This is a genomic window from Streptomyces auratus (assembly GCF_050433025.1).
Lineage (GTDB): Bacteria > Actinomycetota > Actinomycetes > Streptomycetales > Streptomycetaceae > Streptomyces > Streptomyces sioyaensis.
In genome coordinates this window covers 3508717-3966069 of record NZ_JBNGCB010000001.1, presented here as the reverse complement: position 1 = coordinate 3966069, position 457353 = coordinate 3508717, and the positions used below count along the sequence as shown (strand labels likewise).

At 70.6% G+C, this 457353-nt stretch carries 418 protein-coding genes, 12 tRNA genes, 3 rRNA genes, 3 pseudogenes and 1 riboswitch (1 of these 437 only partly in view); of the genes and pseudogenes, 276 read left to right on the top strand and 160 right to left on the bottom strand.

Annotated elements, in window-relative coordinates:
• Positions 1-1269: 1269 nt before the first annotated feature.
• The 3 genes from BKA18_RS17210 to BKA18_RS17200 form a co-directional block, all read right to left on the bottom strand.
• Positions 1270-1342: transfer RNA gene (locus BKA18_RS17210), tRNA-Gly, on the bottom strand.
• A gap of 74 nt (positions 1343-1416) precedes the next feature.
• Positions 1417-1488 (bottom strand) — tRNA-Gly (locus BKA18_RS17205).
• A gap of 119 nt (positions 1489-1607) precedes the next feature.
• On the bottom strand, positions 1608-1928 hold the full coding sequence (locus tag BKA18_RS17200; RefSeq protein ID WP_026170169.1) for a histone-like nucleoid-structuring protein Lsr2: 321 nt from the start codon (positions 1926-1928) through the stop codon (positions 1608-1610).
• Positions 1929-2228: 300 nt separating this feature from the next.
• Here BKA18_RS17200 and purS point away from each other — a divergent pair, with 300 nt between their 5' ends.
• From purS to purM, 6 genes are all read left to right on the top strand, one after another.
• Positions 2229-2474 (top strand): phosphoribosylformylglycinamidine synthase subunit PurS, encoded by a 246-nt coding sequence (purS, locus tag BKA18_RS17195; RefSeq protein WP_366047019.1) that lies wholly within the window; start codon positions 2229-2231, stop codon positions 2472-2474.
• Positions 2471-3151 carry a phosphoribosylformylglycinamidine synthase subunit PurQ gene (gene purQ / locus BKA18_RS17190; RefSeq protein WP_366047020.1) on the top strand — a complete coding sequence of 227 codons (681 nt, stop codon included), beginning with the start codon at positions 2471-2473 and terminating at the stop codon, positions 3149-3151. The genes purS and purQ overlap by 4 nt, the downstream gene beginning before the upstream one ends.
• Positions 3151-5430, top strand: a complete 2280-nt coding sequence (gene purL / locus BKA18_RS17185; RefSeq protein WP_366047070.1) for a phosphoribosylformylglycinamidine synthase subunit PurL — start codon at positions 3151-3153, stop codon at positions 5428-5430. Before purQ ends, purL begins: the two co-directional genes overlap by 1 nt.
• 103 nt (positions 5431-5533) lie before the next feature.
• Positions 5534-6331 carry a maleylpyruvate isomerase family mycothiol-dependent enzyme gene (locus BKA18_RS17180; RefSeq protein WP_366047021.1) on the top strand — a complete coding sequence of 266 codons (798 nt, stop codon included), beginning with the start codon at positions 5534-5536 and terminating at the stop codon, positions 6329-6331.
• A gap of 299 nt (positions 6332-6630) precedes the next feature.
• Entirely contained in the window at positions 6631-8190 is a 1560-nt protein-coding gene (purF, locus tag BKA18_RS17175) for an amidophosphoribosyltransferase (protein WP_006604677.1), read from the top strand.
• Positions 8191-8224: 34 nt separating this feature from the next.
• On the top strand, positions 8225-9295 hold the full coding sequence (purM, locus tag BKA18_RS17170; protein WP_366047022.1) for a phosphoribosylformylglycinamidine cyclo-ligase: 1071 nt from the start codon (positions 8225-8227) through the stop codon (positions 9293-9295).
• A 177-nt stretch (positions 9296-9472) separates the two neighbouring features.
• Here the strand turns inward: purM and BKA18_RS17165 are convergent, their stop codons facing one another.
• Both BKA18_RS17165 and BKA18_RS17160 read right to left on the bottom strand, forming a co-directional pair.
• The gene (locus BKA18_RS17165; protein ID WP_006604679.1) at positions 9473-9718 is read right to left on the bottom strand and encodes a DUF3073 domain-containing protein; all 246 of its coding nucleotides are present in this window, start codon (positions 9716-9718) and stop codon (positions 9473-9475) included.
• 337 nt (positions 9719-10055) lie between these two features.
• Positions 10056-11177, bottom strand: a complete 1122-nt coding sequence (locus tag BKA18_RS17160; RefSeq protein WP_366047023.1) for a Leu/Phe/Val dehydrogenase — start codon at positions 11175-11177, stop codon at positions 10056-10058.
• Positions 11178-11374: 197 nt separating this feature from the next.
• On the opposite strand from BKA18_RS17160, the gene BKA18_RS17155 reads away from it, so the two are divergent.
• Together BKA18_RS17155 and bldC are read left to right on the top strand one after the other, a co-directional pair.
• The gene (locus tag BKA18_RS17155; protein ID WP_366047024.1) at positions 11375-12211 is read left to right on the top strand and encodes a DUF8083 family protein; all 837 of its coding nucleotides are present in this window, start codon (positions 11375-11377) and stop codon (positions 12209-12211) included.
• Positions 12212-12725: 514 nt separating this feature from the next.
• Positions 12726-12932 carry a developmental transcriptional regulator BldC gene (bldC, locus tag BKA18_RS17150; protein ID WP_003949541.1) on the top strand — a complete coding sequence of 69 codons (207 nt, stop codon included), beginning with the start codon at positions 12726-12728 and terminating at the stop codon, positions 12930-12932.
• A 511-nt stretch (positions 12933-13443) separates the two neighbouring features.
• Here bldC and BKA18_RS17145 read toward each other — a convergent pair.
• From BKA18_RS17145 to hrpA, 3 genes are all read right to left on the bottom strand, one after another.
• A complete protein-coding gene (locus BKA18_RS17145; RefSeq protein ID WP_366047025.1) occupies positions 13444-13677 on the bottom strand; it encodes a DUF6274 family protein in 234 nt (77 codons plus the stop codon).
• A gap of 341 nt (positions 13678-14018) precedes the next feature.
• Positions 14019-14093 (bottom strand) — tRNA-Asp (locus BKA18_RS17140).
• A 93-nt stretch (positions 14094-14186) separates the two neighbouring features.
• Entirely contained in the window at positions 14187-18245 is a 4059-nt protein-coding gene (hrpA, locus tag BKA18_RS17135) for an ATP-dependent RNA helicase HrpA (protein WP_366047026.1), read from the bottom strand.
• A gap of 140 nt (positions 18246-18385) precedes the next feature.
• Between hrpA and BKA18_RS17130 the strand changes: the two genes are divergently transcribed.
• Complete coding sequence (locus BKA18_RS17130) at positions 18386-18604, top strand: hypothetical protein (RefSeq protein WP_366047027.1); 219 nt, start codon at positions 18386-18388, stop codon at positions 18602-18604.
• Between the two features lie 44 nt (positions 18605-18648).
• Here the strand turns inward: BKA18_RS17130 and BKA18_RS17125 are convergent.
• The 4 genes from BKA18_RS17125 to BKA18_RS17110 all read right to left on the bottom strand — a co-directional run bounded on the left by BKA18_RS17125 (position 18649) and on the right by BKA18_RS17110 (position 20687).
• Positions 18649-18722: transfer RNA gene (locus BKA18_RS17125), tRNA-Phe, on the bottom strand.
• 4 nt (positions 18723-18726) lie between these two features.
• Positions 18727-18801, bottom strand: a tRNA-Asp gene (locus BKA18_RS17120).
• A 48-nt stretch (positions 18802-18849) separates the two neighbouring features.
• Positions 18850-18922 (bottom strand) — tRNA-Glu (locus BKA18_RS17115).
• Positions 18923-19004: 82 nt separating this feature from the next.
• Positions 19005-20687, bottom strand: coding sequence for a metallophosphoesterase family protein (locus BKA18_RS17110; RefSeq protein WP_366047028.1), 1683 nt, complete (start codon positions 20685-20687; stop codon positions 19005-19007).
• A 119-nt stretch (positions 20688-20806) separates the two neighbouring features.
• On the opposite strand from BKA18_RS17110, the gene BKA18_RS17105 reads away from it, so the two are divergent.
• From BKA18_RS17105 to BKA18_RS17090, 4 genes are all read left to right on the top strand, one after another.
• The gene (locus BKA18_RS17105; protein ID WP_006604686.1) at positions 20807-21157 is read left to right on the top strand and encodes a metallopeptidase family protein; all 351 of its coding nucleotides are present in this window, start codon (positions 20807-20809) and stop codon (positions 21155-21157) included.
• A gap of 327 nt (positions 21158-21484) precedes the next feature.
• Complete coding sequence (locus BKA18_RS17100; protein ID WP_366047029.1) at positions 21485-22015, top strand: hypothetical protein; 531 nt, start codon at positions 21485-21487, stop codon at positions 22013-22015.
• Positions 22016-22321: 306 nt separating this feature from the next.
• Positions 22322-24466, top strand: coding sequence for a DEAD/DEAH box helicase (locus tag BKA18_RS17095; protein ID WP_366047030.1), 2145 nt, complete (start codon positions 22322-22324; stop codon positions 24464-24466).
• A gap of 177 nt (positions 24467-24643) precedes the next feature.
• Positions 24644-24716 (top strand) — tRNA-Lys (locus BKA18_RS17090).
• Between the two features lie 143 nt (positions 24717-24859).
• On the opposite strand, the pseudogene BKA18_RS17085 reads toward BKA18_RS17090, so the two are convergent.
• Positions 24860-26362, bottom strand: a pseudogene (locus BKA18_RS17085) (site-specific integrase); the annotation flags it as partial.
• Positions 26359-26937 carry a transcriptional regulator gene (locus BKA18_RS17080; RefSeq protein WP_366047031.1) on the bottom strand — a complete coding sequence of 193 codons (579 nt, stop codon included), beginning with the start codon at positions 26935-26937 and terminating at the stop codon, positions 26359-26361. The gene BKA18_RS17080 and the pseudogene BKA18_RS17085, both read right to left, overlap by 4 nt.
• A 196-nt stretch (positions 26938-27133) precedes the next feature.
• Here BKA18_RS17080 and BKA18_RS17075 point away from each other — a divergent pair, with 196 nt between their 5' ends.
• The 6 genes from BKA18_RS17075 to BKA18_RS17050 all read left to right on the top strand — a co-directional run bounded on the left by BKA18_RS17075 (position 27134) and on the right by BKA18_RS17050 (position 32882).
• Positions 27134-27364: a hypothetical protein gene (locus BKA18_RS17075; RefSeq protein WP_129280715.1), complete on the top strand. Its 231-nt coding sequence runs from the start codon at positions 27134-27136 to the stop codon at positions 27362-27364.
• 233 nt (positions 27365-27597) lie between these two features.
• Positions 27598-28839 carry a DUF3631 domain-containing protein gene (locus BKA18_RS17070; RefSeq protein WP_388966353.1) on the top strand — a complete coding sequence of 414 codons (1242 nt, stop codon included), beginning with the start codon at positions 27598-27600 and terminating at the stop codon, positions 28837-28839.
• Between the two features lie 185 nt (positions 28840-29024).
• On the top strand, positions 29025-29840 hold the full coding sequence (locus tag BKA18_RS17065) for a DUF2637 domain-containing protein (RefSeq protein WP_366047032.1): 816 nt from the start codon (positions 29025-29027) through the stop codon (positions 29838-29840).
• Between the two features lie 293 nt (positions 29841-30133).
• Positions 30134-30535, top strand: a complete 402-nt coding sequence (locus BKA18_RS17060; protein WP_366047033.1) for a plasmid mobilization protein — start codon at positions 30134-30136, stop codon at positions 30533-30535.
• A 4-nt stretch (positions 30536-30539) separates the two neighbouring features.
• Positions 30540-32255: a relaxase/mobilization nuclease domain-containing protein gene (locus BKA18_RS17055; protein WP_366047034.1), complete on the top strand. Its 1716-nt coding sequence runs from the start codon at positions 30540-30542 to the stop codon at positions 32253-32255.
• A 174-nt stretch (positions 32256-32429) separates the two neighbouring features.
• Complete coding sequence (locus tag BKA18_RS17050) at positions 32430-32882, top strand: DUF6221 family protein (RefSeq protein ID WP_366047035.1); 453 nt, start codon at positions 32430-32432, stop codon at positions 32880-32882.
• A gap of 224 nt (positions 32883-33106) precedes the next feature.
• Here the strand turns inward: BKA18_RS17050 and BKA18_RS17045 are convergent, their stop codons facing one another.
• Positions 33107-33520 carry an NUDIX hydrolase gene (locus BKA18_RS17045; protein ID WP_366047036.1) on the bottom strand — a complete coding sequence of 138 codons (414 nt, stop codon included), beginning with the start codon at positions 33518-33520 and terminating at the stop codon, positions 33107-33109.
• Positions 33517-34176, bottom strand: a complete 660-nt coding sequence (locus BKA18_RS17040) for an NUDIX hydrolase (RefSeq protein ID WP_366047037.1) — start codon at positions 34174-34176, stop codon at positions 33517-33519. Before BKA18_RS17040 ends, BKA18_RS17045 begins: the two co-directional genes overlap by 4 nt.
• A gap of 402 nt (positions 34177-34578) precedes the next feature.
• Between BKA18_RS17040 and BKA18_RS17035 the strand changes: the two genes are divergently transcribed.
• The 8 genes from BKA18_RS17035 (at position 34579) to BKA18_RS17000 (ending at position 41057) form a co-directional block, all read left to right on the top strand.
• A complete protein-coding gene (locus BKA18_RS17035; protein ID WP_018088333.1) occupies positions 34579-35088 on the top strand; it encodes a nucleoside-diphosphate kinase in 510 nt (169 codons plus the stop codon).
• 79 nt (positions 35089-35167) lie between these two features.
• Complete coding sequence (locus BKA18_RS17030) at positions 35168-35467, top strand: hypothetical protein (RefSeq protein ID WP_366047038.1); 300 nt, start codon at positions 35168-35170, stop codon at positions 35465-35467.
• 163 nt (positions 35468-35630) lie between these two features.
• Complete coding sequence (locus tag BKA18_RS17025; RefSeq protein WP_366047039.1) at positions 35631-36215, top strand: CYTH domain-containing protein; 585 nt, start codon at positions 35631-35633, stop codon at positions 36213-36215.
• Positions 36216-36255: 40 nt separating this feature from the next.
• Complete coding sequence (locus BKA18_RS17020; protein ID WP_366047040.1) at positions 36256-37020, top strand: hypothetical protein; 765 nt, start codon at positions 36256-36258, stop codon at positions 37018-37020.
• A 2-nt stretch (positions 37021-37022) separates the two neighbouring features.
• Positions 37023-38414 carry a hypothetical protein gene (locus BKA18_RS17015; protein WP_366047072.1) on the top strand — a complete coding sequence of 464 codons (1392 nt, stop codon included), beginning with the start codon at positions 37023-37025 and terminating at the stop codon, positions 38412-38414.
• A 57-nt stretch (positions 38415-38471) separates the two neighbouring features.
• Positions 38472-39209, top strand: a complete 738-nt coding sequence (locus BKA18_RS17010; protein WP_366047041.1) for a class I SAM-dependent methyltransferase — start codon at positions 38472-38474, stop codon at positions 39207-39209.
• Positions 39210-39419: 210 nt separating this feature from the next.
• Positions 39420-40037 (top strand): ATP-binding protein, encoded by a 618-nt coding sequence (locus tag BKA18_RS17005; RefSeq protein ID WP_366047042.1) that lies wholly within the window; start codon positions 39420-39422, stop codon positions 40035-40037.
• Between the two features lie 201 nt (positions 40038-40238).
• Positions 40239-41057, top strand: a complete 819-nt coding sequence (locus tag BKA18_RS17000; protein WP_366047043.1) for a hypothetical protein — start codon at positions 40239-40241, stop codon at positions 41055-41057.
• Between the two features lie 164 nt (positions 41058-41221).
• Here the strand turns inward: BKA18_RS17000 and BKA18_RS16995 are convergent, their stop codons facing one another.
• Positions 41222-41746 carry a DUF5994 family protein gene (locus BKA18_RS16995; RefSeq protein WP_366047044.1) on the bottom strand — a complete coding sequence of 175 codons (525 nt, stop codon included), beginning with the start codon at positions 41744-41746 and terminating at the stop codon, positions 41222-41224.
• 280 nt (positions 41747-42026) lie between these two features.
• On the opposite strand from BKA18_RS16995, the gene BKA18_RS16990 reads away from it, so the two are divergent.
• From BKA18_RS16990 to BKA18_RS16960, 7 genes are all read left to right on the top strand, one after another.
• The gene (locus BKA18_RS16990) at positions 42027-42587 is read left to right on the top strand and encodes a DUF5994 family protein (RefSeq protein ID WP_366047045.1); all 561 of its coding nucleotides are present in this window, start codon (positions 42027-42029) and stop codon (positions 42585-42587) included.
• A gap of 28 nt (positions 42588-42615) precedes the next feature.
• On the top strand, positions 42616-42816 hold the full coding sequence (locus tag BKA18_RS16985) for a hypothetical protein (protein ID WP_366047046.1): 201 nt from the start codon (positions 42616-42618) through the stop codon (positions 42814-42816).
• 96 nt (positions 42817-42912) lie between these two features.
• On the top strand, positions 42913-43173 hold the full coding sequence (locus BKA18_RS16980) for a hypothetical protein (RefSeq protein ID WP_366047047.1): 261 nt from the start codon (positions 42913-42915) through the stop codon (positions 43171-43173).
• A gap of 98 nt (positions 43174-43271) precedes the next feature.
• Positions 43272-43544, top strand: a complete 273-nt coding sequence (locus BKA18_RS16975; protein ID WP_366047048.1) for a hypothetical protein — start codon at positions 43272-43274, stop codon at positions 43542-43544.
• A 68-nt stretch (positions 43545-43612) separates the two neighbouring features.
• Entirely contained in the window at positions 43613-44035 is a 423-nt protein-coding gene (locus BKA18_RS16970; protein ID WP_366047049.1) for a YjbQ family protein, read from the top strand.
• A gap of 155 nt (positions 44036-44190) precedes the next feature.
• Positions 44191-45432, top strand: a complete 1242-nt coding sequence (locus BKA18_RS16965; RefSeq protein WP_366047050.1) for a PP2C family protein-serine/threonine phosphatase — start codon at positions 44191-44193, stop codon at positions 45430-45432.
• Between the two features lie 1569 nt (positions 45433-47001).
• Positions 47002-48141, top strand: coding sequence for a PP2C family protein-serine/threonine phosphatase (locus BKA18_RS16960; protein ID WP_366047051.1), 1140 nt, complete (start codon positions 47002-47004; stop codon positions 48139-48141).
• 33 nt (positions 48142-48174) lie between these two features.
• Here BKA18_RS16960 and BKA18_RS16955 read toward each other — a convergent pair whose 3' ends face one another.
• Positions 48175-49335: a DUF2332 family protein gene (locus tag BKA18_RS16955; RefSeq protein ID WP_366047052.1), complete on the bottom strand. Its 1161-nt coding sequence runs from the start codon at positions 49333-49335 to the stop codon at positions 48175-48177.
• Between the two features lie 291 nt (positions 49336-49626).
• Positions 49627-49773, top strand: a riboswitch (cyclic di-AMP (ydaO/yuaA leader).
• 11 nt (positions 49774-49784) lie between these two features.
• On the opposite strand from BKA18_RS16955, the gene BKA18_RS16950 reads away from it, so the two are divergent.
• Both BKA18_RS16950 and BKA18_RS16945 read left to right on the top strand, forming a co-directional pair.
• Positions 49785-50903 carry a M23 family metallopeptidase gene (locus BKA18_RS16950; RefSeq protein ID WP_366047053.1) on the top strand — a complete coding sequence of 373 codons (1119 nt, stop codon included), beginning with the start codon at positions 49785-49787 and terminating at the stop codon, positions 50901-50903.
• Positions 50904-51002: 99 nt separating this feature from the next.
• Entirely contained in the window at positions 51003-51959 is a 957-nt protein-coding gene (locus BKA18_RS16945) for an aldo/keto reductase (protein ID WP_366047054.1), read from the top strand.
• A gap of 87 nt (positions 51960-52046) precedes the next feature.
• Here BKA18_RS16945 and BKA18_RS16940 read toward each other — a convergent pair whose 3' ends face one another.
• From BKA18_RS16940 to BKA18_RS16920, 5 genes are all read right to left on the bottom strand, one after another.
• Complete coding sequence (locus BKA18_RS16940; RefSeq protein WP_366047055.1) at positions 52047-52352, bottom strand: hypothetical protein; 306 nt, start codon at positions 52350-52352, stop codon at positions 52047-52049.
• A gap of 192 nt (positions 52353-52544) precedes the next feature.
• Positions 52545-53855 (bottom strand): PrsW family intramembrane metalloprotease, encoded by a 1311-nt coding sequence (locus BKA18_RS16935; protein ID WP_366047056.1) that lies wholly within the window; start codon positions 53853-53855, stop codon positions 52545-52547.
• A gap of 28 nt (positions 53856-53883) precedes the next feature.
• Positions 53884-54747: a tRNA (guanosine(46)-N7)-methyltransferase TrmB gene (gene trmB / locus BKA18_RS16930; protein ID WP_366047057.1), complete on the bottom strand. Its 864-nt coding sequence runs from the start codon at positions 54745-54747 to the stop codon at positions 53884-53886.
• A 218-nt stretch (positions 54748-54965) separates the two neighbouring features.
• Positions 54966-56177 (bottom strand): L-2-hydroxyglutarate oxidase, encoded by a 1212-nt coding sequence (gene lhgO, locus BKA18_RS16925; protein WP_366047058.1) that lies wholly within the window; start codon positions 56175-56177, stop codon positions 54966-54968.
• A gap of 210 nt (positions 56178-56387) precedes the next feature.
• The gene (locus tag BKA18_RS16920) at positions 56388-57836 is read right to left on the bottom strand and encodes an NsdA family TPR-like regulatory protein (RefSeq protein WP_006604728.1); all 1449 of its coding nucleotides are present in this window, start codon (positions 57834-57836) and stop codon (positions 56388-56390) included.
• A gap of 803 nt (positions 57837-58639) precedes the next feature.
• Between BKA18_RS16920 and BKA18_RS16915 the strand changes: the two genes are divergently transcribed.
• The gene (locus tag BKA18_RS16915) at positions 58640-60724 is read left to right on the top strand and encodes an asparagine synthase-related protein (protein WP_366047059.1); all 2085 of its coding nucleotides are present in this window, start codon (positions 58640-58642) and stop codon (positions 60722-60724) included.
• Positions 60725-60862: 138 nt separating this feature from the next.
• On the opposite strand, the gene BKA18_RS16910 is transcribed toward BKA18_RS16915, so the two are convergent.
• Together BKA18_RS16910 and BKA18_RS16905 are read right to left on the bottom strand one after the other, a co-directional pair.
• Positions 60863-62842 (bottom strand): sigma-70 family RNA polymerase sigma factor, encoded by a 1980-nt coding sequence (locus BKA18_RS16910; RefSeq protein WP_366047060.1) that lies wholly within the window; start codon positions 62840-62842, stop codon positions 60863-60865.
• A 333-nt stretch (positions 62843-63175) separates the two neighbouring features.
• Complete coding sequence (locus BKA18_RS16905; protein WP_366047061.1) at positions 63176-64018, bottom strand: TetR family transcriptional regulator; 843 nt, start codon at positions 64016-64018, stop codon at positions 63176-63178.
• Between the two features lie 475 nt (positions 64019-64493).
• Between BKA18_RS16905 and BKA18_RS16900 the strand changes: the two genes are divergently transcribed.
• The gene (locus tag BKA18_RS16900) at positions 64494-65882 is read left to right on the top strand and encodes an NAD(P)/FAD-dependent oxidoreductase (protein ID WP_366047062.1); all 1389 of its coding nucleotides are present in this window, start codon (positions 64494-64496) and stop codon (positions 65880-65882) included.
• 311 nt (positions 65883-66193) lie between these two features.
• Entirely contained in the window at positions 66194-68029 is a 1836-nt protein-coding gene (locus tag BKA18_RS16895) for an ATP-binding SpoIIE family protein phosphatase (RefSeq protein ID WP_366047063.1), read from the top strand.
• 105 nt (positions 68030-68134) lie between these two features.
• Here BKA18_RS16895 and BKA18_RS16890 read toward each other — a convergent pair whose 3' ends face one another.
• Positions 68135-69466, bottom strand: coding sequence for an MFS transporter (locus BKA18_RS16890; protein ID WP_366047073.1), 1332 nt, complete (start codon positions 69464-69466; stop codon positions 68135-68137).
• 178 nt (positions 69467-69644) lie between these two features.
• Here BKA18_RS16890 and BKA18_RS16885 point away from each other — a divergent pair, with 178 nt between their 5' ends.
• The 12 genes from BKA18_RS16885 to BKA18_RS16830 all read left to right on the top strand — a co-directional run bounded on the left by BKA18_RS16885 (position 69645) and on the right by BKA18_RS16830 (position 83123).
• Complete coding sequence (locus BKA18_RS16885) at positions 69645-70205, top strand: MarR family winged helix-turn-helix transcriptional regulator (RefSeq protein ID WP_006604735.1); 561 nt, start codon at positions 69645-69647, stop codon at positions 70203-70205.
• 730 nt (positions 70206-70935) lie between these two features.
• Positions 70936-72462 (top strand): 16S ribosomal RNA (locus BKA18_RS16880).
• Between the two features lie 301 nt (positions 72463-72763).
• A 23S ribosomal RNA gene (locus BKA18_RS16875) occupies positions 72764-75885 on the top strand.
• 73 nt (positions 75886-75958) lie between these two features.
• A 5S ribosomal RNA gene (gene rrf / locus BKA18_RS16870) occupies positions 75959-76075 on the top strand.
• Together the 16S, 23S and 5S rRNA genes form the textbook arrangement of a ribosomal RNA operon.
• A gap of 133 nt (positions 76076-76208) precedes the next feature.
• Positions 76209-76859 (top strand): HAD family hydrolase, encoded by a 651-nt coding sequence (locus BKA18_RS16865; protein ID WP_366048210.1) that lies wholly within the window; start codon positions 76209-76211, stop codon positions 76857-76859.
• A gap of 84 nt (positions 76860-76943) precedes the next feature.
• A complete protein-coding gene (locus BKA18_RS16860) occupies positions 76944-78173 on the top strand; it encodes an MFS transporter (protein WP_366048211.1) in 1230 nt (409 codons plus the stop codon).
• On the top strand, positions 78142-79317 hold the full coding sequence (locus BKA18_RS16855) for an acetoin utilization protein AcuC (protein ID WP_366048213.1): 1176 nt from the start codon (positions 78142-78144) through the stop codon (positions 79315-79317). Before BKA18_RS16860 ends, BKA18_RS16855 begins: the two co-directional genes overlap by 32 nt.
• Positions 79318-79496: 179 nt before the next feature.
• A complete protein-coding gene (locus tag BKA18_RS16850) occupies positions 79497-80312 on the top strand; it encodes a phosphatase (protein WP_366048214.1) in 816 nt (271 codons plus the stop codon).
• A gap of 128 nt (positions 80313-80440) precedes the next feature.
• Positions 80441-80650 (top strand): helix-turn-helix domain-containing protein, encoded by a 210-nt coding sequence (locus BKA18_RS16845; protein ID WP_006604741.1) that lies wholly within the window; start codon positions 80441-80443, stop codon positions 80648-80650.
• 119 nt (positions 80651-80769) lie between these two features.
• Positions 80770-80868 (top strand): 30S ribosomal protein bS22, encoded by a 99-nt coding sequence (locus BKA18_RS16840; protein WP_003948845.1) that lies wholly within the window; start codon positions 80770-80772, stop codon positions 80866-80868.
• A 201-nt stretch (positions 80869-81069) separates the two neighbouring features.
• On the top strand, positions 81070-82119 hold the full coding sequence (locus BKA18_RS16835) for an NAD-dependent epimerase/dehydratase family protein (protein ID WP_366048215.1): 1050 nt from the start codon (positions 81070-81072) through the stop codon (positions 82117-82119).
• 14 nt (positions 82120-82133) lie between these two features.
• Positions 82134-83123: a lysophospholipid acyltransferase family protein gene (locus BKA18_RS16830; protein ID WP_366048216.1), complete on the top strand. Its 990-nt coding sequence runs from the start codon at positions 82134-82136 to the stop codon at positions 83121-83123.
• A 42-nt stretch (positions 83124-83165) separates the two neighbouring features.
• On the opposite strand, the gene BKA18_RS16825 is transcribed toward BKA18_RS16830, so the two are convergent.
• From BKA18_RS16825 to BKA18_RS16810, 4 genes are all read right to left on the bottom strand, one after another.
• Complete coding sequence (locus BKA18_RS16825; RefSeq protein WP_366048217.1) at positions 83166-84368, bottom strand: DUF5667 domain-containing protein; 1203 nt, start codon at positions 84366-84368, stop codon at positions 83166-83168.
• 275 nt (positions 84369-84643) lie between these two features.
• On the bottom strand, positions 84644-85429 hold the full coding sequence (locus BKA18_RS16820) for an ECF subfamily RNA polymerase sigma factor, BldN family (RefSeq protein ID WP_006604745.1): 786 nt from the start codon (positions 85427-85429) through the stop codon (positions 84644-84646).
• A 330-nt stretch (positions 85430-85759) separates the two neighbouring features.
• The gene (locus tag BKA18_RS16815; protein ID WP_006604746.1) at positions 85760-86701 is read right to left on the bottom strand and encodes an HAD family hydrolase; all 942 of its coding nucleotides are present in this window, start codon (positions 86699-86701) and stop codon (positions 85760-85762) included.
• Between the two features lie 271 nt (positions 86702-86972).
• A complete protein-coding gene (locus BKA18_RS16810) occupies positions 86973-87257 on the bottom strand; it encodes a glutaredoxin family protein (RefSeq protein WP_006604747.1) in 285 nt (94 codons plus the stop codon).
• Between the two features lie 388 nt (positions 87258-87645).
• On the opposite strand from BKA18_RS16810, the gene BKA18_RS16805 reads away from it, so the two are divergent.
• From BKA18_RS16805 to BKA18_RS16790, 4 genes are all read left to right on the top strand, one after another.
• The gene (locus tag BKA18_RS16805; protein WP_006604748.1) at positions 87646-88416 is read left to right on the top strand and encodes a redox-sensing transcriptional repressor Rex; all 771 of its coding nucleotides are present in this window, start codon (positions 87646-87648) and stop codon (positions 88414-88416) included.
• A gap of 73 nt (positions 88417-88489) precedes the next feature.
• Entirely contained in the window at positions 88490-89845 is a 1356-nt protein-coding gene (locus BKA18_RS16800) for a glutamyl-tRNA reductase (RefSeq protein WP_366048218.1), read from the top strand.
• Positions 89842-90858: a hydroxymethylbilane synthase gene (gene hemC / locus BKA18_RS16795; protein WP_366048219.1), complete on the top strand. Its 1017-nt coding sequence runs from the start codon at positions 89842-89844 to the stop codon at positions 90856-90858. Before BKA18_RS16800 ends, hemC begins: the two co-directional genes overlap by 4 nt.
• A complete protein-coding gene (locus tag BKA18_RS16790) occupies positions 90855-92504 on the top strand; it encodes a bifunctional uroporphyrinogen-III C-methyltransferase/uroporphyrinogen-III synthase (RefSeq protein ID WP_211823454.1) in 1650 nt (549 codons plus the stop codon). Before hemC ends, BKA18_RS16790 begins: the two co-directional genes overlap by 4 nt.
• A 69-nt stretch (positions 92505-92573) precedes the next feature.
• Here the strand turns inward: BKA18_RS16790 and BKA18_RS16785 are convergent, their stop codons facing one another.
• Both BKA18_RS16785 and BKA18_RS16780 read right to left on the bottom strand, forming a co-directional pair.
• Positions 92574-92780 (bottom strand): DUF397 domain-containing protein, encoded by a 207-nt coding sequence (locus BKA18_RS16785; RefSeq protein ID WP_366048220.1) that lies wholly within the window; start codon positions 92778-92780, stop codon positions 92574-92576.
• On the bottom strand, positions 92777-93610 hold the full coding sequence (locus BKA18_RS16780; protein ID WP_006604752.1) for a helix-turn-helix domain-containing protein: 834 nt from the start codon (positions 93608-93610) through the stop codon (positions 92777-92779). Before BKA18_RS16780 ends, BKA18_RS16785 begins: the two co-directional genes overlap by 4 nt.
• 158 nt (positions 93611-93768) lie before the next feature.
• On the opposite strand from BKA18_RS16780, the gene BKA18_RS16775 reads away from it, so the two are divergent.
• The 3 genes from BKA18_RS16775 (at position 93769) to BKA18_RS16765 (ending at position 95617) form a co-directional block, all read left to right on the top strand.
• Positions 93769-94233 carry an ATP-binding protein gene (locus BKA18_RS16775; RefSeq protein ID WP_429638339.1) on the top strand — a complete coding sequence of 155 codons (465 nt, stop codon included), beginning with the start codon at positions 93769-93771 and terminating at the stop codon, positions 94231-94233.
• A gap of 59 nt (positions 94234-94292) precedes the next feature.
• A complete protein-coding gene (gene hemB / locus BKA18_RS16770) occupies positions 94293-95282 on the top strand; it encodes a porphobilinogen synthase (RefSeq protein WP_366048221.1) in 990 nt (329 codons plus the stop codon).
• A gap of 146 nt (positions 95283-95428) precedes the next feature.
• Positions 95429-95617 carry a CsbD family protein gene (locus tag BKA18_RS16765; protein WP_366048222.1) on the top strand — a complete coding sequence of 63 codons (189 nt, stop codon included), beginning with the start codon at positions 95429-95431 and terminating at the stop codon, positions 95615-95617.
• Between the two features lie 65 nt (positions 95618-95682).
• Here the strand turns inward: BKA18_RS16765 and bla are convergent, their stop codons facing one another.
• Positions 95683-96600, bottom strand: coding sequence for a class A beta-lactamase (gene bla, locus BKA18_RS16760; RefSeq protein WP_366048223.1), 918 nt, complete (start codon positions 96598-96600; stop codon positions 95683-95685).
• A 99-nt stretch (positions 96601-96699) separates the two neighbouring features.
• On the bottom strand, positions 96700-98463 hold the full coding sequence (gene argS, locus BKA18_RS16755; RefSeq protein ID WP_366048224.1) for an arginine--tRNA ligase: 1764 nt from the start codon (positions 98461-98463) through the stop codon (positions 96700-96702).
• Between the two features lie 175 nt (positions 98464-98638).
• Here argS and lysS point away from each other — a divergent pair, with 175 nt between their 5' ends.
• Positions 98639-100363, top strand: coding sequence for a lysine--tRNA ligase (lysS, locus tag BKA18_RS16750; RefSeq protein ID WP_366048225.1), 1725 nt, complete (start codon positions 98639-98641; stop codon positions 100361-100363).
• A 99-nt stretch (positions 100364-100462) separates the two neighbouring features.
• On the opposite strand, the gene BKA18_RS16745 is transcribed toward lysS, so the two are convergent.
• The 3 genes from BKA18_RS16745 to BKA18_RS16735 all read right to left on the bottom strand — a co-directional run bounded on the left by BKA18_RS16745 (position 100463) and on the right by BKA18_RS16735 (position 103798).
• Positions 100463-101917, bottom strand: a complete 1455-nt coding sequence (locus BKA18_RS16745) for a DUF2637 domain-containing protein (protein ID WP_366048226.1) — start codon at positions 101915-101917, stop codon at positions 100463-100465.
• A gap of 93 nt (positions 101918-102010) precedes the next feature.
• The gene (locus tag BKA18_RS16740) at positions 102011-102724 is read right to left on the bottom strand and encodes a DUF3558 domain-containing protein (protein ID WP_366048227.1); all 714 of its coding nucleotides are present in this window, start codon (positions 102722-102724) and stop codon (positions 102011-102013) included.
• 213 nt (positions 102725-102937) lie between these two features.
• On the bottom strand, positions 102938-103798 hold the full coding sequence (locus tag BKA18_RS16735) for a hypothetical protein (protein WP_366048228.1): 861 nt from the start codon (positions 103796-103798) through the stop codon (positions 102938-102940).
• A gap of 162 nt (positions 103799-103960) precedes the next feature.
• Between BKA18_RS16735 and BKA18_RS16730 the strand changes: the two genes are divergently transcribed.
• On the top strand, positions 103961-105154 hold the full coding sequence (locus BKA18_RS16730; RefSeq protein ID WP_366048229.1) for an RtcB family protein: 1194 nt from the start codon (positions 103961-103963) through the stop codon (positions 105152-105154).
• A gap of 217 nt (positions 105155-105371) precedes the next feature.
• Here the strand turns inward: BKA18_RS16730 and BKA18_RS16725 are convergent, their stop codons facing one another.
• Together BKA18_RS16725 and BKA18_RS16720 are read right to left on the bottom strand one after the other, a co-directional pair.
• A complete protein-coding gene (locus tag BKA18_RS16725; RefSeq protein ID WP_093483897.1) occupies positions 105372-106130 on the bottom strand; it encodes an SDR family NAD(P)-dependent oxidoreductase in 759 nt (252 codons plus the stop codon).
• Between the two features lie 76 nt (positions 106131-106206).
• Complete coding sequence (locus BKA18_RS16720) at positions 106207-106542, bottom strand: YnfA family protein (RefSeq protein ID WP_235450324.1); 336 nt, start codon at positions 106540-106542, stop codon at positions 106207-106209.
• Positions 106543-106721: 179 nt separating this feature from the next.
• Between BKA18_RS16720 and BKA18_RS16715 the strand changes: the two genes are divergently transcribed.
• Positions 106722-107462, top strand: coding sequence for an AAA family ATPase (locus BKA18_RS16715; RefSeq protein WP_366048230.1), 741 nt, complete (start codon positions 106722-106724; stop codon positions 107460-107462).
• On the opposite strand, the gene BKA18_RS16710 is transcribed toward BKA18_RS16715, so the two are convergent.
• Entirely contained in the window at positions 107419-109032 is a 1614-nt protein-coding gene (locus tag BKA18_RS16710; RefSeq protein ID WP_366048231.1) for an FAD-dependent monooxygenase, read from the bottom strand. The genes BKA18_RS16715 and BKA18_RS16710 overlap by 44 nt on opposite strands.
• Before the next feature lie 154 nt (positions 109033-109186).
• Between BKA18_RS16710 and BKA18_RS16705 the strand changes: the two genes are divergently transcribed.
• Complete coding sequence (locus BKA18_RS16705; protein ID WP_366048232.1) at positions 109187-109861, top strand: TetR/AcrR family transcriptional regulator; 675 nt, start codon at positions 109187-109189, stop codon at positions 109859-109861.
• A gap of 15 nt (positions 109862-109876) precedes the next feature.
• Here the strand turns inward: BKA18_RS16705 and BKA18_RS16700 are convergent, their stop codons facing one another.
• Complete coding sequence (locus BKA18_RS16700) at positions 109877-110692, bottom strand: DUF6597 domain-containing transcriptional factor (RefSeq protein WP_366048233.1); 816 nt, start codon at positions 110690-110692, stop codon at positions 109877-109879.
• Positions 110693-110778: 86 nt separating this feature from the next.
• Here BKA18_RS16700 and BKA18_RS16695 point away from each other — a divergent pair, with 86 nt between their 5' ends.
• Positions 110779-111462, top strand: coding sequence for a TIGR03086 family metal-binding protein (locus BKA18_RS16695; protein ID WP_366048234.1), 684 nt, complete (start codon positions 110779-110781; stop codon positions 111460-111462).
• Between the two features lie 6 nt (positions 111463-111468).
• Here BKA18_RS16695 and BKA18_RS16690 read toward each other — a convergent pair whose 3' ends face one another.
• Positions 111469-111897 (bottom strand): MazG-like family protein, encoded by a 429-nt coding sequence (locus BKA18_RS16690; protein ID WP_366048235.1) that lies wholly within the window; start codon positions 111895-111897, stop codon positions 111469-111471.
• 86 nt (positions 111898-111983) lie between these two features.
• On the opposite strand from BKA18_RS16690, the gene BKA18_RS16685 reads away from it, so the two are divergent.
• Together BKA18_RS16685 and BKA18_RS16680 are read left to right on the top strand one after the other, a co-directional pair.
• Complete coding sequence (locus tag BKA18_RS16685; RefSeq protein WP_366048236.1) at positions 111984-112490, top strand: cupin domain-containing protein; 507 nt, start codon at positions 111984-111986, stop codon at positions 112488-112490.
• A complete protein-coding gene (locus BKA18_RS16680; RefSeq protein ID WP_366048237.1) occupies positions 112487-113311 on the top strand; it encodes an SDR family NAD(P)-dependent oxidoreductase in 825 nt (274 codons plus the stop codon). Before BKA18_RS16685 ends, BKA18_RS16680 begins: the two co-directional genes overlap by 4 nt.
• 103 nt (positions 113312-113414) lie before the next feature.
• On the opposite strand, the gene BKA18_RS16675 is transcribed toward BKA18_RS16680, so the two are convergent.
• On the bottom strand, positions 113415-113966 hold the full coding sequence (locus tag BKA18_RS16675) for a hypothetical protein (protein WP_078568699.1): 552 nt from the start codon (positions 113964-113966) through the stop codon (positions 113415-113417).
• Between the two features lie 304 nt (positions 113967-114270).
• Between BKA18_RS16675 and hemL the strand changes: the two genes are divergently transcribed.
• From hemL to ccsB, 7 genes are all read left to right on the top strand, one after another.
• The gene (gene hemL, locus BKA18_RS16670; protein ID WP_366048238.1) at positions 114271-115596 is read left to right on the top strand and encodes a glutamate-1-semialdehyde 2,1-aminomutase; all 1326 of its coding nucleotides are present in this window, start codon (positions 114271-114273) and stop codon (positions 115594-115596) included.
• A 56-nt stretch (positions 115597-115652) separates the two neighbouring features.
• The gene (locus BKA18_RS16665) at positions 115653-116333 is read left to right on the top strand and encodes a histidine phosphatase family protein (protein WP_093483889.1); all 681 of its coding nucleotides are present in this window, start codon (positions 115653-115655) and stop codon (positions 116331-116333) included.
• 144 nt (positions 116334-116477) lie between these two features.
• Positions 116478-117707, top strand: a complete 1230-nt coding sequence (locus BKA18_RS16660; protein WP_366048240.1) for a polysaccharide deacetylase family protein — start codon at positions 116478-116480, stop codon at positions 117705-117707.
• A gap of 77 nt (positions 117708-117784) precedes the next feature.
• Positions 117785-118399: a TlpA family protein disulfide reductase gene (locus tag BKA18_RS16655; protein WP_006604777.1), complete on the top strand. Its 615-nt coding sequence runs from the start codon at positions 117785-117787 to the stop codon at positions 118397-118399.
• Between the two features lie 4 nt (positions 118400-118403).
• Complete coding sequence (locus tag BKA18_RS16650) at positions 118404-119165, top strand: cytochrome c biogenesis CcdA family protein (RefSeq protein WP_006604778.1); 762 nt, start codon at positions 118404-118406, stop codon at positions 119163-119165.
• 3 nt (positions 119166-119168) lie between these two features.
• Entirely contained in the window at positions 119169-120956 is a 1788-nt protein-coding gene (gene resB, locus BKA18_RS16645) for a cytochrome c biogenesis protein ResB (RefSeq protein ID WP_366048242.1), read from the top strand.
• On the top strand, positions 120953-122041 hold the full coding sequence (ccsB, locus tag BKA18_RS16640) for a c-type cytochrome biogenesis protein CcsB (RefSeq protein WP_366048243.1): 1089 nt from the start codon (positions 120953-120955) through the stop codon (positions 122039-122041). Before resB ends, ccsB begins: the two co-directional genes overlap by 4 nt.
• Before the next feature lie 212 nt (positions 122042-122253).
• Here the strand turns inward: ccsB and BKA18_RS16635 are convergent, their stop codons facing one another.
• From BKA18_RS16635 to BKA18_RS16620, 4 genes are all read right to left on the bottom strand, one after another.
• On the bottom strand, positions 122254-123681 hold the full coding sequence (locus BKA18_RS16635) for an alkaline phosphatase family protein (protein ID WP_366048245.1): 1428 nt from the start codon (positions 123679-123681) through the stop codon (positions 122254-122256).
• A 213-nt stretch (positions 123682-123894) separates the two neighbouring features.
• Positions 123895-124542, bottom strand: a complete 648-nt coding sequence (locus BKA18_RS16630; protein ID WP_366048246.1) for a DUF4291 domain-containing protein — start codon at positions 124540-124542, stop codon at positions 123895-123897.
• 58 nt (positions 124543-124600) lie between these two features.
• Positions 124601-125137, bottom strand: a complete 537-nt coding sequence (locus BKA18_RS16625) for a nucleoside deaminase (protein ID WP_366048247.1) — start codon at positions 125135-125137, stop codon at positions 124601-124603.
• A 27-nt stretch (positions 125138-125164) separates the two neighbouring features.
• Positions 125165-125566, bottom strand: a complete 402-nt coding sequence (locus tag BKA18_RS16620) for a PLD nuclease N-terminal domain-containing protein (RefSeq protein WP_366048248.1) — start codon at positions 125564-125566, stop codon at positions 125165-125167.
• Positions 125567-125654: 88 nt separating this feature from the next.
• Between BKA18_RS16620 and BKA18_RS16615 the strand changes: the two genes are divergently transcribed.
• The gene (locus tag BKA18_RS16615) at positions 125655-127109 is read left to right on the top strand and encodes a menaquinone biosynthesis decarboxylase (protein WP_366048249.1); all 1455 of its coding nucleotides are present in this window, start codon (positions 125655-125657) and stop codon (positions 127107-127109) included.
• A complete protein-coding gene (mqnP, locus tag BKA18_RS16610) occupies positions 127106-128008 on the top strand; it encodes a menaquinone biosynthesis prenyltransferase MqnP (RefSeq protein WP_366048250.1) in 903 nt (300 codons plus the stop codon). Before BKA18_RS16615 ends, mqnP begins: the two co-directional genes overlap by 4 nt.
• Before the next feature lie 98 nt (positions 128009-128106).
• On the opposite strand, the gene BKA18_RS16605 is transcribed toward mqnP, so the two are convergent.
• A complete protein-coding gene (locus BKA18_RS16605; RefSeq protein ID WP_366048251.1) occupies positions 128107-128697 on the bottom strand; it encodes a magnetosome magnetite crystal formation protein family in 591 nt (196 codons plus the stop codon).
• Between the two features lie 93 nt (positions 128698-128790).
• Positions 128791-129384, bottom strand: a complete 594-nt coding sequence (locus BKA18_RS16600) for a rhomboid family intramembrane serine protease (protein WP_366048252.1) — start codon at positions 129382-129384, stop codon at positions 128791-128793.
• Positions 129385-129500: 116 nt separating this feature from the next.
• Here BKA18_RS16600 and BKA18_RS16595 point away from each other — a divergent pair, with 116 nt between their 5' ends.
• Positions 129501-130223 (top strand): UbiX family flavin prenyltransferase, encoded by a 723-nt coding sequence (locus tag BKA18_RS16595; RefSeq protein ID WP_093483870.1) that lies wholly within the window; start codon positions 129501-129503, stop codon positions 130221-130223.
• Here the strand turns inward: BKA18_RS16595 and BKA18_RS16590 are convergent.
• Positions 130220-130354: a hypothetical protein gene (locus tag BKA18_RS16590; RefSeq protein WP_366048254.1), complete on the bottom strand. Its 135-nt coding sequence runs from the start codon at positions 130352-130354 to the stop codon at positions 130220-130222. The genes BKA18_RS16595 and BKA18_RS16590 overlap by 4 nt on opposite strands.
• Before the next feature lie 119 nt (positions 130355-130473).
• On the opposite strand from BKA18_RS16590, the gene BKA18_RS16585 reads away from it, so the two are divergent.
• From BKA18_RS16585 to BKA18_RS16565, 5 genes are all read left to right on the top strand, one after another.
• The gene (locus BKA18_RS16585; RefSeq protein ID WP_006604791.1) at positions 130474-130932 is read left to right on the top strand and encodes an Lrp/AsnC family transcriptional regulator; all 459 of its coding nucleotides are present in this window, start codon (positions 130474-130476) and stop codon (positions 130930-130932) included.
• A 155-nt stretch (positions 130933-131087) separates the two neighbouring features.
• Entirely contained in the window at positions 131088-132251 is a 1164-nt protein-coding gene (gene mqnE, locus BKA18_RS16580; protein ID WP_429638418.1) for an aminofutalosine synthase MqnE, read from the top strand.
• Positions 132252-132295: 44 nt separating this feature from the next.
• Complete coding sequence (locus BKA18_RS16575) at positions 132296-132820, top strand: GNAT family N-acetyltransferase (RefSeq protein WP_235448770.1); 525 nt, start codon at positions 132296-132298, stop codon at positions 132818-132820.
• A 142-nt stretch (positions 132821-132962) separates the two neighbouring features.
• Positions 132963-133253 carry a DUF4229 domain-containing protein gene (locus BKA18_RS16570; protein WP_093483867.1) on the top strand — a complete coding sequence of 97 codons (291 nt, stop codon included), beginning with the start codon at positions 132963-132965 and terminating at the stop codon, positions 133251-133253.
• A 463-nt stretch (positions 133254-133716) separates the two neighbouring features.
• Positions 133717-135072, top strand: coding sequence for a dicarboxylate/amino acid:cation symporter (locus BKA18_RS16565; protein ID WP_366047665.1), 1356 nt, complete (start codon positions 133717-133719; stop codon positions 135070-135072).
• Positions 135073-135509: 437 nt separating this feature from the next.
• Here BKA18_RS16565 and BKA18_RS16560 read toward each other — a convergent pair whose 3' ends face one another.
• A complete protein-coding gene (locus tag BKA18_RS16560; protein WP_366047666.1) occupies positions 135510-135875 on the bottom strand; it encodes a DUF4190 domain-containing protein in 366 nt (121 codons plus the stop codon).
• A 581-nt stretch (positions 135876-136456) separates the two neighbouring features.
• Positions 136457-137335: an alpha/beta fold hydrolase gene (locus BKA18_RS16555; RefSeq protein ID WP_366047667.1), complete on the bottom strand. Its 879-nt coding sequence runs from the start codon at positions 137333-137335 to the stop codon at positions 136457-136459.
• A gap of 147 nt (positions 137336-137482) precedes the next feature.
• Between BKA18_RS16555 and BKA18_RS16550 the strand changes: the two genes are divergently transcribed.
• Together BKA18_RS16550 and BKA18_RS16545 are read left to right on the top strand one after the other, a co-directional pair.
• Entirely contained in the window at positions 137483-138187 is a 705-nt protein-coding gene (locus tag BKA18_RS16550) for a TetR/AcrR family transcriptional regulator (RefSeq protein WP_366047668.1), read from the top strand.
• Positions 138188-138956: 769 nt separating this feature from the next.
• Positions 138957-140906, top strand: a complete 1950-nt coding sequence (locus BKA18_RS16545; protein WP_429638338.1) for an AMP-dependent synthetase/ligase — start codon at positions 138957-138959, stop codon at positions 140904-140906.
• 128 nt (positions 140907-141034) lie between these two features.
• On the opposite strand, the gene BKA18_RS16540 is transcribed toward BKA18_RS16545, so the two are convergent.
• The 3 genes from BKA18_RS16540 to BKA18_RS16530 form a co-directional block, all read right to left on the bottom strand.
• Positions 141035-141346 carry a hypothetical protein gene (locus BKA18_RS16540; protein ID WP_006604800.1) on the bottom strand — a complete coding sequence of 104 codons (312 nt, stop codon included), beginning with the start codon at positions 141344-141346 and terminating at the stop codon, positions 141035-141037.
• A gap of 16 nt (positions 141347-141362) precedes the next feature.
• Positions 141363-141500, bottom strand: a complete 138-nt coding sequence (locus tag BKA18_RS16535; protein WP_154073971.1) for a hypothetical protein — start codon at positions 141498-141500, stop codon at positions 141363-141365.
• A gap of 708 nt (positions 141501-142208) precedes the next feature.
• A complete protein-coding gene (locus tag BKA18_RS16530) occupies positions 142209-142412 on the bottom strand; it encodes a cold-shock protein (protein ID WP_003984261.1) in 204 nt (67 codons plus the stop codon).
• 249 nt (positions 142413-142661) lie between these two features.
• Here BKA18_RS16530 and BKA18_RS16525 point away from each other — a divergent pair, with 249 nt between their 5' ends.
• The 7 genes from BKA18_RS16525 to BKA18_RS16495 all read left to right on the top strand — a co-directional run bounded on the left by BKA18_RS16525 (position 142662) and on the right by BKA18_RS16495 (position 150434).
• On the top strand, positions 142662-143561 hold the full coding sequence (locus tag BKA18_RS16525) for a menaquinone biosynthetic enzyme MqnA/MqnD family protein (protein ID WP_078568701.1): 900 nt from the start codon (positions 142662-142664) through the stop codon (positions 143559-143561).
• Between the two features lie 178 nt (positions 143562-143739).
• Positions 143740-145599, top strand: a complete 1860-nt coding sequence (locus BKA18_RS16520; RefSeq protein WP_366047669.1) for a serine/threonine-protein kinase — start codon at positions 143740-143742, stop codon at positions 145597-145599.
• Between the two features lie 148 nt (positions 145600-145747).
• Positions 145748-146947, top strand: a complete 1200-nt coding sequence (gene mqnC, locus BKA18_RS16515; RefSeq protein WP_006604804.1) for a cyclic dehypoxanthinyl futalosine synthase — start codon at positions 145748-145750, stop codon at positions 146945-146947.
• A gap of 7 nt (positions 146948-146954) precedes the next feature.
• Positions 146955-147545 (top strand): imidazolonepropionase-like domain-containing protein, encoded by a 591-nt coding sequence (locus BKA18_RS16510; protein ID WP_366047671.1) that lies wholly within the window; start codon positions 146955-146957, stop codon positions 147543-147545.
• Positions 147546-147638: 93 nt separating this feature from the next.
• Positions 147639-148340 carry a demethylmenaquinone methyltransferase gene (locus BKA18_RS16505; RefSeq protein WP_366047672.1) on the top strand — a complete coding sequence of 234 codons (702 nt, stop codon included), beginning with the start codon at positions 147639-147641 and terminating at the stop codon, positions 148338-148340.
• A gap of 124 nt (positions 148341-148464) precedes the next feature.
• Positions 148465-149829, top strand: a complete 1365-nt coding sequence (locus BKA18_RS16500) for a geranylgeranyl reductase family protein (RefSeq protein WP_144044215.1) — start codon at positions 148465-148467, stop codon at positions 149827-149829.
• A 149-nt stretch (positions 149830-149978) separates the two neighbouring features.
• Entirely contained in the window at positions 149979-150434 is a 456-nt protein-coding gene (locus tag BKA18_RS16495) for a carboxymuconolactone decarboxylase family protein (RefSeq protein ID WP_366047673.1), read from the top strand.
• Positions 150435-150582: 148 nt separating this feature from the next.
• On the opposite strand, the gene BKA18_RS16490 is transcribed toward BKA18_RS16495, so the two are convergent.
• Together BKA18_RS16490 and BKA18_RS16485 are read right to left on the bottom strand one after the other, a co-directional pair.
• Positions 150583-151440, bottom strand: coding sequence for an ATP nucleotide 3'-pyrophosphokinase (locus tag BKA18_RS16490; protein ID WP_366047674.1), 858 nt, complete (start codon positions 151438-151440; stop codon positions 150583-150585).
• 334 nt (positions 151441-151774) lie between these two features.
• Positions 151775-152569: a C40 family peptidase gene (locus tag BKA18_RS16485; protein WP_366047675.1), complete on the bottom strand. Its 795-nt coding sequence runs from the start codon at positions 152567-152569 to the stop codon at positions 151775-151777.
• A 725-nt stretch (positions 152570-153294) separates the two neighbouring features.
• Between BKA18_RS16485 and BKA18_RS16480 the strand changes: the two genes are divergently transcribed.
• From BKA18_RS16480 to nuoN, 14 genes are read left to right on the top strand one after another with little or no spacing between them, the layout of a single operon-like run.
• Positions 153295-153654: an NADH-quinone oxidoreductase subunit A gene (locus BKA18_RS16480; protein ID WP_006604811.1), complete on the top strand. Its 360-nt coding sequence runs from the start codon at positions 153295-153297 to the stop codon at positions 153652-153654.
• A gap of 9 nt (positions 153655-153663) precedes the next feature.
• Entirely contained in the window at positions 153664-154218 is a 555-nt protein-coding gene (locus BKA18_RS16475) for a NuoB/complex I 20 kDa subunit family protein (protein WP_366047676.1), read from the top strand.
• A complete protein-coding gene (locus tag BKA18_RS16470; RefSeq protein ID WP_366047677.1) occupies positions 154215-154979 on the top strand; it encodes an NADH-quinone oxidoreductase subunit C in 765 nt (254 codons plus the stop codon). Before BKA18_RS16475 ends, BKA18_RS16470 begins: the two co-directional genes overlap by 4 nt.
• On the top strand, positions 154979-156355 hold the full coding sequence (locus BKA18_RS16465; protein WP_093483853.1) for an NADH-quinone oxidoreductase subunit D: 1377 nt from the start codon (positions 154979-154981) through the stop codon (positions 156353-156355). Before BKA18_RS16470 ends, BKA18_RS16465 begins: the two co-directional genes overlap by 1 nt.
• A gap of 35 nt (positions 156356-156390) precedes the next feature.
• Positions 156391-157236: an NADH-quinone oxidoreductase subunit NuoE gene (gene nuoE, locus BKA18_RS16460; RefSeq protein ID WP_366047736.1), complete on the top strand. Its 846-nt coding sequence runs from the start codon at positions 156391-156393 to the stop codon at positions 157234-157236.
• Complete coding sequence (gene nuoF, locus BKA18_RS16455) at positions 157236-158618, top strand: NADH-quinone oxidoreductase subunit NuoF (protein WP_006604816.1); 1383 nt, start codon at positions 157236-157238, stop codon at positions 158616-158618. Before nuoE ends, nuoF begins: the two co-directional genes overlap by 1 nt.
• On the top strand, positions 158615-161146 hold the full coding sequence (locus BKA18_RS16450) for an NADH-quinone oxidoreductase subunit G (RefSeq protein ID WP_366047678.1): 2532 nt from the start codon (positions 158615-158617) through the stop codon (positions 161144-161146). The genes nuoF and BKA18_RS16450 overlap by 4 nt, the downstream gene beginning before the upstream one ends.
• On the top strand, positions 161143-162534 hold the full coding sequence (gene nuoH / locus BKA18_RS16445; RefSeq protein WP_366047679.1) for an NADH-quinone oxidoreductase subunit NuoH: 1392 nt from the start codon (positions 161143-161145) through the stop codon (positions 162532-162534). The genes BKA18_RS16450 and nuoH overlap by 4 nt, the downstream gene beginning before the upstream one ends.
• Positions 162500-163111, top strand: a complete 612-nt coding sequence (gene nuoI, locus BKA18_RS16440; RefSeq protein WP_429638337.1) for an NADH-quinone oxidoreductase subunit NuoI — start codon at positions 162500-162502, stop codon at positions 163109-163111. The genes nuoH and nuoI overlap by 35 nt, the downstream gene beginning before the upstream one ends.
• Positions 163108-163980 carry an NADH-quinone oxidoreductase subunit J gene (locus BKA18_RS16435; RefSeq protein ID WP_366047680.1) on the top strand — a complete coding sequence of 291 codons (873 nt, stop codon included), beginning with the start codon at positions 163108-163110 and terminating at the stop codon, positions 163978-163980. The genes nuoI and BKA18_RS16435 overlap by 4 nt, the downstream gene beginning before the upstream one ends.
• Complete coding sequence (nuoK, locus tag BKA18_RS16430) at positions 163977-164276, top strand: NADH-quinone oxidoreductase subunit NuoK (protein ID WP_006604821.1); 300 nt, start codon at positions 163977-163979, stop codon at positions 164274-164276. Before BKA18_RS16435 ends, nuoK (BKA18_RS16430) begins: the two co-directional genes overlap by 4 nt.
• Positions 164277-164289: 13 nt before the next feature.
• Complete coding sequence (gene nuoL / locus BKA18_RS16425; protein ID WP_006604822.1) at positions 164290-166173, top strand: NADH-quinone oxidoreductase subunit L; 1884 nt, start codon at positions 164290-164292, stop codon at positions 166171-166173.
• Positions 166174-166176: 3 nt separating this feature from the next.
• Positions 166177-167835, top strand: coding sequence for an NADH-quinone oxidoreductase subunit M (locus tag BKA18_RS16420; RefSeq protein WP_366047681.1), 1659 nt, complete (start codon positions 166177-166179; stop codon positions 167833-167835).
• Positions 167832-169523: an NADH-quinone oxidoreductase subunit NuoN gene (gene nuoN, locus BKA18_RS16415; RefSeq protein ID WP_366047682.1), complete on the top strand. Its 1692-nt coding sequence runs from the start codon at positions 167832-167834 to the stop codon at positions 169521-169523. Before BKA18_RS16420 ends, nuoN begins: the two co-directional genes overlap by 4 nt.
• A gap of 84 nt (positions 169524-169607) precedes the next feature.
• On the opposite strand, the gene BKA18_RS16410 is transcribed toward nuoN, so the two are convergent.
• The 3 genes from BKA18_RS16410 to fahA all read right to left on the bottom strand — a co-directional run bounded on the left by BKA18_RS16410 (position 169608) and on the right by fahA (position 172125).
• Complete coding sequence (locus BKA18_RS16410; protein WP_429638336.1) at positions 169608-170099, bottom strand: hypothetical protein; 492 nt, start codon at positions 170097-170099, stop codon at positions 169608-169610.
• Between the two features lie 185 nt (positions 170100-170284).
• Positions 170285-170926: a GOLPH3/VPS74 family protein gene (locus tag BKA18_RS16405; protein ID WP_366047684.1), complete on the bottom strand. Its 642-nt coding sequence runs from the start codon at positions 170924-170926 to the stop codon at positions 170285-170287.
• Entirely contained in the window at positions 170923-172125 is a 1203-nt protein-coding gene (fahA, locus tag BKA18_RS16400) for a fumarylacetoacetase (RefSeq protein WP_006604827.1), read from the bottom strand. The genes BKA18_RS16405 and fahA overlap by 4 nt, the downstream gene beginning before the upstream one ends.
• 276 nt (positions 172126-172401) lie before the next feature.
• Between fahA and BKA18_RS16395 the strand changes: the two genes are divergently transcribed.
• From BKA18_RS16395 to BKA18_RS16375, 5 genes are all read left to right on the top strand, one after another.
• Entirely contained in the window at positions 172402-172614 is a 213-nt protein-coding gene (locus tag BKA18_RS16395; RefSeq protein WP_366047685.1) for a hypothetical protein, read from the top strand.
• On the top strand, positions 172611-173813 hold the full coding sequence (locus BKA18_RS16390; RefSeq protein ID WP_366047686.1) for an FAD-dependent oxidoreductase: 1203 nt from the start codon (positions 172611-172613) through the stop codon (positions 173811-173813). Before BKA18_RS16395 ends, BKA18_RS16390 begins: the two co-directional genes overlap by 4 nt.
• Positions 173814-174147: 334 nt before the next feature.
• The gene (locus BKA18_RS16385; RefSeq protein ID WP_006604829.1) at positions 174148-175161 is read left to right on the top strand and encodes a polyprenyl synthetase family protein; all 1014 of its coding nucleotides are present in this window, start codon (positions 174148-174150) and stop codon (positions 175159-175161) included.
• A gap of 261 nt (positions 175162-175422) precedes the next feature.
• Positions 175423-176685: a LolA family protein gene (locus tag BKA18_RS16380; protein WP_366047687.1), complete on the top strand. Its 1263-nt coding sequence runs from the start codon at positions 175423-175425 to the stop codon at positions 176683-176685.
• 96 nt (positions 176686-176781) lie between these two features.
• Positions 176782-176994: a hypothetical protein gene (locus BKA18_RS16375; RefSeq protein ID WP_366047740.1), complete on the top strand. Its 213-nt coding sequence runs from the start codon at positions 176782-176784 to the stop codon at positions 176992-176994.
• Here BKA18_RS16375 and rarD read toward each other — a convergent pair.
• From rarD to BKA18_RS16345, 6 genes are all read right to left on the bottom strand, one after another.
• Entirely contained in the window at positions 176984-178039 is a 1056-nt protein-coding gene (rarD, locus tag BKA18_RS16370; protein WP_366047688.1) for an EamA family transporter RarD, read from the bottom strand. The genes BKA18_RS16375 and rarD overlap by 11 nt on opposite strands.
• Positions 178040-178340: 301 nt before the next feature.
• Positions 178341-179435, bottom strand: coding sequence for a 2-oxoacid:ferredoxin oxidoreductase subunit beta (locus tag BKA18_RS16365; RefSeq protein ID WP_366047689.1), 1095 nt, complete (start codon positions 179433-179435; stop codon positions 178341-178343).
• Positions 179428-181380, bottom strand: a complete 1953-nt coding sequence (locus BKA18_RS16360) for a 2-oxoacid:acceptor oxidoreductase subunit alpha (RefSeq protein WP_366047690.1) — start codon at positions 181378-181380, stop codon at positions 179428-179430. Before BKA18_RS16360 ends, BKA18_RS16365 begins: the two co-directional genes overlap by 8 nt.
• 295 nt (positions 181381-181675) lie before the next feature.
• Positions 181676-182335, bottom strand: a complete 660-nt coding sequence (locus BKA18_RS16355) for a response regulator transcription factor (protein ID WP_366047737.1) — start codon at positions 182333-182335, stop codon at positions 181676-181678.
• A 154-nt stretch (positions 182336-182489) separates the two neighbouring features.
• Positions 182490-183803, bottom strand: a complete 1314-nt coding sequence (locus tag BKA18_RS16350; protein ID WP_366047691.1) for a sensor histidine kinase — start codon at positions 183801-183803, stop codon at positions 182490-182492.
• Positions 183804-184041: 238 nt separating this feature from the next.
• On the bottom strand, positions 184042-185304 hold the full coding sequence (locus BKA18_RS16345; protein ID WP_366047692.1) for a sensor histidine kinase: 1263 nt from the start codon (positions 185302-185304) through the stop codon (positions 184042-184044).
• A 355-nt stretch (positions 185305-185659) separates the two neighbouring features.
• Here BKA18_RS16345 and BKA18_RS16340 point away from each other — a divergent pair, with 355 nt between their 5' ends.
• The 14 genes from BKA18_RS16340 to BKA18_RS16275 all read left to right on the top strand — a co-directional run bounded on the left by BKA18_RS16340 (position 185660) and on the right by BKA18_RS16275 (position 200625).
• Positions 185660-186730: a secretion protein snm4 gene (locus tag BKA18_RS16340; RefSeq protein ID WP_366047693.1), complete on the top strand. Its 1071-nt coding sequence runs from the start codon at positions 185660-185662 to the stop codon at positions 186728-186730.
• Between the two features lie 15 nt (positions 186731-186745).
• Positions 186746-188629 carry a MinD/ParA family ATP-binding protein gene (locus BKA18_RS16335; RefSeq protein ID WP_429638335.1) on the top strand — a complete coding sequence of 628 codons (1884 nt, stop codon included), beginning with the start codon at positions 186746-186748 and terminating at the stop codon, positions 188627-188629.
• Between the two features lie 241 nt (positions 188630-188870).
• Positions 188871-189272, top strand: a complete 402-nt coding sequence (locus BKA18_RS16330; RefSeq protein WP_006604840.1) for an NADH-quinone oxidoreductase subunit A — start codon at positions 188871-188873, stop codon at positions 189270-189272.
• Positions 189263-189907 carry an NADH-quinone oxidoreductase subunit B gene (locus BKA18_RS16325; RefSeq protein WP_093483831.1) on the top strand — a complete coding sequence of 215 codons (645 nt, stop codon included), beginning with the start codon at positions 189263-189265 and terminating at the stop codon, positions 189905-189907. The genes BKA18_RS16330 and BKA18_RS16325 overlap by 10 nt, the downstream gene beginning before the upstream one ends.
• Positions 189904-191103, top strand: coding sequence for an NADH-quinone oxidoreductase subunit C (locus tag BKA18_RS16320; protein WP_366047695.1), 1200 nt, complete (start codon positions 189904-189906; stop codon positions 191101-191103). Before BKA18_RS16325 ends, BKA18_RS16320 begins: the two co-directional genes overlap by 4 nt.
• On the top strand, positions 191100-192068 hold the full coding sequence (locus BKA18_RS16315; RefSeq protein WP_366047696.1) for a complex I subunit 1/NuoH family protein: 969 nt from the start codon (positions 191100-191102) through the stop codon (positions 192066-192068). The genes BKA18_RS16320 and BKA18_RS16315 overlap by 4 nt, the downstream gene beginning before the upstream one ends.
• On the top strand, positions 192065-192655 hold the full coding sequence (locus BKA18_RS16310; protein WP_366047697.1) for a NuoI/complex I 23 kDa subunit family protein: 591 nt from the start codon (positions 192065-192067) through the stop codon (positions 192653-192655). The genes BKA18_RS16315 and BKA18_RS16310 overlap by 4 nt, the downstream gene beginning before the upstream one ends.
• Entirely contained in the window at positions 192652-193266 is a 615-nt protein-coding gene (locus BKA18_RS16305) for an NADH-quinone oxidoreductase subunit J family protein (RefSeq protein WP_366047698.1), read from the top strand. The genes BKA18_RS16310 and BKA18_RS16305 overlap by 4 nt, the downstream gene beginning before the upstream one ends.
• Positions 193266-193628: an NADH-quinone oxidoreductase subunit NuoK gene (gene nuoK / locus BKA18_RS16300; RefSeq protein WP_093483826.1), complete on the top strand. Its 363-nt coding sequence runs from the start codon at positions 193266-193268 to the stop codon at positions 193626-193628. The genes BKA18_RS16305 and nuoK (BKA18_RS16300) overlap by 1 nt, the downstream gene beginning before the upstream one ends.
• The gene (locus tag BKA18_RS16295) at positions 193625-195622 is read left to right on the top strand and encodes an NADH-quinone oxidoreductase subunit 5 family protein (protein ID WP_366047699.1); all 1998 of its coding nucleotides are present in this window, start codon (positions 193625-193627) and stop codon (positions 195620-195622) included. The genes nuoK (BKA18_RS16300) and BKA18_RS16295 overlap by 4 nt, the downstream gene beginning before the upstream one ends.
• A gap of 97 nt (positions 195623-195719) precedes the next feature.
• Positions 195720-197417, top strand: a complete 1698-nt coding sequence (locus BKA18_RS16290) for a complex I subunit 4 family protein (protein WP_366047700.1) — start codon at positions 195720-195722, stop codon at positions 197415-197417.
• A complete protein-coding gene (locus BKA18_RS16285; protein WP_366047701.1) occupies positions 197417-198961 on the top strand; it encodes an NADH-quinone oxidoreductase subunit N in 1545 nt (514 codons plus the stop codon). The genes BKA18_RS16290 and BKA18_RS16285 overlap by 1 nt, the downstream gene beginning before the upstream one ends.
• Positions 198962-199200: 239 nt before the next feature.
• The gene (htpX, locus tag BKA18_RS16280; protein ID WP_093483822.1) at positions 199201-200064 is read left to right on the top strand and encodes a zinc metalloprotease HtpX; all 864 of its coding nucleotides are present in this window, start codon (positions 199201-199203) and stop codon (positions 200062-200064) included.
• A 168-nt stretch (positions 200065-200232) separates the two neighbouring features.
• Positions 200233-200625: a YccF domain-containing protein gene (locus tag BKA18_RS16275; RefSeq protein WP_366047702.1), complete on the top strand. Its 393-nt coding sequence runs from the start codon at positions 200233-200235 to the stop codon at positions 200623-200625.
• A gap of 151 nt (positions 200626-200776) precedes the next feature.
• On the opposite strand, the gene BKA18_RS16270 is transcribed toward BKA18_RS16275, so the two are convergent.
• The gene (locus BKA18_RS16270; RefSeq protein ID WP_006604852.1) at positions 200777-201265 is read right to left on the bottom strand and encodes a YajQ family cyclic di-GMP-binding protein; all 489 of its coding nucleotides are present in this window, start codon (positions 201263-201265) and stop codon (positions 200777-200779) included.
• Between the two features lie 188 nt (positions 201266-201453).
• On the opposite strand from BKA18_RS16270, the gene BKA18_RS16265 reads away from it, so the two are divergent.
• Positions 201454-201535 (top strand) — tRNA-Tyr (locus BKA18_RS16265).
• 199 nt (positions 201536-201734) lie between these two features.
• On the opposite strand, the gene BKA18_RS16260 is transcribed toward BKA18_RS16265, so the two are convergent.
• Together BKA18_RS16260 and BKA18_RS16255 are read right to left on the bottom strand one after the other, a co-directional pair.
• On the bottom strand, positions 201735-202397 hold the full coding sequence (locus tag BKA18_RS16260; protein ID WP_366047703.1) for an NAD(P)H-binding protein: 663 nt from the start codon (positions 202395-202397) through the stop codon (positions 201735-201737).
• Between the two features lie 76 nt (positions 202398-202473).
• A complete protein-coding gene (locus tag BKA18_RS16255; RefSeq protein WP_006604854.1) occupies positions 202474-203736 on the bottom strand; it encodes an amidohydrolase family protein in 1263 nt (420 codons plus the stop codon).
• 181 nt (positions 203737-203917) lie between these two features.
• Here BKA18_RS16255 and BKA18_RS16250 point away from each other — a divergent pair.
• The 6 genes from BKA18_RS16250 (at position 203918) to BKA18_RS16225 (ending at position 206450) form a co-directional block, all read left to right on the top strand.
• Positions 203918-203990, top strand: a tRNA-Thr gene (locus BKA18_RS16250).
• Positions 203991-204036: 46 nt separating this feature from the next.
• Positions 204037-204109: transfer RNA gene (locus BKA18_RS16245), tRNA-Met, on the top strand.
• Between the two features lie 88 nt (positions 204110-204197).
• Positions 204198-204362, top strand: coding sequence for a 50S ribosomal protein L33 (rpmG, locus tag BKA18_RS16240; RefSeq protein WP_006604855.1), 165 nt, complete (start codon positions 204198-204200; stop codon positions 204360-204362).
• A gap of 84 nt (positions 204363-204446) precedes the next feature.
• Positions 204447-204899 carry a MaoC family dehydratase N-terminal domain-containing protein gene (locus tag BKA18_RS16235; protein WP_006604856.1) on the top strand — a complete coding sequence of 151 codons (453 nt, stop codon included), beginning with the start codon at positions 204447-204449 and terminating at the stop codon, positions 204897-204899.
• Between the two features lies 1 nt (position 204900).
• Positions 204901-205335 carry a MaoC family dehydratase gene (locus tag BKA18_RS16230; RefSeq protein ID WP_006604857.1) on the top strand — a complete coding sequence of 145 codons (435 nt, stop codon included), beginning with the start codon at positions 204901-204903 and terminating at the stop codon, positions 205333-205335.
• Positions 205336-205394: 59 nt separating this feature from the next.
• Positions 205395-206450, top strand: coding sequence for a UDP-N-acetylmuramate dehydrogenase (locus BKA18_RS16225; protein WP_366047704.1), 1056 nt, complete (start codon positions 205395-205397; stop codon positions 206448-206450).
• On the opposite strand, the gene BKA18_RS16220 is transcribed toward BKA18_RS16225, so the two are convergent.
• Both BKA18_RS16220 and BKA18_RS16215 read right to left on the bottom strand, forming a co-directional pair.
• Entirely contained in the window at positions 206447-207508 is a 1062-nt protein-coding gene (locus tag BKA18_RS16220; protein WP_366047705.1) for an adenosine deaminase, read from the bottom strand. The two genes, BKA18_RS16225 and BKA18_RS16220, sit on opposite strands and share 4 nt — an antisense overlap.
• A gap of 148 nt (positions 207509-207656) precedes the next feature.
• On the bottom strand, positions 207657-208892 hold the full coding sequence (locus BKA18_RS16215) for a pyridoxal phosphate-dependent aminotransferase (RefSeq protein WP_006604860.1): 1236 nt from the start codon (positions 208890-208892) through the stop codon (positions 207657-207659).
• Positions 208893-209075: 183 nt separating this feature from the next.
• Here BKA18_RS16215 and BKA18_RS16210 point away from each other — a divergent pair.
• The 15 genes from BKA18_RS16210 (at position 209076) to tuf (ending at position 227814) form a co-directional block, all read left to right on the top strand.
• Positions 209076-209148 (top strand) — tRNA-Trp (locus BKA18_RS16210).
• 108 nt (positions 209149-209256) lie between these two features.
• Complete coding sequence (gene secE / locus BKA18_RS16205; RefSeq protein ID WP_006604861.1) at positions 209257-209553, top strand: preprotein translocase subunit SecE; 297 nt, start codon at positions 209257-209259, stop codon at positions 209551-209553.
• A gap of 73 nt (positions 209554-209626) precedes the next feature.
• Entirely contained in the window at positions 209627-210490 is an 864-nt protein-coding gene (gene nusG / locus BKA18_RS16200) for a transcription termination/antitermination protein NusG (protein ID WP_366047706.1), read from the top strand.
• A gap of 168 nt (positions 210491-210658) precedes the next feature.
• Positions 210659-211093 carry a 50S ribosomal protein L11 gene (gene rplK / locus BKA18_RS16195; protein WP_006604863.1) on the top strand — a complete coding sequence of 145 codons (435 nt, stop codon included), beginning with the start codon at positions 210659-210661 and terminating at the stop codon, positions 211091-211093.
• 82 nt (positions 211094-211175) lie between these two features.
• Positions 211176-211892 carry a 50S ribosomal protein L1 gene (rplA, locus tag BKA18_RS16190; RefSeq protein ID WP_006604864.1) on the top strand — a complete coding sequence of 239 codons (717 nt, stop codon included), beginning with the start codon at positions 211176-211178 and terminating at the stop codon, positions 211890-211892.
• 148 nt (positions 211893-212040) lie between these two features.
• The gene (locus BKA18_RS16185; protein WP_366047707.1) at positions 212041-212901 is read left to right on the top strand and encodes an SCO4651 family lipoprotein; all 861 of its coding nucleotides are present in this window, start codon (positions 212041-212043) and stop codon (positions 212899-212901) included.
• 317 nt (positions 212902-213218) lie between these two features.
• Positions 213219-213770 carry a 50S ribosomal protein L10 gene (rplJ, locus tag BKA18_RS16180; protein WP_006604866.1) on the top strand — a complete coding sequence of 184 codons (552 nt, stop codon included), beginning with the start codon at positions 213219-213221 and terminating at the stop codon, positions 213768-213770.
• An 84-nt stretch (positions 213771-213854) separates the two neighbouring features.
• Positions 213855-214241, top strand: a complete 387-nt coding sequence (rplL, locus tag BKA18_RS16175; RefSeq protein WP_006604867.1) for a 50S ribosomal protein L7/L12 — start codon at positions 213855-213857, stop codon at positions 214239-214241.
• A gap of 620 nt (positions 214242-214861) precedes the next feature.
• Positions 214862-218347 carry a DNA-directed RNA polymerase subunit beta gene (rpoB, locus tag BKA18_RS16170; protein WP_006604868.1) on the top strand — a complete coding sequence of 1162 codons (3486 nt, stop codon included), beginning with the start codon at positions 214862-214864 and terminating at the stop codon, positions 218345-218347.
• A gap of 100 nt (positions 218348-218447) precedes the next feature.
• The gene (locus BKA18_RS16165) at positions 218448-222347 is read left to right on the top strand and encodes a DNA-directed RNA polymerase subunit beta' (RefSeq protein WP_006604869.1); all 3900 of its coding nucleotides are present in this window, start codon (positions 218448-218450) and stop codon (positions 222345-222347) included.
• A gap of 240 nt (positions 222348-222587) precedes the next feature.
• Positions 222588-223067, top strand: coding sequence for a DUF1707 and DUF4190 domain-containing protein (locus tag BKA18_RS16160; RefSeq protein WP_006604870.1), 480 nt, complete (start codon positions 222588-222590; stop codon positions 223065-223067).
• 390 nt (positions 223068-223457) lie between these two features.
• Entirely contained in the window at positions 223458-223829 is a 372-nt protein-coding gene (gene rpsL / locus BKA18_RS16155; protein WP_003948652.1) for a 30S ribosomal protein S12, read from the top strand.
• A 2-nt stretch (positions 223830-223831) separates the two neighbouring features.
• Entirely contained in the window at positions 223832-224302 is a 471-nt protein-coding gene (gene rpsG, locus BKA18_RS16150; RefSeq protein ID WP_004571813.1) for a 30S ribosomal protein S7, read from the top strand.
• 39 nt (positions 224303-224341) lie between these two features.
• On the top strand, positions 224342-226462 hold the full coding sequence (gene fusA, locus BKA18_RS16145; protein ID WP_093483806.1) for an elongation factor G: 2121 nt from the start codon (positions 224342-224344) through the stop codon (positions 226460-226462).
• Between the two features lie 158 nt (positions 226463-226620).
• Entirely contained in the window at positions 226621-227814 is a 1194-nt protein-coding gene (tuf, locus tag BKA18_RS16140) for an elongation factor Tu (protein ID WP_006604872.1), read from the top strand.
• Between the two features lie 337 nt (positions 227815-228151).
• On the opposite strand, the gene BKA18_RS16135 is transcribed toward tuf, so the two are convergent.
• The 5 genes from BKA18_RS16135 to BKA18_RS16115 form a co-directional block, all read right to left on the bottom strand.
• Positions 228152-228748, bottom strand: coding sequence for an SUKH-3 domain-containing protein (locus BKA18_RS16135; RefSeq protein ID WP_366047708.1), 597 nt, complete (start codon positions 228746-228748; stop codon positions 228152-228154).
• A gap of 7 nt (positions 228749-228755) precedes the next feature.
• Complete coding sequence (locus BKA18_RS16130) at positions 228756-229145, bottom strand: YwqJ-related putative deaminase (RefSeq protein ID WP_366047709.1); 390 nt, start codon at positions 229143-229145, stop codon at positions 228756-228758.
• Entirely contained in the window at positions 229138-229614 is a 477-nt protein-coding gene (locus tag BKA18_RS16125; protein ID WP_366047710.1) for an SUKH-3 domain-containing protein, read from the bottom strand. Before BKA18_RS16125 ends, BKA18_RS16130 begins: the two co-directional genes overlap by 8 nt.
• A 31-nt stretch (positions 229615-229645) precedes the next feature.
• Entirely contained in the window at positions 229646-231448 is a 1803-nt protein-coding gene (locus tag BKA18_RS16120) for a YwqJ-related putative deaminase (RefSeq protein WP_366047711.1), read from the bottom strand.
• 74 nt (positions 231449-231522) lie between these two features.
• Positions 231523-231972 (bottom strand): hypothetical protein, encoded by a 450-nt coding sequence (locus BKA18_RS16115; RefSeq protein ID WP_366047712.1) that lies wholly within the window; start codon positions 231970-231972, stop codon positions 231523-231525.
• A gap of 552 nt (positions 231973-232524) precedes the next feature.
• Here BKA18_RS16115 and rpsJ point away from each other — a divergent pair.
• The 32 genes from rpsJ to truA all read left to right on the top strand — a co-directional run bounded on the left by rpsJ (position 232525) and on the right by truA (position 250483).
• Positions 232525-232833, top strand: coding sequence for a 30S ribosomal protein S10 (rpsJ, locus tag BKA18_RS16110; protein WP_003948644.1), 309 nt, complete (start codon positions 232525-232527; stop codon positions 232831-232833).
• Between the two features lie 14 nt (positions 232834-232847).
• Entirely contained in the window at positions 232848-233492 is a 645-nt protein-coding gene (gene rplC, locus BKA18_RS16105; RefSeq protein ID WP_006604873.1) for a 50S ribosomal protein L3, read from the top strand.
• Between the two features lie 8 nt (positions 233493-233500).
• Positions 233501-234151, top strand: a complete 651-nt coding sequence (gene rplD / locus BKA18_RS16100; RefSeq protein ID WP_006604874.1) for a 50S ribosomal protein L4 — start codon at positions 233501-233503, stop codon at positions 234149-234151.
• Positions 234151-234474 (top strand): 50S ribosomal protein L23, encoded by a 324-nt coding sequence (rplW, locus tag BKA18_RS16095; protein ID WP_006604875.1) that lies wholly within the window; start codon positions 234151-234153, stop codon positions 234472-234474. Before rplD ends, rplW begins: the two co-directional genes overlap by 1 nt.
• Positions 234475-234513: 39 nt before the next feature.
• Positions 234514-235350: a 50S ribosomal protein L2 gene (gene rplB / locus BKA18_RS16090; protein WP_006604876.1), complete on the top strand. Its 837-nt coding sequence runs from the start codon at positions 234514-234516 to the stop codon at positions 235348-235350.
• Positions 235351-235362: 12 nt separating this feature from the next.
• A complete protein-coding gene (gene rpsS, locus BKA18_RS16085) occupies positions 235363-235644 on the top strand; it encodes a 30S ribosomal protein S19 (RefSeq protein WP_006604877.1) in 282 nt (93 codons plus the stop codon).
• A 44-nt stretch (positions 235645-235688) separates the two neighbouring features.
• The gene (gene rplV, locus BKA18_RS16080) at positions 235689-236036 is read left to right on the top strand and encodes a 50S ribosomal protein L22 (protein ID WP_006604878.1); all 348 of its coding nucleotides are present in this window, start codon (positions 235689-235691) and stop codon (positions 236034-236036) included.
• The gene (rpsC, locus tag BKA18_RS16075; protein WP_006604879.1) at positions 236036-236866 is read left to right on the top strand and encodes a 30S ribosomal protein S3; all 831 of its coding nucleotides are present in this window, start codon (positions 236036-236038) and stop codon (positions 236864-236866) included. Before rplV ends, rpsC begins: the two co-directional genes overlap by 1 nt.
• Before the next feature lie 5 nt (positions 236867-236871).
• Positions 236872-237291, top strand: a complete 420-nt coding sequence (gene rplP, locus BKA18_RS16070; protein WP_006604880.1) for a 50S ribosomal protein L16 — start codon at positions 236872-236874, stop codon at positions 237289-237291.
• Positions 237291-237515: a 50S ribosomal protein L29 gene (rpmC, locus tag BKA18_RS16065; RefSeq protein WP_006604881.1), complete on the top strand. Its 225-nt coding sequence runs from the start codon at positions 237291-237293 to the stop codon at positions 237513-237515. Before rplP ends, rpmC begins: the two co-directional genes overlap by 1 nt.
• Positions 237515-237796, top strand: coding sequence for a 30S ribosomal protein S17 (gene rpsQ, locus BKA18_RS16060; protein WP_006604882.1), 282 nt, complete (start codon positions 237515-237517; stop codon positions 237794-237796). The genes rpmC and rpsQ overlap by 1 nt, the downstream gene beginning before the upstream one ends.
• Positions 237797-237900: 104 nt before the next feature.
• Positions 237901-238269 carry a 50S ribosomal protein L14 gene (gene rplN / locus BKA18_RS16055; protein WP_003998823.1) on the top strand — a complete coding sequence of 123 codons (369 nt, stop codon included), beginning with the start codon at positions 237901-237903 and terminating at the stop codon, positions 238267-238269.
• 3 nt (positions 238270-238272) lie between these two features.
• Entirely contained in the window at positions 238273-238596 is a 324-nt protein-coding gene (rplX, locus tag BKA18_RS16050) for a 50S ribosomal protein L24 (RefSeq protein ID WP_006604883.1), read from the top strand.
• Positions 238596-239156 carry a 50S ribosomal protein L5 gene (gene rplE, locus BKA18_RS16045; RefSeq protein WP_006604884.1) on the top strand — a complete coding sequence of 187 codons (561 nt, stop codon included), beginning with the start codon at positions 238596-238598 and terminating at the stop codon, positions 239154-239156. The genes rplX and rplE overlap by 1 nt, the downstream gene beginning before the upstream one ends.
• Positions 239157-239161: 5 nt before the next feature.
• Positions 239162-239347 (top strand): type Z 30S ribosomal protein S14, encoded by a 186-nt coding sequence (locus BKA18_RS16040; RefSeq protein ID WP_003956452.1) that lies wholly within the window; start codon positions 239162-239164, stop codon positions 239345-239347.
• A 240-nt stretch (positions 239348-239587) separates the two neighbouring features.
• Positions 239588-239986, top strand: a complete 399-nt coding sequence (rpsH, locus tag BKA18_RS16035; RefSeq protein WP_006604885.1) for a 30S ribosomal protein S8 — start codon at positions 239588-239590, stop codon at positions 239984-239986.
• 22 nt (positions 239987-240008) lie between these two features.
• The gene (rplF, locus tag BKA18_RS16030; RefSeq protein WP_006604886.1) at positions 240009-240548 is read left to right on the top strand and encodes a 50S ribosomal protein L6; all 540 of its coding nucleotides are present in this window, start codon (positions 240009-240011) and stop codon (positions 240546-240548) included.
• Between the two features lie 3 nt (positions 240549-240551).
• Positions 240552-240935 (top strand): 50S ribosomal protein L18, encoded by a 384-nt coding sequence (gene rplR, locus BKA18_RS16025; protein ID WP_006604887.1) that lies wholly within the window; start codon positions 240552-240554, stop codon positions 240933-240935.
• Between the two features lie 46 nt (positions 240936-240981).
• Positions 240982-241584 (top strand): 30S ribosomal protein S5, encoded by a 603-nt coding sequence (gene rpsE, locus BKA18_RS16020; protein WP_006604888.1) that lies wholly within the window; start codon positions 240982-240984, stop codon positions 241582-241584.
• A complete protein-coding gene (rpmD, locus tag BKA18_RS16015; RefSeq protein WP_006604889.1) occupies positions 241584-241766 on the top strand; it encodes a 50S ribosomal protein L30 in 183 nt (60 codons plus the stop codon). The genes rpsE and rpmD overlap by 1 nt, the downstream gene beginning before the upstream one ends.
• Position 241767: 1 nt before the next feature.
• Entirely contained in the window at positions 241768-242223 is a 456-nt protein-coding gene (gene rplO, locus BKA18_RS16010) for a 50S ribosomal protein L15 (RefSeq protein WP_366047713.1), read from the top strand.
• A 225-nt stretch (positions 242224-242448) separates the two neighbouring features.
• Positions 242449-243762, top strand: coding sequence for a preprotein translocase subunit SecY (gene secY / locus BKA18_RS16005; protein WP_006604891.1), 1314 nt, complete (start codon positions 242449-242451; stop codon positions 243760-243762).
• A complete protein-coding gene (locus BKA18_RS16000) occupies positions 243762-244415 on the top strand; it encodes an adenylate kinase (protein WP_006604892.1) in 654 nt (217 codons plus the stop codon). Before secY ends, BKA18_RS16000 begins: the two co-directional genes overlap by 1 nt.
• Positions 244416-244590: 175 nt before the next feature.
• Entirely contained in the window at positions 244591-245427 is an 837-nt protein-coding gene (map, locus tag BKA18_RS15995) for a type I methionyl aminopeptidase (protein WP_366047714.1), read from the top strand.
• A gap of 188 nt (positions 245428-245615) precedes the next feature.
• Positions 245616-245837, top strand: a complete 222-nt coding sequence (gene infA / locus BKA18_RS15990; RefSeq protein WP_003956442.1) for a translation initiation factor IF-1 — start codon at positions 245616-245618, stop codon at positions 245835-245837.
• Between the two features lie 60 nt (positions 245838-245897).
• A complete protein-coding gene (gene rpmJ, locus BKA18_RS15985) occupies positions 245898-246011 on the top strand; it encodes a 50S ribosomal protein L36 (RefSeq protein WP_003956441.1) in 114 nt (37 codons plus the stop codon).
• A gap of 195 nt (positions 246012-246206) precedes the next feature.
• A complete protein-coding gene (rpsM, locus tag BKA18_RS15980) occupies positions 246207-246587 on the top strand; it encodes a 30S ribosomal protein S13 (RefSeq protein WP_006604894.1) in 381 nt (126 codons plus the stop codon).
• A 64-nt stretch (positions 246588-246651) separates the two neighbouring features.
• Positions 246652-247056: a 30S ribosomal protein S11 gene (rpsK, locus tag BKA18_RS15975; RefSeq protein WP_004571845.1), complete on the top strand. Its 405-nt coding sequence runs from the start codon at positions 246652-246654 to the stop codon at positions 247054-247056.
• Positions 247057-247083: 27 nt separating this feature from the next.
• Positions 247084-247710 carry a 30S ribosomal protein S4 gene (rpsD, locus tag BKA18_RS15970; protein ID WP_006604895.1) on the top strand — a complete coding sequence of 209 codons (627 nt, stop codon included), beginning with the start codon at positions 247084-247086 and terminating at the stop codon, positions 247708-247710.
• Positions 247711-247819: 109 nt separating this feature from the next.
• The gene (locus BKA18_RS15965; protein ID WP_003956430.1) at positions 247820-248842 is read left to right on the top strand and encodes a DNA-directed RNA polymerase subunit alpha; all 1023 of its coding nucleotides are present in this window, start codon (positions 247820-247822) and stop codon (positions 248840-248842) included.
• A gap of 163 nt (positions 248843-249005) precedes the next feature.
• Positions 249006-249479, top strand: coding sequence for a 50S ribosomal protein L17 (gene rplQ / locus BKA18_RS15960; protein WP_006604896.1), 474 nt, complete (start codon positions 249006-249008; stop codon positions 249477-249479).
• A gap of 149 nt (positions 249480-249628) precedes the next feature.
• On the top strand, positions 249629-250483 hold the full coding sequence (gene truA / locus BKA18_RS15955) for a tRNA pseudouridine(38-40) synthase TruA (protein WP_006604897.1): 855 nt from the start codon (positions 249629-249631) through the stop codon (positions 250481-250483).
• A gap of 52 nt (positions 250484-250535) precedes the next feature.
• On the opposite strand, the gene BKA18_RS15950 is transcribed toward truA, so the two are convergent.
• On the bottom strand, positions 250536-251411 hold the full coding sequence (locus tag BKA18_RS15950) for a hypothetical protein (protein ID WP_366047715.1): 876 nt from the start codon (positions 251409-251411) through the stop codon (positions 250536-250538).
• A gap of 56 nt (positions 251412-251467) precedes the next feature.
• Between BKA18_RS15950 and BKA18_RS15945 the strand changes: the two genes are divergently transcribed.
• From BKA18_RS15945 to glmM, 4 genes are all read left to right on the top strand, one after another.
• Positions 251468-253102, top strand: coding sequence for an ABC-F family ATP-binding cassette domain-containing protein (locus tag BKA18_RS15945; protein WP_366047716.1), 1635 nt, complete (start codon positions 251468-251470; stop codon positions 253100-253102).
• A 341-nt stretch (positions 253103-253443) separates the two neighbouring features.
• Positions 253444-253887, top strand: coding sequence for a 50S ribosomal protein L13 (gene rplM, locus BKA18_RS15940; protein ID WP_006604900.1), 444 nt, complete (start codon positions 253444-253446; stop codon positions 253885-253887).
• 44 nt (positions 253888-253931) lie between these two features.
• Complete coding sequence (gene rpsI / locus BKA18_RS15935) at positions 253932-254435, top strand: 30S ribosomal protein S9 (RefSeq protein ID WP_093483799.1); 504 nt, start codon at positions 253932-253934, stop codon at positions 254433-254435.
• Positions 254436-254574: 139 nt separating this feature from the next.
• Positions 254575-255933, top strand: coding sequence for a phosphoglucosamine mutase (gene glmM, locus BKA18_RS15930; protein ID WP_366047717.1), 1359 nt, complete (start codon positions 254575-254577; stop codon positions 255931-255933).
• Between the two features lie 99 nt (positions 255934-256032).
• Here glmM and coaA read toward each other — a convergent pair whose 3' ends face one another.
• Positions 256033-257016: a type I pantothenate kinase gene (gene coaA / locus BKA18_RS15925; protein ID WP_006604903.1), complete on the bottom strand. Its 984-nt coding sequence runs from the start codon at positions 257014-257016 to the stop codon at positions 256033-256035.
• Positions 257017-257211: 195 nt separating this feature from the next.
• Here coaA and BKA18_RS15920 point away from each other — a divergent pair, with 195 nt between their 5' ends.
• The 9 genes from BKA18_RS15920 (at position 257212) to BKA18_RS15880 (ending at position 266115) form a co-directional block, all read left to right on the top strand.
• Positions 257212-257490, top strand: coding sequence for a hypothetical protein (locus tag BKA18_RS15920; RefSeq protein WP_040898995.1), 279 nt, complete (start codon positions 257212-257214; stop codon positions 257488-257490).
• An 81-nt stretch (positions 257491-257571) separates the two neighbouring features.
• The gene (gene glmS / locus BKA18_RS15915; protein ID WP_366047718.1) at positions 257572-259419 is read left to right on the top strand and encodes a glutamine--fructose-6-phosphate transaminase (isomerizing); all 1848 of its coding nucleotides are present in this window, start codon (positions 257572-257574) and stop codon (positions 259417-259419) included.
• Complete coding sequence (locus tag BKA18_RS15910; protein WP_366047719.1) at positions 259416-259784, top strand: holo-ACP synthase; 369 nt, start codon at positions 259416-259418, stop codon at positions 259782-259784. The genes glmS and BKA18_RS15910 overlap by 4 nt, the downstream gene beginning before the upstream one ends.
• Before the next feature lie 116 nt (positions 259785-259900).
• Positions 259901-261325, top strand: coding sequence for an NAD(P)H-hydrate dehydratase (locus tag BKA18_RS15905; RefSeq protein WP_366047720.1), 1425 nt, complete (start codon positions 259901-259903; stop codon positions 261323-261325).
• Positions 261326-261432: 107 nt separating this feature from the next.
• Complete coding sequence (locus BKA18_RS15900; RefSeq protein WP_366047721.1) at positions 261433-262242, top strand: L,D-transpeptidase family protein; 810 nt, start codon at positions 261433-261435, stop codon at positions 262240-262242.
• A 59-nt stretch (positions 262243-262301) separates the two neighbouring features.
• A complete protein-coding gene (gene alr, locus BKA18_RS15895) occupies positions 262302-263489 on the top strand; it encodes an alanine racemase (protein WP_366047722.1) in 1188 nt (395 codons plus the stop codon).
• Positions 263486-264823 (top strand): alpha/beta fold hydrolase, encoded by a 1338-nt coding sequence (locus BKA18_RS15890; protein ID WP_366047723.1) that lies wholly within the window; start codon positions 263486-263488, stop codon positions 264821-264823. The genes alr and BKA18_RS15890 overlap by 4 nt, the downstream gene beginning before the upstream one ends.
• 269 nt (positions 264824-265092) lie before the next feature.
• The gene (gene tsaE / locus BKA18_RS15885; RefSeq protein ID WP_366047724.1) at positions 265093-265629 is read left to right on the top strand and encodes a tRNA (adenosine(37)-N6)-threonylcarbamoyltransferase complex ATPase subunit type 1 TsaE; all 537 of its coding nucleotides are present in this window, start codon (positions 265093-265095) and stop codon (positions 265627-265629) included.
• A 204-nt stretch (positions 265630-265833) separates the two neighbouring features.
• The gene (locus BKA18_RS15880) at positions 265834-266115 is read left to right on the top strand and encodes a hypothetical protein (RefSeq protein WP_366047725.1); all 282 of its coding nucleotides are present in this window, start codon (positions 265834-265836) and stop codon (positions 266113-266115) included.
• A 60-nt stretch (positions 266116-266175) separates the two neighbouring features.
• Here BKA18_RS15880 and BKA18_RS15875 read toward each other — a convergent pair whose 3' ends face one another.
• On the bottom strand, positions 266176-266742 hold the full coding sequence (locus BKA18_RS15875; RefSeq protein ID WP_366047726.1) for a hypothetical protein: 567 nt from the start codon (positions 266740-266742) through the stop codon (positions 266176-266178).
• Between the two features lie 136 nt (positions 266743-266878).
• Here BKA18_RS15875 and tsaB point away from each other — a divergent pair, with 136 nt between their 5' ends.
• The 4 genes from tsaB to BKA18_RS15855 all read left to right on the top strand — a co-directional run bounded on the left by tsaB (position 266879) and on the right by BKA18_RS15855 (position 269821).
• The gene (tsaB, locus tag BKA18_RS15870; protein ID WP_366047727.1) at positions 266879-267574 is read left to right on the top strand and encodes a tRNA (adenosine(37)-N6)-threonylcarbamoyltransferase complex dimerization subunit type 1 TsaB; all 696 of its coding nucleotides are present in this window, start codon (positions 266879-266881) and stop codon (positions 267572-267574) included.
• A complete protein-coding gene (locus BKA18_RS15865; RefSeq protein ID WP_429638334.1) occupies positions 267571-268188 on the top strand; it encodes a GNAT family N-acetyltransferase in 618 nt (205 codons plus the stop codon). The genes tsaB and BKA18_RS15865 overlap by 4 nt, the downstream gene beginning before the upstream one ends.
• A gap of 5 nt (positions 268189-268193) precedes the next feature.
• Entirely contained in the window at positions 268194-269330 is a 1137-nt protein-coding gene (gene tsaD / locus BKA18_RS15860) for a tRNA (adenosine(37)-N6)-threonylcarbamoyltransferase complex transferase subunit TsaD (RefSeq protein WP_366047728.1), read from the top strand.
• A 125-nt stretch (positions 269331-269455) separates the two neighbouring features.
• Entirely contained in the window at positions 269456-269821 is a 366-nt protein-coding gene (locus tag BKA18_RS15855; RefSeq protein ID WP_366047729.1) for a hypothetical protein, read from the top strand.
• Here BKA18_RS15855 and BKA18_RS15850 read toward each other — a convergent pair.
• Together BKA18_RS15850 and BKA18_RS15845 are read right to left on the bottom strand one after the other, a co-directional pair.
• Positions 269805-271064: a class I SAM-dependent methyltransferase gene (locus BKA18_RS15850; RefSeq protein ID WP_366047730.1), complete on the bottom strand. Its 1260-nt coding sequence runs from the start codon at positions 271062-271064 to the stop codon at positions 269805-269807. The two genes, BKA18_RS15855 and BKA18_RS15850, sit on opposite strands and share 17 nt — an antisense overlap.
• A 502-nt stretch (positions 271065-271566) precedes the next feature.
• Positions 271567-272925, bottom strand: a complete 1359-nt coding sequence (locus BKA18_RS15845; RefSeq protein WP_366047739.1) for an FtsW/RodA/SpoVE family cell cycle protein — start codon at positions 272923-272925, stop codon at positions 271567-271569.
• A 524-nt stretch (positions 272926-273449) separates the two neighbouring features.
• On the opposite strand from BKA18_RS15845, the gene groES reads away from it, so the two are divergent.
• Both groES and groL read left to right on the top strand, forming a co-directional pair.
• Positions 273450-273758, top strand: coding sequence for a co-chaperone GroES (gene groES, locus BKA18_RS15840; protein ID WP_093483780.1), 309 nt, complete (start codon positions 273450-273452; stop codon positions 273756-273758).
• A gap of 134 nt (positions 273759-273892) precedes the next feature.
• Positions 273893-275518 carry a chaperonin GroEL gene (groL, locus tag BKA18_RS15835; RefSeq protein WP_006604923.1) on the top strand — a complete coding sequence of 542 codons (1626 nt, stop codon included), beginning with the start codon at positions 273893-273895 and terminating at the stop codon, positions 275516-275518.
• Between the two features lie 645 nt (positions 275519-276163).
• On the opposite strand, the gene BKA18_RS15830 is transcribed toward groL, so the two are convergent.
• Positions 276164-277222: a hydroxyacid dehydrogenase gene (locus tag BKA18_RS15830; protein ID WP_366047731.1), complete on the bottom strand. Its 1059-nt coding sequence runs from the start codon at positions 277220-277222 to the stop codon at positions 276164-276166.
• A gap of 279 nt (positions 277223-277501) precedes the next feature.
• On the opposite strand from BKA18_RS15830, the gene BKA18_RS15825 reads away from it, so the two are divergent.
• Positions 277502-279454 carry a DUF2264 domain-containing protein gene (locus tag BKA18_RS15825; protein WP_366047732.1) on the top strand — a complete coding sequence of 651 codons (1953 nt, stop codon included), beginning with the start codon at positions 277502-277504 and terminating at the stop codon, positions 279452-279454.
• Positions 279455-279633: 179 nt separating this feature from the next.
• Here the strand turns inward: BKA18_RS15825 and BKA18_RS15820 are convergent, their stop codons facing one another.
• Together BKA18_RS15820 and BKA18_RS15815 are read right to left on the bottom strand one after the other, a co-directional pair.
• On the bottom strand, positions 279634-280407 hold the full coding sequence (locus BKA18_RS15820; RefSeq protein ID WP_006604926.1) for an SDR family NAD(P)-dependent oxidoreductase: 774 nt from the start codon (positions 280405-280407) through the stop codon (positions 279634-279636).
• Positions 280408-280604: 197 nt separating this feature from the next.
• Positions 280605-281273, bottom strand: a complete 669-nt coding sequence (locus tag BKA18_RS15815; protein WP_366047733.1) for an MOSC domain-containing protein — start codon at positions 281271-281273, stop codon at positions 280605-280607.
• Between the two features lie 172 nt (positions 281274-281445).
• Here BKA18_RS15815 and BKA18_RS15810 point away from each other — a divergent pair, with 172 nt between their 5' ends.
• Positions 281446-282357, top strand: coding sequence for a LysR family transcriptional regulator (locus BKA18_RS15810; RefSeq protein WP_366047734.1), 912 nt, complete (start codon positions 281446-281448; stop codon positions 282355-282357).
• A 235-nt stretch (positions 282358-282592) separates the two neighbouring features.
• Here the strand turns inward: BKA18_RS15810 and BKA18_RS15805 are convergent, their stop codons facing one another.
• On the bottom strand, positions 282593-282925 hold the full coding sequence (locus BKA18_RS15805) for a WhiB family transcriptional regulator (protein WP_006604929.1): 333 nt from the start codon (positions 282923-282925) through the stop codon (positions 282593-282595).
• A 380-nt stretch (positions 282926-283305) separates the two neighbouring features.
• Between BKA18_RS15805 and BKA18_RS15800 the strand changes: the two genes are divergently transcribed.
• From BKA18_RS15800 to BKA18_RS15785, 4 genes are all read left to right on the top strand, one after another.
• Positions 283306-283917: a response regulator transcription factor gene (locus BKA18_RS15800; RefSeq protein WP_003948568.1), complete on the top strand. Its 612-nt coding sequence runs from the start codon at positions 283306-283308 to the stop codon at positions 283915-283917.
• Between the two features lie 276 nt (positions 283918-284193).
• Positions 284194-284769, top strand: a complete 576-nt coding sequence (locus tag BKA18_RS15795; protein ID WP_040899000.1) for a sigma-70 family RNA polymerase sigma factor — start codon at positions 284194-284196, stop codon at positions 284767-284769.
• A 139-nt stretch (positions 284770-284908) separates the two neighbouring features.
• Positions 284909-286411, top strand: coding sequence for an IMP dehydrogenase (guaB, locus tag BKA18_RS15790; protein ID WP_006604931.1), 1503 nt, complete (start codon positions 284909-284911; stop codon positions 286409-286411).
• A gap of 115 nt (positions 286412-286526) precedes the next feature.
• Positions 286527-287642, top strand: a complete 1116-nt coding sequence (locus tag BKA18_RS15785; RefSeq protein WP_006604932.1) for a GuaB3 family IMP dehydrogenase-related protein — start codon at positions 286527-286529, stop codon at positions 287640-287642.
• Between the two features lie 559 nt (positions 287643-288201).
• Here BKA18_RS15785 and BKA18_RS15780 read toward each other — a convergent pair.
• Positions 288202-289449: a nucleotide sugar dehydrogenase gene (locus tag BKA18_RS15780; protein ID WP_366046645.1), complete on the bottom strand. Its 1248-nt coding sequence runs from the start codon at positions 289447-289449 to the stop codon at positions 288202-288204.
• 217 nt (positions 289450-289666) lie between these two features.
• Here BKA18_RS15780 and BKA18_RS15775 point away from each other — a divergent pair, with 217 nt between their 5' ends.
• On the top strand, positions 289667-291373 hold the full coding sequence (locus BKA18_RS15775; RefSeq protein ID WP_366046646.1) for a glycerol-3-phosphate dehydrogenase/oxidase: 1707 nt from the start codon (positions 289667-289669) through the stop codon (positions 291371-291373).
• A gap of 21 nt (positions 291374-291394) precedes the next feature.
• Here BKA18_RS15775 and BKA18_RS15770 read toward each other — a convergent pair whose 3' ends face one another.
• A complete protein-coding gene (locus tag BKA18_RS15770) occupies positions 291395-292720 on the bottom strand; it encodes a serine hydrolase domain-containing protein (protein ID WP_366046647.1) in 1326 nt (441 codons plus the stop codon).
• Between the two features lie 189 nt (positions 292721-292909).
• On the opposite strand from BKA18_RS15770, the gene BKA18_RS15765 reads away from it, so the two are divergent.
• Positions 292910-295042 carry a serine/threonine-protein kinase gene (locus BKA18_RS15765; protein WP_366046648.1) on the top strand — a complete coding sequence of 711 codons (2133 nt, stop codon included), beginning with the start codon at positions 292910-292912 and terminating at the stop codon, positions 295040-295042.
• 206 nt (positions 295043-295248) lie between these two features.
• On the top strand, positions 295249-297594 hold the full coding sequence (locus BKA18_RS15760; protein WP_366046649.1) for a protein kinase: 2346 nt from the start codon (positions 295249-295251) through the stop codon (positions 297592-297594).
• Positions 297595-297661: 67 nt separating this feature from the next.
• Here BKA18_RS15760 and BKA18_RS15755 read toward each other — a convergent pair whose 3' ends face one another.
• Positions 297662-299191 carry a class I adenylate-forming enzyme family protein gene (locus BKA18_RS15755; protein ID WP_366046650.1) on the bottom strand — a complete coding sequence of 510 codons (1530 nt, stop codon included), beginning with the start codon at positions 299189-299191 and terminating at the stop codon, positions 297662-297664.
• 157 nt (positions 299192-299348) lie between these two features.
• Here BKA18_RS15755 and BKA18_RS15750 point away from each other — a divergent pair, with 157 nt between their 5' ends.
• The 4 genes from BKA18_RS15750 (at position 299349) to BKA18_RS15735 (ending at position 302647) form a co-directional block, all read left to right on the top strand.
• Positions 299349-299507, top strand: coding sequence for a hypothetical protein (locus BKA18_RS15750; protein WP_366046651.1), 159 nt, complete (start codon positions 299349-299351; stop codon positions 299505-299507).
• Between the two features lie 7 nt (positions 299508-299514).
• A complete protein-coding gene (locus BKA18_RS15745; RefSeq protein ID WP_366046652.1) occupies positions 299515-300696 on the top strand; it encodes an acyl-CoA dehydrogenase family protein in 1182 nt (393 codons plus the stop codon).
• Between the two features lie 8 nt (positions 300697-300704).
• Positions 300705-301691 (top strand): acyl-CoA dehydrogenase family protein, encoded by a 987-nt coding sequence (locus tag BKA18_RS15740; protein WP_366046789.1) that lies wholly within the window; start codon positions 300705-300707, stop codon positions 301689-301691.
• 470 nt (positions 301692-302161) lie between these two features.
• Positions 302162-302647, top strand: coding sequence for an ATP-binding protein (locus tag BKA18_RS15735; RefSeq protein WP_093483766.1), 486 nt, complete (start codon positions 302162-302164; stop codon positions 302645-302647).
• 190 nt (positions 302648-302837) lie between these two features.
• On the opposite strand, the gene BKA18_RS15730 is transcribed toward BKA18_RS15735, so the two are convergent.
• Positions 302838-303764, bottom strand: a complete 927-nt coding sequence (locus BKA18_RS15730) for a cyclase family protein (protein ID WP_006604944.1) — start codon at positions 303762-303764, stop codon at positions 302838-302840.
• A 107-nt stretch (positions 303765-303871) separates the two neighbouring features.
• On the opposite strand from BKA18_RS15730, the gene BKA18_RS15725 reads away from it, so the two are divergent.
• The 3 genes from BKA18_RS15725 to BKA18_RS15715 all read left to right on the top strand — a co-directional run bounded on the left by BKA18_RS15725 (position 303872) and on the right by BKA18_RS15715 (position 307159).
• Complete coding sequence (locus tag BKA18_RS15725) at positions 303872-304783, top strand: SDR family oxidoreductase (protein ID WP_366046653.1); 912 nt, start codon at positions 303872-303874, stop codon at positions 304781-304783.
• A 94-nt stretch (positions 304784-304877) separates the two neighbouring features.
• Complete coding sequence (locus BKA18_RS15720; RefSeq protein WP_366046654.1) at positions 304878-306068, top strand: acyl-CoA dehydrogenase family protein; 1191 nt, start codon at positions 304878-304880, stop codon at positions 306066-306068.
• A 20-nt stretch (positions 306069-306088) separates the two neighbouring features.
• Complete coding sequence (locus tag BKA18_RS15715) at positions 306089-307159, top strand: Zn-dependent alcohol dehydrogenase (protein WP_366046655.1); 1071 nt, start codon at positions 306089-306091, stop codon at positions 307157-307159.
• Positions 307160-307243: 84 nt separating this feature from the next.
• On the opposite strand, the gene BKA18_RS15710 is transcribed toward BKA18_RS15715, so the two are convergent.
• Positions 307244-307858 (bottom strand): flavin reductase family protein, encoded by a 615-nt coding sequence (locus BKA18_RS15710; RefSeq protein ID WP_366046656.1) that lies wholly within the window; start codon positions 307856-307858, stop codon positions 307244-307246.
• A gap of 248 nt (positions 307859-308106) precedes the next feature.
• Here BKA18_RS15710 and BKA18_RS15705 point away from each other — a divergent pair, with 248 nt between their 5' ends.
• Entirely contained in the window at positions 308107-308685 is a 579-nt protein-coding gene (locus BKA18_RS15705; protein ID WP_078568708.1) for an RNA polymerase sigma factor, read from the top strand.
• Positions 308686-308693: 8 nt separating this feature from the next.
• Positions 308694-309338 (top strand): hypothetical protein, encoded by a 645-nt coding sequence (locus BKA18_RS15700; RefSeq protein WP_366046657.1) that lies wholly within the window; start codon positions 308694-308696, stop codon positions 309336-309338.
• Between the two features lie 47 nt (positions 309339-309385).
• Here BKA18_RS15700 and BKA18_RS15695 read toward each other — a convergent pair whose 3' ends face one another.
• Together BKA18_RS15695 and BKA18_RS15690 are read right to left on the bottom strand one after the other, a co-directional pair.
• Complete coding sequence (locus BKA18_RS15695; protein WP_429638333.1) at positions 309386-310255, bottom strand: enoyl-CoA hydratase/isomerase family protein; 870 nt, start codon at positions 310253-310255, stop codon at positions 309386-309388.
• A 217-nt stretch (positions 310256-310472) separates the two neighbouring features.
• A complete protein-coding gene (locus tag BKA18_RS15690) occupies positions 310473-312728 on the bottom strand; it encodes an acetate--CoA ligase family protein (protein ID WP_366046659.1) in 2256 nt (751 codons plus the stop codon).
• A 322-nt stretch (positions 312729-313050) separates the two neighbouring features.
• On the opposite strand from BKA18_RS15690, the gene BKA18_RS15685 reads away from it, so the two are divergent.
• The 3 genes from BKA18_RS15685 to BKA18_RS15675 all read left to right on the top strand — a co-directional run bounded on the left by BKA18_RS15685 (position 313051) and on the right by BKA18_RS15675 (position 314455).
• Positions 313051-313257, top strand: coding sequence for a hypothetical protein (locus tag BKA18_RS15685; protein WP_366046660.1), 207 nt, complete (start codon positions 313051-313053; stop codon positions 313255-313257).
• A gap of 194 nt (positions 313258-313451) precedes the next feature.
• On the top strand, positions 313452-313904 hold the full coding sequence (locus BKA18_RS15680; protein ID WP_366046790.1) for a Zn-ribbon domain-containing OB-fold protein: 453 nt from the start codon (positions 313452-313454) through the stop codon (positions 313902-313904).
• Positions 313905-313966: 62 nt separating this feature from the next.
• Positions 313967-314455, top strand: a complete 489-nt coding sequence (locus BKA18_RS15675) for a GNAT family N-acetyltransferase (protein WP_366046661.1) — start codon at positions 313967-313969, stop codon at positions 314453-314455.
• Positions 314456-314608: 153 nt separating this feature from the next.
• On the opposite strand, the gene BKA18_RS15670 is transcribed toward BKA18_RS15675, so the two are convergent.
• Positions 314609-315346, bottom strand: a complete 738-nt coding sequence (locus BKA18_RS15670; RefSeq protein WP_366046662.1) for a pyridoxine/pyridoxamine 5'-phosphate oxidase — start codon at positions 315344-315346, stop codon at positions 314609-314611.
• A 213-nt stretch (positions 315347-315559) separates the two neighbouring features.
• On the opposite strand from BKA18_RS15670, the gene BKA18_RS15665 reads away from it, so the two are divergent.
• On the top strand, positions 315560-316360 hold the full coding sequence (locus BKA18_RS15665) for a VOC family protein (protein WP_366046663.1): 801 nt from the start codon (positions 315560-315562) through the stop codon (positions 316358-316360).
• A 48-nt stretch (positions 316361-316408) separates the two neighbouring features.
• Here the strand turns inward: BKA18_RS15665 and BKA18_RS15660 are convergent, their stop codons facing one another.
• Entirely contained in the window at positions 316409-317593 is a 1185-nt protein-coding gene (locus tag BKA18_RS15660; protein WP_366046664.1) for a thiolase C-terminal domain-containing protein, read from the bottom strand.
• Between the two features lie 379 nt (positions 317594-317972).
• Between BKA18_RS15660 and BKA18_RS15655 the strand changes: the two genes are divergently transcribed.
• From BKA18_RS15655 to BKA18_RS15640, 4 genes are all read left to right on the top strand, one after another.
• Entirely contained in the window at positions 317973-319562 is a 1590-nt protein-coding gene (locus BKA18_RS15655; RefSeq protein ID WP_366046665.1) for an IPT/TIG domain-containing protein, read from the top strand.
• 87 nt (positions 319563-319649) lie between these two features.
• A complete protein-coding gene (locus BKA18_RS15650) occupies positions 319650-320156 on the top strand; it encodes an allene oxide cyclase barrel-like domain-containing protein (RefSeq protein WP_366046666.1) in 507 nt (168 codons plus the stop codon).
• Between the two features lie 341 nt (positions 320157-320497).
• Entirely contained in the window at positions 320498-321832 is a 1335-nt protein-coding gene (locus BKA18_RS15645; RefSeq protein WP_366046667.1) for an acyl-CoA dehydrogenase family protein, read from the top strand.
• Complete coding sequence (locus tag BKA18_RS15640) at positions 321832-322302, top strand: nitroreductase family deazaflavin-dependent oxidoreductase (RefSeq protein ID WP_366046668.1); 471 nt, start codon at positions 321832-321834, stop codon at positions 322300-322302. The genes BKA18_RS15645 and BKA18_RS15640 overlap by 1 nt, the downstream gene beginning before the upstream one ends.
• A 300-nt stretch (positions 322303-322602) precedes the next feature.
• Here the strand turns inward: BKA18_RS15640 and BKA18_RS15635 are convergent, their stop codons facing one another.
• On the bottom strand, positions 322603-323250 hold the full coding sequence (locus BKA18_RS15635) for a TetR family transcriptional regulator (RefSeq protein ID WP_006604963.1): 648 nt from the start codon (positions 323248-323250) through the stop codon (positions 322603-322605).
• 939 nt (positions 323251-324189) lie between these two features.
• On the opposite strand from BKA18_RS15635, the gene afsK reads away from it, so the two are divergent.
• Entirely contained in the window at positions 324190-326808 is a 2619-nt protein-coding gene (gene afsK, locus BKA18_RS15630) for a protein serine/threonine kinase AfsK (RefSeq protein ID WP_366046669.1), read from the top strand.
• A 60-nt stretch (positions 326809-326868) separates the two neighbouring features.
• Here afsK and BKA18_RS15625 read toward each other — a convergent pair whose 3' ends face one another.
• Entirely contained in the window at positions 326869-327852 is a 984-nt protein-coding gene (locus BKA18_RS15625) for a hypothetical protein (protein WP_366046670.1), read from the bottom strand.
• Positions 327853-328056: 204 nt separating this feature from the next.
• Between BKA18_RS15625 and BKA18_RS15620 the strand changes: the two genes are divergently transcribed.
• Positions 328057-328608 carry a hypothetical protein gene (locus BKA18_RS15620; protein ID WP_366046671.1) on the top strand — a complete coding sequence of 184 codons (552 nt, stop codon included), beginning with the start codon at positions 328057-328059 and terminating at the stop codon, positions 328606-328608.
• Between the two features lie 35 nt (positions 328609-328643).
• Here BKA18_RS15620 and BKA18_RS15615 read toward each other — a convergent pair whose 3' ends face one another.
• From BKA18_RS15615 to BKA18_RS15605, 3 genes are read right to left on the bottom strand one after another with little or no spacing between them, the layout of a single operon-like run.
• The gene (locus BKA18_RS15615) at positions 328644-329438 is read right to left on the bottom strand and encodes an enoyl-CoA hydratase/isomerase family protein (RefSeq protein ID WP_366046672.1); all 795 of its coding nucleotides are present in this window, start codon (positions 329436-329438) and stop codon (positions 328644-328646) included.
• Entirely contained in the window at positions 329435-329917 is a 483-nt protein-coding gene (locus BKA18_RS15610) for a Zn-ribbon domain-containing OB-fold protein (RefSeq protein ID WP_366046791.1), read from the bottom strand. The genes BKA18_RS15615 and BKA18_RS15610 overlap by 4 nt, the downstream gene beginning before the upstream one ends.
• Positions 329918-329977: 60 nt before the next feature.
• Positions 329978-331126: a lipid-transfer protein gene (locus BKA18_RS15605; protein WP_366046673.1), complete on the bottom strand. Its 1149-nt coding sequence runs from the start codon at positions 331124-331126 to the stop codon at positions 329978-329980.
• Between the two features lie 107 nt (positions 331127-331233).
• Between BKA18_RS15605 and BKA18_RS15600 the strand changes: the two genes are divergently transcribed.
• Positions 331234-332871 (top strand): FadD3 family acyl-CoA ligase, encoded by a 1638-nt coding sequence (locus BKA18_RS15600; RefSeq protein ID WP_366046674.1) that lies wholly within the window; start codon positions 331234-331236, stop codon positions 332869-332871.
• Positions 332872-333079: 208 nt separating this feature from the next.
• Here the strand turns inward: BKA18_RS15600 and BKA18_RS15595 are convergent, their stop codons facing one another.
• From BKA18_RS15595 to afsR, 4 genes are all read right to left on the bottom strand, one after another.
• The gene (locus BKA18_RS15595; RefSeq protein WP_366046675.1) at positions 333080-334630 is read right to left on the bottom strand and encodes a class I adenylate-forming enzyme family protein; all 1551 of its coding nucleotides are present in this window, start codon (positions 334628-334630) and stop codon (positions 333080-333082) included.
• Between the two features lie 93 nt (positions 334631-334723).
• On the bottom strand, positions 334724-335026 hold the full coding sequence (locus tag BKA18_RS15590) for a hypothetical protein (protein WP_366046676.1): 303 nt from the start codon (positions 335024-335026) through the stop codon (positions 334724-334726).
• A gap of 294 nt (positions 335027-335320) precedes the next feature.
• Complete coding sequence (locus BKA18_RS15585) at positions 335321-335647, bottom strand: hypothetical protein (RefSeq protein WP_051006899.1); 327 nt, start codon at positions 335645-335647, stop codon at positions 335321-335323.
• Between the two features lie 211 nt (positions 335648-335858).
• A complete protein-coding gene (afsR, locus tag BKA18_RS15580; protein WP_366046677.1) occupies positions 335859-338795 on the bottom strand; it encodes an SARP-family global regulator AfsR in 2937 nt (978 codons plus the stop codon).
• A gap of 256 nt (positions 338796-339051) precedes the next feature.
• On the opposite strand from afsR, the gene BKA18_RS15575 reads away from it, so the two are divergent.
• The 8 genes from BKA18_RS15575 to BKA18_RS15540 all read left to right on the top strand — a co-directional run bounded on the left by BKA18_RS15575 (position 339052) and on the right by BKA18_RS15540 (position 348716).
• The gene (locus BKA18_RS15575; protein WP_366046678.1) at positions 339052-340278 is read left to right on the top strand and encodes an amidohydrolase family protein; all 1227 of its coding nucleotides are present in this window, start codon (positions 339052-339054) and stop codon (positions 340276-340278) included.
• A gap of 286 nt (positions 340279-340564) precedes the next feature.
• Positions 340565-341236, top strand: a complete 672-nt coding sequence (cutA, locus tag BKA18_RS15570; protein WP_366046679.1) for a divalent-cation tolerance protein CutA — start codon at positions 340565-340567, stop codon at positions 341234-341236.
• Positions 341237-341664: 428 nt separating this feature from the next.
• Complete coding sequence (locus BKA18_RS15565; RefSeq protein WP_366046680.1) at positions 341665-342030, top strand: MerR family transcriptional regulator; 366 nt, start codon at positions 341665-341667, stop codon at positions 342028-342030.
• A gap of 158 nt (positions 342031-342188) precedes the next feature.
• A complete protein-coding gene (locus BKA18_RS15560; RefSeq protein WP_366046681.1) occupies positions 342189-343187 on the top strand; it encodes a TIGR03619 family F420-dependent LLM class oxidoreductase in 999 nt (332 codons plus the stop codon).
• A 79-nt stretch (positions 343188-343266) separates the two neighbouring features.
• A complete protein-coding gene (locus BKA18_RS15555) occupies positions 343267-344052 on the top strand; it encodes an SDR family NAD(P)-dependent oxidoreductase (RefSeq protein ID WP_366046682.1) in 786 nt (261 codons plus the stop codon).
• Positions 344053-344163: 111 nt separating this feature from the next.
• Positions 344164-345288, top strand: coding sequence for an LLM class flavin-dependent oxidoreductase (locus tag BKA18_RS15550; RefSeq protein ID WP_366046683.1), 1125 nt, complete (start codon positions 344164-344166; stop codon positions 345286-345288).
• Positions 345289-345459: 171 nt separating this feature from the next.
• Positions 345460-347199: an N-acyl-D-amino-acid deacylase family protein gene (locus tag BKA18_RS15545; protein ID WP_366046792.1), complete on the top strand. Its 1740-nt coding sequence runs from the start codon at positions 345460-345462 to the stop codon at positions 347197-347199.
• Between the two features lie 56 nt (positions 347200-347255).
• Positions 347256-348716: an aldehyde dehydrogenase family protein gene (locus tag BKA18_RS15540; protein ID WP_366046793.1), complete on the top strand. Its 1461-nt coding sequence runs from the start codon at positions 347256-347258 to the stop codon at positions 348714-348716.
• Between the two features lie 121 nt (positions 348717-348837).
• On the opposite strand, the gene BKA18_RS15535 is transcribed toward BKA18_RS15540, so the two are convergent.
• Complete coding sequence (locus BKA18_RS15535) at positions 348838-350358, bottom strand: CehA/McbA family metallohydrolase (RefSeq protein WP_366046684.1); 1521 nt, start codon at positions 350356-350358, stop codon at positions 348838-348840.
• A 174-nt stretch (positions 350359-350532) separates the two neighbouring features.
• Here BKA18_RS15535 and BKA18_RS15530 point away from each other — a divergent pair, with 174 nt between their 5' ends.
• The 3 genes from BKA18_RS15530 to BKA18_RS15520 all read left to right on the top strand — a co-directional run bounded on the left by BKA18_RS15530 (position 350533) and on the right by BKA18_RS15520 (position 354959).
• Positions 350533-351357: a TIGR03619 family F420-dependent LLM class oxidoreductase gene (locus BKA18_RS15530; RefSeq protein ID WP_366046685.1), complete on the top strand. Its 825-nt coding sequence runs from the start codon at positions 350533-350535 to the stop codon at positions 351355-351357.
• Between the two features lie 418 nt (positions 351358-351775).
• Positions 351776-352177: a VOC family protein gene (locus BKA18_RS15525; RefSeq protein ID WP_366046686.1), complete on the top strand. Its 402-nt coding sequence runs from the start codon at positions 351776-351778 to the stop codon at positions 352175-352177.
• Between the two features lie 133 nt (positions 352178-352310).
• Complete coding sequence (locus BKA18_RS15520; RefSeq protein ID WP_366046687.1) at positions 352311-354959, top strand: bifunctional FO biosynthesis protein CofGH; 2649 nt, start codon at positions 352311-352313, stop codon at positions 354957-354959.
• Positions 354960-355064: 105 nt separating this feature from the next.
• Here BKA18_RS15520 and BKA18_RS15515 read toward each other — a convergent pair whose 3' ends face one another.
• Together BKA18_RS15515 and BKA18_RS15510 are read right to left on the bottom strand one after the other, a co-directional pair.
• Positions 355065-355322 (bottom strand): hypothetical protein, encoded by a 258-nt coding sequence (locus BKA18_RS15515; RefSeq protein ID WP_040900550.1) that lies wholly within the window; start codon positions 355320-355322, stop codon positions 355065-355067.
• Positions 355323-355529: 207 nt separating this feature from the next.
• The gene (locus BKA18_RS15510; protein ID WP_366046688.1) at positions 355530-356489 is read right to left on the bottom strand and encodes a D-2-hydroxyacid dehydrogenase family protein; all 960 of its coding nucleotides are present in this window, start codon (positions 356487-356489) and stop codon (positions 355530-355532) included.
• Positions 356490-356689: 200 nt separating this feature from the next.
• Between BKA18_RS15510 and BKA18_RS15505 the strand changes: the two genes are divergently transcribed.
• Positions 356690-357808: an ADP-ribosylglycohydrolase family protein gene (locus BKA18_RS15505; protein WP_235448118.1), complete on the top strand. Its 1119-nt coding sequence runs from the start codon at positions 356690-356692 to the stop codon at positions 357806-357808.
• Positions 357809-357969: 161 nt separating this feature from the next.
• Here the strand turns inward: BKA18_RS15505 and BKA18_RS15500 are convergent, their stop codons facing one another.
• Together BKA18_RS15500 and BKA18_RS15495 are read right to left on the bottom strand one after the other, a co-directional pair.
• The gene (locus tag BKA18_RS15500) at positions 357970-358755 is read right to left on the bottom strand and encodes an SDR family oxidoreductase (RefSeq protein ID WP_366046689.1); all 786 of its coding nucleotides are present in this window, start codon (positions 358753-358755) and stop codon (positions 357970-357972) included.
• Positions 358756-358874: 119 nt separating this feature from the next.
• The gene (locus tag BKA18_RS15495; RefSeq protein WP_366046690.1) at positions 358875-360098 is read right to left on the bottom strand and encodes an aminotransferase-like domain-containing protein; all 1224 of its coding nucleotides are present in this window, start codon (positions 360096-360098) and stop codon (positions 358875-358877) included.
• 191 nt (positions 360099-360289) lie between these two features.
• Here BKA18_RS15495 and BKA18_RS15490 point away from each other — a divergent pair, with 191 nt between their 5' ends.
• On the top strand, positions 360290-361129 hold the full coding sequence (locus tag BKA18_RS15490) for a hypothetical protein (RefSeq protein ID WP_366046691.1): 840 nt from the start codon (positions 360290-360292) through the stop codon (positions 361127-361129).
• A 123-nt stretch (positions 361130-361252) separates the two neighbouring features.
• Here the strand turns inward: BKA18_RS15490 and BKA18_RS15485 are convergent, their stop codons facing one another.
• The 3 genes from BKA18_RS15485 to BKA18_RS15475 form a co-directional block, all read right to left on the bottom strand.
• Entirely contained in the window at positions 361253-361435 is a 183-nt protein-coding gene (locus BKA18_RS15485; protein WP_308404722.1) for a DUF397 domain-containing protein, read from the bottom strand.
• A 195-nt stretch (positions 361436-361630) separates the two neighbouring features.
• A complete protein-coding gene (locus BKA18_RS15480) occupies positions 361631-362494 on the bottom strand; it encodes a helix-turn-helix domain-containing protein (RefSeq protein WP_366046692.1) in 864 nt (287 codons plus the stop codon).
• 312 nt (positions 362495-362806) lie between these two features.
• Positions 362807-363568, bottom strand: a complete 762-nt coding sequence (locus BKA18_RS15475) for a GOLPH3/VPS74 family protein (protein ID WP_006604995.1) — start codon at positions 363566-363568, stop codon at positions 362807-362809.
• A 240-nt stretch (positions 363569-363808) separates the two neighbouring features.
• On the opposite strand from BKA18_RS15475, the gene BKA18_RS15470 reads away from it, so the two are divergent.
• Both BKA18_RS15470 and BKA18_RS15465 read left to right on the top strand, forming a co-directional pair.
• Complete coding sequence (locus tag BKA18_RS15470; protein ID WP_429638332.1) at positions 363809-366835, top strand: serine hydrolase; 3027 nt, start codon at positions 363809-363811, stop codon at positions 366833-366835.
• 204 nt (positions 366836-367039) lie between these two features.
• Complete coding sequence (locus BKA18_RS15465) at positions 367040-368497, top strand: glycosyltransferase family 39 protein (protein WP_366046694.1); 1458 nt, start codon at positions 367040-367042, stop codon at positions 368495-368497.
• Positions 368498-368600: 103 nt separating this feature from the next.
• Here BKA18_RS15465 and BKA18_RS15460 read toward each other — a convergent pair whose 3' ends face one another.
• Complete coding sequence (locus tag BKA18_RS15460; protein WP_366046695.1) at positions 368601-368990, bottom strand: ADP-ribosylation/crystallin J1; 390 nt, start codon at positions 368988-368990, stop codon at positions 368601-368603.
• A gap of 276 nt (positions 368991-369266) precedes the next feature.
• Here BKA18_RS15460 and BKA18_RS15455 point away from each other — a divergent pair, with 276 nt between their 5' ends.
• Positions 369267-370097, top strand: a complete 831-nt coding sequence (locus BKA18_RS15455) for an isocitrate lyase/PEP mutase family protein (RefSeq protein ID WP_366046696.1) — start codon at positions 369267-369269, stop codon at positions 370095-370097.
• A gap of 126 nt (positions 370098-370223) precedes the next feature.
• Here BKA18_RS15455 and BKA18_RS15450 read toward each other — a convergent pair whose 3' ends face one another.
• Positions 370224-370505 carry a hypothetical protein gene (locus BKA18_RS15450; RefSeq protein WP_366046697.1) on the bottom strand — a complete coding sequence of 94 codons (282 nt, stop codon included), beginning with the start codon at positions 370503-370505 and terminating at the stop codon, positions 370224-370226.
• Positions 370506-370861: 356 nt separating this feature from the next.
• Between BKA18_RS15450 and BKA18_RS15445 the strand changes: the two genes are divergently transcribed.
• Complete coding sequence (locus BKA18_RS15445; RefSeq protein WP_366046698.1) at positions 370862-371560, top strand: hypothetical protein; 699 nt, start codon at positions 370862-370864, stop codon at positions 371558-371560.
• Positions 371557-372822, top strand: a complete 1266-nt coding sequence (locus BKA18_RS15440) for a sensor histidine kinase (protein ID WP_366046700.1) — start codon at positions 371557-371559, stop codon at positions 372820-372822. Before BKA18_RS15445 ends, BKA18_RS15440 begins: the two co-directional genes overlap by 4 nt.
• 196 nt (positions 372823-373018) lie before the next feature.
• Here BKA18_RS15440 and recQ read toward each other — a convergent pair whose 3' ends face one another.
• Positions 373019-375061, bottom strand: coding sequence for a DNA helicase RecQ (gene recQ / locus BKA18_RS15435; protein ID WP_366046702.1), 2043 nt, complete (start codon positions 375059-375061; stop codon positions 373019-373021).
• Between the two features lie 321 nt (positions 375062-375382).
• Here recQ and BKA18_RS15430 point away from each other — a divergent pair, with 321 nt between their 5' ends.
• Positions 375383-376411 (top strand): LysR family transcriptional regulator, encoded by a 1029-nt coding sequence (locus BKA18_RS15430; protein WP_429638331.1) that lies wholly within the window; start codon positions 375383-375385, stop codon positions 376409-376411.
• 73 nt (positions 376412-376484) lie between these two features.
• Here the strand turns inward: BKA18_RS15430 and BKA18_RS15425 are convergent, their stop codons facing one another.
• From BKA18_RS15425 to BKA18_RS15410, 4 genes are read right to left on the bottom strand one after another with little or no spacing between them, the layout of a single operon-like run.
• The gene (locus BKA18_RS15425) at positions 376485-377723 is read right to left on the bottom strand and encodes an FAD-dependent monooxygenase (RefSeq protein ID WP_366046703.1); all 1239 of its coding nucleotides are present in this window, start codon (positions 377721-377723) and stop codon (positions 376485-376487) included.
• Positions 377720-377974, bottom strand: coding sequence for a hypothetical protein (locus BKA18_RS15420; RefSeq protein ID WP_006605008.1), 255 nt, complete (start codon positions 377972-377974; stop codon positions 377720-377722). The genes BKA18_RS15425 and BKA18_RS15420 overlap by 4 nt, the downstream gene beginning before the upstream one ends.
• On the bottom strand, positions 377971-378615 hold the full coding sequence (locus tag BKA18_RS15415) for a VOC family protein (RefSeq protein WP_366046705.1): 645 nt from the start codon (positions 378613-378615) through the stop codon (positions 377971-377973). Before BKA18_RS15415 ends, BKA18_RS15420 begins: the two co-directional genes overlap by 4 nt.
• 48 nt (positions 378616-378663) lie before the next feature.
• Positions 378664-380085 carry a DHA2 family efflux MFS transporter permease subunit gene (locus BKA18_RS15410; protein WP_366046706.1) on the bottom strand — a complete coding sequence of 474 codons (1422 nt, stop codon included), beginning with the start codon at positions 380083-380085 and terminating at the stop codon, positions 378664-378666.
• A 168-nt stretch (positions 380086-380253) separates the two neighbouring features.
• Here BKA18_RS15410 and BKA18_RS15405 point away from each other — a divergent pair, with 168 nt between their 5' ends.
• Entirely contained in the window at positions 380254-381129 is an 876-nt protein-coding gene (locus BKA18_RS15405) for a LysR family transcriptional regulator (RefSeq protein ID WP_006605011.1), read from the top strand.
• 17 nt (positions 381130-381146) lie between these two features.
• Here BKA18_RS15405 and BKA18_RS15400 read toward each other — a convergent pair whose 3' ends face one another.
• Positions 381147-382865, bottom strand: coding sequence for a class I adenylate-forming enzyme family protein (locus BKA18_RS15400; RefSeq protein ID WP_366046707.1), 1719 nt, complete (start codon positions 382863-382865; stop codon positions 381147-381149).
• Positions 382866-383588: 723 nt separating this feature from the next.
• Between BKA18_RS15400 and BKA18_RS15395 the strand changes: the two genes are divergently transcribed.
• The 4 genes from BKA18_RS15395 (at position 383589) to BKA18_RS15380 (ending at position 386920) form a co-directional block, all read left to right on the top strand.
• Positions 383589-384353, top strand: coding sequence for a hypothetical protein (locus BKA18_RS15395; RefSeq protein ID WP_366046708.1), 765 nt, complete (start codon positions 383589-383591; stop codon positions 384351-384353).
• 57 nt (positions 384354-384410) lie between these two features.
• On the top strand, positions 384411-385112 hold the full coding sequence (locus BKA18_RS15390) for an O-methyltransferase (protein WP_366046709.1): 702 nt from the start codon (positions 384411-384413) through the stop codon (positions 385110-385112).
• Positions 385113-385179: 67 nt separating this feature from the next.
• Positions 385180-386493 (top strand): 3-deoxy-7-phosphoheptulonate synthase, encoded by a 1314-nt coding sequence (locus BKA18_RS15385; protein WP_366046710.1) that lies wholly within the window; start codon positions 385180-385182, stop codon positions 386491-386493.
• Between the two features lie 94 nt (positions 386494-386587).
• Positions 386588-386920: an antibiotic biosynthesis monooxygenase family protein gene (locus tag BKA18_RS15380; RefSeq protein ID WP_129248651.1), complete on the top strand. Its 333-nt coding sequence runs from the start codon at positions 386588-386590 to the stop codon at positions 386918-386920.
• An 88-nt stretch (positions 386921-387008) separates the two neighbouring features.
• Here BKA18_RS15380 and BKA18_RS15375 read toward each other — a convergent pair whose 3' ends face one another.
• The 13 genes from BKA18_RS15375 to BKA18_RS15315 all read right to left on the bottom strand — a co-directional run bounded on the left by BKA18_RS15375 (position 387009) and on the right by BKA18_RS15315 (position 403204).
• Positions 387009-387374 (bottom strand): hypothetical protein, encoded by a 366-nt coding sequence (locus BKA18_RS15375; protein WP_366046712.1) that lies wholly within the window; start codon positions 387372-387374, stop codon positions 387009-387011.
• A gap of 2 nt (positions 387375-387376) precedes the next feature.
• Positions 387377-388045, bottom strand: coding sequence for a DUF5825 family protein (locus BKA18_RS15370; protein WP_366046794.1), 669 nt, complete (start codon positions 388043-388045; stop codon positions 387377-387379).
• A gap of 23 nt (positions 388046-388068) precedes the next feature.
• On the bottom strand, positions 388069-390012 hold the full coding sequence (locus BKA18_RS15365) for a RiPP maturation radical SAM C-methyltransferase (protein WP_366046714.1): 1944 nt from the start codon (positions 390010-390012) through the stop codon (positions 388069-388071).
• 11 nt (positions 390013-390023) lie between these two features.
• The gene (locus tag BKA18_RS15360) at positions 390024-391151 is read right to left on the bottom strand and encodes a hypothetical protein (RefSeq protein WP_429638330.1); all 1128 of its coding nucleotides are present in this window, start codon (positions 391149-391151) and stop codon (positions 390024-390026) included.
• Between the two features lie 134 nt (positions 391152-391285).
• Positions 391286-391441: a thiocillin/thiostrepton family thiazolyl peptide gene (locus BKA18_RS15355; protein ID WP_006605021.1), complete on the bottom strand. Its 156-nt coding sequence runs from the start codon at positions 391439-391441 to the stop codon at positions 391286-391288.
• Positions 391442-391544: 103 nt separating this feature from the next.
• Entirely contained in the window at positions 391545-392501 is a 957-nt protein-coding gene (locus BKA18_RS15350; protein WP_366046716.1) for a thiopeptide-type bacteriocin biosynthesis protein, read from the bottom strand.
• The gene (locus BKA18_RS15345) at positions 392482-395157 is read right to left on the bottom strand and encodes a lantibiotic dehydratase (RefSeq protein ID WP_366046717.1); all 2676 of its coding nucleotides are present in this window, start codon (positions 395155-395157) and stop codon (positions 392482-392484) included. The genes BKA18_RS15350 and BKA18_RS15345 overlap by 20 nt, the downstream gene beginning before the upstream one ends.
• A gap of 32 nt (positions 395158-395189) precedes the next feature.
• Entirely contained in the window at positions 395190-397073 is a 1884-nt protein-coding gene (locus tag BKA18_RS15340) for a YcaO-like family protein (RefSeq protein ID WP_366046718.1), read from the bottom strand.
• A gap of 11 nt (positions 397074-397084) precedes the next feature.
• Positions 397085-398833, bottom strand: a complete 1749-nt coding sequence (locus tag BKA18_RS15335; protein WP_366046719.1) for a hypothetical protein — start codon at positions 398831-398833, stop codon at positions 397085-397087.
• A gap of 20 nt (positions 398834-398853) precedes the next feature.
• On the bottom strand, positions 398854-399552 hold the full coding sequence (locus BKA18_RS15330) for a tpaF (RefSeq protein WP_366046720.1): 699 nt from the start codon (positions 399550-399552) through the stop codon (positions 398854-398856).
• Between the two features lie 3 nt (positions 399553-399555).
• On the bottom strand, positions 399556-401184 hold the full coding sequence (locus BKA18_RS15325) for a tpaE (protein ID WP_366046721.1): 1629 nt from the start codon (positions 401182-401184) through the stop codon (positions 399556-399558).
• A gap of 30 nt (positions 401185-401214) precedes the next feature.
• The gene (locus tag BKA18_RS15320) at positions 401215-401826 is read right to left on the bottom strand and encodes a cyclodehydratase (RefSeq protein ID WP_366046722.1); all 612 of its coding nucleotides are present in this window, start codon (positions 401824-401826) and stop codon (positions 401215-401217) included.
• A gap of 40 nt (positions 401827-401866) precedes the next feature.
• Complete coding sequence (locus tag BKA18_RS15315) at positions 401867-403204, bottom strand: YcaO-like family protein (protein ID WP_366046723.1); 1338 nt, start codon at positions 403202-403204, stop codon at positions 401867-401869.
• Positions 403205-403905: 701 nt separating this feature from the next.
• Between BKA18_RS15315 and BKA18_RS15310 the strand changes: the two genes are divergently transcribed.
• Positions 403906-404538 (top strand): class I SAM-dependent methyltransferase, encoded by a 633-nt coding sequence (locus BKA18_RS15310; protein ID WP_366046724.1) that lies wholly within the window; start codon positions 403906-403908, stop codon positions 404536-404538.
• Positions 404539-404551: 13 nt separating this feature from the next.
• Here the strand turns inward: BKA18_RS15310 and BKA18_RS15305 are convergent, their stop codons facing one another.
• Positions 404552-404731: a hypothetical protein gene (locus BKA18_RS15305; RefSeq protein ID WP_366046725.1), complete on the bottom strand. Its 180-nt coding sequence runs from the start codon at positions 404729-404731 to the stop codon at positions 404552-404554.
• A gap of 199 nt (positions 404732-404930) precedes the next feature.
• Between BKA18_RS15305 and BKA18_RS15300 the strand changes: the two genes are divergently transcribed.
• From BKA18_RS15300 to BKA18_RS15265, 10 genes and pseudogenes are all read left to right on the top strand, one after another.
• On the top strand, positions 404931-406130 hold the full coding sequence (locus BKA18_RS15300; RefSeq protein WP_366046726.1) for a cytochrome P450: 1200 nt from the start codon (positions 404931-404933) through the stop codon (positions 406128-406130).
• Positions 406131-406545: 415 nt separating this feature from the next.
• Positions 406546-407142: pseudogene (locus tag BKA18_RS36595) on the top strand (ScoMcrA-related endonuclease); the annotation flags it as partial.
• Positions 407108-407542 (top strand): transcriptional regulator, encoded by a 435-nt coding sequence (locus BKA18_RS15295; protein WP_366046727.1) that lies wholly within the window; start codon positions 407108-407110, stop codon positions 407540-407542. The pseudogene BKA18_RS36595 and the gene BKA18_RS15295, both read left to right, overlap by 35 nt.
• An 83-nt stretch (positions 407543-407625) precedes the next feature.
• Entirely contained in the window at positions 407626-407883 is a 258-nt protein-coding gene (locus BKA18_RS15290) for a DUF6284 family protein (protein ID WP_366046728.1), read from the top strand.
• A complete protein-coding gene (locus BKA18_RS15285; protein ID WP_366046729.1) occupies positions 407880-408692 on the top strand; it encodes a protein spdB in 813 nt (270 codons plus the stop codon). The genes BKA18_RS15290 and BKA18_RS15285 overlap by 4 nt, the downstream gene beginning before the upstream one ends.
• A 22-nt stretch (positions 408693-408714) precedes the next feature.
• A pseudogene (locus tag BKA18_RS36590) lies at positions 408715-409047 on the top strand (bifunctional DNA primase/polymerase); the annotation flags it as partial.
• Positions 409048-409158: 111 nt separating this feature from the next.
• Positions 409159-410637 carry an ATP-binding protein gene (locus tag BKA18_RS15280; protein WP_366046795.1) on the top strand — a complete coding sequence of 493 codons (1479 nt, stop codon included), beginning with the start codon at positions 409159-409161 and terminating at the stop codon, positions 410635-410637.
• A 477-nt stretch (positions 410638-411114) separates the two neighbouring features.
• Entirely contained in the window at positions 411115-411312 is a 198-nt protein-coding gene (locus BKA18_RS15275) for a helix-turn-helix domain-containing protein (protein ID WP_366046730.1), read from the top strand.
• The gene (locus BKA18_RS15270) at positions 411312-412472 is read left to right on the top strand and encodes a tyrosine-type recombinase/integrase (RefSeq protein WP_366046731.1); all 1161 of its coding nucleotides are present in this window, start codon (positions 411312-411314) and stop codon (positions 412470-412472) included. The genes BKA18_RS15275 and BKA18_RS15270 overlap by 1 nt, the downstream gene beginning before the upstream one ends.
• A gap of 106 nt (positions 412473-412578) precedes the next feature.
• Positions 412579-412893, top strand: a complete 315-nt coding sequence (locus tag BKA18_RS15265; protein ID WP_366046732.1) for a helix-turn-helix transcriptional regulator — start codon at positions 412579-412581, stop codon at positions 412891-412893.
• Between the two features lie 960 nt (positions 412894-413853).
• Here the strand turns inward: BKA18_RS15265 and BKA18_RS15260 are convergent.
• From BKA18_RS15260 to BKA18_RS15240, 5 genes are all read right to left on the bottom strand, one after another.
• Positions 413854-413929, bottom strand: a tRNA-Arg gene (locus tag BKA18_RS15260).
• Positions 413930-414234: 305 nt separating this feature from the next.
• Positions 414235-414423, bottom strand: a complete 189-nt coding sequence (locus BKA18_RS15255) for an amidase family protein (protein WP_366046796.1) — start codon at positions 414421-414423, stop codon at positions 414235-414237.
• A 20-nt stretch (positions 414424-414443) separates the two neighbouring features.
• Positions 414444-414629, bottom strand: a complete 186-nt coding sequence (locus tag BKA18_RS15250; RefSeq protein ID WP_366046733.1) for a hypothetical protein — start codon at positions 414627-414629, stop codon at positions 414444-414446.
• A 423-nt stretch (positions 414630-415052) separates the two neighbouring features.
• Entirely contained in the window at positions 415053-415376 is a 324-nt protein-coding gene (locus tag BKA18_RS15245) for a hypothetical protein (protein WP_366046734.1), read from the bottom strand.
• The gene (locus BKA18_RS15240; RefSeq protein ID WP_006605034.1) at positions 415373-415573 is read right to left on the bottom strand and encodes a hypothetical protein; all 201 of its coding nucleotides are present in this window, start codon (positions 415571-415573) and stop codon (positions 415373-415375) included. Before BKA18_RS15240 ends, BKA18_RS15245 begins: the two co-directional genes overlap by 4 nt.
• 67 nt (positions 415574-415640) lie before the next feature.
• Here BKA18_RS15240 and BKA18_RS15235 point away from each other — a divergent pair, with 67 nt between their 5' ends.
• Positions 415641-416276, top strand: a complete 636-nt coding sequence (locus BKA18_RS15235) for a TetR family transcriptional regulator (protein WP_366046735.1) — start codon at positions 415641-415643, stop codon at positions 416274-416276.
• 116 nt (positions 416277-416392) lie between these two features.
• Here the strand turns inward: BKA18_RS15235 and BKA18_RS15230 are convergent, their stop codons facing one another.
• Positions 416393-417640 (bottom strand): M6 family metalloprotease domain-containing protein, encoded by a 1248-nt coding sequence (locus BKA18_RS15230; RefSeq protein ID WP_366046736.1) that lies wholly within the window; start codon positions 417638-417640, stop codon positions 416393-416395.
• 318 nt (positions 417641-417958) lie between these two features.
• Here BKA18_RS15230 and BKA18_RS15225 point away from each other — a divergent pair, with 318 nt between their 5' ends.
• Both BKA18_RS15225 and BKA18_RS15220 read left to right on the top strand, forming a co-directional pair.
• The gene (locus tag BKA18_RS15225; RefSeq protein ID WP_366046737.1) at positions 417959-418621 is read left to right on the top strand and encodes a TetR/AcrR family transcriptional regulator; all 663 of its coding nucleotides are present in this window, start codon (positions 417959-417961) and stop codon (positions 418619-418621) included.
• Positions 418622-418816: 195 nt separating this feature from the next.
• The gene (locus BKA18_RS15220) at positions 418817-420343 is read left to right on the top strand and encodes an MFS transporter (protein WP_366046738.1); all 1527 of its coding nucleotides are present in this window, start codon (positions 418817-418819) and stop codon (positions 420341-420343) included.
• A 195-nt stretch (positions 420344-420538) separates the two neighbouring features.
• Here BKA18_RS15220 and BKA18_RS15215 read toward each other — a convergent pair whose 3' ends face one another.
• Positions 420539-421036, bottom strand: coding sequence for a MarR family winged helix-turn-helix transcriptional regulator (locus BKA18_RS15215; protein ID WP_006605039.1), 498 nt, complete (start codon positions 421034-421036; stop codon positions 420539-420541).
• A gap of 448 nt (positions 421037-421484) precedes the next feature.
• On the opposite strand from BKA18_RS15215, the gene BKA18_RS15210 reads away from it, so the two are divergent.
• Positions 421485-422048 carry a pyridoxamine 5'-phosphate oxidase family protein gene (locus tag BKA18_RS15210; RefSeq protein ID WP_366046739.1) on the top strand — a complete coding sequence of 188 codons (564 nt, stop codon included), beginning with the start codon at positions 421485-421487 and terminating at the stop codon, positions 422046-422048.
• Between the two features lie 66 nt (positions 422049-422114).
• Here the strand turns inward: BKA18_RS15210 and BKA18_RS15205 are convergent, their stop codons facing one another.
• The 3 genes from BKA18_RS15205 to BKA18_RS15195 form a co-directional block, all read right to left on the bottom strand.
• Positions 422115-422630 carry a PPOX class F420-dependent oxidoreductase gene (locus BKA18_RS15205; protein ID WP_366046740.1) on the bottom strand — a complete coding sequence of 172 codons (516 nt, stop codon included), beginning with the start codon at positions 422628-422630 and terminating at the stop codon, positions 422115-422117.
• 55 nt (positions 422631-422685) lie between these two features.
• On the bottom strand, positions 422686-423231 hold the full coding sequence (locus BKA18_RS15200) for a hypothetical protein (protein ID WP_366046741.1): 546 nt from the start codon (positions 423229-423231) through the stop codon (positions 422686-422688).
• Positions 423232-423323: 92 nt separating this feature from the next.
• Positions 423324-423911, bottom strand: coding sequence for a GNAT family N-acetyltransferase (locus BKA18_RS15195; protein ID WP_366046742.1), 588 nt, complete (start codon positions 423909-423911; stop codon positions 423324-423326).
• 226 nt (positions 423912-424137) lie between these two features.
• Here BKA18_RS15195 and BKA18_RS15190 point away from each other — a divergent pair, with 226 nt between their 5' ends.
• The 4 genes from BKA18_RS15190 (at position 424138) to BKA18_RS15175 (ending at position 429432) form a co-directional block, all read left to right on the top strand.
• Positions 424138-425139 carry a sigma-70 family RNA polymerase sigma factor gene (locus BKA18_RS15190; RefSeq protein WP_366046743.1) on the top strand — a complete coding sequence of 334 codons (1002 nt, stop codon included), beginning with the start codon at positions 424138-424140 and terminating at the stop codon, positions 425137-425139.
• Between the two features lie 364 nt (positions 425140-425503).
• Positions 425504-426286 (top strand): DeoR/GlpR family DNA-binding transcription regulator, encoded by a 783-nt coding sequence (locus BKA18_RS15185; protein ID WP_129248654.1) that lies wholly within the window; start codon positions 425504-425506, stop codon positions 426284-426286.
• The gene (gene pfkB / locus BKA18_RS15180; protein ID WP_366046744.1) at positions 426283-427230 is read left to right on the top strand and encodes a 1-phosphofructokinase; all 948 of its coding nucleotides are present in this window, start codon (positions 426283-426285) and stop codon (positions 427228-427230) included. The genes BKA18_RS15185 and pfkB overlap by 4 nt, the downstream gene beginning before the upstream one ends.
• 132 nt (positions 427231-427362) lie before the next feature.
• The gene (locus tag BKA18_RS15175; RefSeq protein WP_366046745.1) at positions 427363-429432 is read left to right on the top strand and encodes a PTS fructose transporter subunit IIABC; all 2070 of its coding nucleotides are present in this window, start codon (positions 427363-427365) and stop codon (positions 429430-429432) included.
• A gap of 131 nt (positions 429433-429563) precedes the next feature.
• Here the strand turns inward: BKA18_RS15175 and BKA18_RS15170 are convergent, their stop codons facing one another.
• Together BKA18_RS15170 and BKA18_RS15165 are read right to left on the bottom strand one after the other, a co-directional pair.
• A complete protein-coding gene (locus BKA18_RS15170) occupies positions 429564-430907 on the bottom strand; it encodes a L,D-transpeptidase (RefSeq protein ID WP_366046746.1) in 1344 nt (447 codons plus the stop codon).
• A gap of 81 nt (positions 430908-430988) precedes the next feature.
• Positions 430989-432260, bottom strand: a complete 1272-nt coding sequence (locus BKA18_RS15165; protein WP_366046747.1) for a CaiB/BaiF CoA transferase family protein — start codon at positions 432258-432260, stop codon at positions 430989-430991.
• A gap of 273 nt (positions 432261-432533) precedes the next feature.
• On the opposite strand from BKA18_RS15165, the gene BKA18_RS15160 reads away from it, so the two are divergent.
• Complete coding sequence (locus tag BKA18_RS15160) at positions 432534-432863, top strand: hypothetical protein (RefSeq protein WP_366046748.1); 330 nt, start codon at positions 432534-432536, stop codon at positions 432861-432863.
• A gap of 280 nt (positions 432864-433143) precedes the next feature.
• Here BKA18_RS15160 and BKA18_RS15155 read toward each other — a convergent pair whose 3' ends face one another.
• On the bottom strand, positions 433144-433767 hold the full coding sequence (locus BKA18_RS15155) for a hypothetical protein (protein WP_366046749.1): 624 nt from the start codon (positions 433765-433767) through the stop codon (positions 433144-433146).
• Positions 433768-433852: 85 nt separating this feature from the next.
• On the opposite strand from BKA18_RS15155, the gene BKA18_RS15150 reads away from it, so the two are divergent.
• On the top strand, positions 433853-434569 hold the full coding sequence (locus BKA18_RS15150; RefSeq protein ID WP_006605052.1) for a VIT1/CCC1 transporter family protein: 717 nt from the start codon (positions 433853-433855) through the stop codon (positions 434567-434569).
• An 83-nt stretch (positions 434570-434652) separates the two neighbouring features.
• Here the strand turns inward: BKA18_RS15150 and BKA18_RS15145 are convergent, their stop codons facing one another.
• The 4 genes from BKA18_RS15145 to BKA18_RS15130 form a co-directional block, all read right to left on the bottom strand.
• Positions 434653-435774 (bottom strand): P1 family peptidase, encoded by a 1122-nt coding sequence (locus BKA18_RS15145; protein WP_366046797.1) that lies wholly within the window; start codon positions 435772-435774, stop codon positions 434653-434655.
• Complete coding sequence (locus BKA18_RS15140; RefSeq protein WP_366046750.1) at positions 435767-436600, bottom strand: L,D-transpeptidase family protein; 834 nt, start codon at positions 436598-436600, stop codon at positions 435767-435769. Before BKA18_RS15140 ends, BKA18_RS15145 begins: the two co-directional genes overlap by 8 nt.
• A 457-nt stretch (positions 436601-437057) precedes the next feature.
• Positions 437058-438212 (bottom strand): low temperature requirement protein A, encoded by a 1155-nt coding sequence (locus tag BKA18_RS15135; RefSeq protein ID WP_366046751.1) that lies wholly within the window; start codon positions 438210-438212, stop codon positions 437058-437060.
• A gap of 98 nt (positions 438213-438310) precedes the next feature.
• Positions 438311-439345: a methyltransferase gene (locus tag BKA18_RS15130; protein ID WP_366046752.1), complete on the bottom strand. Its 1035-nt coding sequence runs from the start codon at positions 439343-439345 to the stop codon at positions 438311-438313.
• A 258-nt stretch (positions 439346-439603) separates the two neighbouring features.
• Here BKA18_RS15130 and BKA18_RS15125 point away from each other — a divergent pair, with 258 nt between their 5' ends.
• Together BKA18_RS15125 and BKA18_RS15120 are read left to right on the top strand one after the other, a co-directional pair.
• Positions 439604-440932: an amidohydrolase gene (locus BKA18_RS15125; protein ID WP_366046753.1), complete on the top strand. Its 1329-nt coding sequence runs from the start codon at positions 439604-439606 to the stop codon at positions 440930-440932.
• A 234-nt stretch (positions 440933-441166) separates the two neighbouring features.
• Positions 441167-442240, top strand: coding sequence for a MerR family transcriptional regulator (locus BKA18_RS15120; protein WP_366046798.1), 1074 nt, complete (start codon positions 441167-441169; stop codon positions 442238-442240).
• Positions 442241-442414: 174 nt separating this feature from the next.
• Here the strand turns inward: BKA18_RS15120 and BKA18_RS15115 are convergent, their stop codons facing one another.
• Genes BKA18_RS15115 through BKA18_RS15105 form a run of 3 tightly spaced genes read right to left on the bottom strand, consistent with a single transcriptional unit; the run spans position 442415 to position 445481 of the window.
• Positions 442415-443629 (bottom strand): NAD(P)/FAD-dependent oxidoreductase, encoded by a 1215-nt coding sequence (locus tag BKA18_RS15115; protein ID WP_366046754.1) that lies wholly within the window; start codon positions 443627-443629, stop codon positions 442415-442417.
• Positions 443630-443685: 56 nt separating this feature from the next.
• Positions 443686-444696 carry a sulfite exporter TauE/SafE family protein gene (locus tag BKA18_RS15110; RefSeq protein WP_366046755.1) on the bottom strand — a complete coding sequence of 337 codons (1011 nt, stop codon included), beginning with the start codon at positions 444694-444696 and terminating at the stop codon, positions 443686-443688.
• Positions 444681-445481 carry a GntR family transcriptional regulator gene (locus BKA18_RS15105; protein ID WP_366046756.1) on the bottom strand — a complete coding sequence of 267 codons (801 nt, stop codon included), beginning with the start codon at positions 445479-445481 and terminating at the stop codon, positions 444681-444683. Before BKA18_RS15105 ends, BKA18_RS15110 begins: the two co-directional genes overlap by 16 nt.
• Positions 445482-445723: 242 nt before the next feature.
• Between BKA18_RS15105 and BKA18_RS15100 the strand changes: the two genes are divergently transcribed.
• Positions 445724-447442, top strand: coding sequence for an MBL fold metallo-hydrolase (locus BKA18_RS15100; protein WP_366046757.1), 1719 nt, complete (start codon positions 445724-445726; stop codon positions 447440-447442).
• 142 nt (positions 447443-447584) lie between these two features.
• On the opposite strand, the gene BKA18_RS15095 is transcribed toward BKA18_RS15100, so the two are convergent.
• On the bottom strand, positions 447585-449006 hold the full coding sequence (locus BKA18_RS15095; RefSeq protein ID WP_366046758.1) for an MFS transporter: 1422 nt from the start codon (positions 449004-449006) through the stop codon (positions 447585-447587).
• Positions 449007-449340: 334 nt separating this feature from the next.
• On the opposite strand from BKA18_RS15095, the gene BKA18_RS15090 reads away from it, so the two are divergent.
• From BKA18_RS15090 to BKA18_RS15075, 4 genes are all read left to right on the top strand, one after another.
• Complete coding sequence (locus BKA18_RS15090) at positions 449341-449874, top strand: AMP-binding protein (protein ID WP_231976897.1); 534 nt, start codon at positions 449341-449343, stop codon at positions 449872-449874.
• 583 nt (positions 449875-450457) lie between these two features.
• The gene (locus tag BKA18_RS15085; protein ID WP_429638414.1) at positions 450458-451543 is read left to right on the top strand and encodes a hypothetical protein; all 1086 of its coding nucleotides are present in this window, start codon (positions 450458-450460) and stop codon (positions 451541-451543) included.
• Between the two features lie 552 nt (positions 451544-452095).
• On the top strand, positions 452096-452560 hold the full coding sequence (locus BKA18_RS15080) for a MepB family protein (protein ID WP_366046799.1): 465 nt from the start codon (positions 452096-452098) through the stop codon (positions 452558-452560).
• A gap of 192 nt (positions 452561-452752) precedes the next feature.
• A complete protein-coding gene (locus tag BKA18_RS15075) occupies positions 452753-453016 on the top strand; it encodes a hypothetical protein (protein ID WP_366046760.1) in 264 nt (87 codons plus the stop codon).
• Between the two features lie 41 nt (positions 453017-453057).
• Here BKA18_RS15075 and mscL read toward each other — a convergent pair whose 3' ends face one another.
• From mscL to BKA18_RS15045, 6 genes are all read right to left on the bottom strand, one after another.
• Positions 453058-453555, bottom strand: coding sequence for a large conductance mechanosensitive channel protein MscL (mscL, locus tag BKA18_RS15070; protein ID WP_366046761.1), 498 nt, complete (start codon positions 453553-453555; stop codon positions 453058-453060).
• 282 nt (positions 453556-453837) lie between these two features.
• The gene (locus BKA18_RS15065) at positions 453838-454116 is read right to left on the bottom strand and encodes a hypothetical protein (RefSeq protein WP_366046762.1); all 279 of its coding nucleotides are present in this window, start codon (positions 454114-454116) and stop codon (positions 453838-453840) included.
• A gap of 139 nt (positions 454117-454255) precedes the next feature.
• Positions 454256-455089 carry an S-methyl-5'-thioadenosine phosphorylase gene (locus BKA18_RS15060; RefSeq protein ID WP_040900602.1) on the bottom strand — a complete coding sequence of 278 codons (834 nt, stop codon included), beginning with the start codon at positions 455087-455089 and terminating at the stop codon, positions 454256-454258.
• Positions 455090-455204: 115 nt separating this feature from the next.
• Positions 455205-455540, bottom strand: coding sequence for an FmdB family zinc ribbon protein (locus BKA18_RS15055; protein WP_366046763.1), 336 nt, complete (start codon positions 455538-455540; stop codon positions 455205-455207).
• A 113-nt stretch (positions 455541-455653) separates the two neighbouring features.
• The gene (locus BKA18_RS15050) at positions 455654-456955 is read right to left on the bottom strand and encodes an MFS transporter (protein WP_366046764.1); all 1302 of its coding nucleotides are present in this window, start codon (positions 456953-456955) and stop codon (positions 455654-455656) included.
• A gap of 307 nt (positions 456956-457262) precedes the next feature.
• A protein-coding gene (locus BKA18_RS15045; protein WP_366046765.1) for a potassium/proton antiporter crosses the window boundary here: on the bottom strand, positions 457263-457353 show its final stretch. The gene runs 1445 nt beyond the window's last position; only the last 91 of its 1536 coding nucleotides appear in the window; the start codon falls outside the window, past its right edge; it ends in the stop codon at positions 457263-457265.

The window sequence follows — 457353 nt, the reverse complement described above, 5'->3', positions numbered from 1 at the left end:
CCAACCTCGCCGGCGGGCGAGCCGCGCCGCCGCCCGGCAGTTCTCCGCGCCCGGCTTCGCGCTCGCCGCCGCGCGGTGCTCCCGGACCGTCCCCGGCGACGACGACGCCCGCCGGCCGATCTCCGTGACCGCCGCCCCGGCCACCGCGCATTCCCCCAGTCCGGCCTCCCGAACGGCTGGCGGCGAGCCCCCGGCACCGATCGCCTCCGCCGCCAACTCCGGGCCCGCACCACGTCTTCCGGCGCACACCGTGCGGACGATCCCGGCCGGCCACTACGTCGACACCGTCGTCGGCACGAAGCCCCGCACCGCCGCCTCCAGCGCCCGCCTCCGATGCCCCGCCCGCCCGTGGCCCTCACGATCACCGCCCAGCAGCCCGGCACCTCACCCCGCGACGATGTGGCCACCGCCACACCGCCACACTGCCCGCCCCCGCCTCCGCAGATCCAGCCGAGGAACGAGGAACTCGGACAGGAACGCGGCGCCGGCCAGGATTTCCGCATCCGTCACTTCACCGGTGCACAGCCGCGGGAGCGCCTTTTCTTCACGCCGTGCGGCATAGGCGCCACGAGGGGGAGTGGACAGCAAAGATCAAGACGCCGTGCCGCATCGTTTCGGCCGACAGTCCGGTGCGACCGGGCCCATTCCGCCGACCGCCCCTTTCCCCGCGAGCGCCCTGGCGACCGCGATGTCCGACGAAGTGGTGGATGTGGACTTGTTGCAGCCCGGAAGCACCAACTCGGCCTGCGCCAGGGGCAGCAGACGGGCCACACTCCCGGTTTGCGCCGAGTTTTTCGCCGCGGCATTGCCCAGGCGGTGTCCCCTACTTCCCCTCACGCCTTCCCCCGCCCCTTTGCCATCCGGAGAAAATCCCCTTCCGGGGATGCGGATCTGACGTCCGGTCCGCGCGGCGTTATCCCCACGTTCCGCGCCCGGAGCGGCACTCCGGTCGCGGCCCGCCGCACAGCCGCGCGATCCGGAGTGCCGGCCGTTCGAACGGCGGCGACATTGCGTCTGCGAAGCCCGGTGACGTCGATCACACTGCCCCCGCAAGGGGCGCTTCCGCCCCCGCTCGCGAGGATTTTCTCCCCCGATGTTCATGAGCCCAGCGTTTCGCCGGATCACGGTTCCGGTCAGTGCGGCCCGTCATCAGCCGAGGACAAATGTCGGTTGCCGGTGCCGGGAGTGCGGGAAGTGACCGGAGTGTGTGAAGGGAGGCAGAGAAATGAAGAAGGCCCCGGTCGTGATGACCGGGGCCTTCTTATTCTGAGCGGACGACGAGGCTCGAACTCGCGACCTCAACCTTGGCAAGGTTGCGCTCTACCAACTGAGCTACGTCCGCAGGCATCCACTCGGCTTTCACCGAGCGGCGCGACAGCTACTCTACCTGATCCATTGGACTGGTCGAGCAGTCAGAGCGGGTGACAGGGATTGCACACTGCGCCTCCCCCTTGGAAAGGGGGCGCTCTACTACTGAGCTACACCCGCGTGACTCCGTGAGGTCCGGCCTGTCGGCCTCGCCCCTCGGCGTGCTCCAGACTCTAGCTGATCAGTAGGGGTGCTGTGCAAGTCGGCTGCGCCCGGGCCGGGGGACGCCGGCAAGTCGGTTAGTGATTGGCGGCGTTGAAGGCCTCGTACACCTTCTTCGGGATCCGGCCGCGCGGCGGGACGTCCATCTGGTTCGAGCGGGCCCAGGCACGGACGGCCGCGGGATCGGGGGTCACCGCGGTGCGGTGGTAGGCCTTGCCGGACTTGGCCCGCTTGCGGCCGGCCTCGACGAACGGAGCGAGGGCACCGCGCAGTTTCTTCGCATTGGCGGGATTGAGGTCGATCTCGTACGACTTCCCGTCCAATCCGAAGGCGACCGTCTCTGCGGCTTCTCCTCCGTCGATGTCATCGGAGAGCGTTACTACTACGCGCTGCGCCACGGATATCGGTCCTTTCGTGGAGCGACCCCTTGTTGACATGGGGTGATGCTCCGGATCCGGCTGATTGGGATCAATGCTTTTTCATTTGTACAGCGATGGGCATTGCATTGTGAAGCCCAGTTAATTTTGTCAGCGTGTCTTCCCGCAATCCGGACCCCGGATCTTTTCGAGAATTTTTCCTGAGCTGCACTCCTGTCGATACCGGACCGTGATCGGGCGTCCCGCATATCTATGCGCGTAGATTTTCGAACACGGTACTGTGAGGACACCGCCTTACGCACCACACCACCGGGAGTGCCAGTGGCACGCGTCGTAGTCGACGTCATGCTCAAGCCGGAGATCCTCGACCCGCAGGGGCAGGCGGTGCAGCGCGCACTGCCACGCCTGGGCTTCGAGGGGATCGCCGACGTCCGTCAGGGCAAGCGTTTCGAACTTGAGGTGGAGGGTCCGGTCGACGACGCCGCCCTCACTCGCATCCATGAGATGGCCGAGACCTTCCTCGCCAACACCGTCATCGAAGACTTCACCGTGCGGGTCGACTCATGACCTCGCGGATCGGAGTCATCACCTTCCCCGGCACGCTCGACGACCGCGACACCCAGCGCGCGGTCCGGGTCGCCGGAGCCGAACCGGTGCCGCTGTGGCACCGCGACAAGGACCTCAAGCAGGTCGACGCCGTGGTGCTGCCCGGTGGTTTCTCCTACGGGGACTATCTGCGGGCCGGGGCCATCTCCCGTTTCTCGCCGGTGATGGAGACCGTGATCGCGCAGGCGAAGGCCGGTATGCCGGTCCTCGGTATCTGCAACGGCTTCCAGGTGCTCACCGAGACCCATCTGCTGCCCGGCGCCATGCTGCGCAACAACCATCTGCACTTCATCTGCCGTGATCAGAAGCTGCGGGTGGAGAACGCGGAGACCTCCTGGACCGCGGACTACACGTCCGGGCAGGAGATCAGCATTCCGCTGAAGAACATCGACGGCCGGTACGTCGCCGACGAGCGGACGCTCGACATGCTGGAGGCCGAGGGCCGGGTCGCCTTCCGCTACCTGGACGGCAACCCGAACGGTTCGCTCCGTGACATCGCCGGCATCACGAACGAGGCGGGCAATGTCGTCGGCCTCATGCCGCACCCCGAGCACGCCGTGGAGTCGCTGATCGGTACGGGCCGTACCGACGGCCTCGGATTCTTCACCTCGATCCTGAAGAAGCTGGTCAACGCATGATGGCCGAGCGAAGCGAGGGCACCATTAAGCACAGCCTCGACACCGTCAAGCACGCAGCCGAGACGCCGGACACCGACCAGCCGTGGGCCGAGCTCGGCCTGAAGCAGGACGAGTACCAGCGCATCCGGGAGATCCTCGGCCGCCGTCCCACCGGCGCCGAACTCGCCATGTACTCGGTCATGTGGTCCGAGCACTGCTCCTACAAGAGCAGCAAGGTCCATCTGAAGCAGTTCGGCGAGAAGGCCCCCGAGAATGACGCGCTGCTCGTCGGCATCGGCGAGAACGCCGGTGTCGTCGACGTCGGCCAGGGCTACGCCGTCACGTTCAAGGTGGAGTCCCACAACCACCCCTCGTACATCGAGCCCTACCAGGGCGCGGCCACCGGCGTCGGCGGCATCGTCCGCGACATCCTCGCCATGGGCGCCCGCCCGGTCGCCGTCGTCGACCCGCTGCGGTTCGGCGCCGCCGACCACCCCGACACCAAGCGCGTCCTGCCGGGCGTGGTCGCGGGCATCGGCGGCTACGGCAACTGCCTGGGCCTGCCCAACATCGGCGGCGAGGTCGTCTTCGACCCCTGCTACCAGGGCAACCCGCTGGTCAACGCCGGCTGCATCGGCGTGATGAAGCACGAGGACATCCACCTCGCCAAGGCCTCCGGCGCCGGCAACAAGGTCATCCTCTACGGCGCCCGCACCGGCGGCGACGGCATCGGCGGCGTCTCGGTCCTGGCGTCCGAGACCTTCGACGACACCAAGCCCGCCAAGCGCCCCGCCGTCCAGGTCGGTGACCCCTTCCAGGAGAAGCTGCTCATCGAGTGCACCCTGGAGATCTTCAAGGCGGACCTGGTCGCCGGTATCCAGGACCTCGGCGGCGCCGGGCTGTCCTGCGCCACCAGCGAGCTGGCCTCGGCCGGTTCCGGCGGTATGCGCGTCGAGCTGGACACCGTCCCGCTGCGTGACTCCTCCCTCTCGCCCGAGGAAATCCTCATGAGCGAGTCGCAGGAGCGGATGTGCGCGATCGTCGAGCCCGGCAAGGTCGACCGCTTCCTGGAGATCTGCGAGAAGTGGGACGTCATCGCCACCGTCATCGGTGAGGTGACGGACGGCTCGCAGCTGGAGATCTTCTGGCACGGCGAGCAGATCGTGGACGTGCCGCCGCGCACCGTCGCGCACGAGGGCCCGGTCTACCAGCGCCCCTACGCGCGCCCCGACTGGCAGGACGCCCTCCAGGCCGACGACGCCGCCAAGCTGGCCCGCCCGGCCGACGCCGAGGAGCTGCGCGCGCAGGTCCTGCAGCTGGTGGCCTCGCCCAACCAGGCCTCCAAGGCGTGGATCACCGACCAGTACGACCGGTTCGTGCAGGGCAACACCGTCCTGGCGCAGCCGGAGGACTCCGGCATGGTCCGGATCGACGAGGACACCAACCTCGGTGTCGCGCTCGCCACGGACGGCAACGGCCGCTACACCAAGCTCGACCCGTACGCGGGAGCCCAGCTGGCGCTGGCCGAGTCGTACCGCAACGTCGCCGCGTCCGGGGCGAAGCCGCTGGCGGTCTCCGACTGCCTGAACTTCGGCTCGCCCGAGGACCCGGCGGTGATGTGGCAGTTCGCCGAGGCCACCCGCGGTCTCGCGGACGCCTGCCAGACCCTTGGCACGCCGGTCACCGGCGGCAACGTCTCGCTCTACAACCAGACCGGCGAGGTGGCGATCCACCCGACCCCGGTCGTCGCGGTGCTGGGCGTGATCGACGATGTGAACCGCCGTACGCCGATCGGCTTCGCGGAGGAGGGACAGCTGCTCTACCTCCTCGGTGACACCCGCGAGGAGCTGGGCGGTTCGGCCTGGTCGCAGGTCGTGCACGAGCACCTCGGTGGTCTGCCGCCGAAGGTGGACCTGGAGCGCGAGCGGCTGCTGGCCGAGGTGCTGATCTCCGCCTCCCGCGACGGCATGATCGACGCCGCGCACGACCTCTCCGACGGCGGTCTGATCCAGGCCCTGGTGGAGTCGTGCCTGCGCGGCGGCAAGGGCGCCCGTGTGGTGGTTCCGGACGGGCTGGACCCCTTCGTCCTGCTGTTCTCCGAGTCGGCGGGCCGTGCGGTCGTCGCCGTCCCGCGCAGCGAGGAGCTCCGCTTCACCGACATGTGCGGTGCGCGGGGGCTGCCGGCCACCCGGATCGGTGTGGTCGACGGCGACGAGATCGACATCCAGGGCCAGTTCAGCATCCCGCTGAGCGAGCTGAAGGCGGCCCACGAGGCGACGATCCCGGGCCTCATCGCCTGATCATCGTCCGGAAGGAGCCGCGGCCCGCACGCATGGTGCGGACCGCGGCTCCTGCCATGAATTCGACGGCGCGCGGGCCCGCGGCCCCAGTAGCCTCGGCACCATGTCTCCCGCCCGCGGTACGTCCCGCGCCCGCAGCTACGACCCCGCCAGGACCCGTGCCGCCGTCGCCGTCCAGCTCGCCCATGTGCGCACGGCCGTAGGGGAGTTGGCCGCCGAGCAGTACGCGCTGCCGACCCGGCTGGGGGACTGGACGGTGCGGGAGCTGGTGGCGCACATGGCCATGTTCCTGGGCAGCGTGGCGCGCAGCCTGGAGCTGCCGACGCCGTCGCGAGCGGAGGCCACCTTGCAGGAGTATCCGTTCGCGTCCGCGCCGTTCGCCGCCGCGATCGACGAACGCACCCGCGAGCTGGCCGCCGGCGACGATCCGGCGGAGCTGCTGACCCGCACCGCCGACGAGTTCGAGCGGATCCTGTCCGAGCTGCCCGACGACCGTCTGCTGGCCGTACGGCCCGGTGCGATGCGACTCGGTGACTATCTGGTCACCCGCTGCCTCGAACTCGTCGTGCACGGTGACGACCTGGCGGCGGCGACCGGCGCGAAGATCCCGTACGACCGCCAGGCCTTGGCCGCCACCACCCGGCTGCTGGCCGACGCGCTGGCGGCCAAGGCGCCCGGCGGGTCGGTCGAGGTCCGGATTCCGCCGTTCGCCGTGGTGCAGTGCGTGGCGGGCCCCAAGCACACCCGCGGCACCCCGCCCAATGTCGTCGAGACCGACCCGCTGACCTGGATCCGGCTCGCCACCGGCCGTACGTCCTGGGCCGAGGCGCTGGACGCGGCGACCGTCAGCGCCAGCGGCGAGCGGTCCGACATCAGCGGATATCTGCCCCTGCTGAGCTGACGGGGGCGGGTCCGGCACCGGACGCGGCGACGGTCCGGCGCCCGCAGCGACGGCGGCCGCGGGGCGTCGCGCATCTCACACGGAGCGGGACGCACTCCCGTGGCCGCAAGATCCACCCGGCCGTCGCTCCGCGCCCCGCGCCCGGCCGCGCACCAGGTGAGTCAAGGGATCCGGGGGGCGGGCCGCCCCCTGCGGGGCGTGGGCACGTCAAGGCGAGCGGCCCCTCGTTCATGCACTCGTCCAGATCCAAAGTCATCCCCGGTTCGGATGAATCCGCGACCTGCCCTAGACTCGGTGCCGTGCCACGTGGTGACGGACGACTCAGCCACGACCTGCTCCCCGGTGAGAAGGGCCCCCAGGACGCTTGCGGCGTCTTCGGTGTCTGGGCTCCGGGTGAAGAGGTCGCCAAACTCACCTATTTCGGGCTGTATGCGCTGCAGCACCGTGGACAGGAGTCCGCGGGCATCGCGGTGAGCAACGGCTCCCAGATCCTCGTTTTCAAGGACATGGGCCTGGTTTCCCAGGTCTTCGACGAGACTTCCCTCGGCTCCCTCCAGGGCCACATCGCCGTGGGCCATGCCCGCTACTCCACCACCGGTGCCTCGGTGTGGGAGAACGCCCAGCCGACGTTCCGTGCCACCGCGCACGGCTCCATCGCGCTCGGCCACAACGGCAACCTGGTGAACACCGCCGAGCTCGCGGACCTCGTCGCCGCGCTGCCCCGTGAGGGCGGCCGGGCGACCCAGGTCGCGGCCACCAACGACACCGACCTGGTCACGGCCCTGCTGGCCGGTCAGGTCGACGAGGAGGGCAAGCCGCTGACCGTCGAGGAGGCCGCCCCGCGCGTCCTGCCGAAGGTCATGGGCGCCTTCTCGCTCTGCTTCATGGACGAGCACACGCTCTACGCCGCCCGCGACCCGCAGGGCATCCGCCCGCTGGTCCTGGGCCGCCTGGAGCGCGGCTGGGTGGTGGCCTCCGAGACCGCCGCCCTGGACATCTGCGGCGCCAGCTTCATCCGCGAGATCGAGCCCGGCGAGATGGTCGCCATCGACGAGAACGGCCTGCGCAGCAGCCGCTTCGCCGAGGCCCGTCCCAAGGGCTGTGTCTTCGAGTACGTCTACCTCGCCCGCCCGGACACCGACATCGCCGGCCGCAACGTGTACCTCTCCCGGGTGGAGATGGGGCGCAAGCTCGCCGCCGAGGCACCCGCCGACGCCGACCTGGTGATAGCGACTCCGGAGTCCGGCACCCCGGCCGCCGTCGGGTACGCCGAGGCCAGCGGCATCCCGTACGGCTCGGGCCTGGTCAAGAACTCCTACGTCGGCCGGACCTTCATCCAGCCCTCGCAGACCATCCGCCAGCTCGGCATCCGCCTCAAGCTCAACCCCCTCAAGGAAGTCATCCGCGGCAAGCGCCTGGTGGTCGTCGACGACTCGATCGTCCGCGGCAACACCCAGCGCGCGCTCGTACGGATGCTCCGCGAGGCCGGCGCGGCCGAGGTCCACATCCGGATCTCCTCCCCGCCGATCAAGTGGCCGTGCTTCTTCGGCATCGACTTCGCCACCCGCGCCGAGCTGATCGCCAACGGGCTGTCGGTCGAGGAGATCGGCAAGTCCCTGGGCGCCGACTCCCTCGCGTACATCTCCATCGACGGCATGATCGAGGCGACCACGATCGCCAAGCCGAATCTGTGCCGCGCCTGCTTCGACGGCGAGTACCCGATGGAGCTGCCCGACCCGGATCTGCTGGGCAAGCACCTCCTGGAGTCGGAGACCGCGAGCCGGACGAAGTCCGATGTGGACGGCGTCCAGACGCTCACCGCCGGGGTCGGCGGCGCCGACGCGCTGCGTCGCCCGTAGAGCTCGTCCACACACGACAGGAAAGTTCTCAGCCATGTCCGCTGAATCCTCCGGTGCCAGCTACGCAGCCGCGGGCGTCGACATCGAAGCCGGCGACCGCGCCGTGGACCTCATGAAGGAGTGGGTGAAGAAGGCCACCCGCCCCGAGGTCGTCGGCGGCCTGGGCGGTTTCGCCGGCCTCTTCGACGCCTCCGTCCTCAAGCGGTACGAGCGCCCGCTGCTCGCCTCGGCGACCGACGGCGTCGGCACCAAGGTCGACATCGCCCGCAAGATGGGCGTCTACGACAGCATCGGCCACGACCTCGTCGGCATGGTCGTCGACGACCTGGTCGTCTGCGGCGCCGAGCCGCTGTTCATGACCGACTACATCTGCGTCGGCAAGGTCTACCCCGAGCGGGTCGCCGCGATCGTCAAGGGCATCGCCGAGGGCTGTGTGCTCGCCGGCTGCGCGCTGGTCGGCGGCGAGACCGCGGAGCACCCGGGGCTGCTGGGCGCGGACGAGTTCGATGTGGCCGGCGCCGGCACGGGCGTCGTCGAGGCCGACCAGGTCCTGGGCGCGGATCGCATCCGTACGGGCGACGCGGTGATCGCCATGGCGTCCTCCGGGCTTCACTCGAACGGGTACTCGCTGGTCCGCCACGTCCTGTTCGACCGCGCGGGAATGGCCCTGGACCGGGAGATCCCGGAGTTCGGCCGCACGCTCGGCGAGGAGCTCCTGGAGCCCACCAAGATCTACTCGCTGGACTGTCTGGCACTGACCCGCACGACCGAGGTGCACGCCTTCTCGCACATCACCGGCGGCGGCCTCGCCAACAACCTCGCGCGGGTGATCCCGGACGGTCTGCACGCCACGGTCGACCGCGGCACCTGGACGCCGGGGCCGGTCTTCGACCTGGTCGGCTCGGCCGGAGCGGTCGAGCGCCTGGAGCTGGAGAAGACCCTGAACATGGGCGTCGGCATGATCGCCGTCGTCCCGCAGGAGTCGGTGCAGGCCGCCCTGACCACGCTCGCCGACCGCGGAGTGGACGCCTGGGTCAGCGGTGAGATCGTCGACCGCGGTGACCACGCAGAGGCTGTGACCCTGACCGGTGACTACGCGAGCTGAGCAGCCCGACCGGGCAGGCGCCCGCACCGGCAACCACCGGTGCGGCGCCCGCACCCGTCGTCATGCGGTGCGCAGCCAACGCCCCACCCGCCGTCATCCGGGCAGCACAGAACCCGGTCCGGGCAATGCCCAGGACCGGGTCCGCGATGCTGTTGCGGGTGCCGCGAGCGCAGAACGTCAAGCGCGACGACGCTGCTGGGACGAGTCGCCCTCGTCCTCATCGTCGTCGTTGTACAGCTCTGCGTACCGTGCGTACGGGTCGTCGTCCTCGTCATCCTCGAACGGCTCTGCGTTCGGAGGCTGCTGGTTCGACGGTGATGCACCCAGCTCGTCGGCCAGTCGTGAGAGATCCGTCCCACCGCTGCTGTACTTCAGCTGGCGGGCGACCTTTGTCTGCTTGGCCTTGGCCCGGCCGCGCCCCATGGGTCGACCCCCTCAATGACGGGGCTCGATGGCCCCAGAGTCTTGACACGCGTTCATGGATCAGAGCGGGCTCTCGACAGAGAGACCGGCCCGTAGGGCTTTAACGGTACCTGCTTCCGCGGCCATACGGTACGTCGCCCGCATCACCCGCCGCTCGGCACGACCTGCAAGGTGCCCCGTCCCCGCTGGTCAACTGCGATTTTAACCTGTCCTGTACGGCGACCCGCCGACGGGTGGTGAGGGATGTCTCCCCCGACCGCCCGCGGCGGGCCGCGCAAGGCTGTCTTTCCGGCCGTCCCGGCCCTCCCGGCTGTTTCGCCCGGACGTTCCCGCTCGGTCAGGCGCGCCGCCGCGCCTCCGCCATCCGCTGCTCGGCCAGACGGTCCGCGGCCGCGGCGGGCGGAATGCCGTCGGCCTTCGCACGCGCGAATATCGCGAGCGTGGTGTCGAAAATCTTCGCCGCCTTGGTCTTGCAGCGGTCGAAGTCGAAGCCGTGCAGCTCGTCGGCCACCTGGATGACGCCGCCGGCGTTCACGACGTAATCGGGCGCGTAGAGGATGCCGCGGTCGGACAGGTCCTTCTCGACACCGGGGTGCGCGAGCTGGTTGTTGGCGGCGCCGCACACCACCGTCGCGGTCAGCACCGGCACCGACTCATCGCTCAGCGCACCGCCCAGCGCGCACGGCGCATAGACGTCCAGCCCCTCGGTGCGGATCAGTTCCTCGGTGTCGGCGACGGCGGTGACCTGCGGATGCGCGGTGCGCACCCGGTCGACACAGTCGCTGCGCACGTCCGTGATCACGACCTCGGCGCCGTCCTGGAGGAGGTGTTCCACAAGGAGGTGGCCGACCTTGCCGACGCCCGCGATGCCTACCTTGCGGCCGCGCAGCGTCGGATCGCCCCAGGCGTGCTGGGCCGAGGCGCGCATGCCCTGGAAGACGCCGTAGGCGGTCAGGACGGAGGAGTCGCCGGCGCCGCCGTTGGCGGGGGAGCGGCCGGTGGTCCACTTGTTCGTCCGGGCCACGACGTCCATGTCGGCGACGTAGGTGCCGACGTCGCAGGCCGTGACGTAGCGGCCCCCGAGGGAGGCCACGAACCGGCCGTAGGCGAGCAGGAGTTCCTCGGTCTTGACCAGATCGGGGTCACCGATGATCACGGCCTTGCCGCCGCCGTGGTCCAGTCCGGCGAGGGCGTTCTTGTAGGACATGCCGCGCGACAGGTTGAGGGCGTCCAGCACGGCCTCCTCCTCGGAGGCGTAGGCATGGAAGCGGGTACCGCCGAGGGCGGGGCCCAGAGCGGTGCTGTGGATGGCGATCACGGCCTTGAGGCCGCTGGCACGGTCCTGGCAGAGAACGACCTGCTCATGGCCCCCCTGCTCCGATCGGAACAGGGTGTGCAGAACGCCGCCGTCGGTGCCGGCGGGGGCCGGACGTACGTCAGTCACTGTGGTGACTCCCATAGGTCGCGAGGGATGCCCTCCAGCGGGTGGGGAGGGCCGGTTGACAAGAGCGTAAGACCTGCCGGGCCGGTTGATCCGTCGGGTGCCGAGGATCACCCTCTCCCGGGGGACGGGCATGGGACGATCTGGTCGTATCGCAGGCCGGCGGGGGCCTTCGGGAGCCCCCGGCGGCGGATTCCCCCTTTGAAGGAGCGGGCGTGGCCCTGGCGTCGTCGGTGAAGGTCCCGTACATGGCATATCTACGGGTCTATGAGCCGCTGGCTGCATTCCCCGAGCCGGAGCGCTCTTACTGGGCGCGCTATGCCAAGCGGGAGGACACCCCGACCGCCCAGGACGAGCAGCGCCGGGCGCTGGCCGATCTGCTGGCGACACCGCCGGTGCCGGTGCCGGTCCATGAGAGCGCGGACGCCTTCGTCGCCGTCGTGGACGAGGTGACGTGCGTGTGCCCGTGGCGCACCCGGCTGCGCGGCTGGCAGGCCCTGGAGGAGCTGACCGAGCTGTTGCCGGCGTCGGTGCTGGATGCGGCGCTGCCCCCGGTGGTCCGGCTCCAGGCGGCCACCGACTACGAGCGCTGGCGCGAGCGCAACCCGGACGCCCGGCCCTGGATCCGCGGCGCGACCTGGCACGTCCCGGTCCGCTGGTTCGTGCTCTTCGACGACGACGAGCGGGAGTACGCGAAGAGTGACCAGGCGCCTGTGATGCGTTACCGGACGCCGATGGTCCAGGCCAGACGCCGGGTCGCGCGGGCGCTGCGTACGCTGCGGGACGCGCTGGAAGAGGGGCCGCTGATCGAGGGCCTGGTAGATGTGGGGCGCTGGCTCGAGGAATTCCACCCGCGTTCGCTCGTGGAGCTGGACTACGGAGGGCTGGTGCACGCGGTGCCCGAGGGGCAGCTCGCCGAGGACCGTTCCGCCGCGGAGGTGGCGGAGGGCCTGGCGGCGCTGCGCGACGGGGACGGCGAGCGGGCCGGTGTCGCGTACGAGAAGCTTTCCCAGCGGTGGCGGGCGGTGCGCGAGCGCCAGTTCTCCAGCTGAGGGCCGGCGGACGTCCAGGGGTTCACGGCGCGGAAGCGCTGCGTACGCTTTCCGGTGGTGGGGCGGTAAAGGACGTAGGTCCTGATCCGGGCGATTGCCTCAAGCGTGACCTAAAGCACTGACTTCGGGTCTTGCTCCCAAGCCATACCCTCGTGCCAAAATAGGACAAGGAGCCCGACCTGGGCTCCTTCCGTCCAACTAAGGGCGGATAGATCGGTATTGCGTTCCTTGAGGGGTCTCGTGGCGGCTGAGCACGTTGTGACTGATCGTCACGGCCGTGTGACTGTCCGCTATGGCACGGTCCATCGGCATCCGCCGAGGTTGAACACCTGAGAGGGCAATTCCATCGGTTTGGCCGACGTGGCTGGACAGATGGTGTAGTTGTAGTGCCGAGGACAAGCCGTTCGTCCTATAACCGACTCGGCCCGCGTCCGCCATTTCGGGCAACGTGGGTCAAGGTGCAGAATTTAGAGGAAAGAACCGTGATGGTTCGGTTCTCCCGAGGAGGCCGCTCATGACCGCTCGCACCCCTGACGCCGAGCCGCTGCTTACCCCCGCCGAGGTTGCCACGATGTTCCGCGTGGACCCGAAGACGGTGACCCGCTGGGCCAAGGCAGGCAAGCTCACGTCCATCCGTACGCTCGGTGGACACCGGCGTTACCGCGAGGCTGAGGTCCGCGCACTGCTCGCGGGCATTCCGCAGCAGCGCAGCGAGGCCTGAATAACCGCATAACCAGGCTGTTTTCGGGGCCCCCAACCCGAAAATGCCTGCTTTGCACCACCACGCTTCACATAGCTCCATATGACGCGGCGCCTGCCCCAACGGGCCCCACACCCGCTCCACCTGGGTACGTCATCGATCGCGCTGGACTCCGCCGGGTCCAGCGCGATTTTTTTGCGTGCGCCCGCTCCAGGGCCCCTCGGGGCGCTCGGGTCGGCCTGGCGCCGGCGCCCTCTCGGATGCCGGTCAGGGTGCCTTCACGGGGCCTGTGGGGGTCTTTCCGTGCGGACTTGGCGCCTCCGTTTCGGACCCGTTCATGGGTGGTGCAATTGCATATATTAAATTGACTGGTTGTAGGGCGGTGGTAAGTTCCGCATCTCGCCAAACTTGTTCGGTGACACCCGTCACACTACGCGGCGCTTGAAGGCGATACGTCCGCTGCGATAGAGAGCGGCACCCGCCACACTTCACAGGCTGTCAGAGCGCAGCCGCCGGGACACGCGGCAATTGGTCACCGGGCCGCGGGACTTTCGTCCTCGGCCGCCGGCGGCTCGCAGCGGGCCGGGGACGGTTCGGGAGCGGACCCGGGCGCCGGAGGCCCGGAGGGGGCCGTGTGCGGCTCCATGGCGAGCCGTAGCAGCTGGTGGCAGATGGGGCAGTGCCGCGTCAGATGGCGGTAGCCCGTGGCGGCTGCCAGGTGGGCCCGCAGCAGCGCCCTGGTCTCGTGCCGTACCGCTGAGCTCATCACGCACCCCTCCCTGCCCCGCACCCTTCCTCCGTGGGTACCGGCGGTACGTGCCGGCGTCAATACAGCGGGCCGCAAACCGGCTACGGAGCGCATGCGGCGAGGAGGGGGGAGAGCAGGCAGCGCTACGGCTCGTGTCCCGGGAGACGTGGACGGAGGTACGGCCCGCGGTCCGAAGGGTGTGGGGGCCGGACGGCGACGCGGCCGGTACCGGAGGGAGGCGCGGGCCGCGGGAGGGGGCTCCTGACGGAATGTGCTCTGGCTGAAGGCGGCCGGCGCGACGCGGCCGGGGCCGGACAGCAGAACGGCCCGCACCGGAGAGGTGCGGGCCGTAAAAAATGCGGTCCTGACGGGATTTGAACCCGCGGCCTCCACCTTGACAGGGTGGCGAGCACTCCAAACTGCTCCACAGGACCTTGCGTGTGCTTTCCGCTTGCGGCGGGCTGCGAAGCAAGACTGTACAGCAGGTCAGGGGGTGCGGTCGAACTCGATACCGGTGGCCCTGGTTCCTACGGCGCGGCGGCGTCCACGGCCTTCACGATGCGCTTGTCGGAGACCGGATACGCGGTCCCCAGGGCGTGGGCGAAGTAGCTCACCCGGAGCTCCTCGATCATCCAGCGGATCTCCCGGGCCGCCGCCGGCACCGGGCGGCCCTGCGGGAACTGCTCCAGCAGCCAGGCGTATTCGTCCTGCATCTCCTTCACCTTCGCCATGCGGGTGCGGTCCCGCTCGGCGTTGGTGGGCAGCTGCTGCAGACGGCGATCGGCGGCCACCAGATAGCGCATCAGGTCCGGGAGCCGCTTGGCGCCGTGCGCCGTCACGAAGCCCGGCCGGATCAGCGCCGCCAGCTGCTCCTTGACGTCCGTGAGCGACGGCAGCAGGGAGGGGAACGTCGTCTCCTTCAGCCGGCGCTCGCAGGCCTGCCAGGCGGCCAGCACCTCCTGCACCTGCTGGATGGTCTTCAGGGTGACGTCCACCAGGTCGGCGCGGACCGCGTCGAAGAGCTTCCGGAAGGACTCCTCGTCCCACGCCGGCCCGCCCCGGGCCGCGATCAGGCGGTCGGCGGCGGCCGTCACACAGTCCTCGAAGAGCGCCGCGATGGAGCCGTGCGGATTACGGGACAGCGCCAGCTTCTGCTGATTGCTCAGCTTGTCCTGGGCGAACTTGGCCGGGTTGGTGGGGATGTTGAGCAGGATGAGCCGGCGGGTGCCCGCCCACATCGCGGTGAGCTGCTCGGCCTCGGTGTCGAAGAGGCGTACGGCGACGCTGCTGCCCTCGTCCACCAGCGCCGGGTACGCCTTGAGCGGCTGGCCCGCGCGGCGGGTCTCGAAGGTGCGCGGCAGGGTGCCGATCGTCCAGGACGTCAGGCCGGTGCGCTGCTCGGGGCCGGCCGTCCGGCCCTCGCCCGCGCTGCCCCCGGCGGGCCGCTCGGCGGCCTGCTCGAAGGCCTTGGAGATGGCCGCCCTGGTCTTCGGCTTGAGCTGCAGCCGCAGCGCCTCCAGGTCCTTGGCCTCGGCGAGCTTGCGGCGCCGCTCGTCGACCACCCGGAAGGTGATCTTGAGGTGGTCGGGAACCTTGCCGGTGTCGAAGTCCGCGGCCTCGACCGGTACGCCCACCATCCGCTGCAGGCCGGCCGCCAGAGAGGTCGTCAGGGCGCCCTGCAAGGGGACGGTGGAGTCCAGGAAGCGGGCGGCGAAGTTCGGCGCGGGGACGTAGTTGCGCCGGATCGGCTTGGGCAGCGACCGGATCAGCTCCGTCACCAACTGCTCGCGCAGGCCCGGGATCTGCCAGTCGAAGCCCTCGGCGGTGACCTGGTTGAGGACCTGGAGGGGGATGTGGACGGTCACGCCGTCCGCGTCCGCGCCCGGCTCGAACTGGTAGGTGACCTTGAACTTCAGCTTTCCCTGCCGCCAGGAATCCGGATAGTCGTCCTTCGTGACGGCTTCGGCGGATTCGTTGATGAGCATCGAGTGCTCGAAGTTCAGCAGCTCCGGTTCTTCCCGGTGCTTCTTCTTCCACCAGGCGTCGAAGTGCGCCCCGGAGACCACATCGGCCGGGAGGCGCTGGTCGTAGAAGTCGAAGAGCGTCTCGTCGTCCACGAGGATGTCGCGGCGCCGGGCGCGGTGCTCCAACTCCTCTACCTCGCCGAGGAGTTTGCGGTTGTCATGGAAGAACTGGTGGTGGGTGCGCCAGTCGCCCTCGACCAGGGCGTTGCGGATGAACAGGTCGCGCGAGGTCTCCGGATCGATCCGGCCGTAGGAGATCTTGCGCTGGGCGACGATCGGGACGCCGTAGAGCGTCACCCGCTCGTAGGCCATCACCGCGGCCATCTTCTGTTCCCAGTGCGGCTCGCTGTAGCTGCGTTTCACCAGATGCTGGGCGAGCGGTTCGATCCATTCCGGCTCGATCTTCGCGTTCACCCGCGCCCACAGGCGGGACGTCTCGACCAGCTCCGCCGACATCACCCAGCGCGGCGCCTTCTTGAAGAGCGCGGAGCCGGGGAACACCGCGAACTTGGCGCTGCGGGCGCCCAGATACTCGTTCTTGGCGTCGGTGTCCTTGAGGCCGATATGCGAAAGCAAACCGGAAAGCAGGGAGGTGTGGATATGGTCCGGCGCCGCGTCCTCCTCGCTGAGGTGGATGCCCATGGTCTTGGCGACCGACCGCAGCTGGGAGTAGATGTCCTGCCACTCGCGTATCCGCAGATAGTTCAGGAACTCGCTGCGGCACATCCGGCGGAAGGCGGAGGAGGACAGCTCCCGCTGCTGCTCGCGGACATAGCGCCAGAGGTTGAGGAACGCGAGGAAGTCGGAGCTCTCGTCCTTGAAGCGGGCGTGCTGCTGATCGGCCTGCTGCTGCTTGTCGGCGGGCCGTTCGCGCGGGTCCTGGATGGACAGCGCCGCCGCGATGACCATGACTTCCCGGACGCAGCCGTTGCGGTCCGCCTCCAGCACCATCCGCGCCAGCCGCGGGTCGACCGGCAGCTGGGCCAGCTTGCGGCCCATCGGCGTCAGCCGCTTCTTGGGGTCCTTCTGCTGGGTGTCCAGCGCGCCGAGCTCGCTGAGCAGATCGACGCCGTCCTTGATGTTGCGGCGGTCCGGCGGGTCGATGAAGGGGAACTTCTCGATGTCACCGAGGCCGGCCGCGGTCATCTGCAGGATGACGGAGGCGAGATTGGTACGGAGGATCTCCGCGTCCGTGAACTCGGGGCGGGAGAGGAAGTCGTCCTCGGAGTAGAGGCGGATACAGATGCCGTCGCTGGTACGGCCGCAGCGGCCCTTGCGCTGATTGGCGCTGGCCTGCGAGATCGGCTCGATGGGCAGCCGCTGGACCTTGGTGCGGTAGCTGTAGCGGGAGATCCGGGCCATACCCGGGTCGATGACGTACCGGATGCCGGGGACGGTCAGCGAGGTCTCGGCGACGTTCGTGGCCAGCACGATGCGTCTGCCCGTGTGCCGCTGGAAGACGCGGTGCTGCTCGGCGTGCGACAGCCGCGCGTACAGCGGGAGGACCTCGGTGAACGGGAGGGCCTTCTTGTTGAGTGCGTCCGCGGTGTCGCGGATCTCCCGCTCGCCGGAGAGGAAGACCAGGATGTCGCCGGGCCCGGCGGACTGGAGCTCGTCCACGGCGTCGCAGATCGCGGTGATCTGATCGCGGTCCGCGTCCTGGCCGCCCTCCTCCAGCAGCGGGCGGTAGCGCACCTCCACCGGATACGTACGGCCGGAGACCTCGACGACCGGTGCGCTCGACTTCGTCTCCTCGTCGCTCCCGGCCGCGGAGCCGGTGCGGTCCGGCGCCGCCCCTACGGATGCGAAGCTGCCGAAATGCCGCGCGAACCGCTCCGGGTCGATGGTCGCGGAGGTGATCACGACCTTGAGGTCCGGGCGCCGGGGCAGCAGCTGGGCCAGATAGCCGAGGATGAAGTCGATGTTGAGGCTGCGCTCGTGTGCCTCGTCGATGATGATCGTGTCGTACTGGCGCAGCTCCCGGTCCGTCTGGATCTCGGCGAGCAGAATGCCGTCCGTCATCAGCTTGACCAGGGTGTCGCCGCCGACCTGGTCGGTGAAGCGGACCTTCCAGCCGACCGCCTCACCCAGCGGGGTCTTCAGCTCCTCGGCCACCCGCTCGGCGACCGTACGGGCCGCGATCCGGCGCGGCTGGGTGTGCCCGATCAGGCCCCGGACGCCCCGGCCGAGCTCCAGGCAGATCTTGGGGATCTGCGTCGTCTTGCCGGAGCCGGTCTCACCGGCGACGATCACGACCTGGTGGTCGCGGATCGCGGCGAGGATCTCGTCCTTCTTCTGGCTGACCGGCAGCTCTTCGGGGTACGTGATCCCGGGCACCGCGGCGCGGCGCTGGGCCACCCGCAGCTCCGCCTCGTCGATGCCGCCGGCGATCTCGGCGAGCACGGCAGCCCGGGCATCGGGCTTACGGATCCGGCGCGCGCCGTCGAGCCGGCGCCCCAGCCGCTGCTGGTCGCGCAGCATCAGCTCGGGCAGACGCTGCAGCAGATCGGGCAGGGTGGGAGCGGTGCCGTCGGGCAGGGCGGAGGCAGGCTGACTGGACATACGTCCCCCAGGATCTCACCTCGCGTAAACGACTGGCGAACCATTTGCCCGCGCAGGGCGGCTCACGGGCCCCGGGCCGGCGCGGGGGCCACCGCAAAAACCGGTTTCCGGCGCCTTCGCGGGTGCATGAGGATGACCGCATGGACAACGGAATACGACGAGTGGCCGGCGCGGCCCTGATGGCCGCCGGTATCGCCTTCGCCGCCTGGCTCGTCTTCGGCGCGCCGCACGACTGGGACGGAAATGTCCGGCTGCTGCGGATGGCGCTGGGCCTGGGGGCGACGGCGGTGATCAGCGGTGGTGCCCGGCTGATCTTCTGGCATCCGCAGAGCGAGCGCGACGGGGCCGGACAGAAATGAAGAAGGCCCCGATTCGATGAATCGGGGCCTTCTTCCAAAAGGTGTGGCTGGGGCCGGGGTCGAACCGGCGACCTATCGCTTTTCAGGCGATCGCTCGTACCAACTGAGCTACCCAGCCGCAGCGGTCCTGACGGGATTTGAACCCGCGGCCTCCACCTTGACAGGGTGGCGAGCACTCCAAACTGCTCCACAGGACCTTGCATTGTGCGAAACCGGCGTGAACCAGTCTCCCACACGGTAATGCGTGCCCCCAACGGGATTCGAACCCGTGCTACCGCCTTGAAAGGGCGGCGTCCTGGGCCACTAGACGATGAGGGCTGGTGGCCACCTTGGCGTCGTTACCGGCGCCGTCGGGGACGTGAGAAGCATATGGGATGGGAGGACCGTTCGCCAAAACGGTTTACCCGGTGCCGTCGGAAGAGTTCCTGGCTGGGCGGGAAAGGTGGCCTGCCGAGGGGCCGGACGGCGGGCCGGTGGAGTGAAGCGGAGGGGAGGGGGACGGCGTGGCGCCGGGCCGGTTCTCACGGGGGAGATGGCGACTGACCTCGGCCCGGGACAGGCCCAGGCCGCCCAGGGTGATCTCGTCCCAGGCCTGCAGCCGTTTGGTCTTCCGGTCCAGATAGAGCACCGACGCCTGGACCGGCGCGGGCTTTTTGTTCTGCACCGCGCGCAGGCCGCCGCCGCCCGTGGAGCCCTCGACCATCAGCCGGGTGCCCTGGGGGAGTGTGGTGTTCTCCCGGTGGTGGAGGTGGCCGGCGAGGGCGAGCGGCGTCAAGCCGTCCGCCTCGGTCGCGGCGGCGGGGTTGTGGGCCAGTGCGATGTCGACGGGGGTGCCGGCCAGCCGCTGGGTGCGCAGAGCGTCGGCGAGGCGGCCGCCGGCGGTGCGCTCGGCGGGGTCACCGGCCGCCACCACGGAGCGGTCCGGGGTGAACTGCGGGTCGCCGACGCCCGCGATCCGTACGCCGGCGATCCGGGTGACGTCTCCGTTGTCGAGGACCGTGACGTGTTTGCGGTGGGTCAGATACCGCTGGGTGGTGCGCGAGTCGTGGTTGCCGCGCACCCAGACGTACGGGGCGCCGAGGGAAGAGGCCGGGTCCAGGAAGTGGTTCTCGGCGGCCGAGCCGTGGTCCATGGTGTCGCCGGTGTCGACGATCACGTTGATCCGGTACTGCTTCACCAGGGAGGCGATGATCCCCCAGCTGCCGGGGTTGAGGTGGATGTCCGAGACGTGCAGGACGCGGAGGGTGGTGGGGTCCGGCTGGTACGCGGGCAGCGTCGAGGTGGCGTCGTAGAGCTTGGTGACGTTGGTCACCAGGCGCGCCAACTCCTTCTGGTAGACGTGGAATTCGCTGACGATGCTGCGGGCGTTGCCGACCACGGACGGGGCTGAGGAGAGCAGTCCGGAGAACTTCGGCTCCAGTACGGAGCGGGGGTTCCAGGTGGCGTACGCGGTGCCCGCACAGGCGGCGAGCAGGGTGAGCGCCAGCCCGCCGGCGGCCAGTGCGCGGCGCGGGCGCCGGTGCACGGCCAGGCTCAGCGCGGTGGCGCCGGACGCCACGGCGACGCAGGAGTGCAGCGCGAGCCGCAGGGCGCCGTGGATGACGTCGCGGGTGACCTCGTCCTGCAGGCCGGCGAACCGCTCGGGGTGGTCGACCAGCGCCTGGGAACGGACCGGGTCCAGCCGGTCGACGTCCACATCGAGCCGGACGGGTGCGTAGTGGCTGCTCAGTTCCAGGTCGCCGAGCGGCGCGACGGTGATCCTGGTGCCGCCGGTCAGTGAGGGGCGCAGCGCCATGCTGGTGTCCATCGGGCCGACCGGGACGCGGAGGCTGCCGATCAGCAGCAGCCCCAGCCAGGCACCGAGGACGGTGACGGCCATCAGGCCGAGGGCGGAGCGTACGGGGCGGCGCGGAGCACCGTCGGGCAGGGTGGCGGTGGGGGCGGCCGTACGGCGGGAGCGGTAGGCACGGCGGACGGCTGCGGGCAGTGCTCGTACGCCGTCGGATACGGCGGGCAGCAGCCGGTGCGGGGGGCGTTGCGAGCGGTCGGGGTGCGGTGTCCGGGAGCGCGCGGCGCGGGCCATTGGTCCCGTATGCCCCACCGCGACGCCGTTAAGCGGGGAGCGGCGGCTTCCGGTTGGGCTGCGGTGCGGCGGGCGCTCCGTGACGATCGGTGGGGGGCCGGGTGGCGGAGAATGGTGGTGTGCTGGAAATGACGCGCGAGGAGTTCGAGGAACTGGTCGCCGAGGCCCTGGACCGGATCCCGCCGGAGCTGACCCGGCTGATGGACAACGTGGCGGTCTTCGTCGAGGACGAACCCCCGGCCGACGACCCCGGGCTGCTCGGGCTGTACGAGGGGACGCCGCTGACCGACCGCGGGGAGTGGTACGCCGGTGTGCTGCCGGACCGGATCACCGTCTACCGGGGGCCGACCCTGCGGATGTGCGACACCCGCGAGGACGTGGTCGCGGAGACCGAGGTGACGGTCGTTCATGAGATCGCGCACCACTTCGGGATCGACGACGAGCGGCTGCATGCGCTCGGGTACGGCTAGGGGCCGGACGTACGGGAGGGCGGCGCCGGACGTGCCGGCCCGCCGCGGCGGTCCCTTCCGGTGGGCCCGCGGGCCTGCCGGGGCGTCCCCGGAGGCGCACCCGGCGCGATCCGCCGGGTGTCGCGCGTGTCCTCGGGCGGGCGGCGGGAGTTGGGCAGGGCGTCCGTGCCGCTGTCCCTGCGCTCCGGATCCGGAGGTCCCGCCGTGCGCCCGAGCCCTTACCGCCACTCGTCCCCGATGCCGACACCGTCCCCGTCGTCGTCCCCTGCCCCTGTCCCCTCCACCCGACCCCCGACGGGCCGGATGCGCTCCCGTGCCGCCGCGGCCGTGACCGTTTCCGCCTTGGCCTTCTCGCTGGCCGGCTGCATGAGCGTGAGCGATCCGGAACAGCCGAAGCCGTCCGGCAGTACGGCGCGGCACGGCGCGAAGGACGGGGTGCACGGTCCCGGCGGGGTGTCCGTCGACGGCCGCGGCGACGGTCCGCGGCGGATGGGGCGCGGCGGCGCGGCGCACCCGGCGGGCGGCGACGACAAGGAAGCCGAGGAGTCACAGAGCGCGGAACCGACACCGTCCGAGCCCGGCGCTCCGTCCCGTCCGGTGCAGCCGTCGGGCCCCGAGCCCGGCGCGGGAGCGGGCCACGGCGGTGGGCACGGCGGCCGTCCCGGGCACGCCCAGCCCTCGCCCTCCCACCCCGACCGCCCGGCCACTCCGCCGGCCCAGACCACCCCCGCCACGCCTCCCGCACAGCCGTCCTCGCCGCCGACCACCCCCGCGACGCCGCCGAGCACCCAGGCGTCCGGGCCGTCGCCCGTCTCGCCGGTGGCGTCGCAGTCGGACGTGTACGGGGACGAGGCGTAGGACGGCGTAGGTCCGGGAGGGCCCCTCGGTAGGAACCGGCGGAGGGCCGGGCATGAGGGGTTCACGGCGGGGCGGTTGAGCGTGCCGGGCGCGGGGCGGAAAGGCGTGGTCAGAAGGCCATTTGCCATTCGGGGGGCGGAGTGCGTATGGTGGTAGATCGTTTGATCCCATTTGCCCGGCGCCAGAACAGAAGCGCGCCGCGTGGCGCGTTCTCTCCCTTGCCGTGGCTGACCGCATAGAGGCGGTCGTTGTGAAACACACGGAGTTTGGGCGCGTGCCGAGACTCCGGAAGGTTTCGCATTTCGCATGTCCATTTCCACTGAGCAGTCCGTCATGCCCGCAGACGATGAGCAGACGGTTCCCGAGGTGACGGCAGCCGACGAGGCGCCCGAGACCGACACCGACACCGTCACCTTCGCCGACCTCGGACTGCCCGAGGGCGTCGTCCGCAAGCTCGCGCAGAACGGCGTCACCACCCCCTTCCCGATCCAGGCCGCGACCATCCCGGACGCGCTGGCCGGCAAGGACATCCTCGGCCGCGGCCGCACCGGCTCCGGCAAGACGCTCTCCTTCGGTCTGCCGACCCTGGCGCAGCTCGCCGGCGGCCACACCGAGAAGAAGAAGCCGCGCGCGGTCATCCTCACCCCGACCCGTGAGCTCGCGATGCAGGTCGCGGACGCCCTCCAGCCCTACGGCGACGTCCTGGGCCTGAAGATGAAGGTCGTCTGCGGCGGTACGTCCATGGGCAACCAGATCTACGCCCTGGAGCGCGGCGTCGACGTCCTCGTCGCCACCCCGGGCCGGCTGCGCGACATCATCAACCGCGGCGCCTGCTCCCTGGAGAACGTCCAGGTCGCGGTCCTCGACGAGGCCGACCAGATGTCCGACCTGGGCTTCCTGCCCGAGGTCACCGAGCTGCTGGACCACGTGCCCCAGGGCGGCCAGCGGATGCTGTTCTCCGCCACGATGGAGAACGAGATCGGCACCCTGGTCAAGCGTTACCTGACCAACCCGGTCAGCCACGAGGTCGACAGCGCCCAGGGCAACGTCACCACCATGACCCACCACGTCCTGGTCGTGAAGCCGAAGGACAAGGCGCCGGTCACCGCCGCCATCGCCGCCCGCAAGGGCCGCACCATCATCTTCGTCCGCACCCAGCTGGGCGCCGACCGCATCGCCGAGCAGCTCGTCGAGTCCGGTGTGAAGGCGGACGCGCTGCACGGCGGTATGACGCAGGGCGCGCGGACCCGGGTGCTCGCGGACTTCAAGGACGGTTACGTCAACGCGCTGGTCGCCACCGACGTCGCCGCCCGCGGTATCCACGTCGACGGCATCGACCTGGTCCTGAACGTCGACCCGGCCGGTGACCACAAGGACTACCTGCACCGCTCGGGCCGTACCGCCCGCGCCGGCCAGTCCGGCACGGTCGTCTCGCTGTCGCTGCCGCACCAGCGCCGGCAGATCTTCCGTCTGATGGAGGACGCGGGCGTGGACGCCTCGCGCCACATCGTCGGCGGCTCCGGCGCCTTCGACGAGGACGTCGCCCGGATCACCGGCGCGCGTTCGCTCACCGAGGTCCAGGCCGAGTCGGCCAACAACTCCGCCAAGCAGGCCGAGCGTGAGGTGAGCGAGCTCACCCGCGAGCTGGAGCGCCTGCAGCGCCGCGCCACCGAGCTGCGCGAGGAGGCCGACCGGCTGACCGCCCGCGCCGCCCGCGAGCGTGGCGAGGACCCGGCGGAGGCGCTGGCCGCCGCCGCGGAGACCGCCGAGGCCGAGGCCGCTGCCGAGGTTGCCGTACCGGCCCAGAGCACCGGGTCGGACGAGCGCCGCGACGAGCGGGGCAACTTCGACCGCCGCGACCGCCGTGACGACCGCTCCGGTGGCCGTTCCTTCGACCGTGGTGACCGCCGCGACGACCGCGGTGGCTTCAACCGTGACCGTGGTGGCGACCGCGGCGGGTTCAACCGTGACCGTCGTGACGACCGCTCGGGCGGCCGTTCCTTCGACCGCCGTGACGACCGTGGTGGCGAGCGTGGCGGGTTCAACCGTGACCGTCGTGACGACCGCTCCGGTGGGCGTTCCTTCGACCGCCGCGATGACCGTGGTGGCGAGCGTGGCGGGTTCAACCGTGACCGTCGTGACGACCGCTCCGGTGGGCGTTCCTTCGACCGCCGTGACGACCGCGGCGGCTTCAACCGCGACCGCGGCGACCGTCCCAGCCGCCCGTTCAACCGTGACGACCGCCCCGCCGGCCGTACCTCCGGCGGCTACCGCTCCGGCGGCGGCGACCGTCCCTTCAACCGTGACGACCGCTCCGGTGGCCGTCCCGCCGCCGGGGGCCACCGCGCCGGCGGCGACCGCCCCTACGGCCGTCGTGACGACCACCGTGGCGCCACGACCGGCTCCTTCGGCCGCCGCGAGGACAAGCCGCGCTGGAAGCGCAACGGCTGATCGCCGACGCTGAGCGACAGCGATGACGCAGGGCCCGTACGCACGCAAGTGCCGTACGGGCCCTGCGTGTTGGGGGAGGCGGACGCCCCGGCGAGCGGCCCCGCGCCACCCCGCAGGACGGCCGCACGGCTAATGCCTTCGGGCTGTGGCACCTCCTCGGGCTATGCTGCTCGGTGCGGGCCATTAGCTCAATTGGCAGAGCAGTGGACTTTTAATCCATTGGTTCAGGGTTCGAGCCCCTGATGGCCCACCGTCATCGGTCGAGGAGACCTCCTCTGACCTGCGAGGCAGCGCCCCCATCGGCTCAGGCCGCTCGGGGCGTTCCTTCGTTTTCGGCTTGTGCGTGAGCGATGCGTGAGCGGGAGCGCCGGAGCCCTCGCCAATAGGCGTTATCCGGCGGGCCCTCGGAACGAGCTGCGCCGCCTTCTCGGCTATCTCACGATCGAGCTCGGGCAGCAGGCTCGTGTACGTGTCCGACGTCAGGGCGATGGTCGAGTGGCGCAGGACCTCCTTCACCGTGTGGATGTCCCCGCCGCCTCCATGGGTCAGGGTGGCCGCGACGTGCCGCAGATCGCGGAGCGTGATCGGCGGAAGATCCGTGGACGCCAGAATGCGGCGGAAGGTCTCGGAAACAGTTTCCGGGTGCAGGGGCGAACCGTCCTCCTGTGTGAAGACCTTGCCCGTGTCCTGCCACGCGGAGCCCCATGCCAGGCGCTCCGCATCCTGCCGGGCCTTGTGGGCCCGCAGGACGGCCAGATTCAGGCTGTCGAGCGCGATCGTGCCCGCGCTGCCGTCGGTCTTGGGCTCGGACTCGTACGGGGCCCAGCCGTCCACCACGATCTCCTTGGCGGGAGTGATCAGCCCCGCCTCCAGGTCGATGTCCGTCCATTCCTGGCCGACGCCCTCACCGCGCCGCAGGCCGCGGGTTCCGACGAGGTGGAAGAACGGGTAGAGGCGGTCGCCCTCGGCGGCGTCGAGGAAGACACCGAACTGCGCCGGCGTCCACACCATGACGGAACTCGGCAGGTTGCCCGTCTCGCGCCAGCGGCGAACGCGCTCCTCCGTCCAGAGCAAGGGCTTCGGCCGCTTGCCGGATTCGAGTTCGACGTGGGCCGCCGGGTTGAACGTGATGAGTTGTTGGGCGATGGCGGCGTTCAGCGCGGCGCGTAGGGTCCGGCGGATGGCCTGCCGGGTGGCCGGGCCGTTCAGCTTCCGGAACGGCTTCATCTCGGCCAGTTTTTGCTGCTCCTCGGCCAACCGTGCTCGCTCGGCGGCGGTGGGTCGCCCCGGCTTGCTCGGTTTGCAGCGCGCGATCTGCTCACTGCGGGCTTGGTTCTCGGCCTCGATCACCTCGTTCTGGAGCGCGATGGCATCGAACATCTCCACCAAGTGGCCGACGTGGAGGCGGTCGAGACGGATGTGCCCGATGCGCGGCTTGAGGTGGACGCGGATGTGCGACGCGTAGCCGTTGAGCGTCGTCTTGCGCCGCTTCTTGGAGGCGAACCACGAGTCGAGCCACTCCCCGACGGTGATGGTGCCGCGCAGGGCCAGCCCCGCCCTCAGCCGCCGGTGGGTCTCCTCCGGCTCGGGCAGGGGCGCCCTCTCGTCGGCGATCTCCTCCAGCATGGTGGTCAGCCGCTCAGTGCTGTCCGGGTCGTCCTGGTCGACGAGAGCGAGGAGCGCGCGTAGGCGGTCCAGGTCGCCCTGTGCGGCTTTGAGGGACTCGTAGCCGGCGCGGCTGAAAGAGCGGCGGGTGCCGTCCTCGCGGGGCGGGAGTTCCTGGCGTATGGAGTACGAGCCGTGCTTGCGGCTGGTGAGCTTGGGGCAGTTCTTGCCGAGCGGTTTGCCGGTCTTGGGATCGCGGCAGTAGCAACGGCGGTGCGTGGAGCCCTTCAATGGCGTTCCTCCAATGAGGTGTGGGTGTCGCCCTCGGGCGGGTCGACGTCGGCCAGTGCGGGTGGCAGGTCAGGTGGGGTGGCTCCGTCGTCGCGGAGGTCCCGGCGGAGATACCGGAGGTGGTACTTGGCGGAGAGGGCCTGGTCGGCGAACTTGGCCCGTCTGCGTTCGGCTTCTTCCTGCTGCGCGTGGCTGGTTGCCGCTTCGGCTGTGAACCTCGCCCGTTCTTCCTCTTCGAGTGCGGTCAGTGCGGTGCTGACGAGGTTGGCGTGAGCTTCGAAGTCAGGCACCAGGCCCGCGTCGTGCCCGGGCACGTCCTGCTCGCCGGTGAAGCGCCGCAGGGCGTCCCAAGTGGGTACGAGGTCCTGGAACGGGAGTTCCTGGGTCCGGTCGACGTATCCGACCGGAAAGATCAGGCAGCCCGGGTAGGTCTCCAGGGCGGCGGCCAGGACCATGACGTCCACCAGCGGGAGGCTGGCCCGGCGTCCGGATTCCATGTTGGCGATCACGTTGCGCGGGATGGGATGCCCGAGCCTCTCGCACCGGTCGGCCAGATCCTGAGCGCTCCATCCCATCTCCTTCCTTCTCCGCCGGACTTCGCCGGCCACGTTGGCCTTGATCCGGTCCTCCCACTCAGGGAAGCCGTCCTCATCATCATCGCTACCGTGTTGTGTCACACAGACACATTAGCTTGAGGATCCTGGTTGGTGGACGCCTGGAGACGGACGTGATGACCGCGTTCGCCGACGGCTGTACCGAAAGGGATGCCGCATGCGCGAAAACGCCGCTGCCGGACGAATGAATGGGATGAGCCGGGAGGATCTGCTTGCGCTTCCAGTAGCCGTTGACCTGGAGACCAGCAATCGCGCCTTGGGGCTCGGCCGGAGTAAGGGCTATGAGCTGGCGAAGCGGGGTGCGTACCCGTGCAAGGTCCTGCGACTCGGCAACGCCTACCGGGTCGTCACCGCAGATCTGCTGGATCTGCTCGGGTTGGCGGCGTGAAGGGGCGGCAGCGTAGCAGGCGATTCTGCGTTGAGCTGACACAGAATCGCTGGACTGTGGGCAGGGGTGGACGTACGGTCCGTGTTCCCTCGCGATGGCCTGGTGTCCGCGAGACGGGGAGGGGCCCCCGGCGGTGCAACGCCGGAGGCCCCAGCAACCCCGAACGGCCCGTCAAGAACCAACCCGGCGGCAAGGGCGTGCAAGCCCGCAACCGCCAGACGAGGAGCTGCCCTGTGGAACATGCGGGAGCCGAGCCCTATTCCGACTCCGACAAGCCCGTATGGCCGCCTGTTGCCGTCCCCGGCCAGCCGAGTGATGCCCCCTCTCTGCCGTCACCGGAAGAGCCGCCCACCGTCATACCCGACCCCGCCCCGGTATCCGAGGGAGAGCAGGTGCTGACAGAACTGCGGGAGCAGATCCGTCGGTACGTCGTGCTGCCGAGCGAGGAAGCCTTCACGGCGGTAACCCTGTGGGTTGCGGCGACCCATCTGCAGACCGCATGGCAGCACGCTCCGAGGCTGGCCGTCGTGGGACCGGCCAAGCGGTGCGGCAAGTCGCGGCTCTTGGACGTGATCACCGAGAGCGTCCACGACCCGCTGATCACGGTCAACGCCTCGGCTGCCGCGGTCTTCCGGTCGATCACCGACACCCCGCCGACCCTGTTGGTCGACGAGGCCGACACGCTCTTCGGCTCCGTGAAGGTCGCGGAGAAGAACGAAGAGATGCGCGGCCTGCTCAACGCGGGACACCAGCGCAACCGCCCTACCCTCCGGGTCTCCGGCCCCAACCACGAGGTCGCGAAGTTCCCCACCTTCGCGATGGCAGCCCTCGCTGGCATCGGCGACCTGCCTGACACGATCATGGACCGGTCGATCGTCATCCGGATGCGGCGCCGCAGGCCGGGTGAGAAGGTTGCGGAGTTTCGCACCTTCCGTGACACCCCGGCCCTCCACGCGCTGCGCGACAGGTTCGTCGCATGGCTGGCACCGCTCCACGCCGACGCGATGGAGCTGACGCCGACCATGCCGGTCGAAGACCGCGCGGCTGATACCTGGCAGCCTCTGGTGTCCGTCGCCGACCTCGCGGGCGGCCAGTGGCCTGACCTCGCCCGCACCGCCTGCCGGGTCATGGCCAAGCACGAGGCCGAGCAGGACCAGGACAGCAGCAGCCTTGGCATCCGCCTCCTAGCCGACATCCGCCGCGCCTTCGCCACCGAGGGCAATCCACCGGCGCTCCGCACCGGTCGTCTCCTCGACATCCTCAACCAGGACGACGAGACGCCCTGGCCGGAGCACACCGCCAACGGCCTCACTCCCCGCGGCCTGCAGATCCTGCTCAAGGAGTACGGCATCAGCTCGGCCACACGTCGCTTCCACGGAGGTGTCCAGGCCAAGGGCTTCACCCGCCTGCAGTTCGCCGACTCCTGGGCGCGCTACTGCCCCGAGCCCACGCCGGAATCCACGACCGGCGCCTGACCCGGCACGACTCGTCGCGACTCGTCTCCACGCAGGTCAGCGCAGGGACGAGTCGGAGACCGGCAACGAGTCGACTCGACATCACCGATGCACTCGTACCTGCTCTGACCAGGCGTGCAACGAGTCGCGACGAGTCCGGCCAGACCACGGCCCCACCAGCACCCTGCATTCCTGGAGCCCCATCCTTGCCTTCACCGCACACCACCCCCTCTGCGTCCCCAGTGCCGCTGGCCGCCGCTATCCGCGCAGGTGTGGCGCTGCTGGCCGTGGCGGCCTTCGCGCTCTCCTATGACGCCCTGCGTCAAATGGCCGCGGCCAGCCACATCCATCCGGCGCTCACCTACGCCTTCCCGCTCGTCATCGACGGCTTCATCGCCATCGGGATCGGCGCTCTGCTCACCCTGCGGCAAGCGCCTCTATCCGCTCGCCTCTACGTTTCGGCTCTGGTCGGCATTGCGACCGCCACAAGCATCTGGGCCAACGTCCTGCACGCCATCCGCCTCAACCAGCAAGCCCGCCACGCAGGACTTGCCCTCGACGACATCACCGTCGGTGTCATCTCCGCCATCGCCCCACTCGCCCTGGCCGGAGCCGTTCACCTCTACCTCCTCGTCGCCCGGCGCCCAGCCACCCCCGACAGCCACAACAGCGAGGGCCACAGCAGCACCAACGGCCACACACATGCCGTGGAAACCAAGGTCAGCGCCACAGCACCGCCCCCCGCCACGAGCGCCAACGCCGCGGATGAACCGGCCACCAAGAAAGTGGCGGTAGCCGCACACCAGCACGGCAGGCCCGCAGGCAACCAGCCAAGCCTCCCCCTGGAACAGGCCATCGACATCGGCCGCACAGCCCCCCTCGGCCGAGCCGGGCGCGTCTCTCGCCGCCACATCGAAAAGGCAATCCGGGACAAGGGGTTCGGCATCTCCCGCAGCCGCCTGGATGAAGTCAAGAGCCTGCTGCAGGCCGAATTCGACAAGGCCACCGCAGGCACCGGCTGAACCCCGCAGCCCCCGTCATCCCGCCCGCCCCTCCCGCGCATCGGCACGAGAGGGGCGGGCCCTCACTCCCACCACCACTTGCAGGAGGCCACATGTGCGACCCCCATGACGAAGCCGAAATCCCCCAGCAGACGACCACCACCCCAGCTTCAGACGCAGCAAGTTGTCGGGTAAGGAGTCCTTACCCGGCCTCCGCCCCAGGGGTGGCGAAGGCGTCCGGCGCCGAGGGGGCACCGGAGTCGGCCGGCCCAGGGGAGCCGACCGAAGGTGGGACCGTCGAGCAGTCGTCGAACGTGCCGCAGAAATCCGCGCCGCGTCGCCGTCTGCGTGACAAGCAGCTGCGCGAGCACCGCATCTCTCCCCGCTACAACGACACCGAGCTTGCCCTTGTGAAGAACGCCGCCGCCCTCAGCCGCATGAACCCCGGCGGCTACGTCGCCGAGTGCTCGCTCGCCGCCGCCCGCGCCGACGACCCCACCGCAGCCGTCGCCGACTACCGCGCCATGGTGAAAACGCTGATGGCAGCCAACGGACAGCTCGGCAAGATCGGCAGCAATCTCAACCAGCTCACCCGCCATCTCAACCAGGACGGCGCCTGGCCCCACCACGACACCGTCCAACGGCTCCTGGACCGCGTCGAGGTGTCCATCGCCGAGCTGGACACCGCCGTCGCCCAGGTCACAGAGACGCGGTGAATCAGTGATACCGAAGATCATCCTCGGTACGGGTGCACACGCCACGCGCCGAACGATCGGCTACCTCTTCGGCAAGGGCCGGGCCAACGAGCACACCGATCCACACCTGGTGGCCTCCTGGAACGACTTCGCCCCTGACCCCGGCCGCAGCCCCCATCGCAACCGAAAGGACGTGGAGGACCAGCTCGCCGCACAACTCAATCAGCCCATGCAGATGCTGGGCGACAAGGCACCCAAGTACACCGTGTGGCACTGCCCCGTCCGTGCCGCACCCGAAGACCCGATCCTCACCGACGCCCAGTGGGCCGACATCGCTCGCCGGATCGTGGCCGCCGCCGGCATCGCCCCCGACGGGGACGCGGAAGCCTGCCGCTGGGTGGCCGTTCGCCACGCCGACGACCACATCCACATCGCCGCAACCCTCGTCCGCCAGGACGGCAAACGTCCCAAACGCGACCACGACCAGCGCGCTGTTCAGCGCGAGGCCCGCACGATCGAGGTCGACTACGAGCTCAGGCGGCTCAAGCCCGGCGACGGCACCGCCGCCAAGCGCCCCACCAGCAAGGAGCACTTCAAGGCCAAGCGCCTGGGCCAGGGCGCCGCCGCTCGCGATGTCCTGCGCCTGCGGGTGCGCCGCGCGGTGGCCGTGGCGACCGACGAGGACGAGTTCTTCGCCTTGCTGGAGGCGACCGACGTGACCGTACGTCTCAAGCTCGGGCCTTCCGGCGACGCGCTCGGCTGCAACTTCGCCCTGCCCGGCGACACCAACGACAAGGGCGAGCCAGTGTTCTACGCGGGCTCCACCCTCGCCCCTGACCTGTCCCTGCCCCAGATCCGCAAACGCCTCGGCACAACCGGCCCCGAACCGGTCACCGTCCGCCCGGGTAATCCGTGGCACCAGGCAACCGCCGCCACCGAACGCATCCCCAGCCACCTGACCGGCAGCGACCACTCAGTGGCCCAAGGGCAGCTGGAAGCGCTCGGTGGAGCACTGGATGTACTGTCGGTCACCGCACCGGCCGCGGTGAAGGCCGACCTCGAACGGGCCGCCGCTGCCTTCGAGCGCGCCACCCGCTCCCGCATCACCGCCGACCGCGACAGCGCCCGCGTCCTGCGCCGCAGCATCCAGACGATCTGGCGCGACGGGCCCCAGGACAGGGACGGCGCCGGGTTCGCCATGCTCCTGGACACCATGCTCACCACGGTGGCCTACGCGATGCACTGGCACCGCACCCGCCAACACGCCCAGCAGGAAGCCGCAGCCCAGCAAGCCCTCCTCCACCTGCACACCGCGTACGCACAGACCGCAGAACCGGTCCTGGCCGGCCTCGCGCACCGCGCCCCCAGGCTCCAAATGAAGCGCCGCTATGCCCACCACCTCCAAGAGGCGGTACCCGAGCACGCCGAGCGCATCCTCAACGACTCCGCTTGGGACGCACTCGCCACCGTCCTCGCCGAGGCAGAAGCCGCCGGGCACAACGCAGCCACCGTCCTCGACCAAGCACTGGGCCAACGCACACTCGACGACGCCCACAGCCCGGCCCGCGCACTGACCTGGCGCATCCGCCGCCTCGGCGAACGCCACGCCCCCAGCCCCCTGGCTCAGGCAGCCAGAGCCCGCAGCAGCCGTGCGACGCAGCCGCGTCCCACTCCGGCTCCCACTCCGCCTCAGCCTCGCGCTGTGGCCAACGAGGCCACGCGTCGTCCACCACGTCGCTGAGCTCACGACCGTTGCAACCGGAGGTCATCAGCCCTGCCCGGTGGTGCTTCCGCCGCCGCAGCTGAGTCATGCATTGTCAGTGCCCATCCGTACGGTGAGGGCACCACATCCGCGTTGTTGTTGGCTGCGGCAGCGCAACTCAGGAACCGCTCCGCCCGGAACAGCGTCCGGAGCGTGGCGAACCGTCTGGAGGAGATAGTGAGCGACGAACTGGTGGCGTTCCTACGATCACGCCTCGACGAGGACGAGGCAGTGGCGCGGGCAGCGTTTCCGGGGCCCTGGGTCCGGCGTGACCAGGTAGCTGGCGTACATGCCGCCGACGCGACACCGGAAAGACCCTTCGGGTCAGCCGTGGCCGACTGCCGCAGAGTTCCTGGAGGGTTTGGTTACGGAACCGCCAACGCCGATCACATCGCCCTCCACGACCCGGTCCGTGTACTCGCCGAGGTCGAGGCCAAGCGCGAGCTTCTGACTCGGTACGACGAGCCGGAGACATCGGGAGCTCTGCCCGAGTCATTTAACCGCCTAACGAGGCAGGTTCAGCGAAGCGTGCTCAGCGAGGCATTCCGGTGCCTCGCCTTGCCCTACGCCGGCCATCCCGACTATCGCAAGGAATGGCGGCCCTGATCACGCCCAGTGGACCCGCTCTGGGTGAGGGCGAGAGGTCCAGCGCCGTTCTTCAAGGGATGGGGAAATCCGGGCGTGGGTGACGGGAGGAATCCCAACTGTCGCCAGAAGTAACGCGGTTCAGGCACGGCACGGTCAGCGTCCTCCCCCGCTCGTAACGAAGGACAACAGGCGTTCCCGTGCCGTCTTTCAAGCCGCAATCAGGAGGCAGTGGGGCGGACCGACTAGCTGGCGAGTGTGGCGTCCAGGTACTCCTGCACCGGCCCGAACAAGCCGTACGGGACGTACTCGGGGATCTGGTCGTGAGCCACCCAGGCAAGCTCGGCCAGTTCCTCGGTGTCCGCGACATACGCGGTTCCGCTGCGCACTTCGCAGGCGGTATAGGACATCAGCCTGCCCGTTGCCGGGTGGACTCGCTCGCCCAGCAGCTCGACGGAGGAGACGTTCAGCCCGGTCTCCTCCTTGGTCTCCCGCACGGCGGCGTCCTCGCGGGTTTCACCGGGCTCGACTTCGCCGGCTGGGAACTGCCAGGAGAGCTTCCCCTCACTGACCCGGCGCCGGACCATCAGAACGCGTCCCTCGTGAACGATGATGGCCGCTGCAATGCCGGGTCGCTCATCGGCTGTCTGCTGCGTCATGTCTGCTCCTCCAGGGCGGCAAGCACGGGTGGAAAGATCGTATCGACGGGGATGAAACGGGTCACCGCGTTTCTGGGAACCCACATCACGTCGATGTTCTCGACGGCATCGGAGTTGGTGGCCTGGCCCGCGAGGTACTCGCACAGGAAGTATTCGCACTGAACGCCGGTCACCGGGTGAAGCCGGTTTCCGAGATGCTGCCGGATCGCGCAGTGCACACCGGTCTCGTCCAGCGTTTCTCGCACGGTCGCTGTCTCGGCCCTGGCGCCTGGTTTGATCACGCCAGCCGGGAACTGCCAGCTGAGGCCCGTTGCGTCATCGTCTCGCCGGCAGACGAGCAGCACCTCGCTGTCACGTATGACGACGGCGATCGCGACGCGCAGGGCCTGCGCACCTGCTGGGCCCGGTGCGGACGCGCCGCGTTCAGCGGAGACCAGAAGCGCGAACCGCTGCCGTGCCGTTGGCGGGGCCTTCTCGTGAACAGTGTCGAGGAGCTGTTGCATCTCCTTGCGCGGCACTACGGCCGGGTCGGCGTGCCAGGCTGCCACGGTCCGTACCGCGATGCCGAGCCGGCCCGCGAATTGTTCATTGGTGAGGCGCAGGGCGGACTGCAGCAGGCAGGCGTGGCGGCCATTCCAGAGTTCGATCACGTCCACGTCTACCCCCTCCTTCGCCACCGTCCTCAGTGCAGGAATCTGCGCACTGAAGGTGCACTCCGGCTGCACTGGCGGTTCATGGCCGTCCCGTAGGTGACTCGGAAGAATGATGGTTGCCAGGGCGGAGTGAACCGCAGGAATCGCCCTGAGCGGCCAATCCCACCGCGCCCGACAGCGCCGGTCGACCAAGGGGAGAGTCTAGGTGAGCGAGCCCAACGAGTAGTCAGACCAACGCACTTGGCTGAAACGAATCCCTGTTTTCAGCCCTATCGTGCCGCCTTCCGGTGTCCGCCATCTGAGGGAAGGCCCGAGAGTCCGGTCGAGCAAATGGGCGCCGGTAACCTCAGCTACCTGGCGGCTGATCCGCCGTCAATCTCTGTGCATACAAGCGAAAGGGATCCCATGACTGAGGATCAGGCACACCCCGTTGAGCGCACCCTCGTCCTGCTCAAGCCCGATGCGCTCGTGCGTGGCCTGGCGGGAAGGATCATCACCCGTTTCGAGGAAGCCGCACTGAAGATCGTCGGCACCAAGATGAAGTCGATGGACGAGGAGTTCACCCGGCGCCACTACTTCGATCTGGAGGAGCGGCTGGGGTCGGAGGTCTACCGCGTCACGTCGACGTTCATGCAGCAGGGGCCGGTCATCGCGCTGGTGCTGGAAGGGTTCGACGCCATCGCCACGGTGCGGAAGATCGTCGGCAGCACGTACCCGAACCAGGCGCCGGCGGGGACAGTGCGAGGCGACTTCTCGCACTACAGCGCCGCGGGCAGCATCGCCTCGGGCAAGGCTGTGGCCAACCTCGTGCACGCCTCAGGCAACAAGGAGGAAGCGCAGCAGGAGCTTGAGCTGTGGTTCGACAAGGACGAGCTGCACGACTACAAGACCCTCGCGGAGATCTACACGTACTAGCGGCGGGTTACAGCGTCACCGCGGGGACGCCGATGCGTTGAGCACCACCAGTGCACGACCCAACTTCAGAGGGGAAACCATGACCATCCAGACCCGCCTGGCCTCCGCCGAGGAGCTGGAGTCCACCTTCCAGCGCGAACTGACCACAGACCGGTGGACCGCTGCTGAGACCGCCTACGCCCTGGCGGTACGACACCGCGACCTGGGGGACAGGCCCAAGTCCCGTGAGTGGGTGCAGCAGTGCCTGCGACTCCTGGAGGGCTTCCCCAGCGACACCGAAGAGCAGGTGGCTACCAGCCGCACCTCGGTGGGCGGTGTCCAGCTCCCCACCTACCTGCACGAAGGCGTAGTCCGGGAACGCTTCGGCGACCTGGCCTGACCAGTGATCCATCCGGCGGGGTGGTGAGCCGGGCCGAGTGACGGCCGCCCCGCCCCGCCCCTGACCCACAACCGAAGAAGCAGTAGCCGTCCGAACCGGCACCCACCCCCTTGGCGCCGGTCCGGCTGGCTCCGTCATGCCTGATTCAGGAGGCGATACGCCCATGCCCATCGAGATCGAGATGCGTTCCCGCTTCGGCAAGGAGACCCGTGACCAGCTCGTCGGCCGTCTGAAAAGGGACGGCGAGGATCTGGGCCCCGACGACAAGCACATCTACTTCTACGTACTGCCGAACCAGTTGCTGAAGGTCACCGACAACACGGCTGCCGGCACCGCCAAGATCACCCTCAAGGGAAGCAAGATCGGCCAGGGCGCCGCATTCGCGGAGACCGAGTTCGCCATCGCCCCGACCGACGTGGGCGCCGCGGTGAAGCTATTCAACGCTCTCGGGTTCGAGGGAGCGATGCACGAGGCGTCCAACCTTCGGCACGACTACCGCTTCGACGGTGTCGAGATCGCGGTCAAGTGGAGCGAGGCATGGGGATACCACGCCGAATTCGAGGTCCTGCTGGACGACGACGCCCCCGACGCCGCTCGTGCCGAGGCAGCCGCCAAGATCACGGATGTCGCCGATGCGCTGGGCGTCACCCTGATGACCGAGCAGGAGCTGGCCGAGTTCACCGCCGCCTTCGAAGCCGCTGAGAAGGCACGCAAGGAGCGCGAGCGGCAAGCCGCGCCCATCCGGTAGGAGCACGTCATCGCGGAGACCACCGAGGGGGTGGGCACTGATGAGCACGACCCCAACGACCGCAAGCCTGATCGACCTGGCTGCCCGAGGGCAGCTACCACTCCACCAGTACATGGACCGGGCCACCATCGGCTGGATCACCACCAATCGGCCTGACCTCCAGCCCTCGCCACAACCGGCCCTTCGGCCGGTCGCGCAGTACCTCCTGCGGCGGACCGGGCTACCGCGCGACTGGATGGCCGAGCCCCGGCTGTACGACTCGATCCACGGCGTTCGGCACGCCATGCGCACCGCGGCATTGGCCGCCATCCTCGCCGAGGCGAACGGCTTGGACGATGCCGACACCACCACCGCCATCGTTGCCGCCGCCGTCCACGACTGCCAGCGCCATCACGACAAGGACGACCGTGGCCACGGGGAACGTGCGGCGATATGGCTTGCCGCCAATGCGGACACCGTCTGGGGCCGCTTCGACCTCACAGCCACACCGCGCCGCGTCACAAGGGCCGCTACCGCCATCCGACTGCACGACGTGCCCTACGGCGCATTCAGCCCTGACGACCAGGCCGACTATCTGCGGAGCCAGATCATCTGCGACGTGGTGAAGGCCGCCGATGCTCTGGACCGGTACCGCCTGCCGAAGACCAGGTGGTGGCCGAACGCCCAGCACGTCAAAGAGCCCTACTTTGACGCGTTCCGCAGCCTTGCTTTCGACCTCGTGAGCATCTCCGAGAAGGCCCACCTTGCCGGTGCCCACAGCCCTGCGGCCGTCTTGTACGCGCTTGCGGAGAAGGAGCTGGCGTGACCATGGACTTCCTCGACGCCTACCACCTCTGGGCCGACGCCCACGCCTTCTACGACACCACCCTCATCCCCAGCCCTGCCGACACAAACGACCCGCTGGCCCGGCAGTCGGCCACCTGGGACGAGCGGCTCGCCGCCACACCGAACGGGCGCCTGCTGCGCCAGAACTCCCTCTTCGACGCCCTCAACGGCAAGAGCAGACTGCACCTCCTCCACGTCACCCACGCCCTTGAACAGATCAACGAGCAAGGCGTCCTCTACCCGTCCGGCGGCTGCCTCGTCGGGAGCATCTACTGCGCCCCGCTCACGGCTACGGACCGGGGCCTGCGGATGCACAACCTGGCCGCGTACGTCCTGACCAAGGAGGCGCCGGCCTTCCTGGCCAAGCTCGGCGTCACCGACCGCGTACCCACCCCGCTGATCTTCGAGATCAACACCCCACCGCAGGCGTACCAGGGCCTGGCGGGAGTGGACTATCTCCGGCTGGGCCTCATCCACTTACGGATCTACTGCCACCTCGAATACCTGCTGAGCAAGAGCGAGCGCCACCGCTTACGCGAGACCGTCGTGGCCAGGGTGAAGAACTCTGGCGCCTTCCTCGCCACCGCGGCGGCCGTGGCCTACCGAGGCACGCACATCGCCGCCAGGCCCTTCCTCGGGCTGCTCGACGAGACCATCCCCCGCTTACCGATCCTCGGCTACCTGTACTTCGAGGCGCTGGCGGAGTACCTGATGCTCCACTCGACCTCGCAGCACACGCGACACCTGGCCGACATCGGAGAGCTGAACAACTGGCTGTACAAGGAGATGCTCTTCGCCTCCTACCCGAACATGGCCGGCAAGTTCGACCTCGCGAAGTTCCGCCCCAGGCCCGGCCAGCTGGCCGACCTCATCCACCAGGTCGACCCGACCATCGAGATCAACCACGCGGCCGACTACCTGGTCGAACGAATCAGCCACCTCATCGCAGCCCGGCTCTTCGCCCCTGGGGAGCCCCCGGAAGCCTGGCATCACAAGCGCTGGGAATTCGACGCCCTCTCCACCCAGCTCGGCCCCCTGCTGGGCCACCTCATCCACCGGGAACTGCGCACCTTCGGCCGCTACCCCGACTTCTACTTCTACTTCGACCAGTACAAGGCCCTGCAAGCCTGGAACTACTGGAACCACATGGACATCGTCGCGCCGTTCAACGGCACGATGCCCAAGGGCGAGATCGGCATCAACCCCGCCTACCCCAACCTCGACTACCGCGTCTGGCGCGCCGAACAGGACGACGCCGGCCACCTCCACCCGGCCGAGCAGCTCTCCTTGACCATTGCCCCGCGGCTGGTGGACATCAAGTACACCCTCATGCGCAACAACCAGTGGACCGCCCCGGCGCCCAGCGCGGCGTAACCACTGCAGCCTTCACCAACAGCTGCCCTGCTGCCTCTTCTTCCCAGGAGCCCCGCCATGAGCTACTTCGGCATGCCCTCCGTCGACCTCCTCGGCGAGCAGATCGACGCCGTACTGAGCGCGCCCTCCACCACCCACGGCCTGGCCCGATCACTCCGCACAGCGGCCTGGGAGATCGAACTCCACCGCTATCACCACGCCAGCCAGCGGGCCTGGCCGGACGGCCGCATCGACCAAAAGCCCACCAAGGTCCAGATCGGCGGCGGAACCCACCGCATCGAGGACTTCTTCAACATCGACGCCGTTCCGCCGGCCGACCTGCTCTGGGATGTCCGCGAAGGCATCCCCCTGCACGACGACACCGTCGAGCTGATCTTCTCCGAGCACTTCCTGGAGCACATCGACTACCCCCGCTCCGCCAAGAACTACGTCCGCGAGGCTCACCGCGCACTCACACCGGGCGGCAAGATCATCACCGGCGTCCCCGACGCCGCCTTCGCTCTCAGCCAGTACCCCGGACCGCTCAACCCCGCCGACGAGATGGTCGAGCGCTGGTATGCCAGGCGCGACTGCCGCAACGACATCAACACCCGGCTCGACCTCGTCAACCTCGTCTTCCGCGACCAGGACGACGACCCCAAGTACACCCCGCACCTCTGGGCCTACGACTACGAGAAGCTCGTCCAGCTCTTCACCGAAGCGGGCTTCGCCACCGTAGAGCCGTGGACCTTCGACCCCACGATCGCCAATCCGAAGCGCCGCTGGGGAAGCGTCTACGTCGTCGCCACGAAGTAGCCGACGACCTAGACCTCCGACCACCCGGATAGCGCCCCGCCGCACCCGCCTTGAGGGCTGTGATACCGACAGCGGTCGGCATGCGGCACCCCACCCACGCACAGCCGTCCCCGCCGAGGGAGGCATCCTCCGTGTCTCACGTCGGCCTGCCGCTCAGGGGTCTCCCCTCGCCTCAAGCCCCGGTCTGAAGTCCGTCGAAGGGTCTCCGTCATGCGCCGCCACAGCCAAAGCTTTCTTCTGGTCCGCGATCCGACCTCGGTGCCGATCAGCCGTCACCGTCTCCAGGATCTGGTGAAAAAGTGGGGGCTCCGCCTCGACGAGTCCTCCGATACCGCACTGACCGTCATTACCTCGGAACTGGTCACCAACGCGGTACGGCACGGCACCGGCACGGTGCTCACCATCACGGTGTCCGCCAACCTCAGCCGACGGCGAATCCTCGTCGAGGTCTACGACGGTTCGCTCGTCCTCCCTGTTCCGCACTGGGCGGATTCGGAGGACGAGTCCGGGCGCGGTATGGCACTCATCGACCGCCTGTCCCTCTGCCACGGGGCCGAGCACACTACCTGCGGCAAATGCGTCTGGGCAGAGATCGCCCTGCCCCCACAGCGAGTCACCCGTCAACGGATCATTCTCCGCCCCCGACGGGCCGCCCGAGCTATCGCCCGCCGTTTGGGCGCAGCCCGCCAGCCCCTGACGACCGGACGCGCAGGAAGCCGTGCCGGTCATGGGCGCCATGCGCAGGCCGTTCCGCGCAGACTCTCAGCCCCGCGGCCTGGTCACGAGCAGCGGCCGCGGGTCCGTGATCAGGAGGAAGCGGATCGGTGAGCCCGCGGAACAAGCCCAGCGCGGCCACAAGGGGTCAACCCTTCAGGCAAGTAGTGGCTGCGGGTGCTGCGAGGGGGCCCCGACCTTCACCCTGCATTCGCGATCCGACCGCGAGGCCCTCGGTCTCTCTACAGGACCACGGGAGTCCTCTGCGCAGAGAATGAAGCCGACAATCCACACCTCAACTGCAACCATGACGCGATGCAGGCAGAAAGAGCGGAACAGTACGGCAGGTGCGCAGCCATCCTGGAACAGGACTTCCAGGTGCCCGGCGCTGGCGGCGTCTTCGACCAGGCTCTAACAAACGGACTGGCCGCCATCGTTGCGCATGAATGGCCAGGTGAGGAGTCGGCTGTGCAGAAGAACGGCGACAGACGGATGAAAGCTGCTAGTGGGCTACTGGCAGTCATAAGGACTCACCTCGACGAGAGCACGCCGGGAGTTCGCACGATCTCGGACAAGGAAGTTAGGTCAGGCACCCCCTTCTGGGGGGAGGACGAAGATCCGCCAACGTTCGACGTGACGATCGAAGTCGACGTCCTCTTGGATGCGCTTGACCAGACGCAACCGGTGCGCCATGCACGCGGCATCGGAGCCCTTACTGAAGCCCACGTTGACGCCTTGATAAAGCTCGATGACCACATCAGCCTGCGCCGGCTACCCGAAGCCCGCCAGGACTCCGAATGGGTCAAGGACCAGATCCGGGATCGCTACGAACAGCAACGGGCCGCAGACTACTTGCACCTTATCGGGGAGGCCGAAGCTGAACGGCGGGCAAGCGGCGCCATCGAGTACCTGCCGGCGGACCCGAAGGAGCGTCTCCTCGACTTCGGACTAGTCGAATGCCCCGTCTGCTCGTACGAGGCCCTTCGTGTCACAGGCATGGATGACGCCGTCATCCTGCCATCGCGCCCGTGCTCACTGCTTCGGCCCCTCATGCCACCATCCGCGCAACTGCCACCCGCACCGAGGTCCATCCTCCCGACAGAACCGAAGGCTGTTCGGCGCGGCCCACGATGACCGGCTCATCGGACAGGTCCTGGATTGCCGACTCACACCCAGCCGGCCGTGGCGCAGGTTCGGTTCCTGCGCTCCAGTCGCAGGCTGACCAGCGGAAGACGCTCGCACCGCCACCCCCCTGTATCCCTTGTCGTCGAAGGAGCGTCGAAGCCTCGACGGCTTCCTCACCGCTTGCCGCGTTCGCGGCCCGTCCGGGTCTCTTCCGCCAGAACCGGGTGGGCGCGACGGGTGCCGGTGTCGATGAGGATCTGCTCGGCCTGGGTGACGTTGCCGGCCTCGACGGCCCTGGCCATCGCGGCGCGGGCTGCTTCAGGTGTCGCGTGCGGCGGAACCACCAGCAGGGAGAAGTGGTCCTGGTCGCCTCGGGTGATGAGGACGGTGTCGTCACCGATCGGGAAGGATTCGATGTGCACGACCCGGTCGTCGATGACCAGACGCGTCGGCAGTTCTTCCCAGGCACTGGCGTCCAGGCCGACGCGCAGGACGGGGCCAAGGTGCTCCGTCAGCGCCGTGATCAGACCGGGGAGCTCGGCGCCGATGTCGCGTGAACGCGGCCACCACGCGCCGTCGAGAACTTGCTCGCGGGTGTGCGTGGTCACCAGCCTCAAGAGAGCCGTCCCGGGCCTGACCGCCTGGTGGACCGCGTCCGGCAGAAGCTGCGGGACGCGGGGAGTGTCGGAGTCGGCCATGTGTGTTCACCCGTCTTCCGGGGCGGTGCGTCCGCCCGGCGAGGTGACCTCGTCACTTCACCGTACTCCGCGTGCCGGGGCGCGGGCGCGCCGCCCGGCGGCGGAGCCGGACCCGCGTTCGCCAGGAAAGTTCCTGGTCACGGGCGCCTTTACGGACTGCCGGCCGGAGTAGAGTGAAGAGACCGGGAGTACTTCGCACACCGGCTGCCACGCCGGTGTCGTTCTCGGCGAGCAACAACACCGGGACGTCGACGACGAGCCCCGGGGACAGGTCCGCGCCATGACCGCGACCACCGACCGTACGATCACCGGCGAGCGCGTACCTTCTTCACCGGCCCGCCTCTCCTTCACTCCGGCAGGATCGCCTCCGGGTCTCCTGGATGGCGCTTGGTGGCCCCGCTCTCGCGATCTCTCCCGCGAAATTCCCGCTCTGACCGACGTGCTGGATGCGCTCTGGGGCCGGATCACCCGTGCCACGGTGAACCCGACCCACTGGCCCGTGGTGCCGCGAAAGGTGCCGGTGAAGGGGCACACGGTGCACGTGGGCTGGTTCGCCGAAGAGCAGGACCCGAACAAGCTGATCCTCCTCTCCTACGCCGCGGGCCGCTGGGACCTGCTGGTGATCCCGCCGGAGACCGGCGCTGCCGCCGCCGCCCGGCTGATGTCCGCCGCGGCCACCCCCGGCGGCCTCCACACCGCCAGCGCGCTGATGACGCGCGAGGACACCACCCGTCACGCGCAGGAGGAGCTGCAGGAGGAAGAAGAGTGGGAGACCGACGGCGGAGCCGCCTCGGCGGCAGAGAAACCGGCCGAGCTCCTGACCTCCGCCCGAGGGATGTGAGGACACGGAGACGATCATCCCCGTAGCCGTGATCATCCTCATGATCGTCGCGGGCGTGATCCTGATCCATCTGCTCAACGCGCGGCGCGACGAGCGGATCGCGGCCTTCCCCTGTAGCGCCGCCCTGCGAGCATCCGGACGGCGGAGCTGCCCGAACCGACAGCCGACCGAGCCCACTGAACCGCCCGTAACCACCGACCACGAGCACCACACCGGGGGCCGCAGATGACACCGACCTTTTCCTGACCGGGGGCGGTGGGTGTGACGCGACGGCATCACACCCATTGACACGTCATCCTGCCGTCCCCAAAGGAACGAGGCCACCATGAAGCCACCAGAACTCCCCTCGGCCGGACGCGCCGACGTGCGCATCGTCGCCGCCTCCCCCGAAGCCGCCCGTCAGGTCGCAGACGTTCTCCGTCGTCACTTCGCCGCCACCGAACAGCGCAGCTACCCCGTCGACGACTCAGGCGGAACCCGCCTCCACCTCACCGTCGACACCACCCACGCACCAGAGCCGGCGCAGCCCTGGCTGGTGACGAGTCGATCCTCCGGGGACGCCCGCACACAGACGGACGAAATCTGAAGCCAGAGCCGGCAACGGGCGGCGGGGCGGGGCGGGGTGTACTGCGTCGCCTGTCCCCACAGGCTCCGAGTCGGCGCCGACACGAGTGGACAGCGATCATGGCAACACTGCAAGAGCGGAAGCACTACCGCGATGCGATCATGAAAGCCCTGTACGAGACCACGGAAGGCAATCGCTTCCTCGGTGTCACCGGGGAAAAGCTGCGCGACGACCTTCAGATCCCCGAGCAGGATCTGGCCGCCGCCTGCGCATATCTGGTGGGCGAAGGGCTCGTCACCGTCGACTGGGCACAAGGGAACACACCCGTGATGGTCACGCTGACGCACCAGGGAATCCGGCTCATGGAAGCCGAAGAGGAGAAGCGGGGCTGACGCGAAGCGAATGCTGTTCACCCATCCGGCCGTTAGCGCTCGGGCTCCGCGACGGGTACCGGTGAACCATGGCTGGCACCTTCACCACCCGCACGATCAACATCACCACCGGCTCCACGGAGACCCTGCACGACCTCACGAACGCATGCTCCGCGTTCCTCCGGGAGGCCGCTCACGGGCGAAACGGTCTGCTGAACATCTTCACCCCCCACGCGACGTCCGGCCTGGCCATCATCGAGACCGGCGCGGGCAGCGACGACGACCTGTTGGCGGCCCTCCGCGACATCCTTCCGGCGGACGACCGCTGGCAAGACCGCCACGGCAGTCCAGGCCACGGCAGCACCCACATGCTCCCGGCTCTGGTCCCACCGCACGCCACATTGCCCGTAGTCGACGGTGAGCTGGAGCTGGGGGCGTCACAGTCCGTCGTACTGGTGAACACCGACCGGGACAACCCGGAACGCCAAGTCCGGCTGTCTTTCCTCAGCTGACCACACGACCCTGCACCTGGTCTCCCCGAAGACCGAGCCAGCCGTCCTCTGCCAGGACCGCACTCAGATCAGGCTGCCCTGTGCCCCACTCATTGGAGACCGCCGGCTCGGCAGATGAAGGCGAAAGCAGGCTGGTGAGGCGAAAGGGCAAGGCTATGGCGGAGGGTGATCGGCAGCCGGGCAAGGACACGGTGGACCGGTCGGAGGGGTTCGGCGAGCGACTGCTGGGGGTGCTGCTGGACCGGGCGCACGAGATGCCGCCGCAGTTGATCGCCCCGCTGATCGCGGAAGAGGTGGCGAAGGTCGGCGGCCGTCACGTCTCGATCCTCCTTCAGGACTATGCGCAGCTGCTGCTGGTGCCGCTGCCAGGTAGGGGGCTGACCGTCGGCAGGCCCGAGCTGATCGGTGACTCGCACGCGGGCGCGGCCTTCCTGTACGGGGCCTCTGTCGAGGTACCGCAGGACGACGGCGTTCGGATGTATCTGCCGTTGCTGGACGGCAGCGACCAGGTGGGCGTGCTGGCCCTCACCCTGGACACCGTCGATGACGATGACCGGCGCTTGTTGCGCAGACTCGCCGGCCTCGTCGCCGACATGCTGGTCACCAAGCACAGCTACACCGACCAGTTCTTCCTCGCCCGGCGCCGCGAACCGATGAGCTTGGCCGCGGAGATTCAGTGGTCTTTGCTACCGCCGCTGGCGATGTCCGTCCCCCAGGTCGCGGTGGCGGGAATCCTGGAGCCGGCCTACAGCGTTGCCGGCGACAGCTTCGACTACGCCCTCAATGAGGACATCCTGCACGTGGCCATGGTCGATGCGATGGGCCACGGCCTGGATGCCGCCACCATGGCGACCGTCGCCGTCGGCGCCTACCGGCACGCCAGGCGCGCCGAAATCGGCCTGTCCGAGATCTACGCGTTCATGGACCGGGCCATCGCCGAGCAATTCGGGCCCGACCACTTCGTCACCGCGCAGATGATGCGCCTCAACATCACAACGGGCCACCTGCAGTGGGTCAACGCGGGCCACCCCTCACCGCTGCTGATCCGCAACCGCCAGGTCGTCCGGCAACTGGAGGGCCCGACCACCTTGCCGGTCGGCTTCGGTGGTGAACAGCCCCAGATCAGCGAGCAGATGCTTCAACGCGGCGACCGGGTGCTGTGCTTCACCGACGGCCTGATCGAGGAGCACGAAGCCGGCGAGGAGCAGTTCGGTGAGGAACAACTCATCCACTGGGTCAACCGCATCGAGCACACGGAGAAGGGAGTGCGGGCGGTGGTGCGCTCGCTCTCCCACACCCTGAAACAGGAGCGGGGCGGGAGCACCAGTGACGACGCAACCCTCTTCCTGATCGAGTGGCGCGGGGGCGCCGCCGACCACCTCGCCGTCCTGGAGTGAGCCGACAGCCGCACCACCATGCGGTGTGCAGCGACGATCCGTCCGCAGGAACCAGCAGTGACGGCTGCTGCGCGAGCGAGACGGTCGATGCGATCCGGCCCCGGGCTGCGTCTGCGGAAGCTGATGCCCTCGCTCCACACTGCTCAGCAGCAATTGCGACCAGGTGGCCCCGGACTGGAAGGACCTGGCGGGACGATGCAGAAGCCCCTGGCTCCTCACCCAGCGTTGCATGCGCAGTCCAGCAGTACGGCGGACCTCTGGAAGCCACGTTCCATCACGGATCGGCGGCCGAAAGCACTGCTCCACGAGCGTCGCGAACGACCGTGCCCCATCCGTGCCCTTCAGCCCGGTCAACACCGGTCACGAAGGGCACGACGGGACGCCACCGGACGACGGCCGAAAGCAACGTTTCCCCAGGTCAGCGGCGAATGATCGTCCCAGGCGCCGTTGATCCCCAAGCTCAGGGCACAGGACAGGTCCGCGTCGCGTGGCCAAAGCTGCTTGGCAATCAGTCATTACGGGGGCAGCGGAGGGTTCCGGAGGCACCCGAAGCAATCGCCGGACTGGGGCTGAGGAAGGTGGGATGGTGATCCGACTTCACCAGCTCTCGTCTCACGGGACCTGGGTGAGGAGCCGGGCATCCGACAGGAGAGGACGACAGGCCGTGACGGAACAGCGCTGCGATCGCTGTGACCTCATCATCGGGGCGGGGTGCGCCTGCCCGTCCGAGGGTGTGGCTCCTCGCACTGTTGGCGGCCAAGCACCGAAACAGGCCAGCCGCCACGGGCAGCCGCCCCACGCCATCATCGTGTCGCCCGCGGGGAACGCTCACCTGCCTGGCTGCAACCACCTCTCCGACAGCGAAATCGCTGGGCCGAAGTTCGGCTGGGTGGCCAGCCCCGATCCAGATGCCTGGTCCCGCATATCGGAGTCGCAGCCGCTGCGAGCCACCGAGGGCAACACCGGGCGAGTGGCGACCCGTCGCTGTCTGACTTGCGACACCTACGCGTAAGGCGCTGCGCCGAATGCCTGGTCAGCCGTCCGCGATGCGTGAGCGATGCGTGAGCGGACGGCGTGACACAGGCCGGTCCGGCGCTGGACCTGGCGTCAGCCGTAGGTGCTGTGACCAGGGAGAACTGGACTCCGGTGGACTACCTGGGACCGTCGGTCCCCGGTTCGTCGGGTCTTTTAATCCATTGGTTCAGGGTTCGAGCCCCTGATGGCCCACCAGAAGCGGACGGGAGAGCCGTCCGGAGTGCCGAGCGGCGCCCCGAGGGCCCGGGCCGGAGACGGTCCGGGCCCTCGTCGTTCGCCGGTGTCCGGGGCGGTGCCAAGTGCCCCTGACGCGAGTGACCCTGGGTGGTGCCGGACCTCGTGCGAGGCGGCCGGGGCCCCGCGGCTCCGCGCCCCGCCCGGCCTCCCCGTATGACCCGTCCGGCCCCCGGTGATTCGCCGCCCGGTCCCGTACCGGCAACCCTGAGGGCGGCGAGACGGCCACTTAGGGCCCGGCCATGACCCATCGGACAGGCCCTAGGTGCCCGTGTGGACGGGTGGCAGGGGAAGAGGCCGGTGCGGAGACGCGAAGGTGCGGTGACCCCGGAGGGCGGTGGGGAGCGGCGGGCCCCGGTGGCCCGGTCCGTCCGCCTCCTGGTGCGCCGGCTTCCGGTCCTGCTGATCGTCGGTGGGCTCGCCTTCGGCATGGCGGCGCCGGCCGGCTACACCGCCGCCCCGTTTTTCTCCGCCGCCCCGCCGGCCGCCGCGCCGCTGTCCTCGCTGCGTACCACCGCCCTGACGGCCCTGGCCGCCACGCTCGGCGAGATCTGGACCGTCCTCTACCGGGGCGCCGCACCGGACCGCCGGGCCTCGGTGACGGAGATCGTCCTGGTCTTCGCGGTCTCCCTGCTCGCGCTGGGCATCAACCGGGTGGTGCGGCACAGCGGCGGGCACCCGGAAGCCGTACGGGAGGCCGCGGAGGCCGCCCAGCGCGCCGTACTGCCCACGCCGCCCGCACGGCTCGCCGGGTTCGCCGTCGCCGCCCGCTATCTGGGCGGGCGGACGGCCGCGGGGGCCGGCGGCGACCTCTACGCGGTGCAGGAGACCCGGCACGGCGTACGGCTGATCGTCGGCGACGTGCGCGGGAAGGGCCTGCCGGCGGTGGTGTCCGCGATGACCGTCCTCGGCGCGTTCCGCGAGGCGGCGGATCACGAGGCCACGCTGGAGGCGGTGGCGAGCCGGCTGGAGCGGGCGCTGGAACGGGAGCGTGAGCGGTGCGACGGGCCCGAACGGTCCGAGCACTTCGCCACCGCCCTCCTTGCCGAGATCCCCGCCGACGAGCCGTCGGTGTTGCGTGTGCTCCACCGGGGCCATCCGTTCCCCCTGCTGCTCACCCCGGACGGCGGGCTGCGCGAACTGTTTCCCCGGGAGCCCGGACTCCCCCTGGGGACGGGCGTGATGGGCAGCCCTCCTGGCAGGCCGGCCGAGACGTTCTTCCCGGCCGGTGCCCTGCTGCTCTGCTTCACCGACGGGGTGACGGCGGCCCGTGATCTGTTCGGCCGCTGCTACCACCCGCCGGGCAGACTGCGCGGCGGCCGCTTCCCGGACCCGGACGTCCTCCTGGACACCCTCGTCGAGGACATCACCCGGCACACGGGCGGTGAACCGGCCGACGATGTGGCCCTGCTGGCGGTGCAGCGGCCGATGGGGGAGTAGGGGAGGGCAGGCGGTACGGGACGCGTCCGGGGCTCAGCTCCCCGGTGCGGGCGCCGTGCCCGGCAGCCGGTGCAGGCTCTGCCCGTAGGGACCGGTGAGGGCGACCGGGCGTCCGTCCAGGGCGAGGGTGAGGCGGGTGTCCCGCGGGTCCGGGTGGGGCGAGCGGTGCGCGGGCGGGGTGAGCCACGGCAGGACGGAGTGCGGCTCGTGGGAGATCCAGTGCCCGCCGCCGGGCCGTGCGTCCAGCAGCGACCGTACGAGACGCGCGAACTCCTCGCGGCGGGCGGGTGGCAGGCCGCCCAGCGCGGCGCTGTGGAAGATGACCAGGGTGGCCTCGGGCGGTGCCTCGGCGGCGAGCGCGGGCAGGTCGCCGAGCGGATCGCCGCGCACGATCCGCGGCCGCGGCGCCGCCCGCACCGCCTCGACGGCCGCCGACAGCCGCGCCGCCCGCTCGCCGTCGCCCGGCCAGACGCACGCCTGCAGCCAGCGCAGATCGTCCGGCTCGGCCACCGGGTCGAGCGGATCGGGAGCGATACCCGCCCGCCAGACGATCCTTGGCAGCGGGCCGGCCAGCTCATGGGCTGCCCAGTCCGTACGGCATCCGAAGACCGCCGGGCTCCCCGGCGCCCCTGCCTCGATCTCGGCACGAGAGTCCGCACCGTCGGCCCGTCCCGGCCCCTCTTCCGCCTCCTCCGCTTCGTCCGCATACGGGGTGTGCGCGTAGCAGTATCGATAGCGGTCGGGATGCAGGCCCAGCCCCGCGGACGACCCGGCCTCCAGTAGTGCCAGCGGCTGCGGCAGCCCGGCGAGCAGCGGCAGCAGGGCGGCGCAGCGGGCCGGTTCGTCGGCCTGGGGAGTGCGCCGCATCACGACCTCGCGTACCTCGTCCCAGTGCCGGACCGTCCACTCGCGCCAGCGTGTGTACGCGGCCGCACCGCGCGGGCCCAGATCGGCGTGCGGGCCGTCGAGATGGCGGACGGCGGCGAGCAGCAGGGCCGGCTGCCGCTTCTCGCCGGCGGGCAGCGACCCCGACAGCAGCTCGCAGAACTCCTGGTCCTGGCCGATCCGCGCGCTCAACTCCTCATGTGCCTCGGACCGCCCCCGCGCCTCGCGCCAGGAGAACTCCCGGTACCGCTCGGCCACTGCCCATGCGCCACCGGCGGCGCCCTCGACGTTCCCGGTGTTGACGACCATGATCCGACGTTACTGCTCTCACGTTCCGTCACTGAGGGGCACCCCTCCGCATAACAACTGACGCACAATCAGCGCGAGATCGTTTAGGGCCGGGCGGGCAACTCGTCCGATTGCGACCTCGATGGGCCGAGAAGTCCATGCCAGAACTCGGGTACCGGCTGTACGGATTCGCGGGAAGGCTTGGAATTCGGATGCGATCTCTATTACTGTCCGATAACGGAGCGCGGTCGTCCCAGTCGCCGCAAGAGGCGGCACCGTGCGCCGACGCCGAATCCCGCACGCGCTTTTCACGCACCCCCAGCACCTCGAACTGCACCAAGGGAACCGGGGAACCACTTCCTTGGGGTGAATCGGACGCCCTCCGCCAGGGGGCGCCCGTAGGAGACCTTCCTGCTCCGAACCCGTCAGCTAACCCGGTAGGCGAGAAGGAAGGAAAGGAGTGCGCCTCCGTGGCGTCCAACAGGCCTGCCCCCGAGGGTCCGTCCGCCTACGAATTCGATGACCGAGGTGTCTTCCCGGGCCCCGATGATCCGGACGGGAACGGCGACGGTCCGTGGGAGGAATGGAATCCCACCGAAGAATCCGTCCGATCCGTCCGCGGTAAGCACCGGGTGGCCAAGCAGCGCTCGGGCGGCCTCGCCCGCGGCGGAACGGTCCTGGGCGTCGGCGTGATCGCCGCGGTCGGCGCGAGCGGAATGGCCTCGGCCGAGGACCGCCCGCCGGTTCCGATCTCGATGCCCGACGTCGGCGGGATGGCCGACGACCTCTCCGACGCGCTCCCGGATGCCGCGTCCCTCCCCGTCGTCGGGGGCCTCATATCGGACGCGGACCCCTCCGCGGCGCCGGCTTCCGGCTCCACGGTTGCCGCCGCCTCCGGCCCCCTCACCCAGGCCACCCGCTCGGGCGCGGAGGACGGGTCCGCCGGCCCCGGCGAGGCGCTGCGCAGCCGGATCCTCCAGCAGGCCGACGCGCAGCAGGGCGCCGCCGAGGAGGAGGCCCGCGACACCGCCGAACACAGCGCTGTCCAGCAGGCCGCGAAGGAAGCCACCGCCCACCAGGCGTCGGCCGAGAAGGCCGCAGCCGCCAAGAAGGCAGCCGAGATGGAGGCCAAGCGCCAGGCCGAAGAAGCGGCCCGTCGGAAGGCGGAGGCCGAGCGCCTCGCCAAACTGGCACAGAGCTATACCGCCCCGGTCGCCTCCTTCACCCTGACCGCCGGCTTCGGCGAGTCGGGCGACCGCTGGGCCGCGGACCACACCGGACAGGACTTCGCCGCACCGACCGGCACACCCGTCAAGGCCATCCACTCCGGCACCATCACCCAGGCCGGCTGGGCCGGGTCGTACGGCTACCGCATCGTCCTCACCCTCGACGACGGCACCGAACTCTGGTTCTGCCATCTGTCCTCGATGGTGAAGACCTCCGGCAAGGTCAGCACCGGCGACGTCATCGCCCGCGTCGGCGCCACCGGCAACGTCACCGGCCCCCATCTCCACCTGGAGGTGCGCCCCGGCGCCGGCGACCCGATCGACCCGATGCCGTGGCTGCGGGACCACGGGATCAAGGTGTAACGCCTCTGACGGCAGGCGCCGTTGGGCGCGGCCACCCGAGGTGCGGCGTGGGCGGGAGGAGGCAGGAATAACTGCCGTCCCGCCGACGCTGCACCCTGCATGACCGCGACTCCAGCCCCCCGCGCCCGCACGTCCCTCGGTTCGCTCTCCGTCTCCCGGCTCTCCCTCGGCGGCAACGTCTTCGGCTGGACGGCCGACGAGGCCGAGTCCTTCGCCGTGCTCGATGCGTACGTCGCGGGCGGCGGCAACTTCATCGACACCGCCGACGTCTACTCGGCGTGGGTCCCGGGCAACAAGGGCGGCGAGTCCGAGACCGTCCTCGGCAACTGGCTGTCCTCGCGCGGCAATCGCTCCGACGTCGTCATCGCCACCAAGGTCGGCGCGCACCCGGCCTACAAGGGACTGTCCGCCGCGACGATCAAGGCCGCGGTCGACGAATCCCTGACCCGTCTGCGCACCGACTACCTCGACCTCTACTACACCCACTACGACGACGAATCGGTCGAGGTCTCGGAGTTCCTCACCGCCCTCGACGACCTCGTCCGGGCCGGCAAGGTCCGCGAGATCGCCGCCTCCAACATCTCGGCGCAGCGCCTGGAGGAGTCCCTGGCCTTCTCCGACCGCGAGGGCCTGGCCCGCTATGTCGCCCTCCAGCCGCACTACAACCTGGTCTCCCGCGACACCTACGAGGGCGAACTCGCCGACGTGGCCGCCCGCAACGGCGTGGCCGCGGTGCCGTATTACGCCCTCGCCTCCGGCTTCCTGACCGGCAAGTACCGCCCTGGCACCAGCACCGACAGCGCCCGCTCCGGCGCCGCCGCCAAGCATCTGGCCACCGACCGCGGCCTCCGCGTCCTGACGGCCCTCGACTCCGTCGCCGCCGCCCACCAGGCCGAGATCGCCACCGTCGCCCTGGCCTGGCTCGCCGCCCAGCCCACCGTCGTGGCCCCCCTAGCCAGCGCCCGCACGGTGAGCCAGCTGCCTGCGTTGCTGGGGGTGGCGGAGCTGACCCTGACCGAGGCCGAACTCAAGCTGCTGGACGAGGCTTCGGCGTAACCAGCGCCCAACAGGGCTGTGGGGTACGGCGGCTACTGTCCCGCCGCACCCCACAGCTCCTGCCGCGCCGGGCGAGCGGCGCGGCCGTCACACCTTCCGGCGGTCCACCACGAACCACGACGCCGCGGCCACCCCGCCCGCCACCGCACACACCGAAGGCCACGCCCCGATCTTCTTCGCGAGCGGATGCGACCCGGCAAACGCCGCCACGTACGCCCCGCTCAACGCCGCCGCCGTCGCATTCCCGGCCTTCCGCTGCCACCCCCTGGCCGCCACTGCCCCGGCCGCCGCAAGCGCCACCCCACCCAGGGGCCGCTTCTTGGTCCAGCGGGCTACGGAGTAGCCGCCTACTAGGCCGGTTGCGGCAATCACGCTTGTCGGTACGCCGGTCATCACAGAAACCTCCGCATCAGGGAAACCTCCAACGACCATACGCGCGGCCTCCGTGGATCCCGCAGTGAGCCACAAACCAGGAGTAGTTGCCCAGTAAAGGTGGCCCGTACCCGATGGTCGAGAGGGAGCGGGGGCCGCTGGTGACGAGCGGTGGGGAGAGCCGCCGCTGTTCGTACTGGCTTCGGGCAGGCGTCAGCCGCGGTGACTACGCGAGCCGCCGGAACTGCACGGCTGCTCTCTGGCCACCCACGCATCCGTCAATGCCGCCCGCCCCCACCCCTGGTAGTACCGCAAGTGCTGGAGCAGATGCTGCTCTCGGAGGGTGAAGTCCGGGTCGGGGCCCAGGAGATGGGCCCGGCGGCGGTGGAAGGAGAGGGTGGTGGCCACGGCCGTGTATTCGGTGACGGCGCGGGCGGCGGCGGGGCCGTGGGTGCGGCGGGCCATGTCGCGGGCCAGGGCGCGGGTCCGGGGGGAGGAGAGGGCGGTGGGTTCGGTGGGGGCGAGCCAGCCGGCGGTGATGTACGGGGCGAGGTAGCCGCGCAGGGAGAGCAGCTCCTGGTTGCGGGCCCAGACGGCCAGCCAGGTCAGAGCGATGAGAACCGGGACCATGAAGAGGCCGTAGACGGTGAGGAAGCCGGGCTCGCCGAGGGCGGAGGCGCCGTTCCAGATGGCGTGCAGCAGGACGGCGGTGAGCAGGCCGAGGACGGCGAGCGCGATGCGGGCGGCGCGGCGGCGGGGGTAGCGGGTGGCGGCGATGCCGAACGCGAGGCCGGTGAGGATGGTGAAGAGGGGGTGGGCGAAGGGGGAGACGATGATGCGGAGGAAGAAGGTGCCGGCGGTGAGGGAGTCCAGGCCTGAGTGGCCCATGGACTGGTCCTCGCCGAACGCGTTGCCCAGGTAGAGGATGTTCTCGGTGAAGGCGAAGCCGGTGGCGGTGATGCCGGCGATGACGATGCCGTCCGTGATCCTGTCGAATTCGTGTCGCCGGAAGCGGTAGAGGAGGACCACGGCGGCGGCCTTGGCCAGCTCCTCGACGATGGGGGCGATGATCGTGGCGCCCCAGGCCTCGGCCTCGGAGGGTGAGGCCGAGGCGATGTTGGCGGCCAGCCAGTCGGTCGCGAAGCCGTTGGCGAGGAGCGCGACCAGGGCGGCGGCGCAGGCGCCCCAGGCGAAGGCGAACGCGAGGTTGCGCCAGGGCTCGGGCTCGATGCGGTCGAGCCAGCAGAACGCCGCGATCAGGAGCGGTACGGGGAACACGGCCAGACCGAGGCCGACCAGGAGGCCCTCGGTGCCGGTCTCCTGGCGGACCATGCCGATGCTGATCACGCCGGAGAGCGCGAACATCGACACCAGGGCGACCGCGCGGAGGGTCTTGCTGCGCCAGGGGGCGATCCGGCGCCGGGCGTGCGCGGCGGAGTGCGCGTGCGGGTGCGGTGTGGCCGGGTGGGGTGTGTACGGGGGAGGGGCGGGCGCGTGGCGCGGGGGCGGCTCGGACGGGTACACCCATCGACCCTAACGAGCGGCCTCCGCGTTACGCGCCACGGCGGCGGAACAGGAGGTCATGCACGATATGCCCCTTGTCCAGGCCCTGGCCCTCGAACTTGGTGAGCGGGCGGAAGTCCGGACGCGGCGCATAGCCGGGGTAGAGGTTCTCCAGCGTCGGCTCGGCCGAGAGCACCTCCAGCATCTGCTCGGCGTACGGCTCCCAGTCGGTCGCGCAGTGGACGAGGGCGCCGGGCGCGAGCCGGGTGGTCGCCAGCGCGAGGAACTCCGGCTGGATGAGGCGTCGCTTGTGGTGGCGCTTCTTCGGCCAGGGGTCGGGGAAGTAGACGCGCAGGCCGGCGAGGGAGCCGGGGGCCAGCATCTCGCGCAGCAGGATGATCGCGTCGCCGTTGGCCACCCGGATGTTGGACAGGCCGTTCCGCTCCGCGAGACCGAGCAGATTGCCCTGGCCGGGTGTGTGCACGTCGCAGGCGAGGATGCCGGTGCCCGGGTCGGCGGCGGCCATCTGAGCCGTGGCCTCGCCCATGCCGAAGCCGATCTCCAGGACGACCGGCAGCCCGTCGAAGAACGCGTCGAGGTCGATCCGGGAGAGCCCGTCGATGTCCAGTCCCCAGGTGGGCCACAGCCGGCGCAGCGCATCGGCCTGGGTGGGCGAGACACGGCTGCGGCGCGGCTGGAAGGAACGGATCCGCCGCTCGTGGTGCGAGCCCGCGGGGTCGGCCGCGGGGCCGGTCCCGTCGGGGAACATGGGCGCACCGCGGCGGGGGGTGGCCGCAGAGACGGCGGTGGAGCCGAGGCTGCGGGCCTGCTCGGCGGCGGCTTCCGGAGCGTTCGCTTCCGGGGCGTGCGCGTCGGGGGCGGCGGATTCGGGGGTGGCGGAGTTCTCGGACACAGTGAGTTGATTCTACGGATGGTGGGGGAGGGGAGCGGACGGCTGTGGACAAGGGGAGCGGACGGTTGTGGGGAGGGCGAGCGGACGTCTGTGGGGAGGCGGAGCGGACGAGGACGGAGCCGGGTGGGCGCGAGCCACGGCGAGGACGGGCGCGGAGGACCGTGGAGAGGGCAGCGGGCGGGCGCGGGGACGGTGGCCCGAGTCCCTCCGTGCTCCCGTCAGCCCGCCAGCACCCCCAGGACCCGTCGTGCCACCTCCCGGCCGATGGGGAGGGAGGCCGTGGCGGCGGGGGATGGGGCGTTGAGGACATGGATCATGCCGGGCGACTCGGCGAAGAGGAAGTCGTCGACGAGGGTGCCGTCGGGGAGGACGGCCTGGGCGCGGACGCCGGCCGGGGCCGGGCGCAGATCCTCCTCGCGGGCGGCCGGGAGCAGACGGCGGACCGCGTCGGCGAAGGCGCGCCGGGACAGCGAGCGGTGCAGCTCGCCGGCGCCGTAGCGCCAGTGGCGGCGGGCTATCCGCCAGGAGCCGGGATAGGCGAGGGTGCCGGCCAGCTCGGCGGGGCGGACCGTGTGCCAGTCGTAGCCTTCGCGGGCCAGGGCGGGGACGGCGTTCGGGCCGATGTGGACGGCGCCGTCGGTGCCGCGGGTCAGATGGACGCCGAGGAAGGGGAAGGCCGGATCGGGGACCGGATAGACCAGGCCCTTCACGAGAGAGGCGCGCTCCGGGGCGAGGGTGAAGTACTCACCGCGGAACGGGACGATCCGCATGCCCGGGGCGTCGCCGGCCAGCCGGGCGATCCGGTCGCAGTGCAGACCGGCGCAGTTGACCAGGGCGCGGGCGCGGTGGACCGTGCCGTCGGCCGTACGGACCGCCACCCGGCCGGGGCGGCGGCCGATGGTCGTCACCTCGGTGCCGTAGACGATCCGGGCGCCGGCGTCCTCGGCGAGCCGGCCGAACCGGCGGGCGACCGCGGCGAAATCGCAGATGCCGGTCGTCCCGACATGGATGGCGGCCAGGCCGCGGACCTCGGGCTCGAACTCGGCTATCTGGGCGGGGCCCAGCTCACGCACCGGCAGGCCGTGCTCGCGGCCGCGCTGGATCAGGCTGTGCAGCCGCGGCAGCTCGCTGCGGTCGGTGGCGACGATCAGCTTGCCGGTGACCTCGTGCGGAATGTCGTGCTCGGTGCAGAACTTCACCATTTCCGCCGAGCCCTGGAGGGCGTAGCGGGCCTTGAGCGAGCCGGGCGGATAGTAGATGCCGCTGTGGATGACGCCGCTGTTGCGCCCGGTCTGATGGCGGGCCGGACCGGACTCCTTCTCCAGGACCACGACGCGTATGCCGGGGGCGGCACGCGTGAGCGCATAGGCCGTAGAGAGTCCGACGATGCCGGCACCGATCACCAGTACATCGCAGTCGTACGCCGCCACTGCACCTCCCCAACCGCATGACCGCAGGCCCGACCGTCGCCGCGGACCCGCGCATCGTCACCGACGACGTATCCCATCATGACGGTCGGCACTGACAATGCCGATCGGGCGGTCCCGGCCGGGACGGCTTCACCGGACCCCTGCGGCCCGGACAGCCTGCGGCCCGGGCAACCTCCGACCCGGAACCTCCGGCCCGGTCCCCTACGCCCCCTAAGCCGGCGCCGCCAGCAGCGGTCTCGCCCGCTCGCGCAGCTCCACCACGCGGGGCTCGTCGCCGTACGGCTCCAGGCGGTGCAGCAGATCGCGGACGTACTCGGTGGTGCGGGCGGAGGAGATCCGGCCCGCCACTTCGACCGCGCGGGTGCCCGCCGCGCAGGCCGCGTCCAGATTGCCGGACTCCAGTTCGGCGACCGCGGACACCACCAGGCGCAGCCCGTGGGAGCGGACGAATTCCTCGGTGGGGCGGGACAGCGCCTGCTCCGTGAAGCGGCGCACCTGGCGGGGCAGCCGCAGATCGCGGTAGCACTCGGCGGCATCGGCCGCGAAGCGTTCGTACGAGTAGAAGTCCAGCCACGACGGGTCGGGGTCGCCGCTGCGGGAGCGCTCCAGCCAGCCCTCGGACGCCTTCAGCGCCACCTCACAGGCGCGCGCCTCGCCGGCCTTGGCCTGCGCCCGCGCTTCCACCAGGCGGAAGAAGCTCATGGTGCGGGCCGTGGCCAGGCCGCGGTTGCGTTCCAGGGCGGCCTGGGCGAGATCGACGCCCTCGTCGGCGAAGCCGCGGTAGGTCGCCTGGAGGGACATCGAGGCGAGGACGTAGCCGCCCAGGGGGACGTCGGCGGCCGCCCGGGCGAGCCGCAGCGCCTGGATGTAGTAGCGCTGTGCGGCCTCCTGCTGGCCGGTGTCGAAGGCCATCCACCCCGCTAGCCGGGTGAGTTCGGAGGTGGCCCCGAAGAGCGCCCGGCCCACCTCGTCGCTGTACGAGGCGAGGAGGAGCGGTGCCGCGTCCACCCGCAGGCACTCCGGCACCATGGAGGAACGCCAGTCCCCGCCGCCGTATTTGGAGTCCCAGCGGCGCGCGTCCTCGGCCGCCTCGCGCAGCTTGCTGACGTCGCTGTGGCCGACGTGCTGCGGGATGCCGGCGTCGCCGGCCGCCGCGGCGTCCTTGTCGCGCGCCTCGGCCGCCTCCCGCGCGACCGAGCTGTCGGCCGGGGATATCAGCCAGCGCGAGGCGGGGGTGGCGTACGCGCTGACGGCGAAGGATCCGGCCAGGCTCTGCCAGATGCCGCCCCCGCCGGCCCGCCGTCCGGCCAGATCGAGACGGTACAACTCGGTCGCGGAGCGCACCGCGGCGCCCACGTCACGGGGAAATGCCAGGCCCACCTCGGGCGCCGGGTCCGCGTCGGCCAGCCCGATCTCGTGCAGCGGGACGGGCCGCCCGAGCTTGCTGCCGATCGCGGACGCGATCAGATGGGGCGCGGCACCCTGCGGCACCATGCCCTTGGAGACCCACCGCGCCACCGACGTCTTGTCATAGCGAAGCGTCAGTCCGCGCTGCGCACCGAGGTCGTTGACCCGGCGGGCGAGTCCGGCATTGCTGATACCCGCGAGGGCGAGAACAGTGCCGAGCTTTTCGTTCGGCCCGCGTATATCCCTGGACATGCGCACCCCTCGACACAGCGACGGCCGCCCCGGTACCCCGGGGCATGCGTCCACCCAGAGTAGTTCGCCGGATCCTGACCGTTAAGAGCCGGTGTCCCGGATGGCGAGATTCATGTTCAAACAGGGGTGCGGGAATTGGCATGTGCTCCGGGTACGTGTGCCCGTGCGCCCGTCCGTGCGCGCTGGCCGGGCGTCGCGGGGAGCGCTTCCATGTCTTCTGCGTGGGTCGGCCCGCTGCACTGGATCCAGTGGGCTGGGGGATACCGTCACCTCATTCCCCGCGGGTGACGGTCCGGTCCGGGGGGCGCAGCCCGCCTCCCGGACCGTCGCACAGGCCGGCCGCCCGGCCGGCCGGGGTACCGGTTGACAGCACGCCCGAATGTGTCAACTGGGCTGTACGGAGCGGACTTTGGCCGAAAGTCCACGGGTGGTGATTTCGCGCCGCCGCACATTCGGGGGTTGCCCCGGGGGCCACACGGGGGGCCTCCCGGGGCCGGGGCGGCGCCGCGCACCCGAGGGTGGGTGCGGACCGGCCCGGGTGGCCGTTCCGCCGCCGCCTTCCGCCTCGTCCGCTCCCGCCGTTCGCGGCGCGCCCGCGGTGGGCCGGTGCCGCCCCCGTGGGCCCGCCGGCGGTCCTCCGGGGGCAGCGCGCCGCGAACCGCCCGTATACAGGCCGCCTCAACACCTCCCCGGCGCCGCTGTCATGGCAGCATGGTCGCCACAACAGCCCGGCGGTGGCCGGGCCATCCGCTGTATGGGGCGGCCGTTGGCCCCGGCGGACGGGGAATCGGGTGGAGGCGGCAATGCGCTGGTTGGTGGGGTGGAGCAGTGCCGCCACGGGGCCGGTGCCGGGTGCGGAGAGCCGCACGGTCCTTCCCGTGGGCGCCCAGCTGCTGTGGGGCGACCCCGATCCCCTCTGGGCGGTCGGCGACTGGCGGGCGGACGAGGTCCGGGTCGTCCAGGCCGATCCCGAGACCCGGCTCGCGGTCTTCGGTGCCTGCGGAGCCACCGACGACCAGTTGCGGGTGGGTCTGTTCGCGGCGCGCGGGGGCGCGCTGCGCCACCTCACCGCCTGGCCCGGCAGCTACACCGCCGTCGTCCAGATAGGGCGGCGGATCACCGTCACCGGAGACCTGGCGGGGGCCCGCCCCGTCTTTCACACCCGTTGGGCCGGTGGCACCGCTTACGCCACCGCCGCCCTGCCCCTCGCCGACCTCGTCGAGGCCACTCTCGACATCGGCCATCTGGCGGCGCTGCTGGCCTGCCCGGACGTCCCGGAGGCGCTCGGCGACGGCACGCCGTACGAAGGGGTCCGCCGGATCCCGCCCGGCCACGCCCTGGTGCTGCGCGGCGGCGCCAGCGACATCACCTCCTTCGAGCCGACCGTCTCGCTCGCGGTCGCGGCGCCCCCGCTCGCCCCGGAACAGGCCGTGGACGGCGTCCGCGACGCCCTGGTCGAAGCCGTCCGCGCGCGGCTGGCCGGGCCCCGTCACGTCCCCGACCCGGACGGTCCCGACGGCCTCGACCCCGGTCCGGTGCCGGGCATGGGGCCCGCGGAGCGGCGCGCGGCACGCGGCGCACCGGCCCCCGGCATCGGCGCCGACCTCTCCGGAGGCAGCGCCTCCGGAACCCTCGCCTTGCTGGCCGCCGGGCTCCCCGGCCGGCCCGGACGGCTGGGCGGCCACGGCGAACGCCTCCTGGCGGTCACCTTCAACGACCGTGCCACCAACGGCGGGGCGGACTCCCGCGAAGCGGAGTTGGAGCGCGCCCGGACCCTTGCCGACAATCCGCGGCTGCACCATGTCGTCGTCGCGGCCGGCGAAGAGGCCCTCCCGTATGCGGACCTCGAAAGCGGCCCGCTCACGGACGAGCCGGGTCCCTCCCTCATCACCGCGAGCCGCCACCGCCGACGGCTGCTGGCCGGCAGCGCGGACCACTTCGTCGGGCACGGCGCCCGCCAGGTCCTCGACGCCCACCCGGCCCGGCTCGCCGACCTCCTCCTGGACCGCCGCCGGCGCCATCTGCTGCGCCCGGTCACCGCGCTGGCCAAGGCCGACGGCTCCACCGCGCAGTCCGTCCTCGTCCCGTTCACCGTCTACCGCGCCGCCCGGAGGCTCGCCCGTACCCCGTACGCCACCGGTATCGCCGACACGGCACGCCGCCTCCTGGAGCGGCAGTTCGCCGACGAGCCCGTGGGCGGCGGTGCCGTGGACGCCTCGCTGGCGGCGCTCGCCTGGTGCCGCCCGGGGCCCGCGGCGCGCTGGCTCACGGGCGAGGCGCTGGCAGAAGTATCGGTTCGGCTCAGCGAGGCGGCGCACCGCGCGCCCGGCGTGAGCCGCCCGGGGGAGCGCCGCGCCCGTGCCGCGCTGGCCCGTCAGGCGGCGGACCACCGCGTCTTCGAGCAGGCCGCCGAGGTCCGCAGCCAGCGCCTGCACGCCCCCTTCCTCGACAACCAGGTGGTGCTCGCCTGCCGCGCCCTGCCGGACACCCTGCGGGTGCAGCCGGAGGCGCGGGCCACCGTGCTGCGCTCCGTACTGGCCGGGGCCGGCGTACGGGATCTGCCGTCCGGCTGGGGCGCCGCCTCGCACCTCACCCATGCGGCAGAGGTACGCGCCGGGCTGCGCGGCGCCATAGGGGAGTTGGTGCGGCTCTTCGACGCGCCGCTGCTGGCCGACGCGGGGCTGGTGGAGGCGCGGGTGGTCCGCAAGGCGCTGCGGGACGCGGCGGAGGGAGCGGCCCTGCCCATGGACGGGCTGGCCGAGCTGGTCTCCACGGAGCTGTGGTTGCGGCGGCTGGTGACCCGGCGGGGGACGTGCTGGACGGGAGCGGGGGCGCCGCGCCAGAAGGCGGTCGCGGGCGGAGTGGTTCCCCGGGCGCGGCTGGCCTGAGCCGGCGCGCCCGTTGCCGGGTGACCCTGGCTCAGCAGGCGTTGCCGGTACCGGATCCCGGCGGCCAGGGGTCGCGGCGCCGGTCGGCCCCACCAACCCCTGGCGGCAGGCCCGCCCGGAGCGGGCCGCGGCGCCCGCTCAACGACAGCTGATCGTCGACTGCGCCCAGTCCCCGAGCGCCACCGCACCGCGCCCCGCCGGCTCGGTCACCAGCTGCAACGTGCGGTGGCCCGCCAGCGGGAGATGCACCGGAACCCCGGCCTCCGTGCCGCGCACCGTCGGCGAACGCCACAGCCGCACCCCGTCCGCGTAGACCGAGAAGCGCAGCGCCCCCGGCCCCACGCTCAGATCGTCGACGCCCACGACGGCGTCGTACGCGGTGCACGGGCGGTTGAGGTCGATGGTCACCGAGGACAGCGCGGGCACGCTCACCCCGTGCGCATACGTCGTGCCGCCGATCGCCGGCGCCCGCCGCGGCCACATCCAGCCGCTCCCGGTGCGCACCTCCGGCTTGCTGCCGTCCCCCATGAAGTCGTGGTCCAGCTCATTGAGCTGATACGTCGTCAGCGCGGGGAGCGGCGGTTTCGGGGACGGCTTCGGCGGGGTGGTGCCGGGGGCCGGCCGCGGGGGAGCGGGGTCCGCCGGGGGCGAGGGCCGGGCCGGGGTGGGCGGCGGCTTCTGCGGGGCCGCCGGGGTCGAGGAGGACGGCGCCGGCTGCTTCTTGTGCGCCGGCTTCTGCCGCTGCCGCCCCGGAGCCGGCTTCGCGGGCGGCTCCGGGGCGGCAGCGGCCCCGGTCGGCCGCCCCGGGTGTGACGGCGCGGGCGCCGGCTTCTGCGGCGCGGACGGGGCGGGCCGGGCGGAGCGGGCCTGCCCTTCCGCCGCCCGGTGCGGCAAACCGGTCAGCGACAGCGCAAGCACCGTGCCCGCCACCGCCGCCGCCCCGACCCCGAGACCGACCGCCAGGGAGGCACTCAGCCCGTTGCCCGCGGCAGCACCACCGGCAGCGCCGGAACCTCCTGATGCGCCCGATCCGCCCCCGGCGAGCCCGGCCGCGGTCGCCGCTCCCGCCCCCGCGGCTCCTGCCACCGCCGCCTTGACGGCGTACCCGGCGGCCAGCCAGCCGATGACCGCGACCGGCAGCAGCGCGCCGATCCGCTGATTGACGTCCTCGACCTCCAGCGCGGCCAGCCGGCACCGGGCGCAGTCCGCCAGATGTCTGCGCAGCCCCCGCTCGGCCCGCATCCGCAGCCCGCCGCGGGCGTACGCACCGAGCCGGTCGGCGTACCGGGCGCAGTCGCCGCCGGCGGTCAGCGCCTGGCTGACGTGCGCCTGCAGATAGGCCTGCTTGAGGCCCTCCCGGGCGCGGTGCGCCAATACGGCGGTGGCGTTCGCGGTCAGCCCGAGCAGCGGGGCGACCTCGCTCGGCGACTCGTCCTCGACCGCGGTGTGCCACAGCACCGTCTGATAGCGCTCCGGGAGGCTGCGGAAGGCCTGGACGGCCATCGACCGCTCGGCCTCCTGCATGGCGCGCACCTCCGCGCCCGGGTCCAGGGTCTTCTCCTCCCCCGGCGAGCCGGCCGCGGACACCGCGAACACCGCGAAGTCCTCGACCAGTTGCTCCCTGCGGGCGGTCTTCGCCCAGGATGCGGCGACCCGGCGCAGGGTCGTCAGCAGATAGGCCCGCACCGCCGTATCCGGGCCCGCACCGCCACGCACCGCCTGCAGGGTGCGGGCGAAGACCTCGCCGGTCAGATCCTCCGCGGTGTCCGCGTCCCGGCAGCAGCCGCGGGCATAGCCCCGGACCGCGGGGGCGTGCCTGCGGTACATCTCCTCGTACGCACTGTCGTCACCGGCCCGCAGATCGGCGAGCAACTGGGCGTCGGAGGGCGGCAGTTCACCGTCCTCGCGGCCGGTTTCCGGTCCCTTGCGGCGGTCGCGGCGCCATTGCCGCGGTACGACGTGCGCCGCGCTCCCGGAGCCGTCGGCGCCAGGGGTCCGCCTCTCCCCGGCAGGGCCCCACGGCTCGCTCGGGCCGGGGACCTGCCCGGACGGCGCCTCCTCGTGCGCGCCCACTCCGGATCCGCCCTCGCGTCGTTCGTCCCGCCCGTCCACGCCCATTGCCGAGGCTCCCGAAGCCGCTGTCCCACCCGTATCCCGCTATACCGCGCAAGCGTGCCACATAGAGCCCCTGTCGTTGAGGGCTGCGACCGCTTGTATTCCTCCGGGGCGCCAGGGCGGACGACCGCACGGGCGTTCACTCGTACGGGCGATCGTGCGCAGACGGACCACACTGCGCGCGGATCCCGTACGGACCATCTCTCCCGCGCACCCCGCAGGCGCCCCGAAGGGCGCGGACACGGGCCGTCGCGGCCTCTGCACCGTTCCGCAGGCCGGGCGCCGCCCGGCGGACCCGGCGATCGGGCCCCACCGGATGGCGCCGGCCGGCGGAACTCACCGCTCCTGGCGCGAGCGCAGCCCCTCCAGCAGGATTTCCAGCAGCCGCGCGGAGGCGGCCTGCTGGTGGCTGGGGTCGGGCAGCGCCGGCGCACCCGTGGCGATCACTAAGAGGACATCGGCGACCGTCACATCGGCGCGCAGCTCCCCGGCTGCCTTGGCGCGCTCCACCAGCCGCCCGACGACCTCCAGCAGCGCATCGGCGCCCGTCGTCTCCGCCACCGCGGCCGCTTCGTCCTCCGCGGCCTCGCGCGCGCCGGCCACCCGGTGATCGACGGGCACCCCGTCACTCCCCGGAGCCACCCGCTGCAGCGGCACCCGCGCGTCGCTCAGGCCGTCCGGCAGCCGCGGCTCGTCCGCGCCGTGCACCGCCGGCTGTGCGGGCCGGCCGGTGTCCGCGTCCACCCGCAGGATGCCCGGGGGCAGCAGCCGTCCGGCTCCCGAGGCGACCGAGGTCCGCAGGAAGCGCGAGAGCGCCGACCACGGATCGTCCTCCTGGCCCAGCGCCGTACGCGCCTGGTCCGTCAGCCGTGCGGTCTCCTCTTCCGCTATCCGGCGGACGAGTACGTCCTTGCTGGGGAACCGGCGGTAGACCGTGCCGACTCCCACGCGGGCCCGCCGGGCCACATCCTCCATGGGCGCGCCGTACCCCAGCTCGCCGAATACTTCGCGCGCGGCCCGCAGTACGTGTTCCAGATTGCGCTGTGCGTCCACCCGAAGCGGCGTGCTCCGGGCTCCTGTCCCCGCAGCGGCCCGGTGGGTCACGCCGGTGCCGTTGCCGTTCTCATTGGTTCTGCTGTGTGCGCCACTGCTCCCGGCGCCGTCCGTGGCATGGGCCATCGCGACGGTGGTCGGCCATTGCGAGCCATGAGTGTGCATAGTGATCCCCCGGTAATGACGTCTCCCCCCGGAGACTCCCCGCCCTGACAAGTCAGGGCGTACCGATGACAGGGTGCACCCCAACGAGATACGAACATAGTTGAGCTGGGGTCAAGAATGAAGGGGGAGTTCCGCACAATGCACCCCCGATCGGCCCAAGGGGCCTGATCCGCCCGGATTTCGCCCCTGCTTTTCCTCCGTTACGCACCCCCTGACCAGCGCACCTCGCCGCACGCGCGCGGAATGAGCCGTTCCGTCCTCCGGGTCGCGCCCGGTCACGCATTTCGCCGGGCCTGTGGACAAAGGCGCTCCGGCGATGCGTCATGGAACAGTGCTGTGCCTTTCCGGGGGTGCAGCTCCCGATGGTGGAGCGCCGCCGGCCGGCCTCCGCAATCGGTGCCGCCCCGGGCCTGGTCGACACCGCGAGGAGAACCCTGTGAAGGCTGTGTCTTCGAACAACGTGACGCGCATTCTCGTTGTCGGCGGTGGCTATGTGGGGATGTACACCGCCCTGCGGCTGCAGCGGAAGCTGAAGCAGGAGCTGCAACAGGGCACCGTCGAGGTGATCGTGATCGACCCGGATCCCTACATGACTTATCAGCCATTCCTGCCCGAGGCCGCAGCCGGTTCGATCTCCCCGCGCCATGTCGTCGTACCCCTGCGCCGGGTGCTGTCGCAGTGCAAGGTCGTCATCGGCGAGGTCACCGCCATCGACCACAGCGACCGCCGGGCCACCATCACCACCCTGGCCGCGGAGGAGACCGGCAACGGCGCCATCGAGGTGGTCTACGACGAACTCGTCCTCGCGCCCGGTTCGGTCTCGCGCACCCTGCCCGTACCGGGCCTGGCCGAGGTCGGCATCGGATTCAAGACGGTCGAAGAGGCCATCGGCCTGCGCAACCACGTCCTCGGACAGCTCGACATCGCCTCCTCCACCCGCGACCCCGCGGTCCGCGACGCCGCGCTGACCTTCGTCTTCGTCGGCGGCGGCTACGCGGGCGTGGAGGCGCTGGCCGAATTGGAGGACATGGCCCGCTACGCCGTCCGCTACTACCACAACATCAAGCCCGAGGACATGAAATGGATCCTGGTCGAAGCCACCGGCCGCATCCTGCCCGAAGTGGGCCCGGAAATGGGCCGTTACGCCGTACGTGAGCTGCGCGCCCGCAACATCGACGTCCGGCTGGAGACCCGGCTGGAGTCCTGCGAGAAGCGGGTCGCCGTCCTCAGCGACGGCTCCCGCTTCCCGACCAGGACCCTGGTGTGGACCGCGGGCGTCAAACCGCACCCCATCCTGGCCGCGACCAAACTGCCGCTGGCCGCCCACGGCCGGCTCCAGTGCACCCCCGCGCTCCAGGTGGACGGCGTCGAACATGCCTGGTCCGCCGGGGACGCGGCCGCGGTCCCGGATCTGACGGCCGAGCCGCCCGCCGATTCCGACGCGCCCCGCCCGATGTGCGCGCCCAACGCTCAGCACGCCCTCCGCCAGGCCAAGGTGCTCGCCGAGAACATCGCCTCGGCGGTGCGCGGCGGCCCGATCGTGGACTACCGGCACAAATACGTCGGGTCGGTGGCCTCACTGGGCTTGCACAAGGGCGTCGCGCACATCTACGGGCGCAAGCTGAAGGGCTACCCGGCGTGGTTCATGCACCGCGCCTACCACCTCAGCCGGGTGCCGACCTTCAACCGCAAGGCCCGGGTGCTCGCCGAATGGACCCTCGCGGGCCTGTTCAAGCGCGAGATCGTCTCGCTCGGCTCGCTGGAGAACCCGCGCGCCGAATTCGAACTCGCCGCCGGCACGGGACGGCACAACGAGGCCAGTTGACGCGCCGTACGCCCACACGAGTTGATCTGCCGTCATCCCTGCGACGACCGGATGCCGTGGAGTACGGAACTCCACAGGGGCACCCGGGAGCCTGACGGATGTCCGTCCGGTCGGCCACACTGGACGTGTGACCATGGGTGGGCTCGTATCTGCAAAGAGTGACAATCACGAGGATTCTGGACGTTTGCTGCATTCCGCAAAAGGGCGCCGAGAGTGCCCCCAGCCGACCCTCCCCCGGCCCCCGGCCGGGAGGCTCCACCCTGCCGACGGCCCGATCCCGCGCGACAACGCGAAGTAAGAGGTACCCCTCCGTGATCTTCACGCGCTGGAGCGCCAAACTCCCCGGCACACAGCGGCGCGCCGCCGCACGCTCCGACCGCGCCGCCCCGCACCCCGCATCCGGTCCGCCGGCCGCCCCGTCCGCCGCGGCGCCGTCCGCCGGACCCGCGGCGCCGGACGACACACCGGCCGCGCCCACGGGCGCCACCACCGGCTCGGTCCCCGCCGCCCGCGCCGAGCGCGCCGATCCGGCGCCCTCCCGGGACCTCGGCCCGGAGGCCCTGCCGCCCACCGTCGACGCCCTGTCCGTCCACGGCATCCTCGGCTCCATCCCCGCCCTCGTCGCCGTCGTCTACGGTCCCGAGCACCGCCTCGCCTACGTCAACGGCGCCTACGCCCACGTCTTCGGCCCCCGGCCGGCCGGCCACACCGCCCGCGAAGCCCTCCCCGAGCTCGACGAACTGGGCCTGCTGCCCCTGATGGACCAGGTCCTGCGCAGCGGCAGACCGCGCACGGTCAAGTCCCGCAAGGTCCCTGCCGGCCCGGGTGGCGACCGCTCCCGCGACGCCTACTACACCTTCACCTGCACCCCGATCGAGGTCGCGGCGAGCGGCCCGGCGCCCGATCCCGAGATCGCCTGCATCGCCCCGCACAAGGGCGTCCTGGTCTTCGGCGCCGAGGTCACCGACCAGATCGAGTCCGCCGAGCGGCTGCGCGCCAGCGAGGCCCGCCAGCGCGAGGCCGCGGTCACCCTCCAGCGCTCCCTGCTGCCCCAGGAACTGGAGCAGCCCGACGACCTGAGGGTGGCCGCCACTTACCAGCCCGGCGGCACGGACGCCGCGGTCGGCGGCGACTGGTACGACGTCATCACCCTCGGCGCCGGCCGTACGGCCCTGGTCATCGGCGATGTCATGGGCCGCGGGGTGCGCGCCGCCGCCGTCATGGGCCAGCTGCGCACCGCCGTCCGCGCCTACGCCCGCCTCGACCTCCCGCCCCACGAGGTCATCCAGCTCCTGGACGGCCTGGCCGCCGAGATCGACGCCAGCCAGATCGCCACCTGCGTCTACGCCGTCCACGACCCCAACGAGGGCCGGCTGGTCTACTCCTCGGCCGGCCATCTGCCCATCCTCGTCCGCGACCCGGACGGCACGGTCCGCCGGGCCGCCGAGCCCACCGGACCGCCGCTGGGCACCGGCGGCTGGCTGCACACCTCGGGCTCCGTCCCGCTCGGCCCCGGAAGCAGCGCCGTCCTCTACACCGACGGCCTGGTGGAGCGCCGTGACAAGGACATCGACGACGGCGTCGAGGCCCTGGAGCGCGCCTTCGCCGGTGCCGCCGGCGCCCCCGACATCGTCTGCGACCGCCTGCTGCGCTCCCTGGGCATCACTGCCGCGCACGACGACGACGTCGCCATCCTCGTCCTCCAGCACCCGGCCCGGACGGGCCACGACGCCGAGCTGTTCCACAACGCCGCCCTCGAACTCCACGGCGGCACCGAAGCGGCCCCGCGCGCCCGCGCCTTCGCCTCCGGCGTCCTCGCCTCCTGGCGCTTCTCACCCGAGCTGCACGACCTCGGCGTGCTGGCCGCCAGCGAACTGGTCGCCAACTCCCTCCAGCACGGCACCCCGCCCATGCGGCTCCGCCTGCGGCGCACGGACCGCCGTCTGATCGTCGAGGTCACCGACGGCGACGACCATCTGCCGCGCCGCCGCCGCGCCGAACCTGCCGACGAGGCCGGTCGGGGCATCTCCATCGTCGCCACCATCGCCTCGTCCTGGGGCTCCCGCCGCACCCCGGGCGGCGGCAAGGCCGTCTGGTGCGAATTCGCCCTGCCGCACGGCCAGGCGCACGGTCCGGCAGCCGGCTGATCAGGGCGGATCGCCGCTACGGATACGCGCAAGGCGGGCCAGCCACTACGGGTACGCGAAAGGCGGGGCGGGGCACCTCAGCGCCCCGCCCCGCCTCGCCCGGCCTCATACGGCCGCGGCCACCGATCCGGTCGTCTCCACCGATCCGGCCGTTTCCACCGACTCGGTCACCTCCGCACGAGGCGCGGGCACCGCGGCCACCGCCCGGTGCGGATTGTCCTGCCCCGGCCGCAGCATCCGCCCCAGCCACAACGACAGCGCGGTGATCCCCAGCGCACACACCACCAGCATCGCGATGTACGCGCCGTACATCCCGTGGCCCACCATCAAGGCCCCCACTGCCGGCCCAACTGCCAGCGCCAGCTGCTTGACCAGGGCAAACGCCGAGTTGTACTGGCCTATCAGGGAAGCCGGCGCCAGATCGGCCACCAGCGGGGCCACCGTCGGCGACAGCATCGACTCACCTATACCGAACAGCGCATACGTCGAGATCAGCAGCGTTGTCGCCACGACCTGCGCGCCGTGCACCAGCCCGGACAGACCGGCCGCCAGCCACGCCACCGTCCAGACCATCCCGACCAGCGCCATCACCCGGCTGCGCCGCCGCCGCTCGACCAGCTTGAGCACCACGAACTGCGCCGCGACGATCGCTGCTGTATTGGCCGCCAGCGCAATTCCCAGGCTCGACGGCGGAATCCGGGTGACCTCGGTCGCATACGCGGCCAGCCCCGACTCGAACTGTCCGTAGCAGGCGAAGAACAGCACGAACCCCAGCACGCACAGCCACACCATCCGCCGGTCGGCGAACATCGCCCGCCAGGCACCCTTGGCCCGCTCCTCGGTGGGGACGGCGTCCTCCACCTTCGGCGTCCGCGGCAGCCGTACGCTCGCCACCGCCGCACCGAGCACCAGGAACATCACGGCCTCTATCGCGAACAGCCGCACGAAGCTGGCGGGATGCGACTCGTCGACCAGCAGCCCGCCGACCAGCCCACCGACGCCCAGTCCCAGGTTGTTCAGGAAGAACTGGGTGGCGAACGCCCGCGACCGGGTCACCGTCGTGGAGCACCACACGATCATCGTCGCGAGCGCCGGCTGAATGACCGCGATGCCGGCGCCGAGCGCAATGGCCGACGCCACGACCAGCGGTTCAGTGGCGGAGAGCCCCAGCCCCAGGGCACCGATGGCGGCCGAGACCGTCCCGATGACGGCCACCGGCAGCGGCCCGCGCCGGTCGATGGCACGGCCGGTCAGCGGCAGAACGACGAGTGCGGCCACCGCCAGCATCGCCAGCACCACCCCGGCCGTATTCGCACCAAGATCCCGCACCTTCGCCACATAGACGTACAGATACGGAACGGTGAAGCCGTTGCCGAACGCGCTCAGCGCGTTCCCGAGCTGGATCCGGCGCAACGCGGCGCCCATCGCGGTGGTCACACTCACCTACCTAGGTCAGGTCATCAGACGGATAAGGGGTACGAACCGGCGAGCTGCGACAGGCGACAGGGCGAGACCGGACAGTCTCACCCTGAAGACTTCAACTCTAAAGTTCGAAGCTAAAGAGTACACGCCGAAGAACTTCAACGCCAATGACTTCCATGTCATACTGCGCCGCATGTCTGAGCCCTCCGATGCGGCCGCCGACGCAGCCGAGCCGAGCCTCAAGGAACAGATCGCTGCCTACCAGCGCGAATTCCAGGACCTCGACCCCCAGGTGGAGCAGGTCGTCTCCGCACTTCAGCGCCTCAACCGCCGGATGAACGTCGCCTATGGACGGCAGACCGCCACCCTCGGCCTGAGCAACGCCGAGTGGGAGGTCCTCAAGGCCCTCGTCGTCTCCGGAGCCCCCTACCAACTGGGCCCCGGCGAGCTCGCCAAACGCCTCGGCCTCACGCCGGCCGCCATGACCCACCGCATCGACCGCATGGCGAGCGAGGGTCTGGTCACCCGGGAGCGCGACGAGGCCAACCGCGTCCGCGTCATCGTCGAGCTGACCGACGAGGGCCGCGAGAAGTGGCTCGAGGCGATGCGCCTGGCATCGGTCTTCGAGGAGGACCTCCTCCAGGACCTCAGCAGCGAGGAGCGTCAACTCCTCGGCCAGGTGCTGACCCGTCTGCTGCGGCGTGTCGAGGACGCTCAGCCGGACGCCGACGGGCGTCTGAGTGACCTTGACTGACGCGAGTTGACACGGTCCTGCCCCATCCGTAGTGTTCTCCGAGTTGCCACAGAGCCGGAACGGTTCTGCGGTGGCCATCCCGCCGCTTCGCGGCACACCACTACTGCACGGCCCCTCAACGGGACCTATTTCGGCATGCCGAAATTCGGACCGTGACGTGATTATGCGTCAGCGAGGAATTCCGCTAAAGTAGTGATCACGCCGAAAGGCGCGGCAGCCAAATAGCCGCACCACGGCGGGACCCCCCTCCGACGGGGAATCGGAAACAAATTCGGACCGGCAACGGAACGAAACGGATCTGATAGAGTCGGAAAGGCCGAAAAGCGAAAGCCAAACGGCCTAGCCCGCTCCAACAGGGCGCCGGACACGGAAACGGATCTGGTAAGGTTGGAAACGCGAAGAAGCCGAAAGGCGGAAATGCACCGGCGAAAATCGGGCCCGCAAGGATCTGATAGAGTCGAAAACGCAAGACCGAAGGGAAGCGCCCGGAGAGCCTGGTGAAACAGGCACAAAGGAAGCGTCCGTTCCTTGAGAACTCAACAGCGTGCCAAAAGTCAACGCCAGATATGTTGATACCCCGTCCACCTCGGTGGATGAGGTTCCTTTGAAAGTCCATCCCGCCCATGCGGTGCGGATGGCACACACAGCGAGGACGCTGTGAACGACCGGACCTATTCCGTCTGGTCGTTCCACTCTTCTCGTGTGTGTTTCACCCGATTACGGGTAAACATTCACGGAGAGTTTGATCCTGGCTCAGGACGAACGCTGGCGGCGTGCTTAACACATGCAAGTCGAACGATGAAGCCCTTCGGGGTGGATTAGTGGCGAACGGGTGAGTAACACGTGGGCAATCTGCCCTTCACTCTGGGACAAGCCCTGGAAACGGGGTCTAATACCGGATATGACACACGACCGCATGGTCTGTGTGTGGAAAGCTCCGGCGGTGAAGGATGAGCCCGCGGCCTATCAGCTTGTTGGTGGGGTGATGGCCTACCAAGGCGACGACGGGTAGCCGGCCTGAGAGGGCGACCGGCCACACTGGGACTGAGACACGGCCCAGACTCCTACGGGAGGCAGCAGTGGGGAATATTGCACAATGGGCGAAAGCCTGATGCAGCGACGCCGCGTGAGGGATGACGGCCTTCGGGTTGTAAACCTCTTTCAGCAGGGAAGAAGCGAAAGTGACGGTACCTGCAGAAGAAGCGCCGGCTAACTACGTGCCAGCAGCCGCGGTAATACGTAGGGCGCAAGCGTTGTCCGGAATTATTGGGCGTAAAGAGCTCGTAGGCGGCTTGTCACGTCGGATGTGAAAGCCCGGGGCTTAACCCCGGGTCTGCATTCGATACGGGCAGGCTAGAGTTCGGTAGGGGAGATCGGAATTCCTGGTGTAGCGGTGAAATGCGCAGATATCAGGAGGAACACCGGTGGCGAAGGCGGATCTCTGGGCCGATACTGACGCTGAGGAGCGAAAGCGTGGGGAGCGAACAGGATTAGATACCCTGGTAGTCCACGCCGTAAACGTTGGGAACTAGGTGTGGGCGACATTCCACGTCGTCCGTGCCGCAGCTAACGCATTAAGTTCCCCGCCTGGGGAGTACGGCCGCAAGGCTAAAACTCAAAGGAATTGACGGGGGCCCGCACAAGCAGCGGAGCATGTGGCTTAATTCGACGCAACGCGAAGAACCTTACCAAGGCTTGACATACACCGGAAAACCCTGGAGACAGGGTCCCCCTTGTGGTCGGTGTACAGGTGGTGCATGGCTGTCGTCAGCTCGTGTCGTGAGATGTTGGGTTAAGTCCCGCAACGAGCGCAACCCTTGTTCTGTGTTGCCAGCATGCCCTTCGGGGTGATGGGGACTCACAGGAGACTGCCGGGGTCAACTCGGAGGAAGGTGGGGACGACGTCAAGTCATCATGCCCCTTATGTCTTGGGCTGCACACGTGCTACAATGGCCGGTACAATGAGCTGCGATACCGCGAGGTGGAGCGAATCTCAAAAAGCCGGTCTCAGTTCGGATTGGGGTCTGCAACTCGACCCCATGAAGTCGGAGTTGCTAGTAATCGCAGATCAGCATTGCTGCGGTGAATACGTTCCCGGGCCTTGTACACACCGCCCGTCACGTCACGAAAGTCGGTAACACCCGAAGCCGGTGGCCCAACCCCTTGTGGGAGGGAATCGTCGAAGGTGGGACTGGCGATTGGGACGAAGTCGTAACAAGGTAGCCGTACCGGAAGGTGCGGCTGGATCACCTCCTTTCTAAGGAGCACTTCTTACTCGGACTTGTCCGGGTCAGAGGCCAGTACATCAGCGAATGTCTGATGCTGGTTGCTCATGGGTGGAACGTTGACTATTCGGCACGGTCGGTTGGAATCATCAGTACTGCTTCGGCGTGGAACGTGAGTCTTCAACTGGTCGGGTCGGGCACGCTGTTGGGTATCTGAGGGTGCGAGCGTTGCTCGCCCTTCGCGATGCCGGCCCCGGTGAAGATCTGCGTGAGCGGGTTGTGACGGGTGGCTGGTCGTTGCTTGAGAACTGCACAGTGGACGCGAGCATCTGTGGCCAAGTTTTTAAGGGCGCACGGTGGATGCCTTGGCACCAGGAACCGATGAAGGACGTGGGAGGCCACGATAGGCCCCGGGGAGCTGTCAACCAAGCTTTGATCCGGGGGTGTCCGAATGGGGAAACCCGGCAGTCGTCATGGGCTGTCACCCGCTGCTGAACACATAGGCAGTGTGGAGGGAACGCGGGGAAGTGAAACATCTCAGTACCCGCAGGAAGAGAAAACAACCGTGATTCCGGGAGTAGTGGCGAGCGAAACCGGATGAGGCCAAACCAGTCACGTGTGATACCCGGCAGGGGTTGCGTGGTTGGGGTTGTGGGATCTCTCTTCTGTTGTCTGCCGGCAACAGGACGAGTCAGAAACCGTTGATGTAGGCGAAGGACATGCGAAAGGTCCGGCGTAGAGGGTAAGACCCCCGTAGCTGAAACATTAGCGGCTCGTTTGAGAGACACCCAAGTAGCACGGGGCCCGAGAAATCCCGTGTGAATCTGGCGGGACCACCCGTTAAGCCTAAATATTCCCTGGTGACCGATAGCGGATAGTACCGTGAGGGAATGGTGAAAAGTACCGCGGGAGCGGAGTGAAATAGTACCTGAAACCGTGTGCCTACAAGCCGTGGGAGCGTCGCTGTGTGTGCTTGCACATGCAGTCGTGACTGCGTGCCTTTTGAAGAATGAGCCTGCGAGTTTGCGGTATGTTGCGAGGTTAACCCGTGTGGGGAAGCCGTAGCGAAAGCGAGTCCGAATAGGGCGTTGAGTAGCGTGCCCAAGACCCGAAGCGGAGTGATCTAGCCATGGGCAGGTTGAAGCGGAGGTAAGACTTCGTGGAGGACCGAACCCACCAGGGTTGAAAACCTGGGGGATGACCTGTGGTTAGGGGTGAAAGGCCAATCAAACTCCGTGATAGCTGGTTCTCCCCGAAATGCATTTAGGTGCAGCGTCGTGTGTTTCTTGCCGGAGGTAGAGCACTGGATAGGCGATGGGCCCTACCGGGTTACTGACCTTAGCCAAACTCCGAATGCCGGTAAGTGAGAGCGCGGCAGTGAGACTGTGGGGGATAAGCTCCATGGTCGAGAGGGAAACAGCCCAGAGCATCGACTAAGGCCCCTAAGCGTGTGCTAAGTGGGAAAGGATGTGGAGTCGCAGAGACAACCAGGAGGTTGGCTTAGAAGCAGCCACCCTTGAAAGAGTGCGTAATAGCTCACTGGTCAAGTGATTCCGCGCCGACAATGTAGCGGGGCTCAAGCACACCGCCGAAGTCGTGTCATTGCGATATTACCCCCAACGGGGATCGTGATGGGTAGGGGAGCGTCGTGTGCCGGGTGAAGCAGCCGCGGAAGCGAGTTGTGGACGGTTCACGAGTGAGAATGCAGGCATGAGTAGCGATACACACGTGGGAAACGTGTGCGCCGATTGACTAAGGGTTCCTGGGTCAAGCTGATCTGCCCAGGGTAAGTCGGGACCTAAGGCGAGGCCGACAGGCGTAGTCGATGGACAACCGGTTGATATTCCGGTACCCGCTTTGAAACGCCCAGTATCGAATCCATTAATGCTAAGGCCGTGAAGCCGGCCTGGAGTCTTCGGACAAAGGGACGTGGTGGAGCCGCCGATCCAAGGTGGTAGTAGGTAAGCGATGGGGTGACGCAGGAAGGTAGTCCAGCCCGGGCGGTGGTTGTCCCGGGGTAAGGGTGTAGGCCGTGTGGTAGGTAAATCCGTCACACGTTAAGGCTGAGACCTGATGCCGAGCCGATTGTGGTGAAGTGGATGATCCTATGCTGTCGAGAAAAGCCTCTAGCGAGTTTCATGGCGGCCCGTACCCTAAACCGACTCAGGTGGTCAGGTAGAGAATACCGAGGCGTTCGGGTGAACTATGGTTAAGGAACTCGGCAAAATGCCCCCGTAACTTCGGGAGAAGGGGGGCCATTTCCGGTGATGAGACTTGCTCTCTGAGCTGGGGGTGGCCGCAGAGACCAGCGAGAAGCGACTGTTTACTAAAAACACAGGTCCGTGCGAAGCCGTAAGGCGATGTATACGGACTGACGCCTGCCCGGTGCTGGAACGTTAAGGGGACCGGTTAGTCATGATTCGTCATGGCGAAGCTGAGAACTTAAGCGCCAGTAAACGGCGGTGGTAACTATAACCATCCTAAGGTAGCGAAATTCCTTGTCGGGTAAGTTCCGACCTGCACGAATGGCGTAACGACTTCTCGACTGTCTCAACCATAGGCCCGGTGAAATTGCATTACGAGTAAAGATGCTCGTTTCGCGCAGCAGGACGGAAAGACCCCGGGACCTTTACTATAGCTTGATATTGGTGTTCGGTTCGGCTTGTGTAGGATAGGTGGGAGACTTTGAAGCGGCCACGCCAGTGGTTGTGGAGTCATTGTTGAAATACCACTCTGGTCGTGCTGGATGTCTAACCTGGGTCCGTGATCCGGATCAGGGACAGTGTCTGGTGGGTAGTTTAACTGGGGCGGTTGCCTCCTAAAGAGTAACGGAGGCGCCCAAAGGTTCCCTCAGCCTGGTTGGCAATCAGGTGTTGAGTGTAAGTGCACAAGGGAGCTTGACTGTGAGACTGACGGGTCGAGCAGGTACGAAAGTAGGGACTAGTGATCCGGCGGTGGCTTGTGGAAGCGCCGTCGCTCAACGGATAAAAGGTACCCCGGGGATAACAGGCTGATCTTCCCCAAGAGTCCATATCGACGGGATGGTTTGGCACCTCGATGTCGGCTCGTCGCATCCTGGGGCTGGAGTCGGTCCCAAGGGTTGGGCTGTTCGCCCATTAAAGCGGTACGCGAGCTGGGTTTAGAACGTCGTGAGACAGTTCGGTCCCTATCCGCTGTGCGCGTAGGAGTCTTGAGAAGGGCTGTCCCTAGTACGAGAGGACCGGGACGGACGAACCTCTGGTGTGCCAGTTGTCCTGCCAAGGGCATGGCTGGTTGGCTACGTTCGGAAAGGATAACCGCTGAAAGCATCTAAGCGGGAAGCCTGCTTCGAGATGAGGACTCCCTCCCCCTTGAGGGGTTAAGGCTCCCAGTAGACGACTGGGTTGATAGGCCAGATATGGAAGCGCCGTAAGGTGTGGAGTTGACTGGTACTAATAGGCCGAGGGCTTGTCCTCAGTTGCTCGCGTCCACTGTGTAGGTTCTGAAGTAACGACCTGTGTCATTGCCGGGTTGTCATCTTCATAGTGTTTCGGTGGTCATAGCGTTAGGGAAACGCCCGGTTACATTCCGAACCCGGAAGCTAAGCCTTTCCGCGCCGATGGTACTGCAGGGGGGACCCTGTGGGAGAGTAGGACGCCGCCGAACAATCATTGTGGGAAAGCCCCGCACCGTAATGGTGCGGGGCTTTTCTGCGTTCCAGGACAGAATCCGGGACAGAATTTGTGCCATGCGCCTGCGATCTGCCTGCGGGTCCGGGGAATGTGCTTAAGGTCGGGGCATGCGATACGACCTGATCATTTTCGACAACGATGGTGTGCTCGTCGACAGTGAATCCCTCTCCAACACCATCCTGGCCGGCTATCTGACCGAGCTCGGGCATCCCACGTCGTACGAGGAATCGATACGCGACTACATGGGGTCGGCGATGCACCGTATTCACGAGCTCGTCCTGGAGCGTACGGGCCGGCGGCTGCCCGAGGACTTCGACGACGTTTTCCACGGCCGGGTCTTCGAGGCGTTCGAACGGGAGCTGCGGCCGGTGCCCGGGGTGACCGAGGTGCTGGAGAAGCTGGACGCGGACGGCGTTCCGTACTGTGTCGGTTCCTCCGGCAGCCATGAGCGGATCAGCGTGGGGCACCGGAAGACGGGCCTGGACCGGTGGTTCCCGGCGGGGCGTGTCTTCAGTGCGCAGGACGTGGGGCGGGGGAAGCCGGCGCCGGATCTTTTTCTGCATGCGGCCCGGGAGATGGGCGTGGCGCCAGAGCGGTGTGCGGTGGTCGAGGACAGCCCGTTGGGGGTGCGGGCCGCGGTCGCCGCGGGGATGGACGTCTACGGGTTCACCGCGATGACCTCGCCGGAGAAGCTGACGGAGGCCGGAGGCACCGTGCTGTTCGGCCGGATGGCGGAGCTGCCGGAGCTGTTGCGATAGGCGTGCCGGCCGGCAGCCACCCCGCCGAATTGGTGCGGTGATCCATCTACCCAGTGGTAGGGGCGAGTTCTAGGCTGAGCGGCCATGACGGCCCCTCGGGTACCAGAAGCGCAACTGCGGCACGGCCGGATCTCGCTCGCCCTCAGCTTCTTCGTCCAGGGCGCGGTCTTCGCCCTCCTTGTGACCCGCATACCCGCGATCCAGGACCGGTACGGGATATCGGATGCGCTGCTGCCGGCGTTCCTGGCGGCGGTGCCCGTCCTGGCGGGCGTCGGCAGCGTCGTCACGGAGCAGCTGGTGAAGCGGGTGCCGGCCGGCCGGGTGCTGCGGTGTGTGCAGCCCGTGGTGTGCCTGGCGCTGCTGGGTGTCGGGTCGGTCGGCACGACGGCTCAGGTGGCGGTGGCGCTGGCGGTGTTCGGGCTGTCGGTGGGTGCCCTGGACGCCTCGATGAACATGCTCGGGGTGAGCCTGCAGCGGGCGTACGGGCGCAGCATCATGCTCGGGTTCCATGCCGCGTACAGCCTGGGTGGCATCGTGGGGGCTTCGCTGGCCTGGGCGGGGGCGCACTGGCAGCTCTCGTTGACGTTGTTGTACGGGCCGGTGGTGGCGGTGCTGCTGCCGCTGGCACTGCTCGTGGGCCGGTGGTTCGTGGACCGGGAGCAGCCGCAAGCGGGGGAGGGAGCCGGAGCGGCCGCCGTCCCGCTGGCGATGCGGCTGATGTTGCCGCTGTGCCTGGTGATGGCGTTTGCGTATATCGGGGACTCGACCGTCTCCAACTGGAGCGCCAAGTATCTGCAGGACGTCCTGGGGAGCTCGGAGCAGCTCTCCACCGTCCCGTACAACGTCTATATGGTCACCACGCTGCTCGGGCGGGTGGTGGGGGACCTGGGGGTGCGCCGGTTCGGGGCGGTGGCGGTGGTGCGGTGCGGGACGGTGGTCGCGGCGGGCGGTTTCGCGGTGGTGGCCGCGGCGCCCGGGCCGTGGGCCGGGATGGCGGGCTTCACCCTGTTGGGGCTGGGGCTGTGTGTGATCGTGCCGCAGACGTTCGCCGCGGCGGGGCGGTGCGCGTTCGAGAAGCACGGTCCGGGGGCCTCGGACACGGCCGTCGCGCGGCTGAATATTTTCAACTATGTGGGCTTTTTGATCGGCTCTCCGTTGGTGGGCGCCCTCGGTGATGCCTGGAGCTATCGGGGGGCGATGCTCGTACCGATGGCCCTGGTGCTGGTGACGTTGGTGTATGCCCGTTCGTTCGGGGCGCCGAAGGCCCTATACGGTGACGGACATGAGCGGCCGCGCACAGCTGATGTGGGATGAGGCAGTAACGGGCTACGACTTCGGGTCCGGGCATCCGATGGACCCGGTCCGGCTTGCGCTGACCATGCGTCTGGTGGAGGCGTTCGAGCTCGACCGGGGGCCGTTGGAGGTGGTCGCGGCCAAGCCGGCCGGGGACTCCACCCTGCGGCTGGTGCACCGTGAGGACTACATCGCGGCGGTCCGCCGGGCCTCGGCGGACCCCACTGCCGCAGACCTCTCGTACGGGCTGGGCACGGCCGACGATCCGGCGTTCGCAGGGATGCACGAGGCGTCCGCGCTGATCGCCGGGCAGTCGGTCGGCGCGGCGGAGGCAGTCTGGCGCGGGGATGCGGCGCATGCGGTGAACTTCGCCGGCGGGCTGCACCATGGGATGCCGGGCGGCGCGTCCGGATTCTGCATCTACAACGATGCCTCGCTGGCGATCGCCCGACTGCTGGAGCTGGGCGCCGAGCGGGTCGCGTACGTGGATGTCGACGTCCACCACGGCGACGGGGTGCAGGCGACGTTCTGGGAGGACCCGCGGGTCCTGACGATCTCGCTGCACGAGCATCCGCGGACGCTCTTCCCGCAGACCGGCTGGCCGGAGGAGACCGGCGGCGAGGGCGCGGAGGGCACCGCGGCGAATGTGGCGCTGCCGGCCGGGACCGGCGACGAGGGCTGGCTGCGGGCCTTCCATGCCGTGGTGCCGGAGCTGCTGGCGGCATTCCGGCCGCAGGTGATCGTGACGCAGCACGGCGCGGACACCCACTTCGAGGATCCGCTGGCGCATCTGGCGGTGAGTCTGGACGCCCAGCGTGCGGTGGCCGAGGCCTGCCACGACCTGGCGCACCAGTATGCGGACGGCCGGTGGGTCGCGCTCGGTGGCGGCGGCTATGCGGTGGTGGACGTGGTGCCGCGCAGCTGGACGCATCTGGCGGCGATCGCGGCGGGCCGGCCGATCGACCCGGCCTCGATGGTGCCGGAGCACTGGCGGCACGAAGTTTTCCGCAGGACCCGGCAGTTGGCCCCGCACCGGATGACGGACGGGCGTACGCCGCAGTGGCGGGACTTCGTCGACGACGGCTACGACCCGGCCGACCGGCTGGACCAGGCGGTGCTGGCCACCCGCCGCGCGGTGTTCCCGTCGCACGGGCTGCTGCCGTAGCGCGGGGCTGCCAGCATGCCCCTGGCGCCCCGTCATGCCGGGCTGGGGTGCGCGGGCTCCCGCCTTCTGGGGCCGGCGTCCGCGCCCGTACGGCGGCAGCCGGCGCCGGGACCCCCGGATGTGTGGCTACCCGTCAGTCGGGGCACCCGTAGGCCGACCAACCGGACAGTATGGGTCGCGTGTTGGCTACCGGTGCGCTGCGGGCGCATCTGATCGAGGCGCGGCTCGCGGGGACGATCGCGACCCTGCGGGAGAAGAGTCTGGCGCGCTACCGGCTCTTCGCGGCACGTGACCCGCGGGTGCTGCTGGGGCTGGATCCCGAACGGGACTGGCCGCTGGGTGAAGTACTGCGACTGATGGGGCAGAAGTGCGGGGTTTCGGTCGATCCCGCGCACACTTCCGGCCCGGATGTGGTCGATCCCGACCGCACGATCGCGGCGCTGGACCGGTTCGCCGACCGGCTGGCCGAGGCGGCGCGCCGGCGGGTCCCGGTGCTGCTCGGCACCGGCCATCCGCACCGGCTGCTGGGGTTCTACGCCGCCCTCGCAGACGCTCTCTCGTCGGCGGGCTGCCCCGTTCTCACCTCGGCGTATGGCGTCCGTGTCGACATAGCGACCCGGTTCGGCGTACGTACCTGCACACTCGACTACGTACGAGGAGTCGCGCTGATGCGAGAAGCGGGCGTGCGGGGCGCGCCCGCGGTGGGGGGCGTGCACACCCACTCGCCGCTCCCCGTGCGGACCGTACTTGCGGCCGCGGCGGACGCTTCGGGGCCGCTGCCGGGGCTGGTGATCGGGGACCACGGCTGGGTCTGCGGGGCAGGTCAGCTGGGTATCGAGGCGATCGGGCTGGCGGATACGGACGACCCGGCGCTGTTCGTCGGCCAGGCCGAGGGACGGGTCTGCGAAGTGGTGCCGCTCGACGACGCCGCGCGGCCGGCGTCCTATCGGCCGCTGGCGCGGTATGTACTCAATCGGGCGAGTCTGTCCCGATAGGCGGCTGTTCGCTGCTCCTCTTCCCCACTCGCATCACCCGCCCCTAATCTGGGGAGTGAGCGCATGGCGACGAAGAGTCACCGGAGGGGAAGCCGGTGTCCGTCTTATGCGGAAGGTGCAGGTGTGGCATGGCTGCAGACCAGAGGCCTCTGAACGAGGTTGTGTTCCTGACCGTGGCGGAAGTCGCCACGGTGATGCGGGTGTCCAAGATGACCGTGTACCGGCTGGTGCACAGCGGTCATCTGCCCGCGATTCGCGTGGGGAGGTCTTTCCGGGTTCCGGAGCAGGCGGTTCACGACTATCTCCGGGAGTCCTTTGTGGGGGTGGAATCGGCCTGACGGGACCTTTGCCGACCCTCGGATTACGCCGTTCGCCCGGCGCCGGGTAGGCTGGCCCGATGTAGGTAGTGTGGGCTCGGACGCCCCGCACCGAGTATTCGAAGTGAGCGAGGGTAGTCGTGGGCTCTGTTATCAAGAAGCGGCGCAAGCGGATGGCGAAGAAGAAGCACCGCAAGCTGCTCAAGCGCACCCGTGTTCAGCGTCGTAACAAGAAGTAAGCGACGCTGATCGCGAATTCGCAGCCCCCCATCGCCTTGGTGCGATCGGGGGCTGCGGTGCGTTGTGGGCCGTATGGACGGTGGTCGGACGGAAATGTCGCCGCGGGCATCCTGTGGTCATCACCGCGCAACACCGACCCGATAGCGTGGTCCGCACAGCTCGGCTAGGGCGGAAGTCGCGGCGGGAAGGAAGGCCTGATCTTGGGCAAGGTCGTGCTCGTCACCGGAGTCGCACGGCAGCTGGGCGGGCGGTTCGTACGCCGCATCCAGCGTGATCCCGACGTCGACCGGGTGATCGGGGTCGACGCCGTGCCACCGGAACACCATCTGGGCGGCGCGGAATTCCTCAAGGCCGATATCCGGCATCCGACCATTGCCAGGGTCCTGGCCGAGACGGGCGTCGACACCGTCATCCATATGGACATCAACGGCACGCCGTTGGGCAAGCGCGGTGGCCGCGCCTCGGTGAAGGAAACCAATGTCATCGGGACGATGCAGCTCCTCGGCGCCTGCCAGAAGGCCCCGAATGTGCAGCGGCTGGTCATCAAGTCCAGCACCAGCGTCTATGGCTCCGCGCCCCGGGACCCGGCCGTCTTCACCGAGACCACCACGCCGAAGTCGCTGCCCAGTGGTGGCTTCGCCAAGGACGTCGTCGAGGTCGAGGGATATGTCCGCGGCTTCGCGCGGCGCCGTCCCGACGTGGCGGTGTGTGTCCTGCGCTTCGCCAATATTCTCGGGCCGTGCGCGGATTCCCCGCTCGCCGAGTACTTCTCGCTGCCGGTGTGGCCCACCGTCCTGGGCTACGACCCGCGGCTCCAGTTCGTCCATGAGGACGACGCCATCGAGGTGCTGCGGATCGCCGCTGCCGCGCCGCGCCGCGGCACGCTCAACAGCGGCACGTTCAACATCGCCGGGGACGGCGTGCTGCTGCTCTCGCAGACCTCCCGGCGGCTGGGGCGGCCCACCGTCCCGCTGCTCCTGCCGACGGTGACGTGGGCCGGTACGGCGCTGCGGTCCATCGGCATCACGGACTTCTCGCCGGAGCAGATCCGGCTGCTCACGCACGGCAGGGTCGTCGAGACGACGCAGATGCGCGAGACACTGGGGTTCCGTCCGAAGTACACGACGGCGGAGACCTTCGCGGAATTCGCCCGCAGTCGCGGACCCGGGCTGCTGCCGCCCGAGTCCCTCGCCCGCACCGTCGACCGGCTCGCCGGCGTGCTCCCCGCACGCGGCGGCCTGAGCCAGTGAGGAGTTCACCCACCATGGCGGACGCCAAGGTCATTCCCTTCGGCGAGGAGCCCCGGGCGCGCAGGAAGGCCAGGCGGGCCCGCACGGGACGCGGTACGGCGCTGGCGCCCGTACCGGAGGCGCGCACCGAGCACCCGCCGGCGGCACCCCCGCCCTCGCGCCCGCGGTCCCTGGACGAGCGGATCGCGGGCGGGCTGGCCTTCCTGCGCCGGCGGATCACCGGCGAGTACGAGGTCGATGACTTCGGGTACGACGAGGAGCTGACCGACCAGGTCCTGATGTCGCTGCTGCGGCCCTTCTACGAGAAGTACTTCCGGGTCGAGGTGAAGGGCGTGGAGAACATCCCGTCCGAAGGCGGTGCGCTGATCGTCGCCAACCACTCCGGGACGCTGCCGCTCGACGGCCTGATGCTCCAGGTCGGGGTGCACGACAATCACCCGGCGCAGCGTCATCTGCGGCTGCTGGCGGCCGATTTGGTGTTCGTCCTGCCGGTGATAAACGAGCTGGCGCGCAAGGCCGGGCACACCCTCGCCTGTGCGGAGGACGCCCAGCGGCTGCTGGAGCGTGGCGAGATCGTGGGGGTGATGCCGGAGGGCTTCAAGGGCATCGGCAAGCCGTTCTCGGACCGCTACAAGCTGCAGCGCTTCGGGCGGGGCGGGTTCGTCTCGACGGCGCTGAAGGCCGGGGTGCCGATCGTGCCGTGCTCGATCGTGGGCGCGGAGGAGATCTACCCGATGCTCGGGAACGCCAAGACGCTGGCGCGGGTGCTCGGGCTGCCGTATTTCCCGCTCACGCCGACGTTCCCCTGGCTGGGGCCGCTGGGAGCGGTGCCGCTGCCGACGAAATGGACGATCCAGTTCGGTGAGCCGATTCCGACGGTCGGCTATCCGCCGGAGGCGGCGGACGATCCGATGCTGATGTTCAATCTGACCGATCAGGTGCGCGAAACGATTCAGCACACCCTCTACAAGCTGCTGGTGCAGCGACGCTCGGTGTTCTTCTGAGGGAATCGGAAGAACACCGAGCGCGGGGCACGGAGCGTTTCGCTACTTCGGGAGATCCTCGCCGTCGATGCCCAGTCCGGGAAGCAGCCCCGGGATCAGCGGCGGGAGGGTGACGTCGGGCTGGCCACCGCTGTCCTTGCCGTGGTGGCCGCGGTGCGGGGACGGGCTGCCGCTCTTGGACGGCGGGTCGAGCAGGCCGCCCGTACTGCCGCCGAGCAGACCGTCGTCCTGGGACGGTGAGGCCGACGGGCGGGGGGCGTGCGCGCCACCGGAGTGCCTGCCGGAGGAGGTCTTGCTGCCGGAGGGTGCCGGGTGGCCGGCGGAGCTGGAGCCCCCGCCCGCGGAGCCGGGCGTGTTGCGGTGGTGATGCTTGCCGGCCTGGGTGGGCGGCAGCAGCGAGCGGAGCGGACCGACCTCTTGGTCTATGGCGTCGAAGACCGAGCTGACCTTGTCGCGGACGTCCATCAGCTGCACCGGGAGCTTGTCGCGCAGCTGTGACCAGGTGCCGCGGTGCGACTTGGTGAAGGAGTTCAGCGCCTGGATGGGGTCGAGCGAGCCATCGCGCTCATAGGCCTGGTGCAGCAGGCGGTGGCCCTCGCCCGCGTCATGGGTGACACCCGCGAGCGCCTTGCGGATCTCGCCGAGCGATTCGTGGTCGAGGTCGGCGAGCCGGGCGCGCTCCATCAGACGGCGGACCTCCATCATGCGGGTGGAGGCCTGGTCGAGATAGAGCCGGCCGCGGGCGGAGTCGTCGTCGGCCATGCCGAGCTTGAGGTCCTCCATGCCGCGCTTGAGGCCGTAGAGGGAGTCGCCGGGGAGGGCGTCGGAGCTGGCCGCGGCGACGCCGGTGAACGCCCCGGCGGCGACGCCGACCGTCAGCCCGCCCGCTGCCAGCCCCTTGGAGAGGCGGGAGCGCGGGCGCAGCCGGCCCATCGATTTGGTGGCGCGGTGCGCGCCCTTGTGTTCGCGCTGCTCGGGCACCCTGGCACCGTCGGACGGGGCGCCTTCGGCGAAGGCGGCCTCCATCGCGGCGATGAGCTGGGCGCGCTGGACAGTCTTGACCTCGGCGGCCATCTCCGGCCTCGGGAGTCTCCCGAGGCCGTCGGCGACCGCCAACAGCCGTGCTTCGCCCGGCGCTTGCGCCGGTTCGACCTGGTCCTCGGCCGCCGTGCCCTCGAGGACCTGCTCCTCCAGGGTCTGGGCGAAGGCGTTGGCCCGCCGGTGCACCGAGACATTCGCGATCACGGGCGGCACCTCCTCTCGTCATCCCGCTCGACTCCCCGGACTGGCTTTGACTGTCCAGACGGACCGGACGGTTGCACGCAGCTGTCCGCAGCCACTCGATCGAGTGAGAGGCAGCGGGCATGGCGTGACCGCATGGAGCCTGCATTCCGCACAACGAGCGGCGCGGCACTCGGGTTACGCACTCACGATGATCTGACCGACCGGTTATGGAAGATCACCAAGCGTAGGCGGAAGAGGGCGTGGGGCGGGGCGTCGATTTTGCGGATAGGGGTCGGTCAGCGGGCGTCTTCGGGGAGCAGCCGCGCCAGGGTGCGGACGGCGCGGTACTGGAGGGTCTTGATCGCGCCCTCGTTCTTGCCCATGACACGGGCGGTCTCGGCGACCGAGAGGCCCTGCAGAAAGCGCAGCGTGACGCACTCCTGCTGCTGGGGGTTGAGCTTGCGTACCGCCTCCAACAGGGCGGCGTTGGAGAGGGATTCGAGGACGGAGTCCTCGGGGCTGCGCTCGACCTCGTTGGCGTCGAGCATCTCTCCGGTGGTGACTTCCAGGCGGAAGCGGGAGGACTTGAAGTGGTCGGCGACCAGATTGCGGGCGATGGTCACCAGCCAGGCGCCGAAATCGCGGCCCTGCCAGGTGAACGTGCCGATGCGGCGCAGGGCGCGCAGAAAGGTCTCGCTCGTGAGGTCCTCGGCCGTGGCACGGCCTCCCACGCGGTAATAGATGTAGCGGTAGACCGTGTCGGCGTACTGGTCGTAGAGGCGGCCGAAGGCTTCGGCCTCGCCGGCCTGGGCCCGTTCGACGAGGTCCATCATGCGACGGCTGTCGCTGTCGGCGGGGCGACGGGCGGTGGTCGTGCCGGTGCCTGAGCGGCGGGTTCTGCCGGCGGCCTTGCCGACCGCAGCACTCCCGTCGGCCAGGGCGTAGCAGGGTCCGGCGGCGGGGACGGCTGAGGCGAATGCGGGGACGGCGTACGCGGTGGGGACGAAACTGCGCAGGTGGTCGACGAGTGTCGTGCGCAGCGTAGCCAGGCCCGAGGCGTCAACCCCGACGTGTGGGTACACGGGACTCCCAGAGGCAGAGCTTCCATCACGTGCAGTGCGGGACCGTTCACTCGTCGTAGGGACGTGTGGGTTCCGGATTGCGTCTGAGGAGAATAACGCTTCGTACAGGCAGCGCTACACCCAGTTGCTCAAATCATCGATTACTTACGGTCCGTGCCGGGTTGGTTGCAGATCAAGTATCGATTACTGAGCAACTATTGATCGGAAGGGAACGCAATCTGCCTGGTTGGAGGGCGTGTTGTGGCTAACCGGCAGCAATGTGACTGAGCGGGCGGCGGAGGGGGTAGAGACAGGGGATGGCTCGCCGTGCCGCTCGGTGATCAGGCCTGGTCAGCGGCGTCGGCGCTGGAGCGCGACGGCGGCCGCGGCGCCGCCCGCGAGGGCGCCCACGCCGGCCGCGGCGGGGATGCCGATCTTGGCCGCTTTCCGGCCGGTCCGGTAGTCGCGCAGCCGCCAGCCCTGCTCCCGGGCGTGCTTGCGCAGGCGGCTGTCCGGGTTGATCGCGTAGGGGTGGCCCACGAGCGACAGCATCGGGATGTCGTTGGCGGAGTCGCTGTAGGCGGCGCAGTGCGAGAGGTCCAGGCCCTCGGCGGCCGCCAGCGCGCGGACCGCCTCGGCCTTGGCCGGGCCGTGCAGCGGCTCGCCGACCAGCTTGCCCGTGTAGACGCCCCCGACGGACTCGGCGACGGTGCCCAGCGCGCCGGTCAGGCCGAGGCGGCGGGCGATGATCGTCGCGGTCTCCACGGGGGCGGCGGTCACCAGCCAGACCTTCTGGCCCGCGTCGAGGTGGGCCTGGGCCAGGGCGCGGGTGCCCGGCCAGACCCGCTCGGCCATGTACTCGTCGTAGATCTCCTCGCCGATCGACATCAATTCGGCGACGCGATGGCCCTGGACGATGGAGAGCGCGCTGTTGCGGACGTCCGCCATGTGCTCGGGGTTCTCCGAGCCGGCCAGCCGGAAGTAGATCTGCTGCCAGGCGAAGCGGGCCAGATCGCGCTTGTGGAAGAAGTGCCGCTTGTACAGGCCGCGGCCGAAGTGGAAGAGCGCGGCGCCCTGCATGACGGTGTTGTCGAGGTCGAAGAAGGCGGCGGCGGCCGTGTCCCCGACGACCGGGAACTCGGGCTCGGCCGGGGCCTCCTCGACGGGCGGCGCGTCCTGGGTGGACTTGCGGGCGGCCTCGGCCGCGGCCTCGCCGGCCAGCACGCTGCGGGCCGTGGCGGGGCGTCGGCGGCGGGGGACCCAGCCCAGGTCGAAGAGCGCCCCGGAGGGCATCCAGACGGATCGGCGAGCGGGCGACATGCCGACAGCGTAGCCAGTTTGTTCGGTGCAGCCGGTTACGGGCGCGTGTCAGGAGGGCCTGGAGAGGGGGAAGGCTCCATTACGGCCACCTCTGTGGGGCCGTAGGGGGCGGGCGAACACTTCCCGTAGGGGGAAGAAGGGCCCCCTGTGGGCCTAAACCGTGGCGGGGGGAGGGGGTATTCCGCGGGTGGGCTGCGATGTGGCGGGGAGGGGGTGTTCCCGGGTGGTGGGGCGTGGGCCGGGCTCAGGCGCCCAGGGCCGTACGCAGGCGTTTCGGGTCGACGCGCCAGAAGTCGTGCTGGGCGCCGTCGACGAGGATGACCGGAATCTGCTCCCAGTACTTGCGGTGCAGCTCGGGGTCCTCGGTGATGTCTTTCTTTTCCCAGGACGCGCCGGTCTCGGCGCAGACCTTCTCGATCACGGCCTGGGCGTCGTCGCAGAGGTGGCAGCCCGGCTTGCCGACGAGGGTGACCATCCGGTCGGCGGGGCTCTTACGGGGGCTGCGGCTGAACGGGCTGAACGGGGCCATGGAGTCATTGTGCCGGGTCGCGGCGGGGCTCGGGTACGGCCTGTGGGCAGCGGTGGGCCCGTCGGGCCCGATTTCGCGGCGTGCCTCCGGCGGGTCCGGGTCGCTTACCATCGATGGGCGATTTGTAGATTTCCGGGGGTATGGCCGTGAGGAGTGAGGGCGCGTGCTCCCGTCAGTGCTACCTGGTGAGACGGGTGGCGCGAGCGAACGGCAGGACGCGGGAGTTGGTTCCGCGAAGGCCTGTAAAAGCCGCGTGACACCCATCACTTTGGCCGGGCAAAACGGACACCATCTTTGTGCACGCGTTCACAAAGACATAGCCTGCAGAGGACAGGGCGGTCGGGTTCCATACGGTCGCCCGCAGCCCCGCTCTACCCGCAGGAGCACCGTGGCAACTGGCCGAACTCACCGACCGGCGACCCGAAGCCGAGGCATTCCCGAGGCCACCGTCGCCCGTCTCCCGCTGTATCTGCGTGCCCTGACCGCGCTCTCCGAGCGTTCGGTACCCACGGTCTCCTCCGAGGAACTCGCGGCCGCGGCGGGGGTCAATTCCGCCAAGCTGCGCAAGGACTTCTCCTACCTCGGCTCGTACGGGACCCGCGGCGTCGGCTACGACGTCGAGTACCTCGTCTACCAGATCTCGCGCGAGCTGGGGCTGACCCAGGACTGGCCGGTTGTGATCGTCGGTATCGGTAACCTCGGCGCCGCGCTCGCCAACTACGGCGGCTTCGCCTCCCGTGGCTTCCGCGTCGCCGCGCTGATCGACGCCGACCCGGCCATGGCCGGCAAGCCCGTCGCGGGCATCGGGGTCCAGCACACGGACGAGCTGGAGCACATCATCGAGAGCAACGGCGTCTCGATCGGTGTCATCGCCACGCCGGCCGGTGCCGCCCAGCAGGTCTGTGACCGCCTGGTCGCCGCCGGTGTCACCTCGATCCTGAACTTTGCGCCGACCGTGCTGACCGTCCCCGACGGGGTGGACGTCCGCAAGGTCGACCTGTCGATAGAACTGCAGATCCTCGCCTTCCACGAGCAGCGCAAGGCGGGTGAGGAGGCCGGGCCCGACGGTGGTGCCCCGGTTGCCACCCGTGCCGCCGCTGCCGTCGCAGGCGACCGCAAGGGACCGGACGGGGACGTACCCGCCGTGATGCCGGCATGAGCGAGCGCAGCGAGCACACCGTGGAAAGGTGTGTCACAGGCGAAGGCTGTGCCTCGCGAAGCGAGGTGCACGCATGAGTCTGCTGGTCGTCGGGCTGAGCCATCGCAGCGCGCCGGTGAGCGTGCTGGAGCGGGCCGCCCTCGTTCCGGAGGCGCGCGGCAAGCTGCTGCAGGACGCGGTGTCGGCCGAGCCGGTCACCGAGGCCTCGGTGCTCTCCACCTGCAACCGCATCGAGCTGTACGCCGACGTGGACAAGTTCCACGCCGGTGTCGCCGAGCTGTCCAACCTCCTGGCCCGGCACAGCGGCGCCGGTCTGGAGGAGCTCACCCCTTATCTCTACGTCCACTACGAGGACCGTGCCGTCCACCACCTCTTCTCGGTGGCCTGCGGCCTGGACTCGATGGTCGTCGGCGAGGGCCAGATCCTCGGGCAGATCAAGGACGCGCTGGCCGTCGCCCAGGAGCTGCACACCGCGGGCCGGCTGCTGAACGACCTGTTCCAGCAGGCCCTGCGGGTCGGCAAGCGCGCCCACAGCGAGACCGGTATCGACAAGGCCGGCCAGTCGCTGGTCACCTTCGGGCTGGAGCAGCTCGCGGCCGGCCGGGACGTCGAGAGCTGGGCCCACGGCAAGCGGGCGCTGGTCATCGGCGCCGGCTCGATGTCGTCGCTGGCCGCCACCACCCTGGTCCGGGCCGGTGTCGGTGAGCTGGCCATCGCCAACCGCACCGTCGAGCGGGCCGAGCGGCTCGTCCAGCTCCTCACCGAGCCGGGCGGACCCGGCGCGGCCACCGGCCTCGGCGCCCGCGCGGTGGCGATGACCTCGGTCCCGCAGGAGCTGGCACTCGCCGACATCGTGGTGTCCTGCACCGGCGCGACCGGCCTGGTCCTCGCCGGTGAGATGGTCGCGGCCGCGCGCGAGGGGAACACGGCGCCGCTGGCGCTGCTCGACCTCGCGATGCCGCGGGACATAGATGCCGCGGCGCACCGGATCGAGGGCGTGCACCTCGTCGACATCGAATCGCTGGCCGACGCGTCCGCGGACGCGCCGATGGCGGCCGACGTGGACAAGGTGCGCGGCATCGTCTCCGACGAGGTCGCCGCGTTCGGCGCGGCCCAGCGGGCCGCGCACATCACCCCCACCGTGGTCGCCCTGCGCACCATGGCCGCAGACGTCGTCAGCAGCGAGATCGCCCGGCTCGACGGCCGCCTTCCCGACCTGGACGACAAGCAGCGCGCCGAGATCACCCAGACCGTGCGCCGGGTCGTCGACAAGCTGCTGCACGCGCCCACCGTGCGGGTCAAGCAGCTCGCCAGCGAGCCCGGCGGCGCCGGGTACGCGGACGCACTGCGGGAACTTTTCGACCTCGACCCGGAGACGGTCGCCGCCGTCAGCCGGGCCGACACGCGTGATGCACGGGAGCGGGCATGAACGACAGCACCACAAGAGCGCTGCGGCTGGGCACCCGGCGCAGCAAGCTCGCCATGGCCCAGTCCGGGCAGGTCGCCGAGGCGGTGCGCGCACTGACCGGCCGCCCCGTCGAGCTGGTGGAGATCACCACCTACGGCGACACCTCCCGGGAGCACCTCGCGCAGATCGGCGGCACCGGCGTGTTCGTCTCCGCGCTGCGCGACGCGCTGCTCAGCGGTGAGATCGACTTCGCCGTCCACTCGCTCAAGGACCTGCCCACCGCCCAGCCCGACGACCTGACCCTTGCGGCCATACCCGTACGGGAAGACCCTCGCGACGCGCTGATCGCCAGGGACGGGCTCACCTTCGAGGAGCTCCCCGACGGTGCCCGGGTGGGGACCGGTTCCCCCCGGCGGATGGCGCAGCTCAACGCCTGGGCCAGGTCGCTGGGCCGGAGCGTGGAGGCCGTGCCGATACGCGGGAACATCGACACCCGCATCGGCTTCGTCGAAAAGGGCGAGCTGGACGCGGTCGTGCTGGCCGCCGCCGGACTCACCCGTATCGGCCGCATCGACGTGGCGACGCAGCTGCTGTCGCCCGACGTGGTTTTGCCCGCCCCCGGCCAGGGGGCACTGGCGATCGAGTGCGCTGCGGTCAACGCAGACCTCGCCGCACAGCTCGCCGAGCTCGACGACCCGGACACCCGGGCCGCCGTGACCGCCGAGCGCTCCCTGCTCGCCGCCCTGGAGGCCGGCTGCTCCGCACCCGTCGGGGCACTGGCCGACTTTTCCCCAAGCTCTCGACTTCGTTCGAGCAGGGGAGGCCCCAAGGCTGACGAACAGGCTGTCACCGAACTGCATCTGCGCGGTGTCGTCGGCACGACCGACGGCAGCACGCTGGTGCACTTGTCCACCACCGGGCACGCACCCGCCACTCCCGACGACGCGTCGGTCCCGCTGAAGCTGGGCCGTGAACTCGCCGCCGAGATGCTCGCAAAGGGTGCGGCCGGTCTTATGGGGGAGCGAGCACTTTGAACCCCACCGCCCCAAACCACTTCGCCTCCGGTCAGGTCACCTTCCTGGGTGCCGGGCCGGGAGACCCGGGCTTGCTGACGCTGCGTGCCGTCGAGGCGCTGGCCTCCGCGGACGTCTTGATCGCCGACCCGCAGGTGCTGGACGTCGTGCGCGTGCATGCCCGCGCACAGGTCGACACACCGCTGCAGGCATCAGCTGACGAGGCGTCAATCCCTGCGGACGTACCGGCGCTTCGCGACACCGCCAATCTTGTCATGGCGGCGGCCCGTGCGGGCAAGCGGGTCGTACGTGCCGTCACCGGGGACCCCGGCCTGGACGGTTACGTCGCCGAGGAGATGCTGGCCTGCGCCGCGGAGGGCATCGCCTTCGAGGTGGTACCCGGCATCGCCGCGGCCGTCGGCGTGCCCGCGTACGCCGGGGTGCCGCTGCGGGACGCCCACGGCACCGATGTGCGGTTCATCGACGCCCGGACGGCCGATGAGCGCTGCTGGACCGAGGTCGGTGCCAGCGATGCCACCGCCGTGGTCTCCACCAGCCTCGACTCGGTGGCCGCGGCCGCCGGTGAGCTGGTGTCCGCCGGCCGCAAGCCGGACACCCCGCTGACCGTCACGGTCGCCGGCACCACCACCCGCCAGCGCACCTGGACCGCCACCCTCGGGTCGGTCGCCCAGGTGCTGAAGGCCGCGAAGGTGCTGCCGTCGGCGGACGGCGGCCAGCCGGTCATAGCCGTGGTCGGTGAGCGCAGTGCCGCGGCCCAGCGCGAGCGCCTGTCATGGTTCGAGTCCAAGCCGCTGTTCGGCTGGCGGGTGCTCGTACCGCGGACCAAGGAGCAGGCCGCTTCGCTCTCCGACCAGCTTGTTTCGTACGGCGCGGTGTCGCACGAGGTCCCCACGATCGCCGTCGAGCCGCCGCGCACCCCGCAGCAGATGGAACGTGCGGTCAAGGGCCTGGTCACCGGCCGCTACGAGTGGATCGCCTTCACCTCGGTCAACGCCGTCAAGGCGGTCCGGGAGAAGTTCGAGGAGTACGGCCTGGACGCCCGGGCCTTCGCCGGGATCAAGGTCGCCGCGGTCGGCGAGCAGACCGCCAAGGCGCTGGTCGCCTTCGGTGTGAAGCCCGACCTGGTGCCGAGCGGCGAGCAGTCCGCCGCCGGGCTGCTGGAGGACTGGCCGCCCTACGACCCGGTCTTCGACCCGATCGACCGCGTCTTCCTGCCGCGTGCCGACATCGCCACGGAGACTCTCGTCGCCGGGCTGATCGAGCTGGGCTGGGAGGTCGACGACGTCACGGCCTACCGGACCGTGCGCGCCTCGCCGCCGCCGGCCGAGACGCGGGAGGCCATCAAGGGCGGTGGTTTCGATGCCGTCCTCTTCACCTCGTCGTCGACGGTCCGGAACCTGGTCGGGATCGCGGGCAAGCCGCACAACGTGACGGTGATCGCCTGTATTGGCCCGGCCACCGCCAAGACCGCCGAGGAGCACGGCCTGCGGGTGGACGTCATGTCGCCCGAGCCGTCGGTGCACAAGCTGGCCGAGGCGCTCGCGGACTTCGGTGCGGCGCGGCGCGATGCCGCGATCGAGGCCGGGGACCCGGTTACTCGGCCGAGCGAGCGGCGGCCGGGGTCGCGGCGGCGGGCTCGGAGCTGAGCGGCAGTAGGCAGTAGTTGGAACGGCTGAAGGGCGCCTCTTTCGGGGCGCCCTTCAGCATGTCTGCCGTCAGTGCCGGGAGGCGTACGGGAGGAAGTCGGCCCAGGTGGTGGGGGTGAAGGTGAGGCGGGGGCCGTCGGGGTTCTTGGAGTCGCGGATGAGGATGGTGTCGGAAGCGGTCGCGACCTCGACGCACTCGCCCCCCTCGTCGCTGCTGTAGCTGCTCTTCGCCCAGTTCGGTTCGCGCTCGGTCCCGGAGCAAGGCTTGAGGGTCATGTCTCTTCCCGCACTTTCTCGATAAAGGCCAGTGACTCACGTGGTGTGAGAGCTTCCGCTCGGATGCTGCCATAACGCATGTCGAGCATCTGTACCTGTGGTGGTTCGGAGATCACTCGGCTGAGATGCTGGACCTCGGCGTGTGCGACCGTATCGCCCCCCTTCAGCCGACGCAGGCTGAACGAACCGCTGAGACCTGGGTTCACTTCCCGTCCCAGTGGGAGTACCTGGAGGTCCACGTTCCGGAACTGACCTACCTCCAGCAACCGTTCGAGCTGCCTGCGCATCACCGGTTTGCCCCCGATGGGGCGGCGCAGCGTCGACTCGCACTGAACAAAGCTGAAGATGGGCGGAGTCTCTGAACTGTTCAGGATCTCCTGACGGGCCATGCGGCCCGCCACCCGTTCCTCGATTTCGCGTGGTGTGAAGAACGGGCGGCGGCTCCCGATGAGTGCTCGTGCGTACGCCTCGGTCTGCAGCAGGCCGTTGAAGACGGAGCTCTCGTAGCAGCACAGCTCAACCGACGCTGCTTCCAGTTTCCTCAGGTCCCGGACCTTCTTCGGGTAGCGGACGAGTGCCACGTCCTCCTTCAGTGCGGCGAGTCGGCCACCGGCTCCCAGTACCTCGTCGGCCAGGTGCAGGTACTCCGGCTGGGGAACCCGGCGTCCGCGCTCCACCGCGGACACCGACTCCTCGCTGTACCCGATCGCTTTCCCGAATTCGGCCTGGGTGAGCCCGGCCGCCTCGCGCCACAGCTTGAGCTGCCGCCCGACGATTTTCATCACGGCCCCGGCTTCCTCGTCCTCCGGACCCGTATCCCATTCGCTCATGCCTGACGTCCCTCCGCCTTGCTGACCATGTTCAACGTCCGTCGTCCGTGACCGCTACGCCGCAGGGCCCGGACAAGAGCCGTACCGCCCCGGACAGTTGCCGCCTGTCCGGCTCCCGGTCCTTCTCAGGCCAGATACGCGCGACCACGCTGTGTGACGTGAATCAGCGAATCGCAACCAGCAATTCCGTCACCGCGCTCGCCGCGGGCCGCGCCCCGGCGCTCCGGTTCTCTGTACCGCTCTCCGCCACCCGGCGCGGAGCACGGCTGGCCCGGCTCCTGGCCACCGAGCAACTGCGCTCATGGGGGCTGCCGTTCGACCCTTCTCTGTTGCTCGTCGCCGAGCTGGCGGCGAATGCGGTGCTGCACGGCCGGGTCGCCGGGCGGTGCTTTCGTCTCGGTCTCGTCGTCACCTCGCCCGCCACGCTCCGTATCGAAGTGACGGACACCCGCGGTGACCGGTTGCCCGTCCGCACTCCGAACGTCGGCGGTCTGCTGGCCGAGTCCGGGCGCGGGCTGTTGCTCGTCGCGGAGTTGGCGGATCGGTGGGGCGTCGAGGAGGGGCCGGTGCCCTGCAAGACCGTATGGGCGGAGCTCGACCTCGGACCGGCCGCTGAGGGCTGAGGTCCGCTCCGACGACACGTCGGCAAAGGCAGGGGCAAAGCGGGCGTAGCGTGGGCGGTATGACGAAGTACGGAAGCTTCCCCGGCGCGCGGCCCCGGCGGCTGCGTACCACCCCTGCGATGCGGCGGATGGTGGCCGAACACCGGCTGCACCCCGCCGACCTGATCCTGCCCGCGTTCGTGCGGGAGGGGATCAGCGAGCCGGTGCCGATCTCCGCCATGCCGGGCGTCGTCCAGCACACCCGCGACACGCTGCGCAAGGCCGCCGTGGAGGCGGTCGAGGCCGGAGTTGCCGGGATCATGCTGTTCGGGGTGCCCGAGGACGCCAAGAAGGACGCCGTCGGCACTGCGGGCACCGATCCGGACGGCATCCTTCAGGTCGCCATCCGGGACGTGCGGGCCGAGGTCGGCGACGACCTCGTGATCATGTCGGATCTGTGCCTGGACGAGTACACCGATCATGGCCACTGCGGCGTGCTGGACGCGGACGGGCGGGTCGACAACGACGCGACGCTGGAGCGCTACGCCGAGATGGCGCAGGTGCAGGCCGACGCGGGCGTCCACGCCGTGGGCCCCAGCGGGATGATGGACGGCCAGGTCGGTGTGATCAGGGACGCCCTGGACCAGACCGGGCACGAGGACGTGTCGATCCTCGCCTACACCGCCAAATACTCCTCCGCCTTTTACGGGCCCTTCCGGGAGGCCGTCGGCTCCTCGCTCAAGGGCGACCGGAAGACCTACCAGCAGGACCCGGCCAACCTCCGCGAGTCGCTGCGCGAGCTGGCGCTCGACCTCGACGAGGGCGCCGACATGGTGATGGTCAAGCCGGCGCTGCCGTACCTGGACGTGCTCGCGAAGATCGCGGACTCGGTGGACGTGCCCGTCGCCGCGTACCAGATCTCCGGTGAGTACGCGATGATCGAGGCGGCCGCCGAGAAGGGCTGGATCGACCGCGACAAGGCGATCCTGGAGGCGCTGACCGGCATCAAGCGGGCCGGGGCGAACATGATCCTGACGTATTGGGCGACGGAGGTCGCGCGGGGTCTGTGAGGCGCCCGGCGCACCGTACGTCTTTAAAGCCCCGCTCCCGGCCCCCGGGGGCGGGGCTTTGTCCTAGCTGTCACGTTTTGCCCGCTGCCTGCCGGGCACGGACCGGTTGTCAAGGAAGATCCCGACCGACCGAGGAGCGGGTAACCATGACCGCCAAGCGCAAGATGCAGGCCAAGGGCGCGCAGGTCATCGGCGCCATGAAGGAAGTCGTCGGCCGGGCCACGCACAACCGCAAGCTCCAGGCCGAGGGGAAGGCCGAGAAGTCCGCCGGGCACGGGCTGGACGCGAGCGAGAAGACCAAGGACGCGATGCGTAAGCACGGGCAGCAGGACTGACGCCACTGACCGCTGCTGACCGCTCGCCGGGTGGCCCCGGCCCGGCTCCGGCGGACCCCCGTGGCTCAGCTCGTCACGGTCTTCGCGAGCACCCTCGTCACGCCCGCGACCAGCGGATCGTCGGCGGGCGCGGCCTGCTCGGCGCTGCCCGTCAGCACGGCCAGCACGATCGGGGTGCCGTCCGGGGTCCAGGCCACGCCCACGTCGTTGCCGGTGCCGTACGAGCCGGTGCCCGTCTTGTCGGCGAGGGCCCAGTCCCGGGGCAGTACGGCGCGGAAGCGGTCCGTATTGGTTTCGTTGGCCTTCATCCATGCCGTCAGCCGGTTCCGGTCGGGCGGCGTGAGGGCGTCGCCCAGGAGCAGGCGGGCGTAGGTGTGGCCGATAGCGGCGGGGGTGGTGGTGTCCGTCGTGCGCCAGGGCTCGGCCGAGTTCAGGTCCGGCTCCCAGCGGTCGAGGCGGGTGGTGCGGTCGCCTAGGGAGCGGGCGAAGACGGTGACGGCGGTGGGGCCGCCGAGGGCGCGCAGCAGGAGGTTGGCGGCGGTGTTGTCGCTGCGCTGGAGGGCGGCGGCGCACAGCTCGGCGATCGTCATGCCGGTGGCGATGTGCTTGCCGGTGACGGGGGAGTTGGCCACGAGGTCGGCGGCGGTGTAGTGGACGCGGCGGGCCAGTGTCTCCCCGTTGTGGTCGAGATCGCGCAACACCGCCCCTACGGCGAGGGTCTTGAAGACCGAGCAGAGGGGGACGCGGGTGTCGGCGCGGTAGGCGACCGTGGCGCCGGTGGCAGTGTTGAGGGCGAAGGCGCCGACCCGCGCCCGGTGCGCCCGCTCCAGACGGCGCAGGGCCGCGTGGGCGCCACCGGTTCGTTCCTTCGCGGCGGCCGGCGCGGTGGAACCCGCCAGCAGACCGGCCGTCAACAGGCCGGCGCCCGCGCCGAGTAGGGCCCGCCGGGTCGGTACGGCGGTCGTCGCGCTGCTCTGGTACATCGCTGGTCCTTGCCCCTCCATGGAGATGAAACGGAGCGGCCCCGTACAACAGCTGTGCTGTACGGGGCCGTTCCGGTCGGAGCCTAGGGGACTACGGGCTCAGAGGCGCTCGGGAGTACGGATTCCGAGCAGGGCCATGCCCTGGTGGAGGGTGCGGGCGGTCAGGTCGCAGAGGAACAGCCGGTTCGCGAGCTGGTCCGGGCCGCCCTCGGCCTTCAGGACCGGGCACTGGTCGTAGAAGGTCGTGAACAGCGAGGCGAGGCCGTAGAGGTACGCGGCGAGCTTGTGCGGCTCGTACGACGCGGCGGCCTCGGCGACGGTCTCGCCGAACTGGTCGAGGTGCAGGCCCAGCGCCCGCTCGGCCGGGGCGAGCGGCAGCTCGGGGTGCGCCGCGGGGGCCGCGTCACCGGCCTTGCGGAAGATCGACCGGATCCGGGCGTAGGCGTACTGGAGGTACACCGAGGTATCGCCGTTGAGCGAGACCATCTGGTCCAGGTCGAACTTGTAGTCCCGGCTCGGCGACGTCGACAGGTCCGCGTACTTCACCGCGCCGATGCCGACCTGCGCGCCGTTCTCGGTGATCTCCTGCTCGGTCAGACCGACCGCCGCGCCCTTCTCGCGCACCACCGTCGTCGCCCGCTCGGCCGCCTCGTCGAGCAGGTCCTCCAGGCGCACGGTCTCGCCCGCACGGGTCTTGAACGGCTTGCCGTCCGCACCGAGGACCGTGCCGTAGCCCATGTTGTGCGCGGTGGTCTCGTCGGTCAGCCAGCCCGCCCGGCGGGCGGTCTCGAAGACCATCCGGAAGTGCAGCGACTGACGGACGTCGACGACGTACAGCAGCGTCGTCGCCTTCAGGTCGAAGACGCGGTTGCGGATCGCGGAGAGGTCGGAGGCCGCGTAGCCGAAGCCGCCGTCCGCCTTCTGCACGATCAGCGGCACCGGCTGGTCGTCCTTGCCGCGGATCTCGTCGAAGAAGACCACCAGCGCGCCCTCGGAGCGGACGGCGACGCCCGACTCCTCCAGCAGCCGCGCCGTCTCGGCCATCATGTCGTTGTACGCGGACTCGCCGACGATCTCGTCGTCCCGGATCTCCATGTCCAGCTTCTCGAAGACCGAGTAGAAGTAGACCTTCGACTCGTCCACGAACCGCTGCCACAGGTCAAGGGTCTCCGCGTCGCCGGACTGGAGCGCCACGACCCGCTTCCGGGCCCGCTCCTTGAACTGCTCGTCGGAGTCGAAGACGGCGCGCGAGGCCTTGTAGACGCGGTTGAGGTTGCTCATCGCCTGCTGGCCGTCGACGTCGGCCGCCGGGGCCAGCTCGCCGGGGTTCTCGATCAGGTACTGGATGAGCATGCCGAACTGGGTGCCCCAGTCGCCGATGTGGTGCCGGCCGATCGTCCGCTCACCGGTGAAGTCCAGCATGTGGCGCAGGGCGTCGCCGATCACCGCGGAGCGCAGGTGCCCGACGTGCATCTCCTTGGCGACGTTCGGCTGGGCGTAGTCGATGACCGTGACGCCGGGCTGCTCCTTCAACGGGACGCCGAGCCGGTCGTCGGTGGCGCGCGCGGCCAGTGTCTGGATGATCGCCCGGTCGGTGATCGTGATGTTGAGGAAGCCGGGGCCGGAGACCTCGACCTCCTTGAAGAGGGGGTTCTCGCCGATCTCCGCGAGGACCTTGGTCGCCAGCTCCCGGGGATTGCCCTTGAGCTTCTTCGCCAGCGCCAGCATGCCGTTGGCCTGGAAGTCCGCCCGGTCGCTTCGTCGCAGCAGCGGGTCGGCGGCGCCGGCCTCCGGCAGGGCTGCCGAGAGGGCGTCCGCGACGCGCTGATGGACCGAAGCTGCGAGGGAAGTGACCGAGGCCATGGAGAGGTGCTCTCTTCCAGAAGGGAGGTGTCGTTGGAGCGGAAAGGGTTTGCCCATGAGTATCCCACGGCACTACCACTGATTTTCCGTCTGGGACAATGGGCACCGTCAGGCTTTTGCGCGTCTGCGCGCAGGACGGCGCAACGAGGATCATCCGGAAGAGGAAGGGCCGATCGTGGCTCAGCAGAGCACCGAGACCGACTGGGTCTCCAGGTTCGCGGACGAGGTCATTGCCGAGGCGGAGCGCCGCGCCCCCGGCAAACCAGTCGTCTGCGCCTCGGGCCTGAGTCCGTCCGGCCCGATCCACCTCGGCAACCTCCGTGAGGTCATGACCCCGCATCTCGTCGCCGACGAGATCCGCCGCCGCGGGTACGAGGTCCGTCACCTCATCTCCTGGGACGACTACGACCGCTACCGCAAGGTTCCGGCCGGCGTCCCCGGTGTCGACGAGTCCTGGGCCCAGCACATCGGCAAGCCGCTGACCTCGGTGCCGGCCCCGGCCGGCTCGGCGTACCCGAACTGGGCGGAGCACTTCAAGGCCGCCATGAGCGAGGCCCTCGCCGAGCTGGGCGTCGAGTACGACGGCATCAGCCAGACCGCGCAGTACACCTCCGGCGTCTACCGCGAGCAGATCCTGCACGCGATGAAGCACCGCACGGACATCGACGCGATCCTGGGCCAGTACCGCACGAAGAAGGCGCCGGCCAAGAAGTCGCAGAAGCCCGTGGACGAGGCCGAGCTGGAGGCCGCCGAGGGTTCGGGCGCGGCCAGCGAGGACGACGGCAGCGGCGGCTCGGCCGGCTACTTCCCGTACAAGCCCTACTGCGGTCAGTGCGAGAAGGACCTCACGACGGTCACCTCGTACGACGACGAGACCACCGAGCTGGCCTACACCTGCACGGAGTGCGGCTTCGGCGAGACGGTCCGGCTGAGCGAGTTCAACCGCGGCAAGCTGGTCTGGAAGGTCGACTGGCCGATGCGGTGGGCGTACGAGGGCGTGATCTTCGAGCCGTCCGGCGTCGACCACTCCTCGCCCGGCTCGTCGTTCGTCGTCGGCGGCCAGATCGTCCGCGAGATCTTCGACGGCGCCCAGCCGATCGGTCCCATGTACGCCTTCGTCGGCATCAGCGGCATGGCCAAGATGTCCTCGTCGCGCGGCGGGGTGCCGACGCCGGGCGATGCGCTGAAGATCATGGAGGCGCCGCTGCTGCGCTGGCTGTATGCGCGCCGCCGGCCCAACCAGTCCTTCAAGATCGCCTTCGACCAGGAGATCCAGCGGCTCTACGACGAGTGGGACAAGCTGGAGTCCAAGGTCGCGGAGGGCACCGCGCTGCCGGCCGACGCCGCCGCGTACTCCCGCGCGGCCCGTACCGCCGCCGGTGAGCTGCCGCGCACCCCGCGCCCGCTGCCGTACCGCACGCTCGCCTCGGTCGCGGACATCACCGCCGGCCATGACGAGCAGACGCTGCGGATCCTCGGCGAGCTGGACCCGGCCAACCCCGTCACGTCCCTGGACGAGACCCGCCCGCGGCTCGACAAGGCCGAGCACTGGATCAACACCCAGGTCCCGGCCGAGCAGCGCACCATCGTCCGCGACGAGCCGGACGAGGAGCGGCTCGCCACCCTCGACGAGCAGGCCCGCGGCTCGCTGCGGCTGCTGCTCGACGGTCTCGACACGCACTGGTCGCTGGACGGCCTGACCACGCTGGTCTACGGCGTGCCGAAGGTCCAGGCGGGCCTGGAGCCGGACGCCAAGCCGACGCCGGAGCTGAAGGTCGCCCAGCGCGCCTTCTTCGCCCTGCTCTACCACCTCCTCGTCGGCCGGGACACCGGGCCGCGGCTGCCCACCCTGCTGCTGGCCGTGGGCGCCGAGCGGGTGCGCAAGCTGCTCGGGGGATGACGTCTGCGGGTGGGCTGTTGCCGGTGTGCCGTCGCGGGTGAGTCGTAGGTCCGCGGGCGGCGGGACGGCGCATCGGTAGGGCCTGTCGGGGGGCAGGCCCTACGGGATGTGTTCGGTCTCCATCTCCGTGCGGAGCCGCAGCTGGAAGTCGCGGATGAACCCGCGCAGGTAGCTCTCGCTCAGCGGCCCGCCGTCCCGGCCGGTGGCTCCGTAGGAGTTCAGCAGGAAGCGGCCGAACTGCCGGGTGTCGGGGAAGGCGTTCTTCTCCGCCACGTACGTCCGGTAGGCGGAGTAGTACGCCTCCTCGCGGGGGACGTCGTCGGGGAGTGCCGAGAGGACGGGCAACTCGTCGGGTTCTGGGGGGAGTTGGGGTTCGGGGACCGGTTCCGGGGTCGGTTCGGGGGCGTGGCCGCGCTGCTCGGGGAACGGCGGGGGGCCGCCTGCGCTGCCCAGGGGGCGGCTTCGGCCGGGGCCTACCGGGACGGTCAACTGGGGGGTGGTCGGGGGGTGTTCGAGCGTGGGCGCGGTGTCGTAGGCGGGTGCGGCTCGGGTCGCCGGGAGCGGTTCGGGGGCCGCCGCCGTGTGTATGGGCTCGTGCTCCGGGGTCCGGGGCGGGAGGCCGTCCGTGGTTCCGGCGGGGGCGTCACCTACGGGGTAGGGGGAGCCCTCCTGTCCGGGGGCCGTGTCCCGTAGGGGTGCCGTGTCCCGTACGGGTGCCGTGTCCCGTACGGGTGCTGCGTCCCCTACGTGTGCCGAGGTGCCCGCCGGCATCGTGGCCGTCCGCTGGTCGAGGGCGGGTTGCGGGGCGCCGGTCGCGTACGGCGCGGTGGACGGCAGCGCTGACGCGGCGGCCGGCAGCTCGATGCCCGCCGCGGCGAGCCCGGCCGGTGCGGTCTTCGCCAGGGGTACGCCGTACCGGGCCAGCCGCAGCGGCATCAGCGCATCGACGGGGGCGCGGCGGCGCCAGGCGCGTCCGTAGCGGGCGCGCAGCCGGGCCTGGTAGACGAGGCGGTCCTGTTCCAGCTGGATGACCTCGTCGTAGGAGCGCAGTTCCCACAGCTTCATCCGGCGCCACAGCCGGAAGGTGGAGGGGAAGGCGAGCAGCCAGCGGGTGAGCCGGACGCCCTCCATGTGCTTGTCGGCCGTGATGTCGGCGATCCGGCCGATCGCATGCCGGGCGGCCTCGACGGCCACCACGAACAGCAGCGGGATGACCGCGTGCATCCCGACGCCCAGCGCGTCCGGCCAGGCCGCCGCCCCGTTGAAGGCGATGGTGGCCGCGGTCAGCAGCCAGGCCGTCTGGCGCAGCAGCGGGAACGGGATCCGGATCCAGGTGAGCAGCAGGTCCAGGGCCAGCAGCACCACGATCCCGGCGTCGATACCGATCGGGAAGACGACCGAGAAGCCGCCGAAGCCCTTCTTCTCGGCCAGTGCGCGCACCGCCGCGTACGAGCCGGTGAACCCGATGGCCGCGATCAGGGCAGCCCCGGCGATGACCACACCGATCAGGATGCGGTGGGTACGAGTCAACTGCGCCGTCTGCGTCGCGGACACCCGCGGTCCCTCCCCGGCTCGGCGAAATGGCGCGCCTAGCGTGGCACACCCTCGATTCCGGGCCGGTAGAGGGTTCGGGTGGCCTCGCTGCGGTCAGCCCTTGGGCTTGGTGGCGGAGGCGACGGCTTCCTTGGCGGCGGCCTGGACCTGCTTGAGCAGATCGGCGCCCTTTGGGGCGTCCGCGCCGGCCAGACCGGCACCGTTGTAGTTGATCGTGACGACGATGTTGGAGTCGCGGGCGACGACCGTGGTGTTCTTGAAGTCGTTGCCCTCCTTCTTCACGTCGTAGGTGATCGCGGTCGCCTCGTCGCCGGTGCCGGAGGTCTTGACGGCCGACAGCTTCTTGGCGCCCTTGGTGTCCTTCGCCTCGCTGACCTGCTTGGTGTAGAAGTCCGTGGCGCGCTGCTCGCCGGAGCCGACGCCGGGGTCGGAGTCGTAGCGCTGGTAGCCGATGTCCAGCCAGCGGAACTGGGTGCCGTCGACACCGTTCTCGTCGGAGCTGGTCCACGAGCAGGTGCCGTGGGCGGCGTTGTCCGAGGAGGCGCCCCGGTCCCCGGACGCGTCCTTCACCTTGGGCAGCATCTTCTCGATGGTGCCCTTGGAGAACGCCTGGCACGGGTTCGGCAGGCTCTTGTACTTCGCGGGCGCGACGGACGGCGCGGAGGACTTGCCGGAGCTGCTGGAGGGGGCGGAGGCGGAGGCGTCACCGGAGCCGGCGCTGTCCGAGCCGGAGCAGCCGGCGACGAGCAGCACCGGAACTGCTGCGCAGGTGAGAAGGCTGGCGAGTCGCTTGGCTGAACGGTGCATGGTTCCTTCGCTGTTCGTCGTCGGGTCGGCCGCTGGTCGTCCTCGGGTCGGCGTGGCCGGCCGTGGAGCCGCCCGTCCCGTCTGTGGGCAGGGCTAGACGGCACGGTACGCGGCGCGACGGGGTGGGTGACCGATTCCTGTCGATGAGAGCGCAGCTCAAAACGGGCGCTTCTTCGCCTTGCGTGGCGAGTCGGTCAAGGTGTGCGATCCGGACTATTCGCTGAGGTTGTCGGCGAGGTCGCCGGCCAGCGAACGGGCCTTGTCCTGCAGTTCCTGGCTGTCGGGCAACATCGTCTTGTCCGTGGACCACTGGTCGTACGTGAGCGTCACGATGACATTCGACGTGCGAAAGACCACAGTGACGTCCCGGTGTACTCCGGAGTCCGCTGTGACCAATTTGTCATTGAGGAAGGCCGCGTCCGCGAGGCCGTCCAGGACGCGGGGGGCGGTCGAGCCGCTCGGCTCCGCGCTCGGGTCGGAGCTCGGCGAGGGGCTGCCGGACGGCGCCTTCCCCTGCGGGCTCGAGGCGCCGTTCGGCACGGCTCCGGTGCCCTTGTCCTTGTCTTTCGAGGTGGACGGGGACGACGCGGCGGGCGACGGGGAGCCGGTGCCGGACGGTATCTGGGCGGCCAGCTCCTTCTTGTCGTAGATCCCCTGCGCCTTGTCGTCATCGCTGACGGCGCCGTCGTACGACACCACGCGCTGGATGTCGAGGCCGATGTGGCGGGTGCCGGCGGTGGTCTCGCGGGTCCAGCGGCAGCCGACGCGGCGGTCGGTGTCATAGGTGATGTCGGCCGTGCCGCCGTAGACCTTGTCGGCCTCGGTGCTCGACAGCGGCTGGCCGTCGCCGGGCAGCATGCTGCGGATGGCGCTGCGCGAGGGCAGGCCGCAGGCCTCGGGGAGGGTCTGGTAGCGGCCCGGTTCGGCGGCGGGGTTCGAGCTGGCGGCGCCCCCGCCCTTGGCGTCGGCGTCGCTGCCGTCCGGGCCGGAGCCGCCGGTGCAGCCGGTGAGGCCGACGGCCAGCGCCGCGGCCGCGACCAGCGCGGCACCGGGTACGAACGATTTGCGTGGCATCGCTCGCGGCTCCTTCCCCTGGGAAATCTGGTTGCCGCCGGTCGGCGGCCGATGGACACAATGTCTATCGCACGTCTTGCCGCCCACGCCGGTTCGGCGTCCAAGATCGGATAACTTGTCCGGCTTTTGCGTTTTTCATAAATTCGGGGGAATGAGGAAGTTATGTCCTACGTCGAGGTGCCTGGTGCCCAGGTTCCGATCCGGATGTGGACGGACCCGGCCGGGGTCGAGGACGTAGCCATGCAGCAGCTGCGCAATGTGGCCACCCTGCCGTGGATCAAGGGCCTGGCCGTGATGCCGGATGTGCACTACGGCAAGGGCGCCACGGTCGGTTCGGTGATCGCCATGCGCGGCGCGGTCTGCCCGGCGGCGGTCGGTGTCGACATCGGCTGCGGCATGAGCGCGGTGAAGACCTCGCTCACCGCCAATGACCTGCCCGGCGATCTGTCCCGGTTCCGCTCGAAGATCGAGCAGGCCATTCCGGTGGGCCGGGGGATGCATGACGACCCGGTCGACCTCGGACGGCTGCACGGCTTCCCGACGTCGGGGTGGGAGGACTTCTGGGCGCGGTTCGGGGGCGTCGCCGAGGCGGTCAGGTTCCGGCAGGAGCGGGCGACCAAGCAGATGGGGTCGCTCGGGAGCGGCAACCACTTCATCGAGTTCTGCCTCGATGACGACGGTGCGGTGTGGCTGATGCTGCACTCCGGCTCCCGGAACATCGGCAAGGAGCTCGCCGAGTTCCACATGGGGCAGGCGCAGAAGCTGCCGCACAACCAGGGCCTGATCGACCGCGATCTCGCCGTCTTCATCGCGGACACCCCGCAGATGGCGGCGTACCGCAACGACCTGTTCTGGGCGCAGGAGTACGCCAAGTACAACCGGTCCGTGATGATGGCGCTGTTCCAGGACGTGGTCCGCAAGGAGTTCAAGAAGGCCCGGCCGGTGTTCGAGCCGGTGATCTCCTGCCACCACAACTATGTGGCGGAGGAGCGCTACGACGGCATGGACCTGCTGGTGACCCGTAAGGGCGCGATCCGGGCGGGCAGCGGCGAGTTCGGCATCATCCCGGGCTCGATGGGCACCGGCTCGTACATCGTCAGGGGCCTGGGGAACGCCGCGAGCTTCCAGTCCGCCTCCCACGGCGCCGGCCGCAAGATGAGCCGGAACGCCGCGAAGAAGCGGTTCTCCACGCGGGACCTGATGGAGCAGACGCGGGGTGTGGAGTGCCGTAAGGACTCCGGGGTGATCGATGAGATCCCCGGCGCCTACAAGCCGATCGAGAAGGTCATGGAGCAGCAGCGGGACCTGGTCGAGGTGGTTGCTCATCTCAAGCAGGTGGTTTGTGTGAAGGGGTGAGGTCGGCCCTCTTGAGCAGGTGGTCTGCGGGAAGGGCTGAGTGCGGCCGTCTCAAGCAGGTGGTCTGCGGGAAGGGTTGAGTGCGGGAGGGACGGACGGTGCGGCGCGGCGCATGGGTGCGCCGCGCCGTTGTTCGTGGGCCGCTGGGCCGCTGGGCCGCTGGGCCGTCCGACCGTCGGGTGGCTGGGGCGCCGGTCCGTCGCGTCGCCGCCCGGGCTCAGCTCGTGCGGTGGACCTTGGAGTTGGAGGCCTGGGCGCGGGGGCGGACCACCAGGAGGTCGATGTTGACGTGGGCGGGGCGGGTGATGGCCCAGGCGACGGTGTCGGCGACGTCCTCCGCGGTGAGGGGCTGGTCGACGCCCTCGTAGACCTTGGCGGCCTTGGCGGTGTCGCCGCGGAAGCGGGTGGTGGCGAACTCGTCGGTCCTGACCATGCCCGGGGCGACCTCGATGACGCGCACCGGCTCGCCGCACAGCTCCAGTCGGAGGGTCTCGGCGATGACGTGCGCGCCGTGCTTGGCCGCGACATAGCCGCCGCCGCCCTCGTAGGTGCCATGGCCCGCGGTGGAGGACAGCACGACGACGGTGCCGTCGCCGGAGGCGGTGAGCGAGGGCAGCAGCGCCTGGGTCATATGGAGCACGCCCAGCACATTGACCTCGTACATGGCGCGCCAGTCGGCGGGGTCACCGGTGGCGACCGGCTCCGCGCCCAGCGCTCCGCCGGCGTTGTTGACCAGGACGTCGATGGAGGGGTAGCGGTCGAGCGCGGCCGCGAAGGCGTCGACGGCGGCGCGGTCGGTGACGTCGAGCGCGTAGGCCTCCGCGTGCGGCAGCTCGGCGGCGAGCGCCTCGATGCGGTCCTTGCGGCGGGCGGTGAGCACCACGTGATAGCCGGCCGCGGCCAGCGCTCGCGCGGTGGCCGCGCCGATGCCGCTGCTCGCTCCGGTGACGACGGCGGTACGGGCCTCGGCGGTCATGGCACTCTCCTCGGGGCGGTGGGTCCCCTGCTCCTCATGAGCTCGGGGGTGCCCGGCCAGAATATGCGGGGGGTGGTCAGCGGCCCCTGGGGGCGTACATGAGCACGGCCATTCCGGCCAGACAGATCAGCGCGCCCAGGATGTCCCAGCGGTCGGGGCGGTAGCCGTCGGCGACCATGCCCCACGCCAGCGAGCCCGCGACGAAGATCCCGCCGTACGCGGCGAGGATGCGCCCGAAGTCGGCGTCCGTCTGGAGGGTGGCGACGAAGCCGTAGAGCCCCAGCGCGATCACGCCGGCGCCGATCCAGACCCAGCCCTTGTGTTCGCGGACTCCTTGCCAGACCAGCCAGGCGCCGCCGATCTCGAAGAAGGCGGCGACGACGAAGAGGATGGCGGAACGTGCGATCACCATGGCTGAAAGCGTACGGAAAAAAGCAGGTGCTCAGCCGCGGATCGTACGTGCTCAGCTGCCGGTCGGATGTGTTCGGACGCGGGGCGCAGGTGCTCGGCAGCGGGTCGCCAGTGCTCTGCCGCGGATCGCATGGGCTCGGCCGCGGAGCGGTGTCAGTGGGGTGTGAGAGCTTCGAGGGCATGTTGATCGAACGGGCTTATGTGAACCTTCCGGAGGGCGAGGGGACGGCCGAGGACGGATGGCCCTGGACGGTGCCGTGTGTGCGCCAGCTGGCCGAGGAGGGGCTGAGTTTCCGGGCTCCGGTCACCTTTCTGGTCGGGGAGAACGGTTCGGGGAAGTCGACGCTGGCCGAGGCGCTGGCGGAGGGGTTCGGGCTGGATTCCTACGGCGGCTCGGCCGGCTACAAATACGCCAGCTCGCGGGAGGCGTCGCGGCTCGGCGGGCTGATGCGGTTCGACCCGACCCGGGAGGGGCGCGGGATGATCCGCGGGCCGCGGACCCGCCGCCGGGGGTTCTTTCTGCGGGCCGAGACGGCGCTGGAAGCGCTGAACGGCGAGCGGAGGGCGCAGCGGCTGTCACGGTCGCCCGAGGAGATGAGCCATGGGGAGGGCTTTCTGCTGGCCTTCCGCGAGCGGTTTGCGCAGCGCGGCCTGTATGTGATGGACGAGCCGGAGGCGGCACTGTCCTTCTCCTCCTGTCTGGAACTGATAGGACTGATGGGCGAGTTGGGGAGCGGCGGCGCGCAGATCATCTGTGCCACGCACTCCCCGCTGCTGACCGCGCTGCCCGGTGCCGAGATCGTGGAGGTCGGCGGGCACGGGATGCGGCGCGTGCGGTGGGCGGAGCTGGGGCTGGTCGACCACTGGCGGCGCTATCTCAGCGACCCGCGGGCCTATCTGCGGCATGTCCTTGCGGGGTGAGGGCGGCGGCTATGGGGCCGCCGGCCCCGGGCTCGGCACCGGTCCAGTGCACCAGGGCGGTGCGTAGCGCGCGGGCGCGCTCGGCGGGGGCGGTGGCGTCGGTGGCCCAGGCGACATAGCCGTCGGGGCGCACCAGGACGGCCGTGCGGCGGGCGCTGTGCCAGTGGACGGTCACGGTGCGGTCGTCGGCGGGGCGGACGCCGCCGGGCTCGTCGGCGGGGTGGAGGGCGCCGGGCTCGTCGGCGGGGGTGATCAGGACGAACCTGCCCTGGCGGAGCACCTCGTAGAGGCGGCTGCCGTCGGCCAGCCGGACATCGGGGGCACGGTGGCCGGCGAGCCGGTGGGCGCCGGGCCCGGCGGGGTAGGCGATGCCGATGCCGGAGACGGTGCGGATGGCGCGGCCGGACACCGGGCGCAGACGTGCGAGGAGCCGGGCGGCGAGGGTGCGGGCGAGGCGTCCGGGAGCGGAGTGCAGCAGGGCGATCCGGACCAGGGCGCCACTGCTGCGCAGCACTGCCCTGCCCACCGGATGGCGCTCGGTCTGATAGCTGTCGAGCAGGCTGTCGGGGGCGTGGCCCCGGAGCACCGCGGCCAGCTTCCAGCTGAGGTTGGCGGCGTCCTGGAGGCCGGTGTTCATGCCCTGGCCGCCGGCGGGGGAGTGCACATGGGCGGCGTCGCCGGCGAGGAAGACCCGGCCGACGCGGTACTCGGGGACCTGGCGTTCGTCGCTGTGGAAGCGGGAGATCCAGCGGGCGTCGTGCATGCCGTAGTCGCTGCCGAGGGCGAGCCGGGCGATCTCGCGGACCTCGTCGAGGTCGACGGGCGCGTCGTCGCCGGCCTGATGGCGGCGGTTCCAGCCGATGACGCGATACCAGCCGTCGCCGAACGAGCCGATCAGCGCGAATGCCTCCCCGGTGGCATTGACGGTGAAGGGGGAGTCGGGCTCCTGGGCCAGCCGGACATCGGCGAGCACCAGGGAGCGGATCACGGACTTGCCGGGGAAGGGCAGACCGATGGCCTCGCGGACGGCGCTGCGGACGCCGTCGGTGCCGACGGCATAGGCGGCGCGGAGGCTGCCGAGGCCCTCGGGGGTGCGGAAGCGGACCGTCACGCCCTCGGCGTCCTGGTCGAGGCCGAGCACCTCGGATTCGTAGCGGAAGGTCACGCCGGCCCGGCGGGCCCGCCGCTCCAGCAGCCGCTCGACCTCGAACTGCGGGGTGATCAGCACGAAGGGGAAGCGGGAGCGGAGCCGGCTCGCGTCCAGATATGCGTTACCGAAGAGGCGGAGGGAGCCGAGCGGATGGCCGCCGGCGACCAGCTCATCGGCGAGGCCGCGGGCGTCCAGCTGCTCCAGGGTGCGGGCGTGGACCGCCAGGGCGCGGGTGAGGTTGCTGATCTTGCTGGGCCGGCGCTCCAGCAGGGTGACTCCCAGCCCCGCCTCGGCGAGGTCTCCGGCGAGCAGCAGGCCGGTCGGGCCGGCGCCCACCACGAGGACGTCCGTGTCGCGGGCCGCCCCCGCCGGGTCGTTCCGGGCGCCGTTGTCCCTGGTCTTGGGGTTCCTGGCATCCATGGCTTCCGCCTCCTGTGCCCTGTGGCGACTGTGGCCAACTGTGCAGCCGCGCAACTGTGATCAGCTGTGCCAACGCATGTTGGTCAACGCTTGTTGGCAAGCGTAGGTCGGTCCGGCCTGGCATGTCAACAGCCGTTGGCCTACAGTTGTGGGCATGCCCGATCACGCTCCCTCCGAGGCCGGCACCGCGACCGAAGACGCGCTGGCAGCCGCACTGTCCGGCGACCCCGGCGACCCCGCCGACCCGGCGCCCGGCGACGCGGCGGCGGCCGCCCGCCCCCGCCGCTCCGCCGCCACCCGGGCCGCGATCCTGACCGCCGCCCGGGACCGCTTCGCCGCGGACGGATACGAGCGCGCCACCATCCGCGCCATCGCCAGGGACGCGGGCATCGACCCGTCGATGGTGATGCGCTACTACGGCAACAAGGCGGGCCTCTTCGCGGCCGCCTCCGAGATCGAGGTGCACGCACCGGACCTCACCCACGTCCCGCGCGACCAGGCCGCCGCCCGGCTCGTACGCCACTTCCTGGAGCGCTGGGAGTGCGACGAGACGCTGACGGCGATGATGCGCGTCGGCGTCACCAACGAGGCGGGCGCGCAGCGGATGCGCGGCGTGTTCGCCGAGCAGATCGAGCCGGTCCTCGCCGCGGTCTGCCCGGTCCCCGAGGAGGCGCCGACCCGTGCCGCGCTGGTCGCCTCACAGATCCTCGGCATGGCGCTGTGCCGCTATGTCCTGCACGTCCCGCCGGCCGTCGGCCTCAGCCACGACGAGGTCGTCGCCTGGCTGGCGCCCACCATCCAGCGCTATCTGACGGCCGAACGCCCCTGAGGGCGGCCGGCGGGCTCAGCGCGCGTAAGCCGTCGGCGGGACCCCGACGGTGGCGGTGACATCGCGGATCAGATGCGCCTGATCGCTGTAGCCCAGTTCGGCGGCGAGCGCGGCCCAGTCGACCTCCGCGTCGGACGCGGCGCGCTCCAGTGCCTCGTGCACCCGGTAGCGCAGCACCACCCACTTGGGGCTGACCCCGACGTATCCGGCGAACAGCCGCTGCAGGGCCCGCAGGGACAGGCCCTCGGACCGTGCGAAGTCCGCGACCCGGCGGATCGTCCGGTCGGTACGGATCCGGTCGGCCAGCCGCATGGCGAGCCGGGCCTGGTCGAGGATCCGCGGCTCGGCCCGCAGGAGCGGGGTCAGTACGGCGTCGAGCGCGGCGACCCGGGCGTCCTCGTGGTCCGGCTCCAGTACGGCGACCGCGGTGGCGCCGGCGTCGACGTGCCCGAAGGCCGTCGCCAGCGGCAGCCGGCGGTCCGTCCAGTCGGTGGCCGGCCGCTCCGGGGTGAACGGGCGGAACCCGCCGGGCCGGAACTGCACCCCGCACACCCGCCCGCGGCCCGCCAGCTGCTGGGCGAACACCTCCCGTCCGGCGCCCGCGACCTCCCCGAATCCGGGGCGGTCGGCGTACCGCTGGAAGACGATGTTCACGCACGGATGCGGGACGACATGGGTGGCGTACGGCTCGGACAGGTCCCAGTCGATCAGCCAGTAGTGCTCGACGTATGGGCGCAGCGGGGCGGCCGGGGTGCGGCGGCGGAACTGCACCCGCGTGAAGAGCCCGGGGGCGTCGACGATGCCCCGGGTGTCGCGCCGTGGAGCGGCCATGTCCTGGATCCTAGGGCCGTGGCTCCGCCAAGGAGCTGTCGCGTTTTTTCAAGCCACCGCCGGCAGCCGCACGTAGCGTCCTCGGCATGAACGGCATGCAGGACATCCCGGACGACACCTACGGCGGCGAATCCGCCCACCCGGCCCCGCGGGTCGGCGCCGAACCGCCCCGCACGACCCCCTCCGCCCAGCCGTCCCCGCCGATCAGCGCGCTGCTCGCCGCGTCGGCCGAGGCGGCGCTCCCCGTCCTGCGCGCGGTGCGCGAGGACCAGCTGGCGCGGCCGACGCCCTGCGCCGAGTACGACGTACGGGCCCTGCTCAACCATCTCTTCCATGTGGTGGTCGCCTTCCAGACGCTGGCCGCCAAGAAGGACGCGGACTTCAGCCGTACCCCCGACCGGCTCGGGGAGTACGGGACGCAGTGGCCCGACCGGTTCGCGGCCGAAACGGCGCGGCTGGTCGAGGCGTGGGCGGCGCCGGGCGCGGAGGACGGGCTGACCGGCGGGATGAATCTGCCGGCGCGGACCGTCGGCGCGATGGTGCTGCTGGATCTGACGGTGCACGGCTGGGACGTGGCGCGGGCGACCGGGCAGCCGTATGTGCCGGCCGATGACTGTGTGGCCGAGCTGCGGGCGCTGGTCGCACAGATGGGCCCGACGGCCCGGAAGATGAACGTCTTCGCCGAGCCGCTCCCCGTCCCGCCCGGCGCCGGTGACCTTGACGTACTGCTGGCCGAGACGGGCCGCGACCCGCAGTGGACGGCCGGCTGACGGGCCTCAGGAGGCCGGCGCGCCGGGACCGCCCCGTCCCCCGGCAGGCGGCGCCGGCAGCCGTGCTGCCACCCGCCGCAGACGCTCGTCGAACACCCCGCGGGCCTCGGGCGTCAGGGTCCGCAGGGCCACCATCGCCGTGAGGATCACATCGCACAGCTCGCCGTGCACCTCGTCCCAGGTGTGGCTGTGTCCCTTGCGCGGGTTCTGGCCGGTGGCCCCGATGACGGCCTGCGCGACCTCGCCGGCCTCCTCCGAGAGCTTCAGCAGCCGCAGCAGCCGCTCCTGTTCGGGCGGCAGGGTGCTCTCCCGGTCCAGCCAGTGCACGATCCCGTCGACCGCCTCCCAGACGGCGGACAGGTCCAGGGGCGCGGCACCGCCGGACGGAGTGGCGGGGACGGCTGCTGACGGGGCGTCGGACGCGGTATCGGACATGGCCCGATTGTGCCCGCGCCGCGCCGACTTCGTGCCTAGGGTGGAACATCACCCGCAGTCGGCGACGAGTGGGAGGCAGCCCGCAGATGGACGACCGGCACACGTCCCACGACCGGCTCCCTGAGGCGCTGATCGATTTCTACGGGCTGGCGCCGTTGCCCCGCGAGGGCGGGCGCTACCGGCGCACCTGGGCGGGTCCCGAGCGCCCCGACGGGCGGCCCGAGGGCTCGGCGATCGTGATGCTGCTGACCGCCGAGCCGGGCGACTTCTCCGCCCTGCACCGACTCCCCACCGACGAGATCTGGCACTTCTACCGGGGCGATCCGCTCACCCTGTTCCTCCTTGCGGAAGGCAGTGCCGCCCGTACGGTCGTGCTCGGGCCGGACGTCCTGGGCGGACAGCACGTCCAGTTCACGGTGCCGGCCGGTACGTGGATGGCCGCCGAGGTCGCCGACGGCGGTGCCTGGACGCTCTTCGGCTGCACGATGGCGCCCGGATTCACCTTCGAGGACTACGAGCACGGGGACGCCGCCGAATTGGCCGCGCGCTTTCCCCGGGAGGCGGCGCGGATCACGGCGCTGAGCCGGCCATGACCGAGACCCCCTCCGACGCCGCCCCCGGCCCGCGCGACCCCGGGCTGCCCGATCTGCGCGGTCAGGTCGCTCTTGTCACCGGCGCCTCCGGGGGCCTCGGCGGCGGGATCGCGCTGCGCTTCGCCGCCGCGGGCGCCGCCGTCGTGGTGCATTACCGCACGGGCGCCCGGGCGGCGCGGGCGCTGGTCGAGCGGATCGAGGCGGACGGCGGGAGCGCGCTGGCGCTGCGCGCCGATCTGGCCGTCGAGGAGGAGTGCCACCGCCTGGTGACCGAGGCGGCCGGCTGGCGCGGGCGGCTCACCGCGCTGGTGAACAACGCGGGGGTGCAGCCGACGCAGGAGCTGGCGGCGATGTCGCTCGCCGACTGGCGGGCGGTGGCGGATCCCACGGTGCACAGCGTCTTCGCCTGTACCCAGGCCGCGGTGGCCGTGATGCGGGCGGACCGGGGGACCTCCGGGCCGACGGGGGGCTCGGTCACCCACATCGCCTCGATCGAGGCGGCCCGTCCGGCGCCGCGACACGCCCACTACTGCGCGTCCAAGGCGGCGGTGGTGATGCACGCGCGGTCGGCGGCGCTGGAGTACGGGCCCTACGGGATCCGCGTCAACAGCGTCTCGCCCGGTCTGATCGCCCGTCCCGGCCTGGCGGAGGACTGGCCGGAGGGGGTGCGCCGCTGGCAAGAGGCGGCGCCCGCCGGGCGGTTGGGGCGGCCGCAGGACGTGGGCGACGCCTGTGTCTTCCTGGCCTCGCCGATGGCGTCCTGGATCACCGGACACGATCTGGTCGTCGACGGCGGTGTCTCGGCCCGCCCCACATGGTGACCCGGCGGCCCGGGACTCACCGGATGACCGGCGAGCCCCGCCCCGCCCGGTGGACCGGCCCGGCACCTCGCGCGCCGAGGGCCGCCGCGTCCGCGCTGAACCGTTACGGCCAGACCAGGCAGTACGCCTGGTGCCCCGCCTCGTGCAGCCGGTGGCTGAAGTCCTGCCACTCGTGCAGGAGCTGGTAGACGGAGAACGCGTCGCGCGGGCCGCCGCGGTCGGGGACCGTGGACCAGATGAAGGCGGCCGCGCCGACCGACTCCTCGCCGACCCCGCGCAGCGGGTCGACCACGGTCATGGGGAGCTTGACGACGGCGTAGTCGGGGTGGAGGACGACAAGCTCCAGCGGCGGAACCTTATGGAGCGGTATGCCCTCTATACCTGTGAGGACCATGGCGGCCATCGTCTCCGGCTTGATCTTGGAGAACATGCCGCCCATGCCGAGTTCGTCACCGCCGAGCTCTTCGGGGCGCATGGAGATCGGGACGCGGGCCGCGGTCGCGCCGTTGGGCGCGCCGAAGTACTTGTACGTCACCCCCATGCGGCCGCCCCTGATGTCCCCGCCCGTGGTTTCCTCGCGCCGGTGACGGCCGCGCTGGGCGCGCTCGGGACCCCGGTCATTGGTTCCCTCGCCCAGTTCGCCACCGCGATGCATATCTCCACCCGACCACTCGCAGCCCCAGCCGCGCAACCCGATCATCGTCTCAGAGACCTCCCCCGTCACCGGCGCGCGAAACGCCCGGCCGCACGCCGCCGTGCGCCTCTGAGACCATTGCTTGCGTGACTTACTCGTACGTCGGCCCCAGTTTCGCAGACGAGTGGGGGCTGACGCCCGGTCGAAAGCGAGAGGAATCAAAAAAGGATCGAGACTGAACCGAGCGGCCCGTCCACACGTACCGCGAGGGATTCTCGTACCGATGCCATCCGGGCCGCGTCCGCGCGCCGCCCTACCGCCGTTTATGCAGGTCAGGATCACCGTGTCTTTTCCGTATGAAGCCCCAGTTTCGCAGTCGCTGTTCGACCGGGCGTCCGCCGTGACGCCGGGCGGCGTCAATTCTCCGGTCCGCGCGTTCCGCGCTGTGGGGGGTACGCCCCGGTTCATGGTGTCCGGCGCCGGTCCGTACCTCACCGACGCCGATGGCCGTGAATATGTGGACCTCGTGTGCTCGTGGGGGCCGATGATCCTCGGCCACTCGCACCCCGAGGTGATCGCCGCGGTCCAGGATGCGGTCGCCCGCGGGACGTCCTTCGGTACGCCCGGTGCCGGCGAGGTCGAGCTGGCCGAGGAGATCGTGGCCCGGATCGAGCCGGTCGAGCAGGTGCGGCTGGTCTCCAGCGGGACCGAGGCGACGATGTCGGCGATCCGGCTGGCGCGCGGCTTCACCGGCCGGCCGAAGGTGATCAAGTTCGCCGGCTGCTACCACGGGCACGTGGACGCGCTGCTGGCCGCCGCGGGTTCGGGCGTGGCGACCTTCGGTCTGCCCGACACGCCGGGCGTGACGGGTGCCCAGGCCGGCGACACGATCGTGCTGCCGTACAACGACCTGGAGTCGGTGCGGGCCGCGTTCGCCGCGCACCCGGGCGAGGTCGCCTGTGTGATCACGGAGGCGGCGCCGGGCAACATGGGTGTCGTGCCGCCGCTGCCCGGCTTCAACCAGGGCCTGAAGGACCTCTGCGCCGGCAACGGCGCGCTCTACATCTCCGACGAGGTGATGACGGGCTTCCGCGTCAGCAAGGCCGGTTGGTACGGAATTGACGGGGTACGTCCGGATCTCATGACGTTCGGCAAGGTCATGGGCGGTGGCTTCCCGGCCGCGGCCTTCGGCGGCCGGGCCGACGTCATGGCGCATCTCGCCCCGGCCGGCCCCGTCTACCAGGCGGGCACCCTGTCCGGGAACCCGATCGCCACCGCCGCGGGTGTCGCCCAGCTGCGGCTGTTGGACGACGCCGCGTACGAGAAGGTCGACGCGGTCTCGGCGGAGGTGCGGGGCCTGGTCACCGCCGCGCTGGCGAAGGAGGGCGTGGCGCACCGGATCCAGGCCGCGGGGAACATGTTCACGGTCTTCTTCACGGATGCCGAGGTGACCGATTACGACGCCGCCAAGGCGCAGGACTCGTTCCGCTTCACCGCCTTCTTCCACTCGATGCTGTCGCAGGGCGTCTACCTCCCGCCGTCCGCCTTCGAGTCGTGGTTCGTCTCGACCGCGCACGACACGGCGGCCGTCGAGCGGATCGCCGCCGCACTCCCGGCCGCCGCGCGGGCCGCGGCCGAAGCGACCGCCTGAGGCAAGGGTCCGGCGCCGCCGGCGCCCGCCGGCCGACGACTGAATGAATGGGTGACATGAGCAGCGAAGACATCACCGTCGTGCATCTGATGCGGCACGGCGAGGTGCACAACCCCGACGGCGTCCTCTACGGGCGCCGGCCCGGCTACCACCTCTCCGACCTGGGGCGGAAGATGGCCGACCGGGTGGCGGAGCACCTCGCGGGGCGCGACATCACGCATGTCGTCGCCTCGCCGCTGGAGCGCGCGCAGGAGACCGCGGAGCCGATCGCCGGTGCGCACGGCCTGGAGCTGGCCACCGATGAGCGGCTGATCGAGGCCGGCAACGTCTTCGAGGGGAAGACCTTCGGGGTCGGTGACGGCGCGCTGAAGAAGCCGGGGAACTGGAAGTACCTGACGAATCCGTTTCGCCCGTCGTGGGGCGAGCCGTACATCGAGCAGGTCGTACGGATGATGGCGGCGCTGGGGGCGGCGCGCGACGCGGCGCGCGGGCACGAGGCGGTGGCGGTCAGCCATCAGCTGCCGATCTGGATCGTGCGCAGCTTCGCCGAGCGGCGCCGGCTGTGGCACGACCCGCGGAAGCGGCAGTGCACGCTGGCCTCGCTGACGTCGTTCACCTTCCACGGCGACAAGATCATTTCGGTGGGGTACAGCGAGCCGGCGCGCGACCTGGTTCCCTCCCATCTTCTGGCGGGCGCCAAACCCGTCAAGGGAAAGGCCAAGGCTTTCGGGGCCTGACGCTGCATCATCTGGCGGAGTGTCAAAGCCAGGAAAAATGAAAATCTGAGCGATTAGCCGGAACCCCAACGCTCGACATGCCCTCTTCTCGGTTGTCCGTTTATATGGATATCGAGTTCGGCGAGCACGGATGGGGTCGAGGGTATGCGCGCGATGAGTCGGCGACACCTGTTGGGGATGGGAGTGGGAGCAGCCGCGGCGCTGGGCGTCGCCGGCTGCTCGTCGTCGGACTCTGATAACGCGGGGGCGGACAAGCAGCGGGTCAAGAACTCGGTCCAGGCCCGGTCGAAGCCCATCGGTGACGGTTCGACCGCGAATTCCGGCGCGCAGCCCCATCAGCCCAAGGCCCCCGAACGGCTGGCGCCCGGTCAGACCCCTCCGCAGTTCGTGGTCTTTTCCTGGGACGGGGCCGGAGAGGTCGGCAACGGCCTCTTCCCCCGTTTCCTCAAGCTCGCCAAGGACCACGGCGCGGCGATGACCTTCTTCCTCTCCGGGCTCTATCTCCTGCCGGAATCCAAGAAGCACCTCTACAACCCGCCGAACAACCAGCGGGGCGCCTCCGCCATCGGCTACCTCAGCGACGACCACATCAAGGAGACCCTGAAGTACGTGCGGGAGGCCTGGCTGGACGGCCACGAGATCGGTACCCACTTCAACGGGCACTTCTGCGGCGACGCCCCGACCTCGGTCAAGCACTGGACGCCCCGGCAGTGGCAGTCCGAGATCGACCAGGCGATGGACTTCGTCACGAAGTGGCGCACGAACACCGGGTTCACCGATGTCGAAGCGTTGCCGTTCGACTACCGCAAGGAATTGGTCGGCAGCCGCACCCCCTGCCTGCTCGGCCAGGACAACCTGCTGCCCACCGCCAAGGAACTCGGCTGGCGTTATGACGCCAGTTCGAGCGGCGGTCTCCAGATGTGGCCGAAGAAGAAGATGGGCATCTGGGACTTCCCGCTCCAGCTGATTCCGTTCCCGGGGCACCGTTTCCAGGTGCTCTCGATGGACTACAACATCATGTTCAATCAGTCGAAGAACTCCACGAAGGGCCCGCCGGCCAACTACCCGGGCTGGCGGCAGCAGGCCACCGACGCATACATTTCCGGATTCCGCCGGGCCTACGAGACCAATCGCGCGCCGTTCTTCATCGGCAACCACTTCGAGCAGTGGAATGGCGGCATCTACATGGACGCCGTCGAGGAAGCGCTCAAGCACATTGCCAACGAGCAAAACAAAGATGTCCGCCTGGTGTCGTTCCGGCAGTTCACCGATTGGCTCGACGCACAGGACCCGCAGGTGCTGAGCAAGCTCCAGCAGCTTCCCGTCGGTCAGCGTCCGAACGGCGGCTGGAAGTCGTTTTTGTCAGCTGCTTGACATGCACAGCCGGGCTGCGACGGGCCGTCGGAGGGGGGCGCGGAAGATCCGTAAATGGCCCATGCGAAACTTTTCACATGAGTGCCTGCCGCGTCCCACGCCGCCTCACGAGCCGACGCCGTCTCGCCCTGCTCGCCGCAGGGGCCGCGGCCGCATCGCTGACGCTGAGCGCCTGCGGCGACGGCGCCTCCGGCGGCTCGGCGCAGACCCGCTTCGTCCAGGGCAAGAACGGCATCGACACCGTCAAGAAGGACGAGCGGCAGCCCGCGCCCGACCTCTCCGGTGAGACCACCACCGGCAAGAAGCTGGACGTCGCCGCCTACAAGGGCAAGGTCGTCGTCCTCAATGTCTGGGGATCATGGTGCGGCCCCTGTATCGCCGAGGCGCCGAACTTCGCCAAGGTCGCGAACGAGACCAAGAGCAAGGGCGTCCAGTTCATCGGGATCAACACCCGCGACTCCCAGAAGTCGCAGGCCACCAGCTTCGAGGAAGAGCACAAGGTGCCCTACCCGAGCCTGTTCGACCCCACCGGCCGGCTGATGCTGCGCTTCCCCAAGGGCAGCCTCAACCCGCAGTCGATCCCCTCCACGATCGCCATCGACCGGCACGGCAACATCGCCGCCCGGTCGATCGGCCCGCTCGCCGAGAACGAGCTGCGCAAGATGATCGCCCCGCTGCTCGCCGAGAAGTGATCACGTGACGCTGCTCGCCGCCGCCGCGGAAAACCAGACCGTCCTCAACGGCACGCTCCTCGCCGCCGTCCCCATCGCGCTCCTCGCCGGGCTCGTCTCGTTCTTCTCGCCCTGCGTCCTGCCGCTGGTACCGGGCTACATGTCGTATGTGACCGGCGTCACCGGCACCGACCTCGGTGAGGCCCGGCGCGGGCGGATGCTGGCCGGTGCCGCGCTCTTCGTGCTCGGCTTCACCGCCGTCTTCGTCTCCGGCGGCGCGCTCTTCGGCTTCGCCGGCCGGAGCCTGCTGGAGTACCGGGACGTCATCTCGCGCGTCCTCGGCGTGCTGATGATCCTGCTCGGGCTGGCGTTCGCCGGCGTGCTGCAGCGCTTCGGACAGCGCGAGCTGCGCTTCCACATGAAGCCCGCCATGGGGCTGGCCGGCGCGCCGGTGCTCGGGGTGCTCTTCGGCGTCGGCTGGACGCCTTGCCTGGGTCCGACCTTCGCCGCCGTCAGCACCCTGACGTTCTACGATGCCAGCGCCGCGCGCGGGGCCCTGCTCACCGTGGCGTACTGCCTGGGCCTGGGCCTGCCGTTCATCGCCGTCGCGCTGGCCTTCCGCCGGGTGCTCGGGGCCTTCGGCTGGGTCAAGCGGCACTATCAGTGGGTGATGCGGCTCGGCGGCGGCATGATGGTCGCGCTCGGCATCCTCCTCGTCACCGGCATCTGGGACAGCCTGATGTCCGACCTGCAGAGCTGGGCACAAAGCTCCACCGTTGGGATCTGATTGATGTCCACCAAGACCGACACCCCCCACGAGCCGGGCTCCGCGGCCGATCCGGGCAGCGATCTCGGCGCCGCCGGGTCCCAGCTCTCGACCGCGCCGCAGGAGGAGGCCACCTTCCCCTCGCTCGGCCCGATCGGCTGGGCGCGCTGGTTCTGGCGGCAGCTGACCTCGATGCGGGTGGCGCTGCTGCTGCTCTTCCTGCTGTCGATCGGTGCGATCCCCGGCTCGCTGATCCCACAGACCAGCATCGACCCGGTCAAGGTCGACCAGTTCAAGGCCGACCACGCCACCCTCGGCGACATCTACGACAAGCTCGGGATGTTCCACGTCTACAGCTCGGTGTGGTTCTCGGCGATCTATCTGCTGCTGTTCATCTCGCTGATCGGCTGCATCGTGCCGCGCAGCTGGCAGTTCGTCGGACAGCTCCGCGGCCGCCCGCCGGGCGCCCCGCGCCGGCTGACCCGGCTGCCCGCGTACACCACCTGGCGCACCGACGCGGCGCCCGAGGAGGTCCTCGGCGCGGCCCAGCGGCTGTTGAAGAAGCGGCGGTTCCGCGCCCACCGGGCCGGCACCGCCGTCGCCGCCGAGAAGGGCTATCTGCGCGAGGCCGGCAACCTCGTCTTCCATGTCGCGCTGATCGTGATGCTGGTGGCGTTCGCCGTCGGCAGCCTGTGGAAGTCCGAGGGCGGCAAGCTGGTCACCGAGGGCGACGGCTTCGCCAACAGCCTCACCCAGTTCGACGATTTCAAGTCCGGTGCCTTCTTCGACACCGACACGATGGAGCCCTTCGGCTTCACGCTGAACAAGTTCGAGGCGACCTACGAGCGCAGCGGCCCCCAGAAGGGCACCCCGCGGACCTTCCGCGCCCATCTGACGTACTACACCGGCGCGGACGGCAAGGAGCACCGGCGGGCGGTCGAGGTGAACACCCCGCTGGACATCGCGGGTTCGAAGGTCTTCCTGCTCTCGCACGGCTATGCGCCGGAGGTGACCGTCAAGGACGGCCGCGGCAAGGTCGTCTACAAGGGCGCGGTCCCCTTCCTCCCGCAGGATCCCAAGAACCTCACCTCGACCGGTGTGGTGAAGGTGCCGGGCGCGCAGACCAAGGACGGCAAGCGCAATCAGCTGGGCTTCCAGGGCTTCTTCGTGCCGACGTTCGGCGGCAAGGGATCCGGGTCGATGTTCTCCCAGTTCCCCGCGCTGGACTACCCGGTGCTGACGTTGACCGCCTACCACGGTGATCTGGGCGTCGACTCGGGGCTGCCGCAGAACGTCTACCAGCTGCAGAAGAAGTATCTGAAGCAGTACAAGGTCAAGGGCGCCCCGCTCGCCAAGATGATGCTGCCCGGCGAGACGATGAAGCTGCCGAACGGCGACGGCAGCATCCAGTTCACCGGCATCAAGAACTGGGCTAGCTTCAAGATCACCCACCAGCCCGGCAACGGCCTCGCGCTGACCGGCGCGGTCGCCGCGCTGCTGGGCCTGGCCGGCTCGCTGTTCATCCAGCGGCGCCGGGTGTGGGTCCGGGCCGAACAGGGGGCGGACGGGGTGACCGTCGTCGAGATGGCCGGCCTCGGCCGCAGCGAGTCGCCGCGGTTGCCGGAGGAACTCGGCGATCTCGCGGTGGCGCTGGAGCCCGACGCCCCGCTCGTCCCGGACGCCGCGACCGGCCCGGAATCCGATCCGCAGCCCGATCCGGCGGCCCCCGCTGCCGACTCCGGCTCCGAAGACCCCGCGGAGCCCACTGACTCTGACGGTCCTGCTGAACCCTCCGAAGGAGCGCGCGCGTGAACATCGCTGCCGCCGCCAACGAGACGCTGGCGCACAACAGCAATCTGCTGGTCTATTCGGCAATGGCGGTCTATACGCTCGCCTTCGTCGCCCACATGAGCGAGTGGGTGTTCGGCAGCCGCAGCAAGGTCGCCCGCACCGCCGCCGCGCTGACCTCCCAGGCCAAGGCGCCCGCGACGGTCTCCGTCAAGGTGGCACAGCAGGGCGGCGGGACCGCCGTACTGGAGCGCCCCAAGGTCATCACCAAGTCCGCCGCCGGCAGCCGCGACGTCCCCGACGGCCCGGGCGCCGCGGGCGGCACGGAGAAGGGCGACCTCTACGGGCGGATCGCCGTCTCGCTGACCGTCCTGGCCTGGGGCCTGCACGTGGGCGGCGTCATCACCCGCGCCCTGTCCGTACAGCGTGCCCCCTGGGGCAACATGTACGAGTTCTCCACCACCTTCGCCGCGGTCGCGGTGGGCATCTACCTGCTGTTGCTCACCCTCCGGAAGAACGTCCGCTGGATCGGGCTGCCGCTGGTCACCACCGTCCTGCTCGACCTCGGGCTGGCCGTCTCGGTGCTCTACACCGCCAGCGACCAGCTGGTGCCCGCGCTGCACTCGTACTGGCTGTGGATCCACGTCAGCTGCGCGATCCTCTCGGGCGCGGTGCTCTACCTCGGCGCCGTCGCCACGCTGCTGTTCCTCTTCCGCGACCGTTACGAGGCCAAGCTCGCCGACCCGGCGGGCAAGCAGCCCGGCGCCTTCGCCACCTCGGTGCTGGAGCGGCTGCCCTCGGCCGCCTCGCTCGACAAGTTCGCCTACCGCGTCAACGCCACCGTTTTCCCGCTGTGGACGTTCACCATCATCGCGGGCGCCATCTGGGCCGAGGCCGCCTGGGGCCGCTACTGGGGCTGGGACCCCAAGGAGGTCTGGGCCTTCATCACCTGGGTCGGCTACGCCTGCTATCTGCACGCCCGCTCCACGGCCGGCTGGAAGGGCCGCAAGGCCGCCTGGCTGGGCCTGATCGCGTTCGCCTGCTACCTGTTCAACTACTACGGCGTGAACATCTTCGTGACGGGGCTGCACTCTTACGCCGGGGTCTGATCTGCCGGAGGCCGCTCGCGGCCGACTCCGGGCCGCGGGATTCCGGGCCGCCGGACTCCGGGCCCGCCCGATTCCGGGCCCGCCGATTCCGGCTCACCCGCACCTGTGCCGTACGGGGACCCGGGGCTCATGACGAGCCCCGGCTCCGTACGGCACGGTCGTTTTACGGGGAGCGGCGCACGGCTTACGGGGAGGGACGCACGGCCCGCCTCCTAGCGGCGCCTGCGCCGGCCCCGTTCCTGGCGCGGCGGGTGCTGGTCGGCTCCCGGCAGCGTCGGCTTCGGCAGATGCGCCACGTCCCACTGCGCCTCGGCCAGCTGCTCGGCGGTGTCGTCCGGCAGCCGCGGCGGTCGCCGGGCCGCATGGCGGAAGCCGAACGCCGAGGTCAGATCGCCGAATGCGGACCGGCGCCAGTCGCTGATGTTGGGCTCGGCCACCCCCGTCCAGCGCTCCAGGAACTGCAGCACCGAGGTGTGGTCGAAGGCCTCGCCGGCCGCCCAGCCGCCCACCGTCCACGGCGAGATGATCAGACACGGCACCCGGAAGCCACCGCCGATCGGCAGGCCCTTGACGAACTCGTCCTTCGTCCCCGGGGGCGGCACCGGCGGCGGCACATGATCGAAGAGCCCGTCGTTCTCGTCGTAGTTGAGGATGAAGACGGTCTTGGCCCACACCTTCGGGTTGGATGCGATCGCCTCGATCTTCTGGGCGACGTAGTCGGCGCCGGCGGCCGGCAGATAGTCCGGGTGCTCGGACTGGTGGCTGGTGGGGATCAGCCAGGAGACGGCCGGGAGCCGGTCGGCCCGGGCGTCGTCCTCGAAGGTGCCGGCCGGCTGCGGCCGCATCCCGCGCTCGTAGAGCGGCTGGCCGGGCTGGGAGTCCCGGAAGGTCTGGAACTGCTCCAGGAGGTTGCAGCCGTAGTCGTCCTCCTCCTGGTAGACCTTCCAGCTGATGCCGGCCGCCTCCAGCCGCTCGGCGTAGGTCGTCCAGCGGTACGCCTTGGGCGCGGTGTTGTTGAGCACCGGGCCGCCTCGGGTGCCGCCCGGGTCGAGGGTGCCGGTCATCCAGTACAGCCGGTTGGGCCAGGTGGGGCCGAAGACCGAGCAGAAGTAGTTGTCGCAGAGGGTGAACGATTCGGCGAGGGCGAACTGGAAGGGAATGTCCTCGCGGGTGTGATAGCCCATCACATACGGACCGTTGACCCCGTCGGCCTTGCGGTGCGCGGGCAGCCAGCGGTCCATCTTTCCGCCGTTCCACGCCTCGTGCTGCACGGACCAGGCGTGGCTGGTGGAGGGGATGGCCTGCGCGCTGGACGTGTGCGTGTTGAGGCGGAACGGCAGCAGGTAGCCGTCCGGGTTCTGCGCGTCCGGCTGGTGGAAGACGGACCGGCCGTCCGGCAGCGTCAGGGCCTTCGGGTCGGCGAAGCCGCGCACCCCGCGCAGGGTGCCGAAGTAGTGGTCGAAGGAGCGGTTCTCCTGCATGAGCATGACGACGTGCTCGACGTCGTGCAGTGAGCCGTGACGCGCGGGTCCGGCGGCGACGGCCTTCTGGACACTGGGCGGAAGCAGCGACAGCGCGGCGGCGCCGCCGACCGCGCCAGCCGCGGAGCCGAGGAGTCTGCGTCGGGTCATGTCGGGCATATGTGCCACTCTCCCTGAGTCGCGTGAGCCCTCAGTGGGCCGACTTGACTGTGGCGGTGGCTGAGTTTCCCGGGCAGGGGGAGGTTGCTTAACGACGCCGCAATTGGCCGTGAACGGCTGTGAGTTGGCCGGACGCCGCTACGTCCCGTACGTCACACGAAGCAGCGCACAACGGACCTTCCATGCCCCGCTCTACGTGTTTGAAAAGCCGCGTCAGGACACGCGGCCAAGGCCCGGAGTTCCCTCGGGTGCCGGGTAGGGGCGCTCCTCGGGCAGCAGCGCGGCGGCCGCCGCGGTCTCCCCGGACCGCACCCGCGCCCGGATCTCCTGGGCCAGGGGTGTGACGTCCCTGATCGCCACCGTCCACTCGTCCGCGTACCGCCGCGACGCCTCCCCCGACAGCCCCAGTTGCAGCGAACGGTAAGACAGCGGCCGAAGCCGAAGATCCCGCTCCGGATCCCACTGCACCCGCGCGGGCGACCCCTTCAACTCCCGCTGCCAGGCGCCGCGGTCGGGATGCTCGGCCGGGTCGTAATGCGACAGACAGGCCTGCCGCAACGCCCAGTCGAACCCGTCCCGGTCGATCTCCACGGCGAGCACAGTCTCCTGATCGACCTTCTCGCCCCACCCGCAGCGGTACATCATCCACAGGAACGACGGCTTGATCCATGTCATCCGCTCCCGCTTCCACGCAGCCGGAAACCGCCCGTCCCGCGCGGCCGGCAGTCCCAGCGCGGGCGCGTATGCCTGATACACCGTCACTGTTTGTGCGGTGTACCGGGCGCGGATCCGGCGGAGCGGCTCGGAAGCCGGGGGCGCGGGGGCGTCGAGTGCGTCGAGGGCGTCGGGGGTGGTGCTCATGGGGGCATCCTGGCGGAGGGCGGGGGAGGGGGGCCACCGAAATTGCGCCGGGGAGGCTTCACTCGCCCCCGATATCCTCCCGCCACAACTCCGGCCGTTCCGCGATGAAGTCGCGCATCATCTCCGTGCAAGCGGGGTCGTCCAGGAGGACGATGCGGACGCCGTGCCGGGCCAGCCAGTCGTGGCCGCCGTGGAAGGTGTGGGTCTCGCCGATGAGGACGCGGGAGATGCCGAACTGGCGGATCAGGCCGCTGCAGTACCAGCAGGGGGAGAGGGTGGTGACCATCGTCGTGCCGCGGTAGCTGCGGCGGCGGCCGGCGGCGCGGAAGGCGGCGGTTTCGGCGTGCAGGGTCGGGTCGTCGTCCTGGACGCGGCGGTTGTGGCCGCGGCCGAGGAGGGTGCCGTCCGGGCCGTAGAGCGCCGCGCCGATCGGGATGCCGCCCTCGGCGAGTCCGGCGCGGGCCTCGGCGAGCGCCGTGGCCAGCATGGCGCGGGCCTGTTCCGGGGGAGGGTCGAGGGGGCCGTCGGTGCGGGCGTGCGAGCGGAGTTCGTCGTGGCCGTGATCCCGGTCCTGCGTACGGTCCCTGCGGTCCATGCCGTCACCGTACGCCGGGCGGCAGGGTCAGGGAGTGTCCTCGGGGCCGTCCGCCGCCTCGCGGTTCTTGCGGCGGAGTTCCTCCTCGCGGCGGCGCAGGTCGGCCTCCCAGTCCTTGAGGCGGGACTCGTCCTGCTTGTTCTCGTCCTTGAGGGAGCGGAGGAATTCGGGGTTGTCGTCCGGGGCCACCCAGCGGTGGTTGCGGTGCCATTCCGAGGGCGTGGAGCCGTTGCCCGTGACCGGTCGCCGGGTCTTGCCGGCCACCAGCCAGGCGACCGGGCCGACCAGCACCTCGCCGAAGAGCAGGATGATGAGCACCCAGATGACCTTGGGCAGGCCGCGCACCTGGGATTCGGGGGTGTTCAGGCAGTCGATGAATGCGTAGATCCACAGTGCCAGCACCAGGAGGAACGGCAGATACCTGAGCATTGCGGACGGATCCCCCTGCGTGCGACGGCGGGCCCGCGGCGGGGCCCGGTGACCCGTCCAGGGTAGTGCGTACCCGATACTGGACGGCATGGCTTACGACGATCTTCGCTCGTTCCTGCGCGCACTGGAGCGGGATGGCGACCTCAAGCGCATCAAGGCCGAGGTCGATCCGTATCTGGAAATCGGCGAGATCGTGGACCGGGTGCAGAAGTCCGGTGGCCCGGCGCTGCTCTTCGAGAACGTCAAGGGCTCGGCGATGCCGCTCGCCATGAATGTCTACGGCACCGACCGCCGGCTGCTCAAGGCGCTGGGTCTCACGTCGTACGAGGAGATCAGCGGCAAGATCGGCGGGCTGTTGAAGCCGGAGCTGCCGCACGGGTTCGTCGGTGTGCGCGAGGCGTTCGGGAAGCTCGCCGGGATGACGCACGTCCCGCCCAGGAAGGTCAAGGACGCGCCCGTCCAGGAGGTCGTGTTCCAAGGCGACGAGGTCGATCTGGACCGGCTCCCGGCGCTGTTCACCTGGCCGGAGGACGGCGGCTCCTTCTTCAACCTGGGGCTGACGCACACCAAGCACCCGGAGACCGGGGTGCGCAACCTCGGTCTGTACCGCCTCCAGCGCCATGACAAGCGCACCATCGGGATGCACTGGCAGATCCACAAGGACAGCCGCAACCACTACCAGGTCGCCGCCAAGCGCGGGGAGAAGCTGCCGGTCGCGATCGCCTTCGGCTGCCCGCCGGCGGTGACGTACGCCTCGACCGCACCGCTGCCCGGGGACATCGACGAGTACCTCTTCGCGGGCTTCCTCCAGGGCAAGCGGATCGAGATGGTCGACTGCAAGACCGTGCCGCTGCAGGTCCCGGCGAATGCCGAGGTCGTCATCGAGGGCTGGCTGGAGCCCGGCGAGATGCTGCCCGAGGGCCCGTTCGGCGACCACACCGGCTTCTACACCCCGCAGGAGCCGTTCCCGGCGCTGACCATCGACTGTGTGACGATGCGTAAGCGGCCGCTGCTCCAGTCGATCGTGGTGGGCCGGCCGCCGACGGAGGACGGGCCGCTGGGGCGGGCGACGGAGCGGTTCTTCCTGCCGCTGCTCAAGATCATCGTCCCGGACATCGTGGACTACCACCTGCCGGAGTCCGGCGGCTTCCACAACTGCGCGATCGTCTCGATCGACAAGAAGTACCCCAAACACGCCCAGAAGGTGATGCATGCCATCTGGGGCGCGCACATGATGTCGCTGACCAAGCTGATCGTGGTCGTGGACGCGGACTGCGATGTCCACAACCTCCACGAGGTGTCCTGGCGGGCGCTCGGCAACACCGACTACGCCCGGGACCTGACCGTCGTCGAAGGCCCCGTCGACCATCTCGACCACGCCTCCTACCAGCAGTTCTGGGGCGGCAAGGCAGGTATCGACGCGACGAAGAAGTGGCCCGAGGAGGGCTATACGCGCGACGGGGGCTGGCCGGCGATGGTCGAGTCCGACCCGCCGACGGCGGCGCTGGTCGACCGCCGCTGGAAGGAGTACGGACTCTCGTGAGCAGCGCATCCGCGGCGGTCCCGCAGCCGGGCCGCACCAAGGCGTTTCTGCGCCTGGTGATGATCGAGCACTCGGTCTTCGCGCTGCCCTTCGCCTATATCGCCGCACTGACCGCGATGTACGAGGCGGACCGGCAGATCCACTGGGGGCGGCTGCTGCTCGTCACCGTCGCCATGGTCGGCCTGCGGACGTTCGCGATGGCCGCGAACCGGATCATCGACCGCGAGATCGATGCCCGCAATCCGCGCACCGCGCACCGGGAACTGGTCACCGGCGCGGTGTCGGTGACGTCGGCATGGACGGGCGCGGTGATCGCGCTCGTCGTCTTCCTGGGCGCGGCGGCACTGCTCAACCCCCTGTGCCTGGCGCTCGCGCCCGTCGCGGTGGTGCCGATGGTGGTGTATCCGTACGGCAAGCGGTTCACGAACTTCCCGCAGGCCATCCTCGGCCTCGCCCAGGCGATGGGGCCGATCGGCGCCTGGATCGCGATCACCGGGACCTGGTCCTGGGAGGCGGTGATCCTCGGCATCGCGGTCGGTATCTGGATCGGTGGCTTCGACCTGATCTACGCCTGCCAGGACGTCGAGACGGACCGTGCGGTCGGGGTGCGGTCGGTCCCGGCCCGCTTCGGCATCCCGGCGGCGATCTGGGGGGCCCGCGGCTGTCACCTCGTCACGACGGGGCTCTTCGTCTGGTACGCGCTGGCGACCGGCGCCGGCGTGTTCTTCTGGCTGGGGCTGGTGATCGTGGCGGCGGCCTTCCTCTACGAGCACACGATCGTGAAGCCGCACGACCTCACCCGGTTGAACCGGGCGTTCTTCCAGGTCAACGGGTTCATCGGGATTGCGCTGTTCGTCTGTGCGCTGCTGGATCTGCTGGTGCGCGGGCTGACGGTCTGAGCGCGGCACACGGCGGTTGGGAGCCGAGCCCCGCCCGGTCGGCGCTTCGCCCGGCCGATACGGCGCCGCGCGTCCTCCGGCCGGCCCGCCCCTGCCCCTCAGCCCTTGCTGAGCGGCCAGGCGATCAGCCGCGGGTAGCTCCACAGTTCGCCGCGGGTCGCCTTCACCGTGGCCATGATCGCGCAGACCAGGCCGGCTATGGCGTACGCGCCCATGATCGCGGCGACGGTCAGCAGCGGGACGGCCAGACCGGAGCTCTGGCGCTGGGATTCCGTGGCGACCGCGGCGAAGATGAAGGCGCTGCCGAAGTACAGCACCGCGCCGATGGCCGCCATGATGGCCTGGGTGATGCCGAAGTTCAGCGCCTGGGTGGCGTGGTGGCGGACGTACGGATCGTGCTTGTGGCGTTCGTTGTTGCGGACGGACAACGGGAAGATCCACCCCAGGAGCGCGCCCAGACCGCAGCACATCACCGAGCCGGCGGTGACGATCAGCAGGGTGCCGAGATGGGCCCACATCGCGGGGCTCGTCGAGGCCGACGGCGGCTGGGTGCCGTAGCCGGGCTGCTGGGGGCCGGGGTAGCCGTAGCCGCCGGGAGCGCCGCCGGGCCAGCCCTGTTGCGGGGCTCCGTACGGCTGCTGCGGTCCGCCGCCGTACGGTCCGTACCCGGGCTGGTGGTAGTCGGACATGGTCTGCTCACCCCGTATGCAGTACTGCTGTGTATGGAGGCCGCGTGGTGCGGGGCGTCGTGCCCGCCCCGCGGCTCCCGTTCGATTCCGAGGCTACGTGACGGGTCCGACAGTGGCCCCGGCCGTACCCTCCCGGGCGCGCTCGCGGAAGACGAAGGCCGCCAGCACTCCGCCGATCAGCCCGAACAGGTGCCCCTGCCAGCTGATCTGGCTGTCCGTCGGCAGCGCGCCCCACAGGATCGAGCCGTACAGCGCGCCGATGACCAGGCCGATGCCGATGTCCAGGAGGGAGCGCTCGATGAAGCCGCGCACCAGGAGATAGCCGAAGAGGCCGAAGATGACGCCGGAGGCGCCCGCGGTGTTGCTGTCCGGCGCGGCCGTGAACCAGACGCCCAGCCCGCTGGTGAGGATGATCAGCAGGACGACGGCGAGAAAGCGCCGCACCCCGCTGCGCAGCGCGGCGACGAAGCCGAGCAGCAGCAACGGCAGGGTGTTCGCCATGAGATGGGCGAAGCCGAAGTGCAGAAAGGCGGCGGGCACCACATCGGCCAGCTCGGCGGGCTCGCGCGGCTGGATCCCGAAGGAGTCCAGGGCACCCCCGCTGGCGGTGTCGACGCCCTCCAGTACCCACAGCAGGGCGACCCAGCCCAGCATCAGGCAGATCGCGGACTTCGCGCGTGCTCTCATCTCCGGCCGTCCCTTCTCGCCCCCGGTGGGGCGGCCCTCGGCGGGGCTCCGCGAGGGGCGCACAGGTAAGAACGGCCGTGAGGGGGTCCACGGTTCCGCCGGATAGGCTCGATGCCGTGGAGTCGCCGCACAACAACACCAGCAAGGACCCCGGCCGACGCCGTCCGTGGGTCGTGGGGATCTCCGGTGCGTCCGGGACACCGTATGCCGCGTCCGTCTTGCGCGGGCTGCTCGCCGCCGGGGAGGCGGTGGACCTGATCGTCAGCCGGGCGTCGCGGCTGACCCTGCTGGACGAGACCGGCATCGCCTTCCGGGATGCCCACTGGCGCGCCGACCTGCGGGAATGGCTGGCGCGAGGGGCGGACGGCAAGCCGTCGGCGTTCCCGGTGACGGAGGCGGACCTGGCGGATGTGCGGTACTGGCCGGCCGGGGATCTGGCCGCCGGGCCCTCGTCGGGCTCGTATCCGGTGAAGGGGATGCTGATCGTCCCGGCGAGCACCGCATGCGTGGCCGGGGTGGCGCTCGGGCTGTCGAAGGACCTGCTGCAGCGGGTGGCGAGCGTGACGCTCAAGGAGCGGCGACGGCTGGTGGTCACGGTGCGCGAGACCCCGCTGAACGGTCCGACGCTGAAGCATCTGGTGACGCTGGACGAGGCGGGCGCCGTGGTGCTGCCCGCCTCACCGGCGTTCTATGCGGGAGCGACGCACATCCAGGATCTGGTGGACTTCGTCGCGGGCCGGGTGCTCGATGCGGCCGAGGTGCCGCACGGGCTGTACCGGCGATGGGAGGGGGAGCTGCGGGGTGGCTCCAAGGAAGAGGAGGCCCCGGACGCTCCCTAGCGCTGCTCGGCTGCGGCGGCGCGCCCGAAGCGGCGCCGGGTCCGCGGTGCCGCGGCGCGGTGGGCACGTGAACGATTGGCCTGGTCCTGCAGCTCGCGCATGCGGGCGTAGGCCATCTCGATCGAGTACACGGTGACAACTCCTGAGATCGTCTTTGATCGTCTGAAAGATTCGCAGGGTCTAGACCCTGTATGCCTTAGATTCTACATGCAGAACACGAAAATGCGTAAAGATTGGAAGGCTTGAGGGCATGGACGCGGTGGATAGGCAGCTCATCCAGGCACTTCGTGAGAACGGCCGGGCCTCGTACGCGGAGCTCGGCCGGCTCGTCGGCCTCTCCGGGCCCAGCGTCACGGACCGGATCAACCGGCTCGAAGCGGCCGGAGTGATCACCGGCTACCGCGCGACGGTCGATGCCGCCTCGCTCGGCCTCGGCGTCACCGCGCTGGTGGGCATCTCGCTCTCGGACGCGGCCGATCACGAGGACGTCGCACGCCGGCTGCGCGACCTCGCCGAGATCGAGGACTGCTGGTTCATCGCCGGCGACGACTCGTACATGCTCAAGGTGCGGGTGGGCGATGTGGACGGTCTGGAGCGCACCATCCGGCGGCTGTCCGGCACCAAGGGCGTCTCCCGTACGCGCACCACGATCGTGCTCTCCACCAAGTGGGAGAACCGCGTCGGCGAACTGCCCGAAGAGGCCGAGTAGGCCCCGGTCGCCGGGCGGCACACCGGGAGCGGACGGGCGCGTCAAGGGGGCCCCGTCCGCCTCCATTACGGGGGAGTACGCTCGTCGAAGCCCGTTTCCGGCTCCGAAACGGCACCGATACGGCAGAGACTGGAGGCGACCGGATGGCTGCGTCGATGGATGTGGGCCTCAAGCGTGAGCTGGAGGCGAAGGTCCACGCCGGGGAGCGGCTGACCCGCGAGGACGGTATCGCCCTCTACGAGTGTGACGACCTGGCGTGGCTGGGCGGGCTGGCTCATGAGGTGCGGACGCGCAAGAACGGCGACGTCGTCCACTTCAACGTCAACCGTCACCTCAACATGACGAACGTGTGCACCGCGTCGTGCGCCTACTGCTCCTTCCAGCGCAAGCCGGGCGAGAAGGACGCGTACACGATGCGGATCGAGGAGGCCGTCCGCCTCGCCAAGGCGATGGAGAACGACAACCTCACCGAGCTGCACATCGTCAACGGTCTGCACCCGACGCTGCCGTGGCGCTACTACCCGCGGTCGCTGCGCGAGCTGAAGAAGGCGCTGCCGGACGTCTCCCTGAAGGCCTTCACCGCCACCGAGATCCACCACTTCGAGACCATCTCCGGGCTGAGTGCCTCCGAGATCCTCGACGAGCTGATCGACGCCGGTCTGGAGTCACTGACCGGCGGCGGCGCCGAGATCTTCGACTGGGAGGTGCGCCAGCACATCGTCGACCACCGCACCCACTGGGAGGACTGGTCGCGCATCCACCGCCTCGCCCACGAGAAGGGCCTGAAGACCCCCTCGACGATGCTGTACGGGCACATCGAGGAGCCCCGCCACCGCGTCGACCACGTGCTGCGGCTGCGTGAGCTCCAGGACGAGACCGGTGGCTTCCAGGTCTTCATCCCGCTGCGCTACCAGCACGACTTCGTCGACATGCAGGACGGCAAGGTCCGCAACAAGCTCCAGGCCCGCACGACGATGGCGACCGGCGCGGAGGCCCTGAAGGCCTTCGCGGTCTCCCGCCTCCTCTTCGACAACGTCCCGCACATCAAGTGCTTCTGGGTCATGCACGGCCTGCAGACCACCCAGCTCGCCCTCCAGCACGGCGCCGACGACATGGACGGTTCGGTCGTCGAATACAAGATCACGCACGACGCGGACAACTACGGCACGCCCAACAAGCTGACCCGCGAGGACCTGCTGGAGCTGATCCGGGACGCCGGCTTCCGCCCCGTCGAGCGCAACACCCGCTACGAGGCCATCCGCGAGTACCCGGGCCCGGACCCCGAGCGCCGTGAGTCGCCCCAGCCGATGCGCGTCTGAGCAGGCCGGGGCCGCTGTCAGTGGCGGGAGTTAGGGTCCGGGTCATGAACGTGCGTTTCGACCTGGACCCTTCCGTCACCCCCGCTCTCCGCGACGGGATATGCACGTTGTGGAGCGACGTCTCCAACGCCGACGGCGCCGTCGGCTTCGTCCCGCCGGTGACCCAGGACGACATACGCCCCGAGCTGCTGAGGCATCTGACCTCGATGGCCGAGGGCCGCACGCGTCTGCTGGTGGGCCGCGATCCGGACGGCCGGGTCCTGGCCGCCGCCTTCCTCACCCTCAACGGCCACCGTCTGATGCGCCACTGGCTGTGGGTCTACACCGTCATGGTCCACCCGTCCGTCCAGGGCCAGGGGGTCGGCCGGGAGCTGATGGCCGCGGTCGCCGACGCCGCCCGCTCGCTCGACGGCATCTCCGGCATCCGGCTCACCTGCCGCGGCGGCACCGGCCTCAGCCGCTTCTACGCGTCCTGCGGGTACAAGGAGGTCGGCCGGGTGCCCGGCGCGATCAAGGTCGCCGACGGTGACTTCCGGGATGACGTCACCATGTGGCGGGAGGTGGCCTGAGGTACGGGGCGGGGTGCGGGCCGGTGCGGGGGCGGAGGCTACGGCGAGGGGTGCTGCGGCGGGGGCCGCGAAGATCGCCCGAAGCGCTGTGCTTGACTGGATGCAGACCCTTTAGGTTGCCGTTGAGGAGAAGGTCCCATCCGTGAGTAGCCACAACTTCGCCACGCTCCGCTACACCGCCCTTCGCATCGGCCTCTTCGTCGCCTCGTTCGCCGTGGTCTGGGTGCTGGCCTACCTCCACATCATTCCGCTCGCCGTCGGCGCCTCCAACACCGTCTGGATGCTGCTGCTCGCCATCGTGATCTCCGCGCCGCTCAGCTTTGTGCTGCTGCGCAAGCAGCGGGATGCGATGTCCGAGCAGATCGTCGCCAAGGTCGACCGCCAGCGCGAGCGGCTCGCGGCCCACGCCGGCCAGGAGGACGGGCTGGGGTAACGGCCTGCGTAGCGGCCTGGACCTTTACGTAGGACGCCGCTGTGTAAGGCGCCTCACAGCCGCCCGTCCGCGACCGGCGCCCGCCGTCATGGCTTGTGTTCCATGACCGGGCGCCGGTCGCTTTTTTGACGGGTCGTCCGGGTCGGCGGCCTCTAGGGAAGTCAAAGATTTTCTTTGGGTTCCTCAAAGTTCAAGTGTTAATGTACGTGCCATGAAGATGGCAGCCGCGCCCCCGTTCCCCATGAGCACTCCGCTCGTGGCGCGCCTGCATGTCGATCTCTGCCGCTGTCTGTCCGCGGCCTGTTGCCGCCGCTGACTCTTCATTCAGCCGCCGGAGATCCCCCTCGCCCTCCGGGCGGGAGGCCCCCCTGCTTCGAGCTCCCTCGAACCGCTCCGCGGCCGCTCGACCTCCTGGCGCCCCGCGCCGCCTTCCGATGCCCGACCTGTCCCCGGAGTGTGTCCGTTGTCCACGTCTGCCAAGGCCGCCGAGTCCTCACCGGCGCCCCAGACCCCCAAGTCCTCCCGCATACCCAAGGTCCCGTTCTGGGCCCAGATCCTGGCCGGTCTCGCCCTGGGCGTGCTGCTCGGCGCGATCGCCAAGAACGGTGACATCGGCTGGCTCACCGCCACGCTCCAGCACATCGGCGACCTCTTCGTCCAGCTGCTGAAGCTGGCCGTGGCCCCGCTGGTCTTCTTCGCGATCCTGGTGTCGATCACCAATCTGCGGCAGGTCAACAACGCCGCCCGGCTCGCCACCCGCACCCTGCTGTGGTTCATGGTCACCTCGCTGATCGCGGTCGCGATCGGCCTGGCGATCGGCCTGCTCACCCACCCCGGCGCGGGCACCGGCCTGAGCCCCAAGGACGGCAAGCTCCCCGACCACGCGGGCTCCTGGATCGACTTCCTGACCGGCATCGTCCCCACCGACATCATCACGCCGTTCACCGAGCTCAACGTCCTGCAGATCGTCTTCATGGCGGCCGTCGCCGGCATCGCGGCGCTGCAGCTCGGCGAGAAGGCCGAGCCGGTCCTCACGATCAGCCGCTCCGTCCTGGAACTGCTGCAGAAGGCCCTGTGGTGGGTCATCCGCCTCGCCCCGCTCGGCACCGTCGGCCTCATCGGCAACGCCATCGCGACCTACGGCTGGAACCTGATCGGCAAGTACGCGACCTTCACCGTCGACATCTACCTCGGCTGCGCCCTGGTGCTGTTCGGCGTCTACCCGCTGCTGCTGTCGACCGTCGCCAAGGTCAACCCGCTGCAGTTCTTCCGCGGCGCCTGGCCGGCCATCCAGCTGGCCTTCGTCTCCCGCTCGTCGGTCGGCACCATGCCGGTCACCCAGCAGGTCACCGAGCGCCTCGGTGTGCCGCGCGAGTACGCCTCCTTCGCGGTGCCGTTCGGCTCGACGACCAAGATGGACGGCTGCGCCTCGATCTACCCGGCGATCGCCGCGATCTTCATCGCCCAGATCTTCGACGTCCACCTGGGCATCGGCGACTACCTCCTGATCGTCTTCGTCTCCGTCATCGGCTCCGCCGCCACCGCCGGCCTGACCGGCGCGACGGTCATGCTGACGCTGACCCTCTCCACACTGGGCCTCCCCCTGGAGGGCGTCGGCCTGCTGATGGCCATCGACCCGATCCTGGACATGATGCGTACGGCTACCAACGTGGCCGGCCAGTCGGTCATTCCGATCCTGGTCTCCGCCAGGGAGAAGATCCTGGACCGCGATGCGTACAGCGGCGCGAAGAGCATCAGCCTGGACACGACCAGCGCTGATGGCGCGGAGGAGAAGGTCTCCGTGCCGGCTGCTGCCTAACTTTCAGCTCGCCTCACAGGTGTGCCCCGGTCTCTTTACGGAGAACGGGGCACAGTGCGTGCACCCTCATCAGAAAGCCGTAGGCTGCGTTGCGCCACATTGCGGCACAACGTGCCCTCCCTGGGCGCATTGCTCTCTGAGCCCGCTGCGCTCGTTATCGGTCAGGCCATTCGCTCTCAGCACGCCTTCCTTCACGCCAACCGACCCGCCGACTTGTCATTGATCCCGGCATACCTGTGATCCGGTCGTGGCGTGGCCCTGTGGGCGCGTCCCGCCTAACTCTGTGCAGATAAGGCGTGTTACTCCGCCGACCACCTGAGATGGCTGCGCGAACGCGGCATCATCCCGCGCATCGCATGGCCCGGAATCGAGGCCGGCGGTGTTGGCGCACCGATTCATCGCGTACGTGATGTGTGAGATGTCTCTGTGTCTTGTCGCTACGCCCCAGTTGCTGCGCCGATGATGAGGAGCACCAAGAAGATTACGTAGCCGATGCAGCCGATGATGCCGGTCACCAGCCCAGCTACGGCCATACCGTCGCCCTTTTGCCTGGTGCGCTCTATCTCGCGGCGCGCTCTGGTGGCCAAGACGATTGCCAGGGGTCCCGTGACGATTCCTATGAAAGGTATGACCAGAGACGCGATTCCGATAACCATGGAAGCCACGGCCTTACCGCTCGTGTCTGGCTGTGGCTGGTATTGCGGATATGGAGCGAACTGCCCCTGTGGGTACTGCTGCTGGGGAGGTGGGTACTGCTGCTGGGGGGGTCGGTTCCGAGGATCCTGGGGCTGCTCAGTGCTCATGGCGCTTCCCTATTCCGTGATGCCTGGTCCCCCCTCCCCCTGCCGCAAACGGACAGATATGCGCTCTTACGACCGTCCCTCGGATACACCGGGCGTGCAACTTGATCTCGTGAGCAGTTTGGTTTCCGCCGGTTCGAGTTGCCTCTTGTTGGTGGGTACGGTCGAGGTCGCGTCCGGTGTGCGTCGGGGTGGTCACCTGTGGACGTGCGCCGGTTGATCGCGCGCGACCAGGGGAGCTGGTTCGGGCATGGCGGTTGATGCTGCGCAGGGTTCGGAAGAGGGGTTCACGTCGGCGGGGGCGGACCGGCTGAATGGCGCACGGCGGACCTGGATTCGTCGACTGCCTCCTGGCTGTTGGTCTGTGCTGCTTTAGGCGGCCGGTTGCTTCCACAAGCGTTGTGCTTGCTGCCGGTGTACCACTCGATTCCGCCCCAGCGGACGTGGCTGCTTGGCCGTCAGCTGAGTGGTCGTGGGCTCCTCGGCTGTCCGCCGCCGGAGCCGAGCAGCACGTCCGCGTCCGCGCCGCGCAGGAACTCCGCGGCGCGGACCTCGACCAGCCGCGCTCTCCGCGGGCCCCGCCCTCAGCCCGTCACCGCGCCCGTATGGGCCAGGATCGCGGTGGCCAGCGGTCCTTGGACGGCGGGCGGTAGCGCATGGCCCATCCCCGGGATCTCGACGAGCCGCGCGCCCCGCACGCACTGGGCGAGGTGGTGGGGGTGTGGCGGTGGGAAGACCGGTTCGGCGGGTGCGCAGATCACCAGCGCCGGCACCTCGTTCGTGGCGAGCTGCTCGGTGCGGAGCATGCCGTCGTGCTCCGCACGGCCGTGTGCGGTGCTCGTGCGGTGGTGCCCCGTGTGCGCGATGACGCGGTGCTCCAGGGCGCGGAAGTACTTGGCGTCGAAGGGGAGTTGGTCACCGGCGAGTACCCGCCAGTGTTCGATCCGGCGCTCCATTTCGGCCGCCGGCCCGTGATCCTCGACGGGCCGGGACCACAGCTCCAGGACCTCGGGCGCGATGCCCGGGAGTTCCCCGGCCGGCACCGTCCGACCGTCCGGGCGGGTGTAGGGGGTGGTGCTGAGGGCGCTGGTGCCGATGAGAGTGGCGCTGAGGCATCGGTCGGGGTGGTCCGCCAGCACCATTTGGGCCAGCATGCCGCCCAATGACATGCCGACGAGATGTGCCCGGCCGATGCCCAGCCCGTCCAGGACCGCGATCACGTCCGTGGCCAGATCGGCGATCCGGTAGGGCTGTTCCTCGAAGGACCACGTGGAGCGGCCGGTGTCACGGTGGTCGTAACGGATGACCCGGTGGTGCGCGGCCAGCGCGTCGACCAGTGGCTCCGGCCAGCCGACGCCGGTCGCCTGGGCGCCCATGACCAGCAACAGCGGGGGCGCATCGACGGGACCGCGCTGCTCGGTCCACAAGCGGATACCGGGCGCGGCATCGATGAACTGCTGCATGGGGCTGTCCTCCGGATAGGCGGCTCGGGCAACGTAACGATACGTATCGTCTCGCTAAGAGCGGGAACACGTCAAGCCGGCGGAGGCGGGAAGCGAAGATCGTAAACTTACTTTGCAGTAAAGGGGCGGGATGGAGGGACATTCAGGGTGGGAGCTGTGAAGAGCAAGAGGGTGCCGCGCGCCGTCCGGGAGCAGCAGATGCTGGACGCCGCGGTGCTGACGTTCGCACGGCGTGGATATCGGGCGGCCTCGATGGACGAGATCGCCGAACTGGCCGGGGTGTCCAAGCCGCTGGTCTATCTGTACCTGAATTCGAAGGAAGACCTGTTCAGCGCGGTGATCCGGCGGGAGTCGGAGGCGCTGATGGCGGCGGTTTCGGCAGCCGTCGAGCCGGGGGAGAGCGCCGACCGGCAACTGTGGGGCGGCCTGCGGGGGTTCTTTGCGTACACCGCCGAGCATCCGGGGGGCTGGGCCGTACTCCACCAGCAGGCCAGGACGCATGGTGAGCCGTTCGCCCACGAAGTCGCCGCGGTACGAGGGGAGATCGTCGAGTTCGTCACGGAATTGCTGGGTGCAGCCGCAAAGGAAGCGGGCTGCGTCGGCGAGCTGGCCGAACGGGAGGTGGCCGGGCTCGCGCACGCGCTGGTCGGCGCCGCCGAGTCGCTCGCCGAGTGGGCCAATTGCCGTACGGACGAGGGCGTTTCGGGGGAGTGGGCGCGTCCGTCGGCGAAGGATGCCGCGGCCACGATGATGAACGTCGTGTGGGCGGGCCTCGGCCGGATGATGGGCGGGGAGCGCTGGGTGCCGGGCGAACTCGTCGGCCATGAGGGCCGGTCCGGCGCCAGGGGGTGACGCGGTCCGGCGTCAGGGGGGCGTGGCCCAGCGTCAGGGGGGCGTGGCCCGGCGTGCGGCGGCCGATGGTACGCCGCGCGCCGGGCCGCCGACTGTTTGCGGGCCGCCCGGCGGGTGACGGTCCTCGGTGTGGACGGCGGCCGGGCACGCGGCAGGCGCAGGGCAGGCCGTTCGTGACCTGGAACCGTGGTCCGTGGGGTGAATTCGTGAAGGTGTCGCGCGCCCATTGGCCGGCTCCTGCTCCTCACATAAATTGACCTCGAAGTAAGGTTACCGTCGGGTCGGGAGCTGGGTCGCAGATGAGTGCCACGGTTCCCCCGGCAGGAGCGAGGCGTTCGCCGAGGGTCGCCGGCGCCGTCGCCGAGCCGTCGCAACCCGCCCGATTTCGTGCGGTGTTGGGGCCGATCGAGGCCGACGCCGCGATGGTGCCCGGTAGTTCGACGCCCCTGGGAGCGGAGCCCGGGCGTCGTCAGAAAACGGCCGCCCCAGACCAGTTACCTGCCGTGACCCGGCCGCGTCCGTGCCCGCGTCCGCGCCCGTAACGGTGACCGCTGCGGCGCGCAGGCGCACCGGCCCCACCGGCCCCGCCGCCCACAGCGCGTAGCCCCTACCACCCTGGCCACCACAAGGGCACCAGCCACGGCACCAGCCACGGCACCAGCCCCAACCCCCACGGCCACCCACCGCCCACGCGGCACCGCGCGCCCCTCCCGCACCCCCAGGCGCCCCACCCCCCTCCGCACTCCACAGGCGAAACGAGGAGCCGCTCGTGTTCCACCAGGACAGTGCAGCCACCGGATCACCCGTCGACGTACCAGCCGCCGACCCCGCCGACGCCCCTGCCCGCACCTTGCGGGAGCCCCAGAAAACCCTGGTCAACGGCGCAGTTCGGGAGGTCTACGTCCCCCCGCTGGTCCCGCCCGTCCGCAGTGGCTCACTCGGCGACCTTCCCTTCACCAACGCCGCCGAGGCGCCCGCCGACGTCGTGCTCGCCCGCAAACAACCCAGCGGTACCTGGCGGGACATCACCGCCGCGGAGTTCGCCGTCGAGGTCCGCGCTGTCGCCAAGGGCCTGATCGCGCACGGCCTCCGCCCCGGCGACCGGCTCGCGATCATGGCCCGTACGACCTATGAGTGGACCCTCGTCGACTTCGCCGCCTGGGCGGCCGGCCTGGTCACCGTCCCTCTCTACCCCACGTCCTCCGCCCACCAGGCGCAGTGGATCCTGCACGACTCCAGTGCCCGCGCCTGCGTCGTGGAGAACGTCGAGGAGGCCCGGCTGATCAGCGGCCTGCGCGGCGAACTCCCCGTGCTGGACCACCTCTGGCAGTTCAACACCGGGGCCGTCGCCCAGCTCATCGCCGCGGGCCGGGACCTCCCGGACGAGGCGGTCGACCAATGCCGCGCCGCCACCGGCCCGTACGCCCTCGCCACCCTCATCTACACCTCCGGCACCACCGGTCGCCCCAAGGGCTGCGCCCTCACCCACGCCAACTTCTTCGCCGAGGTCGACAACGCCGTCGAACTGCTGCACCCGATCTTCAGGTCGGTCAGCGAGGAGCCCGCCGCCACCCTGCTCTTCCTCCCGCTCTCCCACGTCTTCGGCCGTATGGTCGCCGTCGGCTGCCTGCGCGCCCGCGTCCGCCTCGGCCACGCCCCCAGCATTCAGACCGACGACCTGCTCGCCGACCTGGCCGGCTTCCGTCCGACGTTCCTGCTGGCCATCCCGTACGTCCTGGAGAAGGTCTTCAACACCGGCCGGGCCACTGCGGAGAAGATGGGCAAGGGCTCCTCCTTCGACCGCGCGGCCCGCGTCGCGCGCTCCTACGGCGAGGCGGTCGAGGCCAGGGAACACGGGACGGGCCCCGGCCCCGGCGTCGCCCTCAAGGCCGCCCGCAAGCTCTACGATCCGCTCGTCTACCGCCGCATCCGGGCCGCGCTCGGCGGCAGGGTCCGCCACATCCTCTGCGGCGGCTCCCCCCTCGGCCACCGCCTCGCCGCCTTCTACACCGGCGCCGGCATCGAGATCTTCGAGGGCTACGGCCTGACGGAGACCACGGCCGCCACCACGGTCACGCCACCGCTGCGCCCCCGCATCGGCACGGTCGGCTGGCCGCTCCCCGGCAGCGCGGTGCGGATCGCCGACGACGGCGAGATCCTGATCCACGGCGGACACGTCTTCTCCGGCTACTGGGACGCCACCCTCGGCGCGGCCCGCCCCGTCACCGATCACGGCTGGTTCGCCACCGGCGACCTCGGATCGCTCGACCCGGACGGCTACCTCACCATCACCGGCCGCAAGAAGGAGATCCTCGTGACCACGGGCGGCAAGAACGTCGCCCCCGCGCCCCTGGAGGACCGCCTCCGCTCGCACCCCCTCGTCGGCCAGTGCATGGTCGTCGGCGACAACCGCCCCTACATCACCGCCCTGCTCACCCTGGATCCGGACGGCCTCGCCCACTGGTGCCAGATGCACAAGAAGCAGGACGTGCCGTCCGGGCAACTGCTCCGCGACAAGGGCCTGCTCGCCGATCTCCAGCGTGCGGTGGACGACGCCAACGCACTGGTCTCCCGTGCCGAATCCATTCGCCGCTTCGCCGTTCTCCCGGTGGATTTCACCCCGGAATCCGGGCATCTGACCCCGTCCCTGAAACTTCGCCGGGCCGCCGTCTCGCGTGATTTCGCCAAAGACATAGCCAGCCTTTACGAAAGCAGGTGACCCCGCTCTGGAGCCCTCGCCCCCGGCGCGTCAGACTGGAACCCCGTGTCACCTCTGTGGGGGAGGTGGCACGGGGTCTGACGTGCGGAGTCTCTGAGGCCCGCCGAGCGGCCCCGTCGCTGGACCGCTCACTGCGGCGGCAGCGCGACCGCCGTCTGCATATCGCAGGAGTTGCACCAGAACGCCCAGCCGTTGGCGTCGACGGACCGTGAGCCACAGGCCAGGCACGGGTCGCCGACGAAGCTCGCCGTCACCCAGGAACCGGCCGTCGCCGCACGGCGTCCCTCGGCCGCGCACTCCTCGGCGTAGCACGGAATGCACAGCCCGCCCTGCTGGCCCGGCAGCTTCATCGAACGTATCCCGCAGGTCGAGCACGGCAGCCGGCCGACGTACTGCGCGTCCAGGCCGACCGGCTTACCGTTCCTTCCCAAGGGCGCCATGTCGCCTTCGCCTCCCCTAAGCCAGGACGGTGCCGGTGCCGCCGCAACCGGAGCACTGCGTCGTGACCTTGTCGCCGGCCGGCGTCTCCCAGTCCACGGTGCCTCTGCCACCACAGTCGGGACAGGTCTTCTGCGGGGGCAAGTGCTCGCTCATTCTGCCCACGGTATGCCGCGCCATGTTCCGATGTGACCACTTTCGGTGATCACTTCGTCATCTGCCGCAACTTCTTTGTACCGGTGGGCACTTACGCCAAAATGTGCCGCCGGGTCCGCCCGCTCGCCGGGCGGGCAGGCCGGGTGCGCCGACCGCTGCCATGGACGCGGCTCCGCGCGTATTTCCGGCCCTCGCGCGGGGTGAGTAGGTGGCGCGTATGCGACTGAGTACGGTGGCCGATGGCGCCCCGTGTCCGGAAGCATTGACTTCCCCTGTGACCCCCATGACCCCCATGACCCCCATGACCCCCATGGCGCCCATGACGCCGACGACCGGTCGGCCACCGCCGTCCGTCGCCGCCTCGGCGCTTCCCTTGCTGCTCACGGTTTTCTGCTGAGCGATTGCTGTACTTGCCACGCCCGGACGCGTCGAGATCCTGTTTCTTTGCGACCAAACGAGGGAGATGACTGCTGCCGGGGGGTAGCGAGCGGTGCGCGCATTGCCGGAGAATTTTCCGCATTGCTGCGCCCGATGGGTGTGTCATGCGCCGGACGAGAAAAATTCATGCGGTGGCCATTCAGGCCGGTCGTCGGCAGGAAACCAGTCGTCGGCAGGAAAAGGCAGGAGCCCCGCTCGCCACCGAAATGGCGGAGCAGGGCTCCTTGGGTACTGCTGGAAACGACCTGGAAAGATTCCGGGCCAGGCAACTTAGACCGGCGTGACGTTCTCCGCCTGCGGACCCTTCGGGCCCTGCGTGACGTCGAAGTTCACCTGCTGGTTCTCCTCCAGGGAGCGGAAACCAGAGGCGTTGATCGCCGAGTAGTGGACGAAGACATCCGGGCCGCCGCCGTCCTGGGCGATGAAGCCGAAGCCCTTTTCAGCGTTGAACCACTTGACGGTTCCGGTAGCCATAAGCCCTCCTTGGGCCAAAGGGTTGCCCTGCTCCAGAACCTGCAAAGAAGTCTGAAACTACAAGAGCCTGCGGGGTCACATGCTCCGCAGGCTCTGTACTGCAAGGGAAACCAAACTGCAACTTGCGCTGAGCTTAGCATGGTGCGCTCGCAAGGCGGAAGAGCCAAAGATCACGTTTAACCGACCGCACTAACGTCCATACGCCGACCCGCCGCGCTGCCCCTAGCGGGACAGGTCTAGCCTCCGCATGTGGACAATTCAACCTTCGGAGACGCACCCGCGGGAGCCGACGCCGGCCGCCGTCGCAGCCGGCCGCGAGTGGGCCACATCCAGTTCCTGAACTGCATGCCCCTTTACTGGGGCCTCGCCCGTACGGGCACCCTGCTCGATCTGGACCTCACCAAGGACACGCCGGAGAAGCTCAGCGAGCAGCTGGTCCGCGGGGAGCTCGACATCGCGCCGATCACCCTCGTGGAATTCCTGCGGGCCGCCGACGACCTCGTCGCCTTTCCCGACCTCGCCGTCGGCTGCGACGGCCCGGTGATGTCCTGTGTGATCGTTTCGCAGAAGCCGCTGGAGCAGCTGGACGGTGCCCGGGTCGCCCTCGGCTCGACCTCCAGGACGTCCGTACGGCTGGCCCAGCTGCTGCTGGCCGAGAAGATCGGGGTACGGCCCGACTACTACACCTGCCCGCCGGACCTCGGCGTGATGATGCAGGAGGCGGACGCGGCGGTGCTGATCGGTGACGCCGCGCTGCGCGCCAATCTGCACGACGGGCCCCGGCTGGGCCTGGAGGTGCACGACCTGGGCCAGATGTGGAAGGAGTGGACGGGCCTGCCGTTCGTCTTCGCCGTCTGGGCGGCCCGGCGCGAGTACCTGGAGCGCGAGCCGGTCGTGGTGCAGAAGGTGCACGAGGCGTTTCTGGCCTCGCGTGATCTGTCGCTGGAGGAGGTCGGCAAGGTCGCCGAGCAGGCGGCCCGCTGGGAGACCTTCGACGAGCCGGTCCTGGAGCGCTACTTCACCACGCTCGACTTCCGTTTCGGGCCCGCACAGCTGGCGGGGGTCACGGAATTCGCCCGGCGGGTCGGGCCGACGACCGGGTTCCCGGCCGATGTGCAGGTGGACCTGCTGGGGTCGGCGGCCGGGTAGTCGGCCGGCGGAGGGGCGGGTCGCGGCCCGGAGGCGGGCGGGCCAAGTGGACGGGCGGTGCGGCGGTGCCGGGCCGGTGCACGGGCGCGAGCCGCCGGGGCGCCCGCCGGGTACGGGAGGCAGGGGCCCTGCTTCCTGCGGGCCATAATCTGGGTGCGCGTATCAAGGGGGAGGCGCCATGGAGCCGCTGTCACCGGACGATCCACGGGCCCTGGGCGGATACCGGCTGCTGGGCAGGCTCGGCGCGGGCGGGATGGGGCGGGTCTATCTCGGGCGCAGCGCCGGCGGCCGTACTGTCGCCGTGAAGGCCGTCCATGCGCACTTCGCCGCGGACGACCAGTTCCGGGCGCGTTTCCGGCGCGAGATCGAATCGGCGCGGCGGGTGGGCGGCGACTGGACGGCGCCGGTGCTGGACGCCGACCCGGATGCGTCCGTCCCGTGGATCGCCACGGGCTATGCGGCCGGTCCCTCGCTCGCCCAGGCCGTCGCCGAGGCCGGGGCGCTGCCCGGGCACACCGTACGGGCGCTGGGTGCCGGGCTGGCCGAGGCGCTGGCCGCGGTGCATGCGCTCGGGCTGGTGCACCGGGACGTCAAGCCGTCGAACGTGCTGCTGACGCTCGACGGGCCGCTGCTGATCGACTTCGGGATCGCGCGGGCCACGGAGGGGACTGCCTCGCTGACCTCCACGGGGGTCTCGGTGGGGTCGCCCGGCTATATGGCGCCCGAACAGATCCTGGGCAATGAGGCTGCGGGCGCCGCCGACGTCTTCTCGCTGGGCGCGGTGCTGGCCTTCGCGGCGACCGGCAGCAGCCCGTTCCCGGGGGACTCGTCCGCGGCGCTGCTCTACAAGGTCGTGCACGAGGAACCCGTACTGGGGCCGCAACTCAGTGGTGAGCTGCGGGAGTCGGTGGTCGCCTGTCTGGCCAAGAACCCCGCGGACCGGCCCGCCCCCACGGCGCTCGCGGCCCGGCTCGCGGGGGAGGGGAGCGGCGGCGCGGCGGGCCTGGTGCGCGCGGGGTGGCTGCCCGGTCCGCTGGTCGAGCGGGTCAGCCGGCAGGCGGTGGAGCTGTTGAACCTCGACGCGGGGGAGGAGCCGGCGGCCGGCGGCCCGGCGCGGGCGGGGCAGGGCACGGCGGGTGCGGTGCCCGGCGGCGCGTTCGGGCCCCCGGATCCCTCGTACGGGGCGGTGTCCGGGCTGGTGCCGTTCGACAGTGCGGTCCAGACGGGGGCGCCGGCGACGGAGACCTCCGGGGTTCCCGCTCGGCCGGCCGGCCCTCCCGTACAGGCGGCGCCGTGGCCGGCGGCCGGCGGTGCGCCGTCCCCGGCGGCAGCGGGGGCCGGCCGCCCGGCGACGGCCGGGCAGCACGCGGCGGCCACCGGCCCGGACCGGCCGCAGGCAGCGGCCCAACTCGCCGACCTGCCGACCGGGGCGCCGCCGGCCGCCCCCAAGGAGCGGCGGATCGCGCTGTCCGGCGCGCTCGGCGGTGGAGGCAAGGACCGGCCGCGCCGGATGAGCTGCACGCTGGTGTTGTCGGTGGCCGGTGCGTTCGCCGCCGCGACGACGGCGGGGTTCGTCTTCCATCTGCTGCCCGGGGTGGGCGGCGAGGCCGACGGCGGAGCGCAGACGGGCGCCAGGCCGCCGGCCGACGCCACACCGGCGCCCCGGCCCGGCGACCAGGGGGACGGCGCGGCCACCGTGGCCAAGGCGTTCCTGGGCACCTGGACGGGCAGCGTCACGACCTCGCACGGCATCCCGAACGGCACGCTCACCAGCGTCATCAAAAACGGTGGCAAGGGTGAGTACGTCATCCACACCACCTATGACGCGGTGCTGGTGAAGTGCCGGGCCAAGGCGCGGCTGGAGTCGGCCACCGGGAAGCGGCTGGTCCTCATGGAGCGTCCGGACGGACAGCAGGGTGCCGGCTGTACGGGGAACCAGTCCCGGGTGACGTACACGCTGGGCCCGGGCGGCACGCTCGCCTTCGCCTCGGACGACGCCGCGGGCGGCACGCCGCGGGCGACACTGACGAAGCGATGACGAGGCGCTGAGAGCGGCGGCGCGCACGGGCGTATGAGGCGTGGACCAGGCGCTGCTGCCGGGCGCCGGCTGACCGGCGGCGAGGCTGTCGGACCCCTGACGTACGCTGGTTCAGTTCGTGATGCCCGCCTGTGAAAGGGACGCCCCGGTGACCGAGAACGCCGACCTCCAGTCCGTGCTCGACCGCGCCGCGCAGGGCGGCCGGATCACGCCGCAGGAAGCGCTCGACCTGTACCGCTCCGCCCCGTTGCACGCGCTGGGCCAGGCCGCCGACGCCGTGCGCCGCCGCCGCTACGCGGGCACCGAGCACATCGCGACGTACATCATCGAGCGCAACATCAACTACACCAATGTGTGTGTGACGGCGTGCAAGTTCTGCGCCTTCTACGCCGCGCCCAAGGACACCGCCAAGGGCTGGACCCGCGATCTGGACGACATCCTGCGCCGCTGCGCGGAGACCGTCGAACTGGGCGGCACCCAGATCATGTTCCAGGGCGGGCACCACCCGGACTACGGCGTCGAGTACTACGAGGAACACTTCTCGGCGATCAAGAAGGCCTTTCCGCAGCTGGTCATCCACTCCCTCGGTGCCTCCGAGGTCGAGCACATGGCCCGGATCTCCAAGGTGTCGGTCGAGGAGGCGATCCAGCGCATCCACGCCGCCGGGCTCGACTCCTTCGCGGGCGCCGGCGCCGAGCTGCTGCCGGCCCGTCCCCGCAAGGCCATCGCCCCGCTGAAGGAGTCCGGCGAGCGCTGGCTTGAGATCATGGAGGCGGCCCACAACCTGGGTGTCGAATCCACCTCCACCATGCTCATGGGCACCGGCGAGACCAACGCCGAGCGGATCGAGCACCTGCGGATGATCCGCGACGTCCAGGACCGTACGGGCGGCTTCCGTGCCTTCATCCCGTACACCTACCAGCCGGAGAACAACCACCTGAAGGGCCAGACGCAGGCCACCCTCTTCGAGTACCTGCGCATGATCGCCCTCGCCCGGCTCTTCTTCGACAACGTCGCGCACATCCAGGGCTCGTGGCTGACCACCGGCAAGGAGATCGGCCAGCTGTCGCTGCATTACGGCGCGGACGACCTCGGCTCGATCATGCTGGAGGAGAACGTGGTCTCCTCGGCCGGTGCCAAGCACCGCTCCAACCGCATGGAGATCATCGACCTGATCCGCAAGGCGGGCCGGGTCCCGGCCCAGCGCGCCACGACCTACGAGCACCTCCTCGTGCACGACGACCCGGCCAACGACCCGGTCGACGACAAGGTCGTCTCGCATCTGTCCTCGACGGCGATCGAGGGCGGCACGGCTCATCCCGAGCTGAAGCTCGTCGAGGCCAACTGACCCCGCGATGCTGACACTTCACCGCGTGCGCGGTGTCCGGCTCGTCCCCGACGGGGCGCCGGCCGCCGGCCATGCGGTCCTCGTCGACGGCGGCCGGATCGCCGCCATCGGCCCGTACGAGGAGCTGCTGGCGGCTTACGGCACGGAGGTCTCCCCTGGTCGAGCGCAGTCGAGAGCTCGGGGGAGGGTGCGGGTCCGGGAGTGGGACGGCGTGCTGACCCCCGGCCGTGCCGAACCGGACGGTGCCGTGCTGCTGGAGGACGTCTACCACCCCGACCCGCGCGAGGCCGGGGAGCTCGGCAGCGAGCCGATCGGGGGTGCGGCGCTCGCCGCGCTCGACATGACCGAGGCGCGCTGGGGCGCCAGCGCCCGCCGGGGCCTGCAGCGTCTGCTGGCCCTCGGCACGACGGCGCTGACCGGGCCGTTCACCCGGCCCGCGGTCCGTACGGCCGTCCAGCGGTCCGGGCTCGCGGAGGTGCCCGGCGGCCGCCCGCGTGCGCTGACCGTCGGCGGCGCGGCCGATTTCGCCGTCTTCGCCGAGGACGGCAGCGCTCTGGTCACGGTGTTGGCCGGCCGGCTCGTCCATCGCCGCCGCTGAAACGGAACGCCCCGTGCCGCTCGCCGGCACCGGTTCCGGCGCCCGGCCGTGCCCGGTGCGGGCCCGGGACCGGGCACGGTGGACAATGGCCGGGTGACCCGAGCATCCCTGGACAAGCAGCCGCACGAAGTCGCCGCGATGTTCGACGACGTGGCGGCACGGTACGACCTCACCAACGATGTCCTCTCCCTGGGGCAGGCGCGGCTGTGGCGCAAGGAGGTGGAGCGGGCGGTGGCCGCCCGCCCCGCCGAGCGGGTGCTCGACCTCGCGGCCGGTACGGGCACCTCCTCGCTGCCGTTCGCCGGGGCCGGTGCGTACGTCGTGCCCTGCGACTTCTCCGTCGGCATGCTGGGCGAGGGCAAGAAGCGCCGCCCGTGGCTGCCGTTCACGGCCGGTGACGGCACCCGGCTGCCGTTCGCGGACGGGGTGTTCGACGCCGTCACCATCTCCTTCGGGCTGCGCAACATCCAGGACACCGATGCCGCGCTGGCGGAGCTCTACCGGGTCACCAAGCCCGGCGGACGCCTGGTGATCTGCGAGTTCAGCGAGCCGACCTGGGCGCCGTTCAGGACCGTCTACACCGAGTACCTGATGCGTGCGCTGCCGCCGGTCGCCCGTGCGGTCAGCAGCAACCCGGACGCCTACGTCTATCTCGCCGAGTCCATCCGCACCTGGCCGAACCAGCCCGAACTCGCCGCCCGGCTCCAGGGCGTGGGCTGGACCGGGGTGGCCTGGCGCAATCTGACCGGCGGCGTCGTGGCACTGCACCGGGGGCGCAAGCCGGCCGGGAGCTGACGGCAGCAAGCAGCGGGCAGCGGGCGGTTCGCGGGCGGTGCGGGCCCGGCCCGCCGCACACGGAGGTCACGGCACAACCCTTCAGGTTCCGCTCACCACGGCCCCCATAGACTGCCCGTGCCCGGTGCCGGTCGGCACCCAGAAATCCAGATATCGACTTCCGGGAGACAGCACCGTGACCGAGTCCGCGTCCGTGACCGATTCCGTGACCACAGCCCGCTCGGAGCACAGCGCGGACGTGATCGTCGTCGGTGCCGGGCCCGCCGGCTCGGCGACCGCCTATCACCTCGCCAAGTCCGGTCTGGACGTGCTCCTGCTGGAGAAGACCGCCTTCCCGCGCGAGAAGGTCTGCGGCGACGGGCTCACCCCGCGCGCCACCAAGCAGCTGGTCGCGATGGGCATCGACATCTCCGAGGAAGCGGGCTGGCTGCGCAACAAGGGCCTGCGGATCATCGGCGGCGGCTCCCGGCTCCAGCTCGACTGGCCGGAGCTGGCCTCGTACCCGGACTACGGACTGGTCCGCAAGCGCGACGACTTCGACGAGCAGCTGGCCCGGCAGGCGCAGAAGGCCGGCGCGCGGCTGTACGAGCGCTGCAACGTCGGCGCGCCGATCGTCCACGAGCTGACCGGCCACATCACCGGCGTCCACGCCAAGCTGGGCGACGAGAAGACCCCGGTCACCTTCCACGCCCCGCTCGTCGTCGCCGCCGACGGCAACTCCACCCGGCTCTCGCTGGCCATGGGGCTGCACCGGCGCGAGGACCGCCCCATGGGCGTGGCCGTGCGGACGTACTTCACCTCGCCCCGGCACGACGACGACTACCTGGAGTCCTGGCTGGAGCTGTGGGACCGCCGCGGCGCCCAGGACCGGCTGCTGCCCGGCTACGGCTGGATCTTCGGCATGGGCGACGGGACGAGCAACGTCGGCCTCGGCATCCTCAACTCCAGCTCCGCCTTCCGGGAGCTGGACTGGCGCGAGATCCTCAAGGCCTGGTGCGCGTCGATGCCCGAGGACTGGGGGTACACGCCGGAGAACATGACCGGCCCGATCCGCGGCGCCGCGCTCCCCATGGCCTTCAACCGGCAGCCGCACTACACCAAGGGCCTGCTGCTGGTCGGTGACGCGGGTGGGCTGGTCAACCCGTTCAACGGCGAGGGCATCGCCTACGCCATGGAGTCCGGCGCGATCGCGGCCGAGGTCATCGTGCAGGCGCACGCCCGTGCCACGTACGCACAGCGCGAGCTGGCCCTGCAGCGCTACCCGAAGATCCTCAAGGACACCTACGGCGGCTACTACTCCCTCGGCCGCGCCTTTGTGAAGCTCATCGGCAACCCCAAGGTCATGAAGGTCGCCACCCAGCGCGGGCTGACCCACCCGCTGCTGATGCGCTTCACCCTCAAGATGCTCGCCAACCTCACCGACCCCACGGGCGGTGACGCGATGGACCGCATCATCAACGGTCTGAGCAAGGTCGCACCGAAGGCGTGACCTACGGGCCGGCACCGGGCGGAGGCCCGGTGCCGGCCCGCTGAGCGTCGTCGGCGGCGGTCCGGGAAATTTTCCGGGCCGCCGCCGTCACATTCTCCGGCCGGGATCCGTCAGTGCGACAACGACGGAATCTCCGGAGGAGAGCAGTGATGAACGCACGGATGAAGAACCCCGCAGTGGTCCTCCCCGAGGCCATGCAGCCCCTGCTCGACGTGTTCAAGGCGACGCGTCAGGGCGGGGTGCCGGAGGCGACCCTGGAGCTGGTGCATCTGCGCGCCAGCCAGATCAACGGCTGCAGCTTCTGCGTCGACGGGGGCGTCAAGAGCGCCCGGAAGAACGGGGTGAGCGACGAGTGGCTGTTCGCGGTGGCGGCCTGGCGGGAGGCGCCGTACTTCTCGGACGCCGAGCGCGCGGCCCTGGCGCTCACCGAGGCGGCCACCCGGCTCGCCGACAGCGCCGACCCGGTGCCGGACGCCGTCTGGGACGAGGCCGCCGACCACTTCGACGAGCGGCAGCTGGCGGCGATCATCCTGACGATCGGGGTCACCAACCTCTTCAACCGGCTCAACGCGACCACCAAGCAGCCGGCGGGCGCGGGCTGGTGATCCGCCGGCCGGCCGCGGCCCGTACGTGCCCCGGTCGGCCACGGCCGGATGTGCCGCGGCCGGCCACGGCGCCACCTGCGGGTGAGTGCCGGTGGCGCCGTGCCGGACCGGTCCGGTCAGCCGACGGGACGTGGGCCGGGCCGGTCGGTCAGCCGACGGGGACGTGGGCCGGAGCCGGCAGGTGGCGTGCCGGGTCAGGGGCCGGCCGGTGGCGGGACGGGTCGGCCACCCGGTGGGCCGGGGCGGTCAGCCGCTCGGCGCCCGCCGGGACCGGCACCGCCGCGAAGATCGCGTTCTGCTGCTCCTGGAGCTCGCGCACCCGCGCGGGCGGGGTGCCCGGCAGCCGCTGCTCCTCGTACAGCTTGTGCGTCTGCAGCTGGGCCGCCTTGCTCTGGGGCGTGTGGAACTGCACCTCGAAGAGCTGGCCGGAGCGGGGCGCGCGCCAGGCGGAGTTGATCCCTTTGTAGCCGTTGGTCCGGTTCCAGGTGTTGGACCAGCGGGTGGAGTCGTTTCCCCAGGCGGACAGCAGGCCGGCCGCGGTGTGCACGCCCTGGCTGTATTTGCCGGCCGGCCACTGGAGCGTGTAGCGGACCGCGTCATTGATCATGGCGAGCGAGCTGTCGACGGACTGCCCCGGCGACTCGTGCATCCGGGTGGCGACCTTGCGCTTGAGCGAGTCCGGCGACTTCAGCCGCTGGTCGAAGCCGACCAGCTCGGCATGGCTGATCCGGGCGATCGCGCGGACCTGGGGGCTGATGGAGCGCTCGGCCCGCCGGGCGCGGGCCACGAAGGCGTCCACCTTCCGGTTGTCGGCGGCCTTCAGCCGCAGTCCGTCCTGGTGCCAGCCGCCGTGCGGGTCGGTGCCCGGGGTCCGTACGGCGTGCGGGGCGGCGGCCGGGGCGGTCGCGGTCGCGGTGGGGACGGCGCCCAGGCCGAGGGCGGTGGCCAGTGCGGCAGCCGTAGCGGCCCGGGTGACGGTCCGGCGGGCGGTGCGGGGGATGTTCATCGGAGCGCGTGTCCTCTCTCTACGGATGCCGCACGGCGCCCTTGGGGGGGACATGTGCGGCATATGGCGAGAGGTGCAACGTTCCGCACCGTTCATCGGTCGCTCCTACGGGCGGACTTCGACCCGTACGTGGCGCGATCGTGGCGCTGCGCGGCGCGAATGGCCCGCAGGACGGCATGGCCGACCCGTCGGGCGCCGGGCACGCGCAGGCCGCCGACGAGCCCGCCGAGCCGGTGCAAGCCGCCGACGAGCCCGGTGGACGGCATGCCGAAGGACCGTCCCTCCCGAGCGGCGAGAGAAACGGCCCTTGTGCGGCACCGGGTGCGCGGCGGTCCTAGAGGACGCGCACCGCGCCGGTCGGCATGTCGTAGCTGAGCGGGCGCTCGACGATGCCGGTGCTGGGGTTCTGGGCACCGATGAACTTGCCGTCACCGATGTAGACACCGACGTGGTAGGCGCTGCCCGCGCTGCCCCAGTACAGGATGTCGCCGACCTGGAGGTTGTCCAGGCCGACCTGGGTGCCGGCGGTGGACTGGTCCTGCGAGACCCGCGGCAGGTCGATACCGACCTGCTTGAACGCGGCCTGGGTCAGGCCGGAGCAGTCGTACGCCGAGGAGCCGGTGGCGCCGAGCACGTACGCCTTGCCGAGCTGCGCCTTCAGGAAGGAGACGAGGGTGGCGGAGGTGCCGGTGGCGGAGGACGGTGCGGACAGGGTCGTCCGCTCGGAGGAGCGCGACGCACGGGCCTGCGCGGCCTCCTTGGCCTTGCGGGCTTCCTCGGCCTTCTTCTTGGCCTCGGCCTTGGCCTTCTTCACGGCCTCGGCCTTGTGCTTCTCCGCGGACTTGGCGGCCTTGGAGAAGGCGCTGTCCTGGAGTGCCTGACGCTCGTAGTTGAACGCGACCTGCTCAGCGGTGTCGGCGCTCTTCGCGGCGCTGGTGGCCAGCGCCGTCGTGATCGTCGGCATCTCCTGGGTTTCGGAGACGGGCTTTTCCGCGGCGTTGGCCGGCACGGTGGCGCCGGTCACCGCGAGGGTGAGGAAGCCACCGGTCACTCCTGCACGCAGCGCCCGCGAGGACGCGGAAGGACGGCGGGGCTTCCGGTGGCTGGGTATGAGTGCGTTCGGGGACATGGCAACTACGGCTATCAGGAGCCGCAGGTTGCTGCCAACAAAGGTGCAGTGCGCCACACCTGGCATGTACGCGACGAGCAAAGGGGACTTTTTGCCCGCCCGTCGAGCGCGCGACGGGATGTCCGGATTCGGCGATCATGCTCCTACGCATGGCATTTGCTGCTCGATGCGGGTCCGGCGGGCGCCTACCACTTCCCACTCCGCCACGCCAAGGCTTCCCGGCCGTCAAGGACTTAGCCCGTGAAATAGCGTGGGATAGGTCACTCTTGAGTGTCCGTTATGTTCCCGTGATCTGACATCGGCCGCCGCTCGTGAACCGAAGCACGTACCGGTGATCACGGTCGGGTCACGAGCGGATCACTTCTACGGCCCGACCTCCACTAGCAGTTGACCGCGTCCAGCGCCAATTTGCCCGTAGCGCCCCTCACTTGATATGGGCAACCCCACCCTGACCAGCGGTAACCCAGGCGAATGTCACCTCTCGTGATCACTCGCGCGCTTCGCGTATGAAGATCACCGCTCATCCGACTTCATGATCCTTCGCTGGGTGGTGGAGATCACAAAGGCGTGGGTCATCCCCGTGTCGCAGATCACAGACCGACGGGCATAAGATGCAGGCGGCTCGGGCTTGTGAACTGCCTCACATGTGCACGATCTCCACGGGGCGATCAGAGGGCCCGAGCGGACCGCCATCCAGTCATCGTCGACTGAAGGGAGCGAGGACGGTGAACGCTTACGCGCCCATCCTCGTACTGGGAGCCCTCGGGGCAGGCTTTGCGATCTTCTCCGTCGTGATGGCCACCCTCGTCGGGCCCAGGCGTTACAACCGGGCCAAGCTCGAGGCGTACGAGTGCGGGATCGAGCCGACGCCACATCCGTCCGGTGGTGGCCGCTTCCCGATCAAGTACTACCTGACGGCGATGCTCTTCATCGTCTTCGACATCGAGATCGTCTTCCTCTATCCCTGGGCCGTCACCTTCGACGCCCTGGGACTTTTCGGGCTCGTCGAGATGCTCCTCTTCGCGCTCACCGTCTTCGTCGCCTACGCCTACGTCTGGCGTCGTGGCGGCCTGGAATGGGACTAGGGGGCACACATGGGACTGGAAGAGAAGCTGCCCAGCGGCTTTTTGCTGACCACTGTCGAGCAGGCCGCGGGCTGGGTGCGCAAATCCTCGGTCTTCCCCGCGACCTTCGGGCTGGCCTGCTGCGCCATCGAGATGATGACGACCGGCGCCGGGCGCTATGACCTGGCCCGCTTCGGCATGGAGGTCTTCCGCGGCTCACCGCGGCAGGCGGACCTGATGATCGTGGCCGGCCGGGTGAGCCAGAAGATGGCGCCCGTGCTGCGGCAGGTCTACGACCAGATGCCGGACCCGAAGTGGGTGATCTCCATGGGGGTTTGCGCCTCATCGGGCGGCATGTTCAACAACTACGCGATCGTGCAGGGCGTCGACCACATCGTGCCCGTCGACATCTATCTCCCGGGCTGCCCGCCGCGTCCCGAGATGCTGATGGACGCCATTCTCAAGCTGCACCAGAAGATCCAGCACACGAAGCTCGGGGTCAATCGGGAGCAGGCCGCCCGTGAGGCGGAGGAAGCGGCGCTCAAGGCGCTCCCGCTGATCGAGATGAAGGGGCTGCTGCAGTGAGTGAGCAGAAGAACCCCGAGGGTTCCGGCGAGCCGGCCGGCCAGGAAGAGGCCGTGCCCGCGCAGCGCGAGGACACCGGCGAGGTGATCGGCACCCGCCGCGGGATGTTCGGCGCCAACAACGGCGGCGACACCACCGGCTACGGCGGCCTCGTCCGGACCGTCCGGCTGCCCGGCGCGAGCAGCCGGCCGTACGGCGGACCGGCCGGGTCGGACGGCTACGGGGAATTCGACGAGATCGCCGACGAGCTGGAGGGCGCCCTCGACGAAGCGGGCCTGGTCCCCGAGAACGTCATCGAGAAGACCGTCGTCGACCGCGCGGAGCTGACCTTCCACATCGAGCGCGGCGCGCTGCCGGCGGTCGCCAGGATCCTGCGCGACGACCCGGCGCTCCGCTTCGAGCTGTGTACGGGCGTGAGCGGAGTCCACTTCCCGGGCGACCCGGGCCGCGAGCTGCACGCGGTCTACCACCTGCGCTCGATCACCCACAACCGGCTGCTCCGGCTGGAGGTCTCGGCCCCGGACGCGGACCCGCACCTGCCCTCGCTGGTGGAGGTCTATCCGACCAACGACTGGCACGAGCGCGAGACCTACGACTTCTTCGGGATCGTCTTCGACGGCCACCCGGCGCTGACCCGGATCATGATGCCGGACGACTGGCAGGGCTTCCCGCAGCGCAAGGACTACCCGCTCGGAGGGATTCCCGTCGAGTACAAGGGCGCCCAGATTCCGGCTCCCGACCAGCGGAGGTCGTACAGCTGATGACTACTGCACCGCACTCGCACTCCTCGAACGGCCACCGCACGGCGAGCGACTTCGACACCCAGCAGTCCCTCGCCCGGGAGACCACCGAGGGGACCGTCTACAACGTCTCCGGTGGGGACTGGGACGAGATCGCGGCCGCCGCCGTGAAGTCCGACGACGAGCGGATCATCGTCAACATGGGGCCACAGCACCCCTCCACCCACGGCGTGCTCCGGCTGATCCTGGAGATCGACGGCGAGACCGTCACCGAGGCCCGCTGCGGCATCGGCTATCTGCACACCGGCATCGAGAAGAACCTCGAATTCCGGACCTGGACGCAGGGCACCACCTTCGTCACGAGGATGGATTACCTCACCCCCTTCTTCAACGAGACGGCCTACTGCCTGGCCGTGGAGAAGCTGCTCGGCATCACCGGCGACATCCCCGACCGCGCCACGGTGATCCGGGTGCTGCTGATGGAGCTCAACCGGCTCTCCTCCCACCTGGTGTGCATCGCCACCGGCGGTATGGAGCTGGGCGCCACCACGATCATGATCTACGGCTTCCGCGACCGCGAGCTCATCCTCGACATCTACGAGCTGATCACCGGCCTGCGGATGAACCACGCCTACATCCGCCCCGGCGGCCTCGCCCAGGACCTGCCCCCCGGGGCGGTCGACCAGGTGCGGGAGTTCGTCAAGAAGATGCGGAAGAACCTCGGCGAGTACGACAAGCTCGCCACCGGCAACCCCGTCTTCAAGGGCCGGATGGAAGGCATCGGCTATCTCGATCTGGCCGGCTGCATGGCCACCGGCGCCACCGGTCCGATCGTCCGCGCCGCCGGACTCCCGCACGATCTGCGCAAGTCGCAGCCGTACTGCGGCTACGAGGACTACGACTTCGAGGTGCCGACCGCCGACACCTGCGACGCCTACGGCCGGTTCCTGATCCGGCTGGAGGAGATGCGCCAGTCGCTGCGGATCGTCGAGCAGTGCCTGGACCGGCTGGCACCCGGCCCGGTGATGGTCGCGGACAAGAAGATCGCCTGGCCCGCCCAGCTGGCCCTCGGCCCGGACGGCCTCGGCAACTCCCTCGACCACATCAAGAAGATCATGGGCACCTCGATGGAGGCCCTGATCCACCACTTCAAGCTGGTCACCGAGGGCTTCCGGGTCCCGCCGGGACAGGCCTACGCGGCCGTCGAGTCCCCCAAGGGCGAGCTGGGCGTGCATGCGGTCAGCGACGGCGGCACCCGCCCCTACCGGGTGCACTTCCGCGACCCGTCCTTCACCAATCTCCAGGCCATGGCGGCGATGTGCGAGGGCGGCCAGGTCGCCGACGTCATCGTCGCCGTCGCGTCCATCGACCCCGTGATGGGAGGCGTCGACCGGTGAACGCCACCGAGGCAAACCACGACGTGCAGCTGGGAATGCCCGCGCTCCCCGCCCCCGACTACCCGGCGGACGTCCGGGCCCGGCTCGAAGCGGACGCCAAGGAGGTGATCGCCCGCTACCCCGGCGCGCGTTCGGCGCTGCTGCCGCTGCTGCACCTCGTCCAGGCCGAGGAAGGGCACGTCACCCGGACCGGCATCCGCTTCTGCGCCGAGCTGCTCGACCTGACCACCGCCGAGGTCACCGCGGTCTCGACCTTCTACTCCATGTACCGCCGCAAGGCGAGCGGTGACTACCAGGTCGGCGTCTGCACCAACACCCTGTGCGCGGTGATGGGCGGCGACGCCATCTTCGAGGACCTCAAGGAGTACCTCGGCGTCGGCAACGGCGAGACCACCGAGGACGGCGCGGTCACCCTCGAACACATCGAGTGCAACGCGGCCTGCGACTTCGCCCCGGTCGTGATGGTCAACTGGGAGTTCTTCGACAACCAGACCCCGCAGTCCGCCCGTGAGCTGGTCGACGACCTGCGGGCCGGCCGGACCGTCGAGCCCACCCGCGGCGCACCGCTGTGCACCTTCCGGCAGACGGCCCGGATGCTCGCGGGATTCCCCGACGAGCGCCCCGGGGCCGTCCAGGCCACCGGCGGCGCGGGGCCCGCCTCCCTGATCGGCCTGCGGCTGGCCAAGGGGGAGGTCGCCCCCGGACGCGTCGACCACGTCGTCGCGCCCCGTACGGCGCACGCCCCCGCCGAGGAACCGCCCTCCGGCCAGGCCGACGCCCAGGCGCCCCCGGGCCACCCCAGTTCGCACGACGCACCGCACGAGACCTCGGCCTCCGACGACGACCACCCGGCCGGGCCCGCAGCAGAGGAGGGGGAGTGATGACAGTGGCAGCCGAGCACGGGGGCGCCTCCCGGCCCGAGGCCGGCGGCGAGGCCAGCCCCGAGAAGCTCCTCGCACCGGTCCTGTCCGCCTTCTGGGACCAGCCCGAATCCTGGACGCTGGAGACCTACCGCCGGCACGAGGGCTACGAGGGCCTGCGCAAGGCGCTCGCGATGCCCCCGGACGACGTCATCGCCTACGTCAAGGACTCCGGGCTGCGCGGCCGCGGCGGCGCCGGCTTCCCCACCGGGATGAAGTGGCAGTTCATCCCGCAGGGCGACGGCAAACCGCACTATCTCGTGGTCAACGCCGATGAGTCGGAGCCCGGGACCTGCAAGGACATCCCGCTCCTCTTCGCCAACCCGCACTCCCTCATCGAGGGCATCGTGATCGCCTGCCATGCGATCCGGTCGCACCACGCCTTCATCTATCTGCGCGGGGAGGTCGTCCCCGTCCTGCGCCGGCTGCACGAAGCCGTGCGCGAGGCCTACGCGGCGGGCTTCCTCGGGAAGAACATCCTCGGCTCGGGACTCGACCTGGATGTGATCGTGCACGCGGGCGCCGGCGCGTACATCTGCGGTGAGGAGACCGCGCTGCTGGACTCCCTGGAGGGCCTTCGCGGACAGCCCCGGCTGCGTCCCCCCTTCCCGGCGGTGGCGGGCCTGTACGCCTGCCCCACTGTGGTGAACAACGTCGAGTCCATCGCGTCGGTTCCCGCGATCATGAACCGGGGCAAGGACTGGTTCCGGTCGATGGGCAGTGAGAAGTCCCCGGGCTTCACGCTCTACTCGCTCAGCGGCCATGTCGCCCGCCCCGGCCAGTACGAGGCCCCGCTGGGCATCACGCTGCGCCAGCTGCTGGACATGAGCGGCGGGATGCGCCGCGGCCACCGCCTGAAGTTCTGGACCCCGGGCGGCTCCTCGACACCGATGTTCACCGACGAGCACCTCGATGTCCCCCTCGACTACGAGGGCGTCGGCGCGGCCGGCTCGATGCTCGGCACCAAGGCGCTCCAGTGCTTCGACGAGACCACCTGCGTCGTACGGGCGGTCACCCGCTGGACCGAGTTCTATGCGCACGAGTCCTGCGGCAAGTGCACGCCCTGCCGTGAAGGCACGTACTGGCTGGTGCAGTTGCTGCGCGACATCGAGGCCGGCAAGGGGGAACTGGGCGACCTCGACAAGATCGACGACATCGCCGACAACATCAACGGCAAGTCCTTCTGCGCGCTCGGCGACGGCGCGGCCTCGCCGATCTTCTCCTCGCTGAAGTACTTCCGCGAGGAGTACGAGCAGCACATCACCGGCAAGGGCTGCCCGTTCGACCCCGCCAAGTCGACCCTCTGGGGCGACAACGACGCTCACCTGGGGGTGAATGCATGACCGTCACGACCACGGGGTCGAACAGCGGCTCCGCCACGGGCCCCACCGGGGGCGGCGAGGCGGCGATCCCGCCGGAGGACCTCGTCACCCTGACGATCGACGGCATCGAGATCTCCGTCCCCAAGGGGACGCTGGTCATCCGCGCCGCCGAACTCCTCGGCATCGAGATCCCGCGCTTCTGCGACCACCCGCTGCTGGACCCGGCGGGCGCCTGCCGGCAGTGCATCGTCGAGGTCGAGGGCCAGCGCAAGCCGATGGCCTCGTGCACCATCACCTGCACCGACGGCATGGTCGTCAAGTCGCAGCTGACCTCCCCGGTGGCCGAGAAGGCCCAGCGCGGCGTGATGGAGCTGCTGCTGATCAACCACCCGCTGGACTGCCCGGTCTGCGACAAGGGCGGCGAGTGCCCGCTGCAGAACCAGGCGATGCAGGTCGGCGACCCGGAGTCGCGCTTCGAGGGCAAGAAGCGCACCTTCGAGAAGCCGGTGCCGATCTCGACGCAGGTGCTGCTGGACCGCGAGCGGTGCGTGCTGTGCGCGCGCTGCACCCGTTTCAGCAACCAGATCGCCGGCGACCCGATGATCGAGCTGCTCGAACGCGGCGCCCTCCAGCAGGTCGGCACGGGGGAGGGCGACCCCTTCGAGTCGTACTTCTCCGGCAACACCATCCAGATCTGCCCGGTCGGCGCGCTCACCTCCGCCGCGTACCGCTTCCGCTCCCGCCCCTTCGACCTGGTCTCCTCGCCGTCGGTGTGCGAGCACTGCGCGGGCGGCTGTGCGACGCGTACGGACCACCGGCGCGGCAAGGTCCTGCGACGGCTGGCGGCCAACGACCCCGAGGTCAACGAGGAGTGGATCTGCGACAAGGGGCGGTTCGCGTTCCGGTACGCCCAGCAGCGCGACCGGCTGGAGCACCCCCTGGTGCGCAACCAGGAGACCGGTGAACTGGAGCCGGCGAGCTGGCCGGCGGCACTTCAGGCGGCGGCCCGCGGGCTGGCCGCGGCCAAGGGGCGGGCCGGCGTGCTGACCGGCGGCCGGCTGACCGTCGAGGACGCCTACGCCTACGCCAAGTTCGCCCGGATCGCGCTGGACACCCACGACATCGACTTCCGGGCCCGGGTGCACAGCGCCGAGGAGGCGGACTTCCTGGCGGCCCGGGTCGCCGGCCGGGGCCGGGACCTGGACGGCCGTGGCGTCACGTACACCGCGCTGGAGAAGGCACCGGCCGTCCTGCTGGCCGGTATCGAGGCCGAGGAGGAGGCCCCCGGCGTCTTCCTGCGGCTGCGCAAGGCGCACCGCAAGAGCGGACAGCGCACGTTCGGGCTGGCAAGTTACGCCTCGCGCGGCCTGATCAAGGCCGGCGGCACGCTGCTGCCGGCCGCGCCCGGCACCGAGACCGAATGGCTGGACGCGCTTGCGGGCGGGGTCGGCCTGGACGGCGAGGGGCAGGCCGCGGCCGAGGCGCTGCGTGCGGACGGCTCGGTGATCGTCGTCGGTGAGCGGCTGGCGTCGGCGCCCGGCGCACTGACCGCCGCGGTCCGCGCCGCCACCGCCACCGGCGCCCACCTGGTGTGGATCCCGCGCCGGGCCGGGGAACGCGGCGCCGTCGAGGCCGGTGCGCTGCCCGGTCTGCTGCCCGGCGGCCGGCCGGCCACCGACCCGCGGGCCCGCGACGAGGTCGCCGCCGCCTGGGGCGTGGCCGCGCTGCCGCACCGGCACGGCCGGGACACCGGCCAGATCATCGAGGCCGCGGCTACCGGGGAGCTCGGTGCGCTGCTGGTCGGGGGCGTCGAGGTCGCGGACCTGCCGGACCCGGCCCGGGCGCTGACCGCTTTGGACGCGGTCGGCTTCCTGGTCAGCCTGGAGCTGCGGCCCTCGCAGGTCACCGAGCGGGCGGATGTGGTCCTTCCGGTGGCGGCCGTCGTGGAGAAGTCCGGCACGTTCCTCAACTGGGAGGGCCGGGCGCGGCTGTTCGAGGCGGCGCTCAAGCCGGACCAGATGACCCGCCGGCATCTGCAGCCCGACTCCCGGGTGCTGCACATGCTCGCCGATGCCCTCGACGTCCATCTGGGCCTGCCGGACGTCCGCGCCGTACGGCGCGAACTGGACCGGCTCGGCGGCTGGGACGGTCCGTACGCCGAGGAGCCCAGGGAGGCGGGGCGGGCGCTGCCCCGGCCCGACAGCGGCGAGGCCGTCCTCGCCGGCCACCGGCTCCTGCTGGACCAGGGGCTGCTCCAGGAAGGCGACGAGGCGCTGGCCGGTACCCGGCATGCCGCGCTCGCCCGGCTGTCGCAGACCACCGCGCAGGAGACCGGGGTCAAGGACGGCGACCTGCTCGCGGTGACCGGACCGGCCGGCTCGGTGCACCTGCCGCTCAAGGTCACGCCGATGCCCGACCGGGTGGTGTGGCTGCCGCTGAACTCCATGGGCGGTGGCGTCGCCGCCGACACCGGGGCGCACCCCGGTGACCTGGTGAAGATCTCCGCCGCCCCGGGCCTGCCGGAGTCGGCCGAGGAGGTGGACGCATGAGGCTGCAGCTCGATCAACTCGCCGCCGGCGGCGCGCTGGCCCGGGAAGACCTGTCGCTGTTCGGCCACGACCCGTGGTGGCTCGTGGTCATCAAGGCGGTCTTCTGCTTCGCGTTCCTGATGCTGACGGTGCTGTTCTCGATCGTCTGGGAACGCAAGGTCGTCGCCTGGATGCAGCTGCGCATCGGCCCCAACCGGCACGGGCCCTGGGGCATGCTCCAGTCCCTCGCCGACGGCATCAAGCTGATGCTGAAGGAGGACCTCGTCGTCAAGCGGGCCGACAAGGTGGTCTATCTCCTCGCGCCCGTGGTGGCGGCCATCCCGGCCTTCATGGCGATCGCGGTGATCCCCTTCGGCCCCGCGGGCAACGAGGTCTCGATCCTCGGGGTCCGCACCCCGATGCAGCTGACCGACCTGCCGATCGGCATCCTCTACATCCTGGCCACGGCCTCGATCGGCATCTACGGCATCGTGCTGGCCGGCTGGTCGTCCGGTTCGACCTATCCGCTGCTGGGCGGGCTGCGCTCCTGTGCGCAGATGATCTCGTACGAGATCGCGATGGGGATGTCGTTCGCGGCGGTGTTCCTCTACTCCGGGTCGATGTCGACGTCGACCATCGTGGAGTCGCAGCAGAACCGGTGGTTCGTTTTGCTGCTGCCGGTGTCCTTCATCATCTACATCGTCGCGATGGTGGGCGAGACCAACCGCGCGCCGTTCGACATGCCGGAGTCCGAGGGCGACCTCGTCGGCGGCTTCAACACCGAGTACTCGTCGATCAAGTTCGCGATGTTCATGCTCGCCGAGTACGTCAACATGGTCACCGTCTCGGCGGTCGCGATCACCCTCTTCCTGGGCGGCTGGCGGGCACCCTGGCCCATCTCCACGTTCTGGGAAGGCGCCAACCACGGCTGGTGGCCGCTGCTCTGGTTCACCCTCAAGGTGCAGCTGCTGCTGTTCTTCTTCATCTGGCTGCGCGGCACCCTTCCCCGCGTGCGCTACGACCAGTTCATGAAGCTGGGCTGGAAGGTCCTCATCCCGGTCTCGCTGGTCTGGCTGATGCTGGTCGCCACCGTCCGGGCGCTGAAGAACGAGGGCTACAACTTCTCCCAGATCGTGCTGTACGTCGCCGGCGGCGCCATCCTGCTGTTGCTGATCTCGCTGCTCGTGGACTTCTTCCGGCGTGGTGAGGCGGCGGAGGAGACCGACGGCGACGGGGCCTTCGACCCGATGGCCGGCGGGTTCCCGGTGCCGCCGCTGCCCGGACAGAGCCTGCCGCCGGTGCCCCGCCGACGACCGCGCGGCGGCGACCGAGAGTTGATTGTCAGTGGTCGGGTGGACACTGTCAGTGACGAAAATGCCCACGAGGGAAAGGGGGGCGACGGTGCCTGAGTTCCAGAACCCCGTGGCCGGCTTCGGCGTGACCTTCAAGGCCATGTTCAAGAAGCGGCTGACCGAGCAGTATCCGGAGGAGAAGAAGCCGACGGCGCCGCGCTTCCACGGTCGCCACCAGCTCAACCGCCATCCGGACGGCCTGGAGAAGTGCATCGGCTGCGAGCTGTGCGCCTGGGCCTGCCCGGCGGACGCGATCTATGTCGAGGGCGCGGACAACACCGACGAGGAGCGCTACTCCCCGGGCGAGCGCTACGGCCGCGTCTACCAGATCAACTATCTGCGCTGCATCCTGTGCGGCCTGTGCGTGGAGGCCTGTCCGACCCGCGCACTGACCATGACCAATGAGTACGAACTCGCCGACCGGTCCCGCGAATCGCTCATCTACACCAAGGAGGAGCTGCTCGCGGGCCTGGAGGACAGGATGGTCGACACCCCGCATGCGATCTACCCCGGCATGACGGAGAAGGACTACTACCAGGGCCTGGTGAGCGAGGCCGCACCGGGGACCGTCCGTCAGGTCGCGGTCTCCAAGGGCGAGAAGCCGGAGTCCGAGGGCAAGGGGGCGACGGCATGACCTCTCTGGCCGCCGCGGCCTCCCTGACCTCCACCGGCGAGGCCGTGCAGTTCTGGATCCTGGGCATCGTCGCCGTCGGCGGCGCGCTGGGCACGATCCTGATGAAGCGGGCCGTGCACAGCGCTCTTTCGCTCGCCGGGACCATGATCGTCCTGGCGGTCTTCTATCTCGCCAACGGCGCGTACTTCCTCGGTGTCGTCCAGATCGTCGTCTACACGGGCGCGATCATGATGCTGTTCCTCTTCGTCGTCATGCTCGTCGGCGTCACGGCCGCGGACTCCCTCAAGGAGACGCTCAAGGGTCAGCGGTGGCTCGCCGCCGCGGCGGGCATCGGCTTCGGCATCCTCTTGATCGCCGGTATCGGCAACGCCTCGCTGCGGGAGTTCAACGGCCTGGGCGAGGCCAACGCCGGCGGCAATGTGCAGGGCCTGGCCGCGCTCATCTTCACCAAGTACGTCTTCGCCTTCGAAATCACCGGCGCCCTGCTGATCACGGCGGCCGTCGGCGCGATGGTGCTCACCCACCGGGAGCGTACGGAGCGCGCCCGGACCCAGCGTGAGCAGTCCGAGGCGCGGGTCCGCGAGGGCAAGCAGGTGCCGCCGCTGCCCGCTCCGGGTGTCTACGCCCGGCACAACGCCGTCGACATCCCGGGCCTGCTGCCGGACGGCACCACGTCCGAGCTGAGCGTCAGCCCGACGCTGCGCGAGCGGGGCCAGGTCCGCGATGTCTCCGGTGAGTCGCTCGCCGAACTCAAGGCGCTGGAGCAGCGCTCCGAGGACTGGTTGGGCCGGAGCGCCGAGGACGAGTCCGGGCCCCCGCCGTCCGGTGGCCCGGGATCGAAGGAGCACAAGGAGGGGGCCAAGAAATGAACCCGGTCAACTACCTCTATCTCGCCGCCCTGTTGTTCACCATCGGCGCGGCCGGGGTGCTGATCAGGCGGAACGCCATCGTGGTGTTCATGTGCATCGAGCTGATGCTCAACGCCTGCAATCTCGCCTTCGTCACCTTCTCGCGGATGCACGGGAATCTGGACGGCCAGATCATCGCCTTCTTCACCATGGTCGTCGCGGCGGCCGAGGTCGTGGTCGGCCTGGCCATCATCGTGTCGATCTTCCGCACCCGTCATACGGCCTCGGTCGACGACGCCAGCCTGATGAAGCTGTAAGGGGTCGCACAAAGTGGAGAACTTGATCGCGCTGCTTGTCGCGGCACCGCTGGTCGGTGCGGCCCTGCTGTTGTGCGGCGGTAAACGACTCGACCGCACCGGCCCCCTCATCGGCACGCTGTTCGCGGTGGCGTCGTTCGCCCTCGGGGCGGTGCTCTTCGCCGACATGCTCGGCAAGGGCGCCGGGGACCGTGCCCTGCATCAGCAGCTGTTCACCTGGATCCCGGTCGGCGGCTTCCGTGCCGACGTCGCCTTCCAGCTCGACCAGTTGTCGATGACCTTCGTCCTGCTGATCACCGGTGTCGGATCACTGATCCACCTCTACTCGATCGGCTATATGGCGCACGACGAGCGGCGCCGCCGCTTCTTCGGCTATCTCAATCTCTTCCTCGCGGCGATGCTGCTGCTCGTCCTCGCCGACAACTACCTCCTGCTGTACGCCGGCTGGGAGGGCGTCGGCCTCGCCTCGTACCTCCTCATCGGCTTCTGGCAGCACAAGCCGAGCGCGGCCACCGCCGCCAAGAAGGCGTTCCTGGTCAACCGGGTCGGCGACATGGGCCTGTCCATCGCGATCATGCTGATGTTCACGACGTTCGGGACCTTCGCCTTCGCCCCGGTGTTCGCGGCCACCGACCGCACCGGCCAGGGCACGCTGACCGCCCTCGGGCTGTTGCTGCTGCTGGCCGCCTGCGGCAAGTCGGCCCAGGTGCCGCTGCAGTCCTGGCTCGGTGACGCGATGGAGGGCCCGACCCCGGTCTCGGCTCTGATCCACGCGGCCACGATGGTCACCGCCGGCGTGTATCTGATCACCCGCTCCGGGGTGATCTTCAATGCCGCGCCGACCGCCCAGCTGGCGGTCGTCGTGGTGGGCGCGGTCACCCTGCTCTTCGGTGCGATCGTCGGTTGCGCCAAGGACGACATCAAGAAGGCGCTGGCCGGCTCGACGATGTCGCAGATCGGATACATGATCCTGGCCGCCGGGCTCGGCCCGATCGGCTACGCGTTCGCGATCATGCACCTGGTCACCCACGGCTTCTTCAAGGCGGGCCTCTTCCTCGGCGCCGGCTCCGTGATGCACGGCATGAACGACGAGGTGGACATGCGCCGTTACGGCGGCCTGCGCACGTACATGCCGGTCACCTTCATCACCTTCGGCCTCGGCTATCTGGCGATCATCGGCTTCCCCGGGCTGTCCGGCTTCTTCTCCAAGGACAAGATCATCGAGGCGGCGTTCGCCCGGGGCGGCACCGAGGGCTGGATCCTCGGCGGCGCGGCCCTCCTCGGCGCCGCGATCACCGCCTTCTACATGACGCGGGTGATGCTGATGACGTTCTTCGGCGAGAAGCGCTGGGACCCCACCGAGGTGCATCCGCACGAGTCGCCCAAGGTCATGACGATCCCGATGATCGTGCTCGCCATCGGCTCGGTCTTCGCCGGCGGGCTGTTCAGCATCAACGAGATCTTTGTGAAGTGGCTGGAGCCGGTCACCTCGTTCGCGCACGGTCATTCCCCGGTCAGCGCCACCACCGTCACCGCCGCCACGATGGTGGTGCTGGTCATCGGGGTCGGCATCGCCTGGGGGATGTACGGCCGCAGGCCCGTCCCGGCGCTCGCCCCGCGCGGCTCGCTGCTGACCCGGGCGGCCCGCCGCGATCTGCTCCAGGACGACTTCAACCACGTCGTCTTCGTCCGCGGGGGTGAGCAGGTCACCGGCACCCTCGTCCAGCTCGACCGCTCCCTGGTGGACGGTGCGGTCAACGGCACGGCGGCCTCGATGGGCGGACTCTCCGGCCTGCTGCGCCAGTTGCAGACCGGCTTCGTCCGTTCCTACGCGGTCCAGATGCTGGGCGGCGCCGCCGTTCTCGTCGCCGCGACCCTGCTGATGAGGGGTGTCTGAGCCATGTCGTTTCCCCTGCTGACGGTGGTGGCCGTGGTGCCGGCGGCCGGTGCGATCGCCACCGCCGCGCTGCCCGCCGCCAAGCGCACCGCGGCCAAGTGGCTCGCGCTGCTGGTCTCCCTGGCCACCTTCGCGCTGGCGCTGGTGGTCGCGTTCCGCTTCGACCCCGGTTCGAAGAGCCCCTACCAGTTCACCGAATCGCACGCCTGGATCAGCGACTTCGGTGTCCGTTACGAACTCGGCGTGGACGGCATCGCGGTCGCCCTGATCGCCCTGACCACCCTGCTGATCCCCTTCATCATCCTGGCCGGCTGGCATGACGCCGACCCCCTGGAAGAGGCCACGCCCAACCGGCGCTGGCGGCCCACCCAGGGCTTCTTCGCGCTGATCCTGGCCGTCGAGGCGATGGTGGTCATCTCCTTCGAGGCCACCGACGTCTTCGTCTTCTACATCTTCTTCGAAGCCATGCTGATCCCGATGTACTTCCTCATCGGCGGCTTCGGGGACCGGGCCGGCGGCGACGGCGAGGACGAGGCCGCGAGCCGGCGGTCGTACGCCGCGGTGAAGTTCCTGCTCTACAACCTCGCCGGCGGACTGATCATGCTGGCCGCGGTGATCGGGCTCTACGCCGTCACCGCCGACCAGCTCGGCAGTGGCACCTTCTCGCTCCAGCAGATCGTCGAGGCGCGGGCGGCCGGCAGGCTGCATATCGGCACCGGCACCGAGCGGCTGCTCTTCCTCGGCTTCTTCTTCGCCTTCGCGGTGAAGGCGCCGCTGTGGCCGCTGCACACCTGGCTGCCGGGCGCCATGGGCGAGTCCACCGCGCCGGTCGCGGTGCTGATCACGGCGGTGGTCGACAAGGTCGGCACCTTCGCGATGCTCCGCTACTGCCTCCAGCTCTTCCCGCAGGCCAGCAGCTGGGCGACGCCCGCCATCCTGGTGCTCGCGCTCATCGGCGTGCTCTACGGCGCGCTGCTGGCGGTCGCCCAGCGGGACATCAAGCGTCTGATCGCCTACGCCTCGATCTCCCACTTCGGCTTCATCATCCTGGGCATCTTCGCGATGACCTCCCAGGGCCAGGGCGGCGCGACGCTCTACATGGTCAACCACGGCATTTCGACCGCCGCGCTGATGCTGGTGGCCGGCTTCCTGATCAGCCGCCGCGGCTCCCGGCTGATCGCGGACTACGGCGGCGTCCAGAAGGTCGCCCCGATCCTCGCCGGTACGTTCCTCGTCGGCGGTCTGGCCACCCTCTCACTGCCCGGTCTGGCCCCGTTCATCAGCGAATTCCTGGTCCTGGTCGGCACGTTCAGCCGCTATCCGGTGATCGGCATCATCGCCACCCTCGGCATCGTGCTCGCCGCGTTGTACGTCCTCGTGCTCTACCAGCGGACGATGACCGGGCCGGTGAAGTCCGAGGTGACCGGCATGCCCGACCTCCGGGTGCGGGAGCTGGTCGTGGTGGCGCCGCTGATCGCGCTGCTGCTCTTCCTCGGGGTGTACCCCAAGCCGCTCACCGACCTGGTCAATCCGGCGGTCGACCACACCCTGTCCGTCGTGGACAAGAAGGATCCCAAGCCCACTGTGCAGGTGGACGCCGTGCCCGGCGGAGGCCGGCACGGCCACGCCGTGCGTGATCAAGACGTGGAGGCCGCGAAGTGAGTTCCGTGGCAAGTGTCCACAGCCTGTGGACAGTGGCGGCCGGCGCACCGGGCAAGATCCCGGCGCCGCACATCGAGTACACCGAGCTGTCGCCGACGCTGATCGTCCTCGGTGCGGCGGTGATCGGCATCCTGATCGAGGCGCTGGTCCCGCGCCGCAACCGCTACTACTCCCAGCTGTTGCTGTCGCTGGTGGCGCTGGCCGCCGCGTTCGCCGCGGTGATCGGCCTGGCTGCGGGCGGCTTCGGCTCGTCCAAGGCGCATATCGCCGCGATGGGCGCCATCGCCGTCGACGGACCCGCGCTGTTCCTCCAGGGCACGATCCTGCTGGTGTCCCTGATCGCCGTCTTCACCTTCGCCGAGCGCCGGCTCGAACCCGCGGCGCACGGCGGTGGGGCATCCCCTGCTCGAACGAAGTTGAGAGCTTGGGGACGGGTGGACTCCTTCGCCGCACAGCCCGCGGCCGTCCCCGGTGGCCCGGCCGAACAAGCCGCGGTCAAGGCCGGGTTCACCACCACCGAGGTCTTCCCGATCATGCTCTTCGCGGTCGGCGGCATGCTGATCTTCCCGGCGGCCAACGACCTGCTGACGCTCTTCATCGCGCTGGAGGTCTTCTCCCTCCCGCTGTACATCCTGTGTGCGCTGGCCCGCCGCCAGCGGCTGCTGTCGCAGGAGGCCGCGGTGAAGTACTTCCTCCTCGGCGCCTTCTCCTCGGCCTTCCTGCTGTTCGGCGTGGCCCTGCTCTACGGCTACGCGGGCACGGTCGGCTACGCCGGGATCGCCGAGGTGGTCTCGGACGGCGCCAAGCAGATCGATCCGGCGCTGGCCGGCACGATGGGCAATGACGCACTGCTGCTGATCGGCGCGGCGTTGGTGCTGATGGGGCTGCTGTTCAAGGTCGGCGCGGTCCCGTTCCACATGTGGACCCCGGACGTCTACCAGGGCGCCCCGACCCCGGTCACCGGCTTCATGGCGGCCGCCACCAAGGTCGCGGCCTTCGGTGCGCTGCTGCGCCTGTTGTATGTCGTACTGCCGGGGATGCGCTGGGACTGGCGGCCGGTGATGTGGGGCGTCGCGATCATCACGATGCTGGGCGGCGCGATCGTCGCCATCACCCAGACCGACATCAAGCGGCTGCTGGCCTACTCCTCCATCGCGCACGCCGGGTTCATCCTCGCCGGTGTCGTCGCCACCAGCGAGGACGGCGTCTCCTCGGTGCTCTTCTACCTCGCCGCCTACTCCTTCGTGACGCTCGGCGCCTTCGCCGTGGTCACCCTGGTGCGGGATGCGGGCGGCGAGGCCACCGCGCTGTCCAAGTGGGCCGGGCTCGGGCGGCGTTCGCCGCTGGTGGCCGCGGTCTTCGCGGTCTTCCTGCTGGCCTTCGCGGGCATCCCGCTGACCTCCGGTTTCGCCGGGAAGTTCGCGGTCTTCAAGGCGGCGGCCCAGAGCGGTGCGGGCTGGCTGGTGGTGGTCGGTGTGCTCTCCTCCGCCATCGCCGCGTTCTTCTACATCCGCGTCATCGTGCTGATGTTCTTCAACGAGCCCAAGGCGGACGGCCCGACCGTCGCGGTGCCCAGCCCGCTGACGACCACCGCCATCGCCATCGGCGTCACCGCCACCCTGGTGCTCGGCCTGGCGCCGCAGTACTTCCTCGATCTGGCCGGCCATGCCGGGGTCTTCGTGCGCTGAGCGCGGCTCGGCGGCACGGCAACGGCCGTCGTCCGGAACCCTCGGGGGGCTCCGGGCGACGGCCGTTGCCGTAGGGCGCAGAGGTCAGCTCTTGGGCATCCCGCTCGGCAGCTGCGGCATGTCGGGGATCTTCACGCTGCCGTCGCTGGACTTGGTGAACTTCTCGGTGGGGCCGTTCTTCCAGTCGACGGTCAGGGTCTTGCCGTCCGCGCCGGGCTTGAGGGTGCCCATGGTGCGGGTGGTGTCCCCGTCGGTGCACTTGAGGGCGGCCATGGTCACCCCGCCCATCTCCTGGACCTTGCCCAGGCAGGCGGCCTTGTGCCCGTTGCTGAAGGCGACGGTGCCCTTGCTGACCACGAGGATCAGCGGCTTGCTGCCCGAGCCGGCCTTCCAGGCACCCTCGACCGCGCCGGCGCCCGCGGGCTTGTCGGCGCCTCCCGGAGTCGACGGCGCATCCTGCGGCGCCTTGCTCGGCTTGCTGTCGCTGCCGGTGTCGCCGCTGCTTCCGCAGCCGCTGAGCAGCATCGCGGCGATGGCTGCCGCCCCGGCGATCTGCGCTGCCTTGCGCACGTACATCTCCTAGGTCGTGGGTCAGAGTGACGCGAGGCTAACAGCGGCACCGGTCCTCGTTCGAGCCGTCCTCGTGATTGCGGCAGCGCCGGTACGGAGTTGGTGTGGGGCTGTGACGTAGGCGCGGACGCCCGGGTAGGGAGAGACGGACGCAAGGGGATGGAGAGGGGGATAAGGGGCACCGGGTCGGTTCAGTCCCCTCCCGACGACTTGTCCGCCCGTACCGCGCGCTCGACCGCATGCGCCGTCGCCATCTCCTGCGCGAGCCGCTTCATCGTGCGGCGGGCGGCGCGGTGCTCGCGGCCCGCCAGGATCTTGCGGTCCAGGTCGGTCGCCGAGACCAGTGCGGCGAGCACCCGGCTGCGGCGGTCCGGGAACCCCGCGGCCGATGCCGCCGCGAAGCGCTCCCGGACCGGGCCCGCAAGATCCACCGCCCCGGCCGGGAAACGCTCGTACGGGAAGAGGCCAAGCGCGCGCCGGGACTCCCTGCGCAGTGCCCCGCGCGCCACCAGCCGCCGCAGGCACAGCTCCTGGACCGGCCGGCCGGCGCGCTGCACCCAGCGCCGGGCGGGGACGCCCCGGCGCTGCTTGGCCGGCGCCGGCAGTGCCGCCAGCGCGCCGTCCAGCACCGGATCGCCCGGCGGCAGCGGATTGACCACCGTGATCCGGCCGCCGCGCTCCACGGTGAGCCGCCCCGCCTCCTCCAGCTCGGCCAGCGCCGCGCCGGCCAGCCCCCACTGCAGATGCCGGGAGTTGTTCCGGGGCCGGCCGCGGACCGGTTCGAGGGCGAGCAGCAGCAGCTCCTCCGGGAGGGTGAGCGGCGCGAGGGTCATACCGCGGGCAGGACGCGGCCGCTGACCTCGCCCAGCCCGATCCGGGCTCCGTCCGGGCCGGGTGCCCAGGCGGCGAGGGTGACCTCGTCGCCGTCCTGGAGGTAGGGGCCCTTGCCGTGGGTGAGTTCGAGCAGGCAGCCGAGCTGATCGGGGTCGGGCCCGGAGACCGTGCCGGAGGCGAACAGATCGCCGGTGCGCAGCGAGGCGCCGTTGACGGTCATATGGGCGAGCTGCTGGGCCGCGGTCCAGTACATGGCCGAGAACGGCGGCCGGGAGACGGTCTCGCCGTTGATCCGCACCTCGATCCGGAGGTCGATGCCGCCCGGCTCCGCCGCCGAGTCGTCGAGGTAGGGCAGCAGCGGGAAGTCCCGGGCGGGCGGCGGCGTACGGGCCTCGTCGAGGGCGTCCAGCGGGGTGATCCAGGCGGAGACGGAGGTGGCGAAGGACTTGCCGAGGAACGGGCCGAGCGGCACGTACTCCCAGGCCTGGATGTCGCGTGCGGACCAGTCGTTCACCAGGCAGACGCCGAAGACGTGGTCGCGGAAGGAGCCGAGGCCGACCGGCTCGTGGAGCGTGGAGGGGGTGCCGACGACGAAGCCGACCTCGGCCTCGATGTCGAGGCGGAGGGACGGACCGAAGGACGGCAGCTCCTCGTCGGGAGCCTTGCGCTGGCCCTGGGGCCGTACGACCGGGGTGCCGGTGGGGACGACGGTGCCCGCCCGGCCGTGGTAGCCGATCGGCAGATGCTTCCAGTTGGGGGGCAGCGCCGCGTCGTTGGGGCGGAAGATCCGGCCGACGTTGGTGGCGTGGTGCTCGCTGGAGTAGAAGTCGACGTAATCGGCGACCTCGAAGGGGAGGTGCAGGGTGACCTCGTCCAACGGGTGGAACAGCGGTGCCACTTCGTCGCGGTGCGCGGGGTCGCTCACGGCGCTGCGGACGGCCGCGCGGATCTGCTGCCAGACGGGCCGGCCGGCCGCCAGCAGCGGGTTGAGGGTCGGTGCCGCGAGCAGTTCGGCGTGCGGATGGATGGCGGCGGGCAGGGCGCTCGGCAGGGCACTCAGATCGAGGACCCGGTCGCCGTAGCGGACGCCGATGCGGTGCCGGCCGGGTGCGTCGGCCGTGCTGAAGACGCCGTAGGGGAGGTTGTGCGGGCCGAAGGGATCGCCTTCCGCCAGGTCGAACGGGCTCTGCTCGGGCATGGACAGCTCCTCGCGTTCGTCGTCGCCGGTGGGCGGCCGGGCCCGGTGGCCCGCAGGCCGTGCGGCCCGTTGATCAGAGTACGGCCGGGCGCCGGCCGCCGGGGCGGTTGGGGCGTGACGGCGCGGATGCGTAGGAAGACAGGGCTTCATCGCGCCGTGCGCTGCGCCCCGGCGCCCCGGCAATGTCCGGAAAAGCCTTGCTGCACTACGCAATTCGGGCCTAGCTTCCTTTCCTGGCGCGGGCCGGGGAGGGGCCGTGCCGTTGGGGGGGGACGCGTGGCTCGCAGTGGCGCACGGCTCGCGGTCGACCGGAGCGTTCCCGGGGTGCCCTCGCCGGCCGTCGTCTTTCCCCGCTCGTACGCGGAGATCGAGGCGTACTCCTGGCGGGCGCGCCGCCCGGTGGTGGCCACGAACCGCGAGGCGTCCGTCCGTCGCAGGCGGCCCGCCGTCGGCGCGCAGTTCCGGCGAGCAAGGGAGGGACCGAAGTGAACACTCCGGTAGCGGTGGTCGGGGCCGGGCCGTACGGCCTGTCGGCGGCCGCGCACCTACGGGCGCGCGGCCTGCCGGTGCGGGTCTTCGGGCAGCCCATGGTGAGCTGGCGCGCGCAGATGCCCGCGGGGATGCTGCTCACGTCGACGCCGGCGGCCTCCAGCATCGACGTCCCGCAGCCCGGGCACGGCCTCGGTGACTTCTGCGCGGCGACGGGGGAGGGGCCGTACGAGTCGGACTGGGACCTCGTCCCCGTCGAGTCCTTCGTCCGGTACGGACAGTGGGTGCAGCAGCGGCTGGTCCCCGATCTTGAGCAGGTCCGGGTGGTCTCGGTCGACCGGCGGGCCGACGGCTTCGAGCTGAAGCTGGACAGCGGGGAGCAGGTCGGCGCGCGGGCGGTGGTCGTCGCCACGGGGCTGAGCGGGCTGGCGCAGCTGCCGCCGGAGCTGGCCGCGGCGATCCCGGACGGCCCGTCCGCCACCGGGCCGGTCTCGCACAGTTCGCAGCACCACGACCTGGCCGCGCTGGCCGGCCGGTCGGTGGTCGTGATCGGCGCCGGGCAGTCGGCGCTGGAGAGCGCGGTGCTGCTGGCCGAGGCGGGCGCGGAGTCCGTACGGGTGGTGGCGCGCGGCCCCGGCGCGGTGGGCTTCGGCGCGCCGCCGGACCGGCAGCCCCGCCTGCGCCCGTCGTCGCCGTTCGGCAACGCCTGGTCGCTGTATGCGCTGTCGCACCACGCCGGCGCCTTCCGCCGGCTGCCGGTGCCCGCCCGGCGGTATCTGGTGCGCCGGGTGCTCGGCCCGCGGGGGGCGTGGTGGCTGCGGGACCGGTTCACCGGCCGGGTGCAGGTGACGCAGGGGCGGCGGATCGTGCGGGCCACGGTCCGCGACGGCCGCCCCGTCCTGGCGCTGCGCGGCGCCGACGGGCAGGGCGGGGAGCTCGTCGCCGATCATGTGCTGGCCGCGACCGGCTACCGGATGGATCTGGCGGCGCTGGACTTCCTGGGCCAGGGGCTGCGCACCGGGATCGTGACGCGGGCCGGCGGACCGCTGCTGACCGCCGGCTTCCGCTCGTCCGTACCGGGGCTGTACTTCACGGGGTTGCCGGCGGCGGCCTCGTTCGGGCCGGTGCTGCGCTTCGTGTGCGGCACGGGGTTCGCCTCACCGCGGCTGGCACGGGCGGTGGCGCGGGCGTACGGGTGAGCGCGGGGCGGCGGCGGGGCGGGATCTGGGCCGGGGGCGCTCCCATCCTGGCTGAAAACGGCGGGTTTCTCGCCGGTATTCGGCTCTCCCGCTCCCTCCTGTGACGGCTGCGACGCAGGGGGACCGTACGGCCCCGGCCCGCCCCGCGCTCCCGCGCCGGACGCACGTCAACCGGCGTTCCGGAACGCACCTGCCAGGGGGGCACGGTGCTTCCGGGGCGGTTCGGGGGGCGGGCGCTCACGGTGATCGAACTGCGACCGGATACGCTGGCCAATGGTGGAGACAGCGACAGATCGACGTGCAGTTTGATCGTCAGCAGACAGGAGTACCCCTCGTGACCGTCGTCGGGCCCTTCGGGCTGAGCGTGCGGGACCAGGCTCTTGAGGCCGATGTCCAGGCCGGGTTGGCGGCTGTCGAGGAGGGCCTGCTGGAGGCCACCAAGAGCGACGTGCCGTTCATCACCGAATCCGCGCAGCATCTGGTGCGCGCGGGCGGCAAGCGGTTCCGGCCGCTGCTGGTGATGCTGGCCGCGCAATTCGGTGACCCCTACAGCCCCGGCGTGGTGCCCTCCGCGGTCGTGGTGGAGCTGACACATCTGGCGACGCTCTACCACGACGACGTGATGGACGAGGCGGATGTGCGCCGCGGCGTGGCCAGCGCCAACGCCCGCTGGGGCAACTCCGTCGCGGTGCTGACCGGCGACTTCCTGTTCGCCCGCGCCTCGCACATCCTCGCCGACCTCGGACCGGACGCGGTCCGGATCCAGGCCGAGGCGTTCGAGCGCCTGGTGACCGGCCAGATCCTGGAGACCGCCGGACCGCGCGACGGCCGCGACCCCATCGACCACTACCTGGACGTCCTCGCGGGCAAGACCGGCTCGCTGGTCGCCGTCGCGGGGCGCTTCGGCGCGATGATGTCGGGCGCCGACGAGTCGACGGTCAACATCCTCACCCAGTACGGCGAGCGGCTGGGCACCGCCTTCCAGTTGGCCGACGACGTCCTGGACATCGCCAGCGACTCCCATGAATCGGGCAAGACCCCCGGCACGGACCTGCGCGAGGGCATCCCGACGCTGCCCGTACTGCGCCTGCGGGCGCGGGCCGAGAGCAGCTCCGGCACGCCCGAGGACCGCGCGCTGTGCGAGCTGCTGGCCGGCGACCTCACCGACGACGCACGGCACGCTGAGGCGCTGGCCGGGCTGCGCGCCCACCCGGCGCTCGAAGAGGCCCGGCGGGACACCGTCCGCTACGCCGAGGAGGCGCGCGCCTCGCTGGCGCCGCTGCCGTCGTGCATGGCCAAGGCGGCCCTCGAAGGCCTCTGCGACGCGGTGGTGCACCGGGCGGGCTGAGCCTTCCCCGAGGGCCCGCCCCTGAGGGCCGGTCCGTCATCCCCTAGGGAGTGATCAGACTCCCGGCGTACGGGGTTCCGCCGTGAGGTGACCGGGCGTCATACCTCAGCAGTACGACAAGTTGCTCCCGCGGGCTGACGCGTTGAGCCGGGCGATTTGGTGAGATGGAAACCACCAGAGCGCGGCGGACGGGCCACAAGGAACCCAGGGGTGGACTGGTGGACAGTGCAACAACCGCCGCATACGACGGAGGTAGGGCACATGCCACGCAACGAACCGACAGAGGGCACCGACGGGTGGGACGGGGAGGGTTCCCCGAGGCGCCGTAAGGCGGTGCGGTACGCCGTACCGGTCGCGGTGGCGGGGTTGGCGGCGGCCACGATCGGGCTGGTCCCGGCGTTCGCCGGTTCGGGTTCTCCGGATCTGCCGAAGATTTCGGCGCAGGACCTGATAGCCAAGATGGCCAAGTCGGACGTCCAGCAGCTCTCCGGCACGGTCCGGGCCAGCGCGGACCTCGGCCTGCCGTCCCTGCCGGGCGGCGCCGGCGGCGCGGGCGCCCTCGGCGGCGGGAAGGGCGGGGACGGCGGATCCGCCGACCCGCAGAGCAAGCTGATGGAGCTGGCGTCCGGTGCGCACACGCTCCGCGTCGCCGCCGACGGCCCCGACAAGCAGCGGGTGTCGATCGTCGACAAGGCCGCCGAGTACAGCCTCGTCCACAACGGCAACGAGGTGTGGGGCTACGACAGCGGCAGCAACACCGCCTTCCACCACACCGCGCCCGAGGCCGGCAGGCACGGCAAGCAGCAGGCCCCGAAGGACCTTCCGCAGGGCCTGCAGAACGCCACTCCGCAGGACCTCGCGAAGCAGGCCCTCCAGGCGGCCGGCGACACGACCTCGGTCACCGTCGACGGCACCGCCAAGGTCGCCGGGCGGGACGCCTACCAGCTGCTCATCAAGCCCAAGCAGACCGCCTCGACGGTCGGCTCGATCCGGATCGCGGTCGACGCCGCCAACGGTGTGCCGCTGAAGTTCACCCTGACCCCCAAGAGCGGTGGCGCGGCCGCCATCGACGTCGGCTTCACCAGCGTCGACTTCGCCAAGCCCGCCGCGAGCACCTTCGCCTTCACCCCGCCCAAGGGCGCCAAGGTCGTCAAGGGCGACGAGGCGGGCGCGACGGCGCAGCGCGAGCACGGCATGCACGGCACGCACGGCAAGGACAGGAAGGCCGTCACCGAGGACATGGGCGGGCTGAACGTCCTCGGCAAGGGCTGGACGTCCATCGCCACCATCAAGGGTGACGGCTCCGGCCTGCCCTCCGGCAAGGGCGAGGGCAAGGGCAAGGGGAGCGGCGGCGACGCCGCCGCGTTCCTGGACAGCATCGGCGACAAGGTGCACGGCTCCTTCGGCTCCGGCCGGGTCTTCAGCACCCGCCTGGTCAACGCCCTGGTGACGGACAACGGCACGCTCTACGTCGGCGCCGTCGACAAGCAGGCCCTGATCGACGCGGCCAACGCCGCCAAGTAACGGGCCCCGCAGCCCCCGCGGGACCGCCGCGCCGCCCCTCCCCGGGCGGCGCGGCGTGGCCCGCAGCCCCACCCGTACGACCTGCGGAGCCCGCCGATGCCGCCGCCGCCCGCACCGCGGCCGAACGGCCCGCGGACCGAAGGGCCCGGCCCGGGGCACGCGCCGGCCGGGGACCCGGCGATCGAGACACGGGGGCTGAGCAAGGCCTACCGTGGCCGGCTCGCCGTCGACGGTCTGCAGGCGCTGTACGCCCTGGTGTTCCGCTCGGCGGCCTGGGCGCGCTTCACCAGCCGGGACATCACTGCTTGAGGCCGCCGGGGGGCTGTGGTGCCGACGTCGGTGCCGCGGCGGTCCGCGCCGCCGCCGCTTCCCGGGCCGCGTCCGCCGCCTGGGCCGCGTCCGCCGCCCGGACCGCCTCGGCCGCGGCCACCTCGCCCGAGCGGGCCGCTGCGTCGGCGAGTGCCGCCCGCCCCCGCCGGGCGGTCCGCAGCGCATCCCAGGTCAGCATCGTCAGGGCCGCCCACACGAGCGCGAAGCCGGCCCAGCGCTCCGCCGGCATCTCCTCGTGGAAGACGGTGAGCCCCAGCAGGAACTGGAAGGTCGGCGCCAGATACTGCAACATCCCGATCATGGTCAGCGGCAGCCGCATGGCCGAGGCGCCGAAGCAGATCAGCGGCACGGCGGTGGCGATGCCGCAGCCCGCGAGCAGCAGCGCCTGGCCCACCCCGCCGGTGGTGAAGCTGGCGTCGCCGTGCAGGGCGAGGAAGATCAGGAAGCCCAGTGCGGGGAGCATCTGCATCGCCGTCTCGGCGCTGAAGCCCTCGATGCCGTCGAGCTTGACGCCCTTTTTGATCAGCCCGTACGTCGCGAAGGAGAAGGCCAGCCCGAGCGCGATCCAGGGCACCTTGCCGTAGGCGACGGTCATCACGACGACGGCCACGGCGCCGACCCCCACCGCCGTCCACTGCAGCGGCCGCAGTCGCTCGCGCAGAAACAGCACGCCGAAGGCGATGCTGACCAGCGGGTTGATGAAGTAGCCGAGCGAGGCCTCCAGGACGTGACCGGCGTTGACCGCCCAGATGTAGAGGAACCAGTTCGTCGAGATGACCACCGCGCAGAGCAGGATCAGCGCGAGCCTCCGGGGCTGCCGCAGCAGCGGGCCTATCCAGGACCAGCGGCGGAGCACGGCCAGGATGACGAGCGCGACGGGCAGCGACCACACCATGCGATGGGCCAGGATCTCGGACGGCGCGGCGGCGTCCAGCAGATGCCAGTAGAGGGGCAGCAGGCCCCACATGGTGTAGGCGGCGACGCCGTAGGCGAGTCCGGCACGCTGATCGCTTCGAGTCTGCAAGGGACCCTCCTGGTGGCGCATCGTCGACTCTGCGAAAGGTAGCGCCACGCGGCCGGTCTGTCATGTGTGTTTTGCCATACGGTCATGACGAGGCGACCAGGGCGGGAGATCCCCCGTGCGGGCAGGCGCCAGGAGGGGCGCGGCTCCCATGACGTGAGCGGGCGCGGCTCCGGAAACGGCGAGCGGGGTGCCCGTACGGGACGCCGTATGACGTCCCGTACGGACACCCCGCAGGTGCCCTTGAGGGTCTTCCCGTGGACGGTCCCGCCCGGGGAACGTCCGTGGACCGGCGGACCGGTCGTCAGCCGACGACGGTCCAGGTGTCGTTGCCGGCCAGCAGGGCGGCCAGATCGCCCTTGCCCTTCTGCTCGATGGCGGCGTCCAGTTGGTCGGACATCAGGGTGTCGTAGACCGGCCGGTCGACGCTGCGCAGCACACCGATGGGGGTGTGGTGGAGGGTGTCGGGGTCGGCGAGCCGGGAGAGGGCGAAAGCCGTGGTGGGCGAGGGGTTGTGCGCGTCGTGGACCAGCACACCGCCGGTGCCCTCCTCCCGGACGTCGATGATCTTGAGGTCGCCGGTGGCCGGGTCGCGGACCACGCCCTTGGAGCCGAGGCCGTCGGGGGCCAGGGCACCGAAGCGGATCGGCTGCCCGTGTTCGAGCCGGATCACGGCCTCCTGGGCCTGCTCCTTGTCCTTGAGGACCTCGAAGGCGCCGTCGTTGAAGATGTTGCAGTTCTGGTAGATCTCCACCAGCGCCGTGCCGGGGTGGGCGGCGGCCTCGCGCAGCACCGAGGTGAGGTGCTTGCGGTCGGAGTCGATGGTGCGGGCCACGAAGGACGCCTCGGCGCCCAGCGCCAGCGAGACCGGGTTGAACGGCGCATCCAGCGAGCCCATCGGCGTCGACTTGGTGATCTTGCCGACCTCGGAGGTGGGGCTGTACTGGCCCTTGGTCAGCCCGTAGATCCGGTTGTTGAACAGCAGGATCTTGAGGTTGACGTTGCGCCGCAGGGCGTGGATGAGGTGGTTGCCGCCGATGGACAGCGCATCGCCGTCGCCCGTGACGACCCACACGGACAGATCGCGCCGCGAGGAGGCCAGGCCGGTGGCGATGGCCGGGGCGCGGCCGTGGATGGAGTGCATCCCGTAGGTGTTCATGTAGTACGGGAAGCGGGAGGAGCAGCCGATGCCGGAGACGAAGACGATGTTCTCCTTCGCCAGGCCGAGCTCGGGCATGAAGCCCTGCACGGCGGCGAGGACGGCGTAGTCACCGCAGCCGGGGCACCAGCGCACTTCCTGATCGGACTTGAAGTCCTTCATGGACTGCTTGGCCTCGGCCTTGGGCACCAGGGACAGCGCCTCGATCTGCGAGGGCCGCTCCGAGATCGCCTCAGTCATTGATGGCCTCCTTAAAGACCTCCGCAAGCTGCTCGGCCTTGAACGGCATTCCGCTGACCTGGGTGTGCGAGCGCGCGTCCACGAGGTACCTGGCGCGCAGCAGGGTGGCGAGCTGTCCGAGGTTCATCTCCGGCACGATCACCTTGTCGTAACGCGCCAGGACCTCGCCGAGATTCCGCGGGAAGGGGTTGAGATGGCGCAGATGGGCCTGCGCGATGCGCTCCCCGGACCGCCGTACGCGCCGGACCGCCGCGGTGATCGGGCCGTACGTCGAACCCCAGCCGAGGACCAGGGTGTCGGCACCCTGGCCGCTGTCGTCGGCGGGGTCGTCGACCTCGATGTCCGGGACCTCGACGCCGTCGATCTTCGCCTGGCGGGTGCGCACCATGAAGTCGTGGTTGGCGGGGTCGTAGGAGATGTTGCCGGTGCCGTCCTGCTTCTCGATGCCGCCGATGCGGTGCTCCAGGCCCGGCGTGCCCGGCACCGCCCAGGGGCGGGCCAGCGTCTGCCCGTCGCGCTTGTACGGCCAGAAGACCTCGGTGCCGTCCGCCAGCTGGTGGTTGGGGCCGGACGCGAACTGCACGCGCAGATCGGGGAGTTCGTCGACGTCCGGGATCCGCCACGGTTCGGAGCCGTTGGCCAGATAGCCGTCGGAGAGCAGGAAGACGGGGGTGCGGTAGGTGAGCGCGATCCGGGCCGCGTCCAGCGCCGCGTCGAAGCAGTCGGCGGGAGTCCGGGGCGCCACGATCGGCACCGGCGCCTCGCCGTTGCGGCCGTACATCGCCTGGAGCAGATCGGCCTGCTCGGTCTTCGTGGGCAGACCCGTCGAGGGCCCGCCGCGCTGGATGTCCACGACCAGCAGCGGCAGTTCAAGACTGACCGCCAGACCGATGGTCTCCGACTTCAGTGCCACACCGGGGCCGGAGGTGGTCGTCACCGCCAGCGCACCGCCGAACGCCGCGCCCAGCGCCGCGCCGATACCGGCGATCTCGTCCTCCGCCTGGAACGTCCGCACACCGAAGTTCTTGTGCTTGGACAGCTCGTGCAGGATGTCGGAGGCCGGGGTGATGGGGTACGAGCCCAGATACAGCGGCAGATCCGCCTGCCGGCCCGCCGCGATCAGCCCGTAGGACAGCGCGAGATTCCCGGAGATGTTGCGGTAGGTGCCGGTCGGGAAGGCCTTCGTCGCCGGTGCGACCTCGTAGGAGACGGCGAAGTCCTCCGTCGTCTCACCGAAGTTCCAGCCCGCCCGGAAGGCGGTGACGTTCGCCTCCGCGATGTCCGGCTTCTTGGCGAACTTCGCCCGCAGGAACGCCTCGGTGCCCTCGGTCGGCCGGTGGTACATCCACGACAGCAGCCCCAGCGCGAACATGTTCTTGCTGCGCTCGGCCTCCTTGCGGGAGAGCCCGAAATCCTTGAGCGCCTCGATCGTCAGCGTGGTCAGCGGCACCGGGTGGACGTGGTAGGCCTCCAGCGAGCCGTCCTCCAGCGGACTCGTCGCATAGCCGACCTTCGCCATCGGGCGCTTGGTGAACTCATCGGTGTTGACGATGATGTCCGCGCCCCGGGGCACGTCCCCGATGTTCGCCTTCAGCGCCGCCGGGTTCATCGCGACCAGGACGTTCGGTGCGTCGCCGGGCGTGAGGATGTCGTGGTCGGCGAAGTGCAGCTGGAAGCTGGAGACGCCCGGCAGGGTCCCGGCAGGGGCCCGGATCTCGGCGGGGAAGTTGGGCAGCGTCGACAGGTCGTTTCCGAACGACGCCGTTTCGGAGGTGAACCGGTCACCGGTGAGCTGCATACCGTCACCGGAGTCACCGGCGAACCGGATGATCACCCGGTCCAGGCGCCGGACTTCCTTGCCTTCCGCGCCGTTACCGGATGCGCGCTGTTCCCCGACAAGCGCTGCGTCGGTCTGCTCGGCTGGGCTACTGACCTGGCTGGTCACTGCTTCGGACCTCCCTCGAGGGGTGCGGCGTCCCCGCCGGAGGCAGGGCTCGGGACGTGTCGTACCGACCGGTTGTCCCATAACCATCGTACGTGGGTAAGGGTGGCCTTCCTTAGGGCGATCGCATGCTGGACGTCAACATGAGACACCGATCTGGTGTGTTTTGTCATGAAATCACCGCCCCCGCGACCCCCTCATTCATGACGCTCCGGACTCCGCCATTGGTTCTACGCCGAAAGTCCTGAGTCCCGGTGGAAAACGCCTCGGGCCACCTACCTGACAGAGTGTCAGAGGATCAGGAGTCGAGGTAGGTGAGTACCGCGAGCACCCGGCGGTGATCCCCGTCACTCTGCGCCAGGCCCAGCTTCAGGAAGATGTTGCTGACGTGCTTCTCGACTGCACCCGCGCTGACCACCAGCTGCCGGGCGACCGCGGAGTTCGTCCGCCCCTCGGCCATCAGCCCCAGGACTTCCCGCTCCCGGGGCGTCAGATGCGCCAGCACGTCCTGCCGGCGGCTGCGGCCCAGCAGCTGCGCCACCACCTCCGGGTCCAGCGCGGTCCCGCCCCCGGCGACCCGGACCACCGCGTCGACGAACTCCCGCACCTCGGCCACCCGGTCCTTGAGCAGATAGCCGATGCCCCGGGTGGAGCCGGCCAGCAGCTCCGTGGCGTACTGCTCCTCGACGTACTGCGAGAGCACCAGCACTCCCAGGCCGGGGTGGTCCCGGCGGAGCCGGATGGCGGCCCGTACGCCTTCGTCGGTGTGCGTCGGCGGCATCCGTACGTCCGCGACCACCACGTCCGGCAGCGCGCCCTCGTCCGCCAGCCCCCCGATCACCTCGATCAGCGCCTCGGCGTCCGCCACGCCCGCCACGACCTCGTGCCCCCGGTCGGTGAGCAGCCGGGTCAGGCCCTCCCGCAGCAGCACCGAATCCTCGGCGATGACCACCCGCACCTTGTCCTCCACGGCTCAGATTCCCCCATGCCCCGTCGCGTCCCGCTCTGCTGCCCCCAGCTTCCCAGCATCCGGACGGGGGCGAGGCGGGGAAGGGGGGATCAGCAGCGGGCCGGGGGCGCCGGGCCGGGAGCCGGCGCCGCCGGCCCGGGAGTCAGCCGCGCCACGGCAGCTCGGCGGTGATGCGGGTCGGGCCGCCGGCCGGGGAGTGAACGACCAGCAGGCCGTCGACGGATTCCAGGCGCTCGGCCAGGCCCGCCAGACCGGTGCCGGCACCGGTGTGCGCGCCTCCCTGGCCGTCGTCCGCGACGAGCACCATCAGCCGGTCCTCGGTGCGCCAGACGTCCAGCGTCGCGCTGCCGGCCATGGCGTGCTTGGAGACGTTCTGCAGCAGCTCGGAGGCGGTGAAGTAGGCGATGCCCTCGATCGCCGCGGCCGGGCGGGGCATGGGCTCGACGCTCACCGAGACCGGCACCGTGCACCGCGCGGCCAGCGCCGACAGCGCCGGGCCGAGCCCGCGGTCGGTCAGGATCGCCGGGTGGATGCCGCGGGCCAGGTCCCGCAGCTCCTGGAGCGCGATCTTCACCTCGCCGTGCGCCTCATCCACCATCTTCGCGGCGGCCTGCGGGTCCTCGGCCAGCTTCTCCCTGGCCAGGCCCAGGTCCATGGCGAGCGAGACCAGCCGGGCCTGGGCGCCGTCGTGCAGATCGCGCTCGATGCGGCGCAGGTCGGCCGCCGCGGTGTCCACCACCACCCCGCGGTCCGACTCCAGCTCCACGACCCGGGTGGCGAGCGAGGAGGGCCCCAGCAGGCCCTGGACCATGATCCGGTCCACCTGGGTCAGCCCGCGGATCACCCACGGCCCGGCCAGCACCATCAGCAGCCCGATCCCGCCGGTGAACCCGATCTCCGCCGGGGTGTCGAGGAAGGAGCTGTGACCGCTGCCGTCGTCCCACATCAGGATGCCCGGCCGGTCGAGGTACTCGGGGAAGGTCCACCTCCACAGGGGGTAGGCCAGCAGCACCCACCCGACGGACCAGAACGCCACCGAGAAGACGAAGGTGAAGAGCGCCCACGGGAAGTGCACCAGGGAGTAGACGACGTGCCGCCAGGACTCCCCGCTCTTCAGCACGGCCCCGACCCACCCCATCGGCCCCGGCTTGGCGGGCCGGACCGGCCCCGGATCGGCGACGTCCAGTCCCAGCAGGGCGCGGGCCCGCGCGCGCTCCAGGCTGCCGAGGCCGCGGGCGCCGGCGAGACCGGCGGCCAGCACCGGGATGCCCAGGAACGTCACCAGCAGCCCGGCGCCCAGGGACACCACCACCATCGTGTAGGTGAACATCACCAGGGACATCGGGAGGTTGAGCAAGAGGTACAGGGTCTCCCGCCAGGTGCGCCCGGAGAACGGGGCGCGCAGCCCCACGGGCACACGGGAGCCGGGGTGCTGCGGTGCGTATGCGGAATCCATCGTCTCGTCGTCCGTTCTGCCGGTTGTGGCGCTGCCCCTGGGGTGCGCCGCCGCCCTGTCGGCGCCGTGCCCGCTCCCCGGGCCGGGCGCTCTCGTCCGTCCTCACCAGAGTCCGCGCCCGGTGCCCGGCGCACCATGAGGGCCTTCGCAGTCTTCGACGGGGGTTTTCCCCACCCCCTCCGGACGCGCGGCCGGGCGCCACGGCGGCCGGACCGGTGGGCGCCGCGGACACCGCCCCTCAGCGGCCCCTCGACGCCGCTGCCGGCTCCGTCCGCGCCCGCCACGGCAGTTCCGCCGTCACCCGGGTGGGCCCGCCCACCGGCGAATCCAGTACGAACAGCCCGTCCACCGACCCCAGCCGCCCGGCGAGCCCGGCCATCCCGCTGCCGCCGTCCAGCCGCGCCCCGCCCCGCCCGTCGTCCGACACCAGGATCAGCAGCCGGTCGCCCGCCCGTCGCCCGCCACCGCCCCGGTCCGAGGGCCCTGCGGGCCCGCCCCCCTCGACTCGCCACACCTCGACCGACGCCTGCCGCGCCGCACTGTGCTTGGAGACGTTCTGCAGCAGCTCCGAGACGGTGAAGTAGGCGATGCCCTCGATGGCGGGCGCGGGCCGCTCGTCCAGGTCCACCGAGGTGGTCACCGGCACGGTGCAGCGCCCGGCCAGCGAGGACAGGGCGGGCCCCAGCCCGCGGTCGGTGAGGATCGCCGGGTGGATGCCGCGGGCCAGGTCCCGCAGCTCCTGGAGCGCGAGCTTCACCTCGCCGTGCGCCTCGTCCACCATCGCCGCCGCCGCTTCCGGGTCCTCCAGCAGCTTCTCCTTGGCCAGCCCGAGCCCCATCGCGAGCGCCACGAGCCGGGCCTGCGCGCCGTCGTGCAGATCCCGTTCGATGCGCCGCAGGTCGGCGGCCGCGGTGTCGGTGACCGTCACCCGGTCCGACTCCAGCTCGGCGATCCGCCGCTCCAGCTCGTCGGAGGGGGAGAGCAGAGCGCGCACCATCGCCCGGTCCACGTTGGACAGCCAGCGCGCCACCCACGGCAGCACCGGCCACCCCACGACCAGCAGGACGAGGACGACCGTGAAGGTGAGGAGCACCCACGGCAGCCGGACGAAGGCGAACAGCGCATGCCGCCAGGCGACCGGATCCTTCAGACACGTCCACAACCACGGGAAGAACCCCCGCTCCCGCGGCCGCAGCCGGCTCGGCTCCGCGACCCGTACGCCGAGCAGCGCCGCCGCCCGGGCGCGCTCCAGCCTCCCGTACTGCCGGCACGCCAGCAGCCCCGTCGCCAGCAGCGGCAGTCCCACCACGGTGATGGACAGCCCGATGCCCAGCGTGAGCCACACCAGCACGAGCACGAACGCCGCGACGCCCAGCGGGAAGTTGGCCAGCAGATACGCGATCTCCCGCCACATCGGGCCGCTGAGCAGCGCTCGGGGCGGCGGTGGCGGGGCGTCGCCAAGGGCGTCATCAGCAGCACTGGACCGGGATCTCTCCGTCATACGCCCAGCCTGCCCGGCGGCTCCCCTTGGTGCCATGGGGTTGAGGGGGTGGCGGACGGTGGGGTTTTCCTCACCCCGCGCAGCCTCGTCGCCCCCGCGCACGGCAACGGCCCGGCCGGCCGCGGCCCGTGGGCGAATTGCTCCGGCCGTGCTGGACAGGTTGTCGCAGGGGCGCCGTATCGTGTCGCGGTACGGAACGGGAGGGGGCGACGATGGCGCGGAACTGCGACGGCCAGTTGCGGGAGCCGGTTTCCGCGGCGGACGGTTCGCGTGCGCCCGGAGTGAGCTCCACACACAGCAACACAGGGACCGCGGCGGCATGGTGAGTGTAAGTACGGAGCGGGATCCCGGGGCCGTGTCGGCCACCTCCCTCGGCCGGGTCGTCCCTGACGCGACGGGCGGGGCCGCCGACGATCCGGCGGTGCACGGCTGGCACTGGGGCGAGCGGAGCCGGACGTGGACGGCCGGTGCGGCGAGTGTGCTGCCGGCCCTCATCGCCGGGACGGCGGCGGCGAGTTGGTACGGGCCCGGTGCTGCCGCACTCGGGCTCGGGATCGCCGGGGCTCTTGCCGCGGCGGCCGGAGCCCTCTGCGGGTGGCTCGGCCGGCGTCCGCTGGGCACCGCGCTGGTGGTGCTGGGCGGTGCGCTCGGCGTGCTCGCCTCGTGGCAGGCCTCCTCGGCCGGCACGGTGCGGCTGGCGGCAGTCGGACTGACCGTCGCGGCCGTGCTCGCGCTGCTCGGGGCCGGTACGGAGCTGGGGCGCGGCGGACTCGTCGGCGCGGCGACGATCGCGTGCGCGGTGGGCGTCTGGGAGGCCGGGCTGGCGCTGACCGGTGTGGCCCGTACGGGAGTTGCGCTCGGTGTGGTCTCGGTACTGGTGCTGGGGTATCTGCCCCGGCTGGCGCTGCGGGCGGCCGGGCTGACCCGGCTCGACGACCGGCACTCCGGCGATGCGCCGGTGAGCCGCCACCAGGTGGCGACCGCGCGGGGCGCGACCCATCGCCATCTCGCGCCGGCCACCGTCGCCGTGGCGGCCTCCGCGGGCGCGGCGGGAGCGCTGGCCGCGGGGCAGGGGGACGGCTGGTCGGTCGCCGCCGCGGCCCTGTTGTGCGTGGTGACGCTGTCGCGGGCGCGGGCCTACCCCCTGGCCGTCGAGGTCATCGCCCTGCTGGCGGCCGGTGCGGCGGTCGGGGTGTGTCTGCTGCTGCGGTGGGCGGCCGGTTCGGGCGATCCGTCGGGTGCGCTGGCCGTGTGGGGTGTGCTGACGGTGCTGCCGCTCGGCGTGCTCGCGCTGCGGGTGCCGGAGCGGGTGCGGGTCCGGCTGCGCCGGCTGCTGAATCTCGTCGAGTCGGTCAGTGTGGTGGCGCTGATCCCGGTGGCCCTCGGGGCGCTCGGGGTCTACGGCCGGCTGCTGCATACGTTCTGAGCCGGGGAGACGGGGATGGACATGGCAGCGGACGGGCCGGCGGCGGCGACGGACGGACCGGCAGGAGTGGAGGGATCGGCGGCGCCGGATGGGTCGGCAGCAGCGGGTGGACCGGTGGCCTCGGGTGGACCGGCGCAGAACAACTGGCAGCACGATCTGCTGCGTGATCTTGGTGGGGGAGCGATGACGCCGGGTACGGGCGGGGGGCCGGATACGGACACAGGGCCGGCGACGGCCGGCGGCTCGCCCCTGTCCGGCCCGGGGCACGCGGCCGACGCGATATCCGCCTCCGCCCCGGTCGACGCGAGTGTGTGGGACACGCCCACGACCGCGAAGGCGGCGCCGGCCGGGCCCGAGCAGACGGGTGCGCCGTCCGCCGGGCCGATGCCGACGGCTGCCCATGCCGCCCCGCCCGGCGCCGGCGGCGCGCCCGGCCCCATGCCGACGCCCGTGCCGTCGGCCCCCGCGCCCCCGGCCCCTCCCACACCGGCACCCCACCCCGGCCCGGGGCACGCGGCCCCCGCCCCCACTCCGTCCGTGGGGGCTCCCCAGCCGGGACCGCCCCCGCAGGCCGCCGCGCCCGCTCCCGCCCCCGTGCACACGCCCATGCCCCTGCACTCGCCCGCTCCCGTCCGCGGGTCCGCCCCGGCCCGCAGGTCCGGGCCCACCCCCGTCTCCGTACCGCTGATGCCGCCCGAACTGGACGCGCTGCGGAGCAAGCCGCGGCACGGGGAGTCCGTCGCCCAGCGCGCGGGGCGGGCCGTACGGCGGGCCATCGCGTCGGCCCCCGCGGCCGAGACCACCGCCGTCACGCAGACCGCGTACGCCATCCAGCAGCCGGTCACCACCGGCCGGCAGATCTCGGTGACCAGCATCCGGGGCGGTGCCGGCAAGTCCACGGTCTCCGCGCTGCTGGCCCTCACCTATGCGCACTACCGCGCCGATCCGGTGCTGGCGGTCGAGGCCGATCCGGCGCTCGGCACGCTCCCGCACCGGCTGGGTGCGACGGAGGTGCGCTGGTCCGGTACCGACCTGGCGCAGATCGTCGATCCGTCGATGCTGATCACGGATCTGACGGGGTATCTGATTCCGTTTCCGGGCGGCGGCTGGCTGCTGCCCGGCAGCCAGGGCGCCATTGGCACCCGCCTGGACATCGATACGTACCGGGTCGTGATGACCTCGCTGCGCCGGTACTTCGCGACCACGGTCGTCGACTGCGAGACGCTGCCCGCGGAGGTGGCGCGCACCGCGCTGGTGACGACGCAGGCTCGGATCCTGGTCTGCCCGGCGACCCCGGAAGGCGTGGCCGCCACCCGCTCCGTCCTGGACTGGGTCGGCGGCGTCCACCCCCGGATGCTGCCGACGACGGTCGTGGTGCTCAGCCACGTCGCCCCGGACACCGGACTCGACGTCCGCAAGGCCGCCGAGCATCTCGGCGTCGGCGGCGCGGTGGTGCTTCCGCTTCCGTACGACCGCCATCTCGCGGCGGGCGGCGCGATCCGTACGGAGCTGCTCGGCGAGCGGACGCTGCAGGCGGCGGGGCGGATCGCGGCCGAGGCGATGGACCGGGCGGTCTCGCGGGCGGACAGCGGCAGCCGGCAGCGGACGGACCAGGACGCCCCGCCGGCCCCCGGCCGCGCCGGCCACCCCACGCCGTACGCGGGCGCCACGGGCCCTGGAGGGCCGGCTCCCCACGCCGCTCCGGGCGGCCCCGGCCCCTACGGCGCCCCCTCCGCCGCGGCCGGTCCCGCGCCCTACCCCTCTGCCGCGGGCGGTCCGGCGCCTTACCCCCACCCGTCAGCCCACCCCTCAGCCCACCAGTCCGCCCACCCGGGAAACCCCACCCCCTACGGCGCCCCGTCCGCCCCTCTCCACCCCCCAGGCGGCCCGCCCCGGTGAGCGCCCCAGGGGGAACATCCGGCCACCGCAGCACCTCCCGCGCGTCCGCTCTGTGAGACACCTGCTGAGACAACCGGACGCCCGGTCTACGCTCCCTGCCGCCCAGGTAGGGCGAAGTAGGGACAAGCTCACCGTCGGCGACGATGCGGCTTCTCGGTGCGGCCCGGCCAGGGCCTAGACTCCCGTCCGTACAGATCGTCGAAGTCGTTGAACAAGCGCAGTCAGGGAGCGAGGGGCGGACGTGGTGGACGCGACCGGACGCACCACCGTCGCCGCGGACTATTTCCAGGGCTACTCGGTCGTCGGGATCATCGCCGTGATCGGGGTGCTCTTCGTCGCCGTGGCCTTCGGGGCCGGGCGGCTGCTGCGGCCGGTGGTGCCGACGCCCGAGAAGCTGCTGACGTATGAATGCGGCGTGGACCCGGTCGGCGAGGGCTGGGCACACACCCAGGTCCGCTATTACGTCTACGCCTTCCTCTACGTCATCTTCGCCGTCGACTCGATCTTCCTGTTCCCCTGGGCGACGATCTTCGCCGCCCCCGGCTTCGGTGGTGTGACGCTGGTGGAGATGTTCATCTTCCTCGGCTTCCTCGCCGTCGGCCTGCTCTACGCATGGAAGAAGGGCGTCCTGGAATGGACGTGAACCCCGCACCCCACGGATCCGCAGCCGCGTCCGAGGGCGCCAGGGCCGAGTTCCTGCCGGAGCCACGGCGCCTGGGCACCCTCGCCCGACTCGCGCCCGAACCGATGAAGGTGGTCCTCAACTGGGGCCGCCGCTACAGCCTGTGGGTCTTCAACTTCGGCCTGGCCTGCTGTGCCATCGAGTTCATCGCCGCGTCCATGGCGCGGCACGACTTCATTCGGCTCGGCGTGATCCCGTTCGCGCCCGGCCCGCGCCAGGCCGACCTGATGGTCGTCTCCGGCACGGTCACCGACAAGATGGCGCCGGCGGTCAAGCGGCTCTACGAGCAGATGCCCGAGCCGAAGTACGTCATCTCCTTCGGGGCATGCTCCAACTGCGGCGGCCCCTACTGGGACTCGTACTCGGTCACCAAGGGCGTCGATCAGATCATCCCGGTCGATGTGTACGTCCCGGGCTGCCCGCCGCGTCCGGAGGCGCTGCTGCAGGGCATCCTCAAGCTCCAGGAGAAGATCGCCCGCGAGTCGCTGGGGGAGCGGTACGCGCAGGGCGGCGCGGCCCGGCCCTCGGCGGCCGCGCTGCGCAGCGGACTCGTCACGCCGCCCGCGCCGACGACGGCGGGGGAGGAGCCCCGATGAGCGAGCAGCCCGAGACCCCTGAGCAGGAGCCGGCGAGCGCCGAGCAGGCAGCGGCGGCGGAGCAGCCGGAGGCGCCCGCGGCCGAGCCCGTCGTCGGCTGGCTGCCGCGGCCCGCGAGCGAGATCTTCGGCACCGGGGCCACGGCGGAGCTGGCGTACGACCTGCTGACCGTCGACGTCCCGGCGGACGGCTGGCTCACCGCGCTGACGGCCGCCCGCGACGACCTGGGCTGCAGCTATTTCGACTGGCTGAGCGCCGTCGACGAGCCCGGCACCGGCTTCCGGATCTGCGCCCATCTCGCGGATGTGGCGCGTCCCGGCACCGTCCGCCGGCTGATCGTCCGGACGACCGTGCCGCATGAGGCGGCCGCGCTGCCCACCGCCGTCGAGGTGTACGCGGGCGCCGGCTGGCACGAGCGCGAGACCCACGAGATGTTCGGGGTCGACTTCACCGGCCATCCGCACCTCGTACCGCTGCTGCTCCCGGACAGCTTCGAAGGGCACCCGCTGCGCAAGGACTTCGTGCTGGCGGCGCGGGTGGCGAAGGCATGGCCGGGCGCCAAGGAGCCGGGGGAGCCCGAGCACGGCGGGCCCAAGCGCCGCCAGATGCTGCCCCCGGGCGTCCCGGACCCGAACGAATGGGGCCCGCTCAAGGGCCAGCTGCCGCCGGCACCCGCGCGGCCGGCGCGGGGTGCGCGGGCCGCGGGCGGTGCCCGTGCGGCTGGTGCCGCCGCGGGCGAGCGCCCGGCCCGGCGGACCCGGACCGCCGGCGCGGGCTCGGCCGGTCAGCAGGCGGCCGGGGAGACGGCCGGCACGCCGGAGGCTCCGGCGGCCCCGTCGGGTACCGAACGGCCGGAGCGCCCGGCCCGTCGCACGCGGTCGGCGAGCGCGGGCTCGGCCAGTCAGCAGCAGGCGGCGCAGGCGGCCCCGGCAGAGGAGACGCCGGCGGCGGCCCCGGATGCGGCGGCCCCCAAGGCCGCGCCCCCGCGCTCCTCCGACGCCCCGTGGCACCACGCACGCCCGGCCTTCGACGAGGCGGGGGAGGCCGACGAAGCCGGGAAGGCCGAGGAGGCCGGAGAGGCCGACGCGGAGCAGTCCGAGCAGAAGAAGACGCCCGGACCAGAGCCCGAGCCCGAGGAACGCCCCCGTCCCGCAACCGACGAGCCCCAGGCCCCGGAAGGAGGCGACACCCCATGAGCGACGCGTTCGACATCGCGCTGCGCCTCGCCGCCGTCTTCGTCGTCTTCCTGGTGTTCCCCCTGGTCATCGGGCAGACCGAGCACAAGGTCATGGCCCATATGCAGGGCCGGCTCGGTCCCATGTACGCGGGTGGGTTTCACGGCTGGGCGCAACTGGTCGCCGACGGCGTGAAGTTCGCGCAGAAGGAAGACATCGTTCCGGCCGGCGCCGACCGGCGGATCTTCCAGCTCGCGCCCGCCGTCGCCCTGCTGCCGTACCTCCTGGTCCTGGTCGCCATCCCGATAGGCCCGCACAACGCCGTGGGACAGGCCCTGGACGCGGGGATCTTCTTCGTCCTCGCCGTCATGGGCGTCGGGGTGCTCGGCTCGCTGATGGCGGGCTGGGCCTCGGCGAACAAGTTCTCGCTGCTCGGCGGTCTGCGGACGGCCGCACAGCTGCTCGCGTACGAGCTGCCGATGCTGCTCGCCGCGGCGTCGGTCGCGATGGCGGCCGGCACGCTCTCGCTGCCCGGCATCATCGAGGCCTTCCACTGGTGGTGGGTGCCCTGGCAGATCGTCGGCGGCGTCGTCTTCTTCACCGCGGGGCTCGCCGAACTGCAGCGACCGCCGTTCGACATGCCGGTCGCCGACTCGGAGATCATCTTCGGTGCGTACACCGAGTACACCGGACTGCGCTTCGCGCTCTTCCTCCTCGCCGAGTACGCGGGCATCGTCGTTCTCTGCGCCCTGACCTCCGTCCTCTTCCTCGGCGGCTGGCACGGCCCGTTCGGCGCCGACGGCCTGGGCTGGCTGTGGACGCTGCTGAAGACCGTGGTCCTCGCCTTCGGCGTCATCTGGCTGCGGGTGACCTACCCGCGGCTGCGCGAGGACCAGCTGCAAAAGCTCGCCTGGACGGTCCTCATTCCGCTCGCGCTCGCCCAGATCGCCCTCACCGGCGTCATCAAGGTGGTGATCTCGTCATGAGCTTCCCCGGTTCCGGCCTCGCCAAGGGGCTGGCCGTCACCCTGCGGACGATGACGAAACGATCGGTCACCGCGCAGTACCCGGACGTCCAGCCCGACCTCCCGCCCCGTACCCGCGGCGTCATCGGGCTGTTCGAGGAGAACTGCACGGTCTGCATGCTCTGCGCCCGCGAGTGCCCGGACTGGTGCATCTACATCGACTCCCACAAGGAGACGGTGCCGCCGGCCGCCCCCGGAGGCCGCGAGCGCAGCCGCAATGTGCTGGACCGCTTCGCGATCGACTTCGCGCTGTGCATGTACTGCGGGATCTGCATCGAGGTCTGCCCCTTCGACGCGCTCTTCTGGTCACCGGAGTTCGAGTACGCCGAGACGGACATCCGCGAGCTGACCCATGAGCGCGACAAGCTCCGTGAGTGGATGTGGACGGTGCCCGAGCCGCCGGCGCTCGACCCGGCCGCCGAGGATCCCAAGGAGCTCACCGCCGCCCGCAAGGCAGCGGACAAGCTCGCCGCCCAGCAGGCGGCGGAGGCCGAGGCCGGGGAAGAAACGCCGCAGGACCGACCGGACACCCCAGGGGAGGGCACGTGACGCTCGCCGCCACCGCAGCCGGCCACGGCTTCCTTTCGCCCAGCGGCGTCGAGATCGCCTTCGTCCTCGTCGGGATCGGCACCCTCGGCGCGGCCGCCCTGACCGTCACCACCCGGCAGCTGGTGCACGCGGCCCTCTGGCTGGTCGTCGCGCTCGGCGGGGTCGCCGTGGAATATCTGCTCCTGACGGCCGAGTTCATCGCCTGGGTGCAGGTACTGATCTACGTCGGTTCGGTCGTCGTCCTCCTGCTCTTCGGGCTGATGCTCACCAAGGCGCCCATCGGCCGTTCCCCGGACGCCGATTCGGGCAATCGCTGGGCCGCGCTCGTCGTGGCCCTCGCCTCGGCGGCCGCGCTGGTCTGGGTCGTCGTGGACGCCTTCCGTGCCACCTGGATCGACCTCGACGGCGCCGCCCAGGGTTCCACCGAGGTCTCCGGGCGCAGCCTCTTCCAGTACTGGGTGCTGCCCTTCGAGGCGCTGTCCGTGCTGCTGCTGGCCGCGCTCGTCGGGGCGATCGTGCTGTCCCGCAAGTCGGGTGAGGGCAAGGCCGCGGCGGCGGCCCTCGACAACGGTGCCGCCCGCGCGCCCGCCGCCCGAGAGGAGCAGCGCTGATGCATCTCGCCTACCCGGCCGTCCTCGCTGTCCTCCTCTTCTGCACCGGGCTGTACGGCGTGCTGGCCCGCCGTAACGCGATCCTGGTGCTGATGTCCGTCGAGCTGATGCTCAACGCCGTCAACCTCAACCTCGTCGCCTTCGACGTCTGGCTGCGCGACACCCTGCACGCCGGCCAGGCGCTCACCCTCTTCACCATCGCCATCGCCGCCGCCGAGATCGGCATCGGCCTGGCGATCGTGCTGCTCGTCTACCGCAACCGCGGCAGCTCCGACATCGACCGGCTCCGTGACCTCGCCGAGAAGCCGGGGGCCGCGGACGGGGAACCGCAGCCGGACACCACGGCGGAGGCCGCCGCGTGACGCTTACGACCACTGCCGTTCTCGTACCTCTCCTGCCCTTCCTCGGGGCCGTCGCCGGCCTTCTCCTGGGCCGCCGGGCGCCCGGTTTCGTGCGGCCGCTGGCGGTGCTGCCGACCCTGGCCGCCGCCGTGCTCGCGGTGGACGTCGCCGTCGGGCAGGGCACCGGCCCGGCCACCGACGTCGCCACCGAACTCACCCCGACCGGCTCGATCCCCATCGATCTGGCCCTGCACCTCGACGGCTTCGCCGTGCTGATCGCCGTCCTGGTCGGTGTGGTGGCGACCTGTGTGCAGCTCTACTCCACCGGCTATCTGCGCAACGACCCGCGCTACGCCTCCTATGCCGCGCTGGTCTCCCTCTTCACCTCCGCGATGCTGCTGGTCGTCTACACCGGCGACCTGATGCTGCTGCTGGTCGGCTGGGAAGTCATGGGCATCTGCTCCTACTTCCTCGTCGGCCACTACTGGGAGACCGAGGCCGCCCGGGCCGCCTCCCTCAAGGCCTTCCTCGTCACCAAGCTCGGCGATGTCCCCTTCCTCTTCGGCATCTTCGCGCTGGCCGCCGACGCCGGAACCTTCCGCATCACCGGCATCCTCGGCTCCGTCGCGAGCGGCGGGCTGGACCACCCGACGCTGATCGCACTGCTGCTGCTGGCCGGTGTCGCGGGCAAGTCGGCGCAGTTCCCGCTGCACACCTGGCTCCCGGACGCGATGGCCGGCCCGACACCGGTCTCGGCGCTGATCCACGCCGCGACGATGGTGGCGGCCGGTATCTATGTCGTGGCCCGTCTCCTCCCCGTCTTCGCGGCCTCCGCGGCCGCGCTGGTGGTGATGGCCGTCATGGCCGCGCTCACCATGGTCGGCTCCGGTCTGGCCGCGCTGGCGCAGGACGACATCAAGCGCGTCCTGGCCTATTCGACGGTCGGCCAACTCGGCTACATGCTCGGCGCGCTGGCCGTCGGCGACCGCGGCGCAGCCGTCTTCCACCTCATCTCGCACGGTGCTTTCAAGGCCCTCCTCTTCCTCGGCGCGGGCGTGATCATCCACGCCGCGGGCACCAACTCGCTGGCCGCCATGTCCCGGATGAGCGGCCTGGCCCGGCGCATCCCGGACGCCTACTGGACGATGACCGTCGCGCTGCTCGCGCTCGCCGCGATCCCGCCGTTCGCCGGCTTCTTCTCCAAGGAAGCCGTCCTGGGCGCCGCCGAGCACGCCGCCACCGGCGCCGCGCACGGCATCCCCGGCGCGGCCGGCTGGACCGTCCTGGTCTCCGGACTGCTCACCGCCCTCCTCACCGCGGCCTACGCCACCCGCCTGTGGCTGCGGGCCTTCCGGGGCAAGGGCGTCGAAGCCCCCGACCACGGCCGGCAGCCCGTCGTGATGAACGCCGTCCTGTGGGCGCTCTTCGTCCCGACCGTCGCGCTGGGCCTGGCCGCCCCGCTCCTGCCCGCGTGGTTCGACGGACGCTCGCTCGCGCCGACCCTGACCACCTCCGTCCTGGGTACCGGCACCGCCCTCGTCGGCGGCCTGGTCACCTACGCCGCCTGGCGCCACACCACGGCCCTGGCCGCCCGCACCCCCATCGGTGCGGTCGTGGCCGCCCCGGACGCCGGACCCGAGGCCGCCGAGGAGACAGCCATCGCCACCCACGCCGCGGTCTACGGCGACAACGCCGGCGCCGCGGACCCGGCCGACCCCGGCCGCCTCCTCCTCGGCCCGCTCCAGCCGCATGCGGCCGTCGGCTTCCATCTCGACGCCGTCTACTCCGTGCTCTTCGTGCGGCCCGTACGCGCCGCCGCCACGCTCGTCCGCTTCCTGGACCGTGCGGTCGTCGACACCTACGTCAGCGGTGCGGGCGCCGCTCCGCGCTGGCTGGGCGCCGCCGTCCGCCGGGCCCAGACCGGGAACGTGCAGACCTACCTCGGCGCGCTGCTCGCGGGCTCGCTCGTCCTGGCCATCGCCGCCGTCCTCGTCGCCACGGGCACGGGAGCCTGACGTGCTGCCATCCCCCGGGGGCCGACCCCCGTACGCCCAGCCGACAGCCCTCGTGGCCTGCCTCGCCGGAGCCGAAACCCTGAGGAGGGCCTGACCCGTGAATCACACCGCTCTGCAGTTTCTCCTCGCGGGCCTCGTCGTCCTGCCCCTCGTCGGCGCGCTCGCCGCACTGCTCCCGGCGCCGCCCGGCCTGAGGGGCAAGAACCCCGACCAGGCCGTACTGCGCCACGGCGTGACCGTCACCGGCGTCGTGCTCGCCGCCGCCATCGCGCTGGCCGCCGGCTTCGACCACGGCCACCCGGCCCGTATGCAGGCCACCACCGACATCAGCTGGATCCCGGCCCTCGGCATCCGTATCCACCTCGGCGTCGACGGCATCTCGCTCCCCCTCCTCGTCCTGACCGCGCTGCTGACCTTCCTCTGCGCGCTCTACAGCTACTTCAAAATGCCAACGGGCCCGTCACCCAAGGCATTTGTGGCCCTGCTGCTCACGCTTGAGGCCGGCACCCTCGCCACCTTCGCCGTCCTCGACCTGATGCTCTTCTTCCTCGCCTTCGAGATGGTCCTCATCCCGATGTACTTCCTCATCGCTCGCTGGGGCGGTGCGCAAAAGCAGGCGGCGGCCTGGAAGTTCATCCTCTACACGCTGCTCGGCTCCGTCGTGATGCTGCTCGGCCTCCTTCTCATCGGCGTGAAAACCGGCACGTTCGACATGGTGGCACTGGCCACTGACAACGGCCCGAAAGCCCAGCTCAGCCACACGGTTCAGCTTCTCGCGGTGCTCGCGATCGGCATCGGCCTGGCGGTCAAGTCCCCGATGTGGCCGCTGCACAGCTGGCTGCCCGACGCGCACACCGCCGCCCCCACCGTCGGATCGGTGCTGCTGGCCGGCGTGCTGCTGAAGATGGGCACCTACGGCTTCGTACGGATCGCGCTGCCCATCACGCCCGAGGGCATGCACACCTTCGCGCCGTACCTCGCCGCGCTGGCCGCCGTCGGCATCATCTACGGCTCGCTCGCCTGCCTGGCCCTCGTACGCAAGGGAGCGGGCGGCGACCTCAAGCGCCTGATCGCCTACAGCTCCGTCGGCCACATGGGCTTCGTCCTGCTCGGCATCGCCAGCATGACCCCCACCGGCGTGAACGGGGCGCTGTTCGCCAACATCGCACACGGCCTGATCACCGGCCTGCTCTTCTTCATGGTCGGCGCGCTCAAGGACCGCACCGGCAGCACCGACCTCGACACCCTCGCCCGCTCCGCGCCCGGCCCCCGGGCCGCAGGGTCCGGCGCCGCCGCGCTGCTTCCCGCACCGTCCGGCGCCGCCCTCTACGCCCGGGCACCCCGCTTCGGCGGCCTGCTCGCCTTCGGGGCCGTCGCCTCCCTGGGCCTCCCCGGACTGGCCGGATTCTGGGGCGAGATGCTGGCGATGTTCGGCGCCTTCCGCCCGGCCGCCGGCCTCAGCCGCCCCGCCTTCCTGACGTTCATGGTCCTGGCCGGTCTCGGCACCCTGCTGACCGCCGCCTATCTGCTGCTCGTCGTCCGCCGCGTCTGCATGGGCGGCTCGGTGGACCTGGCCGGGGCCGCCGTGCTCGGCGCCGCGGACCCGGACGGCGAGACCGGCGCGGACCCGGACGGCACGCCCGCACCGGCCCCCGCCGTCCCCGACCTCGCGCGCTACGAATACGCGGCCTGGTCCCCCCTGGCCGCCCTCACCGTCCTCGCCGGACTGTGGCCCGCGGCCCTCCTCGGCCTCACCGACCCGGCCGTCCAGCAGCTCCTCGGAGGCGGTAAGTGATGAGCTCGGTCCCCTCGCTGGTCCAGTCCGTCGACTGGCTCGCCCTGGCGCCGCCCACCCTCACCGCGGCCGTCGCCCTGGTGGTGCTCGTCGCCGACCTCTTCCTGCCCGCGGCCCGCAAGCCGCTGCTAGGCCTGCTCGCGACGGCGGGCCTCGTGCTCGCCGCGCTCTCGCTGCTGCCGCTCCTGGGCGGCGACCGCCGCACCTTCTGCCTGTCCGGCCACCCCGACGTCTGCAGCTATGTGGCCGACCCGTTCGCCCTGGTCATCCAGTTCCTGGTGCTCGCCGGGGCGCTGCTGACCGCGCTGCTGTCCCTCGACACCATCAAGGACTGGGACCTGCCCGCCGGCGAATACTGGTTCCTGCTGCTGTCGTCGGCGGCCGGCGCCGCCCTGCTGCCCGCCTCCCGGGACCTGGCCACCCTCGTCATCGCGCTCGAAGTCGCCTCGCTGCCCGCCTTCGCCCTCGTAGGACTGCGGCGCGGTGACCGGCTCTCCTCCGAGGCGGCGCTGAAATTCTTCCTGTCCTCGGTGGCCGCCACCGCCGTGATGCTGCTCGGCGTGAGCTTCCTGTACGCGGCCACCGGCAGCCTGCACCTCTCCCGGGTGGCACACGCCCTCACCGTCCTCCCCGACCCGCGGCTGGCCACTCTGGCGAGCGCCGGCGTCGCCCTCACCCTGGTCGGCTTCGCCTTCAAGACCGCGGCCGCGCCGTTCCACTTCTGGGTGCCGGACACCTACGTCGGCGCACCGCTGCCGATCGCCGGCTACCTCTCCGTGGTCGGCAAGGCCGTCGGCTTCTCCGGCCTGATCCTCGTCACGGTCCAGGGCTTCCCCTCGTACGCCGGTGTCTGGGGGCCGGCGCTGGCCGTCCTGGCCGCGCTGACCATGACCGTCGGCAATGTCGGGGCGCTGCGCCAGGACCCCCGGCGCGCCCACAGCGCCGTCCGCCTGCTCGCCTGGTCCTCCGTCGGCCAGGCCGGCTACCTCCTGGTCCCGATCGCGGCGGCCGGCTACCTGCACGACCCGGGGCGCGCCATCGGCTCCACCGTCGCCTACGCCCTGATGTACGCGGCCGTGAACCTCGGCGCCTTCGCCGTCGCCGCCGTGGTGGCCCGCAGCCGCCCCGCCAACCGGATCACCGACTACCGGGGGCTGTACCACCGGCGGCCCCTGGTAGCGCTCGCCCTCGGCTTCTTCCTGCTCTGCCTCGCCGGCCTGCCGCCGGGCATCATCGGCCTGTTCGCCAAGGTCACGGTCTTCTCCGCGGCCGTCGACGCGGGCCTGGCCTGGCTCGCCGTGGTCATGGCGGTCAATGTCGTGATCGCGCTCTACTACTACCTGCAGTGGACCACGGTCCTCTTCCGGGGAGCAGAGGAGCCCGCGGCGGCACAGGCTCCCGAGGCCGCTTCCGGGCAAGCGCCGCACCGCACCGACCTCCCGGCCCCGCTCGCCACCGCCATCGCGCTCGCCGCCGTCCTCGGCATCGCCCTCTCCGGCGCCCCGCAGCTCGTGCTGCGCTTCGCCTCCGCGGCGCTGCTCTGAGCCACCGGCCGGCCCGCCGCACACGGAACACCCGGCGCCCCTGACGGCCCGCACGGCCGCCTGCCCACCCGTACGGAGGCACGGCCCCACGGGGCGCCTGGGTACGCCCTGCCCGGCCGCCGCCCGCACACCGGGGAACCAGGCCCGTTCATCCCGCGTTGACCAGTGAGTAAGGATCCACTGGAGAGTGGAGAAACGCAGCCCAGGGTTCCCCTGCCGCACCTCTTGGAGGGCCTACCGTGCACCGCCGGCACAACGGGCTCAGGACCGCCGTACTCCTCGGGGGCCTGTCCGCCCTCATCATCGTCATCGGCGGCCTCTTCGGCCGTACGGGCCTGATCGTCGCCGTTCTCGTCGCCCTGGGCACCAACGCGTACGCGTACTGGAACAGCGACAAACTGGCGCTGCGGGCCATGCGCGCCCGCCCCGTCAGCGAGTTCGAGGCCCCACAGCTGTACCGCATGGTCCGCGAGCTCTCCACCACTGCCCGCCAGCCGATGCCGCGCCTCTACCTCTCCCCGACCCAGGCGCCCAACGCCTTCGCCACCGGCCGCAACCCCCGCAATGCCGCGGTCTGCTGCACCGACGGCATCCTTCAGCTCCTCGACGAACGCGAACTGCGCGGCGTCATCGGCCACGAACTCAGCCACGTCTACAACCGCGACATCCTCATCTCCTCCGTCGCGGGCGCGCTGGCCTCCGTCGTGATGTTCCTCGTCAACTTCGCCTGGCTGATCCCCCTCGGCCGTTCCGACGACGACGAGGGCCCCGGCCTCCTCGGCATGCTGCTGATCATGATCCTCGGCCCGGTCGCGGCCTCCCTCATCCAGCTCGCCGTCAGCCGCTCCCGCGAGTACGCGGCCGATGCCTCGGGCGCCCAGCTCACCGGCGACCCGCTGGCCCTGGCCTCCGCCCTGCGCAAGCTGGAGGCCGGCACCCAGCAGCTGCCGCTCCCGCCCGAACCGCGCCTGGAGACCGCCGGCCACATGATGATCGCCAACCCGTTCCGGGCGGGCGAGGGCATGACCCGCCTGTTCTCCACCCACCCTCCGATGCGCGAGCGCATCGCCCGCCTCGAACAGCTGGCGGGCCGCCGCCCCTGACGCCCGTCCGGCGCCGGGAGCGGAGAGTGGCCGTCACCGCGGACTCATCGCATGATGAAGGCAAGGCTGTGACGGGACGGCACCGATACGAACGCAACGATTCACCGGACTCAGCGCGTCTAGCTCGGCAGACACACTCTCCGCCGTGCCCTGGGAAGGCTGCTGATCATGAAGCTCATCCTCAACGTCCTCTGGCTGGTCCTCAGCGGCTTCTGGCTGGCGATCGGCTACGTCGTCGCAGGAATCATCTGCTGCATCCTGATCATCACGATCCCGTTCGGCATCGCGTCCTTCCGGATCGCCGGCTATGCCCTGTGGCCCTTCGGCCGGACGACCGTCCAGCGCCATGACGCCGGTGTCGGCTCGGCGATCGGCAACGTCATCTGGATCATCTTCGCGGGCTGGTGGCTGGCGCTCGGGCACATCGTCACCGGCCTCGCCCTGTGCGTGACGATCATCGGCATCCCGTTCGGCATCGCCAACTTCAAGATGATCCCGATCTCCCTCGTGCCCCTCGGCCGCGACATCGTCCCGACGGACGAGCCCTTCGCGGTGCGCTGACCCGCGCCCCAGCGGCCCCCCAGCCCGGCCCCTCGCCACCCAGACGCGTACGAGCCTCTGAGGCGCCCATACAGCCAAGGGGTCCATACACAGGTGGGGCGGCCCGCCGCAGCGCGCCGCCCCATCCTTGTGGCACCCGAAAACCCGGCTCCTACCGGTAGTTCACGAACTGCAGGGCGAAGTCCAGGTCCTTGCCCTTCAGCAGCTGCTGCACCGCCTGGAGGTCGTCCCGGCTCTTCGAGCTGACCCGCAGCTCGTCGCCCTGCACCTGCGCCTTGACGCCCTTCGGGCCCTCATCGCGGATGATCTTGGCGACCTTCTTCGCGTTGTCCTGCGAGATCCCCTCCTCCATCGAGGCGAAGATCTTGTACTCCTTGCCCGAGGCCTGCGGCTCGCCGGCGTCCAGCGCCTTCAGCGAGATCCCGCGCTTGACCAGCTTGGACTGGAAGATGTCGAGTACGGCCTTCACCCGCTCCTCGGCGTTGGCCCGCATCTCGATCTTCTCGCCCGACCACTCGATCGACGCGCCCACGCCCTTGAAGTCGTAGCGCTGCGAGATCTCCTTGGCGGCCTGGTTGAGGGCGTTGTCGACCTCCTGCCGCTCTACCTTCGAGACGATGTCGAAACTGGAGTCGGCCATGTTGAGTTGGCTCCTCGTACGTAGATCCGTCAGGGGTACGGCCCGTCCCGGACCGCCTGCCAAGCCTAGCCACCCGACCAAGATCCAGCGCTTCCGAATCGAGTGGCAGACCACCCCCGGTCATCGGGTATGGTTTACGTCGTTGCCACGGAGCACCGCCCACAGCGGGTCTCCCGGCAGCAAACCCAGGCGGTGTGCCCGAGCGGCCAAAGGGAGCAGACTGTAAATCTGCCGGCTCAGCCTTCCCAGGTTCGAATCCTGGCGCCGCCACAGTAAATGCAAAGGGCCCTTGGCTTGCGAACTCGCAAGCCAGGGGCCCTTTGTGATGCGTTGCGTCGACCTGATCAACAGGTAACGCCCCGCCTCCGCACGGCTCTCCGCACAGCGGAAGCGGGGAGCCGTAGCGGTCCGTCAGATCCCCACACGCCGTGCCGGCCCGGCCCCCGCTGCACCCGGCGGACGCCGCTCCTCAGCGCCCTGCCACCGCCCGCACCGCGTCCGCCACCGGCGTCTCCCCGCCGATCAGCTCCAGCGTCCGGCCGATGGTGCCCGGCTCGTCGAGCAGCGCCGCCAGGACGGCTGCCACGTCGTCCCGGGGCACCTCGTCGCGGCCGGTCGACTCGGCCAGCGTCACCAGGCCCGTTCCGGGGTCGTTCGTCAGCCGGCCGGGCCGCAGGATCGTCCAGTCCAGCCCGGCGCGGGCCCGTACGTCCGCGTCCGCGGCACCCTTCGCCCGCAGATACGCCGCGAAGACCGGATCGGTGCCCTCCGGTGGCTCACGGTCCGCGCCCATGGAGGAGACGACGAGGAAGCGCCGGACGCCCGCGGCCTCGGCCGCGTCCGCGAAGAGCGCCGCCGCGCCCCGGTCCACCGTGTCCTTGCGTCCGACGTCGCTGCCCGGGCCCGCGCCCGCCGCGAAGACGGCCGCGTCCGCCCCCTCCATGTGCCGGGCGACATCCTCCACCGACGCCGACTCCAGGTCGCAGACCACCGGCTCGGCACCCGCGGCCAGCACGTCGCCGGCCTGTTCCGGCCGGCGGAGGATGCCCGCGACCTCGTCCCCGCGCTTGGCGAGCAGCCGCTCCAGCCGCAGCGCGATCTGACCATGTCCACCTGCGATGACAATGCGCATGATCCCGACCGTACGCCGATGGGCCGCCGCGCGGTGCGGGACCGGCCGGGTGCCGCCGCCTTCTCGCCGCCGCGGCTCAGCGCTGCGACTGCCGCGGCAGCTCCAGCGCCACCTCCGCCGCCGAGTCGCAGTACTCCCGCACCGCACTGGTCCGGGCGACCACCCGCCCCCGGTGGATCACGATCCGGCTGTACGCGAGCGAGAGCACCCCGGCGATCCGCTCCCCGCGCACCGCCAGCAGCTCCGCGGGGAAGCCCGCCTCGACGCGCACCTCCGGCAGGCTCAACGTGGCCCGCGCCGCCGAACTCACCGTCTCGTACGCCGCCTCCGGCGTGGCCTCGCCCAGGGACGCCAGGAGGTACGCGGCCTCCAACGGGTCGCCGCGCCCCACCGGGTTCGCCACATCCCGCAGCGCCCCGCTGCCCGCCGCCACCCGCACCCCGGCCGCCCGCAGCAGCCGTACCGGCGCCGGCCGCGACACCCGCGAGCCGTAGCGCTCCAGGCCCGTGCAGTCGCCCTGCGGCAGACAGACCACGGCGACACCGGCGGCGGCCAACTGCTCGGCGACCCGCGCGGCCACGCTCCGAGGCATCCGCGCCATCCCCGCACACGGCCCGAGCGCGACCCCCGGCCGCAGCCCGCCCGACATCGCCGCGAACCGCGCCAGCCGCGCCGGATCGTCACCGTCGGTGTGCAGATCCACCGGGCAGCCGTGCTCGCCGGCCAGCTCCAGCACCGTCTCGACGTACCCGGCGGGGTCGGGGTCGAGATCCGGGCAGCCGCCGATGACCGAGGCGCCCATCTTCACCGCGTCCCGCAGCATCGCCAGCCCGTCCGCACCGGCCACCCCGGTCAGCACCCGCGGCACCGCCACCGCGGCCAGGTCGGCCAGCCCGCGCAGCGACCTGCGGGCCTGCAACACCGCCTCCAGCGAGCGCAGGCCCTGTACGTCGCCGATCCTGACGTGGCTGCGCGAGGCGGTGGCCCCGTGCCCCAACTGGAGCAACGCGGCCTCGGTCGTCCGCCGCTGGACGTCCTCGGGGGAGCCGGAAGCGGGGCCGTCGGAGTCCGCCGTCAGCGCGGTGTCGCAGTGTGCGTGCGGCTCCGCGGGCGCGGGGAGCAGGAGGTAGCCGGCGAGGTCGACGCGGGCACCCTGCGGGGCGAGGCTGCCCGCCGTCCCGACGGCCTCGATGCGCCCGCCGCCGAGCCGTACGTCCACCGTCCGGCCGTCGGCCAGCCGGGCCCCGCACAGCACCAGCGCACCGCTTTCCGGCCTGGCGTATTGGCCGGCGCCGCCGGGCTTTCCGGGCTGGGGCTGCGGCGAACTGCTGTCGGACATCGCGCTCCTCGAAAGCACCGGCGTGCAAGATCACGCAGCGTTCTTCCGAGCCTAGGACGCTGCCCGGAGAGCGTTGCGCAGGCGCGAAATAGTCGTACCGGTGTGGTGCCCGGGGCCGTTGGGGCACGGCCCGATACGGATTTCACGTTTGGCGGCGGGCCGTGTAATGTCTTCATCGCTCGCCCCAATAGCTCAGTCGGCAGAGCGTCTCCATGGTAAGGAGAAGGTCTACGGTTCGATTCCGTATTGGGGCTCTGATGTGTGAGGTTCCCGCCCTCGGGCGGGGTCCCCTCGCATCACAGCGGTGTAGCTCAGTCGGTAGAGCAAGCGGCTCATAATCGCTGTGTCACCGGTTCAAGTCCGGTCACCGCTACTGACAGTAGCCGATTGTGGGGTCGGTCCTCCGATCGGCTACTCTTCTATGCGTTAACCCGACCATCCGTCCGTCAAGGAGCACTCACGTGGCTGCCACCGACGTCCGCCCGAAGATCACGCTGGCCTGCGTGGAGTGCAAGGAGCGGAACTACATCACCAAGAAGAACCGGCGCAACGACCCGGACCGTCTTGAGATGAAGAAGCACTGCCCCCGTTGCAACTCGCACACTGCGCACCGCGAGACGCGATAACACAGGCTCGTCCGTGAGGCCGTCCCCATTCGTGGGGGCGGCCTCACGGCGTTATCACCATCAGTACAGGGAGGTTGCGAGCCCATGGCGCTCGACCAGTCATTCGTGGGGCGCACGTACCCGCCCACCGACCCCTACGAGGTCGGCCGGGAAAAGATCCGGGAATTCGCCGAGGCCATCGGTGACACCAACCCCGCCTACACCGACGCCGAAGCAGCCAAGGCGCTCGGGTACTCCGATGTGATCGCGCCGCCGACGTTCGTCTTTGCGATCACGTTCAAGGCCGCGGGACAGGTCATCGAGGACCCGCAACTGGGCCTGGACTACAGCCGGGTGGTGCACGGCGACCAGAAGTTCGCCTACACCCGGCCGGTGCGCAGCGGGGACCGGCTGAGCGTCACCTCCACCATCGAGGCCATCAAGTCCATGGCGGGCAACGACATCATCGACATCCGCGGTGAGGTGCACGACGAGGCCGGCGAACACGTCGTCACCGCGTTCACCAAGCTGGTGGCCCGCGCCGACCGGGAGGCCTGAGATGACCGCCAAGATTTCTTACGACGAGGTCGAGGTCGGCACCGAACTCCCGGCGCAGACCTTCCCGGTGAGCCGCGCCACGCTCGTCCGGTACGCGGGTGCCTCCGGCGACTTCAACCCGATCCACTGGAACGAGAAGTTCGCCAAGGAGGTCGGACTGCCGGACGTCATCGCCCATGGCATGTTCACCATGGCCGAGGCGATCCGCGTGGTCACCGACTGGGCCGGCGACCCGGGCGCGGTCGCCGAGTACGGCGTGCGCTTCACCAAGCCCGTCGTCGTCCCCAACGACGAGACCGGTGCGCTGATCGAGGTCAGCGCCAAGGTCGCGGCCAAGCTGGACGACGACGACCGTACGGTCCGGGTCGATCTCACCGCGATGAGCGCGGGCCAGAAGGTGCTGGGCATGTCCCGCGCCGTGGTCCGCCTCGCCTGACTGCGGCCGCCGGGGGCGGCCGGCCGAGGATGTCGGACCGCCCCCGTACCCTTGGGCGCGTGCAGGAACTCCATGACGCGCCCCTCGCCCCGCTGACCACCTTCCGCCTCGGTGGCCCGGCCACCCGCCTCGTCACGGCCACCACCGACGACGAGGTGATCGCGGCCGTCCGCGCGGCCGACGACGCCGGGGACCCGCTGCTGATCATCGGTGGCGGCAGCAACCTCGTCATCGGTGACAAGGGCTTCGACGGCACGGCCCTGCGCATCGCCACCCGTGGCTTCGAGCTCGACGGCACGGCCCTCACGCTCGCCGCCGGTGAGAACTGGTCCGACGCGGTCGCCCGTACGGTCGAGGCCGGACTGGCCGGGGTGGAGTGCCTGGCCGGCATCCCCGGCTCGGCGGGCGCCACCCCGATCCAGAACGTGGGCGCGTACGGCCAGGAGGTCTCCACCACGATCACCGAGGTCGTCGCCTACGACCGCCGGGCCGGGGAGACCGTCACGATCCCCGGTGCGCGGTGCGGCTTCTCCTACCGCCACAGCCGCTTCAAGGAGCACCCCGAGCGGTTCGTGGTGCTGCGGGTGCGCTTCGCCCTGGAGGACGCCGGGGGCCTCTCCGCGCCCCTGAAGTACCCCGAGACCGCCCGCGCCCTCGGCGTCGAGGCCGGTGACCGGGTGCCGGCCGCCGTCGCCCGACAGACCGTCCTGGCCCTGCGCGCGGGCAAGGGCATGGTGCTCGACCCCGAGGACCACGACACCTGGTCGGCCGGTTCCTTCTTCACCAACCCGATCCTCAGCGAGGCCGAGCACGCCGCCTTCCTCCAGCGGGTCCAGGACCGCCTCGGCCCCGATGTCGCCCCGCCCGCGTTCCCGGCCGGCGACGGCCTGGTCAAGACGTCCGCCGCCTGGCTCATCGACCGGGCCGGCTTCACCAAGGGCTACGGCAGCGGCCCGGCCCGCATCTCCACCAAGCACACCCTCGCGCTCACCAACCGCGGCAAGGCCACCACAGAGGACCTGCTCGCACTGGCCCGCGAGGTCCGCGACGGCGTGCACGCGGCCTTCGGCGTCACGCTCGTCAACGAACCGGTCACGGTCGGCGTCAGCCTCTAAGGGGCCCCGGGCTCCGCTCCGGCCAGCCAGGCGTCGATCCCCGCCAGCAGCCGCTGCTGCTCGTCCAGTGGGGCGCACGAGCCGCGGACCGACTGCCGGGCCAGCTCGGCCAGTTCGGCATCGGTGAAGTCGTGCGCGGTGCGGGCGATCTCGTACTGCGCGGCCAGCCGCGCCCCGAACAGCAGGGGATCGTCCGCGCCCAGCGCCATCGGCACGCCCGCGTCGAACAGCGTCCGCAGCGGCACGTCCTCCGGCTTCTCGTAGACCCCCAGTGCCACATTCGACGACGGGCACACCTCGCAGGTCACCCCGCGTGCGGCCAGCCGGCGCAGCAGCGCGGGGTCCTCCGCGGCCCGGACGCCGTGCCCCACCCGGCCGGCGTGCAGATCGTCCAGGCAGTCCCGGACGCTGGCCGGCCCCGACAGCTCCCCGCCGTGCGGCGCCGCCAGCAGACCGCCCTCGCGCGCGATGGCGAATGCGCGGTCGAAGTCCCGGGCGAAACCCCGGCGTTCGTCGTTGGACAGCCCGAAACCGATCACTCCGTGGTCGGCGTAGCGCACCGCGAGCCGCGCCAGCGTCCGGGCGTCCAGCGGGTGCTTCATACGGTTCGCGGCGACCAGGACGCGGATGCCGAGCCCGGTGTCACGGGAGGCGCTGTGCACCGCGTCCAGGATGATCTCCAGGGCCGGGATCAGCCCGCCCAGCCGTGGCGCGTACGAGGTCGGGTCGACCTGGATCTCCAGCCAGCGCGACCCGTCGCGGACGTCCTCCTCGGCGGCCTCGCGCACCAGCCGCTGGATGTCCTCGGGCGCCCGCAGACAGGACCGCGCGATGTCGTACAGCCGCTGGAAGCGGAACCAGCCGCGCTCGTCCGTGGCCCTCAGCCTGGGCGGCTCACCGCCCCGCAGCGCCTCCGGCAGATGGACGCCGTACTTGTCGGCGAGCTCCAGCAGGGTCGCCGGCCGCATCGAACCGGTGAAGTGCAGGTGCAGATGGGCCTTCGGCAATCGGCGCAGGTCTCGGATGGCGGCTCCGCCGCGGGCACAAACGCTCTCCATCCCAGGATCTTGCCGTATGAGACCGGTACGCCGGTAGGCCCTTTCCCGAAGGGGTGTCCGGGAGAACGGACGAGCGGGCGCCGGGAAGGGATCCCGGCGCCCGCTCGTGTCACCTCCGGATGTCCGCAGGTAGGGCCGTTCTGGTGAACTACTTGGCCTCGGCCAGCAGCTTCTGGAGGCGGGACACGCCCTCGACCAGGTCCTCGTCGCCCAGCGCGTACGAAAGCCGCAGGTAGCCGGGGGTGCCGAAGGCCTCACCCGGGACGACGGCGACCTCCGCCTCCTCCAGGATCAGCTCGGCCAGCTCCACGCTGGTCTGCGGGCGCTTGCCGCGGATCTCCTTGCCCAGGAGCTCCTTCACCGACGGGTACGCGTAGAACGCGCCCTCCGGCTCGGGGCACAGCACGCCGTTGATCTCGTTGAGCATTTCCACGATCTTGCGGCGGCGCCGGTCGAAGGCGACCTTCATCTCCTCGACGGCCGTCAGATCGCCGGAGACCGCCGCGATGGCCGCGGCCTGCGCGACGTTCGAGACGTTGGACGTGGCGTGCGACTGGAGGTTCGCGGCGGCCTTGATGACGTCCTTGGGGCCGATCGCCCAGCCCACCCGCCAGCCGGTCATCGCGTACGTCTTCGCCACGCCGTTGACGATGATGCACTTGTCGCGCAGCTCGGGGACGACCACAGGCAGCGACGAGAACTCCGCGTCGCCGTAGACCAGGTGCTCGTAGATCTCGTCGGTCAGCACCCACAGGCCGTGCTCGGCGGCCCAGCGGCCGACCGCCTCGACCTGCTCGCGGGTGTAGACCGCGCCGGTCGGGTTCGACGGCGAGACGAACAGCAGCACCTTGGTGCGGTCCGTACGGGCCGCCTCCAGCTGCTCCACGGTCACGCGGTAGCCGGTGGTCTCGTCGGCGACCACGTCGACCGGCACACCGCCGGCGAGACGGATCGACTCGGGGTAGGTGGTCCAGTACGGCGCCGGGACGATGACCTCGTCACCCGGGTCCAGGATCGCTGCGAACGCCTCGTAGATCGCCTGCTTGCCGCCGTTCGTCACCAGGACGTTCGCGGCCTCGATCTCGTAGCCGGAGTCGCGCAGCGTCTTCGCGACGATCGCGGTCTTCAGCTCGGGGAGGCCGCCGGCCGGGGTGTAGCGGTGGTACTTCGGGTTGCGGCAGGCCTCGACGGCGGCCTCGACGATGTAGCCGGGCGTGGGGAAGTCGGGCTCACCGGCGCCGAAGCCGATCACCGGGCGTCCGGCGGCCTTGAGGGCCTTCGCCTTGGCGTCTACGGCGAGGGTCGCGGACTCGGAGATCGAACCGACGCGGGCCGAGACCCGGCGTTCGGTGGCGGACGATGCGGAAGGGGTTGCAGCGCTCATACATGCATCGTTGCAGACCTCCGACGAGCCCGGCACACGGGTTTGCGGGCACCACCCGCGAGGATCGTGTTCGACGACCGGCCCCGAACCACGTACACTCGCTGACCGTTGGCTCCCAACAGGTCGCCGCGGCACATGCACCAAGTGCAGTCGCCCGCATGCGGTAGGTTGGGGGAACCACAAAGGGTCGTAGCTCAATTGGTAGAGCACTGGTCTCCAAAACCAGCGGTTGGGGGTTCAAGTCCCTCCGGCCCTGCTACACGCACTCTCCACCGCAGTGCGTGCACGCGTACGTATGACATGCACCGCCGTGCGGCAGGAGCAGGGCGCGGCACGGCCACGACCCGGATTCAGGTGAGGACGAGTGACGGACGCCCTGGGCTCCATCGACATGCCTGAGCGCGGTCGCTCCGAGGACGAGACCGCGGAGTCCCAGAAGAAGCCCCGTCGCGGCGGCAAGCGCGGCAAGAAGGGCCCCTTCGCGCGGCTCGCGCTTTTCTACCGCCAGATCGTGGCGGAGCTCCGCAAGGTCGTCTGGCCCACGCGCAACCAGCTGTCGACGTACACCAGTGTGGTGATCGTCTTCGTTGTCATCATCATCGGTCTCGTAACCGTGATTGACTTGGGAATCAACCGAGTCGTCGGGTACGTCTTCGGCTGATCCCGCGGAGGGCGCCTCAGCGGGCGCCCATTTCGCATGTTCAACCCCTTGAAGCCAGGAAGAAGCAGCCACCGTGTCTGACCCGAACCTGAACGACGCCGCCGACTCCGCCGAAACGGCAGCGGCCGACGTGGACGCGGCCGCCTCGGCCGAGGTCGAGGGCGACGACACCGCGCGTGACATCGTCGAGAACGCCGACGCGGTCGACGAGCTCGACGCCGAGGACGCCGCCGCCGGTGAGCCCGCCGAAGAGGCCGCGGTGCACGTCGACGAGGAGGCCGAAGCCGCCGCCGAGGTCACCGAGGACGAGGAGGAGCCGGTCGACCCCGTCGCCGCCCTCCGCGACGAGCTCCGTGGCCTGCCCGGTGAGTGGTACGTCATCCACACCTACGCGGGGTACGAGAACCGCGTGAAGACCAACCTTGAGCAGCGTGCCGTCTCGCTGAACGTCGAGGACTTCATCTTCCAGGCCGAGGTGCCGCAGGAAGAGGTCGCCCAGATCAAGAACGGCGAGCGCAAGACCATCCGCCAGAACAAGCTCCCGGGCTATGTGCTGGTGCGGATGGACCTGACGAACGAGTCCTGGGGCGTCGTCCGCAACACCCCGGGTGTCACCGGCTTCGTCGGCAACGCCTACGACCCCTACCCGCTGACGCTGGACGAGATCGTCAAGATGCTCGCCCCGGAGGCCGAGGAGAAGGCCGCCAAGGAGGCCGCGGCGGCCGAGGGCAAGCCGGCGCCGTCCCGCAAGGTCGAGGTCCAGGTGCTGGACTTCGAGGTGGGCGACTCCGTCACCGTCACCGACGGCCCGTTCGCGACGCTCCAGGCGACGATCAACGAGATCAACGCCGACTCGAAGAAGGTCAAGGGCCTCGTCGAGATCTTCGGCCGCGAGACCCCGGTCGAGCTGAGCTTCGACCAGATCCAGAAGAACTAGGTTCTTCCGGCCCACCAGCCAAATCGACCAGGTCAGACGGGCTCACAGCCGGTCTGACCTGCTCGGTTTTTGGCCGCACGACCATACCCGTTATCGTTGTGCGGTATGCCTCCATCCGGATGACCGGGTGGATCGGCGAAACACCTCTCACTAGGACCCGGAGAGAGCATGCCTCCCAAGAAGAAGAAGGTCACGGGGCTTATCAAGCTCCAGATCAGCGCCGGCGCCGCAAACCCGGCCCCGCCGGTCGGCCCTGCACTGGGCCAGCACGGCGTCAACATCATGGAGTTCTGCAAGGCCTACAACGCCGCGACCGAGTCGCAGCGTGGCATGGTCGTGCCGGTGGAGATCACGGTCTACGAAGACCGTTCCTTCACCTTCATCACCAAGACCCCGCCGGCCGCGAAGCTCATCCTGAAGGCCGCGGGCGTGGAGAAGGGCTCCGGCGAGCCGCACAAGACCAAGGTCGCCAAGATCACCCGCGACCAGGTCCGCGACATCGCCACCACCAAGATGCCCGACCTGAGCGCCAACGACCTCGACTCCGCCGAGAAGATCATCGCTGGCACCGCCCGTTCCATGGGCATCACGATCGAGGGCTGATCCTCAGCCTCTTTCGGCACCCCGTGGCAGGACCAGGCGCTGGTCCGCACCACGACTCCACCCCACTGCACCAGGAGCAGAAGTGAAGCGCAGCAAGACTCTTCGCAATGCGGACGCGAAGATCGACCGGGAGCGTCTGTACGCCCCCCTCGAGGCCGTCCGTCTCGCCAAGGACACCACCTCCGTCAAGTTCGACGCGACCGTCGAGGTCGCCATGCGTCTGGGCGTCGACCCGCGCAAGGCCGACCAGATGGTCCGTGGCACCGTGAACCTCCCGCACGGCACCGGTAAGACCGCCCGGGTCCTGGTCTTCGCGACCGGTGACCGTGCTGCGGCCGCGGAAGCCGCCGGCGCCGACATCGTCGGCTCGGACGAACTGATCGACGAGGTCTCCAAGGGCCGTCTGGACTTCGACGCCGTCGTCGCCACCCCGGACCTCATGGGCAAGGTCGGCCGCCTCGGCCGCGTGCTCGGTCCCCGTGGTCTGATGCCGAACCCGAAGACCGGCACCGTCACCCCGGATGTCGCCAAGGCTGTCACCGACATCAAGGGCGGCAAGATCGAGTTCCGCGTGGACAAGCACGCGAACCTCCACTTCATCATCGGCAAGGTCTCCTTCGACGAGACCAAGCTGGTGGAGAACTACGCCGCGGCCCTCGAGGAGATCACCCGCCTCAAGCCGTCCGCCGCCAAGGGCCGCTACATCAAGAAGGCCACCATCACCACCACGATGGGCCCCGGCATCCCGCTGGACGCCAACCGCACCCGCAACCTCCTTGTCGAGGACGAGGCCGTCTGATCTCCTTGATCAGCGCCTCGTAGCGCGTCTGCATCGCGTCAGGCCCCGTCTCTCCTCCGGGAGGGACGGGGCCTGACGCATGTGCTGTCGGTGCCCTGCATTACAGTCGCCCCGAGGTCCATAAAGATGATCTAAGGGGGAGCCTCACGTGCGTAGCACGCGTATAGCCGCCGCCGTGGCGGGTGCAGTGATGTTGGTCGGCAGCCTGAGTGCTTGTAACGACGACGGCGGCAAGGCCTCTGGCGGCAGCAGCGGCGGCGGGAGCAGCGACACGGCGGGCGGCAAGCAGGACCCGGCGCAGAACCCGGTGGACGCCCTGAAGGCCGCCCAGGAGGCGACCGCGGGCAAGAAGACCGCGAAGATCGACGGCTCGACGACCACGACCACCACCAACGGCCAGGTGAAGCAGTCCACCAAGGGTGGGCTGGACTGGACGCAGGGCATGCAGATGAACGTCGAGAACACCATGACCGGCGGGGGGAGCCCCGGTAAGCCGATCAAGGCGATCTACACCAAGGACGCCGTGTACATGAACATGGGCGCGGCCATGCCCGGCGCGAGCAGCAAGCCCTGGATGAAGTACTCGTACGCGGCGCTGTCGAAGCAGCTGGGCGGCTCCGGCACGCTGTTCCAGGACGTTCTGCAGAACGCGAACCCGAGCCAGCCGATCGAGCTGCTGATCGCCTCCGGCACGGCCAAGGCCGTCGGCAAGGAGGCCGTGAACGGCGTCCAGGCGACGCACTACACCGGCACCGTCACGATGGCCCAGCTGAGCGGCAAGGTCAGCAAGTCGGTCCGTGACCTGGTCCAGAAGCAGCTCGAAAAGGGCGGTGCGAAGAGCGAACAGCTCGACGTCTGGATCGACGCCGACAACCTGCTGGTCAAGAAGGAGGAGAAGCTCGGCGGCAAGCAGCCGAGCAGCTCCACGGCGCTCTTCTCGGACTACGGCACCAAGGTCGACGTGTCCCCGCCGCCGGCGAGCCAGACGACGACCGCGCCCGGCGCCTGACCGGCACCGCAGCGCGTGTGACGGCCTGGGCGGGGGCTCACGGATGCCCCTGCTCAGGCCGATTTGCCTGACCGCCGTCCGCTCCCGTATCTTTTCCCGGAAGCCAAAGACCGCTGGTTGTCTCTGCGCGTCCGAACTCCGGGCGTGTGGTGGCCGAAGGATCCGCTAGCTGCGGACGGCCTGCGCAGGCGTGTATGGATGAACTCCCGGACGGAATTCCGTTCCGGTGGAGTACGCCCCGTGCGCCTGCGCCGGGGCGTTTGTTTTGCCCAGCCCCTTCTGCGCGGTCCTCATCACCCGGAAGGAGGCCGAGGCTCATGGCGACGTCTGACAAGAACGCAGCCGTTGCGGAGATCACGGAGAAGCTCCGCGACTCGCACGCAGCTGTTGTGACTTCTTACACCGGACTGACTGTGGCGCAGCTCAAGGAGCTGCGTCGTTCTCTCGGCGAGAACGCTCAGTACCGTGTGGTGAAGAACACGCTGACCAAGATCGCGGCCAAGGAGGCCGGGATTCAGCTGGACGAGCACCTCAAGGGCTCGACCGCTGTCGCCTTCGTGACCGGTGACCCGGTCACGGCGGCGAAGGGTCTTCGTGACTTCGCCAAGGAGAACCCCTCTCTCGTCATCAAGGGCGGTGTCCTTGACGGCAAGGCACTGTCTGCCGACGAGATCAAGAAGCTTGCGGACCTTGAGTCCCGTGAGGTTCTGCTCGCCAAGCTGGCGGGAGCGATGAAGGCGTCCACGGCCAAGGCCGCGGCGACCTTCCAGGCCCCGCTCACGAAGTTCGCCCGCACCGCGGACGCGCTTCGCAGCAAGGTCGAGCAGGGCGGTGCCGGTACGCCGGCTCCCGCCGAGGCTGCCGAGTAATCACTCGGACGCCCAGCGGGCCCGAAGTACGCCCGCCAGACATGTACATCCGGCACCAGCCGAATTAGTGGAAGGACCGCCACCATGGCGAAGCTCAGCCAGGAAGACCTGCTCGCGCAGTTCGAGGAGATGACCCTCATCGAGCTCTCCGAGTTCGTGAAGGCGTTCGAGGACAAGTTCGACGTCGAGGCCGCCGCCCCGGTCGCCGTTGCCGCTGCCGGTGCCCCGGGCGCCCCGGCCGCCGAGGCCGTCGAGGAGCAGGACGAGTTCGACGTCGTCCTCACCGGCGCCGGCGACAAGAAGATCCAGGTCATCAAGGTCGTGCGCGAGCTGACCTCCCTGGGCCTGAAGGAGGCCAAGGACCTCGTCGACGGCACCCCGAAGCCGGTCCTCGAGAAGGTCGCCAAGGACGCCGCCGAGAAGGCTGCCGAGTCCCTCAAGGCCGCCGGCGCCTCCGTCGAGGTCAAGTGACTTCACTGAGTCTCCGACTCACGTCCTGAGCGCCTGAGGCGTCAGGGACACCAGCCAAGGGCGATCACCCATGCGGGTGGTCGCCCTTCGGCGTGCTCGTCACAGCTGCATTGCCTCGCGCCTGCGTGCGAGTATGGTGATCTTCGTTGCCCGGACCTGCCCCCATGTGACGATCTCCCAGAGGTGGGGGGCCTTGACGAACCGGACGCGGCGCGCAATTCTCGGGACGCGACGCAGAAGCGATCCAGGGTTCGAGGCATGGATCGCCGACGAAGAGGGAAGCATCGGTGTGCGCCACTGGCGCAGGGCTTTCGGCAGGCGCAGGGCATTGAGAAGAACAAACGAGGGCTTCCTCCGGTGCGGAGGACATGACCTCCCGGAGGGAGAAGATCGGTATCACGGTGCTGAACCGGTCTCCGGAAACTCGCTCTGGACATCAGTGGGCCGAGTGGCTACACTGACCCTTTGCGCTGCCTGTTAGCTGCTCCCTGCCCGTCACCAGGGGCATACCCGAGCCCGAGCAAAGCTGAAGAACCGCCCTGACCTGGGCTCTCCCTCAGTCTGTTCGGTTCGGGACCGGTACGCGCGTAGTGAGTCCGAGCCCTCGGAAGGACCCCCTCTTGGCCGCCTCGCGCAACGCCTCGACTGCCAATACGAACAACGGCGACAGCACCGCCCCGCTGCGCATCTCTTTTGCGAAGATCAAGGAGCCCCTCGGGGTTCCGAACCTCCTTGCGCTGCAGACCGAAAGCTTCGACTGGCTGCTCGGCAATGCCGCATGGAAGGGTCGCGTCGAGGCTGCGCTGGAGAGTGGGCAGGAAGTCCCCACCAAGTCCGGTCTGGAAGAGATCTTCGAAGAGATCTCCCCGATCGAGGACTTCTCCGGGTCGATGTCGCTGACGTTCCGCGACCACCGCTTCGAGCCCCCGAAGAACTCCATCGACGAGTGCAAGGAGCGCGACTTCACGTACGCCGCTCCGCTCTTCGTCACCGCTGAGTTCACGAACAACGAGACCGGCGAGATCAAGTCCCAGACGGTCTTCATGGGCGACTTCCCGCTCATGACCAACAAGGGAACCTTCTGCATCAACGGCACCGAGCGTGTCGTCGTCTCGCAGCTGGTCCGCTCGCCGGGCGTGTACTTCGACAGCTCCATCGACAAGACGTCCGACAAGGACATCTTCTCCGCCAAGATCATCCCGTCCCGGGGTGCCTGGCTGGAGATGGAGATCGACAAGCGCGACATGGTCGGTGTGCGCATCGACCGCAAGCGCAAGCAGTCCGTGACCGTCCTGCTCAAGGCGCTCGGGTGGACCACCGAGCAGATCCTGGAGGAGTTCGGCGAGTACGAGTCGATGCGCGCCACCCTGGAGAAGGACCACACCCAGGGTCAGGACGACGCGCTGCTCGACATCTACCGCAAGCTGCGCCCGGGCGAGCCGCCGACCCGTGAGGCCGCGCAGACGCTGCTCGAGAACCTGTACTTCAACCCCAAGCGCTACGACCTCGCCAAGGTCGGCCGCTACAAGGTCAACAAGAAGCTCGGTGGCGACGAGCCGCTCGACGCCGGTGTGCTGACCACCGATGACGTCATCGCCACGATCAAGTACCTGGTCAAGCTGCACGCCGGCGAGACCGAGACGATCGGCGAGAACGGCAACTCCATCGTTGTCGAGACCGACGACATCGACCACTTCGGCAACCGTCGTCTGCGCAACGTCGGCGAACTCATCCAGAACCAGGTCCGTACGGGTCTGGCGCGTATGGAGCGCGTCGTGCGTGAGCGCATGACGACCCAGGACGTCGAGGCGATCACGCCGCAGACCCTGATCAACATCCGGCCGGTCGTCGCCTCCATCAAGGAGTTCTTCGGCACCAGCCAGCTGTCCCAGTTCATGGACCAGACCAACCCGCTGTCGGGTCTGACCCACAAGCGCCGTCTGTCGGCGCTGGGCCCGGGTGGTCTCTCCCGTGAGCGGGCCGGTCTGGACGTCCGTGACGTGCACCCCTCGCACTACGGCCGTATGTGCCCGATTGAGACCCCCGAAGGTCCCAACATCGGTCTCATCGGCTCGCTGGCCTCCTACGGCCGGGTCAACGTCTTCGGCTTCATCGAGACGCCGTACCGCAAGGTCGTCGACGGCCAGGTCACGGAGGAGGTGGACTACCTCACCGCTGATGAGGAGGACCGCTTCCTGATCGCCCAGGCCAACGCGAAGCTCTCCGAGGACATGCGGTTCTCCGAGCAGCGTGTCCTGGTCCGCCGTCGTGGCGGCGAGGTCGACCTGGTCCCCGCCGACGAGGTCGACTTCATGGACGTCTCGCCGCGCCAGATGGTGTCGGCCGCGACCGCCATGATCCCGTTCCTCGAGCACGACGACGCCAACCGCGCGCTCATGGGATCGAACATGATGCGCCAGGCCGTTCCGCTGATCAAGGCGGAGTCGCCGCTGGTCGGCACCGGCATGGAGTACCGCTGTGCGGTCGACGCCGGTGACGTCATCAAGGCGGAGAAGGACGGTGTGGTCCAGGAGGTCTCCGCGGACTACATCACCGTCGCCAACGACGACGGCACGTACACCACGTACCGCGTCGCCAAGTTCACCCGCTCCAACCAGGGCACCTCCTTCAATCAGAAGGTCGTCGTGGACGAGGGCGCGCGGGTCATCGAGGGCCAGGTCCTCGCCGACGGTCCGTCCACGGACGAAGGCGAGATGGCGCTCGGCAAGAACCTGCTCGTCGCGTTCATGCCGTGGGAGGGCCACAACTACGAGGACGCGATCATCCTGTCGCAGCGCCTCGTGCAGGACGACGTCCTCTCCTCGATCCACATCGAGGAGCACGAGGTCGACGCCCGTGACACCAAGCTGGGCCCCGAGGAGATCACCCGGGACATCCCGAACGTCTCCGAGGAGGTCCTCTCCGACCTCGACGAGCGCGGCATCATCCGGATCGGTGCCGAGGTCGTCGCCGGCGACATCCTCGTCGGCAAGGTCACGCCCAAGGGTGAGACCGAGCTGACCCCCGAGGAGCGCCTGCTCCGCGCGATCTTCGGTGAGAAGGCGCGCGAGGTGCGCGACACCTCGCTGAAGGTGCCGCACGGTGAGATCGGCAAGGTCATCGGCGTCCGCGTCTTCGACCGCGAAGAGGGCGACGAGCTGCCCCCGGGCGTGAACCAGCTGGTCCGCGTCTACGTCGCCCAGAAGCGCAAGATCACCGACGGTGACAAGCTCGCCGGCCGGCACGGCAACAAGGGCGTCATCTCGAAGATCCTGCCGGTCGAGGACATGCCGTTCCTGGAGGACGGCACCCCGGTCGACATCATCCTCAACCCGCTGGGTGTCCCGTCCCGAATGAACCCGGGTCAGGTCCTGGAGATCCACCTCGGCTGGCTCGCCAGCCAGGGCTGGAAGGTCGAGGGCGTCGAGGAGGAGTGGAAGAAGCGTCTCCACTCCATCGGCGCGGACGAGGTCGCCGCCGGTTCCAACGTCGCCACCCCGGTGTTCGACGGTGCGCGCGAGGACGAGATCTCCGGTCTCTTCGAGTCGACGATCCCCAACCGTGACGGCGAGCGGATGGTCAAGGGCTCCGGCAAGGCCCGGCTGTTCGACGGCCGCTCCGGTGAGCCGTTCCCGGACCCGATCTCGATCGGGTACATGTACATCCTCAAGCTGCACCACCTGGTCGACGACAAGCTCCACGCGCGTTCGACCGGTCCGTACTCGATGATCACCCAGCAGCCGCTGGGTGGTAAGGCTCAGTTCGGTGGCCAGCGGTTCGGTGAGATGGAGGTGTGGGCGCTGGAGGCATACGGCGCCGCATACGCCCTCCAGGAGCTGCTGACGATCAAGTCCGACGACGTGACCGGCCGCGTGAAGGTCTACGAGGCCATCGTCAAGGGCGAGAACATCCCCGAGCCCGGCATTCCCGAGTCCTTCAAGGTGCTCATCAAGGAAATGCAGTCCCTGTGCCTCAACGTGGAGGTGCTGTCCTCGGACGGCATGTCCATCGAGATGCGCGACACCGACGAGGACGTCTTCCGCGCTGCGGAGGAGCTCGGCATCGACCTGTCCCGGCGCGAGCCGAGCAGCGTCGAAGAGGTCTGACGGGAGTCCGGCCGGGGAGCCAGTGATGGCTCCCCCGGCCGGCCCCAGGACCCCCGTTTCAGACCCCAAGACTTACAACCCTGAGAGGGATTGACGCATAGTGCTCGACGTCAACTTCTTCGATGAGCTCCGGATCGGTCTGGCTACCGCTGACGACATCCGTCAGTGGAGCCACGGCGAGGTCAAGAAGCCCGAGACCATCAACTACCGCACGCTCAAGCCCGAAAAGGACGGACTCTTCTGCGAGAAGATCTTCGGTCCGACCCGGGACTGGGAGTGCTACTGCGGTAAGTACAAGCGCGTCCGCTTCAAGGGCATCATCTGCGAGCGCTGCGGCGTCGAGGTCACTCGCGCCAAGGTGCGGCGTGAGCGGATGGGCCACATCGAGCTGGCCGCTCCCGTCACCCACATCTGGTACTTCAAGGGCGTGCCGAGCCGGCTGGGCTACCTGCTGGACCTCGCGCCCAAGGACCTCGAGAAGGTCATCTACTTCGCCGCCTACATGATCACGTGGGTGGACGAGGAGCGCCGTACGCGCGACCTGCCCTCGCTGGAGGCGCACGTCTCCGTCGAGCGTCAGCAGATCGAGCAGCGCCGCGACTCCGACCTGGAGGCCCGCGCCAAGAAGCTCGAGACCGACCTGGCCGAGCTGGAGGCCGAGGGCGCCAAGGCGGACGTGCGCCGCAAGGTGCGCGAGGGCGCCGAGCGTGAGATGAAGCAGCTGCGCGACCGTGCGCAGCGCGAGATCGACCGTCTCGACGAGGTCTGGAACCGCTTCAAGAACCTCAAGGTCCAGGACCTCGAGGGCGACGAGCTGCTCTACCGCGAGCTGCGGGACCGCTTCGGCACGTACTTCGACGGCTCCATGGGTGCCGCTGCCCTGCAGAAGCGCCTGGAGACCTTCGACCTCGACGAGGAGGCCGAGCGCCTCCGCGAGATCATCCGTACCGGTAAGGGCCAGAAGAAGACCCGTGCGCTCAAGCGCCTCAAGGTCGTCTCCGCCTTCCTGCAGACCCGCAACAGCCCCAAGGGCATGGTGCTGGACTGCATCCCGGTGATCCCGCCGGACCTGCGTCCGATGGTGCAGCTGGACGGTGGCCGCTTCGCGACCTCCGACCTGAACGACCTGTACCGCCGTGTGATCAACCGCAACAACCGCCTCAAGCGGCTTCTCGACCTCGGCGCGCCCGAGATCATCGTGAACAACGAGAAGCGGATGCTGCAGGAGGCCGTCGACGCGCTGTTCGACAACGGCCGCCGCGGTCGCCCGGTCACCGGTCCCGGTAACCGCCCGCTGAAGTCCCTCAGCGACATGCTGAAGGGTAAGCAGGGCCGCTTCCGTCAGAACCTGCTCGGCAAGCGAGTCGACTACTCGGCGCGTTCCGTCATCGTCGTCGGCCCGCAGCTCAAGCTGCACCAGTGTGGTCTGCCCAAGGCCATGGCGCTGGAGCTCTTCAAGCCGTTCGTGATGAAGCGCCTGGTGGACCTCAACCACGCGCAGAACATCAAGAGCGCGAAGCGCATGGTCGAGCGCGGCCGCACGGTCGTCTACGACGTGCTCGAAGAGGTCATCGCCGAGCACCCGGTGCTGCTGAACCGTGCACCCACCCTGCACCGTCTGGGCATCCAGGCCTTCGAGCCGCAGCTGGTCGAGGGCAAGGCCATTCAGATTCACCCGCTCGTCTGCACCGCGTTCAACGCGGACTTCGACGGTGACCAGATGGCCGTCCACCTCCCGCTGTCCGCGGAGGCCCAGGCCGAGGCCCGCATCCTGATGCTGTCCTCGAACAACATCCTCAAGCCGGCCGACGGCCGTCCGGTCACCATGCCGACCCAGGACATGGTGCTCGGCCTCTTCTTCCTCACCACGGATGAAGAGGAGCGCAAGGTCATCGGTGAGGGCCGGGCGTTCGGCTCGACCGCCGAGGCGATCATGGCGTTCGACGCCAAGGAGCTCTCGCTCCAGGCGAAGGTCGACATCCGCTTCCCGATCGGCACCGTCCCGCCGCGTGGCTGGACCCCGCCGCTTCCGGAGGAGGGCGAGCCCGAGTGGCAGCCCGGTGACAGCTTCCGGCTGCGGACGACCCTGGGCCGTGCGCTCTTCAACGAGCTGCTGCCCGAGGACTACCCGTTCGTCGACTACTCGGTGGGCAAGAAGCAGCTCTCCGCGATCGTCAACGACCTGGCAGAGCGCTACCCGAAGGTCATCGTGGCGGCGACGCTCGACAACCTGAAGGCGGCCGGCTTCCACTGGGCGACCCGTTCCGGCGTCACCGTCGCCGTCTCGGACATCGTCGTCCCGGAGGCCAAGAAGGCCATCGTCGCGGGCTACGAGGCCCAGGACGAGAAGGTCCAGAAGCAGTACGAGCGCGGTCTGATCACCAAGGACGAGCGCACGCAGGAACTCATCAACATCTGGACCAAGGCGACCAATGAGGTCTCCGAGGCGATGAATGAGAACTTCCCCAAGACGAACCCCATCTTCATGATGGTTGACTCGGGTGCCCGAGGAAACATGATGCAGATGCGGCAGATCGCCGGTATGCGTGGTCTGGTGTCGAACGCGAAGAACGAGACCATCCCGCGTCCGATCAAGGCGTCGTTCCGCGAGGGTCTGTCCGTGCTGGAGTACTTCATCTCCACCCACGGTGCCCGTAAGGGTCTGGCGGACACCGCCCTTCGTACCGCCGACTCCGGTTACCTCACCCGTCGTCTGGTCGACGTCTCCCAGGACGTCATCATTCGCGAGGAGGACTGCGGCACCGAGCGCGGCCTCAAGCTGCGCATCGCGTCGAAGGGTGCGGACGGCGTCCTGCGCAAGGCGGACGACGTCGAGTCCAGCGTCTACGCACGGATGCTGGCCGAGGACGTCGTCGTCGACGGCAAGGTCGTCGCGCCGGCCAACGTGGACCTCGGTGACGTGCTCATCGACGCGCTGGTCAACGCGGGCGTCGAGGAGGTCAAGACCCGTTCGGTCCTGACCTGTGAGTCCGCGGTCGGCACCTGTGCCTTCTGCTACGGCCGTTCGCTGGCCACCGGCAAGCTGGTCGACATCGGTGAGGCGGTCGGCATCATCGCCGCCCAGTCCATCGGTGAGCCCGGCACCCAGCTGACGATGCGTACCTTCCACACCGGTGGTGTGGCCGGTGACGACATCACCCTGGGTCTGCCGCGTGTCGTTGAGCTCTTCGAGGCCCGTACGCCCAAGGGTGTCGCCCCGATCTCGGAGGCGGCCGGCCGCGTCCGGATCGAGGAGACCGAGAAGACCAAGAAGGTCATCGTCACCCCGGACGACGGCAGCGACGAGACCGCCTACGGCGTCTCCAAGCGCGCCCGCCTCCTGGTGGGCGAGGGCGACCACGTCACGGTCGGCCAGCCGCTGACCGTGGGTGCCGTCAACCCGCACGACGTGCTGCGGATCCTCGGCCAGCGCGCCGTCCAGGTCCACCTGGTCGGCGAGGTCCAGAAGGTCTACAACAGCCAGGGCGTGGCGATCCACGACAAGCACATCGAGATCATCATCCGGCAGATGCTGCGCCGTGTGACGATCATCGAGTCCGGCGACGCGGAGCTGCTGCCGGGCGAGCTGGTGGAGCGCACGAAGTTCGAGGGTGAGAACCGTCGGGTCGTGGCGGAGGGTGGCCACCCGGCCTCCGGCCGTCCGCAGCTGATGGGTATCACCAAGGCTTCGCTGGCGACGGAATCCTGGCTGTCGGCCGCCTCCTTCCAGGAGACGACCCGAGTGCTGACGGACGCGGCGATCAACGCCAAGTCCGACTCGCTCATCGGCCTCAAGGAGAACGTCATCATCGGTAAGCTCATCCCGGCCGGTACGGGCCTGTCCCGCTACCGCAACATCCGGGTCGAGCCCACCGAGGAGGCCAAGGCCGCGATGTACTCGGCCGTCGGTTACGACGACATCGACTACTCGCCCTTCGGCACCGGCTCCGGCCAGGCGGTCCCGCTGGAGGACTACGACTACGGTCCGTACAACCAGTAAGCCTGGTCCGTACGACAGCAACAGGGCGGCCATCCCTAACGGGGTGGCCGCCCTGCGGCGTGTGGCGCCGGCATCGTGCGGTATCCGCGGTCGTGGGCCGCGCGGGGGAACTCGTCTGCCCATCTCTGCGTCTGTGATGAGAAGATGGGGAGAACTGTCGAGCGGGGGGAGGTTCGCGAAGTGGCATTCCAGCCGTGGCAGGGTGGGCAGCCCGTTCAGCCGTCGAATCAGGTGCCTGTCATGCGTGCCTCGCACGCCGATCGTGAGCGGGCGGTCGATGTGCTCAAGGCGGGGTTCGCCGAGGGGCGGCTGCAACAGCCGGAGTACGAGCAGCGGATCACGCGGGCCTACCACGCACAGACCCATGCCGAACTGCAGATGCTGGTCGCGGATCTGCCGCAGGGACCGGTGCCGCAGGCGCAGTTCCTGCCGCAGCGCCCGGTGCCGGCGACGTTCATGCCGATGCAGATGCCGCCTCCGGTGTCGACGAACGGCTCGGCGACCGGCGCGCTGGTCTGCGGGATCATGACGCCGGTGACGTGGGGGCTGACGGCGATCCCGGCCGTGATCCTGGGACACAAGGCGCGCGCCGAGATCCGCCGCACCGGCGAGCGCGGGGACGGGCAGGCCCTCGCGGGGCTGGTGCTCGGCTGGCTGGGCATCGGCGGCTGGTCGCTGTTCTTCCTGCTGTCGGTCCTCCTGGCCGTGGCGCATCTCTAGGGCGCGTCCGGGGCCTCGGGTGGGCCGTACGGGGGCAGCAGTGGGCACGCGGTGCCTTCTTCCGTACGGCCGTAGATCGCACTACGGTGGCCGCAACGCCGTGTGGAGTCCGGCGTGTCCTTCGCGTGTGCATTTGTTTTGACCGCAGCCAATGCGGTAGGTACGCTCTGACCTTGTGCCTGGGGTGTCCCTGGGCTGCCGTGCGCGCAATCTCCCGAGCTTCCGGCCGGGAGTGCCCTCAGTACGGAAGCCAGGTTTTGACACCGCAATCTGCCGCCACGCTCGTTCCAGCGAGGGATCGGACTGCAGTATTCGACACACCCGACCGCGTGGGTCGGGGAAGTTCCAGGTTAGCTTTACCGAGACTGGCACACAGAAACCGGAGAAACGGTGCCTACGATCCAGCAGCTGGTCCGCAAGGGCCGGCAGGACAAGGTCGAGAAGAACAAGACGCCCGCGCTCGAGGGTTCCCCCCAGCGCCGTGGCGTCTGCACGCGTGTTTTCACGACCACCCCGAAGAAGCCGAACTCGGCCCTGCGTAAGGTCGCGCGTGTGCGTCTGACCAGCGGGATCGAGGTCACCGCTTACATTCCGGGTGAGGGCCACAACCTGCAGGAGCACTCGATCGTGCTCGTGCGTGGTGGTCGTGTGAAGGACCTGCCGGGTGTTCGGTACAAGATCATCCGCGGCTCCCTCGACACGCAGGGCGTCAAGAACCGCAAGCAGGCTCGCAGCCGCTACGGCGCCAAGAAGGAGAAGTAAGAATGCCTCGTAAGGGCCCCGCCCCGAAGCGCCCGGTCATCATCGACCCGGTCTACGGTTCTCCTCTGGTGACCTCCCTCATCAACAAGGTGCTGCTGAACGGAAAGCGCTCCACCGCCGAGCGCATCGTTTACGGCGCCATGGAGGGTCTGCGCGAGAAGACCGGCAACGACCCGGTCATCACGCTCAAGCGCGCGCTCGAGAACATCAAGCCGACCCTTGAGGTCAAGTCCCGCCGTGTCGGTGGCGCGACCTACCAGGTCCCGGTCGAGGTCAAGCCCGGCCGCGCCGCCACCCTCTCGCTCCGCTGGCTCGTGGGCTACTCCCGCGCCCGCCGCGAGAAGACCATGACCGAGCGCCTCATGAACGAACTGCTCGACGCCTCCAACGGCCTCGGCGCTTCGGTCAAGAAGCGTGAGGACACGCACAAGATGGCCGAGTCCAACAAGGCCTTCGCGCACTACCGCTGGTAGTCGCAACCCACATCGAGACCGAGAGAAGATTGAGCCACTATGGCCACCACTTCGCTTGACCTGGCCAAGGTCCGCAATATTGGGATCATGGCCCACATCGACGCGGGCAAGACGACCACCACCGAGCGGATCCTGTTCTACACCGGTGTTTCGTACAAGATCGGTGAGGTCCACGACGGCGCTGCCACGATGGACTGGATGGAGCAGGAGCAGGAGCGCGGCATCACCATCACGTCTGCCGCGACGACCTGCCACTGGCCGCTGGAAGACGTCGATAACACCATCAACATCATCGACACCCCGGGCCACGTCGACTTCACGGTCGAGGTGGAGCGCTCGCTGCGCGTGCTCGACGGCGCGGTGACGGTGTTCGACGGCGTTGCCGGTGTCGAGCCCCAGTCCGAGACCGTTTGGCGTCAGGCGGACCGCTACGGCGTGCCGCGTATCTGCTTCGTCAACAAGCTCGACCGTACGGGTGCCGAGTTCCACCGCTGCGTCGACATGATCACGGATCGCCTTGGCGCGACCCCGATCGTCATGCAGCTGCCGATCGGCACCGAGATGGACTTCAAGGGTGTCGTCGACCTCGTCACGATGAAGGCCCTGGTCTGGTCGGCCGAGGCTGCCAAGGGCGAGATGTACGACACCGTCGACATCCCGGACACCCACATCGAGGCGGCCGACGAGTGGCGCGGCAAGCTGCTCGAAGCCGTTGCCGAGAACGATGAAGAGGTCATGGAGCTGTACCTCGAGGGCCAGGAGCCCACCGAGGAGCAGCTCTACGCGGCGATCCGCCGGATCACCATCGCTTCGGGCAAGGCCGAGAACACCACCGTCACCCCGGTGTTCTGCGGTACCGCGTTCAAGAACAAGGGTGTGCAGCCGCTGCTCGACGCGGTCGTGCGCTACCTCCCCTCCCCGTTGGACGTCGAGGCCATTGAGGGCCACGCGGTCAACGACCCGGAAGAGGTCATCAAGCGCAAGCCGTCCGAGGACGAGCCGCTTTCCGCCCTGGCGTTCAAGATTGCGAGCGACCCCCACCTGGGCAAGCTCACCTTCATCCGGGTGTACTCGGGCCGCCTTGAGGCCGGCTCGCAGGTGCAGAACTCGGTGAAGGGCAAGAAGGAGCGCATCGGCAAGATCTACCGGATGCACGCGAACAAGCGTGAGGAGATCGAGTCGGTGGGTGCCGGTGACATCGTCGCCGTCATGGGTCTGAAGCAGACCACCACCGGTGAGACCCTCTGTGACTCCGCCAACCAGGTCATCCTGGAGTCGATGGAGTTCCCGGCCCCGGTCATCCAGGTCGCCATTGAGCCCAAGTCCAAGGGCGACCAGGAGAAGCTGGGTGTCGCCATCCAGCGTCTCGCCGAAGAGGACCCCTCGTTCCAGGTGCACACCGACGAGGAGACCGGCCAGACCATCATCGCGGGTATGGGCGAGCTGCACCTCGACGTGCTGGTCGACCGTATGAAGCGCGAGTTCCGGGTCGAGGCCAACGTCGGCAAGCCGCAGGTCGCCTACCGCGAGACCCTGCGCAAGCCGGTCGAGCGTCTCGACTACACGCACAAGAAGCAGACTGGTGGTTCCGGCCAGTTCGCGAAGGTGCAGATCGCGATCGCGCCGCTCGAGGGCGACGGGTACGAGTTCGAGAACAAGGTCACCGGTGGCCGTATCCCGCGGGAGTACATCCCGTCCGTGGACGCGGGCTGCCAGGAGGCCATGGAGTTCGGTGTTCTCGCCGGCTACCCGCTGACCGGTGTGAAGGTCACGCTCCTCGACGGTGCCTTCCACGAGGTCGACTCGTCCGAGATGGCCTTCAAGATCGCCGGTTCGATGGCCTTCAAGGAGGCTGCCCGCAAGGCCTCCCCGGCCCTGCTCGAGCCGATGATGAAGGTCGAGGTCACCACGCCCGAGGACTACATGGGCGACGTGATCGGCGACATCAACTCCCGCCGTGGTCTGATCCAGTCCATGGAGGAGCGCAGCGGCGCCAAGCTCGTCGTGGGCCTGGTTCCGCTCTCGGAGATGTTCGGCTACGTCGGAGACCTCCGCAGCAAGACGTCGGGTCGCGCAAGCTACTCGATGCAGTTCGACTCCTACGCCGAGGTTCCCCGGAACGTCGCCGAGGAGATCATCGCGAAGGCCAAGGGCGAGTAAGTCCCGTCTCCCGAGAGTCGGAACACGCTTTAGGCTTGACACCGTCTGACGGGGCAATCCCCGCAACCGTGAGGATTGCCCCGTCAGCCGGCACCCCAGCAAAGATCACCTGGCGCCGATGAGTAAGGCGTACAGAACCACTCCACAGGAGGACCCCAGTGGCGAAGGCGAAGTTCGAGCGGACTAAGCCGCACGTCAACATCGGCACCATCGGTCACATTGACCACGGTAAGACGACCCTCACGGCCGCCATTACCAAGGTGCTGCATGACGCGTACCCGGACCTGAACGAGGCCTCGGCCTTCGACCAGATCGACAAGGCTCCTGAGGAGCGCCAGCGCGGTATCACCATCTCCATCGCGCACGTCGAGTACCAGACGGAGAACCGTCACTACGCCCACGTCGACTGCCCCGGTCACGCGGACTACATCAAGAACATGATCACGGGTGCGGCGCAGATGGACGGCGCCATCCTCGTGGTCGCCGCGACCGACGGCCCGATGCCGCAGACCAAGGAGCACGTGCTCCTGGCCCGCCAGGTCGGCGTTCCGTACATCGTTGTCGCCCTGAACAAGGCCGACATGGTGGACGACGAGGAGATCCTGGAGCTCGTCGAGCTCGAGGTCCGTGAGCTCCTCTCCGAGTACGAGTTCCCCGGCGACGACGTTCCCGTCGTCAAGGTCTCGGCGCTCAAGGCGCTCGAGGGCGACAAGGAGTGGGGCGACTCCGTCCTCAAGCTCATGGCCGCCGTCGACGAGTCGATCCCGCAGCCCGAGCGCGACGTCGACAAGCCGTTCCTGATGCCGATCGAGGACGTCTTCACGATCACCGGCCGTGGCACCGTTGTCACCGGTCGTATCGAGCGTGGTGTCCTCAAGGTCAACGAGACCGTCGACATCATCGGCATCAAGACCGAGAAGACCACCACCACGGTCACCGGTATCGAGATGTTCCGGAAGCTCCTCGACGAGGGCCAGGCCGGTGAGAACGTCGGTCTGCTCCTCCGCGGCATCAAGCGCGAGGACGTCGAGCGCGGCCAGGTCATCATCAAGCCGGGTTCGGTCACGCCGCACACCTCCTTCGAGGCCCAGGCGTACATCCTGTCGAAGGACGAGGGCGGCCGTCACACCCCGTTCTTCAACAACTACCGCCCGCAGTTCTACTTCCGTACCACGGACGTGACCGGCGTCGTGACCCTCCCCGAGGGCACCGAGATGGTCATGCCGGGCGACAACACTGAGATGACCGTTGAGCTCATCCAGCCCGTCGCGATGGAAGAGGGCCTGAAGTTCGCCATCCGTGAGGGTGGCCGGACCGTCGGTGCCGGCCAGGTCACCAAGATCACGAAGTAATTTCGCTGATCCGGTTGATCCGGTCGTAGCTCCCCGGAGCTCACAAGGAGCCCCGTCCACCATCAGGTGGGCGGGGCTCCTTGACGTTCAGGCGGTCTTGCAGTTTTTCCACGCGGGCGGGCGGATTACCCATGCGGGCCGCAACGGGCCATTTCGAGGTGGGGGTAAACCTTGCGGCATCACGGCCCTCTCCTGGCCTTGGAGAGGGCGCCAGGGGCTTTTCTTGGCACAGCCTGCATGGCAGGGCTGTGACTCGTATGGCCTCGGCTGAGCCCTCGCAGACGGCGCTTGGCGTCACCGCGGACTCGTGCCAGGGCGTTCGAGACGCGCCTTCCCCCTATCCGAATGCTTGCTGCGTGTCTCTCTCGGTCGCGGCGCCCGCCGGGCCGGCGGGGTGATCGACGGCGGAGCCTGCCGGTGCCGGAGACGGTACGTCTCCCCAGGTCCCGTCCGCCCGAACGCGGTACGGGCGGCGGCCCTGAATGAGTGTCGTCAGACCGGCCAGCACGCTATCGCCGAGAAACCACCAGCCGCCGTGATTCAAGAGAAAGAGCCTGCTCAGCTCGTCCACGGCGATTACCGAGTGATCGCCGTAGGAGCCGAACGGGAAGAGTCTGCTTCCGATGCGCTCCGTGAGATCCCGCATCGCCGAGAGCGCGAACCGGCCCTCTCTCGGATCGACCACCAGTCCGTGCCGCGCTACCTCGATACCCGGCCCTACAAGGAGCAGCTCGATCCCGTGAAACTCCTGGAGAGCTTTCTCGGCGGCGGGAAAGAGCTGCCAGGCCTCATTGCCCTGGTGGCTGACCGTACTGATGGTTTCCAGGATGGCGAGGTGACAGGGTGAGCCGGTCTCCCTGCCGGGTGACCAACCGGCTTTGGCCAACACCCCTGCGACGCCTTGAAGCGCCCGTTCATGCTGCTCAGCATCCATGGTGCGGTCACCCCTCGATGAATCTGATGCCGAGCTGGTCGAGAAGGCCCTGGCAAGCGCCACACGGCACGGTGGGGCGGCCGTGATCCGGATCCCCGTGATCCCTGATCAACTTCGAGACCATGGCTGCCCCGGCGAAGTGCGGCGCCGCTTCGTTCAGCGAGATTGGGGGAAGTCCAGGACGCCGGGAATCCAGTTCCCAGAGTTGGTCGGAAACCAACGCGGATTCTGCGCAGTACCCGAGGAACGTCTCCCGTTGCGCAATGAGAAGTTCATCGAAGTAATTCTGAACGGCGGGGTGCAGTCTGGGTTCTCCATCGCCACTCAGGTTCGTGTGGCTCACGACGTGATTTCCCACAAGCAAGGATGAAGCAACGCCGGGAACGACGTTAGACATGATAATCCTCGATAGGCTGGAGACGGCCGGTGTACAGGCTGGAGATTACTTCGTGTATTCCCGTCCCTGCGTAGTAGGTTCCCGAGTGGTGAATATAAAACATGCGCTCGTCGGGGGTCATCACGGCAAGCCCATTCTCCATTTTGTCCCAGCCGACGGGGAAAACGGATTGTTGCAGATCATCCATGAGTTCGGAGATCTCTTCGGCCTTATCGCTGCAGAACCTTGCGCAGGTATTGAACGTGTCCGTGCGTTCTGCATCGTAGGGAAACTCTACGGTCAAGAATCCGTAGGAACGCAGGAACGCTTCCGCTTCTGGGAACAGCTCGAGTTGGCAGTCGTGCGCCGCCAGGTCGGAAATCACGAACTCTGTCAACTCGGGCACTTTGTCGGACATATCGCGAGCGGGATGCCATCCCGCGGCAGCCAAGAGTTGATCGATTTCTTCACGCGCCGGCCCAGTCGACATGGTCAAATCCTTTCATGCTGCTGCCCCGCTATTACCTGTGGGGCCTCACGCCCAGCTTGGGAAGCATCGAGCTACAGGAACGGCAGGGAGCCTTGTAGTCGCCATGCCCCAATGTTATTTCACCTGTTTCCCGGTCGCGCTCCTCCCCGATCTGCCGCGTGTGTATCGCGCTGCCGGTGAGCGCCTGTCGCGCTTCCTCGGGCGTGGTGATGCGTGTGCCGTCGGGATCCAACTGATGCAAGCGGTCGGATATAAGCGAGACCTCGGCGCAGTTCCCGTGTCCGCGCCCCCTCTCGATCGTGGGGTCCGACGCGATGTCATCGAGGACCTGCTGTACTACCGGATGGGCCTCTGGGTTCGTCTGCGGTTTTGGTTTCTCCATCTCACCCTTGTCGATCAGTTTCTTATCTGCCGGAGTGATGATGGGTTTCCGTTTATTGGTGCTGGTGTGCGACGTCACTGTGCCGTCATGCAAAAGACTCCCTGCGCAACCGTCGGCTTTTCGGTCGCCGCCCGGTGTCCGGTTGTTGGGGTCGGCGTTGCGCGCGTCATCGGCCAAGCGTCGTGACTCGTTGCTCAGCATTTCCATTCGGGAGTCCTCATTGAGATGGGACACATCGACGGGGTCGCGGCGATGATGCCTCATCTCTCCGGCGCTCCGTCCGTGCCAGTGGCGGGGATTGCCACCAGAAGCCCCGGACTGGCCGCCGTTCCCGCCGCCATCATGCCCACTGCCGCCTGAGGACCGCGGCTTCTTGGGGTCCTTCTTGTCGTCCTTGCCGAGGCTCTTGAAGTGGTCGGAGAGTTTCTGGTCGTTCTCGTGATGGTTCTTGGCCATCTGCTTGATACCGCGGGTCATGTTGTCGTCGAGATGTCGGGCGGTCTTCTTAACGCCGTCCTCAATGCCCTCGATGACCTTGTCGAGCATCGTGTTCGCGGCGTCGGCGATGGCGTCTTTGCCGCGCGTACGGCCGTGATGGCTCTTGGCTCGGCCGATTTTGCCGCCGGCCTTGTTCCGGAAGGTACCGCCAGCACTCTCCAGTCCGGTGACCACCCGGTCGTGTTCATCGGGGTCGAAGCTGAAGCCGCCGCTGCTGACGCCGCCTCCGCCCCCACCACTGCTGCCACCAGCGCTGAGCAACTCCATCGGGTTGTCGGCTGCTGACTTTGCCGAGGATTTGGCGTGCTGGACGCCCTGTTTGAACCCGCCCTTGCCTGCCTGCGCGGCGTGCCCGAGGTCTACACCGTCCTGGACTCCCAGAGCGTTGGCGCCCAGTTGCACGACCAAGTCGCCCACCATCGCGCCGAGCGCTTCCTCGACGGGGGTCAGGGCGATGCTGATGACCTGCTCGGCGACCTGTTGGCAGACCTCTTTGAAGATCCGGCGTACTGCGAGGCGAGTGACCTGCGTCCCCGCCAGAGCGCCGATCTCCGAGAGTCCGAGGGTGAATGGGGCGGCTGCCTGGGCGGCAATCACCTCTGCTGCGAGGATGCCGAGCTGAACGATCGCACCTACCTTGGCGCCCTCGATGAGCAACGCCACGCCGTCCATGGCTGTGGCTGCCAGCCGACCGCACTCGCCGAGGTTCCTGAGATGAGTGCCGTTGATCTTCCCCCAGTGGGCGTTCAGTGCCTCGACGGCGAGAGAGCCGCCGGCGGACGAGACCAGGCCCTGGATGGCTTGGTGCGCTTCGTTCGAGCCGCCGTCGATGTCGTCGGCGAACTCCCGCATGGCATCGGCCATATCGCGGTAGTCGTCTTCGTCGACATTTGGCCACGACACCCCGATGATGTCGAGAATCTCATCTGCCCAGCCGGGCAGTACCACACCCACGCGAACTTCCCCCGTTGAAGGCCGTCTGACTCTAGGAAGACCCTCTCAGCTGGGAAAATGGTTCCTCAAGTTGCTTATGAGACATGCTGATCCGTTGCCAGGACTCCGCTTGCCACTCGACGTGCCCTCTGTCCTACGCAATGGCGGGGCGCCGGTGCGACGTCGATCGCGGAGGCGCGGAATCCGCGGCCGCGGGGCGGCGGTGGCCCGTTCGTGGTGAGGAGCTCGTTGGGCGGTTCGCCTGCCGAGCGCTGCGACGCGCCCGGCCAGGCGTGGACCACCACTCCCTGCTCCAGCTCCCACACCACGCGTAACTCCTCGTCGTGTGCGTCGTCCTCGACGGAGACGAGTACGACGAGGTGCGGGGCGGCGGCACCGGCGGCGCGGCGGGGATCCTCCGCGGCGATTGAGGAACGGCTCACGTCGGTGACGATCCACTGACGGTTGCGTACGGTCACGAGCTGGCCGGTGGCCGGCACCCCGTCCGCAGGCACGGCCTCGGTCCGCATGGCTGCACTGGTCATCTGCCGGCCTCCCCCGCCTGGGCTTACCGCGGCCGTTTGGCGCACTGCGGCATCCAGGAAGTTTAGGGCCGCACGCATGATCGCTGGCTGGATTCAGACAGGTCGCCCAGTGCTTCTCAGGAGAGGAGCCGGCGACCATTCGACGCGCCCGCTGCCCGCGGAGCTCCGCTGCGGCCGGCGGTCGGGTAGTCTCTCCCGCTTCAGTTGGCCAGCTGTGTCGCCCGTGTGGCACACTGTCCAGGTTGCTCGGTTGAGTGCCGATGCTGCGCGCCTCCCGCCGGGAGGACTGGAAGCGAGTCCCAGGTATTCGTCGTCCCTTCTCAGGGCCGGAAATACGGGAATCTTCCGGGAAGCGTCAGCGGGGTGCCTCGGCCAGGCGCCCGGTGGGTGTTCTTCCCCTGCCTTCTCCTTCTTGAAGGATCCCCCTTGTGGGGATTTACGAGAAGGGGTGCGACACGCCCGACCGCGTGGGTCGGAGAAGAACAGCGCTTCCCAGGGAGCGCAGCGCACCGGGTCCCAGAGCGTTACGAGAGACAGGACTACGAAGTAGCCATGGCGGGACAGAAGATCCGCATCCGGCTCAAGGCCTACGACCACGAGGTCATCGACTCCTCGGCGAAGAAGATCGTCGAGACGGTGACCCGCACTGGTGCGTCGGTCGCGGGCCCGGTGCCGCTGCCCACTGAAAAGAACGTGTACTGCGTCATCAAGTCGCCGCACAAGTACAAGGACTCGCGCGAGCACTTCGAGATGCGCACGCACAAGCGCCTGATCGACATCCTCGACCCGACGCCCAAGACCGTTGACTCGCTGATGCGCCTGGACCTTCCGGCCGGCGTTGACATCGAGATCAAGCTCTGAGAGGCGCGGAAGAGATGGCTAAGCAGATCAAGGGCATCCTGGGCGAGAAGCTCGGCATGACCCAGGTCTGGGACGAGAACAACCGTGTCGTCCCGGTCACTGTGGTCAAGGCCGGCCCCTGTGTCGTTACCCAGGTGCGCACCAATGACCAGGACGGTTACGACTCCGTCCAGATCGCCTTCGGCGAGATCGACCCGCGCAAGGTGAACAAGCCCCTCAAGGGCCACTTCGCGAAGGCCGACGTCACCCCCCGTCGTCACCTCGTCGAGGTCCGTACTCCCGATGCCGGCGAGTACACCCTCGGCCAGGAGCTGACCGCTGAGACCTTCGAGTCCGGCGTCAAGGTGGACGTGACCGGCAAGAGCAAGGGCAAGGGCTTCGCCGGCGTCATGAAGCGTCACGGCTTCCATGGCGGCAAGGCGTCCCACGGTGCCCACCGTGTGCACCGTAAGCCGGGCTCCATCGGTGGCTGTGCCACCCCGGGCCGCGTGTTCAAGGGCATGCGGATGGCCGGCCGTATGGGCAATGAGCGGGTCACCACCCAGAACCTGACCGTCCACGCCGTTGACGCGGAGAAGGGTCTGCTGCTCATCAAGGGCGCAGTTCCTGGTCCGAACGGCGGCCTCGTCCTGGTCCGTACCGCGGCCAAGGGGGCCTGAGGTAACCGATGAGCACCATTGACATCCTTTCGCCGGCAGGCGACAAGGCCGGTACCGTCGAGCTCCCCACGGAGATCTTCGACGCGAAGGTCAGCATTCCGCTGATCCACCAGGTCGTTGTCGCACAGCTGGCCGCGGCCCGTCAGGGCACGCACAAGACCAAGACTCGCGGCGAGGTCCGCGGCGGTGGCAAGAAGCCGTACCGCCAGAAGGGCACCGGCCGGGCGCGTCAGGGTTCGACCCGTGCGCCGCAGTTCGCCGGCGGTGGCATCGTCCACGGCCCCGTGCCGCGTGACTACAGCCAGCGGACCCCGAAGAAGATGAAGGCCGCCGCCCTGCGCGGTGCCCTCACCGACCGGGCCCGCAACAGCCGCATCCACGTCGTTTCCGGCGTGGTCGAGGGCGACATCTCCACCAAGGCCGCCAAGACTCTCCTCGGCAAGGTCAGCGAGCGCAAGAACGTGCTCCTGGTCGTCGAGCGCAGCGACGAGGCCGCGTGGCTGTCCGCCCGCAACCTGCCCCAGGTTCACATCCTGGAGCCGGGCCAGCTGAACACGTACGACGTGCTCGTCTCCGACGACGTGGTCTTCACCAAGGCCGCCTTCGAGTCCTTCGTGTCTGGCCCCAAGGCCGCTGAGACCGAAGGGAGCGACGCCTGATGACTGAGGCCGTCGTCACCAGCAAGACCTTCTCGGACCCGCGTGACGTGCTCGTCAAGCCGGTTGTCTCGGAGAAGAGCTACGCGCTGCTGGACGAGAACAAGTACACGTTCATCGTCGCGCCCGGCAGCAACAAGACCCAGATCAAGCAGGCCGTCGAGGCGGTCTTCTCGGTCAAGGTCACCGGGGTCAACACGATCAACCGGCAGGGCAAGCGCAAGCGCACCCGCACCGGTTACGGCAAGCGTGCGAACACCAAGCGCGCCATCGTGACCCTCGCCGAGGGCGACCGTATCGACATCTTCGGCGGCCCGGTCTCCTAACGGAGTCCGAGTCGTCCGGAATCGGACGAGGACTGAGAAATGGGTATCCGCAAGTACAAGCCGACGACCCCGGGCCGTCGTGGCTCCAGCGTCGCCGACTTTGTCGAGATCACGCGGTCCACGCCGGAGAAGTCGCTGGTCCGCCCGCTGCACAGCAAGGGCGGCCGTAACAACGCCGGTCGTGTGACCGTTCGCCACCAGGGCGGTGGCCACAAGCGCGCCTACCGAGTGATCGACTTCCGTCGTCACGACAAGGACGGCGTGCCGGCCAAGGTCGCGCACATCGAGTACGACCCGAACCGCACCGCGCGCATCGCGCTCCTGCACTACGCAGACGGCGAGAAGCGCTACATCATCGCGCCCCGTGGCCTGGCCCAGGGTGCTCGGATTGAGAACGGCCCTGGCGCCGACATCAAGCCGGGCAACAACCTGCCGCTGCGTCACATCCCCGTGGGTACGACGATCCACGCGATCGAGCTGCGTCCGGGCGGCGGTGCGAAGTTCGCCCGCTCGGCCGGCGCCTCCGTGCAGCTGCTGGCGAAGGAGGGCGCAATGGCCCACCTTCGTATGCCGTCCGGTGAGATCCGCCTGGTCGACGTGCGCTGCCGCGCCACCGTCGGCGAGGTCGGCAACGCCGAGCAGTCGAACATCAACTGGGGCAAGGCCGGCCGTATGCGCTGGAAGGGCGTCCGCCCGACCGTGCGTGGTGTCGTGATGAACCCGGTTGACCACCCGCACGGTGGTGGTGAGGGCAAGACTTCCGGTGGTCGCCACCCGGTCTCGCCCTGGGGCCAGAAGGAGGGTCGTACTCGCTCGCCGAAGAAGGCCAGCAACAAGTACATCGTCCGCCGCCGCAAGACGAACAAGAAGCGCTAGGAGCGGGTTTAGATGCCGCGCAGTCTCAAGAAGGGGCCCTTCGTCGACGACCACCTTTCCAAGAAGGTGGATGGTCAGAACGATGCAGGCACCAAGAACGTCATCAAGACCTGGTCCCGCCGCTCCATGATCGTCCCGGCCATGCTCGGCCACACGATCGCGGTGCACGACGGCCGCAAGCACGTCCCGGTGTTCGTCACCGAGTCGATGGTCGGCCACAAGCTCGGCGAGTTTGCGCCGACCCGCACCTTCCGCGGCCACGAGAAGGACGACCGCAAGTCGCGTCGTCGCTGATCGACCGGAGTGCGAAGACTATGACTGACACCGAAGGGACAACCATGGAAGCCAGGGCCCAGGCGCGGTACATCCGCGTCACGCCCATGAAGGCCCGCCGCGTGGTGGACCTTATCCGTGGCATGGATGCCACGGAGGCTCAGGCGGTCCTGCGTTTCGCCCCGCAGGCCGCGAGCGTGCCGGTTGGCAAGGTGCTGGACAGCGCCATTGCCAACGCTGCACACAACTACGACCACACCGACGCCGGCAGCCTCGTTATTTCCGAGGCGTACGTCGACGAGGGCCCGACCCTGAAGCGGTTCCGTCCGCGTGCCCAGGGCCGTGCCTACCGGATCCGCAAGCGGACCAGCCACATCACCGTGGTCGTCAGCAGCAAGGAAGGAACCCGGTAATGGGCCAGAAGGTAAACCCGCACGGGTTCCGCCTCGGTGTGACCACGGACTTCAAGTCCCGCTGGTACGCCGACAAGCTGTACAAGGACTACGTCAAGGAAGACGTCGCCATTCGTCGCATGATGACGAAGGGCATGGAGCGCGCCGGTATCTCGAAGGTGGAGATCGAGCGCACCCGTGAGCGCGTCCGCGTTGACATCCACACCGCTCGTCCGGGCATCGTCATCGGCCGCCGCGGCGCCGAGGCGGACCGCATCCGCGGCGAGCTGGAGAAGCTGACCGGCAAGCAGGTTCAGCTGAACATCCTCGAGGTCAAGAACCCCGAGACCGACGCTCAGCTGGTGGCCCAGGCCGTCGCCGAGCAGCTGTCCTCCCGCGTCTCCTTCCGTCGCGCCATGCGTAAGAGCATGCAGTCGACGATGAAGGCCGGCGCCAAGGGCATCAAGATCCAGTGCGGTGGCCGTCTCGGCGGCGCCGAGATGTCCCGCTCGGAGTTCTACCGCGAGGGCCGTGTGCCCCTGCACACCCTCCGCGCGAACGTCGACTACGGCTTCTTCGAGGCCAAGACCACCTTCGGCCGCATCGGTGTGAAGGTCTGGATCTACAAGGGCGACGTCAAGAACATCGCCGAGGTTCGCGCCGAGAACGCTGCCGCCCGTGCGGGTAACCGCCCGGCCCGCGGTGGCGGCAACGACCGCCCGCGTCGCGGTGGCGGCGAGCGCGGTGGCCGCGGCGGCCGCAAGCCGCAGCAGCAGAGCGCCGCTGCCGAGGCCCCCAAGGCCGAGGCCGCAGCCGCTGCTCCGGCGGAGACCCCCGGAACGGAGGCCTGACCGACATGCTGATCCCTCGCAGGGTCAAGCACCGCAAGCAGCACCACCCGAAGCGCAGTGGTATGGCCAAGGGTGGCACCGAGCTGGCCTTCGGTGAGTACGGCATCCAGGCAGTGACGCCGGCCTACGTGACGAACCGGCAGATCGAGTCCGCTCGTATCGCCATGACCCGTCACATCAAGCGTGGCGGCAAGGTCTGGATCAACATTTACCCGGACCGCCCGCTCACGAAGAAGCCGGCCGAAACCCGCATGGGTTCCGGTAAGGGTTCTCCGGAGTGGTGGGTCGCGAACGTCAAGCCCGGTCGGGTGATGTTCGAGCTGTCCTTCCCGAACGAAAAGGTTGCCAAGGAGGCGCTGACCCGCGCCGCCCACAAGCTTCCGATGAAGTGCCGCATCGTGCGGCGCGAGGCAGGTGAGTCGTGATGGCGGCCGGTACCAAGGCGACCGAGCTGCGCGAGCTGAATGACGAGGACCTCGTCGGCAAGCTTCGTGAGGCCAAGGAGGAGCTGTTCAACCTCCGCTTCCAGGCGGCGACCGGACAGCTCGAGAACCACGGCCGGCTGAAGGCCGTCCGCAAGGACATCGCCCGGATCTACACCCTGATGCGTGAGCGCGAGCTGGGCATCGAGACGGTGGAGAGCGCCTGATGAGCGAGAAGAATGTGACTGAGACGAACGAGCGCGGTTTCCGCAAGACCCGTGAGGGTCTCGTCGTCAGCGACAAGATGGACAAGACCGTCGTCGTCGCTGTCGAGGACCGCGTCAAGCACGCGCTGTACGGCAAGGTCATCCGCCGTACGAACAAGCTCAAGGCGCACGACGAGCAGAACGCTGCCGGCGTCGGCGACCGCGTCCTCCTGATGGAGACCCGGCCGCTGTCCGCCACCAAGCGCTGGCGCATCGTCGAGATCCTCGAGAAGGCCAAGTAATCCCTCCTAGGGGGACCCCCTAGGAACAGTTCCGCCAGGCTCGGCGAGAAGCGCGAAGCACTCGCGCTTCTCGCCGGGAACCGGCAGACATTCAGGAGATAGACGTGATCCAGCAGGAGTCGCGACTGCGTGTCGCCGACAACACTGGTGCGAAGGAGATCCTTTGCATCCGTGTTCTCGGTGGTTCCGGTCGCCGCTACGCGGGCATCGGTGACGTCATCGTCGCCACCGTCAAGGATGCGATCCCCGGTGGCAACGTGAAGAAGGGTGACGTCGTCAAGGCGGTCATCGTTCGCACCGTCAAGGAGCGCCGCCGTCCGGACGGCTCGTACATCCGCTTCGACGAGAACGCGGCCGTCATCCTCAAGAACGATGGCGACCCCCGCGGCACCCGCATCTTCGGCCCCGTGGGCCGGGAGCTGCGCGAGAAGAAGTTCATGAAGATCATCTCGCTCGCGCCGGAGGTGCTGTAACCGATGAAGATCAAGAAGGGCGACCTGGTCCAGGTCATCACCGGTAAGGACAAGGGCAAGCAGGGCAAGGTCATCCAGGCCTTCCCCCGCGAGGACCGCGTCCTGGTCGAGGGTGTCAACCGGGTCAAGAAGCACACCAAGGCCGGACAGACCGCTCGTGGGTCGAAGACCGGCGGCATCGTGACGACCGAGGCTCCGGTCCACGTCAGCAACGTTCAGCTGGTCGTGGAGAAGGACGGGAACAAGGTCGTCACCCGCGTCGGATACCGCTTCGACGACGAGGGCAACAAGATCCGCGTTGCCAAGCGGACCGGTGAGGACATCTGATGACTGCCACCACCAACGCGCCGCGTCTCAAGACGCGCTACCGCGAAGAGATCGCCGGGAAGCTGAAGGACGAGTTCTCGCTCGAGAACGTCATGCAGATCCCCGGTCTGACCAAGATCGTGGTCAACATGGGTGTGGGCGACGCCGCCCGCGACTCCAAGCTGATCGAGGGCGCCATCCGCGACCTCACCACGATCACCGGCCAGAAGCCGGCCGTCACCAAGGCCCGTAAGTCCATCGCGCAGTTCAAGCTGCGTGAGGGCCAGCCGATCGGTGCCCACGTCACCCTCCGCGGTGACCGCATGTGGGAGTTCCTGGACCGTCTGCTGTCGCTCGCGCTGCCGCGCATCCGCGACTTCCGTGGTCTGTCCCCGAAGCAGTTCGACGGCCGGGGCAACTACACCTTCGGTCTCACGGAGCAGGTCATGTTCCACGAGATCGACCAGGACAAGATCGACCGCACCCGGGGTATGGACATCACCGTGGTCACCACGGCGACCAACGACGACGAGGGCCGCGCCCTCCTTCGTCACCTCGGCTTCCCGTTCAAGGAGGCGTGAGCGAGATGGCGAAGAAGGCTCTGATTGCCAAGGCTGCTCGCAAGCCGAAGTTCGGTGTGCGTGCGTACACGCGCTGCCAGCGCTGCGGCCGTCCGCACTCCGTCTACCGCAAGTTCGGCCTGTGCCGCGTGTGCCTTCGTGAGATGGCTCACCGTGGCGAGCTGCCGGGCGTGACCAAGAGCTCCTGGTAATCCCTTAGTTGGGATGACCAGAAGCTCTCGGTAAGCATTCGGTCGGCGGGCGCCCCACCCCTTCTGTCCCGTAGGCTAGAAGGGTTTGGGCGCCCCGCCGCCCGAGACCGACCGCGGGCCGAGCCCGCATAACGTCGCTTACTACGCCGTAGGTCCCCGCGCCGCACCCGTCCCGACTCTGATCGGGGAGAGGGATGGCGCACATAGGAAACCCCGGCGAGAGAGGCCGAAGGCCAATTCATGACCATGACTGATCCCATCGCAGACATGCTGACCCGTCTGCGGAACGCGAACTCGGCGTACCACGACACCGTCGTGATGCCGCACAGCAAGATCAAGTCGCACATCGCGGAGATCCTCCAGCAGGAGGGTTACATCACCGGCTGGCGTGTCGAGGACGCAGAGGTTGGCAAGAACCTCGTCCTCGAGCTGAAGTTCGGCCCGAACCGCGAGCGCTCGATCGCCGGCATCAAGCGGATCTCGAAGCCGGGCCTCCGGGTCTACGCAAAGTCCACCAACCTGCCGAAGGTCCTCGGCGGCCTGGGCGTGGCGATCATCTCCACGTCCCACGGTCTCCTGACCGGTCAGCAGGCCAGCAAGAAGGGCGTGGGTGGGGAAGTCCTCGCCTACGTCTGGTAACCAGGGAACGGAGGAATAGCTAATGTCGCGCATTGGCAAGCTGCCCATCCAGGTTCCCGCTGGTGTGGACGTCACCATCGAGGGCCGCACGGTCGCGGTGAAGGGCCCCAAGGGTTCCCTCTCGCTCACCGTCTCGGCGCCCATCGAGGTCGCCAAGGGTGAGGACGGCGTGATCAACGTCTCCCGCCCGAACGACGAGCGTCAGAACAAGGCCCTGCACGGCCTGTCCCGCACGCTGGTGGCGAACATGATCACCGGCGTGACCCAGGGGCACACTAAGGCGCTCGAGATCAGCGGTGTCGGCTACCGCGTTCAGGCGAAGGGCTCCAACCTGGAGTTCGCGCTGGGCTACAGCCACCCCATCGTCGTCGAGGCGCCCGAGGGCATCTCCTTCAAGGTCGAGTCCCCGACCAAGCTCAGTGTCGAGGGGATCGACAAGCAGAAGGTCGGCGAGGTGGCGGCGAACATCCGCAAGCTGCGCAAGCCTGACCCGTACAAGGCCAAGGGCGTCAAGTACGCCGGCGAGGTCATCCGCCGCAAGGTCGGAAAGGCTGGTAAGTAAGCCATGGCATACGGTGTGAAGATCGCGAAGGGTGACGCTTACAAGCGCGCCGCCGCCAAGCGTCGCCACATCCGCATCCGTAAGCGGATTTCGGGTACCCCGGAGCGTCCGCGTCTGGTGGTGACGCGGACCAACCGTGGCATCACCGCGCAGGTCATCGACGACATCCAGGGCCACACGCTGGCCTCGGCGTCGAGCCTGGACGCGTCGATCCGTGGTGGCGAGGGCGACAAGAGCGCCCAGGCCCAGAAGGTCGGCTCCCTGGTCGCTGAGCGTGCCAAGGCCGCCGGTGTCGAGGCCGTCGTGTTCGACCGTGGTGGCAAGCAGTACGCCGGGCGGATTGCCGCTCTGGCCGACGCCGCCCGCGAAGCCGGGCTGAAGTTCTAAGCCCCGGTTCCGGAGCTAGCGGACGTAACAGAGAGAGGTAAATCCAATGGCTGGACCCCAGCGCCGCGGGAGCGGTGCCGGTGGCGGCGAGCGGCGGGACCGGAAGGGTCGCGACGGTGGCGCTGCCGCCGAGAAGACCGCGTACGTTGAGCGCGTTGTCGCGATCAACCGCGTCGCCAAGGTTGTCAAGGGTGGTCGTCGCTTCAGCTTCACCGCGCTGGTCGTGGTGGGCGACGGTGACGGCACCGTAGGTGTCGGTTACGGCAAGGCCAAGGAAGTTCCGGCTGCCATCGCCAAGGGCGTGGAAGAGGCCAAGAAGAACTTCTTCAAGGTCCCCCGTATCCAGGGCACCATCCCGCACCCGATCCAGGGCGAGAAGGCTGCGGGCGTCGTCCTGCTCAAGCCGGCTTCCCCCGGTACCGGTGTGATCGCCGGTGGCCCCGTGCGTGCCGTTCTGGAGTGCGCGGGCATCCACGACGTGCTGAGCAAGTCGCTCGGCTCGTCCAACCCGATCAACATCGTGCACGCCACGGTGACCGCGCTTCAGGGCCTGCAGCGCCCCGAGGAGATCGCGGCCCGTCGTGGCCTGCCGCTGGAGGACGTTGCTCCCGCCGCTCTGCTGCGGGCGCGTGCTGGGGTGACCGCGTAATGGCGCACCTCAAGATCACGCAGACGAAGTCCTACATCGGTAGCAAGCAGAACCACCGCGACACCCTCCGTTCGCTGGGCCTCAAGCGGCTCAACGACGTGGTTGTCAAGGAGGACCGCCCCGAGTTCCGCGGCATGGTGCACACCGTCCGCCACCTCGTGACGGTTGAGGAGGTCGACTGACATGGCGGAGAACAACCCGCTGAAGGTCCACAACCTCCGGCCCGCCCCGGGCGCCAAGACCGCCAAGACCCGTGTCGGTCGTGGTGAGGCGTCCAAGGGTAAGACCGCTGGTCGTGGTACCAAGGGCACGAAGGCCCGTTACCAGGTTCCGGAGCGCTTCGAGGGCGGGCAGATGCCCCTCCACATGCGCCTCCCGAAGCTGAAGGGCTTCAAGAACCCCGCTCACAAGCAGTTCCAGGTCGTGAACCTGGCCAAGCTGGCCGAGCTCTACCCGCAGGGTGGCGAGGTCACGGTGGCCGATCTGGTCGCCAAGGGCGCGGTGCGCAAGAACGAGCTCGTCAAGGTCCTGGGCCAGGGCGAGGTCTCCGTGGCGCTGCAGGTTTCGGTTGACGCCGTTTCCGGCTCCGCCAAGGAGAAGATCGCCGCTGCCGGCGGCAGCGTCACCGAGCTCATCTGAGTTCGTTGCTTCAACTGACCGGGGATGCCCAGCGAATGGGGCATCCCCGGTTGGTCGTTCCACGGGGGTTCCGTCGCCGGTAAGGTGGCATGGACCGTTATTTCCGGGGCCCCGGGCCCCGGTCCCCGCCGCGTGGGCCGTGTCCGCGTGGTTTGGCCGCTCACTATTCGTCGATCCTCAAGACCGTCACCTCTCGCATTCAAGGCGGGAGGCGCAGGAGGCACCGTGCTCACCGCGTTCGCCCGAGCGTTCAAGACGCCCGACCTGCGCAAGAAGCTGCTGTTCACGTTGGGCATCATCGTGCTCTACCGGATCGGCGCCCATGTCCCGGTCCCCGGGGTGAACTACGCGAACGTCGAGACCTGCATGAAGCAGGCCGGCGGCAACAGCGGGTTGTTCGCCCTGGTGAACATGTTCAGCGGTGGTGCGCTGCTGCAGATCACGATCTTCGCGCTGGGGATCATGCCGTACATCACGGCGAGCATCATTCTCCAGCTGCTGACCGTGGTGATTCCGCGGCTGGAAGCCCTCAAGAAAGAGGGGCAGTCCGGCCAGGCGAAGATCACCCAGTACACCCGCTATCTGACCGTGGCGCTCGCCATCCTGCAGGGCACCGGCCTGGTGGCCACCGCCCGCAGCGGTGCGCTGTTCCAGAGCTGCCCGGTCGCCAGTGAGATCGTGCCCAGCGACTCGATCTTCACCACCATCACCATGGTCATCACGATGACCGCCGGCACCGGCCTGATCATGTGGCTCGGCGAGCTCGTCACCGACCGCGGTATCGGCAACGGCATGTCGATCCTGATGTTCATCTCGATCGCCGCCGGCTTCCCGGGCGCCCTGTGGCAGATCAAGCTCACCGGCAAGCTGGCCGACGGCTGGATCGAGTTCTTCGCGGTGATCGCGGTCGGTCTGGCGATGGTCGCCCTGGTCGTCTTCGTCGAGCAGGCCCAGCGGCGCATTCCGGTGCAGTACGCGAAGCGGATGATCGGCCGCCGGTCCTATGGCGGTACGTCCACGTACATCCCGCTCAAGGTGAATCAGGCGGGTGTGATTCCCGTCATCTTCGCGTCATCGCTGCTCTACATTCCAGCCCTCGTCGCACAGTTCAGCGGGTCGAAGGCGGCATGGGCGACCTGGATCGCCACCAACTTCACCAAGGGAAACCACCCGGTTTACATCGTTACGTACTTCCTGCTGATCGTGTTCTTCGCCTTCTTCTACGTCGCCATCAGCTTCAACCCCGAAGAAGTTGCCGACAACATGAAGAAGTATGGTGGCTTCATCCCGGGTATCCGGGCTGGTCGCCCGACGGCCGAGTACCTCAGCTACGTGCTCAACCGGATCACGTGGCCGGGCTCGCTGTACCTGGGGCTGATCGCGCTCGTACCAACAGTGGCGTTGGTGCTTTTCAACGCGAACCAGAACTTCCCGTTCGGCGGGACGAGCATCCTCATCATCGTGGGTGTGGGCCTGGAGACCGTGAAGCAGATCGAGAGCCAGCTTCAGCAGCGCAACTACGAAGGGTTCCTCCGCTGATGCGAATCGTCCTCGTCGGACCCCCGGGGGCCGGCAAGGGTACGCAGGCTGCGTACCTTGCCAAGAACCTCGCGATCCCGCACATCTCCACGGGGGACCTGTTCCGCGCCAACATCAGTCAGGGCACGCCCCTGGGTGTCGAGGCGAAGTCGTACATGGACGCCGGCAATCTGGTCCCCGACTCGGTGACCATCGGGATGGCCGAGGACCGTATGGAGCAGGCCGACGCCGCCGAGGGTTTCCTCCTCGACGGCTTCCCGCGCAACCTCGGCCAGGCCGAGGCGCTGGACGAGTACCTCAAGAACAACGGCCTTACGCTGGACGCCGTGTTGGACCTGGAGGTCCCCGAGGAGGAGGTCGTCAAGCGGATCGCCGGCCGGCGCATCTGCCGCAACGACTCCAGCCACGTCTTCCACGCCGAGTACAACAAGCCCAAGGCCGAGGGCGTCTGTGACGTCTGCGGCGGCGAGCTGTACCAGCGGGACGACGACCGTGAGGAGACCGTCCGCAAGCGGCTGGAGGTCTACCACACGGAGACCGAGCCGATCATCGACTACTACAAGGACCAGGATCTGGTCGTCACGATCCCGGCCCTCGGCAAGGTCGAAGAGGTCACCAAGCGCGCGATGGACGCCCTCCAGCGCGGCGCATAAGCAGCAGGCCGCACGGCCGCGGTGCCCTTACGGGGTACCGCGGCCGCGGTGTATCCGGGGGCGGGCCGCCCGGCTCCGGACCGGTTACCGTAGGCAGCGACCATCGAGTGAGACACAGCGGCGGTCGGCCACCACCGTGGGAGCGGCGGCGGCCCAGCCGCAAAGGAAGGCCGTAATGGTGGAGATCAAGACCCCCGAGCAGATCGCGAAGATGCGCGAGGCGGGGCTGGTGGTCGCCGCCATCCACGCGGCGACCCGGGAGGTCGCGGTGCCGGGCGCCACGACCAAGGACCTGGACGACGCGGCCCGCAAGGTGCTCGCCGAGCACGGAGCGAAGTCGAACTTCCTCGGTTACGGCGGCTTCCCGGCGACGATCTGCACCTCGGTGAACGACGTCGTGGTCCACGGCATCCCGGACGCCGAGACGGTGCTGCAGGACGGCGACATCATCTCCATCGACTGCGGCGCGATCATCGACGGCTGGCACGGCGACGCCGCGTACACCGCCTTCGTCGGCTCCGGTCACTCGACGGAGCTGGTCGAGCTGAGCCGGGTCACCGAGGAGTCCATGTGGGCCGGTATCGCCGCGGTCGCGAAGGGTAACCGGCTGGTCGACATCTCCAAGGCGATCGAGGGCTACATCCGCCGCCAGCCCCGTCCCGCCAGCGGCAAGTACGGCATCGTCGAGGACTACGGCGGCCACGGCATCGGCTCGCAGATGCACATGGACCCGCATCTGCTGAACTACGTCGACCGCAAGCGCGGCCGCGGCCCCAAGCTGGTGCCCGGCTTCTGCATCGCGATCGAGCCGATGGTCAATCTCGGCACGGCCAAGACCCACGTCCTCGACGACGACTGGACGGTCAAGTCGAACGACGGCAGCTGGTCCTCGCACTGGGAGCACTCGGTCGCGCTGACCGAGGACGGCCCGCTGGTGCTCACCGCGCCGGACGGCGGCAAGGCCAAGCTGGCCGAGCTGGGGATCACGGCGGCACCCGACCCCCTGGCGTGAGCCGGGTTCCGAGGCGTCGGCCGCCCTTGTGGCGTAAGGATCACGCCGGCTGGGCAATAATCCAGGATTCGTCTTTTCCTAGGCGCTGACGTAGACTGACGCGTCGACTCTCGTGCATCCGTATGCCCTCTTGGTCGAGGGCGTGGTGCGGGCGTGTCGATCAAGGTAGCCGATTCGAAGGGCGAAGCGTGGCCAAGAAGCAAGGTGCCATCGAAATCGAGGGCACCGTGATCGAGTCCCTCCCGAACGCCATGTTCAAGGTGGAGCTCCAGAACGGTCACAAGGTCCTCGCGCACATCAGCGGCAAGATGCGGATGCACTACATCCGTATCCTCCCGGATGACCGGGTCGTCGTGGAGCTCTCTCCCTACGACCTGACGCGTGGCCGGATCGTCTACCGCTACAAGTAGATCTTGTCGGCGCCCCGCTCCCGTGGGGTGACGGCACTGACCCGGAGAACCTCACATCCCATGAAGGTCAAGCCGAGCGTCAAGAAGATCTGCGACAAGTGCAAGGTGATCCGCCGCCACGGCCGGGTCATGGTCATCTGCGACAACCTGCGCCACAAGCAGCGCCAGGGCTGACGCACGCCGACCACCTGCATTTCGCAGTTTTCGCGCGACGCAACACATACGTACATACGCAGTCACCCGACCCCCGCATCCTCGCGTGGGACGACACCCCCGGCTCGGAGGCCGGGGACCCGGCTCGTAATTCTGAAGAGTCTTACGGGAACGGTGCTGCGGAAGACCTCCGAATAGCCATCAGGAGCCACATCAATGGCACGCCTCGCAGGCGTTGATCTCCCGCGCGAAAAGCGCGTGGAGGTCGCCCTCACCTACGTCTTCGGTATCGGGCGGACGCTGTCGCAGCAGACTCTCGCCGCCACCGGCGTGAACCCGGACACCCGTGTTCGCGACCTGGCCGAGGAAGACCTCGTCAAGATCCGCGAGTACGTGGACAACAACCTCAAGACCGAGGGTGACCTCCGTCGCGAGATCCAGGCCGACATCCGCCGCAAGGTCGAGATCGGCTGCTACCAGGGTCTGCGTCACCGCCGCGGTCTGCCGGTGCACGGTCAGCGCACCAGCACGAACGCCCGTACCCGCAAGGGTCCGCGTCGCGCGATCGCCGGCAAGAAGAAGCCGGGCAAGAAGTAGTCCTCAGCAGGACGCTCACCAGCGGTCTTCGCTGTAGGACCGACCACCTCCACGGGAGTAATGAATGCCTCCGAAGGGCCGTACGGCCGGCGCCAAGAAGGTGCGCCGCAAGGAGAAGAAGAACGTCGCCCACGGGCACGCTCACATCAAGAGCACGTTCAACAACACGATCGTTTCGATCACGGACCCCACGGGCAACGTGATCTCTTGGGCCTCTGCCGGCCACGTCGGCTTCAAGGGCTCGCGCAAGTCCACCCCCTTCGCCGCGCAGATGGCCGCCGAGTCGGCCGCCCGCCGCGCGCAGGAGCACGGCATGCGCAAGGTCGACGTCTTCGTCAAGGGTCCCGGCTCCGGCCGTGAGACCGCGATCCGCTCCCTCCAGGCCACCGGCCTCGAGGTGGGTTCGATCCAGGACGTCACCCCCACCCCGCACAACGGATGCCGCCCGCCCAAGCGTCGCCGCGTCTGACCACCTGAAGTAGGAGACAACTAGACAATGGCGCGTTACACCGGGGCCGACTGCAAGCGTTGCCGTCGGGAGAAGCAGAAGCTCTTCCTCAAGGGGAGCAAGTGCGAGAGCGCAAAGTGCCCGATCGAGATCCGTCCTTACCCCCCGGGTGAGCACGGTCGCGGGCGCACCAAGGACAGCGAGTACCTGCTCCAGCTTCGTGAGAAGCAGAAGTGCAGCCGCATCTACGGTGTCCTTGAGAAGCAGTTCGTGAACTACTACAAGGAAGCGAACCAGAAGACCGGCAAGACCGGTGAGAACCTTCTGCGCATCCTTGAGACCCGCCTCGACAACGTGGTCTACCGGGCCGGCTTTGCCAAGTCCCGCGACCACGCCCGTCAGCTGGTCCGTCACGGACACATCAACGTGAACGGCCGCAAGACCGACATCCCGTCGGCTCGTGTTTCCGTGAACGACATCGTCGAGGTCCGCGAGGGCTCTCGGAACCTGACCCCCTTCGAGGTGGCCAAGGCCGAGGCCGGCGAGAAGACGGTTCCGGCCTGGCTGGAAGCGATTCCGTCGAACCTGCGGATTCTCGTGCACAGCATGCCCGAGCGCCAGGTGATCGACACCCAGGTGCAGGAGCAGCTGATCGTTGAGCTCTACTCCAAGTAAGAGCTGACCGGTGGGGGCGGTACGGAGCGTTTTGCGCCGTGCCGCCCGTACCCTTGTCAGTACAGCGGGCGTCAAATAGCGGGCGTCCACGACTGAAGGATCAAACACCATGCTGATTGCTCAGCGTCCCTCGTTGACCGAAGAGGTCGTCGACGAATACCGCTCCCGGTTCGTGATCGAGCCGCTGGAGCCGGGCTTCGGCTACACCCTCGGTAACTCCCTGCGTCGTACCCTCCTCTCCTCGATCCCCGGTGCTGCCGTGACCAGCATCCGGATCGACGGTGTCCTGCACGAGTTCACCACCGTGCCGGGCGTCAAGGAGGACGTCACCGACCTCATCCTGAACATCAAGCAGCTGGTCGTCTCCTCGGAGCACGACGAGCCCGTCGTGATGTACCTGCGCAAGCAGGGCCCGGGTCTGGTCACCGCCGCGGACATCGCGCCGCCGGCCGGTGTCGAGGTGCACAACCCCGACCTGGTCCTCGCGACCCTCAACGGCAAGGGCAAGCTGGAGATGGAGCTGACCGTCGAGCGCGGTCGCGGCTATGTCTCCGCCGTCCAGAACAAGCAGGTGGGCCAGGAGATCGGCCGTATCCCGGTCGACTCCATCTACTCGCCGGTGCTCAAGGTCACCTACAAGGTCGAGGCGACCCGTGTCGAGCAGCGCACCGACTTCGACAAGCTGATCGTCGACGTCGAGACCAAGCAGGCCATGCGCCCGCGTGACGCCATGGCGTCCGCCGGTAAGACCCTGGTCGAGCTGTTCGGTCTGGCGCGCGAGCTCAACATCGACGCCGAGGGCATCGACATGGGCCCGTCCCCCACGGACGCCGCCCTCGCTGCCGACCTGGCGCTGCCGATCGAGGAGCTGGAGCTCACGGTCCGCTCGTACAACTGCCTCAAGCGTGAGGGCATCCACTCCGTGGGTGAGCTCGTGGCGCGCTCCGAGGCCGACCTGCTCGACATCCGCAACTTCGGTGCGAAGTCGATCGACGAGGTCAAGGCGAAGCTGGCCGGCATGGGCCTGGCGCTCAAGGACAGCCCGCCCGGATTCGACCCGACGGCTGCGGCGGACGCCTTCGGCGCGGACGATGACGCGGACGCCGGGTTCGTCGAGACCGAGCAGTACTAAGAGCTCGGTCGAGACAGCCGGATTGTGACTGCGCGGCCGCTGTGGCTGGTCGCGCAGTTCCCCGCGCCCCTTACGGGGCGCTGGTTGTTGCCGGTGAGCAACCGCTCACCGGGTCCTGACCCCGGTACCTGATACGGCCGGGGCAGATACCAAGGAGAAAGAAATGCCGAAGCCCGCCAAGGGTGCCCGTCTGGGCGGCAGCGCCGCGCACGAGCGTCTGATGCTGCGCAACCTGGCCACCGCTCTCTTCGAGCACGGCCGCATCACGACGACCGAGGCCAAGGCCCGTCGTCTGCGTCCGTACGCGGAGCGCCTGGTGACCAAGGCGAAGAAGGCGGACCTGCACAACCGCCGCCAGGTCATGCAGCTGATCTCGGACAAGAGCGTCGTCCACACGCTGTTCACCGAGATCGCCCCGCGGTTCGAGAACCGCCCGGGTGGCTACACCCGTATCACCAAGATCGGTAACCGCCGTGGCGACAACGCGCCCATGGCCGTCATCGAGCTGGTGGAGGCGCTGACCGTGGCCCAGCAGGCCACCGGTGAGGCCGAGGCCGCGACCAAGCGTGCGGCCAAGGACGCCGAGGCTGCCGCGGAGGCCACCGAGGCTCCGGCCGAGGAGTCCAAGGACGCCTGAGGCACCGTCTCGCGGTGAGCGGGTCCGCCCTTCGGGGCGGGCCCGCTTTCGTCTGCCCGGGGCGTGCTGCCGGTGGTGCGGGATGCCCGGGCCCGGCCGGTGTGCCCGTGCGGAACGGCCCGCGCGTGGCGTGAGGGAGGATTGCTGTCGTGAGTGACGAAGTGGAGCCCGGGTTCGTACGGGTGCGGCTGGACCTGTCGTACGACGGAGCGGAGTTTTCCGGGTGGGCCAAGCAGGCCGGCGGCCGGCGGACGGTGCAGGGGGAGATCGAGGACGCGCTGCGCACGGTGACGCGGTCCAAGGAGACCTATGAGCTCACCGTCGCCGGGCGGACGGATGCGGGGGTGCATGCGCGGGGCCAGGTCGCGCATGTGGACCTGCCGGCGGAGGTGTGGGCCGAGCATGCGGACAAGCTGCTGCGGCGGCTGGCCGGGCGGCTGCCGAAGGACGTGCGGGTGTGGCGGGTCGCTGAGGCGCCGTACGGCTTCAATGCGCGGTTCTCGGCGATCTGGCGGCGCTATGCCTACCGGGTGACCGACCACCACGGGGGAGTGGACCCGCTGCTGCGCAGCCATGTGCTGTGGCACGACTGGGAGCTGGACGTCGACGCCATGAACGAGGCGTCGCGGCCGCTGCTGGGGGAGCACGACTTCGCGGCGTACTGCAAGCGGCGGGAGGGCGCGACGACCATCCGCACCCTCCAGGAGCTCAGCTGGGAGCGGGGCGCGGACGGGATCATCACGGCGACCGTGCGGGCGGATGCCTTCTGCCACAACATGGTGCGGTCGCTGGTGGGGGCGATGCTGTTCGTCGGGGACGGGCACCGGGCGCCGGACTGGCCGGGGAAGGTGCTGGCCGCGGGCGTACGGGACTCCGCGGTGCATGTCGTACGGCCGCACGGGCTGACGCTGGAGGAGGTCGGCTATCCGGCCGACGCGCTGCTGATGGCGCGCAACCAGGAGGCGCGGAACAAGCGGACGCTGCCGGGGGCCGGCTGCTGCTGAGGCGGCGGGCTGCCGGGCCCGGCGGTGGCGCCGCCGGGCCGTGCGAACGGCGTCAGGAGGCCCGGCCGGCCTTCCGCCGGGCTTCCTTCAGCTGCCGCTCGGCGGCCTTCGCGGCCTGGTCCTTGCCGCGCTGGGTGATCTGCGCGAACGCATAGGACCCGCCGTCCCGGGCGATCTGCTGGGCCTTGGTCTCGCTGCCGGTGACGTCCTTGCCGTTGAGGTAGCCGGCGATGGTGAAGTAGGCGTAGCGGCCGGTGGCATTGGTCGCCATCCGGCACTTGGTGCCCTGGCAGAAGTCCGAGGGGACACCCCCGCCGGGCAGCGGCATCAGGTTGGGCTTGCCCTCGTTCATGACCTTGGCGGCCCTGGCGGGCGAGTCGAAGACCGCGACGCCGATGGTGACCGCGACGCCGCCCTTGGAGTACGTGGCACGCAGCAGCTGCTTGCAGCCGTTGTGGGACAGCGAGGAGACCAGCGCGCCCTGGGCGGCGGCGGTGCAGTCCTTGGTGGTGGCGGTGCTGGTGCGCGGGTAGGTGTGCTCGCCGACGACCATGCTCTTCTGCGGGAAGAGGGTGGCCGGGGTGAGCGGCGCGGTGTCCTTCTTGGGGTCGGAGATGTAGTCCTGCGGGTTCGGCGGGGGCGGCACCGACACGTCGGGGAAGGACGGCTTGTCGTCCGGCGCCGCGGCCTGGCCGGACGCCGTGGGCGCCGCCGTCGCGCCGCCGCCTCCGGAGCCGCCGCCGCTGGACAGCACGGCCGCGGTGACGATGCCGGCCACCGCGAGGGTCGCCAGTGCGCCGCCGCCGATCCACAGCCAGCGTTTGCGGCGGGCCTGTGCCTCACTCTCCTCGGCGAGTGCGCCCCAGTCCGGAGTGGACGACGAAGAACCCCCGGGGCCGTCGAACGGCCCCCCTTGCCCAAAGCTCATGCCGCGCATCCTAATGGGGTTGGTGGAATGCCGAACGACCGGTGACAATCCCGCTCATGGGACATCTTGAGGCCGGGCATCTGGAGTACTACCTGCCGGACGGGAGGGTCCTGCTGGGAGATGTGTCCTTCCGGGTGGGGGAGGGCGCGTCGGTCGCACTGGTGGGAGCCAACGGCGCGGGAAAGACGACGCTGCTGCGGCTGATCGCGGGGGAGCTGCAGCCGCACGGCGGGACGGTCACGGTCAGCGGCGGGCTGGGCGTGATGCCGCAGTTCGTGGGCTCCGTACGCGATGACCGTACGGTGCGTGACCTGCTGGTTTCGGTGGCGCAGCCGCGGATTGCGCAGGCGGCCGCGGCGGTGGACGCCGCCGAGTTGGCGATGATGAGCGCCGAGGGCGACGACGAGGCCGCGCAGATGGCCTATGCCCAGGCGCTGAGCGACTGGGCCGAGGCGCGCGGCTACGAGGCCGAGACGGTCTGGGACATGTGCACCATGGCGGCGCTGGGGATGCCGTACGAGAAGGCGCAGTGGCGGCAGGTGCGCACGCTGTCCGGGGGCGAGCAGAAGCGGCTGGTGCTGGAGTCGCTGCTGCGCGGCACCGACGAGGTGCTGCTGCTGGACGAGCCGGACAACTATCTGGACGTCCCGGGCAAGCGCTGGCTGGAGGAGCAGCTGCGGGCGACCCGGAAGACGGTGCTGTTCGTCTCCCACGACCGGGAGCTGCTGGCCCGCGCCGCGGAGAAGATCGTCAGCGTCGAGCCGGGGCCGGCGGGCTCCGACGTCTGGGTGCACGGCGGAGGCTTCGCCACGTACCACGAGGCGCGCAAGGAGCGCTTCGCCCGCTTCGAGGAGCTGCGGCGGCGCTGGGACGAGAAGCATGCGCAGCTGAAGAAGCTGGTGATCTCGCTGCGGCAGGCGGCCTCGGTCAGCCATGAGCTGGCCTCGCGCTATGCGGCGGCGCAGACCCGGCTGCGGAAGTTCGAGGAGGCCGGGCCGCCGCCGGAGCCGCCGCGGGAGCAGGACATCACGATGCGGCTGCGCGGCGGGCGGACCGGTGTACGTGCGGTGACCTGCGAGGACCTGGAGCTGACCGGCCTGATGAGGCCGTTCTCCCTGGAGATCTTCTACGGCGAGCGGGTCGCGGTGCTCGGCTCCAACGGCTCCGGCAAATCGCACTTCCTGCGGCTGCTGGCCGGGGACGCGGAGAGTCCGGTGGCCCACACGGGCAGCTGGAAGCTGGGCGCCCGCGTGGTCCCCGGCCACTTCGCCCAGACGCACGCCCACCCCGAGCTGATGGGCCGCACCCTCCTCGACATCCTGTGGACCGAGCACGCCCGGGACAAGGGCCAGGCCATGTCGGCGCTGCGCCGCTACGAGCTGGAGAAGCAGGCCGAGCAGCGCTTCGAGCGGCTCTCCGGCGGCCAGCAGGCCCGCTTCCAGATCCTGCTGCTGGAGCTGGCCGGCACCACCGCCCTCCTGCTCGACGAGCCGACGGACAACCTGGACCTGGAGTCGGCGGAGGCGCTGCAGGAGGGGCTGGAGGCGTACGAGGGGACGGTGGTGGCCGTGACCCACGACCGGTGGTTCGCGAAGGCCTTCGACCGGTTCCTGGTGTTCGGGTCGGACGGGCTGGTGCGGGAGACCGCCGAGCCGGTGTGGGACGAGCGCCGGGTGGAGCGGAAGAGGTAGCGCGGGCGGCCGGCGGGCGGGTGCCCGCCGTAGGGCGGGCGATACCGACGGTGACCGCGGCCCCGTGCCTGGTCCGGAACCGTACGCCGGTTCGGGGCGTGTTTTGACCCCACTGGGGACGGCCCGGTATTCTGCCAGTTCGTTATGCGTATTGGCTTGCTCTATCTCACGTGAGGGGCCCTTACGCCGGTCCCAACGGCCGATGGCCAGCGGCGGACGATCGGGTTGCGTCACCCGTAGTGCCGCCCTGCTGTGTGATCAGCCGAGGCGACCAGTACAGGACCCTTCCCCAAGGTCTTAATGACCAGGGGAGACCCCAACTCACAAGCAAAGGCTAAGACGTGCGTACGTTCAGCCCCAAGCCCGGCGATGTCCAGCGCCAGTGGCACATCATTGACGCGCAGGACGTTGTCCTGGGCCGCCTGGCCACCCAGGCCGCGTCCCTCCTGCGGGGTAAGCACAAGCCGGTCTACGCGCCCCACGTTGACATGGGTGACTTCGTCATCATCGTCAACGCCGACAAGGTGCACCTGTCCGGCAACAAGCGGACCCAGAAGATGGCCTACCGGCACTCCGGCTTCCCGGGTGGTCTGCGCTCCGTCCGCTACGACGAGCTGCTCGACAAGAACCCTGAGAAGGCCGTCGAGAAGGCCATCAAGGGCATGCTCCCCAAGAACACCCTCGGCCGTCAGATGCTCTCGAAGCTGAAGGTCTACGCGGGCGCCGAGCACCCGCACGCTGCGCAGCAGCCGGTCCCGTTCGAGATCACCCAGGTCGCGCAGTAAGTCCGGCCACCCCCTAAGACGACAGAGAGAATCTGAGGAGCATCGTGGCTGAGACCACCCCCGAGACCCCGCTGGACGAGGTCGAGGAGTACACCACCGAGACCGAGGTCGTGGAGTCGGAGTACACCTCCGAGTCCCTCGCGTCCCGCTTCGGCGACCCGCAGCCGGCGGCCGGCCTGGGCCGTCGCAAGAACGCCATCGCCCGCGTCCGGATCGTTCCGGGCACCGGCCAGTGGAAGATCAACGGTCGCACCCTTGAGGGCTACTTCCCCAACAAGGTGCACCAGCAGGAAGTCAACGAGCCCTTCAAGGTGCTCGAGCTCGACAACCGCTACGACGTCATCGCCCGCATCGCCGGCGGCGGCATCTCCGGCCAGGCCGGTGCGCTGCGCCTGGGCGTGGCCCGTGCGCTGAACGAGGCGGACGTGGACAACAACCGCGCCGCGCTGAAGAAGGCCGGGTTCCTCAAGCGTGACGACCGTGCGGTCGAGCGCAAGAAGGCCGGTCTGAAGAAGGCCCGCAAGGCGCCGCAGTACAGCAAGCGCTAACCGCGCGGCTGCTCCAGGCAGCCCTTGGCGTACGCCCCGGTGGCACCTCCGTGCTGCCGGGGCGTTCGGCTATCCGGGACCGGACGCGTATACCTGGACGTAAAACTCTGGTCCAAGCTCATCTACTCGGAGGACACCAGTGGGACGACTCTTCGGCACGGACGGTGTGCGCGGTGTCGCCAATGCGGATCTGACGGCGGAGCTGGCGCTCGGTCTGTCGGTCGCTGCGGCGCATGTGCTCGCCGAAGCGGGCACCTTCGAAGGTCACCGGCCGGTGGCGGTGGTCGGACGCGATCCACGCGCGTCCGGGGAGTTCCTGGAGGCCGCGGTCGTCGCGGGCCTGGCCAGCGCCGGCGTGGACGTGCTGCGGGTGGGTGTGCTGCCGACCCCGGCGGTCGCGTATCTGACCGGTTCGCTCGGGGCGGACCTCGGCGTGATGCTCTCCGCCAGCCACAACCCGATGCCCGACAACGGCATCAAGTTCTTCGCCCGCGGCGGCCACAAGCTCGCCGACGAGCTGGAGGACCGCATCGAGCAGACCTACCGTGCGCACAGCTCCGGTGAGCCCTGGGAGCGGCCGACCGGTGCCGGCGTGGGCCGGGTCACCGTCTACGACGAGGGCTTCGACAACTACGTCGCGCACCTCGTCGGTGTCCTGCCCAACCGCCTGGACGGGCTGAAGATCGTCATCGACGGTGCGCACGGCGCGGCGGCGCGGGTCTCGCCCGAGGCGTTCGCCCGGGCCGGCGCCGAGGTCATCACGCTGGGCACCGAGCCCGACGGTCTGAACATCAACGACGGCTGTGGCTCCACCCACCTCGCGCTGCTGCGCGCGGCCGTCGTCGAGCACGGCGCCGACCTGGGCGTCGCCCACGACGGCGACGCGGACCGCTGCCTGGCGGTGGACCGCGAGGGCCACGAGGTCGACGGGGACCAGATCCTGGCGGTGCTGGCGCTCGGGATGCGCGAGGCCGGCACGCTGCGCAAGAACACCGTGGTCGCCACCGTCATGTCCAACCTGGGCTTCAAGCTGGCCATGGAGCGCGCGGGCATCGAGCTCGTGCAGACCGCGGTCGGCGACCGGTACGTCCTGGAGGAGATGAAGGCGCACGGCTTCGCGCTGGGCGGTGAGCAGTCCGGGCACGTGATCGTGCTGGACCACGCCACCACCGGCGACGGCACGCTGACCGGTCTGATGCTGGCGGCCCGGGTCGCCGCGACCGGCCGGCCGCTGGCCGAGCTGGCGGGCGTCATGGAGCGGCTGCCGCAGATCCTCATCAACGTCCCCGACGTCGACAGGGCGCGGGTGGCCACCTCTCCCGAGCTGACCGCGGCGGTCACCGAGGCGGAGCGGGAACTGGGCGCGACCGGGCGGGTGCTGCTGCGGCCGTCCGGCACGGAGCCGCTGGTCCGCGTCATGGTGGAGGCGGCCGACATCGAGCAGGCCCGGGCGGTGGCCGGACGGCTGGCCGACGCGGTCAAGTCCGCACTGGGCTGAGCACGGGGCGGGACGCTTCGGCGGGCGGGTTCCTGACGGCGGTCAGGTGCCCGCCCGTTCGCGTGGCGGGCCGACCGGAGCGTGTGGACGGTGGTCGTTTCAGAGCTTGCGCAGCGACAACCGCTGCACCTTGTGGTCCGGGCCCTTGCGGAGCACCAGGTTCGCGCGGCCGCGGGTCGGGGCCACATTCTGTTGCAGATTGGGCTTGTTGATGGTCCGCCACATCTTCCGGGCGTAGTCGAGGGCCTCGTCCTCGGAGACCTGGGTGTACTTGCGGAAGTACGAGAACGGGTTCTGGAAGGCGGTCTCGCGCAGCTTGCGGAAGCGGCCCAGGTACCACTTCTCGATGTCCTCGGTGCGGGCGTCGACGTAGACGGAGAAGTCGAAGAAGTCGGCGAGGCCGAGGCGGGTGCGGCCGTCCTTGCCGGGCAGCGCCGGCTGCAGGACGTTCAGCCCCTCGACGATGAGGATGTCCGGGCGGCGTACGGTCAGCCGCTCGCCGGGCACGATGTCGTAGATCAGGTGGGAGTAGACGGGCGCGGAGACCTCGGCCCGGCCGGACTTCACATCCGCGACGAAGCGGGTCAGCGCCCGCCGGTCGTAGGACTCCGGGAAGCCCTTGCGGGACATCAGACCGCGGCGGTGCAGCTCGGCGTTGGGGAAGAGGAAGCCGTCGGTGGTGACCAGCTCCACCCGCGGATGCTCGGGCCAGCGCGCCAGCAGCGCCTGCAGCAGCCGGGCGGTGGTGGACTTCCCGACCGCCACGCTGCCCGCGACCCCGATGACGAAGGGGGTGCCGGTCTGGGGGCCGCCGCCCGCGTCGCCGAGGAAGGTGTTCAGCGCGCCGCGCAGATTGCTGGTGGCGCCGACGTAGAGGTTGAGGAGCCGGGACAGCGGGAGATAGACGTCGCGGACCTCGTCGAGGTCGATGACATCGCCGAGCCCCCGCAGCCGTTCGACCTCGTCGGCCGTCAGGGGCAGCGGGGTCTTCTCCCGCAGGGCGCTCCACTGCGCGCGCGTCAGATCGACGTACGGGGAGCTTTCGGCGCGGCGTCGTTGCTGCGGATCGGTCGTCGAGGGCACGCGCCCATTGTGCGCAGCAGTCATGTTGCGTTCATCTCCGGGTGGCACGCTGGGCTCTGCGGGTGGGGTTGTGCCTGTCAGGGTCGGCTTGGGTGCTTCTCCGCCTGACTGTCTGTACCCGAATGGATATTGCCCGGTACGGTCGGTGGCGGGGACACGCCCGCCCAGGGCCGTGGACGATGCAAGGGGGCACGTGTGAGAGCGCGTAAGGCCGGTCTGTTGGGACAGCGGCCGTGGGGGAGGACCGCGGGGGCGGTCCGTACCCGGGGAACGAAGGCCGCGTCGGACTGCTTCGCCGCGCGGGTGTACGCCGAGTTGGCGGAGGATCTGCCGGACGAGGATCTGGGCGAGGACCTCGCCGACTTCCTGGAGCGCTATGAGCCGGTCACCGGGCACGGCGTGGACGCGGAGGCGGACGAGGAGTTCCTGGAGACGGTGCGTGAGGCGCATGATCGGATAGCACTGGGGTATTGAGAGCGGGCCGGTTTCTTCCGGCTGTGACCCGCCGCAACGTGCCGCTGCGGGCCGTGCGGGCCCGCAGCGTACGCTGCCTTCATGTGCGGAATCGTGGGATATGTGGGCGGGCAGAGCGCCCTTGACGTCGTCCTGGCCGGGCTGAAGCGGCTGGAGTACCGCGGCTACGACTCGGCGGGTGTCGCCGTGCTGGCCGACGGCGGGCTGGCGGCGGCCAAGAAGGCCGGCAAGCTCGCCAATCTGGAGAAGGAGCTGGCGGACCGTCCGCTGCCGGCCGGTTCGACCGGTATCGGGCACACCCGGTGGGCTACCCACGGCGGGCCCACCGACGCCAACGCCCATCCGCATCTGGACAACGCCGGCCGAGTCTCCGTCGTGCACAACGGCATCATCGAGAACTTCGCCGGGCTGCGTGCCGAACTCACCGACCGCGGGCATGAGTTGGCGTCCGAGACGGACACCGAGGTCGTGGCGCATCTGCTCGCCGAGGCCTACTCGTCCTGCGGGGAGCTGGCCGAGGCGATGCGGCAGGTGTGCCGGCGGCTGGAGGGCGCCTTCACGCTGGTCGCGGTGCATGCCGACGAGCCGGATGTGGTGGTCGGGGCGCGCCGGAACTCGCCGCTGGTGGTGGGGGTCGGGGACGGCGAGGCGTTTCTCGCCTCGGATGTGGCGGCGTTCATCGCGCATACGAGGGAGGCCGTCGAGCTGGGGCAGGACCAGGTGGTGGAGCTGCGCCGGGAGGCCGTGACGGTCACCGACTTCGACGGGGCGCCCGCGGAGGTCCGCGAGTACCACGTGGACTGGGACGCCTCGGCCGCCGAGAAGGGCGGCTACGACTACTTCATGCTGAAGGAGATCGCGGAGCAGCCGAAGGCCGTCGCGGACACGCTGTTGGGGCGGATCGACGCGTCGGGCGTGCTGTCGCTGGACGAGGTGCGGATTCCGGCGGAGGTGCTGCGCGAGGTCGACAAGGTCGTCATCGTGGCGTGCGGGACGGCGTACCACGCGGGGATGATCGCCAAGTACGCGATCGAGCACTGGACGCGGATTCCGTGTGAGACGGAGCTGGCGAGCGAATTCCGGTACCGGGACCCGATTCTGGACCGGCACACGCTGGTGATCGCGATCAGTCAGTCCGGCGAGACGATGGACACCCTGATGGCGCTGCGGCATGCGCGCGAGCAGGGCGCGAAGGTGCTGGCCATCTGCAACACCAACGGGTCGACCATCCCGCGGGAGTCGGACGCGGTGCTGTACACGCATGCCGGGCCGGAGGTCGCGGTGGCGTCGACGAAGGCGTTTCTGACGCAGCTGGTGGCCTGCTATCTGGTGGCGCTCTACCTCGCGCAGGTGCGGGGCACGAAGTGGGGCGACGAGATCCGGGCCGTGGTGCGCGAACTCGCGGCCATCGGCACCCAGGTCGAGCAGGTGCTCGGCACGATGGAGCCGGTACGGGAGCTGGCGCGCAGCCTCGCCGGCAAGAACACGGTGCTCTTCCTCGGCCGGCACGTGGGCTATCCGGTGGCGCTGGAGGGCGCGCTGAAGCTCAAGGAACTCGCGTACATGCACGCGGAGGGCTTCGCGGCCGGTGAGCTCAAGCACGGGCCGATCGCGCTGATCGAGGAGGATCTGCCGGTGGTGGTGGTCGTGCCGTCGCCGCGTGGGCGGTCGGTGCTGCACGACAAGATCGTGTCGAATATTCAGGAGATCCGGGCCCGGGGGGCGCGGACCATCGTGATCGCGGAGGAGGGCGACGAGACGGTCGTGCCGTACGCCGATCACCTCGTGCGGATTCCGCGGACGCCGGTGCTGCTGCAGCCGTTGGTGTCCACGGTGCCGTTGCAGGTCTTCGCATGTGAGCTGGCCACCGCCCGCGGCAACGAGGTCGACCAGCCGCGCAACCTCGCCAAGTCGGTGACCGTCGAATGATCGTCGGGGTCGGGATCGACGTCGCCGAGATCGACCGCTTCGGGGCGGCGCTGGACCGTACGCCGGAGCTGGCGCGGCGGCTGTTTCTCCCCGCGGAGCTGACCCTGCCGAGCGGGGAGCGCCGCGGTACCGCCTCGCTGGCGGCCCGGTTCGCCGCCAAGGAGGCGGTGGCCAAGGCGCTCGGGGCACCGGGCGGGCTGCGCTGGACCGATGTCGAGGTGTGTGTCGAGGACAGCGGGCAGCCGCGGCTGCGGGTGTGCGGGACGGTCGAGGCGCGCGCCGTGGAACTCGGCGTCCGGTCCTGGCATGTGTCGCTGAGCCATGACGCGGGGGTCGCCTCCGCCGTGGTGGTCGCCGAGGCGTAGGGCGTCCTCCTGGAGCCTGCTGTGGCGCCCGCCCCCGTTCGTCGGTGGGCGGGCGCCGCTCTCGTGCGGGGAGGAAATGCGCCGTACCCCGCCTGCCAGGGGCGAGACTTGTCGGTATGAGGACTGCCTACAGCGTGGAGACCGTGCGGGCCGCCGAGCGAGAGCTCATGGCCCGGCTGCCCGAAGGGGCCCTGATGCAGCGGGCCGCGGCCGGACTGGCCGTGGCCTGTGCGGAGTTGCTGGGGCGGGTGTACGGGGCCCGGGTGGTGCTGCTGGTGGGCAGCGGCGACAACGGCGGGGACGCGCTGTACGCCGGCGCCCGGCTGGCGCGGCGGGGCGCCGGGGTCGTGGCGGTGCTGCTGTCGCCCGAACGCGCACACCGGGGCGGGCTCGCCGCGCTGCGGTCGGCCGGGGGCCGGGTGTCCAACGAGGCGCTGCGGGACATCGCCCGGGCCGATCTGGTGGTGGACGGGATCGTCGGGATCGGGGGACGCGGCGGGCTGCGGCCCGAGGCGGCACAACTGGCGCGGGCGGCATGGGAGTCGGCGCCGGTGTTGGCCGTCGATCTGCCGAGCGGGGTGGATGCGGACACCGGCGAGGTGCACGGGGAAGCGGTACGGGCCGATGCGACGGTGACCTTCGGCGCATACAAGCCGGGGCTGCTGACCGACCCCGCGCGGGAGCGGGCGGGGGCGCTGCGGCTGGTGGACATCGGGCTCTCGCTGCCGGCGGACGCCGCCATGGAGGCGTTGCAGCATGCGGACGTGGCGGAGCTGCTGCCGCGCCCGGCGGCCGAGAGCGACAAGTACCGGCGGGGCGTGGTGGGGGTGGTCGCCGGGTCCGCGCGCTATCCGGGGGCGGCGGTGCTCGCGGTGGCCGGGGCGCTGCGGGGCGGGGCGGGGGCGGTGCGCTACGTCGGGCCGGCCGCGGACGCCGTACTGGCCCGCTTCCCGGAGACGCTGGTGCACGCCGGGCCGCCGGACAAGGCGGGGCGGGTGCAGTCGTGGGTGATCGGGCCCGGGATCGGGGACGAGTCGGAGGCGCTGGACGACGTGCTGGCGTCGGATGTGCCGGTGCTGGTGGACGCGGACGGGCTGCGGTTCCTGACGCCGCAGCGGGTGCGGGAACGCCACGCGGAGACGCTGCTCACGCCGCATGCCGGGGAGGCCGCGGCGCTGCTCGGGAGCGGGCGCGCGGAGGTCGAGGCGGCGCGGCTGGCGACCGTAGGGGAGTTGGCGCGGCGCTTCGGCGCCACGGTGCTGCTCAAGGGCTCGACGACGCTGGTCGCGGCGGCCGACGGGCCGGTGCGGGTCAACCCCACCGGGACCAGCTGGCTGGCGACCGCCGGGAGCGGGGACGTGCTGTCCGGGGTGACGGGCTCCCTGCTCGCCGCGGGGCTGCCGGCCCGGGACGCGGGATCCGTCGGCGCGTATCTGCACGGGCTGGCCGCGCGCCGGGCGGCCGGGCCGGCGGGCGCCCCGATCCTGGCCTCCGAGGTGGCCGCCCATCTGGACGCGGCCTGGCGGGATGTGACGGGCTGACAGCTCTCGCGACGGCGTTACGCCCCGCGGGGGAAAGCGGCGGGCACCAGGGCGAACCTGCTACGCGGCGGGCGGTATGACCGTCCGATCATGGCATGCGTGAGGGCATGAAACGCACCTTTTCGGCGCTGCTGGTCTGCGCCTCGCTGCTCGTGGTCGGGCCGCCCGCGGTGGCCGTCGCCCCGTCGTCCGCGCCGTCGGAGGCGTCCGACCTGGTACCCGGCCTCCCGCGGGAGTCGGCCCGGCCCGCGGCCTCCCCGGACGGGGTGCCGCGGCCGCACATCGAGTACGTACCGCGCTCCGAGGTGGTGCCCCACGGCCTCCGGGCGGCGGCGTGCAGTCGGACCACCGGGCCCTACCAGCGGCAGACCGAGCGCTATCTGCGGCGGGACGTGGACGGGCGGCAGAGCCAGGGGGACTGCCGGGCGATCCGGCGCTTCCAGCAGGCGCACCGCATTGCGCCGGCGACCGGCTTCGCCGGGCCGGTCACCGGGGCCATGGTGCGGTTGATGCGGGCCAAGAAGGACCCCAACCGGGCCGGGCACTGCCCCGACCGGGCCGAGCGCACGGCCTGCGTCGATCTGAACCGGCAGCTGATGTGGGTGCAGCAGAACGGGCGGGTGATCTTCGATCCGGTCACGATCCGCTCCGGTGCGCCGACGATGGAGACCCGTACCGGGATGTACCGGATCTATCTGCGCCACCGGCGCCACATCTCGAACCTGTACCACACGGCGATGCCCTACGCGCAGTTCTTCGACCGCGGGGAAGCGCTGCACGGCGTCTACGAGGACATCTTCTCCGGACCCGGCTCGCACGGCTGCGTCAACCTCACCATGACGGACGCGCGGAGGGTCTGGGACGTACTGAAGAAGGGCGACATCGTGTACGTCTGGGGGCGGAAACCCGGGGTGTGAGAACGGTTTCCCCGCCCGTCCCCCGGGGCGCCACGGCATCGCCTGCGACACTGAGGGGGATGAACGAGACAGCGAAGCGCGCCCGCGCCGCCATCGACCTCGCCGCCGTGCGGTCGAATGTGCGTGCCCTGCGGGCCCGTGCACCCCGGGCAGAGCTGATGGCCGTGGTCAAGTCCGACGGCTACGGACACGGGGCGGTGCGCTGTGCGCGCGCCGCCCGTGAGGCCGGTGCGGACTGGCTGGGCACGGCGCTGCCCGAGGAGGCGTTCGCGCTGCGGGCGGCGGGTGACACCGGGCGGCTGATGTGCTGGCTGTGGACGCCGGGCGGCCCCTGGCGCACGGCCGTCGAACAGGACATCGACGTCTCGGTGAGCGGGCTGTGGGCGCTGCGCGAGGTGACCGCGGCGGCGCGCGCGTGCGGCCGGACCGCCCGCGTCCAGCTCAAGATCGACACCGGTCTCGGCCGCAACGGCTGTGCGCCCGCCGACTGGCCGGAACTGACCGCCGCGGCCCGCGCCGCGGAGGCCGACGGCGCGCTGCGGATCACCGGCGTCTGGTCGCACTTCGCCTGCGCGGACGAGCCCGGCCACCCCTCGATCGCGGCCCAGCTGACCGCCTTCCACGAGGGGTTGGCGACCGCCGAGGCGGCCGGGCTGCGCCCCGAGGTGCGGCACATCGCCAACACCCCGGCGCTGCTGACCCTCCCCGAGGCGCACTTCGACCTGGTCCGCACCGGTATCGGCATCTACGGCATCTCGCCCAGCCCCGAGGTCGGCACCTCGCAGGAGCTGGGGCTGCGGCCGGCGATGACGCTGGAGGCCGCGCTGGCGTCGGTCAAGCGCGTCCCGGGCGGCCACGGTGTGTCGTACGGGCATCAGTACACGACACCCGGCGAGACGACGCTGGCGCTGGTCCCGCTCGGCTATGCCGACGGCATCCCGCGGCACGCCTCCAACGGCGGCCCGGTGCTGGTCGCCGGCAAGTGGCGCACGGTCGCCGGGCGGATCGCGATGGACCAGTTCGTGGTCGACCTGGGCGGCGACAGCGCCGAGCCGGGCGATCCGGCGGTGCTGTTCGGCCCCGGTGACCGCGGGGAGCCGACCGCGGAGGACTGGGCCCGGGTGGCCGGAACCATCGGCTATGAGATCGTCACCCGGATCGGAACGCGGGTGCCGCGCGTCTATGTGGACAGCGACACACGCAGCACAACCGAAGGAGACCGCACGCTCACGGGGGGTACGGCATGACCGAGGGGCAGGAGGCCGCCGCGCAGGCGGTGGAGGCGGCGGCCGAGGCCGCCGGCAACTGGGCGCGGGCGGGCCGGCACGCCGGTATCGCCGGCGCCGCGATCGGCGTGGTCGCGGCGGGTGCCGCGGCCGGGGTGGCGATAGAGCGGATGACGGTCGGCCGCGGGATGCGCCGCCGGGCCCGGCTCGCGCTGGACGCCGCCGGACCGTACGGCACGCTGCGCGGCACACCGGGCGCGGCGATCGCCGAGGACGGCACCGAGCTGTACTACGAGGTCGACGAGGTGGGCCCGGACCCGGGCCGGCCGGAGAAGGACGACCGGACGGGCCGGGCGGCCAAGAACGGCCGGAACGGCAAGGGCGAGCGGTCGGCCAAGCCCGTCCGCGGCAAGGAGGCCCGGGCCGCGCAGGAGGCCCAGGGCGGGCTGCGCAAGCGGCTGACGGCGGCGCTCGGCCGGCGCTCCGCGGCCCCCACGGTCGTCTTCAGCCACGGCTACTGCCTCAGCCAGGACTCCTGGCACTTCCAGCGCTCCGCGCTGCGCGGCACGGTGCGCACCGTCCACTGGGACCAGCGCAGCCACGGCCGCTCCTCGCGCGGCCACGGCCAGATCGACGGCACCGAAGAGGTCACCATCGATCTGCTGGGCCGGGACCTGAAGGCGGTGCTGGACGCCGCGGTCCCCGAGGGGCCGATCGTGCTGGTCGGGCACTCCATGGGCGGGATGACGGTGATGGCGCTGGCCGACCAGTTCCCGGAGTTCGTCGCGGAGCGGGTGGTCGGGGTGGCCCTGATCGGCACGTCCGCGGGGCGGCTCAGTGAGGTCACCTACGGGCTGCCGTCGATGGGCATGAAGGCCTTCCACTGGCTCGCGCCGGGCGTGATCAAGGCGCTGGGCTGGCAGCACGAGATCGTCGAGCGCGGGCGGCGGGCCACCGCCGATCTCTTCGCGGGGCTGATCAAGCGGTATTCGTTCGGGACGCCGGAGAAGGTGGACCCGGGCATCGCGCGGTTCGGCGAGCGGCTGATCGAGGCCACCCCGATCGATGTGGTCGCCGAGTTCTTCCCGGCGTTCGCGGTGCACGACAAGACCGAGGCGCTGGTGGCGTACGACGCGGTGCCCGCGCTGGTGCTCGCCGGGGAGAGCGATCTGATCACCCCCGCCGACCACAGCCGGACGATCGCCGAGGTGCTGCCCGACGCGGAGCTGGTGTGTGTCCCGGGCGCCGGACATCTGGTGATGCTGGAGCGGCCCGAGCTGGTCAATGACCATCTGGTGTCGCTGGTGGAGCGGGCGAGCGCGGCGGCCCGCAGCTCCCGGCACGCGCGCGCCTGAGCTGGGGCCCGGCCGGGTCCGGTCCGACAGGCCCGGCCGGGTCCGGTCCGACGTGGCCGGGCGGGTCCGGGCCGACGTGCCCGGGCGGGTCCGGGCCGACGTGCCCGGGCGGCCTGCTTGAGGTGGCCCGGTGGGCTGCTTGACGTGGCCCAAAGGCCTGCCCCCGCACGGCCGCCGGGCCCCCGACCAGGCATGATCCACTCGCCGGGCGGCCCGGCCGGTCACCCGGTCCGGGACCGCCACCGCGTCCGGGCCGTACCATTTGCGGCATGAGCACCACCGGCGCGATCGCGCACCTCACCGTCAAGTCCCCTGACCAGATGCAGGAGTTGGGCCGTCGGCTGGCCCCGCTGCTGCGCCCCGGCGACCTGGTGCTGCTCACCGGTGAGCTGGGCGCCGGCAAGACCACGCTGACCCGCGGCCTGGGCGAGGCCCTGGGCGTGCGTGGCGCGGTCACCTCCCCCACCTTCGTCATCGCCCGGGTCCACCCCTCGCTGACCGGCGGCCCCGCGCTGGTGCATGTCGATGCGTACCGGCTCGGCGGCGGTCTGGACGAGATGGAGGACCTCGATCTCGATGTCTCGCTGCCGGAGTCGGTGGTGGTCGTGGAGTGGGGCGAGGGCAAGGTCGAGGAGCTGTCCGAGGACCGGCTGCATGTGGTCATCGGGCGAGCCGTGGGGAGCGACGGCCCGGCCGGGGCGCCGGAGGCCGAGGTGGCCGAGGTGGACGACGTCCGTGAGGTGACGGTGACCGGCTTCGGCGCGCGCTGGGCGGACGCCGGGCTGCCCGCCCTGGAGACCTGCTGACCGCGGGGCGAAACCCCCGGCTGCCGCGCCGCTGTGGAGCGGCAGCGGGACCGGCCGCCCGCCGGTAGTTTCCGACAAGCCGTCGGTAAGATGTTGCGTACCTGGTGCCGGGCGTGGTGACATGGGGAGAGACCCCTAGTTAGGTCAGCCTAAGTAGCCAGCCTAGCTTCTGTCGCTTTGCCCCAGGAGCCCCGGGAGGCGTCCATGTCGGCCCACCAGCCCTTCCCTACGCCTGAAGGGCCCGTCGAGGCGGCCGAGCGCGAGGCGCGCGAGACGCCGACGATGAATGAACTGCTGGCGGCGGGCGCCGCGGCCAGCGCCGTCTCCACGCCCCCCGACGCCGCCGAAGAGGCCCGCCGGACCGCTGAGCCGGGCGCTCCGGAAGAGCAGGACGTGCAGGAAAAGCAGGAAGAGCAGAAGGACCGGGAAGAGGAAGCCGGGGCCGGGAAGAGGCCGGCGTCCACCGGCGGCCGGGACGCGGCGTAGCCCGTAGGGGCGACAACACCGCGGCGCTTCGGGACCTGCCCGGTCCGGGTACCGCGCGGGTCAGGAGACCACGACGACCTTGGTGCCGTGCAGCGCGAAGTCCCACATCGCCTTGCCGTCCTCGCGCGACTCACGGATGCCGCCGGTCTTCTTCGCCGGGCCCGGTGCGGGCCGCGAGCCGTTCACGGCGGCGCTGAAGCCGACCGTGACACCGTTGACGGCGGCGAACCGCACGACGTGCTCGATCGCGATGCCGTCCGAGCCCGTCACGCTCACCGACCGCGAGCCGACCGCGTAGCTGCCCGGCGGGGGGCTGACCGTACTGGGCGTGACCGGGAACGTACGCCGTGCCGTGCCCTTGGCGTCGACCAGCCAGACCCGCTTGGCGCCGAGCGAGTAGACGATCCGCCGGCCGGTGCCGGAGGCCGCGGGGACCGGGGCCGGAGCGGGCGCCTTGTCCTTCTTGTCGTGCCGGTCCCCGTGGTTCTTGGGGGCGTGGTGGCTGTCCTTGCGGGCCTCTTTGAGGGTGTCCGGGGCGGACGCCGAGGCCTGGTACCCGAGCACCCCGACCGCGACCAGGGCCGCCGCCGTCAGCGCGGTGACGATCGTGCTGCTCTTAGCGGGCACCGCTGTGCCACCTTTCCTCCCGCTCCCTGCCGCCGGCGGGGAGTCCCGGGCCTGGATGCCGGGCTGCTTGCTGCTGACTACGGGGGCGACGGTAGCACCGGAACGGGGACCGCCCGCCGCGCCGTAGTCTTGAGGCGTGCTGCTGCTAGCTCTTGACACCGCCACCCCCGCCGTCACCGTCGCGCTCCACGACGGATCCGGCGTCCTCGCCGAGTCCCGTCAGGTGGACGCCCGCCGGCACGGCGAACTGCTGCTGCCCGCCGTCGACCGGGTGCTGGCCGAGGCCGGCCGGAAGCTCGACGCGGTCAGCGACATCGTGGTCGGCGTGGGCCCCGGGCCGTACACCGGCCTGCGGGTCGGCCTGGTGACCGCCGCGACCTTCGGGGCGGTGCTCGACGTACCCGTCCACGGCCTGTGCACGCTCGACGGCCTCGCCCACGCCGCCGGGCTGACCGAGCCCTTCATCGTGGCCACCGATGCCCGCCGCAAGGAGGTCTACTGGGCGCGCTACGAGCCCGGCACGGCGCCCGGCGAGCCCGGCACGCCGTCCCGTCCGGTGACCCGGGTGACCGAGCCCGCCGTCGACCGCCCCGCGGACATCGCCGACGAGGTGGCCGGGGTCCCCGCCGTGGGCGCGGGCGCGCTGCTCTACGACACGGTCTTCACCGGCGTCCGGCGCGACGGGCCCGAGCACCAGTCCGCCGCCGCGCTGGCCGCGCTGGCCGCACAGAAGCTGGCGGCGGGCGAGGAGATGCTGCCCCCGCAGCCGCTGTATCTGCGCCGCCCGGATGCCCAGGTCCCGGCCAACTACAAGGTGGTCACTCCCCGGTGAGCGTCCGCCCGTCGCCCGACCCCCGCCCCCCGGCGCCGCCGCCGGGCAGTCCCGCCGACCGCGGCCTGGTGCTGCGCGAGATGCGCTGGTGGGATCTTGCGCCGGTGCTGGAGCTGGAACGGGAGCTGTTCCCCGAGGACGCCTGGTCGCCGGGCATGTTCTGGTCCGAGCTGGCCCATGCGCGCGGCCCGCGGGCCACCCGCCGCTATCTCGTCGCCGAACTGGTGCCGCCGCGCTGGGGGTCCCCCCGGACAGCGTCTGGGGGAGGCGCCGATGACGGGCGGGCGGGCCGGCTGGTCGGCTACGGCGGACTCGCCGCCATCGACGGCACCGGCGACATCCAGACCATCGCCACCGCCCGCGACCAGTGGGGATCCGGCCTCGGCTCCCGGCTGCTGACCGAACTCCTCGGTGCCGCCACGGACTTCGAGTGCCATGAGGTGCTGCTGGAGGTACGGGTCGACAACCTCCGCGCCCAGCGCCTCTACGAGCGGTTCGGCTTCGAGCCGATCGGCTTGCGCCGCGGCTACTACCAGCCCGGCAACGTCGACGCCCTGGTGATGCGCCGCACCACCCAGACCTCGTCCGAAGCACCCCCCGTACAAGGAACTTGACACTCATGGCTGACTCACGCGGCGGACCGCTCGTCCTCGGCATCGAGACCTCCTGCGACGAGACCGGTGTCGGCATCGTCCGCGGCCACACCCTCCTCGCGGACGCCGTCGCCTCCAGCGTCGACGAGCACGCCCGCTTCGGAGGGGTGGTGCCGGAGGTGGCCTCGCGCGCCCACCTGGAGGCGATGGTCCCCACCATCCAGCGGGCCCTGAAGGACGCCGGGGTCACCGCCTCCGACCTGGACGGGATCGCGGTCACCGCGGGGCCGGGCCTGGCCGGTGCGCTGCTGGTCGGCGTCTCGGCCGCCAAGGCGTACGCCTACGCCCTCGGCAAGCCGCTCTACGGCGTCAACCACCTCGCCTCGCACATCTGCGTCGACCAGCTGGAGCACGGCCCGCTGCCCGAGCCGACGATGGCCCTGCTCGTCTCCGGCGGCCACTCCTCCCTCCTCCTCGCCCCCGACATCACCTCCGACGTACGCCCGCTCGGCTCGACCATCGACGACGCGGCCGGCGAGGCCTTCGACAAGATCGCGCGGGTGCTCCACCTCGGCTTCCCGGGCGGCCCGGTCATCGACCGCTACGCCCGCGAGGGCAACCCCGACGCGATCCGCTTCCCGCGCGGGCTGACCGGCCCCCGCGACCCCGTCTACGACTTCTCCTTCTCCGGGCTCAAGACGGCGGTCGCCCGCTGGATCGAGGCCAAGCGGGCGGCCGGCGAGGAGGTGCCGGTGGCGGACGTCTCGGCGTCCTTCCAGGAGGCCGTGGTGGATGTGCTGACCCGTAAGGCCGTCCGGGCCTGCAAGGACAACGGCGTGGAGCATCTGATGATCGGCGGCGGGGTGGCGGCCAACTCCCGGCTGCGGGCGATGGCCGAGCGTCGCTGCGAGGACGCCGGCATCACGCTGCGGGTGCCGCGGCCCAAGCTGTGCACCGACAACGGCGCGATGGTCGCCGCCCTGGGCGCGGAGATGGTGACCCGCGGCCGGGCGGCCTCCGACTGGGACCTGTCCGCGGACTCCTCGCTGCCGGTCACCGAGCCGCATGTGCCCGGCGAGGCGCCCGCCGCCCCGGCCGCGCACCACCACGGCCACGACCACGACCACGTGCACGAGATGAGCAAGCACAACCTCTACTCCTGAAGACGGCCGCGGGCGGGGCGCGTTTGTCGTTCTTCGCGTGCTGTCGACTCCGCCCGCCCGGTGCGTGGCCCGAGGTCTTACCCTGGCAACCAGCACTGGGCGCGCATGTGGGGAGGCGGCAGGCCGTGGACTGGTTCTGGTGGGTCTTCATCTTCTTCATGGCGGGCGGATTCGCGAAGGTCGTCGACGCCGCCCGTACGGCGCTGCGCACCCGCCATGAACGCAAGATGGAGCGGCTGGAGACCGTGCGCCAGGAGCGGCAGGAGCTGGCCGCCGCCCACAAACCGCCGGAGCCGGTGTGCGGCTGCACCCACCACCTCGCCAAGCACGACAAGCGGGGAAAGTGCCATGAGCGGGTCGAGGTGGCGGTGGTCTGGGACGAGGACCACCGGCCGGTGCAGTACGAGGCCGGGCAGTGCACCTGCCAGCAGTACATCGGCCCGCAGCCGCTCTCCCAGATCTACGCCGAGGACCTCACCGACCTGGCGTGACCGGGTCCGTGGCCGGGTGCCCCAGCAGCATCGCGGGGGCGCCGGCGACCCGGGTGAGGAAGATCGTGCAGGAGTTGCGCCCACCGCCGAGCTTCAGCTTCTTTCGCAGCTCCTCGGGCTCCACCGCGGAACCCCGCTTCTTGATCACTGCGATGCCCACCTCGCGCTCCCGCAGCAGCGCCTTGAGCCTCTTGAGGTTGAACGGCAGCACGTCGGTGAGCGCGTAGGCGGTCGCGTACGGCGTCGCCGTCAGCCGGTCCGCGGTGATGTACGCGATGGTCGGATCGATCAGCCGGCCGTCGATCTGCCGGGCGACGTCCGCCACCAGATGGGCCCGGATCACCGCGCCGTCCGGTTCGTACAGCCAGCCTCCGACCGGGCCGACCGGGGGACGGTCCGCCTCGTCCGCGGCTGGGTCGGCGGACGGGGCCGGCCGGGCCGCGCCGAGCAGGGTCTCGCCGGCCGGCAGCAGGGTGGCGCGGCGGCCGCCCGGGGCCGGGCGGGCCGGGCCCTCCTCTGCCGACCCGAACCACACCACCGCCTCCTTGACGTCGCCGCCGTCCGAGATCCACTCCGTCTCGGCGTCCTCGGGCAGGGCGTCGTGCGGCACCCCGGGCGCGATCTTCAGCGCCGCGCACGGCGCCGTACGGGCCGCCTCGACCGCCCACGACAGCGGCGGTGAGTACGCCTCCGGATCGAAGATGCGGCCGCCGCGGGCCTTGCCGCGCCGCGCCGGATCGACGAACACCGCGTCATATCCGGCGGTGTCCACCTCCGTCACGTCCGCGCAGCGCACCTCGATCAGCTCCGCGAGCCCCAGCACCTCGGCATTGGCCCGGGCCGCCGCACAGGCCAGCGGGTCGCGGTCGACGGCCAGCACCCGGATTCCGGCCCGCGCCAGCGCCAGCGCGTCACCGCCGATGCCGCAGCACAGATCGGCCAGCGTACGGACGCCCAGCGCGGCGAACCGGGCCGCGCGGTGGGCGGCGACGGTGGTGCGGGTGGACTGCTCGACGCCGTTCGGCGTGAAGTACATCCGCTGCGCGTCCGCCCCGAACTTCGCCGCCGCGCGCTGGCGCAGCCGGGCCTGGCCGAGAGCGGCGGAGACCAGCGGCGCGGGGTGCTCCCGGCGCAGCCGGGTGGCTGCCGCCAGCTCATCCGCCGGGTCGTGGTCCCGCAACTCGGCCAGCAGAGCCTGTCCCTCCGGGGCGAGCAGGCCGACGAAAGTGTCGAGGTCGTTCATGGGGGTCATTTTCCTCCCACGTTTTTGTCTTTGCTTCCCACGTTGTCGGCTATCCCGCCGTGGTGGTTGCTCGCCGTTGCGCTTTGCGGCGCCGCCGGACGTTGTCGGCTTTCCCGCCGTGGTTGCTTCTCGCCGTTGCGCCTGCGGCGGGCTGGGTGGGTTTCGGGTGCGGTGACGGGCCTCCGGGGCCTGGTGTGTGGACTGCTTCGCTTTACGTCCACACAACAGGCCCCTCCGGCCCGTCCCCTCCCGTTGTGGGGAAAGTGAAGGTGGGAGGGGGCTGGCCACTCATAGCCAGTTCACTGCGACCGACGAGGCGCACTGGACCACCTACGAGCACCCCCACCGGCCTTTTTCCTCCCCCACTCACGGGAGGGGCCGAGCCGCAGGACGAAGTCCGGAGGAGCGGCACCGCACCCGACAAACCACGCTCGCCGCAGGCGCAACGGCGAAAAACCACCACGGCGGGCCAGCCGAAAACGTGCGGGTGCGCCGCAAAGCGCTACGCCGGCTCTCGCCGGCGCTGCGCATGGTCGCTGATGCGTAGCAGTAGCGCCACCATCACCCAGTTCGCGACGAGGGAGGAGCCGCCCTTGGCCAGGAACGGGAGGGCCTTGCCGGTCAGGGGGATCAGGCCGGTGACTCCGCCGGCGACGACGAAGACCTGCAGCAGCAGCGCTCCGGAGAGGCCGACCGCCAGCAGTTTGCCGAACGGGTCGCGGGCGGTCAGGCCGACCCGCAAGCCGCGCTGGGCGAGCAGCACGTACAGCATGAGCACGGCCATCACCCCGGCCAGGCCCAGCTCCTCGCCCACGGTGGTGAGGATGAAGTCGCTGTTGCCGGCGAAGCCGATCAGTTCGGGGTGGCCCTGTCCCAGGCCGCTGCCCGCGATCCCGCCGCTGCCGAAGCTGAACAGCGCCTGCGCGGCCTGGTCGGAGATCAGCCCCGGCGGCCGCTGCGCCTGCGGCAGGAAGATGTCCATCGGGTGCAGCCAGGCCATGATCCGGCCCTTGACGTGCGGTTCCGTCGAGCCGACCACGGTGGCACCGACCACGGCCATGGCCAGTCCGCAGAGCACCCAACTGGTGCGCTCGGTCGCCATGTAGAGCATGATCACGAAGACCCCGAAGAAGATCAGCGAGGTGCCCAGGTCCCGTTCGAAGACCAGCACCAGCAGGCTGATCACCCAGATCGTGAAGATCGGTGCGAGCTGCCGCCCCGGGGGCAGCTGGACGCCCAGCACCCGCCGCCCGGCCAGCGCCAGCGCATCGCGGTTGACGGTGAGATAGCCCGCGAAGAACACCGAGATCATGATCTTCACGAACTCGCCGGGCTGTAGCGACAGCGGCCCGAGCAGGATCCAGCGCTTGGCGCCGTACATGTCGGCGCCGAAGAAGGCGGGCGCCATCAGCAGCACCAGCGCGACCACCATCGTCAGATAGATGTAGCGCTGGAGAATGCGGTGGTCGCGCAGCACCAGCAGGATGACGATGCACACGGCGACCCCGATCACCGTCCACACCAGCTGGCCGCTCGCCGCCTCGGCGATCTTCAGCCGGGGCTTTTGCGCGTACGTCACGTCCAGGCGGTGCAGCAGCACCAGACCGATCCCGGTCAGCAGCGTCGCCAGCGGCAGGATCAGCGGATCGGCGCGCGGCGCGAAGCGGCGCAGCACCAGATGCGGCACCAGCGCCACGAACAACATGCTGACGGCGAAGCCGGTCAGCCCGCCGGGCAGTCGGCCGGTCATCGACAGACCGGTGTAGGCGTAGCCGAAGTCCGCGATCAGGACGACGAGGACGAGCAGCCACGCCTCGGTCCGCCGGCGGTCCGGTGCCTGGGCCAGCGCGGCGAACGTCATGGTGCGTTCGGCATCGCTCTCCCGCTCCCTGGCAGCCCGGGGAACGCTGGTCGGTCCACGCACGGGAGTCCTTCCGCCATCGGTCGTCGACGCCGCCGGCCGTCCGGGAGTGGGCCCGGTTCGTCGGTTCGGCGGCAAGGAGGTAGACGAGGCAGCCCCTGGCGTGGTTGCGAGGGAAGGGAAGGTGTGTCCGATTTATGGCTGATTTGGCGGGAGTCGCCGGGGGGTCTTCCCCCAAAACTGCCCGGATTCGGCCCCGGAGGGCCGTAAGTGGGGGCCGGGGGCGGCCTGGGGGCGCGGTTCCGTACGGCGGGTCGGCCGGCGTCGGCGGAAGCCTCCCCTCGCCGCGCTGGCACTCCGCTTGACCGAGTGCTAACCGCGTCATAGTCTCAGCGTTGGCACTCTCCAGTGGGGAGTGCCAGACATACAGCGACGGGCAGGTCCGGCACCCGCGACGACGGATCGACCTGGTCGCCACCTCAGACAGTTAACCCCGTGAGATCTCCGAAGGGGGAGGTCGGATCGTGACGACCGCCAGCTCCAAGGTTGCCATCAAGCCGCTCGAGGACCGCATTGTGGTCCAGCCGCTCGACGCCGAGCAGACCACGGCTTCGGGCCTGGTCATTCCGGACACCGCCAAGGAGAAGCCCCAGGAGGGCGTCGTCCTGGCCGTGGGCCCGGGCCGTGTCGAAGACGGTAAGCGCGTCGAGCTCGACGTCACCGTCGGCGACGTCGTTCTCTACAGCAAGTACGGCGGCACCGAGGTGAAGTACAACAACGAGGACTACCTCGTTCTCTCGGCCCGCGACGTTCTCGCGATCGTCGAGAAGTAAGTCACCGGTTTTGCCGTGATCTGCGCCCCTGGTTCCCGCGTCTAAACAACCCGGGGCAGGGGCGCAGTTCGTTTGAGCGACAGCGGTCCCCACTGCGTGGCCGAGGATCGCAATGAGAGGACTTGAAGCAACCCATGGCGAAGATCCTGAAGTTCGACGAGGACGCCCGTCGCGCCCTTGAGCGCGGCGTCAACAAGCTCGCCGACACCGTCAAGGTGACGATCGGCCCCAAGGGCCGCAACGTCGTCATCGACAAGAAGTTCGGCGCCCCGACCATCACCAACGACGGCGTCACCATCGCCCGTGAGGTCGAGGTCGACGACCCGTACGAGAACCTTGGCGCCCAGCTCGTCAAGGAGGTGGCGACCAAGACCAACGACATCGCGGGTGACGGCACCACCACCGCCACCGTGCTGGCCCAGGCGCTGGTCCGCGAGGGCCTGCGCAACGTCGCCGCGGGTGCCTCCCCGGCCGCGCTCAAGAAGGGCATCGACGCCGCCGTCAAGGCCGTGTCCGACGAGCTCCTCGCGACCGCGCGCCCGATCGACGACAAGTCCGACATCGCCGCCGTGGCCGGCCTGTCCGCCCAGGACAAGCAGGTCGGCGAGCTCATCGCCGAGGCGATGGACAAGGTCGGCAAGGACGGTGTCATCACCGTCGAGGAGTCCAACACCTTCGGTCTGGAGCTCGACTTCACCGAGGGCATGGCCTTCGACAAGGGCTACCTCTCGCCGTACATGGTCACCGACCAGGAGCGTATGGAGGCCGTCCTCGAGGACCCGTACATCCTGATCCACCAGGGCAAGATCTCCTCGATCCAGGACCTGCTGCCGCTGCTGGAGAAGGTCATCCAGGCCGGTGCCTCCAAGCCGCTGCTGATCATCGCCGAGGACGTCGAGGGCGAAGCCCTGTCGACCCTGGTCGTCAACAAGATCCGTGGCACCTTCAACGCCGTGGCCGTCAAGGCCCCGGGCTTCGGTGACCGCCGCAAGGCCATGCTCGGCGACATCGCCACCCTCACCGGTGCGACCGTCATCGCCGAGGAGGTCGGCCTCAAGCTCGACCAGGCCGGTCTGGACGTGCTCGGCACCGCCCGCCGGGTGACCGTCACCAAGGACGACACCACCATCGTCGACGGCGGCGGCAAGGCCGACGACGTCACCGGACGCGTCGCCCAGATCAAGGCCGAGATCGAGACCACCGACTCCGACTGGGACCGCGAGAAGCTCCAGGAGCGCCTCGCCAAGCTCGCCGGTGGCGTCTGCGTCATCCGCGTGGGTGCGGCCACCGAGGTCGAGCTCAAGGAGAAGAAGCACCGTCTGGAGGACGCCATCTCCGCGACCCGCGCCGCGGTCGAGGAGGGCATCGTCTCCGGTGGTGGCTCCGCTCTGGTCCACGCCGCCAAGGTGCTGGAGGGCTCCCTCGGCAAGGAGGGCGACGAGGCCACCGGTGTCGCCGTCGTCCGCCGCGCCGTCGTCGAGCCGCTGCGCTGGATCGCGGAGAACGCCGGCCTCGAGGGCTACGTCATCACCGCGAAGGTCGCCGAGCAGGACAAGGGCAACGGCTTCAACGCCGCCACCGGCGAGTACGGCGACCTGGTCAAGGCCGGCGTCATCGACCCGGTCAAGGTCACCCGCTCCGCCCTGGAGAACGCCGCGTCGATCGCCTCGCTGCTGCTGACGACCGAGACCCTGGTCGTCGAGAAGCCCGCCGAGGACGAGCCGGCCGAGGGCGGCCACGGCCACGGTCACGCGCACTGACGTGAGCTGATTCGGCGACGGTCGGCCTCCGGGCCGGTCGCGTGCCGCACTGAAGACCCGGTTTCCGCTTGGGCGGGGGCCGGGTCTTTGGGGTTTTGGGGAGGGGGCTGGAGCTGGGGCTGGGGGCTTGGTTTTTGGGGCCTTGTTCTTTGAGGGGCCTTGGGGGCATCGCTGCACGCTCCGCGCCGAGCCTGCCGCGGCGGCGCGCGGCGGGCGCGGCGGGCGCGGCAGGCTCCGCCCCGCGTGCGCCCTTGGCCTTTGGGGAGGGGCGAGGTTCGGGGCGTCCCTGGGGGGTGGGGGATTTCGGCTCGGGGTGGGGGTGGTGTTTCCCTGCGGCCCCTTGGGTTGTTGTTTCTCCGCCGCGCACCCCTTGGGTTGTTGTTTCCCCGCCCCCCACCCCTTGGGTTGTTGTTTCCCCGCCGCGCACCCCCTGGTTGTTGTTTCCCCGCCCCCCACCCCCCTTCGGGGGGTGGGCGGGTGTGGAGGGGCGCCTTGCGTGAGGGCCGGTGGAATCTGGCGTGAGGCTCGGCGGGTGTGTGGGGCCACCTCACATGACGGCCGGCGGCGGTGTTGAGCCACCTCGCGTGAGGACCGGGTGTGGAGGGCCAGAGCGCGAATGCCCCGCGCCCGTCCCCCAACGCGCGCTCACGCCGAACGGCGCAAATGCTCCGGCAGTACGGGGTCCCTGAACGGGCAGCCATGTGCATAACGTTCGAGTTCGGCGAGGGCGTGGTCGGCCAGGCGGTGGAGCTCGGTGCCCAGCGATCCCGCCACGTGGGGTGTCAGCAGCACGTTCGGAAGGTCCCACAACGGCGAGTCGGGTGGCGGAAGTTCGGGCTCGGTGACGTCGAGGACGGCGTGCAGGCGGCCGCTGAGCAGCTCGGGGAGCAGCGCCGCCGGGTCGACCAGGGAGCCACGGGCGGTGTTGATCAGGGTGGCGCCGTCGGGCATCAGGGCCAGTTCGTGTGCGCCGAGCAGATGGCGGGTGGCGGGCAGCTGCGGGGCATGCACGGTGACGATGTCGCTGCCGGCGCAGAGCGCGTCGAGCGGGGCCGGTGTCACGCCGAGCCGGGCGGCCTCGGCGGCGTCCACGTACGGGTCGTAGAGCAGAACGCGCAGGTCGAACGGGCGCAGTAGCTCGATGACGCGGCGGCCGATACGGGAGGCGCCGAGGACGCCCACGGTGCGGTGGTGGTTGCCGGCGCCGGCGAGTTCGTCCTGCCAGTCGTGCGGTGCGCGCAGGCTCCGGTAGCGGTGGGCGGAGTGCAGCACCCGCTTGTTGGCGAAGAGGATCGCGGCGAGGGTGTACTCGGCGACCGGGAGCGCGTTGGCAGCGGCGGCCGAGCTGACGGCGAGACCGCGCTCCCAGCAGGCGTCGGTGAGGTGGTGCCGGACCGAGCCGGCGGCGTGGATGACGGCTCGGAGCCGGGGCGCCGCATCCAGGACGGCGCCGGTGAGCGGCGGGGCGCCCCAGCAGGTGAGGAGGACCTCGGCGTCGGCGAGGGCGGCGGCGACCGCGGGGGTGGGGCCGGCCAGGTCGTGTGCGACGAGGTGCGGGTCGGTACGGGCCAGCGCCACCAGGCGGGTGCGATGGCGGTCAGCGAGCAGTCGGCCGGCGATGCCGGGTGCCATCGAGAGCAGCAAGGCGGGCCGGGCAGGGGGGTTTTCCACAGGCCCGGCGGCAGTGTCAGGGGTCGGGTGCATAGTGAGGAACGTGCTCCTTCGCGGTCGCCCGTCAGTGCGCGTCACCTGCCGCCACCGGTGGCGGGAGCGGCTCGTCCAGTGTGTCGCCGCAGGGACGGGGTGGCGACCGCCGGCGGGCGGACGGCGCGAGGAGCGGACCGGTGACGAGGAGAGGGGAGTGGGGCATGAGGGGCGCGGGGGGACAGGGAAACCGCTGGCCGGTACGCCCGATTGACGCGTGGTCAGGCACGGCTGAAGGATGCCGTCACCCGGCCACCGCCCACCGCCCCAGGGGGAGCCATGTCCGAGCCGCACCCCGAGCCCCCTGCCGTACGGCGCCCGCGTCCTCCGTGCCCCCTGCCGTTTGCGCTGCCACCCGAGGACCGCCGCCGTAGCCCGTACACCGGCTGGACCCGCGCCCATTGGGAGGCGACGGCCGACGGCCTGCTGCGGGCCACCGCCCGCCATGCCTCCCCGCGCCACGGTCTGATCGTCCTGCCCGGAGCCCGCCCCAGCTCCTCCGGCCCCCGCTCGGACGGCCTCGAAGGCTTCGCCCGTACGTTCCTGCTCGCGGCGCTCCGCGTGGCCGGTGCCGGCGGCCGCGATCCGCACGGCTACCTTCCCCGTTATGCCGAGGGTCTCGCCGCAGGCACCCACCAGCCCAGCGCCGCACGCGAGCTGACCCCGGCCGACCCGGATTCCTGGCCCCGTATCGACACCGTCCGCCAGGCCCGGGTCGAGGCCGCCTCGCTCGCCCTCGGGCTGCGCCTGACCCGGCGCCGGCTGTGGGACACCCTCGACGAGGGCGTTCGCGCCCGCGTCGTCGAGTGGCTGCTGCCCGCCTTGGGCCCGTCGCCCGTCGACAACAACTGGTGGCTCTTCGGCCTCACCGTCGGCGGCTTCCTGCGAGAGGCGGGCATCGAGACCGACCGCGCCGGGGCGGCCATCGACCGCGCGCTGACCCGCATCGAGGACTGGTACCGGGGCGACGGCTGGTACGCGGACGGCGACAACCGCGCCTTCGACCACTACAACGCCTGGGCGCTGCACTTCTACCCGGTCCTGCACGCCCATCTCAGCGCCGACCGGACCCTCCTGGCCACCTACGGCCCCCGCCTGAACGCCCAACTGGACGCCTGCACCCGTCTCTTCGACTCCAACGGGGCACCGCTGCCCTTCGGCCGCTCGCTCACCTACCGCTTCACCGCCGCGGCCGCCCCATGGCTGGGCGCCCTCACCGGACACACCCCGCTCACCCCCGGCGCCACCCGCCGCCTCGCCTCCGGGACCCTGCGGCACTTCCTCGACCGCGGCGCCCTCACCCGGGACGGCCTGCTACCGCTCGGCTGGTACGGCCCGTACACACCGATGCTCCAGAGCTACTCCGGTCCGGCCTCGCCCTACTGGGCGGCCAAGGGCTTCCTCGGCCTGCTGCTCCCCGCCACCCATCCCGCCTGGACCGCCCCCGAGGAGGCGCTTCCCGCCGAAACGGCCGACGCCGCCGGGCCGTTCGGTACCACGGGCCTGCTGCTCCACTCCACCGCCTCCGACGGCCTGGTGCGTCTCCACAACCACGGCAGCAATTCCGTCCGCAGCACCCCTGACCCCTACTACGCCCGCTTTGCCTACTCCACCCGCACCGGCCCCACGGCCCCCGCCGGCGAGGACCCGGCCCTGCCCGACAACCACTTCGCCCTGCTCCTCGACGGCCGCCCCACCACTCGCGGCCCCGCCACCCCGTATGCGGACGGGCCCGACCGGGCCTCCTCCCTCCACACGCCGCGCCATGCCGACGGCACCGAACTCGCCGGCGTCCGGATCCTGTCCGCCACCCTCGTCCACGGCCGCGCCGAACTCCGCGCCCACCGGGTCACCGGCGCCGCCCCTGGCACCCGCGTCCGCCAGACCGGCTGGGCCACCACCCCCGACGGCCCCACCGCCCAACTCCACCCCGTCCACGGCTACGACACCCCGCCCCGCCGCACCCCTACGGGAAGCACCCTCTTCGGCCCCCGTACCGAAACCGCGGCCGTGGAGGGCACCATCACCGCCGACCCCCGGGGCACCCTCTTCGTGGCCCTGGCGTCGCTGACCGGGGACATGGACCCGGCCCCCGTAGAGGAACTGGCAACAGCAGTCGTCACGGGCCATGACATCCACATCAGCTGGGACGACGGCACCAGCACCCACCTCGCCCTATCTCACCCACCTACGGGAGGGGACGGGCCGGAGGGGCAGGGTGCCCGGACGTAAAGCGAAGCAGTCCGGACACCCTGCCCCGGAGGCCCGTCACCGCACCCACAGCCCCGCGCAGCGGACCCCGCCCGCCGCGTGGGGGTACCTCCCACGCCCTTCAGGCAGTGGGGGAGCCACGGCGAAAAACCACCGTGGCGGGAAAGACGACAACATGGGAAGGCCGCCAAGCGCAGCGATTAGCGCGGTCCGTACTTCCGGCCCGTACGCGAGGTGACCCCGCCCAGCACCCCACGGGGCGCCAGCTTCACGGCACCCATCAGCGCCTTGTAGCGCGGGTCCGGAATCGACAGCGACTTCCCCCGCGTCAGGTCCTTCATCGCGGCATCGACGAGCTTGTCCGCATCCAGCCACATCCACCCGGGGATGTTCTCCGTCCCCATCCCGGCCCGCTGATGGAATTCGGTCCGTACGAAGCCGGGGCACAGCGCCATCAGCCGCACCCCACTGCCCGCCAGATCCCGCGCCGCGCCCTGGGTGAACTGCACGACCCACGCCTTGCTCGCGCCATAGGTGCCGCGCGGCACGAACGCCGCCACCGACGCCACATTGACCACCGCGCCCCGCCGGCGGTCCCGCATCCCGCGCACCCCGGCCGTGGTCAGCCGCAGGACCGCCTCGCAGTGCACCTTCAGCATCGTCAGCTCGTCGGCCATCGAGACCTCGAGGTACTCGCCCTTGTTGCCGAAGCCGGCATTGTTCACCAGCAGATCCACCGGGTGCTTGGTGTCCGAAAGTCGCGCCTCGACGGCCGCGATGCCGTCCTCGGTGGCCAGATCGGCGCTCAGCACCTCCGCCTCGATGCCATGCCGGTCGTGCAACTCGGTGGCCTGCTCGTTCAGTCGCTTCTCGTCGCGGGCCACCAGCACCACGCTGTGGCCGTCGCTCGCCAGCCGCCGGGCGAACGCCGCCCCGATGCCCGCCGTGGCTCCTGTGATCAGTGCAGTCGTCATACGGGCACGCTATCCGCCCCGGCCGCACGGCCCGAGCCCCAACCCCACCGACGCGGCCGCCCGTCCGGCCGCCGCCGCGCCGCCCCGCCGTCCGTGCCCTGGAGCCCACCGCCCCCGGCCCGCAAGGCCCTTGCCCTCCGAGCTCCCCGAACCAGCCGTCCGGCCCGCCCCGCCACGGAACCGCCCGGCCCCGGGACTCAGCCCTTCTCCCGCTCCATGTACGTCTGCGCCCGCCGCCGCGCCTCCTCCGGGAGCGCCCCGCCCGCCTCCAGCAGCCGCGGCAACAACTCCCGACGGGTGGTCAGCGCCTGGAACATCAGCCGGATGCTCACCTCATGAGCCGGCCGGTGCACCAGCTCGACGGTGTCCCCGGCGCGGATCTCCCCCGACTCGATCACCCGCAGATACGCACCGGGCACCGCGGCCTGGGTGAACCGCTTCAGCCACCCGTGCTCGCCCAGCCACCCCTGGAACGTCTGGCAGGGGATACGCGGACAGCTCACCTCCAGCAGCAGCCGCGGGCCGACCCGCCAGCGTTCCCCGATCAGCGCTCCGGTGACCTCCACACCCGACGTGGTGAGGTTCTCGCCGAACGAGCCGTTGGCCAGCTCGCGGCCCAGCTCCCGCTGCCAGTCGTCCAGATCCTCCCGGGCGTAGGCGTAAACGGCCTGGTCGTCGCCTCCGTGATGGCGCAGATTGACCACCGCGTCGCCGGCCAGCCCGCTGCCGCCGGTGCCCTTGGGCCCGGGCGCGGTCACCGCGACCGGGCCGTCCACCGGCCGCTTGTCGATACCGGTGGTGCCCCCCGCCGCTTGGGTGTGTTCGGACGGTGCGGGCTGCCCCAGATTCACGGTCAGCAGCTTCATAGGGCGCTCCGTTGGTCGGTCGGTGCGGCTCTTGCGGGCCTCCTTCACATCTTCCCCGTTCGCGGCCCGTCATGGATCACTCCGGGCCGGGCCCATGCTCCATGCCGGGAACCACCCAAAAGCTTTGGCGCACCTTTTCCCGACCACCCCAAGAATCGCTTATGATTGATCCATGATCGAGGCCCGTCATCTCCGTGTGCTGCGTGCGGTCGCCCGGACCGGTTCGTTCTCCGCCGCCGCGCGCGAGCTGGGCTGCACCCAGCCGGCCGTCAGCCAGCAGATGAAGGCCCTGGAACAGTCCGCCGGCACCCCGCTGCTGGTGCGTACGGGCCGCGAGATGCGGCTGACCCAGGCGGGCGAGGCACTCGTCCGGCATGCCGTCGGCATCATCGCCGGACTCACCGCCGCCGAGGAGGAGATCGCGGCCATCGCCGGCCTGCGTGCCGGACGGGTGCGGCTGGTGTCCTTCCCCTCCGGAAACTCGACGCTGGTGCCGACCGCCCTGGCGACGATGCGCGCCGCACACCCGGGCACCCGGGTCTCGCTGGTCGAGGCCGAACCCCCGCGCTCGATCGAGATGCTGCGCAACGGCGACTGCGAGATCGCCCTGGCCTTCCGCTACCCGGAAGTGCGTGGCGCGGACCCGGCGGCCGCGGCGGAGTGGGACGACCTGGTCGTCCGGCCGATCCTGGCGGACCGGCTGGTGGGCCTGGTGCCGGACGGCCACCGGCTGGCGAGGGAGGGGAGCGCACACTTCTCCGAGCTGGCCGACGAGTCCTGGATCGCGGGCTGCCCCCGCTGCCGCCGGCATCTCGTGGAGGTCTGTGAGAGCGCGGGCTTCACCCCGCGCATCGACTTCGCGACGGACGACTATCCCGCGGTGATCGGCCTGGTCGGCGCCGGCCTGGGGGTCGCCGCGCTGCCCGAGCTGACGCTGACGTCGGTACGCCTCAAGGGAGCCACGGCCGTACGGATGGAGCCCGCCGTCCACCGTGAGATCGTCGCGCTCACGCTGCCGGATCTGGCGCACGTCCCCGCCGTCGAGGCCACGCTCGACCAGCTGGCGCACGCCGCAGGGCGCTGAGGGGACCGGAGCACACGGCCCGCCCGGCTCCGCCCGCCGGCACGGCTCCGAGGAGGTCGCCGGCCCGCCCGGCTCCGCCAGGTCACTCGCCCATCCCCGCCCCGCCGGCCCGCCCGGCTCCGCCAGAGCACCCGGCCACCCCACCCCGCCGCTCACCGCAGCCCTCTGCCATCCGAGCCCGCGGCCGCACGGCTCGTGCAGGAACGTTTCTTCAGGAGCGATCCGCTCCCGTGGGTCAGGCGCCGGAGCCGCCCGCATGACCGGTCATGGAGGACGCGGGGATCAGCCGGTGGCGCGCCCGACCCATGAGCTCCTCGCGTTCGTCCTCCGTCAGACCGCCCCAGACCCCGTAGGGCTCCCGGACGGCCAGTGCATGCGCCGCGCACTCGGCCCGTACGGGGCAGCGCATGCAGACCTCCTTCGCCGATGTCTCACGCGCGCTGCGGGCCGCTCCGCGCTCGCCCTCCGGGTGGAAGAAGAGGGAGCTGTCCACGCCACGACAGGCGGCCAGCAGCTGCCAGTCCCACAGGTCGGCGTTCGGGCCCGGGAGGCGGGAGAAATCTGCCATTGCGTGTCCCCTCGAAGCGATGCTGATGCGGGCTCGGTGCTCACGACGGTACATCTACTGTCGAAGTAGATGTAAATATGACTCATTGCGAATCTAGTCATAGTCACCATCAAAATGGAAGAAAGAGAGCCAAATAGGGCATAGGGTGCACGCGCGGATGCCGGTCGCCCGTTGAGTCGTCTGCGTATCCGGCTCCTCACGGAGCGTGCTGAACTCGGTCGCCGAAGCCGTAACTCTTTCGAGTGACCGTCGTTGAGTGTGCGGAGGCGATTGGCAGAGGTAGCCGTAGGGCAGGTGTCCGAGGCCGTCAATCGCAACAGGTGACGATACGTACCAGCCTGGAGGCTCAAGGTGACGCGCATCAGCTGCGGAGGACGGTCATGACATCCGTCCTCGTCTGCGACGACTCCCCGCTTGCCCGAGAGGCGCTCCGTCGGGCGGTTGCGACCGTGCCCGGCGTCGAGCGTGTGACGACCGCGGCCAACGGCGAGGAAGTCCTCCGCCGCTGGGGCGCCGATCGCTCGGACCTTATTTTGATGGACGTACGGATGCCCGGGCTCGGCGGTGTCGAGACCGTGCGCCGGCTGCTGTCCGCCGATCCCGGCGCCCGGATCATCATGCTCACGGTGGCCGAGGACCTGGACGGCGTCGCGCTCGCGGTCGCCGCCGGTGCCCGCGGCTATCTGCACAAGGACGCCTCGCGCGCCGAACTGCGGGCGACGGTGACCCAGGCGCTGGCCGACCCGACGTGGCGGCTCGCTCCACGGCGGCTGCGGTCCGCCGAGATGGGCGCCGCACCGACGCTCACCGCGCGGGAGATCCAGGTGCTGGAGGGCATGAGTCACGGCCGCTCCAACGCCGAGATCGGCCGTGAGCTGTTCCTCTCGGAGGACACGGTCAAGACCCATGCCAGGCGCCTCTTCAAGAAGCTCGGCGCCTCGGACCGCGCGCATGCGGTGGCCCTGGGCTTCCGCTGGGGACTGGTCCGCTAAGGCGTTGTGACGTGCAGCGATGCGGGGGAGTGAGGATCCCCGCCCGCCCTGTGGCGGGCGGGGTGACAGGGTGCCCCGCACGCCGCCGCGTCCGCCGGCGGTCCGATTCGCCGCGCGGTGCCGCATCCTTGAGGTATGGAGTTCCTCGGGGACGGGTCGGTCGGGCACGAGGGGAGGGCGCACATGACAGCCGGCGCACCTGCCGCTCATAACGCTTCAGCGCACAAGTACGGACCTGATGCCGCGGATCGTGCGGCGCCAAGGCACCATGGTCCGATGCGTGAGGACGGGAAGCAGGAAATCGGCGATCTCGTCGCTCGCGCAGTCGAGGGTGACCAGCGAGCCACCCACGATCTGCTGGCCCATGTGCATCCCCTCGCCCTGCGCTACTGCCGCACCCGGCTGTCGAGGCTGCCGGGTGATGCCCGGCACTTCGTCGAGGATCTGGCACAGGAAGTGTGTGTCGCGGTGCTCTGTGCGCTGCCGCGCTACCGCGACACCGGCAAGCCCTTCGAGGCGTTCGTCTTCGCCATCGCCGGCCACAAGGTCGCCGATCTGCAGCGGGCGGCGATGCGGCATCCGGGCAGCACGGCCGTGCCGTCCGACGAGATGCCCGAGCAGCCGGACGACTCCCTCGGCCCGGAAGAGCGGGCGCTGCTGAGCAGCGACGCGGAGTGGGCCAAAAAGCTGCTGGCGAACCTTCCGGAGAACCAGCGCGAGCTGGTCCTGCTGCGGGTCGCCGTCGGGCTGACCGCCGAGGAGACCGGCCAGATGCTGGGGATGTCGCCCGGCGCCGTACGGGTCGCCCAGCACCGTGCGCTGAGCAGGCTGCGGGCGCTCGCCGAGCAGTAGCAGATTCCCGGCCTCCACGGCGCCTTTCCGCTGTAGAAATACACAAGTGACGAGGCCCTCACCGCTCGTGGATTGGGACACTTCCTTAGGCCGTTAGCATGGGAGTCCGCGCTGAGGCAAGAGCATTGGGGAAGGTGTCATGAGTGACAACGTCGACGGTATGCCCGCCAAATTCGCCATGCTCGGGCTGACATACGACGACGTGCTGCTGCTGCCGGGTGCGTCGGAGGTGCTGCCGAACGCGGTGAGCACCGCGTCCCGGGTCTCGCGCAATGTCACGGTGAACATCCCGCTGCTGTCGGCGGCGATGGACAAGGTGACCGAGGCGCGGATGGCCATCGCCATGGCGCGGCAGGGCGGCGCGGGCGTACTGCACCGCAATCTGTCCATCGAGGACCAGGCCAACCAGGTCGACCTGGTCAAGCGCTCCGAGTCCGGCATGGTCACCGACCCGATCACGGTCCGCCCGGACGCCGCGCTCGCCGAGGCCGATGCGCTGTGCGCCAAGTTCCGGATCAGCGGGGTGCCGGTCACCGACGCCGCGGGCAAGCTGCTGGGCATCGTCACCAACCGCGACATGGCCTTCGAGATGGACCGCAGCCGTCAGGTCCGCGAGGTCATGACGCCGATGCCGCTGGTCACCGGCAAGGTCGGCATCTCCGGCGAGGACGCCATCGAGCTGCTGCGCCGCCACAAGATCGAGAAGCTGCCGCTGGTCGACGACGCGGGCGTGCTCAAGGGCCTGATCACGGTCAAGGACTTCGTCAAGGCCGAGAAGTACCCGAACGCCGCCAAGGACGCCGAGGGCCGGCTGGTCGTCGGTGCCGCGGTGGGCGTCGGCGGCGAGGCGTACGAGCGGGCGCAGGCGCTGGTCGAGGCCGGTGCCGACTTCCTCGTCATCGACAGCGCGCACGGCCACAGCCGCGGCATCCTCGACATGATCGCCAAGGTCAAGTCCAACATCGACGTCGATGTCGTCGGCGGCAACGTCGCCACCCGCGACGGCGCCCAGGCGCTGATCGACGCGGGCGCCGACGGCATCAAGGTCGGTGTCGGCCCCGGCTCCATCTGCACCACCCGGGTCGTCGCCGGTGTCGGCGTCCCGCAGGTCACCGCGATCTACGAGGCGGCGCAGGCCGCGCACGCCGCGGGGGTGCCGCTGATCGGTGACGGCGGTCTGCAGTTCTCCGGCGACATCGCCAAGGCCATCGCGGCCGGTGCGGACACGGTCATGCTCGGCTCGCTGCTGGCCGGCTGCGAGGAGTCGCCGGGCGAGATGGTCTTCATCAACGGCAAGCAGTTCAAGTCGTACCGTGGCATGGGCTCGCTGGGCGCGATGCAGTCCCGCGGCCAGGGCCGCTCCTTCTCCAAGGACCGCTACTTCCAGGACAACGTGCTGTCCGAGGACAAGCTGGTCCCCGAGGGCATCGAGGGCCAGGTGCCCTACCGCGGCCCGCTCTCCTCGGTCGCCCACCAGCTCGTCGGCGGCCTGCGGGCCTCCATGGGCTACGTCGGCTCCGCCGACATCCCCGAGCTCAAGGAGAAGGGCCACTTCGTGCGCATCACCTCCGCGGGTCTCAAGGAAAGCCACCCGCACGACATCCAGATGACCACCGAGGCTCCGAACTACACTCGGCGCTGACCTGCGCGTACGGCACCGCCCGCACGCGTGCACAAGCCCGTGGCCGCTTCCCGGCCGCGGGCTTCGGTGTGTCGGGGATACTGGTACGGCAGACGTAGAGGGAAAGGCCACACACGTGACTGAGATCGAGATCGGGCGCGGCAAGCGCGGCCGCCGGGCATACTCATTCGACGACATCGCCGTCGTACCGAGTCGCCGCACCCGCGACCCGAAGGAGGTCTCGATCGCCTGGCAGATCGACGCCTACCGTTTCGAGCTGCCTTTCCTGGCCGCTCCCATGGACTCCGTGGTCTCACCGCAGACCGCGATCCGCATCGGTGAGCTGGGCGGCCTGGGCGTCCTCAACCTCGAAGGTCTCTGGACCCGGTACGAGGACCCGGAGCCGCTGCTCGCCGAGATCGCGGAGCTGGACGGCGCCACGGCCACCAAGCGGCTCCAGGAGATCTACGCCGCGCCGATCAAGGAAGAGCTGATCGGGCAGCGCATCAAGGAGGTGCGGGACGCGGGCGTCGTCACGGCCGCCGCGCTCTCCCCGCAGCGCACGGCGCAGTTCTCCAAGGCCGTCGTGGACGCCGGCGTCGACATCTTCGTCATCCGCGGCACGACCGTCTCCGCCGAGCACGTCTCCTCCGCGGCCGAGCCGCTGAACCTCAAGCAGTTCATCTACGAGCTGGACGTCCCGGTCATCGTCGGCGGCTGCGCCACCTACACCGCGGCGCTGCACCTGATGCGGACCGGCGCGGCCGGTGTGCTGGTCGGCTTCGGCGGCGGCGCCGCGCACACCACCCGTAACGTCCTGGGCATCCAGGTCCCGATGGCGACCGCGGTCGCCGATGTCGCCGCCGCCCGCCGCGACTACATGGACGAGTCCGGCGGCCGCTACGTCCATGTCATCGCCGACGGCGGTGTGGGCTGGTCCGGCGACCTCCCCAAGGCGATCGCCTGCGGCGCCGACGCCGTGATGATGGGCTCCCCGCTGGCCCGCGCCACCGACGCACCCGGCCGCGGCCACCACTGGGGCATGGAAGCGGTGCACGAGGACGTGCCGCGCGGCAAGCGGATGGACCTCGGTGCGGTCGGCACGACGGAGGAGGTGCTGTTGGGGCCGTCCACCGTTCCCGATGGCTCGATGAACTTCTTCGGTGCGTTGCGCCGGGCGATGGCGACGACCGGTTACTCGGAGCTGAAGGAATTCCAGCGTGTTGAGGTGACGGTCGCCCCTCGGCGTTGAATTCCCACGTTGCCGGGTTTCCCGCCGTGTCTGTTCCGTGCGTTTTCCCCGCCTTCGGCGGGAGCGGAAGTGGTGGTGGGGTGGGGCCCGGTTGCTGTGTGGTGGTGGCGGGGGCAGGGGCTCCGGGGTGTGTTGTCGGACTGCTTCGCTTTACGTCCGACAACACACCCCTCCGCCCCTGCCCCCTCCCGTAGCGATGGGGGCGCCACCCCGGTGGGGGTGGGGAAGAAAGACAAAAGCCGGAAGCGCGGCCGGAGTACGAAGACCGGAAGCGCAGCCGGATGACAAAAACCAGAGGCTCGGCCGCAGTACGACGCGGCCGAGCTTCTGGCTTTTTGACCATTCCCCCCACCGGGCGGAGGCGCCGTCCCGAGCGGTAGGGGGTGGGCCGGAGGGGGTGGGTGTTCGGACGTAAAGCGAAGCAGTCCGAACACCCACCCCCGGAGGCCCGCCACCGGCACCCACCACACACCACAGGCGCCCCCGGCCAAACAAACCCAACCCGCCGAAGGCGAAAACGCACGGCGCCGCAGCCCAAAACGTCCGGCGATGCCCGCCGCTAAAGGCGATGCGCGGCCCCCGCCGGCGTGGCCCCCCTGGTATCCAGCAGCAGCTGGGCCTTGACCGACAGCCCCTGAAGGTCATACGTGCGATGCGCCTGGAGCAAAATCGTCAGGTCCGCGGCGGCCGCCGCTTCGTAGAGGGAGTCGGCGCGGGGGACGGGGCGGTCCAGGACGTTCCACTGGGGGACGTAGGGGTCGTGGTACGTGAGGTGCGCGCCCAGTTCCCGCAGGCGGGAGGCGATCTCGCGGGCCGGGGAGCCGGTCTGGTCGGCGATGTCCGGCTTGTAGGTGACGCCGAGCAGCAGGACCCGGGCGCCGCGGGCGGATTTGCCGTGGTGGTTGAGGAGGGTGGCGCAGCGCTGGATGACGTAGCGGGGCATCCGGCCGTTGACTTCCTGGGCCAGTTCCACCATGCGGAGCGGGTGGCCCGGTGAACGGCCGTTGTAGGCAAGGTAGTTGGGGTCGATGGGGGCGGCGTGGCCGCCGACGCCGGGGCCGGGGCGGAAGGACTGGAAGCCGAACGGTTTGGTCTCGGCGCAGCGGATGACGTCCCACAGGTCGACGCCGATGTCATGGCAGAAGACCGCCATCTCGTTCATCAGCGCGATGTTGATGTGGCGGTAGTTGGTCTCCAGCAGCTTGGCGGTCTCGGCCTCGCGGGGGCCGCGGGCGCGGACGACCTTGTCGGTGAGGCGGCTGTAGAACGCGGCGGCCGCCTCCGTGCAGGCGGGGGTGAGGCCGCCGATGACCTTGGGGGTGTTGGCGTAGCGGTGGGTGCGGTTGCCGGGGTCGTGGCGGCCGGGGGAGCACGCGAGGTGGAAGTCGCGCCCGGCGGTGAGGCCGGAGCCCTCCTCCAGGAGGGGGCGCAGGAATTCTTCGGTGGTGCCGGGGTACGCGGTGGATTCGAGGATCACCGTGGTGTGCGGGCGCAGCTGTGCGGCCAGGGTGCGGGCGGCGTCGGCGATGCAGCCCAGGTCCAGGGTGTGGTCCTCGCCGAGGGGGGTGGGCGCACAGATGACGGCGGTGCGGACCCGGCCGAGGGTGGTGGGGTCGGTGGTGGTGCGGAAGCCGGCCGAGAGCAGACGGCGGAGTTCGGTGGCGGACAGCGGCCCGTCGGCGCCCGAGAGGGCGGCGGTGTGCGGGTCGGGGTCGTAGCCGAGGGTGCTGATGCCGGCGGTGGTGGCGGCCTGGGCGAGGGGGAGGCCGAGGTGACCGAGTCCGATGACGGCGAGATCTGCGGGCATGCTGCGGCCGTCCTTCCCGAGCGACTGCGAATGACGTGGGCGCATGACGTATGCGGATGGCGCATAAGTAGACTAAGCGGATATTTGACCCAGAATAGGGATTGGTGGATCAAGGCGGCGGGGTGTTGCCGTCATGAGTGGAGGGTGGATACCGGAACGCAGCGCGGACAGAATCGACGGACGGCGGGTGTGGCCCCGAGCACAGCGGGAGGCAGCGGTGCAGACAGCGATACTGGGACCGGCGCAGCGGGCCGAGGCGCTCGCCCGAATGGCGGAACGGGAGCTGGACGTCCTTGTGGTCGGCGGGGGAGTCGTCGGCGCGGGGACCGCGCTGGACGCGGCGACCCGCGGTCTGGCCACCGGACTCGTCGAGGCGCGGGACTGGGCCTCGGGCACGTCCAGCAGGTCGAGCAAGCTCATCCACGGCGGTCTGCGGTATCTGGAAATGCTGGACTTCGCGCTGGTCAGAGAGGCGTTGAAGGAACGGGGGCTGCTGCTGGAGCGGCTGGCGCCGCATCTGGTCAAGCCGGTGCCGTTTCTGTACCCGTTGCAGCACAAGGGGTGGGAGCGCTGGTACGCGGGCGCGGGTGTGGCGCTGTATGACGCGATGTCGGTCTCGTCGGGGCACGGCCGCGGCCTGCCCGTACACCGGCATCTCTCGCAGAAGCGGGCCCTGCGGGTCGCGCCCTGTCTGAAGAAGGGCGCGCTGGTCGGTGCGCTGCAGTACTACGACGCGCAGATGGACGACGCGCGCTATGTGGCGACGATGGTGCGGACCGCGGCGTCCTACGGTGCGGCGGTCGCCAACCGCGCGCGGGTGGTGGGCTTTCTGCGTGAGGGCGAGCGGGTGGTCGGCGCGCGGGTGGAGGACGTCGAAGGGGGCGGCGAGTACGAGATCCGGGCGCGGCAGATCGTCAACGCCAGCGGGGTGTGGACGGACGACACCCAGGCGCTGATCGGGGAGCGCGGGCAGTTCCACGTCCGGGCGTCGAAGGGGATTCACCTGGTCGTCCCCAAGGACCGGATCCATTCGTCGAGCGGGCTGATCCTGCGGACCGAGAAGAGCGTGCTGTTCGTCATTCCGTGGGGGCGGCACTGGATCGTCGGGACGACGGACACGGACTGGGATCTCGACAAGGCGCATCCGGCGGCCTCCAGCGCGGACATCGATTATCTGCTGGAGCATGTGAACGAGGCGCTGGCGACGCCGCTGACCAGGGATGACGTGGAGGGTGTCTATGCCGGGCTGCGGCCGCTGCTGGCCGGGGAGTCGGACGCGACCAGCAAGTTGTCGCGGGAGCACACCGTCGCGCATCCGGTGCCGGGGCTGGTCGTGGTCGCCGGCGGCAAGTACACGACGTACCGGGTGATGGCCAAGGACGCGGTCGACGAGGCGGTGCACGGGCTCGATCAGAGGGTCGCGGAGTGCGTCACCGAGGACGTGCCGCTGGTCGGTGCCGAGGGGTACCGGGCGCTGTGGAACGCGCGGGCCAGGATCGCGGCGCGCACCGGGCTGCATGTGGCGCGCATCGAGCATCTGTTGAACCGTTACGGGTCGCTGGCCGAGGAGCTGCTGGAGCTGGTGGTGGCCGACCCTTCGCTGGGCGAACCGCTGTCGGCCGCGGACGACTATCTGCGGGCCGAGGCGGTCTATGCCTGTACGCACGAGGGCGCCCGGCATCTCGACGACGTCCTGACCCGGCGCACCCGGATCTCCATCGAGACCTTCGACCGGGGCGCCCGCAGCGCCCGGGAGGTGGCCGAGCTGATCGCACCGGCGCTGGGCTGGGACGACGATCAGGTCGAGAAGGAGATCGCGCACTACCACAAGCGGGTCGAGGCGGAGCGTGAATCGCAGCGCCAGCCGGACGATCTGACGGCGGATGCGGCGCGGCTGGGGGCGCCGGACATCGTGCCCCTGTAGGCCGCGGGCGGGCGGATGCCCCTACGGGGCCGGCGGGCCGGGGGCGGGCCGGCCGCCGGTCTGCCGCCGCGCGCAGAACTCCGCCGTCAGGACGGCGGTGCCGTGCGCCGGGTCGGGCAGGGGGGCGGTGTTGATGCGGTAGCTGACGACCTGACGGCCGTCGGCGGTGCCCGCGGTCCGGGTGTAGGAGCCGTTGATGTCACCGTCGTGACCCCAGACCGTGATGCCGCAGGGCAGCGCGGTGGCGTACAGGCCGAGGCCGTAGGTACCGCCGGTGCTCTTCTCGCTGCGTATCTCGGCCATCTGGCGCGGCGCCAGGAACTCTCCGCCGAGCAGCGCGGAGAAGAAGCGGTTGAGATCGCCGAGGGTGGTGATCATCTCGCCGGCCGCCCCGGCCCGGCTGGGGTCCAGGGAGGTGGCGTCGACGCGGCGGTGGCCGATCCGGGCGTACCCACGGCCGTGCGGCTCGGGCAGGACGGAGTCGGTGCCGGGGAAGGAGGTGTGGCCAAGCCCGGCGGGGACGAGGATGCGGCGGCGGATCTCCGCGTCGTACGGGTGCCCGGTGACCGCCTCGATGACCAGGCCGAGGACGAGGTAGTTGGTGTTGGAGTAGGCGAAGCGGGTGCCGGGTGCGGCCACCGGCGGATGGTCGAGTGCGATCCGCAGCAGCTCGCCCGGGGTGTGGCTGTCGTAGCGGTGGGCGCCGAAGCCCGCGCCGCTCAGCTGCCGGGACAGCCGGGGGTCCGCGGTGTAGTTGAACAAACCACTCGTATGGTCCAGCAGCTGGCGGATCGTCACCCGTCGCAGATCGCTGCCCTTGCCCCTGGCCGGTACGCCCGGCGGGAGGTGGGCCGCGGCGCTGTCGTGCAGGGTCAGCCTGCCCTCGGCGACGAGTTGCAGGATCACCGTCGCGACCAGGGTTTTGGTGATGGAGCCGGCCCGGAAGTGGTCCTGCGGCCCGATCCTGCGGCCGCTGTGCAGATCGGCCACCCCGGCGGTGGCGAACCGGGTGGCGAAGTCGCCGCCGCCGCGGGTGGTGAGCGAGGCGGCGCCGGGCGCCCCGTCGGCGACCAGACGGTGGAGTGCGGACACCGTCCCGCCGTCGGCCGGGTCGCGCGGTGCGGACACCGTCCCGTCGTCGGCGGGGTGGCGCGGTGCGGGCGCCGTCGTCCCCGCCGTCGGCTGCCGGTGGGCGATGGCCGCAGGTGGGGAGAGGGTTGCGTCGGGCCGGGCGGTGCAGGCCGTCAGGGCCAGCGCGGCCAGCAGGCCCGTTCGGACCGCGGCGCGGCGGCGGCCGGCCGGGCGCAGGCCGCCGGCCGGGGCCGGGTGCGGCGGGCGCATCGTCATCGGGACTCCCGTTCGTCCGGGCCATCATGACGGGCACCAGGTGTCGTTCGGCACAGACCCGGGCCTTCCGCATGGCTCCGGATGAGGGAGAATGAAGGCTCTGCCAGGGTGGGTTGTCCGAGTTGGGTCAGTTTGGTGATCGATGGGACGTCGAAGCTGCCAACTCGACTGGATTGCAGAGGGGATTCAGTGGGTGACGAGGTCGAGATGGACGGCAAGGAGGGCAGGCTGCTCGCCGGCCGGTACCGGCTCGCCGATGTTCTCGGCCGTGGCGGTATGGGCACCGTATGGCGGGCACGCGACGAGGTCCTGGGCCGTACGGTCGCAGTCAAGGAACTGCGCTTCCCGGGCGGGGTCGAGGAGGACGAGAAGCGTCGTCTGATCACCCGTACGCTCCGCGAGGCCAAGGCGATCGCCCGGATCCGGAACAACGGCGCGGTGACGGTCTACGACGTGGTCGACGAGGACGACCGCCCGTGGATCGTGATGGAGCTGGTCGAGGGCCGCTCGTTGGCCGAGGTCGTCCGGGACGACGGCCCGCTCACCCCGCGCCGCGCCGCCGAGGTGGGCCTGGCCGTGCTCGATGTGCTGCGTGCCGCGCACAGCGAGGGCATCCTGCACCGCGATGTGAAGCCGTCCAACGTCCTGATGTCCGACGACGGCCGGGTCGTGCTGACCGACTTCGGTATCGCCCAGGTCGAGGGCGACCCCTCCGTGACCTCGACCGGCATGCTCGTCGGGGCCCCCTCCTACATCTCCCCCGAGCGCGCCCGCGGCCAGAAGCCGGGCCCGCCGGCCGATATGTGGTCGCTGGGCGGGCTGCTGTACGCCTGTGTCGAGGGCGTGCCGCCGTACGACAAGGGCTCGGCGATCGCCACGCTGACGGCGGTGATGACCGAGCCGGTCGAGCCGCCGAAGAGCGCCGGCATGCTGGAAGAGGTCATCTACGGGCTGCTGGTGAAGGACCCGGCGGGCCGGCTGGACGATGCCGGTGCGCGGGCGCTGCTGCTGGATGTGGTGCACGCCCCCGAGGTCCAGAAGCCCGAGCCCCCGCTGGACGAGACCCGGGCGATGGTGTTGCCGACGGTGCCCAAGGAGCGGGCGGAGGCGAAGCCCCAGGCCGCCGCGAAGCCCGCCCCGAAGGCGCGGCCGGTGCGCAAGCCGAAGGCGAAGCCGGCCGCCGCGCCGGTCACGGAGCCGACGGCCCCGCGCGAGAGCAGATCCGGCGGCCCCACTACGGACAAGAGCCCGGCCGCCTCCGGCAAGGCCGCCGCGGCGAGCGCGCCGGCGCGGACCGGGCGCCCGCAGAAGGCGGCCGGCCCGGCCACCACGGAAGCCGCCGGCTCCGAGCCGGCGACGGCGGACCGTAAGACCCCGGCCGTCTCCGAAGCGGACCGCGGGGCGGGTGCCCGTCCCGGGGTCGACGTCGAAGCCGCCAAGGAGCGGATGCGCGGCGCCCTGGAGGCCCTGCGCACCGCGGCCGCCGCCGCGAAGACCCGAGTGGAGGCCCGGCCCGGCGACGGCAACCGCCCGTCCGCCCGCGCGTCGGTGACCGATGTCGTCCCGCGCCGCACGCTGATCATCGTGGCCGTGGTCGTCGCCCTGGCGGTGCTGGGCACGGTGCTGGCCATCGCGCTCAGTGGCAGCGACTCCGCGCAGACGCACGGCAAGGGGGCCGGCAAGCCGGCCAAGGCGTCGTCCGAGGGTCGGGCGAAGCCCAAGGCGGAGTCGGCCGGCAACGGCGGGGACACCACGAAGGAATCAGCCGGGGAGCCCGCCCCGCAGTCGACGGGGGTCACCCCGGCCGGCGACAAGGACGCCGGGGCTACCGGGGACGGCAAGGACGGCAAGGACGGCAAGGCGGTGCCGGACGGCTTCGCCGAGCAGACCAACGGCGCGTTCCACTTCCGTATGGCGATGCCCAAGGGCTTCAAGCAGACCGGCACCGCGGGCGAGGGCTCCGGCGCCATCTACAGCGCCTCGGGCGGTTTCCCGCGCATCCAGATCGACTACAACGCCAAGCCCGGCTCCGATGCGGCGGCCTCCTGGCGCAGCCTGGAGCCGGCCGTGCGCAGCTCCAGTGAGGACTACCACCTCATCGGCATCAAGTCGGTGAAGTGGCGGGACTACCCGACGGTTGCCGACTGGTCGTTCACCCGCCGGCAGAGCGGGCAGAAAGTCCGGGTCCTCGACCGCGGTTTCCGGGCCGACGACCAGCACGGCTACGCGATCATGATCACCTGCAAGGCGGACGCCTGGTCGGACAAGGCGTGCCAGCAGCTGATCAATACCGCCTTCAAGACCTTCGCGCTGAAGGACTGAGGGACGGTCAGGTGAAGAACGGACGGGGCGCGCGTCGTTGGGCCGAGCGGGCCGCGCGCTCCGGCGCCGGGACGTATCGTGAGACGGCGAGGACCGTACGCATCCGCAATCGGCGGGAATGCGACCGGAAGTGACCGGAGGCGCCGGCGCCGATGGGCGGCTCCGGCGCGCGACGGCAGACACAGTGCGCGCTGCGGGGAGGCGTCGTGGACGAGTACGCGGGACGGGTGCTCGCCGAGAGATACCGCCTGCCGTTGCGGCCCCTCGGCGAGGACGAATTCGCCGAGACCCGGGCCTTTGACACGTTCAGCGGCCAGGAGGTGCTGCTCCGTCAGGTGCCGCTGCCGGAGGTCGTCGACGCGGAGGTGGTGGGGGCCGAGACGGCCGGGCCGGCCGAGGGCTATGGCGGCGGCCGTCCGGGCGGTGGGCGGGCGGCGGGTGCGTCGGCGGCGGACCGCAGTCCCCGGGACCCGGCCGCACGGCGCGCGCTGGAGGCCGCGACGACGGCGGCCCAGCTGGCCGACCACCCCCGGCTGGAGCAGGTCTTCGATGTCTTCGTGCAGGACGGCAGCCTGTGGGTCGTCGCGGAACTCCTCACTGCCCGCCCGCTGTCCGCGCTGCTCGCCGAGCGGGCGCTGTCCCCGCACCGCGCCGCGGAGATCGCCGCGGATCTGCTGACCGCGCTGCGGGTGCTGCATGCGGACGGCTGGCTGCACCGCAACATCACCGCCCGTACGGTCCTGGTCTGCGACGACGGCCGGGCCATCCTGACCGGCCTGGCGGCGGGCGCGGCCCAGGAGGCGCTGTGCGGAGACCAGGCGCCCGCCGCGCCCGGGACCCCGCGGGCGGCGGCGGCACCGGAGGGCGCGGCGGAGCGTGGCACGGCGCCGGGGGGCGCGGCGGCGGAGGGTTCCGTCACGGGCGGTGCCAAGACCTCGCTGGTCAAGGATGCCCCTGAGGAGCTGCCCGCAGCGGACGGCACCGGCACCGGCACCGCCACCGCCTTCGGCCGCCCCAGTGCCGGGCTCGCCGCCGAGCGGGCGCGGCAGGCGCGGCTGACGGTGGTCGGCCCGGTCACCGAGCGCTGGGCGCCGGAGCAGGCCGGACCGGTCCATGAGAAGTGGCAGCTGGCGCCGCCGGTCGGTCCGGCCACCGATCTGTGGGCGGTCGGTGCGCTGCTGTACCGGTGTGTGCAGGGGGAGCCGCCGTTCCCGGAGGACAGCGCCGTCGAACTGGCGCAGCTGGTCTGCTCCCGGCCGCCCGCGGTCGCCGAGGAATGCGGGGCGCTGCGTCCCGTCGTCGAGTCGCTGCTGCGTCAGGATCCCGCCGACCGTCCGGACTTCGAGGAGCTGAGCGGCTGGCTGCGGTCACTGATCCGTACGGCACCGGAGCCGGTGGCCGAGAGCCGGCTGGTGACCCTGCCGGCGCCGGAGCGGGACGCCGATCCGCGGCGGCTGCCGATCGTGCGGCGCCGCGGCGAACTCGTGCGGAAGGGGCGGCACAAGAAGACCCGGACCTCGCGGCGGGCCCGGCCGCAGCCGGCGCCGTCCGTCGTGGCGGCGTCCGCCGTCGCGCCCGCCCCGCCGGCGCCCCGCCGGGCCGCGCCGGAACCGGAGCAGTCCGCCCCGCCGGCGCCCCGTCGGACCGCGCCGGCCCCGGAGCAGTCCGCTCCGGTCGCCCCCGCCCCCCGTCCGCCCCGTCCCCCAAAGCAGCCCAAGCCGCTCCGCGCGCCCAAGCCGGCCCGGCCCGTCAAGCCGTCCGGGCCGCTGGGCCGGACCGGGACGCCGGAGGGCGAGCCGTACGACCAGGAGCGAGAGAGCTGGAGCGGCCCGGCCGACGTACCGTCGTCGCCGCGGCCGGACCGCGCCCCGCGCCCGCTCGGAAGGCTGCTGCTCGCCGCGGTTGTGCTGCTCCTCGTCGGGGCGGTCGTCTATGCGCTGGCGTTTCTGCCGGACTCCGGCCAGGACTCCAAGGCCGGCGGGCGCGGCGCGCACCGGCCGGGCACCGCGAGTGCGGCTCCCGGCGGCAGCCCGTCCGGCGACGGCGGCGGCGACCGGGGCGGCAGCACCGGCGCGCCGCAGACCACCGCGCCCGCGGGCGTCGCCAAGGGCTTCGAGGTACGTACCGACCCGGAGGGTTTCCAGGTCGCGGTCCGCAAGGGCTGGCAGCGGCGCGGGGCCAACGAACGGGGCCAGGTGCGGTACGTCGGCGGGGACTACGAGCTGGTGGTGGTGCCCGGCCGGGACACCACGGCGCGCTTCGGCACGGACCCGATGGCGTATCTGCAGAACAAGGAAGCCGAGCTGGCGCCGTACCGCTCCTCGGGCTGGGCCTCGGCCTCCGGCCTCCAGCGGATCGACGTCGGGAAGACGGCGATGGCCGAGGGCACCTTCTCCTGGCGCGACGGCAGCGGCCGCGAGGTGTACGTACGCAACCTCGCAATGATCCACAACGGCCGCTACCACCTCGTCCTGGTGATCGGCCCGGACACCGGACGGCATGAGGTGGACCAGCTGTACGCGCAGGCGACCAGCGCCTATCGGCCCGGCTAGCGGCTACCGCCCCGGCTGAGGAGGGGCCGTCGCGCACCGGCGGCGCTCGCGCACCGGCCGCCGTCGCTCAGGGGCGGCGGCCCCGCCCTGCATCGGCGAACCGTTCCCGCAGCTCCTGCTTGAGCACCTTGCGCAGGGTCGCGCCGCGCGGCAGGGCGGCCAGCACCTCCAGCCGTTCGGGGAGCTTGTGCCGGGCCAGGCCCTGGGCGGTGAGGTGCGCGGTGATCCCGTCGAGGGTCAACTCCCTTGATCCCTGGGGCTGTTCGACGACCGCACAGACCAATTCGCCGCGCAGGTCGTCCGGCAGCCCGATGACCGCGGCGGCGGCGACGTCCGGATGCCGGTGGAGGAGCGCTTCGATCTCCTGGGCGGAGATGTTCTCGCCCTTGCGGATGATGATGTCCTTGAGCCGGCCGGTGACCACGAGATGGCCGGTGGGCGTGAGCCGCCCGGTGTCGCCGGTGGGCAGAAAACCGTCGGCGGTGAAGGGGTCGGGCTCGTCGAGATAGCCGCGGCAGAGGACCGGTCCGCGCAGGGAGATCTCGCCGGTGTCCGGGGCGATCCGGATCTCCATCCCGGCGGGTGGCCGGCCGTCGGTGCCCGCGAGGTGCTCGGCGCTGTCGCAGGGATCGCCCATGGTGACCATCGGGGCCTCGGTCAGCGCGTACCCGTGGGCGAGCGCGCAGCCGAGAGCGGCGGTGACCTCGTGGTACAGCGCGGCCGGCAGGGGCGCGCCGCCGCCGGCCAGCAGCCGCAGCGACGGCAGCAGCCGCCGCCCCGGCGGCAGTGCGCGCTGGGCGGCGAGGAAGAGGGCGTAGAAGGCGGTGGAGCCGCCGGCGACGGTGACGCGGTGGCGGCGGTAGGCGGCGAGCGAGCCGGGCAGCGCGAAGTGCTCCAGCAGTACGGCCGGGATGCCGTGCCACAGCAGCATGACGGTGTAGTCGGAGCCCGCGACATGGGCGTACGGAAAGGCCATCGAGCCGATGTCGGAGGGGCGCAGCCGCAGCGCCTCGGCCAGCCATCGGCCGGCCGTGCGCAAGCTGTGGTCGGTGTGCAGCACGCCCCTGGGGCCCGCCGTGGTGCCGGACGTCCAGTAGATCCAGCGGGTCCGGTGCGCGCTGTCGGGCGGTGGGGGCAGGTGGGCCGGGTCGCCGTCGGGCAGGGTGTCGCGGGCCTCGATGACGGTGAGCGGGCGGGGCAGGCCGGCGGCCAGGCGGCCGGCCATCGCGCGGTGGTCGAAGCCGCGCCAGACGCCGGGGTGCACGAAGCAGTCGGCGCGGGTGCGACGCAACACCTGGCCGGTCTCATGGTCGCGGAAGTGCGGGATGACCGGGCTCTGGACGGCGCCGATCCGGGCCAGCGCGAGGCTGAGCAGCACGGTCTCGATCCGCGTCGGCAGCTGCCAGACGACCCGGCTGCCGGGCCGTACGCCCCGGTCGTGGAGGCCGGCGGCGACCCGTTCCGCGCGCCGTTGCAGCCCGCCGAAGGTGATCCGCCGCTCGTGCCGGGCGGCTGCGGCGCCCTGGATGAGGGCGGTGGCGTCCGGGGTGCGGGCGGCGCGCCACCCGACCAGGTCCCAGAGGGTGGTGCCGGTCATCTGCCCTCCCGTGGCTGACGGTTCGTCAGATTTCGAGCGAGAGTAGAGGCCGGAGCCTTGTCGGTCCAGAGGTGCCGGGGCTAGCCTATTTCTGACGGTGCATCAGATATCCCGGTTCCGGCCGGACACGGGGCGAGGCACGACGAGGGGAAACCCCATGGAGCCACCGCGCAGCATCGGCGTCGACGACCGTGCGAGCGAGCCCGCGCACCGCTTCGGGGCCGGGCGCGGGCCACGGCCGCCGGCCTCCGGCATCGGCGAGCCGGCCCGCCCCGGCACCGCGAGCCACCTGCTCGCCCCGGGCCTCGACCGGTAGCCGCCCCATGGACCTCACCTGCACCGAGGAAGAGGACGCCTTCCGGGAACGGCTGCGCCGGTGGCTTCGCGAGGTGCTGCCCACGCTCCCCGCGCAGCCCGCGGCGGACGACTGGCCCGGCCGGCGGGCGTACGACGCGGCCTGGCAGCGGCGGCTGTACGACGCGGGGTACGCGGGCCTGCACTGGCCCAAGGACGCCGGCGGGCGGGGCGCCACCCCCACCCAGCACCTGATCTTCCTGGAGGAGGCGGAGCGCGCCGGAGCCCCCTACGTCGGGGCGAACTTCGTCGGCCTGCTGCACGCCGGGCCGACCATCGCCGCCGAGGGGACCGACGAGCAGCGCGCCCGCTGGCTGCCGCCGATCCTGCGCGGCGACGAGATCTGGTGCCAGGGCTTCAGCGAACCGGACGCCGGCTCCGACCTCGCCGCGCTGCGCACCACGGCGGTGCGCGACGGGGACCACTACATCGTCAGCGGCACCAAGCTGTGGACCTCGCACGCCGAGGTCGCCGACTGGTGCGAACTCCTCGTCCGCACCGACCCGGACGCGCCCCGGCACCGCGGCATCAGCTGGCTGGCGATGCCGATGGACGCCCCGGGGGTGACGGTCCGGCCGCTGCGCACCCTCGCCGGCTCGGCGGAGTTCGCGGAGATGTTCCTCGACGAGGTCCGGGTGCCGGTCGGCCACCGCGTGGGCGCGGAGAACGACGGCTGGCGGGTGACGATGGTGACGCTGTCCTTCGAGCGCGGCACCGCCTTCGTCGGCGAGGTGGTGGCATGCCGCCGGGTGCTCGGCGCCCTCGCCCGTGCGGCCCGTGCCAACGGCCGCTGGGACGATGCCGTGCTGCGCCGCAGACTGGGCCGGCTGCACGCGGAGTTCGCGGCGCTGTGGCGGCTGACCCAATGGAACGTGAGCGAGGCCGGCGCCGCCCGTCCGCGCGGCGGCCGGCCGGGCATCGGGGGCGTCCCGGGAACCGGCGGCTCGGTCTTCAAGCTGCGCTATTCGCACGCCCGCCAGGAGCTGTACGACGCGGCCGCGGAGGTGCTGGGCGCCGGTGCGCTGGACGCGGACCACGAGTGGGTGGCCGGCCGGCTGTCGTCCCTCTCGTACACCATCGCGGCCGGTACCTCGCAGATCCAGCAGAACATCGTCGCCGAGCGGATCCTCGGCCTGCCGAAGGGGCGGTGAGCGGGCCGGTGGACTTCCAACTCACCGAGGACCAGCGGGCGTTGCAGGGGGCGACCCGGGAGCTGCTGGCCGGACGGTTCGGGCCGGACCGGCTGCGGGCCGCGGTCGGTAACCCGGCGCCGGACCGTGCGCTGTGGCGGGAGCTGGGGGCGGCCGGGTTCTTCGTGCTGCGGCTGCCGGAGGAGGCCGGCGGGGTGGGGCTCGGGCTGCCGGAGGCGGTCCTGGTCTTCGAGGAGGCCGGCCGGGCGCTGCTGCCCGGACCGCTGGTGGCGTGCCAGCTGCTGGCCGGGGTGGTGGACGGGGTCGCGTCCGGCGAGAAGATCGTCGGGCTGTGCGAGGGCGGGCGGGAGCCGGTGCTATGGGAACACCCGGCCGCCTGCGAGGAGTTGATCTTGGTGGAGGCGGGTCCGGGGTGCCCCGACGGCGCGGGCAGGGGCGCACAGGGGCGCACGGACGGCGTATATCGGAGTGCAGCGGACCAGGTGTCCTGCGCCCCTTTTGCTTCCGTCGATCCGCTCACCCCGCTCGCCCGCGTCACGGATCTGCCGCGCACCGAGCCCCTCGCCCTGGACGTGCCGCGGCTGCGCCGCGAGGCCGCCTTGCTCACCGCGGCCCAGCAGCTCGGCAGCGCGGCCCGGACGGTCGAGCTGGCGGTCGCCCACGCCCGCCGGCGCGAGCAGTTCGGCGCCCCCATCGGCGCGTTCCAGGCGATCAAGCACCTGTGCGCGCAGATGCTCGTACGGGCGGAAATGGCCCGGTACGCCGTCTATGCGGCGTCGGTCACGGACGGTGATCTCGACGTCACGGGGGCGAAGTTGCTCGCCGACGAGGCCGCGGTGCGCAACGCACGGGACTGTGTGCAGGTCCACGGGGGGATGGGCTTCACCTGGGAGGCCGATGTGCATCTGCATCTCAAGCGGGCCTGGTTGCGGGCGGAGTGCTGGGGCGTCGTCGGCGAGGCGGAAGAACTCCTGGCCGCGGACTTGATCGCCTGACGGTGGGGCCCGGGGTGGTGACGGCGGTGGCAGGAGAGGAAGAAGTCAGACTCTGGCAACCACGGTGCGCAATGTCGGACTCACTACGCAGAAGTGGTCACGGAGGGTCGATATCGGGTTGTGTCCTAGGCGTGACTCGTCACAGGGGGGAGTCGGCGTTCCGCTCGGGTACCCTCCGTTGGGTGCGAGTGGTTCTGTGGCGCAACGAACCCGGTGTCGTCGTGGCGACGGCTCCGGGTGACGGACTGCGCGCCGCTCGCCCAAGGCGCGGGCCCGATCGCCCCCCTTGTTCGACTCCCCGCAAAGTGCGTCGCACAGTATGCAGGACGCATACTCCCTTGCGCTGGAATATGCCCGAAGCGCTTGTTGGGGTGACTGAACGTCAACCATGCTGTGCTTCACCGGGGTCACGCACCGTGACTCCGTGGAGGCGCGAGGCGATGTTTCCGCCGGTTCGGATGGTGTGAGCGGTGCAGGTGCTTCAGGTGCAGTTGGACGTACGACCCGACCCCGCGGAGGTGGGGCGGGCTCGGCGATGGGCCCGGTCGCGGCTCGTGGGCTCGGGTATAGGGGTCGATGAGCCGGTGGCGGAGACGTTGATCCTGTTGATCTCCGAGCTCGTCACCAATGCAGTGGTCCACACCGGCACGTCCGCCGTACTGCGGATGTGCTTCTCCGGGTCGGGGGCCGTGGTGGGGACGGTCCGGGTCGAAGTGGCGGACGCCAGCGCACGTCCGCCGCGTCAGCGGCACGCCGACGGCGACGACACCAACGGCCGCGGCCTGGAGCTGGTCGACGGCCTGGCCGACCGCTGGGGATGGCAGCAGGAGGCCACAGGTAAGCGGATCTGGTGCGAGGTGGACCGCAGCCAGCCGCTGCTGATGGCGGCAGGGTCCGACCTGGGGACTTTTGAGCCCCGTTGCGCGACGCCGCGTGCCGTGTCGCATCAGGCGTAACTCCCGCTAGTCGGTACATAGTCGACACTCTTCGCCAATCATGGCAAATCGGTCGTCATGCGAGGAGCGCGGACCGGGTGCCGAGGTGGCGTACCCGGTTGATCACTCCCGGGTGGCGTGCCGCGCCGCGAGGGGACGTCGAGGCCGCCGGGTCACCGGCAGGTGCTGTCGGTGGCCCGGCGCGGCCACGTCAGAGCACCGCCACGGGCGCGACCGGTGCCCCGGTCCCGCCGACGAACGGCTCGGCCGTCGCGGACAGGAAGAACGCGCCGCGCCCCTCCTCCGCGCACACCGCGGACAGCTCCTCCAGATTCCAGTTCTGGCCCTGCAGCATGCCCATCTCGACCAGGTGGAGGGCGTGCACCGGCATCCACAGATCCTCGATCTCCGGCGGGAAGATCTCGAAGGTCAGGGTGTCGTTGGCGACCGCCGCGACATCGCGCGCACGGAACCACTCCGGGGTGCGCAGCGACAGTCCGGGCGAGGGGAAGGCGTACGCCTGGCGGTCGCCGGCGAGGTAGTGCTGTAGCTGCCCGGTCCGTATGAGGACGATGTCGCCGGGCCGGACCGTGGTGCGGGCCAGTTCCTCGGCGGCGTCCAGGTCTTCCGGGGTGATGGCGTGGCCGGCGGGCAGCCGGTCGGTGCGGTGGGCGCGGGCCACGTCCAGGAGGACGCCGCGGGAGACGATCGGGGTGGCCCGCTCGATGCCGAGGGCGGTGGCGCCGAGGTGGGCGGTGACGGTGCCGGCGGGGCGGTTGTTGTAGAGCCGCCCGGAGTGCGAGACATGGGCGAGGCCGTCCCAGTGGGTGGCGGACTGCAGGCCCATGGTGACCGCGTCGTCCGAGGTCGCGACCGTGCCGGGGCCGAAGATCTCGTGGTTGACGGCGGTCATGGTGTGCAGCGGGTTGACCCGGCCGGGGATCACGCCGGTCTGTACGCCGTCCTGCCGGAGCGGGAGCGCCAGCGGGATGCGGCGGCCGCTGCGGATGCAGGCGGCGGCCTCCCGTACGACCTGGGTGGTGATCAGGTTGAGGGTGCCGATCTCGTCGTCCGGCCCCCAGCGTCCCCAGTTGTTCACGCGTGCGGCGAGGTCGTGGAACTCCTGCGGCAGGGGCATCGGGCCCTCCTCGGGGTGGCCGGGTCCGTTCGGCCCGGGGTCTTGTGTTCGTACCGGGTCTGCTCAAAAATCTAACGGTCCGTCAGAAACTGTGGGAGGGGCTGGACATGGGGAACTTCTTGGCCGGCAAGGTGATCGCCGTCACGGGGGCGGGCCGGGGCATCGGCCGGGCGGTCGCCCTGGCCTGCGCGGCGCAGGGCGCACGGGTGGTCGTCAACGACTACGGGGTCTCCATTGCGGGCGGCGAGCCGAGCAGCGAGGTCGCCGAATCCGTGGCCAAGGAGATCCAGGCGGCGGGGGGCGAGGCGACCGCGGTCGCCGACGACGTGTCCACCATGGCCGGCGGCCAGCGGATCGTGGACACCGCGCTGGCGCAGTACGGGGCGATCGACGGTGTCGTGTGTGTGGCCGGGATCCTGCGGGAGCGGATGCTGTTCAACATGTCCGAGGAGGAGTGGGACCCGGTCGTCGCCACGCATCTGAAGGGCACGTTCACGCTCTTCCGGGCGGCGTCGGCGGTGATGCGTCGGCAGGGGTCGGGCACCCTGCTGGGCTTCACCAGCGGGAACCACCAGGGGTCGGTGTCGCAGGCCAACTACGCCGCCGCGAAGGGCGGGATCATCTCGCTGGTGCGCAGCGCCGCGCTGGGACTCCACAAGTACGGCGTGACGGCCAATGCGGTGGCACCGGTCGCGCGGACGCGGATGTCGGCGAACGTGCCGATGGAGCTGACGGAGATCGGCGAGCCGGAGGACGTGGCGGCGCTGGTCGTCTACCTGCTGAGCGAGCGGGCCCGGGAGATCACCGGGCAGGTCTACACGGTGGCCGGACCCAAGATCGCCGTATGGGCGCAGCCGAGAGAGCTCCGCTCCGTCTATGCCGACGAGGGCGGGTGGACACCGGAACGGGTGGCCGAGGCGCTGCCGGGGTCGGTGGGGACCGATCCGATGCCGATGCTGGCGCAGCTGTCCCAGATGGCTGCCGCGGCGGCCGCGGCCAAGGAGCAACCGCAGCAATAGGCGGGGCGCGATCGGCAGGCGAGCCCGATCGGCAGGCGGGGCCCGCCCCCTCCCGTGAGGGGACGGTCGGTGGGGGCGGGTGTGGGAGGTCGACGTGGACTTCGGATTCGGGCGTGCGGACGACCGGTTCCGGGCGGAGGCCCGTGACTGGCTCGGGTGTCATCTCGTGGGGCCGTACGCCGCGTGGGCGGGGCGCGGCGGACCCGGCAGCGAGCACGAAGGGGCCGCGGTGCGCCGGGCCTGGGAGCGGGAGCTCGGGGCCGGCGGCTGGATCGGGCTCGGGTGGGACTGCCCGGCGGGCTGTTACGGGAACCGGCCGGTGAGCCTGACCCGGCAGGTCGTCTGGGCCGAGGAGTACGCGCGGGCCAGGGCGCCGGGGCGGGTCGGGCACATCGGGGAGAACCTGCTGGCGCCGACCCTGCTCGCCTACGGGGACGAGGCGCAGCGGCGGCGGTTCCTGCCGGCCATCGCCCGGGGCGAGGAGTTGTGGTGCCAGGGCTACAGCGAGCCGGACGCGGGATCGGACCTGGCGGGGCTGCGGACGGCGGCGGTCCGCGACGGCGCCGGGTACCGCGTCACCGGGCAGAAGATCTGGACCTCGCTGGCCCGGGAGGCCGACTGGTGCTTCGTGCTGGCGCGCACGGATCCGGCCGAGCGGCGGCACCGGGGGCTCTCGTTCCTGCTGGTGCCGATGGACCAGCCGGGGCGGATCGAGGTGCGGCCGATCCGGCAGATGTCCGGGACGGCGGAGTTCAACGAGGTGTTCTTCGACGGCGCGGTGGCCGGGCACGTGGTCGGCGGGGAAGGGGCCGGCTGGCGGGTCGCCATGGGGCTGCTGGCGTGTGAGCGGGGGGTGTCCACGCTGGTGCAGCAGATCGGGTTCGCCGCGGAGCTGTCCGACGTGATCGCCGCCGCGGTCCGTGGCGGGACGCTGCGTGACCCGGTGCTGCGCGATCAACTCCTCACTCAATGGGCCGAGTTGCGGGTCATGCGGTGGAATGCGCTGCGGACCCTGGGCGCGGCCGGGGACGCCGGTGCGCCGAGTGTGGCCAAGCTGCTGTGGGGCGGCTGGCATCAGCGGCTGGGGGAGCTGGCGATGCGGGTGCGGGGCGCCGCGGCCGCGCTGGGGCCCGTCGAATGGACCGCGCAGGCGCCGTACGAACTGGACGCGTTCCAACGGCTGTTCCTGTTCACCCGGGCCGACACCCTCTACGGCGGCTCGGACGAGATCCAGCGCAACATCATCGCCGAGCGCGTGCTCGGCCTGCCCAGAGTGGAGCGGTGAATGACCAGAGTGGAGCGGGGATGAGGGGCGTCATTTTCGACGGCGAGCGGCCGCAGGTCGTGGACGATCTGGAGGTACGGGCTCCGGGGCCGGGCGAGGTGCTGGTCGGGATCCGGGCCGCGGGGCTGTGCCACAGCGATCTGTCGGTGATCGACGGGACGATTCCGTTTCCGGTGCCGGTGGTGTTGGGGCACGAGGGGGCGGGGGTGGTCGAGGCCGTGGGCGCGGGCGTGAGCCATGTGGTGCCCGGCGACCATGTCGCGCTGTCGACGCTGGCCAACTGCGGGGCGTGCGCGGAGTGCGACCGGGGGCGGCCGACGATGTGCCGCAAGGCGATCGGGATGCCCGGCAAGCCGTTCCGGCGGGGGGAGACCGAGCTGTTCAACTTCGCGTCGAACTCGGCGTTCGCGGAGCGTACGGTCGTCAAGGCGGTGCAGGCCGTCAAGATCGCCGAGGATATCCCGCTGACCTCGGCCGCGCTGATCGGGTGCGGGGTGCTGACCGGGGTCGGGGCGGTGCTCAACCGGGCGAAGGTGGACCGCGGGGACTCCGTCGTGGTCATCGGGGCCGGCGGCATCGGCCTCAATGTGCTCCAGGGGGCGCGGATCGCCGGGGCGTCGACGATCGTGGCGGTGGACGCCAACCCCGCCAAGGAGCCGGTGGCGCGGCAGTTCGGGGCGACGCACTTCATCGACGCGTCGGCGGTGGCGGACAGCGTCAAGGCGGTGAAGGCGATCCTGCCGACCGGCACCGACCATGCCTTCGAGTGCGTGGGCAGCACCCGGCTGATCCGGCAGGCCGTCGATCTGCTGGACCGGCACGGCCAGGCGGTGCTGCTCGGGGTGCCGCCGGCCACCGCCGAGGCGTCGTTCCTGGTGTCGTCGATGTACCTGGACAAGTCGATCCTGGGCTGCCGCTACGGGTCGGCGCGGCCGCAGCGGGACATCGCGCTGTACGCCCGGTTGTACCGCGAAGGGCGGCTGCTGCTGGATGAGTTGGTGACTCGGACGTATCCGGTGGAGGACTTCGCCAAGGCGGCGGAGGATGCGCAGCGGGGGAGGGTGGCGCGGGGGGTGTTGGTGTTCGGGTAGGGGGAGGGGCGCCGGGGGCTGTACGGCTGCCCGTGCACGGTCCGGGCGCAACCGCCGCCGGGGGCGCCGCCCTGCCGCCCGCGCTCACGGACGGAACTGGCCGAAGGTGCCCCGGTGGAAGAGGAGCGGGCCGGTGCGGGCGGCGGCCGGGTCCGTGCCGAGGGCTTCGACCCTGCCCACCACGATCAGATGGTCGCCGCCGGTGTGCACGGCGTGGACCGTGCAGTCGATCCAGGCGGGGACCTCCGCCAGCCGCGGCGAACCGGTCGCCGGCGCGGGCCCGTAGGAGACGCCGGCGAACTTGTCGCCACCACTGACCGCGAACCCGCGGCAGAGCGCGCCCTGTCCGGCACCGAGGATGTTGACGCAGAACACGCCGGCGCGGGCGATCCGTGGCCAGGTGGTCGACGTACGCCCCACCATGAACGACACCAGCGGCGGGTCGAGGGACAGCGAGGCGAAGGACTGGCAGGCGAACCCGGCCGGCTCCGGCTCTCCGGGGGCCGTGATGACCGTGACGCCGCTGGCGAAGTGCCCCAAAACGGCGCGGAAGTCGGCCGGATCCAGCGGGGCGCGCTCATCGTCGCGCACGGCGCGCAGCGCGGGCCGCGGCGGTGCGGAGGCGGCGGAGGTGGCTGGTGCGGCGGCCGTGGTGGGCGCGCCGACGGAGCGCAGGTACCGCACGGCCGTGGCTGCCATTCCCGCATGTCCCATCATGTCTTTCATTGAATCTGATGCAGCGTCAGATGTGAAGGTGCGGGGCGACGGCGGCCACCCGCGGCCGCCCGATGGCGGGCCACCCGCACGTGTGGTTTACCGGCACATCGGATCCGATCTCGGTGGATTCGCGCGAGATTGGTCGGCGGATTCCTGATTGCGTGTCGTCCGCGCGGGTAGCGTCCAGCACGGCCGCGTCCGTAGCCGAACACGGGGGAGAGTTCCGGTACATGGCCGATGCGAGACCAGCGACGTCAGCTTCGTCCGCCGCGTCACCCACCTTCGACGAGGTCTTCTGTGGGCTGCTGCCCCGCCTCTACCGGAGGGCGGTGATGCTGGCGGGATCGAGACAGTCCGCGGAGGACGTGGTGCACGAGGCGTACCTCAAACTCGCCCGCCGCCCCCAGCGCTTCCTCGCCCATCCGGAGCCGTACGCCTACGCCTTCACCGCCGTGCTCAACGTCGCCCGCGACGCGTACCGCAAGGACCGGCGCCAGGTGCTGGTCGACGGCATGGAGGAGGTCGAGGAGACCGGTGCGGGCGGGGCGCCGGCGGGCCCGGGGTCCGGCGGCTGGGACGGCGGGGTGGAGCGCCGGCAGGCCGAGATCGAAGCCGTGCGCCTGCTGGGGAAGCTGTCGCACCGGCAGGCGGGCATCGTCATCCTCGTCGACCTCGACGGCTACACCATCGATCAGGCCGCGAAGATCATGAAGGTGCATCGGGGCACCGCCGCCCGCCATCGCGCCCGTGCGCTGGACAGGCTGCGCGCCTACCTCGTTGAATCGGAGCACGGGCAGGCCGGGAGGTGAGCGGCGCGGTGGGTGTGGGGTCACGCTACGACGGCGGCGCGGGCGGCGGCGGCCGGGATACCGGCGGCAGCCGGGCGGACGGAGCCGGGGACGATCCCGAGGCGCTGCTGCGCGCACGACTGCGGCGGGCGGACGAACGGATCGAGACACCGCCCGGACTGTGGGACCGCATCAGAGAATCCGACGCCGGGCCGGCGCCCGCCGTGGTGGCGCTGCCCCGGAGGCGGCCGTATACGGTCGCGCTCACGGTGGCGGCCGCGGTGGCCGCGGTGCTGCTGGGGGTGTGGTGGCTGATGCGTCCCGGGCCCGTGTCCGTGCGGCCGGCCGGGCCGCCCCCGACCGTGAAGATCACGGTCTACAACAGCGAACGGGCGTGCCGCACCGGCCGCTCCCTGGAGTGCGCGCTGCGGCTGGCCAAGGACCCGCACACCGCGTACGCCGCCCGCGGCAATTCCGCCGGCCGGGTCTGGCACGGCGATGACCTGGCCGCGCGCTGTGTGGTGACGGACGGCCGGATGGTCCGCGACGAGGAGGGCGTCACCTCCACCCGCTGGTATCTGGTCACCAGCGGGCAGGGCGTACGGGGGTGGCTGCCGGGGGTGCGGACACGCAACACCCGTGAGGTGCCGGAGTGTCCGGATGGGGTGGCGTAGGGCCGCGCCCTGAGGCGGCGTAGGGGCGGTGGCGGTCCCGGGGCCGGTCAGCGTCCCCGGTACGTAGGGGTGCGGCGCGCCACGAAGGAGGCGACCCCCTCCTGGGCGTCCGCCGTCGTCATATTGATCTCCTGGGCGGTGGCTTCGGCGGTGAGAGCCGCGGCCCGGTCGCTGTCGAGTGAGGCGTTGACCAGCTGTTTGGTCAGCGCCAGTGCCCGGGTCGGGCCGGCCGCCAGCCGCTCGGCCCACTCCCGTGCCGTCGTGCTCAGCTCGCCGTCCGGGACGACCCGGTTGACCAGCCCCAGCCGTTCCGCCTCCGCGGCCGGTACGGCGTCCCCGAAGAACAGCAGCTCCTTGGCGCGCTGCGGGCCGATCAGCCGCGGCAGGAGGTAGGCGCCGGCGCCGTCCGGGACCAGGCCGCGACGGACGAACACCTCGATGAATCGGGCCGATTCGGCGGCCAGTACCAGATCGCAGGCGAGCGCGAGATGGGCACCGAGCCCGGCCGCGGTGCCGTTGACGGCGGCGATCACCGGCTTCTCGCAGTCCAGCACCGCCGTGATGAGCCGCTGGGCGCCGTGCCGGATCAGCCGGGCGACATCACCGGCGACCCGCTCCTCGGCGGACGGTGCGCCGCGCAGATCGGCGCCGGCGCAGAAGCCCTTGCCGGTGGCGGTGAGGACGACGGCCCGTACGTCCGGGTCGGCGGAGGCGTCGGCGAGCTGGCCGATGAGGCGTTCGCGCTGGTCAGCGGTGAGGGCGTTCAGCACCTCCGGCCGGTTGAGAGTGAGCCGGCAGACGCCGTTGTCAGTGGTGTGCAGTATCAAGGAGTCGACGGGGTCCGTGAGTTCGGCAGAGCCGGCGCGGGCGGTGCGGCCGTCGGGCCCGGCGGGCTCGCCGGGCGCTTCGGGGGGCATGGAAGAGGGGGACGGTGAGCGGGTCATGGGTGAGCGGCTCCAAAGGGGACGGAGGGGACGGAGGGGACGGCCGGGGTGCCTGCGCCGGGTCGCGGCCGGGTGGCTGTGGTGGTGGTCGCGGGCGTGGCGGCGGGCGTCGGGTCCGGCAGGGCGGCGGTGGCCGGCGGCGGGGCGGCGGTTGCCGGCCTGGTGGCGGCGGGGGTGCGCGCCGGTGCGGTCAGGGGCAGACGGCGAGTGCGTCGAGGGCCACGGCGCCCTGGCCGCGCTCCAGGACCACCAGCGGATTGATGTCCAGCTCGGCCAGTTCGCCGTCGAGTTCGAGGGCCATCCGCTGCACCCTCAGCACGACCTCGACCAGCGCATCGACATCCGCGGGCGGTGCGCCGCGCACGCCCTCCAGGAGGGCGTGCCCGCGGAGTTCGCCGAGCATCGCGCGCGCCTGGTCCTCGCCGAAGGGCGGTACGCCCACCGCGACATCCCGCAGGACCTCCACCAGGACCCCGCCCAGGCCCACGGTCACGGTCGGCCCGAAGAGGCTGTCCCGGGTGACGCCCACGACCATCTCGACGCCCCGCTCGATCATCTGGCAGACCAGCACGCCGTCCAGCGGGGCGTCCTCGTAGCGCGCGATGTCGGTGAGCTCGCGATAGGCGTCCCGGATCTGGCTTGCCGAGGTCAGACCGACCTTGACCAGGCCGAGTTCGGTCTTGTGCGCCAGCTGCGGCCCGGAGGCCTTCATCACCACGGGGTAGCCGACCAGGCTCGCCGCCCGTACGGCCGCCGCCGCGCTGGTCACCAGCTGTTCGCGGGGGACCCGAATCCCGTAGGCGCGCAGCAGCTGCTTGGCCGCGTGTTCACTGAGCTGCTGGCCCGGACGCATCAGCGCCCGCGCCTTGCGTGCGGACGGGGAGAGGACGCGCGGGGCGTCGTCGAAGGGGGAGCGGTAGCCGGCCGCGAAGCGGTGGTGGTCGAGATAGGCGCGGACGGCGGTGATGCAGTTCGCGAAGGTGCGGAAGGTCGCCACCCGCGAGGAGCCGAGGAGGGTGCTGCGGTAGGCCTCCTCCGTGCCGACCGGCGAGCCCCACACCACACACACCAGCTTGTCCGTGCGCTCCGCCGCGTCCACCAGATCCTGCGCGAGCTTGTCGCTCATCGGCGGGAAGGGCCCGGTGATCGGGCAGATCAGGACGCCGATGGACGGGTCGGCCAGGATCGCCTCGATGATCTTGGGTCCGCGCCAGTCGCCGACCGGGTGCCCGCCGTTGTCGACCGGATTGGCGACGCTGAGGTAGTCCGGTATCCACTGGTGCAGTTCGGCCTGCTTGGCGTCGCCGAGGGTGGGCAGCCGCAGCCCCGCCGCGGTCGCCAGATCGGCGAAGTGGGCGCCGGTGCCGCCGGAGATCGAATAGACGGCGACGCCCTCGGCGGTGGGCTTCCTTGCGCGGGCCAGCAGCGCCGCGGTGTCCTGCAGCTCGTCGAGCCCGTCCACCCGGATCACCCCGAACTGCCGCATCGCGGCGTCCACGACCCCGTCGGCGCCGGTCAGCTTGCCGGTGTGCGAGGCGGCCGTCCGGGCGCCGGTCTCGGTACGGCCGACCTTGACGGCGACGACGGGGACCTTGTTGCGGGCGGCGCGGTCGGCGGCGAGCAGAAAGCTGCGGCCGTCCTTGAGCCCTTCCACATACGCGGCGATGGCGCCGACCTCGGGGCGGGTGGCGAAGTAGGAGAGGAAGTCGGCGGTCTCCAGATCGGCCTCGTTGCCGGTGGGGGCCCAGTGCGAGAGGCGGATGCCCAGTTCCTGGAGGCTGAAGACCGGCCGGCCCTGGTGGCCCGACTGTGTGATGAGGGCGATGGCCGGGCCGTCGAGGTCCGTGCGGAACTTCTCGAAGGCGTTGAGGTTGGTGTTCGGGCCGAGCAGCCGCAGGCCGGAGCGTGCGACGGCCTCGGCCAGCCGGGCCTGGGCGGCCGCGCCGCGCTCGCCGGTCTCGGCGAAACCGGAGGCGAAGGCCACCGCGAACTTCACCTTGGCCTCGGCGAGTTGCTCGATCACCGGCAGCGGGTCGCCGACCAGCAGGACGGCGAGATCGACGGCTTCCGGCAGATCGGCGACGGTGGCGTGACAGGGCCGCCCGAAGACCTCGGCGCGCCCCGGGTTGACGGGATGGAGCCGGGCTCCGACGCGCTCCGCCCAGGCGATCAGCTGGCGGGTGATGCCGGTGTTGGGGCGGCCCGCGCTGTCCGAGGCGCCGATCACCGCCACGGACTCGGGCCGGAAGAACCGGTCCAGGTCGGGCACCGGAGCCTGCAGCGGACGTCCGCTGACATCGCGGTCGAGGGCGTCGGCGCCCTGTCCGCCGCCGCCGGAGTGCGGTTCACTGATGCCGTGGACGGTGTGTGGTCGTTGCTCCCCGCAGGCCACGACGCGGGCCGGCCGGGAGTGCGTGGTGAGGGTGCCGTGAGTCGATCCAAGCATCGCAGACGCCCGCTCCTCTGAGACGGCTCTGATTACCTGACACATAGTCAGGTTACTGAACTGACGCCCCGTCAGGAATATGGATGCACGGTAAACCTTGGGCGGGGGTGGGGCGGGTGCTCCCCGGCCGCGGGCTGCGCCCCGCTCGTGGCTCGCCGTGATGTGCCTCGCCGTGATGCGCCTCGCCGTGACGTGGCTCGCCGTGATGCGCCTCGCCCCCATGTGCCTCGCCGCGATGTGCCCCCCCTTGCGGACTTCCCCCGCTTCGACTGAACTGACGTACCGTCAGAGATCCGACGGCGGGTGCGGGAGGGCGTGCGGAATGCAGACGATCTGGCTCGGTGGGGCCGAGCGGCCGGCCGTGCTGCGCATCGGCCGTGGCCTGGGGTGGCCGGAGGGTCGGCGGCGCAAGGGCAAGCAGGGCTGGTACAAGCGCGGTGCGGGCTTTGCGCGGGGTGCGGAGGGGGGCGGCGGCCACCGCTGGAGCGGCGTGTGGCTTCTCGATGCTGCGACGGGGGAGTTCCAGTGATGGCCGGGAGCGCCGGGAGCGCGGGTGCTGCCAGGGCAGCGGGAGCCACCGAGACCGTCGGAGCCACCGGGAATGCCAGGACAGCGGGGGCTTCCGACGTCACCGGAACCGCCAAGGCCGCCGGGACTGCCGGCCCCGCCAAGTCCGCCGGGGCGGAAGGGCCGGCAGGGACAGCGGGGCCTGCGCGCAAGGCGGTGCCGGCCGCCCCGCGGGCCGCGGCGCGCTTCGACCTGCCGGAGAGTGATGCCTTCACGCGGCCGTACTGGGACGCGGCGGCTGAAGGGCGGCTGCTGCTGCGTCGCTGCCGGGCCGAGGGGTGTGGGGCGGCCCATCACTACCCGCGCGAGTTCTGTCCGTATTGCTGGAGCGAGAACGTCGGATGGGAAACGGCCACCGGTCGCGCCACCCTCTACACCTGGTCCGTCGTGCACCGCAATGATCTCCCGCCCTTCGGTGACCGGGTCCCGTACACCGCGGCCGTGGTCGATCTTGCCGAAGGCCCGCGGATGATGACCGAGATCACCGACTGCCCCGAGTCCGAGCTGCGGATCGGGATGCCGCTGGTGGTGCACTTCCGCAGCGCGGGGGCGACGGGAGCCGCGGCCGCCGGCGGCGAGTTCGCCTTCCCCGTCTTCCGGCCCGCTTGATGGGCGGCCGGCCCCGGGGAATTCCGGTGGCGGGCCGTCCGGGCCCGCGGCATGCTGTGGGCGTGCTGATCCGTACGGCGACCGCGGCCGACTGGCCCGCCATCTGGCCCTTCTTCCAAGCCATCGTGGCGGCCGGGGAGACCTACACCTATCCGCGGGACCTCGATGAGGCGACCGCCCGCGAGATGTGGCTGCTCGCACCGCCCGGCCACACGGTCGTCGCCGTCGATGACGCCGGGGCGGTGCTCGGTACGGCCAAGATGCACGCCAACCACATGGGCGGCGCCTCGCACATCGCCACTGCCAGCTTCATGGTCGACCCGCAGTACGGGGGTCGCGGCGCCGGTCGGGCCCTGGGCGAGTACGTACTGGACTGGGCCCGCGCCGAGGGCTATCGGGCGATGCAGTTCAACGCTGTAGTGGAGACCAACACGGGTGCCGTCGCGCTCTGGAAGTCCCTGGGATTCCAGATCATGACGACCCTGCCCGAGGGCTCCCGGCACCCCACCAAGGGCTATGTGGGGCTGCACATCATGTACCGGCAGCTGTGAGGGCGGGGCGAGCACGGCGCCCCCGAGTCACCGCCGCCCCGAGTCACCGGCCCCCAGCGTCAGCGCCGCCCTGCGTCACCGGCCCCCGGAGTCACCAGTCCCCTGGAACCGTCGGCACCCCGAGCCCCCGGGCAGCCCCGAGCGCCCACCGCCCTACGGCCACAGCAGTTCCCGCACCCAACCCCCGCCCTGCCGGCGGTAGTTGACCCGTACGTGCCGACGTTGTGCATCCCCCTGGAAGAACTCGACCTCCTCGGGGTGCAGCACATACAGCGTCCAGCTCGGCACCGGTGCCTCCGGTTCGCGCCGGGCGCGCTCCCACGCGGCGTCCGAGGCTCGCGCCAGCTCCCCGACTGACCCCAGCACCTCGCTCTGCCGGCCGACCAGCGCCGCGGCCAGCGCACCCGTGGAGCGGCGATGCAGATCGGCCGCGCTCTCCTCGGGGCCCGCCGCGGCCACCGGTCCGCGGACCCGCACCTGGCGGCCGACCGCCGCCCAGTAGAAACCGAGCGCCGCCCGCGGCCGGGCGTCCAGTTCGCGGCCCTTGCGGCTGCCGCGGTGCGAGGCGAAGTGCCAGCCGCGCTCATCGGCGTCGTGCAGCATCAGGGTCCGGACGTTGGGGGCGCCGGCCGCGTCGGCCGTGGCCAGCGTCATGGTGTGCGGCTCGGGAACACCGGCCTCGGCGGCCTCCCGCAGCCACTGCCGGAACAGCGGCAGCGGCTCGGCGGGGGCCGTCTCCGGATCGAACGACGGCAGCGCGGTGTCCCAGACCCGCAGCCCGCGCAGCAGCTCCCGGAACGCGCGTGCCTCGGCATCGTCGGAGTGGTGCGCCGCCGGGGTGTCGGTGGGGGCGGTGTCCGGGGTGTCCCGGTGCGCGGGGTGATCGGTCATGTCAGGCAGCGTACGGCGGTGGACGGACGGGGCAGGCGAGCGGGCGGCGTACGAGGCATCGAAGGCCGATCACGAGGTGATGCCACGGCCGGGTCGGTCGGCGACCCCGTCGCCACTGCGGACATCACGGAAGCCATGCGCCAACTAGGACACTTACCGTCCTCAATGCTCACTAGCGTGGCCCCCGGCAATGCCACCTGCGAAGGGGATCCGATGAGCGAGATCAGTACCAACCAGCCGTTCGGGACGCCGACTTGGATCGACCTCGGGGTCCCCGACCTCGACCGCGCGAAGGCGTTCTACCGCGCATTGTTCGGCTGGGAGTACGAGCAGGTGCCCACGGCAAGCGGCCCCCTCGCACTGTGTCTGCTGCGCGGACGGCGGGTGGCGGCGCTGCGGCCCGTGTCCGCCGCCGATGTCGAGGGCGAGTCGTGGTGGCATCCGTATCTCGCCACCGACGACTGTGACGGCGCGGTCCGGCGGATCACCGACAGCGGCGGGACCCTGCTCGCACCGCCGTCGGACCTGGCGGACCTGGCCCGTACGGCCGTGGTGGCGGACCCCGTAGGGGCCCGCTTCAGCCTCTGGCAGGGGCGTACGCAGTCGGGCTGCGAGCTGGTCAACGAGCCCTGCACACTGGTCCGCAACGATCTGGCGTCCCCGGCCCCCGAGCCCGCCCGGCGCTTCTACTCCGAGGTCTTCGGCTTCACGCTCGACGGCAACGACGCCGTCCCCGACCTCGACTTCACCTTCCTGCGCCGCCCCGACGGCCATGAGATCGGCGGCATCTTCGGTACGCCCCAGGCCACCGCGTCCCGCTGGCAGACCGTGTTCGAGGTGGCGGACACGGATGAGCTGGTCACCCTCGCCCGCGGCGCGGGCGGCGCGGCGGACGCCCCCGAGGACGCCCCTTACGGGCGCATGGCCGCGATCACCGACCCCTTCGGCACGGCCTTCAGCGTCATCACCCGCCCGCCCGTCCGGTCCACTTCCTCCGAGCCGTCCGCCGCGTAGCCGCCGCCCCCACTAGCCGCCGCACCCCTCCGCACCCCTCCGCACCCCTCAGTCCCGCCCCAGCACGACCGTCCCCGACGAGCAGAACCAGCCGCCGGTGCCCGACGCGACCGCGAGCCGGGGCAGTGCGCCGTCGGCCTTGCGGACCTGGCGGTCCGGGCCGGCCTCGCCCCGCAGCTGGCGTACCGCCTCGACCAGCAGGAACAGCCCCCGCATTCCGGGGTGGCAGGCGGACAGCCCGCCGCCGTCGGTGTTGACCGGCAAGTCCCCGTCCCGCAGCAGCCGTCCCGTCCCGACGAAAGCGCCGCCCTCGCCCTTGGCGCAGAACCCCAGGTCCTCCAGCGTCACCAGGGTCATATAGGTGAAGGCGTCGTAGAGCTCGGCGAGATCGATCTCGTCGGGGCGGACCCCGGCCCGTTCGAAGGCCAGCCGGCCGGAGACCGCCGCGGGGGAGACGGTGAAGTCGTCCCACTCCGACATGGTGGTGTGCGAGACCGCGGTACCGGAACCGAGCACCCACACCGGGGGTTTGGCGAGATCCGGGATGCGGTCCTCGGAGACGAGAAGAACGGCACAGCCGCCGTCGGAGCGGATACAGCAGTGCAGGGTGGTGAACGGGTCGGCGATCACCGGGCCGCCGAGGACGTCGTCGACGGTGATCGGATCGCGGTACATGGCCTCCGGGTTGGCCGCCGCGTTGGCCCGCGTCTGGACCGCTATCCGGGCCAACTGCTCCAGTGTCGTGCCGTATTGGTGCATATGGCGGCGGGCGGCCATGGCGTATTTGGCGATCAGGGTGTGCCCGTAGGGGACCTCGAACTGCAGTGGGCCGCGGGCGCCGAAGGAGAGGTTCGAGGTGCGGCGCCCGGCCTTGATGTCGGCGCGGGCGGTCGAGCCGTAGACGAGGAGCACCGCGTCGGCATGGCCGGCGGCGATCGCCTCGGCGGCGTGCGCGGCCAGCACCTCCCACGTGGCGCCGCCGACCGAGGTCGAGTCGACCCAGGTGGGGCGCAGGCCCAGATATTCGGCGACCTCGATGGGGGCGAGGGTGCCCAGCCCGGTCGAGGCGAAGCCGTCGATCACCGAGCGGTCCAGGCCGCTGTCGGCGAGCGCCCGGCGGGCGGCCTGGGCGTGCAGGGCGTACGGGGTGGCGTCGTCCACGCGTCCGCAGTCGGACAGGGCGACTCCGGCGACAGCGACCTTGCGATTCCCGTAAGGGGTCCCTGAAGTCATGAATCTGACGGTACATCAGATGCGGTGGGGCGGGCAGGGCGCGGGGCGCCGGCAGGCAGCCCCGTCCGCCCGGTGGATCGCGACCGGGTGCGCCCGGCCCGTGCCCTAAAGCGATTATCGGAGATATCGCGCGACCTTTAAATGCTTTCCCGGGGAGGGTATTCTCCGTTTGCCTGTGTATTTAGCCGTCGGATTCACTGCCGGTTGACTGCTCGCTGTTTGCCCATGCGGCGGAGCAGACATTTCCACGTGCGGGACAAAGATCGTCCCGCCTTCTTTGGGGAGTGTCATGTTCGCCTTGGATTCACCATCTCCGGAGCCTGCCCGGGCAGGCTACTCCGCATTAAATGCGGCGTTTGTTGCAGGTGCTGTTATTCCCGTGGGGAACACCCCGGAGGGAATTACCCTCACCCCGGACGGGGCCCGCGCCTATGTGGCCAACCGGGGCTCGAACACGGTGAGTGTGATCGACACCGCCACCGACACCGTGATCGACACCATCGCCACGGGGGCCGGTCCCACCGACGTGGCGATCAGTCCCGACGGGACCCGCGCCTATGTGGCCGTCTTCGACGACGGTCTGGTCAGCGTGTTCGACCTCGCCTCCAACACCCTCGTCACGGACATCCCCGTAGGGTCCGGGGCGACGATGGCGGCGGTCACCCCGGACGGGACGCGTGTCTATGTGACGCGGCAGACCACCGACACGGTGAGTGTGATCGACACCGCCAGCAACACCGTCACCGACACCGTGACCGTCGGGACCGGGCCGACCGGCGTGGTCATCACCCCGGACGGGACCCGCGCCTACGTGGCGAGCTACTCGGGTTCCGTCAGCGCGATCGACATCGCCACGAACACCGTGATCGCCACGATCCTCGCCGGCGACGTCCCCATCCTGCTGGCGGTCAGCTCGGACGGGGCCCGCGTCTACGTCACAAACGCCGGCAGCTCCTCGGTGAGCGTGATCGACACCGCCACGAACACCACCACCGACAACATCGGCGTCAGCGCCCAGCCGCGCTTCCCGGCACTGAGCCCCGACGGCGCCCATCTGTACGTGCCGAATTCCGGACCGGACACGGTGAGTGTGATCGACACCGCCACCCGCACCGTCGTCGAGAACATCGGGGCGGGAGAAGGCCCCACCGGCATCGCCGTCTTCCCCGCCGGGACACGCGCCTATGTGGGCAATGTCGATGCCGGCACCGTCGACGTCATGGGGACGACCGTGATCCCCGACCAGGGGCCCATGGCAGGCGGAACCACCGTGACGCTGACCGGTCACCACCTGGCCAACGCCACCGCCGTGCACTTCGGCACCGCCCAGGCCGTCATCACCGCCAACACGGCGACATCGGTTACCGTCATCTCCCCCGCCGGCGCCGGTGTCGTCCCCGTGACGGTCACCACCGCGGGCGGCACCGGCACCCTCGGGGCCTTCTACTACATGCCGGTGCCCGCCCTCACCGGCATCAGCCCCGACGCCGGCCCCGTCTCGGGCAGCGACCAGGAGATCGTCATCACCGGCCGCAACCTCGCCGGAGCGATCGACGTGTACTTCGGCACCACCCGAGCCGTCATCCAGAGCGTCTCCGACACCCAGGTCACCGTCCGAGCCGCCCGTGCCCCGGCCCCGGGCGCCGTCGCCGTCACCGTGAAGACCAGCGGCGGGAGCGCCGACGGCCTGTTCTACACCTACGTCGACCAGCCCACCATCACGGACGTCAGCCCCAGCTCGGGACCGATCACCGGCGGTACCGGCGTGACGATCACCGGCACCGGCCTGACCTACACCGAACAGGTCACCTTCCACGGCACTCCGGCGCCCTTCTCGGTTATCTCCGACACCACCGTGACCGCCGTGTCCCCGCCCAGCGCCACCGAGGGCACCTTCGACGTCACCGTCACCACCCCCGGCGGCACCTCATCGGAATCGTTCACCTACGTCGCCGCGCCCAGCATCTGACCCGGCCGCGCCACCGCCGTCCGGGCACGAGAGCCCCTTCAGGCATCCAGCCGAGTGCATTTCCCTTCCAGTCCCACAGGAGGAATCGTGCGTCACTTCAACGTCAAGCGCATCGCCCTGAGCGCGGCCACCGGAATCGCGGCCCTTCTTTTCTGCCCGCAGCCGGCGGCGGCCGCTGCCGGATCCGGTGGTATTCACTACCCGAGAGAGGAAGTATTCCAGCTGGCCGCGCAGCAGACTCAGGGCACTTTTGTCGATGTGGACGGGTCGTCCGGGCCCAGCCAGGGGGATGAATTCGTCATCACCGGGAATCTCCTGCGCAGCGGCGTCACGGTCGGCACCTACAGCCAGATCTGCACGCTGACCCGCACCGCCCCCGCCGATGAGTTCGACCTCCAGTGCACGGCCGACCTCGCCCTTCCGCTGGGACAGCTCACCGTCACGGGCCGGTTCACCGTCACAGGTGCCGGCCCCGGCAACATCGACCTTGCGATCACCGGAGGCACCGGGCGCTACCGCACCGCGCACGGCACCGTCCACGGCGACAACGTCAGCAACACGGAAACGCTGATCACCGTGCATTTGATCCGCTGACCGGGCGGGCAGCGCCCGAGGACGGCCTTAGGCGACTCCGGGGCCGCCCACGGGAGTTCGAGGGGCCGGGCCGCGGCGACGTGGCCCGGCCCCGTGGTGCGCCCGGCGACGTCGCCTGGCTCCGGCGTGCGCCCAGCGACCTTCCGGCTTCGGCGTGCGCCCGGTCATATCGCGCGCCCGGCCCCGGCCTGCGCCCGGCCCCGGCCTGTGCCCGACCGGACGTTGCGGGATCGCCCTAGGAAAGTGCACCGTCCGTCCCTACTATGACGGCCCGTCAGATCGGAAGCCGGCGGCCCGTCGGACCGGACGGGTGTTGTCGCACGGCCGGGAGGAGCCCGCCGATGGATGCCGCGTTCACCGAGGAGCAGCACGAAATCCGCCGTACGCTGCGCGAACTGCTGCTCAAGCGCTGCGGTCCGGACGGGGTCAAGGCGGCGGTGCGCACCCCACCGGGATACGACCAGGAGCTGTGGCGGGAGCTCGCCGGCCGGCTCGGCCTGCCCGGCCTGGCGCTGCCGACCGCGTACGGAGGGGTGGGCTGCGGTCCCACCGAACTCGCCCTGGCCTGCGAGGAAACCGGCCGCGCCGTCCTCCCCTCGCCGTTGATCGCCACCGCCGCGCTGGCCGCCCCGCTGATCCTCGCGCTGGGCAGTGCGCGGCAGCGCGAGGGACTGCTGCCGGCCCTCGCCACCGGGGAGCTGACCGGCACGCTGGTGGTACCGGGCGGGCAGCTGGCCACCGCACTGGCGCTGACCGGGCCGAACGACGGCGACTGGGCGGGCGGCGGCCGGGCCGGCGGGATCCAGGCGCGGCCGGCGGACGACGGCTGGCGGCTGTACGGCGAGGCCGGGCAGGTGCTGGCCGGGCACACCGCGGAGGTGCTGGTGGTGGCCGCCCACACCGGCGGGTACGCGCGCAGCCGCACCCTGCTCTTCCTCGTCCGGGCGGCAACGGCGGGCGGGTCGGGCGGGCGGCGGGACGGCGGGCCCGGCGTGCCGGGTCTGCTGCGCACCCGGCAGACCGCCCTGGACGAGACCCGGGCGCAGGCGCGCCTCGAACTGCGCGAGGTTCCGGCCGAGTTGCTGGGCGAGGGGGACGGCGCGGAGGCGGCGGTGAGCGCGGCGCTCGCCGCGACCGGGGTGGTGGCGGCCGCGGCGCTGGCCGCCGAGGCGGTCGGGACGGCCGATGCCGCGCTGACCCGCACCGTCGCCTACGTCAAGGAGCGCGAGCAGTTCGGCCGGCCGATCGGCTCCTTCCAGGCGGTCCAGCACCGGCTCGCCGACCTGTACGTACGGCTGCAGGCGGCGCGCTCGGCGGCGTACTACGCGGCGTGGTCGGCGGGCGGCAATGGCCCCGGGGGCGCGGGGCCGGACGGTGCGGCCGAGCCCGGGGCGGCGGCGCTGGCGCTCGCCCAGGCGCTGGAGACGCTGCGTACGGTGGCGGCCGAGGCGGTGCAGCTGCACGGCGGGATCGGCTTCACCTGGGAGCACGAGGCGCAGCTGTACTTCAAGCGCGCGGCATGCGACGAACTGCTGCTGGGACCCGTGCACCGGCTGCGGGCGCGGGCCGCCGAGGAGGCGGGGCTGTTCGCGGGCGCCGGCGGCGGGCCGGGCCGCGGCGGCGCGGCGGCCGGCGGGCCGGCGGCGGTGCGCGCGCCCGAGGCGGTGGACGTCTGATGCCGCCGGGTGAGCGGCTGCTCCAGAGGATCTCCGCGACCCGTACATTCGCCCGGATCGCGCCGCACGTCGTCCCCGGGCTGGACCGCGCGGTGCACCGGCTGACCCGCGGAAAGGTGCTGCTCAGCGCCCGGATGCTGCCCGGGGTGATCCTGACCGCCACCGGTGCCAGGAGTGGGCAGCCGCGGTGCACTCCGCTGGCGTGCCTGCCGCAGGAGGACGGCAGCTGGATCGTGGTCGGCAGCAATTTCGGGCGGCCGGGGCATCCGGCCTGGACCGGAAATCTCCTCAAGAACCCGGAGGCCGAAGTGAGTTGGCGGGGCCGGGACATTCCGGTGCGGGCCCGCCTGCTGACCGGCGGGGAGCGGGCGCGGGCGTGGCGGACGGCGCTGGCGTTCTGGCCGCCGTACGCCGCGTACCAGGCGCGGGTGGCACGGGAGATCCGGCTGTTCCGGCTGGAACGGCGCTGAGTCGGGCGGTGTGCGAGCCGGTGTGTGGGGCGGTGGGCGCGGCGGTGGCGCCGCTGCCGGGCCGTTCCAGGCGGCGCGCGGACGGCAGCGGGCACCATACGGCAGCGGGCGCCGCGGCAGACCCCGAGGGGTCGCGCGGCGCCCGCTGCGTGGGTAATACAGCTATGGCAGGACGGATACAGGACCGACGGCGAACCGTCCCGGGAACACCGGGACTTCGGGGCGCGGCGGATTCTTCGGCCGCTTCCCCGGCTGCTGTCTCGGATGCTTGGTCAGGCGGCCGGATTCAAAAAGGCGACGCTATTTGGTCGGCTTCTTTCCGGTGACGCCGAAGTGCACCAGCAGTGCCAGGTTCGGCTTGAGCTCGGCCTGCTTGACGCCCCAGCTCTGGAAACCCTTCTGGTGCCCCGCGACCGCCGCCAGCATCGCGACGAGCGAGCCGGCCATGGCGGGCGCGCTCACGTCCTTGTCGACCTTGTTCTTGCTCTGGAGATCCTTGATGGAGTCCGTAAGAGAATTGGTGACGGCATTGAGGATCTTCATGCGGATCTTGTAGAACCGCTTGTCACCCTCGGCCGCGCCCAGGTCGACGACGCGCAGAATCGCATCGTGCCTGCGCCAGAAGGAGAGGAAGCCCTCGACCAGTTCCTCCGCGGTCTGCCAGCCGGACTTGCCCACCCAGGAGCGTTCGGCGACAAGATCGGTCAGAGTGGCGCCTTCTTTGGCCATCTCCTCGGCGATTTCGAGGACAGCGCCCTCGACGTCCGGGAAGTACTGATAGAACGTAGCGGGTGAAGTCCCCGCTTTTCGGGCTACATCGATGACCTTGACGTCCCGATAGGGGGACGAACTGAGCATTTCGCTGAGGCAGTCGAGAAGCTTTTGCCGCGTCGCCTGTCCGCGGCGGCCGGCAACTCTGCCGTCGACGGTTCGCACTTGTCCTGTCATGCCGTCAGCTTACCGAGGGGTGATCGGAGCGCGATTTGGCTGCCTGCAAATGGGGATGGGGGAGTTCGGGTTGCGCGGCCGGCCCGTCTGTGCGGGTGGCGGGCCCGCCCGCGGCTGCGGCCCGCATGGCCCCGCTTGGCCCGAATCGGTGAACGGTCTTATCAACAGGCTGTGGACAACTTTGGTGGACAAGTGGTCCCTCTCTGCGGCGCAAGTACAGTGCGATGGCCGTCAGTTGAACTTCTGCCCCGTGCGTTCCGAGTCGTCGGCGGCCCCGATGCGGCCCCTGTGGATCGATCAGGTATTCGAATTCTCGCCGGGCGGGCCGGGTGAACCGGGGCTAGCGTGGGCATACGGCCGAGACGGCTGCCGCTGTGCGCTGTCTCACGGGCCGCACGGCGCCGCATCGGGGAGTCGTGGCGCCGAAATGACCTTCGAACACGCAGAATTGGACCGCAGGGCCGGGAGTGAGGACGGGGAGGGCATAACCGGTGGGGGAGGGGCGCGCGCAGTCGATGCAATGGCATGGTTTCGGCCACCGCGGATATCGGATGCCGGAGAGTGTGAACCGCTCCCTCGATACGCCCGTCAAACGGAATGGTGAACGTCCATATGTCGGGCGGTACCGCGCGAAGAACGTCCATAACCGATGGGTAACCCCTGGGGCAACCACCCGTCGAGGGACGTATAGGAGCACGTCAGGCGGGGTTGGGTTACATCGGGTAACGGGCTCGGTGCGGGCTACGGGGGGTATGCCGTGACACGGCGGACAGGCCCCGGGTTCGCAACCGTCGGCTCGGCCAGGAAGAATCAGCACGCGTACGGCCGTTTCGACAGTCCTCGCCGCAAGGCGGGGAGACGCTGCACGGGGCAGTGGCTCTCGGCGGCTCGTGGCTATTGAGAGTCTCTTTTTACGCCCCACGGGGAGGTGGCAGGCAAGTGGTGGAGCAGCTGAAGCAGCTGACGCAGCACGATCCCCGGCGGATCGGCCCGTTCGAGGTGCTCGGCCGTCTCGGGGCCGGCGGCATGGGACTGGTCTATCTGGCGCGCTCGGCGTCCGGCCGGCGCGTGGCGATCAAGACTGTGCGTACCGAGCTCGCCGAGGACCAGCTGTTCCGGGTCCGCTTCACACGCGAGGTCGAGGCGGCCCGCGCGGTCAGCGGCTTCTACACCGCGGCCGTGGTGGACGCCGACCCGCGCGCCGCGGTGCCGTGGCTCGCGACGGCCTATGTGCCCGCGCCCTCCCTGGAGGAAATAGTCAATGAGTGCGGGCCGCTCCCGGCCCAGGCGGTGCGCTGGCTGGCGGCCGGTATCGCCGAGGCGCTGCAGTCCATCCACGGCGCGGGCCTGGTGCACCGTGACCTGAAGCCGTCGAACGTCCTGGTCGTCGAGGACGGCCCGCGGGTGATCGACTTCGGTATCGCCTCCGGGGTGTCCAACACGCGGCTCACGATGACCAACGTGGCCGTCGGCACGCCCGCCTACATGTCGCCCGAGCAGGCGCGTGACTCGCGCAGCGTGACGGGCGCGAGCGATGTCTTCTCCCTCGGCTCCACCCTGGTCTTCGCCGCTACGGGACATGCGCCGTTCCACGGTGCCAACCCGGTCGAGACGGTTTTCATGCTGCTGCGGGAGGGCCCCGACCTGGCCGGCCTGCCGGACGAACTGCGTCCGCTCATGGAGTCCTGTATGCAGATGGAGGCCGGCCAGCGGCCGTCCCCCGCCGATCTGCAGTCCCAGCTCGCCCCGCATCTCTTCGGCTCCGGCAGCGACGACAGCGGTACCGCCTCGGCCTGGCTGCCTCCCGGCGCGGTGGCGCTCATCGAGGGCCGGCGCGGCGGCCGCTCCGCCGTAGCCGCCAACGGCCAGCGGGCCGGCTCCGGCCGCGCCGCAGGCCGCCCGGCACCGGCCGCACCGCCGGCCCTGCCCGCCTCGCCCCCGATGCCCGCGGCACAGCCCGTCCCGGCGCCGCCGCGGCCCGAGAGCGCCCCCGTCGGCGCGGAGTCCGGCTGGGGCGGCCAGGTCGGCGCGGGCCCCGGCGCGCACCGCGTCAGCGACCCGCGCGGCGCCCACCCCGGCCCGATGCCGCAGCCCGCGGCGCTCGGCACGGACGCCCCGGCCCGGGTGACCCCGGTCTCCGCGGCGCCGCCCGTCGGTGCGCTGTCCGCCGCGCCGCCCGCCCCCGCGGACGGCGCGGCCGGACCCGTACGCCTCGGCGGCTCGCCCTCCCCGATAGGGCCGGGCCCGCGCGCCGACTCCCCGGGCCCGCAGCCCCGCGGGCAGGCCGGTGCCGCCACGAACTGGGTACGCCCGCCCGGTGCCCCCACGACCGGTGTGCCGCCGCAGGGTCAGGCCGGCGGCGCAGCGGGGGAGGGGCCGGGCCGCGGTGAGGCCCCGCCGCCGCCCGAGGCACCGCCCGCCGAGCCGGGCCGCTGGCGCCCCTGGCGGTTCCGGATGTCGAACGACGTCTGGGGCACCCCGGCCGTCGCCGACGATCTGCTGTACGTCACGTCCTTCGAGGTGCATGCGCTCGATGTGGCCAGCGGGCGCCGCAAGTTCAAGACCCGGGACGTCGCCTGGGCGATGGCGGTCGCGGAGGGCCGGATCCATGCCTCGGACGGCCCGAGCCTGTATGCGCTGGACGCCGAGGACGGCAGCGACCGCTGGCGGCTGAACACCGAGGGCTGGGTCTACGCCCTGCAGGTCGACCGCGGGACGGTCGTCACCACCACCCGCGGCGGCGGCATCCAGGCATGGGAGGCCGGCACCGGCGAACTGCTGTGGGAGGCCGGCGGCGTCCAGACCGACTTCGAGAGCGCCGAGGCCGGGCCCGTGGTGCACGACGGCACGGTCTACGTCTGGGCCGATGCGCGGCTCAAGGCGCTGGAGGCGCGGACCGGCGCCGAGCGCTGGTCGTATCCGATCGGCGACGCGGCGGCCTGCGGCGGCGTGCCGATGCGGCTGCTGCCGGCGTCGGACGGTGCGGTCTACGTGGTCGCCGGCACCCGGGTGCTGGCGCTCGACAGCGCACGCGGTGATGTGCGCTGGCACTTCGAGGCGCCCGCGGTGTTCCTGAGCCCGCCCGCCTTCGCCCCCGGCCCGGCCGTCACCGGCGGCGGGGTCTATCTGGCGGACTACCTCGGCACGGTCTACGCGCTGGACGCGGCGGACGGCCGCGACCGCTGGCGGATCGCCACCGAGGCGCGGCAGTCCGGCGAACCGGTGCTGGTCGCCCACGGTGCGGTCCATCTGGGCAGCGGCAAGGCGCTCTACACCCTGGACGCGGTCACCGGCACCCCGCGCTGGCGGTTCCAGGCCGGAGCCGAGGTCGTCGGCGCCCCGGTCGTCGCGGAGGGCCGGGTGCACTTCGGCTCGGCCGACCACTGCCTCTACACGCTCGATGCGATGGGCGGCCAGCTGCGCTGGAAGCTGGAGACCGGCGGCGAGATCACCGGCTCCCCGGTGGCGGTCGGCGGCGTGGTGTACGCCTGCAGCAAGGACCGCTGTGTGTACGCGCTGGACGCGGCCAAGGGGACGGGGCTGGCGCGGCGGTCGTAACGAGCAGTGACCGGCAGGCCTGAGGTGCCGCGCGCGGCACCGCCGTAGGGGCCCGGCCGTCTACTGCCGCTCCTCCGGGGGCTGTTCGGGTTCCTGCCGCCGTGGGGGCGGTTCCGGTTCCTGGCGCCGTGGAGGCTGTTCGGGTTCCCGGTGTCCCGGCTGCCGCTGTTCCCTGCCCCACTCCACGGGAGGTGTGGGCGGCTGCTGATGGGCCGGCATGGTCGGCGGGGGCGGCGGGGGTTGCTGTTGCTGGGGCTGCTGGGGTGGCGGTGGCTGCTGCCGGGTGGGCGGGGGCGGCGGGGGCACCGGCTGGGGAGCGGTGGGGGTGTCGTCGCGCGGCCCGTAGGCGCCGCCGCCGTGGCCGCCGGGGGCGGGGCCCGCCGGTGGTCCGGTGGGGGTGGGGCCGGTCGAGTACGGCTCCGGGTTCCACTCCTCGGCGCCCGGGCGGCCCGCGTCCCAGGGTTCGGGCGTCCCCGGGGGGTAGGGCGTGTCCTCGTCGTAGCGCGTGGGGGCGGCATAGCGCTCGTCGTACGGCGGGCGTCCGTAGTAGCCGTCGTCATACGGCGGCCGTCCGTAGTACCCGTCGTCGTACCCGCGGTCGTATCCCCGGTCGTCGTAGTCGCGGTCGAGGACCCGGCGGCCGCGGCCCCGCATGACCAGGGCGCCGAGCAGCAGCAGGGCGCCGCCGCCCAGGGCGTTGGCCACGCCCACCCCCAAGCCGCGGGCGCCGGCCGTCAGCTCGCTTGCGGCCTGCCCCTGGCGGACCATCCACAGGACCGTGAAACCGAGCACCACCAGGCCGGCGACGGTCACCAGCAGCCGGGAGCGCAGGGCGACACCGATCAGGGTCAGCAGCGCGGCGAAGGCCATGGGGAGGAGGAGCGAGCCGAAGAGCGCGGCACCGTTGCCCGTGATGCCGTGGAAGAGGTCCTCGATGCGGACGTCATTGCCGTGACGGCCGTCGTACCAGGGACGGAAGGGGCTCCAGACGGCGGCCGCCGCTCCGGCGAGGGCGATCAGCGACCCGAGAACGTTGCGCACCACGGGCGTCGCCTCGCTTCGGGTCGTCCAGTCGTCCTCCGTGACCGACGCTACGCCTGCGCGTCTGCGCCCGCGAGACAGGTACGCCCGCCCGCGTGGGCCGGTGCCCCGTCCGGGGTGTCACCGGCTCTTGCTAGGGTGCCGTGCACGCGTCAAGCCACAGTGTGGCGACGGGGTCGGACGTTCTCACGGGGGATCGAGCGGAGTATGAAGCAGCGCATGCGCATGGGCACGGCCGTCCGCGGGGGCGTCCGCAGGGGGAGCAGAGCGGCGGCCGCAACCGCCCTGGTACTGGTCACGGCCGCCACGGCCAGCGGCTGTCTCCTCCCTCAGCGGCACCCCGTGATCCTTCCCCCCTCCCCGACGCCCACGTCCACGTCCAGCGACGGGTACGACACGAGCGAGCCGTCGGAGGAGCCCACCTACTCGCCGTCGCCGGCCGAGGAGACCTACGACCCGGACGGCCGGGATGACGTCAGCGGCCGCAACTGCGACTTCTCCAATTCGCTGCGGCAGTTCACCTACACGGTCTCCATCACCAATCCGTCCACGACGGACTCCTTCTCCTACGACATGGCCGTCAACTGGATGAAGGCCAAGCCGGCCGACGGCAAGGCGTACGGGCTGCACCAGCGCTCCATCGTCGTCGGCCCCGGGGACACCGAGACGTACACCGCCAAGTACACCGTCAACCAGTCCTCCATCGGGCAGTTCTGGTACACCTGCCAGATCACCCGGGCGCACAAGACCCGGATGTAAGGGGTCGCTGCCCGGTGGGCCGCCGCTTCGGTGGGTCATCTCACCGGAGGGCCGCCGTCGGGTCCGCCCTCCTGGTGGCCGGGCCGCTTCCGGGCGGCGAACAGCTCCGCCTGGCGGTCCGGGGGCAGATTGCCCAGCGCGATCAGCTGCGGGGCGTGGGCCAGGGCCGGCGCCGCGGCCGCCTCCCGGGCCGCCCACAGGGCGCGTACGGTGCCCTGGACCGCCTCGGTCGGCTGAGCGGCGAGCACGGCCGCACGGCGCAGCGCCACCTCGGCCGCGGCGCCGGGCGCGGTCAGCTCGGAGACCAGGCCGATCCGGTAGGCACGGGGTGCGCCCAGCCGCTCCGCCGTTCCCATCAGGGCCAGCCGGGCGATCTCCCCGTAGGGCATCCGCTGTGCCATCGCCATGGATTCGTACGCGCTGACCATCCCGTAGGTGGTGTGCGGGTCGAAGAAGGTGGAGTTCTCCGAGGCGATGAGGAACTCGGCCTCGCCCAGGAGGTAGAAGGCGCCGCCGCAGGCCATTCCGTCGACGGCGGCGATCACCGGCTTCCACAGGTCGTTGGCCTTCGGGCCGATGTGGAGCAGCGGGTCGTCCAGGGAGAAGGGCGAGGACGGCTGGGGGACGTGTGCGGAGCGGTCCAGGCCGGTGCAGAAGGCCCGGCCGCCGGCGCCGGTGATCACCGCGGCCCGTACGGCGTCGTCGCAGCGGAACGCCCGCCAGGTGGCGGCGAGTTCGGCGGCGGTGTCCAGGTCGATGGCGTTGTGCCGGTCGGGCCGGTCGAGGGTGACCAGGGCGACCCCGTCCTTGACCGCGGTGCGCAGGGTCATGGCCGCTCCAGGAGCCAGCGGGGCACGGTCATGCCTTCCGGGAGGGTGTGGAAGGCGGCCTTCACCGGGGCGCCGATGCGCAGCCGGGCGGGGGCGACGGAGTTGAGCGGGGCGTCGGCGGCGGTGACGAGGTTGCCGACGAGGCGGATGCGCGGGGCCTCCGCCAGCTCCACGACGATCGCGTTGTAGCCGGGCAGGGCGGCGTACGCGGGCAGCAGCGGCGGGTGCGGCAGCACGTAGGACCAGATGCGTCCGCGGCCGCTCATCTTCTGCCAGCGGGCGGCGAAGGACTGGCAGTACGGGCAGCAGGGCCGGGGCGGGAAGCGCAGGGTGCCGCAGTCGTCGCAGGCCTGGATGCGCAGCTCGCCCCTGGCGGCGTACTCCCAGAACGGGGCGCCGTCCTCGTCGGGGACGGGAAGCAGCAGGCCACAGCCGTCGTCGGGCCGGCTGTCAGTGGCGGCTGGCACCCTCGGTGTCATGGCATCGCGCACGGATTCCCGCACGGGCCCGCCGGCGGGCTCACGAAGGGTCATGGCATCTCAACTCCTCAGCAGCAGGGCCGAGGTGGGGACGCCCTCGCCCGCGGTGACCAGACAGGTGGCGGCGCCGGGGACCTGCGCGGTGCTGGTGCCGCGCAGTTGCTTGACGCCTTCGGTGATGAGGTTGAAGCCGTGGACGTAGGCCTCCGAGAGGCCGCCGCCGCCGGTGTTGAGCGGCAGCCGGCCGCCGGTCTCCAGGGCACCGCCCTCGGTGAAGGCCGCGCCCTCGCCGCGCCCGCAGAAGCCGTAGCCCTCCAGCGAGAGCGGGATCAGGGGGGTGAAGGCGTCATAGATCTGTGCCACGTCGACGTCCTGCGGGCCCAGGTCGGCGCCCTTCCACAACTGCCGGGCAGCGGTCCAGGCGGGGCCGGTGAGCGGGTCGTCGTTCCAGTAGTTGACCATGCCGTGGTGCTGGGCGGGCAGGCCCTGGGCGGCGGCGTGGACGTAGACGGGCCGGTGGCGGCAGTCGCGGGCGCGCTCGGCGGCGACCACGACACAGGCCAGCGCGCCGTCGGTCTCCAGGCAGTTGTCGAAGAGGCAGAGCGGCTCGCTGATCCAGCGGGCGGTCATGTACATCTCGCGGGTCAGCGGGCGTTCGTACATCAGCGCCGCCGGGTTCTGGTTGGCGCGGTTGCGGCAGGCGAGGGCGACGTTGAAGAAGTGGTCGCGGGTGGCGCCGTATTCGTGCATGTAGCGGCGGGCCAGCATGCCGATCTCGTCGGCGGGGCGCAGCAGTCCGAAGGGGCGCGTCCACTGCCCCGGGGTGGGCAGCTGGACCCGGGTGTTCTTCCAGGGCCGCGGTCCGGAGCCGCGTTTGCGGGACCGCCAGGCGACGCCGACGCTCGCCTGGCCGGTGGCGATGGCGGCGGCCAGATGGGCCACCGTCGCGCAGGAACCACCGCCGCCGTAGCCGACCTTGGAGAAGTGGGTGACGTCCCCGGCGCCGATGGCCTTGGCGATCTCGACCTCGTCGGTCTCCTCCATGGTGTAGGAGGCGAAGGCGTCCACCTCCGAGGGGGCGATCCCGGCGTCGTCGAGCGCCGCGACGATCGCCCGGCAGGCCAACTCCTTCTCCGAGGCGGGGAGTTGTTTTGCGAACGGCGTCTGCCCGATGCCGGCTATCGCCGTAGCGTCCTTGAGGGTCGCCACCGTCGCCACCTCCGTGGTCGGTCGTCAGTGCTGACAGCGGAGGAGGCTACCGCTAATCTGACGACCAGTCAGCTAGTGGGACCGGCTCTTCGGCGGGAGGCAGTGCGATGCAGGACGATCCGGATGTGCGCGCCGATCTGGAGTACGGCGTCATCCCGCACCTCGTGCGCGCGGCGGCCCTGCGGTACGGCCCCCGGGAGGCCGTCGTCGAGGGCCGCACCCGGGTGTCGTACGCCGAGTTGGGGGAGCGGGTGGAGCGGGCGGCGGCCGCCTGTATCGCCTCCGGCGTCGCCCCAGGGGACCGCATCGCCGTCTGGGCGCCCAACACCCTCGACTGGATCGTCTCCGCCCTCGGGGCGGTCACCGCCGGCGCCGTCCTCGTCCCGGTCAACACCCGCTTCAAGGGCACCGAAGCCGCCTACGTCCTGCGCCGCACCCGTGCCCGGCTCCTCTTCGTCACCGGCACCTTCCTCGGCACGTCCTACGCCGCCTCGCTCCGCCGCGCCGCCCGGGAAGGCACCGGCCGCGGCCCACTGCCCGGCCTGCCGCAGCTGGAGCGGGTCGTGGTGCTCGCCGACGACGCCCCCGCCGACTTCGTCACCTGGCGGGACTTCCTCGCCGGCGGTGCGTCCGTGCCCGCGCGGACGGTCCGCGCCCGGGCCGATGCGCTGTGCCCCGACGACGCCTCGGACATCATCTTCACCTCCGGCACCACCGGCCACCCCAAGGGCGCTGTGATCACGCATGGGCAGACCCTGCGCGCCTATGACGTCTGGAGCGAACTCGCCGGCCTGAGGGAGGGCGACCGCTATCTGATCGTCAACCCGTTCTTCCACACCTTCGGCTACAAGGCCGGGGTCATCGCCTGTCTGCTGCGCGGCGCGACGATGATCCCGCAGCCGGTCTTCAGCGTGGAGACCGCGCTCGCCCATATCGCCGCCGAGCAGATCTCCGTCCTCCCCGGCCCGCCCACCCTCCACCAACAGCTGCTCGACCACCCCGCCCGCGCCCGGTACGACCTGTCCGCGCTGCGCCTGGTGGTCACCGGCGCCGCCGTGGTCCCGCTGGAGCTGGTCGAGCGGCTGCGCAGCGAGCTGAAGATCTCCACCGTCCTGACCGCCTACGGCCTGTCGGAGAGCTCGGGCATCGTCACGATGTGCCGCCGCGGCGATCCGCCCGAGGTCATCGCCACGACCTCGGGCCGGGCCCTGCCCGGTACCGACGTGCGGATCGCCGACGCCTCGGGCGGCCCGGTGGCCCCCGGCGAAGCGGGCGAGGTCCTGGTCCGCGGCTACCACGTGATGTCGGGCTACTTCGAGGACCCGGCCGGCACGGCCCGGGCCCTCACCCACGACGGCTGGCTGCGCACCGGCGACATCGGCGTCCTCGACGCGGCGGGCAACCTCCGGATCACCGACCGCCTCAAGGACATGTTCATCGTCGGCGGCTTCAACGCCTATCCCGCCGAAATAGAGCAACTCCTCGGCCGCCACCCGGACATCGCCGAGGTCGCCGTCATCGGCATACCCGACCCCCGGCTCGGCGAGGTCGGCAAGGCCTATGCGGTCCGCCGGGCCGGCTCGCTGCTCACCGCCGACGATCTGATCGCCTGGTCCCGCCGCGAGATGGCCAACTACAAGGTCCCGCGGGAGGTCGCCTTCGTCTCCGCGCTCCCGCGCAACGCCAGCGGCAAGATACTCAAGACCCGGCTGCGGCACGGCGTCCCGGGGCCTGCTCCTGCCTGATCCGCCGGCTGCCGGACCGGGCCCTGCGGACCACGGCGGCCTATGCGCCCGGGGTGGCCAGCGGGGCCGGCGGCCACTGCGGTCCGCCGGACCGGCCCCGCGTACGCAGCGCCCTACGCCCCCGCAGGCGCCCAGTCGGGCCGCCGGCCGCTGAGCCGTGCAGCACCAGCTCATCGAGGGCGACCCGGCCCGCGACCGCGCCCGGCGACTACTCCGTATACCGCGCCCGCAGGGCCGCCTTCAGCACCTTGTTCAGCGGCCCGCCGCGCGGCAGCTCCGCGGTGATCTCCAGCTGCTCCGGCAGCTTCTGCACCATCAGCCCGGCCGCCCGCAGATGCGCGGTCAGGCCGTCCAGGGTGGGCGGCGGCGCGGCCGGGTCGGCGGGGGTGACCACCGCGCACACCCGCTCGCCGCGCTCCCGGTCCGGCAGCCCGATCACCGCCGCCTGCGCCACCGCCGGATGGGTGTGCAGCAGATCCTCGATCTCTTGCGCGCAGATGTTCTCGCCCTTGCGGATGATGATGTCCTTCAGGCGCCCGGTGAGCACCAGATGCCCGTCGGGGCGCACGGTCCCCAGGTCACCGGTGTGGAAGTAGCCCTCGGCGTCGAAGGCCTCGGCGGTCAGCGCCGGGTCGGTGTAGCGCCGGAACAGCATCGAGCCCTTGAGCGTCACCTCACCGCTCTCCCCGACCCCGGCCTCGGACCCGTCCGGCCGGGCTATCCGCACCCGTGCGCCGACGACCGGCTTGCCGACCGTCCGCGCGAGCTGCTCGTCGCTGTCGTACGGCGTGCCCATCGCGATCATCGGGCACTCGGTCATCCCGTAGCCGTGCACGATCGCGCACGCCAGCTCCCGCCCGGCCTCCCGGTAGAGCTCCGGCGGCATCGGCGCCCCGCCGCCGGACAGCAGCCGCAGCGACGGGATCAGCTGGCCGGCTTGCGGCAGCCGCTGCCGGTAGTGCCGCGACTCATCGAGAAATGCCTGGTAGAAGGCGGTACTGCCGCCGGCCATGGTCACGCCGTGCCGCCGGTAGACATCGGCCGCCCGGCCCGGCTCGAAGCTGTCCAGGACGACCGCCGGAAACCCGCTGACCAGCATGGCGACGACATAGTCCGGACCGGCGATATGCGCGTACGGGAAGGCGATCGAGCCGATGTCGTCCGGGGACATTCCCAGCGCGGTGGCCAGCCCGATGCCACCGGCGATGAGGGTGGCATCGGTGTGCTCGACGCCCTTGGGGGCACTGGTGGTGCCGGACGTGTAGTAGATCCAGGTGGTGTCCCCGTCGCCGGCCGGCACCGGCTCCGGCAGCCCGCCCGGGTCCCCCACCGGCAGCCCCTCGTCCACCGGGAGCACCCGCACCCCGTCCCCGGCGAGCCTGCGCACCATCGCGGTGTGGTCGAACCCCCGCCACACGCCCGGTACGAGCGCCCACTCCGCCGCCGACTCCGCCAGGATGAAGCCCACTTCGCGTTCCCGGTGAAGGGGAATGACGGGTATCTGTACGGCCCCGAGCCGGGCCAGCGCCAGCGACGCGATCACCGTGTCGATCCGGGTGGGCAACTGCCAGGCCACCCGCGTTCCTGCCCCGATCCCCAAGGCCAGGAATCCGGCGGCGACATGGCGCGCCTGGTCCCGCACCTCGTCAAAGGTGGCGGTCCGTCCATACGCGTCGAAGAACATCGGCACGCCCTGCGAGGCCCGCGCGCGGTACTCGACCAGTTCCCAGAGCGTGTCTACGCGAGCCGATTCGAACACGGCGCCTCCTCGCTGAACGCGGGTGGCGTGACTGTAGCACCAAGGGCTGACGCCTCGTCAGATACGTGCGTCAGGCGTCGACATGGGAACCCGTTAGGGGATGTGGCTGTCCAGCGGCACCAACGGCGTGTGACCTTCGCCGGCCGGCACCGGCCGGTGCCTGTCCAGGGGCGCCACCGGCATGTGCTTGTCGCCGGCCACTATCGGCCGGTGCCTGTCCAGCGGAACCACCGGAGTGTGACTGTCCAGGGGCGCCACGGGCGCGTGCCCCTTCGGTGCGGCCGCGGTGGTGGGCGGGGCGGGCATGTGGTTGTCGGCCATGGCGGGTACGGCGGTACCGCCTAAGGCGACGAGCGCCAGTGCGCCGATGGCGAGGGCTTTCTTCGGGTAGATCATGCCAACTCCTCCATAAAGAAACGGGTGTTGCTCGGTGTCACAAAAATAGCGGCTGAAGTGCGCAAATGTTCGACTTCTCGCCGGAGAGATGCATACGGAGGCCGTACCGACCGCAGGAACGCCGCAGGGACTGGTGTCGGTGGCTTCCCCTCCCGGCCATCGACACCAGCCCCTGCGGTCCCCCGAAACGCCCCCGTTGGTTCAGGTGGTGCAGCGATCCCCCGTATCCCCCGTTGGTGCTGCGTTCCCCCGTATCCCCCGTGTCCCCCGATTCCCCCGTGGGCCCTCTAGGAGTTAGTTGGGCTTGCCGATGGGCTGGTGACTGTCCATCGCGACACCCTCACCGGGAGTCGGCTGGTGACTGTCATCGGCAGTGGGGTTGACGCCGTTTCCCGCAATGGGCTGGTGGCTGTCGGAGGGCTTGATGATGTCGCGGTCCCCCTGCGGCGTGACACCGTTCCCCGCGATGGGCTGGTGGCTGTCGGAGGGCTTGATGATGTCGCGGTCCCCCTGCGGCGACACCTGCGACGTCACGCCGTTCCCCGCGATGGGCTGGTGGCTGTCGAGGGGCTTGATGATGTCTCGGTCCCTCAGATGCTGTACCTGCTTCTCGGTGCTCAACGCAATCAACTCCTGTGTGGGCGCTTTGTGCCCCGCCCGCCCGGAGACTCCCCCGTGGGCCGCCGGACGGGCGCGGCGCGGCCGCTTACCTTAACGGTGCGACCTGGTCACCGAGCCGCTTGCCCCCCGAGGCGGCGGATCGGTAAGGAAAAGACTGGCCCTCGTCGATGAACGATCGATAAACGTCGACGATGACTGCGCCCACCTGCGCTTATGTGAGCGCCGCGGGAAACAGGAGTGCTTGCACGGTGCTGCTCTCCGCGGACCCGAGACGCTCAAAGATGGCCAACGCCTCCTGCCAGCACACCCGTGCCCGGTCGGTGTGCCCGATGTCGTTGAGCGCCCGTCCGAGCGTGGTGAGGACGCTGGCCCGCCGGGATTCGCCGCCGATGCCGCGCAGGGCGGCCAGCGCCAGCTCGGCATGGTTGGCGGCGGCAGCCGGCTTGCGTGCCGCGAGATCGACCTCGGCCAGCCGGAAGTTGGTCATGCCTTCCCAGAACCTCTGTCGGCTGTCCTGGAAGATGGCCAGGGCGGCGCCGAGTTGCTCGGCCGCCTCCACGAGCCGGTTGGCCTGTGTGTACGCCAGAGCGAGCGCGTACATGCCGTTGGCGAGGCGGCGTTTGGCGCCCAGCCGGCGGTAGATGGCGATCCCCTCCTCCGCCAGCTGTATGGCGCTTTCCACCCGCCCGGTGTCCAGATGGACCCGGGAGAGATTGCAGAGCGCGCTGGCCTCGGACTGCTGGTTGTGGTCTTCGCGGAACGCCGTCAGGGCCTGCCGCAAATAGGCTTCCGCATCGGCGTGCCGCCGCTGGGAGTTGGCGATGATGCCCCGGTCATTGGGGGCGTAGGACGAGGAGAAGGGGTCTTCGGCGGCGAGGCCGAGGAGCATGGCGGACTTGGCGTTCTCGTCCGCTTCGTCCAGCCGTCCGGCCAGCGTACGGGCATAGGCGAGCGCGGTATGGATCCGCGCTTGCGCATGCTGGTCCCCGGCTTCCCGGGCAGCGGCCAGCAACGCCACGTTGGACTGCTCGTACTGGAGCGCGTCGGCGCCGGATTCGGCCAGGTCCTTGGTGAGCAGGAGGAGGTCGGCGGCGCGGCGCAGTGTCTCCGGACCACCGCACTGGCGGGCGCAGGCCAGCAGGCAGCCGGCCTCGCTGAACAGCCATTCCAGGGCGGTGGTGCGGTCGGCGAACTCCAGCCCTGCGAAGGCGGTGGCCTCCATGTGGTCCACGAGCCGGTCGCCGGGGCGTTCGAGTACGTACATGTTGGCGGCCGTGGCGGAGTAGAAGTCCAGCAGCCGCGACAGGGCCGCGGTGCGTTCGGAGGGCGGCTGTTCGTCGCGCTCGGCGCAGTCACGCGCGTAGAGCCGTACGAGGTCGTGGTAGCGGTAGCGCCCCGGCGCCGCGGATTCCAGCAGGGAGGTGTCCACGAGGGACTCCAGCAGCTCCTCGGCCTCATCGGCGTCCAGATCGAGGATCGCGGCGGCGGCCGCGAGCGAGATGTCCGGCCCGTCGGCCAGCCCCAGCAGCCGGAACGCCCGGGCCTGCGGGGGTTCCAGTTGGCCGTAGCCCAGTTCGAAGGTGGCCTTGACCGCGAGGTCGCCGGCGCGGAGTTCGTCCAGCCGGCGGCGCTCGTCGGCGAGCTTGCGGGCCAGGATGGAGACCGTCCACGTCCGGCGTGCCGCCAGGCGGGAGGCGGCGATGCGGATGGCCAGGGGCAGGAAGCCACACGCGCCGACGACCGCCATCACCGCCTTCCGCTCGGAGCTGACGCGTTCCTCGCCGACGATCCGGGTGAAGAGGTTCATGGCCTCCTCGGGGCTCATGACGTCGAGGTCGATGAGGTGCGCGCCGGCCAGGTCGATCATGCGGGCGCGGCTGGTGATCAGGGCGGCGCAGCCCTCCGTACCGGGGAGCAGTGGCCGGATCTGCGCGGCGTCGCGGGCGTTGTCCAGGAGCGCCAGGACGCGCCGGCCGGCGAGGGTGGAGCGGTAGAGGGCGGAGCGCTCCTCCATTCCGTCGGGGATGGAGGAGTCCGGGGTGCCCAGTGAGCGCAGGAAGGCGCCGAGGACGGCTTCGGGCTCGGACGGGGTCTGGCCGGCGCCCTGCAGGTCGACGTAGAGCTGCCCGTCGGGGAAGTGCTCGCGGGCGGCGTGTGCGACATGGACGGCGAGGGTCGTCTTGCCGACTCCGCCGATGCCGGTGAGCGCGGAGACGGCCATCACGCTGCCCTCGGCGGTGGCGAGCTGTGCGCCGAGTTCGGAGACGAAGGTCGTACGGCCGGTGAAGTCCGCCACGGTCGCCGGTAGTTGCTGCGGGCGCACGATGACCTGGTCGGTGGACCCCGGGCCGTCGCTGGTGACGGGTGGCGCGTCCAGATCGATGTCCGCACGCAGGATCCGTTGGTGGAGGTCGGAGAGGGAGGCGCACGGATCGACCCCCAGCTCATCGGCGAGCAGCCGGCGGGTGTCGGCGTACACCGCGAGCGCCTCGGCCTGCCGTCCGCTGCGGTACAGCGCCAGCATGAGGAGTTCGCGCAGCCGTTCGCGCAGCGGGTGGGCGGCGGTGAGCGCGGTCAGCTCGGACACCACGTCGGCATGACGACCGGATTCCAGTATCAGTTCGAGCCGGGCCTCGGTGAGGGACAGCCGCCACTCGTCGAGGCGGGTGCGCTGGGTTTCGGCGTACGGACCTGCGAGACCGGCCAGCGGCTCGCCGTCCCACAACGCCAGTGCGGATTCCAGGAGTTCGCGGGCTCGCCCGCGGTCGCCGGAGGCCTTGGCCTTCTCCGCCTCGGCGGCGTACTGCTCGGCACGGTCGTGGTCGAGGTCCAGGGAGCGGCCGTTCACCGGCCGGATCGCATAGCCGCCGGACTCGCTGACCAGGGCCTCGGAGTCGTCGCCCAGCGCCTTGCGCAGCCGGGAGGCGTACGTACGCAGCGCGGCGAGCGCGGCATGCGGCGGCTCGTCGCCCCACAGGGCGTCGACGAGTTCGGCCGCGGTGGCGGTCCGTCCGCCGCGCAGCAGTAGTGCGGCGAGCAGCGCACGCTGCTGCGGGGAGCCCGCTGCCAGCGGCGTTGCGCCGCGCCAGGCCCGTACGGGACCGAGCACGGTGAAGCGGAGTCGCTCCCGCCCCGGACCGTCGTCCATGGTGCCCCCCTGCCGTGTGCCATCTGTCGCGCTGTACGCACTGCCTTGCTGTGCGCAACGGTCAGTCTGCCTTGTTGTGCCCGCTTCCGTCAGTAGGGGTCCCGACCGTGCACAAAGCCTCCCCGCCTGATCGGGGCCGGGGGTGGGGCGGCGCACGGATAGGGCGCGGAGGCAAACCCTCCGTGCGCCCCCACGTTCCCGGCCTCCCGGGCGTCCATTACTGACGGATCGTCAGATCGGCGCTACCGTATCCGGCATGGCGACCTTCCCCAGGATCATTTCGGTGGACGACCACACGGTGGAGCCTCCCCACGTCTGGCTGGACCGGCTCCCGTCGAAGTACCACGGCATCGGCCCGCGCATCGTCCGGGCGCCCGTGAAGGAAATGTCCTTCGTCGGCGGAAAGTTCGCTCCAAAGATGGGCGCAGAGGGTGACGACGGCCCGATAGCCGACTGGTGGGTCTACGAGGATCTGCACCGGCCGCTGACCCGCCTCGACACCGCCGTCGGCCACTCCCGCGACGACATCCGGCTCGAAGGGATCACCTACGAGCAGATGCGCCCCGGCTCCTTCAGCGTGCCCGAGCGACTGGCCGACATGGACGTCAACCACGTCCAGTCCGCCCTGTGTTTCCCCACCTTCCCCCGCTTCTGTGGCCAGACCTTCACCGAGGCCAAGGACCGCGAGCTGGGGCTGCTCGGCGTACGGGCGTACAACGACTGGATGGTGGAGGAGTGGTGCGGCCCGCAGGCGCAGGGCCGGCTGATCCCGCTCACCCTCGTCCCCCTGTGGGACGCGGAACTGGCCGCCGCGGAGGTGCGGCGCAATGCGGCCCGCGGCGTTAGCGCCGTCTGCTTCAGCGAAATCCCGCCGCATCTGGGGCTGCCCAGCATCCACACCGACTACTGGGACCCGTTCCTGCGCGCCTGCGACGAGACCGGCACGGTCATCGCCATGCACATCGGCTCCTCGTCCAAGATGCCCTCGACCTCGGCGGACGCCCCACCCGCCGTCGGCTCCACGATCACCTTCGCCAACTGCTGCTTCTCGATGGTCGACTGGCTGATGAGCGGCAAGTTCGACCGTTTCCCCCATCTGAAGATCATGTATGCCGAGGGCCAGATCGGCTGGATCCCGTACATCCTGGAGCGCGCGAACGTGGTCTGGGAGGAGAACCGCGCCTGGGGCGGCGTCGCCGACAAGGTCCTCCGCCCGCCGGCCGAACTCTTCGCCGAGCACGTTTATGGCTGCTTCTTCGACGACGCCTTCGGCCTGCGGAACCTCGACGCGATCGGCGTCGGGAACGTCCTGTACGAGACCGACTACCCGCACTCGGACTCGACCTGGCCCAAGTCCCGGGAGGTCGGCGAGTCCCAGATGAGCCACCTGCCCCCGGACGTGGTGGAACGGATCGTGCGCGGCAATGCGATTGAGTTGTTGGGGTTGACGGGGGAGGGGCTTTGGGCGGGGGCGGGGGGCTGAGGCGCTACGGCTGCGCGGATATCAGCTCGACGGGCAGGCGGAGGCCGCCCTTGCCGCCCTCGGCAAGGCGTACGAGGCCGCACCGGAAACCGTGCGCTACACATGACCCACCTGAGAAAGCAGGCCGACATGGCGAACTGTCTCGCTCGCATCTTCCCTTCGCTGTTGCGGCTGTTACCGCCAGCCCAGGGCCGCCATCGGCAGGCCGGTGCCGCCGCCGTCGCGGCAACGCGTCCGCGCGCACTGCCTTCCTCCCCGTCCCGGTTTGCTCGGTCATGCGGCCGACATGCTGGCGGATCGCAAGGCCACATTCCCGGAACTGCACTACCTGGCCCGCCAGTTGAGCGGAAGTTTGCGTGACGTACGCCGGGTGGCGGAAAGCAGAGGAGCGCGGCTGCCGCGCCGGGGAGCTGGTTATCGCATGACGGGATTCCTTCAGGTGTCCACCGCCACACAGAGCCATGCGGAGGCCGTGCGGCCGGCCCAGTCCCTCGTGTCCGCGCGGCTCGCGGCCGGGGCGCGGATCGCGGGGCCGGTGACCTCCGTGTTCCGGCACGAGGGCGAATGCGGCACGGGTGCGGAATGGCAGCTTCTTCTCGCGACCCGTGCCGACAGGTACGACGAGGTCGAGGCGCATCTGCTGGCGCACCACCCGTGGTGGAAACCCGAAGTGACGGCCGTCCCGATGGTGGCCGGGTCGAAGGAAACATCTGCACTGGGTCGAGACGGCCACGACGCCGGAGTGAGCGCGGGCCGGCACCCGTGCCTGTGCGGCGGCCGGCACCCGTACCTGGCGGGCCGGGCGCCGTCGGCGGGGCTGTCGCGCCCGTCGTTCACTCTCCCGACGGAGCAGCTTTCCGGGGTGGGCGCGGTAGAACCACCACATCCCGCCCCGAAGGAAATCTGTCATGGCGAGTGTAGACATGTGGTTTGGGAGAGGTTAGGGTTCCTTTTGTAGTCAAGACAGCGAAGAAGGCATGGCAGACATGAACTGCCGTGCATGCAGGTCACAGCAGGTGTGGAACGGCAGTGGAGTAGCGGGGCCGGAAATGGTGGGTCCCGTCGCTGGCTGCCGGGCCAAGCGGTCCAAGGGGCCGCAAGCAGTACCCGCAAGACCCGCAGTACGACCGATTCAGCGAACGAGGTAAGGAGCAGACGCCATCAGGATCGCCCGGGCGAGGAAGAACACCGCTCGGGTACCGCAGGCCCCAGAATGGAAGGTGGTCCCCGGTCACGTATTTGCGATCCCCGCACCTCCGCCCTCCCAGGTGGACAAGCGGAAAAAGAAGGCCGGCGCAGTGAGCCGGTAGATGGTGTTGAAAGCTCGGGGCCCGGGTGCCGCACGGCACCCGGGCCCCTCGACGCGTCCCCGAAAGACGAGGTGCTATGCCCCCTAGCAGTCCCCGCCCCACCGACAATCTCGACGACGACGATTACCCCGCCTACACCATGGGTCGGGCCGCCGAAATGATCGGCGCAACGCCCGCCTTCCTCCGCACCCTCGGTGAGAACCGCCTGATCACCCCGCTGCGCTCCGAGGGCGGCCACCGCCGCTACTCCCGTTACCAGCTGCGCATCGCCGCCCGGGCCCGTGAACTCGTCGACCAGGGCACCAAGATCGAGGACGCCTGCCGCATCGTCATCCTCGAAGACCAGCTTGAGGAAGCCCGGCGGATCAACGAGGAACTGCGCTCCCGCGGTGCCGGCTCGCAGCCGAACGCGGCACGTGCCTCGTCCGGCGGCGAAAGCTGAGCGGTGGTGCGGGCTGGTAGGCCGCGGGAGGCAGGGCCCTCCTCGGACCGAATCCCGGTGGTCCGCTCTCCTGCGCCCCTTGCCTGATGCCTCGGCAGGTACGACGATGTCCCGCGCAAGTTATATGACGCTCCGTCAGGTATGGCCGGGGAGGGCGTATGGACAGCGCGGACGAGGCGGTGTGGCGGCCCGGGGCGGGGCGGCTGGCGTACGGGATGCAGCTTCCGGTGCAGGCGCAGAGCACGCTCTTCGCGGAGAGCTGGGAGCCGGCCGCTGGGCCCGCGGATCTGGTCGCCGTCGCGCGGGCCGCCGACCAATACGGGTTCGCCTACCTCGCCTGCTGTGAGCACATCGCGATCCCGCGGCGGCTGGCCGAGGCGATGAGCACGGTCTGGTACGACCCGGTCGCCACCCTCGCGCATCTGGCCGCCGTCACCGAGCGGGTGCGGCTGCTCAGTCATGTGGCGGTGGTCGGGCTGAAGCATCCGCTGGTCACGGCCAAGCAGTACGCGACGGTGGACCGGCTCTCCGGGGGGCGGCTGATTCTCGGGGTCGGGGCCGGGCACGTCCGGGAGGAATTCGAGGCGCTCGGGGTGGACTTCGCGCGGCGCGGGGCCGTATTGGACGAGACGGTCGATGCGCTGAAGGCGGCGCTGGGGCCGGAGGAGTTCCCCGCGTTCGCGGGGGAGCGGTTCGCGTTCGAGGGGCTGGGGCAGGCGCCGCGCCCCGTGCAGACCCCGCGGCCGCCGGTCTGGGTGGGCGGCTCCTCGCCCGCCGCCGTACGCCGGGCCGCGGTGCGCGGCGACGGATGGCTGCCGCAGGGCGACCGGCGGGACGAACTGCCCGGGCAGATCGCGAAGCTGCGGCGGCTGAGGGAGGCGGCGGGGATCAAGGCGCCCCTCGTGATCGGCGCCCTCGCCGAGCCGCTGTATGTGGGCGAGCCGGGGTGGGCGGTCGGGCGGCGGACGCTGTCCGGGGCGCCGGAGCGGCTCGCGGACTCGCTGCGGGAGTACCGGGCGATGGGGGTGGATCAGGTCCAGGTGCGGTTCCGCAGCCGTAGCAGTGCCGAACTGACGGACCAGATGGCGGCGTTCGGGACGGAGGTGGCGCCGCTGCTGGGCCCGGCTGACGGCCCGCCCGGACCTGCCCGCCGGTAGGAACGCACCTACCCCGTCGGCGGAAACGCACGTACGCACCAGCAGGCACGGACGTACTCACCAGCAGAGGAGTGCAGGCATGGGCAAGCTCGACGGGCGGGTCGTCATCGTTACGGGTGCGGCGCGTGGGCAGGGGGAGCAGGAGGCGCGGCTGTTCGTCGCGGAGGGGGCGCGGGTGCTGCTGGGGGACGTGCTCGACGAGCGGGGGGAGGCACTCGCCGGGGAGCTGGGTGAGCATGCCGCGCGGTACGTCCATCTGGATGTGACGCGGGAGGCGGACTGGCAGGCCGCCGTGGTCGCCGCCAAGGACACCTTCGGGAAGATCGACGGGCTGGTCAACAACGCCGGGATCCTGCGTTTCAACGAGCTGGTGTCGACGCCCTTGGCGGAGTTCCAGGAGGTGGTGCAGGTCAACCAGGTCGGGTGCTTCCTGGGGATCCGTACGGTCGCGCCGGAGATCGAGGCGGCGGGCGGCGGGACGATCGTCAACACGGCCTCGTACACGGCGCTGACGGGCATGGCGTTCGTCGGGGCGTACGCCGCGACCAAGCATGCGGTCCTCGGGCTGACCCGGGTCGCCGCGATGGAGCTGGCGGCCAGGAAGGTCCGGGTCAACGCGGTGTGCCCGGGGGCGGTGGACACCCCGATGACCCGTCCCGCCGCGCTCGACCCGGCCGTGGACCCCGCCGAGTCGAAGCGGGCCGTCGACGAGCTCTACCAGAAGCTGGTGCCGCTGGGGCGGATCGGGCAGCCGGAGGAGGTCGCCAAGCTGGCGCTCTTCCTGTCGTGCGCGGACTCGTCGTACATCACCGGGCAGCCGTTCGTCATCGACGGGGGCTGGCTGGCAGGGGTCAGCATCATCTGATGTGGCGTCAGGTCGAGTGGTGACGGCCCTTGACGCTCCGTGCGTGCGCTGGAACAGTCGGCACATCGAATCTGACGGTGTGTCAGAAGTAGCCAGGGACGGTGAACCTCCGTGGAATTCGGGCTCTTTGTACAGGGGTACGTGGGAAAGCGGGCCGAGACCGATCCGCTCGCGGAGCACAAGGCGCTGATGGAGGAGACCGAGTACGTCATCCAGGCGGACGCGTCCGGCTTCAAGTACGCCTGGGCGTCCGAGCACCACTTCCTGGAGGAGTATTCGCACCTCTCCGCCAATGACGTCTTCCTCGGCTATCTGGCCCACGCGACCGAGCGGATCCACCTGGGGTCCGGGATCTTCAACCCGCTCGCCCAGGTCAACCACCCGGTGAAGGTCGCCGAGAAGGTCGCCATGCTCGACCACCTCAGCGAAGGGCGCTTCGAATTCGGCAGCGGGCGGGGCGCCGGCAGCCACGAGATCCTGGGGTTCCTGCCGGGCATCACCGATATGAACCACACCAAGGAGATCTGGGAAGAGACCATCGCCGAGTTCCCGAAGATGTGGCTCCAGGAGGAGTACCCGGGGTTCCAGGGCAAACACTGGCAGCTGCCGCCGCGCAAGATCTTCCCCAAGCCGTACGGGGCCTCGCACCCGGCGATGTGGTACGCGGCCGGCTCGCCGTCCTCGTACGCCATGGCCGCGAAGAAGGGGCTGGGCGTCCTCGGCTTCAGCGTGCAGAAGGTCTCCGACATGGAGTGGGTGCTGGAGCAGTACAAGACGGCGATCCGGGACGCCGAGCCGATCGGTGACTTCGTCAACGACAACGTGATGGTGACGTCCACGGCGATCTGTGCCGAGACGCACGACAAGGCGGTGGAGATCGCGGTCAACGGAGGGCTCAACTACCTCCAGTCGCTGGTCTTCCGCTACCACGACACCTTCCCGCGGCCCGACGGCATCCCCGAGTGGCCGGAGCTGCTGCCCGACTACACCGCCGAGGTCATCGAGCTGCTGATCGCCGAGGAGCTGATGATCTGCGGTGACCCGGACGAGGTGCTCGGGCAGTGCCGGCGGTGGGAGCGGGCCGGCGCCGACCAGCTGAGCTTCGGTCTGCCGATCGGGATCTCGTACGAGGACACCATGAACACGATCCGGCTGATCGGTGCGCACGTGATCCCGGAGATCGATACGGATCCGGTGCACCGGACGAGTCGGTTCCGGAAGGCCGCGCGCGGCTGATGTCCGACGGATGGTGCCGCTGAGCAGGCCGTAAGGCCTGAGTTCCGCCGAGGAGAAGCCGTGCAGCGGGCCTGGTCCGCCGGGGCCGGGTTCCGCCGAGGAGAAGCCGAGGAGACGGCCTGGTCCGCCCGGGCCGGGCCGAGTTCCGCCGAGGAGAAGGGGGCATCGCCCGTGCTCGACCATCTGATCAAGGGCGCGACCGTAGTGGACGGAACGGGCGCGCCCTCGTACGCCGCCGATGTCGGCATCCGGACCGGCCGGATCGCCGTCGTCGCGCCGGCCGGCACCGTCACGGAGGACGCGACGCACAGCGAGGACGCCACCGGGCTGATCCTCGCCCCCGGCTTCGTCGACCCGCACACCCACTACGACGCCCAGCTCTTCTGGGACCCGTATGCGACCCCCTCGCTCAACCACGGGGTGACGACCGTGGCGGGCGGCAACTGCGGATTCACCCTGGCCCCGCTCCACCCCGGGCGGCCCGCGGACGCCGACTACACCCGCCGGATGATGTCCAAGGTCGAGGGCATGTCCCTGGTGGCGCTGGAGCAGGGCGCGCCCTGGTCGTGGAGCTCGTTCGGCGAGTATCTGGACGCCCTGGAGGGGCGGATCGCCGTCAACGCGGGCTTCATGGTGGGGCATTGCGCGCTGCGCCGCTACGTCATGGGGGAGGAGGCCGTCGGCGGGCAGCCCACGCCCGCGCAGTTGGAGCAGATGCTGGCGCTCTTCCACGAGGCGATGGACGCCGGGGCGTGGGGTTTCTCCACCACGCAGTCCGCCACCCACTCCGACGGTGACGGCCGGCCGGTCGCCTCCCGGTACGCCGAGCCGGCGGAACTGCTCGCGTTGGCACGTGCCGTCGCCGCGCACGAGGGCACCCAGATCGAGGCGATCGTGGCCGGCTGTCTCGACCGCTTCAGCGACGCCGAGATCGAGCTGCTCGTCGAGCTGAGCGCCACGGCCGGACGCCCGCTGAACTGGAACGTGCTGACGATCGACGCGGCCGTGCCCGGGCGGGTGCCGCGGCAGCTGGTCCCCAGCGAGCGGGCCCGGCAGGCCGGCGGCCGGATCGTGGCCCTGACGATGCCGATCCTCACGCCCATGAACATGTCGCTCGGCACCTTCTGCGCCCTGAACCTGATACCCGGGTGGGGCGACGTCCTGGGCCTGCCCGTGCCCGAGCGGATCGAGCGGCTCCGCGACCCCGGCGTCCGGGACGAGCTGCTGCGCCGGGCGAACAGCAAGGAGGCGGGGGTCTTCCGCCGGCTCGCCCACTTCGGCCGGTATGTCATCGGGGACACCTACTCGACCGCGAACGAGGGCCTGACCGGGCGCGTCGTCGAGGACATCGCGGCCGAACGCGGCCAGGAACCGTTCGCGTGCCTGGTCGAGATCTGCGCCAACGACCAGCTGCGGACGGTGCTGTGGCCGATGCCCAGCGACAACGACCCGGCCTCCTGGGCGCTGCGCGCCGAGACCTGGCAGCACGAGGACGTGCTGCTGGGCGGGTCGGACGCGGGCGCCCATCTGGACCGGATGTGCGGGGCGCCGTACACGACGCGCTTCCTCGGCGACTGTCTGCGGGGCAGGAAGCTGATGGGGCTGGAGCAGGCCGTGAAGATGCTCACCGACGACCCGGCGCACCTCTTCGGCCTGCGGGAACGGGGCCGCATCGAGGAGGGCTGGCACGCGGACCTGGTCCTCTTCGACCCCGAGCGGATCGACGCGGACAAGGCCACGCTGGTGCACGATCTGCCCGGCGACAGCCCGCGCCTGGACTCCCGGGCGATCGGCATCAACGCGGTGTGGGTCAACGGCGTCGAGGTGATCCGGGAGGACGTGGTGACCGGCGCGGTACCGGGGACGGTGCTGCGCTCGGGGCGGGACACGAGAACCGTGAGCACCAAGTGACGGCAGCGGAACGGCCTGAGCACCAAGTGACCGCAGTGGAAGGGCGCGAGCACCAAGTGGCCGCGGTGGAACGACTGTTCATCGGTGGTGAGTGGGTCGAGCCCGACGGTGGCCATTATGAGGTCATCGATCCGGCGACCGAGGCGGTCGTCGGGCTCGCGCCGGAGGCGAGCCGGGCGCAGGTGTACGAGGCGGCGGCCGCGGCGCGCGCGGCGTTCGGGGCCTGGTCCCGTACGTCGCCGCAGCAGCGCGCCGCGCTCCTGGACCGGGCCGCGGATCTGATGCAGCGGGACTTCGCCGCGCATGCCGAGCTCGCGCAGGCCGAGAGCGGCGCGACGACCGCCACCGCGCGCGGGATGCAGGTCGCGGTGGGGGTGGCGCGCTTCCGGCGGTATGCGAAGGGGGCGCTGGAGCCTGTCGAGCAGGGGCTTGCCCCGCAGATCAACGAGGCGGGGCCGATGGGGAAGGCGGGGGTGCTGGGCGCGCTGGCCGTACGGCAGCCGGTCGGCGTCGTCACCTGCATCACCTCGTACAACAACCCCTGGGCGAACCCCGCGGGGAAGATCGCGCCGGCCCTGGCGATGGGCAACACCGTCGTGGTGAAGCCGGCTCCGCAGGACCCGCTGTCGGTGTACCGGATGGCGGCGGCGCTGGCGGAGGCGGGGGTGCCGCCGGGGGTCGTGAACGTCGTCGGCGGGGCCTCGGCGGAGGTCGGTGCGGCGGCCGTCGACTCGCCCGACGTGGACATGGTGAGCTTCACCGGCTCCACGGCCGTCGGCCGGCAGATCGCCGAGGTCTGCGGACGCGGGATGAAGCGCCAGCTCATGGAGTTGGGGGGCAAGGGCGCCGCGGTGGTCTTCGACGACGCGGACCTGGACGCGGCGGTGGCCGGCATCGGCACGACGTACTCCTTCTACAGCGGGCAGATCTGTACGGCGCCGACCCGGGTGATCGCGCAACGGGGGGTGTACGAGGCGCTGGTGGAGCGGCTGGCGCAGTACCTCGGACGGCTGCCGGTCGGCGATCCCCGGGCGCGCGGGACGGTGGTCGGGCCGGTGATCTCGGCCGCGCACCGAGACCGGGTCGAGTCGTATGTCGAGCTGGGCCGCAAGGAGGGGGCGCGGGTCGTGGCGGGTGGTGAACGGCCCTCCGCTCCGGAACGGGGTTTCTATGTCGCGCCGACGTTGCTGGCCGACTGCACCCCCGAGATGCGGGTCGTACGGGAGGAGATCTTCGGCCCGGTCGTCGTGGCCGTGCCCTTCGATGAGGAGGACGAGGGCGTGGCGCTGGCCAACGACAGTGACTACGGCCTCATCGACTACGTGTGGTCCGGCGATGTCGCCCGCGCCTTCCGGGTGGCCCGGCAGCTGCGGGCCGGCGGGGTCGGGGTGAACACCGTCGGACGGAACATGGAAGCGCCGTTCGGCGGCTTCAAGCGGAGCGGAGTGGGGCGGGACGTGGGCTCGTACGCGCTGCATGCGTACAGCGAGTTGCAGGCGATCGTTTGGGCGGGGTGAGGCGGGTCGGCCGGGCGGTGGGCAGGGTGACGTGGCCGAGGGCGGTCGGGTGGGGCGAGCCGGGGGCGACCGGGGCGAGGTGCCTGGCGTGCGTTGTCAGGCGGGTGCGCCGGGTCCGGACTCAGCCCCAGCGGCCCACGAAGACCGGGTTGGTCATCGCCGCCATCGGGCCGGGGAGGCCGGGGGTGGTGGAGGGATGGCGGACCTCCGCGCGTATGTAGGCGGCGTTGTCGGGGGTGGTCTGCCAGGTGAGGGTGCCGTCGCCCGACGGCGGCAGCGGGGCCGTATACAGCCGCCCCTGGTCCGTGACGAAGGAGGCCGTGCAGCCCGGGGCGCCGGTGACCTGCAGATGGGCGGTGACCTTGGAGGTGCCTGAGACCTCCAGGCGCTCGGCGATTCCGGCGTGTTCGCCGTGCTCACCGGTGACGGAGAAGGTCAGGTCGATCTTTGCGGACTCGGCGATCCAGACGCGGCCGGCCCGGATGCCGTCCTGCACTGCGCGGCGGGAGAGGTCGTCGGCGAGCACCACGGTCTGCGGCAGGCCGATGACATCCGGATCGCGGTGGGCGTCGCTGTGGCCGACGGCCGGCAGCCAGTCGGCACGGCCCTGGACGTGTGCGACCAGGGTGTTGTCCCACTCGGCGAGGGTGACCTCGTCATCGGGGGTGTACGGGCCGTTCCAGACCTCCACCGCATCGGCGTCGTTGAGCCCGAACTTCCAGTTGCAGCCGATGCAGGTGGCGTGCGGATGCGCCGGGATGACCAGACCGCCGGCTCGTCGGACGGCGCGGGCGTACTTGCCGAAGGCGTTGTCGCGGGCCCGGTAGCGCCAGTCGATGAAGACCCCGGGGTCGGTGCCCATCGCCACCACGTGACCGTTGCGGGTGGTGACTTCCTCGCCGGTGAGGATCAGCAGGTCGTCGCCCCACAGGCCCTCCCAGGCGCGGTGGGAGGAGGTGGTGTTGTGCTCGGTGGTGGTGAGGAAGTCCAGCCCGGCGGCACGGGCCAGCGCGGCGATCTCGGCGGGCGTGCGCTTGCCGTCGGAGTGGACGGAGTGCAGATGGCTGTCGCCGCGGTACCAGGCGCGGCCGCGGCCCCGGGCGCGCTCGGGCGGATACCCGGGAGCCGGGGTGTGGCCCCGAGGGCCGTACCGGACGGTGACCGTGACGTCGTAGGACAGCCCCTGCGGCGCGACCGTGTACGGGCCGAGGGCGATGTGCCAGGTGCCGGCGTTGACGGGGCCCGGGAGGTAGCCGGGGGTGGCCTCGTCGGCACGCAGGAAGAACTCCGTACGGGCCCCGCCCGACCAGCCGCGGAAGCCGGCGCCGCCGAGGTCGGTGCCCCGCTCGTCGAAGATGCCGATGTCGCAGGCGTTGCCGGCCGTGCCCTCGGGGACGGGGGGCTTGTCATAGGTGTAGGAGACGGCGATCTCACGGACCCCATGGGGCACTTCGACGGGCAGATACACGAAGTCCGGTGCGCCCGTGGGCAGATGGCCGGTGATCCGCCGGGTCTGCTCGGCCGGCCCGCCGCCGGGCCGCCCCTCCGCGGGCGCTGCGTCGGCGAAGCTCACACGTCCGAGCGTAAGCGCGCCCGTCGCGCCCGCAACCGCTGAAAGTCTCAGAACCTCGCGTCGTTCCATCCCCGCCCCCCCGTGCCGTATGGAGTCCGTTCCGTGTTCGCTGCGCGGCCGGCTCGTTGCGCCGCGTGAAAACTGTTGTACGCGGGTGCGACACGGAGCGAAAGGGCTGTGGATAACCGTTGGCCGGTGAGGCACCATGCGGTCACCCACACGTCTGACGGAGGTTTCCCCACCATGCGGATCGCGACCACGATCTTCCTGACGGACGAGACGATCCGGCCGGACCGGCTGGGCCGCGAGCTGGAGCAGCGCGGATTCGCCGGGCTCTACCTCCCCGAGCACACCCATATCCCCGTCAGCCGCGACACTCCCGCCCCCATGGGCGAACCCCTGCCCCGCGAATACGGCCGCACCCTCGACCCGTTCATCGCGCTCTCCCAGGCCGCCGCGGTCACCGAGCGGCTCGCCCTGGGCACCGGCATCACCCTCGTCGGCCAGCACGATCCGGTCGCCCTCGCCAAGCAGATCGCCACCCTCGACTTCCTCTCCGGGGGCCGCTTCACCCTCGGCATCGGTTACGGATGGAACGTCGAGGAGGCCGCCGACCACGGGGTGGAGTGGTCGACCCGGCGCGAGCTGACCCGTGACCGGGTGGCGCTGATGCGCGCCCTGTGGGCCGCGGAACCCACCGCGTATCAGGGCGAATTCGGCTCCGTACGGGCGTCCTTCGCCCACCCCAAGCCGGTGCACGGCGCGCCGCGCATCCTGCTCGGCGGCGGGGCCGGTCCCAAGCTCTTCGGGCAGATCGCGGACTACGCGGACGGGTGGCTGCCGATCGGCGGGCGGGGGCTGGCCGAGACCGTGCCGGCGCTGCGGCAGGCGTGGACGGACGCCGGGCGCACCGGCGAGCCGGTGGTGGTGCCGTATGCGGTCCGCCCCTCGCCCGGGAAGCTGGCGCACTACCGCGAGCTGGGCCTCGGCGAAGTGGTCCTGCAACTGCCACCGGCCGGTGAGGCGGAAGTGCTGCGGACGCTCGATGATTTCGCGCAGTATCTGTGACGCAGCAGTACCTGTGACGCAGGGGAGCGAGCCGTAAGGGAGGGGTGACGGCCGGGGGTGTCGCGGTGCCGGGGATGGCGGCGCGAGGGCGCCTACCGGGCGTCGGGACGGGAGCGTGAGGGCCGCCTACCGGGGCGGCGGGAGGGGAGCGCGAGGGGCGCCCACCAGGCGACGGGAAGCGCGCGGTCACGCCCTAGGACCATCGGAGTACGAAACCCTGCCCAGGTCGATACCGAAGGCTGTTCCGGGTCCGCCCCTCCGGTCGTAGCGTCGAAGGTGAGGACCCCGCCGATCGGCGATGCAGCGGATCAGCGGGCCGAGACCGGTCAGCGGCCCCGGAAGAGCGGCCCGGCCCGATCCGGCGGCGGATCGGGGGCGGCCTCGCCGTTCACGGGACCAGAGAGATCAAGGAGATCCCATGCCCCGCCTCGACCACACGATCGTGCACAGCACCGACCGGTTCGCCTCCGCCAGGTTCCTGGCAGATCTTCTCGGCGCGCCCGAGCCGAAGGCGTACGGCCCCTTCGCCGCTCTCAAACTGGACAACGGGGTGACCCTCGATTACGCCGAGCACGTCGCCGGCGGCAGCGAGTTCGTCCGCACGCACTATGCGTTCCTGGTGACCGAGGAGGAGTTCGACGCGATCTTCGCGCGCATACAGGAGCGCGAACTGCCTTACTGGGCCGACCCCATGCACAACAGGCCGCAGGTGATCAACACCCTGGACGGCGGCCGCGGTCTCTACCTCAACGACCCCGACGGTCACAACATGGAGTTCCTGACCCGGACGTACTCCGAAGAGCTGCTGACCAGTATGTAGGCGTGCGGCGAGCCGCCGCCGGGAAGTGCCCCCTGGGGGCTCGGACGGAACCTCCGCCCGTAGTGATCAGCGGCACATGGACGGCCGGTTCTTCCGCGGCGGCGCTGTCGGTGGGCGCTCGTATCCTCGGAGAATGACTTCCAGCGCGCAGGGACCTGACCAGGCATCCGACCGAGGGACCGACCGCGAAACGACCTCCGGACCCGCCCAGCCGGGCCGGCCCACGGCGAACGCGATGCGCCGCGCGCTCAAGCGGGCCCGCGACGGAGTGGCGCTGGACGCCGGCGAGGCCACGGTGCTGCTGCAGGCCCGCGGCGAGGACCTGAGGGACCTGTGCGCCTCCGCGGCCCGGGTGCGGGACGCCGGCCTGGAGGCCGCGGGCCGCCCCGGGGTCATCACCTATTCGCGCGGTGTCTTCATCCCCCTGACGCGACTGTGCCGGGACACGTGCCACTACTGCACCTTCGTCACCGTCCCCGGCAAGCTGCGCCGGGGCGGCCACGGGATGTTCATGTCGCCCGACGAGGTGCTGGACATCGCCCGCCGCGGCGCCGAAATGGGCTGCAAGGAGGCCCTGTTCACGCTCGGCGACAAGCCGGAGGACCGCTGGCCCGAGGCCCGCGAGTGGCTGGCGGCGCACGGCTACGACGACACGCTCTCCTACGTCCGCGCCATGGCCATCCGCGTCCTGGAGGAGACCGGTCTGCTGCCGCACCTCAACCCCGGGGTGCTGTCCTGGACGGACTTCCAGCGGCTCAAGCCCGTGGCCCCCTCCCTGGGGATGATGCTGGAGACGACCGCCGAGCGCCTGTGGAGCGAGCCCGGCGGTCCGCACTTCGGATCGCCCGACAAGGAACCCGCCGTCCGGCTGCGCGTCCTGGAGGACGCCGGCCGCTCCAACGTCCCCTTCACCACGGGGCTGCTCATCGGCATCGGCGAGACGTACGAGGAGCGCGCCGAGTCCCTCTTCGCGCTGCGCCGCATCCAGCGCGCGTACCACGGCATCCAGGAACTGATCATGCAGAACTTCCGCGCCAAGCCGGACACGGCGATGCGCGGCATGCCGGACGCCGAACTGGAGGAACTGGCCGCGACGATCGCGGTGGCCCGGCACATCATGGGCCCCTCGACCCGCATCCAGGCGCCGCCCAACCTCGTCGACGGCGAGTATGCGCTGCTCATCGGCGCCGGGATCGACGACTGGGGCGGCGTCTCCCCGCTGACCCTCGACCACGTCAACCCCGAGCGTCCCTGGCCGCAGATCGAGGAGCTGACCGAGCGCTGCGCCGCCGCCGGCTTCGAGCTGCGCGAACGGCTCCCCATCTACCCGGAGTTCCTCCAGCGCGGCGAACCCTGGCTCGACCCCCGCCTGCTGCCGCACGTCCGCGCCCTCGCCGACCCTGAGACGGGCCTGGCCGTGGAGGACGCCCCCGTAGTGGGCCGTCCCTGGCAGGAGCCCGACGAGGGCTTCACGATGAGCTCCTCGGGCCGTACGGACCTGCACCACACCATCGACACCGAGGGCCGCACCACCGACCGCCGCGACGACTTCGACGAGGTCTACGGCGACTGGGAGGCGCTGCGCGAGGCCGCCGCCCCCGGGATGGTGCCCGAACGCCTCGACGCCGACGTACGACAGGCGCTGTCCCAGGCCGCCGAAGACCCCACCAAGCTCACCGACGCCGAAGCGCTGGCGCTGCTGCACGCCGACGGGCCCGCGCTCGACGCCCTCTGCACGATCGCCGACGAGCTGCGCCGCGCCACGGTGGGCGACGACGTCACGTACATCGTCACCAGGAACATCAACTTCACCAACGTCTGCTACACCGGCTGCCGCTTCTGCGCGTTCGCCCAGCGCCGCACCGACGCCGACGCCTACACCCTCTCCCTCTCCCAGGTCGCCGACCGCGCCCAGCAGGCCTGGGACGTGGGCGCGGTGGAGGTGTGCATGCAGGGCGGCATCCACCCCGATCTGCCCGGCACCGCGTACTTCGACATCGCGCGCGCCGTCAAGGAACGCGTCCCCGGGATGCATGTGCACGCCTTCTCGCCCATGGAGGTCGTCAACGGCGCCACGCGTACCGGGCTGTCGATCCGCGAGTGGCTGACCGAGGCCAGGGCCGCCGGCCTGGGCTCCCTCCCCGGCACCGCCGCCGAGATCCTCGACGACGAGGTCCGCTGGATCCTCACCAAGGGCAAGCTGCCCACCGCCACCTGGGTCGAGGTCATCAAGACCGCCCATGAGCTGGGCATCCGCTCCTCCTCGACGATGATGTACGGCCATGTCGACCAGCCGCGCCACTGGCTGGGGCATCTGCGTCTGCTGGCGCAGATCCAGCAGGAGACCGGCGGTTTCACGGAGTTCGTCACCCTCCCCTTCATCCACACCAACGCCCCTGTCTACCTCGCCGGCATCGCCCGCCCCGGCCCCACCACGCGGGACAACCGCGCGGTGACGGCCATGGCCCGGGTGCTGCTGCACCCGCACATCACCAACATCCAGACCAGCTGGGTCAAGCTCGGCACGGAGGGCGCCGCCGAGATGCTCCGCTCCGGTGCCAACGACCTGGGCGGCACCCTGATGGAGGAGACCATCTCCCGTATGGCGGGTTCGAGTTACGGCTCCTACCGCTCCATCCAGGACCTCATCGCCATCGCCGACCTGGCCGGCCGCCCGGCCCGCCCGCGCACCACGACGTACGGCCCGGTCCCCGAGGAACGCCGGACCGCCGCCCTCGCGTCGGACGGCCATCTGCCGGAGCTGCTGCCGGTCGTGGAGTAGCCGGGGATAGGGGGAGCCGTCGGGGAGCGGGGCAGGGGCGGCCCCGGGCTACCGAGGCCCGGCTGCGGACGCCGCACCCGGACGCGGCGCCACGGCCGGGCCCCGCTACTCGCCGCCCTCGTACTCGGCCTCGTGCTGCAGGATGCACTGCTGCCACTGCGACAGTGCCTCCTCGCGGTCCCCTCCGCTGTCCTGGGCGGCGACGATCAGCGCGTCGGCGGCCATCGCGGCAAGCCGTACGGCGATATGGCAGACATCGCTCTGGGGGAGCGGACGGAGCAGTTCCACCGCGCCGTCGCTGTCTCCGGAGAGCGCGGAGGCGACAACAGCCATGGTGGTGCGATCCCACTCGTACTCGGACATGGGGACAGCATGCCCAGCGCGCACCGCCGCCATGGTCGAACGAATGAGCCCTCTGCTGGGGCTGGACGGGCCGGAGGGGCGGGTGGGGCATCCGTCCGCCGAACCTGCCCGTCGAACCCCCTGATCGAACCCCCTGATCGAATGCCCTCCTCGAACCCCCTCGCCGATCCCGCCCGCGCCGGCCCAGCCGCCGGAGCCCGGCCCCCGTCAGCCCAGTTCGCGGATCGGGCTCCCCGCCAGGAAGGCGGTGATGTCCTCGACGGCCTGCTGGAAGTAGCCCTCGTAGTTGCGGCGGGTGACATAGCCGAGGTGGGGGAGGGCGAGCACGTTCGGGAGGGTGCGCAGCGGGTGGCCGGCGGGCAGCGGCTCCTGGTCGAAGACGTCCAGGCCGGCGCCGGCGATCCAGTTCTCGCGCAGCGCCCGCAGCAGCGCGGGCTGGTCGACGATGGCGGCGCGGGAGGTGTTGACGAGGTGGGCCGTGGGCCGCATCCGGCGGAGCTCGTCCGCGCCGAGCAGGCCGCGGGTACGGTCGCTGAGGACGAGGTGTACGGAGACGAAGTCGCTGGTCTCCAAGAGCTCTTCCTTGGTGGCGGCTAGCCGGACGCCTGCCTCCGCGGCGCGCTCGGCGGTCAGATTCCGGCTCCAGGCCGTCACCTTCATGCCGAAGGCCTGGCCGATCCGGGCGACGCGGGTGCCGATCTTGCCCAGTCCGAGCAACCCGAGCGTGCGGCCGTGCAGATCGGCACCGAGCGTGCTCTGCCAGGGCCCGTCGGCGCGCATCGCGGTGCTCTCGGTGACGAGGTGGCGAGCGAGGCCCAGGATCAGCGCCCAGGTCAGTTCGACGGGCGGCTCGGTGTTGCTCGCGGTGCCGCAGACGGTGACGCCGTGCCGGGCGGCGGCTTCCAGATCGATGGCGGCATTGCGCATCCCGGACGTGACCAGCAGCCGGAGACGGGGCAGCCGGGCCAGGAGCGAGGCGGGGAACGGGGTGCGCTCGCGCATCGCGACGACGATCTCGCAGTCGCCGATCGCCGCGACCACCTCGTCCTCGGAGCCGAAGGGCCGCCGCAGCGTACGGACGTCCACCTCGCCCGCCAATACGGACCAGTCGGCCATCGAGCGGGCGATGTCCTGGTAGTCGTCGAGTACGGCGCAGCGCCAGGTCATGCGGATTCTCCCGGGAGGGTGGGGCGGTCGGTCAGGGTGGCCGGATGGTGCTCATCGGGACCGTACCGGCCAAAAGCCTCCTTGTGAGTGACTATTCGCATTACTCTCCTGCGCAAAAATTGATCAATCCTGAACGATTACAGTGCTCTCCCGGGGGGCCTGTGCTAGGCCCCGGAACGCAGTGAGCTTCGGGAGGCGCAGTGAGCGCAGCGGGAGGCGGCGCCATCTGGGGGCGCGCGGAACAGCAGGACTTCCGCAGCCGGGTGCGCGGCTGCCTGCTCGGCGGCGCCATCGGTGACGCGCTCGGCGCCGGTATCGAATTCGACGCTCTCGACGCGATCCGTGCGGCGCACGGCCAGGAGGGCGTCACGGATCTCGTGCCCGCCTTCGGGCGGCGCGGCGCGGTCACCGACGACACCCAGATGACCCTGTTCACCGTGGACGGACTGATCCGGGCCCAGGTCCGCCGCGACACCGGAGCCTGGCATCCGCCCACCGACGTCCACCGCGCCTATCTGCGCTGGGCCGCCACCCAGCGCGACTGGGGCCCGGACGAGCGCAAGAAGGAGGACGGCTGGCTCGCCCGCGAGGAGTGGCTCTACTCCCGCCGCGCGCCCGGCCGGGCCTGCCTGAGCGGACTCGGCGACGAGGTGATGGGCACGCTGGAGGCGCCCAAGAACCCGGACTCGAAGGGCTGCGGCGCGGTGATGCGCTCCGCGCCGTTCGGGCTGCTGGTCGGCTGGGAGCCGCAGCTGGTCTTCCAGCTCGCCGCCGAGTGCGCCGCCCAGACGCACGGCCATCCCACCGGCTACCTGGCGGCCGGCGCCTTCGCGGTCATCAGCCACTCGCTCGCCCGCGGCGAGGTGCTCGACGGCGCCGTGCAGAAGGCGCTGGCGCATCTGGCCACCCGCCCGGGCCACGAGGAGACCTCCGACGCCCTCAAGCGTGCGCTCGGCGCCGTACGGCAGGGGATGCCGACGCCCGCCCGGGTGGAGTCGCTGGGCGAGGGTTGGACGGCCGAGGAGGCGCTGGCGATCGGGGTGTACTGCGCACTGGTCGCCGAGGACCTCCGGCACGGCCTGCTGCTCGCCGTCAATCACGGCGGGGACAGCGACTCCACCGGCTCCATCTGCGGCAATCTGCTGGGTACGCTGCACGGCGAGACGGCGCTGCCGCCGGACTGGCTGGTCGAGCTGGAGGGCCGGGAGACGATCCTGCAGATGGCCGACGACTTCTCGATGGAGATGACGCAGGGGGCCGCGCTGCACGGCCCGGCCGGATCGGCGCCGGGGTGGCTGGCCCGGTATCCGAGGGCGTAGGGCGCACTCCGGCCGGTGGCCGCCCTGGCAACCGGTCGGCCCGCGCTCCCGACGGACGCGGTCGGCACAGCCCGGACCCGAGGTCGCGCGCCCCGGTGGGCCGGCTTCCCGGACCCGGCACCGCGCACCCCGACGGGCCGACCGGCAGGTCAGCCGGCCGCCTACCGCATCAGCTCGCCCGCGTTGACCAGCAGTGACTGGCCCGTGATGGCGCGCGCCCGGTCGGAGGCCAGAAAGACGGCGGTCTCGGCCACATCCGCGTCCGTCGCCAGGTCGGGCAGCGCCATCCGCGCGGTGAGCCGGTCGCGCACCTCGGACTCCGGGATGCCTTCGGTGTGCGCCTGGAACCGTACGTACGCCTCCACCGGCGGGCCCCACATCCACCCCGGCTGCACGGTGTTGACCCGGATCCGGTCCGGTCCCAGCTCGCGCGCCAGTGAGTACATCGCCGAGACCAGCCCGCCCTTGGACGCCGCATACGCCGCCTGCTGCACCTGCGAGGGCGCGGCGACCGAAGACTGGGTGCCGATCATCACCACCGACCCGCCGCCGCGCGCCGTGAGCGACGGCAGGCAGGCGCGGGTCATCCGCAGCGTGCCGAAGAGATTGACGTCCACGACGCGGCGCCAGGAGTCGAAGTCGGCCTCCCGCAGGCCCCCGAAGAGCGAGTCCAGCGCGGCGACATGGATCACCGCGTCGATCCCGCCGAACCGCGCGACGGCCAGCGCGGCCAGCTCCGCGCACTGCGCCTCGTCCGCGATATCGGTCGCCCGCCAGGCCGTCCGTTCGCCCGAAGGGTCCAACTGGGCCGCCGACTTGGCGAGGTTCGCCGCCGTACGGGCGCCCAGCACCACCGAGGCGCCGTCCCGCAGACAGGCCGCCACGACCTGATGGCCGAGCCCGGCCCCTACGCCCGAGACGACGACGGTCTTGTTCCGCAGCAGCATGCGCGCCTCCCGGCCGGGCCGCCCGTGCATTTCTGATGGGGCGTCAGAATAGGCGCGGGGGTGTGGGAAGGCCAGAGCCCGTTCGTTCCCCGGGGAACGTAGGCAGCCGCCCGCCCCGCTCACCCGTCCCGGCGCGCCTGCTCCAGCGCCTTCTTCAGCCGGCCGAGCCCTTCGCGTATCTCCTCCGGGGCGTGCGTCACGAATGAGAGCCGGGCGGCCGTGGCGTCCGGCGTCCCGGCGAAGAACGGCGCCCCGGGGACGTAGGCGACATCGTGCCGCACCACCTCCGGCAGCAGCGCCGTGGCGTCGTACCCCTCGGGCAGCGTCGCCCACACGAACATTCCGCCCGCCGGACGGTTCCACCGCGAGCCCTCGGGCAGCGCCTCGGACAGCCCGTCGACCAGGGCATCCCGTCGCTCGTGGTAGGCCGTCCGGACCCGCACCAGATGCGCGTCCAGATCCGCGACCGCCAGATACCGAGCCGCGGCGGCCTGGTCGACGGTGGAGGTGTGCAGATCGGCGGCCTGCTTGGCGATGACGCAGGCACGCCGCAGCGCGGCCGGTGCGCGCAGCGACCCCAGCCGCAGACCGGGCGCCATCACCTTGGAGAACGAGCCGAGCAGCGCCGTACGGTCCTCGGCCCCGGGGAAGGAGGCGACCCACGGCACCGGCTCGCCCTCGAACCGCAGTTCGCCGTACGGATCGTCCTCGGCTATCCACAGCCCGCGCCGGGCGGCGACCTCGGCCACCGCGGCCCGGCGCTCGGCGGACAGCGTGCGGCCGGTCGGATTCTGGAAGGTCGGCACGACGTACAGCAACTTGGGCCGCTCGCGCGCGGTGATCTCGTCCAGCGCGGCCGGGTCCAGGCCCTCGTCGTCGGTCGGCACCGGCACCACCCGGGCGCCGGCGAGGGAGAAGATCTGCAGCGCGGCGAGGTAGCAGGGGTCCTCGACCAGCACCACATCGCCCGGCTCCAGCAGGGCCGTGGCCAGCAGCGTCAGGCCCTGCTGGGAGCCGGTGGTCACGATCAGGTCGTCGGCGTCGGTGGCCAGTCCGCGCGCGGTGGTGCGCGCCGCGACGGCCGCCCGCAGCTCCGGGTTTCCCTCACTCGTGGAGTACTGGAGCGCGCGCGACGGGTCCTCGGCGAGCACCTGGGCAAAGGCGGCTGCGATACCCGCCGCATCGAACAGCTCGGGTGCGGGCAGCCCGCCGGCGAACGAGATGACCTCGGGCCGCGCGGTGAGCGCCAGAATCTCGCGCACGGGCGAACCGCCGGTCCGTGCCGCACGGGCGGCGAGCCCGGGGACGGGGGCGCCCGCATGGCCAAGTGGTGCGTCCGGCATGGCGACTCCCATCGCTCCTGGCCTGCGGGGCACTGGTTGAACCGCAGACGACAGGCAGCTTAGGCGGGCGCGGAGGGGCGCACGGGGTTTTCCACAGGCCGGACGCCCGCGGCAGCCGCGGCCCCTGGCGAATTGTCTGACGGAGCATCAAGCTAGCGCTCCTGCAGGTGACTTAACCCGGGAGGACCGCCATGAGCGAGGCCACGGACCTGGAGACCTACGCGCGGCTGGCCGGCACGGGCCCGTACGGCGTTCGTCCGGGACATGCGCTCATCACGATGGTGGAGCCGCATGCCGGCCAGGAGCGCGCCTACAACCGCTGGTACGAGGACGATCACTTCATCGCCGGGGCCATGGCCATGCCGTGGATGTATGCGGGCCGCCGATGGGTGGCGACGCGTGACCTCCAGCTCCTCCGGTATCCGGCGGAGTCAGCGGTCGCCCGGCCCGTCACCAGGGGGTGTTATATCTCCACATACTGGGTCACGGAGGGGCGCTATTCCGAGCACCTGAAGTGGAGCGTGGGAATCAATCAGCGCCTCCGTCGCGATGGCCGCGTCCATCACGACCGGACCCATGTCTTTACGGCGTTCCACGGGCACCTGGCCACGGTGTATCGCGACGGGAGTGACGGCCCGCGTGACTTTCATGCCCTGAATTACCCCTACGACGGATTGGTCGTGGAGGTTATCGATGCCGCCGGCCCGGTTCAGCGTGCGAAACTTCTGGAGTGGCTGTGTTCGCAGCACCTCGGGGCGCGGCTGTCGGGGTCTCCCGCGGCCATGGTGATGGTCTTTCGTCCCCACCCATTGCCGGACGACCGAATGTCATACGTCGAGCAGGTGGCCGGGGTGGATACCCGGCTGACACTTCTCTGGTTCCTGGAACAGGATCCGCGTACGTGCTGGGACGAGCACTTCACAGGGCTCGATTCCCTGGTCGCGGAACAAGGTCTCGGCTCCGTCGAATTCGTTGCGCCGTTCATTCCCACGGTGCCGGGAACCGATCGCTATGTCGATGAACTCCGCTGACGCCGGGCGCTCCGTTCCCGGGGGGAGCCGGGCGGGGGCTGGGCAGCGGGCGAGGCTGAGCCCCCTCGGCCAGGACGGCGGACCAGTCGAGAGGGCTCGTATCGTGATGCGGTGACGATCGTGTCAGGCGCTGCCAAGGCGTCCGCGGTCGATATCCGAAAGCAAGGCAGTCCATGCCTGTGCCGAGAAGGAGAGGACCGGTCCACGAGGGGCCTTGCTGTCGCGGACACCGACAACTGAGTCGTCCACGCGGGCGACCTCGACGCAATTTCCGTCCTTACCCGAGTATGTCGACTTCCGCCACATCAGATCGGCGTTGAGATTCCTCGTCATTTTGCACTCCCGTGCGTTCAGGTGGGCGAGAAGTGGTGACTTCTCGGGGTGCTGATGACGCTACGCTCCAACATCGCTAACAGGAGGAGCCGCTCACTCGACCGGATGACATATGTCGGAGGACTCTTCCTTCAGTTGGCGTGGTGGTGTACTTTCCGGCCCGCCGTATCAGGCGGCGTACTCCTTGGCCACATCTGAGATGAATTTGCGCGTCTCGTCCGCATTTAGTGCTTGAGCCCGGAGATGCTCGTACATGATCCCGTACTTGTGGACGTCCCCGTGCTTCTCCAGGTAGAGGTCGCTGGTGACGCCTTCCAAATAGACCGTGGTCGAGTCCGAGGGGTCGTCGAACTCCAGGATCGAGAACGTCCCTGTCATTCCGGGGTGGGACCCTACGGAGTACGGCACCACCTGGAGCGTGACATGGGGGAGCCGGCTCAACTCGACGAGGCGCTCCAGTTGTTCGCGCATCGTCCGGCGGTCCCCGACGACCCGGCGGGTGGCCGACTCGTCGATCACGGCCCAGAAGCGGAGCGGGGCCTCGGCGGCGTGCAGCCGCTGCTGCCGTTTGAGGCGTACGCCGACGCGGCTGTCGACGTCTTCCGGGGTGGCCTCGGGCCACATTCCGCGGATCACGGCCTCCGCGTACTCGGGGGTCTGCAGGAGACCGGGCACCAGAAGCGACTCGTAATTCCGCACGGAGAGCGCGTCGGCTTCCAGCCCGATGTAGACGCTGTAGCTCGGGGAGAGGCTCCCGAATGCGTGCCACCAGCCCTGCTGACGGGACTCCTTCGCCATTTGCATCAGAGATTCGACCATGTGCTGGTCGGCCACCTCGTAGACCCCGCAGAGATCGCGCACATCCCGCTGGCTGATGCTGCGACGGCCGTTCTCCAGGCGGCTGATCTTCGACTGGGAGACCAGCAACCGGTCCGCCACCTCTTCTGCCGTCATGCCTTTGGCCTCTCGAAGCCTGCGCAGCTCCTGGCCCAATCGGCGTCGCCTGACGGTGAGATTGACATTGGACGCCACGCTAAGTGCACCTCCGGCTCCGTACTGCTGTTTTCTGTTCAGCAGACTGCCACCAACGGTCCACATCGCGCTGGCAAATGGCTGGACAAGGTGCTCAGGCTGGAAATTTGGGGCCGGAACCGGTAAAGCGCGGCAGAGCAAAGCGCGGGGTGGCGGGCCGGCCGTCGTCCAAAACGGCCGGCCCGCCACCCCGCGCTGTGTGCTGCGGCTCCCGAACCGGTCTGTGGGTCGGTGGTGCGGGTGCGCCACCGATGCTCTACCGATGTGGGTGCTGTAGCGGTGGTGCGGGACGTCGTACGGCGTCCGCCGGCGTCAGCGGGCGCCCACCCGGGCCATTCTGCCGTGGGCGTGCCGCGACTGGCCCGGCGCGCCGGCCGGCTCCGCGGTGGCCCGGGCGGCCGGTTGGCGTACGGGTCCCGCGGCGGTGGCCTGCGGCCGCCGTGGCTGGGCCCCGACGCCGTTCTGCACATCCATGACGGCGTGTGCGACCAGCCCGCCCATCGGGTCGTGGCGGATCAGATCCCGGAGACGGGAGCGCGATGACCGCCCCTCGTTGCCGGGGTACAGATGCTTGCCGAGCCCGACTGCATGCGCCAGCGCGGCCAGCGCCGCGGTCCGCGGGTCCGGGGGTACGCCGGTGCGGATCGCGTTGTCCAGCCGGACCCTGATTTCCCGGCTGATGGCCGTCTCCGTCGCTTGGTAGCGCGTCGTCGGCAGTACCCCGCACATCTGTCCCGCCACGGCATGCACCATGCCGCACCGTTCGAGATGCGTGAGGTAGGTCTGGCGCAGCCCGAGTCGGGGCCCGCCGATCCAGTGGACCGCGCGCACCGGACTGCCGCGTCGGCGCAGCAGTTCGAGCGCGGAGTCCAGTGTTGGATCTCCTGTCGGCCGTGCCATCACCACGGCGATACGATCCCCGTCTGGGGCTATCCGTCCTGCCAGAGCCAGCTCTACTAGCTGGGCCCCGGCCAGGCCGAGGTCGAGCGACTGCGGCTGCGCTGTGGTGCCCGTGGTCGGGTCCAAAGCGAGCAGCAGAAGCTCCTCCGGAATTGTTCTTCGGCTCCTGCCCATCCATGCCTCCCCGCGTGGATGAATGACAGGGTGACCCCTCTCACATTCATCTGTCGAGAGTGCATGGGGGATTCGATAGGGAACCGGTAGGTATGTCGTTCTCGTCTTGCACGTCGGCGACATCTTTCTGTGGGGTGCGGCGCGTCCTGATACGCGTGGCGGCGGGACGGTGCTGCACAGACACAGGACACTTGGAAACACTGGGCCAGGCAGGCAGTGCGACAAATGAAGGAGACATCGGTGGCGGGCGAGTCCCCCGACAAGTCGGACAAGAAGCAGTCGTCGGGGGAGACGGCGCGGAGCGAACGTGATCCGCGCCTGTCCGCCTTCCGCCGAGAGCCGGACGAGCCGGCGAAGAAGCAGGAAGCGGGGGCGGGGGAGGACGCGCGCCCGCAGGACGATCCGGAGGCCGCGGCCGGGACGAAGTCTTCGGCCAAGTCGAAGTCGAAGCCCGAGACGGATGCGAAGCCCGAGGCGAAGTCGAAGCCCGAGGCGAAGTCGAAGGCTGTGGTGAAGCCGGGTGCTGCAGCCGGGGCGAAGGCCGTGGATGCGTCCGCGGCGGAGGCTGCGGGCCCGTCCGAGGTGTCCGAGGAGGGCGAAGCGTCCGAGGGCGCTGAGGCGTCTCAGAGGGCCGCTGAGGGCGACGGGGGCGGGGAGGGCGGCGACGACCGCCTCCGTGCCGCTGTGGCCGCCTGGGTCGCGTCGACGGACGGTGACGGGGCCGAGGACGGCGAGGGCGACGGCGGCGGTGCGGGCGACGCGGCCGGGTCGGAGGAGTCGGCACCGGCGGCCGCCGGTGCCGATGCGGAGGAGGCCGTTGAGGCCGCTGAGGGTGCCGCCGCAAAGCCGGAAGCAAAGTCGAAGGCGAAGGGTGCCGCTCGGCCGGACGTAAAGGCCGGTGAGAAGGCGGACGCGAAGGCGGACGGGAAGGCTGCCGCCAAGGCGGAGCCCGCGGCCAAGGCGGACGGGAAGGGTGCGGCGAAAGCCGAAGTCGTCTCGGAGGGCGAGGGCGAGGCCGAGGCCGAGGCTGCGTCCGCTTCGCTGCCCCGGCAGGCCAAGACCGTCGATCAGCCGACCGCTGTGTTCAAGACCGTCGGGCCGCAGAAGGGGAAGCCCTCGGGTGCGGCAGGCGCTGCCGGCAAGGGTGCGGGCGACGGCGACGGTGGCGGCGGGAGTGACGCCGAGGAGGCGCCGGGCGATGACGCGACCCGAGTGTTTGCCAATGCGAAGCTGAAGGGGAAGGGGGCGGAGGCCGAGGTCGTCGACCAGGCGACCACCGCCTTCAAGATCAACCCGCCCGCCAAGAGCAAGGACGGGGCCGACGGCAAGCCCGGCAGCGGCAGCAAGGCCGACGCCAAGGACAAGGCCGACACCAAGGACAAGGCCGACGCCAAGGCCGACGCCAAGGCCGACGCCAAGGCCGACGCCAAGGCCGACGCCAAGGACGCGTCCGACAGCGACGGCAAGACCGATGCCACGAAGGACGGCGAGGCCAAGGCCGACGCCAAGACGGACGGCGACGCCAAGAAGGACGCCGGCGGCAAGACGAAGGGTGCCCCCGAGCGGGACTCGGAGCGGACCAGTCAGTTCGTGGCGCTGAAGTCGGCGGACGACGGTACGGCGGGCAAGTCGCTGGGCAAGACGGCGCCCAGGACGCCGGCCCGTACACCCGACAAGGCCGCGGACAAGCCCTGGGACAAGGCCGCGGAGAAGGCGGCGGACAAGCCCTCGGACAAGGCGGCCGGGAAGGCCGCCGGCGGCACGGCCGACGAGGTGGCCGAGAAGCCGGCGCAGAAGTCGCCGGAGAAGCCGGCGGCCAAGGCTCCCGGCGCGCTGCCCGCCGCCGAGCCCGCCAAGCCGGCCGCGTCGCCCAAGCAGACCGGCCGGACGGGTGCGACACCGTCCGCCGCGGAGGCCACCGGCGCCGCGGCTCCTGCCGCGCTGCCCGAGTCGGAGCGGACCAAGCAGGAACCGCTGCCGCCGCTCGACCTCCTGGCGCAGCTCACCAACACCCCGCCGCCGCCTCAGACCCCGCTGCGCACGGTCGTCCGCCGCTTCAAGATCTGGACCCCGCTGGCGGTGCTGCTGGCGATCGTCTTCGTGGTCGCGCAGGCGGTGCGCCCGCTGCCCGCCCCCGAGCTCACCGTCGGTGCGTCGACCGCGTTCACCTTCAAGGGCGGCAAGCTCGCGATGCCGTGGCCCGACCAGGGGCAGGCCGCCGCCGAGGTCGTCGGCGTCGGCAGCCTGGGCACGTCCGGCAAGGAGAAGCCCGTACCGACCGCGAGCGTCGCCAAGGTGATGACGGCGTATGTGCTGCTGCGCGACCACCCGCTCAAGAAGGGCCAGAAGGGCCAGACGATCACGGTGGACGCCCAGGGCGAGGCGGACTCGAACAAGGGGGACGAGTCGCGCGTTCCGCTCAAGAAGGGTCAGCAGTTCACGCAGTACCAGATGATGCAGATGCTGATGATCCCGTCGGGCAACAACGTCGCGCGGCAGCTGGCCCGTTGGGACGCCGGGTCCGAGGCGGCGTTCGTGAAGAAGATGAACGACGCGGCCAAGAAGCTGGGGATGACGAAGACCCACTACACCGATCCCAGCGGCCTTCTCCAGACGACCGTGAGCACCGCCGTCGACCAGCTCAAGCTCGCCGAACAGGTCGTCAAGAACGATGTGTTCCGTGAGGTCGTGCGTACCGAGAACGCCCAGATCGAGGGTCTGCCGGACCGGATCTACAACAACAACCGCCTGCTCACGACGATGGCGGGCAAGGTCAGCGGCATCAAGACGGGGTCGAGCACGCCGGCCGGCGGCACGTTCATGTGGTCCGGCTACCGCACCGTCGGCGGCAAGGACCAACTGCTGCTCGGGGTGACGATGGACCAGCACACCAACAGCCCGGACCCCAACGCCCAGCTCGACCTGGTCCTGACCAACACGGAGAAGGTGATCACGGCGGCCCGGGACGCGCTGGTCTCGGACACCGTGGTGAAGAAGGGGCAGGTCGTCGGCTATGTGGACGACGGCCTCGGTGGTGAGACGCCGGTCGTGGCGACCAAGGACCTGTCGGCGATCGGCTGGTCCGGGATGAAGGCGACGTTCTCCATGAGCGACGCCGGCAAGAGCATCCCGCACACCGCGAAGGCCGGTACGGAGGTCGGTGTGCTGACGGTCGGCAATGGCGAGAGCACGCAGAAGGTGCCGGTCGCCCTGCAGAAGGACCTCGTCGAGCCGACCTTCGGGGCGAAGCTGGTCCGTATTACGTGAGCGGTGCCGGGGGCTCCGGGCGGCCGGCCCGGAGCCCCCGGACCACCGTCCGGGGCCCGGCTCCCCGTGCCCGCCGAGCACCCGGACTCAAGTCCCCCGGGCACCACGCGCGTTCCTCCGCCTGAGGCGTGACCGGAGTCCGTCATCGACGTAGCGCAAGCACAGAAGACATACGCGTCCGCCGTATCCGCCCGCGGTGCGTGGGTGGCACAGGGCGCGGTGGTGCTGATGCCCTCCGGGCTGATGCTGTTCCTGGGCGCCTGGGGGATCCGCCGGCAGGACGCCATTTGGCGGGACGAGGCGGTCACCTACGACATGGCGCACCGCAGCCTGGCCGACCTGTGGCCCACGCTCCAGCACGTCGATGTCGTACACGGCCTGTACTACGCGCTGATGCACTGCTGGTTCCTCGTCTACGACGCCACCCTCGGCGATGTTCTCGGCGCGGTCATCGGCCTGCGGCTGCCGTCGGTGGCCGCGATGACGGCCGCCGCCGCGGGGGTCGCCCTGCTGGGGCAGCGCCTGGTCGGGCGACGGGCGGGGCTGCTCGCGGGCCTCACCTTCGCGCTGATCCCCGTCGTGCAGCAGTACGCGCAGGAGGGACGCTCGTATGCGACCGTCTGCGCGCTGGTCGTCTGGGCAAGCTATCTGCTGGTCCTGGCCGCTGCCCGCCCGCGCCGCGAGCTGTGGCTCGGCTATACGGCGCTGATGCTGTTCGCCTGTCTGCTGCACGAGTTCGCCTCGCTGGCGCTGCCCGCGCACGGTGCGGCGGTGATCCTGGCGCGACTGCCCCGCCGTGTACTGCGCGCCTGGCTGCTCTCCGCGGCGGCCGTCCTCGCCGGTCTGGCCCCGCTCGCGGTCTTCAGCACCCGGCAGTCGGCGCAGATCAGCTGGCTCATGTGGCCGGACCCCGTCCAGCTGCTGACCTTCGCCGTGCTGGCGGTCCTCGGCATCGCCTGCTCCCGCGTCCGGGTCCGCTCCCGCGGCCCGATCGGCCTGCGCGCCCTCGCCCTCCCCCTGCTCCTGCTGCCCACCCTCCTGCTGCTGCTCCTCTCCCATGTCGAACCGGCGTATGTGGACCGCTATGTCCTCTACTACGTCGTCGGGTTCGCGCTGCTGGCGGGCGCCGCACTGGCGCGGCTGCTGCGGCCCGCCGGTGAGCTGGGCCGGCCCCGTGGCCGGCGGCTGCGGTGGACGCTGGCGGTGGTGCTGGTCCTGGCGGTGCTGCTGCCCGTCGACGGCCATCTGCGCAGCCCGAACAGCCGGGTCGACGATGTCACCGCGGTCGCCCACGCGGTCCGTGCGCTGTCCGAGCCCGGTGACGGCCTGCTGTTCATGCCCGCCCGGCGGCGGATCTGGCGCGCGACCCTGCCGCACGACTTCCGCGGGCTGCACGATCTCGCGCTGGCGAAGAGCCCGTCGGCCTCGCACACCCTCTACGGCACCGAGCGGTCGGGCGATGCGATCCGCGCGCGGATGCTGGCCGCCCGCCGGATCGTCGTAGCCGGCGACCCGGACGGCGCGCCGCCCGACGACAACGACCAGGAGATCGCCAAACGCGCCACGCTGCACGACGCCTTCACGATCTGCCGCAGCACGGTGGTGCGGGGGGCCCGGGTCACGCTTTATGGGCGCCCGGGGGCGTGTCGTGGGGGTGGGTAGCGGGTAGAGGGGCCGGCCGTGGTGGTGCGGGTCCCGCCCGTGGCGGTGCGGATGCGCTGGGCCGAGGGCAGCGTGGCCCGTCAGGGCAGGAGGTGGTGGTGCGTCACGGTGCCTGCGGTGGACGGAAGGTGTGGACCAGCTCGATCCGTCCCACGAGGTGCCGGTTGAACTCGGCCAACTCCTCTGCCGGAACCCACAGTTCCAGGATCGTGCGGCCGCCGGCCTGCCGCACCGGATAGCGCTCGGCGAAGTCCGCCTCGATCTCGAAGCGGGTGACGTGACCGATGTCGGAGGCCGGTACGTTCCAGTCGCGGGCGATCCGTATGGCGTAGTCCTCGTTGAGCACGGGATAGAAGATCGGTTGGTCGGGCAGGCGCGGCGGCCATGCGCGCCAGCCGGAGGCCTCGACCAGGGCGAGCTCCTCGGGCCCGGTGGGCCGCCAGAGGGTGCGGGTGGCGGGGGAGGTCTCCTCTTGATGCGGCATTTCGATCATGCTCGTACGGTACGGGGGCGCGAGGGCAGGGGCACGGGGGTTTCGGGGCACGCCGTCCGGGGTGCGGGCTTCCGGTGTGTGGGCCGGGCCGAGCGGGCCCCGGGGCGGCGGTGAGCCGGTGCCGTGGAGGTGGTCCGGGAGCGGCGCGGTCGGCCGTGTGAGCGTGGCGCGGGCGGCCTCGTGAGGGCGGCTGCTGTACGCCGGAGTGGTCATCACTCCGTTGTCCGCCGCGAGTCTTCGGTGCCTACCTGAGGGAGTCCGGCCTACGGTGCCCGTATGAGCACCTCCCCGGAGTACGCCACCTTTCACTTCCATGCGCTGCACCACGCCGATCAGCCGCTGCTGCTGCCCAACGCCTGGGATGTCCCCTCGGCCCTCGCGCTCGCCGGGGCCGGGTATGCGGCGATCGGCACCACGAGCCTGGGCATCGCCGCGGCTCAGGGCTGTCCGGACGGGCAGGGCCGCCCCGAGGTCCGGGACGCGACGCTGGCCCTGGCGCGGCGGCTCGCGGGCCGGCTGCCCTGCCCGTACACGGTCGATATTGAAGGGGGGTTCGGCGGTGACATCGCCCAAGTACGGGAGCTGGTGGGCGAGTTGGCGGATGCCGGGGCCGCGGGCCTGAACCTGGAGGACGGGCTGCCCGGCGGACAGGGGCTGCAGGATCCGGTCCGTCAGGCCGAGTTGATCAGCGCGGTGAAGGAGCGTGCGCCGAGCCTGTTCCTCAACGCCCGGGTCGACACCCACTGGCTGGAGGACACCCCGCCGCCGCTGTCGGTGACGCTCTCCCGCGCCGAGTCCTATCTGGCGGCGGGTGCGGACGGCATCTTCGTGCCGGGAGTCACCGCCGACGAGGACGTGTCGGTCCTGGCCGCCGAGGTCCCCGCCCCGCTGAACATTCTCTTCGCACCCGGGCGGCACACCGTCAGCCGTCTGGCGGAGCTGGGCGTGCGCCGCATCAGCACCGGCTCGCTGCTCTTCCGTACGGCCCTGCAGGCCACCCTCGCGGCGGCGGACACCATCCGTACGGCTCAGCGCCCGGCGGACGCGGCGGGCGGCGAGGTGATGGGGTACGAGGAGGTGCAGCGCCTGGTGGCGGGTGAGGAGTAGGGGGTGGACGCAGCGCTTCGGTGCGGCGGCGGCTCAGGCCTGCCGACCCCGGCTAGGGCGACACGCCCTAAGCCTTCCGGTCCCCGCTCAGGCCTGCCGACCTCGGCTAAGCCTTCCGGTCCCCGCTCAGGCCTGTCGGCCGCGGCTTCCGTTGCGTCGGCGGTGCACGGCGGTGGCGGCACCGGCCACGCCCAGCGCACCCACACCGGCGACCAGCCCCGCCTTGGGCAGATGGCCGGCCTTCTCGGCCAGTCCGGCCAGCCCGTTGTCGGGCAGCATGATCGATGTCCGGCTCTCCGTGGGCGCGGTGGAGTCGGCGAAGGCGGCGCCCGCGGGAAGCAGCAGGACGGCCAGCGCGCCGGTCGCGACGGCGGCGGTACGGATCACGGAGCGGTGCTGGGCCCGCATGGGCACTCCTCGACGTGGGCGGCTCGGGCCGTCCTAGGGGCAGGTACAGGAGGCACGGTACGGAGCGTCCTTAACGGCAATCCGTAGGTTGTGTAACAGTCACCGGGATCTCTGGGATCGGTCCTGTGACGGCATCGCCCAAATGGCCCAGTCGACTGCCGTAAAAGCCCTGCGGAGCCACGTAATGGTCGAGTTGGAGGTTCCGCCCGTTGCTGCCTTGGATAGCGTGATGTAGAGCTACGTCCGCCTATCTGATGAATTGCCGAATTGCTGGTGCGGCGATCGGCCGGGCACCTGCCCTGTGCGGCAGGCGCAGGGTGGCGACGCGGCGAGACGGCAAAGGCGGTGGCGAGGAGATGCGACGGCGGCGACCACGCACGGCGGCGACCCTGCCTTCCGGCACCGCCCCGCGTTTCGGCACCGCCCCGTGTTCCGGCATCGCCCCGACCTCGCGCACCGTACTCGCCCTCGCCGCACTCGCCCTCCTCACCGGATGCACGAACCTGGAGGGCCTGCAGGACGAGGGGCGGGCCAGGGACGTGGATGCGCCGCTGGTGCTGTGGCCCGGCTCTACGCCCGCCCCGCCCAGCCGGAACGAGAATCCGGCGGTGCTGGTGCCCGTACCGGGCGTCCCGCGGATCCCCGGCGGCAGCATGGCCGCCGCGAACCCGCTCGCCGTCCTCGATGCGGATGTCGCCGCGCAGGGCGGGACCCCGCCCGCGCCGCGGGCCGTACGTCGTCCCGTGCTGCACGACCTCACGGACGACGGGAAGCCGGATCTGCTCATGGCCGTCGACCTCGGCCCCCGGATCAGCGAACTGCGGGTCTACAGCGTCCGGAACACGGTGGTGACCCGGGTGCTCGTGGTGCGCGGGGTGCTGGCCGGGGTCGAGCTGGCGGCGGGTCATCTCGCCCTCCGCGAGCCCACCAAGGACCCGCGCTACGTCAGCGTCACCGACTACGTCTGGGACGGCCACGCGATGGACCTGTGGAACCTCACCCTCGACGACGCCCGGACGCCCCAGACCCCGCAGGCCGTCGGCGGCAGCCCGTGAGGCCGCCGGCGGTCTCCCTCCGCTGGAAGATCGCGCTGACCGTGATGGCGGTGAGCTGCGCGGTCGCGGCGGTCCTCGGTGTCCTCGTCCACAATGCGGTGGCCCGTCAGACCGTCGGCCAGGTACGGAAGGAGGCCCGCGCGAACCTGGACACCGCCCTGGACCTGTTCGAGTACGGCACCTCCCGCGAGGGCCTCAACTCCCTCCTCGACCCGGCTGAACTGCCCGCGGAACTACGCCGGTTGGCGCGCTCCGGTCAGCGCGGCACCATGGTCGGGACCTACCGCGGCCGCTCCGTCATGTGGGCCGCGGCGCCGGCCGACGGCCAGGTCATGGCCGCCTGGAGGCCGTACGGCACCGTCCACCGCTCCCTGGACCACTTCGACACCGCCATCCTCGGCTCGGCGGTGCTCGCCGCCGCGACCGTCGCTCTCGCCGGACTGTTCCTGGCGCATCGCATCAGCCGCCGGCTGGGCACCACCGCGGCGGTCGCCCGCCGTATCACCGCCGGAGACCTGGATGCCCGGGTCGGCGACGGTCGGGGGCCGGGCGGCGGCGCGGCGGGGCAGGACGAGGTGGCGGCGGTGGCCGCGGCGCTGGACTCGGTGGCCGGCTCGCTGCAGAGCCGCCTCCAGGCCGAACAGCGCTTCACCGCCGATGTCGCACATGAGCTCCGGACGCCGCTGACCGGCATCCTCGCCTCGGCCGAGCTGCTGCCGGAGGGCCGCCCCAAGGAGATGATCAACGACCGGCTGCGGGCGCTGCGTCGTCTCACCGAGGATCTGCTGGAGATCTCCCGGCTCGACTCCGGCACCGAGCGCGCCGATCTCGCCGCGTACGACCTCGGGGAGCTCGTCCGGCGCTGCGTGGCCGCCACCGGCCTCGACACCGAGGTACGGATCGCCGCCGACGCGGTCGTCGAGACCGACCGGCGCCGCCTCGACCGCATCCTCGCCAACCTCGTCACCAATGCGCACCGGCACGGGCGGGCCCCGGTCGTCGTCACCGTCGACGCCGCGTCCGAGCCCCGGCCGACCATCGAGGTGCGCGATCACGGACCCGGCTACCCGGCCGACCTGCTGCACCACGGCCCGCAGCGCTTCCGCACCGACGCCCCCGGCCGCGGCAAGGGCCATGGGCTGGGCCTGACCATCGCCGTCGGCCAGTCCGCCGTCCTGGGCGTCGACCTCCGCTTCGCCAACGCCTCCGACGGAGGCGCCCGCACCCTCCTGCGACTGCCTCAGGGGGCGGTCGTCGGATGAGGCGGCCGTCGTACGGCTTGGGCGTCTTGGGCCTCACCGTTGCCGGATGACCCGGTCGTCGCCGGACGATCTGGTCTTCGTCGGCGCCGGCGGATGACCCGGTCGTCGCCGGCGGATGACCCGGTCGTCGCCGGCGCCGGCGGCCGGTTCGCCGGGCGGCTCCCGTGAACGCCGCGCCCCCGCGGGGGACTTCGCCTCACCAGTCGATGTCGTCCGGCGGCTCCGGGAGCGCCTCGTCCTCGGGCTCCGGTGCCATGGGACCGGGATCGAACGCGGCTACCGGGGCGGTTGCGGAGGCCCGGGCGGGCCCGGGCGCCGCTGCGGGGTCGGCGTCTGCACCCTCCGCGCCCTCAGCGCCCTCGTAGGGGTCCCGCCCCGCCAGCACCTCCAGGATCTGCGTGCCGTACTTCGCGAGCTTGTTCTCGCCGACTCCGTTGACCGTGCCCAGCTCGGTCGTCGTCGAGGGCCGGAGGGTGGCGATCTCCCGCAGCGTCGCGTCGTGGAAGATCACATATGCGGGGACGCCCTGCTCCTTGGCCGTCCGGCCCCGCCAGCCGCGCAGTGCCTCGAAGGCCGGCTGCGCCTCCGCCGGCAGATCGGCCGGTGCCGCGCGCTTGCCCTTCGCCTTCGACCTGGCCGCTCGCGCCGGCTTCTCCGGCTCCCGCCGCATCGGCACCTCGCGCTTGCCGCCCAGCACCTCGCCACTCGTCTCCGTGAGCACCAGCGTGCCGTAATCACCCTCGACGGCGAGCAGTCCCTGTGCCAGCAACTGCCGTACGACGCCGCGCCATTCGGCTTCCTTGAGGTCGTCGCCCACGCCGAAGACGCTCAGCTGGTCGTGGTCGAACTGGATGACCTTGGCGGTCTTCTTCCCCAGCAGAATGTCGATGATCTGGCCCGCGCCGAACTTCTGCCCGCGCTCCCGCTTCAGCCGGACGATCGTGGACAGCAGCTTCTGCGCGGACACCGTGCCGTCCCAGGTCTGCGGCGGGGCCAGGCAGGTATCGCAGTTGCCGCAGGCGGCGCTCTCCTGCCCGAAGTAGGCCAGCAGGCGTACCCGCCGGCACTCCACCGTCTCGCACAGCGCCAGCATCGAGTCGAGATGGGCCGACAGCCGCCGCCGGTGCGCCTCGTCCCCCTCCGACCCGTCGATCATCTTCCGCTGTTGCACCACGTCCTGCAGCCCGTACGCCAGCCAGGCCGTCGACGGCTGGCCGTCCCGCCCGGCGCGCCCGGTCTCCTGGTAGTAGCCCTCCACCGACTTCGGCAGGTCCAGATGCGCCACGAACCGCACATCCGGCTTGTCGATGCCCATTCCGAACGCGATCGTGGCGACCACGACCAGCCCGTCCTCGCGCAGGAAGCGGGACTGATGCGCGGCACGGGTCCGGGCATCGAGGCCCGCGTGATACGGCACCGCGGCGATGCCGTTGTCCACCAGGAACTGTGCGGTCTTCTCCACCGAGGCCCGCGACAGGCAGTAGACGATCCCCGCGTCCCCCGCATGCTCGCTCCGCAGCAGCTCCAGCAGCTGCTTCTTGGGCTCGCTCTTCGCCGCGATCCGGTACTGGATGTTCGGCCGGTCGAAGCTCGCCACGAAATGGCGGGCCTTCGCCATCTGCAGCCGTGAGGTGATCTCCGTGTGGGTGGCGTCGGTCGCGGTGGCGGTCAGCGCGATCCGTGGCACATCGGGCCAGCGCTCGTGCAGCATCGACAGTGCCAGGTAGTCCGGGCGGAAGTCATGGCCCCACTGGGCGACGCAGTGTGCCTCGTCGATGGCGAAGAGCGAGATCTTGCCGCGGTCCAGGAGGTTGAGCGTCTGCTCGACCCGCAGCCGCTCGGGCGCCAGATACAGCAGGTCCAGCTCCCCGGCCAGGAACTCCGCCTCGACGAGCCGACGCTCCTCCAGATCCTGGGTCGAGTTGAGAAAACCGGCCCGCACGCCGAGCGCCCGCAGCGCGTCGACCTGGTCCTGCATCAAGGCGATCAGCGGTGAGATCACCACGCCCACACCGCCCCTGACCAGGGAGGGGATCTGGTAGCACAGCGATTTGCCGCCACCGGTCGGCATCAGGACGACCGCGTCCCCGCCCCCTATGACGTGCTCGATGATCTCCTGCTGACTGCCGCGGAACGCCTCATAGCCGAACACACGGCGCAGCACCTGCACCGCCTCGCTTACCTCCGAAGCGTCTTCCACATCCATGTCCACGACCACTTCCACGTCCGCCAGAGCCATTCCGAAAGCCTACGAGCTTCGCGGGGGTCGCCGCTGACCCTGTGGATAACCCGGCTCTCATGACCCGACCCGCCCCGACCCGACCCGCGCCGCCTCGCCCCGGCCGCACCGCGCTCGGTGGCCCGGCCTGCGCCCGGCCGGGAGGGCGGCAGCGGCCCTGGTGGCGGTGAGCGCCACCGCCCGCATCACGAGGTTGGTATGGGAATGGTCAAGTCCGGCGAACAAAAGGGGCATTACGCCCGTGGGTTCGTGTCACCCTTCCTCACGTATCCGACCGATCGTGCAAATGCGTGTAAGTATTGATCCGCTCAACCGACCGGAGTGAAGGCTTCGGCATTCGGAATCGATCTTTCCATATGCCGCGCCGGAGGTCCGTCCACGCCCAGCACAATCACGCGCAGCCCCAACGCTCCCATTCCCCCCACACCCGCAGCCCCTTCCGCAGTCACGACTACCGGGACCAGGTGTGAGACAGTGTTGATTTTGCAGCGTGATATCGAAGTGAAACTCCTGCGGACTTTCATTGCCGTGGTCGACGAGAATGGATTTGCCCGCGCCGCGCAGGCACTTCACGTGACGCAGCCGACCGTGAGTCAGCAGATCAAGCGTTTGGAGACCATTGTCCAGGCGCCGCTGTTCCAGCGCACCAAGCGTCCCTTACAGCTCACCCCCGCTGGGCGCGAGGTAATGGCGCACGCCCGCCGCGTCATCCTGCTCAATAACGAGGTGCTCAGCAAGATATCGGCCTTCAGCAGCCAGGAATTATTCAGCATGGGCTGCTCGGTCCATTTCGCCGACGGGCTGCGGACCATGCTCGCCCAACTCGCGGTGGAGCGGCCACGACTCCGCTGCGCCATGGCGACCGGCCTCAGCGCCGTGCTCGCCGACAAGCTCGCCCAGGGCGAACTGGAGGCGGCGATACTCCTGGGGACACAGACTCCGCGCAGCGAGATCCTGGGGCGACTGCGCCTGGCCTGGTTCGGACAGGCACTGCCCGCTCCCGGGGAGCGGCTGCCGGTGGCCCTGGTCAGTGAGCGCTCGGCCTTGAGTGACCGGATCATCGAGACGCTCGCCGAGCGCGACGTCGCCTGGCACTCCGTCCCGCGCTGCTCCGACCCGCTGGCGGTCCGGGCCTCCATCCAGGCGGGCCTGGCATATACGGCGCTGCCGGCCAACGCCCACCACAACCACCCCTCGCTGCGCCCCGCGCCGCTCGGCGCCCTCGGCCCCGCACCGGAGCCGCTGCCCGTCTACCTGGCCTTCTCGCCCTCGGTGCGCGAACCCGTCGTCGATGCGGCGCGTGCGGCGGCCCGCGCGATGCTCAAGGACGTACCGCTGTCGCCTCCTTGACCGCCGCGCCGGCCGGCCACTACGCCCGGCTCGGCCGGGGGCATCGGTCACCCCGATCGGCCCGGCCCGCCCCTCAGTACGAGCTCCGCGCCGCCCTGGGTGCCGCCAGTTTCGGGCCGTACGGCGCGGAGTCCAGCCAGGCTCCCGCCTTGCGGCCGGTGCTGGCCACGGCCGCGGCGGCCCGCCGGCGCAGCCAGACCGACGGGCGGTGGGCCAGCATGTGCTCCAAGGCGGCGCCGGCGCAGGCGCGGTTGTACGTGGCGGCCTCCTTCCGCTCGTCGGCGAACCGGACGATCTCGGCGTCGGCCGCCCCGGACGCACCGGCCGACAGCGCCGCCTGCGCGGCCCGCACCGCCCTGATGGCGTCCGGGATGCTGGAGTTCATGCCGCGGGCGCCGAAGGGGGCGAACAGGTGCGAGGCCTCACCGGTGAGCAGCACCCTGTGGTGGGCGTCGGTGAATTCGGCGGCCACCTGCTGGGCGAACCGGTAGGTCGACACCCAGCGCACCCGCTCGCCGTACGGGGCGGGCAGCACCCGGGGGATCCAGCGGCGCAGCCCCTCCGGTGAGGTGAACCGGTCCGGGTCGTCGTGCACCAGGAGGTTGAGGTCGACCCGCCAGCCGCCCGCGAACGGCACCAGGAGGACGTTGCGGCCGCCGACCCTCGGGTGCTTGTAGTGGAAGACCCGTTCCAGGGGCAGCGGATGGGCGGGATCGTCGTCGAGGTCCACCACCACGAAGGTGTTGCGGGAGCGCGGCCCTTCCAGGGGGATGCCGGCGGCGGACCGCAGCACCGACCGCGACCCGTCCGCCGCGATCACGTAATCCGCCGCCCACTCGCCGCCCGCGGAGTCCACCAGCCGTACCCCCTCCGGGGTGCTCTCGGCGGTCCGTATCTCCACTCCCCAGTGGAACTCCACCCCGCGGTCCCGGCAGGCGGCGGCCATCAGATCCTCGGTGTGCACCTGCGGAAGGCTGGTGAACGGCGGCAGCCCGTCGCGACCCGTCGGCGGGTAGGTCCGGGTGTAGATCTCCTCGCCCGCCCAGTACGACCTCTTGGTGGCCCACATCAGACCGCGCACGGCGACCTCGTGCCCGAGGCCGGGGCTGAGCTGCTCCAGGGCGCGCAGCGACGTGCCGTGCAGGTAGGCGGCGCGGCTGCCCGGACGGACCGCGTCCCGGGCGCGCTTCTCCAGGACCACCGCGGGCAGGCCGGCCGCGCGCAGGGCCAGCGCGGCGCTCAGCCCGGCCGGACCGGCACCGACGACGAGCACGGGACGGCGAGCCGTCGGGCCGTCTGTGGTGGCGCTCATGCGTCCTCCCTCGAAAGGTGCAGCGTGCTGGGGGTGAAGGAGACGATGCGGCCCACGAGGCCGCCGGTCAGCGCGGCGTGCCAGACCGCGGTGCGCATCCCGGTCACCTCCCGGTCCAGCACCACCTCGCGCGCCGTGGTGGTCAGCTCCAGGTAGTCGCCGGCCGCGCGGACGTCCATCCCGGCGGCCTCGGCGCAGCGCACCACGGGGGCGAACTCCGGCACGGCGAGCACATACAGGGCGAGCGTCACGACCCTGCCACCTCCGTGTCGTTCCGTATCAGCGCGGCCTTCCGTACGAGCTCCGCCTTGCGTACGAGCTCCGCCTTGCGCTGCCACAGCGCCTGCGCGGACGGACGGGGCGACCCGGCGACGTCGGCGAGCGCGCGGAGGGTCAACTCCGCGTCCCGGGCGTCGCTCCCCGACATCTCGCGCAGCGGCCTGGTGATCTCCAACTGGATGCCGTTGGGGTCGTCGAAGTAGATCGACTCGATCAGCTCGTGCGGCAGTGGCGGGGTGACCCGCACCCCGTGCGCTTTCAGCCGCTCCCGCCAGGCCAGCAGCTCCTCCTCGGTGTCCACATGGAAGGCGACGTGCCGGGAGCGGTGCATGAGGTCGCTCGGCGGCTCCTCCTCCGGCAGGCCGAAGTAGTAGAAGAACGCGATCCGGTTCCCCTTGCCCATGTCGAAGAAGAAGTGCACGAAGTCCGGGTAGTCCTCGGTGACCCAGCCGGTCGCGGTGATCGCGTGTACGAGCGGCATGCCCAGCACCTGGGTGTAGAACTCGCAGGTCGCACGCGGCTGCCAGGTGACGAAGGCCAAGTGGTCGACCCCGTCCACACGCGGGCCGGGCGGGCCGGCCTGCGGGCGGACGGACGGTGAGGTGAGGGTCATTGCTCCTCCTAGGGGCAGGGCGGCACGGGGCCGCGCCGTCGGGAAGGGTCAGCCGGCCGTGGCGGGAGACCGGCCGCGCAGCCCCGAACCGGCGATGAGCGCACCGACGAGCAGGCTCAGACCGCCGACGACCAGCGCCCAGCGGGTGCCGGTCGCGGGGGACGAGGACAGGTTGAGGATCACGCCGAGGACGGCGACACCGAGTGAGGCGCCCACCTGGCGGGCGGAGTTGAGCGCTCCGGCACCGATGCCGGCCAGCTCGGCCGGTACGGAGCCGGCGACCCCGGCGACCAAAGCGGGCAGCGCGAAGGAGACACCGAATCCGAAGGCCAGCAGGCCCACCACGGTGGCGACGAGCGCCCCCGCGGAGTTCCCGGTGAACGGCGCCTGGATCAGCGCTCCGACACCCATGAGGACGAAGCCGAGCGTCGCCGGGCGCCGCGGCCCGATCCGGCCGACCAGCCGCCCGGTGTAGATCGGGTTGAAGGCGGTGGGCAGGGTCAGCGGCAGGAAGGCGAGGCCGGCGGCGAACGACGAGTATCCGCGGCCCTCCTGGAAGAACAGCGACAGCGCGAACAGCAGCCCGGACAGCCCGAAGTTGGCGAGCAGACCGGCCACCAGCGCGGACGAGAAGCTGCGGCTGCGGAACATCCGCAGCGGCAGCATCGCCGCGTCACCGGAGCGCAGTTCGGCGAGGAGGAAGACCGCCGCCGCGACCACCGCCAGCGCGAAGCCGCCGAGCACCGTGCCGCCCGTCCAGCCCTTGTCCGGGCCCTCGATCAGCGCGTACACCAGCGCGGCCAGCGCGACGACGGCGCTGAGCTGCCCGGTCAGGTCCAGCCCGCTGCGCTGCTTGCGCGCGGTCTCCGGGGCCAGCCGTGCGGTGACGACCAGAGAGAGAAGCGCCAGCGGCACGTTGATCAGGAAGATGGCGCGCCAGCCGACCGTGTCGGTGAGCACCCCGCCCACCAGCGGACCGGCGGCGAGTGCCGCACCCGTGATCGCCGCCCAGGCTCCCACCGCGCGGGCACGCTCGGCGGGGTCGGTGTACGAGTGGACGATCAGGGCCAGCGAGGACGGCAGCAGCAGCGCGCCCGCGACGCCCAGGGCCAGCCGCAGGACGACCAGCACGCCGAGCGTCGTCGCGACGGCCGAGACGCCGGACAGCACCCCGAACGCCACCAGGCCCCAGAGGAAGACCCGGCGGCCGCCGAAGCGGTCGGACAGCCAGCCCGCGGTGAGCAGCAGGGCGGCGAAGGTGATGGTGTACCCGTTGGTGACCCACTGCAGCCCGCTCAGGCCGATGTGCAGGTCACCGGCGATCGCGGGCAGCGCCACCGAGACGATCGTCATGTCGAGCAGCACCATGAAGTAACCGAGAGAAAGCCCGATCAATAAGGTGCGCGAGGGCTTACCAGTTCTCTTTGGTGCGGCAACGGAATCCCGCTCCCGTTCCGCCTGCGTCGTCATAGGATTTCTGCTCCCTTTCGGAATCTCTCCATTTGCCGCCACCGCTGTTGAGGACGGCACAATCCATTCAACCGGAACCAGCAGGGGAATTGCGGGTGGTGACGACGGGGATGCCCTATGGGTACGATCGGCCCAGCCGATAGGTCAGCTTTAGAGGGCGGCACAGTCGTGGAGCTTCGGCATCTTCGGACGTTCGAAACGGTTGCCAGAACACTCAGCGTCACCCAAGCGGCCAAGGAGCTGCACTACGCACAGTCCAGCGTCAGCGATCAAATTCAGGCGCTGGAGCGCGATCTGGGGGTCGAGCTGCTCGACCGGTCGCAGCGCCGGGTGCGGCTGACTCCGCAGGGGGTGGCGCTGTCGGAGTACACGGACAAGATCCTCAAGCTGTTGGAGGAGGCGCGCTGGGCGGTCGCCCGGCCCGGCGCGGAACTCGCCTGCGGCGCACTGGAAACCGTCTGCCAGCACCTGCTGCCGGAGGTGCTCTCGCACTACCGCTCGCTGCATCCGCACGCACGGGTGCGGGTCGCGCAGGACAACCGCGGCGAGCTCTACAAAGCGGTGCGCCGCGGCGACTTGGACCTGTGCCTGACCTTCGGCGCTCCGCCGGCCGACGCGAGCCTGCGCGCCGAGACGCTGGCCGAGGAGCCGCTGGCCGTCATCGTGCCGCCGGGGCACCATCTCGCCGAGCGCGGTGCGGCCGGTCTGGAGGAGCTCGCCAGGGAACCCTTCCTGGCCACCGAGCGGGGCTGCGGCTTCCGGGAGATGTTCGACAGCGCCTTCGGGGCGGTGGCCGCGAAGGAGCCGGTCGCGGAGGTGTCCAGCATCGGCACCCTCGGCGCGTGCGTGGCGGCCGGGATGGGCTGCGCGCTGCTGCCGTTGGTGGCGGTGCGCGATCAGGCGAGCCGCGGCGAAGTGGCCGTGGTGAAGGCCGGAGACACCACCCTGCATACGACGGTGACCATGACCTGGCTGGACCGCAACTCCGCGAACCCGAACCTCCTCGCCTTCCAGACGGTGCTCCGTCAGCAACTGGGAGGATGACAGCGGCAGTTCACCGTTCACCGGTCCGCCTCTTCGCGCGCCGGCACGGGCTGTGGTGCAAAAGCCGACGGCCTCGGCGGACCGAGGGGCGGCAGCGGGACCGTCTTCAGCCGGTTGCGGGCGATCTTGCCGGTGACCGTGGTCGGCAGCCGGTCCACGATCACCAGCTCCTCGGGCAGCTTGTACGTGGCCAGCCCCTTGCGGGCCAGATGCCCGGTCACCTCGTCCAGCGTCAGGCCGGCGCCGTCGCGGAGCGCGGCCAGCAGACACGAGCGCTGGCCCAGGCGCGGATCGGGCCGCCCCACTACGGCGTGCTGGGCCAACTGCGGCAGATCGTCCAGCAGTTCCTCCACTTCGAGGGCGCTGAACTTCAGCCCGCCGCGGTTGATCAGCTCGTCGGCGCGCCCCCGGTAGCTGACCGAGCCATCCGGGTGGAGCGCGGCCAGGTCGCCGGTGCGCAGCCAGCCGTCGGCGGTGAGCGCGGCCCGGGTCAGCTCCGGCGCGCGATGATAGCCGCGGAACATATAGGGGCTGCGGTACTGGAGTTCCCCGGTCTCGCCCGCCCCGGTGCGGTGGCCCTCGGCGCCCACCACCCTGACCTGTCCGCCGGAGACCGGCCGTCCGATGGTGGACGCCGCCTCGGGCGGGTCGCCGGGACGGGTGAAGGTGCCCGCGCCGATCTCCGTCATCCCCCACTGCACGACGAGCCGCGCGCCCAGCGTCCGCCGCACGCCGTCGGCCAGCTCGCGGGGGACGGGGGCGCCGCCGGTGCGGACCTCCCGGAGGGCGGCGGGCGGACCGCCGGCCTCCGGATCGTTCTCCGACAGGGCGACCAGATCGCGTAGTTGGGCCGGGACCAGGAACGCCGTGGTGGCCGAGGCGCCGCGCAGGGCGTCGAGGAACCGCCGCGGGTCCCACCCGTCGAACAGCCCGACCCGGCCGCCGACGACCAGGGCCAGATGGACCGAGAGCAGTCCGAAGGCATGGCTGAGCGGGCTCGCGGAGACGATCGTGTCCGCGGGTCCCAGCCCGCCGTCCGCCGCGACGGCGGCCGCGTTGCCGAGCAGGCCGCCGTGGCTGTGCACACACAGTTTCGGGCGCTGGGAGGTCGTCCCGGAGGAGGCGAGCAGCATCAGGGGGGCGTCTGGGGCCCGTGGCGGATCTGGCAGCTTCCCGGCCGGGGTCGGTGCCTCATCCAGCAACTCCGCTGCGCTCGGCAGGGGATCGGCGCCCGTCGGGTGTGGCCTACGGGCATCGGTCCCCGAAGACGCGCCGCCCGCGACCCATACCTGTCGCAGGGACGGGCACCGTTCACGCACCGCGTGGATCTCCCCGACGCGGTCACGGCCGCGGTAGGAACCCTGCGCCACCAGCGCGGCCGCCCCGGCCTGTGTGACCAGCGACTGCACCTCGCGGGCACCGTAAGCGCAGTGGAGCGGCAACAGCAGCACGCCGAGCCGGGCGGTGGCCGCATGGAGCACCACCAGCTCCCAGGAGTTCGGCAGCTGTGCCGCCAGTACGTCACCGGGCCGCAGCCCCCGCCGGTGCAGCGCGCCGGCGGTCCGTTCGGCCTGGAGCAGGCAGTCGCGCCAGGTCCGTCGGCGGGTGCCGTCCCATACGGCGGGATCCGTACGGCGGGCCGCGGCACGCTCAAGGGCTTCGGTGAACGTGGACGTCGATGCCGATGCCGATGGCGATGGCGATGGCGATGGCGATGGCGGTGCCGACGTCGACATGGACGTGAACGCGGACGGCGACGCGGAAGTGGACGGAAAAGAATCCGCCGTCGATTCCGTGGAGAGAGCGTTCACGAAGAATCCTCCGTTCCGGGCAGAACCCACAGTCCTTGCCTTGCCTTGCCGCACGGATTCTGGGCGGCCGTCGAGCAAAACGTCCAGAGGAGAATCGATAAGAACTCCTGATCCGGTTCACCGGACCGGCCGCGATAACGAAATCCCTGACCCGGGATCACCTCCGCGGTGAAGCGGGACCGAAGATAGGTGGGGGCGGCCACTGTTGATTGATTTTTCCGCGGTGGTTCGGCCGCGCCGATGGATGCCACCCGCACGGACAAGGCCCGGCCGGGGCGCCGCTGCACAGCCGGCGCCCCAGGACTGGGCCGCCACGCCGGGAATCCATAAGGAAACTCAATAGCGAAGCCCCGACTTCCGGTTGAAAGTGCTGCCGCGAAAGGTTCCGGCAGGGGCATTCGGTGGTTCCGATGAACGCCATCGAGAAAGCCGAACGCGCGACGTTTCCCCTGGTCAACCGCCATGCCGACCGAAATTCGGCCGAGCCGGTTCGGCTGGGTTACCGAATCCGGCCACGTGAGGGCTTGCCGGGCGCGGGGAAGCCACCACAGAATTCCGACGGCCCCGATACAGGAGGTATCGATGTCCGTAGTCCGCGCTTCTCACGCAACAAAGGAAAGTGTGCGCTCCGTCGGTGAATTCCCCTCCGTGGGCAGCGAATTGTCGGTGGGCAGCGCATTCTCCGGCACCGATCTGCGGCGGCTTGACGACGCGATCCACGAGGCCCGCCGCGCTTCGACGGCCTCGGTGTCATCGCTTCTCGAACCGGCCGTCGCGGAGGGCGCGGCCACGTCCCTCACCGAGCAGAACTGCGTGTTCGACCACTGCGCCGTACTGCTGTTTCCGCTGACCCTCGCCGCGGGGCTGCGCCATCTGGAACAGCGTGGCCTGGCACCGCTCCCCACCGTGCCCAGCACGGTGGTGCGCCGCAGGCTGAGCGAACGCCACGGTCTCGACCCGGCGCGCTGCGACGTCCACCTCACGCGGCTCCGGCTGGAATTACCGGACGGACGGCGCCATCCGGCGGTCGAGGTGTTCCTCTTCCCCCGCGACAGCAGCACGTTCGACCGGTCGATAGCCGCATCCGAAGTCGCGCACGGCTTTGAGGACCACACCGCGTTCGTCGTGGGCCGGCCGAGCCGAGGTCTGCTCGCGCACCTCGTCGCGGCCTGGCGTTCCGAGGCCGGCCTGCTGTGGGAGGGCGGCGGACACAACCCCCACGAGGGCGGCCCCGAGGGCTCGACCGTCCTGTACTTCGTCAGGGAGCACGGGCAGCCGTCCCGGCGCCGCCGCTTCGAGCTGCACTGTGCGGGCGATCTCCGGTCCTTCATCGACCAGGCCCCTGTGGACACCGAGGCCGTACGCCACGCCTACCGCGCATGGCGGCACCCCGGCCGAGACCTGCCCGCCTGAGACCCGCGCCCGCCGCGGCCCGTACGCCGCCTTGCCCCTACCCACCCGGGAGAACCCATGCTGCGGAACGACACGCTGACCCCCAGGAACCTGACGCTCACCCCCGAGCTGCACGGCTACCTGCTCGACCAGGGCAATATGACCCCCGACCCGCTCCTGGCCGAGGTGATCGAGCGCACCAGTGCCGCGATCCCCGACCAGGCACACATGGTGGTCGCGCCCGAGGAGGGCGCCCTGCTGACCTTCCTGGTGCGCCTCCTGGGCGCCCGCCGCATCGTCGAGGTCGGGACCTTCACCGGCTACTCCTCGCTCTGCCTGGCCCGCGGTCTGCCCGCCGACGGTTCGTTGATCACCTGCGACGTCTCGGCCGAATGGACCGCTCTCGCCCGCGACTTCTGGGCCCGCGACGGGGTCGGCGACCGCATCGAGCTACGGCTCGGGCCCGCACTGGACACCCTCCGCGCGCTGCCCGCCGAGCCGCATCTGGACCTGGCGTTCATCGACGCCGACAAGCCCGGCTACCTCGGCTACTGGGAGGAACTGGTGCCCCGGCTGCGTCCCGGCGCGCTGCTCCTCGTCGACAACACCCTCTTCAGCGGCGAGGTGATCGCGGAACGGCCCGGCGAAAAGGCCGCGGCCATCCGCGAGTTCAACGCCCACGCCCGCCGCGACCCACGCGTCCAGCTGGTCATGCTGCCGATCGCGGACGGCCTGACCCTGGCCCGCCGCCTGCCGCCCGGGGAGTCACCGGTCCTATGAGGCGAGCCAGAACGCACCGCACCAGTACGCACGGTACGAGTACGCACCGCACAGAAGGAGGACACCTATGACCCGGGTGCCCCTCTCACCCGGCGCCCCACAGCCCGCGCTCCGCTCCGCCGACGGTCCCTTCGTGGCACGCGGCGAGCGCGGCCCCTGGGACATCGGCTCGGCCGAACAGCAGCCGGACTGGCCCGATCCCGTCCAGGCCGCGGCCGTCGGCGCCGAACTGGCCCGGCTGCCCGGCCTGGTCACCTGGGAGGAGGTCCGCCTGCTGCGGACCCTGCTCGCCGGGGCCGCGGCCGGTCACTACCAGGTGATCCAGGCGGGCGACTGCGCCGAGGACCCGGCCGAGTGCGCACCGCCGGCGGTCGCGCGCAAGGCCGGACTGCTCGACGCCCTCGCCGGGGTGATGGAGGCCGGCACCGGCACGCCGGTGGTGCGCATCGGACGTATCGCCGGCCAGTTCGCCAAACCGCGCAGCGCCAGCACCGAAACGGTCGCCGGCCTGACCCTGCCGGTCTACCGCGGCCACCTGGTCAACGCCCCCGAACCCACCCCACTGGCGCGCCGGGCCGACGCGCAACGGATGCTGGACTGCTACCACGCCGCGGCCCGCGCCCTCACCTGCCTGCGGCAGCGCACCAGCGCCGGGACGCCGTCCACCGCCGCGCCGGTGTGGACCAGCCACGAAGCGCTCGTCTTCGATTACGAGCTGCCGCTGCTGCGCCGCACCCCGACCGGCCACACCCTGCTGGCCTCCACCCATCTGCCCTGGATCGGCGAGCGGACCCGGCAGCCGGACGGCCCGCACGCCATGATGCTGGCGCACGTGGCCAACCCCGTCGCCTGCAAGGTCGGCCCGACGACCCGGTCGGACGAACTGCTCGCCCTATGTTCCCGCCTGGACCCGGCGCGCGAGCCCGGCCGGCTCACGCTCATCGCCCGCATGGGCGCCCGGACGGCCGCCACCGCACTCCCGCCCCTGGTCTCCGCCGTGCACCGCGCCGGCCACCCCGTCGGGTGGCTGTGCGACCCGATGCACGGCAACACCGTCAAGTCACCAACTGGCGCGAAGGTCCGGTCGGTCCGGTCACTCCGCACCGAGGTCCGAGCCTTCCTTACGGCCGTCACCGAAGCCGGCGGAACCCCCGCCGGCCTCCACCTCGAAACCACCCCGTACGACGTGACGGAGTGCGTCTGGGACGACGTCGCGGAACTGACTCCGACGCACTCCGTTTCCGCGAAGCCCGTTCCCACCTCCCACTGCGATCCCCGCCTCAACCCGGCCCAGGCCGTCGAGGTGGCGCGCGCATGGGCGACGGCCCCGTCCGCGAGATCCACCTCCACCACGCGCATGGCAGGCTCCGCGCTCCACTGAACGAGCCCGCCACCGCCTGTCCGTCCCGAAGCCCCTCATGACCCCGATGACCCCAAAGGCCCGCCCGCGCAGGCCAGGAAAGGAACCAGACCCCATGAGTGAAACCGTGATCCGCACCGACGACGGCACCTTTGCCATGATCAACGTCTTCGACGTGGAGCCCGACCGCCAGAAGGAACTGGCCGAAGTGATGAGCGAGGGCGCCGACCGTTTCATCCGGCACCGCCCGGGGTGCATCTCGGTGAATATCCTCACCAGCCTCGACGGCAAGCGCCTCGTCTACTACGCCCAGTGGCGCAGCAAGGCCGACATCAAGGCGACCATGGGCGACCCCGACGTCCAGTACTACCGCGACAAGGCCGCCGAACTCGCCAAACCCGATCCGCACGCCTACACGGTGTTCTCCGTCCACCACCCGGAGAACTGACGCTCAGCCACCCCGATCGAGCACCAAGAAGCCAGGTCGGAAAACGTCCGACCTGGCTTCTTGGCGAGCCGCCTACCGGGGGGCGAACTTACGGCGATTCACCGACCGGGTCCGTGGCGGACGCCTCCTCGAAGGCGCGGCCGACGCCCGCGAACGACTCGATCACGCTGACGCCTTCTGCGATCGCCTCGACTGCGAAAACGCTGGTGGTCGTCGGCGGGTAGCCGATGAGTTCGATCGCCCGGCTCACCGACAGCGGATTCTCCATGTTCACGCCGTCCCAGAGGTACACCGCCCCCCAGTAACCCCTCTCGGAGTCCGCGAACCAGGTCTTCATCCGCATCCCCTTGAGCGTGGAGAACGCGTCCACCGCGTAGTCACGAAGGTACTCGCGAAGGCTTTCGACCGTGGCGTCCGAGTTCTTCAGGTTCCACAGGACGATGCTGATGTACATGCTCATACCTCCCAGGACGGCGAAGCCCAGCGCCGCAGCCGGTACGGCGCCCACCAGACGCCGCCGCCGATCCGGATGACCAGGTGGTGCTTCTCGAACACCGACATCACCGCGGTCGGCACGGAGTCCGCTCCGCGGTCGGCCAGCAGCGACTCGATCGCGGAAACATGGGCACCGTCCGAGACCGTGAGCCGGCGCAAACCGGCGTGGCGCCGGTCCCGGATCTGCAGGAATCCGGGACCTCGACGGAAGAAGCACCTGCCTACGTGGTACCTCGCCCGCCAGATGTTCAGTGCCTCGGCACCGCGCGGCCCCTCCAGAACCGACGGGGGGAAGAGGTGGCTGAACACCCACCACTCGGGACCGTCCGGCGCCGTCATCCGTGCCCGCCAGTCCACTTCCACGCCGTAGCTGGTGAGATCGCGGATGAAGGAGAGCGCGGGGATGACGTGCTCCGTCCCTGCTCGTCCACCGAGATCGACGGTGGGCTCGATCGACACGAACCGCGCGCCGGACTGGTAGATCCGGCGCGCCTCGTCCGCGACGTCTGCGCCGAGCACGCGGTCGCCGAGGTGCATGTCCGGCATCGCGCGTACCGTCGCGTCACCGTGGCGCCACATGCTGAACCGGACGTCGAACCCGTTACCGGGGATTGTCGCGGCATCGTTCATCGTCGGCACGGCAGCCTCACCTTTCACACTGCTACGGACTCTGAAGACGGACGGTCGGCCTCCGACAGCGCCGCCAGTCCCTGGCCCACCCGGATCTGCATGAACCTCTGGTTGCGGTCCTTCGTGACGACGTGGATCATGCGGCCGTCGTCCGTGAAGAGCAGGCCCAGCTCCATCCATCGGTCGATCACGGAGCTGATGTCGGACTGCCCGAACCGCTTCGCGCACTGGCGCTCCAGGTATTCGAGCGTCCTCGGCTGGTCGAGCAACTGGAAGAGCGCGAGCTCGATGTCGGTGGTGAGCTGAATGACGTCCCAGTCGAAGCCGGGCCGGGTGTTGGTGAGCGTGATGCCCTCCGCGGTCTCGAAGTACGACAGCTGGCTGCGCCAGCGCGCGTCGCGCCACTCGCCCATGGCGGCTCGCAGCTTCCACGCCGTGTCGTTCCCGATACCTTGGTGCGTCGCTTTGAAGATGTACGCGATGTCGAACAGTTCCTTCTCGGGAAGGTCATAGGTGAGTCCGTACTGAGGAGCCGCCCACCGCTCCTGGAACCCGAGCGAGGGGTTCTCGAAGTACGGGGCGAACCGCTGGACCGCGAGCCGGTCGTCGCCGCCGGCCGGCTCCAGGTGGTGCAGCTTGGGGAACTGCTCGATGATCTTCGTGTAGTCCTCCGCGGTTTCCCCGGGGAAACCGTAGAGGTAGGCCCATGCGACGGTCAGGCCCAGCGACTCGGCGTCCCGCAGCATGCGCACGTTCAGGCAGCCGGAGACACCCTTGTCCATGAGCTTCAGCACCTTGCTGCTCAGGCTCTCGACCCCGGGCTGGACGCAGACCACGCCGGCCTTGGAGATGACCTCGAGTTGCTCGTAGCGCAGGTTGGCCTTGATCTCGTACATCAGCCGGAGGTCGATATCGGCCTCGGCAAGTGCGGGAAGCATCGAGTCCAGGTAGGCCATGTCCAGGATGTTGTCCACGAGCATCACGTCGAGGATCCGGTGGCGATTGGCGAGCGTCACGAGGTCGTCGATGAACTGGTCGGGCCGCTTGCTGCGGAACATCATGCTGGCGCCGTTCAGGCCGCAGAAGGTGCAGTGGTGCTTCTCGCCCCACCAGCAGCCGCGGGAACTCTCGAGGATCAGCCTGGGCTCCAGCCAGAACCGGGCGTGTGACTTCGCGAACTGCTCGACGTATTCGTCGTAGTGAGGCAGCACCATCGCGGCGGGTGGCAGCGGCTTGGTGCTCACGGCGTTGTACACCGAGGCTCCGCTCTCGTCCCGCCAGCACAGCCCCGGCACGGTCTCGAAGGCCGCCTCGTCCGTCAACGAGCGCAGCAGCCCCGGCCAGGCCAGCTCGCCCTCGCCGCGGACCACGTAGTCGACGAAGTCGAAGTTGCGGTGCAGCGCCTCGCCCATCGACCCTTCGCAGTTGGCGCCGCCGAACACGGTCACCGTCCGGGGCGAGAGTTCCTTGAGCCGCCGGGCGACCGCCATGGATGCGGTGAGGGTCTGGAATGTGGTCGTGAAGCCGACGACATCGGGTTCGCCGGCGGCGATCCGGCGGGCGAGTTCGTCGGTGAACTCCTCGATGTGCTCGTGCAGCCAGAGCGTGGTCCGCATCTGGTTTTCCTCGGTCGTGCCGTGCGCCAGATCCTGGCCGTCGACCGCCGCCTGGGGGCCGAACTGCTCGAGGAACTCCGGAACCTTCCACTTCGGATCGTGGTAGAGGGCCGAGGAGAACACCCAGTCGCCGGTGCCGATGTAACAGCTTTCGAGGTCGTAGTACCGATAGTCCTCGTAGCTGAAGTCGGGGCGACGGGAGACGATCCAGTCGACGAAGTCGAGGTTTCCGTACACCACGTCGACCTGGGCGTCGGGAAACTCCTTGAGGGTGAGGCTCTTGAGCAGGCCGAGAGCCACCGAGGGAAACCCGATCGGACTCCACGGCACATTAACGAGCGTAATGCGCATGATTCACCCCGCTAATTCCTAGATCTGCTTGACAATTTCTTCACCGGATTCATGGTGTTCTGATCCCGGTGGCTCGTGGTGACGGGCTGCCGATTCGCGAGTTCCCGGGCGACGGCATCGAGTCCTTGCGCCAGCTCCTCGGTGGATTTTCCCGAAACTTCCTCGTTGGCGCGCGCGAGAATGTAGCAGAACAGGAACCGTTCGGCCAGGCTGAATCCCATCGTGTGGAGGCAGCTGTACAGCAGGCTCGCCTGAATTCGGTACGCCAGGAAGTCCGGGCTCCGATGCAGCAGATCTGACATTTCCGCGGACAGCTTTTGCGCGTGGAAGCTGCTGGGAGACATGTGATCGTCGTGGTGCTCGCTGAAGTCGTCGAGAGTGGGGCCGAAATGGGTGATGAGACCGGCGCGGCACTCTTCGCGCAGTGCTCCGAAGTGCTGCCGTACGACATCCACCCAGGCGCGTGCCGACTCGTCATCGAGGGCGGTCACCGGTGACGCCGCACAGCTTCGGATGAATTCCCGGACATGTGGGCCGAGTTTGTCGTAGTACGCCGCGCAGCGACGCTCGAAGGAATCGGGATCCTTGGCCAGCGCGTTCTTGGCGCCCTCGTAGTGTGACCGATAGCTGAGCATGCGCAGACTGAGCAGCTCGTCGAAACCACGAGAGGACAGCTGTCGCTGTTCGGACTCCAGCACGGTGGCTGCCGCGTTCGCGACCATCAGGTCCAGCGCCAGCAGGTACGCCTTGACCTTGTCGTCGCCGATCGCCGACACGCTCCGGGCGAGGATAGGGGCCACCGCGCGGTAGAGGCGCTTGGCCGCGGCGTCGAACCCGTCCCCGCCGATCCCGGAGTTCCACAACGGTGAAGGGATCTCCTCGTAGGGGAGCTCCCTCACGGTCGGCCGGAAGCCGCGGGCGTCCGCCGCACGTTGGAGCCGGTCACGCGCCTCGTCGGCGGTGGCCGTGTCGGACTGGAGGCTGATCTGCAGGCAGTCGCGCCCATGCCCCCGCTCCCAGGTGCGCACGAAGTAGTAGTCACCGGGCCAGGCCGGCTGCTCCGGCCCGAACAGGTCGTTGAGGAAACCGCGGATGCTCTGCGGCAGCGTCGTGTCCCCCTCGTCGAGGGGGATCGTCACAAAGACGTGCACATGAACCCTCCATGGTCACGATGCACCTTGCCGAGGGGAATCAGAGCCTCCGGGTACATCGCTGCCGACGGGCGCGCATTCGCTGAATGGCGCCCGCCGACAGTGACTTTCTAGCTGTCCGGTCAGGACGACGACGACGAACACGAACTGGTCGTGCAGCCCGTGGTCGTGGTCGACGCCGCCATGGCCTGCGACAGCGTCTCGTCGCTGTAGTTCGAATCCTCAATCAGATCCGAGATTTCCAGCGCATTCAGGTCGAGCTCCTCCACAGCATCCACTTGGAACACCTCCCTTCGTGGTTCCTGGTACGTATCCATCTTACTGCGAAAGAACGGTAGTTGTGAGGATAAGAAGCGAGAAAATCAAATAGTCACGAACGGATCACCGGATTCCGTTCGGGTCCGGTGTGGTGCCCCGCAGTTCAGTCAGCGAGCGCTGGATTACGTACGCCAGAAACGCCTCTGCCGCGGGAAGGATTCCCAGCCGGTTGTTCGTGGTGTGAATGTAGTTGGCCACGCAGTGTGCATACGGGGTTTCGTCGAGTACGAGCTCCGCGAGATTCCCCTCCGACGATTCGGCCTGCGCCATCCGTGTGGAATGCAGAGCAGCGGCATAGGTGTCGTGGAAAACGTCGGTGGTTCCGTCGCGCCAGACCGCGCCGCACAGGTTCGTCACCCTGTTCCGCGTCTTCTCGTACATGGCCGCCCAGTGCTCCTCGTACCCGGGCGGTACCCATCTGCGCCAGTTCTCCTCGTAATCGCTGAGGAAGTCCTGGCTCTGCGCCATGTTCAGCCCGGAGCCTTTGAGGGACATGGCCATGACGCGAATGGCCGGACCTGCCGGCGACGCCGTGAGTTGGCGATCCGTCAGACCGGCGAGGAGGTCCAGCACGGCGGTCGACGTCGAGCGGAAGAGCTCTTCGGCGATGCGGAGTCCCGTGGTGCCGCCGTACTTTGCGTACTCGGGTGAGTAGCGGGCCGCTTCGACGGTGCCCGGTGCCCTGACTTCTTCGGGCTTCGCCCCTTCGAGTTCGGCCAGGCCGGGTTGGTGGGCAGACTGCTGTGCGTACTCGGCGGTTTGCTCGGCGTCGAGTGCGGGCATCGCCGCGGTCAGCCTGCTGCGTACCCACTCGACGGTCTGCTCCGAAGCCTTGTGGAGCCGGAACCTGATGTGCGGACCGCCCTGCCAGTACCGCAAGTACCAGAAGCGATTGCGCACCCCCGCCTCGCGCACGACCGGGTGGATCACATCCCGCAGGAAGCCGGGCTGCAGCGACATCGGCAGATAGATGTGGAGCGGTGACCACTCACTGGTCCGCTCAGTCTCTGTAGAGCTCAACGAAAAACTCCTCTGCTGCCGCCGGTCCGGGACCGCCGTATTCGTCGGGGGCCGGTATGCACTCTCGAATGGACACATAGACGTCGTCCCGCGTCAGCGCGGACTTCGCGAAGCTCCGCACCAGATAGGGATTACGGAAGTCGACGTACATGGGCTTGTGGACACTTGCCCGTGTCAGATGCCTGAAGTCGGACCAGTCCCTCGGGATCTCCTCGACCAGCCCGGACAGCAGGTTGTACTCGTCCAGACGCTGAGTCAGTACGAACACGTGCTGGGGCAGGCCCTGTTCGCGACGCCACTGGTCGAAGCGGAGCAACGCCGGGTAGGAGTCCTTGCTCAGCTCGGACAGTCCGGGGATGTCGCGTGCGGGCACCGTCCAGGTGCGCCGGCTGGCGACGACGTCACCGACCATCAGCCGCGGCGAAGAGCCCGGGTACCCGCGATGCCCCATCGCCCGGCCGATGTCGTCCATCGGCGCGTAGTTGTACCGGATCGTCGGACTGAGGACTTCCAGCAGGTTGTAGAGGACCGGAACCACGATGGGGAGCATGAAGTTCATCGGGGTCAGATTGACGGGCTCGTCGAGCTCGGGGTCCCAGAGGCACAGGCCGCGGTGGGCGTGGTCGATCCGGATCATCAGCTTGTCGAGGCTGTAGGCCTTCAGCTCCGGTGCGGTGGGCCAGGTGCCGGGATAGTTCAGAGTCCGGTCGGTGAGAGGCGGGTGCAGGTTGAAGTTGAGCCCGGCGACCATGTTCAGGTCCACCTGCCCCGGGAAGGCCTTCCGGAGGTGTTCCCTGACAGCGGACCGCAGCGTCCAGTCCTCTGCGGCCGCCGACGACCCCTCGATGAACGAGCTGAAGCGCGAGAAATAGACGCCGTATCCGGTCAGGACGCCGTTCACCACGAGGTCGGGAGAGGGGGTGCCGCCCGCGAACTGGACGCGGAAGGTGATCGAGTCGGGGTCGACGCAGTCGTCCACGCCCGCGCACGCGTCCTTGAGCGCCTCGGGCGTCAGCCTGACGACGCCGTCCTCGGGCACGAACTGTTCGCCGAGGTCGCGGAGGGCCTGTTCGCGTTGCGCCACGAAGGTCCCGGCAGCGGACGATGCGTGCCCCCAGAACACCGCGTCCTGCTCGGCCTCCGAGAGCTGTACGAGCTTCTCGAAGAACGTCAGGAGGGGCACGGTCTCGCGGTCTCCGAACGTGGTGGCAGCGAAGTGGTACACGCCGAGACGCTTCGTCTGGCCGTAGTCGAGCATCGACGACAGCCGCCACAGGCCCTCCAGCGCGGGGACGCTCGCGGCCACGGCATCCCGGCTCCAGGTGGCGGGCCTGTCGGGCGTCCAGAGATCCTCGTACACCGGCGCCCTGGAGATCTCCGCAGGGGGCGACTCCATTTCGCAGACCTCTGCGATGTCGGTGATGGCCTGGTCCGCTGCGCGCAGCAGCGGCCCGCGCTTCTCCGCCGGCGCGTCGGAAAGCGTCGTCTCCAGCTCCCTGAGAGTGGCGAGATGGCCGCTCAGGATGGAAACGGGCCGGGTCGTCCCCGCGCTCAGGACGCCCGCGAGCCTCTCGGAGTACGCGGGGTCCTGCTCATCGAAGCCGGGGCTGACATACAGCAGCTCGATCCGCATCAGCGTGCGCAGGGCCTTCCTGCTGGCCTCGTCGTTGCCGGTCAGCTCGGTCAGCGCCGCGAGCACCTCGGGCACCGAAGCCGTGCCGCCGTCCATGACGGCCAGGACGCGGTCGACGACCCCGCCGCGCTTGAGCCTGACGACCGTCTCCGAGAGGCCGTGCTCGGAGGTGTCGGCCACGAGCCCGACGAACTCGATCATCTTGTCGTCGACCCGCAGCGACGAGTTCAGCAGCACCTGGCAGAGGTCGATGCCGCCTTCGACCCGTCGCAACCCGGTGGACAGCCAGTTCACCAGCACCCGGTTCAGCGTCGACGTCGAGTACGTGCGGGGCTCGGACACGGCGTGGCCGGCCTCGGGCAGATCCGTCGGGAAGGCTCCGACCTCGGTGAACCGGCCGAAGGGAGACGGCTTCAGCGCGGCGCGATAGGCGAAGTTCACCAGCGAGGATTCGAGGACCCGCAACCGGCTCGGCTTGACCGAGCCCATCTCGCCCGAGGTGTACCGGCGCAGGCTCTCGTAGAGCTGGTCGCCCGAGAGCTGGATGCTCCGCGCCATCGAGTCGTGCTCGAAGAGCCGGGCGAAACCGGCGCGTGCCGACCGCATCCTGTCGTCGAACAGCGACCGCGACTCGTCCTCATGCCGTCGCGCGCGCTGTACGAGGTCGAACCACTCCCGCACCCCGGCGAGCGTGTCGGCGTCGAGGTGCGGCTCCACGACGCCCATGCGCCGCGCCGCGGGATCGGCACGCTGGTTGTAGACGTCGCGACGCAGCCGGACGAGCTCGGCACGCACCGTCTGATCCACGTGCGGTACGCACGCGGCCAGCCGATCGGACACCTCGCCCGCACGCTGCACACAGTCCTCCTGGAGGCGGCGACTCTCGTCGATCCGCGCCCAGGCCTCGTCGAACCGGAGGTCCTCGAGTTCGGCCAGAGGCAGCCGGCTACGCCGGAAGAGGACGTAGGGGCTGACCCTCGCGGTGGATTCAGCCGGGGGCCGTGAAGGCTCATCCGATCGCACGAACAGGTTCTCCTTGTCTTACCGACAGCGGGCTACGCAAACGGGTGTGGCGGAACGTCCGCCGGGCTCATGCCGTCAGGCAACTGGGAGGCATAGGGGAGCGATGCGCTGTGGAGCCGCGGCAGTCCCTCAAGACGCCGGGTGCCGTGCCCGAACGTCATCGGCACGCATCCGGGCACGAAGCTGCGCGTGCACACCAGCCCGCGCCAGCGCAGCTCCGGCGTCGTGACGTCGGCCGCGTACACATGACTGCCGGTGGTCTCGATCTGCGCTCGCACGTAGTCGAGGTCCTTGTCGAGGGTGTCGAACTTCGGGGCCCTCGCGGCCGCCGCCGTGAGGCTGAGTTCGGGCCTGTCCGGCGTCGTCAGGAACGCGAACCACTCCCGGGACGTGGGCAGAGCGCCGAGCAGACTGTGGTCGTCCATGTCGACCACCGAGTCGAAGTCCTCCGCCAGCCGCTGTCTGTGCACCGGGTCGTCGTCGAACACGACCCGTATGGAGGCCACGCGCGCAGACACCTCGAAGATGGCCGACTCGGCCGCCGCCCGCGGGTACAGGCTTGCCGCGGTCGACACGAGCGTGCAGGGCCCCGAGCCGGCGTCGCGCTGCGCGAGTGCCAGCACGACAGGAACGCCGATGTCCAACGTCGCCCAGAACAGGCGGACGCGAAATCCCGTGACCACCTCGACGCGCTCCATCAGCTCCCTGATGTGGCTGTCGGCAGGGCCCAGGGTGAGTTCGGGCAGCAGCAGCTTGCGGTACCAGGTGAGCAGGAACGCGTCCCGTTCGACGATCTCGAAGAGCCCGTGCAGGGTCGCTTCCTCGTGGCTCTGGCCCAGCGCGAAACCGTTCGAGGTGTCGTAGAAGAACGGTTTCCGCTTTCCGGTGCGGCGCACCCACGAGAGCGCGACCTCAGGAAGGTAGCGGGCGGGTCCTTCGCCGACCGGCGTGACCGGTACCCACTCCACCGGTTCGGACGCCTCCAGGGGCGCCCAGAGGAAGCCCTCCCGCGCGTACTGTTCGGCGGAGTGGTAGCCGAGGGTGCGGGGGTCGATGGCCCGTTCCCCCAGCTCCGCGAGCGAGGCCTGCACGGTGCCGGCGGACGGCTGGTGGCAGAAGCCCGTGTGGCGCTCCAGGCCCTCGAGCACCGCTGTCGTCCGGCTCGTGGCGAAGCTCCGGGAGCGTCCGATCCCGGGTTCCAGTGTGCCGTTGCCCAGTGGCAGGCCGATCTGCGCCGTGGGGACGGGGCCGTCCAGATCGACCAGCGGTTCCCGGAACAGGGAGTGTGGTCCCAGGTAGTCGGACGTGAGCGTCGGCGGCAGTGGACGGCTGGCCCTGAGCGCCCCGTCGGACTTCTGCAGCAGCTCGGGCGCGGAGCCGAACGCGACCATGGTCGTGGCCGCCGCCGAGGGGCGTGCGGGGCATCCCGTCCTCGGCGGTACCTGCCCTTGGCGCACCGCGCCGCCGAGGCGGTCGACCGTGACGAGCGTGCCCGCGGGGGAGTCTTCCCGCAGGAGCCGTGTCGCGATACGGGTGACGGTCGTGCGCAACGCGGGGCCGGCCTGCTGCCAGAGCGTGTGGCCGCGCGTGGCTTCCCCGGAGCCGCTCCCGGACTCCTCCTCGTACGGCGTCTCGTACGGCAGCTCGGCAGAGTCCACGTTCCTGGTGAGGAACCACGCCAGGCACCGCGGGCATCCGCCGCCGCGCTCGTGCCCCGGATCGTAGGCCAGGACGTGGACGCCGCCGCACCAGAACAGCACTGCCAGGCCCCGCCCCGGACCGCTTCCGTCGGCGCGTACCCGCGTGGGGCCGGTCAGCGGGCCGAGGAGTACCTCCGTGGGCTCCGGTGTGCCGCTCCCGGCCGACAGAGCGGAGAGCAGACCGGCGGCGAACGGAGCCCGCGTCTCGGTACTCATGACCTCCACACTCATATGACCTCCACCAGTCGGACCTTGCCTCGCGCGAAGGGAACCGCCCGCGCGGTCACCTCGGCCCACTCCGGCCGTGCGAGGTGCCGCCACACCTCGGGCCAGGTGAGGAAGTGCGGGTTGACCGGGACCAGGAGGTCGTCGTCGTTGACCAGCCCGAGCAGCGCGGTGGAGACGGCCTCCGCGTAACAGGCGCCCGCGCCCCGCGCGACCACGTTCCCGGCGACGCGCCCGGAGACCCGGTGGATGCCGTCCGGCAGGCGGGTGCCGGTCCACTGCGGTGCCTCGTGGCCATGGGTGCGGGCGACGCATCCCTGGATGTACCGGCTGAGTCCGGCGCACGCGTCGTGGCCCAGGTCGTCATCGCAGACCGGCACCCACTCGGCGTCGTCCACGGACCGTGCCAGCGACCGCCTCAGCAGCGCGCGGTAGACCGCCTCGTCCAGCGTCCATCCGGCGCCCAGGTCCGGCCGCTGCGCGTCGGGCCGGGCGGCGAACATTTCGAGGGCGTTCAGCGCCGCCTGATACAGGGCCTCCCGGGACGACAGCGTGGCGGCGGTGAGCTCGCGGACCCGGCACTCCCCGGCGAGTCCGACGAGGGCGGTGGCCCGGGCCTGTCCGAAGGGGACCTGGGGCAGGTCGCCGCCGTCCAAGTACCGGAAGGGGCCGGCGAATTCGTCCGTCCAGCTGCGCAGCGTCTCGATGATCCGCTCGTGGTCGTCGTCCAGCCGGTCGTCGTCCTCGGGACTGACGATGTTCCTGCGGATCAGCGCCTCCGCCGGGCCGTCGCGCTCGCCGTCGGCGGCCTGTGGCACCACCGCCCGGTGGCAGCGGCAGCCCGCGACCGACCACACCGGATGCTCTTTCACCGTCGGGGGGCCCGGTTCGAGGGGGATCGACACCGCTGCTGCCGCGTGCTCGCCGAGCCCGGCACCGCGCTGGTAGATCGCGTGTATCAGTGCGGCGGCGGCGCTGTCGTCCGGCACGGTCGACGCGGTTTCGGGCGGAGCGGCCGACTCTGCCGTGCGACCGTACCGGCACAGGCATTCCCAGCAACCGGTCGACTCGTCGTCGGACCAGAGAATCCAGCGGCGCCCGCAGACCTCGCCCACGATGCCGTGCGGCAGGCCCCGGTCGAGCAACGCGTCCTGCAGGCGCACGGTGCGCTCGTAGGGGAGGCCGTCCGCGTCGACGACGGCCAGACCGGCGTCCTCCCAGTGCGGCACCTGGTCCTCGTCCGTGACCGTGTGGAACTCGACCCTCATCCCGAACAGCGGCTGTGCTGCGAGGAGTTGGCGCAGTCGGGCGAGCCAGTCGGGACGGCCGTACAGGTGGACGGGGGTGGCGAGCACGCGGTCCAGCGCGCGCACCGGGTCGTCCGTCAACTGCGAGAAGTACGGAATCAGCCACTCCGACGCCGGGCCTCTGGCGCCGATGTGCTGGCTCAGCGGCGCGTCGAGGACGGTCACGCACCGGCGGGCCACCAGCGCGTGGAGCACGCGCGACACCGCGACGCGCGATCCGGCCGGGAACTCACTCAACAGGTCATCGCCGCTGCGGCTGCCGTCGGAGCGGTCCAGCAGCGTCGAGACCACGTCGAAGGCCGCCGCGCCCTTGACCGTGAAGGACGACGTGGCGCCGAAGCCGATCCATGCGCCGTGCTTCGTCCGTAACGCGGATACGTCCGGGCGAGCAAGGACCGCGCCGCCGGACGGCGACGCACCCCCGTAGGACATCAACTCACTCACTCACTTTCGTCGTACGGCGATCACGGCAGAGGGTGGGCATACGTAGCGGCGAGCAGGGGGTGTCTGGTCACACCGTCGCTCTGGATCAGGTTCCGGACCGCCGCGCCGATGAAGCCACCGAAGATGGTGCCGACGAGCCCGTCGGACTGGCAGCGAAGATGGAAGTCGTAGAGAGACATGGAGGCGCGTACCGCGCACAGGCGGAAACCGTGCGCGCCCGCCCACGAGTCCGCGGCGTCGAGGTTCGCGCAGACCGTAACGATCCCGCCCGCATCGGCGAACTCACGCTGGATACCCAGAAGTTCGGGATCGCCGATGGCCGAGGCCGGGGCGATGAACGACGCCTCGTGCGCGGTGACCCGGTAGACCCCGGCCGGCTCACCCTCGCTGCGCAGCGCGAAGACGAATGCCTCCAGCGGGCCGATGTCGTCGTCGAGCGCCCAGTCGCCGGCATCACGTGACAACGCCTCGCGCACCCACCTCAGGATCAGGTCCGTGCGCACGGGTGCGTCCCCGTACTGCAGGGACGACCGGCGCGCCTGCAGGGTGTCGTGCAGGTCGAGGGGCTGACCGGAACCCGTTGCCTGCTCGTCGATGTCGACGGGCAGGGCATCCGCGAACGGCATCGGCGACCGGTCTGCCGCGAGGCCGTCGCTCGTACGGGTCCGCTGGGCGAAGGCCGCAAGCAGCGGCTCCATCTTGGAGGAGTCGGTTCGCATGGTTCAGCCCACCTCCATGACGGCTGTGATGGGTTCTTCGTCGGTGGAGAGGCCCAGGTACTCGCTCAGGGCGTGGTCGTCCCAGTCCGTGACCAGTGAGTAGCCCAGGTTCAGCCGGTCGACGACCTTCCGGGCGGCGGACAGGGCGACGCCGCCGTCACAGAAGGAAATCCGAAGCCCGAACGTGCCGTACTTGGCACCCATCTTCTTGAGGTTGGCGGTGACGACCAGCAGCAGCGGACTCTCGCCCGGTAGCGCCTTGCCGGTGAGCCGAGCGAGGTCGTGGTCCCGTTCGCGGTACGCGTACCCGCCCACGGGCAGCACGGACTCGTCGCGACTCACCACGTAGGCCGTCGCCGAGCCGATGTTGCCGCCGGCCGCGGTCCACCGCTGCACCCAGCCGTCGGACCGCTGGCGGATACCGAAGGCGACCGCGAGCATCAGGGCGACCTCGGGCCGGCCGACGTCGGCGCGATCCGCCATGGGCGACGGCGTTCCTGCCAGCCTCGACACGTCCGCTGTGGGCAGCGTCACCCGCGGGCAACTGGGCCAGTCGCGGAACTGCCACTGCAGGTTCATGTTCTTCGAATGAAAGTGGGCCAGATGCCCGTTGGTGTCCAGGAACTTGCGTACCGGCAGGGCGATCGACGCCTCGTACACCGCGCTGGAGGGCGGCACGGACGCCGTGGTGCCCTTGCTGAACGAGCACGTGGGACACCCGGGGCGGGTCGCGCTCGGGCGGTAGCGCGTCGACAGGGTGGTCAGGTCGACGATGCCCGCGTCGAGCGGCAGAGAGGTACGGATCGACCGCGAGAAGAGCGCGAGCACCTGGTGGGCGGCGAGGCCCGCGATGAGGTCGCAGGCGTGTTGCGGCGGATCGTCCGGCAGATCGTCCTCGCCCGCCGCGCCGCACTCCAGGCAGGGGGTGAACGCGGGGTCCACGTACGGTCCCATGGTCATCGAGGTGCCGTCGGCGCGGACGCGCAGCAGGGCCCGCTTCTCCAGCCAACATCGGCGCTGTAGTGCGGTGAGCTCGGGCCGGGACCGCCGGGTCTCGAAGAAGACGACGAGGGCTTCCGCGTCCCCCGGCATCCGGTCGATGTCGTCGACCACCTCGCATACGCCGTCCAGGCACCTCGTCGTGGCCTCCGCGAGGGAGCGGTCCCCGGCCACATGGACGCTGGCGCGGCCGAGCCGCGCGGCGGCGTCGGTCCAGGACGGGTTCACTCCGGTGGAGTTGCCGAGCCGTGACAGGAGACAGGCGAGCTCGGGCGACACCGCCGACCGCGCGGGATGCGCCGGATCTCCGTCGGCGGGGGCGCCCTCTTCCAGGGCCCCCGATGCCCACAGCAGCGCCAGGGACTTGAGGACGAGCGGCTCGCTGAGCCCCACCGCGGCGCCGATCTCGGCATGCGTGGCGCTGCCGTCACAGGCGGCGGCCAGCCTGCCGAGACTCTCGCGCGCGAACTTCCCGGTGAAGGCCTGCCGTTTGTCCGCGCCGTCGAGCATCACGGCGTCGCCGGAGCGACGCAGCCGTACTCCCCTGCGCAGAGCAGGGCGTACGGGGACAGTGATCTGCTTGTCCCGACGCGCGACCCTGCCGAGGGTCTCCGCCTTCAGCTCCACACCCATCGATTGCACTCCTCCCCCACAGCGAAGACGTCAGATGAGACCGGCCACCGCGCCGACACCCGTCCTGCGGTCGTCCCATCGGGCACCGCACCGCGCACAGCGGTCCACCGCGACCGTCGACGCGGTCGAAAGCGCCCCCGCGACCAGACCGAAGGTCCGTACCGTGCCGCCGATCCCCTCGGGGCCGGCGCGCAGTTCGGCCGTCGCCAGCGTCAGCAGGCCGTGCGCGACCGCGAGGTGCATCCGGCCGAAGCCCTCCGGCAGGTCCCGGGTCGCCTCACCCACGTCATCGGTCCGTGCGGGGTCCTGGTGCTGCTCGACGCGTCGCAGGTAGCAGGAGTAGCAGGCGGTGGCTCCGGGGATCACGGCCGGACCGCACACGATCCTCGTCGGGAGCAGTTCGACCCCTACCGTCGGGACACCCCGCTCGAACCCGAACTGGTCGAGTGCGTCCCGCAGCTTCTCGTCCCGCCCCGAGTGCACGGCCGCGATCATCGCGGCGCTCGACAGTCGCGCGTCGTCGGGAAGCTCACTGCCGGTCACCCGAATCGATGCCGCCGGATCCGCGTATGCGTCGGCGTACTGCTCTCCGAACGCGTCCCGCACCAGGTACAGGCATTCCACCGACTGGTCTGACTGCACGTGCTCTCTCCCCCTATCTGCCGGCTGTCTTCGCCCCCGCCTACGCGGAGGGCTGCGGTTCCGGATTCAGCGACTCTTCGCCGTGGCTTTCGTGGCCCATCGCCGTCGGCGCGGCGTAGAGCCTGGGCGTGCCGAGGTAGCGCTCGCTGTGTATGAACGACAGGGGCATGGCCTCGGGGACCAGCACCTTGATGGCGTGCATGCCGACTTGCCGCGCCTCGTCCGTGGTGATGTCGGCCACGAGTACCTCGGCGCCCCGCGCGGCCACTCGGGAAACCGCGGCCGCCAGCGGGTCCGCTTCAGCGGACAGGCCGGGCAGCTCTTCGAGACGTCGTAGGTCCCGCTCGCCTTCCAACAGGTGCGAAAAGACGTGCCGCCGCTCGGCGGAGGCGTTGTACGCCGCCGAGCCGGTCACGCTGACGGTCCCGTCGTCGGGCCGCCGCACCTGCCCGTCCCCCACGCGCTGACGCAGCGCCACCCGCAGGCTGGCGAGCTCACGGTAGATCTTGGCCACCGCTTGCTGTGGATCGGCGTCGCACGTCGCGCAGACGATCTGCGCCACCTGGTCCTCGTGGGGCGAAAGCTGCACGGCATACACCACGGGGATGCCGAAGTCCGTCGTCGCGTCGAAGAGCCGGACCTCGAGGTGACGTGCGGTTCCGGTCTCGTGGTAGGCGCGGACGAGCGGCCTCAGCAGCTCCGGGTCGACGTCCAGTCGCGGCAGCCGCAGGCGCTGCAACCACGCGAGCGAGAGCGCGTCCCGCTCCACGACTTCCAGCAGCCCGCCGAGCACCGCGCTGCGGACGTCGGAGTGAACGGCCGCTCCCGTGGTGATTCCCCGGGTGAAGAGCTCCGACGGCGACTGCGGCGCCATGTGCAGGTACACCGTGATGGCCGGCACGAGGACGGGGCTGCGCCGGGTGAGCGACCAGGCCCGGACCCACCGGATCGGGACGGCCGGGTCGTAAGGGACCAGGCCGCAGTCGGCACGGGCCAGCTCGCGCTCCGAGCACTGGGGCCACCGCCTGGGAGAGACGAATTCCTCGCCCCGGTCGGCGAGTTCGTCCTCGGCGGCGACGCTGATGTCGTCGTCGTGCCAGGAGCAGGTCGAGTACCGCTCTAGGGCTTCGGCGACCGAGACGAGTTTCGCCCGCTCGGCGGCGAGCGCGGTGCCGACGCCGTGGACATTCCCCATGTCGCCGTCGTTGCGCCAGCCATTCAGGCTGTGCAGAACCTTCGAGGGGTCACCGATGCTGGAAACGCGGACGGCGAATTCCGGATCGCCATCGGCGACCGGCAGGGCCGTGGTGCGGGATACGAGGCCGTACGGAGAGACGAGAGAAGCTATTTGCTGTAATTCAGGCGTACTGACGTCCACAGGCTCACCCCCCGTTGGGTATCTCAGGCCTACGACGACTGACTACTGCGGCCCGATCGTTGCCCGAAGCTCCCCGGGCTGTCAAGCAATATGTTGCCGATCCTCCCCCCGCTTCCCTCGTTATTCCTGCTGGTCAGAAAGCTTCTCGCTGGGCACAGCGAGAAGGCGCGCCGCCCTGCGGCGGAATTCCGTGCTCTCCGGGTACGGCGGTGAGTTTCCGCTGGTCACGCACGACGAGGCGCAGCCCGATATCCCGCATGCGGAACCGGTGGAATTGCTAATTCCGGGACGATCACCGATTCTGGCGGGCCGGACCCGCGGCGGCGGATGTGGCCTGCGGATGCGGCCGATGTGGCCTACGGATGCCGCCTACGTATATGGCTCACCGGGGACCGGTGGGGTACGTTGATGAACCTCCGCGTTCGAGCGGCACGGAAGCACCGATGCGTACGCGTGCCGGCGGACGCCAAGTCGGCCCGGGACATTCCGCTTTCTCTCGATCCGCTGTCGGGGAGCTGTGCCTGGCGGTACTTTCTGGCACAGTCTGTTGGCACGGCTTTCCGGCGCAGTTTGCCGGCATGAAACGAATTCGCTGGATTGCTGCCCTCATGCCGCGTCCGTGCGGCGAGGCTCGCCACGGTGGGTGGGTTTTGGCCCGAGCCGGCGCGGGGCGGCTCGATAAGTGACAGGGGGAGAACGACGTGACCGACGTGACCCAGCAGAACGTGCGGCTCCGCAAACTGTGGCAGGAATACGCGCCCCGCTACGACCGTGATGCCGCGCGTCTCGAACGCATGCTGCTCGACGACGGGCGCGCCTGGGTGGCAGGCCAGGCAAAGGGGGAAGTCCTCGAAGTCGCCATCGGCAGCGGCCTGAATCTGGAATTCTATCCGGCAGGGATATCGCTGACCGGGTTCGACTTGAGCCGGCCCATGCTGGACCTGGCCAGGGACCGTGCCGCCGCGTTGGGCCTAGAGGTCGACTTGCGGGAGGGAGAGGCCCATGAGCTGCCTTTTTCTGACGACTCGTTCGACACGGTCGTCTGCACGCTCGGGCTGTGCAGCGTGCCGGATGAACGGCCGGTGATCGCCGAAATGTACCGGGTACTGCGGCCCGGAGGGCAGTTGCTGTTGCTCGACCATGTGGGCAGCCACCACAAGCTGGTCTTTTTCTGGCAGCGGCTGCTGGAGAAGAACATGCTGAAACAGTGCGGTGACTACCAGACCCGTAGGCCGCTCCCGCTGGTCAAGCAGGCCGGATTCGTCATCGAGTACCAGAAGCGGTTCAAGCTCGGGGTCGTCGAGCGGGTCGCCGCGCGTAAGCCCGACGCGTAGCCGTCCCGCAGCACTACTTCTGTTTGATGGACAGCTGAATCTGCATGCGCTCCGTGTCACGTGCCGGTGGTGCGGGTGGGTAGCGGGTGCGGCCGTCGGCCTCGCCGGAAGCTGCGGCGAGGCCGAAAACGACGGTCTTCGATGTGGCCCACTCCCCACCGACGAGCAGCTGACTGCCCGGCCGGATGGACATCCCGGCCGCGGATTCCTTGGTGCACGTCGGCAAGGAACCCTGTGAGCCCAGGACAAAGCCCTCCGTCAGAGCCCTCCGCCAGAGCCTGCTGATGACTTCGCAGGGAATCAGCGCGATATCCGCCGACTTACCTCCGATCCGAGCTTCCGAGCTTCCGCAAGCGGATCTCTACTTACGATCTAGCAAAGGATGACGAAACATGACATCCATGGCCGACACCTGGGGAATCCACGAGGCGCAGTTCTGGCTACGTGGCCAGGCGCCGGAAGCCCCGGTGCGCTACGACGCGGAGGCCGGGATCTGGTGCGTCTACGGCTATCAGGAGGTCCAGCATGTCCTGGCCAACCCCGCGACGTTCTCCTCGAACACCCAGCGCGTCGTACCCCAGGAGATGATGGAGGGCGCGGATCAGTTCAGCGAGGGCAACCTCATTCAGATGGACGCGCTGGAGCACAAGAAGCTCCGCGGGCTGATCAGCCATGCCTTCACCCCGAAGGTGGTGGCCGATATGGAACCACGTATCGCCGAGCTGACCCACGAGTTGCTCGATGCAGTGGCCGACGGCAACCGGATGGAGCTGGTCAACGACCTGGCCTATCCGCTTCCGGTCATCGTCATCGCCGAACTGCTCGGAGTACCGGCCTCGGACCGGGACAAGTTCCGGGAATGGGGGAGCGCGCTGATGGAGGCCACCCAGGAGTTTTCCTTCGTCGACCGGACCGAAACGCAGCGGAAGCGGCTTCAGGACGCGATGCAGCAGGTCGCGAAACTCGGCGACTACCTGCGCGAACACGTGGAGGACCGGAGGAGGAATCCCCGCGAAGACCTGATCACCAAGCTGGTTCAGGCCGAAGTGGACGGTGAACGCCTCAGCGACAACGAAGTGGTGAACTTCTCCAACGTACTTCTGATCGCTGGGCACATCACCACCACGATGCTGCTGGGCAACTCGATCCTGTGCCTGGACAGCCATCCGGAGTGGCTCGCCAGGGTTCGTGCCGACCGGAGCATGGTCCCCGCGGCGATCGAGGAAGCGCTGCGGTACTACAGCCCGTTCGCGGGAACGGCGCGGGCCACCACGACCGAGACCGAACTCGGCGGCGAGCACATCCCCGCCGACTCCTTGGTGGTGACCTTTCTCGGCGTGGCGAACCGCGATCCGAAGGTGTTCACCGATCCGGACACCTTCGACCCGACGCGGGACCCGAACCCGCATATGGCGTTCGGCCGTGGGGCACACTTCTGCATCGGCGCACCGCTGGCAAGGCTGGAAGGCAGGGTGGCGCTGAACATCCTGCTGGACCGCTTCCCCCACCTGCGCAGCGATCCGGACAGGTCGCCCGTGTTCCTTCCCAGCCTGAGCATGACCGGACTCAAGGAACTACCGCTGGTGTTCTGAGCACGCCACCCCGCAGACCATCACCGGAGAAACGCCGAGTGGTTCGTCCACAATGGACTGCTCACTCGGCGCCCTCCGGCCAGCGCCATTGCCCAAGCACACACGCAAGCCCGCGGCCTGTCCTCAGACCACGGGCTCACGCGCGGATGCCGTACGTGCCCCCGGCAGGATTCGAACCTGCGACACCTGCTTTAGGAGATCTTCCGGGCGATCCGTTGGTCAGCGGTGAGGCTTGCCTGCTTCCTTTGGAAGGTCTGCGGTCGGTCCCCCTGGTACGGCAACGTGCGCCGGTGTTGCCGTCAAAGACTGCCGTCACCCCACTGCTTCCGCCGTCCGGTTGCTGCACTCATCGGGGGACGGCTGAGGAACCAGGGCGTGGTCTCATTGTCAGTGCCTTGATCTACCGTGTCGCCTTATGGCCCCATCTGAGATCACACGCGCGGGAATCCTGCGAGCGATTGACGAGCACGACCGACTTGGGGTGGAAGAGTTCCGCGCCACCTACGGCTTCCATGCGGCTGCAACCTATCTACTCGTTCACGAGGGGCGGCAGTACGACTCCAAGGCCATAGCTGGCGTTGCCCACAAGTACGATTTCGGCGAGGCGCTCAAGCCCTCATCGCGAGGGTTCAGCGGTGGCCTCAAGCACGCCGTGGCTTGGCTGAGGCGCGAGGGATTCACCGTCGTGGAGCCACCCAAAACCTTCCACCGACGCGTCGGAGACCTGCGGCCAGCACGACGCGCGACCGGCATAGCGTTGCACCGGCCCGTGCTTCTCCTGTGGGCGATCGGACAGGCCGCGGCCGGTGCACCGCGCATGCGGTCCTGGTCTGCCACGCGCGATGCCGTAGCCCCACTGATGGAGAGGTACGCCCAGGTTGAGGACGGCGTGGACGGCGCGCGATACCCGTTTTGGGCACTCGTGCGCGATGACTTGTGGATCTTGGATCGCGCAGAAGACCTCGTCCTCACCAGCCGTGAGCGGCGCCCTACCGCGGAGTCCCTGGACCAGGTCGACCCCGCCGGCGGCCTCCGCGAGGAAGACTACGCGCTGCTGCGATCGCATCGCCGGCATCCGACACGTCGCCACCCTGACCGCGACCAAGCTCGCCTTACTCGCCCTGGTCGCAGCCCTGCTTGGGCTGAGCCTCTCCGTCGTCGGTCTGGTGGTCGGGATGGGCATGGACGCCCTCACCCACTGGTGGGCCGATCGCCGCTCCACCCTCGCTTGGCTGGCCAAGGTCACCGGCAAGGCCGAGTTCTACTCCCTCGGCACCGGCGCCCACCCCGCACACCCGGTGACCGCCACGGGCGGCCCGGCCGCCCACCTTGGCACCGGTGCCTACGCGCTGGACCAGTCCTTCCATCACCTGTGGCTGCTGGTCGCCGCGCTCATCATCGCCACCGTCTGAATCCACCCCATACGACGGCGCGGCTCCGGTGCTGGAACACCGGAGCCGCTGTTGGGCCGTCACTTCGAGAGGAACCACGACCCATGAAGCTCATTCTCCCCGCCCAGGACCGTTTCACCGCCACCGCGATCGACCTGGAGCCGACCGCCGCCGAACTCGACCAGATCGAGCAGGAGATGCCGGTCATCTCCGCCGAGGTCGAGTTGCTGGACGCGCAGATCATGACCCTGGACCGGACGCCGAACGAGGTGGACGCCCGCCGCATCCGCCGGGCCCGGCGCAAGGTGCTCGCCGCTCGCCGTGAGCTGGCCAACCAGGCCGGGACGGGGGACGCGGCATGAACGCCAAGACCACCAAGACCGTCCTGCCTGCCGTCGCGATGACGGCGGTGTCCATGGTCTTGACCCTGGCCGTGGTCGTGATGTGGCTGGGCACCTCGGTGCCCTGGCCCGTGGCCCTGGTCGTCGGTCTCGGGATCGACGGGGGATGGCTGGCCACCCTCGCCTACGAACGGCGCCTGGCAGCCCAAGGCGACCACAACCGTGCAGTCACCGCTGTCGGCTGGTGCTTCGGCCTGCTCGCGGCCGGCGTCCTGGTGGCGCACGCGCTGACCGCCGAAGCATCCGCCGGGGCGTGGCTGGCCGTGGCGTGGCTGCCCATTGCGGCGAAGGCCCTGTGGCTGGTGCACAGCCTGTGGGAGCGCACCGCCCTCACCCCCGGCGCGCTCGGAGCGATCCGGGGCATCCAGCAAGAGGCCCGCGACGAAGCGGCCGTGGCCCGCGCCCGTCTACAGGCTGAAGCGGTCACCGAGGAGACGCGACTGACGGCTGTGACGGCGGCCGGCGCCCGCGTCGCACACGTCCAGGCCAAGACCGCCCACAGCCTCTCGCGGGCATGGTCGACGCTGAAGACGGCGCGGGACGGTGAGGACACCGGACCGGCGCTGACCAGCGTGACGACCCCCGTCACGCCCGGCGTCACGCCCCGTTGGGAACTCCCCGTCTGGGGCCCGACCGAGCCGGCCCCCGCGCTCGCGGAGGCGGCCCGGCGGCGCCGGGCTGACAGTGGTCGACCTGGACGACGCAGACGCCATCGCATGGGCCCGCATCGCCCTGCCCGCCACGAGGACCGTGCCGACGACACGCGGTGAGCACTGGATCTACCAGGGCGCCATGCGCTCCGTGAACGCGGTGCGCCCCGGCGTCGACATCAAGTCGACCATGGCCTACGCCCGCTACCTCGGGCCCGGCACCGGCACGATGGCCGACCTGCCGGACGCCGTGCGTGCAATGGCCGTCAAGGAGCCGCCCACGGGCCGCCCGGCGCCGTTTGCGGCCGTGCCTACCGGCGCCGGGGGCGGGGAGTGCCGGCACCGCACGCCCGCCTACTTGGAACGGGGCATCGCCATGGCAGAGCAGCACATCACCGAAGCGGCCAGTGCGGTCCACGCGACCGTGTACCGGACGTTCCTCGCCGTGCTGTCCACGCACGGCCGGTGCGGCTGCCTCACCGACGCTCACGTCGCTCGCCTGTTCACCGTCGCGCAGAGCAAGGGCGAAAGCCCGGCACTGCACGGACGCGTGGACCAACGCCCGCACTCGGTTGGGGCTGTGACCGTGGCTGACGACGAGAAGAACCCCGCCCGCGAGATCATCACCGACTACGCACAGGCGCACTTCCGGTACTTCCGCACCGCCGACGGCACCGTGTACGCGCAGCGCAACGGCCACCCCGTGGCCCGCCCGATCCGCTCCCAGGGCACGACGGGCAGCCACCGGCAGGAACTCATGGTCGGACTGTTCAGGGACGGCATCGGCGTCTTCAACGGCACTGCGATGAAGGAAGCGCTCGACCTGATCGAAGCGCTGGCGCTGACCGAGGACGTCCAGCCCGTCCACATCCGCGTCGCCCCCGGCTACGACGGGGCCACGTGGCTGGACCTGGGCCGCAGCGACGGGCAGTCCGTGCGCATCCACCCCACCGGCTGGGACATCCGCACCCCGGACCCGCAGGAAGTCTGCTGGCGGCGCACCCAGCTCACCGGGGAGCTGCCCTTGCCGGTCAAGGACACCGACGGCAAGGGCATCGATCTCCTGATGCGGCTGTGCAACTTCGCCACCGCCGAGACGGAGTGCCTGGCCATCGCGTGGCTCATCGGCTGCCTGGGACCGACGGTGCCCGTCCCGGCACCGTTCCTCACCGGCCCGCAGGGCGCCGGCAAGTCCACCGGCGGACGCATGCTCGTGCGGATCATCGAGGGCATGACCGGGGACCTGCGCCGGGCCCCGAAGGACGAGGAGAACCTGATCACGGCGGTCGCGGCCGGATGGGTCACCGCCCTGGACAACCTCTCCCACATGACCCCAGAACTGTCCGACGCGATGTGCTGCATCGTGACCGGGGCCGAGAACGTCAAGCGCGCCCTGTTCACCGACGGGGACGTCTTCCGCATCGGCTACCGCCGCCCCCTGCTCCTGACCGGCGTCGACGTCGGCGTCATCCGGCCCGACCTCGCCGAACGGCTCCTGCCGCTCCGCCTGGAACGCCCCCGGGTCCGGCGCACCGAAGCGGAACTGTGGTCCGACTTCGCCCAGGTTCTGCCCGTCATCCTCGGCTCGCTCCTGGACCTCACCGTGCAGGTACGGGCAGCGGAGGCCGACATCCCGACCGACCTGCGCATGGCCGACTTCGCGCACCTATGCGCGCAGCTCGACGCGGCCACCGGTCTGGGAGCGCTCGCCGCCTACCGGGCCAGCCTGGACGACCTCAACGACGGCGTCATCGAGGGCGACCTGTTGGCACAAACGGTGCTCAAGCACGCCGCCGGGGCCGACCCAGGCACCGAGCAGCGGATGACTTCCGCCGAGTGGCTGCACTGCCTCACGGGCCTCTACACGGGCGAGGACTTCCGTCCCCTGCCAAAAGGGTGGCCGACCACCGGCAAGGTGCTCTCCGACCGGCTCAAGCGCCTACAGCCCACCCTCGCGGCCCGGGGCGTCCTCATCGACTGGGGACGCACCAAGACATCCCGCTACATCGAGATCGCGCGTCCGGCTGCCGCGCCGCCCTCACCGGAGCAGGAAGCGGCCTTCTGACTGCACGGCACCAGGACCGCCCGCACAAGCAAGAGGAGCACCCGGCGGCGCGTGCTCCTCTTGCTGTTCGGCGGCGGCGCCGCCCTGTGAAGGTCGCGCCGCGAGCGGCTCCTTCTTCACTCTCTGAGCCGCGCACCACAACAGACACCACCCACTCTTTGTCCGAAGTAGAGAGACGCTGCGTCACCTGCGTCACCCACACCCCGAAAACGGCCGATGACCTGCCAGAAGACGGGTGACGCAGACAGCCGAATCCTGCGTCACCACGCGTCATCTGCGTCACCCGATGACGGAGGCCCGCGTCACCGGTGACGCACCCCCACCGTGCTGCGTCACCTCGAAAGCGCAGGTCAGAGCGACGAATGACGCAGGTGACGCAGGTGACGCAGGTGACGCAGAAATCCGCACCTCGGACAGGTGCGGGCTCCTGAGAGGCCCCCCAACTCCGTTCGCAGGCCCCCGAGAAGGAGTCACCACATGAACTCCCCCCTGCCCACAAGTCACCAGGCCCTGACCGTGCCCGAGGTCATGAGCGCGCTCCGGATGAGCCGTTTCAAGGTCTACGACCTGATCCGGTCCAAGCGGCTCTCGAGCTTCACCGAAGGGCGTTTGCGCCGCGTTCCGGCAGATGCGGTGGCCACGTACATGAAGAACTGTCTTGAGGAGGCCGCCTGATGGCGCGCAAGCGAAACCCGAACGGTGCCGGAAGTATCTGGCAGCGAAAGGATGGCCGTTACGAGGGCCGCGTGTACGTTCCCCAGCCGGACGGCACCCGCGCTCGCAAGACGGTGTATGGCAACACGTGGGAGGAGTGCGACGAGAAGCGTCAGGAACTGGTGCGCCGAGCTCGTCAGGGCATCCCGACGCCCACCCGCTCCGCCAAGCTCTCCGAGTGGCTGCCGTACTGGCTGGCGCAGTACATCGAACCGCGCCGCAAGCTGAGCACGTACGACAAGTACGAGATGCATGTAAGCCGTTACCTGGTCCCTCAGTTGGGGACCAAGCGGTTGGAGACGCTCAGCGTCGCCGACGTGCGCCGCTTCACCACACGCATGCAGAGCACCAGCACGGCCGCGACCGCGAAGGAATCACACCGTGTGCTCCGTACCGCGCTCACGGCGGCCGTGCGCGAGGAACTCATCACGCGGAACGTCGCATCGCTGGTGGAACCTCCCCGGGTGAAGCCGCGCGAGATAAGTCCGTGGTCCCTGGAGGAGACACTGACGTTCCTCGAAGCCGCACGGCGAGACCCGCTTTACGCCGCGTTCGTCCTGGCCATCGCCATGGGTCTGCGGCGCGGTGAACTGGTGGGCCTGCGCTGGTCGGATGTGGATCTGGACAACCGTGTCTTGCATGTACGTCAGCAGACGCAGCGCCGACGCGGCACGCTGTACGACGACGACCCCAAGAGCCGCCGCCGGCGCGTGGTCCCGATGCCCGCGTTGTGCATCGCGCCGCTCCGCTGGCACCGGCTCCGGCAGCGGGAAGCGTTCGCGCGCACCGGAGTCGCGTGGTCCGAGAAGGGCTACGTCTTCGCCACACGCAACGCCCGCCCGGTGGAGCCCCGGAACGTCTACCGGTCGTTCACGCGGGTGGCCGCCGATGCCGGGCTGTGGGTGGTCCGGCTGCACGATGCCCGGCACGGCTGCGCCACGCTGCTGACGGCGCCCGGCGTCGCGCCGCGCGTCATCATGGAGATCCTCGGACATAGCCAGATCAGCATCACGATGGACGTCTACACGCACGTTGTGCACGACACCCAGCGGGAGGCGATCAGTCACATGGACCGGCTGCTCAAACGTCGACTGCCTGCCGCCGAGAGCCCACGGTCCTGAGCTGTACTTGGTCGGGCGGGCGTTTCCCCGCCTGCCCGAACGAGTGTGGAATGTCGTACTCGATATACGCTTGCATGTCGTACTCGATACATGCTCGACTAGTTCCATGACGAACATCCGGCTCACTAAGCCGACGATCGCCGTTCTGGAGGCGCTGCTCTCCGCAACGGACGACGTCCCGGCGTGGGGTCTCAGTATTTGCAGAGATGCCGACCTGGGACCCGGCACCGTCTACCCCATCCTGGAGCGGCTCAGCGAGCGCGGTTGGGTTGTCAGCCATGAGGAGACTGGCCTTCACCCTGGGCGACCTGCACGCCGCTTCTACGAGATGACGGGGGCCGGGCGCCGGCAGGCCACCGAAGTGCTGGAAGCGCGTAGGGCACGTCGGTTTGGTCTCGGGCTGGCTGCGGGGGCGACATGACGAGTGGCAACGTAAAGGTGAGCCTCGCGCATGCAGCTGTCGAGGACTTGGGTAGGCAACCTGGGGCCGTTGTCGAAGCTGCGCGTGAGGCGATCTCTCGGCTAGAGGCGAACCCCCAACACCTCTCGCTTGCGTTCAAGCGGTTCGCGAGTACTGGCAGCGTTTTCATCTTCCGCCTGAGCGCCGAATATCGCGCACTCGTTGTCGCACTGTCCCCCGACCAGCTTTTGCTCGTTTGCGTGGACCATCGCCGCAACTCTGAGCGATTCTCAGCAGTTGCCCAGACATGGATCCGAGAGAGGCTGACATCGCGGGATGAGAGTGCCCTGCTGGGTGTCAGCGAGGCAGCCAACGCCACCCGTGCTCCCGCTCGATCGGCGGCGTGGGCGACGACCTGGGCTTCAAGGTTGGCGGGCCCGCAGCGCGCTCATCTTTATGATGAGTGGGCTGCCGTGCTCGCTGGTGCCCCGGAGATGGATATGGCGCTCAGGCCAGCCCAGCAAAGGATGTTAGCTGTCGGTTTCCTCTTCGCTGCGATCCGCCTACGGGCACGCGACAGCGCCCGCCCTCTCTGGCTCCCAGTGGACTGGCTCCTGCGCGCACCGTCGCGAACCAACGCGTTCATCGCAACGGTGGTTGGGGGACAGGCGATCCTTATCGTCGGCGACGGTGGACTCGCTGCTCTCTTGACGGAGGTATGGGAGCCCTGCGGTATCGCTGGTGCGTCGCTGTTTGGACTGGCGCGCTGGCTTCGCCGTGTACGGGGCATCGAGCTTGCCGCATCGGACAGGGGGAGCGCAGGCGAGTGAGACATCGCCGGCGGCTTCGCTTCCTCGTGGGGGATCAGGCCGGCGTTTCGTTGAGCGGGGGGGGGGAGCTTCGCTTGGCGGACTAGAGGCGACTGCCGTCAAATGCTGCCGTCAAGAAGGCCCGGACCATGATCGGTCCGGGCCTTTTGGCTGGTGCCCCCGGCAGGATTCGAACCTGCGACACCCGCTTTAGGAGAGCGGTGCTCTATCCCCTGAGCTACGGAGGCGGGGATCTGTCGGACCGCGTGTCGGAAGATCGGTCCAGGTGGACGCGATGATCCAGAGCGGTTTGCCGACAGCGAGCGGAGGCCTGGCCGTGAGGCCGGGCCACCGCGGCCAGTGTAGCGGGTGGTGCTTGATCCGCATTCGGATACATGGCGCCCGGAGCTCCCCGGCGTGGGTGGTAGGGGCGGGCCGTCACGCTGCGGGGGTTAAGTCGATCACGGCGCGGGTGAGGCAGTTACTGAGCCAGAACGGGAAGCCGGGCTGCTGCATCGCCTGTCGTTCCGCTTCGCAGGGATGCCGCGCTTGCTCAGAGCGCCGGGTGTCGTTCGCGGACCGGACTTACGGACTCCAGGAGGGCGCCGAGGCGTAGCAGTGTGTCCTCGTTGTGCCACTTCGTTACCAGCTGTACTCCGATCGGTAGTCCCTCGGGGCTTGTGCCGAAGGGTACGGAGAGCGCCGGCAGGCCGGTCAAGTTGAACGGCACGGTGGCGCGCATGACGTTCCAGGCGGGCACCGTTACTCCGTCGACGTCGTACTGGGTCTGGTCGTGAGGGGGGCGGGCATGGTCACGACGGGGCACAGGAGTGCGTCGTAGCGTGCGAAGTACGTAGAGAACGCCGACTTGAGGTCTTCGACGGTGCGCTGCGCCGTCACGTACGCGTCGAGTGGGACGTCCGGCAGCGACAGCGTGTGGCGGAGCACCGCGTGCAGTCGGCCACTGGCTCTACCGCAAGTGCCGATCGCCCCTCCCGGCACGGGCGATCGACACCTACCTCCGCACGCTGAAGACCCCACCCGACGGCACGGTCTTCCCTCGCCCCTGAGGGCCGGCCGGACCGAGACACCCCTCAGCCGTAGAGGGTGCGAGAGCCCCATCGCGCAGTCGGGTGGGGGCGCGCCGCGCGGCGGCTGGGGGAGTGCGGCGGGGCTCAAGCCGGGGATCCGGTGGGGTGGTCAGGCCCCCCGGCTAGGGCAAGTGCCGCTCGGCGAGGGAGGGTTGCGCTGCTGGCAGGCCGATGGCGGTGGTCGGGAATCGACCACCGCCATCGTGGTGCCTGATGCCGCGGTGCGGAGGGGCGTCGTCGCGGTCGTCGCCGCGGCGGCTGCGCCCCCGTGTGGCGGGTGTCAGCCGCCGATGTGCCAGCTGACCGTGCCGTCCGTTGTGGTGAGGAGGGCGAGGAGGAGCAGGTCGACGGCGCCGAGGGCGATGCCCAGGAGGGCGCGGCCGCGGCGGTTGGTGCCGCGGGCCAGGGCCAGGCCACCGAGGGTCAGGGCGCAGGGGCCGAGAAGCAGGTTGAGGACCAGGGTGCCGAGCAGGCCGAGGATGAACGAGGCCACGGCCATGCCGTCCGCGTGGTCGCGGAGGCGGGAGGCGGGGCGCTGCGGGGTCTCGGCTGCTGTGGCCGGTGTGGGCGTGGTCGTCCGCGCGGTCTGGCTGAGCGTGGTCATCGGGAGGTCACCTCGTCCTGGTGGCGGCGTTCGCGGAGGAAGAAGACGAGCAGCCAGCCGGCGATGACGGCGGCCGCGACGAGGGTGACGGGGAGGGGGAGGTGTGCCGCGGTGCCCAGCATGATCCCCATCAGGAGAAGGGCTGCGACGAGGAAGAGCATGATCTTCCTTTCCGATTCCAGAGGACAGTTGTTCACTCAGTTCCTCCAGTCTACGGCTGCCCGCGAGTGGAGTTGTTCGGAGAACGGTTGTTTACTGGATGACATGAGTCACAGTCTTGGGGTCCGGCAGGCCCAGAAACAGAAGACCCGTCAGGCGCTGCTCGACGCGGCCCTCGGACTGCTGGAGGAGCAGAGCCTGAGCAGCCTGGGGCTGCGGGAGGTGACGCGGGTGGTGGGGATCGCCCCGACCGCGTTCTACCGGCACTTCCGCGATATGGGCGAGTTGGGCGTCGCGCTGGTCGAGGAGGCGCTGGGGAGCCTGCATGTGATGGTGCGGGCGATCCTGGCCGAGCAGGACGGGGCCGAGGAGCGGATCGACCGTACGGTCGCGGTCGTCGAGCAGCATGTCCGCCGGTATCCGCTGCACATCCGGTTCGTGGCACGCGAGCGGCACGGTGGCGTACGGGCCGTACGGCAGGCCATCGCGGGGGAGCTGGACCGGTTCGCGGAGGAGGTCGCGGCGGCGCTCAAGTCCCAGCCGGTGTCGGAAGGCTGGTGCGATGACGATGTACGGATGCTGGCGGAGCTGTACGTGGACCGGCTGGTGACGACGGCCGCGGCACTGCTCGACGCCGAGGCGGACGGGGTGGAAGGCGCGGCCGAGCAGGTGGTCCGGGTGGCGCGCCGGCAACTGCGGCTGATCAGCATCGGCCGGCGGCACTGGCGGGAGGATCACTAGGGCCGCCTGCCCGGTGGATCACGGCCGGATCATGGCCGGGGCCGCGCGGTCCCGCCTGGCCCGCGTCGCCTGGCCCGCGCGTCCGGATCTGCCTCGTCCGCGCGCTCGGGGTTCCGTCAGTCGCGCGCCGGGGTCACCCGTACGCGATAGGTGCCGTCGGAGTTTTCCGTGAGGACGGTGACGGCCGCGCCGCTGGTGCGGTCCGTGAAGGTCTCGCCGGGGCCGAAGGTGGCGTCGGTCAGCTCCGGGTCGACGTATTTGTTGTCCCGGTAGCAGCCGCCGCTGTGCGGGGTGGCGTCCACGATGCGGAGCGGGCCGCGGCCCGAGGCGACACGGGTGGCGACGCGGTAGATGAGGACGCCCGGTTGGCAGACCGCCGGGTCCAGCAGGCCGCGGATGCGCGCCTCGACGACCAGCGCGGTGCGGGGCGAGGTCGGGATCACGACGATCTTGGTGCCGCCGGGGGTGGAGATCGGGGTGAGGGTGTGTTCGCCGGGGGTGCCGTGGCGCGGTGCGCAGTGCACCTGCTCGGCGGAGAGCCAGCCGAGCTTCCACTTGTGCCAGCCGACGAAGTCGTTGCTCGGCCCCCAGTCCTCGTCCATCGGGTCCCAGTGGCCTACGGGGGGCGAGGAGTCGCGGTCGTCGGTGAAGTAGAGGTCGGGCAGGCCGAAGCTGTGGGCGTTCTCGTGATTGAGGACGCGGAAGGCGCTCGTCCCGGTTTGCCGGCTCCAGATGAAGGACGCGTTGCGGAACGGCACCCCGTCGGCGGTCCGCAGCCCCATGTCGCCGCCGCTGAAGGTGACCGACAGGACCGTACGGGTCGCGGGCGGGCCCGCGTTGGGGGTGGCGATGACGTTGATGACGTCGTAGTCGCGGAAGTCGACGAGCGGGTCGACGGCGCGGACCACCTCCCGGGAGAGGGCGTGGTAGCCGCCGTCCGAGCCCGGGTCGAAGCTGGCGCCGCGCCCGATGCCGTACGCCGCGAGCGGCCGTGACATACGGAGCCACCGGAACAGCGGTATGGGGCGGTAGGTCAGCCTGCCGTACGAGCTGAGGCGGAAGTACTCCGTCGCGGCGGGGAAGAACTCGGCGAAGCGGGCGCGGGGGGACAGGGTGGCGTGGGCGTCCGGGAAGTCGATGAAGAGGGTGAGCGCCCGTACGTGGCCGGATGAACGGGCGAAACCTGTCGGGGTGTCCGCGGATTCGGCGACGTCGTCGCTGATCCCGCGCAGGGCACACGGGCCACTCGGCGGGGCGCCGGGCCCGGTGGGTATGGCCACGGCGCTGGGCGGTGAGCCCAGGGCTATCGCCGCGGCCGCGGTCGCCGCTCCTGCGGCCAGAACCGCGGATACCTTGTGCTTCATACCGATCACCTTGTGTCGACGGGTGATCGCTCGCGCGCGGGGTTACGACAACCGGAGTCATGGCGGGGCCGGATGGGTCGGTGCGGACGCGGCGGGTGGGGGCGCCCCCGGCGCGGGTGGGTGGGGTGTGGTTCAGGTCACGTCGGGGCGTGAAATGTCCGGGGAGGGGGTCCCCGTTTAACCAGACGTCGGATGAAGCGGGGAGCTTTTCCCCGGTTCGGTGCGCAGCGGTGCCGGAGCGGTGGAGAGGTCCCCGCCGCCGGTCACCCGACCGAGTTGCCAGAGATGTGCCGAGAGAGCAGAGAGGAGCCAGCCGCCATGGCCGCCACCACCGCTTGTGCGACGTCCGGGAAGGAGGGGCAGCAGCCCCGTCTGCGGGCCGATGCCCTGCGCAACCGGGAGCGGATCATCGCGGCCGCCCGCGAGACGATGGTCGAGTTCGGGGCCGAGGTCCCGCTCGATGAAATCGCTCGACGTGCGGGTGTCGGCAATGCGACGCTCTATCGTCACTTTGCGGATCGCCTGGAGTTGATCCACTACGTCACGCTCTCCGTCATGTCCCGTACCGCGGACCGAGCGGAGAGCGCCCTTGCCGAGGAGCCCGATGCTTTCCAAGCGCTGAGGCGCTTCGTGCACGCCGCGGTGGAGGAGCGGATCGGGGCGCTGTGCCCGCTGCTCTCCGACGGCGTCGACCGCGACCACCCCGAGCTGCTCGCGGCGCGCGACCGTCTGGAGTCGGCCATCGAGGCCGTCATGGGCGCCGCACGCGACAGCGGCCAGCTGCGTACCGACATCGCGGTCGGCGACCTGATGGTGGCGATCACCCAATTGACCCGGCCGTTGCCAGGCAGCGGATGCATGGACTTCGACAAGTTCGTGCACCGGCATCTGCAACTGTTCCTGGACGGTCTGCAGACGCCCGCCCGCTCCGAACTCCCCGGTGCCGCAGCCACCTTGGAAGACCTGAGGCGCCGCTCATGACCCGGGCGAGCACCGTGCCGTAACACCTCGCCTGCCGTAACACCTCGTCCGCCGAAGCACTTCGCCCGTCCCGTCCATACCTACGTCCCGCCGTCGTCCCGTCGTCCCGCCCTGCGTTCCCGGCATCCCGTCGGCCGTCCGGTGCGCCGGTCCTTCGCTCCTGTTCGCTCACCGCACCACTAGGTGGATCCCGCCATGCCTGAAAAAGCCACATACGTCGATCCCCGGCGCTGGAAAGCGCTGATATTCATCGCTCTCGCCCAGCTGATGGTCGTGCTCGACGCGACCATCGTGAACATCGCGCTGCCCTCCGCCCAGGAGGATCTCGGTATCACCGACGCCAACCGGCAGTGGGTGATCACCGCCTACGCACTGGCCTTTGGCGGGCTGTTGCTCTTCGGCGGGCGCGTCGCCGACCTGTGGGGACGCAAGCGGACCTTCATCACCGGACTCATCGGCTTCGCGGTCGCCTCCGGGCTCGGCGGGGCCTCCGCCGACCAGGCCATGCTGATGGGCGCGCGGGCGCTGCAGGGCGTCTTCGGTGCACTGCTGGCGCCGGCCGCGCTGTCCCTGCTGGCCGTGACCTTCACCGAGGCCAAGGAGCGCGCCAAGGCGTTCGGCATCTTCGGCGCGATCGCCGGTGGCGGCGGCGCCGTGGGTCTGATCCTCGGCGGGGTGCTGACCGAGTACCTGAACTGGCGCTGGACCTTCTTCGTGAACATCCCGTTCGCCGTGATCGCCGCGACCGGCGCCCTCCTGGTCGTCCGCGAGCCCGCGGAGAGCCGTAACACCTCCCGGCTGGACGTCCCCGGCGTCATCCTGGCCACCCTCGGCCTGGTCTCGCTGGTCTACGGCTTCACCCGCGCCGAATCCGACGGCTGGCTGGCCGGCCCGACGCTCGGCCTGTTCGCCGCGGCCGCCGTGCTGCTGCTGACGTTCGTGCTGGTCGAGTCCAAGGTGAAGGCGCCGCTGCTGCCGCTGCGGGTGGTCACGGACCGGAACCGCGCGGGCATCTACGCCTCGCTGGGTCTGGCCGTGATCGGCATGTTCGGTCTCTTCCTCTTCCTGACCTACTACCTGCAGATCGTGAAGGGCTACACCCCGGTGACCACCGGCCTGGCCTTCCTCCCGATGATCGTCGGCATGATCACCGGCTCGACGCAGATCGGTGCCCGGCTGATGACCCGCGTCCGGCCGCGGCTGCTGATGGCGCCCGGCTTCACGGTCGCCGCGCTCGGCATGCTGGTGCTGACCCAGATCGACCTGGACACGTCCTACCCGACGCAGATCCTGCCCGGCTTCCTGCTGATGGGCCTCGGCATGGGTACGGCGTTCATGCCGGCCATGTCGCTGGCCACGCACGGCGTCCAGCCGCGCGACGCCGGTGTCGCCTCCGCCATGGTCAACACCTCGCAGCAGGTGGGTGGCGCGATCGGTACGGCCCTGCTGAACACCATCGCGGCCAGCGCCACCACCGCGTACGCCACCTCGCACGCGGCCGGCGCCCGCTCGGCCGACCTGCTCAAGCTCCAGTCGATGGTGCACGGCTACAGCACCGCCATCTGGTGGGCGGTCGGCATCCTGGCCCTGGCCGGGGTGATCGCCTTCACCTTCATCAACACCGGGCGGCCCGGCGGCGGTTCGCCGGTGGCCTCGTCGCAGGACGGCGAGGGCGCGGCGCTGGGCGAGGACGAGGTGCCGGTGCCGGTGATGGCGCACTGATCCGGTAGGGGTGGCGCACTGCTCGGACAGGAGGGCGGTCGCGGGACGCTCGGCGAGCCGACGTCCCCGGCCGCGCTCTTACCGCATTCCTACCTCACTCCTACGTACGCCGGCCGGGAAGGCCTTCCGGGCTCCTGCGTACGCCGGGGCCTCCCGGACTCATACGTGCCGACTTCTTCCGGCTCCGCCGAAGCGTCAGCGAAGCCAGGGGAGGTCGGCACCTTTCGGCTGCAGCCCCTCGGTCATGACCTGGCAGATCTCGGCCAGTTGACCGACCTGCTCCGGGGAGAGCCGGTCGAAGATCGCGGCGCGTACGGCCGCGACATGACCCGGGGCGGCCTTCTCCAGGACCCGCATCCCCTCGTCCGTGAGGTGGGCGTTCTGGCCGCGCTTGTCGGACGAGCAGTTCTCCCGCTGCACCCAGCCGTTCCGCTCCAGACGCGCGATCGCGTGGGAGAGCCGGGAGCGGGTGATCTTGGCATTCTGAGCCAGCTCGGTCATCCGCAGCCGCCGCCGGGGCGCGCGGGAGAGCTGGACGAGCAGGCCGTAATAAACATGCGGCATTCCGGCATCCCGCTGCAGCTGACGGTCGAGGTGATCCTCCAGGAGCGTGGTGGCATGCAGGTAGCACTGCCAGGCGTATTGCTCCTCGTCGCTGAGCCAGTGCGGCTCGGCTGCGGCTTCGTTGCTCATACCATCCACTCTCTCACCACTCGGAGAGTTATTTAAGCTTTAACAACGTCGCTTTGGTGACACCGTGGTGCGACGCTTGAAGATTCATTCATCGGTTGTCGATGGCTGAATGTTCCCGCGTACCGGCCTACTGCCCAGTGTGCCGCCGCGAAGTTGTGATGAGCGTAATGCCGGTCGCGGGGTGGATGTCCCGCCCGTGGCGATGCTCCCGGGTGCCATGGACTCGTACGTGTCCGGGCGGAGCATGATCGACGGGTTGTGGGGGGCCGGCGAAGCAGCCGGTGCAGTTCGGCTGTCTTCAACGCGTGTCTTCAACGTGCCGTTTGTGGTGGGTAATTGGGTCGGCCAGCTGTGGGCGGCGGCCGTGGCCCGGGCGGCCTGCTGTCGACTGCGGGTTTCGCCTCCATACCGGACAGGAGGTGTCGGGTATGGCTGAGAGGCTGCTGCCATGACGAGTGAGAGCGCGGGCGTCGAGGGTGTGGCGGGCAGTACAGCGGAGGGCGGCGGCCGGGGTGAGGCGGTCGGCTGGGCGGCGGTGGAGGAGGCGGAGCCGGAATTCGCCGGGTGGGTGCGGAAGCGGTTCGGGGCGTACCAGCACCATGTCCTGGCGACCCTCCGGAAGGACGGGGCGCCGCGGCTCACCGGTCTGGAGGCGGACTTCCGCCATGGGGAGTTGTGGCTGGGCATGATGGTGGGCTCGCGCAAGGCGCTCGATCTGCGGCGCGACCCCCGGTTCTCCCTGCATGCCAATCCGGGGCCGGACGCCGGGCTTGCCGATGGTGACGTACGGGTGACCGTGCGGGCCGTCGAGGTGACCGACCCCGGGGTGGTGGCGCGCTATGCGGCGCAGGTGAAGCCGCCGGAGCCGTTCCATCTCTTCCGGGCGGAGCTGACGGAGGTGGTGCGTACGTACGTCGTGGACCCGTATGTGGTGCTGGTGAGTTGGGCGCCGGACCGGCCGCTGCGCACGATCCGGAGGACGTCGGACGACGCTGCGCTACGGGTGGAGTGACCGTGGGGTGGCAGATGGGTCGGCAGTGGCAGTCGGGGCGGCGGCGGACGGCTGCCCGGGGCCGGCTCAGTCGACGTTGCGGGCCCGGGTGCCGTCGGCGTCCGGTTCGAGGTGCCAGCTGATGATGCGCCGTGGATAGACGCGGATCACGTCGTTGCTGAAGAAGTCGGGCGCCATCGGGGGCGCGTCGAGGGTCAGCAGTTCGGCGCGGCCGCGGATCTCCACGCCGCGGCCCCAGCCGGGCGCGATCGGGTCGTCGGCCGGCGCCATGTCGTCGATGAGCAGGGAGACTTCGGGGCGGGCCTGGGCGTTGCGGTACTTCTGGCTGCGGTGCAGCGCGGGCCCGCCGATGTCGAGGGTGTCGTCGTCGTTGAGGACGAAGCCGACCGGGCGTACCTGCGGGCCGCCGTCCGGCCCGGTGGTCGCCAGGCGGGCCAGCGGTTGGCCGGCGAGGTACGCGCGCTCCTTGGGAGTGAAGGCGTGCGCGGTGGTCGCGGGAGCGCCGGCGGGGCCCGTGGTGGCGGCGTCCGCGGGCGAGGCGTCCGGTGTCGGTGTCGGCTTCGGTGTCGGCTTCGGTGTCATGGCGGCGACGCTAGATCCTCCATCGCGGTTGAGGTCAAGGGGTGCCCTCGGTGGCTCAGTGGGTGGCCACGGGGAGGCGGTCGGTCCGGTGGGTCTTGTGGGGGCGGTGTTCGCCGTGCGGCTCGCGGACGCGGTGGGTGCGGAAGACGTAGAGGGACGCGACGAACATGACGGCGCCCATGGTGAAGCCGAAGGCGCACGACTTGAGGATGGCTTCCCCGCCGAGGCTGTAGCACCAGCCCAGCGCGCCGCCGAAGAGCACCCCGTAGGCGATCGCCCGGGTCTCGGTGAGCATGGACGACTGGAAGTGGGCCACCACCAGACCGAGCGCCCCGGAGACCACGAACGCGGTCAGCCCGTAGAGCATGGCCGGGCCGCCCTTGGTGCCGTCGGTGTGGGTGCGGAAGATGGTGACGAGGCCGAAGGCGAGTGCGGTGATGATCGGCAGCGATACCTTCGCCGGGATACGCCCGGCCATCCCCTGGGTGTGCTGCGGGGCACCGGCCCGGCCGGGTGCGTGGGCCGTCGCTCCGTGTTCGGTCTCCACGGTGCCGTGCGAGCGGGCTGCCTTCGCGCCATGCCGCTGAGCGATCTGGTCCATGACGGGCTCCTCTCGGTTGCCCCGCTGTCTTCCTGTCCAGGCGACACCCGGGGGTCGCCGGCGTCAACCGGAGCGGCAGGCACGGTTCGGCTTCAGCCCAGGTCCTTCTGGTACCAGGCCACGTCCCAGTAGCGGCCGAATTTGCGGCCCACCTCCGTGTACGTACCGATGTGCCGGAAGCCGAAGCGGGTGTGGAGGCGGGCGGAGGCCTCGTTCGGCTGGGTGATCCCGGCGTAGGCGCGATGCACGTCCTCGCCGGCCAGCGCCTCGAACAGGGCCTGGTACAGCAGTGTGCCGACGCCCCGGCCGGCGGCGTGCGGCGCGCAGTAGACGGTGACCTCGACGGAGGGGGCGTAGGCGGCCTTCGGGCGGAACGCGCTGCTGGTCGCGTAGCCGAGCAGTGCGGGGTGCGGCGCGCCCGCGACGCCGGGGTGCGGCGTGCCCGCCGGCCCGTTGTGCGGCTCTTTCGCCCGGTCTGTCGCCTCCTGGGCAACCAGAAGCCGGTGCGGGCCGTCTTGGGGGTGGGAGAGCAACCACGGGCGACGCTGTTCGGGGGTGAAGGGCTCGGTGTCGAACGTGATGCAGGTCTCGCGAATGTAGTGATTGTAAAGATCGGTAAGGGCCGTGAGGTCCGCTTCGGTGCCCGCTCTGACCTGCACTTCCCCATGTCCTCGCAGCATGTGACCTCCCTGGGTGGCGCCGCAGGGTACTGCATGATCAGAAAAATAGCGGGGCGGCGTGGGAATTCTGTCCGGATTCCAGCCGTTGTTTCCTTCGGACGGGCCGCTCGGCAAGCATCGGCTTTCCGATGGACGATCCGGCCCGCCCCACCGTCCCGCGACCTTCCCCAAGCTCTCGGCTTCGCTCGAGCAGGGGAGACCCCAACATCGCAAAGGGAGCACACGCATGGCAACCCGTGCCGTCGCCCGGCGTCAGGAAAGCACCAGCACTTCTGACGGGGCCAACAGTGTTCGCGCAATAGGCGGGGAGATCGCCGACCGCGACCTGGTCGGCATGTACCTCGACGAGATCGCGCGTACGCCACTCCTCGACGCCGCCAAGGAGGTCGAGCTGTCCCAGACCATCGAGGCGGGCGTATACGCCCAGCAGATCCTGGACGGGGAGGTCACCGACGGCAATGCCGCAGGTGCCAGCCCCGAGGAGCTGTCGGCGCTGGCCGAGGAGAGCGCCAGGGCCAAGGACGTCTTCATCCGCTCCAACCTCCGGCTGGTGGTCGCGGTCGCCCGCCGCTATCCGCGCGCCGGGCTTCCCCTGCTCGACCTGATCCAGGAGGGCAACGCCGGCCTGGTGCGTGCCGTGGAGAAGTTCGACTACGCCAAGGGCTTCAAGTTCTCGACGTACGCGACGTGGTGGATCCGTCAGGCCATCACCCGTTCCATCGCCGATCAGTCGCGCACGATCCGGCTGCCCGTGCACCTCGTCGAGGAGCTGGGTCGGATCCGCCGGGTGCAGCGCGAGTTCAACCGCGAGAACGGCCGCGACCCGGAGCCGGCGGAGGTCGCCGGCGAGCTGGGCTCCACGCCTGCCCGTGTCATCGACGTCCTCGACTGGGCGCGCGACCCGGTCAGCCTCAACATGTCGGTGGACGACGACGGCGACACCCAGTTCGGCGATCTGCTGGAGGACACCTCCGCGGCGTCGCCCGAGCAGTCCGTCCTGACGCTGCTGCGCAGTGAGGAGCTGGAGGACCTGATAGACCGGCTCGACCACCGCACCGCCTCGATCATCAAGGCCCGGTACGGCATCGAGGACGGCCGCGAGCGCACGCTGACCGAGGTCGGCAAGCAGCACGGCCTGACCCGCGAGCGGATCCGCCAGATAGAGAAGCATGCGCTGCTGGAGCTGAAGCGGATGGCGCGCGACACCGGGTTCGACGCGGCTGCATAGCCCGACAGCTGCATAGCCCGACAAGCGAGTCGGCGCGACAGGTGAGACGGCGCGGCCGCGCAGGGTGCGGCCGCGCGGGGGTGCGCGAAGGCTGCCTGCCCGGGCGTGTCCGCCCGTGGGTGCCCGTGCGCGTCCGCGTGCCCGGATCGACGTGTGTGCCCTGTCGAAGGCGCGACCTGTGGAGGACGAGCCCCGGTGCCGTTTCGGCGTCGGGGCTCTTGTGTGCCCGGGGCCGGAAGCCGGCGGCCGCGCAACGATGTCCGTTTGAGTCCACCTGAAGCCCACTTCCGTTTACTTTCCAAAAATCTGGGCGTAGCATCGCGCTGAAACCACAGGTTCGGGCATGGAACGGACACAGACGCAGATGTATGCACCGGAACGCCAGCAGGAGATTCTGCGGCTCGCCCGTGAGGGCGGGCGGGTCGATGTGCTCTCCCTCGCGGAGGAGTTCCAGGTCACCGCCGAGACCGTGCGGCGTGATCTGAAGGCGCTGGACCGGGCCGGCCTGGTGCGCAGGGTGCACGGCGGGGCCATTCCGGCCGGCCGCCTGGACTTCGAGCCCGACCTCGCCGAGCGGGACGCCGTCGCGGCCGATGAGAAGCAGCGCATCGCCCGGGCCGCGCTCGCCGAGCTCCCCGGTGGCGAGGGCGGGATCGGCAGCTCCGGGAGCGTGATCCTGGACGCCGGTACGACCGCCGCCCGGCTCGCCGCCGAGATCCCGCTGGAGGCCGAGCTGACCGTCGTCACCCACGGCCTGCCGGTCGCCGCGCGGCTGGCCGACCACCCCGGCCTCACCCTCCATCTCGTGGGCGGCCGGATCCGGCACCGTACCCGGGCCGCGGTCGACGACTGGGCGCTGCGCGCCTACCGCGAGATCAACGCCGATGTGCTGTTCCTGGCGACCAACGGCTTTTCCCCCGACGGCGGTCTGACCACCCCCGACCTCGCGGAGGCCGCCGTCAAGCGGGCGCTGATCGCCGCCGCCCGCCGCGTCGTCCTCCTCGCCGACTCCGCCAAATACGGGCAGCAGCACTTCGCCCGCTTCGGCGAGCTGTCAGACGTGGACCTGCTGATCACCGACACCGGTCTGAGCCCCGACGACGCCCTCGCCATCGAGCGCGCGGGCACGGAAGTAGTACGCGCATGATCCTCACCGTCACCCCCAACCCCAGCCTGGACCGTACGTACGAGATCCCGGCGCTGGACCGCGGGGCCGTGCTCCGGGCCACCGGGGACCGGATCGACCCCGGCGGCAAGGGCGTCAACGTCTCACGGGCGGTCGCCGCCGCCGGACACCGCACGCTGGCCGTACTGCCGCTGGGCGGTCCCGCCGGTGCGGCGCTGGCCGGGCTGCTGGGCGCCGAGGGTATCGAGGTGGCCGGGGTGCAGGTGGCCGGGCAGACCCGCTCCAACATCTCGGTCGTCGAACCCGACGGCACGCTCACGAAGATCAACGCGACCGGCCCCGTGCTGACCGCCGAGGAGTCGCAGGCGCTCCTGCGGAGGGTCGGCGAGCGTTCGGCGGGAGTCGGCTGGATCGCCTGCTGCGGCAGCCTGCCGCGCGGTCTGGCGCCCGAGTGGTACGCCCAACTGGTCGCCCGCACCCACCGCGCCGGCGCCCGGATCGCCCTGGACACCTCGGGCCCCTCGCTGGTGGCGGCGCTGCGCGAGCGCCCGGACGTCGTCAAGCCCAATGCCGAGGAGCTGGCGCAGGCCGTCGGCCGTCCGCTGGCGACCCTCGGCGACGCGGTCAAGGCCGCCGAGGAGCTGCGCGCCTGGGGCGCCCGCGCCGTACTGGCCTCCCTCGGGGCGGACGGCCAGCTCCTGGTCGACGAGGGCGGCGTCCACTACGGCAGCGCCCCGGTCGCGGCCGTCCGCAGCAATGTCGGCGCGGGCGATGCCTCGCTGGCGGGCTTTCTCACGGCGGGCGGTACGGGACCGGCCGCGCTGGCCGCCGCGGTGGCGCATGGTGCGGCCGCCGTCCAGCTGCCCGGCAGCCTGATGCCGACGCCGGCCGATCTGGACCCGGCGGCGGTCACGGTGACCGGTGACGTACCCCTCGACCGGCTGCTGACGGAGCCGACGCCATGACTGCCGACCGGGGAGCCGACGCCATGGCCGGCGGTCGTGCTGCCGTTGTCCCCACCAGCCACCCCCGTTCCAGCCACCCCCCGTTCCGTCCCCACCGTCCCCCCGGCGGTGCCGCGCGCAAGGGAGCCCGTGATGAGTGAGCTGATCACTGCGGAACTGGTCGACCTCGACCTGTCCGCCGAAACGAAGGACGCCGCCGCACGGGCCCTGGCCGAGCGGATGGTCGCGGCCGGCCGGGTCACCGACCTGGCGGGCTTCCTCGCGGATGTGGCCGCGCGCGAGGCGCAGATGCCGACCGGGCTCGACGGCGGGATCGGCATTCCGCACTGCCGCAGCACGCATGTCACCGAGCCGACGCTGGCCTTCGGACGCAGCGCCGCCGGTATCGATTTCGGTGCGCCGGACGGCCCGGCCGACCTGATCTTCCTGATCGCAGCCCCGGCGGGCGGCGACGCGGACCACCTGTCGATCCTGTCGACCCTCGCCCGGCAACTGATGGACGAGACCTTCACCGGTGCGCTGCGCTCCGCCACCGGGTCGGAGCGTACGGCGGCACTCATCCGCGGGGACGAGGCGCCGGCGGAACCGGCGCCGGAGCAGACGGAACCGGAACCGGCGGCTCAGGCCGCGGAGGCGGGCGGCGAAGCCCCCGCACCCGGCGAAGCCCCCGCCCCGCAGCCACCCGCGGAGACGACCGCCGCCCCCGCCGGCCAGCCCACCCCCGCCCCCTTCCGCATCGTCGCCGTCACTTCCTGCCCCACCGGCATCGCGCACACCTACATGGCCGCCGAGTCGCTGGAGCAGGCCGGGAAGGCCGCCGGCGTCGAGGTGGCCGTCGAGACCCAGGGCTCGGCCGGGTTCCAGCGGCTCGACCCGCAGTTGGTCGCGGACGCGGACGGCGTGATCTTCGCGCATGACGTCGAGGTACGGGACAAGGAGCGGTTCGCCGGGAAGCCGACCGTCGACGTCGGGGTCAAGGCGGGCATCGGCCGCGCCGCCGAACTCATCGCCGAGGTGCGCCGGAAGGCCGCCCACGGCGAGGCGAGTGCCCCGGCGCGGGCCGCCGCCCCCATGGACAAGGACGCCGAACCGGGCGACGGCTTCGCCACCCGGCTGCGCAAATGGTTGATGACGGGCGTCAGTTACATGGTGCCCTTCGTCGCTGCGGGCGGGCTGCTCATCGCGCTCGCCTTCGCCATCGGCGGCTACACGATCAACAAGGCACCGTCCGTCGCCGACCACTTCCTCTGGACCGAGTCCACCAGCTGGGCGGCCCTGCTCTTCCAGATCGGCACCGTCGCCTTCGGCTTCCTCGTCCCCGTCCTGGCCGGCTTCATCGCCTACGGCATGGCGGACCGCCCCGGCCTCGTCCCGGGCTTCGTCGGCGGGGCCATCGCGCTCACCGTCAACGCGGGCTTCCTGGGCGGACTGATAGCCGGTCTGCTCGCGGGTGCGGTGGTGACGACCATCCAACGGGTCCGCATACCGGGGCCGTTGCGCGGCATCATGCCGGTCGTGGTCATCCCGCTGCTCTCCTCGGTGGTCGTCGGCTTTCTGATGTTCCTGGTGGTCGGCAAGCCGATCGCCGCGCTGCAGAAGGGGCTGACCGACTGGCTGTCCGGTCTCACCGGCGCCAACGCGGTCATCCTGGGCGCGCTCCTCGGCCTGATGATGTGCTTCGACCTCGGCGGCCCGTTGAACAAGGTCGCCTACGCCTTCGCCGTCGGTGGCCTCGCCAACCCCAATGCGGGCAGTCTGAAGGTCATGGCCGCGGTGATGGCGGCCGGCATGGTCCCGCCGCTGGCGATGGCGCTGGCCACGATCGTGCGCGGCCGGCTCTTCACCAAGGCCGAGCGGGAGAACGGCAAGGCGGCCTGGGTGCTCGGCGCCTCCTTCATCACCGAGGGCGCGATCCCGTTCGCCGCCGCCGACCCGCTGCGGGTGATCCCCTCGGCGATGGCCGGCGGCGCGGTCACCGGCGCCCTCTCGATGGCCTTCGGCTGCACCCTGCGCGCCCCGCACGGCGGCATCTTCGTCGTCCCGCTGATCGGCCAGCCGCTCCTCTACCTGCTCGCCGTCGCCGCGGGTACGGGCGTCAGCACCGCCCTGGTCATCCTCCTCAAGGGCCTGCGCAAGCGACCGCAACCCCGCCCGGCGGACTCACCCGCCCCCGACGGGGCCGGCGTGACGGTCGCGGCCTGACCCCCTGGAGCGCGGAGGACGCGGCGGGCCGACGGCCGGCGGACCGGTCAGGCGCGCCGGGAAAGCGAACGGCGGTGGCCGGCCCCCTGGGGGACCGGCCACCGCCGCTGTGCGTCAGTCGCGGGCGTTCGTCAGCCCGCGCTGCCCGCCTGCCACTCGGACCACGGCATGTTCCAGCCGTTGAGGCCGTTGTCCGGCTTGACCGTCTGGTCGTGCGAGTTCTTCACGATGACGACGTCGCCGATCAGCGACTCGTTGAAGAACCACTTGCCGGGGGTGTCGCCACCGCCGCCCTTCTGGTCGCGCAGGCCGACGCAGCCGTGGCTGGTGCCGGAGTTGCCGAACACGGACGGGGAGCCCCAGTAGTTGCCGTGGATGAAGGTGCCGGACTGCGACAGCCGCATGGCGTGCGGCACGTCGGGGATGTCGTACTCGCCCTTGCCGCTCTCGTTCTTGAAGCCGACGGTCGAGCCGTCCATCCGGGTCTTCTCGAACTTCTCCGAGATCACCATCTGGCCGTTGTACGTGGGGTGCTCGGCGCTGCCGCCGGAGATCGGGATGGTCTTGTACGTCTTGCCGTCCCGCTTGACGGTCATCTGCTGGGTGTTCATGTCGACCGTGGAGACCTGCGACCGCCCGATGGTGAAGGACACCGTCTTGGACTGGACACCGGTGATGCCCTGGCCGCCCTTCACCCCGTCCAGGTCGATCTTCATGGTGACCTTGGAGCCGGCCTTCCAGTAGTCCTGCGGCCGGAAGTCCAGGCGCTGGGCGCTGAACCAGTGGCCGACGACCTGCTGGCCGCTGCTGGAGGTCACCTTGATGTGGGACTGGACGTCCTTCTTGTTGGTGATCGCCTTGTCGAAGTTGAAGGACACCGGCATGCCCACGCCGACGGTCTTGCCGTCGTCGGGGGTGTAGGAGCCGATGAAGCTGTCGGCCGAGGAGACCGTGGTGAAGGTGGCGTTCTCGGTGGCGGCCCGGCCCTTGGCGTCCTTGGCGTTCGCCACGATCTTGTACTTGGTGCCGCGCTCCAGCTGGACGCCGGGCTTCCAGGACGTGCCGTCGGGCGATATGGCGCCGGCGATGTCCTTGCCGGTGTCGGCGGCGGTGAGCTTCACATCGGTCAGCTTGCCGCTGGTGACCTGCACGCCGGTGTCGTTGATGCTCGCGTCGGTGGCGCCGTCCTTCGACGAGACCTTGATCTTGGCGTCGGAGGCGTTCTTGGCGGCCGCGGCGTCCGCGGCGGCCTGGCCGTTCTTGCCGTCGTCGCCCCCGGCCTTGGCATCCCCGCCACAGGCGGACAAGCTCAGCGCACCCGCTGCGAACAGGGCCGTCACGGCAAGCGTGCGGCGCATCCGCCGGTGGCGGCGCGGCGCACCGGATGCCGGCTGCTCGTCTGACGGGAGCAGCTGGTGCGGGGTGCGGGACCGAGCGGGCGCGGGGTTGTCCGGCGATGTCACGAGCTGCTCCATACAGGGGGGTTGTGGTTCCGTGCTCATAAACAGCACGAGCGGGCGGATTCGGTTGCGGGTGCGGCCTGCTTGTGAGGAAGCTCACGCGCGCGGTGGTAGGGGGTGGTCGGCCGGCCCTGACAGCCAGGTTCGCAGCGCGGGGCCGTTTTCGTCCAGGCGGGGCGGAGGGGAGGGTTGGGTCACCGGGGTCCCCGAGAGGCGGAGCGGGCTGGCGACTTGGGGGATCCGACCCTCGCCGACCGGAATCACCGGATCGAGACCGAGTCGCGCCGCCAACGCCAGGGCCTCGGAGACGGTGTTGACCGGGCCGCAGGCCACCGACGCCGCGGTCAGCCGCTCGGCCCAGGCCTGCGGTGTGTCGGCGGCCAGTAGATCTTCGAGTGTTTTGATGAGATCTGTACGGTTTTGTACGCGATCCCGATTGCGGACGAACCGGATGTCGTCGGCGAGCTCCGGTGCGCCCAGAGTCTGTGTCAGTGCCCGGAATTGACGGTCGTTCCCCGCCGCCACCGCGAGCAGCTCCCCGTCCCGGCAGGCCAGCGTCTCGTACGGGGCGATGCTCGGATGGCGGTTGCCCATCGGTTCCGGATCGCGGCCGGTGGCCAGATGGCCGGACGCCTGATTGACCAGCGAGCCCAGCAGCGATGAGAGCAGATTCACTTCCACCAGCTGGCCCTCGCCGGTGCGGTCGCGGTGCCGCAGGGCCGCGAGGATGCCGGTGGCGGCGTCCTTCGCGGTCAGCACGTCCACCAGGGCGACGCCCGCCTTCAGCGGCGTCCCGCCGGGCTCACCGGTGATGCTCATCAGCCCTCCGACGGCCTGGACGACGAAGTCGTAGCCCGGCAGCCGGGCGCCCGGGCCGGCGCCGAAGCCGGTGATGGTGCAGTGCACCAGGCCGGGGTTGGCGGCCCGGGTGGCGGTGTGGTCCAGGCCGTAGCGGGCGAGCGAGCCGGGGCGGAAGTTCTCGATCAGCACGTCGGCCCGGCGGGCCAACTCGCGGGCCGCGGCCGCATCGTCCGGGTCGCCGAGATCCAGGGCCAGGCCGCGCTTGGAGCGGTTCGCGGCGTCGAAGTACGCCGCGGTGCCGCGCCGGGGCGCACCGTCCCCGTCCGGCTCCGGGTCCTCGGGGTCGGGGACGAACGGCGGGCCCCAGGCGCGGGTGTCGTCGCCGGTGCCCGGCCGCTCCACCTTGATCACCTCGGCGCCGAGGTCGGCCAGCGTCGCGGCGGCCAGCGGCCCGGCCAGCACCCGGCTGAAGTCCGCGACGAGGATGCCGTCCAGGGCGCGGGCGGGCGGGCCGGCGGCAGGGGGCTGCGGGGCGGCGTCGGCGGGCGGCCGGGGCGGCTGCGGCACGGTGCGTTCTCCTCATGTCGCGGACGAGGTGCCGTCATCGTCCGGGGTCGTTCTTCGCCGGGGGAAGCCTCCGGCATGTCCAACGGAGCGGGTCGTTCCCTGCCAGGGTGGCGTCTCGGGCCGCCGCCGGAAGGTGTCGAGACCGGAAATGTAGCGAAATGCCATAGGAGATGCGTCACTTCAGGACTTAAGTCCTAAGATCCCCTGTCGGAAGTCCCGAGGTGTGGTGTCTACTGGCGTGAGCCCAGCGCCGCATCCCTCCGGGAGGACCGCATGCTCCCCGTCTCGATTGTGCAGCAGATCGGCCTCGGCGTGCTTTTCGCGCTGGCCGTCGTCTGGACCGTCGGGCTGACCAGAATGCTGCGCCGGGGCCGGTACGAGGCGGCCCTGCGGCGCGACCAGCAGGAGATGCGGGCCCGGTACGCGCCGCGCGGCCGGTCCGCACGGCCCGGCCCCGAGGCGCTGCCCGGCGGGCCGGAGCTGCTCGGTTCGGTGCCGCGGCAGACCGGTCCGCCCGGTCCGCCGTCGGAGTGCGTGCAGCTCAGCGACGCCGAGCGCACCGCGTTCGAGGGGCTCGTACGGCAGTTGACCAGCCCCAGTTGAGCCGGCGGCCGGCGGCTAGGGCGTGTCCGCAAAGTCCCGCCTGGCTCGCGACGCCTGGCACGCACTCCCCCACACCTTAAGGGCGCGGGGGGACCCCCATGCTGCGTTGTCGGGATCATCCACGTAGACCCACTACGAGGACGACCCTCCGCCTTGCGATCGCGCTCGGCATCCGGTGGCCCTTTCGAGGAGCCGAGACGAAGCGAGTGCAACGAGCGGAGTGCACCAGACGCCGCGAGCCCCGCCCTCCGGGCGGACGACGGGACTTTGCGGACACCCCCTAGCGCCCCGGCCCCAGCCTCAGCAGGGCCAGCGCGGTCAGCATCTGCACCGAGACGGCTGCCGTCGACTTCCACGTCGACAGATGGTGCTGGCCCCGTATGAGCAGCACCGCGAGGAGATAGCCGAAGCCCCAGGTCGTCCAGGTCGCGGCCTGCACGAAAGTGGCGTCGGTCGGCAGCCAGGAGGCGATCGCCAGCCGCGGCAGATCCGTCACCCAGAACAGCACGATGAACAGGCTCGCGGTCGGCGCGAACCGGCCTATGCCACCGAGCGTGCGGGCGATGGCGTGGGCCACCGCGCCCAGGACCAGGCTGGCGGTCAGCACCCCCGCCTCGGCCAGCCCGACGAGCTGCAGTGCCGCGGTGCGGTCGACGGCCCACTGGGTGTGGAAGGCGTCCATCGACACCACCCCGATGCCGCCGCTGATCAGCGACAGCAGTATGGCCGCGCTCCAGGCACTGCGGTCCCGCGCCTCGTCCAGCACCTCCACCGGCCGGTACCACAGCCCCAATATCAGCCGGTGCCACCACAGCCGGCGGCGTGGTGCGGGCTCCGGGGGAGCCGGCTGGACGAGCGTGGGCGGCGGGTGCTGGGGAGACGGGGAGGGGGGTGGTGCGGGCATAACGCCGTTTCTACCACCGGCCAATTCGCCGCGATGCGGGGGCGTCGAGCCCGGCCACGGCCGGTTCGGATGAGAGGCTCTGCCGGTGACTGTGCAGACACCGGAGCACGACGAGGCGCACGGCGGCGGACTCGGCAGCCGGCTCAACTGGCTGCGGGCCGCGGTCCTCGGCGCCAACGACGGCATCGTGTCCACCGCCGGACTGGTCGTCGGGGTCGCCGGCGCCACCGATGAACGGGCCGCGCTGCTGACGGCGGGGCTGGCGGGGCTGCTGGCCGGATCCATGTCGATGGCGGCCGGTGAGTACGTCTCGGTCTCCACCCAGCGGGACTCGGAGAAGGCCGCGTTGGCGCTGGAGAAGCGGGAGCTGGCGACCGAGCCGCAGGCGGAACTCATCGAGCTGACGGAGCTGTTGGAGGGCAAGGGGCTGGATGGCCAGCTGGCCCGGGAGGTCGCAGAGCAGCTCACCGAGCACGATGCGCTGCGCGCCCATGCGGAGGTGGAGCTGGGCATCGACCCCGACCAGCTCACCAACCCCTGGCATGCGGCGGGCGCGAGCTTCCTCGCGTTCACGGCGGGGGCGCTGCTGCCGCTGCTGGCGATCGTGCTGCCACCCGCCGGACAACGGCTGTGGATCACGGTGGTGGCGGTACTGGCGGCGCTGGCACTGTGCGGCTGGAGCAGCGCCCGGCTGGGCGCCGCACCGGTGCGCCGCGCGATGCTGCGGAACGTCGGGGGCGGGGCGCTGGCGATGGCCGTGACGTATGCGGCGGGGTCGGTGCTGGGGGCGGTGGGGGCCTGACCGGCCGGCCGCGGCGGACCGTAATGGTGCGTGCTGCGGGAGCCCGTCCGCATCACCGGTACGAGTGAGCGGCTGATCCCGTCTCAGTCCGCCCCGTAGAGGTCGCGGTACGAGGGGAAGCGGCCGCCGGGGCCGTCCACCGTCCTTGCCGCCAGGGCGGCCCGGACCACGGCGCGGCAGACCACGTCCGCGCCGGCGGACAGGATCTCGTTGAGGGCGCCGGCCTCGGCATGAATGCCGAAGGCGGTGTCGGCGAGGGCCGCTTCGGACGCGAGCGGGCGGGCGGCGGTGGACAGGGCGAAGACCGTGTCGCCGTCGGACAGCAGATGCACGGGGCGGACGGCGCGGGCCAGCCCGTCGTGTGCGGTGCCGGCGAGTTTGTGGGCCTGGGCGCGGGTGAGGGCGGCGTCGGTGGCGACCACCGCGAGGGCGGTGTTGAGCGGCGGGTGGACGGACGCGGCCGAGCGGGCCGCGGATATCTCGGCGGCCTCGGCCAGGCGGCGCAGGGCGGCGGCGTGCACCTCGGGGTCGGGACAGTCGGTCCGGCCCTCGTACAGCCGGCCGTAGAGGGCGCCGGTGCGCGGGTCGGCGACGGAGCCCACGGCGTTGACGGCGGCCAGCGCGGCGACGGTGGTGCCCGACGCCAGGACCGCGCTCGCGGTGCCGACGCCGCCTTTGAGGCCGCCGGCCACCGCGCCCGTGCCGGCGCCCGTGTTGCCCTCGGCGACCGGGACGCCGGGCTCGGTGACCGCCGCGGCCGTGACCGCGGCGCGGCCCAGTGCGGCGTCCGGGCGAGCCCGCCAGTCGCCGCCGCGCCCCAGGTCGAACAGGGCCGCGGCCGGCACGACCGGGACGACCTGCGCGGCGTCGGGGCCGACACGGAAGCCGCGGCCCTGTTCCTCCAGCCAGGCGACGACCCCCGACGCGGCGTCAAGCCCGAAGGCGCTGCCGCCGGTCAGGACGACCGCATCGATGCGCTGGACGAGGTTGCGCGGGTCCAGCGCATCGGTCTCCCGGGTGCCGGGCCCGCCGCCGCGTACGTCGACGGCCGCGACGGCGCCGCCGTCGGGGGCCAGCACGACGGTGGTCCCGGTCAGGTACCCGTCGGCGGTCCGCTCGGCATGGCCGACCCGGAGGCCGAGGACGTCGGTCAGGGCGTCCTGCGGCCCCGTGGGGAGCGGCGCGCCCGGTGGCTGCTCAGTAATCGGCCGGTCCCATCACGATGACCGGGTGCAGGGCGGGGTCGAGGGTGCGCAGCAGTTCCCGCATCACCTTGGGCTTGAGGCTCACACAGCCCTGGGTGGGGCCGTCGTGGTCGACATGCAGCCACACCCCGCCGCCCTTGGCATCGCCCCACGGACGCTGCTTGTCCATGGGGGAGGTGCCGGGCTCCCGGTTGTAGTTGATGGCGATGACGTAGTCGAAGGCGCCGGCCAGCGGCTCGCCGTCCACGCCCGTGCCGTCGGCGACGAAGCCGTTGTTGTGGTCGTAGGGGAACCGGGTGCCCTCGGGGGCGGCCAGCCGCCCGCCCGCGTCGGTGAGCGAGAAGACACCGATGGGGGAGCGCAGATCGCCGTAGCGGTGGTCGTCGGTCCAGCCGTGCGCGGCGTTGTGCGCGCCCCAGACGGGGCCCGGCGTCCAGTCGTCCGAACCCTCCGCGCGGGTGTAGAGGACGACACGGGACTCGAAGGAGTCCATGCCCTTGCCCGTGACGACCAGAACCTGTCGGGAATTGGCCGGTATCCGCTTCCTGGCGGCTTCGCTGAGGCCGGGGATCTGCCGCCCGGCGGGACCGTTCGGTGCGGCGTTCGGGGCGGTTTTCGGCGCGGCCGCGGGAGTACGTGGCGTGTCCGGGCCGGAAGCCGTCGTGGACGTGGTGCTCTTGGCGTCGGTCCCGCCACTGTGGTCGTCCCCCGAGGCCGGCCACGCCCACAGGGCGGTGCCTACCAGGGTGGAGAGGGCGAGACCGCTCACGGCCTTGCTGCGCCGGGACAGTCTCGTCCGCGCGCGGCACTGAGCGTGGCGGGCCATGGCTGGCGTCTCCTCAAGTACGGACGGCGGTCTGCCCCGTGGCTTTCCGTAGTTCTTCACAGGGGCACTCCCTGTCATAAAAAGGGCAATCTGCACCCTACCGCGTCAGCATCGGCGCGCCTCCGCTGGCTCAGGCGCCCCCCGGGGAACACGAGCGCGAAGCGGCGGGAAGTGGGGTCCATTGGTGGGTAATTGACGAGCCATCGACGGGCCGGGGGCACGGCCGGGGCGCGGACCGTGCTGGTGGCGGGGCCTCGCCCGGCCGGGGGACGAAGATGGCTCGATCTGATGCAGAATCAGGGCCGGCACGGGGCTGTACGGCCGTTCGGCACGCTTATGGCGGAGCGGCGCGGCGCGCCGCGGGAGCCCGCCGCGGGGGCGCGTCCGGGGCACCTCCCGGAGATCGGTGCGGCACGATCCCCGAGACGGGTGACGGCGCGGGGCATCCGGCTCCCCACTACTCCGCCGGTGCGGTGTCCTGACGGGACGTGAGGTGGACGCCGACCGCGACGGTCGCGGCGGCCACCAGGCCCGCTGCCGGCACCGCCGCGCGCCCGGCGAAGGTGCACGCCAGGACCAGCAGCGCCGACACCGGCAGCACCAGCTGCTGGGCCGTGCCGCGCTTGTGGTGCCGGGAGTGGATCAGCCACACCGTGCACAGGAACAGCGCGCCCGGCACCGTCACGCACGCGGCCGCCCCGTACGCCGACAGGTCCGCCCTGCCGACCGACTCCCGCACCGCGACCTCGATACCCGCGCCGATCGCGGCCGCCGAGCCGAACACGGCGTAGTGGCCGTAGCCCCACAGGAACGCCTGACGGTTCCCGCGCAGGTGGCGGTGGATGGGCACCGCGAAATAGATCCAGTACGCGGCGAAGACCAGCAGCAGTCCGCCGCCCGCGATCGGCAGCAGACGGCCCGGCGCGTCGTGCGCGTCCAGCGCCGACTGCACGGCGAGGGTGGCCGCCGCGATCGTCTCGCCCAGCACGATGATGGTGAACAGGCCGTAGCGCTCCGCGATGTGACGGGCATGCCAGCTCGTCTGCCAGCCCCGCTCGGCCAGACCGGGGACGGCCAGTTCCAGCGCTCCCACGAGGACGAACACCAGGGGCACGGCCCCCTTCGGCAGGAGCAGCAGCCCCAGCCAGCCGACCTGGCACACCGTCACCCCCAGGGCGTAGGACAGCGCGGTGCGCCGCTCGGCGCCCCGGCTGCCGTACGCGGCCCGCAGCCACTGGGTGACCATCGCCAGCCGCATCACCACGAACCCGCACCACACGAGGGTGAAGTCGCTCTCGAAGGCCCGCGGCACGCCGGCGGCCAGGATCAGCACCCCCGCCATCTGGACCAGCGTCACCACGCGGTAGAGCGGGTCGTCGGTGTCGTACGCCGAGGAGAACCAGCTGAAGTTCATCCAGGCCCACCAGATGGCGAAGAAGAGCATCAGGTAACCGGCGAGCCCGTGACCCGGATGCCCCTCGGCCAGCGCATCCGCCAGCTGGCGGCCCGCCTGGGCGATCGCCACGACGAAACACAGGTCGAAGAAGAGCTCCAGCGGGGTGGCGGCGCGGTGCTCCTCGTCGCGTCGGCGTGCCCGTATGGGGACCGGCACCTCGGCTCCTCTCGTCGGCCGGAGCGGCCGCCCTCAGTACAGCGCGGGCGGGCCGCGGCGCCAATGAGGGGAGCGGGTGTGTCGGACGGAGGCGGCGGCTACTCGGCGACCGCGTCCACGATCGAGGGGAAGGCCGAGGTCGGCAGCACCCGGGTCAGCCGGAACCCTTCGGCCGACAGCAGGGTCGCGAACTCCTGCGCGGTGCGCTCCTTCCCGTCGACCACGGCCATCATCGCCACGTCCAGGGTCTTGCCGAAGTGCGGCGCGTTGCCCGGCGGCAGTACGGAGTCGATGACCAGCAGCCGGCTACCGGCCGCCATCGCCCGACGGCAGCTGCGCAGGATGCGCCGACAGGCGTCGTCCGGCCAATCGTGCAGGACCTGCTTGAGGACGTAGATGTCCCCGCCCTCCGGTACGGACGCGAAGAAGTCGCCCTCCTGGACGCGCCACCGGCCCTTCAACTCGTCGCCGTCCAGAAGGTGGTGGGCGAGCGGTGGCGCCTGGTCGAAGAGCACGCCGGTCAGTTGTGGATGGCGGTTCAGCACGGCGCGCAGCAGTCCGCCGCGGCCGCCGCCGACGTCCACGACGGTGGCGCCGGTCGCGGGGAACGGATAGACCGCCGCCACCGCCTCGTCGACCGGTGCGGACAGCGACGACATCCCGTCGTCGAAGAGCCGGCGGGCGTCCGGATCCGACTGCAGATGCGTGAAGAGGGGCGCCCCGTAAAGCCGCTCGAAGGAGGTGCCGCCCTCCCGGACCGCCTCCGGCAGATCGGCCGAGGTCCGCCGGAAGAGGTCGTCGGTCATCATCATGATCCCGTGGTGCAGCGAGTCGGGGACGCCGGTACGCAGCAAGGCGGCGGCGGGGGTCAGCTGGAAGGCCCCCGCGGTGTCCTCCCGGAAGATGCCGCGGGTGGCGAGGTAGCGCAGGACGCGGCGCAGGTGGGGGGCGTGGGTGCCGGTGGCGGCGGCCAGCTGCTCGGCGGTGCGCGGGCCCTCGGCGAGGTGGTCGGCGATACGGTGCTCCGCCGCCGTGCGCAGGGCGGCGGAGAAGAGGTGGCCCATGGCCTGGTCCATCAGGTGAGCCGTGAGGTCGCGGGGCTCGCCGGTCGTTCGGTCGGGGGAAGTGGCCAACGTGAGCCTCCAGTCAGCGGCTTGGGCTTGCTGGTCCCGGTCGCAGGGGGTGATCCACGGTTGCAGCCGCGCGCTCCGGTGTCACGGGCGGGCTCCGGGTCAAGCGCGAAGTCCGGCCAGGGGAGCGTGGGGTGCCGGGCCCTTGGTGGTCGGCCTGAGCCCGGCCCTGACCCATCGGACAGGCCCTAAGGGACGGATCCGGGGGATGCCAGGGATCCGGCTTCGATGCGGCGCGGCCGTTCGTGGTCGAATGCGCGTATGAGCGACAGCGACACGACAGGCACGACCAGCCCGAACGATGACGCCGAGCACCGCAACGACTCCGCATCGGCCGCCGCCCCGGCCGCCGTCCTGGCCCCGCTCGACGACCGCCTCGCGGATCTCGTGGCCCTCTACGAGGACCTGCACCGGCATCCCGAACTCGGCTTCCAGGAGACCCGTACGGCCGCCGAGGCCGCCCGCCGGCTGACCGCGTCCGGCTATGACGTCACCACCGGCATCGCCGGGACCGGCGTCGTCGGCGTGCTGCGCAACGGACCGGGACCCGTGGTCCTGCTGCGCGCCGACATGGACGCGCTGCCCGTCACCGAGAACTCCGGTCTGGACTACGCCTCCACGGTCCCCGGCCGGATGCACGCCTGCGGGCACGACGTCCATGTGACGTGTCTGCTGGGCGCCGCCGATCTGCTCGCGGCGGGCCGCGCCCACTGGTCCGGCACGCTGATCGCGCTCTTCCAGCCCGCCGAGGAGGTCGGCGGCGGCGCCCGCGCCATGATCGACGCCGGGCTCTACAGCAAGGGCCTGATACCCACCCCCGAGGTGGTCCTGGCCCAGCATGTCGCCCCGCTCGCCGCCGGGCTGATCGCCTACTGCCCCGGCCCCTGTATGGCGGCCGCCGACACTCTGGAGATCACCTTCCACGGCTCCGGCGGCCACGGCTCGCGGCCCGAGACCACCGTCGACCCGATCCTGATGGCCGCGTCCTTCGTCCAGCGGGTGCAGTCCGTGGTGGCCCGCGAGGTCGCGCCGAAGGACCGGGCGGTGGTCACCGTCGGCTCCTTCCACGCCGGGGACTCCGCCAACGTCATCCCCGACCGCGCCGTCGTCCGGCTCAGCATCCGCACCTTCGACGATGCGGTGCGCAGCGCCGTGCTGGCCGCCGTCGACCGCATAGCCCGGGCCGAGGCCGCCGCTTCTGGTGCGGACCGTGCCCCGGAGACCGTGGTCCTGGACAGCTTCCCCGTCACCGTCAACGACTCCACGACGCTGGGGCAGGTCAACGACGCCTTCACCGAACTCTTCGGTGCACAGCGGCTGTTCCCCTACGAACCGGCCACCGGCAGCGAGGACGCCGGACTCCTGGCGACCGCCGCCGGGGCACCGCTCTACTACTGGTGGCTGGGCGGCTGGGACCCGGAGGAGTTCCATACGGCCCTGGCCGCCGGCCGTCTGGCGCAGGACATCCCGTCCAACCACTCGCCGCACTTCGTACCGGTGGTCCGGCCGACGCTCACGATGGGGGTGGAGGCGTTGACTGCGGCGGCGCTGAATCAGTTGGGGGCGTTGGCGGGGGATGGGGTGGGTTGAGGGGCGGGTTGGAGACGGGGGGCTGGGTGTGACGGCCGTACCGGAGAAGGTGGGCGTGGCGGGCTGAGGGCCGCACCGGAGACGGTGGAAGCTCCCGTGAGGCAGGCCGGGCTGGCAGCCGCCGGCGGGTCGACGGCGGTCGTTTGACCTTGCCCTTGGGGGAAGCCCCAGCATCGGCGGCGCCGGGTGAGCGCCCGGTACGAGGAGGACGGACGGGTGGACGGAGGCGCGGAGATGACGCCGTACGAGGACGGTCAGCTGCTGACCATCGGGGCGTTCGCACGGGCCTCCCGGCTCTCGCCGAAGGCGCTGCGCCTCTACGACGAACTCGGCCTGCTGACCCCGGCCCGTGTCGACCCGCACAGCGGCTACCGCCACTACGCCCCGGCCCAGCTGGAACGGGCCCGGCTGGTGGCCTGGCTGCGCCGGCTCGGGATGCCGCTGGCCCGCATCCGTGAGGTGTGCGAGCTGGCCCCGGCCGCGGCGGCCGGGACGGTCGCCGCGTACTGGGCGCAGGTCGAGGCCGACACCGCGGCCCGCCGGGACCTGGCCGCCTTCCTCGTCGATCAGCTGAAGCGGAAGGACACCGAGATGACCGCACCCCGTACGCCCCTGACGATGCGCTGCGCCGCCCTGACCGACCGGGGGCTGGTGCGCCCGGCCAACCAGGACGCGGCCTACGCGGGACCCCGTCTGCTGGCCGTGGCCGACGGCTACGGCCCGCGCGGCGGCCCGGCCGCCACCGCCGCGATCGACGCCCTCAAGGTCCTGGAGCACCAGGACCCGACCTCGGAGGACCTCCCGGGCGCCTTGGAGGAGGCGGCCCGTCGCGCCCACCGCGCCGCCCCCTCGGCGGACGAGGCGACCGGCAGCACCCTGACCGCGCTGCTGCGCTCGGGCAGCCGGCTGGCGCTGCTGCACATCGGGGACTCCCGCGCCTATGTCCTGCGCGACTCAGGTCTCTTCCGGATCACCCACGACCACAGCCTGGTCCAGTCGCTGATCGACGAGGGCCGGCTCACCCCCGAGGAGGCTCCCGCACACCCGCAGCGCGCCCGGTTGCTGCGCTCGCTCGACGCGGACACCGAGTTCACCCCCGATGTGCAGCTGCTCGAAGCACGGCCCGGGGAGCGCTATCTGCTGTGCACCGACGGCCTGACCGGAGTACTGCCGGCCGAGACGATCCAGGACGTGCTGACCGCTGCCGACACCCCCGACCAGGCCGTACGGGAGCTGATCCGCCTGGCCCACGAGGCGGGGGCGCCGGACAACGTGGCCTGCGTGGTGGCGGAGATGACGGCGGCGTAGGGCAGCGGCGCGTAGGGCAATCGCGGGCGCGCCGGCCGGCCTCTTCAGCCGGCCGCCGCGCTCCCGGCCCCTCCGGGCGGGGGTGCCGGCCGCGCACGCCATGGCGTCGGACCGCTCGGCCGGTCCGCGATGAGCGGCCGCGCCCATCACCCCACCCCTAAGGCCCGTAAGGCCTTAGGCCAACCCCTTCAACATCCCCTTGAAGTAGAGCTGCGGCAGGCCGTAGCGCTTGAGGAACCACATGTCGGTGCGTTCCCGGGTGGTGTCGAGGAAGGGGATCGAGGGGGTGTGCTGCAGCTCGTAGTCGAACTCGGCGAGCAGCATCTTGTGCCGGGCGGTGACCAGGGGGCAGGAGGTGTAGCCGTTGTAGCGGGCGGTGGCGGGGCGTCCGCGCAGCCCGGCGAGGAGGTTGGCGACGACGACCGGGGCCTGCTTGCGGATCGCCGCGCCCGTTTTGGACGTCGGGAGATGGGCGACGTCGCCGAGGGCGAACACGTTCGGGAAATCCGGGTGTTGGAGGGTTTCCCGGTCGGTCTTGACGTATCCGTGCGGGGAGTCGGGGTCGGCGAGCGGGCCGTCGGCCAGCCATCCGGGGGCGCGCTGCGGCGGTACGGCGTGCAGCAGGTCGTAGTGCACGGTCTCGGTCTTGCCGGTGCCGTGGTCCGTGATCTCCGCCTCGCGCGCGGCGCCGTCGAGGCGGGTCATCTCGGAGCTCAGCCGCACCTCGATGCCGTACCGCCGGGCCGTCTCCGTCAGCGCACGGTCGAAGACCGGCACCTTGAACATCGCGGGCTCCGGGAGCACCAGGATGGTGCGGATCGCGCCCAGCACGCCGCGCTTGCGCCAGTGGTCGGCCGCCAGATACGCGATCTTCTGCGGGGCGCCACCGCATTTGACCGGCCCGGACGGCATGGTGAACACGGCCGTGCCGCTCCGCATCCGGCGGATCAAATCCCAGGTCAGCGGGGCGAGATCGGGCCGGTAGTTGCTGCTCACCCCGCCGTGGCCGAGCGCCGCGGACAGACCGGGCACGCCGTCCCAGTCGAGCTGGAGGCCGGGGGCGAGGACCAGCCGCCCGTAGGAGAGGACCCGGCCGGAGGCGGTGGTGACCGTCCGCGCGGTGGGGTCGACGGCGGTGGCGCGCTCGCGCAGCCAGCGCACTCCTGGCGGTATGACGTCCGCCTCGGTGCGCAGCGAGGCGCGCAACGGGGCCTGGCCGCCGCCCACCAGCGTCCACAGCGGCTGGTACCAGTGCGTTTCGGACGGCTCCAGCAGGGTGACGTGCCGGATGCCGGCACGTCGTAACCGGGCGGCGACGGTGATGCCTGCGGTGCCGCCGCCGACGATCAGGACCTGGTGGTGGGACGGGGCGGCGGATGCCGGAGCCATGTGTACCTCCTGGAGGGTGGGTGGAAAGGGACGCGTCGATACGGGGCGGGCCGGATTCATGGGGCCCAGAGGTGCGGGAGGGCGACGGCCGCCATCGCGACGGCAAGGACGGTGACGAGGCCGGCGAAGGCCGTGGTCAGGGCCTGCGGGGGGAGGCGGGCGGTGAGGCGGTTGCCGAGGTTGCTGCCGACCGCCGCGCAGGCCGCGAAGCCGGCCAGCAGCGGCCAGTCCAGGGTGCCGGTGCCGGCCCGGGTGCCCAGCGCGGTCAGGGAGTTGATGAGGATGACGAGGAGCGAGGTGCCTATGGCCACCGGCATCTCCAGGCCCAGGACCAGGGTGAGGGCCGGTACGACGACGAAGCCGCCGCCGACCCCGAAGAAGCCGGTGAGCAGCCCGACGGCGGAGGCGGTCGCGGCTACGCGGGCGGGGCGGGTGCGGGTGGGACTGGTGTGTACGGGGGCGGCGGCCGTAGTCCGGGGGACCCGTAGGGGGTCAGCCTGTACGGGATCCGGTACCGGGGCGAGATGCGGGGGTTCCGCCGAGGGCCTGGCATCGTCCGCCGTCCGTGGCAAGGGCTCCCCCGAGGGCTTGGCACCGTCCGCTGTCCGCGAGGAGGTTTCCCCCGAGGGCCCGGCATCATCCGCCGCCCGCCGCTCGGGCACCCCTAAGGGCTTGGCACCCACCCCCGCCCGCCGTGCGCCCCGCCCCCGTAACAGCAGCATCGCCGCCACTACGAGCATCAGGCCGGCGAACGCCGCCATCAGCACCGTGGGGTCCAGGGCCGCGCTCCACCGGGAACCGAGGTAGCTGCCCGCCGTGCCCAGCGCCCCGAAGGCCGTACCGGCCGCCCAGCGGACACGTCCGGCACGGGCATGGCACACCAGCCCGGTCACCGCGCCGGCCGTGACGACGACCAGCGCGCCCGCGGTCGCCTCGTGCGGCGACTGCCCCAGCAGATAGACCAGCGCGGGCACCGCCAGCACCGAACCGCCGCCGCCCAGCGCGCCCAGCAGCAGCCCGATCAGCAGCCCGCACGGCAGCGCCGCGACGGCTATGAGGACGGACACGAGGCCCGCGGTGCCAGGGCGACGGCCCGGCTGGTGTCGGACCACTCCGCGACGAAGGTGAACCGGTCGCCGCGGACCACCGTCTCGCGCCACTCCACCGGCCGTTCCCCGGCCCGCCCCAGCCGCTCGATGGCGAACGCCGGCTCCCGGTCGGCCAGTCCCAGCAGCCACGCCTGCCGGATGTCCGGCAGGAACGGATGGATCCGCTCCCGGCCGCCGGTGACCTTCACCCCGCAGCGCCGGGTCAGCTCCCCGTAGAGGGAGGTGTGCCCGAAGTCGGCGTCCAGCAGCGGCTCGGCGACCTCGGCGGGCAGATACGCGGTGTCGTGGGCGAGCGGTTCGCCGTCCGCGAGCCGCAGCCGTTCCAGGACGATCAGCGGCGCATCCGGGATCAGCCCTAGGTGCCCGGCGATCGTCCCCTCCGCGGTCCGCTCCAGCCGCAGCACCTCGCTGCGTTGCTCGACGCCCTGGCCCTCCAACTCGCGGAAGAGGCTGTAGAGCGAGCCCAGCGGCTGCTGTATGTGGCGGGTGCCGAGCCGGCTGGCGCGGCCGCGTTCGGCGATCACCAGGCCGTCGGCGCGCAGCTTGCGCAGTGCCTCGCGGACGGTGTGCCGGCTGACCCCGTACTCGCCGGTGAGCCGGTGCTCGGCCGGGAACTCCTCCTGGAACGCGCCGGCTTCCATCCGACGGCGCAGATCGGCGAAGAGCTGCGCCCACAGGGGCAGCGGCGAGTGCCGGTCCAGGGGGCGCGGCTCGTGCGCGCCGTCCGACGGCTCGGTCGTCATGGTGATTCCTCCGCGGACTGACGAGTGGGGGGTGTGGGGTGGGGCGAGGCGGAATGGTGCGGGATGGGGACGCCAGCTCGGCTGATACACGGTCATTTCGCTTGACGGGCAGCCGACCTCGGCTTGTCGCCTGCCCCTCGGCGTACCTAATGTACGTACATCCGTGCATCCGCACAACGCACCCTGCCCGGACGGGTCCCGGCCCGGCCGCCGGACGGGCCCGCACACTCTGGAGGCCGACCGTGCACTTCGCGCAGTACTACCTCGACTGTCTGTCCCAGGCGTCGTATCTGATCGGCGACGAGACCACCGGACGGGCCGTGCTCGTCGACCCGCGCCGCGACACCGACGAATACGTGCGTGATGCGGAAGCCGCCGGTCTGCGCATCGAACTCGTCGTCGAGACGCACATTCACGCCGACTTCCTCTCCGGGCACCTCGAACTCGCCCGTGCCACCGGCGCCACCGTCTGTTTCGGCGAGGCCGCCGAAACCGGCTTCCCCATACGGCGGTTAAGGGACGGCGAGCGCATCCTGCTCGGTGGAGACGACGGCGACGGGGTCACCCTCACCGTCCTCGCCACCCCCGGCCACACCCTTGAATCCATCTGTCTGGTCATCCGCGAACACCCCGACGACGAGGTGCCGTTCGGCGTGCTGACCGGCGACACCCTCTTCGTCGGCGATGTCGGCCGCCCCGATCTGCTGTCCGCCGCCGGGCACTCACCGCAGGACATGGCCGCCCGGCTGCACCACTCCCTGCACACCAAACTGCTGGCCCTCCCGGACGCGACCCGGGTCTTTCCCGCACACGGCGCCGGATCCGCCTGCGGCCGCAGTCTCTCCACCGAGACCAGCTCCACCATCGGCGACCAGCGGCGTCTCAACTACGCCCTGCAGCCCATGCCGGAGGCCGACTTCGTGCGGCTGGTCACCGCGGGCCAGCCCGCCACCCCCGGCTACTTCGCCCACGACGCGGCCCTCAACCGCGACGGCCACCCCCTACTGGAGCCCGGCCCGCCCGCCGCCCTCACCTTGGACGAGGCCCTCGCGGCCCGCGAGCGACAGGGCGCCGCCCTCCTCGACTGCCGCCCGCTGACCGCCTACACCCGCGCGCACCTGGCCGGTTCGTTCCATACGAGCCTGGACACGCGGTTCGCGGAGTACACCGGCAGCGTGCTCGCCCCGGGCACCCCGATCGTCCTGCTCGCCGACCCCGGCGCCGAGCAGGAGGCCCGCCTCCGCCTCGCCCGCATCGGCTACGACCACGTTCTTGGGCATCTGCCCGACCCTGCGGCCGTACTGGAGCGCTGTCCTGCGCTCATCCGCCGCAGTCATCGCATCCGTTACGAGGAACTGCTGGGGGAGCAGGGCTGGGTGAGCGGTGGAGCGTCGGGCGGGGGAGGGCCGGTGGGGGAGGAGACGGCTGGCGAGGAGGCGGGCGGAGAGGAGTTGGGCGGAGAGGAGTTGGGCGGAGAGGAGTTGGGCGGCTCGGAGGTGCCCGGTGAGGTGTTGGGCGGCGTCGAGTTGGCCGATCGCGAGCCGGGCGGTCGTGAGGCGTGCGGTGGCGGGGCGGACTGTGACGAGCTGGGCGGTGGCGAGCCGGGCGGTCGTGAGGCGTGCGGTGGCGAGGCGGACCGTGGCGAGCCGGGCCGTGGCGAGCCGGTGGGCCGTGGGGCAGCCGGCCGTGGCGCGGGGGGCTCGTGGCCGGCCGGTGTCCAGTTGATCGATGTCCGCAACCCGGCCGAGTACGAGGCGGGGGCCCTCCCCGGAGCCCGCAACATCCCGCTGGCCGGCCTCCGGCACCGCATCGGCGAACTGGACCCGGACCGCCCGGTGGTCCTGTACTGCCGCAGCGGCAACCGGTCGGTGATCGCGGCGGCCCTTCTGGAGGCGCACGGGTTCGGGGACGTGTGCGATGTGGTGGGGGGCTACGAGGCGGTGGCGGCGGCCGCGGTGTGAGCGGCACCGGAGGGCCCGCCCCGTGGGCACTCCCGTCCCAGTCGCTCGGCCTGGCCCCGTGGACGCCACGGCCCCAGCCGCCCGGCCTGCCCCGCGGAGGCCACGGCCCCAGCCACCCCGGCCTGCCCTGTACGGCTCCAACTCAGCCGCTCCGGTGGACGCCCCTGCCCCGGCCGGCCCGGCTACGTAGGCGCTCGCGCACCCGGGGGACCAGCACCATGAGAACGAGGACCGCGGCGCCGGCCAGGCAGGCGACGGCGGGGAGCGCCAGCGCCGGGCGGGCGCCGCTGCCCGTTCCGGCACTGCTGACGCCTGTTCCGCCGGCCCCGGTGACGCCGCCCGTCCCGCCCCCGGTGACGGCGAGCCAGATCCCCGCCGTCGCGGTCAGCGCCGCCTTCGTCACCCCGGACGCCTCGCCCACCCGCGCGCGGCGTACCACCGCCTGGGTGCCGGTGAGAGCCAGGCCGCCGGCCACGCCCAACGCCCCCGCGCCCACCGTCGACGCCATCAGCAGCGCGGGGGCGCCCGCACCGTACGCGACCCACCCCAGCACGGCCGCGGCGAGGGCCAGGCAGCCGGCCATCACCGGCACGGCGGCCGCGGGCCGCACCCGGCCGGCCGCCGGGCCGCCGACCGCCAGCGCGACGGCGGGCGCAAGAAACGCCACCCCCGCATCCCGCACCGACCACCCCTGATCCCGCTGGAGCACCCACGGCACCACGTACAACAGCGCCACGGTCGCGGAGTTGGCGACCGCCCCGCCCGCGGTCAGCGCCACGTACGGGCGGTTGCGGAACAGCGCAAGGTCCACCAGCGGCGCGGGGGAACGCCGTTCGGCCCGTACGAAGAGCGCGCCGAGCGCCGCCGCACCCATCGCCCAGCCCCAGGCCGCGGGATGCTCCAGCCAGCGGACGAGGCAAACCAGCGCGCCCGTGGCGGCGGCCGCACCGGCGGTGTCGAAGCGCTGCCGGGCCTGTGGATCACGGGATTCCGCCGCCCGGCGGGCGCACAGAGCGGCGGCCAGGGCAAGGGGCACGGCCAGCCAGAAGACCGCCCGCCAGGAGACGGACCGGGCGAGCACACCGCCGATGAACGGGCCGCAGACGGTGGCCAGTCCGGCCAGCCCCAGTGCCCGGCCGGTCGCCCGTCGCCCCTGCCCCGGCGGACAGGCATGGGTCAGCAGGGCCAGCCCGGCCGGCATGAGCAGCGCACCGCCCGCACCCTGGAGCACCCGCGCCGCCACCAGCAGCGGCAGCGACGGCGCGAGCGCGCACAGCACGGCGGCGACGCCGAAGAGCGCCGTGCCGAGCGTCAGCATCCGGCGCCGCCCGTGGAGGTCGCCGAGGCGGCCGGCCACCGGCATCAAGGAACCGGCGGCGAGGAGATAGCCGCTGACGATCCAGGGGGTGGCGGCCGCGGAACCGTGCAGCTCGTCGCGGACGACGGGGAGCGCCGGATTCAGTGCGAAGGCGTCCAGTTGGACGCAGCAGGCGCCGGTGGCGAGGGCGGCCTGCGCCCAACGGGCCGGCCGGCCCAGGCGCGGGCGCTGTGCGGATGGGGGCATGACGGGCATCGAGCCGCCTCTCAGGTGCCCTCTCGCACGTGCGGGAGGGAAACGGGAAAAAGAATGGGGTGAGAGGGGATGGAGTGCACCGAAGAGGGGCATGAGTGCCGGGGCGGGCTGCGCGCACGGCCGGAGGAATCCGGGGCGGTGCGCCGGGGCCGGAATGGCGTGCCGGGTCGGAGCGAGGTGCCGGCACAGTCCGCGGCGAGGAGCCGGGAGGGTCTGGCCTGAGGTGCTGCCGCGCGGGTGCGGGAAGGGCGGGCGCGGGCCCGTACAACGGACGTTCAGCGATCGTTGATCGGCGATCTCCAAGCTGGTCCGCATGTTGCGCCGTGTGACTTCAGAGCATGCAGATGACGCCAGAGAACTGCAAGAGCCGCAGGCGTCGCGGATCGCCCTCACCTGGAACGGAGAACCCGGACGCCAGGAGGAGCTGACGCACGGCATGCTCCTCGACCAGGCCGTGCGAGCCGCGGCCGCACTCAGCCGGCTCGGGGTACGGGCCGGCGACCGGGTCGCGGTACACCTGCCGCTGGTGCCCGAATCCGTGATCGCCACGCTCGCCTGCGGGCGGTTAGACGCGATACGCACCACGCTGCCGGTCTCGCTGACGGTGCCCGAACTGGTCGCGCGGACCCAAGAGTCCTCCGCCCGGGTGCTGATCACGGCCGATGCGGCGTTCTGGGACGGGGCGGTACGTCCGGTGAAGGCGCTGCTGGACCATGCGCTGGCACGGGGTGCGGCCTCGGGCGGTGTACCGGACCGAAAGGTGCTGGTGGTGAACCGGTGCTCGCGCCCGGTCTCCTGGAAGCCGGGCCGCGATCAGTGGTGGCACGAGGCCCTGGGCATGCCGACCGTTCCCTGCTGACGAACGGCGGCCCCGGGGGGCATGGCGCGGGTAACCGGGGCCCGGGGGCAGCCCCTGGGGTCCGTAGCCGAGGGGGCGCGGGCCGGGCGATGGTGGCTGAGGCGGCCTGGCCAGGGCGAGCGTGGCCGAGGTGGGTGCGGGGATGGCGCACAGCCGGGGGAGGTGCGGGCCTGGCGATCACGGCCGTGGGGGCGGCCGTAATCCCGGCGGAGGGGGCGCGGCGGCGATCGTGCCGAGGCCGGCGCGGGCCCGCCGACCACAGCCGAGCCGGTCGGAGCTCCGGCCACCTGGCCGAGGCAGGCGCGGCCAGGAGGCCAGAAGAGGCCTGCGTGGCTAGGGGAGCGCAGTTCTGGCAGGCGCGGCCTCGTTCGCCGCCCTCGCTGCGGAGGAGACGCGCGGACCCCGTCCGCGGACGGGGAGCGGCCCTCACCCACTAAGGCCACAAAACAGGACCATTGCTCTATATCCACCTAGCGTGGGCTCCGTGCCACAGCCATCAGACGCCCCAGCAGCCTCGGGAGTGGACCCGGGGGACATAGCGGCGCCGCCCCGGCCCAGATCCCTGGCGGTCCGCGCGACGTTGATGGGCTCGGTCGCCGCGCTCCTGCTGAGCGCCGCCATCGTTCTGGGCAGCCGCATGCTGCGGGACTTCGACTCCGCACTCCTCCCCTACGCCGTGGCCACGGTCTTCCTCGCCTTCGGCATCGCCTACCGCTGCACCGTCCGATGCAGCGATCCGGCCGCCCGCCGTCCCCACAGGCAGGCCCGCCCCACCCTCTTCTCCAAGGACGCACGCTCCAGGAAAGACGCCACCAGGGTGGAAATATCCAGCGCGGACGCCCCACCCGCGGACGCCCCAAGCACAGACGCCCCAAGCGCAGGCGTCGCAAGCGCAGAATTCCCGAACGCAGAAATCCCAAGCGCGGACGTCTCCAGCGACGGCAGCCCCAGGCCACGCAGCCCCAGGCAACCCAGCCCCAGGCCAGGCCTCTCCAGAGTCGGCAGCCGCGACGAAAGCCTCTCCGAGGAAGATCTCCGCAGCCTTCCCGAGGAAGATCCCCGCCGGGCATCCGCCGCGCTGCCCCGGGAGACCGTCGCGGGTCTCGGTTTCCGGAAATTCGTCGGCGCGCACTCGGCCGCTCGCTGGGTCGCCCACCAACTCCTCTTCTGGGGCTGCCTTCTGGCAGTGCTCATCAGCATCCCGCTCGTCTGGGGATGGCTCACCTTCACCGCGGCCACCGGGCCCGGGCCGGGACCCGGTTATGACATGCGGATCTGGGGCTTCAGAGTCATCGGCTTCGACTCCTCCGACGTCGTCGGCTGGATCGTTTTCCACGGGCTCGACCTCGCCGCCCTGCTCGTCATCGCGGGCGCCGGATACTTCCTGTGGCGACGCCTACGGGACCGTGCGGCCGCACCCGGAGCACGTGTCGCCTATGACCTCGTTCCGTTGCTCGCCCTCCTCGTCGTCTCCGTCACCGGACTTCTGCTGACGTTCTCGGCGCTCTTTCTGCACGGCGGCGGCTATCGGCTCCTGGCGCTGCTGCACATGGCGTCGGTGGTGTTCACCCTCGTTTACCTGCCGTTCGGGAAGTTCTTCCACCCCGTACAGCGGTCCGGCCCGGCCGGCGGAAAGCCGTTCGCCCGTGCCGCCCGGCTGGACGAATAACCCCTTCCCTGAGCCGTCGCGGTGAACTCCCCGGCTCCGCCCCGTACTTCGAGAATTCCCCGATCGGAAAGGCCGGTGCCCAATGGCTCCCCATGAGAACGCACACTCCCGCCATTCGCTCCCCGGCTCCGACCGGAATCGGCCCCACAAACGCAGCCATGCCTCGCAGAGCCCACCGACCCGGCCCCACGACGGCCATCGCCCGCACCCCATACCCACGCACGACAAGGGCCGCTGAGCCGGGCGGAATCCGGGTACGGCCGCGGTCGTACGGCCGCCCGGAGCGCTCCCCGGGCGGTGGCCCGAAGCACTGCCCGCCCAGATCACTGCCCGGACGGCTACCGGGGCAGGGCCCCGCTCCCTTCTCGCGGCCCACCGGTATCCCGCCCCCCGGCCCACCGGTATCCCGCCGAGGGGCCCGGCGACCAGCGATGGCAGGATGCCGGAATGGCGACATATTCCGGGGCACCTTCGGACCACGGCCCCACAGTTCCCACACCGTGGCCGGACGGAGAATCGCTGCACGGTGAGCTTCTTGCGGCGAAGGCATCGGTGTACGACCCGTGCGGATTCGTCTGTTCGCGGCCGGTGCCCGAAGCCGAGAGCGCCGAGTACGCGGCGCATGAATTCACTCTCGACGGCTCCTCCGTCAGGTTTCGGGTGGGCAAAACAACGCCGACGAAGGTCGGCCAGTTCGTCACGGTGTGGAAGCGGCGCCCCGGCGGGCCGATTGAACCCTTCGATTCCTCGGACCCGGTCGATCTCTTCGTCATCAGCACCCGCGACGGCGAGCGGTTCGGGCACTTCGTCTTTCCGCGGGAGGTGCTCTGCGAGCGGGGCATCGTTTCCCGGAACGGGGCCGGTGGAAAGCGGGCCTTCCGCATCTATCCGCCGTGGGTGGAGACCACCAGCCGCCAGGCCCGAAGTACGCAGGCGTGGCAGGTGAAGTACTTTCTGCCGATCCCCGAGGACGGTCCCGTCGACGCGGCCCGTGCACGGGCGCTCCATCACCGGTGAGCGACGATCCCGTCGGGGAGGCTGAAGGCGGTCGCTGCCGGCCCGCCTTCCCGTATCGCGGTCCCTTCCGGCCCGCCCTCCCACATCGGGTGCGCTGAGCACGGCATAGCCCGCGGTCGCCCGCCGCCAAGGGAGCCGCGGGCGGCCCGCGCCGGTCGGTAGCCGCATCCGGGCCGGCCGTACCCTGGACGGGTGAGCACCACCCCCGAACACGAGCCGGCCGCCGCGCCCCAGGACGCCTCCGCCGCCGAACAGGCCGCCGAGCCCGCGCCCGCCGCGCGCCCGGCCCGCAAGCCCGCGCCCCGCAAGCCCGCGGCGCGGCTGATCTTCGACGATCCGCTGAACCAGCAGTCCTCGGACGACACCGACCGCGGCTGGGGCGAGCGCCCCAGTGGCGGGGACAGCGCCGCCGACCTCGCCCGCTTCCTCGACGAAAAGCCGCCCCACCACCTCTGAGCGAGGCGACGGGGCGGCTTCGGCCGGCCGTTCGGCGCCTGCTACTCGCGCGTCTTCTGGATGCCGATGGTGCGCGAGGGCACGGGCATCGTGCCGTGGTGCTGCGCGATCAGCGCATCGCGGATCTCCGTCAGCAGCTCGATCTCGGTCGGGCCCAGCGGGGCCTCGTCCGCGGGCTTCCTGGCCGCCTGGCGCTCCTTCCACTTGTTTATCGGAAGGATCATGAGGAAGTAAACGACCGCGGCGGTGATCAGGAACGTCAGGGCGGCGCTGAGCACGGAGCCCCAGAGGATGTAGATGCCGTCGGTGAAGGCGCCCGTCTTGGAATCCGTGGCGCAGGTTGCGGTCAGACAGGACTGGTAATGATCGAGGTTCTGTGAGCCGAGCGCACCCACCAGGGGGTTGATGATCCCCTTCACCACCGCGTTGACGATGTTCGTGAATGCCGCACCGACGACGACCGCCACCGCGAGTTCGATGACGTTGCCGCGCATCAGGAATTCCTTGAATCCCTGCAGGACGCCCTTGCTCTCGCTCACCTGACAGCCTCATTCCTTGCTCACTACACACGGTGCACCGACGTTCAGCACCGCAACTTACGTCAGAGCAGGGCGGAGGTGTCCAGTCCTGCCGCGCCGACCGGCGACCGGCGACAGCGTGGGTGCGGGTCGGGCGGAGGGGGCCGCTCCTGCGGTCCGGGTGGGCAGAGAGCGCGGTACCGGGGCGCTGGGCGGGCCGCCACGGGCGCACGGCAGCCGCTCTGCCACTCGCAGCAGTGTCACGTGACCCGGCTGCCGAAGCCACTCGATCTTGAAGCATGGTCACCGCCTGCCCACGGCCGTCGGCGAGGGGCAGCCGGCGGCGGGAGTGGCTCGTACGGCGCCGTACGACGCGCCGCCGGCCAGTACCGCGGCGGCCGTCGCCAGTCCGGCGGCCAGCAGGCGCCGCCGCCCGGTCCGGCCCAGCCGGGGCCGGCCGCCTCCGGCCCGCACCGGTGGGAAGTGCGGCACCTCACACGGCGGGGGAGCGGGAAGCGGAGGGGAGAGGAGATCGGAGTCGGTCGGAGGAGAGGGAGCGGACGGGGTAAGGGACATCGACATCTGGGCACCGCCTGGGGTGAGGGGTTCGGAGAACCGGCGATCACCACCGTGCCGGAGTCCGCGCCGGCCCGCTCCAGGCTGTGTACGACCCCGCCCCTGTGGACAACTCGGCCACCCCGAAGGGTGAGGCCGCGTCGCGTTACGGCAGTTCGATACCCAGGTCCCAGCCCGCGTGGGCGTCGGTGCACAGGCAGTTGCGGGCGGCGTTGTCGGGGAGTGCGGCGACCGCGTCGAAGAGGACGTCGCGCAGCCGGTCCACGTTCTGCGCGAAGACCCGGAAGACCTCTTCGTGGGAGACGCCATGGCCGGTCTCGGTGCCCGCGTCCAGGTCGGTGACCAGCGTCAACGAGGTGTAGCACAGGCTCAGTTCACGGGCCAGGACGGCCTCGGGGTGCCCGGTCATGCCCACCACCGACCAGCCCTGCGCGGCGTGCCAGCGCGATTCGGCGCGGGTCGAGAAGCGGGGACCCTCGATGACGACGAGGGTGCCGCCGTCCACCGGCTCCCAGTCCCGGCCGCGGGCCGCCGCGAGGGCGGCCTCCCGCCCGGTGGGGCAGTACGGGTCGGCGAAGGTCAGATGGACGACGTTGGGGGTGCTGCCGTCCGGCAGCGTCTCCCCGTCGAAGTAGGTCTGCGTCCGGGCCTTGGTGCGGTCCACGAGCTGGTCGGGGACGAGCAGCGTGCCGGGGCCGTACTCGGGGCGCAGCCCGCCGACCGCGCACGGGCCGAGGACCTGGCGCACGCCGAGCGAGCGCAGCGCCCACATGTTGGCGCGGTAGTTGATGCGGTGCGGCGGGAGATGGTGGCCGCGGCCGTGCCGGGGCAGGAAGGCGACCTTGCGGCCGGCGATCTTCCCCAGGAAGAGCGAGTCGCTGGGGCGCCCATAAGGGGTGTCCACCGTGACCTCGGTCACGTCGTCGAGGAAGGAGTAGAACCCCGAGCCGCCGATTACGCCAATCTCCGCTTCAGCCATGCCGGTCACACTATCGGGGCGCGGTGTCGTGGGGCATAAGGGTGACGCGGACGAAAGCAACCCGTAAGACAGCGGGCCCCGCCGTCGGTGACGGCGGGGCCCGGAACGCTGTGGGTCAGGCTGCGGAGCTGGTGCCCGAGCTGCTGCCGGAGGACGAGGCGGCGGGAGCTGCGGCCTTGGTCTCGGAGCTGCCGGACGAGGAGCTCGACGAGTCCGAGGAGGACGCGGTGCCGGACGTGGCGGGGGTCTTCGCGGGGCTGCTGCTGGACGACGAGCCGCGGCTGTCGTTGCGGTAGAAGCCGGAGCCCTTGAAGACGATGCCGACCGCGGAGAACACCTTCTTGAGGCGTCCGTTGCAGCTGGGGCACTCCGTGAGCGCGTCGTCGCTGAACTTCTGCACCGCCTCGAGGCCCTCGCCGCACTCGGTGCACTGGTACTGGTAGGTCGGCACTTGTCTTCCTCCTGGCACTCTCACTCGATGAGTGCTAACGACGCTCCATCTTGCAGTATTCCTGGCCATCAGTCCACCGTGACCGGCGCAACGGTGACCGACTCCACGTCCGTTCAGGCGCGCGCCAGCTCCCGCTCCCGGTCCTCGGCGCCGGCGCCGGCCCGGTCCGGGACGTGCTGAGTGACGGCGCCGGCACCCGCGGCCGAGCCGCGCGGCAGCAGGTGGGCGCGGAGCGCCAGCAGCACGGTGCAGGCCAGCGCCGTACCGGTCAGCGGCACCAGGAATCCGCTGCTCGGCCCGAAGCCGTCCGCGAGCTGACCGGCCGAGGTGGCCGCGGCCGCCTGGCCCAGCGCGACCGCACCGGTCAGCCAGGTGAAGGCCTCGGTCCGGGCGGCGGCCGGCACCAGCGTCTCCACGAGGGTGTAGCCGGTGATCAGGGCCGGGGCGATGCACAGGCCGACGACCAGGCCGACGGCGCCCAGCAGCGGCACCGCGGTCACCGCCCACAGCGGGGTCGTGGCCAGCGCGAGCAGCCCGTAGGCGACCAGCAGCCGGCGCCGCGGGCCGACCTTCCAGGCGATCGCGCCGCAGGCGATACCGGCGAGCATGTTGCCGCCCGCGAAGATCCCGTAGAGCACGCCGTTGATGCCGGGCTGCCCGATGTGCTGGGTGAACGCGGTCAGCGAGACCTGCATCCCGCCGAAGACGGTGCCGATGCCGAGGAACGCCACGATCAGGACGCGTACGCCGGGCACCGACAGCGCCGAGACGCGCGGCCGGTCGCCGGCCCCGGCCCGGTGCACCGCCGGCTGGCTGCGCTTCTGCGCGGCGAACAGCAGCCCGCCGGCCAGGGTCAGCGCGGCCTCGGCGATCAGCCCGGCCGCCGGGTGGATGCCGGTGCACAGCGCCGTGGCCAGCACCGGGCCGACCACGAAGGTGAACTCGTCGGTCACCGACTCGAAGGCGGCGGCCGTCGGCATCAGCGGGCTGCCGCCGAGCCGGGCCGCCCAGCGGGCCCGCACCATCGGGCCGACCTGCGGCGTCGAGGCGCCCGTGGGGACGGCCACCGCGAGCAGCGCCCACAGCGGGGCGTGCGCCAGGGCGAGGGTGATCAGGGCCACGACGCCGGCAGTGTGCGCCAGTACGCCGGGGAGCAGCACCGCGCGCTGGCCGAAGCGGTCGGCGAGCCTGCCACTCTGCGGGGCGAACAGCGCCATCGAGACGCCGGTGGTGGCGGAGACCGCGCCCGCGGTGCCGTACGAGCCGGTGGTGGACTGGACGAGCAGCACGATGCCGATGGTCAGCATGGCGAAGGGCTGCCGGGCCAGAAAGCCGGGCAGCAGGAATGTCCATGCACCAGGGGTGCGGAGCAGTGATCCGTAACCGGAACGGGAGTCCTTGACCGCGGATGCCACGGCCGGGCCTTTCTGCCGCCTGGTAGCGCGCCACCCGCGAGGTCGTCACGGATGCGCGCCGAGAGCTGTCCTCTCGCGCAGGACCGAGTGATACCGCGTGGTCCGCACCGGAGAGGTGGCTGCGTGGGGCAGAGGACCGCGGCCGCCGAGCGGTCGCGCCAGCTCTGCGTCAGGCAGAGTTGGTTCGTCTATGTGCCTCTTCATACTACAGGCCGCAGCGCGGGAAGCCCTGGGATCGGGCAGGACTTCCCGGGAATTTCCTTAGGATCCGTGGAGATGTGCAGCACATTTCCGGGTCCGCGGCCGCTCAGCGTGAGTCGTGCCGCCGCCCCGGGGAGCCATGGATGCCCAGCCAGCCGGCCAGCTTGCCGCCCTGGGAAACCGCCTGCAGCCGCCGC

Coding starts and splice junctions, on each gene's coding strand:
- purQ (WP_366047020.1), top strand. CDS start 2,471: ATGACCTCGCGGATCGGAGTCATCACCTTCCCCGGCACGCTCGACGAC.
- purL (WP_366047070.1), top strand. CDS start 3,151: ATGGCCGAGCGAAGCGAGGGCACCATTAAGCACAGCCTCGACACCGTC.
- BKA18_RS17180 (WP_366047021.1), top strand. CDS start 5,534: ATGTCTCCCGCCCGCGGTACGTCCCGCGCCCGCAGCTACGACCCCGCC.
- purM (WP_366047022.1), top strand. CDS start 8,225: ATGTCCGCTGAATCCTCCGGTGCCAGCTACGCAGCCGCGGGCGTCGAC.
- BKA18_RS17165 (WP_006604679.1), bottom strand. CDS start 9,718: ATGGGGCGCGGCCGGGCCAAGGCCAAGCAGACAAAGGTCGCCCGCCAG.
- BKA18_RS17160 (WP_366047023.1), bottom strand. CDS start 11,177: ATGGGAGTCACCACAGTGACTGACGTACGTCCGGCCCCCGCCGGCACC.
- bldC (WP_003949541.1), top strand. CDS start 12,726: ATGACCGCTCGCACCCCTGACGCCGAGCCGCTGCTTACCCCCGCCGAG.
- BKA18_RS17145 (WP_366047025.1), bottom strand. CDS start 13,677: ATGAGCTCAGCGGTACGGCACGAGACCAGGGCGCTGCTGCGGGCCCAC.
- hrpA (WP_366047026.1), bottom strand. CDS start 18,245: ATGTCCAGTCAGCCTGCCTCCGCCCTGCCCGACGGCACCGCTCCCACC.
- BKA18_RS17130 (WP_366047027.1), top strand. CDS start 18,386: ATGGACAACGGAATACGACGAGTGGCCGGCGCGGCCCTGATGGCCGCC.
- BKA18_RS17110 (WP_366047028.1), bottom strand. CDS start 20,687: ATGGCCCGCGCCGCGCGCTCCCGGACACCGCACCCCGACCGCTCGCAA.
- BKA18_RS17095 (WP_366047030.1), top strand. CDS start 22,322: ATGTCCATTTCCACTGAGCAGTCCGTCATGCCCGCAGACGATGAGCAG.
- BKA18_RS17080 (WP_366047031.1), bottom strand. CDS start 26,937: ATGGGATGGAGCGCTCAGGATCTGGCCGACCGGTGCGAGAGGCTCGGG.
- BKA18_RS17075 (WP_129280715.1), top strand. CDS start 27,134: ATGCGCGAAAACGCCGCTGCCGGACGAATGAATGGGATGAGCCGGGAG.
- BKA18_RS17045 (WP_366047036.1), bottom strand. CDS start 33,520: ATGACGCAGCAGACAGCCGATGAGCGACCCGGCATTGCAGCGGCCATC.
- BKA18_RS17035 (WP_018088333.1), top strand. CDS start 34,579: ATGACTGAGGATCAGGCACACCCCGTTGAGCGCACCCTCGTCCTGCTC.
- BKA18_RS17030 (WP_366047038.1), top strand. CDS start 35,168: ATGACCATCCAGACCCGCCTGGCCTCCGCCGAGGAGCTGGAGTCCACC.
- BKA18_RS17025 (WP_366047039.1), top strand. CDS start 35,631: ATGCCCATCGAGATCGAGATGCGTTCCCGCTTCGGCAAGGAGACCCGT.
- BKA18_RS17020 (WP_366047040.1), top strand. CDS start 36,256: ATGAGCACGACCCCAACGACCGCAAGCCTGATCGACCTGGCTGCCCGA.
- BKA18_RS17015 (WP_366047072.1), top strand. CDS start 37,023: ATGGACTTCCTCGACGCCTACCACCTCTGGGCCGACGCCCACGCCTTC.
- BKA18_RS17010 (WP_366047041.1), top strand. CDS start 38,472: ATGAGCTACTTCGGCATGCCCTCCGTCGACCTCCTCGGCGAGCAGATC.
- BKA18_RS17005 (WP_366047042.1), top strand. CDS start 39,420: ATGCGCCGCCACAGCCAAAGCTTTCTTCTGGTCCGCGATCCGACCTCG.
- BKA18_RS17000 (WP_366047043.1), top strand. CDS start 40,239: ATGCAGGCAGAAAGAGCGGAACAGTACGGCAGGTGCGCAGCCATCCTG.
- BKA18_RS16995 (WP_366047044.1), bottom strand. CDS start 41,746: ATGGCCGACTCCGACACTCCCCGCGTCCCGCAGCTTCTGCCGGACGCG.
- BKA18_RS16990 (WP_366047045.1), top strand. CDS start 42,027: ATGACCGCGACCACCGACCGTACGATCACCGGCGAGCGCGTACCTTCT.
- BKA18_RS16980 (WP_366047047.1), top strand. CDS start 42,913: ATGAAGCCACCAGAACTCCCCTCGGCCGGACGCGCCGACGTGCGCATC.
- BKA18_RS16975 (WP_366047048.1), top strand. CDS start 43,272: ATGGCAACACTGCAAGAGCGGAAGCACTACCGCGATGCGATCATGAAA.
- BKA18_RS16970 (WP_366047049.1), top strand. CDS start 43,613: ATGGCTGGCACCTTCACCACCCGCACGATCAACATCACCACCGGCTCC.
- BKA18_RS16965 (WP_366047050.1), top strand. CDS start 44,191: ATGGCGGAGGGTGATCGGCAGCCGGGCAAGGACACGGTGGACCGGTCG.
- BKA18_RS16955 (WP_366047052.1), bottom strand. CDS start 49,335: ATGGTCGTCAACACCGGGAACGTCGAGGGCGCCGCCGGTGGCGCATGG.
- BKA18_RS16945 (WP_366047054.1), top strand. CDS start 51,003: ATGACCGCGACTCCAGCCCCCCGCGCCCGCACGTCCCTCGGTTCGCTC.
- BKA18_RS16940 (WP_366047055.1), bottom strand. CDS start 52,352: ATGACCGGCGTACCGACAAGCGTGATTGCCGCAACCGGCCTAGTAGGC.
- BKA18_RS16920 (WP_006604728.1), bottom strand. CDS start 57,836: ATGTCCAGGGATATACGCGGGCCGAACGAAAAGCTCGGCACTGTTCTC.
- BKA18_RS16915 (WP_366047059.1), top strand. CDS start 58,640: ATGCGCTGGTTGGTGGGGTGGAGCAGTGCCGCCACGGGGCCGGTGCCG.
- BKA18_RS16910 (WP_366047060.1), bottom strand. CDS start 62,842: ATGGGCGTGGACGGGCGGGACGAACGACGCGAGGGCGGATCCGGAGTG.
- BKA18_RS16905 (WP_366047061.1), bottom strand. CDS start 64,018: ATGGCCCATGCCACGGACGGCGCCGGGAGCAGTGGCGCACACAGCAGA.
- BKA18_RS16885 (WP_006604735.1), top strand. CDS start 69,645: ATGTCTGAGCCCTCCGATGCGGCCGCCGACGCAGCCGAGCCGAGCCTC.
- BKA18_RS16865 (WP_366048210.1), top strand. CDS start 76,209: ATGCGATACGACCTGATCATTTTCGACAACGATGGTGTGCTCGTCGAC.
- BKA18_RS16860 (WP_366048211.1), top strand. CDS start 76,944: ATGACGGCCCCTCGGGTACCAGAAGCGCAACTGCGGCACGGCCGGATC.
- BKA18_RS16855 (WP_366048213.1), top strand. CDS start 78,142: ATGAGCGGCCGCGCACAGCTGATGTGGGATGAGGCAGTAACGGGCTAC.
- BKA18_RS16845 (WP_006604741.1), top strand. CDS start 80,441: ATGGCTGCAGACCAGAGGCCTCTGAACGAGGTTGTGTTCCTGACCGTG.
- BKA18_RS16830 (WP_366048216.1), top strand. CDS start 82,134: ATGGCGGACGCCAAGGTCATTCCCTTCGGCGAGGAGCCCCGGGCGCGC.
- BKA18_RS16815 (WP_006604746.1), bottom strand. CDS start 86,701: ATGCCCTCCGGGGCGCTCTTCGACCTGGGCTGGGTCCCCCGCCGCCGA.
- BKA18_RS16810 (WP_006604747.1), bottom strand. CDS start 87,257: ATGGCCCCGTTCAGCCCGTTCAGCCGCAGCCCCCGTAAGAGCCCCGCC.
- BKA18_RS16800 (WP_366048218.1), top strand. CDS start 88,490: ATGAGTCTGCTGGTCGTCGGGCTGAGCCATCGCAGCGCGCCGGTGAGC.
- hemC (WP_366048219.1), top strand. CDS start 89,842: ATGAACGACAGCACCACAAGAGCGCTGCGGCTGGGCACCCGGCGCAGC.
- BKA18_RS16785 (WP_366048220.1), bottom strand. CDS start 92,780: ATGACCCTCAAGCCTTGCTCCGGGACCGAGCGCGAACCGAACTGGGCG.
- BKA18_RS16780 (WP_006604752.1), bottom strand. CDS start 93,610: ATGAGCGAATGGGATACGGGTCCGGAGGACGAGGAAGCCGGGGCCGTG.
- hemB (WP_366048221.1), top strand. CDS start 94,293: ATGACGAAGTACGGAAGCTTCCCCGGCGCGCGGCCCCGGCGGCTGCGT.
- BKA18_RS16765 (WP_366048222.1), top strand. CDS start 95,429: ATGACCGCCAAGCGCAAGATGCAGGCCAAGGGCGCGCAGGTCATCGGC.
- bla (WP_366048223.1), bottom strand. CDS start 96,600: ATGTACCAGAGCAGCGCGACGACCGCCGTACCGACCCGGCGGGCCCTA.
- argS (WP_366048224.1), bottom strand. CDS start 98,463: ATGGCCTCGGTCACTTCCCTCGCAGCTTCGGTCCATCAGCGCGTCGCG.
- BKA18_RS16740 (WP_366048227.1), bottom strand. CDS start 102,724: ATGCACCGTTCAGCCAAGCGACTCGCCAGCCTTCTCACCTGCGCAGCA.
- BKA18_RS16735 (WP_366048228.1), bottom strand. CDS start 103,798: ATGCCACGCAAATCGTTCGTACCCGGTGCCGCGCTGGTCGCGGCCGCG.
- BKA18_RS16730 (WP_366048229.1), top strand. CDS start 103,961: ATGTCCTACGTCGAGGTGCCTGGTGCCCAGGTTCCGATCCGGATGTGG.
- BKA18_RS16725 (WP_093483897.1), bottom strand. CDS start 106,130: ATGACCGCCGAGGCCCGTACCGCCGTCGTCACCGGAGCGAGCAGCGGC.
- BKA18_RS16720 (WP_235450324.1), bottom strand. CDS start 106,542: ATGGTGATCGCACGTTCCGCCATCCTCTTCGTCGTCGCCGCCTTCTTC.
- BKA18_RS16715 (WP_366048230.1), top strand. CDS start 106,722: ATGTTGATCGAACGGGCTTATGTGAACCTTCCGGAGGGCGAGGGGACG.
- BKA18_RS16710 (WP_366048231.1), bottom strand. CDS start 109,032: ATGGATGCCAGGAACCCCAAGACCAGGGACAACGGCGCCCGGAACGAC.
- BKA18_RS16705 (WP_366048232.1), top strand. CDS start 109,187: ATGCCCGATCACGCTCCCTCCGAGGCCGGCACCGCGACCGAAGACGCG.
- BKA18_RS16700 (WP_366048233.1), bottom strand. CDS start 110,692: ATGGCCGCTCCACGGCGCGACACCCGGGGCATCGTCGACGCCCCCGGG.
- BKA18_RS16695 (WP_366048234.1), top strand. CDS start 110,779: ATGAACGGCATGCAGGACATCCCGGACGACACCTACGGCGGCGAATCC.
- BKA18_RS16690 (WP_366048235.1), bottom strand. CDS start 111,897: ATGTCCGATACCGCGTCCGACGCCCCGTCAGCAGCCGTCCCCGCCACT.
- BKA18_RS16685 (WP_366048236.1), top strand. CDS start 111,984: ATGGACGACCGGCACACGTCCCACGACCGGCTCCCTGAGGCGCTGATC.
- BKA18_RS16680 (WP_366048237.1), top strand. CDS start 112,487: ATGACCGAGACCCCCTCCGACGCCGCCCCCGGCCCGCGCGACCCCGGG.
- BKA18_RS16675 (WP_078568699.1), bottom strand. CDS start 113,966: ATGCATCGCGGTGGCGAACTGGGCGAGGGAACCAATGACCGGGGTCCC.
- hemL (WP_366048238.1), top strand. CDS start 114,271: ATGCAGGTCAGGATCACCGTGTCTTTTCCGTATGAAGCCCCAGTTTCG.
- BKA18_RS16665 (WP_093483889.1), top strand. CDS start 115,653: ATGAGCAGCGAAGACATCACCGTCGTGCATCTGATGCGGCACGGCGAG.
- BKA18_RS16660 (WP_366048240.1), top strand. CDS start 116,478: ATGCGCGCGATGAGTCGGCGACACCTGTTGGGGATGGGAGTGGGAGCA.
- BKA18_RS16655 (WP_006604777.1), top strand. CDS start 117,785: ATGAGTGCCTGCCGCGTCCCACGCCGCCTCACGAGCCGACGCCGTCTC.
- resB (WP_366048242.1), top strand. CDS start 119,169: ATGTCCACCAAGACCGACACCCCCCACGAGCCGGGCTCCGCGGCCGAT.
- BKA18_RS16635 (WP_366048245.1), bottom strand. CDS start 123,681: ATGCCCGACATGACCCGACGCAGACTCCTCGGCTCCGCGGCTGGCGCG.
- BKA18_RS16630 (WP_366048246.1), bottom strand. CDS start 124,542: ATGAGCACCACCCCCGACGCCCTCGACGCACTCGACGCCCCCGCGCCC.
- BKA18_RS16625 (WP_366048247.1), bottom strand. CDS start 125,137: ATGGACCGCAGGGACCGTACGCAGGACCGGGATCACGGCCACGACGAA.
- BKA18_RS16620 (WP_366048248.1), bottom strand. CDS start 125,566: ATGCTCAGGTATCTGCCGTTCCTCCTGGTGCTGGCACTGTGGATCTAC.
- BKA18_RS16615 (WP_366048249.1), top strand. CDS start 125,655: ATGGCTTACGACGATCTTCGCTCGTTCCTGCGCGCACTGGAGCGGGAT.
- BKA18_RS16605 (WP_366048251.1), bottom strand. CDS start 128,697: ATGTCCGACTACCACCAGCCCGGGTACGGACCGTACGGCGGCGGACCG.
- BKA18_RS16600 (WP_366048252.1), bottom strand. CDS start 129,384: ATGAGAGCACGCGCGAAGTCCGCGATCTGCCTGATGCTGGGCTGGGTC.
- BKA18_RS16585 (WP_006604791.1), top strand. CDS start 130,474: ATGGACGCGGTGGATAGGCAGCTCATCCAGGCACTTCGTGAGAACGGC.
- mqnE (WP_429638418.1), top strand. CDS start 131,088: ATGGATGTGGGCCTCAAGCGTGAGCTGGAGGCGAAGGTCCACGCCGGG.
- BKA18_RS16575 (WP_235448770.1), top strand. CDS start 132,296: ATGAACGTGCGTTTCGACCTGGACCCTTCCGTCACCCCCGCTCTCCGC.
- BKA18_RS16560 (WP_366047666.1), bottom strand. CDS start 135,875: ATGAGCACTGAGCAGCCCCAGGATCCTCGGAACCGACCCCCCCAGCAG.
- BKA18_RS16555 (WP_366047667.1), bottom strand. CDS start 137,335: ATGCAGCAGTTCATCGATGCCGCGCCCGGTATCCGCTTGTGGACCGAG.
- BKA18_RS16540 (WP_006604800.1), bottom strand. CDS start 141,346: ATGGCGCCCTTGGGAAGGAACGGTAAGCCGGTCGGCCTGGACGCGCAG.
- BKA18_RS16535 (WP_154073971.1), bottom strand. CDS start 141,500: ATGAGCGAGCACTTGCCCCCGCAGAAGACCTGTCCCGACTGTGGTGGC.
- BKA18_RS16530 (WP_003984261.1), bottom strand. CDS start 142,412: ATGGCTACCGGAACCGTCAAGTGGTTCAACGCTGAAAAGGGCTTCGGC.
- BKA18_RS16520 (WP_366047669.1), top strand. CDS start 143,740: ATGGAGCCGCTGTCACCGGACGATCCACGGGCCCTGGGCGGATACCGG.
- BKA18_RS16510 (WP_366047671.1), top strand. CDS start 146,955: ATGCTGACACTTCACCGCGTGCGCGGTGTCCGGCTCGTCCCCGACGGG.
- BKA18_RS16495 (WP_366047673.1), top strand. CDS start 149,979: ATGAACGCACGGATGAAGAACCCCGCAGTGGTCCTCCCCGAGGCCATG.
- BKA18_RS16490 (WP_366047674.1), bottom strand. CDS start 151,440: ATGAACATCCCCCGCACCGCCCGCCGGACCGTCACCCGGGCCGCTACG.
- BKA18_RS16485 (WP_366047675.1), bottom strand. CDS start 152,569: ATGTCCCCGAACGCACTCATACCCAGCCACCGGAAGCCCCGCCGTCCT.
- BKA18_RS16475 (WP_366047676.1), top strand. CDS start 153,664: ATGGGACTGGAAGAGAAGCTGCCCAGCGGCTTTTTGCTGACCACTGTC.
- BKA18_RS16465 (WP_093483853.1), top strand. CDS start 154,979: ATGACTACTGCACCGCACTCGCACTCCTCGAACGGCCACCGCACGGCG.
- nuoE (WP_366047736.1), top strand. CDS start 156,391: ATGCCCGCGCTCCCCGCCCCCGACTACCCGGCGGACGTCCGGGCCCGG.
- nuoF (WP_006604816.1), top strand. CDS start 157,236: ATGACAGTGGCAGCCGAGCACGGGGGCGCCTCCCGGCCCGAGGCCGGC.
- BKA18_RS16450 (WP_366047678.1), top strand. CDS start 158,615: ATGACCGTCACGACCACGGGGTCGAACAGCGGCTCCGCCACGGGCCCC.
- nuoH (WP_366047679.1), top strand. CDS start 161,143: ATGAGGCTGCAGCTCGATCAACTCGCCGCCGGCGGCGCGCTGGCCCGG.
- nuoI (WP_429638337.1), top strand. CDS start 162,500: ATGCCCACGAGGGAAAGGGGGGCGACGGTGCCTGAGTTCCAGAACCCC.
- BKA18_RS16435 (WP_366047680.1), top strand. CDS start 163,108: ATGACCTCTCTGGCCGCCGCGGCCTCCCTGACCTCCACCGGCGAGGCC.
- nuoK (WP_006604821.1), top strand. CDS start 163,977: ATGAACCCGGTCAACTACCTCTATCTCGCCGCCCTGTTGTTCACCATC.
- BKA18_RS16420 (WP_366047681.1), top strand. CDS start 166,177: ATGTCGTTTCCCCTGCTGACGGTGGTGGCCGTGGTGCCGGCGGCCGGT.
- BKA18_RS16410 (WP_429638336.1), bottom strand. CDS start 170,099: ATGTACGTGCGCAAGGCAGCGCAGATCGCCGGGGCGGCAGCCATCGCC.
- BKA18_RS16405 (WP_366047684.1), bottom strand. CDS start 170,926: ATGACCCTCGCGCCGCTCACCCTCCCGGAGGAGCTGCTGCTGCTCGCC.
- fahA (WP_006604827.1), bottom strand. CDS start 172,125: ATGCCCGAGCAGAGCCCGTTCGACCTGGCGGAAGGCGATCCCTTCGGC.
- BKA18_RS16380 (WP_366047687.1), top strand. CDS start 175,423: ATGCCACGCAACGAACCGACAGAGGGCACCGACGGGTGGGACGGGGAG.
- BKA18_RS16375 (WP_366047740.1), top strand. CDS start 176,782: ATGCCGCCGCCGCCCGCACCGCGGCCGAACGGCCCGCGGACCGAAGGG.
- BKA18_RS16365 (WP_366047689.1), bottom strand. CDS start 179,435: ATGACTGAGGCGATCTCGGAGCGGCCCTCGCAGATCGAGGCGCTGTCC.
- BKA18_RS16350 (WP_366047691.1), bottom strand. CDS start 183,803: ATGGATTCCGCATACGCACCGCAGCACCCCGGCTCCCGTGTGCCCGTG.
- BKA18_RS16345 (WP_366047692.1), bottom strand. CDS start 185,304: ATGACGGAGAGATCCCGGTCCAGTGCTGCTGATGACGCCCTTGGCGAC.
- BKA18_RS16335 (WP_429638335.1), top strand. CDS start 186,746: ATGGACATGGCAGCGGACGGGCCGGCGGCGGCGACGGACGGACCGGCA.
- BKA18_RS16325 (WP_093483831.1), top strand. CDS start 189,263: ATGGACGTGAACCCCGCACCCCACGGATCCGCAGCCGCGTCCGAGGGC.
- BKA18_RS16320 (WP_366047695.1), top strand. CDS start 189,904: ATGAGCGAGCAGCCCGAGACCCCTGAGCAGGAGCCGGCGAGCGCCGAG.
- BKA18_RS16315 (WP_366047696.1), top strand. CDS start 191,100: ATGAGCGACGCGTTCGACATCGCGCTGCGCCTCGCCGCCGTCTTCGTC.
- BKA18_RS16310 (WP_366047697.1), top strand. CDS start 192,065: ATGAGCTTCCCCGGTTCCGGCCTCGCCAAGGGGCTGGCCGTCACCCTG.
- nuoK (WP_093483826.1), top strand. CDS start 193,266: ATGCATCTCGCCTACCCGGCCGTCCTCGCTGTCCTCCTCTTCTGCACC.
- BKA18_RS16285 (WP_366047701.1), top strand. CDS start 197,417: ATGAGCTCGGTCCCCTCGCTGGTCCAGTCCGTCGACTGGCTCGCCCTG.
- BKA18_RS16275 (WP_366047702.1), top strand. CDS start 200,233: ATGAAGCTCATCCTCAACGTCCTCTGGCTGGTCCTCAGCGGCTTCTGG.
- BKA18_RS16270 (WP_006604852.1), bottom strand. CDS start 201,265: ATGGCCGACTCCAGTTTCGACATCGTCTCGAAGGTAGAGCGGCAGGAG.
- BKA18_RS16260 (WP_366047703.1), bottom strand. CDS start 202,397: ATGCGCATTGTCATCGCAGGTGGACATGGTCAGATCGCGCTGCGGCTG.
- BKA18_RS16255 (WP_006604854.1), bottom strand. CDS start 203,736: ATGTCCGACAGCAGTTCGCCGCAGCCCCAGCCCGGAAAGCCCGGCGGC.
- BKA18_RS16235 (WP_006604856.1), top strand. CDS start 204,447: ATGGCGCTCGACCAGTCATTCGTGGGGCGCACGTACCCGCCCACCGAC.
- BKA18_RS16230 (WP_006604857.1), top strand. CDS start 204,901: ATGACCGCCAAGATTTCTTACGACGAGGTCGAGGTCGGCACCGAACTC.
- BKA18_RS16220 (WP_366047705.1), bottom strand. CDS start 207,508: ATGGAGAGCGTTTGTGCCCGCGGCGGAGCCGCCATCCGAGACCTGCGC.
- BKA18_RS16215 (WP_006604860.1), bottom strand. CDS start 208,892: ATGAGCGCTGCAACCCCTTCCGCATCGTCCGCCACCGAACGCCGGGTC.
- rplK (WP_006604863.1), top strand. CDS start 210,659: ATGCCTCCCAAGAAGAAGAAGGTCACGGGGCTTATCAAGCTCCAGATC.
- rplJ (WP_006604866.1), top strand. CDS start 213,219: ATGGCGACGTCTGACAAGAACGCAGCCGTTGCGGAGATCACGGAGAAG.
- rplL (WP_006604867.1), top strand. CDS start 213,855: ATGGCGAAGCTCAGCCAGGAAGACCTGCTCGCGCAGTTCGAGGAGATG.
- BKA18_RS16160 (WP_006604870.1), top strand. CDS start 222,588: ATGCGTGCCTCGCACGCCGATCGTGAGCGGGCGGTCGATGTGCTCAAG.
- rpsG (WP_004571813.1), top strand. CDS start 223,832: ATGCCTCGTAAGGGCCCCGCCCCGAAGCGCCCGGTCATCATCGACCCG.
- fusA (WP_093483806.1), top strand. CDS start 224,342: ATGGCCACCACTTCGCTTGACCTGGCCAAGGTCCGCAATATTGGGATC.
- BKA18_RS16135 (WP_366047708.1), bottom strand. CDS start 228,748: ATGGATGCTGAGCAGCATGAACGGGCGCTTCAAGGCGTCGCAGGGGTG.
- BKA18_RS16130 (WP_366047709.1), bottom strand. CDS start 229,145: ATGTCTAACGTCGTTCCCGGCGTTGCTTCATCCTTGCTTGTGGGAAAT.
- BKA18_RS16125 (WP_366047710.1), bottom strand. CDS start 229,614: ATGTCGACTGGGCCGGCGCGTGAAGAAATCGATCAACTCTTGGCTGCC.
- BKA18_RS16115 (WP_366047712.1), bottom strand. CDS start 231,972: ATGACCAGTGCAGCCATGCGGACCGAGGCCGTGCCTGCGGACGGGGTG.
- rpsJ (WP_003948644.1), top strand. CDS start 232,525: ATGGCGGGACAGAAGATCCGCATCCGGCTCAAGGCCTACGACCACGAG.
- rplC (WP_006604873.1), top strand. CDS start 232,848: ATGGCTAAGCAGATCAAGGGCATCCTGGGCGAGAAGCTCGGCATGACC.
- rplD (WP_006604874.1), top strand. CDS start 233,501: ATGAGCACCATTGACATCCTTTCGCCGGCAGGCGACAAGGCCGGTACC.
- rplW (WP_006604875.1), top strand. CDS start 234,151: ATGACTGAGGCCGTCGTCACCAGCAAGACCTTCTCGGACCCGCGTGAC.
- rplB (WP_006604876.1), top strand. CDS start 234,514: ATGGGTATCCGCAAGTACAAGCCGACGACCCCGGGCCGTCGTGGCTCC.
- rpsS (WP_006604877.1), top strand. CDS start 235,363: ATGCCGCGCAGTCTCAAGAAGGGGCCCTTCGTCGACGACCACCTTTCC.
- rplV (WP_006604878.1), top strand. CDS start 235,689: ATGGAAGCCAGGGCCCAGGCGCGGTACATCCGCGTCACGCCCATGAAG.
- rpsC (WP_006604879.1), top strand. CDS start 236,036: ATGGGCCAGAAGGTAAACCCGCACGGGTTCCGCCTCGGTGTGACCACG.
- rplP (WP_006604880.1), top strand. CDS start 236,872: ATGCTGATCCCTCGCAGGGTCAAGCACCGCAAGCAGCACCACCCGAAG.
- rpmC (WP_006604881.1), top strand. CDS start 237,291: ATGGCGGCCGGTACCAAGGCGACCGAGCTGCGCGAGCTGAATGACGAG.
- rpsQ (WP_006604882.1), top strand. CDS start 237,515: ATGAGCGAGAAGAATGTGACTGAGACGAACGAGCGCGGTTTCCGCAAG.
- rplX (WP_006604883.1), top strand. CDS start 238,273: ATGAAGATCAAGAAGGGCGACCTGGTCCAGGTCATCACCGGTAAGGAC.
- rplE (WP_006604884.1), top strand. CDS start 238,596: ATGACTGCCACCACCAACGCGCCGCGTCTCAAGACGCGCTACCGCGAA.
- BKA18_RS16040 (WP_003956452.1), top strand. CDS start 239,162: ATGGCGAAGAAGGCTCTGATTGCCAAGGCTGCTCGCAAGCCGAAGTTC.
- rpsH (WP_006604885.1), top strand. CDS start 239,588: ATGACCATGACTGATCCCATCGCAGACATGCTGACCCGTCTGCGGAAC.
- rplF (WP_006604886.1), top strand. CDS start 240,009: ATGTCGCGCATTGGCAAGCTGCCCATCCAGGTTCCCGCTGGTGTGGAC.
- rplR (WP_006604887.1), top strand. CDS start 240,552: ATGGCATACGGTGTGAAGATCGCGAAGGGTGACGCTTACAAGCGCGCC.
- rpsE (WP_006604888.1), top strand. CDS start 240,982: ATGGCTGGACCCCAGCGCCGCGGGAGCGGTGCCGGTGGCGGCGAGCGG.
- rpmD (WP_006604889.1), top strand. CDS start 241,584: ATGGCGCACCTCAAGATCACGCAGACGAAGTCCTACATCGGTAGCAAG.
- rplO (WP_366047713.1), top strand. CDS start 241,768: ATGGCGGAGAACAACCCGCTGAAGGTCCACAACCTCCGGCCCGCCCCG.
- BKA18_RS16000 (WP_006604892.1), top strand. CDS start 243,762: ATGCGAATCGTCCTCGTCGGACCCCCGGGGGCCGGCAAGGGTACGCAG.
- map (WP_366047714.1), top strand. CDS start 244,591: ATGGTGGAGATCAAGACCCCCGAGCAGATCGCGAAGATGCGCGAGGCG.
- rpmJ (WP_003956441.1), top strand. CDS start 245,898: ATGAAGGTCAAGCCGAGCGTCAAGAAGATCTGCGACAAGTGCAAGGTG.
- rpsM (WP_006604894.1), top strand. CDS start 246,207: ATGGCACGCCTCGCAGGCGTTGATCTCCCGCGCGAAAAGCGCGTGGAG.
- rpsK (WP_004571845.1), top strand. CDS start 246,652: ATGCCTCCGAAGGGCCGTACGGCCGGCGCCAAGAAGGTGCGCCGCAAG.
- rpsD (WP_006604895.1), top strand. CDS start 247,084: ATGGCGCGTTACACCGGGGCCGACTGCAAGCGTTGCCGTCGGGAGAAG.
- BKA18_RS15965 (WP_003956430.1), top strand. CDS start 247,820: ATGCTGATTGCTCAGCGTCCCTCGTTGACCGAAGAGGTCGTCGACGAA.
- rplQ (WP_006604896.1), top strand. CDS start 249,006: ATGCCGAAGCCCGCCAAGGGTGCCCGTCTGGGCGGCAGCGCCGCGCAC.
- BKA18_RS15950 (WP_366047715.1), bottom strand. CDS start 251,411: ATGAGCTTTGGGCAAGGGGGGCCGTTCGACGGCCCCGGGGGTTCTTCG.
- BKA18_RS15945 (WP_366047716.1), top strand. CDS start 251,468: ATGGGACATCTTGAGGCCGGGCATCTGGAGTACTACCTGCCGGACGGG.
- glmS (WP_366047718.1), top strand. CDS start 257,572: ATGTGCGGAATCGTGGGATATGTGGGCGGGCAGAGCGCCCTTGACGTC.
- BKA18_RS15910 (WP_366047719.1), top strand. CDS start 259,416: ATGATCGTCGGGGTCGGGATCGACGTCGCCGAGATCGACCGCTTCGGG.
- BKA18_RS15905 (WP_366047720.1), top strand. CDS start 259,901: ATGAGGACTGCCTACAGCGTGGAGACCGTGCGGGCCGCCGAGCGAGAG.
- BKA18_RS15900 (WP_366047721.1), top strand. CDS start 261,433: ATGAAACGCACCTTTTCGGCGCTGCTGGTCTGCGCCTCGCTGCTCGTG.
- alr (WP_366047722.1), top strand. CDS start 262,302: ATGAACGAGACAGCGAAGCGCGCCCGCGCCGCCATCGACCTCGCCGCC.
- BKA18_RS15890 (WP_366047723.1), top strand. CDS start 263,486: ATGACCGAGGGGCAGGAGGCCGCCGCGCAGGCGGTGGAGGCGGCGGCC.
- tsaE (WP_366047724.1), top strand. CDS start 265,093: ATGAGCACCACCGGCGCGATCGCGCACCTCACCGTCAAGTCCCCTGAC.
- BKA18_RS15880 (WP_366047725.1), top strand. CDS start 265,834: ATGTCGGCCCACCAGCCCTTCCCTACGCCTGAAGGGCCCGTCGAGGCG.
- tsaD (WP_366047728.1), top strand. CDS start 268,194: ATGGCTGACTCACGCGGCGGACCGCTCGTCCTCGGCATCGAGACCTCC.
- BKA18_RS15850 (WP_366047730.1), bottom strand. CDS start 271,064: ATGAACGACCTCGACACTTTCGTCGGCCTGCTCGCCCCGGAGGGACAG.
- BKA18_RS15845 (WP_366047739.1), bottom strand. CDS start 272,925: ATGACGTTCGCCGCGCTGGCCCAGGCACCGGACCGCCGGCGGACCGAG.
- groL (WP_006604923.1), top strand. CDS start 273,893: ATGGCGAAGATCCTGAAGTTCGACGAGGACGCCCGTCGCGCCCTTGAG.
- BKA18_RS15830 (WP_366047731.1), bottom strand. CDS start 277,222: ATGCACCCGACCCCTGACACTGCCGCCGGGCCTGTGGAAAACCCCCCT.
- BKA18_RS15825 (WP_366047732.1), top strand. CDS start 277,502: ATGTCCGAGCCGCACCCCGAGCCCCCTGCCGTACGGCGCCCGCGTCCT.
- BKA18_RS15820 (WP_006604926.1), bottom strand. CDS start 280,407: ATGACGACTGCACTGATCACAGGAGCCACGGCGGGCATCGGGGCGGCG.
- BKA18_RS15815 (WP_366047733.1), bottom strand. CDS start 281,273: ATGAAGCTGCTGACCGTGAATCTGGGGCAGCCCGCACCGTCCGAACAC.
- BKA18_RS15810 (WP_366047734.1), top strand. CDS start 281,446: ATGATCGAGGCCCGTCATCTCCGTGTGCTGCGTGCGGTCGCCCGGACC.
- BKA18_RS15805 (WP_006604929.1), bottom strand. CDS start 282,925: ATGGCAGATTTCTCCCGCCTCCCGGGCCCGAACGCCGACCTGTGGGAC.
- BKA18_RS15800 (WP_003948568.1), top strand. CDS start 283,306: ATGACATCCGTCCTCGTCTGCGACGACTCCCCGCTTGCCCGAGAGGCG.
- BKA18_RS15795 (WP_040899000.1), top strand. CDS start 284,194: ATGCGTGAGGACGGGAAGCAGGAAATCGGCGATCTCGTCGCTCGCGCA.
- guaB (WP_006604931.1), top strand. CDS start 284,909: ATGAGTGACAACGTCGACGGTATGCCCGCCAAATTCGCCATGCTCGGG.
- BKA18_RS15780 (WP_366046645.1), bottom strand. CDS start 289,449: ATGCCCGCAGATCTCGCCGTCATCGGACTCGGTCACCTCGGCCTCCCC.
- BKA18_RS15770 (WP_366046647.1), bottom strand. CDS start 292,720: ATGACGATGCGCCCGCCGCACCCGGCCCCGGCCGGCGGCCTGCGCCCG.
- BKA18_RS15755 (WP_366046650.1), bottom strand. CDS start 299,191: ATGACCGGCACCACCCTCTGGGACCTGGTCGGGTGGCGCGCCGCCCGC.
- BKA18_RS15750 (WP_366046651.1), top strand. CDS start 299,349: ATGGAGCCACCGCGCAGCATCGGCGTCGACGACCGTGCGAGCGAGCCC.
- BKA18_RS15745 (WP_366046652.1), top strand. CDS start 299,515: ATGGACCTCACCTGCACCGAGGAAGAGGACGCCTTCCGGGAACGGCTG.
- BKA18_RS15730 (WP_006604944.1), bottom strand. CDS start 303,764: ATGCCCCTGCCGCAGGAGTTCCACGACCTCGCCGCACGCGTGAACAAC.
- BKA18_RS15725 (WP_366046653.1), top strand. CDS start 303,872: ATGGGGAACTTCTTGGCCGGCAAGGTGATCGCCGTCACGGGGGCGGGC.
- BKA18_RS15715 (WP_366046655.1), top strand. CDS start 306,089: ATGAGGGGCGTCATTTTCGACGGCGAGCGGCCGCAGGTCGTGGACGAT.
- BKA18_RS15710 (WP_366046656.1), bottom strand. CDS start 307,858: ATGGCAGCCACGGCCGTGCGGTACCTGCGCTCCGTCGGCGCGCCCACC.
- BKA18_RS15705 (WP_078568708.1), top strand. CDS start 308,107: ATGGCCGATGCGAGACCAGCGACGTCAGCTTCGTCCGCCGCGTCACCC.
- BKA18_RS15695 (WP_429638333.1), bottom strand. CDS start 310,255: ATGCCCCCCGAAGCGCCCGGCGAGCCCGCCGGGCCCGACGGCCGCACC.
- BKA18_RS15690 (WP_366046659.1), bottom strand. CDS start 312,728: ATGCTTGGATCGACTCACGGCACCCTCACCACGCACTCCCGGCCGGCC.
- BKA18_RS15685 (WP_366046660.1), top strand. CDS start 313,051: ATGCAGACGATCTGGCTCGGTGGGGCCGAGCGGCCGGCCGTGCTGCGC.
- BKA18_RS15670 (WP_366046662.1), bottom strand. CDS start 315,346: ATGACCGATCACCCCGCGCACCGGGACACCCCGGACACCGCCCCCACC.
- BKA18_RS15665 (WP_366046663.1), top strand. CDS start 315,560: ATGAGCGAGATCAGTACCAACCAGCCGTTCGGGACGCCGACTTGGATC.
- BKA18_RS15660 (WP_366046664.1), bottom strand. CDS start 317,593: ATGACTTCAGGGACCCCTTACGGGAATCGCAAGGTCGCTGTCGCCGGA.
- BKA18_RS15645 (WP_366046667.1), top strand. CDS start 320,498: ATGGATGCCGCGTTCACCGAGGAGCAGCACGAAATCCGCCGTACGCTG.
- BKA18_RS15640 (WP_366046668.1), top strand. CDS start 321,832: ATGCCGCCGGGTGAGCGGCTGCTCCAGAGGATCTCCGCGACCCGTACA.
- BKA18_RS15635 (WP_006604963.1), bottom strand. CDS start 323,250: ATGACAGGACAAGTGCGAACCGTCGACGGCAGAGTTGCCGGCCGCCGC.
- BKA18_RS15620 (WP_366046671.1), top strand. CDS start 328,057: ATGAAGCAGCGCATGCGCATGGGCACGGCCGTCCGCGGGGGCGTCCGC.
- BKA18_RS15615 (WP_366046672.1), bottom strand. CDS start 329,438: ATGACCCTGCGCACCGCGGTCAAGGACGGGGTCGCCCTGGTCACCCTC.
- BKA18_RS15610 (WP_366046791.1), bottom strand. CDS start 329,917: ATGACACCGAGGGTGCCAGCCGCCACTGACAGCCGGCCCGACGACGGC.
- BKA18_RS15600 (WP_366046674.1), top strand. CDS start 331,234: ATGCAGGACGATCCGGATGTGCGCGCCGATCTGGAGTACGGCGTCATC.
- BKA18_RS15590 (WP_366046676.1), bottom strand. CDS start 335,026: ATGATCTACCCGAAGAAAGCCCTCGCCATCGGCGCACTGGCGCTCGTC.
- afsR (WP_366046677.1), bottom strand. CDS start 338,795: ATGGACGACGGTCCGGGGCGGGAGCGACTCCGCTTCACCGTGCTCGGT.
- BKA18_RS15575 (WP_366046678.1), top strand. CDS start 339,052: ATGGCGACCTTCCCCAGGATCATTTCGGTGGACGACCACACGGTGGAG.
- cutA (WP_366046679.1), top strand. CDS start 340,565: ATGCTGGCGGATCGCAAGGCCACATTCCCGGAACTGCACTACCTGGCC.
- BKA18_RS15565 (WP_366046680.1), top strand. CDS start 341,665: ATGCCCCCTAGCAGTCCCCGCCCCACCGACAATCTCGACGACGACGAT.
- BKA18_RS15560 (WP_366046681.1), top strand. CDS start 342,189: ATGGACAGCGCGGACGAGGCGGTGTGGCGGCCCGGGGCGGGGCGGCTG.
- BKA18_RS15555 (WP_366046682.1), top strand. CDS start 343,267: ATGGGCAAGCTCGACGGGCGGGTCGTCATCGTTACGGGTGCGGCGCGT.
- BKA18_RS15535 (WP_366046684.1), bottom strand. CDS start 350,358: ATGGAACGACGCGAGGTTCTGAGACTTTCAGCGGTTGCGGGCGCGACG.
- BKA18_RS15530 (WP_366046685.1), top strand. CDS start 350,533: ATGCGGATCGCGACCACGATCTTCCTGACGGACGAGACGATCCGGCCG.
- BKA18_RS15525 (WP_366046686.1), top strand. CDS start 351,776: ATGCCCCGCCTCGACCACACGATCGTGCACAGCACCGACCGGTTCGCC.
- BKA18_RS15520 (WP_366046687.1), top strand. CDS start 352,311: ATGACTTCCAGCGCGCAGGGACCTGACCAGGCATCCGACCGAGGGACC.
- BKA18_RS15515 (WP_040900550.1), bottom strand. CDS start 355,322: ATGTCCGAGTACGAGTGGGATCGCACCACCATGGCTGTTGTCGCCTCC.
- BKA18_RS15510 (WP_366046688.1), bottom strand. CDS start 356,489: ATGACCTGGCGCTGCGCCGTACTCGACGACTACCAGGACATCGCCCGC.
- BKA18_RS15500 (WP_366046689.1), bottom strand. CDS start 358,755: ATGCTGCTGCGGAACAAGACCGTCGTCGTCTCGGGCGTAGGGGCCGGG.
- BKA18_RS15495 (WP_366046690.1), bottom strand. CDS start 360,098: ATGCCGGACGCACCACTTGGCCATGCGGGCGCCCCCGTCCCCGGGCTC.
- BKA18_RS15490 (WP_366046691.1), top strand. CDS start 360,290: ATGAGCGAGGCCACGGACCTGGAGACCTACGCGCGGCTGGCCGGCACG.
- BKA18_RS15485 (WP_308404722.1), bottom strand. CDS start 361,435: ATGTGGCGGAAGTCGACATACTCGGGTAAGGACGGAAATTGCGTCGAG.
- BKA18_RS15475 (WP_006604995.1), bottom strand. CDS start 363,568: ATGGGCAGGAGCCGAAGAACAATTCCGGAGGAGCTTCTGCTGCTCGCT.
- BKA18_RS15460 (WP_366046695.1), bottom strand. CDS start 368,990: ATGATCGAAATGCCGCATCAAGAGGAGACCTCCCCCGCCACCCGCACC.
- BKA18_RS15455 (WP_366046696.1), top strand. CDS start 369,267: ATGAGCACCTCCCCGGAGTACGCCACCTTTCACTTCCATGCGCTGCAC.
- BKA18_RS15450 (WP_366046697.1), bottom strand. CDS start 370,505: ATGCGGGCCCAGCACCGCTCCGTGATCCGTACCGCCGCCGTCGCGACC.
- BKA18_RS15445 (WP_366046698.1), top strand. CDS start 370,862: ATGCGACGGCGGCGACCACGCACGGCGGCGACCCTGCCTTCCGGCACC.
- recQ (WP_366046702.1), bottom strand. CDS start 375,061: ATGGCTCTGGCGGACGTGGAAGTGGTCGTGGACATGGATGTGGAAGAC.
- BKA18_RS15425 (WP_366046703.1), bottom strand. CDS start 377,723: ATGAGCGCCACCACAGACGGCCCGACGGCTCGCCGTCCCGTGCTCGTC.
- BKA18_RS15415 (WP_366046705.1), bottom strand. CDS start 378,615: ATGACCCTCACCTCACCGTCCGTCCGCCCGCAGGCCGGCCCGCCCGGC.
- BKA18_RS15410 (WP_366046706.1), bottom strand. CDS start 380,085: ATGACGACGCAGGCGGAACGGGAGCGGGATTCCGTTGCCGCACCAAAG.
- BKA18_RS15400 (WP_366046707.1), bottom strand. CDS start 382,865: ATGTCGACGTCGGCACCGCCATCGCCATCGCCATCGCCATCGCCATCG.
- BKA18_RS15390 (WP_366046709.1), top strand. CDS start 384,411: ATGCTGCGGAACGACACGCTGACCCCCAGGAACCTGACGCTCACCCCC.
- BKA18_RS15385 (WP_366046710.1), top strand. CDS start 385,180: ATGACCCGGGTGCCCCTCTCACCCGGCGCCCCACAGCCCGCGCTCCGC.
- BKA18_RS15380 (WP_129248651.1), top strand. CDS start 386,588: ATGAGTGAAACCGTGATCCGCACCGACGACGGCACCTTTGCCATGATC.
- BKA18_RS15375 (WP_366046712.1), bottom strand. CDS start 387,374: ATGTACATCAGCATCGTCCTGTGGAACCTGAAGAACTCGGACGCCACG.
- BKA18_RS15370 (WP_366046794.1), bottom strand. CDS start 388,045: ATGAACGATGCCGCGACAATCCCCGGTAACGGGTTCGACGTCCGGTTC.
- BKA18_RS15365 (WP_366046714.1), bottom strand. CDS start 390,012: ATGCGCATTACGCTCGTTAATGTGCCGTGGAGTCCGATCGGGTTTCCC.
- BKA18_RS15340 (WP_366046718.1), bottom strand. CDS start 397,073: ATGAGTACCGAGACGCGGGCTCCGTTCGCCGCCGGTCTGCTCTCCGCT.
- BKA18_RS15330 (WP_366046720.1), bottom strand. CDS start 399,552: ATGCGAACCGACTCCTCCAAGATGGAGCCGCTGCTTGCGGCCTTCGCC.
- BKA18_RS15325 (WP_366046721.1), bottom strand. CDS start 401,184: ATGGGTGTGGAGCTGAAGGCGGAGACCCTCGGCAGGGTCGCGCGTCGG.
- BKA18_RS15305 (WP_366046725.1), bottom strand. CDS start 404,731: ATGTCCATCCGGCCGGGCAGTCAGCTGCTCGTCGGTGGGGAGTGGGCC.
- BKA18_RS15300 (WP_366046726.1), top strand. CDS start 404,931: ATGACATCCATGGCCGACACCTGGGGAATCCACGAGGCGCAGTTCTGG.
- BKA18_RS15290 (WP_366046728.1), top strand. CDS start 407,626: ATGAAGCTCATTCTCCCCGCCCAGGACCGTTTCACCGCCACCGCGATC.
- BKA18_RS15285 (WP_366046729.1), top strand. CDS start 407,880: ATGAACGCCAAGACCACCAAGACCGTCCTGCCTGCCGTCGCGATGACG.
- BKA18_RS15275 (WP_366046730.1), top strand. CDS start 411,115: ATGAACTCCCCCCTGCCCACAAGTCACCAGGCCCTGACCGTGCCCGAG.
- BKA18_RS15270 (WP_366046731.1), top strand. CDS start 411,312: ATGGCGCGCAAGCGAAACCCGAACGGTGCCGGAAGTATCTGGCAGCGA.
- BKA18_RS15265 (WP_366046732.1), top strand. CDS start 412,579: ATGACGAACATCCGGCTCACTAAGCCGACGATCGCCGTTCTGGAGGCG.
- BKA18_RS15255 (WP_366046796.1), bottom strand. CDS start 414,423: ATGCGCGCCACCGTGCCGTTCAACTTGACCGGCCTGCCGGCGCTCTCC.
- BKA18_RS15245 (WP_366046734.1), bottom strand. CDS start 415,376: ATGACCACGCTCAGCCAGACCGCGCGGACGACCACGCCCACACCGGCC.
- BKA18_RS15235 (WP_366046735.1), top strand. CDS start 415,641: ATGAGTCACAGTCTTGGGGTCCGGCAGGCCCAGAAACAGAAGACCCGT.
- BKA18_RS15230 (WP_366046736.1), bottom strand. CDS start 417,640: ATGAAGCACAAGGTATCCGCGGTTCTGGCCGCAGGAGCGGCGACCGCG.
- BKA18_RS15225 (WP_366046737.1), top strand. CDS start 417,959: ATGGCCGCCACCACCGCTTGTGCGACGTCCGGGAAGGAGGGGCAGCAG.
- BKA18_RS15220 (WP_366046738.1), top strand. CDS start 418,817: ATGCCTGAAAAAGCCACATACGTCGATCCCCGGCGCTGGAAAGCGCTG.
- BKA18_RS15215 (WP_006605039.1), bottom strand. CDS start 421,036: ATGAGCAACGAAGCCGCAGCCGAGCCGCACTGGCTCAGCGACGAGGAG.
- BKA18_RS15210 (WP_366046739.1), top strand. CDS start 421,485: ATGACGAGTGAGAGCGCGGGCGTCGAGGGTGTGGCGGGCAGTACAGCG.
- BKA18_RS15205 (WP_366046740.1), bottom strand. CDS start 422,630: ATGACACCGAAGCCGACACCGAAGCCGACACCGACACCGGACGCCTCG.
- BKA18_RS15200 (WP_366046741.1), bottom strand. CDS start 423,231: ATGGACCAGATCGCTCAGCGGCATGGCGCGAAGGCAGCCCGCTCGCAC.
- BKA18_RS15195 (WP_366046742.1), bottom strand. CDS start 423,911: ATGCTGCGAGGACATGGGGAAGTGCAGGTCAGAGCGGGCACCGAAGCG.
- BKA18_RS15190 (WP_366046743.1), top strand. CDS start 424,138: ATGGCAACCCGTGCCGTCGCCCGGCGTCAGGAAAGCACCAGCACTTCT.
- BKA18_RS15185 (WP_129248654.1), top strand. CDS start 425,504: ATGTATGCACCGGAACGCCAGCAGGAGATTCTGCGGCTCGCCCGTGAG.
- pfkB (WP_366046744.1), top strand. CDS start 426,283: ATGATCCTCACCGTCACCCCCAACCCCAGCCTGGACCGTACGTACGAG.
- BKA18_RS15175 (WP_366046745.1), top strand. CDS start 427,363: ATGAGTGAGCTGATCACTGCGGAACTGGTCGACCTCGACCTGTCCGCC.
- BKA18_RS15170 (WP_366046746.1), bottom strand. CDS start 430,907: ATGGAGCAGCTCGTGACATCGCCGGACAACCCCGCGCCCGCTCGGTCC.
- BKA18_RS15160 (WP_366046748.1), top strand. CDS start 432,534: ATGCTCCCCGTCTCGATTGTGCAGCAGATCGGCCTCGGCGTGCTTTTC.
- BKA18_RS15155 (WP_366046749.1), bottom strand. CDS start 433,767: ATGCCCGCACCACCCCCCTCCCCGTCTCCCCAGCACCCGCCGCCCACG.
- BKA18_RS15140 (WP_366046750.1), bottom strand. CDS start 436,600: ATGGCCCGCCACGCTCAGTGCCGCGCGCGGACGAGACTGTCCCGGCGC.
- BKA18_RS15125 (WP_366046753.1), top strand. CDS start 439,604: ATGAGCGACAGCGACACGACAGGCACGACCAGCCCGAACGATGACGCC.
- BKA18_RS15120 (WP_366046798.1), top strand. CDS start 441,167: ATGACGCCGTACGAGGACGGTCAGCTGCTGACCATCGGGGCGTTCGCA.
- BKA18_RS15115 (WP_366046754.1), bottom strand. CDS start 443,629: ATGGCTCCGGCATCCGCCGCCCCGTCCCACCACCAGGTCCTGATCGTC.
- BKA18_RS15105 (WP_366046756.1), bottom strand. CDS start 445,481: ATGACGACCGAGCCGTCGGACGGCGCGCACGAGCCGCGCCCCCTGGAC.
- BKA18_RS15095 (WP_366046758.1), bottom strand. CDS start 449,006: ATGCCCCCATCCGCACAGCGCCCGCGCCTGGGCCGGCCGGCCCGTTGG.
- BKA18_RS15085 (WP_429638414.1), top strand. CDS start 450,458: ATGGGCTCGGTCGCCGCGCTCCTGCTGAGCGCCGCCATCGTTCTGGGC.
- BKA18_RS15065 (WP_366046762.1), bottom strand. CDS start 454,116: ATGTCGATGTCCCTTACCCCGTCCGCTCCCTCTCCTCCGACCGACTCC.
- BKA18_RS15060 (WP_040900602.1), bottom strand. CDS start 455,089: ATGGCTGAAGCGGAGATTGGCGTAATCGGCGGCTCGGGGTTCTACTCC.